Source organism: Paenibacillus sp. FSL R7-0189 (assembly GCF_037969925.1).
In the GTDB taxonomy this organism is placed as follows: domain Bacteria; phylum Bacillota; class Bacilli; order Paenibacillales; family Paenibacillaceae; genus Paenibacillus_AQ; species Paenibacillus_AQ odorifer.
In genome coordinates this window covers 2,133,844-2,595,216 of sequence record NZ_CP150223.1, presented here as the reverse complement: position 1 = coordinate 2,595,216, position 461,373 = coordinate 2,133,844, and the positions used below count along the sequence as shown (strand labels likewise).

Annotated in this window: 388 protein-coding genes, 14 tRNA genes, 12 rRNA genes, 2 other RNA genes, 3 pseudogenes and 4 riboswitches (1 of these 423 only partly in view); of the genes and pseudogenes, 258 read left to right on the top strand and 161 right to left on the bottom strand. The window is 44.6% G+C overall.

Translation table 11 applies throughout. From position 1 onward, the window contains the following. Positions 1-28 precede the first annotated feature (28 nt). The 3 genes from MKY63_RS11215 (at position 29) to MKY63_RS11205 (ending at position 2,813) form a co-directional block, all read left to right on the top strand. The gene (locus MKY63_RS11215; protein ID WP_036682305.1) at positions 29-637 is read left to right on the top strand and encodes a LysE/ArgO family amino acid transporter; all 609 of its coding nucleotides are present in this window, start codon (positions 29-31) and stop codon (positions 635-637) included. Between the two features lie 166 nt (positions 638-803). After that, positions 804-1,787: a GMP reductase gene (guaC, locus tag MKY63_RS11210; protein ID WP_036682307.1), complete on the top strand. Its 984-nt coding sequence runs from the start codon at positions 804-806 to the stop codon at positions 1,785-1,787. Positions 1,788-1,922: 135 nt separating this feature from the next. Continuing rightward, positions 1,923-2,813, top strand: a complete 891-nt coding sequence (locus tag MKY63_RS11205; protein ID WP_036682309.1) for a diacylglycerol kinase family protein — start codon at positions 1,923-1,925, stop codon at positions 2,811-2,813. Between the two features lie 106 nt (positions 2,814-2,919). On the opposite strand, the gene MKY63_RS11200 is transcribed toward MKY63_RS11205, so the two are convergent. The 3 genes from MKY63_RS11200 to MKY63_RS11190 form a co-directional block, all read right to left on the bottom strand. Continuing rightward, complete coding sequence (locus tag MKY63_RS11200) at positions 2,920-4,101, bottom strand: multidrug effflux MFS transporter (protein WP_339812872.1); 1,182 nt, start codon at positions 4,099-4,101, stop codon at positions 2,920-2,922. 272 nt (positions 4,102-4,373) lie between these two features. Further along, complete coding sequence (locus MKY63_RS11195; protein ID WP_036682312.1) at positions 4,374-4,910, bottom strand: DUF2798 domain-containing protein; 537 nt, start codon at positions 4,908-4,910, stop codon at positions 4,374-4,376. After that, a complete protein-coding gene (locus MKY63_RS11190) occupies positions 4,907-5,473 on the bottom strand; it encodes a TetR/AcrR family transcriptional regulator (protein ID WP_036682313.1) in 567 nt (188 codons plus the stop codon). The genes MKY63_RS11195 and MKY63_RS11190 overlap by 4 nt, the downstream gene beginning before the upstream one ends. A gap of 414 nt (positions 5,474-5,887) precedes the next feature. On the opposite strand from MKY63_RS11190, the gene MKY63_RS11185 reads away from it, so the two are divergent. Further along, positions 5,888-6,289 carry a RidA family protein gene (locus MKY63_RS11185; protein WP_036682315.1) on the top strand — a complete coding sequence of 134 codons (402 nt, stop codon included), beginning with the start codon at positions 5,888-5,890 and terminating at the stop codon, positions 6,287-6,289. Between the two features lie 137 nt (positions 6,290-6,426). On the opposite strand, the gene MKY63_RS11180 is transcribed toward MKY63_RS11185, so the two are convergent. Together MKY63_RS11180 and MKY63_RS11175 are read right to left on the bottom strand one after the other, a co-directional pair. Next, a complete protein-coding gene (locus tag MKY63_RS11180) occupies positions 6,427-7,839 on the bottom strand; it encodes an alanine/glycine:cation symporter family protein (RefSeq protein ID WP_036682317.1) in 1,413 nt (470 codons plus the stop codon). A 450-nt stretch (positions 7,840-8,289) separates the two neighbouring features. Continuing rightward, complete coding sequence (locus MKY63_RS11175) at positions 8,290-8,877, bottom strand: NAD(P)H-dependent oxidoreductase (protein WP_036682318.1); 588 nt, start codon at positions 8,875-8,877, stop codon at positions 8,290-8,292. A gap of 121 nt (positions 8,878-8,998) precedes the next feature. Between MKY63_RS11175 and MKY63_RS11170 the strand changes: the two genes are divergently transcribed. Further along, the gene (locus MKY63_RS11170) at positions 8,999-9,436 is read left to right on the top strand and encodes a MarR family transcriptional regulator (protein WP_076105115.1); all 438 of its coding nucleotides are present in this window, start codon (positions 8,999-9,001) and stop codon (positions 9,434-9,436) included. Positions 9,437-9,883: 447 nt separating this feature from the next. On the opposite strand, the gene MKY63_RS11165 is transcribed toward MKY63_RS11170, so the two are convergent. The 7 genes and pseudogenes from MKY63_RS11165 to MKY63_RS11135 all read right to left on the bottom strand — a co-directional run bounded on the left by MKY63_RS11165 (position 9,884) and on the right by MKY63_RS11135 (position 15,602). After that, the gene (locus MKY63_RS11165) at positions 9,884-10,765 is read right to left on the bottom strand and encodes an SMI1/KNR4 family protein (RefSeq protein WP_076143904.1); all 882 of its coding nucleotides are present in this window, start codon (positions 10,763-10,765) and stop codon (positions 9,884-9,886) included. Between the two features lie 222 nt (positions 10,766-10,987). Continuing rightward, positions 10,988-11,905, bottom strand: coding sequence for an HPr(Ser) kinase/phosphatase (gene hprK / locus MKY63_RS11160; protein WP_076140599.1), 918 nt, complete (start codon positions 11,903-11,905; stop codon positions 10,988-10,990). A 118-nt stretch (positions 11,906-12,023) separates the two neighbouring features. Further along, complete coding sequence (locus tag MKY63_RS11155) at positions 12,024-13,100, bottom strand: ankyrin repeat domain-containing protein (protein WP_076143906.1); 1,077 nt, start codon at positions 13,098-13,100, stop codon at positions 12,024-12,026. Between the two features lie 248 nt (positions 13,101-13,348). Continuing rightward, positions 13,349-13,507: pseudogene (locus MKY63_RS11150) on the bottom strand (YiaA/YiaB family inner membrane protein); the annotation flags it as partial. Between the two features lie 105 nt (positions 13,508-13,612). Continuing rightward, positions 13,613-13,825: pseudogene (locus MKY63_RS11145) on the bottom strand (YiaA/YiaB family inner membrane protein); the annotation flags it as partial. Positions 13,826-14,054: 229 nt separating this feature from the next. Then, the gene (locus MKY63_RS11140) at positions 14,055-14,339 is read right to left on the bottom strand and encodes an alpha/beta-type small acid-soluble spore protein (RefSeq protein WP_036682328.1); all 285 of its coding nucleotides are present in this window, start codon (positions 14,337-14,339) and stop codon (positions 14,055-14,057) included. 75 nt (positions 14,340-14,414) lie between these two features. Then, the gene (locus tag MKY63_RS11135) at positions 14,415-15,602 is read right to left on the bottom strand and encodes an MFS transporter (RefSeq protein ID WP_339813495.1); all 1,188 of its coding nucleotides are present in this window, start codon (positions 15,600-15,602) and stop codon (positions 14,415-14,417) included. A gap of 294 nt (positions 15,603-15,896) precedes the next feature. Between MKY63_RS11135 and MKY63_RS11130 the strand changes: the two genes are divergently transcribed. Then, entirely contained in the window at positions 15,897-16,478 is a 582-nt protein-coding gene (locus tag MKY63_RS11130) for a TetR/AcrR family transcriptional regulator (protein ID WP_036682330.1), read from the top strand. Positions 16,479-16,558: 80 nt separating this feature from the next. Beyond that, positions 16,559-17,278 (top strand): DUF4386 domain-containing protein, encoded by a 720-nt coding sequence (locus tag MKY63_RS11125; protein WP_339812866.1) that lies wholly within the window; start codon positions 16,559-16,561, stop codon positions 17,276-17,278. An 8-nt stretch (positions 17,279-17,286) separates the two neighbouring features. On the opposite strand, the gene MKY63_RS11120 is transcribed toward MKY63_RS11125, so the two are convergent. From MKY63_RS11120 to MKY63_RS11085, 8 genes are all read right to left on the bottom strand, one after another. Continuing rightward, on the bottom strand, positions 17,287-17,871 hold the full coding sequence (locus MKY63_RS11120) for a Crp/Fnr family transcriptional regulator (protein ID WP_036682333.1): 585 nt from the start codon (positions 17,869-17,871) through the stop codon (positions 17,287-17,289). 14 nt (positions 17,872-17,885) lie between these two features. Next, on the bottom strand, positions 17,886-20,312 hold the full coding sequence (gene helD, locus MKY63_RS11115; RefSeq protein ID WP_076140596.1) for an RNA polymerase recycling motor HelD: 2,427 nt from the start codon (positions 20,310-20,312) through the stop codon (positions 17,886-17,888). Between the two features lie 459 nt (positions 20,313-20,771). Next, positions 20,772-22,358 (bottom strand): ABC transporter substrate-binding protein, encoded by a 1,587-nt coding sequence (locus MKY63_RS11110; protein ID WP_036682336.1) that lies wholly within the window; start codon positions 22,356-22,358, stop codon positions 20,772-20,774. A gap of 54 nt (positions 22,359-22,412) precedes the next feature. Then, a complete protein-coding gene (locus tag MKY63_RS11105) occupies positions 22,413-23,294 on the bottom strand; it encodes a carbohydrate ABC transporter permease (RefSeq protein ID WP_036682338.1) in 882 nt (293 codons plus the stop codon). A 40-nt stretch (positions 23,295-23,334) separates the two neighbouring features. Further along, positions 23,335-24,255 carry an ABC transporter permease subunit gene (locus MKY63_RS11100; RefSeq protein ID WP_036682339.1) on the bottom strand — a complete coding sequence of 307 codons (921 nt, stop codon included), beginning with the start codon at positions 24,253-24,255 and terminating at the stop codon, positions 23,335-23,337. Between the two features lie 195 nt (positions 24,256-24,450). Further along, positions 24,451-26,031, bottom strand: coding sequence for a response regulator (locus MKY63_RS11095; protein WP_305953523.1), 1,581 nt, complete (start codon positions 26,029-26,031; stop codon positions 24,451-24,453). Between the two features lie 5 nt (positions 26,032-26,036). Further along, positions 26,037-27,773, bottom strand: a complete 1,737-nt coding sequence (locus MKY63_RS11090; RefSeq protein WP_038573863.1) for a sensor histidine kinase — start codon at positions 27,771-27,773, stop codon at positions 26,037-26,039. 100 nt (positions 27,774-27,873) lie between these two features. After that, a complete protein-coding gene (locus tag MKY63_RS11085; RefSeq protein WP_339812862.1) occupies positions 27,874-28,308 on the bottom strand; it encodes an Lrp/AsnC family transcriptional regulator in 435 nt (144 codons plus the stop codon). A 158-nt stretch (positions 28,309-28,466) separates the two neighbouring features. Here MKY63_RS11085 and MKY63_RS11080 point away from each other — a divergent pair, with 158 nt between their 5' ends. The 5 genes from MKY63_RS11080 (at position 28,467) to MKY63_RS11060 (ending at position 32,754) form a co-directional block, all read left to right on the top strand. Next, positions 28,467-28,931 (top strand): VOC family protein, encoded by a 465-nt coding sequence (locus MKY63_RS11080; RefSeq protein WP_339812859.1) that lies wholly within the window; start codon positions 28,467-28,469, stop codon positions 28,929-28,931. A gap of 314 nt (positions 28,932-29,245) precedes the next feature. After that, positions 29,246-29,905, top strand: a complete 660-nt coding sequence (locus tag MKY63_RS11075; RefSeq protein WP_339812856.1) for a class I SAM-dependent methyltransferase — start codon at positions 29,246-29,248, stop codon at positions 29,903-29,905. Positions 29,906-30,129: 224 nt separating this feature from the next. Beyond that, the gene (locus MKY63_RS11070) at positions 30,130-30,672 is read left to right on the top strand and encodes a sigma-70 family RNA polymerase sigma factor (protein WP_232061486.1); all 543 of its coding nucleotides are present in this window, start codon (positions 30,130-30,132) and stop codon (positions 30,670-30,672) included. Then, positions 30,665-31,825 carry a DUF4179 domain-containing protein gene (locus MKY63_RS11065; RefSeq protein ID WP_339812852.1) on the top strand — a complete coding sequence of 387 codons (1,161 nt, stop codon included), beginning with the start codon at positions 30,665-30,667 and terminating at the stop codon, positions 31,823-31,825. Before MKY63_RS11070 ends, MKY63_RS11065 begins: the two co-directional genes overlap by 8 nt. Before the next feature lie 23 nt (positions 31,826-31,848). Further along, positions 31,849-32,754 carry a DUF5643 domain-containing protein gene (locus MKY63_RS11060; RefSeq protein WP_076222402.1) on the top strand — a complete coding sequence of 302 codons (906 nt, stop codon included), beginning with the start codon at positions 31,849-31,851 and terminating at the stop codon, positions 32,752-32,754. 105 nt (positions 32,755-32,859) lie between these two features. On the opposite strand, the gene MKY63_RS11055 is transcribed toward MKY63_RS11060, so the two are convergent. From MKY63_RS11055 to MKY63_RS11035, 5 genes are all read right to left on the bottom strand, one after another. Continuing rightward, the gene (locus MKY63_RS11055; protein ID WP_076143910.1) at positions 32,860-34,077 is read right to left on the bottom strand and encodes a HAMP domain-containing sensor histidine kinase; all 1,218 of its coding nucleotides are present in this window, start codon (positions 34,075-34,077) and stop codon (positions 32,860-32,862) included. A 321-nt stretch (positions 34,078-34,398) separates the two neighbouring features. After that, positions 34,399-35,781: an amino acid permease gene (locus MKY63_RS11050; RefSeq protein ID WP_036682353.1), complete on the bottom strand. Its 1,383-nt coding sequence runs from the start codon at positions 35,779-35,781 to the stop codon at positions 34,399-34,401. Between the two features lie 115 nt (positions 35,782-35,896). After that, complete coding sequence (gene ltrA / locus MKY63_RS11045) at positions 35,897-37,159, bottom strand: group II intron reverse transcriptase/maturase (RefSeq protein ID WP_036681916.1); 1,263 nt, start codon at positions 37,157-37,159, stop codon at positions 35,897-35,899. Between the two features lie 668 nt (positions 37,160-37,827). Next, positions 37,828-37,910: riboswitch (glycine riboswitch) on the bottom strand. Positions 37,911-38,154: 244 nt separating this feature from the next. After that, a complete protein-coding gene (locus MKY63_RS11040) occupies positions 38,155-38,862 on the bottom strand; it encodes a DNA alkylation repair protein (RefSeq protein ID WP_076143912.1) in 708 nt (235 codons plus the stop codon). A gap of 70 nt (positions 38,863-38,932) precedes the next feature. Then, positions 38,933-39,487 (bottom strand): TetR-like C-terminal domain-containing protein, encoded by a 555-nt coding sequence (locus tag MKY63_RS11035; protein WP_036682356.1) that lies wholly within the window; start codon positions 39,485-39,487, stop codon positions 38,933-38,935. A gap of 166 nt (positions 39,488-39,653) precedes the next feature. Between MKY63_RS11035 and MKY63_RS11030 the strand changes: the two genes are divergently transcribed. The 3 genes from MKY63_RS11030 (at position 39,654) to MKY63_RS11020 (ending at position 42,767) form a co-directional block, all read left to right on the top strand. Further along, complete coding sequence (locus tag MKY63_RS11030; RefSeq protein ID WP_339812847.1) at positions 39,654-41,129, top strand: DHA2 family efflux MFS transporter permease subunit; 1,476 nt, start codon at positions 39,654-39,656, stop codon at positions 41,127-41,129. Between the two features lie 267 nt (positions 41,130-41,396). Next, a complete protein-coding gene (locus MKY63_RS11025) occupies positions 41,397-41,972 on the top strand; it encodes a C39 family peptidase (RefSeq protein WP_076105127.1) in 576 nt (191 codons plus the stop codon). Between the two features lie 135 nt (positions 41,973-42,107). Then, positions 42,108-42,767: a hypothetical protein gene (locus tag MKY63_RS11020; protein ID WP_076124251.1), complete on the top strand. Its 660-nt coding sequence runs from the start codon at positions 42,108-42,110 to the stop codon at positions 42,765-42,767. A 153-nt stretch (positions 42,768-42,920) separates the two neighbouring features. On the opposite strand, the gene MKY63_RS11015 is transcribed toward MKY63_RS11020, so the two are convergent. Continuing rightward, positions 42,921-43,469, bottom strand: coding sequence for a pyridoxamine 5'-phosphate oxidase family protein (locus MKY63_RS11015; RefSeq protein WP_036682364.1), 549 nt, complete (start codon positions 43,467-43,469; stop codon positions 42,921-42,923). 153 nt (positions 43,470-43,622) lie between these two features. Here MKY63_RS11015 and MKY63_RS11010 point away from each other — a divergent pair, with 153 nt between their 5' ends. Next, positions 43,623-45,053 (top strand): PLP-dependent aminotransferase family protein, encoded by a 1,431-nt coding sequence (locus MKY63_RS11010; RefSeq protein WP_339812841.1) that lies wholly within the window; start codon positions 43,623-43,625, stop codon positions 45,051-45,053. A gap of 26 nt (positions 45,054-45,079) precedes the next feature. Here the strand turns inward: MKY63_RS11010 and MKY63_RS11005 are convergent, their stop codons facing one another. Both MKY63_RS11005 and MKY63_RS11000 read right to left on the bottom strand, forming a co-directional pair. Next, the gene (locus MKY63_RS11005; protein ID WP_036682367.1) at positions 45,080-45,853 is read right to left on the bottom strand and encodes an ABC transporter permease; all 774 of its coding nucleotides are present in this window, start codon (positions 45,851-45,853) and stop codon (positions 45,080-45,082) included. Next, positions 45,850-46,815 carry an ABC transporter ATP-binding protein gene (locus tag MKY63_RS11000; RefSeq protein ID WP_339812839.1) on the bottom strand — a complete coding sequence of 322 codons (966 nt, stop codon included), beginning with the start codon at positions 46,813-46,815 and terminating at the stop codon, positions 45,850-45,852. The genes MKY63_RS11005 and MKY63_RS11000 overlap by 4 nt, the downstream gene beginning before the upstream one ends. A gap of 246 nt (positions 46,816-47,061) precedes the next feature. On the opposite strand from MKY63_RS11000, the gene MKY63_RS10995 reads away from it, so the two are divergent. Beyond that, positions 47,062-47,862, top strand: a complete 801-nt coding sequence (locus MKY63_RS10995) for a hypothetical protein (protein WP_036682370.1) — start codon at positions 47,062-47,064, stop codon at positions 47,860-47,862. A 221-nt stretch (positions 47,863-48,083) separates the two neighbouring features. On the opposite strand, the gene MKY63_RS10990 is transcribed toward MKY63_RS10995, so the two are convergent. The 7 genes from MKY63_RS10990 to MKY63_RS10960 form a co-directional block, all read right to left on the bottom strand. Continuing rightward, positions 48,084-49,448: an MATE family efflux transporter gene (locus MKY63_RS10990; RefSeq protein WP_339812837.1), complete on the bottom strand. Its 1,365-nt coding sequence runs from the start codon at positions 49,446-49,448 to the stop codon at positions 48,084-48,086. Between the two features lie 75 nt (positions 49,449-49,523). Then, positions 49,524-50,183, bottom strand: a complete 660-nt coding sequence (locus MKY63_RS10985) for a dihydrofolate reductase family protein (RefSeq protein ID WP_036682374.1) — start codon at positions 50,181-50,183, stop codon at positions 49,524-49,526. Between the two features lie 20 nt (positions 50,184-50,203). After that, positions 50,204-51,340 carry an extracellular solute-binding protein gene (locus MKY63_RS10980; RefSeq protein ID WP_036682375.1) on the bottom strand — a complete coding sequence of 379 codons (1,137 nt, stop codon included), beginning with the start codon at positions 51,338-51,340 and terminating at the stop codon, positions 50,204-50,206. A gap of 15 nt (positions 51,341-51,355) precedes the next feature. After that, positions 51,356-53,296, bottom strand: coding sequence for an alpha-amylase (locus tag MKY63_RS10975; protein ID WP_051491235.1), 1,941 nt, complete (start codon positions 53,294-53,296; stop codon positions 51,356-51,358). A 36-nt stretch (positions 53,297-53,332) separates the two neighbouring features. Beyond that, the gene (locus MKY63_RS10970; RefSeq protein ID WP_036682377.1) at positions 53,333-54,373 is read right to left on the bottom strand and encodes an L-threonine dehydrogenase; all 1,041 of its coding nucleotides are present in this window, start codon (positions 54,371-54,373) and stop codon (positions 53,333-53,335) included. A gap of 272 nt (positions 54,374-54,645) precedes the next feature. Next, positions 54,646-56,028 carry an SMI1/KNR4 family protein gene (locus MKY63_RS10965; RefSeq protein WP_036682378.1) on the bottom strand — a complete coding sequence of 461 codons (1,383 nt, stop codon included), beginning with the start codon at positions 56,026-56,028 and terminating at the stop codon, positions 54,646-54,648. A gap of 122 nt (positions 56,029-56,150) precedes the next feature. Next, positions 56,151-56,894, bottom strand: coding sequence for a glycoside hydrolase family 16 protein (locus MKY63_RS10960; RefSeq protein ID WP_051491236.1), 744 nt, complete (start codon positions 56,892-56,894; stop codon positions 56,151-56,153). Between the two features lie 148 nt (positions 56,895-57,042). On the opposite strand from MKY63_RS10960, the gene MKY63_RS10955 reads away from it, so the two are divergent. The 6 genes from MKY63_RS10955 to MKY63_RS10930 all read left to right on the top strand — a co-directional run bounded on the left by MKY63_RS10955 (position 57,043) and on the right by MKY63_RS10930 (position 66,915). Further along, positions 57,043-57,963 (top strand): ABC transporter permease subunit, encoded by a 921-nt coding sequence (locus MKY63_RS10955; RefSeq protein WP_036682380.1) that lies wholly within the window; start codon positions 57,043-57,045, stop codon positions 57,961-57,963. 18 nt (positions 57,964-57,981) lie between these two features. Continuing rightward, positions 57,982-58,866, top strand: a complete 885-nt coding sequence (locus tag MKY63_RS10950; protein ID WP_036682382.1) for a carbohydrate ABC transporter permease — start codon at positions 57,982-57,984, stop codon at positions 58,864-58,866. An 8-nt stretch (positions 58,867-58,874) separates the two neighbouring features. Then, on the top strand, positions 58,875-60,596 hold the full coding sequence (locus MKY63_RS10945; RefSeq protein ID WP_143758639.1) for an extracellular solute-binding protein: 1,722 nt from the start codon (positions 58,875-58,877) through the stop codon (positions 60,594-60,596). Positions 60,597-60,743: 147 nt separating this feature from the next. Beyond that, positions 60,744-62,582, top strand: coding sequence for a histidine kinase (locus tag MKY63_RS10940; protein WP_036682384.1), 1,839 nt, complete (start codon positions 60,744-60,746; stop codon positions 62,580-62,582). A gap of 3 nt (positions 62,583-62,585) precedes the next feature. Further along, on the top strand, positions 62,586-64,157 hold the full coding sequence (locus MKY63_RS10935; protein ID WP_036682386.1) for a response regulator: 1,572 nt from the start codon (positions 62,586-62,588) through the stop codon (positions 64,155-64,157). Between the two features lie 136 nt (positions 64,158-64,293). Next, complete coding sequence (locus MKY63_RS10930) at positions 64,294-66,915, top strand: family 16 glycosylhydrolase (protein ID WP_036682389.1); 2,622 nt, start codon at positions 64,294-64,296, stop codon at positions 66,913-66,915. A 187-nt stretch (positions 66,916-67,102) separates the two neighbouring features. Here MKY63_RS10930 and MKY63_RS10925 read toward each other — a convergent pair whose 3' ends face one another. From MKY63_RS10925 to MKY63_RS10910, 4 genes are all read right to left on the bottom strand, one after another. Next, entirely contained in the window at positions 67,103-67,483 is a 381-nt protein-coding gene (locus MKY63_RS10925; protein ID WP_036682390.1) for a FlxA-like family protein, read from the bottom strand. Positions 67,484-67,685: 202 nt separating this feature from the next. Next, a complete protein-coding gene (locus tag MKY63_RS10920; protein ID WP_036682392.1) occupies positions 67,686-68,396 on the bottom strand; it encodes an ABC transporter permease in 711 nt (236 codons plus the stop codon). After that, positions 68,393-69,238 (bottom strand): ABC transporter ATP-binding protein, encoded by an 846-nt coding sequence (locus MKY63_RS10915; protein ID WP_036682393.1) that lies wholly within the window; start codon positions 69,236-69,238, stop codon positions 68,393-68,395. The genes MKY63_RS10920 and MKY63_RS10915 overlap by 4 nt, the downstream gene beginning before the upstream one ends. Positions 69,239-69,342: 104 nt before the next feature. Then, positions 69,343-70,278: a LytTR family transcriptional regulator DNA-binding domain-containing protein gene (locus MKY63_RS10910; RefSeq protein WP_036682395.1), complete on the bottom strand. Its 936-nt coding sequence runs from the start codon at positions 70,276-70,278 to the stop codon at positions 69,343-69,345. A 673-nt stretch (positions 70,279-70,951) separates the two neighbouring features. On the opposite strand from MKY63_RS10910, the gene MKY63_RS10905 reads away from it, so the two are divergent. Genes MKY63_RS10905 through MKY63_RS10885 form a run of 5 tightly spaced genes read left to right on the top strand, consistent with a single transcriptional unit; the run spans position 70,952 to position 78,293 of the window. After that, positions 70,952-72,349: a radical SAM protein gene (locus tag MKY63_RS10905; protein ID WP_036682396.1), complete on the top strand. Its 1,398-nt coding sequence runs from the start codon at positions 70,952-70,954 to the stop codon at positions 72,347-72,349. Further along, positions 72,346-73,806 (top strand): radical SAM protein, encoded by a 1,461-nt coding sequence (locus MKY63_RS10900; protein ID WP_036682397.1) that lies wholly within the window; start codon positions 72,346-72,348, stop codon positions 73,804-73,806. Before MKY63_RS10905 ends, MKY63_RS10900 begins: the two co-directional genes overlap by 4 nt. A gap of 18 nt (positions 73,807-73,824) precedes the next feature. After that, positions 73,825-75,057: a hypothetical protein gene (locus tag MKY63_RS10895; RefSeq protein WP_051491237.1), complete on the top strand. Its 1,233-nt coding sequence runs from the start codon at positions 73,825-73,827 to the stop codon at positions 75,055-75,057. Next, positions 75,017-75,730: an ABC transporter ATP-binding protein gene (locus MKY63_RS10890; protein ID WP_036682398.1), complete on the top strand. Its 714-nt coding sequence runs from the start codon at positions 75,017-75,019 to the stop codon at positions 75,728-75,730. The genes MKY63_RS10895 and MKY63_RS10890 overlap by 41 nt, the downstream gene beginning before the upstream one ends. A gap of 7 nt (positions 75,731-75,737) precedes the next feature. Beyond that, positions 75,738-78,293 carry an FtsX-like permease family protein gene (locus tag MKY63_RS10885; RefSeq protein WP_051491238.1) on the top strand — a complete coding sequence of 852 codons (2,556 nt, stop codon included), beginning with the start codon at positions 75,738-75,740 and terminating at the stop codon, positions 78,291-78,293. Positions 78,294-78,419: 126 nt separating this feature from the next. On the opposite strand, the gene MKY63_RS10880 is transcribed toward MKY63_RS10885, so the two are convergent. From MKY63_RS10880 to MKY63_RS10865, 4 genes are all read right to left on the bottom strand, one after another. Next, positions 78,420-78,953 (bottom strand): YceI family protein, encoded by a 534-nt coding sequence (locus MKY63_RS10880; RefSeq protein ID WP_036682399.1) that lies wholly within the window; start codon positions 78,951-78,953, stop codon positions 78,420-78,422. Between the two features lie 251 nt (positions 78,954-79,204). Then, positions 79,205-79,639, bottom strand: a complete 435-nt coding sequence (locus MKY63_RS10875; protein WP_036682401.1) for a MarR family winged helix-turn-helix transcriptional regulator — start codon at positions 79,637-79,639, stop codon at positions 79,205-79,207. 1 nt (position 79,640) lies between these two features. Then, positions 79,641-80,597: a zinc-binding alcohol dehydrogenase family protein gene (locus MKY63_RS10870; RefSeq protein ID WP_036682403.1), complete on the bottom strand. Its 957-nt coding sequence runs from the start codon at positions 80,595-80,597 to the stop codon at positions 79,641-79,643. Between the two features lie 172 nt (positions 80,598-80,769). Then, on the bottom strand, positions 80,770-83,667 hold the full coding sequence (locus tag MKY63_RS10865) for an S-layer homology domain-containing protein (protein WP_036682404.1): 2,898 nt from the start codon (positions 83,665-83,667) through the stop codon (positions 80,770-80,772). Between the two features lie 316 nt (positions 83,668-83,983). On the opposite strand from MKY63_RS10865, the gene MKY63_RS10860 reads away from it, so the two are divergent. After that, entirely contained in the window at positions 83,984-84,454 is a 471-nt protein-coding gene (locus MKY63_RS10860; protein WP_036682406.1) for a pyridoxamine 5'-phosphate oxidase family protein, read from the top strand. A gap of 98 nt (positions 84,455-84,552) precedes the next feature. On the opposite strand, the gene MKY63_RS10855 is transcribed toward MKY63_RS10860, so the two are convergent. The 13 genes and pseudogenes from MKY63_RS10855 to MKY63_RS10795 all read right to left on the bottom strand — a co-directional run bounded on the left by MKY63_RS10855 (position 84,553) and on the right by MKY63_RS10795 (position 103,032). Continuing rightward, the gene (locus tag MKY63_RS10855; RefSeq protein ID WP_036682407.1) at positions 84,553-84,861 is read right to left on the bottom strand and encodes a hypothetical protein; all 309 of its coding nucleotides are present in this window, start codon (positions 84,859-84,861) and stop codon (positions 84,553-84,555) included. Between the two features lie 327 nt (positions 84,862-85,188). Beyond that, positions 85,189-85,857 (bottom strand): cyanophycinase, encoded by a 669-nt coding sequence (locus MKY63_RS10850; protein WP_036682409.1) that lies wholly within the window; start codon positions 85,855-85,857, stop codon positions 85,189-85,191. 21 nt (positions 85,858-85,878) lie between these two features. After that, entirely contained in the window at positions 85,879-86,772 is an 894-nt protein-coding gene (locus MKY63_RS10845; RefSeq protein ID WP_051491239.1) for a DUF2785 domain-containing protein, read from the bottom strand. Between the two features lie 94 nt (positions 86,773-86,866). Then, positions 86,867-87,787 carry a YafY family protein gene (locus MKY63_RS10840; RefSeq protein WP_036682411.1) on the bottom strand — a complete coding sequence of 307 codons (921 nt, stop codon included), beginning with the start codon at positions 87,785-87,787 and terminating at the stop codon, positions 86,867-86,869. Between the two features lie 51 nt (positions 87,788-87,838). Beyond that, positions 87,839-90,430, bottom strand: coding sequence for an FtsX-like permease family protein (locus MKY63_RS10835; protein ID WP_036682412.1), 2,592 nt, complete (start codon positions 90,428-90,430; stop codon positions 87,839-87,841). Next, positions 90,427-91,110 carry an ABC transporter ATP-binding protein gene (locus MKY63_RS10830; RefSeq protein WP_339812816.1) on the bottom strand — a complete coding sequence of 228 codons (684 nt, stop codon included), beginning with the start codon at positions 91,108-91,110 and terminating at the stop codon, positions 90,427-90,429. Before MKY63_RS10830 ends, MKY63_RS10835 begins: the two co-directional genes overlap by 4 nt. Positions 91,111-91,134: 24 nt before the next feature. After that, complete coding sequence (locus MKY63_RS10825) at positions 91,135-92,073, bottom strand: VanZ family protein (protein ID WP_038573933.1); 939 nt, start codon at positions 92,071-92,073, stop codon at positions 91,135-91,137. Positions 92,074-92,174: 101 nt separating this feature from the next. Further along, on the bottom strand, positions 92,175-93,176 hold the full coding sequence (locus MKY63_RS10820) for a HAMP domain-containing sensor histidine kinase (protein WP_339812813.1): 1,002 nt from the start codon (positions 93,174-93,176) through the stop codon (positions 92,175-92,177). Continuing rightward, positions 93,177-93,847 (bottom strand): annotated as a pseudogene (locus MKY63_RS10815) (response regulator transcription factor). Positions 93,848-93,897: 50 nt separating this feature from the next. Continuing rightward, entirely contained in the window at positions 93,898-96,141 is a 2,244-nt protein-coding gene (locus tag MKY63_RS10810; RefSeq protein WP_339812811.1) for a DUF3656 domain-containing protein, read from the bottom strand. 843 nt (positions 96,142-96,984) lie between these two features. After that, positions 96,985-98,169, bottom strand: a complete 1,185-nt coding sequence (locus tag MKY63_RS10805) for a GIY-YIG nuclease family protein (protein WP_339812808.1) — start codon at positions 98,167-98,169, stop codon at positions 96,985-96,987. Next, positions 98,162-100,249 carry a DEAD/DEAH box helicase gene (locus MKY63_RS10800; protein WP_339812805.1) on the bottom strand — a complete coding sequence of 696 codons (2,088 nt, stop codon included), beginning with the start codon at positions 100,247-100,249 and terminating at the stop codon, positions 98,162-98,164. The genes MKY63_RS10805 and MKY63_RS10800 overlap by 8 nt, the downstream gene beginning before the upstream one ends. Further along, positions 100,249-103,032: a DNA methyltransferase gene (locus tag MKY63_RS10795; RefSeq protein ID WP_339812803.1), complete on the bottom strand. Its 2,784-nt coding sequence runs from the start codon at positions 103,030-103,032 to the stop codon at positions 100,249-100,251. The genes MKY63_RS10800 and MKY63_RS10795 overlap by 1 nt, the downstream gene beginning before the upstream one ends. 454 nt (positions 103,033-103,486) lie before the next feature. Here MKY63_RS10795 and MKY63_RS10790 point away from each other — a divergent pair, with 454 nt between their 5' ends. The 3 genes from MKY63_RS10790 (at position 103,487) to MKY63_RS10780 (ending at position 105,932) form a co-directional block, all read left to right on the top strand. Continuing rightward, positions 103,487-104,464 carry a hypothetical protein gene (locus MKY63_RS10790; protein ID WP_339812800.1) on the top strand — a complete coding sequence of 326 codons (978 nt, stop codon included), beginning with the start codon at positions 103,487-103,489 and terminating at the stop codon, positions 104,462-104,464. Positions 104,465-104,520: 56 nt separating this feature from the next. After that, positions 104,521-105,558: a hypothetical protein gene (locus MKY63_RS10785; RefSeq protein WP_339812797.1), complete on the top strand. Its 1,038-nt coding sequence runs from the start codon at positions 104,521-104,523 to the stop codon at positions 105,556-105,558. A 110-nt stretch (positions 105,559-105,668) separates the two neighbouring features. Continuing rightward, positions 105,669-105,932: a hypothetical protein gene (locus tag MKY63_RS10780; protein WP_339812794.1), complete on the top strand. Its 264-nt coding sequence runs from the start codon at positions 105,669-105,671 to the stop codon at positions 105,930-105,932. 34 nt (positions 105,933-105,966) lie between these two features. On the opposite strand, the gene MKY63_RS10775 is transcribed toward MKY63_RS10780, so the two are convergent. Further along, positions 105,967-106,332, bottom strand: coding sequence for a helix-turn-helix transcriptional regulator (locus MKY63_RS10775; RefSeq protein WP_339812791.1), 366 nt, complete (start codon positions 106,330-106,332; stop codon positions 105,967-105,969). Positions 106,333-106,511: 179 nt separating this feature from the next. Here MKY63_RS10775 and MKY63_RS10770 point away from each other — a divergent pair, with 179 nt between their 5' ends. The 13 genes from MKY63_RS10770 (at position 106,512) to MKY63_RS10710 (ending at position 118,460) form a co-directional block, all read left to right on the top strand. Then, positions 106,512-107,024: a hypothetical protein gene (locus MKY63_RS10770; protein WP_339812788.1), complete on the top strand. Its 513-nt coding sequence runs from the start codon at positions 106,512-106,514 to the stop codon at positions 107,022-107,024. 259 nt (positions 107,025-107,283) lie between these two features. After that, complete coding sequence (locus tag MKY63_RS10765) at positions 107,284-108,069, top strand: hypothetical protein (RefSeq protein ID WP_339812786.1); 786 nt, start codon at positions 107,284-107,286, stop codon at positions 108,067-108,069. An 83-nt stretch (positions 108,070-108,152) separates the two neighbouring features. Continuing rightward, positions 108,153-108,818, top strand: a complete 666-nt coding sequence (locus MKY63_RS10760; protein ID WP_339812783.1) for a hypothetical protein — start codon at positions 108,153-108,155, stop codon at positions 108,816-108,818. A gap of 27 nt (positions 108,819-108,845) precedes the next feature. Continuing rightward, on the top strand, positions 108,846-109,979 hold the full coding sequence (locus tag MKY63_RS10755) for a hypothetical protein (protein WP_339812780.1): 1,134 nt from the start codon (positions 108,846-108,848) through the stop codon (positions 109,977-109,979). A 442-nt stretch (positions 109,980-110,421) separates the two neighbouring features. Continuing rightward, entirely contained in the window at positions 110,422-111,084 is a 663-nt protein-coding gene (locus MKY63_RS10750) for a hypothetical protein (protein WP_339812777.1), read from the top strand. After that, entirely contained in the window at positions 111,084-111,629 is a 546-nt protein-coding gene (locus MKY63_RS10745) for a bifunctional DNA primase/polymerase (protein WP_339812774.1), read from the top strand. The genes MKY63_RS10750 and MKY63_RS10745 overlap by 1 nt, the downstream gene beginning before the upstream one ends. Continuing rightward, entirely contained in the window at positions 111,596-113,440 is a 1,845-nt protein-coding gene (locus MKY63_RS10740) for a phage/plasmid primase, P4 family (RefSeq protein ID WP_339812771.1), read from the top strand. The genes MKY63_RS10745 and MKY63_RS10740 overlap by 34 nt, the downstream gene beginning before the upstream one ends. A 411-nt stretch (positions 113,441-113,851) precedes the next feature. Beyond that, on the top strand, positions 113,852-114,250 hold the full coding sequence (locus tag MKY63_RS10735) for a hypothetical protein (RefSeq protein WP_339812768.1): 399 nt from the start codon (positions 113,852-113,854) through the stop codon (positions 114,248-114,250). After that, a complete protein-coding gene (locus MKY63_RS10730) occupies positions 114,247-114,708 on the top strand; it encodes a JAB domain-containing protein (protein WP_339812765.1) in 462 nt (153 codons plus the stop codon). Before MKY63_RS10735 ends, MKY63_RS10730 begins: the two co-directional genes overlap by 4 nt. Before the next feature lie 30 nt (positions 114,709-114,738). After that, entirely contained in the window at positions 114,739-115,056 is a 318-nt protein-coding gene (locus MKY63_RS10725) for a DUF960 family protein (protein WP_339812762.1), read from the top strand. Between the two features lie 27 nt (positions 115,057-115,083). Continuing rightward, positions 115,084-115,245, top strand: a complete 162-nt coding sequence (locus MKY63_RS10720; RefSeq protein ID WP_339812760.1) for a hypothetical protein — start codon at positions 115,084-115,086, stop codon at positions 115,243-115,245. A 10-nt stretch (positions 115,246-115,255) separates the two neighbouring features. Beyond that, positions 115,256-116,827 carry a recombinase family protein gene (locus MKY63_RS10715; RefSeq protein WP_339812756.1) on the top strand — a complete coding sequence of 524 codons (1,572 nt, stop codon included), beginning with the start codon at positions 115,256-115,258 and terminating at the stop codon, positions 116,825-116,827. Further along, positions 116,811-118,460 carry a recombinase family protein gene (locus MKY63_RS10710; RefSeq protein ID WP_339812754.1) on the top strand — a complete coding sequence of 550 codons (1,650 nt, stop codon included), beginning with the start codon at positions 116,811-116,813 and terminating at the stop codon, positions 118,458-118,460. Before MKY63_RS10715 ends, MKY63_RS10710 begins: the two co-directional genes overlap by 17 nt. Positions 118,461-118,468: 8 nt before the next feature. On the opposite strand, the gene MKY63_RS10705 is transcribed toward MKY63_RS10710, so the two are convergent. From MKY63_RS10705 to MKY63_RS10695, 3 genes are all read right to left on the bottom strand, one after another. Then, entirely contained in the window at positions 118,469-119,203 is a 735-nt protein-coding gene (locus tag MKY63_RS10705) for a hypothetical protein (RefSeq protein ID WP_339812750.1), read from the bottom strand. Positions 119,204-119,474: 271 nt separating this feature from the next. Beyond that, positions 119,475-119,954 (bottom strand): 23S rRNA (pseudouridine(1915)-N(3))-methyltransferase RlmH, encoded by a 480-nt coding sequence (rlmH, locus tag MKY63_RS10700; protein WP_339812748.1) that lies wholly within the window; start codon positions 119,952-119,954, stop codon positions 119,475-119,477. 257 nt (positions 119,955-120,211) lie between these two features. Next, a complete protein-coding gene (locus tag MKY63_RS10695) occupies positions 120,212-120,562 on the bottom strand; it encodes a helix-turn-helix transcriptional regulator (RefSeq protein WP_076296971.1) in 351 nt (116 codons plus the stop codon). Between the two features lie 142 nt (positions 120,563-120,704). On the opposite strand from MKY63_RS10695, the gene MKY63_RS10690 reads away from it, so the two are divergent. Then, a complete protein-coding gene (locus MKY63_RS10690) occupies positions 120,705-122,117 on the top strand; it encodes an MFS transporter (protein WP_038573941.1) in 1,413 nt (470 codons plus the stop codon). A 98-nt stretch (positions 122,118-122,215) separates the two neighbouring features. On the opposite strand, the gene MKY63_RS10685 is transcribed toward MKY63_RS10690, so the two are convergent. The 8 genes from MKY63_RS10685 to MKY63_RS10650 all read right to left on the bottom strand — a co-directional run bounded on the left by MKY63_RS10685 (position 122,216) and on the right by MKY63_RS10650 (position 130,944). Next, entirely contained in the window at positions 122,216-122,383 is a 168-nt protein-coding gene (locus MKY63_RS10685) for a CxxH/CxxC protein (protein WP_063829780.1), read from the bottom strand. Positions 122,384-122,613: 230 nt separating this feature from the next. Further along, positions 122,614-124,365, bottom strand: a complete 1,752-nt coding sequence (gene cydC / locus MKY63_RS10680) for a thiol reductant ABC exporter subunit CydC (protein ID WP_339812745.1) — start codon at positions 124,363-124,365, stop codon at positions 122,614-122,616. Then, positions 124,362-126,128, bottom strand: coding sequence for a thiol reductant ABC exporter subunit CydD (gene cydD, locus MKY63_RS10675; RefSeq protein ID WP_076105176.1), 1,767 nt, complete (start codon positions 126,126-126,128; stop codon positions 124,362-124,364). Before cydD ends, cydC begins: the two co-directional genes overlap by 4 nt. Continuing rightward, positions 126,128-127,144, bottom strand: coding sequence for a cytochrome d ubiquinol oxidase subunit II (gene cydB, locus MKY63_RS10670; RefSeq protein WP_038573947.1), 1,017 nt, complete (start codon positions 127,142-127,144; stop codon positions 126,128-126,130). The genes cydD and cydB overlap by 1 nt, the downstream gene beginning before the upstream one ends. Beyond that, positions 127,131-128,534 (bottom strand): cytochrome ubiquinol oxidase subunit I, encoded by a 1,404-nt coding sequence (locus tag MKY63_RS10665; protein WP_036677831.1) that lies wholly within the window; start codon positions 128,532-128,534, stop codon positions 127,131-127,133. The genes cydB and MKY63_RS10665 overlap by 14 nt, the downstream gene beginning before the upstream one ends. Positions 128,535-128,756: 222 nt before the next feature. Next, a complete protein-coding gene (locus MKY63_RS10660) occupies positions 128,757-128,984 on the bottom strand; it encodes a cold-shock protein (RefSeq protein WP_036677829.1) in 228 nt (75 codons plus the stop codon). Positions 128,985-129,076: 92 nt separating this feature from the next. Continuing rightward, positions 129,077-129,277 carry a cold-shock protein gene (locus MKY63_RS10655; protein WP_019914582.1) on the bottom strand — a complete coding sequence of 67 codons (201 nt, stop codon included), beginning with the start codon at positions 129,275-129,277 and terminating at the stop codon, positions 129,077-129,079. Between the two features lie 419 nt (positions 129,278-129,696). Beyond that, positions 129,697-130,944, bottom strand: coding sequence for a trypsin-like peptidase domain-containing protein (locus MKY63_RS10650; protein ID WP_036677827.1), 1,248 nt, complete (start codon positions 130,942-130,944; stop codon positions 129,697-129,699). 388 nt (positions 130,945-131,332) lie between these two features. On the opposite strand from MKY63_RS10650, the gene MKY63_RS10645 reads away from it, so the two are divergent. Beyond that, on the top strand, positions 131,333-131,539 hold the full coding sequence (locus MKY63_RS10645; protein ID WP_036677826.1) for a hypothetical protein: 207 nt from the start codon (positions 131,333-131,335) through the stop codon (positions 131,537-131,539). Here MKY63_RS10645 and MKY63_RS10640 read toward each other — a convergent pair. The 21 genes from MKY63_RS10640 to rpsF form a co-directional block, all read right to left on the bottom strand. Beyond that, positions 131,508-132,314 (bottom strand): MBL fold metallo-hydrolase, encoded by an 807-nt coding sequence (locus MKY63_RS10640; RefSeq protein ID WP_036677825.1) that lies wholly within the window; start codon positions 132,312-132,314, stop codon positions 131,508-131,510. The two genes, MKY63_RS10645 and MKY63_RS10640, sit on opposite strands and share 32 nt — an antisense overlap. Positions 132,315-132,328: 14 nt before the next feature. Next, on the bottom strand, positions 132,329-133,069 hold the full coding sequence (gene yycI / locus MKY63_RS10635; RefSeq protein WP_036677823.1) for a two-component system regulatory protein YycI: 741 nt from the start codon (positions 133,067-133,069) through the stop codon (positions 132,329-132,331). Positions 133,070-133,107: 38 nt separating this feature from the next. Next, a complete protein-coding gene (gene yycH, locus MKY63_RS10630; RefSeq protein ID WP_036677820.1) occupies positions 133,108-134,400 on the bottom strand; it encodes a two-component system activity regulator YycH in 1,293 nt (430 codons plus the stop codon). After that, positions 134,397-136,226 (bottom strand): cell wall metabolism sensor histidine kinase WalK, encoded by a 1,830-nt coding sequence (walK, locus tag MKY63_RS10625; RefSeq protein ID WP_036677817.1) that lies wholly within the window; start codon positions 136,224-136,226, stop codon positions 134,397-134,399. Before walK ends, yycH begins: the two co-directional genes overlap by 4 nt. Continuing rightward, on the bottom strand, positions 136,226-136,957 hold the full coding sequence (gene yycF, locus MKY63_RS10620; RefSeq protein ID WP_036677815.1) for a response regulator YycF: 732 nt from the start codon (positions 136,955-136,957) through the stop codon (positions 136,226-136,228). Before yycF ends, walK begins: the two co-directional genes overlap by 1 nt. A gap of 191 nt (positions 136,958-137,148) precedes the next feature. Beyond that, entirely contained in the window at positions 137,149-138,696 is a 1,548-nt protein-coding gene (locus MKY63_RS10615) for a M23 family metallopeptidase (RefSeq protein WP_076099794.1), read from the bottom strand. A gap of 316 nt (positions 138,697-139,012) precedes the next feature. Further along, entirely contained in the window at positions 139,013-139,657 is a 645-nt protein-coding gene (locus MKY63_RS10610; RefSeq protein WP_036677811.1) for a hypothetical protein, read from the bottom strand. Between the two features lie 190 nt (positions 139,658-139,847). Next, positions 139,848-141,134: an adenylosuccinate synthase gene (locus MKY63_RS10605; RefSeq protein WP_036677809.1), complete on the bottom strand. Its 1,287-nt coding sequence runs from the start codon at positions 141,132-141,134 to the stop codon at positions 139,848-139,850. 211 nt (positions 141,135-141,345) lie between these two features. Further along, positions 141,346-142,707, bottom strand: a complete 1,362-nt coding sequence (gene dnaB, locus MKY63_RS10600) for a replicative DNA helicase (protein ID WP_339812736.1) — start codon at positions 142,705-142,707, stop codon at positions 141,346-141,348. A gap of 1 nt (position 142,708) precedes the next feature. After that, positions 142,709-143,155 carry a 50S ribosomal protein L9 gene (gene rplI / locus MKY63_RS10595; protein WP_036677804.1) on the bottom strand — a complete coding sequence of 149 codons (447 nt, stop codon included), beginning with the start codon at positions 143,153-143,155 and terminating at the stop codon, positions 142,709-142,711. After that, a complete protein-coding gene (locus MKY63_RS10590; protein WP_111506040.1) occupies positions 143,152-145,158 on the bottom strand; it encodes a DHH family phosphoesterase in 2,007 nt (668 codons plus the stop codon). The genes rplI and MKY63_RS10590 overlap by 4 nt, the downstream gene beginning before the upstream one ends. 11 nt (positions 145,159-145,169) lie before the next feature. Further along, positions 145,170-146,087: a DUF2232 domain-containing protein gene (locus MKY63_RS10585; RefSeq protein WP_036677800.1), complete on the bottom strand. Its 918-nt coding sequence runs from the start codon at positions 146,085-146,087 to the stop codon at positions 145,170-145,172. Between the two features lie 6 nt (positions 146,088-146,093). Further along, a complete protein-coding gene (locus tag MKY63_RS10580; protein ID WP_170914153.1) occupies positions 146,094-146,396 on the bottom strand; it encodes a MazG-like family protein in 303 nt (100 codons plus the stop codon). A gap of 223 nt (positions 146,397-146,619) precedes the next feature. Continuing rightward, positions 146,620-147,045 carry a CBS domain-containing protein gene (locus tag MKY63_RS10575; protein ID WP_036677795.1) on the bottom strand — a complete coding sequence of 142 codons (426 nt, stop codon included), beginning with the start codon at positions 147,043-147,045 and terminating at the stop codon, positions 146,620-146,622. A 194-nt stretch (positions 147,046-147,239) separates the two neighbouring features. Continuing rightward, a complete protein-coding gene (locus MKY63_RS10570; protein WP_339812729.1) occupies positions 147,240-148,265 on the bottom strand; it encodes an LCP family protein in 1,026 nt (341 codons plus the stop codon). Positions 148,266-148,587: 322 nt separating this feature from the next. Further along, positions 148,588-149,532: a D-alanyl-D-alanine carboxypeptidase family protein gene (locus MKY63_RS10565; protein ID WP_036677789.1), complete on the bottom strand. Its 945-nt coding sequence runs from the start codon at positions 149,530-149,532 to the stop codon at positions 148,588-148,590. 84 nt (positions 149,533-149,616) lie between these two features. Further along, positions 149,617-151,335 (bottom strand): oligopeptide ABC transporter substrate-binding protein, encoded by a 1,719-nt coding sequence (gene opp4A, locus MKY63_RS10560; protein ID WP_339812725.1) that lies wholly within the window; start codon positions 151,333-151,335, stop codon positions 149,617-149,619. A gap of 193 nt (positions 151,336-151,528) precedes the next feature. Then, positions 151,529-153,478, bottom strand: coding sequence for a DNA mismatch repair protein MutS (locus MKY63_RS10555; protein ID WP_076143952.1), 1,950 nt, complete (start codon positions 153,476-153,478; stop codon positions 151,529-151,531). Between the two features lie 516 nt (positions 153,479-153,994). After that, a complete protein-coding gene (gene rpsR / locus MKY63_RS10550) occupies positions 153,995-154,267 on the bottom strand; it encodes a 30S ribosomal protein S18 (protein WP_036651767.1) in 273 nt (90 codons plus the stop codon). A 21-nt stretch (positions 154,268-154,288) separates the two neighbouring features. Then, positions 154,289-154,795: a single-stranded DNA-binding protein gene (ssb, locus tag MKY63_RS10545; RefSeq protein ID WP_036677780.1), complete on the bottom strand. Its 507-nt coding sequence runs from the start codon at positions 154,793-154,795 to the stop codon at positions 154,289-154,291. 48 nt (positions 154,796-154,843) lie between these two features. After that, the gene (gene rpsF / locus MKY63_RS10540; RefSeq protein ID WP_036677776.1) at positions 154,844-155,128 is read right to left on the bottom strand and encodes a 30S ribosomal protein S6; all 285 of its coding nucleotides are present in this window, start codon (positions 155,126-155,128) and stop codon (positions 154,844-154,846) included. 217 nt (positions 155,129-155,345) lie between these two features. Between rpsF and MKY63_RS10535 the strand changes: the two genes are divergently transcribed. Continuing rightward, on the top strand, positions 155,346-155,543 hold the full coding sequence (locus MKY63_RS10535) for a YjzC family protein (protein ID WP_036677774.1): 198 nt from the start codon (positions 155,346-155,348) through the stop codon (positions 155,541-155,543). A 367-nt stretch (positions 155,544-155,910) separates the two neighbouring features. Here MKY63_RS10535 and MKY63_RS10530 read toward each other — a convergent pair. The 4 genes from MKY63_RS10530 to MKY63_RS10515 form a co-directional block, all read right to left on the bottom strand. After that, a tRNA-Ser gene (locus tag MKY63_RS10530) sits at positions 155,911-156,001 on the bottom strand. Between the two features lie 43 nt (positions 156,002-156,044). After that, positions 156,045-156,257, bottom strand: coding sequence for a DUF951 domain-containing protein (locus MKY63_RS10525; RefSeq protein WP_036677772.1), 213 nt, complete (start codon positions 156,255-156,257; stop codon positions 156,045-156,047). Then, the gene (locus MKY63_RS10520; RefSeq protein WP_052097399.1) at positions 156,257-157,297 is read right to left on the bottom strand and encodes a mechanosensitive ion channel family protein; all 1,041 of its coding nucleotides are present in this window, start codon (positions 157,295-157,297) and stop codon (positions 156,257-156,259) included. Before MKY63_RS10520 ends, MKY63_RS10525 begins: the two co-directional genes overlap by 1 nt. Positions 157,298-157,318: 21 nt before the next feature. Then, positions 157,319-157,564 (bottom strand): DUF3343 domain-containing protein, encoded by a 246-nt coding sequence (locus tag MKY63_RS10515; RefSeq protein WP_036677843.1) that lies wholly within the window; start codon positions 157,562-157,564, stop codon positions 157,319-157,321. A 119-nt stretch (positions 157,565-157,683) separates the two neighbouring features. Between MKY63_RS10515 and yyaC the strand changes: the two genes are divergently transcribed. Beyond that, positions 157,684-158,292, top strand: coding sequence for a spore protease YyaC (gene yyaC / locus MKY63_RS10510; RefSeq protein ID WP_036677770.1), 609 nt, complete (start codon positions 157,684-157,686; stop codon positions 158,290-158,292). On the opposite strand, the gene MKY63_RS10505 is transcribed toward yyaC, so the two are convergent. The 12 genes from MKY63_RS10505 to rpmH all read right to left on the bottom strand — a co-directional run bounded on the left by MKY63_RS10505 (position 158,264) and on the right by rpmH (position 169,750). Continuing rightward, positions 158,264-158,764 carry a DUF4446 family protein gene (locus tag MKY63_RS10505; protein ID WP_038573966.1) on the bottom strand — a complete coding sequence of 167 codons (501 nt, stop codon included), beginning with the start codon at positions 158,762-158,764 and terminating at the stop codon, positions 158,264-158,266. The two genes, yyaC and MKY63_RS10505, sit on opposite strands and share 29 nt — an antisense overlap. A gap of 36 nt (positions 158,765-158,800) precedes the next feature. Beyond that, on the bottom strand, positions 158,801-159,946 hold the full coding sequence (locus MKY63_RS10500) for an aminotransferase class V-fold PLP-dependent enzyme (protein WP_038573968.1): 1,146 nt from the start codon (positions 159,944-159,946) through the stop codon (positions 158,801-158,803). A gap of 197 nt (positions 159,947-160,143) precedes the next feature. Then, positions 160,144-160,986 carry a ParB/RepB/Spo0J family partition protein gene (locus MKY63_RS10495; protein ID WP_036677764.1) on the bottom strand — a complete coding sequence of 281 codons (843 nt, stop codon included), beginning with the start codon at positions 160,984-160,986 and terminating at the stop codon, positions 160,144-160,146. Further along, on the bottom strand, positions 160,979-161,740 hold the full coding sequence (locus tag MKY63_RS10490) for an AAA family ATPase (protein WP_036677762.1): 762 nt from the start codon (positions 161,738-161,740) through the stop codon (positions 160,979-160,981). The genes MKY63_RS10495 and MKY63_RS10490 overlap by 8 nt, the downstream gene beginning before the upstream one ends. 178 nt (positions 161,741-161,918) lie before the next feature. Next, complete coding sequence (gene noc / locus MKY63_RS10485; RefSeq protein ID WP_036677760.1) at positions 161,919-162,734, bottom strand: nucleoid occlusion protein; 816 nt, start codon at positions 162,732-162,734, stop codon at positions 161,919-161,921. A 413-nt stretch (positions 162,735-163,147) separates the two neighbouring features. Beyond that, positions 163,148-163,873, bottom strand: coding sequence for a 16S rRNA (guanine(527)-N(7))-methyltransferase RsmG (rsmG, locus tag MKY63_RS10480; RefSeq protein ID WP_036677757.1), 726 nt, complete (start codon positions 163,871-163,873; stop codon positions 163,148-163,150). Positions 163,874-163,876: 3 nt separating this feature from the next. After that, positions 163,877-165,763, bottom strand: coding sequence for a tRNA uridine-5-carboxymethylaminomethyl(34) synthesis enzyme MnmG (gene mnmG / locus MKY63_RS10475; protein ID WP_036677754.1), 1,887 nt, complete (start codon positions 165,761-165,763; stop codon positions 163,877-163,879). A 39-nt stretch (positions 165,764-165,802) separates the two neighbouring features. Further along, entirely contained in the window at positions 165,803-167,179 is a 1,377-nt protein-coding gene (gene mnmE, locus MKY63_RS10470; protein WP_076099801.1) for a tRNA uridine-5-carboxymethylaminomethyl(34) synthesis GTPase MnmE, read from the bottom strand. Positions 167,180-167,288: 109 nt separating this feature from the next. Continuing rightward, positions 167,289-168,023, bottom strand: coding sequence for an RNA-binding cell elongation regulator Jag/EloR (gene jag, locus MKY63_RS10465; RefSeq protein ID WP_036677749.1), 735 nt, complete (start codon positions 168,021-168,023; stop codon positions 167,289-167,291). Beyond that, positions 168,020-168,889: a YidC/Oxa1 family membrane protein insertase gene (locus MKY63_RS10460; protein ID WP_036677747.1), complete on the bottom strand. Its 870-nt coding sequence runs from the start codon at positions 168,887-168,889 to the stop codon at positions 168,020-168,022. The genes jag and MKY63_RS10460 overlap by 4 nt, the downstream gene beginning before the upstream one ends. An 86-nt stretch (positions 168,890-168,975) precedes the next feature. Then, a complete protein-coding gene (rnpA, locus tag MKY63_RS10455; protein WP_036677842.1) occupies positions 168,976-169,326 on the bottom strand; it encodes a ribonuclease P protein component in 351 nt (116 codons plus the stop codon). A gap of 289 nt (positions 169,327-169,615) precedes the next feature. Further along, positions 169,616-169,750 carry a 50S ribosomal protein L34 gene (gene rpmH / locus MKY63_RS10450; protein ID WP_036677745.1) on the bottom strand — a complete coding sequence of 45 codons (135 nt, stop codon included), beginning with the start codon at positions 169,748-169,750 and terminating at the stop codon, positions 169,616-169,618. Positions 169,751-170,425: 675 nt separating this feature from the next. Between rpmH and dnaA the strand changes: the two genes are divergently transcribed. The 6 genes from dnaA (at position 170,426) to gyrB (ending at position 176,754) form a co-directional block, all read left to right on the top strand. Beyond that, on the top strand, positions 170,426-171,772 hold the full coding sequence (gene dnaA / locus MKY63_RS10445; protein ID WP_036677741.1) for a chromosomal replication initiator protein DnaA: 1,347 nt from the start codon (positions 170,426-170,428) through the stop codon (positions 171,770-171,772). A 197-nt stretch (positions 171,773-171,969) separates the two neighbouring features. Continuing rightward, entirely contained in the window at positions 171,970-173,112 is a 1,143-nt protein-coding gene (gene dnaN / locus MKY63_RS10440) for a DNA polymerase III subunit beta (RefSeq protein WP_036677739.1), read from the top strand. Positions 173,113-173,160: 48 nt separating this feature from the next. Next, positions 173,161-173,388: a S4 domain-containing protein YaaA gene (gene yaaA / locus MKY63_RS10435; RefSeq protein ID WP_036677736.1), complete on the top strand. Its 228-nt coding sequence runs from the start codon at positions 173,161-173,163 to the stop codon at positions 173,386-173,388. A gap of 23 nt (positions 173,389-173,411) precedes the next feature. Beyond that, the gene (recF, locus tag MKY63_RS10430) at positions 173,412-174,530 is read left to right on the top strand and encodes a DNA replication/repair protein RecF (RefSeq protein ID WP_036677733.1); all 1,119 of its coding nucleotides are present in this window, start codon (positions 173,412-173,414) and stop codon (positions 174,528-174,530) included. A 17-nt stretch (positions 174,531-174,547) separates the two neighbouring features. After that, on the top strand, positions 174,548-174,796 hold the full coding sequence (locus MKY63_RS10425) for an extracellular matrix/biofilm biosynthesis regulator RemA family protein (protein WP_036677731.1): 249 nt from the start codon (positions 174,548-174,550) through the stop codon (positions 174,794-174,796). A 47-nt stretch (positions 174,797-174,843) separates the two neighbouring features. After that, positions 174,844-176,754, top strand: coding sequence for a DNA topoisomerase (ATP-hydrolyzing) subunit B (gyrB, locus tag MKY63_RS10420; protein ID WP_036677726.1), 1,911 nt, complete (start codon positions 174,844-174,846; stop codon positions 176,752-176,754). Positions 176,755-176,834: 80 nt separating this feature from the next. Here gyrB and MKY63_RS10415 read toward each other — a convergent pair whose 3' ends face one another. Then, positions 176,835-177,710, bottom strand: a complete 876-nt coding sequence (locus tag MKY63_RS10415) for a YheC/YheD family protein (protein WP_339812715.1) — start codon at positions 177,708-177,710, stop codon at positions 176,835-176,837. A 356-nt stretch (positions 177,711-178,066) separates the two neighbouring features. Between MKY63_RS10415 and gyrA the strand changes: the two genes are divergently transcribed. From gyrA to MKY63_RS10335, 16 genes are all read left to right on the top strand, one after another. Next, positions 178,067-180,631 (top strand): DNA gyrase subunit A, encoded by a 2,565-nt coding sequence (gyrA, locus tag MKY63_RS10410; protein WP_036677722.1) that lies wholly within the window; start codon positions 178,067-178,069, stop codon positions 180,629-180,631. 256 nt (positions 180,632-180,887) lie between these two features. After that, the gene (locus MKY63_RS10405) at positions 180,888-181,985 is read left to right on the top strand and encodes an HD-GYP domain-containing protein (RefSeq protein WP_339812711.1); all 1,098 of its coding nucleotides are present in this window, start codon (positions 180,888-180,890) and stop codon (positions 181,983-181,985) included. 380 nt (positions 181,986-182,365) lie between these two features. Then, positions 182,366-183,923, top strand: a 16S ribosomal RNA gene (locus tag MKY63_RS10400). A gap of 263 nt (positions 183,924-184,186) precedes the next feature. Beyond that, positions 184,187-187,113 (top strand): 23S ribosomal RNA (locus tag MKY63_RS10395). Between the two features lie 128 nt (positions 187,114-187,241). Then, positions 187,242-187,358 (top strand): 5S ribosomal RNA (rrf, locus tag MKY63_RS10390). The 16S, 23S and 5S rRNA genes sit together here, the layout of an rRNA operon. Before the next feature lie 154 nt (positions 187,359-187,512). After that, the gene (locus MKY63_RS10385) at positions 187,513-189,129 is read left to right on the top strand and encodes an ABC transporter substrate-binding protein (RefSeq protein ID WP_076101044.1); all 1,617 of its coding nucleotides are present in this window, start codon (positions 187,513-187,515) and stop codon (positions 189,127-189,129) included. Then, on the top strand, positions 189,126-190,115 hold the full coding sequence (locus MKY63_RS10380; RefSeq protein ID WP_063829812.1) for an ABC transporter permease: 990 nt from the start codon (positions 189,126-189,128) through the stop codon (positions 190,113-190,115). Before MKY63_RS10385 ends, MKY63_RS10380 begins: the two co-directional genes overlap by 4 nt. Further along, entirely contained in the window at positions 190,112-190,978 is an 867-nt protein-coding gene (locus MKY63_RS10375; protein WP_143763191.1) for an ABC transporter permease, read from the top strand. The genes MKY63_RS10380 and MKY63_RS10375 overlap by 4 nt, the downstream gene beginning before the upstream one ends. Further along, a complete protein-coding gene (locus tag MKY63_RS10370; protein ID WP_339812708.1) occupies positions 190,975-191,736 on the top strand; it encodes an ABC transporter ATP-binding protein in 762 nt (253 codons plus the stop codon). The genes MKY63_RS10375 and MKY63_RS10370 overlap by 4 nt, the downstream gene beginning before the upstream one ends. Continuing rightward, a complete protein-coding gene (locus MKY63_RS10365; protein WP_076142584.1) occupies positions 191,733-192,482 on the top strand; it encodes an ATP-binding cassette domain-containing protein in 750 nt (249 codons plus the stop codon). The genes MKY63_RS10370 and MKY63_RS10365 overlap by 4 nt, the downstream gene beginning before the upstream one ends. A 21-nt stretch (positions 192,483-192,503) precedes the next feature. Beyond that, entirely contained in the window at positions 192,504-193,562 is a 1,059-nt protein-coding gene (locus tag MKY63_RS10360) for an aminotransferase class V-fold PLP-dependent enzyme (RefSeq protein WP_076106941.1), read from the top strand. Between the two features lie 2 nt (positions 193,563-193,564). Further along, complete coding sequence (locus tag MKY63_RS10355; RefSeq protein ID WP_076216158.1) at positions 193,565-194,716, top strand: amidohydrolase family protein; 1,152 nt, start codon at positions 193,565-193,567, stop codon at positions 194,714-194,716. A gap of 425 nt (positions 194,717-195,141) precedes the next feature. Then, positions 195,142-196,699 (top strand): 16S ribosomal RNA (locus MKY63_RS10350). Between the two features lie 232 nt (positions 196,700-196,931). Then, positions 196,932-199,857: ribosomal RNA gene (locus MKY63_RS10345) — 23S ribosomal RNA — on the top strand. A gap of 129 nt (positions 199,858-199,986) precedes the next feature. Further along, positions 199,987-200,103 (top strand): 5S ribosomal RNA (gene rrf / locus MKY63_RS10340). Between the two features lie 258 nt (positions 200,104-200,361). Then, entirely contained in the window at positions 200,362-200,775 is a 414-nt protein-coding gene (locus MKY63_RS10335) for a hypothetical protein (protein ID WP_036678856.1), read from the top strand. A 60-nt stretch (positions 200,776-200,835) separates the two neighbouring features. On the opposite strand, the gene MKY63_RS10330 is transcribed toward MKY63_RS10335, so the two are convergent. Next, a complete protein-coding gene (locus MKY63_RS10330; protein WP_036678854.1) occupies positions 200,836-201,360 on the bottom strand; it encodes a hypothetical protein in 525 nt (174 codons plus the stop codon). 209 nt (positions 201,361-201,569) lie between these two features. Here MKY63_RS10330 and MKY63_RS10325 point away from each other — a divergent pair, with 209 nt between their 5' ends. The 10 genes from MKY63_RS10325 to rsmI all read left to right on the top strand — a co-directional run bounded on the left by MKY63_RS10325 (position 201,570) and on the right by rsmI (position 209,219). Continuing rightward, the gene (locus MKY63_RS10325) at positions 201,570-201,755 is read left to right on the top strand and encodes a sigma factor G inhibitor Gin (protein ID WP_036678851.1); all 186 of its coding nucleotides are present in this window, start codon (positions 201,570-201,572) and stop codon (positions 201,753-201,755) included. 212 nt (positions 201,756-201,967) lie between these two features. Further along, positions 201,968-203,506: an aminotransferase class I/II-fold pyridoxal phosphate-dependent enzyme gene (locus MKY63_RS10320; protein ID WP_339812703.1), complete on the top strand. Its 1,539-nt coding sequence runs from the start codon at positions 201,968-201,970 to the stop codon at positions 203,504-203,506. Beyond that, positions 203,507-204,148 carry a dTMP kinase gene (gene tmk / locus MKY63_RS10315; RefSeq protein WP_036678846.1) on the top strand — a complete coding sequence of 214 codons (642 nt, stop codon included), beginning with the start codon at positions 203,507-203,509 and terminating at the stop codon, positions 204,146-204,148. A 126-nt stretch (positions 204,149-204,274) separates the two neighbouring features. Beyond that, positions 204,275-204,604 (top strand): cyclic-di-AMP receptor, encoded by a 330-nt coding sequence (locus MKY63_RS10310; RefSeq protein WP_036678844.1) that lies wholly within the window; start codon positions 204,275-204,277, stop codon positions 204,602-204,604. Between the two features lie 52 nt (positions 204,605-204,656). Next, positions 204,657-205,100, top strand: coding sequence for a YaaR family protein (locus MKY63_RS10305; RefSeq protein WP_036678842.1), 444 nt, complete (start codon positions 204,657-204,659; stop codon positions 205,098-205,100). Between the two features lie 17 nt (positions 205,101-205,117). Further along, positions 205,118-206,092, top strand: a complete 975-nt coding sequence (gene holB / locus MKY63_RS10300) for a DNA polymerase III subunit delta' (protein WP_076099912.1) — start codon at positions 205,118-205,120, stop codon at positions 206,090-206,092. A gap of 139 nt (positions 206,093-206,231) precedes the next feature. Next, on the top strand, positions 206,232-207,032 hold the full coding sequence (locus MKY63_RS10295) for a stage 0 sporulation family protein (RefSeq protein WP_036678838.1): 801 nt from the start codon (positions 206,232-206,234) through the stop codon (positions 207,030-207,032). A 30-nt stretch (positions 207,033-207,062) separates the two neighbouring features. Further along, positions 207,063-207,428 carry a DNA replication initiation control protein YabA gene (yabA, locus tag MKY63_RS10290; RefSeq protein WP_036678835.1) on the top strand — a complete coding sequence of 122 codons (366 nt, stop codon included), beginning with the start codon at positions 207,063-207,065 and terminating at the stop codon, positions 207,426-207,428. Positions 207,429-207,537: 109 nt separating this feature from the next. After that, positions 207,538-208,311 carry a tRNA1(Val) (adenine(37)-N6)-methyltransferase gene (locus MKY63_RS10285; protein ID WP_036678833.1) on the top strand — a complete coding sequence of 258 codons (774 nt, stop codon included), beginning with the start codon at positions 207,538-207,540 and terminating at the stop codon, positions 208,309-208,311. Beyond that, positions 208,308-209,219 carry a 16S rRNA (cytidine(1402)-2'-O)-methyltransferase gene (gene rsmI / locus MKY63_RS10280; RefSeq protein WP_038568004.1) on the top strand — a complete coding sequence of 304 codons (912 nt, stop codon included), beginning with the start codon at positions 208,308-208,310 and terminating at the stop codon, positions 209,217-209,219. The genes MKY63_RS10285 and rsmI overlap by 4 nt, the downstream gene beginning before the upstream one ends. Before the next feature lie 405 nt (positions 209,220-209,624). Here the strand turns inward: rsmI and MKY63_RS10275 are convergent, their stop codons facing one another. Further along, positions 209,625-209,879: an AbrB/MazE/SpoVT family DNA-binding domain-containing protein gene (locus tag MKY63_RS10275; RefSeq protein WP_036678829.1), complete on the bottom strand. Its 255-nt coding sequence runs from the start codon at positions 209,877-209,879 to the stop codon at positions 209,625-209,627. A 295-nt stretch (positions 209,880-210,174) separates the two neighbouring features. On the opposite strand from MKY63_RS10275, the gene MKY63_RS10270 reads away from it, so the two are divergent. From MKY63_RS10270 to MKY63_RS10210, 13 genes are all read left to right on the top strand, one after another. Beyond that, complete coding sequence (locus tag MKY63_RS10270; protein WP_038568006.1) at positions 210,175-211,458, top strand: HD domain-containing protein; 1,284 nt, start codon at positions 210,175-210,177, stop codon at positions 211,456-211,458. Positions 211,459-211,509: 51 nt separating this feature from the next. After that, on the top strand, positions 211,510-212,280 hold the full coding sequence (locus tag MKY63_RS10265; RefSeq protein WP_036678823.1) for a TatD family hydrolase: 771 nt from the start codon (positions 211,510-211,512) through the stop codon (positions 212,278-212,280). A gap of 198 nt (positions 212,281-212,478) precedes the next feature. Next, positions 212,479-212,708, top strand: a riboswitch (cyclic di-AMP (ydaO/yuaA leader). Between the two features lie 285 nt (positions 212,709-212,993). Then, positions 212,994-214,160, top strand: coding sequence for a 3D domain-containing protein (locus MKY63_RS10260; RefSeq protein WP_036678820.1), 1,167 nt, complete (start codon positions 212,994-212,996; stop codon positions 214,158-214,160). Between the two features lie 175 nt (positions 214,161-214,335). Then, complete coding sequence (rnmV, locus tag MKY63_RS10255) at positions 214,336-214,887, top strand: ribonuclease M5 (RefSeq protein ID WP_036678817.1); 552 nt, start codon at positions 214,336-214,338, stop codon at positions 214,885-214,887. Beyond that, positions 214,884-215,768, top strand: a complete 885-nt coding sequence (gene rsmA, locus MKY63_RS10250) for a 16S rRNA (adenine(1518)-N(6)/adenine(1519)-N(6))-dimethyltransferase RsmA (RefSeq protein WP_036678815.1) — start codon at positions 214,884-214,886, stop codon at positions 215,766-215,768. The genes rnmV and rsmA overlap by 4 nt, the downstream gene beginning before the upstream one ends. Positions 215,769-215,933: 165 nt before the next feature. Beyond that, positions 215,934-216,836, top strand: coding sequence for a sporulation peptidase YabG (gene yabG / locus MKY63_RS10245; RefSeq protein WP_036678813.1), 903 nt, complete (start codon positions 215,934-215,936; stop codon positions 216,834-216,836). Positions 216,837-217,112: 276 nt separating this feature from the next. Beyond that, positions 217,113-217,388, top strand: coding sequence for a Veg family protein (locus MKY63_RS10240; RefSeq protein WP_019914493.1), 276 nt, complete (start codon positions 217,113-217,115; stop codon positions 217,386-217,388). A 143-nt stretch (positions 217,389-217,531) separates the two neighbouring features. Next, the gene (locus MKY63_RS10235) at positions 217,532-217,708 is read left to right on the top strand and encodes a small, acid-soluble spore protein, alpha/beta type (protein WP_036678812.1); all 177 of its coding nucleotides are present in this window, start codon (positions 217,532-217,534) and stop codon (positions 217,706-217,708) included. Between the two features lie 140 nt (positions 217,709-217,848). Beyond that, the gene (gene ispE / locus MKY63_RS10230; RefSeq protein ID WP_036678809.1) at positions 217,849-218,703 is read left to right on the top strand and encodes a 4-(cytidine 5'-diphospho)-2-C-methyl-D-erythritol kinase; all 855 of its coding nucleotides are present in this window, start codon (positions 217,849-217,851) and stop codon (positions 218,701-218,703) included. A 75-nt stretch (positions 218,704-218,778) separates the two neighbouring features. Beyond that, positions 218,779-219,606 carry a pur operon repressor gene (gene purR, locus MKY63_RS10225; protein ID WP_036678807.1) on the top strand — a complete coding sequence of 276 codons (828 nt, stop codon included), beginning with the start codon at positions 218,779-218,781 and terminating at the stop codon, positions 219,604-219,606. A 209-nt stretch (positions 219,607-219,815) separates the two neighbouring features. Continuing rightward, entirely contained in the window at positions 219,816-220,103 is a 288-nt protein-coding gene (gene spoVG / locus MKY63_RS10220; protein ID WP_020425826.1) for a septation regulator SpoVG, read from the top strand. Positions 220,104-220,375: 272 nt separating this feature from the next. Further along, positions 220,376-221,776, top strand: coding sequence for a bifunctional UDP-N-acetylglucosamine diphosphorylase/glucosamine-1-phosphate N-acetyltransferase GlmU (gene glmU / locus MKY63_RS10215; protein WP_339812697.1), 1,401 nt, complete (start codon positions 220,376-220,378; stop codon positions 221,774-221,776). A gap of 87 nt (positions 221,777-221,863) precedes the next feature. Continuing rightward, positions 221,864-222,817: a ribose-phosphate diphosphokinase gene (locus MKY63_RS10210; protein WP_036678796.1), complete on the top strand. Its 954-nt coding sequence runs from the start codon at positions 221,864-221,866 to the stop codon at positions 222,815-222,817. 88 nt (positions 222,818-222,905) lie between these two features. Here the strand turns inward: MKY63_RS10210 and MKY63_RS10205 are convergent, their stop codons facing one another. After that, the gene (locus MKY63_RS10205; RefSeq protein ID WP_036678792.1) at positions 222,906-223,106 is read right to left on the bottom strand and encodes a hypothetical protein; all 201 of its coding nucleotides are present in this window, start codon (positions 223,104-223,106) and stop codon (positions 222,906-222,908) included. Positions 223,107-223,231: 125 nt separating this feature from the next. Here MKY63_RS10205 and pth point away from each other — a divergent pair, with 125 nt between their 5' ends. From pth to MKY63_RS09965, 48 genes are all read left to right on the top strand, one after another. Beyond that, positions 223,232-223,792, top strand: coding sequence for an aminoacyl-tRNA hydrolase (gene pth, locus MKY63_RS10200; RefSeq protein ID WP_036678864.1), 561 nt, complete (start codon positions 223,232-223,234; stop codon positions 223,790-223,792). Positions 223,793-223,876: 84 nt separating this feature from the next. Beyond that, positions 223,877-224,107 (top strand): anti-sigma-F factor Fin family protein, encoded by a 231-nt coding sequence (locus MKY63_RS10195; RefSeq protein WP_036678789.1) that lies wholly within the window; start codon positions 223,877-223,879, stop codon positions 224,105-224,107. Between the two features lie 131 nt (positions 224,108-224,238). Further along, complete coding sequence (gene mfd / locus MKY63_RS10190; RefSeq protein ID WP_038568019.1) at positions 224,239-227,763, top strand: transcription-repair coupling factor; 3,525 nt, start codon at positions 224,239-224,241, stop codon at positions 227,761-227,763. Further along, the gene (locus tag MKY63_RS10185) at positions 227,750-228,790 is read left to right on the top strand and encodes a peptidylprolyl isomerase (protein ID WP_036678785.1); all 1,041 of its coding nucleotides are present in this window, start codon (positions 227,750-227,752) and stop codon (positions 228,788-228,790) included. The genes mfd and MKY63_RS10185 overlap by 14 nt, the downstream gene beginning before the upstream one ends. Before the next feature lie 255 nt (positions 228,791-229,045). Next, entirely contained in the window at positions 229,046-229,588 is a 543-nt protein-coding gene (spoVT, locus tag MKY63_RS10180) for a stage V sporulation protein T (RefSeq protein WP_036678783.1), read from the top strand. 147 nt (positions 229,589-229,735) lie between these two features. Then, positions 229,736-231,418, top strand: a complete 1,683-nt coding sequence (locus MKY63_RS10175) for a polysaccharide biosynthesis protein (protein WP_339812694.1) — start codon at positions 229,736-229,738, stop codon at positions 231,416-231,418. Between the two features lie 27 nt (positions 231,419-231,445). Continuing rightward, a complete protein-coding gene (gene mazG / locus MKY63_RS10170) occupies positions 231,446-232,945 on the top strand; it encodes a nucleoside triphosphate pyrophosphohydrolase (protein WP_339812692.1) in 1,500 nt (499 codons plus the stop codon). A gap of 289 nt (positions 232,946-233,234) precedes the next feature. Further along, positions 233,235-233,507 carry an HU family DNA-binding protein gene (locus MKY63_RS10165; RefSeq protein WP_036678778.1) on the top strand — a complete coding sequence of 91 codons (273 nt, stop codon included), beginning with the start codon at positions 233,235-233,237 and terminating at the stop codon, positions 233,505-233,507. Further along, positions 233,507-233,785 (top strand): RNA-binding S4 domain-containing protein, encoded by a 279-nt coding sequence (locus tag MKY63_RS10160; protein WP_036678775.1) that lies wholly within the window; start codon positions 233,507-233,509, stop codon positions 233,783-233,785. The genes MKY63_RS10165 and MKY63_RS10160 overlap by 1 nt, the downstream gene beginning before the upstream one ends. A gap of 158 nt (positions 233,786-233,943) precedes the next feature. Continuing rightward, positions 233,944-234,228, top strand: a complete 285-nt coding sequence (gene yabP / locus MKY63_RS10155; protein ID WP_036678773.1) for a sporulation protein YabP — start codon at positions 233,944-233,946, stop codon at positions 234,226-234,228. Then, the gene (yabQ, locus tag MKY63_RS10150) at positions 234,225-234,788 is read left to right on the top strand and encodes a spore cortex biosynthesis protein YabQ (RefSeq protein WP_248549707.1); all 564 of its coding nucleotides are present in this window, start codon (positions 234,225-234,227) and stop codon (positions 234,786-234,788) included. The genes yabP and yabQ overlap by 4 nt, the downstream gene beginning before the upstream one ends. Positions 234,789-234,812: 24 nt before the next feature. After that, on the top strand, positions 234,813-235,148 hold the full coding sequence (locus MKY63_RS10145) for a septum formation initiator family protein (RefSeq protein ID WP_076130075.1): 336 nt from the start codon (positions 234,813-234,815) through the stop codon (positions 235,146-235,148). Between the two features lie 124 nt (positions 235,149-235,272). Beyond that, positions 235,273-235,773, top strand: a complete 501-nt coding sequence (locus tag MKY63_RS10140; protein WP_036678766.1) for a S1 domain-containing RNA-binding protein — start codon at positions 235,273-235,275, stop codon at positions 235,771-235,773. A gap of 343 nt (positions 235,774-236,116) precedes the next feature. Next, positions 236,117-238,624, top strand: coding sequence for a stage II sporulation protein E (gene spoIIE, locus MKY63_RS10135; RefSeq protein WP_280753820.1), 2,508 nt, complete (start codon positions 236,117-236,119; stop codon positions 238,622-238,624). Between the two features lie 537 nt (positions 238,625-239,161). Continuing rightward, positions 239,162-239,908: a VWA domain-containing protein gene (locus MKY63_RS10130; protein WP_339812688.1), complete on the top strand. Its 747-nt coding sequence runs from the start codon at positions 239,162-239,164 to the stop codon at positions 239,906-239,908. Continuing rightward, entirely contained in the window at positions 239,892-240,836 is a 945-nt protein-coding gene (locus MKY63_RS10125) for a serine/threonine protein kinase (RefSeq protein WP_094902328.1), read from the top strand. Before MKY63_RS10130 ends, MKY63_RS10125 begins: the two co-directional genes overlap by 17 nt. Before the next feature lie 36 nt (positions 240,837-240,872). Further along, on the top strand, positions 240,873-242,315 hold the full coding sequence (gene tilS, locus MKY63_RS10120; protein WP_339812686.1) for a tRNA lysidine(34) synthetase TilS: 1,443 nt from the start codon (positions 240,873-240,875) through the stop codon (positions 242,313-242,315). A 46-nt stretch (positions 242,316-242,361) separates the two neighbouring features. Beyond that, entirely contained in the window at positions 242,362-242,901 is a 540-nt protein-coding gene (hpt, locus tag MKY63_RS10115; protein ID WP_036678757.1) for a hypoxanthine phosphoribosyltransferase, read from the top strand. A gap of 109 nt (positions 242,902-243,010) precedes the next feature. Beyond that, positions 243,011-245,065, top strand: a complete 2,055-nt coding sequence (ftsH, locus tag MKY63_RS10110) for an ATP-dependent zinc metalloprotease FtsH (RefSeq protein ID WP_038568034.1) — start codon at positions 243,011-243,013, stop codon at positions 245,063-245,065. Between the two features lie 259 nt (positions 245,066-245,324). Then, positions 245,325-246,263, top strand: coding sequence for a quinolinate synthase NadA (gene nadA, locus MKY63_RS10105; protein WP_036678753.1), 939 nt, complete (start codon positions 245,325-245,327; stop codon positions 246,261-246,263). Positions 246,264-246,302: 39 nt separating this feature from the next. Beyond that, positions 246,303-247,919 (top strand): L-aspartate oxidase, encoded by a 1,617-nt coding sequence (gene nadB, locus MKY63_RS10100; RefSeq protein ID WP_076130078.1) that lies wholly within the window; start codon positions 246,303-246,305, stop codon positions 247,917-247,919. Further along, positions 247,909-248,784, top strand: a complete 876-nt coding sequence (nadC, locus tag MKY63_RS10095; RefSeq protein WP_248549703.1) for a carboxylating nicotinate-nucleotide diphosphorylase — start codon at positions 247,909-247,911, stop codon at positions 248,782-248,784. The genes nadB and nadC overlap by 11 nt, the downstream gene beginning before the upstream one ends. Continuing rightward, on the top strand, positions 248,781-249,548 hold the full coding sequence (locus tag MKY63_RS10090; protein WP_036678745.1) for a type III pantothenate kinase: 768 nt from the start codon (positions 248,781-248,783) through the stop codon (positions 249,546-249,548). Before nadC ends, MKY63_RS10090 begins: the two co-directional genes overlap by 4 nt. Before the next feature lie 47 nt (positions 249,549-249,595). Beyond that, on the top strand, positions 249,596-250,480 hold the full coding sequence (hslO, locus tag MKY63_RS10085) for an Hsp33 family molecular chaperone HslO (RefSeq protein ID WP_036678742.1): 885 nt from the start codon (positions 249,596-249,598) through the stop codon (positions 250,478-250,480). A 9-nt stretch (positions 250,481-250,489) separates the two neighbouring features. Beyond that, entirely contained in the window at positions 250,490-251,434 is a 945-nt protein-coding gene (locus MKY63_RS10080; protein ID WP_339812682.1) for a peptidylprolyl isomerase, read from the top strand. Between the two features lie 141 nt (positions 251,435-251,575). Beyond that, the gene (cysK, locus tag MKY63_RS10075) at positions 251,576-252,514 is read left to right on the top strand and encodes a cysteine synthase A (RefSeq protein WP_036678737.1); all 939 of its coding nucleotides are present in this window, start codon (positions 251,576-251,578) and stop codon (positions 252,512-252,514) included. Positions 252,515-252,936: 422 nt separating this feature from the next. After that, positions 252,937-254,550, top strand: coding sequence for an anthranilate synthase component I family protein (locus tag MKY63_RS10070; RefSeq protein WP_339812679.1), 1,614 nt, complete (start codon positions 252,937-252,939; stop codon positions 254,548-254,550). After that, positions 254,547-255,128 (top strand): aminodeoxychorismate/anthranilate synthase component II, encoded by a 582-nt coding sequence (gene pabA, locus MKY63_RS10065; protein ID WP_036678733.1) that lies wholly within the window; start codon positions 254,547-254,549, stop codon positions 255,126-255,128. Before MKY63_RS10070 ends, pabA begins: the two co-directional genes overlap by 4 nt. Further along, on the top strand, positions 255,125-256,006 hold the full coding sequence (gene pabC / locus MKY63_RS10060; RefSeq protein ID WP_339812675.1) for an aminodeoxychorismate lyase: 882 nt from the start codon (positions 255,125-255,127) through the stop codon (positions 256,004-256,006). The genes pabA and pabC overlap by 4 nt, the downstream gene beginning before the upstream one ends. Next, the gene (gene folP / locus MKY63_RS10055; protein WP_339812672.1) at positions 256,003-256,860 is read left to right on the top strand and encodes a dihydropteroate synthase; all 858 of its coding nucleotides are present in this window, start codon (positions 256,003-256,005) and stop codon (positions 256,858-256,860) included. Before pabC ends, folP begins: the two co-directional genes overlap by 4 nt. A 30-nt stretch (positions 256,861-256,890) precedes the next feature. Beyond that, the gene (gene folB / locus MKY63_RS10050) at positions 256,891-257,253 is read left to right on the top strand and encodes a dihydroneopterin aldolase (RefSeq protein ID WP_076138480.1); all 363 of its coding nucleotides are present in this window, start codon (positions 256,891-256,893) and stop codon (positions 257,251-257,253) included. Positions 257,254-257,264: 11 nt separating this feature from the next. Beyond that, on the top strand, positions 257,265-257,816 hold the full coding sequence (gene folK, locus MKY63_RS10045; RefSeq protein WP_036678725.1) for a 2-amino-4-hydroxy-6-hydroxymethyldihydropteridine diphosphokinase: 552 nt from the start codon (positions 257,265-257,267) through the stop codon (positions 257,814-257,816). Next, positions 257,768-257,977 carry a helix-turn-helix transcriptional regulator gene (locus MKY63_RS10040; protein ID WP_076099929.1) on the top strand — a complete coding sequence of 70 codons (210 nt, stop codon included), beginning with the start codon at positions 257,768-257,770 and terminating at the stop codon, positions 257,975-257,977. The genes folK and MKY63_RS10040 overlap by 49 nt, the downstream gene beginning before the upstream one ends. Before the next feature lie 33 nt (positions 257,978-258,010). Then, the gene (gene dusB, locus MKY63_RS10035; RefSeq protein WP_076130084.1) at positions 258,011-259,027 is read left to right on the top strand and encodes a tRNA dihydrouridine synthase DusB; all 1,017 of its coding nucleotides are present in this window, start codon (positions 258,011-258,013) and stop codon (positions 259,025-259,027) included. 201 nt (positions 259,028-259,228) lie between these two features. After that, a complete protein-coding gene (greA, locus tag MKY63_RS10030; protein WP_036678719.1) occupies positions 259,229-259,708 on the top strand; it encodes a transcription elongation factor GreA in 480 nt (159 codons plus the stop codon). A gap of 248 nt (positions 259,709-259,956) precedes the next feature. Then, on the top strand, positions 259,957-261,474 hold the full coding sequence (gene lysS / locus MKY63_RS10025; protein ID WP_038573979.1) for a lysine--tRNA ligase: 1,518 nt from the start codon (positions 259,957-259,959) through the stop codon (positions 261,472-261,474). A gap of 408 nt (positions 261,475-261,882) precedes the next feature. Continuing rightward, positions 261,883-263,440 (top strand): 16S ribosomal RNA (locus MKY63_RS10020). Between the two features lie 231 nt (positions 263,441-263,671). Then, positions 263,672-266,598: ribosomal RNA gene (locus tag MKY63_RS10015) — 23S ribosomal RNA — on the top strand. A 128-nt stretch (positions 266,599-266,726) separates the two neighbouring features. Beyond that, a 5S ribosomal RNA gene (gene rrf / locus MKY63_RS10010) occupies positions 266,727-266,843 on the top strand. 432 nt (positions 266,844-267,275) lie between these two features. Further along, positions 267,276-268,733: an IMP dehydrogenase gene (guaB, locus tag MKY63_RS10005; protein ID WP_036679982.1), complete on the top strand. Its 1,458-nt coding sequence runs from the start codon at positions 267,276-267,278 to the stop codon at positions 268,731-268,733. Positions 268,734-268,858: 125 nt separating this feature from the next. After that, positions 268,859-270,253, top strand: a complete 1,395-nt coding sequence (locus tag MKY63_RS10000; RefSeq protein ID WP_076187220.1) for a D-alanyl-D-alanine carboxypeptidase family protein — start codon at positions 268,859-268,861, stop codon at positions 270,251-270,253. A 112-nt stretch (positions 270,254-270,365) separates the two neighbouring features. Beyond that, on the top strand, positions 270,366-271,247 hold the full coding sequence (pdxS, locus tag MKY63_RS09995; RefSeq protein WP_036679980.1) for a pyridoxal 5'-phosphate synthase lyase subunit PdxS: 882 nt from the start codon (positions 270,366-270,368) through the stop codon (positions 271,245-271,247). Positions 271,248-271,265: 18 nt separating this feature from the next. Then, a complete protein-coding gene (gene pdxT, locus MKY63_RS09990; RefSeq protein ID WP_036679979.1) occupies positions 271,266-271,862 on the top strand; it encodes a pyridoxal 5'-phosphate synthase glutaminase subunit PdxT in 597 nt (198 codons plus the stop codon). A gap of 74 nt (positions 271,863-271,936) precedes the next feature. After that, a complete protein-coding gene (serS, locus tag MKY63_RS09985; protein ID WP_038568043.1) occupies positions 271,937-273,223 on the top strand; it encodes a serine--tRNA ligase in 1,287 nt (428 codons plus the stop codon). Positions 273,224-273,290: 67 nt separating this feature from the next. Next, positions 273,291-273,379 (top strand) — tRNA-Ser (locus MKY63_RS09980). A 145-nt stretch (positions 273,380-273,524) separates the two neighbouring features. Beyond that, positions 273,525-273,866 carry a hypothetical protein gene (locus tag MKY63_RS09975; RefSeq protein WP_036679977.1) on the top strand — a complete coding sequence of 114 codons (342 nt, stop codon included), beginning with the start codon at positions 273,525-273,527 and terminating at the stop codon, positions 273,864-273,866. An 11-nt stretch (positions 273,867-273,877) separates the two neighbouring features. Beyond that, on the top strand, positions 273,878-274,030 hold the full coding sequence (locus tag MKY63_RS09970; RefSeq protein WP_076138623.1) for a small acid-soluble spore protein P: 153 nt from the start codon (positions 273,878-273,880) through the stop codon (positions 274,028-274,030). Between the two features lie 105 nt (positions 274,031-274,135). Continuing rightward, complete coding sequence (locus MKY63_RS09965; RefSeq protein ID WP_076303420.1) at positions 274,136-275,227, top strand: hypothetical protein; 1,092 nt, start codon at positions 274,136-274,138, stop codon at positions 275,225-275,227. A 105-nt stretch (positions 275,228-275,332) separates the two neighbouring features. On the opposite strand, the gene MKY63_RS09960 is transcribed toward MKY63_RS09965, so the two are convergent. Beyond that, entirely contained in the window at positions 275,333-275,902 is a 570-nt protein-coding gene (locus MKY63_RS09960; RefSeq protein ID WP_036679973.1) for a GNAT family protein, read from the bottom strand. Continuing rightward, positions 275,903-276,361, bottom strand: coding sequence for a tRNA adenosine(34) deaminase TadA (gene tadA, locus MKY63_RS09955; protein ID WP_339813490.1), 459 nt, complete (start codon positions 276,359-276,361; stop codon positions 275,903-275,905). It abuts the gene before it with no gap. Between the two features lie 367 nt (positions 276,362-276,728). On the opposite strand from tadA, the gene MKY63_RS09950 reads away from it, so the two are divergent. Next, positions 276,729-279,056: a sensor histidine kinase gene (locus tag MKY63_RS09950; protein ID WP_076225172.1), complete on the top strand. Its 2,328-nt coding sequence runs from the start codon at positions 276,729-276,731 to the stop codon at positions 279,054-279,056. Continuing rightward, positions 279,046-279,747, top strand: coding sequence for a 23S rRNA pseudouridine(2604) synthase RluF (rluF, locus tag MKY63_RS09945; protein ID WP_036679985.1), 702 nt, complete (start codon positions 279,046-279,048; stop codon positions 279,745-279,747). Before MKY63_RS09950 ends, rluF begins: the two co-directional genes overlap by 11 nt. 112 nt (positions 279,748-279,859) lie before the next feature. Here the strand turns inward: rluF and motB are convergent, their stop codons facing one another. Both motB and motA read right to left on the bottom strand, forming a co-directional pair. Beyond that, positions 279,860-280,675, bottom strand: a complete 816-nt coding sequence (motB, locus tag MKY63_RS09940; RefSeq protein WP_076130384.1) for a flagellar motor protein MotB — start codon at positions 280,673-280,675, stop codon at positions 279,860-279,862. Further along, entirely contained in the window at positions 280,659-281,459 is an 801-nt protein-coding gene (gene motA, locus MKY63_RS09935; RefSeq protein WP_036679967.1) for a flagellar motor stator protein MotA, read from the bottom strand. Before motA ends, motB begins: the two co-directional genes overlap by 17 nt. Positions 281,460-281,665: 206 nt before the next feature. Here motA and MKY63_RS09930 point away from each other — a divergent pair, with 206 nt between their 5' ends. After that, positions 281,666-281,959, top strand: a complete 294-nt coding sequence (locus tag MKY63_RS09930; protein ID WP_036679966.1) for a hypothetical protein — start codon at positions 281,666-281,668, stop codon at positions 281,957-281,959. Positions 281,960-282,187: 228 nt separating this feature from the next. Then, positions 282,188-282,475: a 4a-hydroxytetrahydrobiopterin dehydratase gene (locus tag MKY63_RS09925; protein ID WP_339812662.1), complete on the top strand. Its 288-nt coding sequence runs from the start codon at positions 282,188-282,190 to the stop codon at positions 282,473-282,475. An 81-nt stretch (positions 282,476-282,556) separates the two neighbouring features. On the opposite strand, the gene MKY63_RS09920 is transcribed toward MKY63_RS09925, so the two are convergent. The 6 genes from MKY63_RS09920 to MKY63_RS09895 form a co-directional block, all read right to left on the bottom strand. Continuing rightward, the gene (locus tag MKY63_RS09920; protein ID WP_036679962.1) at positions 282,557-282,913 is read right to left on the bottom strand and encodes a cytochrome c; all 357 of its coding nucleotides are present in this window, start codon (positions 282,911-282,913) and stop codon (positions 282,557-282,559) included. Between the two features lie 127 nt (positions 282,914-283,040). Further along, positions 283,041-283,526, bottom strand: a complete 486-nt coding sequence (locus MKY63_RS09915) for a GNAT family N-acetyltransferase (RefSeq protein WP_076138618.1) — start codon at positions 283,524-283,526, stop codon at positions 283,041-283,043. A 189-nt stretch (positions 283,527-283,715) separates the two neighbouring features. Further along, entirely contained in the window at positions 283,716-284,168 is a 453-nt protein-coding gene (locus tag MKY63_RS09910; protein ID WP_232061490.1) for a C40 family peptidase, read from the bottom strand. A gap of 44 nt (positions 284,169-284,212) precedes the next feature. Beyond that, positions 284,213-284,355, bottom strand: a riboswitch (cyclic di-AMP (ydaO/yuaA leader). A 362-nt stretch (positions 284,356-284,717) separates the two neighbouring features. Continuing rightward, positions 284,718-285,146, bottom strand: coding sequence for a C40 family peptidase (locus MKY63_RS09905; RefSeq protein ID WP_076130394.1), 429 nt, complete (start codon positions 285,144-285,146; stop codon positions 284,718-284,720). 57 nt (positions 285,147-285,203) lie between these two features. Continuing rightward, a riboswitch (cyclic di-AMP (ydaO/yuaA leader) is annotated at positions 285,204-285,342 on the bottom strand. 218 nt (positions 285,343-285,560) lie between these two features. Next, positions 285,561-286,391 (bottom strand): hypothetical protein, encoded by an 831-nt coding sequence (locus tag MKY63_RS09900; RefSeq protein ID WP_076187222.1) that lies wholly within the window; start codon positions 286,389-286,391, stop codon positions 285,561-285,563. Between the two features lie 11 nt (positions 286,392-286,402). Next, positions 286,403-288,409, bottom strand: a complete 2,007-nt coding sequence (locus MKY63_RS09895; protein WP_076187210.1) for a M1 family metallopeptidase — start codon at positions 288,407-288,409, stop codon at positions 286,403-286,405. A gap of 103 nt (positions 288,410-288,512) precedes the next feature. Between MKY63_RS09895 and MKY63_RS09890 the strand changes: the two genes are divergently transcribed. Next, positions 288,513-289,019 (top strand): YwhD family protein, encoded by a 507-nt coding sequence (locus MKY63_RS09890; protein WP_036679953.1) that lies wholly within the window; start codon positions 288,513-288,515, stop codon positions 289,017-289,019. Between the two features lie 79 nt (positions 289,020-289,098). Here the strand turns inward: MKY63_RS09890 and MKY63_RS09885 are convergent, their stop codons facing one another. Next, on the bottom strand, positions 289,099-289,572 hold the full coding sequence (locus MKY63_RS09885) for an AbrB/MazE/SpoVT family DNA-binding domain-containing protein (protein ID WP_038568063.1): 474 nt from the start codon (positions 289,570-289,572) through the stop codon (positions 289,099-289,101). Between the two features lie 205 nt (positions 289,573-289,777). Beyond that, positions 289,778-291,844, bottom strand: coding sequence for a PBP1A family penicillin-binding protein (locus MKY63_RS09880; protein WP_076278004.1), 2,067 nt, complete (start codon positions 291,842-291,844; stop codon positions 289,778-289,780). A 181-nt stretch (positions 291,845-292,025) separates the two neighbouring features. Here MKY63_RS09880 and MKY63_RS09875 point away from each other — a divergent pair, with 181 nt between their 5' ends. From MKY63_RS09875 to argS, 3 genes are all read left to right on the top strand, one after another. Further along, positions 292,026-293,210, top strand: coding sequence for a hypothetical protein (locus tag MKY63_RS09875; RefSeq protein WP_339189086.1), 1,185 nt, complete (start codon positions 292,026-292,028; stop codon positions 293,208-293,210). Between the two features lie 620 nt (positions 293,211-293,830). Next, positions 293,831-294,274 carry a DUF1934 domain-containing protein gene (locus tag MKY63_RS09870; protein WP_036679946.1) on the top strand — a complete coding sequence of 148 codons (444 nt, stop codon included), beginning with the start codon at positions 293,831-293,833 and terminating at the stop codon, positions 294,272-294,274. Continuing rightward, positions 294,271-295,956 (top strand): arginine--tRNA ligase, encoded by a 1,686-nt coding sequence (argS, locus tag MKY63_RS09865; RefSeq protein ID WP_036679944.1) that lies wholly within the window; start codon positions 294,271-294,273, stop codon positions 295,954-295,956. The genes MKY63_RS09870 and argS overlap by 4 nt, the downstream gene beginning before the upstream one ends. Before the next feature lie 128 nt (positions 295,957-296,084). On the opposite strand, the gene MKY63_RS09860 is transcribed toward argS, so the two are convergent. Beyond that, positions 296,085-297,251 (bottom strand): S8 family peptidase, encoded by a 1,167-nt coding sequence (locus tag MKY63_RS09860; RefSeq protein WP_036679942.1) that lies wholly within the window; start codon positions 297,249-297,251, stop codon positions 296,085-296,087. Between the two features lie 460 nt (positions 297,252-297,711). Here MKY63_RS09860 and rpoE point away from each other — a divergent pair, with 460 nt between their 5' ends. From rpoE to MKY63_RS09685, 35 genes are all read left to right on the top strand, one after another. After that, entirely contained in the window at positions 297,712-298,260 is a 549-nt protein-coding gene (gene rpoE, locus MKY63_RS09855) for a DNA-directed RNA polymerase subunit delta (protein ID WP_036679939.1), read from the top strand. Positions 298,261-298,585: 325 nt separating this feature from the next. Next, on the top strand, positions 298,586-300,193 hold the full coding sequence (locus MKY63_RS09850) for a CTP synthase (protein ID WP_339812654.1): 1,608 nt from the start codon (positions 298,586-298,588) through the stop codon (positions 300,191-300,193). A 270-nt stretch (positions 300,194-300,463) separates the two neighbouring features. Then, entirely contained in the window at positions 300,464-300,850 is a 387-nt protein-coding gene (locus MKY63_RS09845) for a response regulator (protein ID WP_036679935.1), read from the top strand. A gap of 207 nt (positions 300,851-301,057) precedes the next feature. Further along, entirely contained in the window at positions 301,058-301,912 is an 855-nt protein-coding gene (fba, locus tag MKY63_RS09840; RefSeq protein ID WP_036679934.1) for a class II fructose-1,6-bisphosphate aldolase, read from the top strand. Positions 301,913-302,100: 188 nt separating this feature from the next. Beyond that, positions 302,101-303,354 (top strand): UDP-N-acetylglucosamine 1-carboxyvinyltransferase, encoded by a 1,254-nt coding sequence (locus MKY63_RS09835; RefSeq protein WP_036679932.1) that lies wholly within the window; start codon positions 302,101-302,103, stop codon positions 303,352-303,354. A gap of 164 nt (positions 303,355-303,518) precedes the next feature. Then, a complete protein-coding gene (rho, locus tag MKY63_RS09830) occupies positions 303,519-304,871 on the top strand; it encodes a transcription termination factor Rho (RefSeq protein ID WP_036679930.1) in 1,353 nt (450 codons plus the stop codon). A gap of 25 nt (positions 304,872-304,896) precedes the next feature. Continuing rightward, positions 304,897-306,174: a radical SAM protein gene (locus MKY63_RS09825; RefSeq protein WP_038568079.1), complete on the top strand. Its 1,278-nt coding sequence runs from the start codon at positions 304,897-304,899 to the stop codon at positions 306,172-306,174. Positions 306,175-306,295: 121 nt separating this feature from the next. Continuing rightward, positions 306,296-306,493 carry a 50S ribosomal protein L31 gene (gene rpmE / locus MKY63_RS09820; RefSeq protein WP_036679927.1) on the top strand — a complete coding sequence of 66 codons (198 nt, stop codon included), beginning with the start codon at positions 306,296-306,298 and terminating at the stop codon, positions 306,491-306,493. A gap of 117 nt (positions 306,494-306,610) precedes the next feature. Continuing rightward, positions 306,611-306,879: signal recognition particle sRNA large type (ffs, locus tag MKY63_RS09815), an RNA gene on the top strand. A 137-nt stretch (positions 306,880-307,016) separates the two neighbouring features. Beyond that, positions 307,017-308,786 (top strand): DNA polymerase III subunit gamma/tau, encoded by a 1,770-nt coding sequence (dnaX, locus tag MKY63_RS09810; RefSeq protein WP_076280419.1) that lies wholly within the window; start codon positions 307,017-307,019, stop codon positions 308,784-308,786. Positions 308,787-308,833: 47 nt separating this feature from the next. Beyond that, complete coding sequence (locus tag MKY63_RS09805; protein ID WP_036679924.1) at positions 308,834-309,145, top strand: YbaB/EbfC family nucleoid-associated protein; 312 nt, start codon at positions 308,834-308,836, stop codon at positions 309,143-309,145. A 38-nt stretch (positions 309,146-309,183) separates the two neighbouring features. Continuing rightward, a complete protein-coding gene (recR, locus tag MKY63_RS09800) occupies positions 309,184-309,783 on the top strand; it encodes a recombination mediator RecR (protein WP_036679922.1) in 600 nt (199 codons plus the stop codon). Between the two features lie 139 nt (positions 309,784-309,922). Then, positions 309,923-310,174 (top strand): DUF2508 family protein, encoded by a 252-nt coding sequence (locus MKY63_RS09795; RefSeq protein ID WP_076130375.1) that lies wholly within the window; start codon positions 309,923-309,925, stop codon positions 310,172-310,174. 33 nt (positions 310,175-310,207) lie between these two features. Next, positions 310,208-310,474, top strand: coding sequence for a pro-sigmaK processing inhibitor BofA family protein (locus MKY63_RS09790; protein ID WP_038568084.1), 267 nt, complete (start codon positions 310,208-310,210; stop codon positions 310,472-310,474). A gap of 301 nt (positions 310,475-310,775) precedes the next feature. Continuing rightward, a 16S ribosomal RNA gene (locus tag MKY63_RS09785) occupies positions 310,776-312,333 on the top strand. A gap of 124 nt (positions 312,334-312,457) precedes the next feature. Beyond that, a 5S ribosomal RNA gene (rrf, locus tag MKY63_RS09780) occupies positions 312,458-312,574 on the top strand. Between the two features lie 46 nt (positions 312,575-312,620). Continuing rightward, positions 312,621-312,697 (top strand) — tRNA-Ile (locus MKY63_RS09775). 24 nt (positions 312,698-312,721) lie between these two features. After that, positions 312,722-312,797, top strand: a tRNA-Ala gene (locus tag MKY63_RS09770). A 170-nt stretch (positions 312,798-312,967) separates the two neighbouring features. Continuing rightward, positions 312,968-315,893 (top strand): 23S ribosomal RNA (locus MKY63_RS09765). Positions 315,894-315,975: 82 nt separating this feature from the next. Next, positions 315,976-316,067, top strand: a tRNA-Ser gene (locus MKY63_RS09760). 30 nt (positions 316,068-316,097) lie between these two features. Next, a tRNA-Met gene (locus MKY63_RS09755) sits at positions 316,098-316,174 on the top strand. A gap of 8 nt (positions 316,175-316,182) precedes the next feature. Next, positions 316,183-316,258, top strand: a tRNA-Val gene (locus tag MKY63_RS09750). A 31-nt stretch (positions 316,259-316,289) separates the two neighbouring features. Then, a tRNA-Thr gene (locus tag MKY63_RS09745) sits at positions 316,290-316,365 on the top strand. A gap of 14 nt (positions 316,366-316,379) precedes the next feature. Then, positions 316,380-316,457: transfer RNA gene (locus MKY63_RS09740), tRNA-Asp, on the top strand. Between the two features lie 62 nt (positions 316,458-316,519). Next, positions 316,520-316,592: transfer RNA gene (locus MKY63_RS09735), tRNA-Phe, on the top strand. 8 nt (positions 316,593-316,600) lie between these two features. Then, positions 316,601-316,686: transfer RNA gene (locus MKY63_RS09730), tRNA-Tyr, on the top strand. 5 nt (positions 316,687-316,691) lie between these two features. Beyond that, positions 316,692-316,764 (top strand) — tRNA-Lys (locus tag MKY63_RS09725). Positions 316,765-316,913: 149 nt separating this feature from the next. Further along, entirely contained in the window at positions 316,914-318,008 is a 1,095-nt protein-coding gene (locus MKY63_RS09720; RefSeq protein ID WP_038568087.1) for a helix-turn-helix domain-containing protein, read from the top strand. Between the two features lie 111 nt (positions 318,009-318,119). Beyond that, on the top strand, positions 318,120-319,241 hold the full coding sequence (gene ugpC / locus MKY63_RS09715) for a sn-glycerol-3-phosphate ABC transporter ATP-binding protein UgpC (protein ID WP_076126826.1): 1,122 nt from the start codon (positions 318,120-318,122) through the stop codon (positions 319,239-319,241). 210 nt (positions 319,242-319,451) lie between these two features. Beyond that, positions 319,452-320,390, top strand: coding sequence for an HPr(Ser) kinase/phosphatase (gene hprK / locus MKY63_RS09710; RefSeq protein WP_036687047.1), 939 nt, complete (start codon positions 319,452-319,454; stop codon positions 320,388-320,390). A 12-nt stretch (positions 320,391-320,402) separates the two neighbouring features. Next, the gene (lgt, locus tag MKY63_RS09705; protein WP_076126827.1) at positions 320,403-321,434 is read left to right on the top strand and encodes a prolipoprotein diacylglyceryl transferase; all 1,032 of its coding nucleotides are present in this window, start codon (positions 320,403-320,405) and stop codon (positions 321,432-321,434) included. 5 nt (positions 321,435-321,439) lie between these two features. After that, positions 321,440-322,096, top strand: coding sequence for a pyrophosphatase PpaX (ppaX, locus tag MKY63_RS09700; RefSeq protein ID WP_076135252.1), 657 nt, complete (start codon positions 321,440-321,442; stop codon positions 322,094-322,096). Continuing rightward, positions 322,093-322,602: an acyltransferase gene (locus MKY63_RS09695; protein ID WP_172628771.1), complete on the top strand. Its 510-nt coding sequence runs from the start codon at positions 322,093-322,095 to the stop codon at positions 322,600-322,602. Before ppaX ends, MKY63_RS09695 begins: the two co-directional genes overlap by 4 nt. A gap of 293 nt (positions 322,603-322,895) precedes the next feature. After that, positions 322,896-324,104, top strand: a complete 1,209-nt coding sequence (locus MKY63_RS09690; RefSeq protein WP_339812646.1) for an acyltransferase — start codon at positions 322,896-322,898, stop codon at positions 324,102-324,104. Between the two features lie 111 nt (positions 324,105-324,215). Next, the gene (locus MKY63_RS09685; RefSeq protein WP_076126832.1) at positions 324,216-325,373 is read left to right on the top strand and encodes an acyltransferase; all 1,158 of its coding nucleotides are present in this window, start codon (positions 324,216-324,218) and stop codon (positions 325,371-325,373) included. Between the two features lie 70 nt (positions 325,374-325,443). Here MKY63_RS09685 and gntK read toward each other — a convergent pair whose 3' ends face one another. Then, the gene (gene gntK, locus MKY63_RS09680) at positions 325,444-326,973 is read right to left on the bottom strand and encodes a gluconokinase (RefSeq protein ID WP_339813486.1); all 1,530 of its coding nucleotides are present in this window, start codon (positions 326,971-326,973) and stop codon (positions 325,444-325,446) included. Positions 326,974-327,253: 280 nt separating this feature from the next. Here gntK and MKY63_RS09675 point away from each other — a divergent pair, with 280 nt between their 5' ends. The 26 genes from MKY63_RS09675 to MKY63_RS09550 all read left to right on the top strand — a co-directional run bounded on the left by MKY63_RS09675 (position 327,254) and on the right by MKY63_RS09550 (position 355,122). Beyond that, the gene (locus MKY63_RS09675) at positions 327,254-328,471 is read left to right on the top strand and encodes an ATP phosphoribosyltransferase regulatory subunit (RefSeq protein ID WP_339812643.1); all 1,218 of its coding nucleotides are present in this window, start codon (positions 327,254-327,256) and stop codon (positions 328,469-328,471) included. Between the two features lie 69 nt (positions 328,472-328,540). After that, positions 328,541-329,179, top strand: a complete 639-nt coding sequence (gene hisG, locus MKY63_RS09670; protein ID WP_036687062.1) for an ATP phosphoribosyltransferase — start codon at positions 328,541-328,543, stop codon at positions 329,177-329,179. A 38-nt stretch (positions 329,180-329,217) separates the two neighbouring features. Next, positions 329,218-330,528 (top strand): histidinol dehydrogenase, encoded by a 1,311-nt coding sequence (gene hisD, locus MKY63_RS09665; protein WP_076219569.1) that lies wholly within the window; start codon positions 329,218-329,220, stop codon positions 330,526-330,528. After that, positions 330,515-331,123: an imidazoleglycerol-phosphate dehydratase HisB gene (gene hisB / locus MKY63_RS09660; RefSeq protein WP_036687073.1), complete on the top strand. Its 609-nt coding sequence runs from the start codon at positions 330,515-330,517 to the stop codon at positions 331,121-331,123. The genes hisD and hisB overlap by 14 nt, the downstream gene beginning before the upstream one ends. A gap of 1 nt (position 331,124) precedes the next feature. After that, on the top strand, positions 331,125-331,742 hold the full coding sequence (gene hisH, locus MKY63_RS09655; RefSeq protein WP_038568103.1) for an imidazole glycerol phosphate synthase subunit HisH: 618 nt from the start codon (positions 331,125-331,127) through the stop codon (positions 331,740-331,742). A 147-nt stretch (positions 331,743-331,889) separates the two neighbouring features. Next, a complete protein-coding gene (gene hisA, locus MKY63_RS09650) occupies positions 331,890-332,627 on the top strand; it encodes a 1-(5-phosphoribosyl)-5-[(5-phosphoribosylamino)methylideneamino]imidazole-4-carboxamide isomerase (protein WP_076126839.1) in 738 nt (245 codons plus the stop codon). Positions 332,628-333,704: 1,077 nt separating this feature from the next. Further along, the gene (gene hisF / locus MKY63_RS09645; RefSeq protein WP_339812639.1) at positions 333,705-334,463 is read left to right on the top strand and encodes an imidazole glycerol phosphate synthase subunit HisF; all 759 of its coding nucleotides are present in this window, start codon (positions 333,705-333,707) and stop codon (positions 334,461-334,463) included. Next, complete coding sequence (gene hisIE, locus MKY63_RS09640; RefSeq protein ID WP_076126841.1) at positions 334,460-335,173, top strand: bifunctional phosphoribosyl-AMP cyclohydrolase/phosphoribosyl-ATP diphosphatase HisIE; 714 nt, start codon at positions 334,460-334,462, stop codon at positions 335,171-335,173. The genes hisF and hisIE overlap by 4 nt, the downstream gene beginning before the upstream one ends. 14 nt (positions 335,174-335,187) lie before the next feature. After that, entirely contained in the window at positions 335,188-336,015 is an 828-nt protein-coding gene (hisJ, locus tag MKY63_RS09635) for a histidinol-phosphatase HisJ (protein ID WP_076282606.1), read from the top strand. Positions 336,016-336,041: 26 nt separating this feature from the next. Continuing rightward, on the top strand, positions 336,042-336,992 hold the full coding sequence (locus MKY63_RS09630; protein ID WP_036687083.1) for a ribose-phosphate pyrophosphokinase: 951 nt from the start codon (positions 336,042-336,044) through the stop codon (positions 336,990-336,992). Positions 336,993-337,224: 232 nt separating this feature from the next. Further along, the gene (locus MKY63_RS09625) at positions 337,225-338,964 is read left to right on the top strand and encodes a tetratricopeptide repeat protein (RefSeq protein ID WP_339245649.1); all 1,740 of its coding nucleotides are present in this window, start codon (positions 337,225-337,227) and stop codon (positions 338,962-338,964) included. Positions 338,965-339,114: 150 nt separating this feature from the next. Further along, positions 339,115-340,068, top strand: a complete 954-nt coding sequence (trxB, locus tag MKY63_RS09620; protein ID WP_036687084.1) for a thioredoxin-disulfide reductase — start codon at positions 339,115-339,117, stop codon at positions 340,066-340,068. 351 nt (positions 340,069-340,419) lie between these two features. Further along, positions 340,420-341,847 (top strand): glucuronate isomerase, encoded by a 1,428-nt coding sequence (gene uxaC / locus MKY63_RS09615; RefSeq protein ID WP_076192647.1) that lies wholly within the window; start codon positions 340,420-340,422, stop codon positions 341,845-341,847. A 57-nt stretch (positions 341,848-341,904) separates the two neighbouring features. Continuing rightward, complete coding sequence (locus tag MKY63_RS09610) at positions 341,905-342,909, top strand: LacI family DNA-binding transcriptional regulator (protein ID WP_076105201.1); 1,005 nt, start codon at positions 341,905-341,907, stop codon at positions 342,907-342,909. A gap of 157 nt (positions 342,910-343,066) precedes the next feature. Continuing rightward, on the top strand, positions 343,067-344,536 hold the full coding sequence (locus MKY63_RS09605; RefSeq protein ID WP_339812629.1) for a tagaturonate reductase: 1,470 nt from the start codon (positions 343,067-343,069) through the stop codon (positions 344,534-344,536). Positions 344,537-344,569: 33 nt separating this feature from the next. After that, positions 344,570-346,060: an altronate dehydratase family protein gene (locus tag MKY63_RS09600; RefSeq protein WP_076186887.1), complete on the top strand. Its 1,491-nt coding sequence runs from the start codon at positions 344,570-344,572 to the stop codon at positions 346,058-346,060. Positions 346,061-346,267: 207 nt separating this feature from the next. Beyond that, positions 346,268-346,492: a DUF1858 domain-containing protein gene (locus MKY63_RS09595; protein ID WP_076280344.1), complete on the top strand. Its 225-nt coding sequence runs from the start codon at positions 346,268-346,270 to the stop codon at positions 346,490-346,492. Between the two features lie 15 nt (positions 346,493-346,507). Then, a complete protein-coding gene (locus MKY63_RS09590; protein ID WP_076126854.1) occupies positions 346,508-347,767 on the top strand; it encodes a DUF438 domain-containing protein in 1,260 nt (419 codons plus the stop codon). A 209-nt stretch (positions 347,768-347,976) separates the two neighbouring features. Beyond that, positions 347,977-348,927 (top strand): ROK family glucokinase, encoded by a 951-nt coding sequence (locus MKY63_RS09585; RefSeq protein ID WP_036687097.1) that lies wholly within the window; start codon positions 347,977-347,979, stop codon positions 348,925-348,927. A 46-nt stretch (positions 348,928-348,973) separates the two neighbouring features. Further along, complete coding sequence (gene rapZ, locus MKY63_RS09580; RefSeq protein ID WP_076126855.1) at positions 348,974-349,873, top strand: RNase adapter RapZ; 900 nt, start codon at positions 348,974-348,976, stop codon at positions 349,871-349,873. Positions 349,874-349,927: 54 nt separating this feature from the next. Beyond that, on the top strand, positions 349,928-350,875 hold the full coding sequence (locus MKY63_RS09575; protein ID WP_169744815.1) for a YvcK family protein: 948 nt from the start codon (positions 349,928-349,930) through the stop codon (positions 350,873-350,875). Between the two features lie 45 nt (positions 350,876-350,920). Further along, positions 350,921-351,850, top strand: coding sequence for a DNA-binding protein WhiA (whiA, locus tag MKY63_RS09570; protein WP_036687104.1), 930 nt, complete (start codon positions 350,921-350,923; stop codon positions 351,848-351,850). A gap of 97 nt (positions 351,851-351,947) precedes the next feature. Continuing rightward, complete coding sequence (locus tag MKY63_RS09565; RefSeq protein WP_036687106.1) at positions 351,948-352,217, top strand: HPr family phosphocarrier protein; 270 nt, start codon at positions 351,948-351,950, stop codon at positions 352,215-352,217. 169 nt (positions 352,218-352,386) lie between these two features. After that, positions 352,387-353,142: an SIMPL domain-containing protein gene (locus tag MKY63_RS09560; RefSeq protein WP_076126857.1), complete on the top strand. Its 756-nt coding sequence runs from the start codon at positions 352,387-352,389 to the stop codon at positions 353,140-353,142. A 126-nt stretch (positions 353,143-353,268) separates the two neighbouring features. Next, positions 353,269-354,372 (top strand): DUF4163 domain-containing protein, encoded by a 1,104-nt coding sequence (locus MKY63_RS09555; protein ID WP_339812625.1) that lies wholly within the window; start codon positions 353,269-353,271, stop codon positions 354,370-354,372. 111 nt (positions 354,373-354,483) lie between these two features. Beyond that, the gene (locus MKY63_RS09550) at positions 354,484-355,122 is read left to right on the top strand and encodes a GDSL-type esterase/lipase family protein (RefSeq protein ID WP_339812622.1); all 639 of its coding nucleotides are present in this window, start codon (positions 354,484-354,486) and stop codon (positions 355,120-355,122) included. Between the two features lie 89 nt (positions 355,123-355,211). On the opposite strand, the gene clpP is transcribed toward MKY63_RS09550, so the two are convergent. Then, entirely contained in the window at positions 355,212-355,808 is a 597-nt protein-coding gene (gene clpP / locus MKY63_RS09545) for an ATP-dependent Clp endopeptidase proteolytic subunit ClpP (RefSeq protein WP_036687113.1), read from the bottom strand. Positions 355,809-356,001: 193 nt separating this feature from the next. After that, positions 356,002-356,076: transfer RNA gene (locus MKY63_RS09540), tRNA-Arg, on the bottom strand. 268 nt (positions 356,077-356,344) lie between these two features. On the opposite strand from MKY63_RS09540, the gene MKY63_RS09535 reads away from it, so the two are divergent. The 14 genes from MKY63_RS09535 (at position 356,345) to MKY63_RS09470 (ending at position 373,464) form a co-directional block, all read left to right on the top strand. After that, positions 356,345-357,397 carry a sugar-binding domain-containing protein gene (locus MKY63_RS09535; protein ID WP_036687118.1) on the top strand — a complete coding sequence of 351 codons (1,053 nt, stop codon included), beginning with the start codon at positions 356,345-356,347 and terminating at the stop codon, positions 357,395-357,397. Positions 357,398-357,512: 115 nt separating this feature from the next. Beyond that, the gene (gap, locus tag MKY63_RS09530; RefSeq protein WP_036687120.1) at positions 357,513-358,523 is read left to right on the top strand and encodes a type I glyceraldehyde-3-phosphate dehydrogenase; all 1,011 of its coding nucleotides are present in this window, start codon (positions 357,513-357,515) and stop codon (positions 358,521-358,523) included. A gap of 116 nt (positions 358,524-358,639) precedes the next feature. Then, positions 358,640-359,821 carry a phosphoglycerate kinase gene (locus tag MKY63_RS09525; protein WP_036687122.1) on the top strand — a complete coding sequence of 394 codons (1,182 nt, stop codon included), beginning with the start codon at positions 358,640-358,642 and terminating at the stop codon, positions 359,819-359,821. Between the two features lie 26 nt (positions 359,822-359,847). Next, a complete protein-coding gene (tpiA, locus tag MKY63_RS09520) occupies positions 359,848-360,600 on the top strand; it encodes a triose-phosphate isomerase (protein WP_036687124.1) in 753 nt (250 codons plus the stop codon). Position 360,601: 1 nt separating this feature from the next. Further along, on the top strand, positions 360,602-362,146 hold the full coding sequence (gene gpmI / locus MKY63_RS09515) for a 2,3-bisphosphoglycerate-independent phosphoglycerate mutase (protein ID WP_076101073.1): 1,545 nt from the start codon (positions 360,602-360,604) through the stop codon (positions 362,144-362,146). Between the two features lie 73 nt (positions 362,147-362,219). After that, entirely contained in the window at positions 362,220-363,506 is a 1,287-nt protein-coding gene (eno, locus tag MKY63_RS09510; RefSeq protein ID WP_036687130.1) for a phosphopyruvate hydratase, read from the top strand. 231 nt (positions 363,507-363,737) lie between these two features. Further along, positions 363,738-363,971 (top strand): preprotein translocase subunit SecG, encoded by a 234-nt coding sequence (secG, locus tag MKY63_RS09505; protein ID WP_036687153.1) that lies wholly within the window; start codon positions 363,738-363,740, stop codon positions 363,969-363,971. Positions 363,972-364,325: 354 nt separating this feature from the next. Beyond that, entirely contained in the window at positions 364,326-367,193 is a 2,868-nt protein-coding gene (gene rnr / locus MKY63_RS09500; protein WP_339813482.1) for a ribonuclease R, read from the top strand. Positions 367,194-367,791: 598 nt separating this feature from the next. Next, complete coding sequence (gene smpB, locus MKY63_RS09495; RefSeq protein ID WP_036687155.1) at positions 367,792-368,271, top strand: SsrA-binding protein SmpB; 480 nt, start codon at positions 367,792-367,794, stop codon at positions 368,269-368,271. Between the two features lie 201 nt (positions 368,272-368,472). After that, positions 368,473-368,837, top strand: a transfer-messenger RNA (tmRNA) gene (ssrA, locus tag MKY63_RS09490). 298 nt (positions 368,838-369,135) lie between these two features. Beyond that, entirely contained in the window at positions 369,136-369,498 is a 363-nt protein-coding gene (locus MKY63_RS09485) for a hypothetical protein (RefSeq protein ID WP_036687156.1), read from the top strand. Positions 369,499-369,903: 405 nt separating this feature from the next. Next, on the top strand, positions 369,904-370,269 hold the full coding sequence (locus MKY63_RS09480; protein WP_036687158.1) for a hypothetical protein: 366 nt from the start codon (positions 369,904-369,906) through the stop codon (positions 370,267-370,269). A gap of 539 nt (positions 370,270-370,808) precedes the next feature. Further along, the gene (locus MKY63_RS09475; protein WP_339812618.1) at positions 370,809-372,116 is read left to right on the top strand and encodes an aminoacetone oxidase family FAD-binding enzyme; all 1,308 of its coding nucleotides are present in this window, start codon (positions 370,809-370,811) and stop codon (positions 372,114-372,116) included. 31 nt (positions 372,117-372,147) lie between these two features. Further along, entirely contained in the window at positions 372,148-373,464 is a 1,317-nt protein-coding gene (locus MKY63_RS09470) for an NAD(P)/FAD-dependent oxidoreductase (protein WP_036687159.1), read from the top strand. Between the two features lie 235 nt (positions 373,465-373,699). Here MKY63_RS09470 and MKY63_RS09465 read toward each other — a convergent pair whose 3' ends face one another. Beyond that, positions 373,700-374,146, bottom strand: a complete 447-nt coding sequence (locus MKY63_RS09465; protein WP_036687161.1) for a YdeI/OmpD-associated family protein — start codon at positions 374,144-374,146, stop codon at positions 373,700-373,702. A 51-nt stretch (positions 374,147-374,197) separates the two neighbouring features. After that, the gene (locus tag MKY63_RS09460; protein WP_339812613.1) at positions 374,198-374,668 is read right to left on the bottom strand and encodes a DinB family protein; all 471 of its coding nucleotides are present in this window, start codon (positions 374,666-374,668) and stop codon (positions 374,198-374,200) included. A 227-nt stretch (positions 374,669-374,895) separates the two neighbouring features. Between MKY63_RS09460 and MKY63_RS09455 the strand changes: the two genes are divergently transcribed. Next, positions 374,896-375,522 (top strand): Crp/Fnr family transcriptional regulator, encoded by a 627-nt coding sequence (locus MKY63_RS09455; RefSeq protein WP_339812611.1) that lies wholly within the window; start codon positions 374,896-374,898, stop codon positions 375,520-375,522. A gap of 111 nt (positions 375,523-375,633) precedes the next feature. Here MKY63_RS09455 and MKY63_RS09450 read toward each other — a convergent pair whose 3' ends face one another. Further along, positions 375,634-375,810, bottom strand: coding sequence for a hypothetical protein (locus MKY63_RS09450; RefSeq protein WP_169744731.1), 177 nt, complete (start codon positions 375,808-375,810; stop codon positions 375,634-375,636). 343 nt (positions 375,811-376,153) lie between these two features. Between MKY63_RS09450 and MKY63_RS09445 the strand changes: the two genes are divergently transcribed. After that, positions 376,154-378,307, top strand: coding sequence for a pectate lyase (locus MKY63_RS09445; protein ID WP_038568140.1), 2,154 nt, complete (start codon positions 376,154-376,156; stop codon positions 378,305-378,307). A gap of 135 nt (positions 378,308-378,442) precedes the next feature. Here MKY63_RS09445 and MKY63_RS09440 read toward each other — a convergent pair whose 3' ends face one another. Beyond that, positions 378,443-378,664 carry a helix-turn-helix transcriptional regulator gene (locus MKY63_RS09440; protein WP_036687168.1) on the bottom strand — a complete coding sequence of 74 codons (222 nt, stop codon included), beginning with the start codon at positions 378,662-378,664 and terminating at the stop codon, positions 378,443-378,445. A gap of 654 nt (positions 378,665-379,318) precedes the next feature. Here MKY63_RS09440 and MKY63_RS09435 point away from each other — a divergent pair. Then, entirely contained in the window at positions 379,319-382,108 is a 2,790-nt protein-coding gene (locus MKY63_RS09435; protein ID WP_339812609.1) for an AAA domain-containing protein, read from the top strand. 155 nt (positions 382,109-382,263) lie between these two features. Here the strand turns inward: MKY63_RS09435 and MKY63_RS09430 are convergent, their stop codons facing one another. Further along, on the bottom strand, positions 382,264-383,061 hold the full coding sequence (locus MKY63_RS09430) for a WYL domain-containing protein (RefSeq protein WP_339812608.1): 798 nt from the start codon (positions 383,059-383,061) through the stop codon (positions 382,264-382,266). Next, complete coding sequence (locus MKY63_RS09425) at positions 383,048-384,361, bottom strand: WYL domain-containing protein (protein ID WP_076141443.1); 1,314 nt, start codon at positions 384,359-384,361, stop codon at positions 383,048-383,050. Before MKY63_RS09425 ends, MKY63_RS09430 begins: the two co-directional genes overlap by 14 nt. 229 nt (positions 384,362-384,590) lie before the next feature. Between MKY63_RS09425 and MKY63_RS09420 the strand changes: the two genes are divergently transcribed. The 5 genes from MKY63_RS09420 to MKY63_RS09400 all read left to right on the top strand — a co-directional run bounded on the left by MKY63_RS09420 (position 384,591) and on the right by MKY63_RS09400 (position 390,324). Beyond that, on the top strand, positions 384,591-385,382 hold the full coding sequence (locus tag MKY63_RS09420; RefSeq protein WP_076105209.1) for a nucleotidyltransferase domain-containing protein: 792 nt from the start codon (positions 384,591-384,593) through the stop codon (positions 385,380-385,382). A gap of 25 nt (positions 385,383-385,407) precedes the next feature. Next, positions 385,408-386,673 (top strand): class I SAM-dependent methyltransferase, encoded by a 1,266-nt coding sequence (locus MKY63_RS09415; protein ID WP_036687179.1) that lies wholly within the window; start codon positions 385,408-385,410, stop codon positions 386,671-386,673. Between the two features lie 3 nt (positions 386,674-386,676). After that, the gene (locus MKY63_RS09410) at positions 386,677-389,262 is read left to right on the top strand and encodes a metallophosphoesterase (RefSeq protein ID WP_339812604.1); all 2,586 of its coding nucleotides are present in this window, start codon (positions 386,677-386,679) and stop codon (positions 389,260-389,262) included. Positions 389,263-389,471: 209 nt separating this feature from the next. Next, complete coding sequence (locus MKY63_RS09405; RefSeq protein WP_038568151.1) at positions 389,472-389,921, top strand: LytTR family DNA-binding domain-containing protein; 450 nt, start codon at positions 389,472-389,474, stop codon at positions 389,919-389,921. Then, positions 389,914-390,324: a hypothetical protein gene (locus MKY63_RS09400; protein WP_036687183.1), complete on the top strand. Its 411-nt coding sequence runs from the start codon at positions 389,914-389,916 to the stop codon at positions 390,322-390,324. The genes MKY63_RS09405 and MKY63_RS09400 overlap by 8 nt, the downstream gene beginning before the upstream one ends. A 74-nt stretch (positions 390,325-390,398) precedes the next feature. Here the strand turns inward: MKY63_RS09400 and MKY63_RS09395 are convergent, their stop codons facing one another. The 3 genes from MKY63_RS09395 to MKY63_RS09385 form a co-directional block, all read right to left on the bottom strand. Further along, a complete protein-coding gene (locus tag MKY63_RS09395; RefSeq protein ID WP_076297219.1) occupies positions 390,399-392,780 on the bottom strand; it encodes a N,N'-diacetylchitobiose phosphorylase in 2,382 nt (793 codons plus the stop codon). 213 nt (positions 392,781-392,993) lie between these two features. After that, positions 392,994-393,602 (bottom strand): zf-HC2 domain-containing protein, encoded by a 609-nt coding sequence (locus tag MKY63_RS09390; protein WP_076274185.1) that lies wholly within the window; start codon positions 393,600-393,602, stop codon positions 392,994-392,996. Beyond that, the gene (locus MKY63_RS09385; RefSeq protein ID WP_038568157.1) at positions 393,599-394,081 is read right to left on the bottom strand and encodes a sigma-70 family RNA polymerase sigma factor; all 483 of its coding nucleotides are present in this window, start codon (positions 394,079-394,081) and stop codon (positions 393,599-393,601) included. The genes MKY63_RS09390 and MKY63_RS09385 overlap by 4 nt, the downstream gene beginning before the upstream one ends. A 203-nt stretch (positions 394,082-394,284) precedes the next feature. Here MKY63_RS09385 and MKY63_RS09380 point away from each other — a divergent pair, with 203 nt between their 5' ends. Then, complete coding sequence (locus MKY63_RS09380; protein WP_036687189.1) at positions 394,285-394,626, top strand: nitrous oxide-stimulated promoter family protein; 342 nt, start codon at positions 394,285-394,287, stop codon at positions 394,624-394,626. A 48-nt stretch (positions 394,627-394,674) separates the two neighbouring features. On the opposite strand, the gene MKY63_RS09375 is transcribed toward MKY63_RS09380, so the two are convergent. From MKY63_RS09375 to guaD, 3 genes are all read right to left on the bottom strand, one after another. Continuing rightward, positions 394,675-395,826: a glycosyltransferase gene (locus tag MKY63_RS09375; RefSeq protein WP_076274191.1), complete on the bottom strand. Its 1,152-nt coding sequence runs from the start codon at positions 395,824-395,826 to the stop codon at positions 394,675-394,677. Between the two features lie 202 nt (positions 395,827-396,028). Then, on the bottom strand, positions 396,029-397,381 hold the full coding sequence (locus MKY63_RS09370; protein WP_036687191.1) for a solute carrier family 23 protein: 1,353 nt from the start codon (positions 397,379-397,381) through the stop codon (positions 396,029-396,031). Between the two features lie 38 nt (positions 397,382-397,419). Further along, a complete protein-coding gene (gene guaD / locus MKY63_RS09365) occupies positions 397,420-398,784 on the bottom strand; it encodes a guanine deaminase (protein WP_038568158.1) in 1,365 nt (454 codons plus the stop codon). 119 nt (positions 398,785-398,903) lie between these two features. On the opposite strand from guaD, the gene MKY63_RS09360 reads away from it, so the two are divergent. The 9 genes from MKY63_RS09360 (at position 398,904) to MKY63_RS09320 (ending at position 410,534) form a co-directional block, all read left to right on the top strand. Beyond that, positions 398,904-399,602 carry a GyrI-like domain-containing protein gene (locus MKY63_RS09360; protein ID WP_254924599.1) on the top strand — a complete coding sequence of 233 codons (699 nt, stop codon included), beginning with the start codon at positions 398,904-398,906 and terminating at the stop codon, positions 399,600-399,602. A 115-nt stretch (positions 399,603-399,717) separates the two neighbouring features. Further along, a complete protein-coding gene (locus MKY63_RS09355; RefSeq protein ID WP_076101096.1) occupies positions 399,718-399,906 on the top strand; it encodes a hypothetical protein in 189 nt (62 codons plus the stop codon). 87 nt (positions 399,907-399,993) lie between these two features. After that, a complete protein-coding gene (locus tag MKY63_RS09350; RefSeq protein WP_036687196.1) occupies positions 399,994-400,716 on the top strand; it encodes a GntR family transcriptional regulator in 723 nt (240 codons plus the stop codon). A gap of 293 nt (positions 400,717-401,009) precedes the next feature. Beyond that, complete coding sequence (locus tag MKY63_RS09345; RefSeq protein ID WP_174890031.1) at positions 401,010-403,391, top strand: phosphoketolase family protein; 2,382 nt, start codon at positions 401,010-401,012, stop codon at positions 403,389-403,391. Positions 403,392-404,021: 630 nt separating this feature from the next. Further along, positions 404,022-405,284, top strand: a complete 1,263-nt coding sequence (gene ltrA, locus MKY63_RS09340) for a group II intron reverse transcriptase/maturase (protein WP_036681916.1) — start codon at positions 404,022-404,024, stop codon at positions 405,282-405,284. 166 nt (positions 405,285-405,450) lie between these two features. Beyond that, positions 405,451-407,646, top strand: a complete 2,196-nt coding sequence (locus MKY63_RS09335) for an ABC transporter ATP-binding protein (protein WP_076105214.1) — start codon at positions 405,451-405,453, stop codon at positions 407,644-407,646. Next, the gene (locus MKY63_RS09330) at positions 407,639-408,172 is read left to right on the top strand and encodes a DUF1854 domain-containing protein (RefSeq protein ID WP_339812596.1); all 534 of its coding nucleotides are present in this window, start codon (positions 407,639-407,641) and stop codon (positions 408,170-408,172) included. Before MKY63_RS09335 ends, MKY63_RS09330 begins: the two co-directional genes overlap by 8 nt. A 153-nt stretch (positions 408,173-408,325) precedes the next feature. Beyond that, entirely contained in the window at positions 408,326-409,648 is a 1,323-nt protein-coding gene (locus MKY63_RS09325) for an MFS transporter (RefSeq protein WP_076141434.1), read from the top strand. Beyond that, positions 409,620-410,534, top strand: a complete 915-nt coding sequence (locus MKY63_RS09320) for a polysaccharide deacetylase family protein (RefSeq protein WP_036687200.1) — start codon at positions 409,620-409,622, stop codon at positions 410,532-410,534. The genes MKY63_RS09325 and MKY63_RS09320 overlap by 29 nt, the downstream gene beginning before the upstream one ends. Before the next feature lie 36 nt (positions 410,535-410,570). On the opposite strand, the gene MKY63_RS09315 is transcribed toward MKY63_RS09320, so the two are convergent. After that, positions 410,571-411,008, bottom strand: a complete 438-nt coding sequence (locus MKY63_RS09315; protein WP_076316573.1) for a hypothetical protein — start codon at positions 411,006-411,008, stop codon at positions 410,571-410,573. A 686-nt stretch (positions 411,009-411,694) separates the two neighbouring features. Here MKY63_RS09315 and MKY63_RS09310 point away from each other — a divergent pair. The 6 genes from MKY63_RS09310 to MKY63_RS09285 all read left to right on the top strand — a co-directional run bounded on the left by MKY63_RS09310 (position 411,695) and on the right by MKY63_RS09285 (position 424,400). After that, a complete protein-coding gene (locus tag MKY63_RS09310; RefSeq protein WP_076101105.1) occupies positions 411,695-416,035 on the top strand; it encodes a bifunctional 2',3'-cyclic-nucleotide 2'-phosphodiesterase/3'-nucleotidase in 4,341 nt (1,446 codons plus the stop codon). Between the two features lie 227 nt (positions 416,036-416,262). Further along, positions 416,263-416,346, top strand: a tRNA-Leu gene (locus MKY63_RS09305). A gap of 118 nt (positions 416,347-416,464) precedes the next feature. Continuing rightward, positions 416,465-417,859 carry an MATE family efflux transporter gene (locus MKY63_RS09300; protein ID WP_076135377.1) on the top strand — a complete coding sequence of 465 codons (1,395 nt, stop codon included), beginning with the start codon at positions 416,465-416,467 and terminating at the stop codon, positions 417,857-417,859. Positions 417,860-418,023: 164 nt separating this feature from the next. Further along, positions 418,024-419,124: a glycerol dehydrogenase gene (locus tag MKY63_RS09295; RefSeq protein WP_076101108.1), complete on the top strand. Its 1,101-nt coding sequence runs from the start codon at positions 418,024-418,026 to the stop codon at positions 419,122-419,124. A gap of 217 nt (positions 419,125-419,341) precedes the next feature. Beyond that, a complete protein-coding gene (locus MKY63_RS09290; RefSeq protein WP_076316574.1) occupies positions 419,342-419,686 on the top strand; it encodes a hypothetical protein in 345 nt (114 codons plus the stop codon). A gap of 397 nt (positions 419,687-420,083) precedes the next feature. After that, on the top strand, positions 420,084-424,400 hold the full coding sequence (locus MKY63_RS09285; RefSeq protein ID WP_081384371.1) for a glycosyl hydrolase: 4,317 nt from the start codon (positions 420,084-420,086) through the stop codon (positions 424,398-424,400). 99 nt (positions 424,401-424,499) lie between these two features. On the opposite strand, the gene MKY63_RS09280 is transcribed toward MKY63_RS09285, so the two are convergent. The 3 genes from MKY63_RS09280 to MKY63_RS09270 all read right to left on the bottom strand — a co-directional run bounded on the left by MKY63_RS09280 (position 424,500) and on the right by MKY63_RS09270 (position 428,133). After that, positions 424,500-425,255 carry an SDR family oxidoreductase gene (locus tag MKY63_RS09280; RefSeq protein ID WP_076206080.1) on the bottom strand — a complete coding sequence of 252 codons (756 nt, stop codon included), beginning with the start codon at positions 425,253-425,255 and terminating at the stop codon, positions 424,500-424,502. A gap of 810 nt (positions 425,256-426,065) precedes the next feature. Next, positions 426,066-427,418 (bottom strand): HAMP domain-containing sensor histidine kinase, encoded by a 1,353-nt coding sequence (locus tag MKY63_RS09275; RefSeq protein WP_038568173.1) that lies wholly within the window; start codon positions 427,416-427,418, stop codon positions 426,066-426,068. Further along, positions 427,396-428,133 carry a response regulator transcription factor gene (locus MKY63_RS09270; protein WP_076297227.1) on the bottom strand — a complete coding sequence of 246 codons (738 nt, stop codon included), beginning with the start codon at positions 428,131-428,133 and terminating at the stop codon, positions 427,396-427,398. The genes MKY63_RS09275 and MKY63_RS09270 overlap by 23 nt, the downstream gene beginning before the upstream one ends. Positions 428,134-428,293: 160 nt before the next feature. Here MKY63_RS09270 and MKY63_RS09265 point away from each other — a divergent pair, with 160 nt between their 5' ends. Then, positions 428,294-428,941: a hypothetical protein gene (locus MKY63_RS09265; protein WP_076297228.1), complete on the top strand. Its 648-nt coding sequence runs from the start codon at positions 428,294-428,296 to the stop codon at positions 428,939-428,941. A 96-nt stretch (positions 428,942-429,037) separates the two neighbouring features. On the opposite strand, the gene MKY63_RS09260 is transcribed toward MKY63_RS09265, so the two are convergent. Then, on the bottom strand, positions 429,038-429,961 hold the full coding sequence (locus MKY63_RS09260) for a DMT family transporter (protein ID WP_036687214.1): 924 nt from the start codon (positions 429,959-429,961) through the stop codon (positions 429,038-429,040). A gap of 142 nt (positions 429,962-430,103) precedes the next feature. Here MKY63_RS09260 and MKY63_RS09255 point away from each other — a divergent pair, with 142 nt between their 5' ends. Together MKY63_RS09255 and MKY63_RS09250 are read left to right on the top strand one after the other, a co-directional pair. Next, complete coding sequence (locus MKY63_RS09255; protein WP_076316575.1) at positions 430,104-431,444, top strand: PLP-dependent aminotransferase family protein; 1,341 nt, start codon at positions 430,104-430,106, stop codon at positions 431,442-431,444. A 458-nt stretch (positions 431,445-431,902) separates the two neighbouring features. Beyond that, complete coding sequence (locus MKY63_RS09250) at positions 431,903-432,877, top strand: MerR family transcriptional regulator (RefSeq protein ID WP_256717074.1); 975 nt, start codon at positions 431,903-431,905, stop codon at positions 432,875-432,877. Here MKY63_RS09250 and MKY63_RS09245 read toward each other — a convergent pair. The 7 genes from MKY63_RS09245 to MKY63_RS09215 all read right to left on the bottom strand — a co-directional run bounded on the left by MKY63_RS09245 (position 432,859) and on the right by MKY63_RS09215 (position 441,201). Further along, a complete protein-coding gene (locus MKY63_RS09245) occupies positions 432,859-434,337 on the bottom strand; it encodes an acetylhydrolase (protein WP_076316576.1) in 1,479 nt (492 codons plus the stop codon). The two genes, MKY63_RS09250 and MKY63_RS09245, sit on opposite strands and share 19 nt — an antisense overlap. Positions 434,338-434,525: 188 nt before the next feature. Then, positions 434,526-435,836, bottom strand: coding sequence for a 6-phospho-beta-glucosidase (locus MKY63_RS09240; protein WP_076101120.1), 1,311 nt, complete (start codon positions 435,834-435,836; stop codon positions 434,526-434,528). Between the two features lie 6 nt (positions 435,837-435,842). Beyond that, positions 435,843-436,838, bottom strand: coding sequence for a BadF/BadG/BcrA/BcrD ATPase family protein (locus MKY63_RS09235; RefSeq protein ID WP_326046954.1), 996 nt, complete (start codon positions 436,836-436,838; stop codon positions 435,843-435,845). A 31-nt stretch (positions 436,839-436,869) separates the two neighbouring features. Then, a complete protein-coding gene (locus tag MKY63_RS09230; protein WP_076101123.1) occupies positions 436,870-437,859 on the bottom strand; it encodes a LacI family DNA-binding transcriptional regulator in 990 nt (329 codons plus the stop codon). A gap of 135 nt (positions 437,860-437,994) precedes the next feature. Next, positions 437,995-439,380, bottom strand: a complete 1,386-nt coding sequence (locus MKY63_RS09225; RefSeq protein WP_076141426.1) for a sugar ABC transporter substrate-binding protein — start codon at positions 439,378-439,380, stop codon at positions 437,995-437,997. Between the two features lie 52 nt (positions 439,381-439,432). Further along, a complete protein-coding gene (locus MKY63_RS09220; RefSeq protein ID WP_339812585.1) occupies positions 439,433-440,311 on the bottom strand; it encodes a carbohydrate ABC transporter permease in 879 nt (292 codons plus the stop codon). Next, entirely contained in the window at positions 440,308-441,201 is an 894-nt protein-coding gene (locus tag MKY63_RS09215; protein ID WP_339812583.1) for a sugar ABC transporter permease, read from the bottom strand. The genes MKY63_RS09220 and MKY63_RS09215 overlap by 4 nt, the downstream gene beginning before the upstream one ends. Before the next feature lie 362 nt (positions 441,202-441,563). Here MKY63_RS09215 and MKY63_RS09210 point away from each other — a divergent pair, with 362 nt between their 5' ends. Continuing rightward, positions 441,564-442,361 (top strand): hypothetical protein, encoded by a 798-nt coding sequence (locus tag MKY63_RS09210; protein ID WP_076274139.1) that lies wholly within the window; start codon positions 441,564-441,566, stop codon positions 442,359-442,361. Here MKY63_RS09210 and MKY63_RS09205 read toward each other — a convergent pair. Genes MKY63_RS09205 through MKY63_RS09195 form a run of 3 tightly spaced genes read right to left on the bottom strand, consistent with a single transcriptional unit; the run spans position 442,356 to position 445,484 of the window. Next, positions 442,356-443,705 carry a Mur ligase family protein gene (locus tag MKY63_RS09205; protein ID WP_076101127.1) on the bottom strand — a complete coding sequence of 450 codons (1,350 nt, stop codon included), beginning with the start codon at positions 443,703-443,705 and terminating at the stop codon, positions 442,356-442,358. The genes MKY63_RS09210 and MKY63_RS09205 overlap by 6 nt on opposite strands. 14 nt (positions 443,706-443,719) lie before the next feature. Further along, a complete protein-coding gene (locus MKY63_RS09200; protein ID WP_339812579.1) occupies positions 443,720-444,868 on the bottom strand; it encodes a hypothetical protein in 1,149 nt (382 codons plus the stop codon). Continuing rightward, positions 444,834-445,484 (bottom strand): N-formylglutamate amidohydrolase, encoded by a 651-nt coding sequence (locus MKY63_RS09195; protein ID WP_052096712.1) that lies wholly within the window; start codon positions 445,482-445,484, stop codon positions 444,834-444,836. Before MKY63_RS09195 ends, MKY63_RS09200 begins: the two co-directional genes overlap by 35 nt. Before the next feature lie 333 nt (positions 445,485-445,817). Between MKY63_RS09195 and MKY63_RS09190 the strand changes: the two genes are divergently transcribed. The 4 genes from MKY63_RS09190 to MKY63_RS09175 all read left to right on the top strand — a co-directional run bounded on the left by MKY63_RS09190 (position 445,818) and on the right by MKY63_RS09175 (position 450,228). Next, the gene (locus MKY63_RS09190) at positions 445,818-447,200 is read left to right on the top strand and encodes an ABC transporter substrate-binding protein (RefSeq protein WP_036687237.1); all 1,383 of its coding nucleotides are present in this window, start codon (positions 445,818-445,820) and stop codon (positions 447,198-447,200) included. Positions 447,201-447,356: 156 nt separating this feature from the next. Beyond that, positions 447,357-448,199, top strand: a complete 843-nt coding sequence (locus MKY63_RS09185; protein WP_036687240.1) for a sugar ABC transporter permease — start codon at positions 447,357-447,359, stop codon at positions 448,197-448,199. Continuing rightward, on the top strand, positions 448,199-449,032 hold the full coding sequence (locus MKY63_RS09180; protein WP_036687243.1) for a carbohydrate ABC transporter permease: 834 nt from the start codon (positions 448,199-448,201) through the stop codon (positions 449,030-449,032). Before MKY63_RS09185 ends, MKY63_RS09180 begins: the two co-directional genes overlap by 1 nt. A gap of 164 nt (positions 449,033-449,196) precedes the next feature. Continuing rightward, on the top strand, positions 449,197-450,228 hold the full coding sequence (locus MKY63_RS09175) for a LacI family DNA-binding transcriptional regulator (protein ID WP_076107316.1): 1,032 nt from the start codon (positions 449,197-449,199) through the stop codon (positions 450,226-450,228). Between the two features lie 394 nt (positions 450,229-450,622). On the opposite strand, the gene MKY63_RS09170 is transcribed toward MKY63_RS09175, so the two are convergent. The 5 genes from MKY63_RS09170 to udk form a co-directional block, all read right to left on the bottom strand. Then, positions 450,623-450,853: a hypothetical protein gene (locus MKY63_RS09170; protein WP_235219548.1), complete on the bottom strand. Its 231-nt coding sequence runs from the start codon at positions 450,851-450,853 to the stop codon at positions 450,623-450,625. A gap of 180 nt (positions 450,854-451,033) precedes the next feature. Continuing rightward, positions 451,034-452,233 (bottom strand): Ger(x)C family spore germination protein, encoded by a 1,200-nt coding sequence (locus MKY63_RS09165; protein WP_076274136.1) that lies wholly within the window; start codon positions 452,231-452,233, stop codon positions 451,034-451,036. 50 nt (positions 452,234-452,283) lie between these two features. After that, positions 452,284-453,408 (bottom strand): endospore germination permease, encoded by a 1,125-nt coding sequence (locus MKY63_RS09160; RefSeq protein WP_141240317.1) that lies wholly within the window; start codon positions 453,406-453,408, stop codon positions 452,284-452,286. A gap of 36 nt (positions 453,409-453,444) precedes the next feature. Beyond that, entirely contained in the window at positions 453,445-455,037 is a 1,593-nt protein-coding gene (locus MKY63_RS09155) for a spore germination protein (RefSeq protein ID WP_076224507.1), read from the bottom strand. A 146-nt stretch (positions 455,038-455,183) separates the two neighbouring features. Beyond that, positions 455,184-455,810 carry a uridine kinase gene (gene udk / locus MKY63_RS09150; protein ID WP_036687251.1) on the bottom strand — a complete coding sequence of 209 codons (627 nt, stop codon included), beginning with the start codon at positions 455,808-455,810 and terminating at the stop codon, positions 455,184-455,186. A 157-nt stretch (positions 455,811-455,967) separates the two neighbouring features. Between udk and MKY63_RS09145 the strand changes: the two genes are divergently transcribed. Further along, positions 455,968-457,068 (top strand): beta-eliminating lyase-related protein, encoded by a 1,101-nt coding sequence (locus tag MKY63_RS09145; protein WP_339812574.1) that lies wholly within the window; start codon positions 455,968-455,970, stop codon positions 457,066-457,068. Here the strand turns inward: MKY63_RS09145 and MKY63_RS09140 are convergent. The 4 genes in view from MKY63_RS09140 to MKY63_RS09125 are tightly spaced (at most 19 nt apart) and all read right to left on the bottom strand, a layout consistent with a single transcriptional unit that may run on beyond the window. Then, on the bottom strand, positions 457,054-458,370 hold the full coding sequence (locus tag MKY63_RS09140; protein ID WP_339812571.1) for a glycosyltransferase family A protein: 1,317 nt from the start codon (positions 458,368-458,370) through the stop codon (positions 457,054-457,056). The genes MKY63_RS09145 and MKY63_RS09140 overlap by 15 nt on opposite strands. A 19-nt stretch (positions 458,371-458,389) precedes the next feature. Next, positions 458,390-459,937 (bottom strand): sugar isomerase, encoded by a 1,548-nt coding sequence (locus MKY63_RS09135; RefSeq protein WP_038568214.1) that lies wholly within the window; start codon positions 459,935-459,937, stop codon positions 458,390-458,392. Further along, the gene (locus tag MKY63_RS09130) at positions 459,912-461,039 is read right to left on the bottom strand and encodes a polysaccharide pyruvyl transferase family protein (RefSeq protein WP_076141422.1); all 1,128 of its coding nucleotides are present in this window, start codon (positions 461,037-461,039) and stop codon (positions 459,912-459,914) included. Before MKY63_RS09130 ends, MKY63_RS09135 begins: the two co-directional genes overlap by 26 nt. Continuing rightward, positions 461,036-461,373, bottom strand: partial view of a glycosyltransferase family 2 protein gene (locus MKY63_RS09125; protein ID WP_326046949.1) — the final stretch only. It continues 721 nt past the right edge of the window; 338 of the gene's 1,059 nt are visible here — the last part of the coding sequence; its start codon lies off the right edge, out of view; its stop codon occupies positions 461,036-461,038. Before MKY63_RS09125 ends, MKY63_RS09130 begins: the two co-directional genes overlap by 4 nt.

Genomic DNA, 461,373 nt, shown 5'->3' with positions numbered 1-461,373 from the left:
TATGACCAGTATCGGGGGAATAATAACTATGTTAGCCGCACTACTTCATGGCATTGCACTAGCCTTTGGATTAATTCTTCCACTTGGCGCACAAAATGTCTTTGTATTTAACCAAGGGGCCTCGCAGCCACATTTTAAAAAAGCCATTCCCGTTATTGTTACAGCCGCTTTATGCGATACCCTGCTTATTTTATTAGCCGTATTAGGTGTTTCAGTCCTTGTGTTTGCCATCCCCGTTCTGCAGACCGCTTTATTTGCTGTAGGACTTTTATTTCTTTTGTATATGGGATGGTCTATCTGGAAAAGTACACCGGCATCGTCAGCGCAAGACGCAACCCCTTTATCCTCCAAAAAACAAATCCTGTTCGCGCTGTCCGTTTCTTTATTAAATCCACATGCGATTTTGGATACTATTGGCGTTATCGGCACTAGCTCGCTTAGTTACACAGGTGTAGACAAAGTTGTATTTGCTGGCGCGACTATCCTAGTGTCATGGATTTGGTTCTTTGGGCTGGCTGTAGCCGGAAAAACCGTAGGACAAATCGACTCAAGTGGCAAAATCATGCGGATCATTAATAAGATCTCCGCGATCATTATCTGGACCGTTGCTGCTTATATTGCCTTCAAGCTTTTTTAAATGGAGGAAAAAGAATGCCGTACACGAATTTGCCGTATAATTATGTCCAATTTACACCATAATGTACTAGAATTTTGACTTACGGCGCAGAATGAGGTACATTACAATTTGGACGAACAATTAACAAACCAAAATACTATAATGTTCGCATTTAGAGGTGTAAATTATGAAAGAAGTATTCGATTATGAAGATATTCAATTAATTCCTGCAAAATGTATCGTAAACAGCCGTTCGGAGTGTGATACATCAGTCACCCTCGGTGGGCATAAATTTAGATTGCCGGTGGTACCTGCCAACATGCAAACCATCATTGATGAGAAGATCGCTATCTCCTTGGCGCAAAATGGCTATTTCTACATTATGCATCGTTTTGAACCGGAGAAACGTACGTCTTTCATCAAAGACATGCACTCCCGTGAATTAATCGCATCCATCAGCGTCGGAGTTAAAGAAGAAGAGTATGATTTCGTCGAACAATTATCCAAAGAACAGCTGGTTCCGGAATTCATTACAATTGACATTGCACATGGCCATTCCGAAGCAGTCATTCGGATGATCAAACATATTAAACAATACCTGCCTGCTAGTTTTGTTATTGCAGGAAATGTAGGAACACCTGAAGGCGTTAGAGAATTAGAAAACGCTGGGGCTGATGCTACTAAAGTTGGGATTGGACCAGGGAAGGTATGTATCACTAAGATCAAAACTGGATTCGGTACAGGCGGCTGGCAGTTAGCTGCACTACGCTTGTGTGCCAAGGCTGCAAGCAAGCCTATTATTGCCGATGGAGGCATTCGCACACACGGTGATATTGCTAAATCCGTACGATTTGGCGCTTCTATGGTCATGATTGGTTCACTATTTGCTGGTCATGAAGAATCTCCGGGTGAAACCATCGAAATCGCTGGGAAGCTCTATAAAGAATACTTTGGCTCCGCTTCAGAATACCAAAAAGGTGAAAAGAAGAACGTCGAAGGTAAGAAAATTGCGGTTGAGCATAAGGGGGCTTTAGCAGAAACCCTAAGAGAAATGGAGCAGGATCTTCAATCCTCCATCTCTTATGCAGGTGGCAATAAATTAGAGGCTATCCGTAATGTGGATTACGTTATCGTTAAGAACTCCATTTTTAATGGAGATAAAGTCTATTAATTGAATACACAGGTGGGCAGGATGACTTAGGTCAATCTTGCTCACCTTTTTTTATGAGAACGAGTTCCGCTGGCCTACTTTGGGGTAATGGTAAGAATAAACTTCTATTAGATCACAATAGAGAGGATTATCCTTATGCGGCAAGCTATGATTATTATTAACCCCTCATCCGGTAAAGAGGAAGCCAGCCAATATGTCAGATACGCAACAAGAGTCCTAAGTGACAAAGACTACTCCGTTACGATCAACGAGACGGCAAAAGAACTAGACGCCACTCGTTATTCCATCACTGCTTGTGAGGAAGGTTATGACCTGGTTGTCTCTATCGGCGGGGATGGCACGCTTCACGAGACCATTAATGGTCTTATCGATCAGGAACACCACCCAATATTAGGTGTGGTTCCTTTAGGAACGGCTAATGATTTCGCCCGTGCATTACAAATTCCACTGAATCCCGAAATAGCCATTCAAACCCTTGCCTCCTCTAACCTAAAAAACGTAGATATCGGTCGCTTAAATGACCGCCTATTCGGCAACGTTGTTGCTGTAGGTTCAATTGCCGGATCATTATCCTCTGTATCCTCCGAAGATAAAACCAAACTCGGCTCATTGGCATACTTGAAAGAAGGTCTTAAACAACTTACAAGCCCTACAGCCCACCCCCTTGTCATTCACCATGATGAACAAATATGGCAAGGAGACTCCTTACTCTTTCTCGCCGTATTAACCAACTCAGTCGGCGGGTTCGAGAATCTAATACCGGATGCTGCGGTTGACGACGGTCTGCTTCATTGTTTTATTATTTTGGACCTCAGTATATTCAATACCATTACAGCCAGTATATCTTTACTGCTGGGTACCCTCAAAGATCATAAAGACGTTGTCTATTTCACAGCCCACAATGTAAGTGTAAGCTCTCCAGAAACCGTAAGAACCAATGTAGATGGCGAAGAAGGTCCAACTTTGCCTATTACACTAAGTGTTCTCCCTCGTCATATCCAAGTCATTGTGCCAGAAGTGGACTAACAAACAAAAAGCAGTCCGGAACTCAAAAAGTTCCAGACTGCTGCCCTTAATTTATGGACGCCCCGATCCATATCTTCCTACTAATCAAATGACTAAGAAGTTATTTCTATTCCACTACAATAAATTTTTTACCTAATAACCACATTCCGCCGCTAATCCCTAAGAAATAAATAGGCATCGTCAGTAATGAACCATTATGAAGAGCGCTCATTCCCCACGTCGCCAAGCTAACAAGCAAATAATAGCCCAAGCTAAATATTGCGCCTGCTGTTCCTACAACATCCTGAAATTGAACAAGAGCAAGACTTAGACAATTAGGTAAAGCAATCCCTGCACCCATTAATAGGACAAACAGCGTTATTAGAATACATACGATCACTATCATGTCCGGCAACGAGACAAGACTGCTTGCGATTGTTAATAGCAAGGCTCCGCCCGCCATTACTAGACAGCCGATATGAATTATTTTTTCTGGGGCATAGAGGGTTAATAACCTTTTGGAGATCATTGCTCCTACAATCGACGCCAAAGCCACAATAATGCCGAGAAAACCATAGACTCCTGGCGAAATCTGAAAGTGTTCAATAAATATAAAAGGAGCTTCAGCATAATAGCTGAATAAGATTCCGTTAATGCCTCCAATTAGTAATCCAAACACCAATACACGTGGCAATGCGAGCATTTTTTTGACTATAGGCAGAATAGCCACCTTTTTTCTCATGGAAACATCAGTGGTTTCTGGCAGCTTCCAAAAAGCATACATAAATAACAACACACTCATCATCACTAATGTAAAGAAAACCGCTCGAAAACCAAAAGCTTGATCCACCCATCCGCCAATTAACGGACCTACTGCGGGAGTAAAAGCAATGACCGCCGAGATTTGGGCAAACATAACATGCCGTTTATTCCCGGAGACACTCTCACGAAGAATGGTTTGGGTAATAATCGAACCTGTTGCTGCCCCAAACGCTTGTATAAACCGGCTGACTAACAGCAGATGAATGGATTCTGAGTAAAAACACATCAGGCTTCCCATACCGTATACAAGAAGTCCAGCCAGCATGGAAGATCTCCGCCCGATGAAGTCAGACAACCAACCCCAGCTAAAAACACCTAAAGCAAATCCAATAAAATATATACTTAACGTTAACTGTACAGAACTATTGGTGGCCCCAAGTGCTACTGCGATATCCGGTAACGATGGGGTGTAAATCGTCTCACTAATTTGCGGAAAAGCCACAAGAACAATCATTAAAAGTAACGATGGTGCTGCATATTTTTTCATCTTATTTTCGCCCTCCTACAAGCTTATATCCTCGAACAACTACAAGAATATGAGCCTAGCTAGGGAAATGGGGGCATCATTATGGCAAGACGACTATAGATCATCATGTCAGAAAATCACCTTTCATTGTTATGCTTTCATTGTTATATAGGAGGGCTTACCCGAAAGATATCGGGCAAAGATTTGAGTTTCAATTATTCAACCAAAACATCATTATACACGGTAATAGAAAAGCTCTCAAACGAATCGCTTCGCCTGAGAGCTTATTTAGGTTAGGAATTTTGTTCCGATAATCCATGTATAGTTACGCCAACAGCGCTGGATTTCTTTTTGTCCTGAGAAGCATGTAGCTTTACCATCACAAATCTTGCAAACGGCTGTATTAATATACTTTCAGCGAACAGTGCAATCAGGAAATTTCTTGGCCAATTGGCTAAGAAGTGATTAAACGTTTGAGAACTCAACCCGTTTCCGATAATGTCTCCAATAAACGTCATACAAAATGACATCCCTAGTACGGTGAACAAGATACGGAATAGGATTTTGGCGTTGAAGCTATCTGTGGGTTGTGTGAATGTAGCTGTCAGCTTTTCGGCAATACGGCCAATAACAACAGGCTCAATAATCATGACAATTACCCAAATGATCGGAAACACCTTAAGAATCGTTAAGGCAACCTCACCATTAAATTCTCCAACCCCTAAAATGATATTTATTGAAGACATAAACAGTACCGTCAGTGTACAAATGATTGCACCATATAATGCCCCCTCCTTACCGTTTCTTGGTAATCTTGCTTCTTGATTCATGATGTTCTTCCTTTCAATATTGTCGGTAATAGTTTGGCGATAGTTTTTAAGGGAGTTGTAGATTTTTGCGTTAGGCACAACATCATCGCCCCTTCAATCGAAGCCGTCATCCACAAAGCCATATCGGAGGCTGATTCCTGCGAATAACCTTCAGTTACAAGCTTATCGCAGTAAATTCGTTCCATGTTCTCATAGAGCAAGCTACATGCCTGGCGAACAGGTTCACTCACCGTAGCCATTTCACTGACAATACTGCTAAAGGTATATCCGGTAATCGTGCCCTCAGTTTCTAAGTTGTGAACTAACTTGTCAATCATGGATTGTGTAGCTTCTAACGTCGATGGATGCTTTTTAAAAATATCCTCAATATCTATCGTAATTGCTTCATTTAAGCCCTTTAAACAAGCAATTAATAGTTCTTCTTTTCCATTTGGAAAATGATGATAAAGCGCTCCTTTGGTCACATTACAGGCTTTTAAAATTTCACTCACGCCTACATTTTTATATCCTTTTTGCTGAAAAAGAAGTGTCGCCGTCTCAATCATTAGCGATTTTGTATCCACAATAACGTACTCCCCCTAACATACCAACCGGTCTGTTTGTTATTATAACAATATAAAAATGATTAATGTAAGTCTTTTTTGCTTTTTTTTCAAAAAATATTTCATTATTTTCATTTATAACAGCAAAAAAAGCTTAGAAAATTGTGTCGAAAGTGGAATTGTTGCAGTATCACTTGGATTAATGATATCATTCTGAGGAAACTTATCTTACTTTAAATATGAAGGAGGAATACCCGGTGAAAAAGAGATCGCTAAAATATCTATCTTTTGGTATTGGGTATTCTACTGCTGTTTTTTTCTAGAATTAATTATTGATAGGATAGGTCTGTCAAAAATTAAAAGAAACTAAAAAACAGCGGAGATATATAACTTAGATCTCGTTATGTATCTTCTATTTAAAGGAGAATTCACAAAATGAACTTAAATAATAATGTTATTACAAGATATAATCCAGAGAATATTGCTAAACCGGTTGGTAACTATAGTCATGTAACAAAAATAAGTAGAAATGCTGAAATGTATGTATTTTCTGGCCAAATTGGAATCGATCAAAACAATCATATCCCTACAGATTTTAACCAACAGGTAACAAATACGATGAGTAATATTGTTGAAGTCCTTTCTTCTCAAAGGCTAACACCTGATAATGTAATCAAAATCAACATTTGGGCTACGGAAGAAATCGATTGGAACCATTTCTATGAAATTTGGAATAAAGTATTCGGCATGACACCTCCTTCAATGACAATTGCTTATATTAAAGGATTAGGGTTACCTGAATTAAAAATTGAGTTAGATGTATGGGCTGCTGGTTAAACCCTAAATCAAGAGGGAGTAATTTAATTTTCTGTACACAAAACGAGCCTTAGAAGCGATTCTAAAGGCTCGTTTTTCTAACTACCCCTTTATACCAAAAAGGGCTCAGTTTCCTGAGCCCTCAAATACTTACCCTACTATGTTTTTATATCTGAAGAATTGTCCCAACATTCCACGTTCTCCAAACCCTCTATGCTATCTTTATAAAAGACAGGGTCCTTGCCTGCACGCTTCTGGCGCTTATAATCCTGCAGGGCGGCAAAGGCCACCTTAGATAATAGAAGAATAGCGATCAAATTCACGATGACCATGAAGCCCATAAATAAATCAGCCAAATCCCATACCAATTGAACCTTAGCTACGGAGCCAAAAATAATCATCGCCAAGACGCTGTATCTATAGAATAGTAATACTTTTTTATTGGAGTTCAAGAATTCTATATTGGTCTCACCATAATAATAATTTCCGATTAACGTACTGAAAGCAAACAACAAAATCATGATCGCTAGGGATCCAGAGGCCCACGAACCAATATGTTCGCTTAATGCCGCTTGTGTCAGCTTAATTCCATCCAGCCCTGGCTGTTTATACGCATCAGATAACAAGATAATAAAGGCAGTACTCGAACAAATAAGTAACGTGTCTGTAAGTACACCCAGCGCTTGCATCAGCCCTTGTTTCACCGGATGACTAGTTGTTGCAGTTGCCGCAGCATTTGGAGCACTACCCATCCCCGCTTCGTTGGAGAATAGTCCTCTTTTCACCCCTTGCAGAATGACTGCCCCAAAAGATCCCCCCGCGATTTGTTCAAATCCAAAAGCACTTTTCACAATAAGCGCCAGAATCGCCGGTATTTCCGTAATATTAATTAACATAATAATAACAGCGGCCCCAATATAGATCCCTGCCATTACCACTACAATATATTCGGACATTCTAGCAATACGTTTAACCCCACCAAAGATAACAGCCGCAAAAGCAGCAGCGACTACAAGTCCAAGAATCACCCGATTAGTGCCAAATGAATTCTCAAAGGCCACTGTAATCGTATTGGATTGAACTGCATTAAATACAAGACCAAAGGATAACGTGATCAAAACCGCAAATACCGCGCCCATCCAGCGTTTTTTCAGGCCTTGCTCCATATAATAGGCGGGACCACCACGAAATCCAGTCTTGTCCTTCACTTTATACACCTGTGCCAGAGTACTTTCAATAAATCCGGACGCTGATCCAATAATAGCTATGACCCACATCCAAAAAACAGCTCCTGGTCCACCTATTGCGATAGCAATTGCGATCCCTGTAATATTCCCTGTCCCAACCCTTGCTGCCATACTGATACAGAAAGCCTGAAACGACGAAATGGAATCTTTTGACCTTTCATTGGACTCTTTAAGGACCCTAAACATTTCTTTAAACATGCCAAACTGAACAAACTTCGATCGAATGGTGAAATAAATTCCACAAACAATAAGCAGAACCACCAAAATTTTCGACCAAAGAAAGTCATTAGTTGCGCTAATCATACTGTCTAACATTTGTTGCATGTAAATCCGCCTCTCCATTGTGTCGATACCCAGTTGCTGAACCTTAAGTTACATAGTATTTTCAAATATAACAGCCCTTATTTCAAAAGCCAACAAAAAAAATTAGCCAGCAACACCATACCTCACACCGGTGTGAGAGCTATTTCTCGATCTTCATCTGAGCTCACAAGCTGCTTTAGAATAATATAGGCTTTTTTTACATTAATTATATTTAATCACATACGAGTTGTATATAATTAAGGCTTTCACAATTAATAGTAAATAAGGAGGCTGAATAAAAAAAGCAGCCGGTGGAAGAAATGTATGACTACAATGTATGCGCGTATTTATATCGTGGAAAACATTTGGTTTGATCCCACCGTTGTTTTGAACCATCCAACTATGGGATCGCTTGAGACATCCACTTCCAGTGTTATCTTGAATAATCATAGAGCAGATATTTTCGAGGTATTAATTAGCCACAGCTTTAAAATATTGGTACACCTGATTTAACTTCTTATCATGTTTCCCTTTCGGACTCTCCATATTCCCAAATTCGAAAAACTTCACTTTCTTGATGCCACAATATTGAAATAATGCTTTTCTCATCAGCACTTTATGGGAATTATTCAACCAATATAAAGGATAGAGGGTCGGCCCCTTCATGCTGGAAATGCAAACCACTGACTTTCCTTTCAGCAGCCCTTCGGGGATGAGGCCACCCTTTTCTCTGTAAGCGAAATTAGAAGCAAACATTTGGTCAATATAACCGAGCAACATCGCGGGGGGACGTCCCCACCAGATTGGATACACAAACACAATTTTATCGGCCTGACGAATCTGCTCCCGATACTTCTCGAGCTTGGGATCAATATGCATGTCTCTTCTACGTTTATTTTCATTAAAGACCAGCACAGGATCAAATTGCTCTTCGTAAAGATCAAGGACCTCTATCTTCGTGATCTTTTGATTCTCATTACTTCCCTGAATGACTTTATTGAAAAAAGCATAACTTAAACTTTTATGATTCGGATGTGTATAGATGACTAAAACGTTCATTGCTCCACCTCTTTAATTATCATTTGATAACAAAATGGTATCACAACCGTTATTTAGTTGTCAAATGATAATTGTATTATGATAATTATTTTGTTAAGATTTACAATAAGAGGTGATCCTTATGGACAAACAAGCGTTTTTTCAGAAAATTGTTACCTTTACGACAGCAGTCCATGAAGTAACATTTGACTTTACCAAAGATGTTAGACCGGAAGGCATTACGCCCGTTCAATATAGTATTCTGGAATATATTGCGGTTAGCCAGCCTGTTACCCTCAGCCAAATCAGCGATTGTAAGAATATCTCTATGCCGAATACCAGCCGTGAGCTCAAGAAATTAACAGAAAAAAACCTGTGTGAGAAGCTTGATGTCGCCGAGGACCGGCGTAAGCAAATGATTCGGTTGTCTGATGCTGGACAAGCGATGATGAACGAGGCTTTTGAACGGATCGGTGAACGTTTTCTGAACCGGATTAAAGAGGTTCCCCCAGAGGAATTAGCCGAGATTAACCATGCCCTCGATATCCTGCAATCTAAGGTGTTTAGCACCCAGCAATGATCCGAGAAAAAGACAGCAGAGCAGCGGTTCCCCATTAATGGGGGCACCGCTGCTCTGTGTTTTGGGTCGTTGGTTAGCTGACTCAAGACCGATTATTGGCTAGTAAAACCCAACGACTTCGAATCAGCCCCACCTTCAGCTAAATCGCCGAATCGTATTCGTCCACTGAGGCTTTCGGACCCAGATGACGTTATTGGCATATTTTTAGCCTTTTGTGCGTAGTTTCGGACTCCAGCGACGCTATTCCTATGAATCGGGTTCATATTGGGTGTTTTTTATGCCAATAGCTGCTATGCGGTCCGTTGGCATTTCAAATATGCGAAAAAGCTGCATTTAAGGTCAGCTGAGTCCGAAAGACGCTCCCCTTATAATCACCTAATAGAAATAGGCACTCCTCTTAAGGAATGCCTTGATTTGATTATAAGTATTCTTAGCCAGCGAAATAGACTATTTCACCAGTCCGCTGATAAAGGTCTCAAAATTATCAGCCAAACGTGTGATTTTGTATTTGTTATCCCGATCTACATGAATAACCTCAGGTTCGCCATCATTCCCGAATTCGCGGTAATCCAGCATCACCACTTCATTCTCAGAAGGACAATCACAAATCACCACGCCAACTTCAGGATAACGTCCATTTTCAATCACAGTCCGGCTGCCTGAAGCTCCACACAGCGACTTATTCTTATCTCGTCCAATTCCGAGGATACCAGAAATCGTAATAAATTCTCCTGTTCCCGGAATCGGATAACGATTGTTATGAGGAATTCCCCCATTATGTAACTTCATCATATCCACATAGGAAGCAGGCAGCTTGAAAACCAGCTCTTCTTGTACTGAAGTAATCAACGCATCTGAAGGCGGATCAGAGATATATTCTGAGAACGCATACTCGCTGTCATCCCAGAAATTAGTGGTATCCAACGCTATTACAGGCTTCTTTGCAGGTTTGTTTACAGGCTTTTTCGCAGCTTTTTTAGCCAATTTACGTTTGATCCAGCCCAGAAACTCCAATGTGTCTTCATCATCAGGCTCCAGCTGATCGGCAATCGTAAACGCTTTTAAAGCTTCGTCATATCTTTTCAGATAATAATAAGAAACCCCGATACGGTAATGCCAGAGCGGGTCACCTTCACCCTCTTCTTCAATGCTCAAATACTGCTCTAAAGCCTCTTCATATTGACCGAGATTATTAAGCGCCCTGCCCAAATGACTAGTTAGAACATAATCTCTTTCCTCTTCAGGAATTTCCGCGATTGCATCCACGATTTCTTGAAATTCATCTTCCTCATGCCATTCATCCAATTTTGCCAATAACTCATCACTCATCATTAATACCTCCTATTAACGATCACTCAAAATACCTATTAGAAATTATACCATTTCTAACCTATGCCCAGCCAATAACGCATGTCCTAGCCATATCAATCAAAAGACAACTTCCCTTTTTGCTGTGAAAAACAGACCGCAGCGTTTATCTGCGGCCTGTTTTTCGTATACAGAAAACCATTTATTTATGGGTAACTATAATTGCTGCCTTCTATCTTGCCTTTACGACTGCATCCCGTTTTCGATCCTCTGCAGGAACTCTTCAGCGGCACTATAGCCAAGCTGCTTAAGGTACCAATTGTTCGCAGCCGCCTCGATCAGGCCAGCCACGTCACGGCCAGGCTGAAGCTGAATTTCAATATGCGGAATTTGCACGCCAAGATAGTCTGTGAACTGGGGTTCGATTTCGAGCTCATTATTCAAGGAATTCTCCCGCCATGGTGACAACTCGATGTCGAGTACAATTCGTGTCTCTTCCTGAAAAGCTCTACGCCCGTACTGCCGTACAACGTTGATCAGACCAATACTGCGCAGCGCTAGGAATTCACGGGTCGTTTCATTATGCGTGCCGAGAAGCGTCGCCGGTCCCAGCTTCTTAAGCACAACTACATCATCGGCCACAAACCGGTGGCCTCTCCTAATGAGCGTGTGTGCGGTTTCGCTTTTTCCGATCCCGGACTTGCCCCTCAATAGGACCCCTATGCCGGACACGTTCACACACACTCCATGAATTGAAAGTTCAGGCGCCAGCGCCTTCACCAGATAAGTATCAATCTTTGCGATGAACTCTGACGTCGTCTCTTCCGTTCGAAGTAGTGGTATACCTTCTTGGTCGCAGAATAAAGTCAAATAAGGAATCTCCTGCTGACCCGTCGTCACAATAAAGCATGGGGGATGATACTTAACAATATTGCCAATATGTAACTTGCGTTGCTCAACGCTTAGCTTTAGCAGATAATTGATTTCTTTGCGGCCCAATACTTGTACTCGCTTCATGGGGAAAAAATCGAAGTAACCCACGAACTCCAGGCCAGGTCTATGTGTCTTTGAGCGAGTAATCTCACGGTCCATGCAGCTAGCACCCGCAAGCACTTCCAGCTTAAACGTTTCCGTAAGGCTTTGAACGGTAATCGATTTCAATGTTGTTCTCCTCCTGTGGCTACGTATTTTGAATACGTAATACGGTTACCGGGATATATTCAACGACGAATAGAATGATTCCTGCAAAAGAAATAGGCAGATCAAGAGATATTAACAACTATGTTCCTTCAAGAAAATTAATAAGGTATATCTCCGGCTGCGTGAGAAATTCTGCAAAACTACATAAATCCGCGTACGTCTGATGTTCCACGTCGTAACAGCCGATCAGGCCTTTTTTCTTCGGATTCCACATAAGCAGCAGATCAGAGTAATTATCTATATCGGCTGACAGACGGAGCAGCTTTTGCCGGCCGATTTTCATTTCAATGGTATCAGTTAATGTGAAAAAGTCGATATATCTAATTTCATATTCATTTTGTGTTAGCTCAAGACGCAGATTTTTTCCAGTAAGAAAGCTAACCAATTCATCAGACAATTTATATTTTCTCAGCTCAAACTTCTTGTTCTCGATATCATGAAATTCAGCCGGCTCTAACGATTTCAAATAGTCAGCCAAAGCTGTATTCTTATTACTCACTGCAATGGTGTACGGGCGATCGCCATCTTTTTCTGCCAAGGTAACGTCTGCGCCACGTTCAATCAAAAATTGTACCATCGCTTGATTACCCATTCTTGTGGCAACTGTTAACGGAGTCGCTTGATAAGGATAGACCATATCGGATTTGTTGTAATTAATGTCCACCCCATGATCCAGTAAATAAGTAACGGTCTTAAGGTCATGATCTGACACCGCTTTGCGTAATACACCCCCACCATGCTGCTTAATATCTAATCCTAGCTCATGTATGAGCGGGATATTGTTTTTGTTGCCATAGTAGGCCTGCGAATATGCACCTGACTTGACCTGATTAAGCTTGTCCAGTTTAGCCCCTTGTGCTGCAATATAGCGGACGATATCTTCTTTGCAATAGCGAACCGCGAGCAAAAAAGCCGGATTATTCTTCACATTCAGATTTACACCGTGCTGTACCAGCAGCTTTATGACATCCATTCTCTCTGATATAAGCGCCAAATCTAACGGGGTTAACGTAGTATATTGGCTAAGGACGATGCCCTCTTCAATATCCCAGCCTGCTCTAATGGCAGCCTCTAATTCCGGAATGTTTCCATTGTAAATATGCATGGCCATTTGCGGCAGTTCCTGGAACTTCCCTATATCCTTCAGACGGATCATCCATTATCCACTCCTACTTCAAGTATTATGAAGAGTATAGAGAACCGTATAGTAAAAAACAATCCAAACTAAGGATGTTGTTCTAACAAATAGTCCTCATAATATTTAGATCGGCAAGATTATTGCTGCTATTCAAAAAAATAAAAAGAAGCTCCGTTAATACACGAAGCTCCTGTTTACAATTTATGATGGTAAGTAAAGTTGAAGCAGCTTGCTGTTGGCAGCGAGAAAGCTGGCTATATCCCTCTTTATCCTTGGATGTCCCGTCTCGCCTCTTGCTCGGCAAGAATCTCGTTATCTTCCGCGTTATCCCGCGTCACTTTCTGAACGCCAATAGCGCTATAAGAAATCAAGAGAATAACAGCTATGTAATACCCCTTTACATTTAATTCAAATGGAGCATTGTAAAGGCCAATAAAAAACATCGCATACCCGATAATCAAACCCACAAAAGCCATAATTGTGAAGGCCCCTGTGTTTCTCATCCTGTGTTTAGGGTTATCCAAACGAAATTCTTTATCCTCTGTATTGTCCCTGACCACCTTTTGCACAACGATACAGGAAATCGTAATTAACACCATACAGAGCAAATAATACCCTTTTACGTTTAGCTCCCAAGTGTCGTTGTACACTCCCAAACAGAATAGAAAAAGTCCTGCCCCCAATGCAAAATACGATGCCCCCGTAAAAGCAGCCGTGTTGCGTTTGCGATATCTCTGATTCATCTGATAATTCCTCTCCCACTACAGACTTGAATGATGATATATCCTTCTCCACTATACCGTGGAACATCGGTAAAATTCTACCATGAATCAGGTTGTTTTAGGGAATTTCAGGAATTTTTTTACTATACAAATATAAAATAACGCAAACACCGAAAGGACGGTCTCAGTCCCATACAATATAGGACAAAAACCGCCTCCCGCGATCTCAGCAACATATATTAGAAAAATGCTACTGCCTTTCCTGGTCCACCAATTGCTGCTGTGCGAGACGAATCATTTCGCGGACCATCGATCCACCAATTTTACCGCCGATCTGGCCCACCGATTCTGTGCTCAAATGACCATTTTGACCGTGCTCCAAAGGGACACCCAGTTCTTTTGCAACTTCGTATTTCACATCATCAGGCCGCTCCGGATCTACGTCATACCCCTCGCGGCGCATCACTTCCGCTTTAAAAATTTGCATTCCGCGGCTGGCTCCCGGCACTGCATATTTCCTGTTTCTTCTAGACATCCTTATCCCCTCCCAAACCTGTTTTAAATAACATGCCCGGAAACCGGAACCTCCACCCTTATTGACTTGCCCCGATTATTTCCAAGCAGGGCGCCGTTGCAACGCGGCATTCGTAGCACGCAAGGTTACAGCCCAAAATAAAAAAGCCACAGCACTAACAGAAGCTCCAAGCCAACATACCCCGTTCCAGCCATAGTGAGAATATATTTGAGTGGAAGCAATCGATCCGGTAGCACTTCCAATGGAGTAAAAAACCATATACCCTGCGGTGAGCCGACTACGTGCCTCCATGCGCAAGGTAAGTATTATACTTTGATTGGTGACATGCACCGCCTGCACAGCCAAATCAAGCAGAACAATACCAATGACCAATGCCAACAGCGACTGCTCCGTAAAACTGATAAACCACCATGATATCAACAATAGAAGTAATGCTATGCCTGTCGTTCTCTGTCCATGACCCTGATCAGCTAGCTTTCCCGCCCGCGCAGCAGCTAATGCTCCCACAATTCCCGCCAGACCAAATGCCCCAATTGCAGTATGTGAAAGTGATAACGGCGGAGCACTAAGAGGCAAGACCACAGAAGTCCACAGAATACTGAAAGCAGTAAAAATCAACAAAGCCAGAATAGCGCGGATACGCAATACTCTCTCTTGCACAAACAACATAAACACTGAACTAAGCAGCTGAGCGTATGACAGTGTTTTTACCTCACGTTCCACATTTGGCAACACCCTAAATAATGTACACACCATACAAAGCATTGAAGCAGCAGAAACAAGGTATACGGAACGCCAACCTGCAAGATCTGTAAGTATTCCTGAAATGGATCGCGCAAGAAGTATTCCAATCACAATTCCACTTGTGACCATGCCTACGACTCGCCCGCGTTCGGCAGGGGCAGCCATTGTCGCCGCGAACGCAACAAGCGTCTGTGTTACAACAGCGAGTAGTCCCACTGAGGCCATACCTACGAATAGTACCGTGCTGGAAGAGGCAGTACCCACGATAATCAAAGCCATCACAGATAATAACATCTGGCCGATAATCAGGCGGCGCTGATTCAGTAAATCTCCTAGTGGCACGAGCAGTAACAGCCCCACTGCATAAAAAATCTGCGTGATAGTAATAAGAATACCAATGGTTGAATAATCAATACCAAATTCTCTCGATAAATGATCGAGCAACGGTTGTGCAAAGTAGATGTTTGCAACCGACATCCCGCAGACAACGGCAAACAAAAGTGTCATATAACGAGGCATCGAGGAAGCATGAATAGAATCAGATGGCGTATGCGTCTCTTGTGACGAAAGCTTCTCTTTAGTCCCTTGCATTTTGGACACACCCTTTCTCTGTTAAATTTAAATCGCAAACAAATTCCATACCGATCAGTATGTTATTGTGCTCAGTAAATTTATCTCACAAAACAAATGATGTCAACATAAATATTTGATGCTACCGACTTTGATTTGACAATTTAGACGACTAGTTCTAGTATTATAAAATACTGTTCGGTAATCAATTATTGAAATCAAATATAACGAGGGGTGTTAACAATGGCTCGAACCCGCGAATTTGACGAAGAAAAAGTATTAGAATCAGCTATGGAGCTATTTTGGGAGAAGGGATATGAGGCTACCTCATTAAGTGATTTAACTTCCAGAATGGGCATCCAACGCCCCAGTATATACTCAGCTTTTGGAGACAAAAAAGAATTGTTCGAAGCTGCGCTACGTAAATATACGATGTCCCATGCTTCTCGTGTCCGAGCCCAACTTCAAAGCAATCCATCCGTGAAAAAAGCCTTTCGTAGTTTTTTTGAAGATGTGGTGGCGGAGGAGTATTCAGGCAGTGTGAACCGAGGATGTTTTTGCATCAATACAATGGTCGAGCTGGCACCTCATGATGAGAAATTCGAGATCCTTACAAGAGAACATCAAATGTATCTATCGGTCATATTTCAAGAAACTATTGAACGCGGTATACAATCAGGTGAGCTTAAGGGTGGTGTAAATGCGAAGGCCTTGGCACAAGCACTAATCGTATCGCTAATAGGGCTTACTGTACTCTTGAAATCCCGCCCGGAGCGATCCTTTGTTGATAACGCGATAACAATGATACTTACTTCGCTTGATTGATTCAGAGTCTTGATTTAAGTCAATGCCCGGCATAGTACTCCTAATTACAATGAAATAAAAGTCCTTTAGGAGGCTATCTTATGGCTATCTCAGAAAAAGACCTGTCGAATCAGCGCAAGTCCGCTTTAACAGCTGGAATATCACTGATCATCATGACCATTGCTTCATTTTTTTCATATGGCTTTGTCCATGGGACTCTTGTTGTGCAAGGCGATGCCAGTGCCACATTTATTAACATCGTATCTTCCAACAACCTTTTCAAAGGGGAAATCTTGGGCTGGATCATCATTATGATTGCTGACATTCTGGTCGCCTGGGCGTTTTATGTGTTTCTAGAACCCGTCAACCAAAATCTTTCATTACTCGGCGCATGGCTCCGTTTAACCTATTCCGCTATATTGGCAATCTCTATCTTAACCTTGATATTTGTGCTGCTGCTCACGGGAAACACAAATGGCTTTTCCACATTAACAATCGAACAAACTCAAGCATTTATGATGTTATTTCTGGATGCATTTCAATTCATTTGGTCTATGGGGTTAATCGTTTTTGGCGGGCATTTGTTAATAGTGGGCTATGTGGCTTTAAAATCCGATGTCATTCCTAAAGTAATCAGCATCCTGCTGCTGCTTGCTTCAATAGGCTATATTATCATTCATCTAAGCAAAATGTTTCTCCCACAATATGAGGCAGTCATTACAACACTTAATTTTATTTTTACTATTCCTATGATTGTAGGAGAACTAGGCTTTGGGATATGGCTACTGCTTAGAGGTGGAAAAATCCCCAAAAGTGTATAACGATTTTGCTATTCATCACCGGAATGAACCCGCTTCTTAATTCTACTTAATGACTCTGGCGTAATCCCCAAATAACTGGCTAGTTGATGTTGGGGGACACGGGTAAGTAAATGAGGTCTTTTTTGTAACAAGGCTTTGTAACGTTCTTCAGGATTGGAAGCAATAAAGGAAGTCAACTCATCCTGAACCTCACCCAGGTTTTCCTCTACCATTTTGCGTATCATGGTTTCCAGCTGAGCGTGTTTATGGAGCATATCCTGTTCCGCATTAAGATCACCAACCACCAATATGCTGTCTTCTAGGCAGGTTAAGGTGTACGCTGAGGGTCTACTCTCTTGATGCCGATTAAAAATCGAAACCGCTTGCTCTTCCGTATAAAAATTAGATGTGACTTCTTTGCCCGATTCATCTACCGAGGACTGCCTCACACATCCCTTTAACACAAAAAAACATTTTGAGGGAACGTCTCCTTGTCTAAGGAGTACCGTTCCCTTCTTGTATTCCTCAATAGGAATACCTTCAACAATATCCTGCTGTTCCATTTCGTTAAGAGATGTAAATTTACTCATATACTTATACAATATGCTTTTCATTTATCTCTCCAATCTCATTGCACGACCTCATATAAAGATACCTCTAACCGCTGAATAAAGTGTGACCAATCACCCGTTGTGTACAGCAGAAGCCGATGCATCGCACGCGTACAGGCTGTATAAAAAAGCTTGCGTTCGCTTTCCCGATCATACGTCTGTGTGGAAGCATCATAAATCAGTACGGCGTCGAATTCAACCCCTTTTGCGAGATAAGCGGGAATTACTAAAATGCCCTTCTCAAAAGTGAGCGTCTCCTTCGTAATAAGCCGCAGAGCTTCGCATCCTTGTTTCTTTAATTCTTCATAGGCCGCACGGCTTTCAGCTGCAGTCTTGGTAATAACGGCAATAGAGTCGAGCCCTTCAGCCATCAGCGCCGCGAGATCCTCTTTAATTCTTATCGCCCGCTCTACGTCGCTACTCGCCTTCACTAGGAACGGCTTCTCACCCTCTCTTTCAAAAGGTACGATCTCCTCCTTAGGCAGCAACGCCTTCGTAAACTCCACAATCTGACGAGTTGATCGATAACTTCGAATTAGACGGATCAGGCTCGTTTCATCTTCCCCATAAAGCCGGATCAAAGGCGAATCCACCTCGTGCAAATTCGTTGCTTGCGGGAAAATCGCTTGGCCGAAATCGCCGAGCACAGTCATGCGCGCGCGGGGAAACAGCTGTTTGAGAAACGCGTATTGGAACGGCGAATAATCCTGGCCTTCATCGATAAACAGATGCCGCACCTCTGTGTTCATACGAGTCCCCTCGACAAGTTCTTTTAAATACAGGAATGGAGTCGCATCCTCGCAAAAGAGTTCATCGCGGCTCAGCTTTTCCTTCGTTTGCTTACAAATTTCCAGCCACTGAGCAGGTACCTCAGTCTCGTTCGTCATTCTTCGATAAATGACATCGTCGCTATATAACTGATTGTATAACCCAATCGTATCTATGAACTTAAGCCGTTTGGTATCCCGTCTCAGCGGTTTAAAGTGCTCCTTCACAATCATGCGGCGCAGCAGTTCTTCTTCCTGCAGACCAAAGTCAAAAACATTCTCTTCCCCTTGATCCTGATTAGGAAAATCCCCATAGTTCTCAAGATACTGAGTCGTAAAATCAAAGACGGCTTCTTCCCGCCGATATTTCTTAAGTATCTCACTGTAAGCTTCGGCATACTGATCGGTATCGAGGTAATCAAGCTCATCTTGAACCCAGAATGCCTCCTGTTCCTGACGCTCCAGCGAAGCCAACTGACGCAGTAGCCATTCACGCAATAAAACGATGCGATTAGCCAAACGAATGGAGCTATCATAGCTGTAAAATTGTGATTTCATCTGCTCCGCAGTAATCAACTCGCGATCCCGAAAACGGATACTATGAAACAACATCCCTTCCTTCCCTAACCACAACGCATAGTTTTGCAGAGCATGCAGAAAAGCTTCTGAAGCTTTATACTGCATTCCAGTTAGGCGCGCTTCATACTCTGGAGAAGCTTTGGACGTCAGTACAAATTCAATCTGCTCGAACGGGTCCTCTAAACGAACCGTAGATCCGAGCCAATAATCAACATACTCCTGAAAGGTTGTTTGCTGCATATTCTCCTCGCCAAGCTCGGGAAGCACCGTAGATACATAACTGTTAAACATCGGATTAGGCGAAAAAAGAACAATCTGATCTGCCTTGAGCCTATCACGGTGTTTATATAGTAAATAGGCTACCCGTTGCAGCGCTGCGGATGTTTTTCCGCTGCCCGCCGCCCCCTGCACAATTAGCATATGGCTACTGTCGTTGCGGATAATAGCGTTCTGTTCCTTCTGAATAGTCGCCACGATGCTCTTCATTTGTGAATCCGCACCCTTACCAAGCACCTGCTGAAGTAATTCATCACCGATCGTTAAGCTCGTATCGAACACGTTCTGAAGCTGACCCTGACGGATCTGGTATTGCCGCTTCAGCATCATTGTCCCCGAAATTTGTCCTCCGGGTGTATCGTAAGAGGCGGCGCCTGGCGAATGGTCATAATACATACTTGCAATAGGTGTCCGCCAGTCATATACCAGAAAGTTGACACCTTCTGCATCGATGAAAGACGCCACCCCGATATAGATTTGCTCATTAGAGTTCAATCCATCTTCTTGAAAGTCCATTCGTCCAAAATAGGGTGACGGCAGCAGCCGTTTCATGTTCTTATAACGCTGCATCCGTTGGCGGTGGCTACGCTCCCGCTCAGACAACAATGCTTCCTGCTGTTTTATACTGTAAAAGGTCTCCTCGAAATCCTCATGTGTGCTCGTATTGACCGTAACTTCCTCCCAAAACTGCTTGCGGATGTCCGTCACCTGTTCACGTAATCCTGTCACTTCCGGTTCCAGCTCGCCAATCTTTGATTGCAATTCTTCCGTGACCAAATCTAGCCGTTTCTGTTCTCCCTGCCAATCTTTTTCGTTTAACATTTTTACTAACACGCTCCTTTTCAAGGTTGTTATCAAGAAGCAAAAATACAAATTTGACAAACTGCTAATCCGCATGGTATTATTAATGTATAAATAAGATGTAGTAAATCTGTCTAAAATACACGTATTAACAGTGATCTTCTCATATTATCACGTTATTTCGTTGTGCGCAAATTATATATTAAGAAGAACCGGCAGCTCATGCTGGTTCTTCTTTTTTATTCCTTTTCACAAAGAGTATCCGTTCTCCTGAGTTTACTGATTTTCAGCCTTTAAAGCAGACTTTCGGACTCCAGTGCAGCTATTCTTTATCCTGAGCTTCATTCTAGGCATGTTTTAGGCTGATAGCGACTGTGGGGTCCGCTGTGTCCGATAGCGACTTCACCCGCGGATGAGTTCAATTAAACAGGGAGACCTAACAGCCATTTGATGACTGTTAGGTCTCCCTTATTCCTTATCTTATTTGTTTGCCAAAAAAGCATCAATTTGAGTTTGCAGTTCGGTTTGGATTTTATCAATGCCAGCGGACTTCAGTTGCTTGTTCAGATCTTCAAGACCTTTATCGATATCTTTAATTACGCCGTATTCGAGCGGAATCGCATAACGGAGCATTACGTTACCAATGTTGGCAATTTCCGTTTTCACTTTGCTGTTATCGAATACAAAGGTTTCAAGCGCGTAGTGATAGACATTTGCTTCCCAGCCTTTAGCCAGATCGTTTGCTTCTTGCGGGAATGCTTCATTGTCACGGTTAAGTGGCGAGTTGAAGTTCCAGTTAGAGAAGCCCATAAAGTTCGGATTCTTTTCAAGTGCTTTATATTTGTCATCGCCAACCGCTTCGTAATGTACACCGCTAAGGCCGTACATCATCAGGTCGTGCAGTTCTTTATCATTTTGCATCAGATCGAGGAACATCAAGGAGCGTTCCACATTTCTGGAAGTAGCGTGGATCGAAGTACCGTTTTGTGTTGAAATTGCCACTGATTTCTTCTTGCCTTGGTTGATGTCAGCCAAAGCTACTTCATAAGGGGAATTCTCTTGGCGCATCAAAGCCATAAGTGCTCCAAGTGTTCCGTTGTTGTGTGTAATCGATGCTGTTTTGCCTGCTTTAAAATCGGCCTGATGATCATTTTTACTGTTAAGGACGTTTTTCGACCATGCATTGTTATCAGCAAGATCTTTGTAATATACGAGTAGATCTTTAAACTCTTGGGTTTCATATACGTTAAATACTTGCCCTTTTTCATCCGTCAATTTGAAAGCAAACGGAAGGTCGAGATCAAACATATTCCATTCGTTTTGCTGCTTCAGCAATACACGGTCCAAATTATGAAATTTCCAGTCTCCTGTTTCCGGAGTGAACGGTGTAATTCCTTTTTCGTTTTGCGCTATGGTTTTCAAGTAAGTGGCATACGCTTCTGGGCTGTTGATCTCAGGAAGATTGTATTTCTTACGCAAATCCTCACGGTACAAAATCAGTTTTTCAACGGATTCCCCTCTGTTTTGTGGAACCATGTACAGTTTGCCGTTTACTTTAGCCTGATCCCAGCTCACATCAGACATGGCTGCTAAAGTCTGCGGCATATATTTGGTAAGCAGCTCATCAGTCAATTCCAGGAATCCGCCTTTCAACGCCTGGTCATTGTAGCCAGCCCAGTTTGCCGAATAGATGAGGTCAAAATCTTCATTTGCTGCCAGCTTCAACGGATATTTTTGCGCCCAGTCCGACCAATCCAGGAACTCGCCCTCTACAGTAGCATTAATTTTTTCTTTCAGCTTTTTATTAATCTCAGCAAAAACGCTATCATAGTCTATCGGTTTAGGGCCAACAAAAATCATTTTCAGCTTCACTTCTTTTGAGGTATCAAGGGTGTCTGAGGTAGTTGCAGGTTCTGAGGTGTTCGTAGTGTCGCTTCCCCCCTCTGACGCATTATTTGTAGCCTGTGCAGAAGTATTAGCATTGTTGTTTCCACCACCACATGCACTTAGAATCATTACGAAGGTTAAAACGAGCGCTAGCATTATCAATCTATTTCTCTTCAGCATCTCAAGCCTTCCCCCTTGTGTTTAATTATATTGATAAACCGAGTGTCCCCGGGTTCATCCTTTCACAGCACCAATCGTCAAACCTTGGACAAAATACCTCTGCACGAATGGATAAGCCAGCAAAATCGGGCCAGTGGCCACAACTGTCATCGCCATTTTCAAACTCTCGGTTGGGATCGATGTCGTTACGACTGCCCCTGCACCCATCATCGCTTTGCGCATGCCATCCATATTGCCTAGCATTTTATACAAATAATATTGAAGCGGCATCAAGTTTTCATTCGATACAAACAGCAATGCATTGTACCAGTCATTCCAGTAGGCTAGCGCTAGAAACAATCCAATGGTAGCTAACGCCGGCTTGGACAGCGGCAGGATTAGACGAGCATAGATCTTAAAGTCGCCTGCGCCGTCAATTTTTGCTGATTCTACAATCGCTTCCGGAATGCTGCCCATAAAAGACTTCATAACAATGATATAAAAGACATTGAGCATCATCGGAACCACTAAGGCCATCAGCGTATCCTTCATATGCAGGTAGTTGACCATAAGCAGATACCACGGAACTAAACCGCCGCTGAACAAAGTCGTAAAGAAAAAGAAAAATGAAAATTTATTGCGCCACTTAAAATCTTTTCGGGATAGCGCATAAGCAGTCATCGAAGTCAGAAACAAGCCAAGCACCGTGCCGAGTATAGTAACCCCTATTGTCACTATATAGGCTTGAATCATCTGTTCGGGATACTTAAACAAAATGCTGTAGGCCTCGGTTGAGAAGGCCGTCGGTATAAATTGATAACCATCCGTTAGGATTTTGGTTTCTTCCGTAAAGGATGAAGATACGACAAGTATAAAAGGGAAAATACATAAAACTGAGAGAAAAATCAGGGACACATAACCAATACCTGAAAATATTTTACGATCGAGCTGCTTCATATCGTTACCTCCATTATGAAAGACTTAACTCCTGATACGATTAGAACAGAGCGCGGTCTTTGTCGTATTTACGGACAGCATAGTTCACTGACATGATCGTCGCAAAGCCAAGAACGGACTGGAAAACACCAGCTGCAGCTGACATGCCGATATCATTCGAAGTAATCAGTGACCTAAATACGAAAGTGTCGATAACGTCTGTCGAGGAGAACAGCAAGCCGTTGTTGCCGATCATATTATAGAACATCCCGAAATCACCACGGAAAATATTTCCGACCGCCAGCAGCACCAGAATAATAATCGTCGGATACAAATTTGGAATGGTTACTTTCATAATTCGCTGAAAAATATTAGCCCCATCAATTTCGGCCGCTTCATACATTTCTGTATCTATCCCCGTAATCGCAGCCAAGTACATTACCGTTCCGTATCCGAGACTTTTCCATGCAGAAACTATAACCAGGATATACGGCCAATAGGAAGGTGTATTATAAATATCGACAGGCTGGAGTCCGATACCTCTGAGCAAAGCATTCACGGTGCCAATATCATAATTGAGCAGGTTATAAGCAATCGCTCCGACAACGACCCATGAGATAAAGTAAGGCAGGAACAACGCCGATTGTGTGATTTTGCGGAACCATTTACCACCGACCTCAAACAACATAATCGCTGCAAAAATTTGCAAACTGTTATTGACGACGATAAACGCAATGTTATATAGTGCTGTATTTCGTGTTACCCGCCAAGCATCGCCTGATTCAAAGAAAAAGCGGAAGTTGTCGAGTCCGTTCCAGGCACTTCCAAAAATACCGCCCGCGTAATCGTAATGCTTGAAGGCAATAATAATACCCGCCATCGGGACGTAGGCAAACAGAAGGAAAAAAGCAACCGCCGGAGCCAGCATCAGCAAGAGAACCCTGTAATTTTTCAAATCGCTCCAAAATGTATGCCCTTTCATCTTTGCACCCCTCTCTTCTCTATATCTCTCATTATAAAAGGGCGAAGACGCTTAGATAATTCAGCGAAACAACTAAACATAATACTAATTCAACGATTCGACAAAAAAAGGTTAGCGGATAAACCAAAAACACCCGGCAGCGATTCTCCAATAACAGAAAAATCATCGCCGGGTTTTCATTTCACCGCTGTTTTGTTAGATTTTATTTTTCTTCCGGTACTCGCCGGGCGACATGCCCATGTATTGCTTGAACTGTCTGTTAAAATAAATAATATTTTTATATCCGGCTTGTTCCGCAATCTCATACACTTTCTTAGTCGGATCTTCGAGCAGCTCGCATACCCGTTTCATCCGTAATTCACTTAAAAAATCGCTGAATAAACTGTTGGTTTCAACCTTGAACAAATGACCCAGATAGTTAGGCGTAAAATCGAAGTGGGCGGCCACTTCGTTCAGCGTTATTTTTTGATCTAATCTTTCTTTCACATATTCCGTGATTTCATCAATTAACTTCCGCTTTTGTCTTTGCCGTTTCAAATAAAGCAGCTCCGACAACTCAAAGAACCTTCTTCTCAGCCACGAGAGAATATCATGCACCGTTTCGAACTGAAACAGCACAAAGGGATGATGCGAATCCCAATTTAAAATCTCGTATAGATGCTCGTTCATTTGCTGCAGATCGGCATGAAGCTTGGAGGTAATTCGAATAATGATATCGTAGATGTCGTTTTTCTGGGAGAGCGGACTGTCCCCGGCAAACAGCTTCAGCAAACAATCATCAATGGTGGTAAGGTCGTAGTCGAGCATCGCTTTAAGCATCCGGTCCACAATAACCTCTAAATCTGAGGCGATTTTTTCCTTCGGGCTCCATTCCGAAGCATCTTGGATGATTCTGTTTTTCCCAACAATCCATTTAATACTTAAAGCAGCCTGAGCTTGCCGATAGGAATCATGCAGCTTACCCAGTTCTGTTGTGTACATCCCTCTTCCAATCGTAATTGAACAGGAGAACTCCTGATAGAATGACCGAATGAGCTCTTCCATCAAAGCGGTAAAATATTGTTCCTGAACCGCAGCTAGGATCACAAAATGATAGTCATAGGTTGTGATGACCATGCCTAAATTTTGATCTTGCGCGAACTTCCGGATAAACTGATTGGCGGTGCTGCTCCATAAACTCCGCTCTTCTTCCGTCCAAGTTTGGATTTTCCGTGCCATATCGTCGATCTCGACGATGGCGACCGCCGACGCGCCTTGTAAGTATAACGTGAGAACGTTGTGAATGTGCGTCTCGACCTGCCCCGGGGCAGTCTCGTTAAACCAGCGCAGCAGCAGCTCCTGATTCACAAGCGTCAGTGTTTCCGACAAGGAAATATGCTGCTTCCTCTCCTTCTCAATCTTGGCGCAGAGTTCAGTCAGCGTCTTATTCAACTCGTCATCATCGACGGGTTTAAGCAAATAACCGGAGGCATTTAATTGAATCGCCTCTTTGGCATAGTTGAAATCCTGATGTCCGCTAATAAAAAGCAGATGGACCTCAGGGTTAATCTCCTTCGCTTTCCGGGCAAATTCCACACCTGACATAATCGGCATGCGGATATCGGAGAGAATGATATCAACGCGGTGCTGCTCCATCATTTTTAAAGCGGAAAAACCGCTCGTTGCCGTTCTCACGCTATGCAAAGGCAAATGATCACTGCCCGCCACCCGCCGTCTCAGCCATTCCAAATCGATCACTTCATCATCCACCAGCAGAACGTTGATCTCCATCGCCATACTATTTACTCCCCCATAACTTCCCGGATTTCCGCATTATCCACCGGTAAGATAATTTGAACGGTCGTTCCTGCCCCAAAGTAACTGCCGATATGAATGCCGAAATCATTGCCGTATCTCAGCTTGATTCGTTCCTCCACGTTTCTCAGTCCATAGCTGCTCGAATGGAATGAGCTCGAACGCATATTTCGCAGTGTGTCCGCCCGCATACCAATTCCGTTATCGATGACCTTAAGCTCGATGCGTTCACCCAGCCGTTTTCCGGTAATCCGGATCGCAATCGTCTCCCCAAACCAAGCATGCTTGAATATATTTTCTACAAATGGCTGCAAAATCAGCTTGATGATGGGAACCTGTAAAATATCAGGATCAATATCATAATAAACCTCAAAAGCATCGGCATACTTTACCCTCTGAATTTCAAGGTACATCCTTACCTGCTCCAGCTCTTTTTCAAGAGAGATATAGACATGTCCTTCATTCAAGGTGAGGCGATAGAATTTAGAAAGACCTTGTACCATCTGTGTAACCTTCTCAACTTCGCCCAAATTGGCCAAGCTGCCAATGGTCGACAATGTATTGTACAAAAAGTGCGGACTGATCTGAGCTTGAAGCACATCCAGTTCTGCTTGCTTTTTCTGAATACCTTGCTCATAGACGTTCTGGATTAAGTCCTGGATGCTAGTCGCCATCTGATTAAAACTATTAGCAATGTAGACAAATTCATCGTTCCCGGCAAACCCAATTCTTTTATAAAAATTCCCTTCCTGAAACGACCGGACCAAATATACGATTCGCTTAATTTTTTTGCCTGATATGCGGGCAACGAGGAAGCCGATCACCGCCATGACTAAAAAGCTGATTAAACAAACAGTGGTGATCACCTTCTGCATTCGGCTAGCATCTTTATTTAAGTATGCACGCGGCACCCGTACCTCGATAGCATAGTCAGACAACGGAATATCTTCACTAATGATCAGATAAGCATCTTGCTTCGCATGTTCATCGACAATACCTTGTTCATAAAGCGTTAATCCACTAACCCTATCCACTAGGCGAAGGTCTATGCCCTGTTCAATTGGAAAAGTATCGAAATTGCCAAAAAGCTCGTCAATTCTCGCCGTGACGCGAATATAACCAATAATCGACGGGCCTCCCTTGGAAGAAACCAGCTTGCGGAAATACGAAATATTGCTTAGTTCACTGTCGCTGTCCGCCTGAAGCCACAAGCTGTCTTTGTTATTGGCAACGATCGACTTGAACCATTCCTTATTTTCAATAACCTGATCAGAAAGAATATAATAATCGCTTCTACCGATAGGTACAGACATATCATCACCGGGGATTTCAAGCATCGTCTCATTCGCGGTATAAAGCACAAGTCTCAGATTGTTCCCATACAATTGCAGAGGGGCTTTCATATAAGGAACGATGTCATCCCTCATTTTGAGCATGTTTTCCAATGCATCTCCCCTAAACTGCAGAGCATTCTGGAAATTCGTATTGAGAAACAGCGAGTTAGTCATTCGTTTGATTTCATCTGTCTGATATTCGATATTGTTCCTCGTCTGCTTCAAAGCTGTCCGCACATTCGTTTCCGCCATTTCCGTTCTGGACTCTACGAGCATCGTATAAGCTATATAACCCACCAATACATCTGTCAGCAATACTAGAATGAGGTACGGTATCATCATCTTATAGGTGAACGGAATATACTTTTTACTGAATAAAAACCTCTCCATACCCATGCTCCCTTGTATCCGAGTCAATGCTAACGTTGTTTTCATCCATTCTACAATGGAATGAAAGCGGTTACTAGATATTGTGTTTGGAAAATGGGCTTTAGAGCAACACCCTGTTTTCCAATATATTTTTCAGACTGATATGAGATTTTGAAGGTCCAAACTTTATAAGTTTATCTTGGAATTCAGCTAACTCCTCAATAGACGCGGTTTGTACCTTTATGAGATAATTATATTCTCCGCTAATCCGATATAAATCGGTAACTTCCATAGCATGTTTGCAAAAATCCGTAATCTCTTGGCAATGTTCTGTTTTTAATAGAATAAACGTAGTTGTGCCCCGATCCAGATCTCGTAGATTAAAAGCTGTATGATACCCAGAAATGATATTCCTTTCCTCCAGCTTGATCATTCGTTCTTTAACAGAGGGTTGTGACATAGAAACCTCTTTACTGATTTGTGAAATGGACATTCGGGCATTGTACTGAAGTAATTGCATAATCTTTTTATCAATCTCATCCACAAGTTGTTCCATAGCAAGCGCCTCCTAGACCCATTTTATAAAATAAACTTATTCCACTAAAATACCTTAAATTTAATAACCATATTACTACAAAACACTTATCTTATATATATATCTCATATTTTAATACAACTATAATAAGTATATATTGAAGTTGGGAGCGATTATAAATGAGTGTAACAGGCCTTGCACATGTAGCGATTCAAGCCAAAGACTATAAAGCAACTATTTCATTCTATATGGACGTTTTAGGATTCAAGCTAGGTCATCATTGGAGTCTGCCATCCTTTCAGATCAAAGAAGCCTCCATGCTGATTTCACCTGACCGCAGAACCTGCATTGAGATTTTTGATAATGATGCAGTCATCGCCGCTCAAGGAAAAAAAGCCTTATCTGATGAAGATATAGCGCACGGAGCGTTATTACATCTTGCCTTCTATGTAGATAATGTAGAGGAGATGTATCAAAAAGCCCTTGCACATGGCGCAAAAGCTTTTATAGCACCGGATTCTCTGTCTCTGGGCGAACCGCCTCTTCTAATAAAAAACGCGATCATTCACAGTCCCAATGGAGAAGTTATCGAATTTCTTGAAGAGGTTGATTTTGATATGTCCGGCAAAGTTCATGTAGAATAAACGCTAGGGAGGGTTATGAATTATAAAACATACCATTCTCAGTAAAAAGTCGCTTTTCCTCTTAATTTTTTTGATATTTCTTATAGGAATCTACTTTTTATTCTTTGGACTTCCGTGGAAGTCTCTGGCTTTAAAAAAGCAATTTGAAGTCTATTTAGAAGATAAATATCAAATCGATTTCCAGCTGGGTAAGATGGACTTTGATTTTATTCATCGCACTTATCTTTCTTATGCCCATCCAGTAAATGATCCCACTCTGATTTTTTATGTAGGTCAAGATATTGAAAGCAAGGAAATTCAGGATCTTTATCCATATGAAGTTAATAAACGAAATGCTGAGAGAAAGTAATAGAATTCGAAGCCTGCTTCTAGCAGTTGAAGAAGGAATGATAGTATTGATCGTGATTCAAGTCATCGCTTGGCTCATCGCCTTCGCAGCCTTGTTATCCATGGTGTCGATTGTGCTGGTGAGCTGGAGGAACGGGATATCGCCGATGCCTACGTCAAAATCTGTACGCTCGGCTGTTGCCGTTGAGGTGAATCGGATTCCGGGATATAGCAGCATTGTGGAGGCGGGATCGGGTTGGGGAACACTTGGCATGGATGTTATTCGCCAATGTCCAGGCAAAAGGCTGACGGGCATTGAAAATTCCAGTATTCCCTTGTGGACATCCCAGCTGCTTGCTAGGTTCGGCACACGTATGCTGCGAGCAGACGAAGGCCAGAATCTGCTCCACGGAAGGCTTCATTATGTACGTGGGGATATTTATAGCAGCTCTTACGAGCATGCGGATATTGTTCTTTGTTACTTATTTCCCGGAGCAATGAAGCGGCTTGGGGACAAGTTCAAGCGTGAGCTACTGCCGGGCGCGGTGGTCATTAGCATTTGTTTTGCCCTTCCAGGCATGCAGTGTGTCCGTACCATAACATGCACGGACACACTGCGTACCAAGATATATGTATACAATTTTTAATTCAGGATTACCCCACTACTTCTTTTCAGATAAGGTGGTAATTCTGGATTTTTTTCAGTTTATCCACTTGAAACTCCCCTTGCCAAAAACAATGAATTGCACGGACTTTATACCACTACCGAGGTAAGTGATTTGTCCAGGAGAATGAATTTTATTCTAAATATAACTTTTTGTATGTCTTCTCCATCTAATTATACAGAGGGCCCTCAAGGAGGAAAAATCATTTGCTGGAAAACGAACTGGATATCAAAAAAGCGCAGAAAGGCGACCACGAGGCGTTTACCCGTCTTTTCAGGCAACTGGAATCCCAGTTGTACAGATTAGCCAAAACCATTCTGCTAAAAGATGAAGATTGCGCGGATGCTCTTCAGGAAACAACACTGAAGGTGTATAAAGGGTTGGCCAACCTTAAGCAGCCTAAGTTTTTTAAAACCTGGGTTATACGCATCCTGATTAATGAATGCAATCAGTTACTTCGTATGCGAGAACGAACTATAGCTGTGGCGGAAATTCCCGAGGAACCGGTCGTTTCCTATGTGCATTTTGAAGATTCAGGCAACGTAGACCTACAAAGCTTCATTAATCAGTTGGACGAATCCCTGCGGCTTGCTATCGTGCTTTTTTATTATGACGATTTATCCATTAAGCAGATTGCAGATGTGCTCGACATCTCCGAGGGAGCGGTCAGGGCACGACTTCATCGCGCACGGAGATTGTTGTCCAAACAGATACATCCTGTGCGGGAGGAGGGTCTTGCTAATGAATAATAACAATTTAGAAAAGCAGATCAGGGAGCTAGGGAAAGCTAATATACAGGAGCTTCCTCCTTTACTACGATCACGGCAGGATTCGATTTATGCATCGCTGGCCACCATTGTCCAGGATCCTGTGGAAAAGGAAAAGAAAAAGCGGATTTATCCAAAAATCACAGCTGCTGTGACTGCGGCGATATTGTTAAGTGTTATGCTAACGGCTATCTATCCGCCTACGTTGGCCAATGCGCTCAAGCAGCTTCCCTTGATAGGCGGTATTTTTGAACGGGCAGATGATATAGGGTTACAAGCGGCCCAGCGTCTGGGGCTGACTTCCCGTCTAAACAGCAGTGATACGCATGAAGGGATCACCTTGTCTGCCGAAGAGGCTGTATTTGATGGCAGCCGGTTGGCATTCTCGGTGAAGCGTGAGGGAGAAGAACTGGAAGGTAAGCTAGCCGGAGTAACGATTGGAGGAGATGGGAAGCCTTTTTTAGCGAAAGGTGCAATAACCTCTGCAGAAGTAATGATCGACGGCGCTTCCCTGGAGCAATTTTCAGATGGTCTCTGGAAAGCTATGCCGTTTCTAAGCTGGATAGAAGGTGCGGAAAGCAACACAGCTATTTTTAGACTAGTGGATTCCTCGAATTCCGGAATCTCCAACAAACCTTTTCCTGATCGATTTGTATTGACTGTAACCCTTGGCTTAAACGGTATTGATGAACCGTTTGTTCTCCAAATTCCTGCGCGGAAGGCTACGATTAATAAAATTTCCACACCTGACATACGCGCACAAGTTGGAGGATGGAGTTTGATCCTGAAAAAGCTGGAATATAGTCCATTAACGACACGCCTGTCGCTCATGCTGGAACAGGATACAGACGAAGATCATACAGCATTGAGTTTAGTGGGCTTTGAAGTAAAGGATCAACAAGGACAGGTGCTGAAAGATATTTCGCAGAAAGTCCTCTCGACTTCCAATAGGTCACTTAATGTCGATTTGCTTACTGAGCCATTTGAGAAACACCCTAATATGCTCACAATCCGTGGCTATCTTTATGAGTTTGAGAACCCACAAAGTAAGAATGGAGCATTTAAAATTGACAGTTCTGGAAACCCAGTGAAGCATTATATTGACGGTCTAGAGATAAACGTGCTAGTTAAATAAAAATTAAGGAGCTTGATAATATCATGAAAAAAATGACTAAGAAGATGTCTGTAATTTTAAGTGCTGCTGTATGCCTAGGAGCGTTGGGAATGCCAGCTTTAACTCAAGCATCCAGTGCCCAACCCGCTGTTGAAGCTTCCCTGAATACAACAAAAGTGGCCGATTCACACGATCAGCTTACTTTAAAGGGCAGTGCACAGTTTGACGGTAATTATATTAAGATCGACCTGAGCCGTGAGGGATCGCTATTTTCAGGAATGCTCGCAGGAGTAACCTTAAATGATAAAGGCGAACCCTATCTTGCAGAAGGTACTATTGTGGGAATAGACGCCAAGCTCGCTCAACCAGGAGGCATCGATTTAAAAACACCACGCTGGATCAGTGACGGAGATGCCAACAAGGCGGTTGTTGTATTGCAGACCGGATGGCTAACCGAGCAACAAAAGGCAAGCCTGGCTTCCTCTGAATTGAGTATCTATGTGAAGCTTAACGGAATCGAAAACCCGTATGTACTTAAATTTTCCCTCAAGCAAGCAGGATTAGTGCGTAATATTCAGCTGCCTGCTATAAAGAATGACAACCAATTTGAAATCAAAACCACCCGTGTTGCTGCGGGAGAGACTTCTGTGCGTATCGCTTTAGCGGTTAAAGGGGTTGCCACCCAAGGCCAGGCTTTAGGATATGACATTTATGATAATCTGGGCAATAAATTAGAATCTATTGCAAGAGATTCTATTGCAGCAACTCAAAATACGGTTTCTGAAGATTTATTGTTCGAAGCACCTCGCTCAGCCGCTGAATATCTAGTTATCAGACCTTATCAAGCCGTATTTGAAAAAGGCAACACCGGGGCTTATAAATTAGATGCCAAAGGCAATGTAGTTAAAAATTATAACAAGCAACTGGAGATCAAAATCCCTCTAAAATAATCGTTAACGCAGCAAACATAAACATATATATCTAGGAAAAGGGGATTACCTCTCCGCCGAAGGCTTGAGGTAATCCCCTTTGTTCAATTGAAAGAAGGTTCCGTATTACTGATCATTTATAGCTAAAAAGCGGATAGTAGCTGTTGTCCCCTTACCTTCAGAGCTACTATAATAAATTTCCCCGCCGTATTTTTCTACGATATTAAAGCAAATCATTAATCCTAAACCTGTTCCATTACTTTTTAATGAATAAAAAGGAGTGCCTAGCGACTTAACCTCTGCTTCTGACATCCCGCTTCCTTCATCGATGATTGTTATCTCAATAAAATTATTGTTCCTATTCGCCATAATAGAGACAGATTTACCAACTTCCGAAGCCTCTAAAGCATTTTTTATTATATTAATAAGCAGCTGCTTAAATTCAATTTTATTAATAGAAATCATGCAATCTTCTTCTACGTAGGTAACGATTTGATTATCAGATAACATTGCGTAGGAATGGAGCAATCCTGTAACACTTTCAAGTACATCCTTCACATCTACTTTTTCTAATTTTTGCTCTCCATTTGGCTTTGAAAGGGTTAGAAATTGCGAGATAATCTGTTCTACTGTGTTTAATTCATCAATCATTAATTTAAATTTTCTTTTCATAGGATCATCAAATGAAGGATCCTCATCAAAAAACTGCAAAAAACCTCTAACCACTGTCACTGGATTTCTAATTTCGTGCGCAACGGCAGCTGTTAATTGTCCAACCATCTTTAAACGCTCAGATTGCTGTAATTGTTCATAATAAAGCTGCTGTTTTTTCATCCGTTTAAATGATATTTGAAAAATGAAAAATAATAACACTTGAACCGCTATTATATTAATGAAATTGCCTAGCATATCATAATGTAAATATGTATATAAATCCCCTCTATCAATCAAGAGGATATAGCCAAATGTAATTACCATTAGTACCCCATTTATAATGAAGGAAAAATAGAACAATTTTAAATCAAAAAATAGAATAGACAGTGCAGGAATAAGACAAATGAGGATATAGGTAGTCCATGTTTGAGGATATAAAAAGAATAGCGTATAAAAATACGCAAATCCAAATAGAATGATAATCTTTCTAAAAGTATGTGTCTCATGCTTAGGGTAAATCCATAAACAAACCGTTAGAAACGCCACACATAAAAAATGAATGATATAACCAAAATCAATCCCATCTAACTCTAGGGTAGATAGTATCAATCCAAACATCATAAGAACGATGATCATTAACATTAATATGTAATAGGTTTTTCGATTCACCCGACTGTAGAACTCTCTCATGAATTCACCACTTTTAAATTGATTTTACCATTACGATAGTTATCTTACTTGTAAACTTATTGTCGAAATAAGAATTATATCAGTTGAAATAGTAATAAACAATAACTGAAAAAAACTGTAAACTCGATGATATTATAGTTTGTAAAAAATTAAAAAACCGGGAGATACCATTTTAACAGTATCTTCCGGTTTTCTGTTTAACTTTGCATATTCTTTAAGCAAACGTCCATGTAGGAACGCTTGAAACCGGCAAGGGCTCCCTGCCCAGTCGCGGTTGAATATAACCACGGCTTCTGCGCCGGTTAAAGCTTTCCTCATAAACTAGAGAGGTGTTTCGGTCCTGATTATTTTATTATCTCTTTCCCTCTTTCTTCTATTTATCGAATACAAAACAAATAATAAAATAAACCATAAAGGCGTCAACAATAATGCCGGACGAGTTTCATCAGCAAACAGCATAATTATGAGTATGATTGCAAACAAGGCTAGAACAACATAATTCACAAAAGGTGTGAACGGTGCCTTGAATTTTGATTTGGCCTGCAATTCCGGCTTCGTCTTTTTATATCGCAAATGGCAAATTAGAACGACGCCCCAAACCCAGATGAAACAAATGGCACTAATCGTTGTCACGATGCCAAAGGCCGTCTCCGGAATCAGCTTACTCAACAAAGCCCCTACAGATAAGACAAGCGTGGATATGAATAAAGCATTACTTGGTACATGATTTTTATTAAGCTTTGCAAAGTTGGCTGGAGCCTGGTCATTTCTGCTTAGATTGTATAGAATCCGGCTTGTTGAGAACATCCCGCTGTTACAAGCGGAAGCAGCTGAAGTTAATACAACGAAATTAATAACCCCCGCGGCAATCGGAATCCCCACTAAACTAAATGTTTTAACAAAAGGACTTTCTGCCGGGTTTAGTTCTGTCCAAGCGTTGATGCATAATAAGGCAATAATAGCACCCACGTAGAAAAATAGAATTCGTAAAGGTATTTTATTAATCGCCGATGGGATAGTTTTTTCTGGATTGGATGTTTCCGCTGCTGATACCCCCACCAATTCCACACCCACAAAAGCAAACACAACCATTTGAAATGAAAGTAAGAACCCGGAAATCCCGTTTGGAAATACTCCCCCATGTGCCCAAATATTACTGAGCGCAACCGTTCCGGTAGTTGTTTTGAATCCAATCACCAGTAAAACTACCCCTATGGCAATTAACGCGAGAATAGTGATTACCTTAATTAAAGCAAACCAAAATTCCAATTCGCCAAAGCTTTTTACAGTTAATAAATTGAGTCCTAATAAAATAATTAAACAAATGACTGCGGGTATCCATTGCGGGATATCAAACCAATATTGTACATAGACCCCAACAGCTATAATATCGGCCATAGCCGTCATGATCCAGCAAAACCAATAGGTCCATCCAGTTACAAACGCCGCCCGCGGTCCAAGATAATCTTCGGCAATGTCTGTAAAAGATTGATAACCTGCTTTTGACAACAGAAGTTCTCCCAATGCCCTCATCACAAAGAAAATAGCGATACCCACGATTAAATAAGCAAAAATGATCGATGGTCCTGCCAGCTGTATAGCTTTTCCAGATCCTAGAAATAATCCGGTACCGATGGTTCCACCAATCGCAATGAGCTGAACATGTCGATTCTCTAAATCTCTCTTTAATTCTTGTGCTGCCATTTCGAACTCCCCCTTATGTGAAAAAAATAACAAGTAAAAATGATAATCGAGTAGGAGGGGGCGGCTAGCCCCCGACCTCTCACACCACCGTACGTACCGTTCGATATACGGCGGTTCATGAAATATTCCGTAAGGAGTTGTATCTGTCCAATACACTCTTTAATCCATTGGCTTCCCAATATTGGTTATTCAATGCATGTTGTAGAATTGGACTCCCTGCAATTCGCCAATACCCTTTTCGGGTATTTCCCCACTCATAGGCTTTATCCTTAGGTACCCCTAAGGATATAAGTCTTTTGACTTTGGTTCTAGGGGTCTTCCACTGCTTCCAGAGGCACATTCGTAGCCTTCTTCGTATCCATTTATCCATATCTCGAAAGGTACTTGGGGTATCCGCCAGCGAGAAATAACCGCACCATCCCATGAGGTAGTGGTTTAGTTCCTTGATTCGCTCTTCCATCTTCATCGATCTCTTTCGAGAGGATATCTCCTGTATTCGAACCTTGACTCTCTGTAAGGACTGCTTCGCAATTCTCACCTTTGGTTCTTTGTCCACACTAAAACTAAATCCTAGAAACTTTCGTTTCCAGGGACGGTCTACCGCGCTCTTTACTTGGTTCACCTTCAGCTTTAGCCTCGTCTCGATGAATCGGGTGACCGTTGTCTTGACTCTCTCTCCTGCTCTTAGCGTTTTCACGTAAATATTGCAATCATCCGCATAACGAACGAAGCGGTGCCCACGTTTCTCGAGTTCTTTGTCGAGCTCATCTAGGACAATGTTAGATAATAACGGACTCAGTGGACCGCCTTGCGGGGCACCTTCCGTTGTCGGGGTTACTAACCCGTTCTCCATCACACCTGACTGAAGATATTTGCGGATAAGCAGGAGAACTTTCTTGTCCTCCACTTTCTCCGAAATCTTCATCATCAGTCGGTCATGGTTGACGCGATCAAAGAATTTCTCCAAGTCTAGGTCGACTACGAATCGATAGCCTTCTTTCATAAAGGTTCGAGCTTTCCTCACCGCATCATGCCCTCGTCTTTTCGGACGGAATCCATAGCTATGGTCGGAAAACTCTGGATCAAACAATGGAGTTAACACCTGCGCGATTGCTTGTTGAATCATTCGATCTGTCACGGTAGGTATTCCTAGTAACCTAACACCTCCGCCACCGGGTTTCGGGATTTCGACTCGGCGCACGGGGCTCGGTTCATAGGTTCCTTCTTCTATGGCATGCCGCAAGGTCTGCCAGTTTTGTACGATGTGTTCTCGTAAGGATTTTACGGACATCCCATCTACGCCATGACTTCCTTTATTCGCTTCAACACGCTTTAAGGCTTGCAGAAGATTTTCCCGTGATAGCAGTTGCTCCAACATTTTTTTTTTAACCTCTCTTTACGTGATTTATACCTTCCATTTGTGCCAAAGATGAACTCCGCCCTGCTGAAGACCCCCACGGGATTCACCGTTTCCTTCTTCAGTCAGGTCCTTTCGGATTTTTTTTTTTCTGCATTCATCGCTCATCTTGAACGCCTGGATGTATAAATCCTATTCCATGTTCAGCCCTTCCGCAGCTGTTGCAACAGCTTGCGTACTATGGCGTCTGCTGACTTCTGTGCACTCAGCCTACTCTCACAAGTAGGGTTACGAAGTATACTCGCCTATCACACAGATCTCCCCAGGTAAGAACGCTATCTTCCTCTCCATCTATCTGCTTCATTTACTCTCGTACGCCTTTGGCAGTATGGACTTTGGTTTGTTGTGCAACCTCATCCAGCCTACGTTAGCCTTGTATGAAGTTCGTATTCCTCAGACCGGAGATTTGCCGCTGGCTTCCTTCAGATTCCACCTCGCGGTGGACACCCTTGCCTTAAGCTAATGGCTACTACTGCCTTCGCCATTCGGGACTTCAACCCTATAGATAGCGCCCATGCTGGGCGCACACAAAAAAGAGATTGGATACGCTCCAATCTCTTAGGTATAAGAATAATAAATAAAATACATTTATTTATTCTGACGATGATCAGAATAACAAATGAATTATCTAGTACTCTTCTGTCCTTTTGCCTGAGATTGTGAACCCTTCGGCGCCGGGGGATTCCCCCACGGTCTCTCCAGAAGCTGCTCCTGCTATAGTGTGATCCATAGCAATCATAGCTTGCGAATTATTTAATTTTTATGTCGCTAACTTCATTTTTAATATTTTTCAATACTAATCATTGTCAAATATTTTGTCAATAACATTAATTACCGCTTTATTATTGTTCCATTAACTTTTATTGCACACAATTAAGGGCTTGTCAGCCAAGCCGCCAATTCTTCTGTCTGCAGGCACAACCTTCAATACGCTCTCCTTAGCACTCCATGACTGACTAACACCTTACATGTTTTCGTTTGAAGCCCAGCTGCGATTTATCAACTGCCTTTTGAATATTAATTGAAGCATTCAAAATCTTGCTTTTTGCACTACCGGTATGGACTTCCACCGGGCCAACTTCCTTTGCAATCTCAACCGCTTTATCATGAAGCGGCAGATAGGATACGCCCACAGTGTAGATGAAATTGTTCATTGCGTATTTCGTTCGTTCAGGGGCATCATGAATCGTATTTTTAGCAAGCTCCAACATAGCGGCCAATTTTTCTGCGGAAAATTCACTGTCCGGGCGATTTCCGAGCAGCCAGCAGTAACAGTTCCAGCCCGCCGACATTTTCAACTCTATCTCACTTGCAATCCATTTATCAGAAACCTCTTGCGCAATATCCGTCTCCGCCAACGTTACTGCCACCACAAAGTCCGATAGCATATAGAAATAAGCCCCAGCAATCCACCGCTCAAAATCCGACTCTGACATTGCTTTAGGCTCCGCGATCACCCCGGCAAAATACATAGCGTCGTAATTTCCCGTAGCATAAAGCTGCTCGGCCAAGGGTTGATTATGTTTTATTTTTCTGAAGATAGGCTTCATCTGGCCTGTGGCCACACCAAAAAGCGGTTCGTGCGCGCCATTGGATAGATATATTTTCTTGGTGCGTTCCTTGCCGAGAGCTTCAAGCTCTTGCATGACCGTTTCTAAATCCATTGTTCGCACTTCCTTTTTTATGAATATTGGCTAGGGACTCAAACTTTACTTGAATATATCATAAAAGCCCTTATAAATATCTTCTTTTATACATCAAGGTAATTTGCCCCGCTATGTATTCAGCGCTATATTGGTTGCCATCCTTAATCCACCACATAATAATCCCCAGTAGTGAGGCTGCAATAATATCAACGGAGACTACCTCCTTAGTAGAGTCAATGTTCCTCGCGTTTCTTCGTTTTTCGACAGTATTTTTTAACAGGTTGGTCAAGTGGTTTTTGAAGCCTTTATGCTCAATCAATACAGCAAAAACTTTCCGGTATTCAAAAAAATAATTTAAAAAGGTGATCAGCTGCTCCTGTTCGTTGTTGCTCTTCATTTGTAATAGCGGTTCAACCTTCATGGATAGGTCATCGAAGATTTCATGTACGATCTGGCGCAATAAATCGTTAATATCCTCATAATGCAAATAAAACGTTGCGCGATTTAGTTCCGCGCGGTTGGCGATTTTTTGGACGGTCAATTGCGAAATCTCCACATTGTCGGACAATAATGAAAAAACAGCGTTTTTCAACATCTTTTTTGAGCGAATGGCTCGTGGGTCAACTCTTTTATGTTCAGTCATTTCATCCCTCTATTATCGTTTAAATGGCCTTTCATCAACTAATTTGCCTATTCTGTCGATTAGTCGACATTTTCAATAAAATTGCAAATAGGAATACTTTTTAAATCCTGATATGATTTATTTTATTGACACTATGTCGAAAAAGCAATGAAGAGAGGACTGCAACATGCAAGAAGACACTAAGAACATAAATAAAGGGATCTTACTAACCATCTTAATCTTTGGTTGTTTCTTATCCACACTCAATCAGACGCTTTTAAATGTCGCCTTAAGTAGTTTGATGGATGTTTTTGATGTCACAGCAACAACCGTACAATGGATTTCAACAGGATTTATGCTGATCAACGGGATTTTGATTCCGATTACGGCCTATTTAATGAAACGTTTTACAACACGGCAATTATTTATAAGTGCCATGTCATTTTTATTAATCGGTTCTATAATTTGTGCAGCAGCGCCGAGCTTTAGTCTACTCTTAATCGGACGGATGATCCAAGCTGCCGGTGCTGGCATTATAATGCCGCTCATGATGAGTGTTGTGCTGGCGATCTTCCCCGTTGAAAAACGTGGCAGCGCTATGGGACTGCTTGGGCTGGCGATGATATTCGCTCCTGCTATTGGGCCAACGCTCGCGGGTTTTGTTGTCGAATACCACTCTTGGCGCTGGTTATTTATCGGGCTTATTCCACTTGTCCTCATTGTTATAGCGTTGGCGTTCAAGTATTTAGTGAATGTATCTGAGACGTCTAAGTCGAAGCTTGATGTGGTAAGTGTTCTTTTATCAACCGTCGGATTCGGCTTAATTTTATACGGCTTCAGTAGTGCAGGAAGTAAAGGCTGGGATGATGTAATCGTGATCCTAACCTTAGGGATTGGGGTCGTGGTAACAGCCGTATTCTGTCTTCGACAAATCAAATCGGATGATCCACTGCTAAACCTGTCGGTCTTCAAAAATAAAGTGTTTACGATGACATCTCTTATTAACGTATTAATCACAATGATGATGTACGCAGATATGATCTTATTGCCTATTTATCTGCAGAATGGTCGCGGGTTTACAGCATTTGATGCAGGACTACTATTGTTGCCGGGCGCACTCGTAAATGCGTTCATGTCACCCGTCACCGGTAAATTATACGACCGTTTCGGTGCGAAACCGCTGTTCATCATTGGCCTATTGTTTATTATTCCATCTATGTGGGCGGTAACAGATTTATCTGAATCGACCACGTATACTTATCTAATGATTCGTACCATAGGCCTGCGAATTGGATTAAGCTTCATTACTATGCCACTCAATACAGCCGGACTAAATGCGTTGCCCAAACAACTTGGCACTCATGGTACAGCTGTGAATAATACCGTTCGCCAAATTGCCGGGGCCATTGGTACTGCTGTCGTAATTACAATTTATACAGTGCAGGCAACCAGTCATGTAACTACACTGATGCAGAATAATCCCTCCGCTACTCCTGAGATCCTTAAATCCCTTACATCGATTCTTGGGGCAAGTGACGCCTACTACTTCATGATGATTTTATCCATTGCCGCATTTGTTATAACATTATTTATGCCCACGAAAAACAAGCTCATGATTGAAAGGAAAGCAAACCTAGTTAGCAAAGAAGAACCTCCGTTGTAACTAGTAATTGCAGTGTATATGAAGAAAAGCCATTCCTTAGCGGAGTGGCTTTTGTTATGAATGGCTTGCTTTGGATCATTGGAGCACGTATTCCTACGAGCATCAATATTTCCTTATCCATATCAGTATCCCCCTCTCCATATCAAATGTGTAGAATCTATTATAAAAACGAAAAAATATTTAAACTTTACACATAAGTTAATATATGGTATTTTAATAGTGTTATTAAAAGGAATATTAATCCATAATAAGGAGCTGATTCCATTCATGAAACTATCTTTAAAAAAGAGATTGATGCTTGTTGGAACCTTTGTTTCAGTCTTTCTTTTTTCTTTTGTTTCCCAAGCATATGCGACTAATTTAATTGGCTACCCTACAGCTACACAAGCTAAGAATAATTGGTGCTGGGCTGCGACTAGCGTTACCATACTTCAATATTACGGAATCTCTGTAAGCCAATGTTCTTTTTATGATCATGTGAAGGGAACCTCCGGCTGTACAACAGACGAGAGTGAATCTTATGGAACTGTTCAAGAAGGCATTCATGATTATGGTGTCTCCAGTTGGAATCATACAGGAGCACTATCTTACAGCGATGTAAAAAACCAGATTGATAATGTTGGCAGTCCTATATATGTAAGCTGGAAATGGAATAGTGCTACCGGTGGCGGGCACGCAGTAGTTATCTATGGGTACGACACATATAGTGGAAATGATTGGATTCAACACATGAACCCGAGTGGGGGCACAAAAACCTCCATGTTATACACCAACATTAAAGGTGGCTCCAGCTACGATAGAACCTGGAGATGGGGACTTCATGGCTTCAACAAATATATTTAAGGAGGGCTTCCCATTAAGAAAACGCTGCTGTTAACTGTAACTTCATTCGTTTTATTTCTGACTTTTTTCTCACCTGTATGGGCTCAGACCGTAACTGAAGATGTTGTTTCTTTTGCAAATACAGAAGGATTAACATTGATTAAAGAAGGACTATCTAAAGATCCTGAAGGGTATGGTTACAACAATGAAGCAGAGATTAGTGAAATTACCGTAGGTCAAGGAATGCAGATTCATTTTATTGATGGTGCTAAGCTTAGGGCGGCTTCCGATAGTCTGATTGAAACGGTCACACCCCAAGACAACTGGGAGTTTCTTATTTTATCGGGCGGAATACCCAAATCTAAAATGATCATTCAAAAGGATTCAAACGGGTCCTATCAAGTTACTGAGTTTGGAGGAAATCCTAATACTTTGGCCTATGCTATTCATTCACTAGAAGCTGAGGGTGAAGTGAGTGAGCCTACACTTATCCGTGAGCGGGACGAATATATAGCTGCCTTCAAGAAAGACAATCAGGAACTAATCATCGCCCCACAACAAGCCTCATCAGCAGAAACAAAAGGACTAAGCAATATTTCGGAGCCTCAAGCACCCGGGCATTTAATTGATGTGTTACAAACGATGCAGAACGATTCTTCCGATGACGAGCAGGATGGGTCGGGAACCATTGCTTCCGCATATTATGCGGACGATAATAATCATCTAACAAGGTCTATCACCATTAGCGCCATTATTGCTCTAGTAGCGGTATTTGTGTTCTGGGCCTATCTCAGAAGACGTAAACAACCTAAATAAATGTAAAAATAAGTAGGCCGCCCTCCTTCATTGGATTGCGGCCTACTTTGATAGATAGTACCTCTAAAAAGCCTCCCTCTCCCCATATGATTAGGACATAAAGGCTGTCAAAGACCTCGTTAGCATAACACCATTTGTAATGGTATCTTGCGGCTAAACATCTCGTCCAGTACCCATGCCCCTTTTATACATTTTTTCTGCTTCAATAGGACTTTCTTTTGCCGTGATATGATACGGAATTACCCGATAAACTTGAACCGGACCGCCAAATACAGCCGATCTATACTTTTCCACATGCTGCTTGGACAAGGGGCGATTATAATAACCCGGTACGTATTTATTGATCAATTCCTGAAGTACGTGTGTGGCTTCATCCAAATCTGAAATCGGTTCTGCTTGTCCAAAAATCATTACGCTCATATAAGCTGTATCCGTTTTGGCTGGTACCGGGTCTGTAATAGTTCCGTATTCCTCACATACCGTAAAACATACCTCCGGATTATCACGCATGACCTGATTACGTCTTCCATCTCCAGCCCCATGAATATACAGTTTCCCTTCAGTCCATACATAATTAAGTGGCACAACATAAGGGAGGTTCCCATCAACCAACCCCAGATAACCTAATCTCGTTTGGTGAAGGAACCTTTCAATCTTCTCTTGATCTAGGCATTCCCTGGTCTTGTAACGAACCGAATTCATATCGAATCTCTCCTTTTATTTAAATTGCGGATACCAGCGTTGTTACGGTAGTATATCAATGAATGGATTGCATTAAAATATCCAAAATTCGCTGTTTAGAGCAATCCATAATTCGTTTTTTATGATTGGAGTTTCTATTTGGAGGTATGTACGATGATGAAAGTAATTCGCAATGATAAGAGACCGATCTGGCAGCAATTGCTTGATCAAGCGATTCATAATATTACTAGCGGAGTCTGGGCACCAGGAGAATTACTGATTCCTACCCGCGAACTTGCGCACATCGTAGGTGTCTCCCGCTCAACTATACAGATCGTCTATGAGGAATTGTTAAGTCGAGGTTATACAGTTACCTCCCGCCGGGGAGGGACGCGAGTTAGTACGTGGAAGCAAGTCACTATGTCCACGAAGGAAATAGAAACAGAGGGCCCCACACCTCCGTCACTCTCCTTGCTAGACTCAGCTGTTGATCAATTACATGACTGGTTCAGAGGTAAAGAACAGCTAGAAGTGGATATTGATTTCAGTCCCCATGAACCCTATTTGGATGAACAATTTCAAAAAAACTGGCGGCAATCGCTGCTCCAGGCATCCGCTGAAATGGATTTATCAAGCTGGGCTTACGGTAACTGCTACGGGTACACACCATTACGTGAGCAAATACAGCGTTATTTATCACTTGAACGGGGCATACATGTCCAAACCAATCAGATTCTGTTGACCTCAGGAGCTCAGCATAGTATTGACTTAATCGCACAGTCACTTTTAGCTGATGGGGACACTGTCTCAGTAGAGGATCCAGGTTTCCCAGCTGCTTGGATGGCAATGAGATACCGCCGTATGAATGTGGTACCCGTTCCCGTTGATGAGTATGGTCTAGTGGTTGAGCATATTCACCCGCAATCCAAGCTGGTCTTTGCCACCCCTTCCCACCAGTGCGCAGTAGGGGTCGTTATGTCGGAGCCCCGCCGGCAACAATTGCTGTATAAGGCCGTTCAAGAACGATTTTGGATCATTGAAGACGATTATGATAGTGAATTTCGATATCGCGGGGAGCCGCTGCCAACGCTGTTTAGTCAGGCATCTAATAATACTTTGTACCTCATGAGTTTCTCTAAAATGATTGCACCAGGTATTCGTATTTCGGCTATTGTTGGATCAGTCGAGGCGATTGCTCAGCTAGCGAAGGTGCAGGAGCTGACTTACCGTCATCTTCCGATTATGGATCAGCTAACACTAACCCACTTCATTAAAAATGGTCATTTTATGCGCCATATGCGAAGAGTCAGAAATGTGTACCGGCGAAGACACGAGGTCATGGCAAAAGCTATTATGGCTAGCGGTTTAGGGGAGCGCTTCACGCTCAGTGGAGTAGAAACTGGATTACATATGTTATTAGAAGCTGAGGAAACATTCGACGAAGAAGCTGTGACAAAGTTAGCCCTACAACATGGAATACGTGTGTACCCTCTTGGGCCCTATTGTTTGGATAGCAAAAGAAAAGGATGGGTATTAGGGTTTGCAAAAGTAAATGAGGCAGCGATCGAGCAGGGCATTCATCGTCTTGCGGAGCGGATCCTATAAAATCATCTCCGCAAGCCTTTGTATCGCTAGTATTGCCCTAAAAGACCTTTTTTGATGGCTATTTTCTCGCAGCGATCAAACACAACGAGCCCTAAAATCAAATATACCAGCGAATTTAAAAATAGTACGCCATAATCTGATAAAGGCAATTGTGTTAACGTCAGATTCTCTAGCATCACTGTTCTTACCATATTCACTCCTTTGACGAAAGGAGCAAAAGCTAGAAACGGTGCTACAGTTAACGGAACAAACACTAGTCCCATCAAAACAAACTGAAAAATCTGTAAAAACGCTTGTATTTGTTTCACGATAATAGCTAAACCAGCAATCATAAAACTAACGCCTACCATACTTATCATAGTAACTACAATAATCGGGATCGTTGTCATGGGGTTAAGACTCAACCACTGTCCGGAGGTTAACATCGCACCAAAGAGTAAGAGGATCATAACAACAGACTGTAAGCCCAATTGACTGATGATCCGTGTGAGCATGATTTTCCAAACCCCCATGGGAGACATATATAACTGTTCTAATGTTCCACGCGTAGCTTCAGTGATTACCGAATAACCAATAAAGTTCATCGTCATCATAGTTAAGCTCCAAAAGACCACACTTACGATTGAATATTGAACATTCATATCAAAACTGGCCGGATCACCTATGAACATAATTCCAAAAAATGCCCCCAGAAATATAATATAAAAAGTGGCTACTAACGCAATAGTGTTTGGTAGATATCGTTTCATTTCAATATATTCCTTACGAAAGTTAGCATTAAATAAATGGAGCCATTTCATGAGTCTTCCCCCCCTTTTACAATCTGAATAAACACTTGTTCAAAATCAATAGTTATACGATCAATACTCTCCACCATGGTTCCTTCCTCTTTCAAAAGATCGAACAACTCGTAGATATCTTGACCCTGCTCTAAATTCACTTCTACGATGTTTTCATGGGAGCTTACTTTATAAGTGCTTAAAGGGAATCTACTCAACAGTTTATTCTCCTGCTTTAGGCTTAATCTCTCACCCAATTTAATGGAATAGGCCCTTGTTTCAAATAACTTAAGCAAATTCTCCACCTTGTCATCAATCACAACTTCACCTTTATTAATAATAATGGCCCGGTCACACAACTCCTGAACGACGGGCATATCATGTGAACTAATAATGATCGTGCGTTTTTCTTCCCTAACGATCGTTTTTAGAATGTTACGCAGTTCATAACTTACCTCAACATCCAAACCAAGTGTTGGCTCATCCAGCAAGATGACATCCGTATTAGCTAAAAGGGCTACAGCGATGGCTAGCTTTTGTTGCATGCCCCGGGACAATCCATTGACAAGCTCATGCTCCTTCTCTTTAAGGTTGAATTGCTCTAATAATTTATCGGTTTGATTGGAAACATGCTTCCGAGAATACCCCCGGTTGCCCGCGAAATATTCTAGATTCTCCCGAACGGTAAGACGCCAATATAAATTTCGATTCCCCTCTAATACAGCACTAATATGCTCTAAAGCTTTGAGTCTCTTCTTGCAAATATCTAAGCCATTAATAGATATAGAACCCGCATCCGATTCTAACAAACCACAGAGCATTTTTATGGTTGAAGTTTTGCCAGCCCCATTAGGCCCTAATAAACCGAGCACCTCTCCACGATTCACATGAAAAGAAACATCACGAACGGCATGGATCTTCTCCTTCGTTTTTCTTTTCACGTACACTTTGCTAATACCCCGTACTTCAATAATTTTTTCCACCTTATAACCATCCTCTCCTGTACGATATAAAGGGTGATTCCATTGTTAAATTCATTTTATTTAAGTATCTAGTTTTAGATAACTGGCTTCAGATGGATACTCTCTCGGTCTAAGGAATGAGATTTAGGTAGGGGTTGTGTTTATACACTTGTAGATTATGAAAACATTGAAACTTCACATATAAGTGAATATATGGTATTTTTCAGCTACTAGAAATATTTTTTAGGGGGGCTTCCCATTAAGAAAATGCTGCTGTTAACCGTAGCTTCATTCTTATTATTTCTGAGTATTTCCTCACCTGCATGGGCTCAGGCCGTAGCTGAAGATGTTGTTTCTTTTGCGAGTACAGAAGGATTAACATTGATTAAAGAAGGGTTGTCCAAGGATCCTGAAGGATACGGATACGCCAATGATGCGGAGATTAGTGAAATTACTATAGGCGAAGGAATGCAAATTTACTTTATTGATGGCGCTAAGCTTAAGCAGGCTTCCAATAGTCTGATTGAAACGGTCATCCCCCAAGAGATCTGGGAGTTTCTTGTTTTATCGAGCGGAGTACCCAAATCGAAAATGATCATTCAAAAGGATTCAACCGGGCCCTATCAAGTTACTGAGTTTGGAGGAAATCCTGATACTCTGGCCTATGTTATTCAATCTCTACATGCTGAGGGTGCAGTGAGTGAGCCTACACTTATCCGTGAGCGGGATGAATATATAGCTGCCTTCAAGAAAGACAATCAGGAACTAATCATTGCTCCACAACAAGCCTCAGCTGCAGAATCAAAAGGGTTACCCAGTAATTTGGAGCCTCATACACCAGAACATTTAATAGAGGTATTGCAGACGATGCAGAACGACTCTTCCGATGACGAGCAGGATGGGTCGGGAACCCTTGCTTCCGCTTATTATGCGGACGATAATAATCACCTAACAAGGTCTATCACCATTAGCGCCATTATTGCTCTAGTAGCGGTATTTTTGATATGGGCATATCTCAGAAGACGTAAGTTTCTAAGTTCCTTTAAAGATCGTTTAAAGATTTACTAAATTTTCAGTTTACCCGTAACTTCATATTGCCGTTGACCAGTAAAAAAAGTAACTAGTGCTTTAAAACGTAGTGGTTAAGATATTTGGCAGTTAACAACTGGATATTTAAAAAACAATGCAAAAGGCACTACCTTGAGGCAGTACCTCTTGCATTGTTAAGTGAAGAGATATCCAATTTAGGGGGAGATTAATCCTCCGCATCAATTCAATCAGGTCGTATGTTACATAGCTTTTTCAGCCAGATCGCTAACTAAATTTCTCATCCACTTACGGGAGTAAATCCGGGCGTAGCCGAAGCCAAAGCGGACAACCTCCTCCAGCGAGATGACGAGATACACAAGGTAGACAGGTTGCTTCCAAATGTATGACAGCAACAGCCCGGATGGGACTCCTATCAGCCACGTTGCGGTAGACTCCATGCCGAATACGAACTTGCTGTCTCCTCCGCTGTTTAGTATACCGCCGGCTATAATCATATTGGATACTTTGACCCAAAGAAATCCAGCAAACACGATAACGATATACATGCTCATTTGTTTAGCGTCCTCGGAGATATTGAACGCAGAGACATACAGCTTCGAGCCTGCCGCAATGATAACCCCGACGATCAGAGAGATAATGATGCCTAGACGAATGAACCTTTTCGCATGATCGAGTGCGATATCAGATTCATTCGCACCCAAACGGTTGCCAACCATTACCCCTGCTGCACTAGCCAGACCCGATAATAGGCCAATGCAAAGACCCTGAAGTGGGAAGGTAATGGTCATCGCAGTCATTTCCATCGTCCCCATACGGCTATAAATAATCGCATATGCTGTTTCGCCCAATACCCAGATTAATTCAGTCAGTAGCAGCGGATAGGTCGTTCCAAAAAACTTGCGAATGAGCGGTTTAGGAACAATGAATAAGTTCTTTAACCCGACAGCTCCCGGTAAACGATACCGGTACACGGCACCAATGATCAACAAGCATTCGAAGACCCTAGAGATAAGAGTAGCAATGGCAGCGCCCTTCAGACCAAGCGCAGGAGCACCGAAATGACCGTAAATAAGTACGTAATTCAGTATAATATTCAAGCCAACTGCAATTAGACTTACATACATCGGCCATTTGGCATGGCCAGTACTGCGTAAAATCGCGGAATACATCATCGTGAGCATGACAGGCACAAAACCGATCGACATTATCTGGAGAAAGATATAACCCTCTTCTATTACATTCATGTCTGTAGTGAATAGGCTCAGAAAGAGCGGCGAATCGATAAAGACAGCCGCAGAGAACAGGAACGAGAACGCAAAGCCAGTGATCAGTCCGAGACCCAGTACTTGAGAGACGCTTTTGGAATCTTTATTTCCCCAAAACTGAGCTGCATATATGGATACACCCGTCGATAAACCGGCCAAGACAACCGCGATGATCCCGTATATTTTGGTCGACATCCCCACCGAGGCAATTGCCACATCTCCCAGCTGCCCAACCATCAATTGATCCGTCAAATTAAGCAATGCCATCAGCAAGCTTTGAAGCGTAACGGGCACAGCGATTTTATACACACTTTTGTAGAAATCTTCTTTCTCTGACATGTATCGTTCACAACCCCCATATTCTCGATTTTTCCAGAACTTATAGCCATTCGCAGTCTATGACTTAGTTTGAGGTTAGATCACCTTTTTGTAGCGCATGAGCGTGTAGTTATCTTTTGGTTGAATTTCTACAACCTTGAACTTTTTCGCAAAGTTCAATTGCTGATACCCGTCTCCATCCACTAAAGTAATGTTTGTGGAGCCGCCTATGATGATTGGAAGCTGCATTAGAATAATCTCATCGACGATATCCTGATTGAAAATATGCCAGTTTAAGAATCCGCCGCCTTCGACCATCAGACTGGTAATCCCATAGTTCTCCTCCAACTGACGTTCAAGCTCCACAAAATCTACTTTATCCTCGCCGCAGATAAGGCACTCCTTTCCTCTTTGCCGGATCTGTTTGATTTTTTCTTCATCCCGTCCTTTCTCGGTCGTGACAATAATCGTCTTCCCTTGGTCCGAGAGTACATTGCAATCTAGCGGAATATCCAAGGTAGTTGTCGGAATGATACGAATTGGATTTTTATTTTCCTCATACCGATTAGTAAGGAAGGGATTGTCCGTCAAAATTGTATTTTTGCCGACCATAATTCCCTGCACCTTCCCCCGGAATAGATGAATAAATTCCATATCCTCACTGGAAAATAAAGAAAAAAGCTCTTTACTCGAATTACCAGCGCCCATAGTGAGCTTTCCATCAATAGAAATTTGGCTGAATATCGTTGTTTTCATTTGGCTCTCCCCATCTCTAATTAGCTTTTAAATGCGCCCCAAGAGGCTTGAATAGTCTGTTCTATTTTGTTCAATGCTTGTTCAGGATTGCTCAAGGGCAGCTCGATAAGACCCGCATTTAACGCCTCCCATACATGGATCATGAAGGGATAGGTCGGCATCGGCCGTGAGTGATCCAAAAGCGATAAAATCATCTTTTTGTTAGGCGCAGCAGAGGCAGCTAGATGGTTCAGCACCTCTTCCTGAGCCGGAATCCGCTGTACACCCAGCGTCCACATAGTTTGGCATTCGTCACTCAGCATAAAGCGCGTGAATGATAAAATATCTTCCCGCTCCTCGGACGTTAATGAATGATTAGGGTAGATCAGGCCAATAGAAGAAGACATGGATAATGATTGCCGCCCTTCGATGCTCGGAAGCTGGCAAACCGCAAGCCTATTGTTCATATGTTTATCTAGATGGTTATAAATCCACTCGCCACAAATAATGGCGCCGATCTTACCGTCAATGAACTGCTCAAGCAGTCCTGTGGAGCCGTCGAGACTAACGAGCACGCCTTGATCCATCTTGTCGCGAATAAACTGAAGCGCCTGCTTCATTTCAGAGGTGACGATATTCGGCTTTCCATTCTGTACAGGCCAACCGCCGAAAGCTGTAAGGAACGGAATAAACCAATAGCCTTGCTGTAAGTCTGCTCCAATCGGTATGATACCTTGGGCGGATAACTTTTCTGCTGCCTCTTCGAACACGTCCCATGTCGTCGGCGCACTAGGGTAAATCAACGGGTTGTAATACACAACCAGATGATTACCCCGCAATACAGGGATACCATACTGAACACCATTCATTTGCATCGTTGAAAGGGCTCCCTCAGTCAGCGTATCGTCAAATAGCCCGCCCGGTACTTCGGAGTAAAGACCGTTCTCCACATAGGAGGACATGTCAGCAGGAACCATCGCCAGATGCGGACCTTGCTGGGTGTCCTTAATTTGGTTCAGGCGCGCAGTCAGCTCCGTAATATTCATCACTTGTGGTGTAATTTGTACGCCGAAGCGCTCTGTATACAGCTTACAAATTCCCTCCAGCACCTCAATCGAGGTATCTCCCGGACCATCAAACTCATGCCATACCACGACTTCCTTATTGTTCTTTTCCATTGCAGCCTCTCTCCCTTACCTAAATTGTCTATGATTGTTTACGAGCACTAAAGCCTGATTAGGCGCAAGCAGCAAGCAATCGAACGCCTGACCTACGCTGCTACCCGTTAAGGAACTATCCAGTGTTACCGTCATTGGGCATCGGCCAGGTACGGCAACCTTCAAATCAACTTGGCAGAAAGCATCAGCACTCAAGTTAAAGCAGCACAGCAGCGTTTCATCCCCTTGCATATACCCGTACAGAACAATACCTTCCGGGGATTGAGCCACGAAAAAGTTTTCCGGCTTCACTAGGTGGCGCCAATCTTTCTTGAGTTCACTTAGCTCCGCCAACAGCGGCAGCATCGGTGTAGGATTGGTCCAATTAATTTGCATAACGTTAAAAAAAGCTCGGGAAATCTCCTCTCCGTTCGTGTTGTCTCCAAGACCACAGTTGAGCGGCTGCTCCTCATTCATTTCATAACCCGTCGTCACGTATGGAATTGCGTTCGGAAGAAATTGATTAAATACCGCGATCATCCGAGCAACCTCTACACCGCCACGGCTGGTGATCCGAGGAGTATCTGCTGTTTCTGCACAGGCAAATATATGAATATTCAACTCAGGCAGCTCTTCTAAGAATGAAATGAGATTCTCTTTAGTAATTTGTGTCATGACGTTCCATCCACTGCCAAGCATAATGTTATAGCCGGTGTTTGCTGCCTTCTTGTGGTTGCGATTGAACAAATCTTCGCTGATTAAGATCGCATTTGGATTCATCTCTTTAATCGTGTCAAAAATACGAGTCAACAACGGAATAGGAAGCACGTGTCCGATGTCGATGCGGAAGCCGTCAATCCCATATTTTTCGAGATTAACCCGTACTGCCTCCTCCAGAACATCCCACAGCTCCAGATTCGGCTCCTCTCCCGGGTAGTCATTGCATTTAATCGTATCAAAAAGGACATATGGCGCCTGATCCGGACTTATAAGATGTCTCACTTGCGGAGAGAAATCCTGGTAGAGGCGTAAGAACGTAATGTCTGTCCAAATCGGCTGCACATCATTTATCCAATCCGAATGCGCTGGAGCAGTCGTTATCCCCATCTCTTGCTCCACCAAAGTTAATAGCTCCTCTCCTGTTTTAGCAGCTTTCTCTTTCAAGTGCTGCCAAAGGATTGGATGGAGTTCATTGGGCGGTGGCGTGAACTTCCGCAGAAATACTGCTGTCTCCTGGCTGCGGTAGACCGTCTCCAATTTGTCCGGCGTACACTCCTCAAAAAATCCAAGCTGGGGAATTGCGGGCGGCGCAAAGCCTTCTAATTCATCCATTTTGATCCAATACACCCATTCAGGATGCTCGGTAATGAACGCACTGTTTTTCGCCGTCACACGGGGAATGAAGTCAACAACAGTCTTAATATCAAGTAAATGACAAGCCTCTACCAAAGCGCTGAGCTCATCGCGGATCGTAAACTCCTCCATATCATCCAATAGGCTATCGTGCAGGTTCTCGTCCAAATGGAATAACGATTGCACTGCGTAAGGGGACCCAATATCCCCCTTCAGATTCAACTTGCTGTACTGGTTAACTGGAAGCATGTACAGAATATTGATGCCCATTTTCTTTAGCAGAGGCAGAAGAATAAAGAATCTTAAAAAAGTACCCGATTCAATTTTTCCGTCATGGTTGTAATCCCAAGCCGTAGAATAGCGAATAAGCGAAGAATAGATCGCGCTATCGTCCAGATTTGTGCGTTCCTTAAGCAGATATCTCCACGAAAGCCTGTCCAGATAATTCAAATGATCTGTCAAAAAATCATACGGGTGTACACAAATTTCACCCTCTTTTTCTAAGAGAACACGCTCATATTGGCACTCATTCCACACTGCGGGTATCCAAATTGGCTCTATGTCTTTAGCCTTTTGTGTAGACAAGTAATCTTTAATTAATCTGAATTTGCTATCATTGCTCATCAACAGTGCCACCTCTCATTGATTGTAGTCTTACGTTTAGGGAACAAAAACCGTCTTTACGGTTTCACTCCCAACCACCTTCAAAGAGTTCAATTCATAGCCGATCAACTCGTCTATCGCTGCTTCATGCTCACTGAGCTTAACTTTTCTAGTCACTAGTTTCTCCATTTCAGGAGTTTCAGCGGCAAACCGCAAAGCTTCCTCGAACATGTAGCGGTATTCACCTGCTGCTATAATTTTTATTGCATGCTGCACGAATTTAGTAGGGGAAAAGGTGTAGCGATACTTCGCATTAATACCAAAAGGAACGATGCGGCCTCCACGTTCAATCCACTTTTCCGCCATTTCGAGTTGAGTGCCCACCGTATCGATAATCACATCAAACTTATGTCCCGCACAGATTTTGTCTACGGCAGCTTGATTTAATTGGGCAGGGGTTAAAGCAAAATCTGAGATCTCTCTGGCAAAAGCTAGCCGATAGGGATTAACTTCAGTCGCTACCGTGAGCGCAGATTTCGACTTGCTCACAATTTGGCTTAACAGTCCCATTGGACCCGATCCAAGAATGAGTACCTTGTCGTCTGCTGTGACATTGGCTTCTTTGAAATTGTGCAGTACACAGGCAAGCGGCTCAATCAAAACCCCCGTCTCCCAGCTCATATGATCGGGAAGACGGTGTGCAAACGTTTGTGCAGTTGAGTAAAAAAAAGTGAATGTCCCATTTCGATTCAAACCCGCAATAGGCATCCCATTTCCATCGATGCCCGTACAGAGGTGCGGCTGTTTCTTCAAGCAAAAATAGCATTCATCACAGCTTTGATTCGGATCGATAACTACGCGGTCGCCTACCTTAACACGGTCAACGTTGCTGCCGATTTGGATTACAGTCCCTACTGCCTCATGACCACGAATGACCCCTGGAACCCCCTCCTCTTTCCCAGTTATGACTGCTAAATCTGTTCCACATACACCTGTCATCTCAATCCGGATCTTGACTTCATCCGGTGCTGCAATCTGCGGCTCTTCCCATTCGCAGAGCTCCAGCTTATGATTAGATGTCCACACCAACGCTTCCATACTCATTCCCCTTTCTTTTTTGTTATCCATATTCGCCCAGAATATATCATAACTACCATGTAAAAGTAAGGTGAATGTTGTCGAAAAATGTTAATAATTACATTTATATATAAATACTTCACGAGTAAGCGCTTTAATTTTCTTTCGCTTATTATGCGGAGTGCACTGTCTGAAACGGCAAGTTTAAGGGCCATCCTTTGTGGGATGACCCTTGAATACGATTGTGATCAACCGAGCTCCGTGCGGGAGAGTAGCCCCCGAATCAACGTCTCCTATTTTGCAGCTTCCGCTTCCAGCCGTGCAATGACCTCAGAGCGGGCTTGATCTGTGAAGCGAAGCACCCCGTTTTCCTGGACGATTAGCCCTTCCCGTATTCGCCCATCCAGCCAGTCGCTGATCCATCCCGGAGCGTATCCTCCTTGCCCGAACTCGCCGCCAAAAGCGATCATTTTCTCATATACATCCAGATATTGTTGACGGCTCGTATTTGGATAAGAGCTTGTGTACAGCCAGAACTGCACATCGTACATCAGAGTAGAAAGCTCATCCGCATGAAAGGAGAAGTGTCCCTTCTCTTCAACGATTCGGGTACAGACTTTACGGATCTTCTGCTCAAGCTGATCTACCTCAGACACATCACTGCACAGCTTCGCAAGCAAAGGTGAGAATTGGCCTACGGCTACTTTGCGCAAATCCTCCTCTTTATCTTCTTCAGAGGTGTCGTATTCCTCATCACTCACCAGGCCGCGTATAAACGTCTCGAAGTCTTGGGCCAGAAACGTAATCTCATAATTATCTTCCTGATCCACATGAATTACCTCGGGTTCGCCGTCCCTCCCGCAATTGCGGTAATCCAGCATCACGACATCATGGCCTGCCGAAGGGCAATCACAAATTACCACGCCGATGTCGGGATACCCCCACTCCTCAATCATGAACGGGCTGCCGAGATCGCCGCAGATGGAATAGCTTTTCTCGCGTCCGATGCCCATAATGCCCGTAATCGCAATATGATCCTCAGCCCATGAGGTCGCGTCCTCGGTCGGAAAACAAGTATTATAAGGCACTCCCCCATTGTGCTGCTTCATCAGACTGATATAAGAGGCAGGAAGCTTGTAACCCAGTTCTTCTTCTACAGAAGCAATCAGCTCATCCGTAGGCGGAGAAGAAACATATTCTTTTAGCGCATAATCGCTATCGTCCCAAAAGCCGGAGAGATCCATCCCGTCAAAAGGAGCTGCAGTCGTCCCCGAATCATTATGCTGTTCTCTGATTGCCCGTCTGGCTGCGGCGTCTTGTTCTTTGCGAAGCTTGCGCTGGCTGAATTTCAAAAACATGGCCGTGTTCTCATCATCCGGATCGAGGTCATGGGCAATACTCAGCACTCTCACCGCTTCCTCATATCGATTCAAATAATAGTAGGAATATCCCACACGAAAATGCCACAGATAATCATTCTGCCCTTGTTCCGCAATCATCGCGAAGTGTTCAAGGGCTTCTTCATAACATCCCACATTGTTATACGCTCTTGCCAGACTGCTGACTACCTCGTAATCTCTGTCCGCTGGAGGAATCTCCATCAGAGTGTCTACAATCTTCTGGTGTTCATCATCTTCATGCCACTGTGTCAGCTGTGCCACTAGTTCTTTGTCCATAGTCTACCTCCCCAAGCTTATAATTAAGTTACTAGAATATAGAGAAATATGGTTTTCCCTATTCTACCAGATGGGATGTAGGTATTGAAAATCGAAAAAGAGGGCATCTCCAAAATTTTTAATTATGGATACAGCCATATTCCTGAAACCGTCATCACCGCTGGCAGTGCAGTCTCGTCAACCGCTACATTGTCATACCAGCCGCCCACTGCAAGGTTCAGCACCAGATAAAATGACTCGTTAAAGGGCATAATGCCTGGCTCCAAGCAACGCTCGGCAAAGCAATGTCCGTCTACCAGCCATCGAATCGAACTGGCATTCCATTCCAGTGCATAATCATGGAATTCATTAATGGTTCCGCTTTCAAAATGGTGCGAGAACTCCTCAACGATTTGATGTTCCCAATTCTTTCCGTAGTGCAGTGTTCCGGATATTTGCTGAGGCAAGCGGCCTTTGGCTTCCATGATATCAATCTCGCCGGAAGCTGGCCAAGGCCCGTAAGCCTGTTCCTGCGGAAGCAACCAGATGGCAGGCCATACCCCTTGCCCTACCGGCAGTTTTGCACGCACAACCAACTTGCCATAACAAAAGGAAAAATGGTCCTTTGTATCCAAACGAGCCGAGGTATATGCAAAATTGCGCCCATCCTTTTCAATGGATTCGCTGCGCGCGCACAGGTTTAAGCCAAATTCATCGATATACAGATTGCTGGAATGATCCGTGTAATACTGCTGCTCTCCGTTGCCCCAACCTGGGTCTATGGGATTACCTTCATTATCTAACAAGTCGTTGCCAAGGCGGACATTCCATAGCTTTAAATCGGCATTTCTATCTAAGAAATTCTGTTCCCATATAGGTTTATTCATCCTTTGCACACTCCCTTCATTTAATCACAGCATACTTAATTTTTGCGGCTGGTCAAACAAATCTAAAAAAATGGGATAGGGTCGATAATCATGGGCTTTTTTTCCTATACGCTTTTTCATACGATGAAATAGAAAGGGGGCACGGAAAATGTTCCAATACAGAACGGAACAAATGAAAGCGCTTTTTAAGCAGTGGCAATTGCAAAGCATGGTTATCCCGGGAATCATCTGGATGTTTATCTTTTGTTATATCCCTATGTTCTGGCTCATTATTGCATTTATGGACTACAGCATCGCCAAACCCTTACTAGAATCACCGTTTGTCGGGCTGAAGCATTTTCAGGATTTTTTGACGGATGAGCGTTTTTGGCGTTCGATTCGCAATACTCTGGGAATGAGCAGCATCAAGCTGGTCTTGGGTTTTCCCATTCCTATCTTGTTCGCCTTGCTGCTGAATGAAATACGGAGTCTTCGATTTAAGCGAACGGTACAAACCATTTCGTACCTGCCGCACTTTATTGCCTGGACGATTTTTGGCGGCATTGCGCTCAATTGGCTGGGCGAGGGCGGTGTGATCAATCAGTTGATGATGGCGTTCGGGTTCCAGGAACGCGAAATCCTGTTTAACAGCGACCCTAAGTACTTTTGGTGGATCACCTTTTTCACCGATACGTTAAAAGAAACCGGCTGGAGCGCCATTATCTACATAGCGGCAATATCCGGCATTGATCCGGGGCTGTACGAAGCGGCTGAGCTGGATGGCGCAAATCGGCGGCAGCGGATGTGGCATATCACCATTCAGAGCATACGCCCCACCATCGCTATTTTGTTCATCCTCGCTGTCAGCGGGATACTCGGCAGTAACTTTGAGCAGATCTTTATGTTGAAGAACAATATGAACATGAGGATGGCGGAAAGCCTAGACTTGTATATCTACAACATGGGGTTGGTCTCCGGGCGCCATTCCTTCTCAACAGCCGTCCTGTTCGCCCGCTCTATTGTGGCGCTAGGTTTGTTGTTTTTGGCCAATCACACATCCAAAAAACTAACCGGCGACAGCATTTTTTAGAAGGGAGAGGACAGAGGTATGGAAAGACGCAAAAGATTTCGGCAAATTGGAGTATTTGAGGTCTGCAACACCCTGCTGATGCTGGCGGTTTGCTTTTTAACACTGTACCCGATGTGGTTTGTATTCATTAACTCGCTTAATGCTCCGCAGCAGGCATCCCTGGGCACCGTCAACTGGTTTCCCAAAGAATTATCGCTGGCCAGCTATAGCGTTGTGTTCAATGATAAGACTATGATGAACGGTTTTTACATTACCACTCTGCGCACAGTGATCGGGACAGCAACGCATGTGTTGTTTACCGCCATTATTGCTTACGGAATGAGCAAGTCTAATCTGGTCGGACGCAAGCTGTATCTTAAAATCGCATTGGTTACGATGCTGTTCTCAGGCGGGCTGATCCCTACATTTATTCTGATGACGAAGCTGGGCTTATATGATAATTTTTGGATATTCATCATTCCCTCTATGTACACTTTTTTTAATATGGTCATTTTCATGAGCTTCTTCCGCACCATACCCGATAGCCTGGAGGAGTCTGCGAAGGTAGACGGTGCTTCAGACTATGGCGTCCTGTTCAGAATCGTATTGCCCAATAGCATGGCTGTCATTGCGACTATATCGCTTTTTTCAGCCGTTTATCATTGGAATGATTATTACCAGGGGGTCATCTACATCCGTTCGCAGGAATTACTGCCACTGCAGACCATGCTGTACAAAATCATTGCGGAGAACTCTATGTCCTTCATGCAGCAGCAAGCTATGGCGCAATTCGGCGCAAGACTTCCCGGCAACTCTATTAAATTTGCATCCATGATGGTGGCCACACTGCCTATTCTGATAGTCTATCCTTTCATTCAACGCTATCTGGTCAAAGGCGTGATGATTGGCGCCATTAAGGGATAAGAGTGTGAGTGTCTAGAAACTGGTATTCAAAAATTCAGAAGCAGCAAAGAAAGGATGATTATGTCATGAAACGTAATCTCATTAAGCCGGGGTTGACCCTCGTTCTGGCCGCAAGCCTGATGCTAGGCATAGCCGCGTGTTCCAATTCAGCGAATAGTGAAAATAAGCCGACACCACAGCCTACAGATAGTACACAGCCGCCCCCGAGTGAAGCAAAGCTCAATCCCGATGATCCGGCATGGAAGCTGGATACCAGCCCTGTTGATTTAACCTGGTTCGTAGGTGCTAACTGGTATGCCCACACTTGGGGAGACAGCTTGACCTCCAAGTACGTAACGGAAAAAACAGGCGTAAACATCAAGCTTGAAGTACCTTCCGGTGAAGCCAATGAACATATTACCCTGATGATGACCTCGGGCAAGCTGCCAGACTTGATATCAATGGGTTCGTGGGAAACCGCTGTCAAAAAGCTGTGGGAAGGCGATCATGTCTACGCCTTAAATGAATTAGCTGACAAGTATGACCCTTACTTCTTCAAGGTGGCCGGGGACGGTACACTGAAGTGGTATCGTCAAGAAAATGGCAATACCTATGGCGTTCCGAATGATTCATATAGCCCCAACCTGATGCATGAAACTGGCATGACGGCGGCTAACCAGACTTTCCTGGTGCGGAAAGATCTGTATGAGGAGATGGGCAGCCCGGACCTTAGCACTCCAGAGGGCTTTCTGAACGCACTGCAACTGGTAAAGGATAAGTACTCCCAATATAAAGGCCAGCCCATCAGTCCCTTTTTTGCACAAGGGAACGTCCCTTACGGGATGACCGAATATCTGCAGAACCTACTGGCCGTTCCGCATGAGAAAGACGGAAAAGTATACGACCGCATTACCGATCCCGATTATATTGCCTGGCTAAAAACCTTCCGTACGGCTTACGAGCGCGGGTTGATTAATGTGGATTTCCTGGTGGATTCCGATACTCAGGTAGAGGAAAAAACAAACAACGCCCGCTATTTCATGATGGTCCGCGAGTGGACCGGTATGTCGGCTGTCAATCCTATGCTGGCTGCTAGCGGCAACCCGGACTCTTACTACATCGCAGTCGATGGGCCAAAGAACAGCAAGGGCGATAACCCTAAGTTATTCCCTGGCAACATGGACGGCTGGATGGTGACGATGATTAGCAAATCAACCGAAAACCCTGAACGAGCCATCCGCTTTTTGACCTATCTGGCCAGCGAAGAAGGCCAACGAGATTTGTTCCTTGGCAAGGAAGGCGAAACATGGGAGATGGTAGATGGCAAGCCGCAACTGAAGCCTGAAATGGTAAAATTACTCGACACTGATATTGAGAAGCTGGAGAAAGAATACGGCATCATGGATACCTATTGGATGATGCGAAACCCTGTAATCGTCAACCAGTGGAGACCGGAGAAATCTCCTGTCATTAAGCAAATGGAAGACTTCGCCAATAAGCAGGCCGATATTGATAGCGGTATCTATAAGGGCTTAGATCCACAGGGCGATTCTGATGTGTCGGTAGCCTGGTCCCGTATTTCGCAAAATTGGGAGGAAGTACTCCCTGAGCTAATTACGGCCAAAAATGAGGCTGAATTTGATAAAATCTTCGACAATTTCCTTGACCGCCGCGAGAATTACAACTTTGGCAAGGTGATGGAATACCGCCAGGCTGAACTGGATGTGCGAAAATCCAAAATGGCAGAGTAATAATGCCCGTATTAAGATTGCTGCCGGCCACCGAAAGGGTGGCCGGTATTCCCTTTTTCGCTTCTTTAACCATTTAACAAAACAGCCTAGTTACCTACCGGGCAGTTTGTAATATATGGTATATTACAAGGGTAGGAGGCTACTTAAATGAAGTATCTGCTGACTAAAATGAGGAAGCTGTACCGTAATTCCCGAATCTCCCAAAAGTTGTTTCTGGCTTTTAGCATGATGATTGCCATCCCTGCGATTGTGGTATCCTTTTTATTTATCCGCACACAGGAAAGTCAGCTATACAAGGACGCTATGGCTACCGGCAGCAGCCATGTCTCACGAATTAACGAACAACTGCGCAGCAAAATGGGCATTATTGAGAACGCTTCCTCTACTGCGCTGAATCAAAAGGCATTTGTAGATTTTATTCACTCCAATATGCGCGGGGATGGCCTGCGTCTCGTAAAATTTAGACAAAATCAATTTGAGCAAATGCATAATATCATTCAAAGCTACGAGATGATCAGCGAGCTAAGTTTCTATGTCGATAATCCAAACCTATTTGAGATTTGGCCTGAAATCTACCATTATGACAAGTTCTGGCCGAAGGACTACTGGGTGACACTTCGGGAGGAAGGCGGTGCGGCATACCGCTTATTTGCTTTTAAAGATGGAGAGCATACGCTATCCTATTACCGGCTGGTACGCCTTCAGGGGCAACAGCAGAAACTCCCTACCATTATGGAAATCCGCGCCCAGCATAGCGTCTTTTTCAGTGACCTGCTTGAGGATAGCGGGGGGGATTTCTTTTCTGTAGTGATGGATGGAGCCGACTCTTCCCGATCTGTATACAATCCTGAGCATATCTTTTCACAAAATGCCGGTGAGGAATTGGATAACATTCTAGGTAGCATTCACCAGCGGCTGGATGTGCTGCAGCAGAGTAGCCCCATTAAGGTCAAGGTAGGCGACCATACTTACTACGCGTTGTATCGCTACATCGCCCCACTGAACGCCTATGTAGTGGATATTGCCTCTCATCAAGCGCTGATGAAAGGCCCACGAAGCTGGTATTTGCTCGTAGTAGCGATCACATTGTGTATATTGCTGCTAATGTTACTGCTCGTTTCACATACCACTCGGCGCATTTTCCGCCGGCTCGACAGGGTGCTGGCTTCTATGCGCAAGGTGCGGCAAGGCCAACTGGATGCGAAAATTGATACCGGCCTGGATAAAAACGAAACCGGTGACGAAATCGACGAGGTGGCCGTCAGCTACAATAATATGTTGGACGAAATCAAACATTTGATGACCCAAGTGGTAGATAAGCAGCTGATTGCCAAAAATGCACAGCTGCACTCGCTGCATTCGCAGATCAATTCACACTTTTTATATAACGCGCTGGAATCCATCCGTATGCTCGCGGAGGTTCAGCGACAGCCCGCTATCGCCGAAGCGTTGGTGTCTTTAGGCTCACAACTGCGATACAGCATGCAATGGCGCAGCGATACGGTTGCGCTTAGCGAAGAACTTGCCAACATACACAGCTATGTCCGATTCATAAACTTTATGGAGGGTGGCAGCATTGAGTTGACGGCGGATCTCCCGCAGGAGGTACTGCGTTATACAATTCCTAAAATGTGCATGCAGCCCATCGTCGAAAATGCCGTTCATCATGCAGCGCCCTCGGGCGGCAGCGTACGTATCCATATTACCGTATCGGTAGAAAATGAAAGCCTTCTGCTAATTGAGATACGAGATGATGGCGCAGGTGTTGACCCGGAAATGCTGTCCAGTCTGCAGGCTGTGCTGCGGGGCGACTCAGATTCACCGATTGTTACCAGCAAAAACGGACTGGGCTTGGAGAACGTGCATAAGCGCATACAGCTTCATTATGGTAAGAACTGCGGTCTTTGGATTGACAGTGTGCAGGGTGCCTATACTTGTGTAACCATACGTTTGCCTTGGGAAAATGTGAATCTTGGAGGATGGTAGGGCATGATCAATATTCTAATTGTGGACGATCAAAAGCACATTCGTGATGGGCTGCAGGCGATGCTGCGTCAATTTCCGCTGCAGCTGGACAATATTTACTGTGCAGTAAACGGAATTGAGGCCTTAGATATATTGAGTCAGCACACCATCCAACTGGTGATTACTGATATCAGGATGCCCGATATGGATGGACTGACGCTGATGGCGAAGAGCAAACAGGAGCATATTGAGGTAGATTACCTGATTATTAGCGGCTATAGTGATTTTGCCTATGCTCAAAAAGCCATCGAACTTGGAGCAAAAGGCTACCTGCTCAAACCTGTGAAACGTGAAGATCTGCAAACCGCAGTAGAACATGTAGCAAATGAGATAAAAACACGGCAGGCGCTCTCGCGTAATATGGAGCATATCTCCCGCCGCGCCCGGGAGACAGACCGCAAAGAACTGAGTATGTTCATGCAGGGTGCAATGATTGATGAAGCGTGGGTTCTCCAGACCCAGCAACAGAATCCAGAGTTGTGGAGTAATTACCGCCTGTGTCTGCTGCGGGAGGAATTATGGATTAACCAACCGGGGGCCGACAGTAGCCACAGTATGGAATCCCTTGCCTACCGTGTGTATGGCAGACGAGGGTGTATATGCCTGCAACACCGCCCGTACCTGATTCTCGCGGTTGATGCGGCCGTAGATACGGGAGCCTTCCCGGCCGCCCTCAAAGCAGGACAGATAGATGCCATTACTGCCATGACCAGCCCGCAGCAAGGATTGAAGGAGTTGCCCCGCAGCTATACACAAGCGTTGGAGCTCTATCGCCACAGTTACCTGTTTCCAGAGAAGAGCTGCATTTTGCCAACACATATTGAACGACTGGAGCAGCAGTGGGAGCTTCCCTATGAGGAGTTATATGCCCTGTTCCAGTTAATCGGCACCAAAAACAGCGGTACAATCACCCAAGGCATTTCTATGATATTTCACAAAGATACATTGCAACGCTATCACATCCAATACACACAGCAGCTATGCCGTGCCATTGTACAGATGCTGGAGGAATCTGTGCGTGTGATCCGCCCGTACATGGGGGAAGAAGCGCTGGACATCGAATGTTTACGTAATCTATTCGATTATCCGGGTATTCGCGATTATATTCAGGCGCTGCAACAACAGCTGCTTCGGCTGAACCAATTTTATTATGAATATAAGTGCAGCTATCGCAACTCGCAAGATTTGAATGAAGCCATACGCTTTATACACGAAAGCTATCATAAACCCCTGGATCTCGCGATGGTATCGAACCACGTGTCGCTTAATTATGCCTATTTTTCTAACCTGTTCAAAAAAAATATCGGCAAAGGCTTTGCAGAATACTTGCGCGATGTGCGCCTGGATAAAGCCCGGCGGCTGCTGGCCGAAACCGATCATAAAATTGTAGAGGTAGCCACCATGGTAGGGTATGAAAGCTACAAAAGTTTTACACGATCATTTCGGGATGTCATGGACATGCAGCCCACAGAATACCGGCAAATGATGCGCCGGAAGCACGACAGCGAGGAAAAGTACCGTGACACAGCGCTATAAATAATCAAAAGCCAAAAAATTGGGTTAGAACAAAAATAATTGTACCTTTTAGCTGATTATTATATTCGATAGAATAGAGATGATCCTAAATGTAAGCGGTTTCGTTTCTTCATTATTTTATTAAAGGAGGGCAAGTATGAAACGACTTTACGATACGGAAAGTGGTTTTAAGCAGAAGGTATTTAGTTTGTTTTTAGCAGTAGTACTGTTGGCCGGGGTTGGTCTATTGCCGACTTCGAAGGTGCAGGCAGCAGGAACCACAGTTACCTCTATGTCTTACTTTTCAGCGGCAGACGGTCCTGTCATCTCAAAATCAGGGGTTGGGCAAGCTAGCTATGGTTTCGTCATGCCTACATTCAATGGGGGCTCTGCCACCTGGAATGATGTTTCCGATGACGTCGGTGTAAAAGTAAAAGTTGCTGGAAACTGGGTGGATATTGACAATGCAGGCGGCTATACCTACAACCAAAACTGGGGACACTGGAGCGACGGTGGCTTGAATGGCTATTGGTTCACTCTCTCCGCAACAACGGAGATTCAGCTGTTCTCCAAGGCTAATGGAGTTACACTTGATTACACCCTGGTATTTCAAAACATAAACAAAACGACCATTACTGCTATGGCCCCTACACAAGGGCCGCAGATTTCAGCAGGATTTACAGGAAGTGCAGGCTTTACTTATCCTACCTTCAACAATGATCCGGCCGTTACCTATGAAGCCGTAGCTGAAGATCTGAAGGTATATGTAAAACCTGTAAGCAGCAGTACATGGATTGATATTGACAATAATGCAGCCAGCGGCTGGATCTATGATAACAACTTCGGACAATTCACCGAAGGCGGCGGTGGCTACTGGTTCACCGTAACAGAGTCTATCAACGTCAAGTTAGAATCGAAAACCTCAACGGCTAACGTCGTTTATACCCTCACCTTTAATAAACCTGTAAGAAATTCATATGTCTTAACTCCTTATGAGGGAACGACCTTTACCGCAGATGCAAAAGGTGTAATAGGTGTACCGCTACCTAAGATTGATGGGGGCGCTCCAATAGGCACTGAACTAGGAAATTACGTATACCAAATTAACATCAACGGACAATGGGTTGCTATGAGTGATTCCAGCCAGAGCGGATTTGTATACGCCGGCAATGGCTATAACAACATGTCCGATGCCAACCAGTGGGGATATTGGGCTGACTACATCTATGGGCTTTGGTTCCAGCCTGTCCAAGAGGATGTGCAAATCCGTATTGGCTATCCATTAAATGGACAGGCGGGCGGAAGTGTCGGCAACAATTACGTCAACTATACCTTTATTGGTAATCCAGATGCCCCACGTCCGGATGTATCCGATCATGATGACATTGCCATCGGAACACCAAACGACCCGGCGATAGAGGGCATGAATCTCATTTGGCAGGATGAATTTAACGGAACAGCACTCGATACGAGCAAATGGAGCTACGAACAAGGTTATTATATTACTGACGATCCGAATAGCTGGGGCTGGGGCAACGCGGAACTGCAGCACTATACAGACAGTACACAAAATGTATTTGTACAGGACGGAAAGCTGAATATCAGAGCTTTGAACGATTCAAAATCCTTTCCACAGGACCCAAGCCGGTATGCCCAGTACTCATCCGGCAAGATTAACACCAAAGATCAGCTGTCCTTCCAGTACGGCAGAGTAGATATTCGTGCTAAGCTGCCTACAGGTAACGGCGTTTGGCCAGCACTTTGGATGCTTCCGGAAGATGCCGCTTATGGAGCGTGGGCCGCATCCGGGGAAATTGATATTATGGAAGCCAAAGGACGCTTGCCCGGCACGACCAGCGGGGCCATACACTTTGGCGGACAATGGCCTGTAAACAGATATATTGCTGGTGAATATCACTTCCCTGAAGGTCAGACCTTCGCCAATGATTATCATGTGTACTCCATGATCTGGGAAGAAGATAATATGAAATGGTATGTGGACGGCAAGTTCTTCTTTAAAGTCAGTAGAGATCAATGGTATTCCGTAGCTGCACCTAACAATCCGAACGCCCCATTCGATCAACCCTTCTACATCATTATGAATCTGGCGATCGGCGGGTACTTCGACAGCGGCCATACCCCAGATCCGTCGGATATTCCTGCAACAATGCAAGTGGATTATGTTCGTGTCTATAAAGAAGGCAACAGCGAGAATCCGGTAAACGTGCCGGTTACCGGTATTTCTCTGAATCAAACCACTGCGCAGGTGGAGGTCGGACAGACTGTGCAGTTGAACGCCAATGTTGCCCCGTCTAATGCAACCAATAAGCAGGTCACTTGGACCGTATCAGGTACCAGCGTCGCTTCCGTGAATCCGAACGGTCTCGTGACGGGACTCACTCCAGGCACAACAACCGTAACGGCTACAACAGCCGACGGTAATAAAACAGCCCTCTCCACCCTCACTGTTGTACCGGCAGCATCATCCGGTGTTATCATCGTCGGCGATGAGGTGCGGGGCCTGAAGAAAATAGGCGATGACCTGCTGTTCTATGTGAACGGCGCAACCTTTGCCGACTTACACTATAAGCTGAATAACGGTGGGCAGCTAAACGTAGCCATGACCCCGGCAGGGAACGGTAACTATACCTACCCTGTAAATCACCTGCAACACGGGGATACCATCGAGTACTCCTTCACCTATAATCCGGGACAAGGGGCCGTCGATTCCCCAACGCTCTCGTATATCCATGGGGTAACCCAAGGAACACCAGAATAAAGTAGTTGAACCCTAAGCAACTGCATGAACACAAATAGGCGAGGAGGAAGTGTTGAAGCTTCCCTCTCGCCTATTTTGTTGTTTTTACCGTGCTGCGGGTCTTCTCGGTGGAAGCTCGGCTAGCTAGCCTCATGATTATGGACCGTCGGTTCATCACCTGACGCTTTCCGGACCTTCGCTCGCTTGCCTAAATTAACGCGTCGAAATGACCCTCCGCGTCCACCGTCGCCGTCCGGGGATCAGTCAGGCCGATGCCCTTGAGGCCTCCCTTTCCTTCATTTGCCCAAAGGGGGAGGTGATCTTGAAGCGGAGAAGCAGGCACAAAATTTACGGAGGTACTGCTCCCGCTTTTCTGTACCAGTTGGGACTCCAGCAGCCGGATTTGCCGCTGCAGCTGCTCCCTGCGATAAGGAGTCTGCATCTCACTTCCTTGTGCCGCATTCACTTTATCCAGTTCCATCATCAGCCGGTTTCGCTGTTTCTCCAGAGAACTGACATCACTCTGTGTACCGCCGTAGGCCGCAATGGTCTGTACGGAGCTGATGCCTGATACTGTCTGTGCCGCCATGATCTTTCCCCCGTTTCCTTGGCTCCTAATCCAAAATCAGCCAAATTTGAAAGTTCTAATCATCTTTATTACCCGGCAGGCCCCGTCATGACAACATCACAGCCTCAATTGGAAAATAATCGTCGTATAGTCTCAGTCGGCCGCTTGTTTCAACCCTACCAAAGACCCACCCAAGGCTGGCTAAAGTCCCTTCAGAGCTCCCTTACTCGTCCTTCAACCGCCGCTGATACAAAATGACAGACACTACTGTTAGCACAACCGTCCATGACAAATTAATGAGGAGTGGTTTCACTACATCGCCCGTCGTATAACCTGTATTGCTTAGACCCAGCAGATGCACAAGCTGACTGCTTGGCATGTAATCCAGCACTTTGAAGACCGGATAATCCTTCGCTAGTACTTCTCCCCACGGTGCCCCCATAAATATGAACGCCACAGGGAGTATAGATAATGAGGCTTCAAGCAACGTCTTGGAGAATAAACCGCAGATCGTCCCGGCTGCAGTGTACAGAATAATCGAAAGAATGATTACTGCCACAAACGCCCATATATTAGCTGGCTCATAGCCAAATAATAATGTAGAAATAGCGAGAACAACAGCAGACATGACAAAGACCAAACTGCTTTTACCGATTAGTACATCCATGGTCGTAGCCGGTGTCATCATTAATGACCGTAAAGTGTTACGCTCCTTCTCTTCCGCAATCAAGCAGGCTTGTGCGAAACATGTTAGCAATACAAACGAACTATTAAAAAGAAAACCGCTGGCTCCAGGTAAAGACGCACCTGCCCTCTTGAAAATCAGAGCGATAATAATAGGAAAAATCAGCATAATGGACAGTGCGTAGTTACGTGAAAACTCTTTGTAATCCTTCACAAATATCGCCCGGGCACGTTTGTATGAGATACTCATAGTAGCTCACTTCCTGTCATTTTAATAAAGATATCACCAAGACTTGGCTCTTTCGTCTCTAACCGGTCAATTAGCCCCCGCTTCATCCAATCCGCGATTTGATCAGCCGTCCCCTCATCGATCGGGAGCTCGTAGGTTTCCCCATTGATTAAGTCCACACAAATTACGTTCTCCCGGTGCTGTCGCTTAAGTTCCTTTGGTGAGCCCATTGTTTTGATTTGACCCTGATACAGAATCGCTACACGGTTGCATATCAATTCTGCTTCAGACATATCATGCGTAGTCAGAAAAATCGTTGTTCCTTTCTCATTTAAGTAGCGTAAGCCTTTATAAATATGTGCTGTGTTTACCGGATCTAGAGCTGAAGTAGGTTCATCCAGAAATAATAATTCCGGCTCATGGATAATCGCGCATGCCAGCATGGCACGCTGACGCATCCCTTTGGATAAGAGATTGGCTTTCTTTTTGCGCTCCCCGCTTAAGTTTACAAACTGCAGCACCTTGTCGACCGCAGATTTGGGAAGATCATATAACTTACGATACAGCTCCAGATTTTCCTCAATACTTAACCTCTCATATAGACCACTGTTATCCGTCAAAATGCCAAAACGCATCTTCTGAGCAGACTGCTGCATCATCTCCGCCGGCTGGTCAAATACACTTGCCTGTCCACTTGTCGGATTTAACTGTGCCGTTAGAATCTTGATTAATGTTGTTTTGCCTGAGCCACTCGGGCCAAGGAAACCAAAAATTTCACCCTTAGGAATTGAAAAAGAAACATCTGCTAACGCATCCTTTTCTCCAAATCTCTTACGGATACGTTCTACCCGGATAACATTCATTAACTCCACATCCTTAGTGTTGATGGCTTAAACATATACAGATTACATGCTTCCTGCCATCAAAACGCGCCGAAATGTAGCTGTAAGCGCCTGAATGGTACCCTTTAAATGTTAAGAAGTGCTTTTAAATCAGGCAATTTTGAACGGGATAACGGAACCACGGCATCTTGACCTGTATTTAATCGCAAGCTGTAGCTATTTTTCGTCCATGTAATAATCTCTCTTACTTTTTGCAGATTAACAATGTAGGATCGGTGACACCTAAAAAAACCGAAATTTAATAATCGCTGCTCGAGCTCGGTCAGCGTCAACGCACAGTCATAATTTTCACCGCCCACATGAACAAGGATTGACCCCTCTACACTTTCTATAAAATCAATTTCAGGCGGATTAAATAAAATCACTTTATCATTTCTTTTGGTAGAGATCTTCTGCAAGGTTATATTGGCCTCGTCTTGTTTCTGTACTTCCTGCTTATCCTCGTCGAAGTCCCGAATATCCAATGGATGAAATCCCGATTCGTTCAACCGATAAATGGCATCACAGGAAATAAGGGCATCCTCTAAATTCGAAGTTAAAATTAAAATCTGCTTTTCTTGAGAAAGATCATCCAGAATCCGTTTGAGTTGACGACAATCTTGCTCTTCCAAGTAAAAATAGGGTTCCTCCAGTACAAGTGTAGGCTGATGCGCAAAAAAGACACGCAGCAATGTCACATACATCCTTTTCGATGAGCTTAGATCCTTGATCTTTACCTTCCGTTCTTCTTTTAAAGCAAAATAATCTATCAACGAAGCGGTACGCTCATTCCTCTCTGTTACTCTGATTAGAAAAGTGATTAGTTCCTCCACCGTTAAACGCATATACTCGTTTTGCCCAGCCCGAAATAAATAATATTGGGAATGATCCCCTAATTGATTCATTAAAAGCTGCTTTCGCTTCAAGTCCGTTATGATGCCAACCGATTGGTTCGGTGTCATATTTAATTCGATCTTCGGTAGAAATAATTCCCCATTATAATAAATTGGTTGAAATTGCATGCCATCCTCCCGGTCAGTGCTGCTATAGGGTATACTTTTTCAATTTTGTTCCTGTTATTTCCTCCTCGATAAATACGATTTAGGTAATATTTAATGCAAATATTAGTAGTCAAGGCATCTAGTTTACCGCATCTCTAGTGAGCAGGAATTCCCTCAACTTAAATTCCTCACTGAGATTTAATACATTTATTTCGAAAATTTTGGAAGAGTTTTGATTTTGTGACTAAATTCACATAATAAGTAGATTTAAAATTATAGAATAACATTGTAAATAAATGGGTTATTAGGGTATCTAAAGAATCAATGGATGTCATTAGGTTTGGGTTAACAATTTTATCTAAAAGCATCTTTCTTCTAGATAAAAATAATATAAAGGAGGTTTACATATGTCGAGTGAAAATCAATTCAAAACTCGCTCCGTGAACGACGACAAGGATCTATGGACAGAATTATTTGATCAGGTAGAAACATTGGAAAATCGTGACGAAATGGCCTGTATTAATCTTTGTTGCTGGAATTGTTGTTTCCAAATTTGAGTCGATGAAAAAAGCCGTTCTCTGCGGCTTTTTTTTACGAATAATTCTTTAATACCCAATATAAGTGATTCACAATAAATTATACAATTAAACAATATTTTTTAATAATTCCAAAATTGTATAGAGGTGAAAATATCATGATAGTAAATAAATACCATTTAAGATATGAGTTTGATGAAAAAAACCTTGTTATCAATACTTTGACAGGTGCTGTAGATTTTTTCTCTGCAGAAATGCTTGATTTACTGGATTCAGCAGAGAGTTGGGAACTATCTAATTACCCGCCTGAGCTTAAAGAAGACGATATCGAGTTCTTATTGAGGAGAGGCTACATTTTTGAGAATAATGAAGATAAGGAGCGACGATTAAACCAAGCATCACAAATCATGAATTATGATCAATTCATGCATTATATTATTTGTCCGACTTATGCCTGCAATTTTCGTTGTACATATTGCTTTGAAGATCATTTGCTTCATGAGAGTACACGCTTCATTACCGAAGAACAAATAGAGCATGCGTTTTCCGCAATTGATATTCTGCATAAAGAAAGCGGAATGGACAAAGGATTAATTAACCTATTCGGAGGTGAGCCCCTCTTACCTCCCGCCAAGAACATGGTAGAAAAAATCTGCGAAGAAGCGGAAAAACGAAATTTTATAATCGGTTGTAATACAAATGGTTATCACTTGAAAGCTTACGCCGACATTTTAGAACGCTTTCGCGATTGTTTAAGTGTTATGGTTTCTGTCGATGGCCCTGAGGAAATACATGATAGTCGGCGCTTTTTATCTGGAGGACAGGGTACATTTCAACGGATACACCAAGGCGTTAATGAATTATTAAACCGTAACATCCCTGTTATGATCCGGATTAATATAGATCAAACTAATATTAAAACTGTACCTGAGTTAATAAAGTACTATCATCAATGCGGCTTCTTCGGGCATCCTTCCTTCTCAATAACCTTTGCTCCTGTAACAGATCATACTTGTCTAGGTCTGAGTTCTACTTTGATGAAAGGTTATGAGATTGCAAAGTCTTTAATCCGACACGTCCCTAACTTTACAGAACTTGAAAAACAAAAGAAGATCGGCCTTAGTCCTGAAATGTTCCGTTTCTTCCGGACAGGCATGTTACTTGATCCTGAATTACAAGATAGAGTTGGGATTATTTCGCCACAACTTGTCTACTGTGAGGCTACTGAAGGAAAAACCTATGCTTTTGGACCTGATAATAATATGTATGCATGTCCGGATTTAGTGGGAAAATCAGAATATCGCATCGGCCAGTTCTCCCCTGTTTTTACGAAGGAACCCGTTTTTGACCAATGGAGAAATTTTAATGTTCTACAAATACCCAAATGCAAAGACTGCTCTGCAGCAATGATTTGCGGCGGCGGCTGCGCTGCACAAGCTTTATCAACATACGGAGATCTGGACCTTCCTTGTTGTCCGGATGCAAAGAACATGCTTGGTCAATATCTACACGAATTGCAGGAGGAAGCTGCACAATACGAGGAGGTTAAATCATGATCAAAAGCACATATAATTCTATTCATCCTATTAACAATGGGAATTATATCTTGATTAATTCTCTTAGTGGAGCAGTAGATGTAGTGGATGGTCTAGTAAAGGAACGGCTAGATCGGATTGAACAGACTAATCTGCAACGAGATAATCAAGATGAGGTTGAACTACTTACTTTTTTCAAAAAAAGAGGGTATATCTTTCATAGCCTTGCAGAAGAACAACAAATACTTTTTAAAGTTAAAGATGCAATGGAAAAAATGACGGCAAAGAGTAAATGGGGTATGACCTTCAATGTTTGTACAACATATGCTTGTAATCTAAGGTGCCCCTATTGCTATCAAGGCCATCAAATTCATGACCATAATCATGCATTAGACTCAGATGAAATAACCAAAATGTTCGAAGCTATTACTCAAATTATTAAAATGGAAGAAAATCGTGGCCGCTTCATAGGAGCACAACATCGTATGGTTTTATATGGAGGAGAACCACTTCTTCCGCAGACTAAAAATACAGTTAAAGAAGTGGTAGAACGTGCTGTTAATGAATATGGTTTCCGTATGTGCGCTATTACTAACGGGACATTCTTGCATCAATTTTTAGATATTTTTCAACCTTACCGTGACCAATGGGATTTCTTTCAAATTTCACTTGACGGCCCCAAAGCTGTTCACGATAAACGGCGTATCATGGCTGGTGGACAAGGAACATTTGATCGTATAGTCCAAAATATTGATATGGCCCTGGAACGAGGCTTTGCCGTTGCTACTAGGACAAATGTTAACAAAGAAAATCTGGGTCATCTGGTCGAACTGGCTAATTTCATTGAACAAAAGGGCTGGAATAAGTTCCCCCACTTTGGTTGGCAAGTCACGCCTGTTACTAATCACTTCAGTGAACCAATGCCCGACCACTTACCTGAACATGAACTGTTGATAGCCCTATATGAAATGTTCGGCGACTTGGATTCTTTTATTGATAAATACAACGCAAGACTGGGATCAGTGATAAACATGCGCACCTCACGAATTAGAAACACGATCCGATCTTTTGATTGGAGCAGGATGGACGATATGGATGCTTGTACTTCCTCGGGGGTCACTAGTGTTCCACATTTTAAAGAATGCAGCGCGCGCGAACAACGTTTCTATTCATTTGGGACAGAAGGACTTATCTATGCCTGTCCCGACTCTGTAGGCCGTGCAGAGACCGCCGTTGGATCATTTTTCCCAAAATATGAGCTGAATTCTGAAGCTCATCAGCAATGGGACCGGGGAATTACAGATTCCAAGGAATGCACGGAATGCTCTATCTCTCTCTTTTGTGGTGGTGGTTGTGCTTATGCCAATTTAATGAGGAATGGAGATATTACAAAGCCCTATTGTAATTATGCCAATGAAACAATAGATGTTTATATCAAACATAATAAACACCTTTTCGAAGAATTGGGTACCGTCTAAAGAAAGAGGGGGATAATTATGAATGCGATAGCAGCAACAAAATATCCCCAATTGATACCCTATATTATCCATGAAATGGATGTTTGGGAAGAGGGGGCTCGCTATTTAGTTCACTTTGACAATGGTCTACAAATGAAAGTAACAGAAAAGATTTTAACCATTTTTAACTGTATGGACGGAAAAAAGTCGCTTTTAGAGATTTCTGAGCAATTATTAGAGAAATATGAAGTTGCCCCACGCTTAGAAGAGCTACAATATTTATTAGAACATCTTCTAACTGAGAAGGGTATCGTTGTAGGGAGCGAAAAAATAGCAGAACATTCCTCGGCCATCCGTTTTCGTACTCCACTATTAAATGCAAGCCGACTGGAAGGCTGTTCCCAACCCTTTCAGCATCTTTTTTCTTTAAAAGGTATTTGTATTTTTGGAGTTCTTATGAGTATTGCCCTCTACAACTACATAATAAATTTAAGTCTTTCTGCAAATAAAGCAGATTTAGGTTCTTATCTTTTTTGGATTATTACTTTTTTCATGATTTTGTTTTCGGCTATATTCCATGAATTTGGGCATACAGTGGCGGCTTTTAAATATAATGTTAAACCAAGAGATATGGGGATCGGATTGTTTTTTTTAGCCCCTGTTCTTTTCGTGGATTTGAGTGATGCTTGGAAAGCAAGTAGAAAAGAGCGAGTAGTGATCGACCTTGGAGGTATATATTTTCAATTATGGATATTTATTATATATGAATTATCATCTATAATAACAGGGAGCAATATACTATTTACTGCCAACCATTTTATTTTGCTTTCCATTATTAGCAATCTAAATCCATTATTACGTCTTGATGGTTTCTGGGTACTTACAGATATCCTCGGAATTCCCAACCTGCATACTAGAACTTTTACATTGGTAAAACAAGGATTATTGGGATATGTATGTAGGAAACGACTTTTCCGCGAGAAATTTAGATTAAATATTATCAATATGAGCAGTACTTACAAGAAAGTATTTTTAGCGTATTCCTCTTTATACTTAATTGTTTTCAGCATTGCTTTAATGTATATGTTACGTTTTATTTTTTCATTTACTTCCCTCCTTCATTCTTGGAACTGGACAAACTTCAAAGGCCTTTTGATAGTGATTGTGATATTAATTCTTCATTTCACCATATTACTTATTAAAAAAATTAACAGAAAGAAGGAAAATTCAGTTGATTGTAGAACAACCGATTCTGGCCATCCAAAATCTTAACAAAGAGTACGAATCCGAAGCCGGCATAATATCTGTTCTTAAGGGAATAAATCTGAAGTTTTACAAAAGTGAGATTGTAAGCATTATGGGACCCAGCGGCAGCGGAAAATCAACCCTGCTTGGGATTATGGGATCCCTAGATAAGCCTAGTACAGGGAAAATCGCACTTGAGGGTAAGTCAATCGAATCTTTATCTGAAGAAAAACTTTCTGATTATCGCGCACAAAAAATTGGGTTTGTTTTTCAATCCTTCAATCTAATCTCTACAATGACCGCTCTTGAAAATGTAATGCTTCCCATGTTCTGCATCAAAGGCACCCGACATAGTGAAATACGTAAAAAAGCAGAAGAAATGTTGAAGCTTGTGGGGATGGGCGATCGGATGAAGCACCTGCCTAATCAACTATCCGGCGGACAACAGCAACGTGTCGCTATTGCAAGAGCTCTGATTAATAAGCCCTCTCTAGTCATTGCTGACGAGCCAACCGGCAATTTAGATCGTGATTCCGGACAGAAAGTTCTTGACCTTATCTTCCGCTTAAAACAGCAAATGAGAATGACCTTCATTATTGCTACCCATGATCCAGAGGTTGCTTCAAAATCCGACCGAGTGATTTACATTAGAGATGGAAGGGTTGAAACTGAGGATCCTTGTCTGAGTAAAGGAAGGTGAATATCTGATGATATGGCTGAGCTCTGCCGGGAGAAGTTTATTACGTAACAAATTAAGAACAATTTTCACTATATTGTCTCTCATTATTGGAAGTGCAAGTTTCTTTAGTATGTTCCTATTATCTGAATTGGCGCCACGTTCTATTGAGAATTCTGCCAAACTGCTATTAGGTGGGGATGTATTAGTCCAGTCCTACCTTAAGCCACTACAGAGCAATATAGTGAATGATATATTCCAAGACATGGGAGAAATCGACAGCCATTCATCTTCATATGTCGGACAGAGCATGGTGCAATCCAAAAATAAAACAACAAGCGTGATCTTGAAGGGAATTGATACGAAGACTTACCCTTATTATGGGGAAAATCAATATCCTGGCATCCGTTCACTTCAAGCAAATGAGGTCCTTCTTGCTGATAATGCAGCAGATCGCCTACAGGTAAAGGTTGGAGAAAAAATTTGGTTGCCGAGCGCGTCTGATGGAAGTCTGCATGAGTACAAGGTAAAAGGATTAGTACTTAATGTTCAAGAGTCTTACGGAGATGCGGATATTTTTGGAGCTGCTTATCTTCCGTTGAATGAAGCAGCTAATCTGCTAAACGCTCCAGCCGGAAGCACAAATGAAATTCTTATCCATTGGAAAGCGGGCACACCAAAGACTTCTTGGCAAGCAGAACTTGAGAAGCATCTGCCAAGTGCTACACTAACGGACACGAAAGAGCGGACAGACGAAAGCTTGGCTCAAGCCAAGACCCTTCTTTTACTTTTACAATTGTTCAGTCTGCTTGCACTGGGAATCAGCGCTTTGACAGTTTCAAATACAATGAAGCAGGCAATGAGCACTAGAATGCGCGATATTGCAGTTATGAAGGCAATAGGTGTACGCTCTCGCTCAGTTGCCGGTACCTTTTTAACAGAAGGTATTCTTATCGGGACGATAGGAACTATTACTGGAATAGTAACAGGTCTTCTAGTGAGTACTTGGTTAACTTCTTACGTAGGCAAAATGTTAGCTATACCGTTGTCTTGGGAGTTTTCATGGAAAGTCACAATTGTTACCTTCGCAGTAGGAATGCTAATGGCACTGATATCAACATGGATTCCTCTAAAAGGAATGCTCATCGTCTCTCCTATGCAGCTATTGCTTGAAGGAAACCATCAGATCCCTTCTTATCGGGTACGCTTTTGGAAAAGAGGACTCTTATTATTACTGATTTCGCTAGTTGTAGCATTCTACTTACAAAAAACACTTTTTCTGGGTTCAACCGAATCCATTAGTTCTAGAGTCGTTCTATCTTTTTTAGGGATTCTACTGATTATTATATTGGTAAGTATATTTGTGAAGGTATGTTCTTCTGCTTTCTCTTTCATTTTCAGAGTGGTTGGAAGCATGAGGAAACTCATCTCTCCTCGTTGGTTTATCCCTTTTCATAATTTATCATCTGGAAGAAAACGATACGGACTATTGGCTCTTATCTTGAGTGTTGGTGTTGCATCAGCAGTATCAAGCGAACTTTTCGCTGATAACTTAACTCAGTCTGTCAGTCAACAGTTAGAGACCGAGGCCAAAGGAAATCTACTCATCACAAGCTCCTTAGTAGAGTCTGAAGCAGTCAAGGAAGCTTTTCAATCTCTCGATATTAAAAAGTGGACAGAGGGTGTCCAGATGAACGGTCTTTTAAGTTCAATTAACGGAAGTGAAGCAACTTCTCTTTTTCAGCAAAAGTCAGACGGGAATAAGTTCTTCGCTTCCAATAAATTGAGCATTGAAGGTGTTGACCCTTCACTTGCATCAAGGTCCTATTCCATTATTGGTGGACGTGACCTTATAGAAGATGATTCATCGCACAAGACCGCATTATTATTGGAAGATTATCAACAGTTGGGAATTAAGACAGGCGATACAGTTGAAGTTACAATGGGAGAAAAGAAGATTCCTTTCAAAATTGTTGGCTTTTTTGAATCAGGGTTCGTAAAAACAGTAGGTATGAGAACAACTAAAGATATATTGTCTAAATATGGGGCGCCTAACCGGGTAATGTTTTCTATTGACGGAGGGACCCTGACTACGGGTTTACTCTCTGAATTAAACGGTGTACTTCCAGCATCCGCTATGGCGTATTCAGTATCAAGTACAGCCTCCGAAAGCTTAAATTCAATGATACGTATGATAAGTGTATTCTTCTCTATAGTGACTTTATTTGCCTTCATTACAGCGATACTTACCATCGGGAATCAAATTGTGATAAGCCTTTTAAGAAAACGCAGAGAAATTGCAATCATCAAAGCAGTGGGAGTATCCAATGGTAAGACATTACGGTCAATCTTGTTAGAGAACTTTGTTTTATCTTTAGTCTCAGGAACTGCTGGTACAGGGATAGCTTTGTTGTTAACGACTGTAGCTCTAAAACTTATGTTCAAGTTACCTGTCCTGGTTGATGTTAAATGGGTGATTTATGGGATTGGCCTATGTGTTATAACCACACTCTCAGTGGCTTGGATAGCGGCGAGGCCTGCTCTGCTTACTAAACCTACGCAGCTCTTACAGACCAACCAGTTATGATCTAATAAGGCTCTAATGAATTGGTACTTAAATAGTTACTGTCCCTCTCTATTACGCAGAGAGGGATTTTTTTATACCTTGTCATAACTACGTTTGGTGTAAAAATACATTAATTTGTGATACGGTTCACAGTATTTTAATTGCCTCAATATAAAGCTCGATCCTCACTTCATTTCCGACTATAATTCCACCGGTTTCCAGAGGCGAGTTGAATTTCAATCCAAATTCATTACGATCAATACTGGCTGTTGAATGAAACCCTACACGTTCCCGTCCGCGGGGGTCCTTGTTTAGTCCTTCAAAAACAGTATGAAAAGTAACAGATTGGGTTACTCCATGCAGAGTTAGATTGCCTGTAAGTTCATATTGCCGCTCACCAGCAAAGACGCAGTTGGTGCTTTGAAACGCAATGGTTGGATACTTGGCAGCATGAAGGAAGTCGTCGCCCCTCAAATGTTCATCTCGCTGCGCTTGGCGAGTTGTGATACTATTTGCGTCTATGGAAGCCTGAATACCCATAGTTGTTAACTCGTTGGGATCAAAACTTAAGATAGCCTGGAAACGCTCAAATACTCCTTTGATTTTATTAATCATTAAATGCGTCACCGAAAACTCGACGGAGCTGTGGTCCGGATCCACTTCCCATTTGATATTACTCATGAATAAATTCCACCTCTATAATAAGATTATGAGCAAGGTCACCCTATCTCCAAAACACTGCGCTACTCGCTATACCCCTAATATACAAAAACGCTACTGACAACGTTGTGTCAGTAGCGTTTTAGCATTTTTGCGGCTTCCTCGTAAATCCGATTTCAGAATGGTTCCCCATTGAATCCGTAATTCCTTTTACCCGAATATCCACCATCGCAATAAACATTGAGCTGTGTGTGAACAGTCATAATCTGCAACTAGTCGAATCTTTGCAACGATTCAAATAAACGCCTTAAGTTATTCAATAAGCTGTTTTTTTCCTCTAGAGTCCAGTCATCCAAAGCTTCATGCAAAATGCGTTCACGGGTGAGGCTAATCATTGCATTGATTTCCTCCCCGCTTTTCGTCAATTCAGACACACGAATGCGGGAATCTGCACTTGATGGATACGTATGAACCAACCCCGCGTTTTCTAACTTATCGATTTGCCGGCTAACACTCGAATAGTTTTTTCCCATCATGGCGGCCAAATCACCAACACTAGTCGGTTGGAGATGCACGATGCCCACAAAGACACGAAAGGTTGCTGCTTCCAAATTTACGCCAGCATTAGCAATCATCTTCTTATCACGGTCTGGCCTATTGATAATGGAAACTAAATCGATCAGTGCTTTAAAAATATCGTTTTCCATTTTATTTCACCCTTACAACAGGACGAGGCATTAGCGGGGCATTCCAAGCCTCTTCAATATCTTCTAGAGCGAACTCTTTTGTGGTAATTTTTATCTTCCCCTCGGCAGCCATTTCAAAGACACCTCTAACAGCAGATAGCATATCAGCTTTAGAAACACTCTTATCTCCGCTACCTACGAGTTCGATTGTTGATGAGCGTAAAAGAGATGAAGGTAAATGAATGCTTTCTTGGCCAGATGAAGTTCCAATGCTTACAAAACGAGTTGAACGATCCGTTTTCGCCTTAACAAGAGCTGACATGATAGCGAGTGCGCTGTCGCCCCAAAGATAATCCAATATAACATCAACACCTTCAGCAATAACTGGCATTAGGGCGTTTTCAAACATTTTTTGACCGTTGTCGGCTGTCATATCAAATGCAATAGCCTCATCAGCTTCAAGTGCTTGCAACTTCGATTCGTTGCGTCCTGTTACAATGACCTTCTTGGCCCCCAGACCCTTAGCAATCTGAACTGCTAAACTACCGGATGCACCAGTAGCGCCATTAATCAATACAGTTTGACCGGATTTAAAACCAGCTCGAAATACCAATGCAGCCCATGACGACATAGCAGGGTTGGCGATAGCGGCAGCAGTGAGATCATCAATACCATCTGGTAAACGGACAGTCAGCTTTTCGTTGACGATTGTTTGCTCAGCCAAACTGCCATATGGTGCAGTAGGCAGCGCAAAGTAAACACGAGACCCATCTTTCAAAGTTCCTACACCGTCGATACCGGCTACAATTGGAAAGTTAACTTCAGAAGAGTAGTGCATACCCATTGAACGGAACTTGCTAACTCGACTCAAGGCTGTGGCCGTAACGTTAATTATAACTAGCCCCTCTGTCCCAACAGGGGAATCACAATGACCCATTACGGGAATCGTCCCCTTATCCTTTACGATTGCTGCCTTCATATTTACACCCTTCTTCCACCCCATATTATGTGCATATTGCACATAATAAAGTATAACACAAATTATGTGCAATATGCACATTTTATTTGGAATCCATATCCGAACGCAAGTCCATTAGCTTATTTCCAAAAGAAACGGCTGGTCAGGTTCCCCTGATCCAGCCGTTTTTTGATTACTTTAATATTACATTATCGATTAGTACTGCCGTATCGTAGATACTATCTCCTTGATCCCAAACATGGAACCGAAGGACAATGGAGCCCTTGCCGGCAAATTGGCTTACATCAAATTGTACATGCTTCCAATTCGTCATGTATGTTGTATGATCCCCGCCGTAGAAATCAATCGCTACTTTGTTCTCTTCAATCCAATAGGCCGTGGATTCATTAATCGATTCAGCCCCGATAATAACAGAATCATTGCCATAGACACTGGACGTCACTGTATTGCCGCCATTCATGTGAGAAGTAATGAGGGAAGCCGTATTAATGTATACACTGGAAGTTACCGTTGCTCTGAAGGTGTCATTGAATTTGCTTCCAACGAATTCCTTAGGCTCCTCAGAAATGAAATTGTAATCAAACGATAGGGTTGTTGCACCCGCTGGAACAATGAAACTTTGCTCGATATAACTATCTGAATTGTAGTCATATCCTCCTTGATCATTGTTTTCATACCCAAGGCCAGTGCTGATAATAGCCATGTAGTTCCCCTCTGTCGGTTTAAGCGGTCCCAGCTTGGAGATCACCCGAACATCGCCGTTTCCATTCCAGCCGGTCCAAGTTCCGTTTTCAAAGGTTCCGTTGATGACCCCTTCGGTCTTAGTGCCAATGCTGCTTCCTTTCATGAAGAATGCCGCCAACCCATCGTTTGCTCCATGGGCAGCCACTGCTGCTTGAAAGGCTTTTTCGGTTGTCATGTTCTCATCGTTTAAAGCGGTAAATACGGATTTAGCAATAGCTTGATCATATGCAAGCTTTACATAATCGGTATATCCATAATAAGTGCCAGCACCATTGTTGATGAAGGCATCTGCCATGGAATCGTTGTACGCGCTGCGGCAGCTGCCATTATATACGATGGTATCAGGAAGCATATCGTTGTACCGTGTAATAAAAGACGGTGTAATAGCATAATAACCGGATATAATAGCCAATCTTCCCTTTTTCAAGTCCAACTCATAGGTCTTTTTGCTCTCTGTCGTTGCCTTTTCTCCTGTCAGGAACATGACTTGCGGTCCAGCGTATTTGAAATCAATGCCGTATTTATTATGGAGCTTCTGTAGCACTATTTCATCATAATAAGTATCTCCGTGGGTATCCAAGACCACGACGCCATACTGATTCAGTCCTTTAAAGAAATTCACGCCCGCTGCGGTGTCCTTTACTCTTTCCACAAGGAAAGGGTAACTCGACTGGTCAAAGCTGTGATATACAGCGTCATAAACAGTCGAAGATGGAAGTGTGCCGGAGAACGGAGAAATTACAGCAACCCGCTGGCTTCCTATGGTGGCTACAGTTTGTTCCACATTTTGCGTTAGCGCCTCAGCCGCCAATGCAGTACTGGACGCAGCCTCTTCTACGGTGCTGCTTAACCCTTTTGTATTCTCAGGAGCTGCGGATATCCCCCCTAGAATCCCGTTGTCCAGCAAATACCAGATGCTTCCTCCTTCACCCGAAATTCCAGCATGCTCTACTTCTGCTTGGGTTTGGAGCCAAGCCACAGTTTCTTCCTTTGCTTTTTGCAAATTACCATATGAAGTAGCCAGTTGATCAAGCTTACTCTGTGTATTATTTTCAATGATTTCCGTTTGTGCAAGCTGTTCATCCGTAAGATGCTTCATTACAGATAATTTAAAAACTGTGCTGCTTGGCACATCTCCCACAAACGCCTGCAGATTTATGTAACCCTCCGTACTTTCAGTCAATACTGCTTTGCCACTGTACAGCCCGTCTGCCTCAAGACTGTCTCCATGGGCTTCCAAACCGTCATCGTACAACGAAATGATTTGGGAAATCACTTTGCCGCTGTCATCTACTTGATAGACACTAGCGATTACCGTTCCTGCCGCATTAATCGATGAGCGGAATATAACTTCTGTTGGCTCTTCCACATAAATGGCATCTGAACTCTCCCCCTTCACCACAACCTGGAGAGCATTTGCCGGTGCCGGGGTTGCCGGTGTCGGTGTCGATGTCGGTGTTGGTGTTGGTGTCACTGGTGTTGGTGTCACTGGTGCTGGGGTTGCCGGTGCTGGGGTTGCCGATGCTGGCGTTCCCGGACCTGAAGCTCCCGGCGCTGGTGCTGTCACAGATGTCCCGCGGTCAGTCGTTGCCGGGGTGGCAGTCGGTGTTACCTCAGGACTCTTGCCCTTATTAACCTCTTCAGCCAGAAGCTGTTTGGATTTCTCGACATATACTGACTTATTGGTTTTGAACTCATAAGCCAGACGAGCCAGAGCTTGGCGCTCCGCATGCTCTTTGGGTTTGAATTTCAGGGTGCCGTCACTGCCTTGGACCCCGTTGATGAAACCATTTTTAAAGGCAAGGGATACTTGCGCTTTTGCCCATTCGGACACCTCTGAGATATCTGACAGCTTGCTATCAACCGGAAGCTTCTTCGCTGTTTCATCCAATTCGAAAGCTCGGATGAAAAATACGACCAGCTCTTCACGGGTGACATTTGCATTAGGACTGAAGGTGGTCGCCGATGTCCCCTCCGTAATGCCTGCCTTTACCAATGCACCTACATAACCGCGATACCAACTGTTCGCGGCAACGTCTTTAAACGGTGCGGCTTGATCAGCATTTGCTTCTAGACCTAACGACAGGACTATGATTTTCGCCAGTTCGGCACGTGACATAGCCTTTTTCGGTTTAAAAGAGTTATCTTCATACCCTGAGATTATTCCTGCTTCAGTTAATGAATGAATCTCCTTTTGCGCATAAGAGCCTGTGATGTCTTTGAACTGCGCGGCCTCACCAAACACCATATGTGGCGTAAGAGTGCTTACTAATAGGGCAAACACAATCATCAGACTGAGTTTACGGCGTGCTGCTTGGAATAACATTGTTTCTTCCCCCTTCTTACTCTAAAAATATCAATGAGTCTGTCGTCCTAGTGAGTTCCAAGGATGGCATTTTACACCATTATTCGACAACTTCTTGATTCTACAATAGGACCAGGGTAATTGACAATGTCTATTACATAAAAAAAATAGATATATTTGTAGACTGGAGATTAAATGGCATAAAAAAAAGACCATCGAGTATAAGCTTGGATTGATGGCGATTTAATCTTTTATCGTATTATTCTTCACATGCACTAAGATTTTACAATGATAAGCTTAACAATGTATACCTTATGACATTTTAGGAGGTAGTATAATGAGCAAGTACGACGAAGCCATGAAGCTGCTGGAAGAACAAGTGGGTAACAAGGACGGCCTGATTACTCTGTCTACCATCGCGCTGGAACCCGGGACCAATGGTATAAGCCGTCCCGCCGCCCGCATAGTGGACGCCTATTATGAGGACGGCGCGTTCTACACCGTCACTTATGCGACCTCAGGCAAAATGCGGCAGATCGCCCAGAACCCCGAAGTCGCCGTTTGTATCATCGTCGAAAACTTTACGGCCGATGGTATCGGTGAGAACCTGGGCTGGGTATGTGACGAGAATAACGCCGAGATGATGACTAAGTTGCGCACTATATTCGCCGATTGGTATAACGAAGCCAATAACGACGAAGATCCTAACACATGCCTGCTGCGCATTCGCCTGACAAAGGGCCTGTGGAATGACGCCCATAAAGGGATCAGAAATGAGATTGATTTTATCAATAAGACGGCAAATTAAGTGGTCTGTGTGATAGAACAGTCAGCAAAAAAGGTTCATCGCAGCAGTCCGCCGCGATGAACCTTTTCATAAGAACCAACTAAATGATAACAACTACATTAGAACTTTATAAAACCCGTAAGGCCTGGGAATTGACTTCCCGGAAATCCCGGATTTTCACCTTCTCCACCTTCTCCGCTTCCTTCGTCAGGCAAGATAAGCTCATAAGTCACATTTTGTGCCGGCACTAAGTTCATAGCATACTCATCAATTTCCGGTGCCCCGTCTAACGCCTTCCATCCAATTCCAGTCACTCCTAATCCCCAGACAGATTTACTTGGAATCGTGAATTGTACGCCGAAACGATAGGTTTCCTCATTGATTAGCTTTTCTTCTTGTGTAAATGGATCAATGTAGATAAATTTCATTTTATACACATTTCTATAATAAATGAATTACATGAAAAAAAACGACTGACACCCTATTACAGTGTCCAGCCTCTTGTGCATCCAATTGTTATCTTCATTTATGTTAGCATAGCAACTTAACCCTCATCTGAAACTTAAAGAAAACTTTAACTTTAGCTTAAATAATGGGAAATAGAAATAGAGCGAAAATGATGTTCATCTAAAAAAAATAGCGGCGGAAGAGAGTTTATCTCTTCGCCGCTTACCGGAATACTCTGGATACAGGTCCATATTGAGAGGTGACTAATTATTATTTGAGCGTTTCATTTCGGTAGCCCCTCTCCCTAGTTAGAGCGTCTCAACCAATTTTTGAATCTTTGAGCGGGAAATTAAATATAAAGGACCCATTGTTTCGATTTTGCCGTCCTTTACACGTATAGCGCTCTCCTGTTCTGCCGCATAAACATCGATCTCTTCAGACAAGGGGAACAGATAGCCTTGAACAAACGTGGCGTAGCCACGCTTAGAATGGGATTCATAGGCAAAATGATCAAAGCCAATCCCCTCATAAATCGTACTTGTTTCAACTTCATGACCAGTGTCATTCAAGCTTAACCATTGAGCAGACATGTTTAGCGCACCGGCGCTGGCACCCAGTATAACGGCATCGCTATTTTTAATAACATCCGATAATTCATAATCCGCCAAAAAATCCTTCTGCAAAACAGGATACCCGCCGCATAAAAAAATGACAGAAGCGTTCTGAATGAACCTCTGGGCATCCTCCTTCTGCATGCGGTAATCAATGAAATGATATTCATCAAAAATAATGTTAGCCTGATTCAGCCATGTCCATTCAGAGATATCATCAAAGTTAATTGGCTCTTCTGTGTAACCAGACGGGTCAGCGCTAATCATAACAAGCGATTGTCTGTCTTGTATATCCTCATGCAAACAATGGACCAGCTTCTCTGGAAAAAAATGATTAAACCAACTGAAATAGTAGTGAGTACTCAAACTTAATTACCTCCATATGTATTAATTAGCCTCTTTAAAGTGGTTCAATTTAGCTTCAGCCGTCAGCATGGCGCCGTTAAGAATAAGATTATTCCCGTCATTGTGGGCCCTCGTTCTAAAATATAGGCTGCGCACAAAATTTTTCCCGTTTACTCTGGCAATTCTCGGCGCGCGCGTATCCGGCCATTCCGTACACAGCGACAAGCTATGAATCCAGTCGGCAATCTCCTGCTGCGGAAGCAGTGCTTCGCTAATCATCGTCTCCACAATGCTGGCCATGCGCTCGTCTTCCTCCTCGTCAAATATCCGGACACCGTTATGCAGCATCCCTTTAATCTCCCCCAGCACCTCGCGCTGCACTGCATTATCGCTTTCCGGACAGCGGATCAGCTCCTCGAGGGCATCTGCCCCGTGAGCCGCGGCATGCGCCCAGCCTTCAACTGCCAGATAACCGCGCAGGTCCTTCTCCTCCTGGTAGTAGCGAAGCAGCGAATGCTTTAGATGCTGGAACTCATCCGGAGTCAAGAATGAATTATTCCTGTGCCGCTGTACAATAAGAACGATAGGCAGAACCGCAAACGCCCTGGTGAGTACGCTATGGTCATCTTCGCTTCCAATCTGATAGAACAGATGCCGGTCATCCATCAGGACAGCCAAAAGATGCTGCATTTCCGCACATGAGAACTTATTATCGCGCTTCAGCCATATGTGAAAAGTGGAATAGATCTGCTCACGGAGCTCCGATTCCGGATCGCCAATATGCCGCAGCATCAGATTGGTAAAGTCTTGTAACCTTTCTCCCTCACGCAGGATATAGCGTTCCTCCTCCAATCTTTGCAGCTTCCGTATCAGTTCTGTTCGTGTGTCCTCCGTACCCCATTCATTGAAATCATCGTCCAAAATACTGGCTTTCATTTAGTCGGTTCACTCCTAGCCTAGTTATAGCGGGCGTTATGGATTTCTCCCGCCGATATCCCTACTATAGAACACAATGACTGACACCAGGGCGTCAGTCATTGTAGGATAGAAGCATATTTTGCATATATTGCTGCAGCTCCGCCCGTAATTCACGAGGCTCCAGCAGCTCGCACTCCTTGCCGAAGCTTAGAATGAATTTCAGCAGGCCCTCCTCATAAGGAAATGTATCCGAAACGAGATAGAAACCATCTTCACCCCGGCTAATCTTCTCTTTCTGAAAATACTCGGGAAGCTGCGCACCAATTCGTGAAGTGAATCTGAGCACAACCTGTATGTCCCGCTGCGAATAGCTGTGCTCAATGACCTCGGCGATTCGGTCATCGGGCAGCTCTCTTTTTACAAAAGGCGGTCCCTGCTTCAGTTGCTTGATCCGCACGAGCTTGAATCTGCGGTAGTCCCCTCTGACCCGGCAAAAGCCTATCACATACCAATCTCCATGGCGAAAGTCAATCCAGCTTGGCTCTACCGTTCGCTCCAGGTATTCCATATCCCTGTTGATATAGTCGAACACCAGCAGCCTGTTATCCGTGATGGCCTTGCTTATGATCCCAATGTATTCTTTAATTTCCTGCTCCATGCTGAAATGGGACATATCCAGAGTCAGTTTATGCTTCTCGGGCTCCCGCTTATAGGTATGCTCAACCTTTAGCATAATGTCATTAAAAGCTTCGTTCCTGCCAAACAAGCCGTGTAAATTCTTCATTACAGCTACAAACGTATGAGCTTCATCCCGGTTTAAAAAGAGGCCGCTTATATTATAGCTGTCCATAATATAGTATCCTCCGCCCTTGCCGCTGGACGAGGCAACCGGTATGCCGGCTTCTCCTAATTTTTCGATATCCCGGTAGATCGTCCGCAAGGATACCTCGAAATGCTCGGCAAGCTCCTTGCCCGTTACCGTACCTTTACCGGAGATGATCAGCAGCATGGAGAGCAATCGGTCAACTCGCATGATTGTGTGTGACGTCGGGTAACGTCTCCTCCTCTGGGTGAAGTAAGTGAATCATATATTCTCTTGCTTTAATGCATCAATAATATTCTCCTTTTTTACTTTAGCTCCGGAATAAACAACCGCAGAGCTGACAATGACAAATACACACACTATGACAGACAGAATGCTCATCCAGGGCAGGGTGAACCCATAGCTGAATTTGTTCGCAAATGCTTTATAGATCAGAACCATCACGGCGAAACTGACAGGAAGCCCATACAAGAGCGACTTGACCCCATAAAAAACACTCTCATAGTTCAGCATTTTTGCAAACCCCTTTGGCGTCGCGCCTACGGATTTCAGCATCGCGAATTCCCGTTTGCGAAGAGCCAGCCCTGTTGAGATCGTATTAAAGATGTTCGCAACAGAAATCGCAGAGATTAATACGATAAAACCGTAAGAAAAGACCTTCATCAGCAGAATCTGTTGTTCTTCTCTTATTCTGAATTGATATACATTGTAGACATTCAGATTGGTCTCATTCATCGCTTCAATTTCCTGCTGCGTTTTCACCGGTTCCGTGCTTTTCAAATGGAGGTACATCGAAGCGTTAGCCAGCTCCTCGCCGTCTGCCAGCCGATTCATGACGCGTTCCGACACGATCATATTTAACCCGCCTACGCCTACCGGGCTCATCCCCATCGGTGCCTTATCCGTCAATGCGGCAAATATCACTTTATTTGCCTTCGTTTCTTCCCCACTCGCTTTAATAAAACTCATTAGCTCGATATGTTGTCCGATATTCGCATATATGGACTTCGTCTGAATATATTTCCCCGTATCTATATCTTTGTAATGAATCGTATCCATCACGATTGCGGCGGGATGATCCAGATCCGTAAGCTGTTCGTAATCTGCGCCAACCGCTCTGGCATAGGCTTGCAGGCTCGAATCATTCATTGCATATAGCTTAATTTCGTAAGGGTATTTCCCGTCTTGCAGCATACTCTTATCCTGCTTAACCTTCTCTTGCAACTCGTCGGCGATGCTTGCTGCATCGACCCAAGCGTTCCCGACTAACTCATGACTCACGTTGTATTCCGTGACGCCAACAAGAGATACAAGCGATTGCATCAACCGGTCATCTAGTCTTTCGCCATTACTGGACGACACTTCAATATCGTAATTGATGCCTTCCAGCGACAATGCCAGAGATTGTGTCAGGCCAGTCGTGAAAAACGATATCGTCAAAAACAAAACGATGCTGATAACAAGCGAAAAAAGAATAACATGATGTCTTCGTTTGTTCCTTTTTAAGTTTTTCAGCCCGATTTCTGCTTCGATTCCGAAGAGCTTACGAATGATCTTCGACGTCTTCACTGCTTTGGCCGTAAGCTTTACGTCAGTGGTTTGGCGAATCGCGTCCACGGGAGATACCCTGGATGCTTTAACCGCCGGGAGATACGCCGAAACGAAAATCGTCAGCATCGAAACAAGACAAGTAATCAAGAGCAATAACGGCGTGACGATAAGCCTCAGCTTTTCACTAGTCCATAATGCCCCTTCAATCATTGTGTTCATGAACGAAAAGGCGATTCCGATTCCGGCAAGACCGCATAAGATGCCAATGGGAATGCTGATCAAACCAATGACGATACCTTCAAAAAATACGGAATTTCGCTTCTGCCTTTTCGTCGCCCCCACGCTCGCGAGCATCCCTAAATGGCGGGAACGTTCCGAGACGGATATCGCAAAAGCGTTATAGATGAGTCCAACCGAGCCAATTATAATAATCCCTATAATGATTGCCGATAATGAGAACATCATGCTGGATGAGGCCCCGCTGCTGGACAAGCCATAATAACGAAGCAAATCGTCATTATATTGGACAGTGTCAATTTGGTTTTTCTCAGCCAGCTTCTCCGCATGTGCGAACAAGAACGGATTGACCCGCTGCAAGACCACCGACGCATCGACCCGATCGTCCCCCCCGATGATATGATCATCGACATAGCTAATGATCGTATAAGCCGGGGCCCAAGCCGTTTCCGACACCGGATGTTTAATGAAGCCTACCACCGTATAATCCCTAATTATGCTATGCTGTAATGTCTCGGTTAATGTGCCGTCTTTCCTGCGCAGCGGTTCCGTCTGATCCAGGGGATGATCGCCCCCTTGTTCGAATCGGTCGCCGACGCGAAGCGTTAGACGGTCGCCGATTTCGTACTTCACTTTGCCATTTGTTGCAACAGACTCGGAGATCACAACCTCCTTGTCCGTGTGCGGAAGGCGTCCCTTGCTTATTTCAATCTGAAATTGTGTGAACCCTTGCACATCATATTCCTTAATGAACAAGTACGGCTTATTGGAATTTTGTCCCCCTTCTAATGGGGCATACCCAAGGTCTCTTGTGATTGCAACCGTTTTGGTTGCATCATCGCCCTGTATCGCCGCAAGCTGTTTCTTGGTTATATCTTGATACTGAATATGCCACTCCCCTGTATCTGTGATAGTTTGTCTGATCATTAAATCCGCAAAGGAAAAAATAAGCGTAATGACAGCGGTCATCATGGATACCGAAATAATTACGCCAAAAATAGTCACAAGTGTTCGTCTCTTGTTCTGCTTCAGATGCCGGATGGTTAATGTATTGACAATATTCATCGCCTTATCACCTCGTTTTTGGCAATCCTCCCAGCTTCAATCGAAATGATTCTGTCGGCTTGCAGGGCGATCCGTTCGTCATGCGTGATTACGATCAGTGTCTGATGATAGGTCTTATTCAGCATTTTCAATAAAACGACGATCTCAATGCTATTCCTGCTGTCCAGATTCCCGGTGGGTTCGTCGGCCAGCATGATCGCAAGATTGCCGATGATCGCCCTGCCAATCGAGACACGCTGCTGCTGTCCACCGGATAGCTGATTCGGCAGATGGTTTAATCGATGCTGCAAATTCAACGTATTCACAAGATCAGCCAATTGCTTTTGATCTACCTTTTGTTGATCCAGCAAGAGCGGCAGCGTAATATTCTCTTCCACCGTCAGGACGGGAATCAGATTGAAAAACTGGTAGATCAGCCCGATTTGCCTGCGTCTGAAGATGGCCAGCTGCGTTTCGTCCAAGGTATACGTATCCGTATCCTGAACATACACTTTCCCGCCAGTCGGTCGATCCACACCGCCCAGCATATGAAGGAGTGTCGATTTCCCCGATCCGGAAGGTCCGATAATTGCGACGAATTCACCTTTTTGGACCGAAAAGGAAACATCATCAAGCGCCTTCACCGCCGATTCGCCTGTGCCGTATATTTCGGACAAATTTTCAATTGTTAAAATCTCCATTGTCATCCCTCCTTCCCTAGATGCTCAATTCCAGGTATATACCATCTCTCTATATCCAACATCCCAAAGGGTTTCATTCCCCTCAATGGTTATCTTAAGCTCATTAGCCCCGGTGAGATAAAGGATCCTCATATCCGGCTCATGGAGCTGATCTTCTGCAGATACAGACAGGAGCTCATGCCCGTCAACGGTAACCTTAATGCTGCCCTGAAAATCCTTATGATCAGGAATTCCATAATTCAAGCTAAGATACAGATCTCCCTTATTACCTAGCGAATACGTATATGTTTCCTTCTTTTTACCTTCGATGCCATACACATTATATTGGGGTGTCACGTCTTGACCGCCAATCTTAAGACTGTTCTGTTTGGTTCCCGTTAATCGATTTCCGGTACTATCTTCCCATTCGTTTATCGCTACAAAAGGGGCCAACTCTTTGGTGAACACTTGATCAGCTACTCCTAAGACCCCCCACACGCCGAGCATTAAGACAGCACTGGCAATTCCCGTAGCAGTGATATTTCTCCAGTAGTTTTTTGTACGGAAGCCAATCTTGTACGCCCCGAATCCAATAGCAGCGCCCAATGAGTTCTTTATGACGTCGTTCGTGTCAAAGCTGCCGAGGAATGTTAGTGCCTGGATGGTCTCCACCACAAGAATGGACAGGATAAACCCTGTCATGAAGCGAACAAAGCTGGTGCGGTATAACAACGGAAACAGTATGCCAAAAGGTATGAAGGCTGCAATGTTTCCAATACCCACCAAGTCCATCAGTGTCGGATGTAGAAGATCGGAAAGACCCGGCACCCTAAAAAAATCGTCCGGCAAAAAAATAAAGGTGTACTGACTGGTTAGATCTACCTTATCCGCTCTGCCGAAAGCAAAAAACATAAAATAAAGAATAATCAGGGTGTAGCCTATGGTGATAAAAAAAGTAATCTTGCGCTGCTGCTTCATTTGCATGGTTGTACCTCCATCGTTCATCTGATGAATATCATTTTATCTGTCCAAAATGACTTTACAGTGACATTGGAGGTGACAGTTTAGTCACTTATGGAGTGCTGTTAAATCACATGCTTATAAAATTTGATCCGAAACTCTGTACCAGTCCCGCTGTCGCTCGTTACATCAATCACGCCGTTCTGGCTTGCAATGATGCTGTGAGCCATCGCAAGCCCTATACCGATGCTTCCTTCATTAGCATTCTTCCCTTTATAAAAACATTTGAATATATAAGGCAAATCCTCTTTCGGAATGCCCTCTCCGTTGTCAGCAATAACGATTTCCGTAAATAGCACGTTGTCGGAAAATGTGATGGTAATCGCACCGCCCTCAGGTGTATGCTCCACTCCATTCTTCAAAATATTGATAACCGCTTCAGCAGTCCAATGGAAATCGCCGTCAAAAGAGACGTTGTCATCCCCTGTGATGGAAACGGTCTGTCCCTTAATATCCATCGGAATCATAACCGGATCCAGTGCATTTTGGATTAGGGTTTTCATGTGTATTCGATCTTTTTTGAACGGGATAGTTCCCGCATCCATTTTCGCTAGCTTTAATAAAGATGAAACAAGCCAATCGATCCGTTCAAGTTGAATGCGAATATGATGGGTGAACTTCGTTCTTTTGAGTGGAGGCAGATCAGGGGCGCTTAACAGATCTGCCATGACTGTCATAGAGGTGATCGGTGTTTTGAGTTGATGTGAAATATCGGAGATGGCATCGGTCAGTTGAAGCTTATCCTGCTGCAATAGAGAACGATGCTCGGAGAGCATGCGTGTCACCTTGTAAATATCATTCTTTAAGATGCTAAGCTCACCTTCTTGATTATCGCGAGGGTCAAGGGAGGCCTGGCCGCTGCTAATCTCCCGTAAATAGATGGACAGCTTCTCTAGCTCGTAATATCTCCGTTTTGTGAATAATAAAGCTGTGCCGGTAAGCAGCACGGATACAATAATAACCAGGGCTGCGGCGACAGACGAAATGAAAGCAGCAATGACGATCGCCGATAAGCTGATCGAGCCCATGACGAGCAATAATATTAGATTTTCCCGATTGCGTAGCATCTAATCACCAACCTTATAGCCTAAACCGCGTACCGTTTTGATCAGAGCCGGCTGCTCCGGATTATCCTCCAGCTTTTCCCTTAGCCTTTTGATATAGACCGTTAACGTGTTGTCATTCACGAAGTCGCCGGCCACGTCCCAGATTTGCTCCAAGAGCTGATTCCTGGTGAGGACCTGTCCAACGTGGTTGCCAAAGATCAGCAATAAGCGGTATTCCAAGGCGGTTAGCGAAATTTCGGCACCGTTTTTATATACTTATGGATGCGCACATTGTCAATGTCGATGACTGCTCCGGCGTGGGACAGCTTCTGGTATCTCCGCAAGACGGATTTGATCCTGGAGAGAAGCTCGCGAACCCGAAAAGGTTTGGTAATGTAATCATCGGCTCCCATATCGAGCCCCATCACGACATTGACCTCATCATCAATCACCGTTAAGAAAATGACCGGAATATCCCGCCGTTCCTTCACCATCTTGCATAATTCATAGCCAGTTCCGTCTGGAAGCTGTAAATCGAACAGGCACAAAGTGAACTGATCGATGTCTTCGGCGAGCACCTTTCGGGCTGAAGCGGCATTATGGCAGAGAACAGTCCAATAACCCTCTTGCTGCAGCGAATATTCCAGTCCCGACGCGATCGTCTTATCATCTTCAACTAATAATACTTTCATCTGAAGGTCATCCGTATGATTGATTTTAGAACATTTAATGAATTCAACGACTACACAATCTCTTTATTAAAATGTCCTCTTGTGTCTGTTTCCTGATTAAAGACAGCATTATTCATAGAGCCATTTAATTTGCCTGACGCCATATGAATGACTTTCACAACCTGCTCTTTTGATTCAACTGTGAAGTTTAATCTGAGCGCCTCAATTCCTTGGATATCTTGTAGCTCATCTAAAAGATTAAGCGTCTTCCCGTTAAGGAGAGTCGTTGTACAATCATCATGGGAAATGATAGGGAACGTTCCGTGCTCATCTTTTAACTCATAGCTCTTCGTTTTGCAAATTCTGCATTGATTCATTTTTTTCATCGGACAATATTTCGTAAACATCAAAGGAGCCCTGCCATATACAATCATTTCCAGTGCAGGATAGCCGTCATTTTCTTTAACATAGGCATTCATTAAATCTTCAATTTGGCCCTTATTCAATTCATAAGATAAAGTGACTCGCTTTGCACCTAATTTATATAATTCATAGCAACTAGTGGCATTAATAACATTTAGAGAATAGTCCGTAACAAACGGGTTTGTTTCTCTATAGTGATTAATCCCCCCATATCCTCCAATTAGTAGCTGTCCTTCTTGTTCCTTATAATCATTCTGATTTCTTCTAACCACATTTTCGTAATAGATTTCCTTAATTCCACAGCTCACGCAAGCATCGTACTGTTCCTTAGTCGTTACAGAGGCCGTAAGGTATGGTTTTCCAGGGGCAAAGCTTATTTTTTCTTTTGCTTCCAAAGCCTTGGTTCTTTTCTGCTGGCTGTTAAGCTTTAAGTCATACAAGCCCAGTACAATATCTCTTCTTGCTGCATTTAACAGTTTAGCTGGAATAAATGCATTGCATTCCTCATACTCGACATGATTAAGTTCGAATATCGTATCATTTAATCTTGAGAATTGCTTGATTACCTGGTCTTTTGTTGTTGGATTATTAATGGCCTCGCCCAGTATTTCCTCGCTTTCATAGGAATAATTAAAGCCAAAGCCTTCCGCATCTATGAAAAGCTTTGAATCTGGACATGCATATACTCTAATATCGAGGTTAAACCGCTTAAATTCTTTTTCCAGTGATGCTTCTAATTCTTTGTTATAGAAATAATCCTTCGTTTTATATACTAAATCTCCCTTAGACATCTTTTCTTTGATTTTGATATAGCAGACATCCTCTGCTTTGTTGATTAATTCGCCATCTTTATCGTACAGTTTGGCAACTGTTAAATTAACATCTTCATTGTTGTGACTGATTCGAATGGTATCGTTCTGATTTAAAGGACGTGTAAGTGTTATTTCATACATGTCTTTAACAATCCCGCTGATTGTTCCAATTTCATAACCGAAGTTATTAGGTTTTAAGATGTTTGTAATATTTCTCCTGTCTTCGTGAAACAAATACCCTTTAGTAAATGTTCTATTGAATGTTTTTTTCAGATTTTCTTTGTCTTCTTCGTTTATTTTATGATCTAAGGCCTTGCGGTATTTGGATACAACATTAGCAACATACGTAGGCGCCTTCATTCGGCCTTCTATTTTTAAAGAATCGATTTCTTTTAAATCATGGATATAATCGATGGTGTTTAAGTCCTTAGTAGATAGAATATAGCTTTTCCCTAAAGATGTATCTGTTGTCTTATCGATTAGTTCATACTCCTTACGGCATGAACCCACACATCTTCCGCGATTTGCGCATCGATTGCCGAGCAATCCTGACATTAGACAATTTCCCGAATAAGATACACATAAAGCACCGTGAACGAAAATTTCTAAAGGGATTTCTGCTATTCTTTTGATCTCTTTTACTTTTTCAATCTTGACCTCACGGGACAGAACAACTCTTTTAGCACCAAGTTCTTTAAATAATAAAGTTCCATCTAGATCGTCTATTCCCATTTGAGTTGAACAATGTGCTTCCATATCAAGAAAGTTTTTAACGATATAATCAAAAGCAGTCAGGTCCTGGACGATAATGCCATCAACACCGATTTTATTTAATTCGTGTATCTGCTCTTTCATCTCTTCAACTTCGTTTTCGAAAACGATGGTATTCATTGCAACATAGATTTTAACGTTCCTCAGGTGCGCATACGTAACAGCCTCTTTTAACGTTTCTAAATCAAAATTAGATGAGTATGCACGTGCACCAAATTTTTGCATTCCTAAGTATATTGCATCACAACCATTAGAAATTGCAGCTTTTAAAGCTTCCATATTTCCTGCTGGAGCTAGTAATTCAGACATTTTTTCCTCCTATGACCCATAAATTGTACGCTAGTTAAAGCGAAATTCTTTATTAAAGATATTTTTTGTTACGCCTCAAACTTCAGACTATTTCCATTAATCATAAAATAAGAACTATACTTAAGCTGCAGCAAAACGCACAAGCCAATGGCTTGTACGCTTGTTTTAAATGACCTCATTTGCTCTGAGGGACGTATCTCATAATAATTCTTTAAGTACATTTTTCGCCACGCGTATCTTCTCATCATTAGCGTCACGAAGCATACCTACAATATCCTGAATATCGCTCTCAGCTGAGGTAACCATAAACACTGCACTCCTCATGGGGTCTAGATATGACGGTAATATACCGAACGATATGGAAGAACTAATTCTTCATCCATCTGTATTTGCAGTTTTCCCCAACGATAACATTAATTATTGGCAGCGCATACATACAAAACAGCTTCCTAAATTTGGATATGAGCTTGCCAATCATCCTTGTATAGAGAATTATTTGGCTCCTGGAGCCAAAATTGAGCAGGAATTATGGGTGCCTATCATTGCCAAGTAGCTAACATTTAATTTTACATAAGTATGAGCGAGCATCTGGCGCATTGATTAGCAGCCTTAAAAGAGCCTCCACTAAAATCGAAGTGGAGGCTCTTTTTACATTTTTGTTATTTCAATTGTATTGGCTTTAACCGTGATGCTGTGCAGTTCAAGTCATTTAAACTAATATTGAGTTCTGTTCTCCGCTTTACCACTATTTGTGGTACGGTTCACCGTAACATTTATAGAGCGAAATGAAGGACGCCGAATCAAGGCGTCCTTCACAGTTGGAATGGGTATGAAGTTTTATCATTACGGATTAATGCCAACCAAACTGGCCTTCTTAGGATCATAAACCACATTAGCAATCGAGCCATCGCGAATACGGCTCACCGCTTCGTCAATTACGTGCAGTGGCACGAGAAACCATTCCTGTGGTCTTACCGGGTGGCCGAAACGGTCATGAATAGTAAGGTCGAGCTGAGCTGGTGCGAATATGCGGTGGAATAACCCTTCCAGCTTAGTCCTGTTGATACCAACCAATTTGTATGAGGCAACAACTTCAACATCCGCCAGCAGATAGGTCGCATCGTGCGCTGCATTGGCGATGCGAGTTTCCACTTTACCTCCCGTAACGCCAATCTTATGAATTAGTTCGCGATGCTGCGAAACGAAGGGATGATTAGAAAGACTACGAAGGACATAGATAGTACCGCTTTCGATATCGCCTTCATCCCAACTCTCACTGAATAATGGTCCTAATTCAGGATCAGTTAAGCGTCGCCCAGCTTCATCTTTGTATAACGCACGCTGTAAAGACCTAAGTAGAAGGTTACTTTCAGTACCATTAGAGTAAATGACTCTAAGTCGAGCATCAGGATGACCATTTGGCGCCCTAAATTCTTCACTCTTCTCTGCCACGAAGACAAGTTGGCCACCCAGAACAAAGAAGTCACCCTTGTTGACACTCGCATCCTTACCAAATGGCCGAGATTGCCGAATTTCAGATTTGAGTTCACTCTCCACCTGCTCAAAAAGTGGCTTGAAGTGATCAAAATCTTCACACTTCTCACGGTTAGCAATTTCTTCCGCTGCTTGTATTTCAGTTCGTGAGCGAACATACCGTAGTTCTGTAATATCTGAAGGACCGATAATTCCTTCTAGTTCGGCGAGTAGTTCATCATCATCCATAGAATCCACTGGGTCCAATGGTGCAATCTCAGCAGGATCTAGTAGACCCTGTTTGTCGAGAGGAGCGAGAAGAACGTGGTATTCCTTTTGCTCACGCAGGCGGTCGAGTCGTACAGCGTATAGCCTCTCAAAGATGTCATTATCTTCACCATGCTGTGGATTGCGACCATGACGGATAAAAAATTGTTGTATTTCTTCAAATCCTGAAATGATGCGTTCTTCAAGTGGCGTATGTGAGTTTGTCTTTTCTATTTCATATACGACACCAAGCTCTCTTAGGAGCTCGTCATCAGAAAGATTAGACATCTGTATCACCTCCATTACCTTCTGCGGCTTTTTGTTCTGCAGAATAGCGCTGCAAGGCTGCTACACCTTCCGCCATACGTTTCTCCCATGGATCTTGAGCATTTATATCCGGTAACCGCCCACGATCCTTCTTGAATTGCAGGGCCCGTTTAGTTAACGCTCTGGCCTCTTCATAAGGCATTCTTACGCGCTTTGCTGCAATAACTGCGGCAACTTGCTTCAGGCTGTCTTCACTTAACGCCTTTGCAAATATCGCGTATGCCTCGCTGAATGGATTGATACGGTCTATTAGATCAATGTCCAGTTCACGCACATTAACAAACTTGCGCACTCCATCGATAAGGGCTGTATTGGCTGCCGGTTCGCTACCGCTTCTGGTGTCACCATTTTCAGTTTGCTTAGACTGTTGAGTGAGGTTAAGAGCAGCAATAGCGTGCTGGCGTATAGCTTCCTGATCTTCTTCGTCGAGTTCAGGGTATTTTTCCTTGATAATTTTACCCATCCGAACCTGTGTGAGCTCCTCCGGCACAATTTCATCGTCAAATAGGCCTCGTTCGATGGTGTTCTTGTCCTGAACGAATGTTGCTATCACTTCATTCAGATCCTCTCGACATATGCGCACTGCTTCTTCACTCTTGGGCTCATACAAGCCCTTAATTTCAATCTGCAATTGCCCTGTTTCGTGGTTAAAACCGACATTACACTTTTCCGGATCATAGCCACCGTCACCATAGTCAAACCCTTCGACTGGACCACTTGATGGGTTTTTCGACTTGAATTCGAAGCGAGGCGCAAGGACTTGCTCCATCAGTAAGCTGGCGGCTATTGCTTTCAAAGTATCATTCACGGCCTCGGTAACGATCTGCTCTGAAGCATCAGGTTCAGCAATCAGGTTGGTAAACCGAGCACGGGTTTTTCCTGGCGCGTCGCGTGTTGCGCGACCAATGATTTGCACTATTTCAGTAAGGCTCGCTCGATAGCCAACCGTAAGTGCATGCTCACACCAAATCCAGTCAAAACCTTCCTTCGCCATGCCGAGAGCAATGATAATGTCTACATGGTCGCGGTTGTTCTTATGCTCAGGGTCTTTCAGTGCAGATGAAACCCGATCACGCTTGGTCGGGTCATCATCCACCAGGTCGGCGATCCGAAGAATTCGTCCATCTGGTGTTTTGACTAGCTGGAAACCGGTAGCGGCATCAGTACCCTGCCATTCTCCAAGCTCTTCAATGATATATTCTACCTCTCTGATCTTATCCTTCGTACTCTCGCGCGAGTTGACGTTTGGGATATGAATAATGGTCTTCTCATCTGGGTTAAGAACCTTGAGGATATCATCAGTATATGGCCCGGAGTAAAAGAAATAGCCGATATCAAGTTGCTTCAGATATTCGTAGCCGTTGAGTTGCTCATAATAGGTATAAGTGACAGTATCAAACTTCGCCTCATCTTGTGGGGCCAGCACTGCCTCGGCATCACCACGAAAGTAGGAACCAGTCATAGCTACAATATGAACTTTATCGCGGGAAATGAATTGTCCGAGATAAAAGCCAAGTTTGTTGTCAGGGTTCGCTGAAACGTGATGAAATTCGTCCACAGCAATCAGCCTATTGTCGAATGCCTCCACGCCAAGCTGATCAACAGCGAAGCGGAATGTAGCATGGGTGCAAACCAATATATTGTCAGCGCTATTGAGGAATGCATGGACGGAATTTATCTTCCCGCCATTATCCGTACCTGGCGCGTTACAGAGATTCCATTTCGGTTCCACACTCCAGTCGGCCCAAAAACCATATTTGCTCAATGGCTCGTCGTTAAAGCTTGAACCGATTGACTTTTCCGGAACTACAATGATTGCCTGCTTAAGCCCTTGATTTTGGAGTTTATCAAGAGCAATGAACATCAGCGCCCGACTCTTACCAGATGCCGGCGGTGACTTAATAAGCAGGTACTGCTCACCTCGCCGTTCATAAGCCCGTTCCTGCATTTGCCGCATACCCAGTATGTTGGCCTTGGTCGAAGAGCCTTTACGAGCGTATGATACTGTTATGGTAGGAATTGATTTATTACCCTTCTTCATTAGTCTGCCTCCCTTTTGCCCTTCTTTTTCGGTTTCATTGATGCCGTTATCATCTTGGTATAACGCTCGAACAACTTTTCAAGCCGCTCAGTATCATTGCGAAATTGACGGCCAATGTAGATACGTTCCAATACCTCGTCGTTACGCTCATGCGCCTCACGTAGATCCGCAGGCATATTTTCCGGGTCATATAGATCTGCAATTGTCGCAGGAAAGTGTATTTCACGCGCCAACAGGATGTCCTCAGCACAGCGGGTAAGGTCAGATTTATTCTTTTCAGTCAAAGAAGGTACAGGAAAAGTGTTCCACCCAAGGGTATTGGAATACGAAAACCGCATTTCTAATCTCACGCAAACAGCGCCTATCCAAACCCAGTGCATGCGGGAGGCTATAAGGGCAAGATTCCATAAGGGTGCATCTAATAAAGCAAAATTTTTGTTACTTACAATACTGCCTCTCGGTAAGTAGCCAACTGGTAAATAGGAACGTCCCTCGGAACTCACTCCAGGAACAACGATAATTCGCTCATTCCCTTGCTGACGCACCTCACCAAAACGATAAGGGATATCGGCGAGGGCTTGTGTAGTTGGTCGGCTTGAGTTTAGTCGCTTATCACGAACGTACTCAAACCGCGCAGCAAGCCATTCATTTTGGGCTGCCTCTTCACTATCAGATTCCCCGACCCAAATACACCTACGCTCTTGGCCTCGAATGTATTCCTGTGATCCCAGAAATGGACGAATGAATTTATTAGGGACTCTATAAATTTGTTCAGCACGCTCTGCTTCGTCTCGAGAGAGTAACAATCCTCCACCATCATTGGGCATGTTACCAAAAGTCATTTCGTCAATTTCACTGATTGGTGTAGTCCTTGGACTAACGATAATATTAGGGCCTGGTACAAGATAAGCGTTGATATGCCCAGTAGATTTAACAACGCTTCCCCCATCAGGCTTTTCGCTGAATATTTGTCGGTCGCCACTTGGATTGGTAGAAATACCGACAATCACCACCGTGACCCCAGCATTCTTACTAGCGAGGTTAGCCCACTTAAACGAAGTATGAGCAAAAGCGATCTGGTGGCCTGTGTCGAAAATCAACGACCACAAGGTTTCTACTTGTCGTCCTTGGCAAATTGAGTTGGTAGCCACAAAAGCTGAAGTAGTGGGAGTCCTCATTCCATAATCAGCTGCCTTCATAAACCAGCCGGAAACATAGTCTAACGATTTCCAATTTTTGGTTTTTTCAGAGAATATTGCTCGAAGGTCGTCTTTCTGCTCATCGTTTTGCCACTGACTACCACGGTAGGGTGGGTTTCCACAAATATAAGTCTCTCCACCTTCATTTTCAAAGTCAATTTGTGCTTGATCTAATGGCACATTCAAATGTTCATCGGTTTGGAAATTCACCCCTGTCCCAGTCGGTGGGCAAATATTAAGCCAGTCCAGCCTCAAGGCATTGCCACATGTGATCCAATTCTCCGATGACAACGGCAAAAAATCCGCAAGGGCGAGTTTGGGTCCAAGATAAAGAACATTGCATTGATATTCAGCTATAATAAGGGCAAGACGCGCAATCTCAGCCGAAAAGTCGCGCAGTTCGATACCACGGAAGTTAGTGAGTGGTATCGAACTCTCACGTTCATGCTCTCCGCGTCGCAAGTTTATAGTGTTTTCAATCTCTCGCATCTGCTTGTAGGCAATGACTAAAAAGTTGCCTGAGCCGCAGGCAGGATCAAAGATCCGAATCTTTGATAGACGCTTACGCAGATTGAGTAGCATGCGAGGATTATCTTCTGCAGCTTCAAGCTGTGCCCGCAAATCATCTAAGAACAACGGATTTAGTACCTTTAGGATATTAGGCATACTCGTATAATGCATACCAAGTGCGCCACGTTCAACGTCGTCCGCAACCGCCTGAATCATCGAACCAAAAATGTCCGGATTTATCTTAGTCCAGTCCAGATTACCTATATTAAATAGGTAAGAACGCGCGATTTTACTGAATCTAGGTACATCTACGTTGCCCGAGAAGAGTCCCCCATTCACATAGGGAAATACATTGGCCCAGCGTTGTAATTTCACTTTAGTACGGTCAAAATTACTGGTGTTCATAGCGCGAAAAATTTCACTAATCACTTCGTGTGTATTAGAGGCATCGTGCTTGCTCATAGTCCCAATAGTCTCAGTGAAAAGACGCATCCCGTTGAAAATACCAGTGTGTTCGGCAAAAAAACAAAATATCAAACGAGCCATAAAATGGTTCATCTCATGGCGTCTTTCAGTTGCTCCCCATTCTGGATTTTCTTTTAGCAACTCGACATAAAGCCGGTTCAACCGGCCTGTTGCCTGGATGTCAAAAGCACTGTCGCTCACCTGCTTGACTGTCGTAATTCCGGCAAGTGGCAGGAAAAATCCAAAGTGATTTGGGAAATCTTTATAGGCACAAATAAGCGGTGGCTCATCAGACTTAAGATTCTCTGCTTCGAATTCCACTCCATCGGTGGCAAGAATAAAGCGTGCTTTAGCTCTCACTGTTGCTCGGCTTTCTTTCAGTGCAGCAAGTGTCTTGTTAACTTCACCAAGCTGAGCAACCACGATGTGAATGTTGTTTGTCTGTAGGACTCCGCCTAAATCAGATTTATTGAATTCGCCCGAACTTAATCTCTTGATCGTCGTCTCCTTATTCCCGAACGCTCGCAGAAAAGCAAACGGGAACTCTTCCTTATCAAAGGGTTGCATCGCTAAATCGGAGACGGCTTCTTCAATTTCTACCGGGTTCATTTCATGTCTCCTCCAAAGTTAGTGCTGTTGCTAACATATTATAGTCATTCTCTGCCGAGAATAATTAACGCTATTCAAAACAATACTCGTGATGAACTAGACACGGTGTCACCGTTCATCAATCTCATTTACTAACAGCAATTTTGTACTAATTATACCATATAGACGAAAGGGGCGAAATTCAAATGAACTTACAATATAGGTCCAGAATTTCCTCGAATAGGCTCCGTACAAGCTAATGTTAACAGTCTAACCATTATTATAATGACAAAAGATCGGCCAGGTAGTCCTACGATAATTTAACTAGTTGCTAGTATTGCAATTTCCCATACTCCCGCTCCTAAAACACACTCAATGATCTCAATAAAAATGCAACTATCATAATTAAGAGTAGATATTATTATAATGAAGGCCGCCTCAATGGGCGGCCTATTCTAATTTCGGAGGTAACTGTATGCGTATCATCCAAACCCAGCAAGACCTCACCTCTCTGCATTTCTCAAGCCTTACTCCACCACTTCTATCCCACATCGAACGCTATTTCGACCAACTGAAGGACATGCACGGCGATATTGAAGACACCATCTTCTCCCTTCAAAAGCACGGCTACATTGTTATCCTTGAGCCAGGTGATAATCTTTACGATCTGAGCATTGTCGGATTAAACTCGGAGGATGCTGGACTACTCGGTAGCAGTCCAGAGTATGTAGAATCCATTGATCTCAACGGCCTCACGTTATACAAGATTGTGGTTATGTACACGGACGACTATCTCATGACCTTTTTTACCATCGCAGGTTGGCACGATGACGTAATCGAAAGGTGGCTACGGCAAAAAGCTGGAATAGGTTGGTGGGCAGACGAACTAATAGTAGATAAACTCAGTAATTTGTTTGAACGAAATGATCTTAATGCTGATGGCCAATCCGGAAGTAACATCTGGGTCGCCTTAGCCTCAGCATTGCCGATCACTAAAGATACCCCCCCTGATCTTTTCCCCGACTATGCTCAACCCTTCACCTTCGACATCAATCCCTTCTCTCCAACTATCCAGCCTACTCATATCGTTCGCGCTGTCCTCCGTACCACTGATCCTGACACTGGTACCAACGAGTATGTCGATGGTAACAGCTTTCTATTCAGAGTAAACGAAAGCACCGACTATGCAGAGCTTCTTTATGAAGAGAAAGCTTTCGGAGACGCGCCAGGATTCGAAGGAGGAAGCATCTCCGATGCCTACCGCTGGACCCACGAGTTGGCTAAACCTTTCTATGTACGCCTTAAAGACCCCTTCCTTACTTCAGAACAGCGTATCCACCTCAATGGACACGATCAAGACGAGTCTCTTCCCAACCTCTCACAGCAGCCAGAAGCAAAGACAGAAATCAATCAGATAGAACTAACCCCCGAAGACTTCGAGGGCCTATTCTAACCTTTCAGAATATCGTCCATTTCGACATACTCGACTTCAAAAACGGAGGAACCCCTATGACCATCAATCTCAGCGAAAACAAGAAAAAGGCACTGATCACTTTCATTAACCAGCACTTTGACGAGCATATGTCCCGCTTCCCCTATGCTAAATACCCAGCAGAACCGCTTGATATCTGGCGGAAACAATTCGCCAATCCCAGTAGTGTCCGTCCAGACATCCTCCGCTCTGCTCTTTCGTGGCAGTGTGGCTATTGGCAGCGCAAAGATGCACCCCATGTATATAAGAAAATCGCCATTATCGCCATCAAAGCATGGCCAGAGTTTACAGATCAAGCTCTGACCGATCCTTCGGAAATATTCGGCTATTGGATCGACAAATTCTCAAGTGATACCCATGGATTTGATGCCACTTCCTATCTGCTACACCTGCTCCTACCCGAGATCTTTGAGCTCGCCGATCACTATCGTTTGGCAGCTATGAGGGACCTTTTGAAAGAGACGGGGCACGACACAACTGCACAAGAGACATCCCCTGATCTCTCCGATCTGATGCTTTATACTGAGTTTTTTCGTGCGCTCCTTCCCAAAATGCAGACAAACCACCAAGATCGGGCACGTGTACAGCTTGACCGCTTCCTAAAAGCGTACGGGAACCGCGAGGTACTGGCGAAGGTCGCGGGCAAGACAGGTCCCACGATTGAGCCTCAAGTTCCTTATGTAGACTGGGAAAAGTTGACCTGTCAGCACTTCCAGCCTGAAAGTATCGTTGCTCGTTCCAATGCCGATATCCTTTTTGCATGTCTGCTTATCGCCTTGGACAAGACTCCTGAACAGGCTTCTACATTGACCATAGCCGAGGTAGTAACGCTCCTCCCATTAGGCAGCGGAGGAATCTGCAATCCAGGCAGCTACCACTATGCCATGATCGCGATGTTCGGGGGACAAAAGGGGCGTGACTTTTTCATATTCGAGGAAGAGGCACTCTCTACCGCCTTCACAGAGCAAGCCAACAATTCAACCAGGGACATGCGCTTCTATCACAAGCATGAGCATGCCAAGATCAGTATCAATCCCAGATATACCAGAACCTAACCTTCCACAAAGTTGCGTCCATTCCATCATAGTCGATAAGGGCGATACGGACGATATGTGGAGTCTAAAATTGTATTTGCTAATATCAATCAGTAATGGAGCGTACACAGATGAAAAAGAATATACGACAAGAGATAGCGCACCTTGCGGAACAGAAAAACTGTCTACTGCAGCAGGTGGAAGCTACCCAGCATTTGCTTACGGCAATCATTAGTCATTCAGAAAAGGAAGGTGCCTTGGAGTATAAATCAGCTCGTTCTATTATTTTAGAGGCTCATAGGCTGTTTGCCCAGGATGATCGGAAGCTTTTGAAATACCGCCTCAAGCAACGCTATATGAAAAACCAATCACAATGCAGACACGTAAAAAGGTGAGCCAACTAGCCTACGCTAATCGCTCACCTCCCATTTAACCTTCATTTTTCTCCCGATCCAACGTATCAAACATATCTCTGACCATACGCTGGACCAACTTCACCTCTTCAAGGCTGCGCTCGCGGAGCAAGGATGTATGAATATCCAAAACGTTTTGCTTATCCACTTCCTCCTCCAGAATTTCTAATCGACCAAATTTGAGCGCTTCCGACGGGTCGGCCTCCAGGGCTGACATAATCTTTTCCAGTGAGTTGAGAGAGATATTCCTCCTCCCCCGTTCCACTCCACCGATATACGTATCCTGCAAATCCGCCATTTCAGCTAGCTTCGCCTGCGAAAGCCCCTTTTGTGTCCTGAGTTGCTTGATTCTGGCCCCTACCAGCATCAAAAAGTCCGCCATTCCATACCACCTCTACACTAAAGCGTAAGGAATAGAGCAGACCTTCGACAGGGCATCAAACTACAAGAAAATGTTGTAAACATTACTTATGAGTTCGTATAATGAGATTGTCGAACGATTAGTACTAACAAAACACTCATAAAGTACTGATCTACAAACAAAAGAAAGGAAGACATAGCATGACACGAATGAAAGTGATCCAAGAAGGCCCACTGACGGAAGACCTTATCTCTGTACATGAGATTATTGGATACGTCCTTGTCACCTGCAAAGAGCTGGATATGGACAAGTACCACGGAGAGCACCTCGCTACACAGACTGTCAGCCAAATCATGAAGATCAGTACCAAGCAAGCAGAAGCTGCCTATTACAACGCGAGTGAGCTAAGCAAAAAGAAGGGTTGGGGCGTAGGGGAACTTCTAAAGTGGAATAAAGCCAAGTCCCACATGAACAGCCCAGTTTCCGAAGCTGTACTGAGAAAAATTGCTGAAGATGACCGTCTCGACAACCATGTCATTTCTGAAATTCAAGCCGCTGGATACCTGAGTCTGGCTGCGCTTGAACTGAATTTCTTGAGTGGACAGCTTACACCGCTTGAGATGGAGTTCAATTACCAGCTTAGGGTATTAGACCCGAACGAGGCTCTCGCCATCGGACTTCAATTTCTGGGACTAGAATTGGAAGAAAACTAAAAAGAAATACAGAGCGCACGAGAATCCAGAATAAGCAAAGACAAGCGCGTAGCACTCAAGTAAGTAACTACACGATTTTAATTACAGATTCATAATAATAAAGAAATATTATCAATTCTCATGAAAATATTGTATTTGTATATGCCTTGTATTTATACTAGGTATATATTCCCATTGAGAGGGGTTATCTCAAACCCTTCCTTGATTCGATCTTAGTTCTACATACGTTAAAACCTGAAAGGAATGTTCTTTACAAATCATGAAAAAGACAGCTTCGATTGTTATCTTCTCTATTCTATTGTCACTTATTGCGGCGTGTAGCAATAACGAAGAGGCAGTACCCATTCCTTCCGAAACAGCCTCCCCGCCTGTAATTTCTCCTCAACCAACCTTGCTTCCCAGCCCTACCCCAGCCGAAACCAGTGTCAGTGCTACCGAACCGCCGCAGGACGAAACCCTCAATGAAGAGGAAATACCTGCTGATTCAGACGAGCCTACCGAAGGAGACGCCCCCGAGACGGAGGCTATATTACGCTCAACAGCAGGAAAGTCTCTTGGTGGTATCGAGTGGCTTCCGGGAAATCCTGATGTATCACTTCCTATCAAGCTTGGAACAACCGAGGCTGAATTGGTTTTGGGGCAAGATCATCCAAACGGTGTTAAGGCAATGGTTGTTTTCACCGCCGATTCTTTTGGCTGGCCACTTGATCTGTCGTCAACGAATCAATCTGACGCTTTTGATGACTACGGAGAGTTGCAAGAGGGATACAGACTACAAGCAAGCGTCTATGACTTTGACAATGATGGAACTAATGAGCTGGTCGTTGCTGCCGGTGACTTATTAATTGACGCTGAGGTATGGGTGTTCTCTTTTACGAAAGTGGATGATATCACAAAAATTAATCCGCTCAAACAAGAACTGGCTATAACTGGTCAGTCTTATTTCACTCTTGATGGTCATGCCCTGTACGCCCCTTACGGATCACAGGGTTTATTCGAGGTTTACAAGTATGTAGATAAAGGGTTTGTCACCCCTGCAAATTAAACAACAACGGAGGGAAATGAACCGCAAAACACCGCTCAATGTATAATCACTATGTTGAAGACATTAGATGGGAGATCTGTACGATGAAATTATCCGAGATGACCTTACCAATATTGATAGTCCTTCTGATTGTGCTTTATGGTTCACAAGCATTGATGGGAGAATTTAGCCAAGCATATAACCAAAAAGTATCTATGGCTCCAGCACTAATTCAAGGTGATATTGGAGTCGAAGAATCGCTAGAAGATACTAACCTTCAGAAAACCTACATTGTATCAGTAATCGAAAATTTAAAAACTTCAGTAAAGGGTTCTGACTCTGCTACAAAACGTGTGATTGCTTACTCTTTTGGAGAAACCGACCTACGTTATCACTTCAGGTTGAAATCAGGTGACTTTGTGCCAACAACCCTTGATTTATCTACCAATATTCTGTACAACTACTCATACATTGTGAATACGCCATCTAAGCTAATCCACAATATTAAAGCTGACTTCACCTTAGGGGATCAATTCTCAGAAGGATTAACGGGTGTGTTTGCTAAAGGTACTATGTACATATTTCTCATTTGGGATGTTCTACATGCTATCACTGGATTCTTTTGTGCAGTTCTCATGCTATTTATTGGTTGGATTCCTGGACTTCTATTCCATCCTATTCAAAGTATACTTAATATCTTCCCTGTGATTTGGAATCTCATAACTACAACATGGCATGCCGTAGTATATATATTCAATCTTTTTCGCTAAATCACTTGTAAAAGGGGACTCTTCATTATGAAAAACCATATCAAAATCACCTTGATAGTTCTAGTCGTATCTATTGTAATCGGTGGTATAGCCAGCGCAGCATCCAACCTTACGGTAGCGCTCAATGGGCATTCGATCACGCTTTTGAAAAATGACAAATATCAAGTCGGTAACAAAATGGTCCCCGCTGTCGTGAAGCAAAATGGCACTACCTATATTGCTGTAAACTTAGTTTCCCAATTGTTCGAGGCCACGAATAGCTTTGATGCCAAAACGAATACCTTATCATTTACAAGCTACAAAAAGAATAAGGATGATATTGAGATCGCACAGTTGCAAATGCAAGTCAACTTGTTGAACCAACGTATCAGTAAGCTTCGGGCTTCCAATATTGCCAGTGAAGGATGGCTGGAGTACCACTCAAAACACTACAATCTTCTATATACCGCTGAGTACAAGCAGGACGTGGAAAAAGTCGCCCGGATCTTCGATCATGCCTATGAGGTATCGGTAAAGGAATTCAAGAACCTTCTTCCTCAAGTAGACAGTATTCTCAATAACGAGTTTTATCCGATTGACATATACTTGCATCCAACCACGAACGATAGAGTTACCGAAGGGGACGCATATAACGGGGCAAACGGCGGGGCTGAGGCTATGACCAGTGAAATTCATATTCTAACCCCATCAGCTTATCAGAAAAAAGGCTCAACGATAGAGGGATGGGAGTACGATGACAACTTTAGGTATTATCTATACACCCACGAATACATTCATAGCCCACAACACATCCTTCAGGAGCAATACAGGAACACTCCTGGTTGGTATCCTGAGAATCAGCCAAAATGGATGGTAGAAGGCCTAGCTGAATATCTCGCCTACAAGGGTTCCGATACCTACAAAAAGAAATTGGACTTTTGGAAGCCAGAAATCCTTAGAAACCCGCAAAATCATGTCATGATTTACAAGGACTCGATGACTGTTCAAACGCCGTATGTCGGTGGGTTCTTGTTCACCGCATTTTTATATGAGCAATACGGCAGTAAAAAGTATGAGACTTTCCTGACAAGCGGGAAATTAACCATGGAACAGGCCTTCACCGAAACCTACGGTAGCTTCGAGAAAGTGAATATTGATTGGCAGAAGTGGCTCAAGCAGTAAATCTAAAGAGGTATAAAGCTTTATTAGAAATTAATATAGGAACGAATTTCTAATTCGTCAAATGATTATATGCAACTTCTCCCTTTAAAGAAAGCGTAATATCTCGCTTTCTTTTTTTCTTAACCAAGTATAAAAGTAGTAGCTATAATTCTTGCTTTTGAAGTAAATGTCTCGAAAATTTTAGACTACCGGTTGACAATCTTTAAGACAGAGATTATTATAACTTGTAATTGAATATCTTATTTGGCCGGGGCGATGAAGGAACTTAGGTTCGAAAAGCCACGATAAAAGCGAATCATTTTGAAATGACGAGCGCCAGTTAAAAAACCTGTTTATCTTAGGTTTTTTACTGGCGCTCTTTTTGTGTTCATTTTTCGTGTCAAAAAGCATAGGAATTTCGTTGCATAGAGATATTCTAACTAAATCATAGGAGGAAACAATAATGAAAACTATCCAAGGAACCGGCTCCAATCAAAACGCATCTCCAGAAAAGTCCCTCAAAGAAGCCTTACGGCAGAAGGCGAGTGTTAAGGACCAAAACTCAATTGAATTTCTAAAGGGGTTACACCTTGGCCAAATCCAAGATGAGGTTTTAAAAGTAAAGTATGAAAAGCGACGGAAAGTAATCGCTAGCAGACATACCGAAATGCTGGTTGAACAGTACCAAGAATTCTGTAACTCCGAATACGTGGAGTATATCGGCTTTTATGTAGTTGGTATTGATGGAGTTAATTTCGATACCTTTATTGATGAAAAACGCCGGAATGAGGCTTATGCAGAGGCTAAAAATAGAATGCAGTTATATTTGGAATGGGAAATGGATGAAGCTCAAATATACGTAGAAGATATGGCCCTCTCAGTAACACTTCAATTCCCAGTGCCTGTAAGGTTTGGTGGAATGGATAATATTGATGCTCATTGTGATTATGCAACTCAGAAAATAAAACATGATATCGGACTGGACGTCATAGATGTGGTAGCCTATGTCGTTTCCGATCCGTCTGATAAGGAGGAGATCTTTTACAGAAACATATTCACAAGTAATCAGTTACTGAATCTTATGGGACTTGAACAAGTTTTCATTCCCAAGGTAGGTAGTTATTAATGAGCCTATCTATCAAATCAATGGCTTTGAAATATGCTGCCTTAGGATTTTCAATAATCCCTCTCTGTCCAGGCGATCATTCCTGTATGTCTGACACTCACATCGCCACTTGCCGCTCTCCTGGCAAACGCCCTCTCATCAAAGAATGGCAAAATGCTGAGGTGCCTTCAGAACAGCAAGTTGAAGAGTGGTTCCGTCGCTGGCCCAGTGCCAACATCGGTCTCGTACTGGGAAGCCGGAGCGGCTTCGTAGCTCTGGATGTTGATGGGCAGTTCGGTCAGGACAAGCTGCTGGAAATCAGCGCAGGAAATCACCTTTCCGATGCCTGGCAGTTTTCTACTCCTGGAGGGGGTATGCGTTATGTTTACGCTGCCCCCAAAGGGAGAGACTGCCGGAAATTCAGTATCAGCGACTCTAATCCTAACCATATTCATTCGGAACTAGCCTTTCTAGGGGATGGCTGCTGCACTGTTCTCCCCCCATCCAAACACGCAAACGGAGGTATATATACATGGATAAAACCAACGAAGTTTTTCTACCATTAGTAGCACCTGACTGGATTTTCGACAATTCGCCCATCACAAATCCTAACAGTGGCAGTCACCAACCTTCTGAAACTTCTGAAGACATTTTTTTTCGCTTGAGCACTCGTTGCCAAGCGTTTGCCGAAGACTGGAAAACTCAGAGAGATCAAGGTCTATCTGAAAATGAGTGGTACCACTGGATCACGTTGCTCACAAAGTCTGGCCAAAGAGAGGCTGCCTTAGCCTTTTCTAAGGCTTCTGGTAAACACAATCAGCAAAGCCAACTACGCATTAGCAAGCTCGCCGCAGAACCAAACAAGGGAACGACACGTTGCACCACTTTCGGGTGCAGCGAGGAGCAGATTGCTACATGCTTCAATCACAAGATCAATCGCAACAATAGAGGTCAAATCACTAATAGTCCTAGCAGGTTCTCCAAAGCACCCAAACAAAAAATAGACCTTACCTCCATCGGATTCATACTCGACAAGGAAACAGGCCGACCGATAAAGCTAAATCCCAACACATTCGCGCGACATGTTGTCAGCATAGAATTGGATATAGTATATGTCAAGGGAGGTCGATTCTACGTGTATGCCAAAGGCCTCTGGACCTACGTAGACATGAACCAGCTAAAACGAAAGCTACGGAAAATTCTGAATCGATATGTCAAGGACTTCTGGACACCTTCTATTGAAGATAAGTATCTTCAAGCAATAGCTTTGGAAGCGCCCTATGTGGAAAAGATGGATTCTAATCGTCGCTACCTGAATCTGAACAACGGCATGCTGGATCTTCGAACATTCCACCTTCTTCCACACGATAAAAAGTACAACTCGACGATCCGTATTCCGATTGATTTTGACCCTAAAGCAAAGTGTCCTCAATTCCTGAATTTCCTTGATCAGATATTTGAGGAAGATGAGGAACGCAAGGCAATTTCAGCTGAGATGTATGGCTACTGCCTGACCCCAAGTGTCAAAGCCCAAAAAGCATTTATTTTGTACGGGAACGGGGCAAATGGTAAGAGTGTTTTTGCTGACATTCTGGGAATGCTGGTCGGTTCAGACAACACCTGTGCTTTGACGCTCAGTGACTTGGACAAGACCTTCTCCCGCTCAGAAATGATCGACAAGCTCCTAGTACTGTCTACCGAAAATGAAATGGACTCTAAGGGCTTGAATACGCAATTTCTCAAAGCAATCGTATCAGGAGATCCCATCCATGTAGAACGCAAGCATGAGCAAGGCTTCACATATCGCCCTTTCTGCAAGCTCGTATTTGGACTGAATAATCTGCCCTATGCGCGGGATAAGAGTCATGGCTTCATGCGTCGACTCATCATCCTACCTTTCAATCGGACCTTTGATAAGGGGGAGGCTGACGTCCACCTAATTAAGAAGCTTCAAAAGGAACTTCCAGGCATTCTCAACTTTGCATTGAATGGACTAAAAAGACTACGCACCAATGAATACATCTTCACTGATTCGAAGGTATCTTTAAAGGCGCAGCGCTCCTACGAAGAGGAGTTGAATCCTGTTGCCTCTTTTGTAGAGGATACCATTGCAAAGGGTGAAGTGGACCAACGAGTACAAAACGATTCCATCGCAAGACTCTATCGAATCTGGTGTACGAAGAACGGCATTGCCAATCCGATGTCCAATCAGCGGCTGCTTATGGCAATTCGCTCAACCCTGCAGTCCAAGGGAATCAAGTCAGAACCGATCAAAAGCGGAGGCAAGCGATATCACACTGGTATTCAACTGGTCGTGGCAGAACCAAAGACTCCCACCAGCCTCGAAATCGTAGATGACATTGATCTTTTGGGCTAGGAAGGCCAATTCTCGACCACTACTCAACAACCAACATGTCCGAAAGGTACTACAATTAGGGTCATCTGTGGCGATGGAAGGGACGATTTTCTATTCCCTCGCCACGGACATCCTTCAAGCTCAACCAAGCTTCGTAATGTTTTTGTGGCTCTTGTGGCTTTTTATAGAAGAAAAAAACGGAGATATTCTTCTCCTCCCACTGTGCCAAATACAAAAAAATATCGAAACAGGTGACACAGCGCCACAAAATATCGGAAGCCCAGTCCTCTATGACTATGCGACATTTGACGAAATTGAGAGCGTCCCGAAAGGTGCCCCATGAAATGAATCTATCAAACCTTCAAACAGATATTATTCCTTTGTACCCCTGGAGTAACAGGGGCCCTACTATCCATTTGGAGGCGATCCACTTTGATTCAGCTTACATGCAAAACTGACCTTTTCCACTTCGGTGGCAAGCTAGCCGCTCCCTTTTTGGGAGTTGCCAAAAGAGAGCTCGCCCAGCTGCTCAACATGCTCAACTCGGAGCGAAGCAATCCCGACTTTCGAATCGACTGCGCAGGCTACCGAATCGTCTGCCTGGAGCACAAGGAACCTGATACTGAACTGGCGTCTATCGGTCTCTCATCCCCCTTCCAGCAAGTAGAGTACGTAGAAGTATTTGAGGCTTATAAGATGCAATTTTACCGGATACTGCTTAAGCACGATAACGAATGCTTCACGATAGTTCTGTCACCAAAGGAATCGCAGGATACAGGGTTTGAATCTTGGTTAAGCGAACATTGCGGACAGGGGAGTGATGAAAGATGAGCCAATTTAGCAGTCCAGCCAAGCGCATTCAGGTGGTTAGCCTTCGTATGGTGAGGGAGCGTACATCGCTTCTATATCCTCAGCGCAAGATCACCACACCCAAAGATGCCGCCGATCTCTTTCAGCAGTTTATAGGGGATTGCGACAGGGAGGTGTTCTGCATCATGACGCTGGACACGAAGAACCAGCCGACCGCCTTGCATGAAGTCTCCAGCGGAACACTGAATGCCTCTCTGGTACATCCTAGGGAGACCTTCAAACTCGCCATTCTGGCAAATGCAGCTTCCATTATTGGATGCCATAACCACCCGAGCGGCGACCCAACTCCAAGCCCCGAAGATGTCGAAATCACGGAGCGTATCCGAGATGCAGGTTCACTTATGGGCATTGATCTTCTCGATCACATCGTGCTAGGCGAGGGAAGCTTCATTAGCATGAAAGAGCGGGGACTTATGTAAATTAACCATAGAAAGGAGACTCGCAAAGCGATGCCAAAACTTGCCTTCGCTCCACGTGGAGCAACCAAAGGAATCCGGGATAGTCTTCCCCTTGAATTGCCGTACCTTTTGTTTGATTTTGTTGATGCTCAGTTGGAACAGGGCCTGGAGATGGACTACCTGCAAATCTTCGAATTGTCAGTACGCGAGGCTAATGGCCAAAAGCTGCAATATGTCGTTCACAGACAGGAACAACCAAAAAGACGAACTAAATACATGCTGAAGTATATTCCTAATCCTATTAATCTCACCGTTTGGATAGTCGACGAGGCTACTCATGCCATCATTATGCTGCCTGAAGAATACTGAAAACCATAACATCAGGAGGAACTATTTATGCACACAATTATAGAACCAAGCGAGCAAGAGTTGTTCATCGACATCCTTGCCGATATGATCTGTCAATACCTCGATGTCGAACAGGAGCGGCAGCAGCGAGGAGCATTCTGGCTAAGATATCTTGAAGGTTTAGGCATCGAAGCTCGAATCGTTGCGTAAGGGAACCGGCATGAATTATAAACAACAAATAGCCGCCCTTTACATTCGGGTTTCGACAGAAGAGCAGGTTGAAGGTTTTAGCCTGGATGCCCAGCGGACAGCCCTTCTCGATCACTGTCATAGGGTACAGATTGGGGTCCACAAGATCTATATCGACGCAGGCCGCTCAGCTAAGTCCATTGAAGGCCGACCGGCACTATTCCAACTTCTGGAAGACGCCCGTAGTGGATGCTTCCAGCAAGTCTTGTGCCTGCGGCTGAATCGGCTGTCCCGCAAGCTTGCGGACCTCTTGCACATCGTTGAGCTGCTGGAAAGGCAAGGGATTGCCCTACGCAGTCTTACGGAGGAGTTCCAAGCGGACACGCCGATGGGAAAGTTTGCCCTTCAGATGTCCGGGGCAGTGGCCGAACATGAAAGACGGCAGATTGCACAGAACGTACGTCACAGCATGCAGCGGCGCAATAGGCTTGGCAGGTGGAACAGCGGCAATCAGGTCCTCGGATACCGCTGGGTGACCCATTCCGACAATCCTTACCTTTCCTACGTGGAGATCATAGCGGAGGAAGCAAAGCAGGTCGTCTCCATTTTCAAAATGTACGTCAGTGGTCTCGGCCTGAAAGCTATTGCTAACCGACTGAACAGTGCAGGATACAAAACCAAAAGAGGTAAGTCCTTCTATAGCATCGCGGTACGAGGCATTCTGACAAATGTAAACTACATCGGCCAGGTCACCTACACGGACGAAAACGATATTAGAAAAATAGTGGACGGAGAACACGAACCTATCGTCCCCTCAGAGCTTTGGGAGCAAGTACAGCAAAGGCTTGCCGGACAATCGAGCCCATCAACCAAGCAAATTGTTCGGTATTTCCCACTCGCTGGACTGCTCAAATGCCCGACCTGCGGGAGCAGCATGATTCCATCACATGTACGCCGTAAACGAAAGAGCGGTACAGATGCTATGAGCTTCTATTATATTTGCTGTCGCTACAACTCAGGTGGAAGTACAGTTTGTTCCCCTAATCATATCCGGGCAAATGAAGCTGAAGTCTGGGTGCAGTCTCAACTCCAGCATTTCATAACCCACCCTACTGTTGCTGAACGGTTAATTATTGAAATCAACCACAGGCGAGATAAGAAACTGCTCCCTATAAAAAAGAAAATAGTACAAATTGAGGGCCAACTCGCATCTCTAAAGAAACGCAGCCTCCGCTGCTACGAGCTATTTGAGGACGGACATATGGATGCCCTGGAACTCAAAAAAAGACTTAATGAGATTACCTCAGAATCTGCTCCTTTGGAGGACGAGCAAGCTCAGTTAGAGCGATCTGTATCCAGCCAGCCCGAGCGTACAATTCCTGCAGCGAGCATTCGACAAGCACTGGCCAGATTTCGTCCGCTACTGCTAAGCGCTGCGCCCGATCAGCAGCGGAAACTTTACCGAAGTCTTATCGTTAAAATAGAAATCCCGCATGATAGAGACATCACTAAGGCAAGCATCCAGGGAACTGCAGCCTTGCTGAACCTAGTGATTCCGCCGATTTCAATTAGGGGGACAAGCAACCATGAACCAACCCGTTAGAGTTGCCATCTATGCCCGCGTCAGCACGGAGGACCAGGCCGAATTCGGCTACTCTATTGATGCCCAGCTTGATACCCTGCGCAAATATTGTGAACTCTACAGCAGAGTGATTGTAGGCGAATACGTGGACCGGGGCGTCAGTGGAAAGAGCATGAAGGGTCGCTATGAATTACAAAAACTTCTTCAGGATGCAGAAAAAGGTATAATAGATGAAGTCATTGTCTGGAAGTTTAACCGGATGGCGCGTAAAAATATCGACTTGATACACATTGTTGATCTGCTGGAAAAAAACAACGTTTCCTTTCGCTCATTTTCCGAGAATTTTGATACAAGTACGTCTATGGGTAAATTCGCTTTACAGATGATGGGTGCGGTGGGAGAACTTGAGAGGAACACAATCGTTGATAACGTCAAGATGGGACACAAGCAACGTGCGAGGACTGGCAAGCATAATGGAAAGCTGCCTCTTGGCTACCGGAGCGTCAAAATTGATGTACGTGGAAGAGAGTCCAAAATTGTCATCATCGAGGAAGAGGCAACATTGGTTCGACATCTTTTTGAGCAGTACGCTGCCGGTCAAGGCCTGAAAGCAATCGCCAACGACTTGAATCATCGGGGCTACAAAACGAGGACTGGCAAACCTTTCTCTACCTGTTCCATCCGGGACATTCTTGACAATCCAATGTTCGTGGGAAAAATCCGCTACAACCGTTACGAGAATTGGGCGGAAAAACGGCGTAAAGGAAAAACTTCGGAACTTATTCTTGTGGAGGGCCATCATCCAGCAATTGTGTCAGATGAGCTGTGGGAGAAAGTGCAGCTTTTGCGGCAAAAGAAAAGTACCATGCCAAAGAAGCGCTTCGAGGGTGAGTACCTGTTGACTGGACTCATCCACTGTCCCGAATGCGGCGCGGCAATGACCGCGAGCCGCACCGTAAACCGGGCAAAGGACGGAACAAAAATTGTACGTATGTACTATTCCTGCGGACGTTTCCGTAGTCAGGGAAGCTCTGTTTGTCACGCCAACAGCGTCCGCAAGGATGAGGCCGAGAAGGCGGTGACGGAACGCATTCAGGAGGCGGTCACAAACACCCACATCCTCAAAAAAATCGTCCGCAGCGTCAATGAGCACAGGTTGGGACGTATCAAGCCTCTACGAGATGAACTGGCAGGAGTACAGGCTAGGATCGACAGTCTGGAGGTAAAGAAACGTAAATACCTTGGACTCTACGAGATGGACGAGATAGGACGAGACCTATTTTCGGAACGCCTGGCCGACTTGAATAGAGATCTCGAAGCCGAACTCACCCGCAGATCAAAGCTCGAATTGGAGCTAAGGGATGACCAGGCTGACCCTATCTCCTATGATCTTGTTCAATCCCTGATGGAGAGGTTCAACACCCTACTCAATCGCTCACCGTTTCCGCAACGTAAGACCCTTATGCACCTGATAGTGAAGAAGATCACTCTGGACGATACGAAGCGTGTCGGTAGCGTAGAACTGGCTTTCAATGAGGAGACTGAAAAGCATTTTTTAAGCGTAGCCCCTTCTGCTGACAATATGGCGGAAGGGGCTTTTCCTTTGTCCGGAAAAGCCCCTTCCATGAAGCGTCGTCTTGAATTTGAACTATAATGTCAACTCTATTTAAATTGCCATTGAATTTTTTCGACATCATAATTGGTAACATCTATAGGTGTTGTTATGTCACGTTCGTCCGTCACGCTTCCATTTGGATTCCAGTGGAAATAGTAGTTTGCGAAATGACCATTATATGACTTTTTGCTCAGGTGTTGCTGCAGTTCGTTAGTATTAAAAATAAGCCCTCTATAGGAGTCCCCGTTTTCAACTAAGTATATATGATAATCAAATTGAGTAATATTCTGGTCATCTTCCTTATGCCACGAGTGCGGATTGTAGCTTGCGTCATTATAGTCTCTTGATAGGCCAACTTTTACGTTTACACGTCGATTATCTGGAAGTTGCACCTCCATAGTACTATAACGAACCTTAACGACTTTAGCGCCTTGATTATTCTTCACGATGTTACTTATTACGTAGCCAACAGCCTTCTTCCTATCAGTGCGCTTTTTTGAACTGGAGTCCTCCACATCTTTAATCAAAAATTGTTCCTCCTCTTGTTTAGAAAGTTCTTCATCTGCATTTATAATATTTTCAGTGTCAACTGAAGGCCGAACTTGCTCTAATGTGCTGTAAATACGACTAACATCATCAAACGAAGCCTCTGTAATAAAAAGTGTCGTAGATACATCATTCGTAGCTAGGAGTGCTCGAGCAACCACTCTATCCATCTGTGAAGCACCTTGATTTTCAGCATTCCATTCCTTATACACGTTTGCCAGCTTCAAAATTCGCAAAACCCCATCCCCTTTCAATTATTTAATCCATTTATTCCTGTGTGTGTATTTTCATGATAAATCATTTAAGCAAAAATAGCAACACAAGATTATTTAAGCAACATAAAATTTATAATAGTCTTATGTGGCGTTATAATCTAGATAAACGAAAAACGCCCCTGCCGCGTTTGCTCCTTGAGCCAGTGCAGAGGGACGCCATTTATTGAATCTTACCTAATATTAGCGTACAATTTCTCTCGTCCTGTAGACATGTATGACCACAAATTTCGCCCTATTTATGATACGGTTCCCCCCGATTGATCTTCACCGCGCGATACACCTGCTCCACCAGCACCAGGCGCATGAGCTGATGAGGCAGCGTCATGCGCCCGAAGCTCATGCGTTGCTGCGCGCGGCGCATGACCTCGTCGGAGAGCCCGTGGCTCCCTCCGATGACGAACACGACATGGCTCGTCCCGTAGGTGCCGAGCCGGTCAATTTCTGCGGCAAGCTCTTCCGAGCTCCACAGCTTGCCGTCGATCGCGAGCGCAATGACATGCGCCTCGCTCTTAATCTGCGCGAGGATGCGTTCGCCCTCGCGTCCCTTTACCTGCACGACCTCTGCTTCGCTTAGAGAATCGGGTGCTTTTTCATCTGCCACCTCAATGACCTGAAACTTCAGGTATGGTGTCAGCCGTTTTACATACTCCGCGATGCCATCGATCAAGTACTTTTCCTTCAATTTTCCTACGCCAATAATTTGAATAAGCATAAGTGCCTCCTGTCATAATCCTCTATAGAAATAGCAAAAGGACGCGCACTGGGCGTCCCTTGTAGTTTTAGTAAGTACCTTCTGTTCTATCACATATTTGGTGGAAAAGAAACGACAATTAAAACGGCCTACTCTTGCGCAGTCCCTAAATGTCCTATTTTTCATGCAATCTATGGATCTCCTGATCCCACGTATTCCTAGATTGCCTGAATCTAGAATTTCATGTATTCCTCGTCCTCAGCAGGTTCAATCCATCCCTACTTACTTTCTTCCTGCTCCTCCATCAAAAAATCCGGTTTCCCCCCAGCTTCATAAGCGCTCAATATAGAGTCCAGCAAGCCTGGGAAACGTGCATTAAGATCCTCAGTCCGCAGGGACAACATGCGCTGTGTTCCTTGAACTCGTGTAAAAACAACTCCTGACTCGCGCAAAGTACGGGCATGGTGAGACATAGTGGATTTTGCGATCGGGACGTTGAAGCCGTTGCAAGCCTGTTCTCCATTTAAGTGAATATCCGATACGATATGTAAGCGAATCGGATCGCTGAGTGCATACAATACGGAGGCAAGCTGAATGTCCTTGCGGTCCGGATGAAATAGTATTTTCACGGATGATTATCCCCTTTTGTCGTACGATGAATGCGAAAAAAATATTGGTGTTCCTAATTGCATTTTATATCAACGCATGCTATATTTCAATTGTTCGTAAGTAATCGAACTATTAAACAATAATAAAAGGAGTGCTTCGCACATGACTTCTGTAAATAACCTCTCCGCGAATGCGGATCATGAAGCCTCCGTTCCGGAAGCGCCTCTTCCACGAGAAGGCCTGCTGACCCTGCTGTTCAGTGTCGCTGTGGTTCTCGTCATCATGAATACGGCTATGTTCAATCTGGCGCTGCCTGATGTGACCGAAGCCTTCGGGATTACGGCTGCGTCCGCTTCTTGGATTGTCACCGGGTATTCCATTATGTTCTCGATTGCCTCAATCACGTACAGCCGGCTTTCTGATTTTCTGCCGATTCGCCGTCTGTTGGTTATAGGCTTGTTGACGCTGGGCCTCGCGGCTGTTGCCGGCTTTTTCAGCACCAACTTTATCTTCCTGCTTATCGTACGCATTCTCCAGGCCTCAGGCGCGGGCGCAGTAATGTCCTTGTCGCTTGTCCTGTTTACCCGCTATATCCCGCAAGCTCGCCGCGGCAAAGCAATGGCGACAATTATGTCAGCCGTCTCGCTGGGTCTAGGGCTTGGGCCGGTCGCGGGCGGAGCCATCGTCGAATATCTTGGCTGGATTTGGCTATTCTCTGTAACGGCAGCTATTCTGCTTCTAGTGCCGCTGTTCCTTATCCTGCTGCCCAAAGAAGTACCCACCCGTGGCTCCTTTGATGTGCTTGGTGGGCTGTTCTTGGGCGTCGGCACGACCGGGCTGCTGCTGTTCCTGACCAGCGGGCTGTGGATTGCCTTGATCGCCGGAATTGTCGCCATTGCTTTATTTGTTGGCCGTATCCGCAGCACACCTGATCCATTCGTGATGCCGGAGCTTTTCCGTAACCGCTCATATCTCGTGTTGGCTCTGATCGGAGTTGCCTCCTACCTATGCAGCTTTGCCACGTTATTCCTGCTGCCGCAGATTCTGACTCACCGTTTCGGCTTCAGCGCAAGCCATGCCGGGCTTGTGATCTTTCCGGGTTCGCTACTCGCCATCTTTGTCTCCCGCTCCGTCGGGCGAATCATTGACCGTTATGGCAATGCGGGGATTTTGCGTTTTGCACCATTGCTCGTATTGACCGCTACCATCCTATTCGCTTTCTTTGCTGGGCGGTCATGGATTGCCGTCATGTTCATCTATATGATTATGAGTCTGGCCTTCACGACACTGTCCAGTAGTGTATCCAATGAAATCTCTCGGATTCTGCCTTCTTCACAAATTGGCTCCGGGATGGGCCTGTTCCAGCTGCTGCAATTCTTTAGCGGCGCCTTCAGCGTGGCTATGGCCGCAAGCGCACTAGAATGGCAGCGCGGACTGCCGCTTTCTGCAGCCTACTCCAATATCTACTGGGGACTCTCTATTGCAGCATTGATCGCCATCATCTCAGCTATTCTCTACCGCCGAGGCAACCGAAGTAGCTCGCTGACCGACATAGTAGATGCAGCAGATGCATAAGACCTAATCGGCTAACACATATATTATTTCATGCAAAAAAACACCCTGCGGCCCATTTCCGGGACTGCAAGGTGTTTTTAATAAATTTTAACAGTCCTTTAGACCACTAAATATTCCGCATTCTTCTCACATTCCGCACATTTGGCCGGCGGGTCCCAGTCCGAGAACTCGGTCTCCTTCAAGTCCACAATATCAGGTGCATCCTCATACTCGTCCACAAATTTGTCGATGGCTAACTCTACATGTTCTTTACATACTACATACATTCAACCAAGCATCCCTTTCTGTGCCGCTGCGGCCTATACTCCTTCTATTGTTCTACCATACTTCCCACGAAAATGGAACTCCTATCTATCCATTCCAGCAATCTGTTCATCCATTGTCTATATTCTTGCCCTACCGAAAAAAAAGATTCCTCTCACCCCAAACGGGCAAAAGGAATCTCTTCACTAATATCTCTCTAATTTCTATAAATGTTATCTACCAACTCTCCATCTTACCCTAGAAACTCCACTGGACGATCCAGCTCATACAATCTGCGGTAACGTGGTTCTTTTTCCATCAGCTCCGCATGGGTTCCACGCATTTCTACCGAGCCATTTTCCATAAAAATCACTTCATCCATCTGCTCTGCACCAACCAAATGATGCGTTACCCAGATCAGAGATTTACCGTCCATAGCTTCAAACATCGTCTGCAAAAGATTACGTTCCGTGCTTGGGTCCAGCCCTACGGTCGGTTCGTCAAGAATGACGACAGGTGTATTTTGCAGCAAAATACGCGCTAACGCTATCCGCTGACGCTCTCCACCGGAGAAACGTTGCCCCGCTTCACGGACAAAGGTATTGTATCCCTCTGGTAACGAGGAGATCAGCGTATCCATTTTGGCTAATGCGCCAGCTTCTTTAATCGCTTGTTCGGAAGCCTTCGGATCACCCATGCGAATATTGTTCGCTACCGTAGTATCAAATAAGTGTGGGCTTTGATTTAGCACCGCAATAATAGAAGGAATATTATCGCCATAGGCAGCCGCCGCGATTCCATTAATCATAGCCGAACCTGCAGAAGGTTGGATAACCCCTTGAATAGCCTTTAACAACGTCGATTTCCCTGCCCCACTACGGCCGATGATGGCAATTTTTTTGCCTTGTGGGATGTCGAGGCTGAGATCACGAACCGACCAGTTATCGTCTGATCCATAGCGGTAACCCACATTTTCGAGCTGGATATGAGCACTTTTTATGGCCTGAGGTAGAACATCGACTACAGATGCCTGTTCGGAAACTATATTCTGCTCTTCTCCAACCACTCCAGACAACCGCTCCAGCGAGTTACGGTACTGCGGGATTTTCTCCACAGCTTCGGATACTGGCAAAAAAGCATCTGCCACAGGAAAAACAACCAATACAAACGCCGCAATCAACGTACCTGCAATAGCACCATCCGCATACTCCCCGGCGGCCCAATATAACATTGAAAGCACGCCAACTCCAACAACTGCTTGCCCGATGAACGCACGTAGACGCGCCCAGCTGCGCAGCGCTGCATCCGTTTTGGCTACTTTTTTCTCAACTGCTTCATAGGTCTCCACGAACTGGCTTTGCCGTCCACTAATGACCCAATCGCCCATACCGAGAACGGCGTCAGTCAGCTTTTGATAGAGGCGATTACGCTCTACCTTCACTTCACGTTGACGTTTCTGGGTGAACAACAAAGAGATAAGCGGCAATACCACGACCAACACCAAAATATACAAAGCCATTAATAACGCAAAACCGATATCAAAGGTGCCCAACGCAATCACCGCAACCCCGTAGATCAATAAAGCAATAACACTTGGAAATACAGTTCTCAGATATACATTTTGCAAATATTCGATGTCATCAGCTAACATCCCGAGAATATCCCCAGTACGGAAACGCGACGACAGGAACAAGGCCTGTGGCTCCAAAATATTGTACAGGCGCACACGCATTTTAGAAAGAATCCGTAAAATGGTGTCATGCCCAATCAGCCGTTCCACGTAGTGAATGACTGCTCGGCTTGTTCCGAACGTACGTACACCAACAATCGGCACGTAGATCATCAGGATATTTTCGACCGGTGTAGACGCTTTTGAGATCAGAAATCCTGAAGTATACATCAATGAAGAGGCTGTAAATATCGTCAACGCCCCAAGCACAATAATTAGCACAAAACGCCAAAAATACGACGATACATAGGGAGCAAACCATCCTTCACGTTTCAATGGATTCCCTCCAATTGCGACCCAATCAACTCATAATACGCACCCTTGCGGGCAAGTAACTCCTGATGGGTACCGATTTCTGCCACTTGGCCTTGCTTCATTACTACAATAATGTCCATATCTAGCATCCAGTGCAGGCGATGGGTAGCCAGAAAGACCAGCTTTCCTTCAAAAAGGGGCACCATCGTCTCCTTCAACTCATATTCCGTTTCAATATCCAGATGCGCCGTTGGCTCATCTAGAAGCATAATTGGACGGCTGCTAAGCAGTGCCCGGGCTAATGCCACCCGTTGCTCCTGGCCACCGCTGAACGAACGGCCGCCGCCACCAATCATCTCATCTAAGCCATGCGGAAGTGTATCCACCAGCCCCGATAAACCAGTAGCTTTCACTGCCGCGGCAACAGCTTCCATAGAAGCCTCAGGGTAATAAAAACGTATATTATCCGCTAACGTGCCGCTAAAAATATACGGACGCTGCGGGATATATGAGGTCTGTTTTCGCCAAGCCTCATCCGTTAATGCACTAACCGTTGTACTGTTAACCGTGATACTTCCTGAGGTAGGGTGTAAGAAGCCCCCTAATATATCCACTAAAGTAGATTTACCGGCCCCGCTCTCTCCGATAATCCCAATTTTGCTAGCTCCTTTAAATTGCAGGTTCAGCGCTTCCAGCGAAGAAAGCCCTGCTTCCTCATACTTCACGCTAACGTCATTTAATGTGAGCACGCTATTCTCATGCCAAGTGAATATTTGTTCCGATGTTTTTGCTGCAGAACCGACAGATAGATTACCGTTAGGGCCGATTACTTCAGCCTTCACCTCATCTTGATCTATAATGCTCTTCATTGCTTCAGCGGCTTCTTTCCCATCCAAAGTAGCATGGAAATCTGAACCCACCAATCTGACAGGCAGGAAATATTCCGGAGCCAAGATTAGAATCGTTAAGCCCGTAACCAATGTCATTTGTTCATTTACAAGCCGCAAACCAAGACTTACCGCTACAGAAGCTACAGACAGCATAGTGAAGAAATCCAGGGCGAACGATGACAAAAAGGCCACTCGCAGCGTACGCATGGTCGCCGAGCGATAACGATCGCTGACCGTAGCAATGCTGTCGCTATGACCACGACTGCGCCCTAGAAATTTTAATGTTTCTAGTCCACGTAGTGAGTCTACGAAATGATTAGATAATGTGCGATATGATTTCAATTGCCGATCCATTTGCTTACGGGCCGTCATCCCAATCAAAATCATAAAAACAATAATAATCGGCATAGTTACCGTAAGAATAATCCCGCTCGTAGTGTCCATCGTAAAGACGTAAATAAGCACCAAGACCGGTGTAACAGACATCCCTACCATTCTAGGAATGATTGCTTCCAGATACGTGCGGAATTTAGTTACGCCTTCCAGCACTAGTGTAACAAGATCCCCGGTTCCACGCCCGCCCACCATTCTAGGGCCAAGCTGGAAGAGCTTGTCCATCATTTCCCTCCGCATAGTGCTGCCCGTTGCTTCCGCGAAGCGGTAAGAGACACGGCTCATCAGCATAGCACAAGCATGGCGCACAAGAAATGCAAGAAGGAACAATAGCGCAGTGCCCCATTGTTCCTTCAGAGGTTCTCCCGCAAATAGCGCAGAGATTACTTCTGCCAGCGATTTAGCCAGCAGAAGTATGGACAAGCTTTGCACCAGGGTAAGGAAGCCTACAATCAGAAAGACTGGCTTAACTCCTTTATACCCAAGCAAGTTTTTATCCATTAGTATTCAAGATGCTCCTTCTCGTGAACCCGTTTATGAAAGACAAAGTAACTCCAAATTTGATATCCCAATACGAACGGAAGGATGGTCAGTGCCACAATCGTCATTACCTTCAAAGAGTAATGGCCCGAAGCCGCATTAGTGATCGTCAAATTAAAAGCTTGATCAATTGAACTAATCATAACACGCGGGAACAATCCTACAAAGATAGAAGTTACCGAAAGCGCCATTACCGCTCCTGTCATTCCAAAAGCGTAGCCGTCCTTCTTCTTCGTCATGAAGTAACCGGACAGTACAAAGGCGATAACTCCCAGGGCTACAATAATCATAAGAACCGTTCCACGTTGCTCGAAAATATCCGTCATATTATAAGTCATAATCACAAAAGCAGTAAATAAAGCTGCGAGTGGTATCAGCAATTTTTGTGCCAACTTGCGAGCGCGAGCCTGTAGATCACCCACTGTACGCAGCGTTGTGAACATGAGACCATGCACCAGGCACAGAAGGACAACAGTAAGCCCTGCTACTACAGTGTACACATTCACGATATCTGTGAACCCTGCATACATTTGCATATCCCCATCAATAGGCAACCCTTTGATAAAGCTTGCAAACACTACAGCCAAGAGGAATGGTGGAAGGAAGCTGCCGATAAAGATACAGGCATCCCAAGTTCTTTTCCAAGCCAATGAATCACGTTTACCTCTGAATTCAAAAGCGACACCACGCGCTATCAGAGCTAATAAGGCAAATACAAAAGGAATATAGAATCCACTAAACAGCGTTGCATACCACTCCGGGAAAGCCGCAAACATTGCACCCGCAGCGGTGATAAGCCATACCTCATTCCCATCCCAGAAGGGTCCGATCGAGTTAATCAGAACACGGCGCTCTGTATCATTTTTAGCGAGAATTTGTGTTTCCATCCCTACGCCGAAATCGAAACCCTCCAGGAAGAAGAACCCTATAAACAGAACTGCAATCAGCACAAACCACAATTCATTAAGAGATATCATGGGAACCCTCCTCGTTATATGGATCATTCGAATCGCCGTGATCGTTATCCATCGCATAAGGACCTTTTTTAATCACTTTAATAAACAATCCGACCAACACTAATCCTAGAATTAAATAAATCGTTGTAAAAGAAATCACGGAGAACAGAACTTGACCACTTGTAATATTAGGCGACACACTGTCTTCCGTTGTCATCAGTCCGAATACCGTCCATGGCTGACGCCCGAATTCGGTCATAACCCAACCGGCTGTATTCGCAATCGGAGGAAGCAACAAGCCCCATAACATGAACCGCATAAACCAAGTGTTCGGACGGTCCATTTTTTTGCGCCACATTAAGTACATAGCGTACATTCCCAATACAATCATTAACGTTCCTGCTAGAACCATGATCCGGAAACTCCAGAATGTCGTACGTACAGGTGGAATATAGTCACCGGGGCCATAGGTTTGCTCATACTCCGCTTGCAGCTCAAGCATACCTTTAACTTCACCGGAAAATTTACTGTATGAAAGGAAACTCAGCATATAAGGAATTTGAAATTCTCCAGTACTGATTTGATTCTCTGGATCAATGTTTGCCCATACGGTCCAAGGTGCCGGGTCACCACTCTTACCCCACAGTCCTTCGGAAGCTGCCATTTTCATTGGTTGAGTTTCAACCAAATATTGCGCTTGGGCGTGACCAGCAACAGCTACACCAATAGAAGAAATAATCCCTACGATAGCTGCAATCTGAAAAGACTTCTTAAAGAAAGAAACCTCTTGTTTCTTCAATATTTTATAAGCACTAATACCTGTTACAAGAAAAGCACCTGTTGCATAAGCAGCCAGTACTGTATGTGGGAATTCAACCAGCAATTGTCCGTTCGTAATAAGCGCGAAGAAATCATTCATTTCTGCACGTCCATTATTTATCTCAAAACCCACAGGATGCTGCATAAAAGAGTTAGCCGCTAGAATCCAGAATGCAGATAACATCGTACCGAATGCTACCAGCCAGATGGACAGTAAATGTACTCGCTTGGATACCTTATCCCAGCCGAATATCCATATCCCAATAAAAGTAGACTCCAGGAAAAAGGCTGCCAATGCCTCAACTGCAAGTGGAGCCCCGAATACATCACCAACAAAACGTGAATAATCGGACCAGTTCATCCCGAACTGAAATTCCTGCAATATCCCTGTAACTACCCCTACTGCAAAATTGATGAGGAATAGCTTTCCCCAGAACTGCGCCATTTTTTTGTACTCTTCATTACCTTTTCTAACGTACATTGTCTCCATGATTGCAATCAAGAGCGCTAGTCCGATTGATACCGGTACAAAGAAATAGTGGAATATTGTCGTCGACGCAAATTGTATACGCGACAGCATTACTGTATCCATATTTGTCCCTTCCTTCTCCCCTTTTCGTTAATTATATTCTGTCAAAAATTTAAGCTTCTTTTTGTGATAAATGTCACATAAAGATAGTCATTTAACGGTGAAATTCAAATGATTTGTGACAAAGATCACAATTTAGCACAAAGAAAGCAAAAAAAATAAGACGGTTTACCCGTCTTGAGTGGTTCGTCGTTCTATTAAATGCTTGACTCATTTAGGTATTGGTTAGATGGAAATACCCTTCTTCAGCGATTTGAGATCGCCATTCGAATTAAGCAATTGGGGTAGCATCTTCGTGCTGCGAACCATTGGAGAGTCACATAGACGGCAAGAAGGCGCATGTTCAAATGCGAAATTATCCCTCATCCATCCGTTGCATCCCTCATTGGTACATGCCCAAATTGCGGTATTTTCTTCCGGTATTTCTTCCAAAGGTTTCTTCCGGTAGTTCATTGCCGTTCCTCCCATCCTGTAAGTCAATAGTGAGTAACTAGATATAAAAAGACCGTCCCAACTTTCACAAGCTGGGACGGTTTCTTCTATTATTACAGTTTTACAACGTTTTCGGCTTGTGGTCCACGGTTGCCTTGAACAACGTTGAATTCAACGCGTTGGCCTTCGTCCAAAGTTTTGAAGCCGTCGCCAGTGATTGCGCTGAAGTGAACGAATACGTCGCTTCCGCCTTCAACTTCGATAAATCCGAATCCTTTTTCTGCGTTGAACCATTTAACTGTACCTGTTTGCATGTGTGTTACCTCCACAAATTTAAATTAATATGTTCTTTTTATCTTCAAACAAAGAAAAAATTCACACATTGAAAAAGGTTGTATTACCAAATATGACAGCCCTTTTCAATGCGAGAATTAGGGACTAAATGTATGATTGATATCATATTACCACACCTGATTAGCAAAGGCAAGCAAGCATCCGAATATATCCGGTTTTGCCCTAATAAGTATTACCTTCCAATGTAAGGGCTGCCACTTAGTGTTTATTCCCTAAATAGATCCTTTTTCTGGCATAATTATCATGGTTTTAGAAAAATAGCTTTCCCAAAAACGTTACTTTTATCCGCTTTTTCAAGAAGGTACCCCCTCGGAATCGAAGGGGTAGTCCGCTCTACTTGTCGTAACTGCTATATCATTATATACCGACCTCCAGCATATTATTCCTGTGGTTTTTCAAGAAGTTTAACTGTTGCCTGTTTGGCCTCGCCGTTTCGATAGTAAGTAATTTTCAGATCATCACCGATCTTCGTATGATTATATAAGTACTTGCGAAGAGAAAGGGTAGATATGATGGATTGATCATTAAATTTGGTAATGACATCATTGAATTGCAGTCCAGCTTCCTTCGCAGGGCCAACGGCTTCTAGAACAACTACTCCATCCTTAACACTGTTCGGCAGGTTCAATTCATTGCGTTGATCTTCTGCTAGTGGAACGTACGGATTGTTCAAATCAACTGAATATACACCCAAGTACGAACGGGCAATATGCCCTTTTTCAGCCAGCTCATTAGCGATATCTATCACATGATTCGCAGGAATTGCAAAACCCAGACCCTCTACACCCGTATCTGAAATCTTCATCGTGTTAATTCCAATGACCTTGCCATCGAGATCCACTAACGCGCCGCCACTATTTCCTTCATTAATCGCCGCATCAGTCTGTATCACTTCTTGTTCCCAGTCATATACTCCATCCTGATTAAGGGATACGGGAACCATCCGTTCAGTATAGCTAACAATCCCCGAGGTCAATGTATCACCAAGTCCTAGCGGATTACCGATAGCAATGACCGTTTCACCTAGACGAAGCTTAGAGGAATCACCGAGCTGCGCGATGGTATCGATTCCTTTGGCATCAATAGAGAGTACCGCAATGTCGCTTACTTTATCCGTTCCAACGAGTGTTGCCTTACGGGTCTCTCCGTTCACTGTAACTACCTCGAGATTACCGGAGTCTTCGATGACATGATTATTGGTAATGATAAATGCTTTATTTCCTGTCTTTTTATAGATCACTCCTGAGCCTAGTGCGGACTCATCCAGAATGTTTAATTCTTCATTATCTTCTTTATGATTGATAATACTTACTACTGCAGGGCGAACCGTGGCAGCAGCTTGAATAATCCGGTCAAATGGATCACTACTGCTTGGGGCAACATTTCCAGTTGTTACAACCGGCTTTTGAGCAGTCTCATGACTCATCTGGCCTGTAAACATACTGAATAACAGAACTGCCACCACAGCGCTGACTAAGGAGCAAACGGCGGATATTTGCCAGGTAGATAGCCCTTTACGCGATCTGCGTACAGAATGTCTACGGTTAGCAAACGATCCCTTTGATGCTTCATCCCCTCTGGACCGCGAAACTTTAGTTGAATAGAAATCATCATCAAACAATCCCACCGAAAATCTCCCCCTTCTATTGCCAAGCGTTCACTGTTGTTAAGACCTGAACCTATAGCAACCACGTCCGAACCAAACCTCTGTAACCATTAGACTCCAAATATCACTAAAAAGTTTCACTTTATCCATTAACCCCACAAGAGTTTCGATCAATCGTTAGATTATGATAATCTTTTAATATATCTTCTCTATTAGGAATATTTTGCAACTTAAAAGACTACAATAAAATAGAAGTGTCCCTAAAATTTTAGCTTTGCTCATCACGCTTTTAATTGTATCACAGGCAACCTGCAATTCGGGATTTTCCTCAGCTAAAACACCTGCGAATTTTTTACAGTTTTCAGTTCTAATTACACTATAAATTCACACTATTAAAGGAGGATTAATTATGAGTTCTTTTTCAACAAGTATGGATTTAGTCGAGTTTATCGGTAAGCTTGGTGACTTAAAGGATGAACACTACCACATGACCCTTGCCTTTAGCGCAATGATCGAATTGATGATTGAAAAAGGCCTAATCTCCCGCCAAGAATTAGATCGCAAGACCGCTGAACTTGATCAGCTTATGACTGGCTCAGCTTATCCCATGGCGTAGGTTGATCATAATACGTATCACACAGTCTGAACTCACTATCTTTGAAAAAACAGCCCCGATCCTCCATTGCGCCGCGTACCGACATTTTTGCCAAATCCATCATATTGTGATCCCGGCTTAAATGCGCCAAATAGGTCCGTTTGGTCCGCCCTGTAAGAATTTCGCTAAGCGCAGCTCCAGCTGCCTCATTGGAAAGGTGACCCATGTCGCCTAGGATGCGCCGTTTCGTATTCCACGGATAACGTCCCATTCTCAGCAATTCGATATCATGATTCGCCTCCAGCACCAATACATCTGCATCTGAAATTGCATCTCTTACCTTATCACTAACATAGCCCAGGTCTGTAGCTACACATAACTTCTCTTTTCCATCATAAAAATTGTAACCCACTGGCTCCGCTGCATCATGAGAAATCGCAAAGGATTCTACTCGCATACTGCCGAAATCCTTGTGCTGGCCAGACTCCATGATCATCCGGTTATACTCCGGTATTTTACCAATTCCCTTCTCGATAGCTCCCCAGGTATTGGTGTTCGCATAAATCGGAAGATCGTATTTACGGGCCATGGCCCCGAGTCCCTTGATATGATCGGAATGTTCGTGTGTAACTAGAATCCCGTCTATATCATTACCCGTTAGTTCACGCATGGCCAACAGCTCATCGATCCGCTTGGCACTAAAACCTGCGTCAATCATAAGTGTTGTCTCCCCGTTTCGTACCACCGTTACATTGCCGGTAGAACCACTGGACAGTACTGTAAATGAAATCCCCATTTTCCTTACTCCTTCTACTCTGTTGTCTTAGGACTGATGATGTCCGCACTAATAGCATCCACATAATAGGCATTGCCGTTCTCCAGCATAAACCGCCACATCGGCGAAGCTACCTGACTTTCCGAGTTGAACAGCTCACCGTAATACCCCAGCTCAATCTCCTTCACTACGGAATCTGCCGGAAAATACTTCTCTATCAAGCTACTAAGTGCTTGCGATGCTGGAAGCACCTTCTGTTCTTTATCGCTGCTGCTTGTCCCTATTTCAATCTTCGGCCAGCGGTAAGCTACGATTTTTTGATCACTGTTAATCAACTCTAGCCTAACACGGAACAACGACCACTGATTTTGAACCAGCGGATGAAGAACGAACTTTCCTACCTCACTTTCCTGTGAATCAAAGCGATAATTGGAAATGTCAGGAATCTTATCCTCAAGCGCCTTGCTAAGCTCTGAGAAGGAAGAATAGATCAGCTTGCTGTCTATAGGTACATCTAATTTAATTGGTGGTTCAGTCTGCTCTTCAGCAGAATAACGATAAGTAATGTTAGGAAGCTGCGGGGTAGACGCCGGAATGGGACACAATACACGAATCCCTTTCTGCTCCATTACGGCTTGGGTCTCAGCAGACAGGGAAGTAAAATCAAGATTAGCACTAACCTGATCGCGCAAATCGACCCACAGCTGGTAACATAGCAGCAGATTCAGACCTAAAAAGGCGCAAATCAGTACATTTTTAGCTCTTCCCCAATCCATACCCGAACCTCCTAATTGTTATATGAACCACTTGTCCATTAATTTAAAGTAAGAACACTGCCATCACTAAGTGTAACTTTCCAGACAGGTATCAGCTCCAGATGATCTTCCTTCACCTCAGGCACATAAGCAGGCGTTAAATCCTTCACTGCCGAAGTTTTACTGACCAGAGACAACCTATACTCCAGATCCGCACCTCCAGATAGCTCCACTACCTTTTTTACGGCCTTACTTTCATCTATATAAATTAGAGAACGTTCATAAGAGGATACTGTTCCCTGCTGCAGTTCCAGATTTATTACACCATACTGTAATGATGAATTGCTCATTATCGGATAGGAGCCGTACGGATAGGAGCCATAATATTGTTGAAAAGAGACCTTTCTCTCCTGTCTGCCTTCCTCTGTAGCCTCCAAACGGTAAGTCCCATTCCATCCGCCATGCTGGTTCACAAATTCTACAGCTTCCAAAGCATCCTTGGCAGGGGTACTTTCTCCAGCTGGAAGCGCCGCAGGGTCACTATAGCTCATCCAGTTCTTACCCTGGTCCACCTGAAGGCTCCGTTTGCTATCCGTATAAATCTCCGAGCCGTTCTTCTCCCGAATATATCTAGTGCTTCCAACATCGAAGAAAAGATTACTCTGCATTTGCTCTATGGTGTACATCCCGGAAGGCATGTCTACCTGAACCAGAGAAATCTTACTGTCTGGCACATAATAATCCCCGCTTACGGTCTTGTAAGGCGTCCAATTCTTACCGAAATCAACATGCTGCTGCACATCCTGAACCGTTAAATCCGCTTTTGCCGCTTCGTATATGATGTCGCCTCTCGTACTGAAGAAAATAGCATGGGCCTTGGAATCATTCTTAATGTTATAGATCCAAATGCGATCAATGCTTTCTCCTTCAAAAAGGGAATCTGGCGATAACTGCATCACCCGCTGCAATAACGTTACCGGAATGCCCGCTCCGAATGAAAGCTCAATCCCAGGATTCTCATTGCGGATCTTATCCCAATCATAATCCTGTACCGAGTGCCGTTGGAAGCTTTCGAAGCCACGACCTTTTAAGCGATTCATGATCAAGCTATAGAACGTAGAGTCCGGATAAAAAAGCGTATGTTTGCCTTCTCCCATATGGATGATCATTTTGTCAGGGTATAACAGGTTCTCTACCTTCTCTTCCGGACCCATATTATCTGTCTTCACATACAGGTTCTCAGAAAGCACTGCTGAATCAGCACCAGGCAAACGGTAGATCAAATAATAGCTTTCAACCAGGCTTCCGAGCACGAGCAAGGCTAGAATGCATGATTTGATTCGTTCCTTCATGCCTCACTCCCCCTTTGCTCGTTCAAAGGCAGGGTAAAGGTTACCTTTGAACCTTCATTTAGCTCGGATTGCAGGGAAATGGAGCCTCCATGTGCCTTCACAATTTCCCGGGCAATGGAAAGGCCAAGTCCGGTGCCTCCCATGTTCCGCGAACGTGCCTTATCCACGCGATAAAATCGTTCGAAGATCCGCTCGATATCCTTTTTCGGAATCCCTATCCCCGAATCACGCACAGAAATGGAGAGCATTCCATCCTCATTCTTCAACGCTTCCAGTTCAATCGTACCGCCTTCTGGCGTATATTTTAGCGCATTGGAGACCAAATTCCCCAAGACCTGATCGATTTGATCGCGATCAAGCCACGCCGTGGTAACATCTTTGCGGACCCTTGTACTTATATCTATACGCTTCTGCCGAATTTGAAAAGAAAAACGATCCGCCACATCCTCCAGCATCTCGGTAATATCCGTCTGCTGAATTCGAAGAAGAGCTTCCTTGGAATCCAGACGGGAAAGATGCAGCAAATCCGTGACCAGACGAATCATCCGTTCTGTTTCGTTGCGAATAACCCCAACAAATCGAACCGCCAGCTGCGGATCTTCAAGTGCTCCATCATCCAGTGCTTCAACATAGCTTTTAATAGTGGTAAGTGGTGTTCTTAGCTCATGCGAAACGTTCGCCACGAACTCACGGCGTGATTCCTCCAGATTCTCCTGTTCGGTGACATCCTGCAGCACAGCAATTGTGCCGGCAATGCCACCCTCACGACGATGAATCGGAGTAAACGTCACTCTTACGATATTAGAATCTTCTCCACCCATATGAGTCAGATGAAGCATTGCAGATTGGGCATTGCCTTTAGCCAGAGATCCGCTTTGTTCGTAATCTAAGCCCAACAATTTATCTAGAGGGGCACCTTCCGGCAACGGTCCTTCATTTCCGAGCATCAGCGCTGCCCGCCGATTCATCAGAATCACTACTCCGTTCTCATCTGTAGCCACGACACCATCACTCATGTTCGTCAGAATAGAGGTAAGCTTCTCCTTCTCCTCTTCATTCTGCGAGAGTGCCTCACGCAATCTACCGGTCATATAATTGAACGCCTGACTGAGTTGTCCAATTTCATCATTGCCCAATACGGGCATTTTACGATTGAATCGGCCTTCAGCGACAGCCGTAGCATGCCTCGTCATTTCCTTAATAGGCTGCGTGATGGTGTGCGCCAGAATGACGCATAAAACAACCGTTAACGCTAGAGCTAACAGCAAACCTGAGATAAATACACTATTGATCCGGCCCATCGTGGCGTATAGATCCTTCATGTCAGCAGCAATATAGATTGCGCCCACTACCTTGTCACCCGAGAGCACAGGCTTGGCCACAACCTTTTTACGCACATTATCATCGGCAATAATATATTCCTCGTTATCACTGATGCCCTGCAAGGCCCGATTCACAACTGTCTGGGTGTTACGCTGCCCGACATAGTCATTCTGCGAGGGAACGGAAGTGGTGATGATTTTGCCGCTGGCATCCAGTACCTGAATCTCAGCCCCGTTAATGTACAGATTATTGACCATTCCGCGCAGACTTTCCACAGCGGTTTCCTCATCTGCGGTTCCAGCCTCACTACCAAATTTATCAGCAGTCAGGATAGACAACATCTCAGCACGTGCTTTAAGGTCCTTGGTGAAATTATCTGTTAACGAGTTCTTCATCGAGCTGACAAAATAAACCCCGATCAACTGCATAGCTATCAGAATTAGCAATACGTAAATAATAATAAGTTTTGCCTGAATTGTCCGGATAAAGGACCGCCACTTCATCACAGTCCTCCATTTTTAGGGCTATGCATCAAATAGCCGAGTCCACGCCGAGTATAAATATATTCGGGCTTGCTGGGGTTCTCCTCAATTTTCTCTCTTAGACGACGGATCGTCACGTCAACGGTCCGCACATCACCGAAATACTCAAATCCCCACACTGCCTGCAGCAAATGCTCCCGAGTCATCACCTTACCGGCATGTTTGATCATATAGTAGAGCAGCTCATATTCACGATGGGTCAAGTCAAGCGGCTCCCCGCCCTTATAGACCAAATACATATCTGTATCTATAAACAGATCAAAATGATAAATGCCCTGCTTATTCTCTGCTGGTTCACTCGCCATCCCCTGTGGTGACGGTTTATGCTGTCTCCGCATCTGGGCTTTAACTCTGGCCAGCAATTCACGTGTACTAAAAGGTTTGGTCACATAGTCATCAGCACCAAGCTCCAGGCCAAGTACCTTATCAATCTCTCCGTCCTTGGCTGTAAGCATAATGATAGGAATGTCCAAGTGCGCAGAACGCACCTCGCGGCAGACGTCCATACCATCTTTGCCGGGCAGCATAAGATCAAGCAGCATAAGATCGGGCCTTTTGGACAATGCCAGCTCCACTGCACTGTTGCCATCAAAAGCACAAATAACCTCGTAGCCTTCTTTTTCTAAATTAAATTTCAATATATCAGCAATAGGCTGTTCATCATCTACTACCAGAATCGTTCCCATCTGCATGTCCCAGCTTCACCTTCCTATCCTTACTTAATGATCATTCCTTTATTTTAACATACCTGTCTAACCGTCACATCCTACGAAATAAGCAATCCCCCTGCCCAGCAAAAAGAAACGGCTTTGCCGTCACTCGTAGATTAAAAAAAATAAAAACCGCCCGATTGAAATCGAGCAGTTAAAGGACAAAGTATGAATTATTGCAAATACTTCATTGGATTTACAGCAGTGCCATTCTTCCGAATCTCAAAATGCAGATGTGTACCCGTCGAACGTCCGGTGCTGCCCATTACGCCAATCTTGCCACCCTGCTCCAAGCGTTGGCCTGTAGAAACCGAGATGCTTTTTAAATGACCATAATAGGTCTGGTATCCGTTGCGATGATCTACAATAACTACATTCCCGTATCCACTCTGCACACCTGCAAAGATCACGGTCCCGGCATCAGAAGCTTTTATATTCCGATTGCTAGATACCATATCAATACCCTTATGGGCACGGCTCCAACGCTCGCCGAAGCTACTTGTCAGTGTCGCCCCGCTTACCGGCCAACTGAACATGCCTGTTCCTTCACCAACAACCTTCGTTCCCCGATAAACAACTTCTGGCAGCGAGGCTTGTATAACGGTCTGGCCTAACCATTCTTCTTGGACGACCGTACCATTTTCCTTCGTTACCCGATACTCCATTTCTTTAAGTCCAGTTTGCCCTGGACGAACGACTTTGCTTTTGCCTGCCGCTAGCTGATCGCTCGAACGCACAACCACTTCCGGCTCAGTCACTATTTGCTCAGTCACTTTTTCCACAGTTACTACTGTAACATCTGGTTGGGGTACCTTCAGCTTCAGTGTATCTCCAATCTTCAACGTCAGCTCTTTCACGTTAGGATTGTTACTATAAATCTCTTTTTGGGTGATTTCAAACCGTTTGGCAATCCCCGAAATCGTATCACCCTCTTGAACGGTATAAAGAAGGGGCGCCTCTTTACCTTCGGTAAGTGTCTGGACCGCTGCCTCCACATCCAACACTTTATTAGGATCTGCTTTGATAGGAACGATAGAAATATCTTCACTAATCTCTACCGACTCTACTTGCTCCGGAGTCTTCGCTTTTGCAGCAGATGAGCTGGAAGCAGCCGTTCTTGTTAGCTTACTAGCCGTCGTTGCTACTTCTGCTTGTGGGACATAATGATTTTTTACCCCTTCAAGCACTGCATTAGCAGTTTCCTGATCCTTAACTATGCCAACAGCCTTGCCATCTACCATCAATTGTACGCCTACCGCATAAGCCTTCAGCATTCCATCTAGTTTAGTAAGTGTCGCCTCACTATCAACTTCTGGCTTGTATGCCTTCTGCTCTTCTATTGTAATGCCCTCTGTTTGCAGCACCATGGTTGAATTCGGATATTTCTCCTGATATTCTCGTTGTTTCTTATCGTATAGCTGGTTAAGCTGCGTCTGATCGGTAAGTCTTCCGATTTCTTCACCCTTCACCAACACTTGATAATAGGTAACCGTGTTAGCAGCTACATACCTTTTCTCTGCTCCAACCAACACCGTAGCTAGAAGCACAAGGCCGACAGATCCCAAAATCCAAGCGCGCCGAAATCTGCGAGTACCTTTCTCTTGTTGAAAGTGTTTGGAGTCGTGATCGAAATTGTGGCTCTGTTGAACATTCGCCTCGGACTCTGCTGGATGTCCATCTTGCAGCTTGCTCATCCGACGCATGAACTTAAATCCCTTCATGAAACTCTCCCTTTCAGTCCGCTTTTACTTCCGACAAAAGCGGCCAAGCTAATTGTACGACCTCGATTATATAGATTACATCCATGTAAATTTCTGCGTATACTAGTGCTTAATTCCTGCTTCTAATGAACCTATAAAAAGGTTGTTAAGGAGGTTACAAAAAATTAACCTCTTGAGGTCCTTGTTTACTGTACCATAGCTTAGAGAAAAATTTCAACTTTAGACATAACAAAAAACCCGCCAAATACGCGGGTTTTTTGCGCAAATATGAAATTTTAACCTTTTTCATGTGTCTATAAAGTGACAATTACAAATGCTATTGCGTAGATTCTGTAGTTGGTGTAAGCATTTTCATTATGCTCTCATATTCGTCTGCATCAACATATTTTGCAATTACCTGCTGCAGCTCTTTAACCTCATCTTCTGTTAATCCATCCTCCATCGCTGTTGAAATTTTTGCCATCTCATCCTGGGGTAGTTTGGACATCAAAATATTGAATATATTTACCTTCTCTTCCGATGGAAGCTTATCTTTGAAGTCACTGAGTGCCTCAGGTGTCATTACTAATTGTTGGTCACCAACACTTCCACTTCCGTTATCAGCTGAACTTTCGGTTGTAACTTGCCCCATAACTGGTAAGGCATCAGTCGGAGTATTATCATCTACGGGCTCACCCTTGCCTTTAGCTGGCGAATCCGTGCTTTTGTCGGTCTCCTTGCTAACTGTACTCCCTGTGGTTACTTCTTTATTAGCTGTATCCGAGTCAGATTTGTTATCCATGCCAATAATGCTCCGAATCATTCCTCCAAATCCCGGACCGGGAGTATTCACTTTAATATCGAAGCTAGCCAGTACCGACTGAATATAAGCATTTACAACCACGCCCGTTGTTAGAATTGAAAGAGTGCTGGCAAGTACCACAATCAGACATACGCTAAGTGCACGCTTCACGATCTTCATCTTCATTTCTCCTCTCACCTATGTTCAAGTCTATCTGGTAGATCATGTACATGTTCTTCTATACATCCAGTATTGACTAGAACCGGCCTTGGGAAACGTCTAGGCATAAATCTAGGCCCCAAAAGAGAGAGATATAGTCCTCAGAACAAAAAAAAGAGCCTCTAACGAGGCTCCTTAGTATAACTAGGTTTTAGATATAAATTGGCAATACTTGATTCGTCTGCTCACGGTTACGACCCACTGAGAAGATAGCAATCGGAATACCCGTAAGCTCAGATACACGTTCAACATATCTGCGTGTATTGGCTGGAAGATCATCCAACGTTTTTGCAGAAGTAATATCTTCGCTCCAGCCTGGAAGCTCTTCATATACCGCTTCGCATTCTGCCAGCATTTTGAGGCTAGCAGGGTAATGAGTAATTACCTCACCACGGTATTTGTAGCCTGTGCAGATCTTCACAGTCTCAAGTCCGCTAAGTACATCCAGCGAGTTAAGAGATAGCCCTGTGATTCCACTTACACGACGAGCGTGACTCACAACTACACTGTCGAACCAGCCTACACGGCGCGCACGTCCGGTAACTGTGCCATATTCATGACCTGTTTCACGGATATAATCACCTGTTGCATCATTCAGTTCTGTAGGGAACGGGCCATCTCCAACACGAGTGGTATAGGCTTTTGCAACCCCAATAACCTGTTTGATTTTGGACGGTCCCACACCAGAACCTATGCATACCCCACCGGCAGATGGGTTGGATGAAGTAACAAACGGATACGTACCTTGATCGATATCAAGCATTACTCCTTGCGCACCTTCAAACAACACTTTGCGATCCGCATCAATGGCTTCATTAAGAATAACAGAGGTGTCTGTTACATAATTACGCAGCACTTCTGCATATTCCAGATATTGAGTCAGAATCTCTTCTACGTTAAGAGCTTCCGCACCATAGACCTGTGTAATCACTTGGTTCTTCTCTTGCATCAAGGGGCGGAGTCTCAGTTCGAATTCCTCAGCGTCCATCAAGTCAGCAATACGGATACCGTTGCGTGCTGCCTTATCCATATAACAAGGACCGATACCTTTACGTGTAGTACCAATCTTGTTCGGACCCTTACGGTCTTCTTCGAGAGCATCCAGCACCATATGGTATGGCATAATGACATGAGCACGATCACTGATCACTAAGTTCTTAGTGTCAAAACCGTTCTCGTGAATATAATTAATTTCTTGGATCAAGGCAGCCGGATTAATAACCATTCCGTTACCAATTACACAAGTTTTCTCTTTATAAAATACACCCGAAGGGATCAAGCTGAGCTTAAACTTCTCACCGTCAATCAGAATCGTGTGACCGGCATTATTGCCCCCTTGATAACGGGCGACCACATCTGCACTTTCCGCTAGAAAGTCAGTGATTTTCCCTTTACCTTCGTCTCCCCATTGTGTTCCCACGACGACTACCGTTGACATGTTCATTCCTCCGTAGGTGCTACTTAGCACCATTATTTTTCATAATATGGGCCCTATACGTCATTCTTATGTACGTGGCCCTCCGGACGCCAAGCAGATTTAACCCGCTAAAGGACAATTCTCAGTGTAACAGCGGTTTTTTTCAAAGTCAAATAAAACGAACGATTACACAAAGAAATGTGCAATCGTTCGGGAATTATACATGTCAGGTTTAACCAACAAAGGGTTCCGCATGTGCTCGCTCGTAGTTAACGAACTTGTTGAAATTTTTAAGAAAGACCAGTTCTACCGTGCCTACGGGACCATTACGCTGTTTAGCTATAATGATCTCAATAATATTCTTCTTCTCCGTATCTGCATTGTAATAATCATCACGATACAGAAACGCAACAATGTCGGCATCCTGCTCGATAGAACCCGATTCACGCAAGTCACTCATCATTGGACGTTTATCCTGACGCTGCTCTACACCCCGGCTTAACTGCGACAGAGCAATAACCGGAACATCCAGCTCACGAGCAATCTGCTTCAGTGTACGAGATATATCCGATACTTCCTGCTGACGGTTCTCTCCGCCTTTACCGCGGCCCTGAATGAGCTGCAAGTAGTCGATGACGATCATGCCAAGTCCTTTTTCCTTCTTCAGTCTCCGGCACTTTGCACGAATATCGGTTACCGTGATACCTGGTGTATCGTCGATATAAATCTCCGCTTCAGATAGAGACTGAATACCCATCGTCAGCTTGGACCAATCATCATCACTCTTGAAGTCACCGGTACGCATAATATTGGCATCTAAGTTGGCTTCAGCACAAATCATCCGCTGTACCAGCTGTGGCGCTGACATTTCCAGACTGAATATCGCAACAGTTTCTTTAGCGCGTACTGCCACGTTCTGTGCAATATTCAGGGCGAATGCAGTCTTACCAACAGATGGACGAGCCGCAACAATGATCAGATCGTTACGTTGGAATCCGTTAGTCATATGATCTAAATCCACAAATCCGGTTGGGATACCTGAGGTACCCCCCTTATTTTGATGAAGCAACTCAACCTTGTCGAACACTTCCATCAAGACATCGCGGATCGCAATAAATCCACTGCCGCTTCGCCGGTTGGAGATTTCAAGAATACGCCGCTCTGCATCACTCAGCATATCGGCTACATCTTCACCGCCAGTATAACCTTCGCTCACAATCTGCGTGGCTGTGCGAATCAAACGGCGCAGCATGGCTTTCTCTTCGATAATCTGGGCGTAGTATTCTACGTTAGCAGCAGTAGGCACGGCATGCGCCAGCTTAGCTAAGTAGCTAACACCACCAATATCTTCAAGCTCTCCTTTGTCCTGCAGTCTGGACGTAAGTGTAACAAGATCAATCGGCTGGCTCTCTTCTCCGAGCTGCACCATCGCCTCAAAAATCATTTGATGCGCTTTATCGTAGAAGTCTTCAGTATTCACCCGTTCCATTGCAGTAATGAGCGCTTCATCCTGCAACAGAACCGCACCAATTACCGCCTGCTCGGCTTCAAGATTCTGCGGGGGAACCCGATCGAAAAAGAGATCTCCACCCATGTTACTCCTCCGTTACCTCAACCTTAAGTGTGGCCTTTACTTCAGTATGCAATTTTACGCTTACTTGAAATACTCCTATATGGCGAATTGGCTCACCTAATTCAATCTTGCGCTTATCAATAGTAATTCCTTTGGTGGAAGCCAGTGTCTCAGCAATCTGTTTGCTTGTAATAGCGCCGAATAAACGTCCGCCTTCACCTGATTTTGCTTTCATTGTCAGTGTTAACTCGTCAAGCTTCTTACCCAATTGCTGTGCTTCTTCTTTTTCGTTATCTTTACGGCGTTGTTCAGCAGCTGCTTGATTCTCCAGCGTCTTCACGTTACCTTCCGTTGCCGGACGAACCAATCCACGTGGCAATAAGAAGTTGGAAGCATAACCTTCGGATACCTCTTTAACCTGACCTTTTTTACCTTGACCCTTAACATCTTTTATGAAAATGACCTTCATTCGAATAACCCCTCTTTCGATTCGATTTCCGCCAGCACCTGCAGTAATCTGGCTTCTGCTTCTTTACATGTTCCTTCAAGCTGTACTGCGGCATTGGACAGATGCCCACCGCCGCCTAATTTCTCCATCACGACCTGTACATTCATACGTCCGAGTGATCGGGCACTAATGCCAATCAGGCCGTCAGGCCGCTCGCTGATGACGAATGAAGCGACTACGTTGGTCATCCCAAGTAGCGTGTCCGCAGTCTGAGCAATAAGAAGCTGCGGGATTTTCATGCCTGGTGCCGTAACTACGAGCGCGATTTGGTCATACACCATTCGCGCATGTTTGATAATTTCGGCTTTGGAAATATACTCCTGTAAATCCTCCTTCAGCATGCGCTGAATAAGTACGGTATCGGCACCATTCCGGCGCAGGAAGCCTGCGGCCTCAAAGGTACGCGAACCCGTATGGAGCGCAAAGTGCTTTGTATCCACCGTGATCCCCGCTAACAACATTGTAGCATCCAGCGGACTGATCTTTACCTTCTCATGGATATACTGAAGCAGCTCTGTCACAAGCTCACAGGTCGATGAAGCGTAAGGTTCCAAATATACCAATACAGCATCATTAATGAACTCTTCACCTCTGCGGTGATGATCCACCACTACGATTCTGCTGGCATATTGTACTAGCCGCGGCTCCATCGTCATAGACGCCTTATGTGTATCCACAACAATAAGCAGGGTATGCTCTGTCATGATCTGTAGGGATTGCTCCGTTGTGATGAATGACTTATACAAATCGTCATCCTTACGAATCTGCTCCATCATGTTAGTTATCGATGGATTTGGAGTCTCCATCACAATGCTAGCCTCTACATTATACATCTGCGCAGCCCTTAACAGGCCGATTGCAGCACCCACAGCATCGATATCCGGTGTCCGATGACCGAGGATCAGCACACGATCGCTCTCCTGCATCAGATCCCGCAAAGCATGCGCAATGACCCGCGCCCGCACTCGGGTACGCTTCTCAGCAGCATTACTCTTGCCACCGTAGAAGGATAACCGTTGGCCTGCTTTTACAGCCGCCTGATCACCACCTCGGCCCAGCGCCATGTCTAGACTGGATTGGGCCAATGCCCCTAATTCACTTGCAGAGTCTGCGCCAAAGGCCAGACCAATACTCAGTGTCATAGGTACCTTGAGATCAGCAGTCATTTCTCTGACTTCATCTAGAATCACGAAGCGGCTCTCTTCCAACGCTTGCAGGCTACGATGATTAAGCAGCATTAGATAACGTTCCGAGGACAACCGCCGCAGATAAACCTCAAACTGCTTACTCCATTCAGTGATCTCACTCGTCACCTTAGCAATCAGCGAGGTTCGCTGTTGATCATCCATTCCTTGAGCGGATTCATCCAGGTTATCCATCATCACTATGCCGATCGCCAGCTTCTCATCCTCATACCGCTCACGTAACACCACAAGCTCAGTGATATCATACAAGTAAAGAATACGCTCACTCGGAATAATGACAGCTTGATAAAATCGTTCATCCACGGTGATCTCAAGGCGGGTGTCATGGAGCACACCTTCTTTGCCGACCTCCCGCTTACCCGCTGCAGCACCTGTAAAAAAAGACTGCAGATCAGGCAATAATTCTTGCAGTGATTCCCCAACTAAAGACTTGCGTGCGAAAATATCGCCGGCATAGCGGTTATTCCATTCCACCGTTCGATCCTCGCTAAACAGAATGATTCCAAGCGGCAGCATGCTGACTGCTTCGCCCTCTACCCGCTTAATGCGGAAAGACAGCCCATTAATATATTCCACCAGATTACGACGGAACGAGATCTCCGCTTTCAACATATAGAAGCATAAAGTACCTGACAGAAACAGGCCGGCGACCCCAAGCGCCCAGTTATAGACACTGACAATTATAATAAGGACCAACAGCAGCATGAACGCCCATACGGTATGATAGCCGTGCCAGCGTCTTTGCAGAAATTTAGGCATGAACTCTCACCCTATCGTTTCGATTTGGTCACATACTCCCGCAGTGGGAACGCAAGATCAATAATACCAATAATGCGCAGCGGCGGCAGTAAAATAACCGGTATCGCTAACAAAACGGCAGACATCTTGTTCCATTTGCGTTCATGCGCCAGGAAGAAGAAAAATCCGATGGCCTGAATCATAAAGCCAATTCGCAGCAATGGCAGAAGATTGGCAGAAATCATGAGGATGAAATTGTTCTCCGACCCTGAGAAGAAGAGCTGTAGAACAACACCAATCAGATAGTACCAAATAAACGATCTCGAAAGTCTCCATTCACGTGCAGGCTTCATCTTAGGCACTGCATAATTCATACTGTTCAGAATCGGGCGGGCAATAGCATGCGTAATCACAGCAATCATGAAGGAGCTTACGATTAGAGTCATAGGGATCATTTGGACCGTCATATGACTTATCTTGTTTACATCCTCAGTTGAAAATCCAATATCAGTGAGCAGAGGATTGGTAGTTCCGAGCTCGGACAGAGGTGAATTAACCATTTGCAATACATCGTTCACATAGGTAGACAGGTCAAAATTAAATAATGCCGTACCCAGCAGCAAAAGCAGCAGGAACTGTGCAAGAATCGTAACCGTACCTGCGATCACAGTAGACATAGCCGGGGCATGTCTTTTATACCAGCGCCCCATAACCAGAGCCGGTATTAAGAAATACGCAGCTATCAACAGATAAATTGGTGTAATCAAGCCTACAATCAGCAACACCGGCAATACATGCAGCACAAATTGTCTCGTGTTCAGTGTAGTAAACAACACTACTGCCGGAACAATCATAAACAGGGTAGTGATGATGAGGAGTGGAGTCGTTAAACTAAGCAGCAAAAGTAAGTATGCTACGCTCCAAGCCACAGATGACCAGCGAAATTTCAACAGTATTCACCTCTTACGCATATGTTCTTCTAAAGCAGATATATCTTGGTACCAATCTTCCAGTTGATGCCCTTCCTGCTTGTGCTTTCTAAGCTTCTCCAGTAGCAAGTCATCTAAAGAACGATAAGGAATCCCTAGTCTGCGGCCCAAAATATAAGAGCTCATAATCAAGCTAGCCAGACTGTCACCGACACGGGTAGTACTGCCTTCCCATAACGCTTTAAATAACCGTGAAACTTGATCAATCACTTCGGTTTTCAGCCATTCAATTACCTTGGCGCGCTTGGCTACATCCAGATCCTTCGGCACATTGGACACGTCTCTCTACCTCCGGCAAAAAGCTTTATTCTCCATTATAGCATAAAAAATTCGGTGTCACACTGGACGCCCCGCGCCCCTTAAGTATGCTTCAATCCATGCTGACTATGCCTCTTTTTGGAGAGGAGCTTTCTTTAAAAAAGACCCGCATTCCGTTATCGCCGGAAATACAGGCCTTGTTCCGATAGCTTCTATAACCGCGAATACACTGGGACTATAATGATTCCTGTGATTGTCTTGTTACAAATTTCTCGCAATACTCTATGACTTGACTCCGGCGAACAATTCCAATAAACCGGTTCATATCATCGACCACAGGTACAAAGTTCTGCACCTTAGCCAAATTAATTAGATCTTCCATATCCGCATCAATCGAGACCGGCTTGTTATTCATACGTAATGGAACGTCCTTCAGCAAAAATTTTGAAGCGTTCTCAAACGAAACCTTGCCCTCCGACTCTTTCATGTACCAGAGCAGATCACCTTCCGTTACCGTGCCGGCATACTCTCCATTACGGTTAAGAATCGGGACTGCTGTATAGCGGTGAAACTCCATCCTCTCAAGCGTTTGGCGCAGCGTAGAATCGAGCGTTACGCAGGCCACCTCCTGTTTCGGAAGTAAAAAAAATGCAATATTCATCTCTTGATCCTCCTCAAAGAGTTCCGAAGGAATTACGGTTCTTTAACTTCCTTTTACTGCCATGCCAATGTGATTATACGTAGCAGCTAAATAATAGTTCCAACTCATTATAACATGAAGACAGTAAGCAGCAGCCATGAGAATGTTTATGGCTGCTGCAATTTATTTATATGAGTTTAGCTTTCCAATTAGAATTACTGCGTAACTGCTTTTGCTTTGGGCTCGAGTGCATTACTTGCTTTTCCCGGCTCAATCAGTTGATCTACTGGTGTTCCTGCATTCATCCAATTATCAATCAGCGCCTTAGCTTCACGCAAATCCTCTTCATCAACGATATCATAATAAAGTCCGTCAATACGTTTTCCTTCGCCCATTACCGTAAAGCTTGAGATATCCATGTCTTTGCCGCCCATGAATTTCTTGGCCAGACTAATGATCATTGAAGGCTCTATATCGGTCTTAAAATTATCGCCCATAATATCCAGCAGCTTTGGAATATTGCCGATTTGGCTGATCGATAACATTTTATTAGCTACAACATCAATAAAAACCTGTTGGCGTTTGGTCCGGTTAAAGTCACTATCTTCACGGTAGCGTGTATAGTTAAGTGCTTCTTGACCGTTATAATTCGACTTTCCACCCTCGATCGTAAACTTTTCATGGTCCTTACCCTTGTTTACAATGTCCTTCTTGATTGGCAGCGGAACGCCTCCAATAGCATCAACGGCATCCTTGAGCCCTTGAAAGTTAATGGTGGCATAATACTGAATATCATGCTCCAGCAGTGCTTCCAGAGTATCCTTAGCCATTTGCTGCCCACCAAAAGCATAAGCATGGGTAATCTTATCTTTTTTATTATCGTTATGGCCAATAATCTCGGTATACGTATCACGTGGAATAGAAATAAGCAGAATTTTGTAATCCTCTGGGCGAACAACAGCATACATCATCGTGTCCGAACGTGCGGTTTCATTGTCGCGTTGATCAGTCCCGAGCAGCATCAGCGAAAATGGATCGCTTTTGTATACAACCGGCTCTGGCTTAACCTTATTCTCATCCTTAAGTGGCTGGTAAGATTCTTCTTTCAGCTTGCTTTCTACCCGATCGGACAAAAAGAGGTCAAAAGCTAATACGGCCAAAGAATTCCGAAAGAGAAAACCTCCCGCTATAATAACGACGAGAACAATTAGCGCAATGTATCTTTTCTTTATTTTTTTCATCTTTGATTCCTTCTTTATTGTAGAATAATTACACGTACCATATATTTACAATGCCTCCTGATCGTTCTCAGGCAGTCATGGTTTTATTTCTCTCGGCGACGAATTTACTGTCCCTTATTCCATTATCTTATTGTCCCCCCTTTCAGGAAATTCGGGTCATTCTAAATTATAGAAAAAAAGTTTTTTGCGTTTCTAAAATAATATGGGATAAAACAATATTTCTATTGTAATCACTAAATGGATAAAAAGAAACAACAAATACCGACATGAATAGGGAAAAAGCACCATACCAAGTAATAATTACTGGTATGATGCTCCAAATTTAACTTCGAATCCCAAGGGCATGTATAATATGTTTTACCCGTTCTCCATAATGTAAACCGCGGAAAAACCCATAATCGAACAATTTAGCAGCACCCTCAAATCGGCTGCCATAAGTCTCCGCCCCCATAACGACCGCAATAAGCCGGTGCCCCTCCCTCTGGGCTGATCCCGCAATACAATATCCCGTCTGGCTATCATATCCAGTCTTCAACCCATCTGCTCCATCGTATGCGTAAGCGCCGCCCATACCTGGAAGCATAAGGTTGCTATTACTAACATATAACCCTTTATCCTTTAATTGCATCTGTGTACGACCGGAAATATTCAGTACATCAGGATGATTATGGATTAGCGCAGCTGCCAATTTGGCTGTATCCCTCGCTGTCATCATCGTCTGGCCACCGATATGCGTAGGCTGACGAATGATACCAAGATCCTTGCTAGACAATCCAGAGGCGTTGGTAAATACCGTATTAGGAGATAAACCTAAACTACGTGCTCTATCATTCATCATAAGTACAAAAGAATCCTCTGATCCTGCCATATATTCTGCCAATGCAACTGCAGCATCATTAGCAGAATATATGGTGATGCCTTCGAATAGCTCCCTTACTGTATAGAAATCTCCTCGTTTTAATGAGAGACTCATACCTCCCATTTGACTGGCGTAAGCACTAATAGGGACTCTATCCTCCCACCTAAGGGTTCCAGAGGTTATGTGATCCAGCACAATCATTTCAGTCATTAATTTAGACACACTGGCCGGTGGCATAGGCACATCGCCGTTTATATTGACCCATATGTCTCCACTATCCATATCTAGCAGCACTGCTGAACCCGCGTCAATATCCGGTTTAAAGCCCAACTCGATAGGCCTCCACACCGTAATTAAGACAACGACTATCAAAGCTGCACCAGCCCATATTAATATCCGTCTCTTCATCGTTGTCATCCTCCATAATATATATGACGAATGAAACAGCAATTTGATTTCACTTTTTGCGTAATTTTTTTTATTTTTTTTAATTTAGTCCTTTATCCACCATTTATTAGGCTCAATTATGGAGCCCAAAGAATCAACACGCACACCTTGTAGACGTTTATTGACAGCAGTAATGCTTTCTCTTTCCGCAAAAAAGATCATTGGAACCTCTTCATTCACTAGCTTCTGCCATTCATAATAGATTTGTTGTCGATAATCTCTATCATACGCCTTCATACTTGTGCCATCGCGAATCAATTCTTCATTCCGCTCCGAGGACCAACGTGGGTAGTTCCACAAATCATTCTCTCTCCAGAGACCTGAAGGATCAGGATCATTAGCTAATCCCCATACCCCGTTAAACAACTCAATGGACGGATCATCAGCCTCTACTGCTTCATAGAAGGTGTTGAGCTCTTTTAACGCCCCACCATTAAGCTGCACATCAAGTCCCACATTTCGCCAATCCTCCAGAATAGCAGCAGTTCGTAACTCCGCTGAATGACTGCCTAGCATAGAATCATAATTAATAACTAACTTTTCTCCTTTTTGATCCTCACGCAGCCCATCTCCATCAACATCTACAAAACCAGCCTCATCAAGCAGCTGCTTCGCTTTTTCCGGATCATAGGGATACGTATTAATCTGACTATCAGGGATCTTCGCCCAGCTTGCACTGGAAACCGGAGTTTCTATAGGCTTGCCTAACCCATGAGAAAATGATTGAATGATCCCCTCCCGATCAAGTGCATAATACATCGCCTGACGTAATCTTTTATCCGTAAATTTAGGGTTATCCATTACGATTTTTTCAGCTTCACTATCCCAATACCCAAATTTAAACCCTATATACTCATAAGCAAGCTCATTTGATTGTAAAATATTAATATTATCGAGTTTACTCAACTTTTCATAAGTATCTCGTGGAGCATTCTCTATATCAATTACGCCTTGTTCAAACAGGCTGATGATTTCCTTGTCATCAAATACCTTATACAACACACCATCCAATAAAGCCTTACCTTTATAGTATTGATCAAAGCGCTTCATCTCCACCCGCTGGCCAGGTTCAATAAGGCTCACCTCAAAGGGGCCAATCCCAATCGGATTTTTTCGCATCTGATCACTCTCAGGCATATCCTTAACAGCGACTCCAGTATAATATTTTTTATTCATCGGATACGGCCATAGATTATCAATCGTATTTACGCGGGCAGCTGTCATTGTTATTTTCAAAGTATAAGGATCTATAACCTTAAGACCTGTTATATTCTTCGCCTCACCTTTATGATAGGCTTCTGCACCTTGAATCATTTCCACACTATAATAACGCGATCCGGTGTAGTCTGGACTAGCAATAGTCTCCATCGCAAATTTCCAGTCCTCTACGGTCAGTTCATCTCCATTATGCCAACGGATTCCCGGTTTGATTTTAAAGGTAAATATTCTATGATCCTCGGACTCCTGCCAAGTGGCGATATTAGGAACCGTTGATAAATCATCATCTATCGTAAACATGGCCTCAGTAATAAACTCCAGCACATGAAAATCATCTTCACCTTCATAAAAAGCAGGCTCAAAGAAGCCCATAAACGGCGATGAGTATCCATAAGTAACTACTCCGCCAGTCTGTGGCTTTTCGACCACCTCATTGTGATGTAAAGATAATGAATTACTGCTGGTACCTGCTCTGCTGCATGCTGACAATACAGTAGTCATCACGAGCATTGTTAACAAGAACCCGCATATCTTCTTATTCTTCATGTGTTCCTTCCCTTCTCTAGTTGAACGTATATCTACATCTAAGCTATGGAATAAATATTTACTGTAACAAAGTTTTAGAATGGTTACAATAACTTCTAAGCTTTAGGCCTATACTCCTGCTTGAATTTACGCATATTTCATAGTATTTATAAAAAAAGAGGGACCTACCTCATAGGCAGATCCCTTTATTTCATTATTCTTCATCCTTATGCGTAATTCTCAGGCCTTCGACATGCTTACGCTGCATCAATTTACGCTTTTTACGGGTATCCTTGCTCTCAAAAATTATATCAAAGTCATATTCCTCAGGATACAGCTCATCTTTGGATAGATATGGCTTTAAACGTTTATGATTAATCCGCATTTTTTGCTTCTGGATCATCACTCCGACCATTCCTAAGTGATCTTTTTTCTCATAAACAATTCCTAACCGTCCCAGTGAAGTTACAAGAACGGCATCACCAATTTCATATTGGGTCTGCTTCTCCTTATCGCTCTGTGATTCCGCAGACTTTTCTTCTTTTTCAAAATCCTCTATAACAGGTGCAGTCTTCCCTTTCTCTCCCTCTTTGCTAAAAAGACTTGCCCATGCCGACCCATCACCTTTCTGCAGCCTTTGCTGCTGCGCCTCAACGATCTCCCACGATCGCTTGATAACGTTATCCTGGATACCCAGCTTTTTAGCAATTTGCAGAGCGTAACTCTCCCCCGCTTCTCCGATAGTCAGACGATACAACGGCTGCAGCGTTTCTTTGTCGAATTCCATTCGTGCATTTTGAAAACCGGCTGTCGCAGCAGCAAAGGCTTTTAGCTCATTAAAATGGGTTGTGACGATAATATTCGCCCCTTTACGGCTCAGTTCTTCCAGAATGGCGATTGAGAGGGCGATTCCTTCCCCAGGGTCTGTACCTGCCGCCAGCTCGTCAATGAGCAGCAGCACCCCTTTAGAGGCATCTCTCAGCATTCCCTCAATACTCTTCATTTGTGCCGAAAATGTACTGAGTGATTGGGCCAAACTTTGTCCGTCTCCGATTACACTGATCACATCCGTAAAGACCGTAAACTCACTCCCCTCCTCGACCGGAATCAACAGCCCCGATTGAGCCATGAGGGTCAGCAGCCCGAGGGTCTTGAGCACCACCGTTTTACCGCCTGTATTTGGACCTGTAATGATTAGGGATCTATATCCCTTCCCTATCTCCAGGCTAATTGGAATCATGCCCTGCAGCATAGGATGCCTGCCTCCGTTCATCCTTAGAAAACCCCTATCATTTAGAGTAACCTCAGATGCTCCCAGCGTTCGTGCGTATTTTGCTTTGGCAAAAATAAAATCATAGGTGCCTGTAACCTCGATATTTAGGCGCAGTGCAGTTTGTTCCTGTTCTACCATGCTGGTCAGCATACTGAGGATCACAGCTTCTTCACGTGCCTCTTCTCCTAATAACAAATCCAGCTCAATCTGCATGGAGGCGATCTCATCTGGTTCGATGAACACCGTCTGTCCACTTGTGGATTGATCGAGTACCGATCCCTTTATTTGCTTATGATACTCCCGCTTTACGGGGATAACGTAACGTCCACCACGCTGACTATAAATATTCTCTTGCAAAATCGATTGATGGCGCGACATGATCCCGTCGATTTTTTTATGAAGACGTTCTTTAGCTACGCCAATCCGTTTACGAACCCGCTCTAACCCCTTACTAGCTCCATCATCAATCGCCCCAAAGCGGATACAGCGGTCAATTGCTTCCCGCACATGATTTAATTCCAGCAGAGAGGAGGCATAAGCAGCAATCCGGGGAGCACTTTGCTCTTTAGAAGCCATATATTTGCGCAATTGACTACAGCTCTTTAGAAATGTAGCCACTGCAGTGAAGTCTTGCTCACTGTACAGATATCCAGTCCCCATTAGTGACATGATCCACTCAATCCCCTCTAATGAAGGAATCGGTACACTGGACCCCCGCTCCAGCAGCTCTTTAGCTTCAGACGTTTCCTCCATCGCTCTTTGAATGGAAGGCAAATAGGTCATAGGCATAAGCTCTTCTACAGTTTTCTTTCCTACATAAGATACCGCATGACGGCTAAGCTCGGTTTTAATAATTTCGTATTCCAACGTGTTTAGACTTTGTAAATTCACAGCAAATCCTCCTTATTGATCTAACTATTTTTTTGGAACAAAATCTCCCTAACGCAAAAAGGACAAAGAATGCCACTATGGCAGTCCTTGCCCTTCTTTTTATACTATTGTTCTCTGGCGTTTTAAGGTCCCCCTATAAAAGCCAGGGTGGCCGAAAAACAAAAAAACCGTGCTCTAAGAGCACGGTTAATTACAAAGAGAACAATAGCCGTAAAGAGGCCATATGACGCTTCGTGTGTTCTTAACTAAATCATCCACCGTTAGGAACAACAGACATCTGTGCGAGACGGACTCAAATAGAGCACGTAAACGCCAAAAGACGAGCCTGCTAAAGCCTTCCTAATCCAGTGTTATGAAATTGCTAGTTAAGAACGGTCACCAACATCAATATTTCCCCTTTTATTATAGGATAGCTGTAATTTAACACATTCCAGATTGAACGTCAAACGTAATCCGCACGCTGGCTTTTCACAACAAAAAAAGCAGCCGGTTTCCCGACTGCTTCTATAAAACGTCCTATTCCGTTGTGTAAGGAAGCAACGCGATTTGACGCGAGCGTTTTACAGCAATGGTAAGAGCGCGTTGGTATTTTGCACTTGTACCTGTTACACGGCGTGGCAAAATCTTTCCACGTTCGCTGATGAACTTCTTAAGAAGTTCAGTATCTTTATAATCAATGTGAGTAATCTTGTTCACAGTGAAAAAGCAAACTTTTTTACGCTTGTTGCGTCCACCACGACGTGCTGGTCTTTTGTCGTTGTCAGCGCCTTCTCTTGGTTTAAAAGCCATATTCTTTTCAGTCCTTCCTAATTAAAATGGCAAATCATCATCCGATATATCAATCGGTTTACCATCGCCCGAAAAAGGATCTTGAGTATTGTTGTTACGCGAGAAATTATTGTTGTTATTTCCGCGTCCAGCGTTACCACCGCCACCATATGCTGGCTCTTCAGGCATACTACTTGCACCACTTGAAGTATTTCCACCTTCACGGCTTTGTGAAGATTCCAGGAAACGAACATTATCAGCAATAACTTCAGTTACGTATACACGTTTACCTTCGTTATTCTCATAGTTCCGCACTTGGATGCGTCCTTCCACTGCTGTCAGACGACCTTTGCGCAAATAATTGGCACAGGTTTCTGCTAGCTGTCTCCAGGTAACAACCGGGATGAAGTCTGCCTCACGTTCACCGTTCTGGCCCGTAAAGTTACGATCTACGGCAAGCGTAAATTGAGTTACGGCAACACCAGCGGGAGTATAACGAAGTTCCGGGTCACGGGTCAACCGTCCGATCAAAATGATACGGTTCAACAATTCTGGTCCCCTCCTTTAGAGCGATTCATTACAAAGCTTGTCAAGATCTTAAGCAACGTCGTTCGTAATGAGATAACGAATAACTTCGTCAGAAATCTTCATAAGACGTTCTAATTCAGTAACTACTGCAGGTTCTGCATTGAAGTTAACCAAAACATAAACGCCATCACGGAATTTCTTGATCTCATACGCAAGACGGCGTTTACCTTGCACTTCGTGCTTTGTAATTTCCCCGCCATTGGAGATGATGCCTTGGAATTTATCGACTGCTGCTTGAACAGCTTCTTGTTCAATGTCAGGACGAATAATGTACATCACTTCATATTTGCGCATAATTTTCACCTCCTTATGGTCTGAGGCCCCTAATCACGTCAGGAGCAAGGAACGAGCACAAACATAGACTCGCACCTGATTAATATACCAAAACGAGCAGCAGAGTGCAAGCAATATTAATACCGGACAACCCTCCACCCTCTTTTTACATGAAAAAAACCCTACCTGCGCACAATAATCAGTGAATTCATCTGCACTTAAGGAAGGAGCGATAATGATGGGCGAAAAGACGGAATATGAAAAAGGCGACAAAGCCCCCAATCCAGGCATGTATACAGAGGTAGGTGAAGCGCGAAGCTTCCATACCGAAATTCAGAATCCACAGCATATTAAAATGGAAAAAGGGGATACCTTCCCCGAGACCAGTAACAAAAATCGGAAGTGGAAAAAGGTTGAAAAAGCACGTGTACATTAATTAAAAATAAATGTGTATAAAAAAACGACATTACACCATACTATTCTCAGGCAGTACAAAAGAGAGGTGTGGTTCCGTTGGCCGTCGTAGACGAACACAATCACAGGATATCTGATTCAGCATCTATTGTTAGCTGGGAATAGTAGTGGGTTATTGTCTAAAAAGCAGTAACCTCAGCAACGCCTAAATCACTTTAGTAGCTATATACAGAGAAATTCCAACATCATTGATGTACTGCCTCTTAAAGAAGGACCCGAAAGGGCCCTTCTTTTTGCATGTTATGATCTTTTGCAAACAGCTCATTGGACACAAAAAAACCTCCGTTACAGGAACGAAGGATTCATTAAAATGTTATATTATGCTGAAGTGGCGGAGAGGGTGGGATTCGAACCCACGCACGCTGTGACACGCCTAACTGATTTCGAGTCAGCCCCCTTGGGCCTCTTGGGTACCTCTCCGCAGCAAAAATAATTGTATCATGCAGACATGCCATTTGCAAGCTTAATTATTGTCTGTATTTCCCTCTGCAGAACGCAGTACCTTCTTCATATTCTTCTCGAATTTCGCCCGGGGAATCAGAACACTGTGCTGACATCCTGTACACTTAATGCGGATATCCATCCCCATACGAATGATCTCCATCTCATTAGAACCGCAAGGGTGCTGTTTCTTCATCTGTACAATATCTCCAAGCTGAAAAACTTTACGTTCCACTACCCTTCCCCCTTTTTCCCCTCTTGTGTAGCTGCGATTTGGCGTCTTGATCGAGTGTCAGGCGTATCCGATACTTCCTGCTCATTTTCTGTTTTTCCCAGTTCAATTTCAGCCTTTGCTTCTTCTTCTGCCTTCAAACGAGCTTCCTCTTCGGCTTGAGCAGCTTGAGCCTGCTCTAGACTGCTTAGTTTCTCTAGTGCCTGCTTAATATCATTCTGAATCTGTCTCTCCGCAACCTCTTTTGCATTGGGTAAACAGCTAGCCGCTATACGAATTACATATTCCGAAGTACTCATGGACTGTATACCGAGCACATTAGGATAAGCAAGCACATTAGAGTTACGCTCTTCTATTCCCTTTAACGCTTCTCCAATCAAACCTAGCGTGGCCTCCAAGCTGCGCTCCATTTTTACAGGAACATCAACTACAGCCAATGCATTCGAGAGAGAATAATTGGTCACGTTCGTGATTAATCCATTCGGGATAATAAATACTTCTCCAGTTGTGCTTAACAGCCTGGTTGTTCGCAGTCCGATTAATTCTACAGTTCCTTTATAGGTACCTGTTTGAATCACATCACCCACTGCAAATTGATCCTCTAAAATAATAAAGAAACCTGTAATAACATCCTTCACCAAACTTTGCGCCCCAAAACCTACTGCTAAACCAAGTACACCCGCTCCAGCCAACAATGGTGCCAAATCGAAGTGGAACTCAGAAAGCACGAGCATGATCATCACAAAATTACAGATAACTGTCACTACATTTTTCATCAATTCCCCAACCGTAGTAAACCTTCGTGTGTTGGACAGAAGTCTGCCACCGGTTTTACGCTCAAGCGAACGATCAATAATATTAGAAACAATTTTAATAATAACCCGGGTTAAGAGAAAAATAACAAGAATCCGTAGACCCGCAAATAATACATCCGCCCACATATCAGCATCGGTAAACCAATTCCACACCTTATCTTTAAAGCGAATGGCATCTTTTAATGTATCCGCACCGGGTGTATCAGCCTCCAGTATCCACATATTCATCGCATGTACTCCTCCCCACCCCTAAATCAGTATGTAGTTCTCGTTGTGTTTTCCGTAGATGCCGCGTATTTCTATTTCTTGCTCAACTATAATCTTTTTTACCTCTTCCAGCGCATTTTGAAAAAACTGAATTGAAATTGCACAGCCTGCGGTGATTTCCTTCGGAGTTGGAAATATATCAATTTCTATTTCAGCATACTCAAGCAGCATTTCAGCACGAAGCGCCTGCTGGGTGGAGTCAAACGCTATTAACATCTCATCCTGCATATACGTCAAGCCTCTCCATAGGTTTATCGTCCTATCTCTTGCTGCTGTAGTATAAAACCCCTCTTCTATCCATATACTAGATACCAACAAATAGAATCACCTTTAGAAAGGAAGATGGTATGAACTCCTCATCCAAGGCTACAGCAGCGCAAGAAACGTCCTGTTTAAAAATATCACATACAGATCCCGATATCTATTCCGCAATTACTCATCGGCTACTTTTTCACTTTTCACGCACGCGTCCAGAGACTCAAATTATCGTCATCTGTGTAGGCACTGATCGCTCCACCGGAGATTCTCTCGGTCCTCTTGTTGGTACTGCATTATCCCGTTTTCATAGCCCGTTGTTTCATTTATACGGTACCCTTGAGGAACCGGTTCATGCCGTCAATCTTGAAGAGACTTTGTCGCTAATTAATGAAAAATATAATAACCCGTTTGTCATCGGAATAGATGCCTGCTTAGGTCACTCTACTAGTGTTGGCTGCATCCAAGTCGTTGAAGGCCCCCTCAGACCAGGAGCTGGCGTAAATAAACAATTGCCGCCGGTTGGGGATATCCATTTGACTGGAATCGTTAATGTCGGCGGCTTTATGGAGTATTTCGTATTGCAGAATACACGGCTAAGTCTAGTCATGCGATTATCTGATATTATCGCTACAAGTCTATATTCTGCTTTAAAACAATGGAACCTACATGCTACTTCTGCTGCAACGCGAGAGTTATAACTTCTTTCTCTTCCGGCGATAAGGCATATTGTGACTCCCCATTTTGCATAGGCTTGGAGTAAATATATGAGTTCTCACGATTATGAAGGCTGGTTAATACAATGCCACTGCTATTGTCATCCAGAATAGCCACCGAGAAGCTCAAATCATTACCACGTTCACCGAAGGCATTATAACGCTTGAGAGCGATATTTGACTTCATGCTGCGGATTTTGACTTGGGTAGCTTCTATCAACGCTTTTTGCTCACGTTGTTCTTCTTCCAGCATGTCGCTTTGGTTCTTCAGATCAACCAGAAGGCCTTCCAGATCCTCCACACCGCTTCCTGCCATCATGGCCTCATATTTGCGCCGTATAGTCCGCAGCTTAGCTCCCTGGGCGATTACAGTCACTATCAGTACTAGCATAATTACTACGAAACCAAACACAAACCACTGCAACTGTTCATTAATTAATTGATTCATTTCAGACATGAATGGACCATCCTTTTTATTTATCTGCTGCGGGCATCAGCCATATAACTCATCCATAGCAGCTAGCATTCTGCTTATATTATGCTCTGTTGTATCTACGCCTACACTCGCCCGAACAGCACCACTTTCTAGTGTATCAACAGCCTTATGTGCCAGCGGGGTACAATGCATACCCGCTCTGACGGCTATTTTATACTCACGATCTAGACGGTGAGCTATATTCGCCGATTCTTCCCCATCCACTACAAACGACACAATTCCAGTTCTCGGAGCCCCTAATGTGGGTCCTAATAGTTTAATGTTTGGAATATGGGACAACCCCTCCATCAGCAGTTGAGTCAGCTTCCACTCTCTTTCGTGGATAACGGTTGTCCCTATCGATTTTACCTTTTGAACACCGGCTAGTAAACCAGCAATTCCTACCGCATTTTGCGTTCCCGCTTCATACCGATCTGGGCGAACGGAGGGTTGTTCACTATTCTCAGATTGACTGCCTGTGCCTCCATGCATTAAGGGCTCGAGATCCAATTCAGGTGATATATAGAGTCCACCAGTCCCTTGTGGTCCAAGCAATCCTTTATGCCCAGGAAAAGCTAATAAGTCAATATTCATCTTTTTTACATCAATATCAAGCGAGCCTGCACTTTGAGCAGCATCCACTAGAAATATAGCACCCTTTGCTTTAGTTAGATCTCCGATTTCACCAATGGGAAGTATACTACCTAGTAAGTTGGAGCTATGATTACAAATTACCATTTTAGTGTTTGGTCGAAACGTTTTGCCCAATTCCTTCAAATCCAATTGACCCGCCCGATCCACCTTCAGATAATCAACACTTATTCCTAGTGACTTACGTAAATATTCCAAAGGTCTCCGCACAGAATTGTGTTCAGTCATTGTGGAGATTACATGGTCCCCTGCTTTGAGCGTACCTCTAATCGCCATATTTAATGACATCGTAGTGTTTTGGGTAAACGCTATGTCTTGTGCATTAGAAACCCCAAACAACTCCGCCAGCAAACTCCGGGCTCTCACCAACACCCGTCCGCTTCCCATGGCCAGCGAATAATTTCCTCTACCAGCATTTGCTCCCGACTGCAAAGCATTCATCATCGCAGCTGCCACCTCTGGAGGTTTAGGCCAGGACGTAGCCGCATGATCCAAATATACGAAGTCTTCCATAACCCCGCTCCTCGTCTCATACTCTTTTTCATTAAGAAGAAATAACGTTGTCACCCTTTATTGATAATAACCTTATCTGTAGAAAATATAAGGATAATATTCAGCTCTACTTTATACATCCTTATATTTTGAAAAAACATACCCCTACTTATCCGATTACGGATAGCTCAGGATATGTTCTTGGCATAGATACCCATTTAGTTACCCAATAATTCCAACAGTCTTTCTAAGTCCTGCGCACTGTAGTAATTCAGTTCAATCTTCCCTTTTTCCTTACCTTGTTTTATCTTAACCGTTGTTTTAAACCGTTCACGCAATACTTCCTCTACATTATCAATATAGGGATCACGTTTAACAACTTTAATCTTTGTACCGTTCGTCGGCTTTCGATCCAGATTTTTCACCGTTTCTTCAAGCTCTCTTACGCTCCATTGCTGTTCCACGCATTGTTCAGCCAATTGTTTAATAACTTCCGGATCTTTCAAGGCAACAATAGCTCTCGCATGTCCCATAGACATTGTTCCACGTGAAACATATTCTTTTACTTCTTCCGGTAAAGTAAGCAATCTTAGGAAGTTAGCGATGTGTGATCTGGACTTCCCAACTTTCAGAGATAGCTCTTCTTGTGTGAGTGAAAATTGATCCATCAAACCTTGATAAGCAACTGCGATTTCCATGGCGTTTAAATTTTCACGTTGCAAGTTCTCAATCAGGGCGATCTCCATAACCTGTTGATCACTTAGATTTCTTACGACTGCTGGAATCGTAGGTTTACCACAATATTGCGAAGCCCGGAATCTGCGTTCCCCGGCAATGATTTCATACCCCTTCAAAACACTCCGTACAATGATCGGTTGAATCACGCCATGTTGTCTGATAGACTCAGCCAATTCCTGGATTGCTTCTTCATTGAAATCCTTGCGTGGTTGATAAGGGTTAGCTCGCAATTGAGCTAATGGGATTTCTACTACCTTATCATCTTCATTAATAGATAAAGAAGGAATCAGAGCATCCAGACCTTTCCCTAAACGTTTACTCATAAGAAATCACTTCCTTTGCCAACTCTAAATACACTTCTGCTCCCTTTGAGCGAGGATCATAAGTAATAATGGATTGTCCATGAGACGGTGCCTCACTTAAGCGGACATTCCGAGGAATGATAGTTCTGTAAACTTTTTCCTGAAAATACTTTTTAACCTCTTCGATGACTTGGATCCCTAAATTCGTACGGGCATCCAACATGGTTAATAATACTCCCTCTATTTTCAAATGCGGATTAAGATTTTTTTGCACTAGACGCACGGTGTTTAAAAGCTGACTCAACCCTTCGAGCGCATAATATTCACATTGAATCGGAATGATTACCGAATCAGCAGCTGTAAGGGAATTGATCGTCAAAATCCCAAGGGATGGAGGACAATCAATGATGATATAGTCATAATTATTTTTAACCGCATTTAAGGCTTTTTTCAATTTCAACTCTCTGGAAATCGTTGATACTAATTCGATCTCCGCCCCTGCTAATTGAATAGTCGCTGGAATGATGTGCAGTCCTTCATTTTGAGTTTCAAGTATCGTTTCTAGAGGATTTACTTCATTAATGAGAATGTCATATATACAATTCGCTACGTCCGCCTTGTTGATGCCAACGCCGCTGGTAGTGTTGCCTTGAGGATCGATATCAACTAGAAGCACTCTTTTTCCTAATGTAGCCATACCGGCACCTAGGTTCACAGAGGATGTTGTTTTACCGACACCGCCTTTTTGATTTGCTATGGCAATAATCTTGGACACTAATTTCACCTCGAATAGTTAGGAAGAATCTTCTCGTAGATCGCAAGTACAAACGGCCAAACTATGTTACTTTATATAGGCTAAAACTCTAAAATGCAGGACTGAGCAATACATCCTGGTTCAAGTCACACAAAAGGCGGCCAATCACTTTAAGGCCGCCTTCAGCTTTTGAAACAATTTATCTTTTGGGGATTTGGATTACAATCTCGTAATGGTCACCACGGTCATTTTCTGACGTTTTGATTTCCATACCTGAGCCTGACACCATATCAATAGATTGACGAATTGTATTAAGAGCTAGACGAACATCCTTGGTATAGGAGACCCGTTTTGACTTTTTAGTTTGTGAGACTTGTTTATAGAAAGCAATACGAGCTTCCGTCTGTTTAACATTTAATCCTTTTGCAATAATCTCTGCCAAAACTTTTAATTGCATTTCCACACTATCCAGTGATAAGAGTGAACGCGCATGTCTTTCGGAAATCTGACGTTCCATCAATGCTGTCTTAACCTCTTCAGGTAAGTGGAGTAAACGAATCTTATTCGCTATAGTCGACTGACTCTTGCCTAAGCGTTGTGCTAAGCTTTCTTGTGTTAATTGATGAAGATCAATTAACTTCTGATAAGCGACAGCTTCTTCTATGGAGGTCAAACCTTCACGCTGTAGATTTTCTATGAGCGCAATAGATGCAGCCTGCGAATCATTGAACTCACGGACAATAGCAGGGATCGTCTCTAAACCAAGCTTTTTAACTGCCCGCCAGCGCCGTTCACCTGCGATGATCTCATATATAGAATCTCGCATACGTACAACAATAGGCTGAATGACACCATGAGTTTTAATTGTCTGACATAACTCATCAATTTTGTCATCATCGAATATAGTCCGTGGTTGGTAAGGACTGCTAACGACCTCATGAACTGGTATTTGTTTGATTTCTTCTCCGCTGCTCCGCTCGTTAAACCCAAATAGCTTGGTAAATTGTTCTTTCATTCCGTTCATAACCACCTAATTTCGTTATAGTACGATCTTCTTGACCTTCTTCACGGAAAGCATATCGTACAGCAATCTAAAACATTCTGATATTATGGAATTACCTGTAATGAACAGGCATCATAATCTCTCCTTCTTTCGAACAAGAGTACAGAGAAGGAGTTATATACAAAATTAAAGTCTACTATGCTATTCTATCACTTTTCTCTACATAATCATATTCTCCGTAAAGACCTATTTTTCCTGCATTTTTACAGGTGCACAACCAAATCAGCTTATAAATCTAATTTTCATCTAAATTGATATTTATCGATTTTTGTTATCATCATCTTCATAAAAAAAGAGCATTCCCTTTGTTCAAAGGGAATGCTCCTAAAGGAACTTTGAGTATCGGCAATGTTTCACGTGAAACATTATTTCATCAATGGCGTTTTGGCAGGAATTCCCGCTTTTCTTGGATATTTAGCTGGTGTTGCTCCTGTCTTACGGATCATAACAATATGTCGATCCGACTCCTCCACTGGTAAGCTGAACGACTCCACTTTGCTGAGTTCAGCACGAAGCTCTTTTAAGCTGTACTTAGCTTCGCTTAATTCCTCTGAAGGATCGCTGCCCTTCATTGCAGCGAACACCCCATCTTTGCGTGTGAAGGGAAGACAAAATTCATTCAATAAAGACAGTCTTGCTACCGCACGTGCTGTAACCAAATCATAGGCATCACGATGAGTGAACTTGCGCGCGACATCCTCTGCCCGCCCATGGATCAATTGTACATCAGTTAATCCCAATGTCGTACTTACATGCTGCAGAAATGAAATTCGTTTATTGAGCGAATCAACAATCGTTAGCTTCAAATGAGGAAAACATATTTTAAGTGGAATTCCTGGAAAACCAGCTCCTGAACCGATATCTGCGAGATTGGTGACCTCGTTAATATCAAGGAAAAAAGCTAATGAAATAGAATCATAGAAATGCTTTGTATATACCTGCTCTCGCTCAGTTATACCCGTGAGATTCATTTTTTCATTCCAGGATACGAGTTCCTTATAATACAGATCAAATTGTGCTAACTGTTCTGCTGTAAGGGATATGCCTCGTTCCTGTAATAGTTGTGTGAATTGAACTTCCGTATTATCCATAGCTTATCCTTTCGCCGCGGTTACCCGGTTGTAATGCTCAAGATATACAAGAAGAATGGAAATATCAGCAGGTGTAACTCCCGCAATCCGAGAAGCCTGCCCGATAGAGATCGGGTGAATCTTAGTCAGCTTCTGCCGCGCTTCCATCGCTAATCCATGGATTTCATTATAATTAATGTCATCTGGAATTTTTTTCTTCTCCATCTTTTGCAGGCGCTCCACATGTTGAAGTTGTTTTTCTATATATCCGGCATATTTAATTTGGATTTCTACTTGCTCTTTCATTTCTGCATCCAGCATCTCTGGTGATGGTGATACTTGATCAACAAAACTATATACAAGCTCTGGGCGCCGCATCAGAACTAGCAAATTACTGCCATCTACAATAGGTGCCGATTCATATTGCGCTAGTACTTGGTTTACATCAACAGGTTTAACCTTTGTTTCTTGCAGACGAACAATTTCACGCTCCACCCGTTCTTTCTTATCTGTGAAGTTATCGAAACGCTCCTGTGTGATCAAACCAATGTCGTAACCGATAGGTGTAAGTCTTAGATCTGCATTGTCATGGCGAAGCAACAAACGATATTCTGCACGTGAAGTAAGCAGACGGTAAGGTTCATTCGTTCCCTTAGTCACGAGATCATCAATGAGTACACCAATGTATCCCTGTGAACGATCTAGAATTACGGGTTCTTTGTCTTGCACTTTGCGTGCTGCATTAATTCCAGCCATAACCCCTTGGCCTGCTGCTTCCTCATAACCGGAAGTGCCATTGATTTGTCCAGCAGTGAACAGACCTGGAAGACGTTTAGTTTCAAGAGATGGCCATAGCTGTGTAGGAACCATTGCATCATATTCAATAGCATAGCCGTTACGCATCATCTCTACCTTTTCCATACCGGGGATGGAACGTAAGATAGCTAGCTGTACATCCTCAGGAAGACTAGTGGACAGACCTTGTACATAGTATTCCGATGTATTTTTTCCCTCTGGCTCTAAAAAGATCTGATGCTTAGATTTATCACTGAATCTTACGACCTTATCTTCTATAGAAGGGCAATAACGTGGGCCAGTTCCTTCGATAATACCTGTGAACATTGGCGCACGATGAAGGTTATCATTAATAATCTGATGAGTAACCTCAGAGGTATACGTTAACCAACAAGGAAGTTGTTCGTTATCGGATGATTTCGTTTCGAACGAAAAGAATTTCGGTTCATCGTCACCTGGTTGAATTTCTGTCTTAGAGAAATCGATCGTATCACGATGTACACGTGGTGGAGTACCTGTTTTAAAACGCACCAATTCAAACCCAAGCTCCCGCAAATTCTCAGAAAGCTTCACGGATGGCTGTTGATTGTTAGGTCCACTTTCATATGTTAGCTCACCCATAATCACTTTACCGCGCAGGTAAGTACCTGTTGTCAGGATAACAGTCTTACTATGGTATTCGGTGCCAGTCTTCGTAACTACACCTACACAACGTCCATCCTCAACGATTAAACGCTCAACCATCCCTTGACGAAGTGTCAAATTAGGCGTTTTCTCCATAGTTTCCTTCATTGTATGTTGATAAAGGAATTTATCAGCTTGTGCACGTAAAGCATGTACTGCTGGTCCTTTACCTGTATTCAGCATACGCAGTTGAATGAATGTCTTATCTATATTGCGGCCCATTTCTCCGCCAAGCGCATCAATTTCACGCACTACATGTCCTTTGGCAGGTCCGCCTATGGACGGATTGCAGGGCATGAATGCAACCATATCCAGGTTAATTGTGATCATTAACGTACTGCAACCCATCCGGGCTGCAGCCAGTGCTGCTTCACAGCCAGCATGACCAGCGCCAATGACGATAACGTCATAGTTGCCTCCATCATAACTCATGTCCTGTTTCCCCCTTGAAATTATATTAAATCGTGAATCTTATTTTCCTAAACAAAATTGTGAGAATATTTGGTCTAACAAAGAGTCAGCTGCAGTATCGCCAATTATTTCCCCAAGCTGTTCCCATGCGAGCCGTACATCGATTTGAATCATATCAATCGGTATATACTGTTCTGCAGCATCGTATGCATCTTGAAGTGATTTATAGGCTTTTTTGAGCAGGGCTATATGTCTCACATTACTCACATATGTCAAGTCACCCGATTCCAGCTTTCCACCAAAAAAGAGTGTCGAAATGGCATCTTCAAGTTTGTCTAGACCTTCCTCTTCCAGAACGGACATCGGTACAATGTTAGACTCCTCAAAAAACGAGAGCAACTTATCCTTATCCAGTTTGGACGGTAAGTCCATTTTATTCATGATTACTAGGCACTGTCTACCGTGTATTTGTTCCATCAATGCCAATTCATCCTCATGCAGCTCTTCATTAGCATTCAGCACAAGTAGAATCAGGTCGGCGTCACTAACTGCCGCTTTGGAGCGCTCCACCCCAATTTTCTCAACAACATCCATCGTTTCACGAATTCCCGCAGTATCGAGCAGCTTAAGCGGTATATTATTTATCGTTATAAATTCTTCTATTACATCACGTGTTGTTCCCGGAATATCTGTTACAATCGCTTTATTCTCACGAGCTAATGCATTTAGCAATGATGATTTACCAACGTTCGGACGTCCGACAATAGCTGTCGTAATCCCTTCACGAAGTATTTTTCCTTCATTAGATGTCTTAAGCAGCTTTGTTATTCCCTCCATAACCTCACTGCTTTTATCTTTAATAAATTCAGCTGTCATGGATTCTACATCATGTTCTGGATAATCTATATTCACTTCAATATGAGCCAGCATCTCAATAAGTGTGTGGCGTAAAGCATGAATTCGATCCGATAAGGATCCGCTAACCTGTTTTAAAGCTACAGAAAAAGCCCGGTCAGACTTAGAGCGAATCAGATCAATAACAGCCTCAGCCTGCGATAAATCGATACGTCCGCCCAAGAAAGCACGCTTGGTGAACTCCCCCGGCTCGGCTAACCTTATCTCCTGCTGCAGAAGTAAGTCCATCACTCTTCTTACAGAAATTACACCGCCATGAGCACTGATCTCTACTACATCCTCGGTCGTAAAAGAACGTGGTCCTTTCATAACGGTTACCAACACTTCTTCCATCTTCTCTCCGTTATCAGGACTGACGATATGTCCGTAATGAACGGTATGCGATTCCGCTTCAGTTAATGGAATTCGGCTGCGAAATAATGGTGCCACTTGGGAAATAGCCTGTGGGCCACTTACCCGAATAATAGCAATTCCTCCCTCGCCTAATGCCGTCGATACGGCAGCAATGGTGTCACTAAGCATGCTGTTTTTCACCCCAAAACTTATATTTTTTGAATAGAAACGTTCTTTTATTTTTAAAAAAACAATGACCCCTTACATTGGTCAAGGAGTCATTGCATCCATATAGTCTTTACTTCAAGGTTATAACGACGCGGCGATTTGGCTCTTCGCCTTTACTGAGGGTACTCACTTGCCGATGATCCTGTAACCTGGAGTGGATAATCTTGCGCTCCTGAGGAGACATTGGCTCCAATACAACCTCTTTACGAGTGCGAATTACACGTCCGGCTAAACGATCAGCCAGCTCTTCAAGCGTTTTTTTACGGCGCTCACGGAAGTTCTCTGCATCTAACACAAGCCGTATAAAACTGTCGGAATAACGGTTAGCTACAATATTAGCCAAATACTGTAGAGCATCGAGAGTTTGTCCTCTTCTGCCAATTAACAGTCCCAAATCTGGACCGGAAATTTGCAGAATCGTGGATTCCTTGGTGTGGACGATTTCTACCTCCACTTCGAGCCCCATGCTCTTAGCGACATCCACAATGAAATGAACGGCTTCTTGGTAAGCTTCCTCCACCGGTTGTCCGGAATCTTGGCGTGGCACACCGCCGATGGCCTCCTGTTTGCTCTCTCTTGCTGACTGTTGAGGCAGTGACGGAGCACTCGCCGCTGATGCCGGTGCGGCTTCGGCTATCAAGGTTAGTTCAACCTTGGCACCTTTCGCACCGATCAATCCCAGGAATCCTCTTGATGGCTGCTCAAGTACGTTGACCGTTACCCGGTCCTTTTGAACTCCAAGCTGGGTTAGTCCCCGTTCTACAGCTTCTTCAATGGTTTTCCCTGTTGCGACGACTTTGCTCATTTTGACTTTTTGGCTCCCTTCGATGACTTGTTACCGCCTTTGCTCTTCGGAGCAGGACTGGAGTCATCTGTACTTTTTACAGCACTTGCGATTGCCAATTTGTGTTTATCATTGTTGCGGTATAAGAAGTAGTTCTGAATAATAGTGTAAAGGTTACTGTACACCCAGTATAGTGGCAAGGCTGCAGGGAAGTTGTACGACATAACGAAGATCAGAACTGGATAGATCATCATCATGAACTGCATTGGCCCTTGTTGTTGCACTGGATTCATTTTGGTCATCATTCTAGTTTGAATAAATGTTGTTAATGCTGCTAGCACTGGTAAGATAAACAGATGATCCGGTTTACCTAGCTCCAGCCACAAGAAGGTGTGCTCCCGCAAATGTGGATTATAGTAGATCGAGTTGTAGAGAGCGATAAAGATAGGCATTTGAACGATCAGCGGTAAACAACCCGCCATTGGGTTAACCTTGTTTTCTTGGAACAAACGCATTGTTTCTTGCTGCACCTTTTCAGGTGTGTCTTTATATTTTTTCTGGATCTTTTGGAGTTCCGGCTGAATGGCTTGCATTGCACGCGAGCTCTTCACCTGTTTAATAGTAAGCGGAAGAATCAACGTGCGGACAATAATAACCATCACAAGTACGGCTAAACCATATTCTCCGTTAAACCAATCTGCAAACTTGTCCAAGGCAATGGCGAAATAATACACTACATTACTTTGCCAGAAGCCTCCATTCTTCAAATCCTCCGTAGTGTGCGTAACAGCAGTCGACGGAGCGCATCCCGACAGAACAGCTAACGACAACACCATTACCGTGATGAGGAGAAACCATTTTCCTCGTCTAGTCTTCATTAGAGACACTTCAAAACCCCTCTCTTAAACATTCCATTCCACCGTAAATCATACCATAATTATGAATACAAATAAACAAGCCTCTTAAGCACCCTTTATTTGCGGGAAGCCTTGAGTAGCTTGGCTTTACGAAGCACATGCAGCACACTTTTTTCGAGCTCTGCATACTCCATGGAAAGCGCTCCTTTTCTTACGATAAACACCATGTCTAAGCCACCTGCAATCTCGGGTTCATGGTGACGGACGATTTCCTTAACTAATCTTCTCATACGGTTACGGACAACCGCGTTTCCGACCTTTTTGCTAACAGACACACCTACTCTAAATCGCTCTACCTCTTTTTTGCCAAACCAATACACTACAAATTGATGATTCGCAAATGACTTCCCATGGCGGTATACACGACTGAAGTCGGCACGGTTTCGTAAACGTAACTTTTTGTGCACGGGAATCTCCTTCATAAAAATCCGGTTTAAGTGTCCCTCCGAATTTTTTCTTCTAATAGTATAGGCATTTGCAAGCAGCCATAAACGACCACATTTGCTGTGCTGAAATTAAGCTTCTATATATAGTAGGAAAAATAATTTCAACTTCTCACAAAATATTTCTCAATATACGTTAAATAGCCCCGCAAAGTGTAGCTAGCGCATTAAGCGAGATCCTAGACTTTTGCAGAGCAATAATAATAAAAAGCAGTAAAAAAAGACCACCGCAGTGGTCCCTTAGTGGCCTAACTTACGCACTCAAAACTTTTCTGCCTTTCAAGCGGCGAGCTGCCAGCACTTTACGGCCGTTTTTCGTGCTCATTCTTTTACGGAAACCGTGAACCTTACTACGTTTGCTCACATTTGGTCTAAATGTCGGTCTCATAATTGCACCTCCCTTACAGGAACTTAATTACTGTCATATAAGCAGAAACGGACTAAGCCGTCCTTATAGTAGGGACAGTATCTACAAGAATCATCATTTTTATATATCGAGACATATCCTTACAGAAAACACCTTTATATATTTAAACATATTTTATGAGCAAAAGTCAACCTAGTAACCGGCTTGTTCCTCCCCCTCAAGCTCAGGTGTTTATCCACAACTCTCCCCAGAAAAAAAGTAATCCACAAGATATGACAGTTATCCACCTGTGATCAAAAAATAAAGTCGACTGCTCACAGTTGAGCACAACCTGTGTATAAAATTATCGAACCTTTGGCGTAAAGTGTCGAACCGTAAACAAATTATCAACAATATGTAGTGGTGTTCCTAATAATTGTACACAAGTGCTTGAATTTGTGGATAAAATAGCCCTGCTCATTGAAAAATAAGGGGCGTTTTGCTATGATGGTATTACTTTTGAATGTGAATAGATTTGTTTGTTCTCTTAATTATCAACAAGCTGTGGATAAAGTTGTGAACAAATCAAATTTATCCATATTTTTTTGTCTCTTCATATTGCCTACTGGGGATAAATATCAGCACCAACCTATTTTCTTCGACATTTCCACTTCATGGCTGATGCCACATTTGGAAGATTTAAAGGAGTGACAGTCTGTGGACAGCCATACTTCCGAATTATGGCAGCAAATTTTATCGATTATTCAAACCAAATTAAGCAAGCCGAGCTTTGATACCTGGTTTAAGGCTACTAAAGCGATAACCTTCAACTCCCAGGTTCTCATTATCTCGGCACCTACAACGTTTGCTGTAGAATGGCTGGAAAGTCGTTACACCAAACTGGTAGGAGCAACCGTCTACGAAGTCACAGGGAAACAAGTGGATGTAAAATTCGTGATTGAAGAAAGCAAGCCGCCTGAGCTTGTGGTTCAGCAATCCGCTCCGACTCCCGTAGTATCAAGAGAAGAAGCACAAACGCATCTGCTTAATCCAAAGTACACTTTTGACACCTTTGTAATCGGCTCTGGGAACCGCTTTGCGCATGCAGCCTCACTGGCAGTGGCCGAAGCACCAGCCAAAGCATACAATCCCTTGTTTTTATACGGTGGTGTAGGTCTGGGCAAAACCCATTTGATGCACGCAATTGGGCACTATGTCCTGGAACATAACCCAAATAACAAGGTAATTTACATCTCGTCTGAGAAATTCACGAATGAATTTATCAATTCGATCCGTGATAACCGCGGTGAAAGCTTCCGTAACAAGTATCGTAATGTTGACATTTTGCTTATCGACGACATTCAATTCCTCGCTGGAAAAGAGTCTACACAGGAGGAGTTTTTCCATACTTTCAATGCGCTCCACGAAGAACGCAAGCAAATTATCATCTCCAGCGACCGACCACCAAAGGAAATTCCCACACTGGAAGAACGGCTGCGTTCCCGGTTCGAATGGGGCTTGATTACGGATATTCAACCACCAGATCTGGAGACCCGGATTGCGATTTTACGCAAAAAGGCTAAGGCAGAGAACCTTGATATCCCTAATGAGGCCATGATGTATATTGCCAACCAGATTGACACCAATATTCGTGAGCTTGAGGGTGCATTAATCCGGGTAGTTGCTTATTCTTCGCTTACCAACCAGGATGTAACCACTCATTTGGCAGCTGAAGCGCTCAAGGATATTATTCCTTCCAGTCGTCCCAAGATGATCACCATCGCTGATATTCAGCAAAAAGTCGGAGAATACTACAATTTGCGCCTTGAAGACTTCAAAGCACGAAAAAGAACCAAAGCCGTAGCGTTTCCACGTCAAATCGCAATGTATCTATCCCGTGAACTAACGGATTATTCACTGCCTAAGATTGGTGAGGCTTTCGGAGGACGTGACCATACGACCGTAATTCATGCGCACGATAAAATTACACAGGCATTAAAGGTCGATCAGGAGTTGTACAAAGTGGTAAATAATCTTGCGGAGAAAATTAAAAATCCTTCCTAAGAGGAACAAAGAGCCTATACACAATCTATACACATGTGGGTAGGCTTAATTTTATGCTGTTTGGTGGGGTTATCCACATATTCGTCGCCCCTACTACTAATACTATTAAATAACTATAATAATTCATCATGTAAAGACGCGTAATTAACAGACTCAAATCCATCGAAATTCCCAATTTTTCAGCTAGGAGTGAAATCATGAAAATAAGCATTCTTAAAAATGAGCTCAACGAATCCATTCAACACGTATCCAAAGCTATATCCAGCAGAACAACAATCCCTATTCTGACCGGTATTAAACTGGAAGTTAGCCATCAAGGCGTCACATTAACTGCAAGTGATACCGATATTTCTATTCAATCGTTTATTCCAGCAGAGAATGACAGCCACACCATCGTGAAGATAGATCAGCCAGGAAGTGTTGTTCTTCCCGCTAAATTTTTCGTCGAGATTATTAAGAAGCTGCCCTCCAAAGAAATCCACATGGAAGTAAAAGAAGGATTCCAAACGTACATTTCTTCCGGATCCACTGAGATTCAGATGGTTGGTTTAGACCCTGAAGAATTTCCTGTGTTACCGAGCATTGAAGAGAATGACACGATCTCTCTACCAGGTGATTTGCTGAAAAATATGATTAAACAAACAGCCTTTTCTATTTCTACCCAAGAGACAACTCCGATATTAACGGGTATACTATGGAATCTGAGCGACAATGAGTTTAAGTTTACAGCGACTGACCGTCACCGCTTGGCAACAAGAGCTGCTAAACTTGAAGGCACGGAAAATGTCAATTTCGGAAATATTGTTATTGCCGGTAAAACCCTTAATGAGCTCAGCAAAATTATCCCTGACCAAAATATGCTGGTTGATATTGTCGTTGCGGATAATCAAGTTCTCTTCAAAATCGACAAAGTACTGTTTTATTCACGGATCCTAGATGGGATTTATCCTGATACTTCTAGAATTATTCCAACAACCTACAAAACAGAACTAACTTTAGATACAAAAAAATTAAGCGAATCGATTGATCGTGCTTATTTGCTGTCCCGGGAAGAAAAAACAAATATTGTTCGTATGCAGACGCTTGATCAAGGCGGTATTGAAATTTCTTCAAGCTCATCAGAGCTGGGTAAAGTTCGCGAGGAACTTGAAGTCATTGATTTCAAAGGTGAACCTCTCAAAATCTCTTTTAACTCGAAATATATGCTTGATGTATTAAAGGTCATAGAGAGTGAGCAGCTCGTTATTGCATTTACAGGGATGATGAGTCCGATCATTTTGAAACCACTTGACCAAACCAATAGCTTGTATATCATTTTGCCTTACCGTACAACAAATTAATGCCAACATTCATGAACATGTGGATAAGTGGCTGAAAGGATAAAAACCATGAAAAAAATACTTATCCACAGTGGATACATTAAGCTGGACCAATTTCTAAAACTCGCAGATTGTGTATCCACAGGTGGAATGGCCAAAGCTTTATTGCAGGAAGGTCACGTACTGGTCAACGGAGAGGTAGAGGAACGGCGCGGCAGAAAACTTTATCCGGGTGACAAAATCGAAGTGCAGGATAACGGTACCTTTGAGGTTGAAGGCGGAGGAGTAAAAGAGTAGTACGCTAGGGGAGGAACCATTTCGTGTTTGTTAAAAATATCGGTCTGCAGCATTATCGGAATTACGGGCTGCTGCGTCTGGAGAGCCTGGGCGATGTGAATCTGATTCTGGGTCAGAACGCCCAAGGCAAAACAAACCTCATGGAGGCATTGTTCGTCCTGGCGATGACCAAAAGCCACCGTACCTCTAAGGACCGTGAACTTATCTCCTTCGATGCCCCCGGAGATGCAGCTCAGATCGTTGCCGAGGTAGAACGAAAGTATGGCGATCTCAAGCTGGAGCTCACCCTATCTGCCAAAGGTAAAAAAGCCAAGATCAATGGCTTGGAGCAGCGGCGCCTTAGTGAGTTTGTTGGATCTCTGAATGTGGTCATGTTTGCACCGGAAGATTTAGAGATTGTAAAAGGGACCCCTGGTATCAGACGGCGTTTTCTTGATATGGAGATCGGCCAAGTCCAGCCTAGTTATCTATTTCACCTACAGCAGTATCAAAAAATACTCTTGCAAAGAGGTAATCTCTTAAAGCAATTATGGGGAAAAGAGGCTGCAGGGAAAGAACTTCTGGAAATCTGGGATGCTCAACTTGTAGAGCATGGTGTTAAAATCGTCAAAAAAAGGAAACAATTCATAAAGAAGCTGCAAATATGGGCTGAAAGCATTCACCGGGGGATTACGAACGGCGGAGAAGAACTGAAATTGCTCTATGTCCCCTCTTTCGGCGATCGGGATGAGGAAGATGAAGCTGTCTTATTAGACAATTTTATGTTAAAGTTATCACAAACGAGAGAACAAGAAATCAGGCGCGGCATGACGCTGACGGGTCCCCATCGGGATGACCTGTCCTTTTTTATCAACGGAAGGGAAGCTCAGGTCTACGGTTCTCAAGGACAGCAGCGTACCACGGCTTTATCGCTTAAGCTGGCGGAAATCGAGCTGATCCACGAGGAAATCGGAGAATATCCTGTGCTGCTTCTTGATGATGTTTTATCCGAGCTTGATCCTTACCGCCAGACCCAGCTTATTGAAACCTTTCAAAGCAAGGTACAGACATTCATTACCGCTACCGGAATTGAGGGTCTGAATGCCGATAAATTAAAGGGCGCCAGCCTATTTCATGTTCATGATGGAAAAGTTGAGTTATAAAAGAGCGGAGGACGATCATGTATATTCATTTGGGCGGGGAGAAGATCATTAGGTCTTCGGAGTTAATTGCTATATTTGATATTTCGATTGAGAAATCTTCCAAGGTATCTAAGCAATTCGTTATTCACTCTGAGCAGGATAAGAAGCTTGAGCGGATTGGCGAAGAGGAAGCAAAATCTATTGTCGTAACTAAAAATATCGTGTATTACTCCCCCATTTCCTCCTCCACTCTTAAAAAAAGAGCCAAAATTTTGCTCGAAATATAACTTGCATTGGGTAACAAAGAGATAATCAGAAAGAAGTAGGTGAAGGCATGTCAATGAATCAACCGACATATGATGAGAGCCAGATTCAGGTACTGGAAGGGCTGGAAGCGGTTCGGAAACGTCCGGGCATGTATATTGGTTCGACTAGTTCTAAAGGTCTCCATCACTTGGTATGGGAGGTCGTCGATAATAGTATCGATGAGGCACTCGCAGGTTATTGTGACCGGATTCAAGTGATTATACATGAGGATAACGCGATCACTGTTATCGATAATGGACGTGGCATACCTGTAGGTGAGAATGTAAAGCTTAAAAAGTCGACGCTTGAAGTCGTAATGACCGTGCTGCATGCAGGCGGTAAATTCGGCGGTGGCGGATATAAAGTTTCCGGTGGTTTGCATGGTGTGGGTATCTCTGTAGTGAATGCCTTGTCTGAAAAGGTCCTTGTTAAGGTCAAACGTGACGGTCATATCTACCAACAGGAATATAGACGTGGTGCACCGCAGTATGATATCAAAATTGTTGGCGATTCAGATGAGACAGGAACGACTACAACCTTTCATCCGGATCCTGAAATATTTACGGAAACCACAGTTTTTGAATATTCGACACTGCTTACTCGTATTCGGGAGCTAGCTTTTCTAAACAAAGGAATCGAGCTTTCGCTTCATGATGAGCGGACGGATGTCACCAACGTGTTCAAATACGAGGGTGGTATCGTTGAATATGTGAAATATTTGAATGAGAAAAAAGAAGCACTACATGAGGATCCGATCTACGTGGAAGGCTCACGCGATATGATCCAAGTTGAAGTGGCTCTCCAATATAACGATTCGTATACTGAGAACATCTACTCTTTTGCGAATAATATTAATACGCATGAGGGCGGAACGCATGAATCCGGCTTTAAAAGTGCGCTGACCCGTATCATCAACGATTATGCTCGTAAAGCGGGAGTACTGAAGGATAGCAATTCGAATCTGACTGGTGATGACGTGCGTGAAGGATTGACAGCCATTATTTCTGTCAAAATTCCAGATCCACAATTCGAAGGTCAAACGAAAACTAAGCTCGGAAATAGTGAAGTGCGGGGTATCGTAGAATCACTGTTCGGAGAGAAATTACAAGAGTTCCTGGAAGAAAACCCAGCAGTATCACGCCGCGTTCTTGAGAAGTCACTTTCCGCGTCGCGCGCACGAGAAGCTGCCCGTAAGGCACGTGAGTTAACCCGTCGGAAGAGCGCGCTTGAAGTGAGTGCTCTGCCTGGTAAACTCGCCGACTGTTCATCCAAGGATGCCTCGATCAGTGAACTATACATCGTCGAAGGTGACTCAGCGGGTGGATCGGCTAAGCAAGGCCGGGATCGCCATTTCCAAGCGATTCTACCGTTGCGTGGTAAGATCCTAAACGTTGAAAAAGCTCGCCTTGACCGTATTTTATCTAACGCTGAGATACGCGCCATCATTACGGCTTTGGGCACAGGGATCAGCGATGACTTTGACTTATCGAAGGCTCGCTACCATAAAGTGGTTATTATGACCGATGCCGACGTCGATGGAGCCCATATTAGAACGCTATTATTAACGTTCTTCTATCGTTACATGCGGAAGCTAGTAGACGCGGGTTATATCTATATTGCACAGCCTCCTCTTTTTAAGATTGAGCGCAATAAGGTTATCCGCTACGCAGGCAGCGAGAAGGAACGCGATGATATTATCGCTTCTTTTGGAGAAAATGCTAAGGTTAACGTCCAACGTTACAAAGGTTTGGGAGAGATGAATGCAACCCAACTTTGGGACACAACGATGGACCCAGAAACCCGTATGATGCTCCAGGTTACGATTGAAGATGCAATGCTGGCAGATAGTATTTTTGATACACTTATGGGTGACAATGTTGAACCAAGACGTGACTTTATCCATGAGCATGCCAAGAACGTTAGATACCTTGATGTGTAAGAACAATATTTAATACAACCTCCGGCTTCTATTCCTAACGGAATGAGAACGCTGGAGGTTCTTTGATTTCAAGCTTCTTTTTAGGCTCTTGTAGATTGTTTATTGCGGGTCGAATAAGGGGATTTTCTTGCTTTTACACGTCCATAGGCTACGGCATAGCGATGTATTTTACGATAGATTGATTTATCAGGAAATAATTTGAATACAGCAATGGACGGAAGAGTGTTGACTTCCAGCAGCCACATATCCAGATGTTGATCCATGGCAATATCCAGACCAATCTCTTTGATTCCTGGATAGGCAGATTGAAGCTGTGTCGCGATTTGTATACCCAAAGCTTTTAAGTGATTGATCGTAACTAGGACTTCAGAGGGTGGCATATAATTTTTTAGTAGAGTACTTACGGAAAGGATACTGCCTCCACTGTGATAATTGGTGACGATTTTTTGAGGGGCAGCTACTCTTCCAAGCATTCCTGTTGTTTCCCATACTCCTGATGGTGTCTTTTGGGTAAGAACCCGAAGATCAAAAGGGCGGTCATGATGACGCAGAAGGTCAATCCCTTTTTGAATCAAATAGGTTCGATTCTGAATTCGTTTCTGTAAGTTCTCATACAGCTCTTCTGGTGAGAAAAACACTTCCGCAGTCTTCCCATATCTTAAAATATACAAGATCTGTTCTTCGGGCTCTTCTTTATTAACATTATCGAGGTCGGTACCGTGTTCAGCTTTCTGTTTGCTAGTGCTAAGAGTTACAGTACGCTGCTCAGCTCTCATTACACCGATACCATAACTTCCTCGATCTGGCTTAATATAGACCATTGTATATAACGCAAGCATCTCCTTAAGAGCATTGACATCGAATTTACGGGTATCAGGCACATATTGCAATAGAGAGTGATTTTGAAGGATGACTTTCGTTTTAGCCCATTTGCTTGGGACGCGTTGAATCTTCATTATCTTCCTCCTTATGAGTTTTGTGCAGGAATAGGTCCTTTGGGTTCCTTGTTGTAAAAAATGCAGTGGCAGCATAATCTTTGACAGCTGAAAATCAGGACAAGCTACCTAAACAATGGTATAATATAAGGATATGGGGTTATGCCTTATCGAGCGATATTAGGATAATAAAACCGTGTTTCTTGTCTTTACAGTCTATGTAGTAAAGATATTTGCGGAAAGGGCAAATACCCTGATAAGCGCAAAAAGAAATCAATATTAGAAGATAAAAGGCTATCATGTTTAATTGTGCTACTTTTGTGAAAGTAATATAATTAAGGGTAGCGGTTTTTTAACTGAAGGAGGTCCAGCAACTCATGGCTGAACAAAATAACCCACAAGTCAAAGATCGGGACATTGGCGTGGAAATGCGTGAATCCTTTATGGATTACGCAATGAGCATCATTGTTAGCCGGGCTTTGCCAGATGTGCGGGACGGACTCAAGCCGGTTCACCGACGCATTTTGTTTGCGATGTCGGAGCTTGGAATGTCTGCGGATAAGCCTCATAAGAAATCTGCAAGAATCGTCGGTGAGGTTATTGGTAAGTACCACCCTCACGGTGACTCAGCTGTCTATGAAACAATGGTACGGATGGCTCAGGATTTCTCGATGCGCTATATGCTTGTAGACGGTCACGGGAACTTTGGTTCGATTGATGGTGATATGGCCGCGGCGATGCGGTACACAGAAGCCCGTCTTTCCAAGATTGCAGGCGAAATGCTTCGTGATTTGAACAAAGAGACAGTTGACTTCGCACCCAACTATGATGGTGAAGAGAATGAGCCGGTTGTATTGCCAGCCCGTTATCCGAATCTGCTCGTAAATGGGGTATCTGGTATTGCTGTAGGTATGGCTACTAATATTCCACCGCATAACCTTGGTGAAGTTATCGATGGTGTGCAGGCGATGATTAAGAATCCTGATATCACGCCAATGGAATTGATGGAGTTTATCCAAGGTCCGGATTTCCCTACGGCTGGATATATTTTGGGTCGTGAGGGCATTCGTCAGGCTTATCGTACGGGGCGTGGTTCAGTAACCATGCGTGCGAAGGCAACGATCGAAGAGAACAACGGCAAGGCTCGCATCATTGTGCATGAGCTTCCATACCAGGTTAACAAAGCAAGATTGGTTGAAAAAATCGCAGAATTAGTACGTGAGAAACGGATCGAAGGTATAACGGATCTTCGAGATGAGTCTGACCGTAACGGTATGCGTGTAGTTGTTGAGATGAGACGCGATGTTAATCCAAATGTAGTATTAAACAATCTATATAAACATACTTCTATGCAATCCACATTTGGGATCAACATGCTTGCCATCGTAAATAACGAGCCGAAAATTCTTAATCTGCGTGATGTACTTTATCATTATTTGCAGCACCAGATTGAAGTTATTCGTCGTCGTACTATATTTGATCTTAAAAAAGCTGAAGCACGCGCTCATATCTTAGAAGGTCTGCGCATTGCGCTTGATCATCTGGATGAAGTGATTGCGTTAATCCGTGCTTCACGGACAACTGATATAGCCCGCGAAGGCTTAATGAGCACCTTTAGCCTCAGTTTAGAGCAGGCTCAGGCTATCCTCGATATGCGGATGCAACGTCTGACCGGTCTGGAACGGGAAAAGATCGAGAATGAATATAACGAATTGATCGTTAAAATTGCAGAGTACCGTGAAATTCTGGCTAACGAGCATCTTGTACTGGAAATCATCAGCAACGAGCTGCAGGATATCCGTGATAGATATTCTGATGAACGCCGGACAGAGATTACGGTTGGTGAAGAAAGTATCCTGGATGAAGACCTTATTCCACGTGAAGAGGTTGTTATCACTATTACACATACAGGATATATCAAACGTCTACCTGTCAGCACCTACCGCAGTCAGAAGCGCGGAGGTCGCGGAGTCATGGGGATGGACACCAAGGACCAGGATTTTGTGGAGCATCTCTTCGTGAGTAACTCTCATAACTATCTGATGTTCTTTACCGATAAGGGTAAAGTTTACCGGATTAAAGCTTATGAGATCCCAGAATTGGGCCGTACAGCCCGGGGGACGCCAATCATCAACCTGATTCAAATCGAACAAGGTGAGAAGATTAGTGCGGTAATCCAAGTGGAAGATGGCGATAGCGACAAATATTTATTCTTTGCTACCCGCGAGGGTATCGTGAAGAAGACGCCTCTTGGGGATTATAACAACATCCGTAAAGGCGGTCTTATTGCTATTAATCTTCGTGAAGAAGATTCCCTGATCGAGGTTAAGCTGACTGATGGACAGCAAAATCTCATTATCGGTACAGCTCGCGGAATGTCGATTACGTTCTCAGAGAATGATGTGCGTTCTATGGGACGTAGCGCGACTGGCGTTAAGGGTATTACGCTTGACGGTAATGACCATGTCATTGGTATGGACTGTGTCGATAAGGAGCTTGAGGTTCTGATTGTTACTACCAAGGGTTATGGTAAACGGACACCAGCCGGTGATTATCGTTCACAGACTCGTGGCGGTAAAGGGATCAAGACCATTAATCTCACCGATAAGAATGGTCCTGTAGTGGGTCTTAAGGTCGTTAAGAAGGATGAAGACTTAATGATCATTACGACTAGCGGCACCCTGATTCGTACCAGCATGGATGGAATTTCTACTATGGGCCGTTATGCTCAAGGGGTTAAGCTGATTAACATCCGTGAGGATGACGCAGTAGCTACCCTGTGTAGAGCTGACAAGAACGAAGAGGATGAGTCTGAGGAAGTGGAAGGTCTGGAAGGCTTGGAAGGGCAAGAAGGCCTGGATGGGCAAGATACAGTCGAGGAATCTGGCGATATTGATCAGCCTGAGATCCTGACTGAGGACGAAGACACTGACTTAGAATAGGTTGAATTCAAAAAAGAGCAAGGGCTTCTATTACAGAAGTTCTTGCTCTTTTTGCTGCTTTTTGAATGACCGATGCTTCAAAAAATAAAATAAATATTTTGAAAGAATAGTTTTCACTGCACTAGTGTCTTCCATTTATCCGTACTATAATTAGCCAATAGAATCCTATAAAGTACTAATTTCTCAGAAATTATCTGTCTTATCAATGTGAGGTAATGCTGGGTGTACGGCTTATAGAAATTAAGGGGCTGAGTATATGCCAAATATATTGGTTGGAGAAGTTAAAGCAGGCTCAAAGATAATAAAGGATGTAATTACACCTTTAGGGGGGACTTTATTCACTAAGGGAAAAATATTGCTCCCTCGTGATCTAGATATTTTACAGGCTTTTTTGATTGGGCAAGTGGAAATCGAAGGTGACCAAGGTGAGGCGAGTTCGGATGGAGCCAAAACAACAGCTAAGCAAGCTTCCCCTAAAGCTGGAGCCATTATCAATGAATCGATGTTGGCCAAGACTAATTCTCCTCTACATGATGAATACGATAAAATGCTCACTCTTATTAAGAACAGCTATCGATCGGTAACGGCAGCTTCACTTCCTATTTTTGAGCTTCGCAGTCAGTTAGAGACACTAATAGGTTATTTGAAGGATTATCATGTCTTGAAGTTTACACCGCGCACTTTAAAATATGAGGATTACAACTATCACAATGCTGTGTTGTCCGCGTTGACCTCCTATAAAATCGCTCAGTGGTGTGGGTACCCACAAAAGGATTGGATGCAGATTGCTTTTGCAGGATTATTACATGATATCGGCAATGCAAAAGTAGACAGCTCACTTTTACAGAAACCGGAGTCACTTAACAATAGTGAAATAGAAGAGGTTCGCCGACACACTACATATGGTTATCAATTATTACGCAATGTTACAGCGATTAATGAAGGGGTAAGACTTGCCGCCTTGCAGCATCATGAGAAGGTTGATGGCTCTGGTTATCCATTGAAGCTGGATGGCAGTCAGATTCATTTCTACGCTAAAGTAGTCGCAGTAGCAGATATATTCCATGCTATGACCTTAGAAAGAGCCTACAGAAGAGCACAGTCTCCTTATTTGGTACTAGAGCAGATTCTGACAGAAAGCTTCGGTAAGCTTGACCCAGTGATTGTGCAGACGTTTATACAGAAGAGCACTGATCTCTTTAATGGCACTAGAATCAAATTAAGTGATGGCCGTCATGGGGAGATTATCTTCACTGATCGCGCAAACCCTACACGTCCGATGGTTAAAATTGAAGATACGATAGTTAACTTGATGTTGGAACGTGAATTGTATATTCAAGAGATCATTGCTTAGGGTGTAGTTACAAGGGAATAAGGCTGTGCTAGCCATTATATATCGCAGTATTGAGGCTTATGGCAGCACAGTCTCTCATTTATCTATTATATTTCAAAAAAACTCTTGCAATGCTTCTCTATACATGATATATTATAAGTCCGGCCAAGAAATACACATGCCGAGCTCGAAAAAGAAGTTGAAAAAAGAGCTTGACATTAAATAGCCGAACATGATATAGTATAAGAGTTGCTGCTGAGACATTAAACGGCGCCAACGAGAACTTGATCTTTGAAAACTGAACAACGAGTGAGTAGGAAATCACGCAAGTGATATCCAAAATTAGAGAATTAATTTTCTCGTCAGATGTTTCAAAATGAGCATATCGCTCTTTTCAATACTAATTGGAGAGTTTGATCCTGGCTCAGGACGAACGCTGGCGGCGTGCCTAATACATGCAAGTCGAGCGGAGTTATTTTGAAAGCTTGCTTTCAAAATAACTTAGCGGCGGACGGGTGAGTAACACGTAGGCAACCTGCCCTTCAGACTGGGATAACTACCGGAAACGGTAGCTAATACCGGATAATTTCTTTTTTCTCCTGAGAGAAGAATGAAAGACGGAGCAATCTGTCACTGAGGGATGGGCCTGCGGCGCATTAGCTAGTTGGTGGGGTAACGGCCCACCAAGGCGACGATGCGTAGCCGACCTGAGAGGGTGAACGGCCACACTGGGACTGAGACACGGCCCAGACTCCTACGGGAGGCAGCAGTAGGGAATCTTCCGCAATGGGCGAAAGCCTGACGGAGCAACGCCGCGTGAGTGATGAAGGTTTTCGGATCGTAAAGCTCTGTTGCCAGGGAAGAACGTCCGGTAGAGTAACTGCTACCGGAGTGACGGTACCTGAGAAGAAAGCCCCGGCTAACTACGTGCCAGCAGCCGCGGTAATACGTAGGGGGCAAGCGTTGTCCGGAATTATTGGGCGTAAAGCGCGCGCAGGCGGCTATTTAAGTCTGGTGTTTAAACCTTGGGCTCAACCTGAGGTCGCACTGGAAACTGGGTGGCTTGAGTACAGAAGAGGAAAGTGGAATTCCACGTGTAGCGGTGAAATGCGTAGATATGTGGAGGAACACCAGTGGCGAAGGCGACTTTCTGGGCTGTAACTGACGCTGAGGCGCGAAAGCGTGGGGAGCAAACAGGATTAGATACCCTGGTAGTCCACGCCGTAAACGATGAGTGCTAGGTGTTAGGGGTTTCGATACCCTTGGTGCCGAAGTTAACACAGTAAGCACTCCGCCTGGGGAGTACGGTCGCAAGACTGAAACTCAAAGGAATTGACGGGGACCCGCACAAGCAGTGGAGTATGTGGTTTAATTCGAAGCAACGCGAAGAACCTTACCAGGTCTTGACATCCCTCTGAATCTGCTAGAGATAGCAGCGGCCTTCGGGACAGAGGAGACAGGTGGTGCATGGTTGTCGTCAGCTCGTGTCGTGAGATGTTGGGTTAAGTCCCGCAACGAGCGCAACCCTTAACTTTAGTTGCCAGCAGGTAATGCTGGGCACTCTAGAGTGACTGCCGGTGACAAACCGGAGGAAGGTGGGGATGACGTCAAATCATCATGCCCCTTATGACCTGGGCTACACACGTACTACAATGGCCGGTACAACGGGAAGCGAAGCCGCGAGGTGGAGCCAATCCCATCAAAGCCGGTCTCAGTTCGGATTGCAGGCTGCAACTCGCCTGCATGAAGTCGGAATTGCTAGTAATCGCGGATCAGCATGCCGCGGTGAATACGTTCCCGGGTCTTGTACACACCGCCCGTCACACCACGAGAGTTTACAACACCCGAAGTCGGTGGGGTAACCCGCAAGGGAGCCAGCCGCCGAAGGTGGGGTAGATGATTGGGGTGAAGTCGTAACAAGGTAGCCGTATCGGAAGGTGCGGCTGGATCACCTCCTTTCTATGGAGAATCGTTCTCTGCAATGAGAACATTCAAATCGGAAGCTCAGCTTCCAAAACTCAGGTTTAGGCCTGTTACTCACTCGTTGCTCAGTTTTGAGAGTTTAAGCTCTCAAGTAAGACTTGATCCTTGAAAACTGGATACCGAAACGAATTTGCGTTTTAGAACATCTTTTAGCAACTTGTGCAAACAAGTAAATGTTATTAGTGAGATGATTCCAAAAGAGAATGTCATCGTATGATATTTTCCTGCGGAAAAATCAAGGTTAAGCTAATAAGAGCACACGGAGGATGCCTAGGCGCCAGGAGCCGACGAAGGACGTGGCGAACAACGAAACTGCCTCGGGGAGCTGTAAGCAAGCTTTGATCCGGGGGTGTCCGAATGGGGAAACCCAGCTGTGGTAATTCGCAGTTACTCATACCTGAATACATAGGGTGTGTAGAGGCAGACCAGGGGAACTGAAACATCTAAGTACCCTGAGGAAGAGAAAACAATAGTGATTCCGTCAGTAGCGGCGAGCGAACGCGGAACAGCCTAAACCTAAGAGCTTGCTCTTAGGGGTTGTGGGACGTCTCACATGGAGTTACAAAGGAATATGGTAGGTGAAGAGGTCTGGAAAGGCCCGCGATAGAGGTAAAAGCCCTGTAACCTAAACTGTGTTCTCTCCGAGACGGATCCCGAGTAGTGCGGGGCACGTGAAACCCCGTATGAATCCAGCAGGACCATCTGCTAAGGCTAAATACTACCTGGCGACCGATAGTGAAACAGTACCGTGAGGGAAAGGTGAAAAGCACCCCGGAAGGGGAGTGAAATAGAACCTGAAACCGTGTGCTTACAAAAAGTCAGAGCCCGATCTATGGGTGATGGCGTGCCTTTTGTAGAATGAACCGGCGAGTTACGTTTAACATGCAAGGTTAAGCCGAGAAGGTGGAGCCGCAGCGAAAGCGAGTCTGAATAGGGCGATTGAGTATGTGGACGTAGACCCGAAACCGTGTGATCTACCCCTGTCCAGGGTGAAGGTGCGGTAACACGCACTGGAGGCCCGAACCCACGTACGTTGAAAAGTGCGGGGATGAGGTGGGGGTAGCGGAGAAATTCCAATCGAACTCGGAGATAGCTGGTTCTCCCCGAAATAGCTTTAGGGCTAGCCTCGGTATAAGAGTAGTGGAGGTAGAGCACTGATTGGGTGCGGGGTCCGCAAGGATTACCAAGCTCAGTCAAACTCCGAATGCCATATACTTATTGCCGGGAGTCAGACAGTGAGTGCTAAGATCCATTGTCAAAAGGGAAACAGCCCAGACCATCAGCTAAGGTCCCCAAGTGTGTGTTAAGTGGGAAAGGATGTGGAGTTGCACAGACAACCAGGATGTTGGCTTAGAAGCAGCCACCATTGAAAGAGTGCGTAATAGCTCACTGGTCGAGTGACTCTGCGCCGAAAATGTAACGGGGCTAAACACACCACCGAAGCTATGGCTAGATACGTATGTATCTGGGGTAGGGGAGCGTTGTGTAGGGGTTGAAGGTGTACTGAAAAGAGCGCTGGACACTACACAAGTGAGAATGCCGGTATGAGTAACGAAAAGATCAGTGAGAATCTGATCCGCCGAAAGCCCAAGGTTTCCTGAGGAAGGCTCGTCCGCTCAGGGTAAGTCGGGACCTAAGGCGAGGCCGAAAGGCGTAGTCGAAGGACAACAGTTTGAAATTACTGTACCACCGTAATCCGCTATGAGCGATGGGGTGACGCAGGAGGGTAGTGACGCGGACTGATGGATGTCCGTCTAAGCAGTGAGGCTGATGTGTAGGCAAATCCGCACATCGTTAAGGCTGGGCTGTGATGGGGAGCGAAAATTGTAGTAGCGAAGGTCATGATCTCACACTGCCAAGAAAAGCCTCTAGCCAGGAGAAGGTGCCCGTACCGCAAACCGACACAGGTAGGCGAGAAGAGAATTCTAAGGCGCGCGGAAGAACTCTCGTTAAGGAACTCGGCAAAATGACCCCGTAACTTCGGGAGAAGGGGTGCCCCGGTAGTGTGAATAGCACGAGGGGGCCGCAGTGAAAAGGCCCAAGCGACTGTTTAGCAAAAACACAGGTCTGTGCGAAGCCGCAAGGCGAAGTATACGGGCTGACGCCTGCCCGGTGCTGGAAGGTTAAGGGGAGTGGTTAGGGGTAACCCGAAGCTATGAACCGAAGCCCCAGTAAACGGCGGCCGTAACTATAACGGTCCTAAGGTAGCGAAATTCCTTGTCAGGTAAATTCTGACCCGCACGAATGGCGTAACGACTTGGGCGCTGTCTCAACGAGAGATCCGGTGAAATTTTAATACCTGTGAAGATGCAGGTTACCCGCGACAAGACGGAAAGACCCCATGGAGCTTTACTGCAGCTTGATATTGAATTTGGGTACGATCTGTACAGGATAGGTGGGAGCCGTAGAAATCGGAGCGCAAGCTTCGGTGGAGGCGCCGTTGGGATACCACCCTGATCGTATCTAGGTTCTAACCTAGTACCCTTACCGGGTACGGGGACCGTGTCAGGCGGGCAGTTTGACTGGGGCGGTCGCCTCCTAAAGAGTAACGGAGGCGTTCCAAGGTTCCCTCAGAATGGTTGGAAATCATTCGCAGAGTGCAAAGGCATAAGGGAGCTTGACTGCGAGACCTACAAGTCGAGCAGGGACGAAAGTCGGACTTAGTGATCCGGTGGTACCGCATGGAAGGGCCATCGCTCAACGGATAAAAGCTACCCTGGGGATAACAGGCTTATCTCCCCCAAGAGTCCACATCGACGGGGAGGTTTGGCACCTCGATGTCGGCTCATCGCATCCTGGGGCTGAAGTAGGTCCCAAGGGTTGGGCTGTTCGCCCATTAAAGCGGTACGCGAGCTGGGTTCAGAACGTCGTGAGACAGTTCGGTCCCTATCTGTCGTGGGCGCAGGAAATTTGAGAGGAGCTGTCCTTAGTACGAGAGGACCGGGATGGACGTACCGCTGGTGCACCAGTTGTTCCGCCAGGAGCATGGCTGGGTAGCTACGTACGGACGGGATAAGCGCTGAAAGCATCTAAGCGTGAAGCCCCCCTCAAGATGAGATTTCCCAATTAGTAAGACCCCTTGAAGACGACGAGGTAGATAGGTTGGAGGTGGAAGTGCAGCAATGCATGGAGCTGACCAATACTAATCGGTCGAGGGCTTATCCTATACTTAGAATGCAAATTCGTTTCGGATTCAGTTTTCAGGCATCAAGCCTGTAACACGCTTAGAAATTCATTGTCACTTCTGGTGATGAACCGAATTTCACGCGGCAGCGTCTGTTTCACAGACGCATGTTTGGTGGCGATAGCGGAGGGGTTCCACGCGTACCCATCCCGAACACGACCGTTAAGCCCTCCAGCGCCGATGGTACTTGGACCGAAGGGTCCTGGGAGAGTAGGACGTTGCCAAGCACACAAGACCACTGTTGAGTAATCGACAGTGGTCTTTTTGTTATGTATATTTACTTTAGGATTGTTGCAAATTAAATTATGTTTGACAGACTACAGTGTTTAACCCATAATACAATTCATACTAAACATATAAGAATTATAGGGGGAGCAAATTATGTCATACTTTAGTGTATCTATTAAGAAACCGATTCTGTTGGGGGCAATAGCAGTTTTGCTATTGATGTTAATTGCAGGGTGCTCGGGGTCTAATAATAAGGCTGATTCAAATAAAGAGGCACAGGAAAGTGCGAGTCCGGCAACTCAAAGTCCTCAAACTGCAGAGCCTGCAACGGGAGGGACTTTCGTCTATGGACGACCTGCTTCTGTAACTTCGCTGGATTTGCATAATCAGATTACGTCCAACAATGCTTTTGCAATCGACAAAGTCTTTGAATCATTAGTCGCTTTTGACAGCGAAGGTGAAATTGTAGATTGGCTTGCTAAGTCACATACTATCAGTGAAGATGGTCTGACGTATACATTCGAGCTTCGTGATGGTTTGAAGTTTTCAAATGGTACGGATGTGACTGCAGAAGATGCTGTTTTCTCTCTTGAGCGGCACTTGAAGGTAGGCGGCCCGCTGGCAATATCTGCAAAGGTCGACACAATCAAAGCGCAAGATAACAAAACGCTTGTTATTACACTTAAAGAGCCTTATACACCATTTATCTCGGAGCTATCTAATTTCTCAAATGGTATCCTTCCTAACAATTTCGGTGGAGTATCCGAAGAAGAATTCTTCAAGAAACCAATCGGTACGGGACCTTTTGTTGTTGAAACATGGGACACTGCAGGTGATCTGACCTTCACTAAGAATACATTCTACTGGCAAGAAGGTAAACCCTATATTGATAAGCTTGTTTATAAGCTGATTGAAGATGACAGCCAAGCGATTAACCAGCTGAAGGCTGGAGAAGTTAATGCTATTGAATCTTTGGCTCTGCAAAATGCCAATGAGATTAAAGATGGGGCTGACACTAAAGTAGTTACTAACGGTAGTTGGGTGACAGAGCAATTGTTCTTTAATACGTTGGATGAACATTTTTCTGATGTGCATGTCCGTCGCGCTCTGGCGCTGGCGCTTGATCGTGAGGGCTTGACCAAGGCGCTAACCTTTGGTTATGCACAAACAGCAAACTCATTGCTGCCAACAACGATTCCTTATAACGCAAATGATACAATCAAAGCACTGAACTTTAATATCGAAGCAGCCAAGGAGGAGCTTGCAAAATCTGCCTTCCCTAATGGCTTCACTACCAAATTACTTGTAGCATCCGGTAATAGCACAAGAGCTCAAGAGGCACAAATTATTCAGGCAGCGGGTCAAACGATCGGGATTAAGATTGAGATTGAATCGATTGAACTTGCCACTTTCCGTGAACGTTTCTTCGCATATGATTTTGCGGCAATGCTGAACAGCGGTCAGGCGGATTCCCCTGAAGCGAACTCAATTATTGCTTTCCAAACTGATCCGGAAGGCTTCAGCAAATCATATTGGACGCATTATACAAATAATGAAGTTACGAAGCTTCTATATGAGGGACAAAAAACTGCGGATGGCGATGAACGTGCACAAATCTATACTAAGCTGCTGCAGACCCTTGCTGATGAAGTTCCGTATATTCCGCTTTACTATCCAGATGTTTTAAAAGGTATTCGTTCTTCAGTTGACGGTCTCGTTGTTCTACCGAACGGCAGTGCCCGTTTCGAAGATGTCCGCATCAGCCAATGATGAATCTTAAGCAGGCGTTAAATCAACCGAAAGGAAGCAAGGGTTCTTATAACTGGCTTGTGATATCTCTTATAAAAGCATTGGCAGTGATCTTCTGTGTAATGATAGCAGTCTTTTTCATCATTCGAATCGTGCCGGGAGATCCAGCAAAAATGATTTTGGGAGAATACAGCACCCCTGAGGCGCTCAAGAGTATGCATCATACTCTTGGGCTGGACCTCCCTTTATGGGAGCAATTCATCCGATTTGTGAAGACGCTGTTTACTCGAGGAGATACTGGAAACTCCATTATTATGGGGACATCAACAAGAGAGTTGATTACACAACGGGCCCCTGTTACTTTGCTGCTCATCGTGATGGCTTGTGTGTTGGCGATTTTTGTATCTCTTCTGCTCGCTACGGTAGCCGCTACGCATAAGGATAAACTGCTGGACCATTTGATACGTATTTTTCCTACAATTACTCTAGGTATGCCAATCTTCTGGGTTGGCTTACTTTTAATTTTGCTCTTTAGTGTCCGGCTTGGCTGGTTCCCTGTTGGGGGAGTAAGTGAAGGGTGGGTCGGAACCTTGCATAGTCTTGCACTTCCAGCAATCACTGTTGCTTTTTCACAGGTTCCTACGCTTGTTCGTTCATTAAGAGCGCAGATGCTTGAAGTGTTAGAATCGGATTTTGTAGTCACCCTTAAGGCTGCGGGCATACCAAACAGGGTTATTTTATTTAAACATGTGCTGCGCAACTCTGCTCTTCCTACGCTAATGCTGCTGGGTGTGAATATTTCTTATTTAATCGGAGGCACCTTGGTCGTTGAGCAGGTATTTGGAATTAAGGGAATTGGCAGCTTATTGTTCACTTCAATTTCGAAACGGGACTTTCCGGTTATTCAAGGAATAGCACTTTACTGTGCGCTATCTGTTGTGATCATCAGTCTCTTGATTGAAATCATTTCCTGGTGGCTTGATCCCAGAACGAAAGGAAAACAATGAAAACTATAAGACTAGACTCGCGATTGTATGAAGACGGTAAGGTAACAAGCGGCTTAAAGCGAATATGGAATACCCCTTCACTTTTAGTGGGAATTATTATGTTTGCAGCTCTTATTCTCTTGACTGTGTTTATACCTTATATAAGTCCTTATGACCCCTCTGAGCAAAATTTGAGTGCCTTTTTACAGCCTCCGTCAGCCGAACATTGGTTGGGAACTGATCAGTTAGGGCGTGATTTGTTTACTAGACTGATCTATGCAGCGAGGACTGATTTGAAAATCATGGTCTTGGCAGAAATCATTCCCTTTTGCACAGGTGTATTTCTAGGAATGCTGGCAGGATATTACGGCAAATGGATCGATACAGTTATTACGCTGTTGTCAGATACATTCATCGCCTTTCCTTTTTATCTGATCGTTATTATCGTTGCTTTTGCTAGTGGAGCAGGAGAACGAGGCATTTATATTACTTTTATCTTTGTAGGATGGATTGTCTTTGCCCGTGTCGTCAGAGGTCTTAGTGCTTCTTTTCGCAATCAGGAATGGGTGGCATCCGCTCAAACCTTAGGGCTACCTGGAGTGAAAATTATTTTACGTCATCTCCTGCCTAATGTACTTCCGCAAGCCGTGGTCGTCCTTATGACAGATATGATTGGATTGCTTGTTGCCATTGTTACGCTCGGGTATCTTGGTATCGGCATTACACCGCCAACTCCTGACTGGGGGACAATGATTTCAGATGGACAGCCCTTCATCACTACAGCTTGGTGGCTCTCGGCCGTGCCGGGATTTGCAGTGGTGTATACGGGGATAGCTTTGTCGCTCCTAGGTGATGGTTTGGCAGACATATGGAGGAAAAAATGATGTCTATACAACCCATTTTAGAAATAGAGGCGCTATCGCTGGCAGCTAAGTCAAATGAGAGATTGGTCAATAATGTTAGTTTTTCGCTGGGTAAAGGGGAGAGTCTGGGATTAGTAGGTGAATCGGGATCAGGAAAATCACTTACACTGCGTGCAATTTTAGGCTTGCTTCCAAATGGTGTTGAACAGACTGGTGGCACCATTAAAAGTGCCGTAAGCAGTGCAATGGTATTTCAAGATCCAAGAGGTGCGCTTGATCCGCTCTGTACGGTTGTCAAACAACTGGCTGAAGTTGTGTATTACAGACAGAGAGTAAGCCGTAAGACCTCGCGGGTAATTGCACTGGAACTGCTCGAAAGGCTTGGTCTCCCCGATTCATTGAAGAAAAAGGACCGGTATCCGAGTCAGCTGTCAGGCGGTCAGTGTCAACGGGTAGTCATCGCTCTGGCACTGGCGTGCAAGCCAGGCATACTTCTCTGTGATGAACCGACAACGGCGCTGGACGTCACGGTTCAACGGCAAATTATTGAGACGATCACGAGCCTCCAGCATGAGCTCAGTTTTGCCATGGTATTTGTTACGCATAACCTAGCGATTGCAGCAAACTTGTGTTCACGGCTATGTGTAATGAAACAGGGACAGATTGTTGAGCAGGGCAATACCCTTGATATTTTGCAAAATCCGAAAGACCCTTACACACAGATGCTGATTGATTCGGTGCTTCCTTTGCCAGAGCTTGAAAGGAGTAGAGAATCATGAAATTAGCCTTGCAAATAAAAGATTTAACTGTTGATTATGGCGGCTTTACTGCACTGGATCGTATCAATCTGAATCTTGAGCAGCACACCACCCTTGGGCTTGTTGGAGAATCCGGATCAGGGAAATCTACGCTGGCGCGAGTAATTGCTGGACTGATTGCCCCAAATGAGGGGCAGATTCTGTTGGGTACCCAAGAATTAAAAAAGAAAAGAAGCCGTGAGCAGCACAAAACAATCCAGATGATATTCCAAAATCCAGATGCTTCGCTAAATCCTAAACATTCGATTAGGCAAATTCTTTCCGAGCCCTTATTGTTTCATAAGATAGTGGGGCGTACAGGTGTTGAACAAAGATGCAAAGAGCTTTTGAATCAAGTTCATTTAGAACAGAAGGCCTTAGACAAATTCCCACATGAATTTTCCGGCGGCCAGCGTCAACGGATAGCGATCGCTCGTGCATTAAGTGTTGAGCCAAGCATCCTGATCGCGGATGAACCTACAAGTGCGTTGGATGTATCTGTGCAGCTTAGTGTGCTCGAACTGTTTAATACGCTGAAGGCTGAGCTTAATCTCACCATGCTTTTTATTTCTCATGATCTAGGTGTAATCAATGCAATTAGTGATACGGTAGCAGTTATGCGGCAAGGAAAGCTCGTGGAGCAGAGTCCGCGGGACCAATTCTTCATCCGTCCTAAACATGAATACAGTTATGAGCTGTTGTCAGCGGTTCCGAAAATGCCAAAATAAAGTACATCAGGAGGTTTTCTTATGAACCGAGAACATAAAGGATACGTGCCACTTTCACTGGCTGAGTACAATAAGCTAACACATTTAATTTCCAAAGTTTTGTTTACTGAGCACCCTCCAGTTATCATCCCGGCTGAGGCAATCCTTGGAATCGAGGCGGTAGCCGCCGGAATAGCTGCACCTGGTCGAACCATTGTAAATATAGTAACAGGTCCCTATGGAAGTTTATTTGGAAAATGGCTTGAGCGGGGTGGAGCAACGGTTGTTGAAGTAAAGGTTCCTTTTGATGAAGTGGTCACTAGCGACCAAGTTGCTTCCGCAATTAAGGAGTTTAAACCTTGTGCCCTTTCTTTTGTTCAAGCTGAAGTGGTTACTGGAGGCTCTAATCCTGCTAAAGAAATATTTGAAATTGCAAAAGAATTCAATCTTATTACTGTGTCGGACTCCGTATCTGCGGTTGGGGGAGAGGCCCTGCTGGTGGATGAATGGTCCGTTGATTTTGCAGTTATAGGTGCGCAAAAAGCCTTAGCTGGACCCAACGGTGTTAGTGCCGTAAGTATTTCTCCACGTGGCTGGGAATTTCTTGAGTCGAATGAAAATGCTCCACGCAATTCTATTTTATCCTTGCTGGATCTGAAACCATCACTGGGAGACGCCGCGCCACTGCGGGTTGCCCCAAACATTCCTACGCTGGAGGCTAGAGCCTTGATTCAAGCTTTGACACGAATTGAAGAAGAAGGATTGGATCAAGTAATCAAACGCCATGAGCGAGCCGCAGCAGCTGCTGTAGCTGGTATTAAATCCTTGGGGCTTGAGCCTTGGCAAAAGGACAGCAGACATTATTCTACGCTGACTACAACGGTGCGGATTTCTGAAAAGCAAGAGTTGCGGATTGAGCAGCCTATAGGCATTGTGGCTCCCGGAGACGGAGAATTATTTGGCCATCTTCTGCGGATCAACCATTTTGGAACGAATGCTGAGCGGCAAAGTGTGGAGAAGGCTATATCCACGCTTGCCGAACTGTTGAAACAAGACCCTGTTCAGGCATTAGCAGCTGTTCGGCTGGCATGGGGGGAATGAAGATGATCCTTAAGCATCCAGAGCTGCAAACGTTCAATGATATTTTTATAGCAGGTATCGAAGGCAGACGTTTTGATGTCGTGATAAAGGATGGTCGTTTTTCATCCATTACTGAAGCGGAGCCGCATCAAGTGGAGTCAAATCTTGCAGGAACAGATCTGTGGCTAAGTCCGGGTATTATTGATCTTCATACGCATTTAGCTTGGACAGATTTTGACCACTCTGATCAATTGAAGCGCGATGCCAACCAGATCGAAATTATGCAGGCACAAGCTTTTGAAGCTACTCTTAGGACGGGTGTAACGACTGCCCGTGATGCAGGTGGGATTCTGCCGAGCACAGTGCAGCATCTTGTTCAGCAATATCAGCATCCATTAAGAGTGCAGGCCAGTAGCGATATGATTGGAGCAGCAGATGCCCGTGGTCTCAAGCATTTAGAACAACGCATGGCGGAAATCTTTGCTACAGGAGCGGGTTGGATAAAAATCATGGCCACAGGCGGGCTTGGAGCACCTACCGAGAAAGTCGTTGACCCGATCTTTTCCGAAGAAGAGTTCGCGTTCATTGTTCGTAATGCACATGCCCATGATAAGAAGGTACTGGTTCATACCTGGGGTGGAGTGACGATAGACTGGTCCATCCAGGCCGGCGTGGCATCAATAGAGCATGGGATGTTTTTAACTGAGGATCAGGCAGGAAGACTTGCTAACTCGGGGGTAGCGTTTGTGCCCACCACATCAATTTATCGTATTGCTGCAGACCCAAAAGGCGTTCTAGCGTTAAACCCGATCATTTGCGACCGAGCTGCCCGAGCTACCGAATGTCATTCCAAGGCCATTCATTATGCAAAAAGAGAAGGCGTTCGTATTGGATTCGGTACAGATTATGCCACACCTGCACTACATGGCTATAACCTTCAAGAACTGGATACATTGATTGATTATGGCTTAACTCGGAGAGAAGCGTGGCAGGCTGCGACTAAAAGTGCTGCTGATATTCTGGGGAGCGGTAACGAGCTGGGGCAAATTGCAGAAGGCTTTATTGCAGATGCTGTTGTTTTCAAAGTGGATCCATACGAAGCGCACGATGCAGATGCCCTTCGAAACAATATCGTTGCCGTAATTACTGGAGCAAAGGAAGCGGAATTAATCTAGAATCGTCTAAGCTTCTTCTAAAAAAACAACTGTTATCTTCTGCAGTTGTTTTTTACTTTCTAGATAATTAGATGATAAGTGGAGGTAGTTATTATAATACGATAATACATAGATGATGTTTTATGCTTTTGATTTTATATAAAAAAACTCTTGCAATGCTTCTCCATACATGATATATTCTAAGTCCGGCCAAGAAATACACATGCCGAGCTCGAAAAAGAAGTTAAAAAAAGAGCTTGACATTAAATAGCCGAACATGATATAGTATAAGAGTTGCTGCTGAGACATTAAACGGCGCCAACGAGAACTTGATCTTTGAAAACTGAACAACGAGTGAGTAGGAAATCACGTAAGTGATATCCAAAATTAGAGAATTAATTTTCTCGTCAGATGTTTCAAAATGAGCATATCGCTCTTTTCAATACTAATTGGAGAGTTTGATCCTGGCTCAGGACGAACGCTGGCGGCGTGCCTAATACATGCAAGTCGAGCGGAGTTATTTTGAAAGCTTGCTTTCAAAATAACTTAGCGGCGGACGGGTGAGTAACACGTAGGCAACCTGCCCTTCAGACTGGGATAACTACCGGAAACGGTAGCTAATACCGGATAATTTCTTTTTTCTCCTGAGAGAAGAATGAAAGACGGAGCAATCTGTCACTGAGGGATGGGCCTGCGGCGCATTAGCTAGTTGGTGGGGTAACGGCCCACCAAGGCGACGATGCGTAGCCGACCTGAGAGGGTGAACGGCCACACTGGGACTGAGACACGGCCCAGACTCCTACGGGAGGCAGCAGTAGGGAATCTTCCGCAATGGGCGAAAGCCTGACGGAGCAACGCCGCGTGAGTGATGAAGGTTTTCGGATCGTAAAGCTCTGTTGCCAGGGAAGAACGTCCGGTAGAGTAACTGCTACCGGAGTGACGGTACCTGAGAAGAAAGCCCCGGCTAACTACGTGCCAGCAGCCGCGGTAATACGTAGGGGGCAAGCGTTGTCCGGAATTATTGGGCGTAAAGCGCGCGCAGGCGGCTATTTAAGTCTGGTGTTTAAACCTTGGGCTCAACCTGAGGTCGCACTGGAAACTGGGTGGCTTGAGTACAGAAGAGGAAAGTGGAATTCCACGTGTAGCGGTGAAATGCGTAGATATGTGGAGGAACACCAGTGGCGAAGGCGACTTTCTGGGCTGTAACTGACGCTGAGGCGCGAAAGCGTGGGGAGCAAACAGGATTAGATACCCTGGTAGTCCACGCCGTAAACGATGAGTGCTAGGTGTTAGGGGTTTCGATACCCTTGGTGCCGAAGTTAACACAGTAAGCACTCCGCCTGGGGAGTACGGTCGCAAGACTGAAACTCAAAGGAATTGACGGGGACCCGCACAAGCAGTGGAGTATGTGGTTTAATTCGAAGCAACGCGAAGAACCTTACCAGGTCTTGACATCCCTCTGAATCTGCTAGAGATAGCAGCGGCCTTCGGGACAGAGGAGACAGGTGGTGCATGGTTGTCGTCAGCTCGTGTCGTGAGATGTTGGGTTAAGTCCCGCAACGAGCGCAACCCTTAACTTTAGTTGCCAGCAGGTAATGCTGGGCACTCTAGAGTGACTGCCGGTGACAAACCGGAGGAAGGTGGGGATGACGTCAAATCATCATGCCCCTTATGACCTGGGCTACACACGTACTACAATGGCCGGTACAACGGGAAGCGAAGCCGCGAGGTGGAGCCAATCCCATCAAAGCCGGTCTCAGTTCGGATTGCAGGCTGCAACTCGCCTGCATGAAGTCGGAATTGCTAGTAATCGCGGATCAGCATGCCGCGGTGAATACGTTCCCGGGTCTTGTACACACCGCCCGTCACACCACGAGAGTTTACAACACCCGAAGTCGGTGGGGTAACCCGCAAGGGAGCCAGCCGCCGAAGGTGGGGTAGATGATTGGGGTGAAGTCGTAACAAGGTAGCCGTATCGGAAGGTGCGGCTGGATCACCTCCTTTCTATGGAGAATCGTTCTCTGCAATGAGGACATTCAAATCGGAAGCTAAGCTTCCAAAACTCAGGTTTAGGCCTGTTACTCACTCGTTGCTCAGTTTTGAGAGTTTAAGCTCTCAAGTAAGACTTGATCCTTGAAAACTGGATACCGAAACGAATTTGCGTTTTAGAACATCTTTTAGCAACTTGTGTAAACAAGTAAATGTTATTAGTGAGATTTTTCTTCGGAAGAATCAAGGTTAAGCTAATAAGAGCACACGGAGGATGCCTAGGCGCCAGGAGCCGACGAAGGACGTGGCGAACAACGAAACTGCCTCGGGGAGCTGTAAGCAAGCTTTGATCCGGGGGTGTCCGAATGGGGAAACCCAGCTGTGGTAATTCGCAGTTACTCATACCTGAATACATAGGGTGTGTAGAGGCAGACCAGGGGAACTGAAACATCTAAGTACCCTGAGGAAGAGAAAACAATAGTGATTCCGTCAGTAGCGGCGAGCGAACGCGGAACAGCCTAAACCTAAGAGCTTGCTCTTAGGGGTTGTGGGACGTCTCACATGGAGTTACAAAGGAATATGGTAGGTGAAGAGGTCTGGAAAGGCCCGCGATAGAGGTAAAAGCCCTGTAACCTAAACTGTGTTCTCTCCGAGACGGATCCCGAGTAGTGCGGGGCACGTGAAACCCCGTATGAATCCAGCAGGACCATCTGCTAAGGCTAAATACTACCTGGCGACCGATAGTGAAACAGTACCGTGAGGGAAAGGTGAAAAGCACCCCGGAAGGGGAGTGAAATAGAACCTGAAACCGTGTGCTTACAAAAAGTCAGAGCCCGATCTATGGGTGATGGCGTGCCTTTTGTAGAATGAACCGGCGAGTTACGTTTAACATGCAAGGTTAAGCCGAGAAGGTGGAGCCGCAGCGAAAGCGAGTCTGAATAGGGCGATTGAGTATGTGGACGTAGACCCGAAACCGTGTGATCTACCCCTGTCCAGGGTGAAGGTGCGGTAACACGCACTGGAGGCCCGAACCCACGTACGTTGAAAAGTGCGGGGATGAGGTGGGGGTAGCGGAGAAATTCCAATCGAACTCGGAGATAGCTGGTTCTCCCCGAAATAGCTTTAGGGCTAGCCTCGGTATAAGAGTAGTGGAGGTAGAGCACTGATTGGGTGCGGGGTCCGCAAGGATTACCAAGCTCAGTCAAACTCCGAATGCCATATACTTATTGCCGGGAGTCAGACAGTGAGTGCTAAGATCCATTGTCAAAAGGGAAACAGCCCAGACCATCAGCTAAGGTCCCCAAGTGTGTGTTAAGTGGGAAAGGATGTGGAGTTGCACAGACAACCAGGATGTTGGCTTAGAAGCAGCCACCATTGAAAGAGTGCGTAATAGCTCACTGGTCGAGTGACTCTGCGCCGAAAATGTAACGGGGCTAAACACACCACCGAAGCTATGGCTAGATACTATGTATCTGGGGTAGGGGAGCGTTGTGTAGGGGTTGAAGGTGTACTGAAAAGAGCGCTGGACACTACACAAGTGAGAATGCCGGTATGAGTAACGAAAAGATCAGTGAGAATCTGATCCGCCGAAAGCCCAAGGTTTCCTGAGGAAGGCTCGTCCGCTCAGGGTAAGTCGGGACCTAAGGCGAGGCCGAAAGGCGTAGTCGAAGGACAACAGTTTGAAATTACTGTACCACCGTAATCCGCTATGAGCGATGGGGTGACGCAGGAGGGTAGTGACGCGGACTGATGGATGTCCGTCTAAGCAGTGAGGCTGATGTGTAGGCAAATCCGCACATCATTAAGGCTGGGCTGTGATGGGGAGCGAAAATTATAGTAGCGAAGGTCATGATCTCACACTGCCAAGAAAAGCCTCTAGCCAGGAGAAGGTGCCCGTACCGCAAACCGACACAGGTAGGCGAGAAGAGAATTCTAAGGCGCGCGGAAGAACTCTCGTTAAGGAACTCGGCAAAATGACCCCGTAACTTCGGGAGAAGGGGTGCCCCGGTAGTGTGAATAGCACGAGGGGGCCGCAGTGAAAAGGCCCAAGCGACTGTTTAGCAAAAACACAGGTCTGTGCGAAGCCGCAAGGCGAAGTATACGGGCTGACGCCTGCCCGGTGCTGGAAGGTTAAGGGGAGTGGTTAGGGGTAACCCGAAGCTATGAACCGAAGCCCCAGTAAACGGCGGCCGTAACTATAACGGTCCTAAGGTAGCGAAATTCCTTGTCAGGTAAATTCTGACCCGCACGAATGGCGTAACGACTTGGGCGCTGTCTCAACGAGAGATCCGGTGAAATTTTAATACCTGTGAAGATGCAGGTTACCCGCGACAAGACGGAAAGACCCCATGGAGCTTTACTGCAGCTTGATATTGAATTTGGGTACGATCTGTACAGGATAGGTGGGAGCCGTAGAAATCGGAGCGCAAGCTTCGGTGGAGGCGCCGTTGGGATACCACCCTGATCGTATCTAGGTTCTAACCTAGTACCCTAATCGGGTACGGGGACCGTGTCAGGCGGGCAGTTTGACTGGGGCGGTCGCCTCCTAAAGAGTAACGGAGGCGTTCCAAGGTTCCCTCAGAATGGTTGGAAATCATTCGCAGAGTGCAAAGGCATAAGGGAGCTTGACTGCGAGACCTACAAGTCGAGCAGGGACGAAAGTCGGACTTAGTGATCCGGTGGTACCGCATGGAAGGGCCATCGCTCAACGGATAAAAGCTACCCTGGGGATAACAGGCTTATCTCCCCCAAGAGTCCACATCGACGGGGAGGTTTGGCACCTCGATGTCGGCTCATCGCATCCTGGGGCTGAAGTAGGTCCCAAGGGTTGGGCTGTTCGCCCATTAAAGCGGTACGCGAGCTGGGTTCAGAACGTCGTGAGACAGTTCGGTCCCTATCTGTCGTGGGCGCAGGAAATTTGAGAGGAGCTGTCCTTAGTACGAGAGGACCGGGATGGACGTACCGCTGGTGCACCAGTTGTTCCGCCAGGAGCATGGCTGGGTAGCTACGTACGGACGGGATAAGCGCTGAAAGCATCTAAGCGTGAAGCCCCCCTCAAGATGAGATTTCCCAATTAGTAAGACCCCTTGAAGACGACGAGGTAGATAGGTTGGAGGTGGAAGTGCAGCAATGCATGGAGCTGACCAATACTAATCGGTCGAGGGCTTATCCTATACTTAGAATGCAGATTCGTTTCGGATTCAGTTTTCAGGCGATCAAGCCTGAAATACGCTTAGAAATTCATTGTCACTTCTGGTGATGAACCGAATTTCACGCGGCAGCGTCTGTTTCACAGACGCATGTTTGGTGGCGATAGCGGAGGGGTTCCACGCGTACCCATCCCGAACACGACCGTTAAGCCCTCCAGCGCCGATGGTACTTGGACCGAAGGGTCCTGGGAGAGTAGGACGTTGCCAAGCACATTAAGCCATTGTTGATTTATCAGCAGTGGCTTTTTTGTTTTTTTTGGACAAGAGTGATATTTGAAGGGGAGTACAACATCTGAAGGGGCTGTAATTGAGTGACATTTTTGTTACCGACGCTGAGGTCGATACAAGTATAATAGATAAGTGCAAATAATAAGCAACATCTCTAATACGAAGGAACTACTCATAAATTCTAACTTTGAATTTTCTTGTGTCTTTAGATGCATTGTGGAGGTAAGGAGGATTTAAGGCATGAAACAAACAAGAATTATTAAGATATTAATTTTTTCGTGTATAGTAGCTTTAATACTGGCAGGCTGCGGTACGAAAGCGCCCAGCTGGGATGCTTTTGAGGGTGCGCTAAACGAGAAGAATTTCCCTGTACCCCAAGAGGCGTACTCACCAGACCAGACTACGACAAACGTTGCTATGGATTATGTACGTTATTCTTTACCTGGATTAAAGGAGAAGAATGGTATCCCAGAGGAGTATATGGATACTATTAAGGCCTGGGGATGGGTTGAACAGGAAGAGGAGAATACCGATTCATCTGGTGTTTTTCAGAAGGATGGAGTAACGGTTCATTTAACAGTACATGATGATTATTTTATAGTTATGATTCCTAAAGAAAAGAAGGCCTTAATTAAAGGTCTTAAGACAAAATAAATAATCGCCGTCCTTTATGGATGGCGATTTATTTATATGCGAATACAGGTTAACCGTACTCTATTGAGAGTAATAGGAGGCATCGGTTGGATTAAACTTCAGCATGCCTTCCTTGTTGCGTTGATTTATTTTGAACAGTGTATAGAGACGGGGTAGTAAAAGCCACAAGTGGCAAATAATCAGGGATACTGTAAATGCCGGTGGTGACCAAAAAATAAAGAGAGCTGCAATACAAAGACCAATATAAAAATTATGTAACTGTACTTTACGGAAAATGCGGTAACTAATGTGTTGATCTGGCATGAAGCCAAGCCACGGGATTTTAAATGAGATGGACCATCTTTTTGAAATAGGATGCCCGGAGATTAGAAGTACTGAGCGTGAAATAACATATTGAACCCAGAACATAACCGGAGCAGCTATAATTAAGTAGAGAATACTCCACCAAGAAAGAAAGACTGTCTCGAGCACAAGGACCAAAAAAGGGAGCAAAATATAAACACGCAGCAGAGGTGCCGTTAGATTAATTTTTTTGATTAATTTATATTGATAGAATGTAGCAGCGCCTTTGGTGTTGGATTCCATATAAAATAGACTAACCTCCTCACAGATTCATATGTTCTTAATATCGGCGAATGAAAGCATTTTATTAAACTATGGGCGAATATTCACCGATATGGGGGCAGCGGAATATATATAATACACGAAACGAAGGATATGAAAAAACTATGAAAAGGTTTAAAATGATAGAAGGTGTATCATACTGTTCTTAAAAGAGTCAAGGTGGGATGGTTATGGAACAGCAAACCGGGCAAGCTTGTATCATTTGTGGACAGGAAAAAGAAGAAGGTATTGTGATTGTCTCGCATTTTATTTGTGAGGATTGTGAGGCAGAAATGATCCGTACCGAGGCAGAAGATGCTAAGTACCGTTTTTTTATTGGCCAGATGAAGAAGATCGGATTGCAAAAGAACGCTTAAGTAAGTAGAGTAACTCTGTTAATTCATGCGGATAAGAGAGCGGTCTGGATGAAAGATATAAGGACTGCATTAGAGATATTCATATACGGCTTCCTCGTTGTTTAAGCGGGGGGAGCCGTTTTGCTGTTCAGTCAGATGCTTTTATGAGGAAACATAGGAGTTTTTGAATATTTACGTTAAAATAGAAGGAACCCTATGGGAAGGAATTTAATATGAATAAATTACAACGATGTAGGGCGCCTGTATACGAAATGCTGGAGCAATATAGAATTGTGGGTAATATATCTTATCATGTGCCGGGACATAAAAATGGAGCGGCATATGACGGCGTAGAAGGCGCTGGGTATCTAGATGAGGTTATGAAGTACGATGTTACGGAGATTACCGGCACGGATGATCTTCATCATCCTGAGGGAGTCATTAAGGAAGCACAGGAGTTGGCTGCTGATTGCTTTGGCGCAGAGGAGAGCTTTTTTCTAGTTGGCGGAAGTACGGCGGGCAACCTAGCGCTGATTCTAACGGCTTGCCCCGAGCCTGGAATGATTCTGATCCTTCAACGAAATGTGCATAAATCAGTGATTCATGGTCTTATGTTAGCTGGAGTGCGGGCTGTTTTCGTCGAGCCGCTGATTGATCCACTCAGCGGCTTGGCAGTAGCGCCGGCGGCAGAAGCTGTTGAGGCTGCACTTGCAGCCTATCCTGAAGCCGCCGCTGTATTTGTCACCATGCCCAATTACTACGGCATGGGCAGTGACCTCGCGCCCCTCGCGCGTATCTGCCACGACAGCGGAGTACCGCTGCTTGTCGATGAAGCGCATGGGGCGCATTACGGGCAGCACCCGGCACTGCCTGCCGGGGCGCTTGCTTGTGGCGCGGATGGCGTAGTGCAGTCCACGCACAAGATGCTCACAGCAATGACCATGGGCGCTATGCTGCATGTTCAAGGGCAGCGGCTCGACCGCGCCCTGCTCTCGCAGCGGCTCGCCATGGTGCAGAGCTCCAGCCCATCATATCCTATGATGGCGTCGCTTGATCTTGCCCGGCGGCTGCTGCACAGCCGGGGCAGCGATGCTTTCACGGCGGGGCTGGCCGCCGTGGATGTCCTGCGGCGCGGCCTTGCCGAGCTGCCGCGCTATGGATTGGTGCAGCCGGCAGAGCAGCTGCACGACGGTACGCCGCTGCATAAGGCGGCGTACGAGATGCAGGACCCCTTCAAAGTCGTCATTTATGACGCCACCGGGGTCCTAGGCGGTTTCGAGCTGCAGCGCAGGCTCGAAGCTAAGGGCTGTGTGCCGGAGATGAGTGACGACCGGCACGTAGTGCTGCTGTTCAGCCTCGGTTCGAGGGCTGAAGATGCAGCAAGGTTATTGCAGGCGCTGCGGGAAATAGATTCGGAGGATACATCCGAATCACCGCACACAGCTGCCATTTCAGAATCTCGAAATATTTCCACGTGGAACAATTTGAATGTTTTACAAATCTCAGCACCTGTTCCCTTCTCTTTGAAGCCGGTATCAGTCAATGAGGTAGAAAGTATTAATCTTGAACACAGCGTGGGGAGAGTAGCTGCAGAAATGGTAATTCCCTATCCACCAGGCATTCCATTATTATATCCGGGTGAGGTCATCACAGATCAGATACAGCAAAGACTGACTGGTTTAGCTTATGGAGGCGCGAAGTTCCAGGCTTGTGCTGATCCGGTCTTGCAGCGTATTAAGGTATACAACATTCAGAAGGGCGGAGAAGTATAAGTGGGCAAAGAAGGTTTCTTCATAACATTAGAAGGGGGCGAAGGCTCCGGAAAAACAACGGTACTGGGCAGAGTAGCAGCATATTTGCAGAATCGGTCCATGCCCTATCGAATTACACGTGAACCTGGAGGCATAGAAATCGCCGAAAAAATTCGCTCTATTATTCTGGATCCTGCCCATACTGCAATGGATGCACGTACAGAGGCATTGCTGTACGCTGCATCAAGAAGCCAACATCTCGCTGAAGTAGTAGAGCCAGCTCTTAGAGAAGGGCTTACAGTCCTCTGTGACCGCTTTGTAGACAGTAGTCTCGTTTATCAAGGACATGCAAGAGGATTAGGTATGGAAGAGGTGTGGAGTATTAACCGCTTTGCTATTGGAAATCGCATGCCGGATCTAACCTTTTATCTGGATGTAGACCCTGAGATTGGATTATCACGGATTGCGGCCAATCAAGATCGCGAAGTCAATCGTCTGGATATGGAGAGTCTTGCCTTTCATCAGAAGGTTCGTGAAGGTTATCATTTATTAATTAAGGCGAATCCGGAGAGAATAGTAGTTCTTGATGCAAACCGCCCTATTCATCTGGTAGAACAAGATATCGTGAGAACTCTTGAAGAGAGAGTATTAAAGGGTTTTTAGGGTGTTTTGTCTAATATAATAAGAGAAGTGGCATATAACTAAGCGTTTGCTTATGAAGTGAGGTTACTACTAAGAACACATTAAGTAGTAATACTCCATAAAACTTTTTTGGGAGGGAATGCGAAGATGAAGTTGATCATTGCAATTATCCAGGATAAAGACAGTAACCGGTTATCCAGTGAGCTAGTAAAAGCCAATTTCCGTGCTACCAAACTCGCAAGTACAGGTGGATTTCTGCGGGCGGGAAATACGACATTTATGATTGGGGTAGAAGACAGTCAGATCGAAGCTGTATTGAACGTTATCCGTAACAGCTGTAAAGTGCGTGAACAACTAGTCACTCCAGTAACTCCGATGAGTGGCACGACGGATTCCTATTTACCGCTCCCTGTTGAAGTACAGGTCGGTGGCGCTACTGTATTCGTGCTTCCTGTAGATCGTTTCGAACATTATTAAGTATAATATAAATGAGCAAGTCATTTACAAAAAAAGGGGCGGTAGATAACCTTTGAAGATCAATCCGGGATATAGGCCCTTAAAGAGTGAGCTTCCAAATGCAGAAGGGGCTAATAAGCCTGTTCAGCAGAAATCGTTCTCTGACGTTTTTCAGCAGCAAGGTGAACAGAAAACCAAAGATGAACTAAACCGCCAGATCAAAGAAATACAGTCACAAGGCGACCGTTTATCTAAGTCTATGACCATTCGTGAACTCACCATTTACCGGATGATGATCAAAAGGTTTCTGGAAGAAACCGCGCGTAGAGGCGTTATACTGAAAGAGACACGTGGATGGGATAGACGTGGGCGGGGCAAGCGTTACAAGCTGCTTGAGGAAATTGATGCGGCTTTGCTATCTATGGCAGACGATCTGCTGAATAGTGAGCAGGGCCGAATAGATCTGTTGGGACGTGTTGGAGAAATTCGCGGGTTGTTAATCAACCTTTCTTTTTAAAGTTTTGGGAGGAAATTATGCCTTTTCATGATATAGTAGGCCAGGAGCATGCTAAACGGCTACTCCAAAATGCCTTGCGCAAGGACGCTGTGAGCCATGCTTATTTATTTACAGGACCAGCAGGCAGTGGACAAATGAAGACGGCGCTGATGTTTGCCCAAGCAATTTTTTGCACTGAAAGCAAGGATGACGCCTGTGGCGAATGTCTAGAGTGCCGAAAGGTTGAGCATGGAAACCATCCTGATTTGTCATTGCTGCAGCCCGACGGTGCAAGCATAAAAATAGATCAGATCCGTGAGCTGCAGCGTGTCTTTTCCTATCGATCTGAGGGTGTGAATCCAAAGGTTTATATTATAGATGGGGCAGACAAAATGACGGTACAAGCTGCCAATAGTTTGTTGAAGTTTCTGGAAGAACCGCCAGCTCCAGCAGTAGGAATCCTAATATCTGATAATAGTCGTTCTTTATTGCCGACGATTCAGTCACGGACTCAGCGGATTCCATTTAGTCCGTTAAATCCGGATATTATGCTTCAAGCGCTAGCAAGTGAGGGTGTGCCGATCCCCTTAGCTCGATGTGCAGTATCACTCAGTTCGGGACTTGATGGTTGCAGGGAACTTTTGGAACAGAATTGGTTTGCAGAAATGAGAAATCTAGTGTTACAATTAGCTAAGGAGTCCTTAAGCAAGGGCAGCTCCACGGTAGCAACTGCCGGGCAGAAGCTGTTCAAGACTGGGCTCGCTGAACATTTGGATATCCTTTTCAGCATGTTCCATCTATGGTTTAAAGATATGCTCTACTTCCTGTACCGCAAGCATGAAAGTATCGTTTTTATAGATCAGTTAGACTTTATTTCCAGGCATGCCCGTGGGCGCAGTGCGGAACAATGGGTGGCTTATATGGGATATGCAGCAGAGAGTACTAAGAAGCTGCGTTCCAATGCCAATGCCCAGTTGTGTCTGGAGCAGTTCTTAATCCGACTGGAAAGTTAAAGGATTAGCAATGATATATCCTCCGGATGTCGCTTTACCTGGAAGTATCGTTTTAACAGACGAGGAAGGACAAGCATGGATCATCAGGGAGCGGACATGCCCATAGGTTCCTTTTACCGGCAAACAAGGGGGTTAATTTTTGTACAGCGTAGTAGGTGTCCGTTTTAAAAAAGCGGGTAAAATATATTATTTTGATCCACTTGATTTTCCGATTGAACGAGATCAATGTGTTATTGTTGAGACAGCACGTGGGGTGGAATACGGTAAGGTTGTCGTAGGCAAAAAAGAGGTGGAGGAGTCCGATGTTGTACTACCCCTCAAAAAAGTGATGCGTATTGCCGGAGAAACCGACGCACGCGTAGTTGAGGAGAACAAAAGCGCCGCTAAGGAGGCTTTTACCACCTGTTTAAATAAAATACGCGACCACGGTCTCAAAATGAAGCTCGTAGATGTAGAGTTTACTTTTGACCGTAATAAGATTATATTTTACTTTACGGCCGAAGGACGCGTTGATTTTAGAGAATTGGTTAAGGATCTGGCAAGTATTTTTCGGACCCGCATTGAGCTTCGGCAAATTGGGGTACGTGATGAAGCAAAGATGCTAGGTGGACTTGGACCTTGTGGACGAGTGCTTTGTTGCTCCTCTTGGTTAGGGGATTTTGAACCCGTATCCATAAAAATGGCCAAGGATCAGAACCTTTCACTTAATCCGACCAAGATTTCCGGACTTTGTGGACGTCTGATGTGTTGTTTGAAATTTGAGCATGACAATTATGAGAGTGTAAAGGAAGAAATGCCAGCGGTCGGCAAGATTGTCGTGACCTCATTGGGGGATGGCAAAGTAGTAGGAATCAATGCCGGAAACCGTACGGTTCATGTACAGTTGTTTGAAGTGGGCAAAGTTAAGGAACTTCCAATGGATGATGTTGTCGTCAAGTAAACCATATAAGGTTACTTTCGGGGTGGAAACTTGGAGAAGAAAAATATATTTGCACACATGCAGGATATGGAAGCGCAGATGGAAACGATGCGCGCCAATCTTGGAGAATGGAAACAGACGGTAAAAGAACTGATGGAAGCTAACCAGAGGTTAACTCTGGAGAATGAACAGCTTCGCAAAATTTTAAAGCGGGATGCACCTTTGGATCCTACCGTAGATTCTGCGGAGGCGGAAGCTCTTTTAGCTACCGGAGAGGGAACAGAAGAGGTTGTCGGGGAAGGTTATGACAACTTGGCTCGACTTTACCACGAAGGCTTTCACATCTGTAATGTTTATTTTGGACATTTACGCACGGAAGGTGACTGTCTGTTCTGTCTTTCTTTTCTTAATAAATGAGGATATCCAGCCGTAGGAGATTAATCCTACGGTTTTTTTTGAATTTTGGCCAATAGGCATATGCATTTGAAGCAAGTTTTTTTCAACAAAACCTTTAGGAGATTATTACATGACGAATTCTTTTAATGATATATCTGTCCCCTTGTTACCGACGGAGCGGGTGGATGATTTACTAACGCATGACCTGCGCATTATTCAAAGTGATGAAGTATTTAGCTTTTCTATGGATGCTGTATTGCTTGCTCGTTTCGCCAGTGTTCCGCCACGTGGAAGAGTTCTAGATCTTTGTACGGGAAATGGTGTAATACCGATTTTAATGACTACCCGGACAAAAGCTTCTATAGAAGGTATTGAAATACAACCTCGTTTAGCTGATATGGCTCGTCGTAGTGTGGCTCTCAATGGCCTTCAGGATCAGGTTGTAATTCATGAAGGTGATTTACGCGAGTTATATACTACCGCAGGACATGGTGTGTATGATGCAATAACGGTGAACCCTCCTTATATGCCGCTTAATGGCAGTGATCTGAAGCTGAACAACCATCAGGCTATGGCTCGTCATGAGATAGGCTGTACTCTGGAGGAGGTTATTCAGGCTTGTGTGCGATTGGTTCGGACGGGCGGAAAGGTAAGTATGGTTCATAAACCACAACGGTTGGTTGATATTATCAGTCTTATGAGACAATATAGACTCGAGCCAAAGATTATTCGGTTTGTACATCCACGTGCCCATCTAGAGGCTAATATGGTATTAATCGAAGCTGCACGTGATGGAAAGCCTGAGGTTCGTTTACAACCACCGCTCATCGTATATAATGAGGACAATCAATACTGTCCAGAGATTATGGACATCTACTATGGTGCTAAAGAGGGTAAATCATGACGATATCATGCCAAAGCAGTTTTCAAAATAAGACTAATACCAGTACTCAGGAGACAACAGGGTCGCTTTTTCTGGTGGCTACACCTATCGGTAATCTGGAGGATATGACCTATCGTGCAGTCCGCACTTTACAGGAATGTGATATTATTGCCGCGGAAGATACGAGACAGACCCGGAAATTACTCAGCCACTTTGAGATTTCACCTTCGATGTTGTTTAGTTATCATGAGCATAATAAGGCCGCCAGTGGACCTGAGCTTGTACGCTATATAATAGAAGGAAAAAATTTGGCACTCGTCAGCGATGCCGGTTTACCAGCGATTTCTGACCCTGGAGCGGATCTTGTAGCCCTTGCTATAAGTCATGGAATTCCGGTGATTCCTATCCCTGGAGCTAACGCAGCGTTGTCAGCTTTGATCGCTTCTGGTCTATCTACAAATACGTTCACTTTTATCGGCTTTCTTCCCCGAGAGCGTAAGGACATCCGAGCAGTATTAAGTCCACTTCGTTCGGCTCAAGGAACTTTGTTGTTCTACGAATCTCCCCATCGCGTAGTTAAGACACTTGCTCATCTTCAAGAAGCATTCGGCAATCGCCAGATTGTGTTGGCACGTGAATTAACGAAAAGATATGAGGAGTTTCTACGCGGTTCGATTGAGGAATGTACACTTTGGCTTGCTGAACATCCTCCGCTAGGCGAATATGTTATTGTCGTAGAAGGGGAGAGCAAGGAAGATGCTGAAATCGCAGAATCGGCGTGGTGGCGTCAGTTAAGCATTGAAGAACATGTAGCTCATTACGAAGCACAGGATGTGCCACGTAAAGAGGCTATGAAAAAAGCGGCATCAGACCGGGGTGTAGCCAAACGGGATATTTATAATGCGTTGCTTGATAGAGCAGAAGAGTAAGTGTTGTAGACGAACTCTTAGAATAACTAAGGGTTCTTGGAAACGGCCCGAGCTTGAATGATTTATCTGTGGGTTAAATGTACTTTGTACAGTTATTTTTGAATTTTTTTATGTATTTGTTCGTTTAGTTGTACTTCATACAGTTATAAAGGTGGAAATGATTGATTTCACGGAGATATAGGGAATATAAGTGTACAAAATACAATTAATTCGTTTAATGGTAAAAATCATTTAAAATAACTGTAAGAAATACAACTAAGTATTACTGGTTCCGTCTTGAAGTACATTGCCCTTAGGGAGGGCAAACCCAGACATAAAAAATACCTCCCGCGGTCACGGGAGGTCAAGGAGATATGAAAAGGTTAGAATTAACAATTTGATTAGTTCTATTATATACTATTTAATTTAGTTTGTCACAGGGGTAGGGATGGAAGAAATGCATTCATGACAAACTATTTTTCCTTTAAAGTAAGTTACGTTCTCAGCGTTGCCACAGAAAATGCAGGCAGGCTCATACTTTTTAAGCATAATCCGTTCGCCATCAACGTAAATTTCCAGTGCGTCCTTTTCGCCAATGCCAAGTGTACGGCGTAATTCAATAGGAATAACAACCCGTCCAAGTTCGTCTACTTTTCTTACAATTCCTGTTGATTTCATCATAACAATCGTTACTCCTCTCAATGTTCCAAAAACGTCATTATTCGACATTGTTCACTGTTTTATGATACTTATAATACCAACGATTCCCAAATCAGTCAACCTTTTTTCATAGGCTGAATAAGAAAATTTCCATAAGAACTTTGAATGTCCCTATAAAAATTAAGAATTACCCTGAAAGCATTTTGTCGATTTACCAAGACCAAAAATGATACTTTTCGACAAAGTACGACATAATTACTTATTATATACTGATATTAGTTAAAATCATATTAAATTATTAGAAGGAGTTGATCTCATGAAGCAGCCGCTCACGGAAGAAAAGGTTTTCAAGGATCCCGTTCATAATTATATTCATGTACAGGATACGATTATTTGGCGACTAATTAATACAAAAGAATTTCAGCGTTTACGCCGGATTCGCCAGTTAGGTACCTCATATCTCACTTTCCATGGTGCAGAGCATAGTCGATTTTCTCATTCTTTAGGAGTATATGAAATTACACGAAGAATCATTTCGCAATTTGAGCGCAGCGGGTATAAGGATTGGATTCCGGAAGAAAGTTTGCTTACTTTGTGTGCGGCTTTGCTGCATGATTTAGGGCATGGCCCATTTTCCCATTCTATAGAAGAAGCTTTTGAAATGAACCATGAGGATTGGACCTGCCGGATTATTTTGGAGGACACGGAGATTACCGAAATATTGCGTGATGTGGAGGAAGATTTTCCTCGTAAAGTAGCTTCAGTTATCTCTAAGACTTATGAGCATGAAATTGTTGTCAATTTGGTTTCCAGTCCGCTGGATGCTGATCGTATGGATTATTTGCTGCGTGATGCGTACTATACAGGTGTAAACTATGGAACCATCGACATTGATCGGATTTTGAGAATGCTTCGTCCTTATAATGGGCGGATTGTAGTAAAAGAATCAGGTATGCATGCCATTGAAGATTATTTAATGTCACGTTATCAAATGTACTGGCAGGTATATTTTCATCCGGTGACGCGCAGCTCTGAAATTATTTTGCGTCAAATCTTCCGTAGAGCTAAAGAATTGTTCCAAGAGGGGTACAAATTTCGCTTTATGATCGCTCCGCTGGAAGATCTCTTTCGAGGAGAAGTAACAGTGAAGCAATATTTAATGCTTGATGAGGCACTGGTACAGACTGCTTTTATGCAATGGACACTTGAAGAAGATGAGTTATTAAGCGACTTGTGTACCCGTTTTATTCATCGTAAACTGTATAAATATGTAGAGATCGAGAATTTGGATACAGATATGATTACGGAAATCCGCAGCAGTTTTGCGGGAGTGGGACTTAACCCAGAATATGACCTAGAGATTGATTATCCGACAGATTTGCCTTATGATGTGTTCCGTCCAGGAGCAGCCTTCGACAATAATCAAATTTTACTGCTTGATCGGAATGAGCAATTGCGGGAAATTTCAGAGGTATCGGATATTGTGCGCTCAATAAGCGGAATTCATCGTGGCAGATATCATCTATATTTCCCACAGGATAAGCTGAAAAAAGCCCTTACACGCTTGCCCTCTTCTGTAGCAGAGATTTTTGCAAAATAATACAAATATTTATGGAACTATTGATAAAAACAACAAGGAGTGAGCTTTAAAATGTATCTGTTCGACACACATACACATCTAGATGCGCCTCAATTCGACGAGGATCGCGAGGAAGTTATTGCTCGTGCAGTAGAGGCCGGAGTTAGCAAGATGATCAATATTGGATTTAATCGGGAAACGATCCCTTCAACGATGAAGCTGGCTGAATCTTATGATTATATTTATGCAGCGGTGGGCTGGCATCCACAGGATGCGATTGATATGAAAGAGGGGGACCTCGATTGGATCGCCTCTCTTTGCAGCCATGAAAAAGTGGTGGCCATCGGAGAGATTGGATTGGATTATTATTGGGATACCTCTCCCAAGGATGTGCAGCAGGAGGTCTTCCGCAAACAAATCGGACTAGCCCGTGAACTAAAAATGCCAATCTGTATACATGACCGTGATGCTCATGAAGATGTTGTACGGATTTTACGGGAGGAAAAAGCAAATGAAATTGGTGGCGTGATGCATTCGTTCTCAGGCAGCTGGGAAACAGCAAAAATGTGTCTAGACCTTGGATTTCATTTGTCATTTGGAGGACCGATAACGTTCAAAAATGCCAGAGTGCCTAAAGAGGTGCTTGCACAGACGCCATTGGACCGATTATTGATCGAAACAGACGCTCCATATTTGACTCCACACCCCTTCCGTGGCAAGCGAAATGAGAGTGCTCATGTGAAGTTAGTAGCAGAGGCTGCGGCTGAAATTAAAGGGTTAACATGGGAAGAATTGGCTAAAATTACGTATGCGAACGCACTGGAACGATTTGGGATTGTCTGAAAACAGGAGTAAAACGGGTGAAAAATAGAGAATAGCCGATATATTAAACTTTTTTAATATAAAAACGGCTGATTATTACAATATTTTAACCATATATTTGCTTAAACGTGGTTGAATCGTCCTTTACAACATGCATCAAAACAGGATATCATCTTTTCAGTGATGTGAGCTGTTGTTATTGTGACAGCCATTGATTCATGGATCGTCTCGCTGAGTCTCCGTATGGAGAACGGGGGAACCAATATTGAACTGCCGCATGCCTGTATCTTGAATACGACTAGGAATTGCCGCAGAACAATATTTGATTTCTTCACGTGGTCTTTGGGGTGAATTTAAGGGCAACCGCCGTGAGCGGGTGACCTGAAATAGGGCGTCTCTCTTTCGTCCGAACCCGACAGCTAACCCCGTAAGCGCAAGTAAGAGAGGCAACCTCGTGCACAAACATTCCCGCGTATTCTGACATCGGAGAAGCCACGAAAGAGTCCTCAAGAGAACTCTTTTTAGGCTTCTTTATTTTTGAATAAACTGAATGTTGCCCGCATACTGTTATATAACAGGTGTGGGAGTAGCTGTGCCGAGCAGGCGATCCATGAGCAGGAGACGCTAAGTTAATACGTGCGTATCCTGTGACAATCTCAAATAGTTTCGTCAAAGAAATTCAGTCCTCATGATATACAAATTGACGACGAGGCTATGTAAGGAGGATGGAGAGAATGGGCTTATTCCAACCAGAGGTATCCCATGATTCGCAGTCATCCAGCAGGTCTTTCGCATTACGGTGGGAGCAAGTAAATACTCGCGTACTTTTACTTGCAGGTGTGATTTCAATCGCAATCGCGCTGTTAATTCTGCTGTACGTACACGGTCAAAGTAACAAACAATTTGTTTTAGTAATAGACGGGCAAACACAGACACTTGAAACGCGAGAAGCACTTCTTGGTGATGTGTTGGAGAAAGAGCAAATTTCGCTGCAGCCGCATGATGAATTATCTTTAGGTCTGAGTGATGAAATAAAAGACGGTGACCGTGTCGTTATCAATCGTGCGCAGAAATTTAGCCTTACTGCGGACGGAGCAACAAAAACGTTATATACGACCGAAGACACTATCGGTCAGGCGATTGACAAACTGGGTATCAACCTAGAAGGCTATGATAAGATTTTTCCTTCGTTAGACACCACCATCTCTGCTGACATGGAGATTAAGATCGTTCGTATCAACAAGCAAACGGTACAGCGAACAACTAACTTACCTTTCCGTGTTATTAAGACAGCAGATCCCTCCCTTACTGTGGGAACAGTTAGAGTGGCACAGGCAGGCAAACCAGGCGTCATGGTTCAGCATATTGAAAAGATCTATCAAGACGGAGAACTGGCCTCTATGCGCATGATCGGCAAGGAAGTACAAACGGTAACAAAAGATAAGATCATTGCCGTTGGTACTAAAGCACTTCCTAAGCCTACTGTAGTTGCTAAAGCTACAACAACTTCCAAATCAAGCACTACCTCCAAAACGACTAAAGTTAGCGCTAAGACTAAGAACGTCACAAGCAAGGCTGGCGTAGACTTTGAGTACAAGAAGATGATTAAGAACGTCTCCATGACAGCTTATTCGTCAGAAGAGCCAGGAATAGGTACTAAAACTGCCTCCGGAACACGCGTAACGGAAGGTCGTACAATTGCAGTAGATCCGAATGTAATTCCTATTGGCTGGTGGGTTTATATCGATGGGCTTGGATTCCGCCGTGCAGAGGATACTGGCGGTGCCATTAAAGGCAATAAAGTGGATGTCTATTATGATTCCCTGAGCCATGCTCGTAATTTCGGCCGTAAATCACGTACCGTATATGTGATTGGACCTGTGAAACCAGAGCTTAACTAGAACTGAAGCTTTTGCAAAAAATCCTTTGATAAGCTATAGTGATGATAACCGTAAGGAACGCTGGATGATCATTTCGTTGATCGCAGAGCAACCGCTCATCACTTATACATTCTTTAACCAAAAGAAGAGGAGCGAATCCTCTTCTTTTTGCTTTTTTTGGAAGGAGTCAAGAAATATGATTAAGGAATTAATCGTCGTTGAAGGCAAAAGCGATACCGTAGCCATTAAGCGTGCTGTGGAAGCAGATACGATTGAGACAGGCGGCTCTGCTGTAAACCGGACTGTAATTGCGAAGATTGCGCTAGCTATGGAACGCAGAGGGGTTATTATTCTTACGGACCCGGACCATGCCGGGGAGCGAATTCGTAAAATCGTTTCAGCGAAGGTGCCGGGCTGCAAGCATGCTTTTATTCCGGAGAAGGACGCAACTCGAAAAGGGGATATCGGTGTAGAGAATGCATCGCCAGAGGCGATTCGTCATGCGCTGCGTAATGTACATACCTCTTTTGAAGGAGCACCTGCTTTGATTGGTATTGATGACCTTATGGCCGCTGGAATGCTTGTACACCCTCGGGCTGCTGAAAGACGTATGGCGCTTGGTAATTTGCTTGGAATCGGATATTGTAACGGCAAACAGCTGTACAAGCGGCTGGCGATGTTTGGGATTACGCGGGAGGAATTTGCCGGGGCTCTCGCCCAAATTGATCAGGGAGGCATTACTTCATGAGTGGTAGAGAGGAAATTTCGACTCCAAAACGGACCAAAGAGATTATTCAACGTTATGGATTCAAGTTTAAGAAAAGCCTGGGACAGAATTTTTTGATTGATCAAAATATTTTGGACAAGATTGTAGACGCTGCTGGACTAGATAGCGATTCTGGGGCGCTGGAGATCGGGCCGGGAATTGGAGCGCTGACGGAACGTCTGGCACTAACAGCCGGTGCTGTAACTGCCGTAGAGATTGACCGTAGACTGATTCCAATATTAAAAGACGTACTTTCCCCTTATCCCCATGTTAAGGTTCGTAACGATGATGTCCTCAATGTGAACTTGCAGGAAATGTTCAAGGAAGATTTCACCACTGTGAACAAGGTCAGTGTGGTTGCTAACCTGCCTTATTATGTGACTACTCCGATTCTGATGAAGCTGCTTGAAGAGAAGCTTCCCCTTGATAACATCGTTGTAATGATTCAGAAGGAGGTTGCGGAGCGTATGGCTGCATCTCCAGGTGGAAAGGAATACGGAAGTCTTAGCATTGCCGTGCAGTACTACAGCGAGCCTGAGCTCGTCTGTATCGTGCCGCGTACGGTATTCATCCCTCAACCTAATGTGGAGTCTGCTGTTATCCGTCTGAAGGTTAGAGAGCATCCTCCGGTAAAGGTGGAGAGTGAGAAGCATTTCTTTGAAGTGGTTCACGCTTCTTTCACACAGCGCCGCAAGACGATTGCTAACAATCTGAAGGCTCGTTACTTCCCTGAACAAGGACGTGAGCAGCTGGAGGCTTTACTCGCAGAAGCGGGTATTGAACCGACCCGTCGCGGAGAAACACTCAGTCTTGAAGAATACGCCCGCTTAAGCGGTGTTTTGCTAGCCGCTGGAATTGAATAAGCAATAAGAAACGGTTGTTGTCTTAAAGGACGACAACCGTTTCTCGTAGAAATATAAGGATGTTATTCTGGTGGAGCATTATACATTCTTATATTTTAAAAATATGGCGAGTTATGAACCAACTGAGGCCTTTGCCCATACGATGGGGTAGAGGTGGTGGTTGTAATGAATTTAGGAGACTTGGTCGTTCGCAAATCTTATGGCGGTGATTTAACATTTCGTGTAGATAATATTGTGCAGGATAGAGCCGTCATTAAAGGCACAGATTTCCGCCTGTTGGCGGATTCTCCTCTGGATGACCTGGTTCAAGTGCCTCCTACCCGAATAACGGAACGGGGACAGCAAGCACAGATCAAAGCGAAGGAATCACTGACACAGCTGCGGAAGGACCGTCAGGAGCAAAGTCAGCGGAGCGGGGGAACCCTAACAGAGGGGACATGGGCTCCACCGTCCAAGGAAGCTCCTTATTTTGAAGTGCCGGGTAAAGTACTGCATCTGGATGGCGATCCGGCATATTTGAATAAGAGCCTTAGCTTATACGAGCAGCTGCGGATTCCCGCTGAAGGGCATCATGTTCATGAATCTGCAATGGCTGATACGTTATACCGGCTGTTGCCCCGTGTACGCCCAGACATTGTAGTGATCACTGGTCATGATGGGGTACTGAAGCAACAGCATACTTACGATCTGTATAGTCTGAATAGCTATAAAAATTCGCAAAACTTTATAGCTGCTATTAGGGTAGCTAGGGAGTACGAGCGGAATTTTGATGCGTTGACTATTGTTGCCGGTGCTTGCCAATCTCATTTCGAGGCATTACTTGGAGCTGGGGCTAATTTTGCCAGTTCACCTGGTCGAATTTTGATCCATGCTCTGGATCCCGTTTATGTAGCAGCAAAATCATCCTTTACTTCCATCAGGGATACTGTAAATCTTAGTGATGTTCTGAATAATACCATCAGCGGTAATCAGGGTATTGGTGGTGTTGAGACCCGTGGCAGCTTCCGTATCGGAATGCCGCGGCTGCAGAATCTGTCGGCGCTAAAAGTGACACCATCAGCCATTTAAGCGGCAGAGATAGGTCTATGGTTTCAGGAATATAGGTAATTTGAATGGGCTGAATAGAATATCCAAAAGAAAGGGTGAGCGCTGAGCTTAACCCTTTCTTTTTTTCTTTGTGATGCCTATATTACAGATAACAAGGATATTAGTCCGGCGCTGATTTCCCGCAAAAAAATTCCGTTGACAACGAAATATGCATCAACTATAATTAATTATTTATTTGCTTTGACATTGTCCTGAAAAAGTTGTATAATGGACAAGAAAAGAGGTGGTCGTCAGGTAATGGCTAATAACGCGCTGTTGGAAATCAAACGCAGTCTTGAAGCTCACGTCGGTCATAAGATCACATTGCGTGCAAACGGAGGTCGTCGTAAAACCGTTGAACGCACAGGTGTCCTGGAAGAAACGTACCCTTCTGTATTTATTGTCAAACTGGATCAGGAGCAGCAAACTTTTAAGCGAGTCTCCTATAGCTATGCCGATATACTTACTGAATCTGTGGAAATCACAGTTTGTGAAGACGATGGGCAGATGCGGATTATGTATATTAAAGCTTAATGTTTCACGAACAGTCTCCTTTGGAGGCTGTTTTTTGTTTGCGTTTTTTGGGACAAATATTTGGTGCATGATCCGTGTTCTAAGCAAGCATACTAATTGGGCAACGGGTTAATCATTTATTTTCATAAGGGAGGAATTCCGTAATGAGCCGCAGAAAACGAGGCATGATGTCGGAGGAACTGAAGACAGAGTTAGCCAAGGAGCTGGGTTTTTATGAAACCGTAGAACGTGAGGGCTGGGGTGGAATTACAACTCAAGACGCTGGCAACATGGTGAAAAAAGCGATACAGCTTGCTGAACAGGCCGCGCGGAAATCTTAAATTTTAGGCTATAAAGTGAATATTACTGAAAAAGGGTGCGTCTAAAAGGCGACACCCTTTTAATATTGGACTTCATTAGAAGTTTCTCATATAATATGTTAAGTTGTTTTTACGGGAAAAGCTGAAGGTGGGTGAACGCCTTGAAAATGTATGAAAAGGCACCAGCTAAAATTAATTTGATGCTGGATGTGCTGCACAAACGTGCTGACGGTTTTCATGAGGTGGAAATGATTATGACCATGGTAGATTTAGCAGACCGCTTAGAGCTGTCTGAGCTGCCAAGGGATACTATTATAATATCAAGTCAGGCTGGTTATATTCCCCTGGACGAGAAAAATTTAGCTTTCCAGGCGGCAAGGCTTATTAAAGACCGTTATAACGTGAAGAGTGGGGTACATATCCATCTGGATAAAAGAATTCCGGTTGCGGCTGGCCTGGCTGGCGGCAGCAGTGATGCCGCAGCTACGCTACGCGGTCTAAACCGTCTGTGGCGTCTCGGTATTCCTGCGCAGGAGCTACAGGAGCTTGGCGCTGAGCTGGGTTCAGATGTGCCTTTCTGCGTCACAGGCGGCACAGCCTTAGCTACAGGACGAGGCGAAAAGCTTACGCCAATCAACAACCCGCCACAATGTTGGGTTGTGTTGGCGAAACCACCGATCAATGTATCGACTGCAGAAGTGTATGGACGCGTTCGGAGCAATAATATAGCTGTGCATCCTTCTGCTCGAAAGATGCAGCAAGCGATTGAAGCAGGAGACTTTGGGGGCGTATGCAACCATCTAGGCAACGTGCTTGAAGATGTTACCCTAAGGCTGCATCCAGAGGTTCAGCAGCTCAAGGAAGCGATGATAAAGCTCGGAGCAGATGGGGTGTTGATGTCAGGCAGCGGACCTACCGTATTCGGTTTAGTGTCCAAGCAGTCTAAAGTAGCAAGGATTTACAACGGACTGCGAGGGTTCTGCAAGGAAGTCTACGCAGTGAGATCACTGAATTAGTCTGCTTCTCTTGTATAAACCCGTACAAAAGTGATATATTTTTCTAAAATATTCGGTTTTGGCGAGGAGCATTCCGTGAAGAAATTAAAAAGAAGCCAACGTTTGGTAGACATGACTCAGTTTTTACTTGAGCGGCCGCATGAACTACTGCCGCTGTCTATATTTGCCGATCGCTATGGAGCGGCTAAGTCCTCCATCAGTGAAGATTTGGCAATCATAAAAGAAGTATTTGAAGGTGAAGGCATCGGAGAGCTGCAGACTTTAGCTGGTGCAGCGGGTGGAGTTCGTTATATCCCAGTTATGCCTAAAGATATGGCGCTAACCTTTGTGCAGCGCTTATGTGTGCAGCTAGAGCAGACTGACCGGATATTGCCTGGCGGTTATTTGTATATGTCGGATCTACTTGGGTTGCCGTCTTTGATGGAACAGGCGGGTAAGATCATCGCAACGGCCTTTTACGGATCGGAAATCGATGTGGTGATGACCGTTGAAACGAAAGGCATTCCACTAGCCTATGCAACAGCAGCACAGCTAGGCTTGCCGGTAGTGCTTGTGCGACGTGACCATCAGGTTACAGAGGGATCAGCAGTAAGTATTAACTACGTATCAGGATCTCATAAAAGCATACACACAATGTCTCTCTCCAGACGGGCACTCAAGGAGAAATCGCGAGTACTTATCGTAGATGACTTCATGAAGGCGGGAGGGACTGTACGTGGTATGGTCGATCTGCTCGGTGAATTTAATGCCGAGGTTGCTGGGGTAGGCGTTTTAGTGGAATCAGGCGCTGTAGAGACCGAAGAGCGTCTGTTGCACGATTACGTGTCCTTGGTAAAACTAAGTGAAGTAGACTCAAAAGAGCGGAGAATTTCGGCGCATCCGGGCAACTACTTTTCCTCTTGATTAGCCATTCTCTTACATTTTCAAAAAGCGTGGAAATTGTCGAAAACGTAAGGAATATTAAGAAAACTACTCGATGTATGTCGAAAACAACATATCCCAAAAAATATATTTCTTTTTTAGGTATTTTATGGAATGAAAAAGAAGGAATTCGCTTTGCTGTGTGGAATTATACACCAAGTCTCTGATGGAAAAAGGTGGTGAACACACACATGCAAATTACGGATGTCAGACTCCGCCGCGTTAACTCTGAGGGGAGAATGAAAGCAATCGCATCCATTACCATCGATAACGAGTTTGTTGTTCATGACATTCGCGTCATCGATGGCAATAATGGGATGTTTGTTGCAATGCCCAGCAAGCGTACACCGGACGGCGAATTCCGCGATATCGCGCACCCGATCTCTTCGGGAACACGCGAGAAGATTCAATCCGCGGTTCTGGCCGAGTACGATCGCGCCGCTACGGAAGAAGAAGAAGTTATTGAAGAGGGAGCTTAGGCTTCCTCGGAAGACTGCTACCTTTTGGGTGGCGTAGGATCCGCCGTTTTTGATAAGATCACACCGACATACACTTCATGAATTAGCAGCCTGATCTTGCAAGAAAAGCTATTGCTGGTGAAGGATTTGACGACATCTTCGAAAGGCAGCGATAAATGCTTTTCTAACTTGGGGTTTATAGAAAAGAGAACCATGACTTCATGGTTCTCTTTTCTTTTTGCCCGGAATGAGATATATTCAGTAGTGAGTTCAAGAGTAGGAGGTTGGCATTCTTGAAAAGAATGGCTGTAGTACTTGCCGCAGGTCAAGGCAAGCGAATGAAATCTAAATTATATAAGGTGCTGCACCCCGTTTGCGGTAAGCCGATGGTAGGGCACGTGCTTGATACAGTAAAAGCGACCGGATGCCAGCGCACCGTTGTTGTTGTTGGGCATGGCGCAGAGAAAGTTAAGGCCTATGTAGGTGATGGAGCGGAATACGTTCTGCAGGAAACTCAGCTCGGCACTGGCCATGCTGTCAAACAAGCAAAGGATTTACTTGCTGGCGAAGAAGGAACAACTATAGTTATTTGTGGAGACACACCACTCGTAACCACGGAGACCCTGGAAGGACTCATGGCGCTTCATGAACAGCGTAATGCGGCTGCAACCGTATTGACAGCAGTTATGGAAAAGCCTACGGGCTACGGAAGAATTATTCGTGGTGAAGATGGCGGCGTTCTGAAGATTGTAGAGCAGAAGGATTGCACTACGGAAGAAGATGCGGTTCAGGAAATCAATACAGGCACTTATTGTTTTGATAATGTTAAATTATTTGCTGCACTCGAAAAGGTAACGAACAGTAATAACCAGCAGGAGTATTATTTGACTGATGTGATTGGGATTCTTCGTTCACAAGGGGATACCGTACTAGGATATCAGACCCATGACGCAGCTGAGTCTATCGGCGTTAATGATCGTTTAGCTTTGTCTGAAGCGGAAGCCTTTATGCGTCAACGTATTAATCGTAAACACATGCTCGGTGGTGTAACCATCATTGATCCAGCCTCCACTTATATCGGAGCAGATGTAGTTATCGGATCAGATACAACGCTTTATCCAGGAACCATCCTGAAAGGGAAGACTGTAATCGGCGACAATTGTGTGATCGGACCGGCTAGTGAAATCGAAGACTGTCAGATCATGGATGAAGCAACGATTAAGCAGTCCGTATTGAATCAAGCTCAAGTCGGCGCACGGACAACCGTTGGGCCTTTTGCCTATTTGCGTCCAGGCTCTGTGCTTGGAGAAGAAGTTAAGGTTGGAGATTTCGTCGAGATCAAGAATGCTACTATTGGTGACGGTTCAAAGGTGTCACATCTTAGTTATGTCGGCGACGCATCTGTAGGTAAGAATGTAAACGTCGGGTGCGGTGCGATTACCGTTAACTACGACGGGTATAATAAATTCAAGACAACAATCGCAGACGATGCCTTTATTGGCAGTAATGTTAACCTTGTTGCTCCAGTCACTGTGGGCAAAGGGGCTTTTGTTGTAGCAGGTTCGACAATTACACGTTCCGTTTCCGAGAACGATCTGGCTGTAGCTAGAGTAAGACAAGAGAACAAACCGGGATATGCAGAGAAGATCCGTTCCCGTGCTAAAGCGAAGAAAGACCACTCGAGTCCATCGTAAAGCGTTGCTAAGAAGCGCCGGACGGACTTATATTTCCGCGCCGGCGCCTTTGGAAAGCTAAATTCCGTCACGGAGGGTTTATATTTTATGACTTATTGTGATTCCAAGTTAAAGATTTTCACCTGTAACTCCAATCCTAAGCTAGCTAGTCAAATTGCTGATTACATCGGGATTCCGATGGGTGAATCACACACCACAAGTTTCAGCGATGGAGAAATTCAGGTCAAGCTGTCAGAAAGCGTTCGGGGATGCCATGTTTATATTGTTCAATCCACTTGTGGCCCTGTAAATGATAACCTGATGGAGCTTTTGGTTATGGTAGATGCGCTTAAACGTGCCTCCGCAAAAAGCATCAACGTGGTTATCCCTTACTACGGATATGCCCGTCAAGATCGTAAAGCCCGTTCGCGTGACCCCATTACTGCTAAGCTGGTAGCGAATCTAATTGAAAAGGCTGGCGCTCACCGTGTAATCACGATGGATCTTCACGCCATGCAGATTCAAGGATTCTTCGATATTCCAGTGGATCACTTGCTTGGTGTACCGATTCTGGCTCAGTATTTCCGTTCCAAGCAAATCGAGAACCCAGTTGTCGTATCGCCGGATCATGGCGGTGTAGTACGTGCAAGAAAGCTTGCTGATTTCCTGAACGCTCCACTGGCTATTATAGACAAGCGTCGTCCAGAACCTAATGTCAGCGAAGTTATGAACATCATCGGTAATATCGAAGGCAAAACAGCCATCCTGATTGATGATATCATCGATACCGCTGGAACTATCGTACTTGGTGCTAATGCTTTGATGGAAGGCGGCGTGAAGGAAGTATACGCATGCTGTACACACCCAGTATTGTCTGGTCCTGCACACGAGCGTCTGGAGAATTCTCCAATCAAAGAAATTATCGTGACGGATACCATTCCAATTCGCAGCGCGAATCCAACCTCTAAGCTCAAGGTGTTGTCCGTGGCTCCACTTATGGGTGAGGCAATTATCCGCGTTCATGAAGAGTTGTCGATTAGTAAATTGTTCGAGATTGAATAAATATAACGAATGAATAGTACAAAAGGGTTACACCTCCGTTCTCGGAGATGTAACCCTTATCGGCGTGCTACAGGTAGAACTACTGGATTCAATATCCGGGGCGGGAGACAAAGGTGAATAAACTGCGGTTATAGAGTGTCCCTTGTAGCTCCACGAAAGCTTCGTCTACCGCTGTTAATACACCGATATCAATATGCACGTCGCCCTTATATATTTCCACGGGCACAGCATATTGGATGTGGTACTGAAAATGGCGTTGATGTGTCAATAATTCGCCTTTGTGCGGCATGGGTTATCACCTGTCTTCGGAGTATAATTTCGCTCTGGTTGCACAGAGATATGTAGATTAGATCTATTGTACCAAAAACGGACTCCTCTTGCCGGAGAGCCGGAATGGAAAGGAAAGGTTCGATAATGAAATGGATTGTCGGATTGGGAAATCCCGGAACACAGTACGCGAAAACAAGGCATAATGTTGGCTTTATGGCTTTGGATGAGCTTGCCGCCCAGAACGGAATTGCCTTCAACCAGAGCAAATGTAAATCCGTCATCGGTGAAGGGGTCATTGGTGGCGTCAAAACCGTATTGATTAAGCCCATGACCTTTATGAACTTGTCCGGTGAGGCCGTTCGCGCTTATATGGATTATTACAAAGTTCAACTTGAAGATATGATCGTCGTTTATGATGATTTGGATACAGAAATCGGAAAAATCCGTTTGCGTTATCAAGGAAGCGCTGGTGGACATAATGGAATTAAATCCATCATCCAGCATGTAGGAACACAGAATTTCAATCGGGTACGAATGGGTATTTCTCGTCCTGAGCCAGGTTTTGCTATTGTCGATTATGTACTTTCTACTTTTCCTAAGAAGGAAAGCGATCCGCTTAAGCAAATGATCCTTAATACTTGTGATGCACTGGAATACAGCTTACAGCATTCATTCGAGCAGACGATGGCTAAGTTCAATGGTTAATCTGTAAACCCTGTTGTTTTTAAGGCTAAAGATGAAGCTGCCCGGACATACTGAAGGTATATAGTACCTTCAGGAGGCATATAGATGGCAATAAACTATGTTTGTAGGCACTGTAAGACATCTCTAGGCAGTATTAATAGAAGTGATGTTACAGAAATGCAGTTGGGCCTTCATTCCTTGACCCCTGCGGAGCGCAGAGATATAATAGCGTATAATTCAGAAGGTGAAATCACGGTAAAGGTTACTTGCGACTATTGCAAGGAGGCTTTAGAGAACAATCCGGAGCTTAGCCTGCTGACAAGTCCGCTTCAGTAAGGTGGAAGCGCCTGTCTCTATCGTCATCCGCAAGCCTTGGCGTTACAGCTGAGGCTTCTTTTCGATTCCAATCATAATAGGTGACGGTGGCTACGCCACCGTTAGCCTGTTTAGTAAGAGAGGTGCGCCTGTTGTTACAAGGTCTTATAGAAGCTTTTTCCAAGGATCCCGATTTCCAGTCTATCACCCATGGTGTTGCTGCAGGTATGAAAGAGCAGCTCATTTCGGGGCTTACAGGTTCTGCTAGACAGATTATGCTTGCAGCATTACATGAAGAGACAACTCGTCCCTTACTTGTAGTGACTCATAATATGTTTTCGGCCCAGAAGATGGCCGATGATTTGCAGGAAGCGCTTTCTCCTGACCGGGTTCTGCTCTATCCCGCCAATGAACTAGTGGCTGCAGAAGCGGCTGTATCAAGCCCAGAGACACTGGCTCAGCGTATAGATGTGCTGACCAAATGTGCTCAGGGCTTCCGTGGTATTGTTGTAGTTCCTTACTCAGGAGTGCGTAGATTGCTGCCAGCCCCAGAGGTTATGGCAGAGGCACAAGTCACCGTTTCCCAAGATGGAACGCTTGCTCTGGATGAATTTTTGATGTCCATGATTGAAATGGGCTATGAAAGAGTAGAGCGGGTTGAAAATCGTGGTGAACTGAGCGTACGGGGTGGAATAATTGATTTTTATCCAATGACATCTCCTTTGGCTTATCGGGTTGAGTTATTTGACGATGAGGTTGATTCCATAAGAACTTTTGATCCAGTGGATCAGCGTTCTATTGATAAGGTACGTAGTGTGAAGATTACACCGGCTAAAGAGATTATAGCTAGTAGATTGCGCCAGGAATCTGCTTCTGCTGAAGCCTCAGCTATGATGGAGCGACAGTTGGAGAAGATGGCGGATCGCCAGGCGAAGCTCAGGCTGCGGGAAGAAATTGGCCGTGAGCTGGAAATGCTGCGGGAAGGTACTTATTTCCCGGAGATCTATAAATATATCAGTCTTTTATATCCTGAACGCTCTCATTTATTTGATTACATGGCCCAGGATACCATTCTTATTCTAGATGAGCCGACAAGACTGCTCGAAACGGCGAGACAGCTTGAACGGGATGAATCGGAATGGAACCTGCATTTGCTGCAAAACGGCAAATCTTTACCGGATCTAGATCTCTCTGTCGATACGGATGTTGTTATGTATCAGCGCCCGTTCCAAAGTCTGTTTATGTCAATCTTTTTACGTCAGGTTCCGCATATTCAGCCTCAGAACATTCTTGGATTTATCAGTCGTGGAATGCAGGATTTCCATGGCCAGATGAATGTGCTGAAATCGGAGATGGAGCGTTGGCAGAAGTCCGGTGTTAAGGTAATGATGCTTGCGAGCAGTGAGGAACGGATTGAACGAGTGCGCAGAGTTCTTTATGATTACGGCATTAACGAGCCGATGATTGTACAAGGAAATCTGGGTTCTGGTTTTGAGCTGCCCTCTATTCATCTAGCAGTTATAACTGAGGGGGAAATGTTCTCTCAGAAGCAGCGGAAGGCACGGAAGATTTCCAAAGGAATAGATAATGCTGAACGGATCAAGAGTTACACAGAGCTGAAAATCGGTGATTATGTCGTCCACCAGAACCATGGTATCGGAAAATATATGGGAATCGGCACGCTTGAGGTCAGCGGTATTCACCGTGATTACATGCATATTCTGTATGCTGGCGGCGATAAGCTCTCAGTTCCGATTGAGCAGATTGACCTGATTCAGAAATATGTCGGTTCCGAAGATAAAGAGCCGAAAGTATATAAGCTAGGCGGCAATGAATGGACACGAGTCACCAATAAGGTTCGTTCCTCCGTTCAGAATATTGCTGATGATTTGATAAAACTATATGCTGAGCGCCAAAGTGCCGCAGGATATGGTTTTGAAAAGGATACACAGGAACAGCATGAATTTGAAGAAATGTTCCCTTACGAAGAGACCCGAGATCAGCTTCGGGCTATCGAAGAGATTAAGAAGGATATGGAACAAAACCGGCCAATGGACCGATTGCTTTGCGGTGATGTTGGATATGGTAAGACTGAAGTGGCTATTCGGGCGGCTTTTAAATCAGCGATTGAAGGTAAACAGGTGGCGGTGCTAGTCCCGACAACGATTTTGGCTCAACAGCATTATGAGACCTTCCGCGAACGTTTCGCTAATTACCCGCTTAATATTCAGGTCTTAAGTCGTTTCCGCAGCCGTAAAGAGCAGAACGAGACGATTAAAGGCGTTAGGGCAGGAACTGTCGACGTAGTTATCGGTACACATCGTCTGTTATCTCAGGACCTTGTATTCAAGGATCTGGGGCTATTAATTGTGGATGAAGAACAGCGTTTCGGCGTAACTCATAAAGAAAAGCTGAAAAAACTGAAAACGAATGTAGACGTTCTTACGCTGACTGCAACTCCAATTCCTCGTACGCTACATATGTCGATGCTCGGAGTGCGGGATTTGTCTGTCATTGAGACCCCGCCAGAGAACAGATTCCCTGTACAGACGTATGTAGTGGAGCATAGCCAGACCCTTACGCGGGAAGCTGTAGAGCGGGAATTAGCCCGCGGTGGTCAAGTCTATTATCTCTATAATCGTGTGCAGGGCATTCAAGAAATGGCTGCTCAAATCTCTATGCTTGTTCCTGAGGCTAGAGTTGGCATCGGACATGGTCAAATGTCGGAATCTGAGCTGGAGAAGACCATTCTCGATTTCCTTGACGGAGAATACGATGTGCTCGTCAGCACAAGTATTATTGAGACGGGCGTAGATATTCCGAACGTTAATACACTTATTGTGCATGATGCGGATAAAATGGGCTTGTCTCAGCTCTATCAGCTGCGTGGACGTGTAGGCCGGTCCAATCGGATCGCTTACGCTTATTTCACGTATCAACGGGACAAGGTTCTGACAGAGGTTGCAGAGAAACGTCTGCAGTCTATTAAGGAATTTACGGAGCTGGGCTCTGGTTTCAAAATAGCGATGCGAGATCTGTCTATTCGCGGTGCAGGCAACTTGCTGGGTGCAGAGCAGCATGGCTTTATCGCATCCGTGGGGTTTGATCTGTACTCACAAATGCTGGCGGAGGAAATTCGTAAGCGTAAGGTTACTGTGCTTGGGGAGGAAGATACATCCCTGAAAGAAGGCAATACAGTCATTGATTTGTCGATTGACGCGTATCTGCCGTCAGAGTATATTTACGACAGTATCCAAAAAATTGAAATTTATAAAAAAGTGGCGGCAGTAACCTCCTTCGATGATGCTTCCGAGCTTGAAGATGAGCTCTTGGATCGGTTCGGTGAGTTACCTGAAGCCGTGGTGAATCTACTATCGGTTGCTCGTTTGAAAGTGTATGGAAAAATGTATGGCATTGATTCCATGATTAGACGCGGAGATGATGTTACCTTGAATTTCTATGAGGGAAGTCTCGGCGCTTTAGACACAGCGAAACTCGCCAAAGTTGGAAATAGCTTCGAAAGACGTGTACAATTTGATAGGGATGCGAAAGCCAGTATCCGGGTCAAATCGAAAGATTTAAGTGATAAACAGCTGCTTGACTTGCTTGAACAGTTTCTTAAGGAAGCTAAACAGTCTTTTAAATCGAAGGGAGAACTACACAATGTCGTTAAATAAAACAAAATCATGGAAAGTGCTGCTCGTTTCATTGGCAGCGGCAGTTTCCTTTTCTATGCTAGCAGCATGTGGAAATAGTGCTGATGATAATCAAGCTGTAGCCACTTATAAAGGTGGAACGATTACACAAAAGGAATTTGCAATGGATCAAAAAATCATGAAATTCCTATCTCCACAACAAGCGCAATATTTAGAGATTGATGCGTTTAAGGAGTCCATTCTGAAGCAAGAAGTGGGCTTTGAATATTTGGCTTCCCAAGCAACGGATGAAGCGAAAAAGCAAGCGGAGAAAGAAGCCGATACTCAAATTGCAAGCATTAAGGAACAATTGGGCGATACCTATAAGAAGACACTGAAAGATGCTGACGTTACAGAGAAAGATATTCGTACTTATATGGAGCGTGTGCTGTCAGTTTATCAGGATATGCTGCTTAAAGTGACTGATGATCAAGTTGTCAAAGAATTCGAAGCGACTAAAGGCGACTTTACGGTTGCCACACTGCGTCATGTGCTAATTGGTCTGACAGATGCAGACAACAAAGAGCGTACCAGCGAAGAAGCGCTTAAAATAGCGAAAGAAGTTAAGGCGAAGCTGGATGGCGGTGCTGATTTCGCAGCCATCGCTAAGGAATATTCTGACGATACTGGCTCTAAAGAGGCAGGCGGAGAATATAAAGATAAAGCTGTAGGCACTTATGTGGATGAATTTAAGAAGGCTGCACAGACCTTGCCTCTAAATACCATCAGTGATCCTGTAGAAACTTCTTACGGTTACCACATCATCAAGGTGGAGTCCCGTACAGACAAGACTTTCGACCAGTTAACGGATGAGCAAAAAGAAGGCATTAAGAGCTCAATTGTATCCAAGAACCTAGAAACGTTCATGGAAAAGGATCTGGAAGGCATTATTGAGAACATCAATCTGCCAAAAAGCTCTGCTTCCGCAGATGAAACCGGAACAAATAGTGGAACAGAAGCCACTACAGCTCCAAGCGCATCCCCAAGTGCTACAGATGCCGCTGAATAAACATCGGTAAATATGGACAAGCTTACCTTAGAAAAGCCATCTTCACTTAAAGTGAAGATGGCTTTTTATTTCGCAGAAACGGTTGTAGAACTACCTTTATCTTGATGCAGATATTAATACATGTCAGCTTATGTATAAGGATCTGGGAAGAGATGAATACTATGGTCAGATATTACGATAAATCACTGGGATTATCCTTTCCCATAATGGACAGTAGTAAGACCATACTTCTTAAGAAAGCGGGGCACATGTGAAATGAAAGCTACTGGAATTGTTCGCCGTATTGATGACCTCGGACGCGTGGTTATTCCCAAAGAAATTAGACGTACTCTTCGTATTAGAGAAGGAGACCCACTGGAAATATTCGTCGATCGGGACGGTGAAGTCATTCTCAAGAAATATTCTCCGATTGGTGAGTTGGGTGACTTTGCAAAAGAGTACGCGGAGTCATTGTTCGAAGGTACTGGGCACATTACGATGATTGCTGATCGTGACACCTTCATTGCCCTTGCAGGCGGCTCCAAAAAAGATTATTTGGAGAAACAGGTAGGAGTGCTGTTGGAGAAAGTCATGGACAGCCGTAAGACTGTGTTAGAAACCAATGAAGGCAGTTATGAAATCGCTAAAGATCATCCGGATTTGGTGTCCTCATATGTAGCCTCACCGATCATTTCCGGTGGAGATCCTATTGGTTGTGTAGTGATGGTGAGCAAGGATGATTCGGCGAAGATGGCGCAAATGGAAATAAAAATGGCCGAAACGGCTGCCGCTTTCCTGGGCAAACAAATGGAGCAGTAATCTTAATTTAGACCCCGGTTTCCTTTTGGTAAGATATACAAAGGGCAAACGGGGTTTTGTTGTTTACACAAACCGTTTCTACTTGTGGGCATACATAAGTTATAATATAGAAATTCATCCCATCAAAGTTGTAGAAGCAGGTATTATATGAAATCCAATACACAAACATCACGATTGCTGCAAGGCGCATTTATCCTTAGTGCCGCGGCCATTATCTCAAAGCTTATTGGCACACTCCAAAAAATTCCGCTGCAAAATCTAGGCGGAGATGCTGTATTTGGTATATACAACACAGTGTATCCCTTGTATACGATGCTGTTAACAGTAGCTATGCTAGGTCTGCCTGCGGCGATCTCCAAATTTGTCGCCGAAGCTTCGGCTGGGAGACGCGATGAAGAAGGCCGGCGGATTCTATTATTATCTGCGCTAATTACAGGCATCAGCGGCTTGGTTATCGGCGCCATCACCTATGCAGGTGCACCCATCATTGCCGAATGGGTAGGTAACTCACATGTAATGCCTGCCTTGCGGACAAGCGCCTGGGGTTTGGCTGTTGTCCCTGTCATGTCGGCCATACGCGGGTATTTTCAGGGGCTGCATAATATGGTTCCTACTGCCGTGTCACAGATTGTAGAGCAGTCTGTACGGGTTACAGTGATGATTGTTCTTCTGTTATATCTCACTTCGCAGGGAGCAGGAGCCGAGAGTATCGCTGCAGGCGCGCTGCTTGGTTCTGCCGGAGGGGGAGCCGCAGGGCTTGTAATCATGCTGCTGTACTTGAGACGTCACCGCCGGCGGGTAAAACAGGAAGCTGCTGCTGAAGTAGCTGCTGCTGTCGAAAGTCAGCGTGTAAGAGCGCTGGATGCAGGACATGGGCTAGGTTCCAAGCAAGGGTTCATGGGCATTAAAGCAGGTACACTGCTGGCTTATGGAATTCCCGTAATGCTTGGCGCCCTGGCTATGCCTCTTATCGGTCTTGTAGATGTATTCACTGTGCCTCGACTGCTGTCGTCTGACGGAAGTGAAGTAGCTGCGATGGCCCAGTTTGGTGTGTACAATCGGGGTTTGCCACTTGTGCAGATTATAACGATGATTGCCACCTCACTGTCGGTTGTGTTCATTCCAGCTTTGGCAGAGGCGAAGTACAAGGGAGATATGAAGCTGATTGAGACCCGCTGCAGCTTGTCGCTGCGTTGGTTCTGGCTGTTGGGTCTAGCGGCCTCAGCGGGCCTTGCAGTGCTTGCTGAGCCGATTAATATGGCTCTTTACGGCGATACCGCTGGCAGCAGCACAATGACTTGGCTGGCTTTTACCGCTGTTGGCGGTACAGTCAGCATCATCTCTGCTGCGCTCCTGCAGGGCCTCGGCTACGTGCGCGCCCCGGCCCTGCACCTTTTGGCCGCCGCGCTGCTCAAGGCGGCCCTGAACCTGCTGCTGGTTCCGCAGCAGGGCATTACCGGCGCGGCCATCGCTGGCGTGGCCGCGCATTCGTTGGCAGCAGCGCTTAACGTGCTGCTGCTGTACCGCCAGGGCCATCTGCGGCTTCGCCTCGCAGATGCCCTGGCACGGCCCGCGCTGCTCACAGCGGGCCTGGCTCTTGCCGCCGCAGCTGCCAGCTGGGGCACTGGCGCCGCGGCTACGGCCGCTGGCATCGGCGGCGGACGCACCGCCAGCTTGGCGCAGAGCCTGCTCGGGGTACTCGCAGGCTGCGTTGTCTTTGCCGTAGGCGCGGTGGTGCTGCGGCTGCTCAGCGAAAGCGAACTTCGCCAGCTTCCGGGCATCGGCCCGTCTCTGGCGGACAAGTTCAAAAAGCTGCGGTTATTTCCATAATTAACTCGCTTAAAAGGAGGAACACATATGAGTGCAACATTAACAGTTGTTGGTCTCGGGTCAGGTAATCCCGATCGCCTGACACTAGGAATTATAAAAAAACTGAAGGGAGCATCCGTTGTCTACGTTCGTACCCAAGAGCATCCAGTCATGGCTGCTCTCACCGAGCTTGAAATCGCCACGCAATCCTTTGATGGACTGTATGAAACATTATCTTCGTTTCCTGAGGTCTATACGGCAATTACTTCAAAATTGATTGAAGAGGCTCGCTCTGCCGCAGACGGTACAGATATTGTCTATGCGGTTCCGGGGCATCCCATGGTTGCAGAGTCAGCTGTTTCACAGCTGCGTCAGCGTTGCCCGGAAGAAGGAATAGAACTGCAAATATTAGGCGGGGAGAGTTTTCTGGACGAGGCGTTTGTACGACTGGGATTTGACCCTATTGAAGGGTTCCAGTTATTAGATGCTTCAGGCATTCGCAGCGCTCAGCTTCAACCTGAATTGCATACTCTGATTGGCCAGGTTTATGACAGCTTTACAGCTTCGGAGACAAAGTTATGTCTGATGGAGCTGTATCCGCCGGAATATGAAGTGGTGGTGGGTCATGCCCTTGGCGTGGAGAACGAAGAAAGCATTGTGACTGTTCCTCTATACGAATTGGACCGGCTTGAGGGTTATGGCAATTTGTCTCTGGTCTATGTACCTGCGAATCGTGATGAGAAGCTAAGAAGTCGTACTTTCGCTCGCTTGCATGAGATTGTCGATATTTTGCGCAGTCCGGACGGTTGTCCGTGGGATCGGGAGCAGACTCATGAATCTTTGCGTAAAAATCTAATCGAAGAAACCTATGAAGTGCTTGAGACGATTGATGAGGATGACCCAGACCATATGAAAGAGGAGCTGGGCGACCTTTTGCTGCAGATCATGCTGCACTCCCAAATGGAAGAGGAGCTAGGCACGTTTAACGTATTTGACGTCATAGAAGGACTGAATGATAAGCTTATCTTCCGCCATCCTCATGTATTTGGTGACAAGAATGCGAATGACGCTGAAGAAGCTCTGATCAATTGGGAGGGCATGAAGGCAGAGGAGAAGCGGCGGAAAGGCGTAAAGCCCGAGGAACTATCCGTACTCAGTGGAGTTCCGCGTGATTTGCCTGCTCTTATGAAGGCGTACAAGCTTCAGAAAAAAGCATCCAAGGTGGGCTTTGATTGGGACAACGCTACGGATTGCTTAGCTAAGGTTCGTGAAGAAATAGAAGAGCTGCAAGAAGCCATCGATACTGACGCAGCCGCGGAGGATCAAATCCTGGAGCTGGGCGATCTATTATTTGCTGTTACCAATGTTGCCCGATTTATTGGTGCAGATCCGGAAGAAGCTTTAACCCGGACCAACCGCAAATTTGTGCGTCGGTTTCAGTATATCGAGCAAAGTCTGCGAGCCAAGGGTGTGAGTGTAGAGGATAGCAGCTTGGAAGAGATGGAAGAGTTGTGGCAGGAGGCAAAGACTGAGGAACGAAAAGTATAGTGATTTTCTCAGACTATGTACGGTATACGGACCTTAAGATGAGGCAATGCTGTGAAAGTAGCATTCATCTCTGATTTAGATTATGGCGAGTAGTTTAATAGTGCTATAGAATAGATTCTGCGACGATTTCTGAGAAATAACTGTTTCTTTTTTTAAAAAACGACGATTCGTGGCAGGATTTTAAGATGACATCAAGAATATCATAAAGACGAAATGACGACTTGCCCCATAATATGGCGGTGAATCTCGTTTCATTTATTTTTTCGTATCCTAGGAGGAACTTTAAATTATGAACAAGACAGATTTGGTAAACAACATTTCCGAGAAAAACGGATTGGCAAAAAAAGATGTAGAAGCAGTATTGAACGGATTCTTGGGTGAGATCACAGAAGCTTTGGCAAAAGGCGATAAAGTCCAACTGATCGGTTTCGGTACATTCGAAACTCGCAAACGTGCAGGACGTACTGGTCGCAACCCGCAAACGGGCACAACGATTGAAATTCCAGAATCAACTGTACCGGCATTCAAAGCTGGTAACAAGCTTAAAGAAGCCGTTAACTAATGCGTCTTGACAAATTCCTGAAAGTGTCCCGATTAATCAAGCGCCGGACAGTGGCCAAGGATGTGTCCGAACAAGGCCGGGTGCTGATTAACGGGCGGGAATCTAAACCAAGTAGCGCAGTTAAGATCGGTGACGAGATTACTGTGCAATTTGGACAAAAGCTTGTAACGGTCAAAGTCGAAAAGCTAGTCGAAACGACGCGCAAGGACGAAGCCGCTGGTATGTATACTCTACTTCGGGAAGAGCCTGTTGCCAAAAGCAGCGGATTGGACTGGTAGGAGTAACATAATGAATAGTAAATAAGAAGGTGCAACTTTACATATTGTAGAGTTGCACCTTCTTTTTTTCTTTTTGTCTCTCTTATTTTAGTGGATTGGAATGTTCTATAACTTCTTCTACTGCCATAGATTAGAGGTAAGAAGGAGGGGTACATGCTATGATCGAGCCAGGAAAGGTAAATAAACAGCATGATCTGCACATGCGCAGTCGTAAACAGCTAGAGTTGACGGGCGTGCAAAATGTGGAGAGCTTTGATAGCGAGGAATTTTTGCTTCGTACAGAACTCGGCCATCTCACCATTCGCGGGAATCATTTACATATCAAAAATTTAAGTCTGGAGAATGGACTGTTGTCCTTGGAGGGCAATGTACATTCCCTGATTTATCTAGATCCCGGATCGCAGGGCAAAAATAAAGGTCTACTCGGTAAGCTATTTAAATGAATCCTGCAGTTCAGTGGCTGACGCTGTTCTACATGATATTGGCCGGGGTGACAATGGGACTGGCCTATGACAGCTACCGGGTGCTGTCGCTCAAGTTCAATTTTCCCAAATGGCTGAATGCCATGCTTGACCTGCTGTATTGGCTTTGTGCTGCTTTGTTTGTTTTTAGAATGCTCTATGCCGGAAATCAGGGGCAATTGCGATTTTATGTCTTTTTAGGTTTATTTCTAGGAATATGGATCTATTTTTTGATCTTCAGTGTTACGGTGCGGCGTTTTGTGTTAATGTTAATTCAATCGGTTCAGTATATGTGCAGATTGCTATGGAGACTTGTGGAGATTCTAATAGGTAAACCTCTTCGCTGGCTTTGGCGCCTTATTATAGGGTTGCTAGTGCTGCTAGGTCGTATTCTATTATTCATCCTTAAGCTTCTGCTGCGTCTAACGAAGCCAATTTGGGTATTACCAGTAAGGTGGATTTCTCCATGGTTATCTCGGCTTAAGCATAGCGCCTGGATCGTGAAGATTTCTGGATGGATTACCAAATGGCGGAAACGCTGACCTTTGAATTAGGGGGTACGCTGCATGAACAGATTCACTGCGGAAGAGAAAAGTAATCCTAGCAAAAATTCGGCCGCAGGCGCGAAGAGAAGAAGAGTCATGTGGATTCTCTTTGTGGCAGTATTTTTTGGCTGGGCGGGTTATACTTACTTCAATCAAAGTGCGGCAATTACGGACAAGGGCGAGCAACTCGCCAAGAAACAAAAGACTAGTGAGAGCGTCACAGCATCTTTGAATCAACTGAAATATGAAGTGTCCAGACTTAATGATGATGAGTATATTGGCCAATTAGCGCGTAAATGGTACAATATCTATCCTCAAGGGGAAACTCCTATTCGAACAGAGCAATCAGAGCAATAATACCGGCTAAAAGAGGCTTTTACTCTGTTGCCTTGCTTTGCTCTTTACTGTATAATCAAATCACCGCAGACAGGATGACCTTAATATTCGTCTGTATATTTTTAAGGGAGGATCATTTTATTCTATGGCAATTGAAGTGGGCACCAAGTTAGAAGGCAAAGTGACAGGCATCACGCATTTCGGAGCATTTGTGGATCTGTCAGGAGGTGTCACAGGTCTCGTTCACATCTCGGAAATCGCCGATAATTACGTCAAGGATGTTAACGATCATCTGAAGATTAGTGATGTAGTAACCGTCAAGGTGATCAACGTCGATAAGGACGGCAAGATCGGACTTTCCATTAAGCAGGCTGTTGACAAGCCAGCATCGGAAGTACGTCCGCCTAGAGCTCCAAGACCAGAACGTCCTAGCGGCGGAGACCGTTTCGGCGGCGGTGGCGGCAGTGGTGGAGGCGGCGGTGGATTCAATCGTGAACGGGGTGGGCGTCCATTTAAGCCTGCAGCCGGTAAACCTTCATTCGAGGATAAAATGTCGCGATTCCTGAAAGACAGCGAAGAACGGATATCTTCGATTAAGAAGAACACAGAAGGAAAGCGCGGAGGCCGTGGAGCCAAACGCGTATAATCCAATACCTGTACATCATAAATAACCGCAAGGGCATTTCGCCCTTGCGGTTTTTTTGTCGTGTCATATAAACTTGCCGACAGCATCCATGTCATTCTCACATAACTCTAGGGCAATCGCTGGCGAATGACCGCCAGGCTTGCGCCTAAAACTGCACTGGAAACAAGCTTAAGGAGAAGCAACCTACTGCGCCGCAAGGGATCGATCTATTTTTTTAGGAATAATGAACAAAGGCTTTTTTGTCGGAAATTTCTTATGACTGTCCCTCCATTTCTGACAAACTTTCTCAAATGACCCGCTATATAATGAGAACCATAAATTCTTAAACGGGTGGTGTAGGGAAATGAGTAAAAGCAATGTGGTGAATTTGCCAGAGTGGACAAGAGTGGGAAGCGAAGATAAGAAGCAGAGACAAGCCTTAGGCACGCGTATTATAGCTTGGGGTCAGAAGCAGCGTTATATTCAGCTTATTACAGCGAAGAAGTGGATGCTTCTGTTAAGCTTTATGGGGTTTCTGCTAGGTAGAGCTATGATTCTGGACGAGCTGTCCCCTTTTGCTGTCGCATATTTTGCCGTCATTGTGTTTATGCGTCGAGACTCTATGTTACCTGTAGCAGGTGCTATTATAGCTGGCAGTCTCTTCACTCCGTTTCCGGGTGCCTTGGTTACTACGGCTGAACTGATTATCTTTTTTCTTGTTTATAGAGGGCTTGAAAGTTTCGAACGAATAGATTTGTCTTATGCACCCCTTATGGTATTCGTATCCTCGTTTATGGTTGGCCTGTTCAAGATTGTTCTCGGACCGTCTCTTTCCTGGTACCCCTTTATGATGACAACTCTGGATGCTTTACTTGGGTTTGTTCTTACCCTTGTGTTCATTCAGGCACTTCCTCTACTAACTTACAAACAAAAGAGCAGATCGCTGAGGAACGAGGAGGTTTTATGCCTTATTATTCTGTTAGCCTCCGTAATGACAGGCCTTGTGGGCTGGACCCTTAATGGTTTGTCATTAGAGCATATATTGTCTCGTTATTTAATTCTGCTCTTTGCCATGGCGGGGGGCGCTCCCCTCGGTGCAGCTGTTGGGGTGGTGACGGGGTTGATCCTCAGCCTGGCCGATATCAGTGCTATCTATCAGATGAGTCTGCTTGCTTTCTCCGGAATGCTAGCGGGAATGATGCAGGGTGGGCGAAAGGGTGCGGTATCTATTGGCATGCTGCTAGGATCAACGATCCTTTCCGTCTATTTTACGGGTCCGGGTGATATGATGGCCTCAACATGGGAGACCTGCGCAGCAATAGTGCTGTTTCTAATAACGCCTAAGGCGATGATATCGGCGATTGCAAAATATGTACCGGGCACGTCAGATCATAGCCGATCTCAACATGAATATGCCCGCAGGGTCAGGGATCTGACTGCAGAACGGGTCACTCAATTCTCACAGGTATTCCAACAGCTCTCCAGTAGCTTTGGACAGATTCCACGTGCGGGAGAAGTGGGCAAATCGGATCGTGAAATGGAAGATTTCATGAATACGGTCACAGAAGGAGCCTGCGCTGGCTGCATTCGCCGTACCCACTGCTGGGATGCAAAATTCTATCAGACATATAGATACATGACAGATATGATGACAACTGTTGAGGAATGCCCTGATATTACGGCTGCTCAGCTGCCACCGGAATGGAGCCGTATTTGTGGCAAAACCGGTGAAGTGCTTGAGGTCATGAAGGGACAATATGATCTCTACCAACATGATATGCGGTGGAAAAGACAAATATACGATAGTCGCCAATTTGTTGCCGAGCAGTTGTCAGGCGTGTCACAGGTTATGGAAGACTTGGCCAAGGAAATTAAGCGTGAGGGACAGGCCATGTATCGGCAGGAAGCACAAATCCGCGAGGCTCTTGAGAAATTGGGATTGTCTATTCATGGCATTGAAATTTTAAGTCTGGACCCAGGACGCGTAGAAATAGAAGTAGTGCACGCTTATAATCGCGGTTTTGATGAATGCCGTAAAATGATTGCCCCACTCCTCTCCGACATTCTGGATGAGAATATTGCTGTCATGAGTGAGACGGCGGTTCATCCCCGGGAAGGACTCTCGATGGTTACCTTTGGTTCAGCCAAAGCCTTTGAGGTAAACACGGGTGTGGCAGTTGTTTCTAAAGGTGGAGATATGCTATCTGGCGATAGCTTCAGCACCGTAGAGCTTGGAAATGGCACCTTTGCAGTTTCCATCAGTGATGGAATGGGGAATGGTGAACGGGCAAGGATGGAGAGCAGTGCCGCACTCGGCATGTTAGAAAAGCTGCTGCAGTCCGGAATGGATGAGAAGCTGGCTGTAAAGTCGGTCAACTCAATTCTTTTATTACGCTCCCCTGATGAATTCTATGCTACTGTCGACATGGCTTTAATCGATCAATATTCTGCGCAGACAACGTTTATGAAGATTGCTTCAGCACCAAGCTTCATCCGGAGGGGGAGTGAGGTCATTCCAATAACCTCTAGCAATCTGCCGATAGGAATCATTAAAGATATTGATGTGGATTTAATCAGTATGCAGCTTCGCCCCGGCGATATTTTAATTATGATGACCGATGGTATTTATGATGCGCCTGGATATGCCGTTAATAAGGAGATATGGATGAAACGGATGATCCAAGAGCTTGAGGGTGATGATCCTCAGGATTTAGCGGACAGCCTGTTGGAGAAAGTGATCCGTTATCAGGGCAATGAGATCCTTGATGACATGACTATTGTCGTCAGCCGTCTTGATCATTTTCATCCGGAATGGTCCAGCCTGCATATGCCGGGCATCGGCCGTATGGAGCGCCCGCGTACGGTAAGTTAGTTATTTTAGGTTTAGGTTTAGTAGGTTTTAATGTTGGGCACGCGCGAAGCGTTGTGTTGCTTGTATAGTTTAAGGCACGTGCAAGATATCGTGCTGCTTGGGTGGCACGCGCGAAGCGTCGTATTGCTTGTGAGTTTGTAGCACGCGTAAGACGTCGTGCTACTGGAGGCAGTCGAGGCGAGTCCGTGATGTGTAACTCGCCGGCCTCTACTATTCTCGTTTCAATGGTCGGCTGACTTGGGACGGAATCTGTAGATCTAAACTGTTTACTAGTGAAGGTATTGAACGGAGAGAAAGTTTGGAGCTGTAGAAGCGGAGCGTTCGCCTTTGTCCTCGGATTCCAACCGCGAGAGGCGGTTCTAATCAAGGAATCTGAGGACAACAGCGATCGAAAGCCCAAACATTTCTCGCAGTTCCCCTATTCACTAACCCCCTCTATTTTGATCGAAATGCCCCCACTTAACATCGACCGTTTGAAATCTCTCATTTCTGGATATGCTAGAAACAGAGGTTCAAACAAAGGGGGAGTTGAGGGTTATGAAGCAAATTATGCTCATTACTGACGGTTGTTCGAATGTAGGAGAAAGTCCATTGTTGGCAGCGGCGCATGCCCTGCAGGAGGGAATCACCGTAAATGTGGTCGGTGTAGTTGATTATGGTACGATCGGTGAAATCGGCAGCCGGGAGATTGCCGACATTGCCAAGGCCGGGGGAGGCCTTAGCCGAATAGTCGGAACACCACAACTGGCGCAGACGATTCAGATGATGACACGCAAGACCGTGGTTCAGACGATCCAGCAGGCGGTTAATAAAGAGGTAAAAAAGATACTAGGCGACGGCTCACTGGATCAGCTGCCTCCTGTTCAACGTTCACAGGTTGTTACAGTTGTAGATGAACTGACAGAAACAACGCCGCTGCGCATTGCACTTCTTATCGATGCCAGTGCCAGTATGAAGCCTAAACTGGGTGCTGTGGAAGATGCAATCCGCGATTTGGCACTCAGTTTAGAAGCACGGGAAGGCAAGAGTGAGATCGCTGTGTTTCATTTTCCCGGAAATAACAGCAGTGAAGATGCCAAGCTTGATCTAGATTGGACGCATGACATGTCAGGTATTCGTACGCTATTCTCTAAATTACACATGAGAGGTGCAACACCGACTGGCCCAGCTATTTTCAAGGTGCTTGAACATTATCGTTATGATACACTGGATGAACATCGTGGACGTCGACTAAGCGATGACCACGACGAAAGAGAAGGGATGATTGGTGGGTATGTCGTCTAATCCGTCCTATCCTACTGGTACCTTAATTAACGGCAAATGGCGGGGTAACCGTTATGTCGTTGAGCGGATGCTGGGAAGGGGCGCGAACGGAACCGTATATCTTGTGCAAAGAGAAGGCAGACGGGAAAGGTACGCGCTAAAAATCGGATACGATACACTTGAACTTCAATCGGAGATCAATGTACTGACCTCGCTGCAATCGCGACGAAAGCGGAATGAACATCGGGCTCGTCGTGAGAATCCATTGTCTTCTTATTTTTTGGAAGCGGATGATTTTGCGAATGGGGATAATATCCCCTTCTATGTGATGAGGTATGTTGAAGGCAAACCGCTGCATCATTTTTTATCGAAAAACGGTCCCGATTGGTTAGGCCTGGTAGGTCTTGGTCTGCTTGAAAAGCTGCGCACACTGCATGAATGTGGATTTGTGTTCGGTGATTTGAAGCCCGAGAACGTCATGGTATCGAAATACGGTGAAGTGGAACTGATCGACTTTGGGGGCACAAGCCCTATTGGTCGTAGTGTGAAGCAGTTTACCGAATGGCATGATCGTGGTTTCTGGAATGCGGGCAGTCGAATCAGCGATGAGGGTTACGATCTTTTCGCATTTGCTGTGCTGTGTCTTCGTTTGCTCAATGAAGAAGGGCTCAAAAAGGCAGCCTTACAGCTGCCGCAGACGAGAAGTGTGGACGAATTATTTAAGCTGGCTAGAAATTTACCCAATAAGAAACTATCCTCCTGGATTTGTATGGCGTTAAAAGGGGGGTTCTCAGGCTCTGCGGATGCTACTGAGGTCTGGCGAAACCATATTTATAACTCGCGCAGAAAGCGCCCGGATAGTATGGACACCCCCCGGTGGTTAAAAAATGCATTCGCATTGTCTTTGTTTTTGCTCGCCTTTACGATTTATTGGGTATTCCGTTTTTGAACTCATACATATAGTTGGAGAGAGAGGGGGGCGCATATGGAGCAAATGAATGGACTGGTGGAGTCTGTATTGGAGTCAGCAGCCGAGCATGAGCTGTGGGCGCCCCATGACACCATTGTAGTCGCAGTTTCCGGCGGCCCGGATTCTGTGGCTCTTTTGCATGTTTTACATGAAATATCTTTAAAATTTATTCCGCTTACCTTAATATGTGCTCATGTGAATCATGGATTTAGGCCGGAGTCGAAGGAAGAGGCAGAGCTCGTACGTGGTATGGCTGAAGAACTGGGACTGCCCTTTGAGTTTGCGGAATTCGATATTCCCTCCTTGGCTAAAGAGAGTGGACTTGGTCCTGAGGGTACTGCACGTGAGAAGCGGTACGAATTTCTGATTGATACGGCACACCGATATGGGGCGCGTTCTGTTGCTCTGGCTCATCATGCTGATGATCAGGCCGAAACTGTAGTTATGCGTCTATTACGCGGAAGTGGCTTATCTGGACTGTCGGGTATCAAGTGGAGAAGAACAGAAAAAAAGGTGGAACTCATTCGCCCATTCCTACGTATTAACAAAACAGCACTTTTAGGGTTATGCCAAAATGAAGGTTTCACTTATGCTGAGGATGCCACCAATCTGCTGACGAAATACAAGCGGAACGCCATTCGTTTGGAAGTTCTTCCTTTTCTGGAAAAGTATAATGGCAGAGTGAGGCAATCCCTCGTACAGCTTGCGGAAATTGCGGGAGCTGAAGATGAGTATATGGAGACGTCTGCGGCAAAATGCTTTGAAGAGCTAGTTTCGGAAGGGGATGGGAAATACACCTTTAACAGAGCTTCATTTGCTGCCATACCCTCCGCTTTACAACGGCGTTTGATTAAACTAATATTAAATTATCTGTCGGCGGATTTATCTGCCCTTGATTTCCCCAAGATCGAAACTGTACGTCGGGGAACGCTGCAGAGCTATCCCACCACCTGGAGCTTGGATTTGGGTGGAGGCCTGACTTGTGTGCGGCAATATGATAGTATCTTGTTCTCGTCCAAGCCCACGACGCCACAGGCAAGCTATACATATCGTCTGTTTTTACCGGACTCTGAGCTTAAATTGGAGGAAATAGGTAAGGTGATGTCGATGGCGGTACTGGAGAGAGAAAACTTTTTTGTACAGGGGGAGGATTATGGGAAGATGTCGGCTTGGTTTGACTGTGATGAACTGGTCTTTCCACTGACGATACGATCCCGATTGCCTGGAGATACCATAAGGATCATGGGATTAAACGGAAGCAAAAAGGTAAAAGATATTTATATTGATGATAAAATACCTGCTTCCGAACGGTCATTGATTCCCCTCGTTTGTGATGGTTTGGGCAATATCGTCTGGATTCCGGGCGTAAGACGCTCGATGCATGCCGCAGTAGGGCGGCACACGACCTCCGTACTTCTATTGTCTCTGGCAGAGCTGGATGACCGCGAAGAAACGTAATGGTCGAAGTAAGTCTTTCATAGTATAACTTAGGAGGTTTCGCAAGTTGCAAAACGATATTCAAGAAGTATTGATCACCGAAGAGGAACTTCAGCAGAAAATTAAGGAACTCGGTCGAACACTGAGCGAAGAATACGCAGGTCGTACCCCTTTAGTAATTTGTGTACTAAAAGGTGCGTTTATATTTATGGCAGATTTGGTTAAAGCCATTACAGTACCTGTTGAGATGGATTTCATGGCAGTGTCCAGCTATGGAGCATCCACCAAGTCCTCTGGAGTAGTCAAAATTATTAAGGATTTGGATGTATCGGTAGAAGGCCGCGATATCTTGATCGTTGAAGATATTATTGACAGTGGTCTTACACTCAGCTATTTAATTGAGTTGCTCCGCAACCGGAATGCTGCTACTATCTCTGTGGTTACCTTGTTTGATAAACCATCAGGCCGCACTGTTAATCTTGAAGCCAGCTACACAGGCTTCGTGTTACCTGACGAATTTGTTGTAGGCTACGGATTGGATTATGCCGAGCGGTATCGGAACCTCCCATATGTTGGAGTACTGAAACCTGAGATTTATTCCAATTGAACTAAGGACTGCCTCGATCATACGGATCGGATACCCACAACTTCCTTTATTTGAGGTGTCCCAAGAGGCTATGGTACAATAACTTGAGTGTTGTGAGAGGAGGTAGGGGATGAATCGGTTCATCCGGAATTCTGGTTTTTATTTGATTTTATTTTTAGTCGTGGTGGGTATTGTCCAGTTTGTGAGCAATGGAAATGAAGCCGCCGATTTCCCTAGATACGACGAGTTACGGCAGGAGATCAAGAACAACAATGTGAAGGATTTGACGGTTCAGTTTGAGGGTAATGCCTTTCTGGTCACAGGCGAGTATAGAGAGCTGCCTGCCGATACTAAATCGAAAAGCTTCTCCACATATATTCCTCCTACAGATGCCGCTATCAATGAACTGATTCAAGCCAGTGATGTTAATGGGATTGAATTAACTCAGAAGAAAATGGAAGGTACCAGCATTTGGCTGACATTCCTTTCTTCAATTATCCCACTGGTAATTATGTTCATCTTGTTCTTCTTCCTGTTTAACCAGGCGCAAGGTGGCGGCGGTAAAGTCATGAATTTCGGCAAGAGCAAGGCTCGGTTATATAATGAGGAGAAGAAGAAAATCAGCTTTGAGGATGTTGCAGGGGCGGACGAAGAGAAGCAAGAGCTTGTCGAAGTCGTTGAGTTCCTAAAAGATCCACGCAAATTTGCAGCTGTCGGCGCACGTATTCCTAAGGGCGTATTGCTTGTAGGTCCTCCGGGAACAGGTAAAACATTGCTTGCCCGTGCGGTAGCAGGTGAAGCTGGCGTTCCTTTCTTTAGTATTTCCGGTTCTGACTTTGTGGAAATGTTCGTGGGTGTCGGTGCTTCTCGGGTACGTGATTTGTTCGAGAATGCTAAGAAGAATGCTCCATGTATTATCTTCATTGATGAAATTGATGCTGTGGGTCGTCAGCGTGGCGCCGGTCTTGGTGGCGGACATGACGAGCGTGAACAGACGCTTAACCAATTGCTGGTTGAGATGGATGGATTCGGTGGTAACGAAGGCATTATTATTGTAGCGGCGACTAACCGCGCTGATATACTTGATCCGGCATTGCTTCGTCCAGGACGTTTTGACCGTCAAATTACGGTTGACCGTCCTGATGTGAAAGGCCGTGAAGCTGTACTTAAGGTTCACGCTCGTAACAAACCGCTTACGAAAGATGTAAGACTGGATGTTGTTGCTAAACGCACAACCGGATTCACAGGTGCTGATCTGGAGAATCTGCTGAATGAGGCAGCTTTGCTAGCTGCACGTCGTAACCGTAAAGATATTTCCATGATTGAAGTGGATGAAGCTATTGACCGTGTTATCGTAGGTACTGAGAAACGCAGCCGTGTGATCAGTGACCGCGAGAAACGTATTGTAGCTTATCATGAAGCAGGCCATACTATTGCAGGTTACTTTCTTGAGCACGCCGATATGGTGCATAAAGTTACTATTATCCCACGCGGACGTGCAGGCGGATATGTTATTATGCTTCCGAAGGAAGATCGGATGATCGTTACCAAGCAGGAGCTTTTGGATAAGGTTACTGGATTACTTGGTGGACGTGTTGCTGAAGAATTGTTTATTGGTGAGATCGGTACGGGTGCATACAGTGACTTCCAACAGGCTACGCGCATCGTGCGTGCCATGATTATGGAGTACGGTATGAGCGATAAGCTTGGACCTATGCAGTTCGGATCTTCTCAAGGTCAAGTATTCTTGGGTCGTGATATTGGGCATGAACAGAATTACAGTGACTCCATTGCTTATGAGATTGATCAGGAAATGCAGAACTTTATTACTTCGAGTTACGAACGTTGTAAAGATCTGTTGATCAAACACTCCAAAGAAATGCACTTGATTGCCAATACATTACTTGAGAAAGAAACACTTGAGCTTGATCAGATCACACAACTGATTGAACAAGGATTCCTTTCCGAGGATGGTAAACCAGAGGGTGGCGAAGGTGTTGCCCATGAAGTTGGCGAGCCTGTCATCGACAATATCGGTGATGTGCGAGTTCGCATTCAAGGCAAGCCTGAGGATGAACAGTCCACACTTCCTGACCTGTCGAAGGATATCCCGAATAACCCTGATTCTGAGGGTAATGACGGTTCTGACGATGACAATAAAGGTGGGGGCACTAGCCTTACCTAATTGGGTCCACCATTCATATGATGTAAATTTATCCGGAGAACGTAACTGTTCTCCGGATTTTTTATTTTAATTTTTAAGGGATTCTATGCCTTAAAGCCTGTCCAGTTACATTGACAGGGGCTGGAACGTTGTGTACATTAGTGATTAATATTACTTACTATTTATATCAGCATGTTCATTTTTTCACCATGATGGCGCATGCCATTTGATAACATCATGTCGGCGAAAAGCCGCGAGGATTTAAGGGGGAGAACAATCGGTGGAAGCTCTGGCGCTTGAGCGCAAGCAGGAACAGAATCGAGAACTTCGTATACGTCTTGAACAGCTTAAAAAGGAACGAAACGCAATCATTTTAGCTCATTATTATCAACGTGATGAAATTCAGGAGGTTGCCGATTTCCGGGGCGACTCTTTTTTACTCGCTCAGAAGGCTGCAGAGACAGATGCAGAAGTTATTGTATTCTGCGGTGTTCATTTCATGGGGGAAAGTGCAAAAATTCTAGCCCCGAACAAAACCGTCCTTATTCCTGATGAACGTGCAGGCTGTCCAATGGCAGATATGGTCAATGTAGACGGTTTGCGTAAGCTAAAAGCTCAACATCCAAATGCTAAAGTAGTCACTTATATCAACTCGTCCGCCGAGATTAAAGCAGAAACCGATATTTGTTGTACCTCTGCTAATGCTGTGAAAGTAATCGAATCCCTTGACGCCGAAGAGATTATTTGGGTCCCAGATAAGAATCTTGGTCAATATGTACAAGATCAGACGGGCAAGAAGCTGATTATTTGGGAAGGCTATTGCAACACTCACGACATGTTGACCGTCAAAGATGTAGTAGAAATGAGAGCAAAATATCCAGATGCGGAATTTGTAGTTCATCCAGAGTGTCGTCCTGAAGTAGTCGCCATGGGTGACTATGTAGGCAGCACTACATCAATTCTGGAGTATTGCCGGAAATCGGATCGTAAGCAATTTATCGTTGGAACGGAAGATGGTACCGGATATCAGCTTCGTAAGGATAGTCCAGATAAAGAATTCCATTTTGCTACCAAATTTCTTGTTTGTCCTAATATGAAAGTTAATAATCTAAAAAAACTGGTGAAATGCCTGGAGACGATGAAGCCACAAATCTATGTACCGCCTGCTGTCGCCGACAAAGCCAGAACATCCCTAGAGCGCATGCTACAAGTCCGGTAGCATGCGCTACTCTTTCGTTGAAACAGGTGAAAAGCGGTCATGATTCCACAATATTTGGTTGATTTTGATCTTCGGGATATTCCTACGGTAAAGACAGATTGTATTGTTATTGGTTCAGGGATTGCCGGGTTATTCACAGCTATTAAAGCCAGTGAAGATCGGCGTGTCATAATGATCACAAAGAAATCAGTAATGGAAAGTAATACTCGCTATGCACAGGGGGGGATCGCAGCTGTTATAGCTGAGGATGATTCCCCTGCTTACCACCGGCAGGATACCTTAATGGCCGGAGCAGGTCTTTGCTCCTCAACAGCTGTCGATGCACTTGTTAATGAAGGGCCGGAAGGCGTTCATGAGTTAATTCGCTTAGGAACTCTGTTTGATAAGGAAGATGGGGTACTGGCTTTGACTCAGGAAGGTGCGCACAGCCATCGCCGTATTTTACATGCTAATGGGGATGCTACAGGTTATGAGATTGTTCGTGCATTGGCGGAACAGGTAGCCGAACATGAGAATATTGAGGTCTGGGATGATCATTATGTTATCGATCTCATCACTGAAGGTGGAGAATGTGTAGGCGCATTATTGCAACGGCCCGGTGGTGGAAGGTTGTTCCTGCAAGGGGATGCGACCATTCTGTGCTCTGGTGGAGCAGGACAATTATATCGATACACTACCAACCCAGAAGTAGCTACAGGAGATGGAGTAGCAATCGCCTATCGCGCTGGGGCTCATATACGAGATATGGAATTTATTCAATTTCATCCTACAGCACTTAGTTACCCGGGAGCTCCTAGATTTTTAATCTCCGAAGCTGTGCGTGGGGAAGGAGCAGTCTTGCGCAATATTAATGGAGAACGGTTCATGGAACGTTATCATGACCTGCTTGAGCTGGCTCCGCGGGATATTGTAGCACGAGCTATTGTAAGTGAAATGGAACATACTAAATCAACGTTCGTTTATTTGGATATTACACATGAATCTCCAGAGATGGTGAAGCATCGGTTTCCCACAATATATGAGACATGTATGGGCTATGGACTGGATATTACAAGTGATTGGATTCCAGTGGCTCCCGCTGCGCATTATATGATGGGGGGGATTAAGACCGATCTGAATGGAGAGAGCACCATCCCACGTCTGTTTGCTTGCGGAGAGGTTTCCTCCACAGGCCTGCATGGCGCTAACCGTTTAGCTAGTAATTCATTATCTGAAGCCATTGTATTCGGACAGCGTATTATTGATCGGATTCATGAGCTTTCCCCGCTGGACCGTGATGTTTTATCGGTTAACAGTAACGAGGGACGTGTAGATTCGCCAACTCAAGCTATTGTGGAACGTCGTTTGAAGCTACAGAAGGTAATGGTTCGATATGCCGGACTACGTCGTAACGAAGAGATGTTACTTAAAGGACTAGATGAATTAAAACGACAGCTGCCAATCTTTGGATCAGCATTGTCCAAACGTGAGGAATATGAATTTGCTAATATGCTGACCTGCTGTTTGCTTGTGACAGAGTCTGCTCTGGCACGGGAAGAGAGCCGTGGGGCGCATTACCGTGAGGATTATCCGCAGCGGGATGATGATCAGTGGCGTAAGCACCTGCTTCAAATTCGCGAACTGGGAATAGTGGAGGAATTAAGCGATGATGTTTAATGGTTACAATGAAGAGCTAGTACAATCCATCAAGGCTTGGTTGCGGGAAGATGTTGGTTCCGGAGATGTAACCACGCAGATGACGATTCCAGTGGGCCATGAGTCCAAAGGGATTATTCATGCCAAGGAAGACGGTATAATTTGTGGCATTCCAATTGCAGAGCTGGTCTTTGAAATTGTGGATCCGGCACTTAGTTTTACAGCCCTTGTCGAGGAAGGTCAAGCTGTAACCAAAGGGACAGTAATTATTGAGGTTGAGGGCAGCACACATGCGATTCTAACAGGTGAGCGGCTTGCGCTTAACTTGATGCAGCGTCTTTCGGGTGTGGCATCACGTACAGCTTCTTTCGTGCAGGTGCTGGAGGGATTACCGACTCGTCTAGTGGACACACGTAAGACTACACCAGGTCACCGGATGCTAGAGAAATATGCTGTTCGTATTGGTGGAGGCTATAATCACCGTTTTGGCTTATATGATGCAGTTATGATCAAGGATAATCATATCAAAGGCGCGGGTGGTATTCGGCAGGCTGTAGGTCGTGCCCGGAAGAACATCCCGCATACGATGAGCATCGAAGTGGAGACCGAGAATTTAGAGCAAGTCGAAGAGGCGCTGGCAGCAGGTGCTGATATTATAATGCTCGATAACATGTCTAACGATATGATGAAGCAAGCCGTGGCTAGGATTAAATCGAAAGCTCCGCATGTTAAGACAGAGGCTTCTGGCAATGTATCGTTAGAAACCTTACGCGGGATTGCTGAAACGGGTGTGGATGTGATTTCTGTCGGGCGCCTTACGTACTCCTTCTCCAGTCTGGATATCAGTCTAGACCTTAATGCCAAGAAGGAAGGGCCTTTGTCATGATGCTTGCTGTCGATATCGGTAATACCAATATTGTTCTCGGTGTATATAGAAAACGCGAATTGCTGCATCATTTTCGGCTAAGTACTGCGCGTCAATCGACCGTGGATGAATATGGAGTAATGATACACAATCTTTTTCACATGTCAGGTATATCTGTCAAAGACGTTGAAGGTGTAATTATATCTTCGGTTGTTCCGCCACTAGTTAAGACTATTGAGGATATGTGTATTAAATATATAGGCAAAGACCCATTGATTGTTGGACCAGGGATTAAGACGGGGCTTAACTTACGTTATGAGAATCCGCGTGAAATTGGCGCAGACCGGATTGTTAATGCAGTTGCTGCGATTGAACAATACAAATGTCCACTTGTCGTTGTTGATTTTGGTACGGCTACGACTTTTGATTGCATTGATGCAGGTGCTAATTATCTTGGTGGGGCGATTGTCCCTGGCCTAGGCATTTCAACAGAGGCATTATACCAGCGGGCATCTAAGCTGCCGCGAATTGAATTGGAGAAGCCTAAAAAGGTCATCGGACGTAATACGGTGCACGCGATGCAGGCCGGGATTATTTTTGGCTATGCGGGTCAGGTTGAGGGCATTGTTAAACGAATTAAAGTCGAGATGAACGCTCCCGAACTGAAGGTTATTTCGACCGGAGGCCTCGCCTCGCTAATTGCGGGTGAAACGGACTGTATCGATGAAGTAAATCCTATGTTAACGCTAGAAGGATTAAGAATTATTTACGATCGTAACCAATAAAGATAAAGAAGCCTAAAAGGCGAAGAGATAGGAGGGCTATGCACCCAATGGAAAAAAAGAAGGATCGACTAATCCGCGGCACGGCTCTTAATGGTAAAGTGAGAGCGTTTGCTGTCCGCACAACTGAATTGGTTGAAGAACTGAGACGCAGACACGATACGTATCCAACGGCTACAGCCGCAATGGGACGTACAGTTACCGCTGCAGCCATGATGGGCGCTATGCTCAAGGGTAGTGAGAAGCTGAGTATTATGGTTAAAGGGAATGGACCGATCGGACAAATCGTTGCAGAATCCAATGCATTGGGAGAAGTGCGTGGTTATGTGCATAATCCTCACATTCATTTACCGAGCAATAGCATGGGGAAGCTGGATGTAGCTGGAGCGGTGGGAACTGAAGGGTTCATTGATGTTATAAAAGATTTAGGTATGAAAGAGCCGTACAGAGGTAGTATTCCTATTATCTCCGGGGAGCTTGGCGATGATTTTACCTATTATTTTGCGGTTTCTGAGCAAACTCCAGCTGCGGTCGGCCTAGGTGTACTGGTAGATACCGATGAGTCAGTAATTGTGGCTGGAGGATTTATTGTTCAGCTTCTTCCTGGTCTGACTGATGCGGAGATCACAGAGATTGAAAAAGCTGTAGGGGCGATGCCTTCTGTAACAGCGCTTCTCGATCAGGGGCTGGAGCCAGAAGAAATGCTGCGCTACCTGTTGCCGGATGCAGTGGTTATGGATGAACTGGATATTAACTTTGCTTGTCAGTGTTCGCGTGAGCGGGTAGAGCAGACATTGGTTAGCTTAGGACGGGATGAACTGGAGAGATTAATTGCAGAAGATGAACAGGCTGAAGTCGTATGCCATTTTTGCAATGAGGCTTATGTTTTCAATAAGGACGATTTACAGGTCATTTTAGAACAAGCGAATTCGTAGGGTATTGGGATGATGACGAGACAGGAACGTGCACTTCGCAATACGGTTATTATTCTAGCTGTTGCAACTTTAATGCTCGGGGGTCTATTATTCTGGAGTTTGCGCGCCATGGCCCTTCTTAAAGGAGATACAACAGACAATGAATCACCGGATGTAGCGACTGCAGGCGGACAACCGATAACGGATCAGCAGTGGATGGATGAGCTCAAAAAAAAGCATGGAGAAGAAGTGTTAATCAGTATGCTTAACCATATTGTCGTGAACATGGAAGCTAAGGCATTAGGAATTACCGTGACAGACGATGAGGTTAACCAGGAACTGGCACGCACTATAGTTGGGTATGAATCAGAAGCGCAATATTATGCTCAAATGCAATCTCAGCTCGGATTATCTCGTCAGGAAGTGTTCGCAGAGACAGCTTATCGTCTGTCCTTACAAGCGATAGCCACGGTGGGCATTACAATCAGTGATGCCGATATAGATGCTTATTTAGAGCAAAATGCCGAGCGCTTCATTCCAAAAAAGGAAATGCAGCTTTCTATGATCAAGGTCTCATCCTATGAGGAAGGCCAGCAGGTAATGGATCGCTTGGAACAGGGTGAGGATTTCGCTGATTTGGCTAGGGAAGTGTCTATTGATGATGAGAGTCGGCAGCACGGAGGCAGCTTAGGTAAAGTAGAGGAAGACGACCCTTTTTGGCCAGAGGGAATGTTAAAGACTGCCGCTGGATTGGATGTGGGTGATATAGCCGGTCCGATCGAGACAGGGGAAGACTTCGCCATTATCCGCTTGGAGAGTATTCACTCTCCAGAAATGCCGGATCAGAAAGAAATTCGGGCGCTTGTACGTCAAGAGCTGGCTTTGGAGCAAGCCCCTCCCTTGCAGCAGGTGGAAAGCGATTTACGCAATAAATATGAGGTATCAATAAATATTGACAACAGCCTGCAAGATTGATAATATGATATTAACGTAAACCCTACCGTTTTAGTCGGAAATAACTGACGGTGGTCAACAATTTAAACTCCATACACAGAAGCATAAAGTCATAATTTACGTTCTTATATCGCATTTATCATTCTAAGGAGGTTTTTGCTCATGGCTAAAGTCGTTAACAACGTAACAGAATTGATCGGAGGTACTCCGCTCGTTCGTTTGAATCGTCTGGCACAGGAAGGCTCCGCAGATATTTATTTGAAATTGGAATATCAGAACCCGGGATCAAGCGTAAAAGACCGGATTGCAATCAGCATCGTGGAAGAAGCTGAGCGTGAAGGTCTACTGAAACCGGGAGGTACGATTGTAGAAGCTACTAGTGGTAACACTGGTATCGGCCTGGCACTTGTAGCTGCTGCTAAAGGTTATAAAGCAGTTATCGTAATGCCGGAAACAATGAGCTTGGAGCGCCGTAATCTCCTTCGCGCATATGGAGCGGAATTGGTGCTGACCCCAGGATCGGAAGGTATGAATGGTGCGGTTAAGAAAGCAGACGAAATTCTGAAAGAAAACCCAAGCTATTTCCCATCCGAGCAATTCAAGAATAAAGCGAACGTGAAGATTCACCGTGAGACTACTGGACCTGAAATTATTGACGCTATTGAATCCATCGGCGGTCCTTTGGATGCTTTTATTGCAGGTATCGGAACAGGCGGAACGATCACTGGTGCGGGTGAAGTGCTGAAAAGCCAATATCCTGATATTAAGATCTATGCTGTAGAGCCTGCTGCTTCCCCAATCTTGGCTGGAGGCAAACCAGGTCCTCACAAAATCCAGGGTATCGGAGCTAACTTCATCCCTGAGATTTTGAACCAAGATATCTATGATGAAATCATCCACGTTGAGAATGATGAAGCTTTCGAAACTGCACGTCGTGTAGCTAAAGAAGAAGGCGTCTTGTCTGGTATTTCTTCAGGTGCTGCTGTATTTGCCGCTCTTAAAGTAGCTAAAGATTTAGGCCCTGGCAAAAAAGTAGTAGTCATTATCCCAAGTAACGGCGAACGTTACCTGAGCACACCACTTTACAATTTCGAAGCGTAATTGTTTGCAATAACGTAAATCTATAAGAGTCTTCATACCACTTTTTTGGTGGTGATGGAGACTCTTTTCGTTGATTTAAAAGGCATTTGGTTCTGTTCATATATGAAGGACCAGACGTGGTGATTTTATTATTGTTGAAAAAAGCTCTGATTTTTGCAGAAAACAAAAAAATCATAATAATTTCCTATCGCTGAGGGCTTTTCAATAATGCCTTAAGTACAGTATACTGACAGGCAATATACTACTGATGATTTAAAATAATTAAAGTCTGGACAAAACTAAGTGAATGCTTACGAAGCGAGTTTTATTGCAAAGTGATTTCTACGAAGTAATGGCTTCATAAAACTAAGCATATGCTTACGAAGCGAGTTTTGTCCCGAAGATTAAACTGTAAGATGATGCTATACAAAACTTTTAGGAGGATGGCTTTGGAAATCATAACAACCTGGAACGAGTGGGAACAATGGGCTGCTGAAGACTGGAGCATGTTTCCCTTGATTATAAAATCACCCCGGTGCACCAACGAATTACCCGCGTCCTGGGAGAAGGCCTGGGAGTTAGCTTCCCAGTATTCTGTAGTTTTAGAAAGTGGTAAGGGTGGACGTTATACGTACTTGGGCTTGAATCCTGTTTCGATATTGAAGGGCAAGGAGGATAATGCCGAAGTATTTAGCTTTCCTATTGAATCTTTGGAATCAGCATCAGTGGACGAGGAGAGGATACCTGAGGCAACAACACTGCATGGACAACCGCTGGAGCTACTGCAGCAATGGATGTCGGATTTTACGTCGCCTAAGTTAAAGGATGAAGATGTTCCTCCTTTCACTGGTGGATGTATTGGATTCCTTGGTTATGATGTGGTTCGTTCTTTGGAACGATTGCCGTCTCTTGCCCAAGATGATCCTGGTTTTCCTGATTATCTTTTTATGAGGTTTGACGAGATATGGATTTATGATCACGAAGAGCATGTGCTGTATTGTGCTGTTCACGTTCCAGTTCCAGCAGACTGTGGGATGGAGGATCTGCAAAATCTTTATCTTGGCAGTATAGAACAGGCTGGACAAATGGTAGAGCAGTGGCAGCTGATATCTTCAGCTGCAGAATTGGATGATGAGGCTGTGGGCAGCATTGAGGCCCTAACAGTTTCATCAGGAGAGTGGCCGGGCATGGCTTCGGCTTTCTCGCCTGAGAAGTTTCAGCAGGCAGTGCTGGACGTTCAGGAATACATCCGCCAAGGCGATGTCTTCCAAGTGAACCTCTCGCTGCGCCAGGAGGCGCAGCTGAAGTCCTCGCCGGAGGATGTTTACGAGTGGCTGCGCAAGCTCAACCCGTCCCCGTACATGGGGCTCCTGCGGTCGCCCGGCTTCGCGCTGTCCAGCGCCTCACCAGAGCTGCTCGTCAAGCTGCATGGGGACAAAGTGAGCGCCCGGCCAATCGCCGGCACCCGGCGCCGGGGACTCACTCCCGCGGAGGATGCCGCCATGGAGGCGGAGCTTCGCGGGAGCGAAAAAGAGATCGCCGAGCATATCATGCTTGTCGATCTGGAACGCAACGACATCGGACGTGTCGCTGCATACGGTTCCGTCAGCGTGCCGGAGCTGATGACGGTGGAGCGCTACTCTCATGTGATGCATCTCGTTTCGCAGGTAGAGGGCCAGATTTCGCCGGATAAAGACGCGTATGCGGTTATCGCAGCTTTATTCCCCGGGGGGACTATTACAGGGGCTCCCAAGGTAAGGACAATGGAGATTATTGAAGAATTGGAGCCGGTTCGACGTGGGCCCTATACAGGATCGATGGGTTTTATTGACTATAACGGCAATATGGAATTAAATATTATTATAAGAACGCTGGCCGTAAAAGACGGGGTCGGATATATTCAGACAGGTGCCGGCATAGTGATCGATTCTGATCCCTACCGTGAATACCGTGAATGCCATAATAAAGCCAAAGCGGTAGTGAAGGCAGTGCTCTGTAGTGAACTGCAGCAGGAATTGCCAGCTACCAGCGAAGCCGAAGGGGGAGTAGCACTGTGATCTTGGTCATCGATAATTATGATTCCTTTACGTATAACCTCGTACAGTATTTAGGTGAGCTTGGGGAAGAGGTTAAAGTGCACCGCAATGATGAAATTACCATCGAAGAGATTGAAAAGCTGGCACCTGACCATATTCTAATTTCACCAGGCCCATGTACGCCAAATGAAGCGGGAATTAGTCTGGAATTGTTGCATCATTTCAAGGGGATCATTCCGATCTTCGGCGTATGCCTTGGACATCAAGCGATTGGACAAGCATTTGGTGGCAATGTCATCCGTGCTGAGCGTTTGATGCATGGGAAGACATCGCCTATTTACCATAACGGGACCTCAGTTTTTGAAGGTCTGGAGTCTCCATTTACAGCTACCCGATATCATTCACTGATTGTAGAGCGGGAGAGTCTCCCAGATTGCTTGGAGATTACGGCTGAGACTGAAGAAGGGGAGATTATGGCATTGCGCCATAAAGAATACCCTATTGAAGGTGTGCAGTTCCACCCGGAATCTATTATTACGGATCATGGTCATACGATGCTGCGTAATTTCTTGAAACGGAGAGCCGGAGAAACGGCATGAAATATATAGGATTTAACAATGGTGTCATTGACGCCCGAGAAGCCGTGGTTTCTGCCTTGGATCACGGCTTTTTGTACGGCATTGGCTTGTTCGAAACCTTTCGGACCTATGGAGGAGTTCCCTTTTTGCTGGAGCGTCATTTGAAGCGTATGGCAGAGGGGTGCAAGGAACTGGGCATTCCATTTGAGGCAGAAGCGGCACATCTGCTTGACTGGATTAAGCGCGTTATGGACAAAAATGAATTAAAAGAAGCTTATATACGCTATACCGTAACAGCCGGTGAGGATATTCTCGGATTACCTGCTGATGATTATCAAAAGCCCAATCATTTGTTGTACATCAAAGCGCTGCCGAAAGTACCAGATAAACTCTACAGTGAAGGCAAAGAGCTGCAGCTGTTGTCCTTGCGGCGTAATACTCCTGAGGGAACGGTGCGATTCAAGTCGCTGCATTATATGAATAACATTCTGGCTAAGCGTGAGCTTAGAGGGTATGCTTCTGCGGCAAATGGTGCTGAAGGACTAATGCTGACGGCAGAAGAATTTATTGCGGAGGGCATTGTCAGCAACATCTTTTTTATAAAAAACAACAGGCTCTATACCCCAGATCTCACAACAGGCATTCTTCCGGGAATTACCCGGGAAATGGTGCTGGAGCTGGCTCTTAGTGCAGGCCTTAGTGTTGAAGAAGGAACATATCACTGGGAGCAGTTGAAAGCTGCTGATGAAGTGTTTCTTACCAATTCCGTACAAGAAATCGTTCCTGTTACCGGGATGTGGCACGGAGATGCAAGATTTACTATAGGTCCTGGCCAGTGTGGAACAATTACTGCTGGCTTGATTTCATCATATAGAGATAGGACGGCGATTGCGAAATGAGACCAGTCCTCTTTAAGCGGACATACCGTTGTGGAAATACAGACTTGGAGTTAGGAAATCGAACATTGATTATGGGCATCCTTAATGTTACCCCTGATTCTTTTTCAGATGGAGGACTTTGGGATCATCCGGACAAAGCCGTTGAGCATGCGCTGCGTATGGCTGCCGAGGGTGCTGATATTATTGATATCGGCGGTGAATCTACTCGTCCTGGTCATCAACCGGTGGGACTTGAAGAGGAGTTAGCCCGTGTATTGCCTGTGATCGAGAGTATTCATAAGGCGGCACCTCATCTTCCGTTATCCATCGATACCTATAAAGCTGAAGTAGCCCGCCAAGCTATAGCTGCGGGTGCCCATATCATTAATGATATATGGGGGTGTAAGGCTGATCCGGAAATGGCGGCAGTGGCCGCTGCTGCTGACTGTCCTATTATTTTGATGCATAACCGGCAGGACCGTAATTATACGAATCTGAGTGCGGATATGTCGGCTGACCTTAAGGAAAGTATTGATCTTGCGTTAGCCGCAGGTGTTAAGCCGGCCAATATCATATTGGATCCAGGTATCGGCTTTGCTAAGGATTATAATGAAAACCTGCAGGCAATGATGCTTTTAGACGGGTTGACTGAGTTAGGCTATCCGTTGTTACTGGCGACATCCCGCAAAAAATTCATCCGTACGGTACTTGATTTGCCGTCTGATGATGTTGTGGAAGGCACTGCAGCTACAGTAGCTTTTGGGATAGCTCAGGGTTGCCAGATCATCCGTGTACATGATGTATCTCTGATTAAACGAACGGTTAAGATGTGTGATGCGATGTTGTATGCTGCACCTCCAGTGGTGCGTGAATAGCTATATTTTACGAAAAAGGGCGGATTAATCATGGATAAAATGACAATGCATCGCATGGAATATTACGGATACCACGGTGTATTTGAGGAAGAGCGTAAGCTGGGACAACGTTTTTACATTGATTTAGAGCTTGAGCTTGATTTGCAGGGTGCGGGCTTGAATGATGATTTGAATCAAACTGTGAATTATGCTGAAGTTCATGAATTAGTCAAAAATATTGTCGAAATAAAGTCTTTTAAGTTGATCGAAGCTTTGGCAGAATATATTGCATCCTCCGTACTGGACACTTATACTGTTATCAATGCAGTAACGGTTAAGGTAACTAAACCTCATCCGCCTTTCGACATTCATTTTCAGGGAGTGACTGTAGAGCTGCGCAGAACTAGAAAGTGAGAACAAGGTCCATGAATATACATTCCACCTCTGAAGAATCAGAGGCTTATATTGCTTTAGGGGCTAATTTGGGTGACCGCGAGGGCACACTGTCAGAGGCTTTGAACAGACTGGACGCTCATGATGAAATATCGGTGGTCCGCTGCTCCAAAGTTTACGAGACAGAGCCAGTAGGTTATTTAGATCAGCCGCAGTTTCTCAATATGGCAGCAGCTTTGCGAACCACACTTGCGCCCGAGTCCTTGCTGGAAGTGATGTTGGGGATTGAAACGCAGTTGGGTCGTATCCGGGATATCCGCTATGGACCGAGAACGGTAGATTTGGATTTGTTGTGGGTTGAGGGTCAGGTGCTCGATACACCACATTTAACGTTACCGCATCCACGCATGTTAGAGCGTGCTTTTGTATTGTTTCCGCTCAGTGACATCGTTCCACAGAATGAACAATCTTCCGGACTCCGCAAGCTGATTACAGCAGCGCTTCAAGACATAGACGGGAAGGAAGGAATTCGGTTGTGGACAACAAGCGTTTGGGACGGAGGGTCAGGGCATTCCGTAAGCTAAAAGGGTATACTCAACAGGATCTTGCGGATCTTGCCGGAATTTCCTTGGCTGTGCTTGGTGCAGTCGAGAGGGGTAACAGACGATTAGAAGATCAAATTTTAGATAAAATTGCGAATGTTCTAGGGGTTACAACAGAAGAGCTTGTGGATCCCAACTCATAATTTCCAAGAATTAAAAGGCAGGAAGTGATACGAATGCTGAAGATTGGCGATATCGAGATGAAAAATCAGGTTGTTCTGGCACCTATGGCTGGCGTGTGCAATCCGGCTTTTCGTCTGATCGCTAAGGAATTTGGTACAGGTCTGGTCTGTGCGGAAATGGTAAGCGATAAGGCCATTATTCACGGAAATACACGTACTCGCGAAATGTTGTTTGTAGATGAACGGGAGAAACCGCTTAGTTTGCAGATTTTTGGCGGGGATAGAGCATCACTGGTGCAAGCAGCTAAAGTCGTTGATAAAGAAACCAATGCTGATATTATCGATATCAATATGGGATGCCCGGTGCCAAAAGTGACTAAATGTGATGCGGGAGCCCGCTGGCTTTTGAATCCCGACAAAATCTATGAAATGGTCTCTGCGGTTGTCGATGTTGTCGATAAACCGGTAACCGTGAAAATGCGGATTGGCTGGGATAGCGAGCATATTTTTGTCGAAGATAATGCGCGTGCGGTTGAACGTGCCGGCGGTAAGGCTGTCAGCGTACACGGTCGTACCCGGGAGCAGCTTTACACAGGCCATGCGGACTGGAACTACATCAAGATGGCAAAAGAAGCAGTTTCCATTCCCGTTATCGGCAACGGAGATGTTAATACACCGGAAGATGCTCGGGCTATGTTGGATCAGACTGGCTGCGATGGTGTAATGATCGGGCGTGGAGCACTCGGTAATCCTTGGATGTTGTATCGTACCATTCAATATTTGAGCACCGGCGAGCTTATGCCTGAACCTGGCTTGGATGAGAAGATTAAGGTTGCTATTCTTCATATGGATCGTCTGGTAGCTCTTAAGGGAGAAGCTGTAGCTGTTCGTGAGATGCGTAAGCATATGGCTTGGTACTTAAAAGGCTTGAAGGCTGCCGCTAGAGTGAAGGATGTTCTCATGACAGAAACAAAACGCGATGGAATGGTGAGGATATTGAATGATTTTGTCGTTCAATTAAAGCATGAAGAAGAGAGCAAGGGCATTGAGATGTCTTCTTCTGCTGTATAATCGCCTTTTTTCTGCTGATATTTGAACACATCTGACTTTATATGTGGTGTCATTGACATTTTGTAGCGGTTCCAATATAATTTCACAGTATAAAATCGCCGTTACAGTAAGAGCAATGCAGCAGGGAGGGTTCTTATCCTTCTAGATTAGCATATAGTATGGTGTTTTCAATAATTGTATACGACAGGAGAATCGGTTGAGATGAGCGATAAAGAAGTCATCCTTACGCCGGACGGGCTAAAACGTCTGGAAGATGAGCTGGAGACCCTCAAATCCGTAAAACGCCGTGAGGTTGCTGAACGGATTAAGGTAGCGATTGGCTACGGAGATATCAGTGAGAACTCGGAGTATGAAGACGCGAAGAATGAGCAAGCTTTTATCGAAGGACGCGTTCTCACTTTGGAGAAGATGCTTCGCAACGCGCGTATCATCAATAGCGACGAGATCGTTACTGACGTAGTAAGTATTGGTGTTACTGTAAGTGTCGAGGATTTGGAATATGGGGACACTATGGAGTATACGATCGTAGGTACAGCAGAGTCTGATCCACTGAATAACAAGATTTCCAACGAAAGTCCGGTAGGCAAAGCTATTATCGGGAAAAAAATAGGTACGGTTGTTGATGTTTCTACACCTGCAGGAGTTATTCAATATAAAATTCTCGATATCAGAATGAAGTAATATACAGACCTTAATGTCTGTAAATAGATGTGCTGCCATATGTATTAGTCATTTCACTGTACATAGGTAGATAAGGGAACATGTTTGGGAAAGCTTCCTTAGGGAAGCTTTTTTCAAATCATCCAGAAACGATAGGTAAAACAAACTGCTTATATTTTGAGCTGGAACGGGACTGTCCTCTAACTATGGAGACGGAGCCGTTTCTTCTTGTGTATATGATATTACTGAGTTATAAGGGGATGAATCGCATGACCGAGGAAATGAACAATGTGGACAATGCAGAGAACGAACTTAGTGAGCTTTTGCAGATCCGCCGTGCCAAACTGGACGAGCTAAGAGGACTTGGTATTGATCCTTTCGGCAAAAAATACGAGCGCACAGCTAACGCTGGCGATATCGTAGCTAAGTATGATGGACTTTCCAAAGAGGAATTGGACGAGCTTTCTGTTGAAGTGAGCATTGCTGGACGTATTATGGCAAAACGCGTTATGGGTAAAGCCAGCTTTGCGCATATCCAGGACCTTAGCGGAAGAATTCAGCTTTATGTTCGTCAAGACAGCATTCCTGAAACTCAATACGCGGCGTTTAATGTTCTCGATCTGGGAGATATTATCGGCGTTCGTGGAACAGTATTCAAAACCAAAACAGGCGAGACCTCCATCAAAGTGCATAATCTCGAAGTCTTGTCCAAATCCCTGCTGCCACTTCCTGAGAAATATCACGGTCTTAAAGATGTAGAACTGCGTTATCGCCAGCGCTATGTTGATTTGATTATTAATCCGGAAGTTCAACAGACCTTTATTGCCCGTTCGAGAATTATTCAATCGATGCGTCGCTATTTGGATTCACTTGGTTATCTTGAAGTTGAAACACCTACACTTCATACGATCGCCGGCGGAGCAGCTGCGCGTCCGTTTATTACTTACCACAACACACTTGAAATGCAGCTGTATATGCGGATTGCTATCGAGCTTCACTTGAAACGTCTTATTGTTGGCGGTTTGGAAAAAGTGTACGAAATCGGCCGTGTTTACCGTAACGAGGGAATGTCGACCCGTCATAATCCAGAGTTCACTATGATTGAGTTGTACGAAGCTTATGCTGACTATAAGGACATCATGAATCTCACGGAGAATATGATTGCACATATTGCCCAAGAGGTATTAGGTACACAACTGCTGGATTATCAAGGCAAAGAGGTAAATCTGTCTCCAGGATGGCGTCGTGTAACTATGGTTGATGCTGTTAAAGAAGTAACCGGTGTTGATTTCAGCGTTCACATGACAGATGACGAAGCACAAGCTTTGGCAAAAGAACATCGTGTGCCTGTTGAGAAACATATGACGTTCGGTCATATCCTTAACGCTTTCTTCGAGCAATTTGTAGAGGAAACGCTAATTCAGCCAACCTTTGTAATGGGACACCCTGTTGAAATTTCACCACTTGCGAAGAAAAATGATGAGGATCCACGCTTTACCGATCGTTTTGAGCTGTTTATTGTGGGTCGTGAGCACGCTAATGCATTTAGTGAATTGAATGATCCGATTGACCAACGTCAACGCTTTGAGGCACAGATCCAGGAGAAAGAGCAAGGTAATGACGAAGCTCATGAGATGGATGATGATTTCATCCGCGCCCTGGAATATGGTATGCCGCCTACTGGCGGACTGGGAATCGGCGTAGACCGTTTGATCATGCTGCTTACCAATTCTGCATCGATTCGCGATGTATTGCTGTTTCCACATATGCGTAACCGTACTGAATAGTATCTATACAACACAGGGCTTAAGGGAGCTGTCTAAGGGCAGTTCTCTCAGCTACTGTTGATTAGAAGCAGTGCTTTTACTTCATTGCTCCGATAGAATGTAGAGATTTAATATTAGTTTCAAAAAAACTCTTGCAATGCATCTCCATACATGATATATTCTAAGTCCGGCCAAGAAATACACATGCCGAGCTCGAAAAAGAAGTTGAAAAAAAGAGCTTGACATTAAATAGCCGAACATGATATAGTATAAGAGTTGCTGCTGAGACATTAAACGGCGGCCAACGAGAACTTGATCTTTGAAAACTGAACAACGAGTGAGTAGGAAATCACGTAAGTGAAATCCAAAATTAGAGAATTAATTTTCTCGTCAGATGTTTCAAAATGAGCATATCGCTCTTTTCAATACTAATTGGAGAGTTTGATCCTGGCTCAGGACGAACGCTGGCGGCGTGCCTAATACATGCAAGTCGAGCGGAGTTATTTTGAAAGCTTGCTTTCAAAATAACTTAGCGGCGGACGGGTGAGTAACACGTAGGCAACCTGCCCTTCAGACTGGGATAACTACCGGAAACGGTAGCTAATACCGGATAATTTCTTTTTTCTCCTGAGAGAAGAATGAAAGACGGAGCAATCTGTCACTGAGGGATGGGCCTGCGGCGCATTAGCTAGTTGGTGGGGTAACGGCCCACCAAGGCGACGATGCGTAGCCGACCTGAGAGGGTGAACGGCCACACTGGGACTGAGACACGGCCCAGACTCCTACGGGAGGCAGCAGTAGGGAATCTTCCGCAATGGGCGAAAGCCTGACGGAGCAACGCCGCGTGAGTGATGAAGGTTTTCGGATCGTAAAGCTCTGTTGCCAGGGAAGAACGTCCGGTAGAGTAACTGCTATCGGAGTGACGGTACCTGAGAAGAAAGCCCCGGCTAACTACGTGCCAGCAGCCGCGGTAATACGTAGGGGGCAAGCGTTGTCCGGAATTATTGGGCGTAAAGCGCGCGCAGGCGGCTATTTAAGTCTGGTGTTTAAACCTTGGGCTCAACCTGAGGTCGCACTGGAAACTGGGTGGCTTGAGTACAGAAGAGGAAAGTGGAATTCCACGTGTAGCGGTGAAATGCGTAGATATGTGGAGGAACACCAGTGGCGAAGGCGACTTTCTGGGCTGTAACTGACGCTGAGGCGCGAAAGCGTGGGGAGCAAACAGGATTAGATACCCTGGTAGTCCACGCCGTAAACGATGAGTGCTAGGTGTTAGGGGTTTCGATACCCTTGGTGCCGAAGTTAACACAGTAAGCACTCCGCCTGGGGAGTACGGTCGCAAGACTGAAACTCAAAGGAATTGACGGGGACCCGCACAAGCAGTGGAGTATGTGGTTTAATTCGAAGCAACGCGAAGAACCTTACCAGGTCTTGACATCCCTCTGAATCCACTAGAGATAGTGGCGGCCTTCGGGACAGAGGAGACAGGTGGTGCATGGTTGTCGTCAGCTCGTGTCGTGAGATGTTGGGTTAAGTCCCGCAACGAGCGCAACCCTTAACTTTAGTTGCCAGCAGGTAATGCTGGGCACTCTAGAGTGACTGCCGGTGACAAACCGGAGGAAGGTGGGGATGACGTCAAATCATCATGCCCCTTATGACCTGGGCTACACACGTACTACAATGGCCGGTACAACGGGAAGCGAAGCCGCGAGGTGGAGCCAATCCCATCAAAGCCGGTCTCAGTTCGGATTGCAGGCTGCAACTCGCCTGCATGAAGTCGGAATTGCTAGTAATCGCGGATCAGCATGCCGCGGTGAATACGTTCCCGGGTCTTGTACACACCGCCCGTCACACCACGAGAGTTTACAACACCCGAAGTCGGTGGGGTAACCCGCAAGGGAGCCAGCCGCCGAAGGTGGGGTAGATGATTGGGGTGAAGTCGTAACAAGGTAGCCGTATCGGAAGGTGCGGCTGGATCACCTCCTTTCTATGGAGAATCGTTCTCTGCAATGAGAACATTCAAATCGGAAGCTCAGCTTCCAAACTCAGGTTTAGGCCTGTTACTCACTCGTTGCTCAGTTTTGAGAGTTTAAGCTCTCAAGTAAGACTTGATCCTTGAAAACTGGATACCGAAACGAATTTGCGTTTTAGAACATCTTTTAGCAACTTGTGTAAACAAGTAAATGTTATTAGTGAGATTTTTCTTCGGAAGAATCAAGGTTAAGCTAATAAGAGCACACGGAGGATGCCTAGGCGCCAGGAGCCGACGAAGGACGTGGCGAACAACGAAACTGCCTCGGGGAGCTGTAAGCAAGCTTTGATCCGGGGGTGTCCGAATGGGGAAACCCAGCTGTGGTAATTCGCAGTTACTCATACCTGAATACATAGGGTGTGTAGAGGCAGACCAGGGGAACTGAAACATCTAAGTACCCTGAGGAAGAGAAAACAATAGTGATTCCGTCAGTAGCGGCGAGCGAACGCGGAACAGCCTAAACCTAAGAGCTTGCTCTTAGGGGTTGTGGGACGTCTCACATGGAGTTACAAAGGAATATGGTAGGTGAAGAGGTCTGGAAAGGCCCGCGATAGAGGTAAAAGCCCTGTAACCTAAACTGTATTCTCTCCGAGACGGATCCCGAGTAGTGCGGGGCACGTGAAACCCCGTATGAATCCAGCAGGACCATCTGCTAAGGCTAAATACTACCTGGCGACCGATAGTGAAACAGTACCGTGAGGGAAAGGTGAAAAGCACCCCGGAAGGGGAGTGAAATAGAACCTGAAACCGTGTGCTTACAAAAAGTCAGAGCCCGATCTATGGGTGATGGCGTGCCTTTTGTAGAATGAACCGGCGAGTTACGTTTAACATGCAAGGTTAAGCCGAGAAGGTGGAGCCGCAGCGAAAGCGAGTCTGAATAGGGCGATTGAGTATGTGGACGTAGACCCGAAACCGTGTGATCTACCCCTGTCCAGGGTGAAGGTGCGGTAACACGCACTGGAGGCCCGAACCCACGTACGTTGAAAAGTGCGGGGATGAGGTGGGGGTAGCGGAGAAATTCCAATCGAACTCGGAGATAGCTGGTTCTCCCCGAAATAGCTTTAGGGCTAGCCTCGGTATAAGAGTAGTGGAGGTAGAGCACTGATTGGGTGCGGGGTCCGCAAGGATTACCAAGCTCAGTCAAACTCCGAATGCCATATACTTATTGCCGGGAGTCAGACAGTGAGTGCTAAGATCCATTGTCAAAAGGGAAACAGCCCAGACCATCAGCTAAGGTCCCCAAGTGTGTGTTAAGTGGGAAAGGATGTGGAGTTGCACAGACAACCAGGATGTTGGCTTAGAAGCAGCCACCATTGAAAGAGTGCGTAATAGCTCACTGGTCGAGTGACTCTGCGCCGAAAATGTAACGGGGCTAAACACACCACCGAAGCTATGGCTAGATACGTATGTATCTGGGGTAGGGGAGCGTTGTGTAGGGGTTGAAGGTGTACTGAAAAGAGCGCTGGACACTACACAAGTGAGAATGCCGGTATGAGTAACGAAAAGATCAGTGAGAATCTGATCCGCCGAAAGCCCAAGGTTTCCTGAGGAAGGCTCGTCCGCTCAGGGTAAGTCGGGACCTAAGGCGAGGCCGAAAGGCGTAGTCGAAGGACAACAGTTTGAAATTACTGTACCACCGTAATCCGCTATGAGCGATGGGGTGACGCAGGAGGGTAGTGACGCGGACTGATGGATGTCCGTCTAAGCAGTGAGGCTGATGTGTAGGCAAATCCGCACATCATTAAGGCTGGGCTGTGATGGGGAGCGAAAATTATAGTAGCGAAGGTCATGATCTCACACTGCCAAGAAAAGCCTCTAGCCAGGAGAAGGTGCCCGTACCGCAAACCGACACAGGTAGGCGAGAAGAGAATTCTAAGGCGCGCGGAAGAACTCTCGTTAAGGAACTCGGCAAAATGACCCCGTAACTTCGGGAGAAGGGGTGCCCCGGTAGTGTGAATAGCACGAGGGGGCCGCAGTGAAAAGGCCCAAGCGACTGTTTAGCAAAAACACAGGTCTGTGCGAAGCCGCAAGGCGAAGTATACGGGCTGACGCCTGCCCGGTGCTGGAAGGTTAAGGGGAGTGGTTAGGGGTAACCCGAAGCTATGAACCGAAGCCCCAGTAAACGGCGGCCGTAACTATAACGGTCCTAAGGTAGCGAAATTCCTTGTCAGGTAAATTCTGACCCGCACGAATGGCGTAACGACTTGGGCGCTGTCTCAACGAGAGATCCGGTGAAATTTTAATACCTGTGAAGATGCAGGTTACCCGCGACAAGACGGAAAGACCCCATGGAGCTTTACTGCAGCTTGATATTGAATTTGGGTACGATCTGTACAGGATAGGTGGGAGCCGTAGAAATCGGAGCGCAAGCTTCGGTGGAGGCGCCGTTGGGATACCACCCTGATCGTATCTAGGTTCTAACCTAGTACCCTAATCGGGTACGGGGACCGTGTCAGGCGGGCAGTTTGACTGGGGCGGTCGCCTCCTAAAGAGTAACGGAGGCGTTCCAAGGTTCCCTCAGAATGGTTGGAAATCATTCGCAGAGTGCAAAGGCATAAGGGAGCTTGACTGCGAGACCTACAAGTCGAGCAGGGACGAAAGTCGGACTTAGTGATCCGGTGGTACCGCATGGAAGGGCCATCGCTCAACGGATAAAAGCTACCCTGGGGATAACAGGCTTATCTCCCCCAAGAGTCCACATCGACGGGGAGGTTTGGCACCTCGATGTCGGCTCATCGCATCCTGGGGCTGAAGTAGGTCCCAAGGGTTGGGCTGTTCGCCCATTAAAGCGGTACGCGAGCTGGGTTCAGAACGTCGTGAGACAGTTCGGTCCCTATCTGTCGTGGGCGCAGGAAATTTGAGAGGAGCTGTCCTTAGTACGAGAGGACCGGGATGGACGTACCGCTGGTGCACCAGTTGTTCCGCCAGGAGCATGGCTGGGTAGCTACGTACGGACGGGATAAGCGCTGAAAGCATCTAAGCGTGAAGCCCCCCTCAAGATGAGATTTCCCAATTAGTAAGACCCCTTGAAGACGACGAGGTAGATAGGTTGGAGGTGGAAGTGCAGCAATGCATGGAGCTGACCAATACTAATCGGTCGAGGGCTTATCCTATACTTAGAATGCAGATTCGTTTCGGATTCAGTTTTCAGGCATCAAGCCTGAAATACGCTTAGAAATTCATTGTCACTTCTGGTGATGAACCGAATTTCACGCGGCAGCGTCTGTTTCACAGACGCATGTTTGGTGGCGATAGCGGAGGGGTTCCACGCGTACCCATCCCGAACACGACCGTTAAGCCCTCCAGCGCCGATGGTACTTGGACCGAAGGGTCCTGGGAGAGTAGGACGTTGCCAAGCACGCAAGACCACTGTTGAGTAATCGACAGTGGTCTTTTTGTTATGTAAATAGAGAATTCATTAGGCTATATTTTGAGATACTAAGATGGAGATAAGCGTGGCTTAAAAGGTGAACAGAGGCGCATTGTGAATTTTTAACACACTAAATTGTCCACCCAGCACGGACTAACGTCCAATAATTCGCTTACTCGGCGGCCGTTTTTTGAATACCTACTCTGATGATGTAATGTTCTTGACAGTCCAAATGCCCTTTGCTAAGATGGCAATAATATATTTTTGGATAAGCATCTCAAACCTTAATTGAAGATCTACACTTGTTCAGCCCCCAGATGTACAGAATTGTCTGTCGTGAATGGACTGGAGTCAAAGGTTCTTCTTTCATAAAGTTTGTAGGCGGGTATAATTTAAAACAACCGAGGAGGAATGACCCAGGTGTGGAAAGATAAGTTTGGTAAAGAAGGTCTAACTTTTGATGATGTGCTGCTGGTTCCGCGTAAATCTGAGGTACTGCCTAAAGAAGTGGATTTGACCACAGTTCTAAGTAAGAATGTGAAGTTGAATATTCCACTTATGAGTGCAGGTATGGACACAGTCACAGAAGCAGCCATGGCCATTGCAATTGCTCGTGAGGGTGGCATCGGGATTATACACAAGAATATGCCTGTAGAGCAGCAAGCGGAAGAAGTAGATCGTGTGAAGCGTTCCGAGAGCGGAGTTATTACGAATCCATTCTCACTTACGGCAGAACACATGGTATCTGATGCAGAGCTTTTAATGGGTAAATATCGCATTTCCGGAGTGCCGATTGTAGACAGTGACAATAAACTTGTCGGTATTCTAACTAATAGAGACTTACGCTTTATTCATGATTTCAATATTCAGATTAAAGAAGTTATGACACATGAGAATCTTGTAACAGCTGCTGTGGGTACAACCCTTCAGGAAGCAGAAGGTATCCTGCAACGTCATAAGATCGAGAAGCTTCCCCTTGTGGACGAGAATAATATTCTTAAGGGTCTCATCACCATTAAGGATATTGAAAAAGCTATTCAATTCCCTAACGGAGCCAAAGATGCACATGGCCGTCTACTTGTTGGAGCAGCTGTTGGTATCTCTAAAGACACCTTCGAACGTACTGCAGCATTAGTAAAAGCTGGTGTGGATCTGATTGTAGTCGATTCTGCACATGGTCACCACATTAATATTATTGAAGCGGTTCGCCAAATTCGTGAGTTGTATCCTGATCTTACGATTGTTGCTGGTAACGTGGCTACAGGTGAAGCAACCCGTGAACTTATTGAAGCTGGTGCATCTGTAGTTAAAGTAGGTATTGGACCAGGATCGATCTGTACAACACGTGTTATCGCTGGTATCGGCGTACCTCAGGTTACAGCCATTTATGATTGTGCGACAGTTGCTCGTGAGTACGGAATTCCTATTATCGCTGATGGCGGTATTAAGTATTCTGGGGAGATCACTAAGGCTATCGCAGCGGGTGCTCATGCTGTAATGATGGGAAGTATGTTTGCAGGTACAGAAGAAAGCCCAGGGGAATCTGAGCTTTATCAAGGCCGTAAATTCAAAGTATATCGTGGTATGGGCAGCATGAGTGCCATGAAACAAGGCAGTAAAGACCGTTATTTCCAAGATGATGATAAAAAGCTCGTTCCTGAAGGAATTGAGGGACGTATTGCTTTTAAAGGGCCTCTTTCTGACACTGTTCATCAATTGATCGGCGGATTGCGCTCAGGTATGGGCTATTGCGGTACGAAGTCATTGGAAGAACTGCGTAACGATACTTCTTTCATTCGCATCACAAGTGCTGGACTTCGTGAAAGCCACCCGCATGATGTGCAAATTACAAAAGAAGCACCAAACTATTCCGTATAATGGACTAACCGTATTATTTTTTGGACAGACAGGACTATTTCGTCCTGTCTGTCTTTTTTTGCGGGTACCCCTGTGTTAGAATAGAACAAGCTATTGATATGAGATTTAAAGGAGAGTCGTAATCATTGAAGCACAAACGAAAATTTAATGGTAAGCAAATTGTAATTAAGACAGCGACTGTAGGTCTGCTTTTAAATATGTTAATGAACCCTGTAATTCCAGCATTGGCTGAAGCGGGCAAAACTCCGGTTACAACCGAAGGTGCCGCAACTGCTACTGAAACTGCACCCAAGACCAACGCAGTTAAGATCCCTTCTGTGGAATCTCTTAACTTGGAATTGAGTTCTGCTATTCTAATAGAACCAACTACAGGCCAAGTACTTATGGCTCTAAATCCAGATACACCACTCCCACCTGCGAGTATGACCAAGATGATGACTGAATATCTTGTATCTGATGCCGTGAAAAAAGGAGACATCTCTTGGGATCAAAAGGTTATCATTCAAGAGAATGCTTCCAAACAGGTCGGATCACGAATTTTTTTGGCGGCTGGAGATGAACATACGGTTAAAGAGCTATACATAGCGATGGCTGTAGGATCGGCGAATGATGCCACGGTTGCTTTGGCAGAATTGGTATCGGGTTCAGAAGAACAATTCGTAGAACTAATGAATCAGACTGCACAGAAAATGGGCATGAAAAATACCTATTTTATTAACTCAACCGGACTTGATCGGGCAGACATGCCGAAGAAATTCCGTCCTGATCTTGATAAAGAGACTGTAATGTCAGCTAGAGATGCAGCTACTCTTGCTAAATTTATAGTTACTGACCACCCGGACTTCACTGAATTTACAACGATTCAGTCATATAAATTCCGTGATCGGGATACTGCGCCGATCATTAACTACAACTGGATGCTGGAAGCTAACAAAAGTATTCCCAACTTTAAGGCATATGCTTATCCAGGTCTAGATGGACTGAAGACTGGCCATACCACAAATGCAGGTAACTGCTTTACCGGTACTGCTGTGCGTGATGGAATGCGTCTAATCAGTGTTGTTATGGGTGCTAACTCAGAGGCACATCGATTCACAGAAACTAAAAAAGTGCTCGACTACGGATTTAACAACTTTGAAATCAAACAGGTTGTAGCTCCGAAGGCTGTTATTGCTGGCACGGAAACAGTTCCGGTACTGAAAGGAAAGAATAAAGATGTTTCTATAGTTACTGATGAAGGAGTTTCTTTCATTGTTCCTAAGGGAACTGTTTCTCCTGAAGTTACTACAACTGTTGTAACAAATGACCCTGCAACTTTGGTTGCTCCTATAGCTCAGTCCTCTAAAGTAGGTAAAGTTACCTATTCCTACAAGGCTGAAGGCATGCAAGCGGCACAGGAGAAAACAGTTAATCTGATCACTGTAGAGGAAGCTGAGAAAGCTGGCTGGTTCAAGTTGTTCCTTAGAGCGATTGGCGATTTCTTCGGTGATTTATTTTCAGGGATCAAGAACTTGTTCTAATGCAGTTTGGTGTCGAAATCAGCAGTAAATCCGAGTAAATGGGTTGTAGATTTCCCTTCATTGGGGTAAAATTACAAGTTAGATTAAGATAGATCATTCGGGGGGTTAGGACATGGAAACAGGTACATCGCGAGTTAAAAGAGGCATGGCAGAAATGCAAAAAGGCGGCGTCATTATGGACGTCATGAATGCAGAGCAAGCAAAAATTGCTGAGGCTGCTGGTGCAGTTGCTGTTATGGCTCTGGAACGCGTACCTTCTGACATTCGCGCAGCTGGCGGTGTAGCACGGATGGCCGATCCTACAATTGTAGAAGAGGTTCTCAAAGTGGTAAGTATCCCTGTTATGGCTAAGGCTCGTATCGGCCATTATGTAGAAGCGAAAGTTCTAGAATCTTTGGGTGTTGATTACTTGGATGAGAGTGAAGTTCTTACTCCTGCTGATGAAGTATTCCATATTGATAAACATGAGTTCACCGTTCCTTTTGTATGTGGAGCGAAGGATCTGGGAGAAGCATTGAGACGTATTAACGAAGGTGCCTCCATGATCCGTACAAAAGGTGAACCAGGAACAGGCAACATTGTTGAGGCCGTGCGTCACATGCGCTTTATCAACAGTCAAATCCGTAAAGTAACGAATTTGTCCAAGGACGAGCTATATAATGAAGCAAAGAACCTGGGAGTTTCCTACGAGCTGTTGCTCGAAGTGCATGAGCTTGGCAAACTGCCGGTTGTTAACTTTGCCGCTGGGGGTGTAGCTACTCCTGCCGATGCTGCTCTTATGATGCATTTGGGTGCTGATGGTGTATTCGTAGGCTCGGGTATTTTTAAATCGGACAATCCTGAGAAATTTGCGCGTGCGATTGTTGAAGCCACTACACACTATACTGATTACAAACTGATTGCTGAAGTATCCAAGAACCTTGGTGCACCAATGAAGGGGATTGATATTGCAACTCTCACCCCGGCTGAACGTATGTCGGAGCGTGGCCGTTAATAGAGAGAAGGTTGTAGGATGAAGATAGGAGTATTGGCGCTTCAAGGCGCTGTTACGGAGCATATTGTTAGTATAGAGAAGACCGGTGCAGAAGGCGTGCCTATCAAGCGTGTGGAGCAGCTAGAAGAAGTTGAAGGCCTGATTATCCCCGGCGGAGAAAGTACAACGATTGGAAAGCTAATGCGGAAATATGGTTTCATAGAAGCCATCCGTGATTTTTCTGATCAGGGCAAGCCTATTTTTGGCACATGTGCGGGTATGATCGTGCTGGCCAAAAAAATTGCCGGTGGTGAACCGGGGCATTTGGAGCTGATGGATATTACCGTAGCCCGGAATGCATTCGGCCGCCAACGGGAAAGCTTTGAATGTGATCTGGAGGTTAAAGGCATTGATGAGCCGGTTCGTGCTGTATTTATACGTGCACCGCTTATCAACGAGGTAGGACCGGGAGTTGATGTGCTTACAGTCTATAATGATGAGATTGTAACCGCGCGCGAAGGGAACTTGCTGGTGTCTTCTTTTCATCCAGAACTGACCGATGATTTCAGACTGCACCAATATTTTGCCGATATGGTAGAGGCGAATAGGGAAGTCCAACAACAAAATTGCATATAAAGAACATCCTGACTCTTTCAAAGCTGTAATCAGCATTTTGAAAGAGTTTAGGCTGTTTTCAGGAGGGAAACATTGTGTTAGATGTAAAAATACTACGTAGTGATTACGCAAGAGTGGAAGAGGCTTTAGAAAAACGGGGCAAATCGCTGGACTTAATTGCTGATTTTCCACAACTTGATTTGCGTCGACGTGAATTACTGCAAGAAACCGAAGGTCTTAAGAACCGTCGTAATACAGTTTCAGGTGAAGTAGCGAAAAAGAAAAAGAACGGCGAGCCAGCAGATGATCTAATTACAGAAATGCGTACAGTATCTGACCGAATTAAAGAGCTTGATGATGAAGTACGTGAACTGGAAGCTCAGATTGCTGATCTTACTATGAATATCCCTAATATTCCTCATGATTCAGTTCCAGTAGGAAAATCCGAGGATGATAACGTTGAATTACGCCGCTGGTCGGAGCCCAAAGAGTTCGGATTCACTCCGAAATCACATTGGGAGCTTGCGCAGCAGCTTGATATTATTGATTTTGAAGCTGCAGCAAAGGTTACAGGATCCCGGTTTGTTTTCTATAAAGGACTTGGAGCACGTCTAGAACGGGCGCTGATTAACTTTATGATGGATCTTCACAGTGGTGAGCATAACTATGAGGAAATGCTGCCGCCTTACATTGTAAACAAAGACAGCTTGTATGGTACAGGACAACTGCCTAAATTCGAAGAGGATCTGTTCAAGCTGCGGGATACCGAATACTATTTGATTCCTACAGCTGAAGTACCGGTAACGAACTACTATCGCGAAGAGATTTTGACGGCAGCTGACCTGCCTAAATACCATGTAGCTTACAGCTCTTGTTTCCGTTCTGAGGCGGGCTCGGCGGGCCGTGATACTCGTGGTTTGATTCGCCAGCATCAATTCAACAAGGTAGAGTTGGTGAAGCTCACCACCCCTGAATCCTCTTATGAGGAATTAGAAAAAATGACAGCAGACGCTGAAAGTGTGCTGCAGCTGTTAGGACTGCCTTATCGTGTACTTGGGTTATGTACGGCTGATATGGGCTTTACATCGGCTAAGACGTACGATTTGGAAGTGTGGTTGCCTGAGAGTGGGATGTACCGTGAGATCTCCTCTTGCTCAAATACAGAAGACTTCCAAGCACGCCGGGCAAATATTCGTTTCCGTAAGGATCCAAAATCGAAGCCTGAATTTGTTCATACGCTGAACGGCTCTGCTTTGGCTGTTGGACGTACGGTTGCTGCAATTCTTGAGAATTATCAGCAAGAGGATGGCAGTGTTCTGATTCCAGAATGCCTACAACCTTATATGCGCAATGTAAAATCGATACAACCAAAAACTATTTAAAGATATAGTTGCTTTTTCTTTGCATTGTATGGTACAATCCTAATGCATGTGAAATTTAAATGCATTTGGAGAGGTACCGAAGCGGTCATAACGGGGCGGTCTTGAAAACCGTTAGGGTGCAAGCCCACATGGGTTCGAATCCCATCCTCTCCGCCATTCCTTTATGAACTTAAAGAATAATTAGATAGAAACCGTTCCCTCTGGGGGACGGTTTTTTGTTTTGTTTGGTAGACCTAGTTCTATTGAGAATAAAAAGCTTCATTTCTCCGCAATGTATTAGAGAAGGAGGATGATCATAATCATGGATAGATCATTAGAAGTTGATCAGCATAAGCTTGTCTCAGCCTGGCAGGAGCGTTTGCCGGCGTTGATGGATGATGGGGATAGTTTCAGTGTGCTGGCGGATAATGGGGATCCGAATAGCTTGCTGATTCATTTTAATGCGGCAGGTCATCAAGGCTATTCACTGGATTTTCGCTGCAAGTATGTAGATAGCAGAGAAGTGGCAGTGGATCTGCTGGATGTGGAACAGAGCGGTCTCCATATTGATGAGCGTAGTGATGCCGTACAGCAGCTGGCACAGCAATACTCACGGCAAATTCATGAATGTGCTCAGGCTCTTCAGAACTTGACCAATCCTTAGGAGGAATGAAAATGTCGAAACCAAAAAGTATCCCTGTTCCTGGGGCAGAGCCAACAAGTGGTGAGCGGAGAAAAGACCATACTCCTTCAGGTCCAGAACCGCTTTCAGGTTCTAAAAAGGTGAAACAAGCGAACCATGTTGACCACCATAATCCACAAGGTTAACAAATAAAAACGTTAAGAATTTTAAAGAAGTGTTTCTTGATTTTTACAAATGGTTTATCATAGGAGGGGGAGAGATTTCTTTTACAATGGGAGAGGAGAACAATAATGAACAAAAAGTGGGGTTTGTCGGCCGCTGCATTGCTGCTTACAGCAGCAGTAATTCTGCCGGGATGTGCAAGTAAACAGGAGGCGCCAAAAGAGGCCTTAAAATCAGCCGCTACTAAAGCGACTACAATGTCATCTTATGAGATGAAGAGTAAATTCACGATCAACGATCTTACGATCGAGACTTCTGACGCTGAATCTGCTGCAATGACTACACAGGTACTTAGTATGCTTAAGAATGCTGATATTACCATTGATGGGGTATATCAAGCAGAGCCAATGCAGACAGAACTAACTATGGTTCTGAATCTGAAAGGCGATATGAGCATGAGCTTTAATGTTCCTATGGTAATGACTGCCGAGAAGTTGTATGTTAAGATTCCATCTATTCCTTTCGTACCGATTCCTGAGACGATCCTCAATAAGTTTGTAGAGGTTGATCTGAAGGCGTTGGCAGAGCAGGAGGGTGCAGAATTTAACCCAAGTACGATGGATACTCAAAAAATGCAGAAGCTGTCTAATGAAGTGGTGGACACTGTCCTAGCTGAATATGACGAAGAAAAATATTTTAACGAGATTGATCCCAAAGATGCTAATTTACCAGAAGGTGTGGAAGCTAAACAAGTCGTTCAGTTCCAAGTGACTAACGATAATGTTAAAGAAGCAATCACTATCTTGGTGAATAATGCCCTGCCTAAAATTATTGATATCGTAAGCAAGGAAGAATACAAGGATATGCTGCAGATTAAAGATGCAGATCTAGCTAAGGCTAAAGAAGAACTGACATCAGGTGAAGCTAGAACTGAATTGGATAAGGGCTTAGCTGATCTTGATAAGTACCTTACCATCAACCAGTTCCACTATAATACTGCGATCAATAAAGATGGATATGCTGTGTATCAGGATTTATTGATGGATGTTAAAGTAAATGATCCGGAAGATGGCACAAAAGTGGCCTTCTCAGTAAATGGAACGGGCCAATACAGTAAGATCAACGAGAAGCCGGTATTCAAGATTGGTATCCCTCAAGGTGATGATGTAATTACAATGGATCAACTTGGAGAAGAATTCGGTGGTATGGGAACTTATTAATCCCAGTTAGCAAGATTAAGACCCGCATGATGCGTATATTATACGCCCATGCGGGTCTTTTTTTAGGAAAAAAAGTAGCACTCACTCCTGCGACAATGCAGAATCTTATTTCCGTTCCTCAGTCAGCACATCTTCGGTTAAGATTGCGTAGGTTTGGTGATCCTGCCACTGTCCATTTATTTTAAGATACTGACGGGCGATCCCTTCAGGTTTGAACCCACTCTTCTCCAGGACTCTTCGGGAAGCTTCATTATGCAATAAAATAGCTGCTTGAACTCTATGTAGACCTAAGGCCCGGAACGCATAGCCGAGGACTAATCCGACTGCTGCTGTCATATAACCTTGTCCTTGCATCCGATGATCCATTAAATATCCTAAATCAGCATATTGTGCTATACCTCGTGAGACGTTGGACAATGTGATCTGACCGATTAGCTGTCCATCCAGCAGATAAATGCCGAACATATAAGCTCTGTCCTGTAGGGCGTCCTCAATACGCTGATTGATGATCTGTTGTTGACTCTCCAGGGTAAAGAAGTGCTCATCACGTTTTGGCTCAAACGGTTCATGGGTTACCCGGTTATTTAAACGAAGCTCCAGCAGGCTCTGTGCATCCTTAAGCTCAAGTGGAGAAATATAGATGCCTTGAGAGGTATGATATAGAGTAAGGGTCATTTAGGAGTCCTCCTTTTGTTTTATTGGATTTTTACGTAAACGGCGGAAGAAGGAGGTGAGTAGATCTGCACATTCTTCTTGTAAAACACCCTGTATTACCTCAGTTCTATGATTAAATCGCGGTTCTTCAAGCAAGTTCATGAGGGTCCCGGCACATCCAGCTTTAGGGTCAGGCGTTCCATATACCGTGAGAGGCACTCTAGACTGCACTATTGCTCCTGCACACATCGGACAAGGTTCTAGGGTGACGTACAGCTGGCAATCCAGCAGACGCCAAGAATTCATGACATTGCTGGCCTCACGAATGGCTACCATCTCTGCATGGGCTGTCGAATCCATTGTCGTTTCTCGTAAATTGTATCCACGTCCTATAATTTCACCATGTCGAACAATGACAGCGCCAATAGGAACCTCACCTAATGCCTCAGCTTTACGTGCTTCTGCGATCGCCTGCCTCATCCAATATTCATGAACCGCTTGTATATCTTCTGGCGATTCATTGGCTTTAATATTCAAGATCATCTTCCCTTCTTCTGTAACCATTGTACAACGAACAAATATTCGTTCTTAACAAAATGTGCATAACTCTGTGGATAACAGCCTACTTATACACATTTTTGTACACATCGGACTTTAATAATTTGTTTATATGTGCATAAGATGTGGATGGTTTCTTATATATTGTAGAGAAACACCTTTTGAATTTCAATATTTCGTGAATTATTAGGCTTGTTTTAAATGTCCTTTTCAAATGAGGGGGCAAAAGGTATGATGTTTATTATAGGCTCCGCAAGGATTTACCAGTGGATAAGAGGTGAATAACAGTTTGTCCATAAAGACAAAACTATCTGCTATTATTTTTGGAGCGGTACTGCTAATTTTAGCATTAAACCTGACATTTAACCTTTATGCCGCTCAGAATAATCTAAGAAATGAAAACGTAAATAATATGCAGATCACCGCTATGCAAATGGCTGTTTCTGTAGAACAAAGTAACTATAGCTCTAACTATGTAGAATATCAAATTGCGCATAACTTAAGAATGGCTGCCATCTTTGCCTCTAAGGAATTGGGTCCGGATTATAAGAATATAACCAATGCTCAACTTAAGGCCCTAACTTCCAAGTTGGGCGTATCTAATATTTCAATTCTGGTAAAGACTGATAATGATATCGTGGTGACAAAGGCATCAAATCCTATTGATATTGGAATGTCCACTCAAGGTTGGGGGTACTGGTACCTTGCCCTTTTGGAGTTATTTGATAATCAGGAAGTCACTGTGGGACAAGGTCAGGCATTGGATCATTTTTGGTCAGGCCCATTTGAATATTCAACCTACAATCCCGATTTCATTGAGAAGTGGGGTTATTATCATGATGAAGCAAGCAACTACATCATTAATCCTGTTATTCTCAATACAGCGGCTAGTGAATATGTCAAAATCACCAATCCCGATCAAATTGTAGAGCGAACCAAAGAAGTTAATCCAGGGATTTTAGAGCTTACAGGATTTAATCCAACAACATTTGGTTTAGCGAGTATGGCGGGCGATGGAAGCGATGCATTTAAAAAGAAACTTGGCAACCGCCCAATTAAGTTCGGTACCTATACTTATGGTAATGTGGAGCAAGATAAAGCGGCCATTCTATTAGCTCAGCAGAAGCACAAGCCAGTTACACTGGAGACGAGGGTACATGGGAAAAGAGTACTCAAAAGCTTCATTCCTATTCAGAATCCTAAAATGGAGCCTTACGTAATCGGTGTAGTTTTGGATTATTCTGTGATTTCATCCGTAGTTCATGAACAATTAGCCAATTATTTGACTACGTCTCTGTTGTTGCTGGCATTATTTTTGCTATGTAGTTACATACTTTCAGGTTTTGTTACTCGTCCAATTCAGGCTATACTTGCCAAAGTCAATGATGTAGCGCGAGGTAAGTTCGAACCTCCATTAAAGGTAACCTCTCGTGATGAGTTAGGTCAATTAGCCTTGCGGATTAACGCTATGACTTCTCATCTTATGCAACGCACCAATCGTCTTAAGCAGACGCTGGAAGAGAACCGGGCGGTTAAGGAGCATTTGGAATCCGTAATTAACGGTACGTCTGATGCGATTCATACGTTGGATATGGAGGGACGAATCACTAGCACTAACAGAGCCTTTGAGGAGCTGTACGGATGGAGTGCAACAGAAGTGATAGGCAATATGCCATATCTTGTACCCGCGACAGCACTTAAGCAAGAGGAAGAGCGGCTTGATGCGTTAAGAAATGGTGCAGTTCTGCCGCCGATTGAGACAGTGAGACTTAAACGGGACGGATCATTAGTTGAGGTTAGCGTTAGTACCTCGATAATTCGAGATGAAGAGGGTTATCCCCATTCCTTTATTCACGTTTCTCGTGATATGACGGAACGCAATCGAATGGAGGAGCTGCTTAGACGCTCTGAGAAACTAACTACAGTCGGCCAATTGGCCGCAGGAGTAGCTCATGAGATTCGTAATCCTCTTACCACATTAAAAGGATTTCTACAGCTTCAACAGGAGAAGGAGCTCTTGGTTCCGCTTCATATAGAGCTGATGTTATCCGAGCTGGAGCGGATTAATCTTATCGTCAGTGAATTTTTAATTCTGGCTAAGCCACAAGCCGTTCATTTTCAGGAGAAAGATCTTCGCTACATATTAGGTGATGTAGTTTCTCTATTGGATAGTCTGGCTCATCTACATGATATTCAATTTAGTACGAAATTCTCTGAACAACCTGCTACTGTACATTGTGAAGAGAACCAGCTGAAGCAGGTATTTATTAATATTGTTAAAAATGCAATTGAGGCTATGCCCGAGGGTGGCGTCATTTCGATGGAACTGTGGAACTCTGTGGATTGCGTCTTTATTGTAATTAAAGATCAGGGTGAAGGGATTCCAGAGGACGTGCTGCCTAAGCTGGGTGAACCGTTCTTCACGAATAAGGAATCGGGGACTGGTCTTGGGTTAATGATTAGCCAGCGTATTATTCAGGCTCATAAGGGTCATTTGGAAATACAAAGTGAAGTTGGCCGGGGCACAACCGTTATGATTAAGCTGCCTGCAGCTGGAGGGGTTACACCTTGGCTCAACATTAAGGATGAACGGAGTGAAGAACAACGTGAGAATTAATAAATTCATCAGTGAGACAGGGTACTGTTCACGCCGAGAAGCAGACAAGCTTGTGGATGCCGGCAGAGTTACGATCAACGGAGAGCCTGCTGTGCTGGGCAGTCAGGCTGTTCCGGGCGATGATGTGCGAATAGATGGTATAGCGCTTGAAACCTCAAGCCAGACGGTCTACATTGCTCTAAACAAGCCGGTAGGGATTACATCAACCACAGAACAGCATATCAAGGGGAATATTGTCGATTTTGTAGGTCATCATGAGCGTATATTCCCGATTGGTCGTCTCGATAAGGATTCGGAAGGATTAATCTTGCTTACTAATGATGGTGACATCGTTAATAAAATTTTGCGGGCGGAAGGCCGGCATGAAAAAGAATATGTGGTTACCGTGGACAGACCCATTACGCCATCATTTATTACCGGCATGTCCAGCGGCGTGAAAATATTAGGTGAGAAGACGCTGCCCTGTGAGGTCACGCGTATTACGGAGCGTGTCTTCCGTATTATTTTGACAGAGGGCAAAAATCGCCAGATTCGTCGTATGTGCAGCGCTTTTGGCTATGAGGTTCGAAAGCTGCAACGCATTCGGATTATGAATATTCGCCTGGGGGCATTGCAAACGGGAGAATGGCGGGAGCTGTCTGCTGATGAGAAGAAAGAGCTTGGAGCTACGCTGAACTACGAGTTACTGTAGGAATGTTATTACAATGTTACAGGTCCATATAGAATGTAGTACTCGCAACAAAAAAGAGCTGTCCGGGGTCTAAGACCTTTGGACAGCTCTTTTTATTACCTTACGACATCGCTTATTCAGCAGAGGGAACAATCCCTGTAAACTCTTTGGATTCTTGATATTTGCGAATAATGGAAACCTCTACCCGGCGATTCTTGCTTCGACCGGTAGCTGTGTCATTATCCGAAATAGGATGATACTCGCCGTATCCAATCGCACTAAATTTGCGCGGATTTAGATTCGTGTTCTGCAGCAAAATCTTCATGAACTGAAGTGCCCGATCCGCACTCAGATCCCAGTTGGATGAATAGTTGCTATTGGAAATCGGAATATCGTCGGTGTGCCCTTGAACTACTACATCATAATCCGGGAATTGCTGCAGCATCGTTGAGATGGATTTAGCTAATTGCCGCGAATCATCCTTAACAATGGCTTGGCCAGAGGCGAACAATGCGTTATCACTGATCGTAATCATTAGCTGAGATTGATTAAGCTTCGTACTGAGCAGATCAGTTAGACCGTTGCTCTTAATATATTGATCGAATTGTTTCTTAAGCTTCTCTAAATCCTCTTGTTCCTTTTGTCGTAGCTTTGCCATTTCTGCTTCTTCAGCTTTCTTGGAAGTAGAGCTACCCATCTTATCATTTTTCCCTAGATCTTCTTGAGTTTTACTAGGCATTGCTGCCCGCTCTTCAAGAATACCTGTACCGCCATTAAGTGCGGAACTGAAGGCTTGACTCATCTCTTCAAATTTCTTGGCATCCGTTGCGCTCATAGAATACATAACGATGAACAGAGCCACCAGAAGAGTCATGAGGTCGGAATAAGGTAACAGCCACGATTCATCGGCATGTTCTTCATGCTCTTCGTGTCTAGTCTTTTTGCTCACCTGATCCACCGTCCTTCTCATTTAACTTAACGCGTTGCGAAGGTGTTAGGAATACAGCAAGCTTCTGATTGATGGCAATAGTAGATACACCGGACTGTATGGACAAAAGACCTTCGACCATCATCATTCGAACTTCGATTTCTTGTTTGGAGAGACGTTTCAGTTTATTAGCAATAGGATGCCATAATACGTAACCTGTAAAGATACCAAGCAAAGTGGCGATGAAGGCAGCCCCGATTGCCGCAGCCAATTTGTTCATATCACTCATATCAGCCAGAGCGGCGATGAGGCCGATAACCGCCCCGAGCACCCCAAGGGTAGGAGCATACATACCTGCCTGTGAGAAAATGAGCGCTCCTGCTTTATGTCTATCCTCTGTGGCGTGGATATCCTCCATGAGGACATCGCGGACAAAATCCTGATCATTTCCATCAATGATCATCCGCATGCCATTCCTGAGGAAGTTATCTTCTATTTCATCGACCTTTGATTCTAGAGCCAACAGACCTTCACGCCGTGTGATAGAAGCCCATTCCATAAACATAGTGATTAATTCGGGTTTACTGATTAATTTCTTTTTGATAAAGATCATTTTGAACAGACTTGGAATCTTTTTGACCTCGTTGAAAGGAAAGGCCATGAAAATAGACGCTGCCGTACCCACCAAGATAATAACGTAAGCAGCAGGTGTGGCCAAAGCATGAAGTGGAGCGTGCTTGAGGATCATGCCCCAGATTACAGCAACCAAACCAAAAATTAAACCAATTATTGTTGAAATTTCCATTTTGCACCTCGTCCGTGAGATTTAAGATGTGTTCCGACAATGCCGCGTATATCATCCTTGAAACAGCGGCAGGGCACTCTGTGCGAAACCGAATTAACGTATATTCTTATTTATCGACATCATTCGGTTTTTTGTGAAGTCATTTTTTCGGCTATAATGGATAAGGTAAGTAATTATTCATCTGTGAAGAAAACGGAGTGATATACGTGGGTGTAAAGCATGGTAGAGATTACGGTGAAATTCTAACAGATTTGACCGAAGCCGTCGGACGAATTTCCGATGGATATTTATTTTTTGAGATGGATCCGGACGAGTGGCAGGAACTACCCCAAGAATCAAAGCTGGAGGTATGGGAAGCATTGGCTGAGGATCTTTTCTTCGCGCTGGGTAATGAACCTATGATTGAGGTGGGGAGCGGCGTAATTATTTACGATAAGGACACGCACCGCATTAATATTTTAGTTGGCGAAGAGGATTTGGCTTCAGTGGTTTTAATTTAGGCGGAGGAGAAGTCTGTACGTAATTTGCCCGTAGTCAGTAGCCCGTGTTAAAATTGATAAAGCCGAGTTATAATCGCTGGGATTTGTGAATACATTAAATCGAAAATATCGCCATTATCCTGGCACATCCCTTGGACCTCAGAAGCTAAGGGATGTTTTGTTTAACGCCTAAGTCAAGTAAAGGGAACTGCGCACTTTACTGCAATTTTTTGTAAGGGAGGAAACGAATTGTTATTTACGGAAGAGGAACTGCGTGAGGAGATCACCAAGCTGGAGGGCTGGAAGCTGGATAATAATGTTATGGTGCGAAAATATATGTTCAGCCAATATATGAAGGGCATTGCGTTCGTTGATGAAGTAGCCACGATTTCAGAAGCCTTCGATCATCATCCACATATTACGATTGATTATAAAACAGTTACCCTGCGACTTGAATCTAATGAGGAAGATGGGATTACGGCTCTAGATCTTCGAGAGGCGCATCAATTTAATGAAGCCTTTGAAAAAAATCACTAGTTTAGCCGAAATCATAAAATAAACGCCCGTGCACAGATAGTCACCTATCTCATACACGGGCGTTTTTGGTTGCTTGGCTGGTTACTTTTTCTCTGAGAGCCAGAGTGCGACGTTGGCGATCTCTTCAGGAGCTAGCTTCTCCTTAAAGGAAGGCATTTGGCCACGTCCTTTGGTGACGATGCTGTAGATTTCCTCAGCGTCATGCTGACCGCCTTCATTCTGAAGACTTGGTCCAACTCCACCTTGAAGCTGATCGCCGTGACAGGTGATACAGCTGGCTTTCACGGTTGCTTCTGCCTTTGCCGCGTCCAGTTGAACTACCGGCATCGTGGGCTTGTTTTCTTCAGCTACCTCTTCTTTACCCGGAAGTGTAAACATGAGTACTACCGCAAAGGCACAGGCGGCAAAAAACAAACCGCTCATGATCCATTTCTGCATCCCAATTCGTCCCTTCTATGTAAGCTGCTCCCTACATTATAGCTTATGGTGAAGCGTTATCATAGGGTTTGTGACAAAAAAATGAACGAGAATACAATCATTCTTATGAAATATATGGTATTTAATATCATTTGTCATAGACCATGCAATAAAAAGGTTTGTCTCCTGTAGGTGTGCGGCGTTCATACGTATCTGTAATCGTAAATCCACATTTTTGATAAGTTCGAATGGCGCGTTGGTTCCAGGTCAGGACTTCCAGATCTATCTCACGATCAGGATAACGATTCAAGGCTGTCTGGACGATGGCATCTACGAATAGTTTGCCTAAACCATGGCCGCATAGATCGGGGCGCATCCCAACTCCTAAACGAACGACTCCTTCCATCGGGAACAACTGTGCGAATCCGCACAAAACCTCTTGTTCATTTAATATGGAGATATATTGTTCCTCCCGGAGCTGCGGATCGCCAAACTCGATGCCAAGAGCCTGCATCTGCTCCCACGGCATCCAGCCATAAATATTATATGGGGGCGTATAGCTCCACTTACAAATAGCTTCTCCGTGAATTGCCTCCATAGGAACAACATGAAAAGTTACCGAGGGATTTATCATAAGGTCAACGATCTCCTTTCACGAGGACATTGCTATATTACTAATTATATACAAAATGGGGGAGGTTCGACTCAGAAACTTTACATGAGAGGAATGTTTTACAAATTATGAGAGGGGTAAATAAGTAATAAGACAAAAAAACAAGCTCTCCTCCAAGAGTTACCTTGGAAAAGAGCCTATGTACGTTACTTATTGAACATCATCATTGTCTTCCGATTCAGCAGCAACCGATTGGTAAGCGTCTGTGCTCATAATGCGCTTGGCACCAACGTAGCGTTTCACGTAGTAGCTATCACTCAGAGAGCTAATCGTAACACCGCGTGAGGTAGAAGCGTGTGCGAACTTACCTTCACCGACATAAATGCCGACATGGGAGACACCTTTGCCACTTGTATTGAAGAATACAAGATCTCCGGCTCTTATATCATCACGGGAGATTGCTGTGCCCATTTGATATTGGGAACCTGATTGGTGTGGAAGGTTAATGCCAATCTTATCAAACACATACATTGTAAATCCGGAGCAATCAAATCCGTTAGTGGATATACCGCCGGATACGTATTTAGTACCGATGGCCTTGTCAATCACTTTATCCATTTTGGAATCTGCGAAAGCGCTTCCTGCTCCGATGGTGAGGATGATGGAAAAGCTTAGTACTGCTGCTGCTAACTTCTTCTTCAAAAGTGTATACCCCTTCCAAATGCCTACGAGGTTAGCTTAAGGGTTCGGTTGAAGGTCCCCTATGACCCCTCTATATAATGGAGGTCAATTCACCCAAAGTTGGTTCCCCCGTTTTCCTAATAGTTAGGAAACTCGGCTCATACTGTTGATTAGGATTAGCTTGTAATCAATACATGACAAAACCTTTGTAAATAACAACTTAATGATTACAAAAATGTTACTAAAATCTCACTGCGCTAATTGTAACAAACAGAAAGCCGCTTGGCAATCGTTTTTAACATATTAATGCAGAAAAATTGGCATTTTTACGGTAGAAAGGCATATGTAAGCGTTAATAATGACCTAATTTTTAATATAATTGCAATTTTTATCAAATAAACGTGTTTCAATTGGGCTCTAATAGTGTAAAAATATATTATGGAAAAAAGAAAAACCCGAATTTGATTACGGGAATAATCAGATTCAGGTTCATATAGTTGTAATTATGAGGTTATAGTTGTGAGGAAGGTTTCAATCGAAGGCTACAGCTTGATAAGCTGAAGTACTCATTACTCTTTTAGCGCCAACATAACGATTGGCCCAGTAGGCCTGACTGAGTGAAGTGATGGTTACTCCACGCGAAGAGGACGATTGTGCGAATTTTCCGTTTCCAACATAAATGCCGACATGGGATACTCCATTGCCAAGTGTGTTAAAGAACACTAGGTCACCAGAACGCAGATTGCTTTTGGATACAGCAGTTCCAACGCTATATTGAGCTTTTGATGTACGAGGTAAAGTAAGACCCACATTCTTGAATACATATTTTGTAAATCCAGAGCAATCAAATCCGGCAGTGCTTGTACCTCCGGTTTTATAGGCAACTCCAATAGTCTTTGAGATTACAGTGTCCATCTTAGAGTCGGCAAAGGCGCTTCCTCCACCAATAGATAATGCCATTACAAGTCCTAGCGCCGCAGCGACGCATTTTTTTCTTAAATTATGTCTTTTCAAAAGATGTACTCCTTCCAAGGCCTGCGAGGTTAGCTTAAGGGTTCGGTAGAAGATTCCCTATGATCCCTGTAAAGCGAGATCAATTCACCCAAAATATGGTTCCCCCACTTCCCGGTGCAAAGGAATTAGGCGTGTTAAGCACCAAGAGAATGACGTTTCGACAGTTACACTTACGATAAATACATTTAGTTATGTAGGAATCGTTTCAATTGATTACAAAATTGTTACTAATAGCACAGGACTTATTGTAACAGAGCTTTTATGATTTTGCAAATACTCTTAAGTTATCCGTAATGAGAAAAAGTCCCAGCTCCTGAATACAGGAATTGGGACCTTTTTATTATGTCAAATAAGGTTAATTTATTGTGGAAATGCTTTGCTACACCATAGATGATATTGTGCAGAGATTCCCCACATTTTTAAGAGCGTAGAAGGTAGTGGTGAGATTTGCCGTATTATAAGTGCCGGCAGGCCGGGACAGAACAGACCCGTCAGTCCGCACACTAGCAGTAAGAGCAAGCCTCCCGCACCAAGTACAATGGAAACACCTATAGCAGGAATCAGTGACCGCAAGCAGATGAACAGTGAGGAGAACATTCCTGTACCGCCGGTGTAACCAAACTGCATATATAGAAGAAACAGGCGCACGATAAAAATATATATAAGCCATGCCAATACGTATGGTACTAAATGAAGTAACAAAGTGTAGTTAAACAAAGAGGATAAGAACAGCCCGTACATTTTTGGAGCAAGCCAGTAAAGCGGCAGCAGGGTCAGAACCCATTCGATTAGGCTAAAGACTAAGACAGGTAGTCCATAGATCTTCATGCCAGGGAAAAAGAACAGTCCGCGCTCTCCCCTTCGCTCCTGGTGGAGCTCATGCAGCAATCCTGCCCTTATGAAAGGAGAAAGCAGAAGTCGCAAGACAACAAGTCCTAGAAGCATCCATAACCAAGTGCGTATCGCAGGGTCAGTATTCAAGCTGAACTGTCCCTCGATATAATACAACAGTCTGCCCATACCGCTGCCGCCGGCGTCTTTATCTGGATAGCGCAGTAGAATTGGAATAATAGCAGATCGGATGAAACCATACATAAAGTAGCCCCAGAGCAGTCGGTAGATGAAGAGCAGAATTAAAATATAAAATTGCTCCTTCATGCTTTGCCAGCCGCGGGTTATCGATGTTCTCACAATCATTCACCTCACCAGACAAGAGTTCCGAGCACGGTTTCAAGTAGTTTAGTTACACTTAACGTCCAGCGAGAGAGCGTCTTGGGCTCTATTTCCGCCAGCCTAAAGTTGTTTAAATGTTTGCTCTCCAATAAGATGGAATGCTCAGGGTCAATCTCAGCAGAGAGAAGAGGCTTATCGCTTAACAATTGAAACGTAGTCTCTGCTCCTTCACCGTTCCAGACCCGCTGCACCGAAGAGCTGTCGGCGAATGTGAATTTCACGGGAACATCAACGTAATGGCTCCCTTTATTTGAAATCTTCACTAATGATTCGTAGCTTTGAGCATCGCCGCTGTTATTTTTTTTAAAAGTAATCGTATCTACTGAGAAGTCAGGCGCACCATCACCATAAATGTAATCATCGAAATATGCCTGCCATGATTTTTTGGTTACCTTCTCAACGACTTTCTGAAAATCTGACGTAGCGGGATGCTGGAAACGGAACTTACGAGCGTAGGAGGACATGATGTTGTTCATTGCTTTGGTACCTACCTGGCGTTCGATATCTTTAAGTACAAGCTTGCCGCGGATATAAACATTTCGGCTATAGGAATCCGCCCCTGCATATTTCCACGTTTCCAGATTTAACGGCTCAGGTATAGTCACCAGGCTGGCCTGTAAAGGCAAATTAGACTTGATACCGTATTCTTGTTCCATAAGTCTGTCTTCGGCATAGGAAGTAAAGCTTTCATCCAGCCAAGCCTCTTCGAATTCATTACTGGCTACCATACCGTAGAAGTATTGATGGCCGATCTCATGAATGACGGTTCTTTCAAGTGAGGTATCTGGAGAAGAATCTGCGGCCCCAAAGGCTGTAATAAGGGTAGGATATTCCATTCCTCCAGCGCCGTTTCCCTCCTTAGGTGGGACGATAATAGACAGCGTAGAGTAGGGATAAGGGCCATACCATTTGCTGAAGTAGGTCAGGGCAGCCTTGGCAGCTTGAAGGTAACGCTCTTGTAAGTCTTTGTGCAGTGGGTCGAGATACACCTTAATTCGTACTCCAGGCACTTCCGGCGTAGAGAAAGCTTCCTCTGCTACTGTAAAATCAGGGGATGCAGCCCAAGCGAAGTCGTGGACATCATCGGCGTAGAACTGATATATTTTTTGATCTTGTTTGAGCTTGGCATTTTTTACAGGAAATCCGGTCGCAGCCACCGTATAGTTGGAAGGAACGGCAATCGTTACATTAAAGATGCCAAAATCACTGTAAAACTCAGAGGTCCCGTGATACTGATGCAGGTCCCAGCCTTCTTCTTTAACTCCGCGTGTGCCCTTAGGCTCGTATACACTAAGCTTAGGGAACCATTGCCCAGCCATAACGAAGTTACCTGAAGCACCCATGCGAGCAAAGATTTTGGGCAGCTGGACTTCATACTGAAGCTTAAGTGTTACACTTTCCCCACCATTAACAGGCTGAGGAAGATGTACCTTTAGAAGCGTCTTATCGTTGATATTGCCGTCATCAGGTTGAACATATTGCACTCTTTGCATTAGCGAAGTTCCCTCTGTCGTGCGCAGATCGGTCAGCGTCATATTTCCGAAGCCGTTCTCAGGCATGCTGTCGCCTCTGAGCGTCCCCCCGGATTCCTTCATAAAGGTGGTATCTGATGAGGCGAATGCATTTGGATACATGTGAAAATATAAATCACTTACTGGCTTTACTCCGGGGTGTGTCCAGGTTACTGTCTCAGAAGCTTTTAAGGTTTCTGTGTCAGGAACAAGCTGGACATCAATGTGATACTCGACTACCCGCTGGCTTAAAGCCTCCTCTGCCGGGACGGGTGCGCTCTCAGGCAATACCTGCTGTGGTACGGCTGCAGGCGCTGTGCCGCTGGAGGACTTGGCCTCTTTTGAAGCAAAGCTAGTAACAGAAGCTGTTGAGCTATCCCCTGAAAAGGCCCATATTCCTCCTCCCAGCAGCGCGAGGATGGCCAGGGTCGCAAAGATGATGTACTTTAATGACAGTGACTTCATAGTGTGATTCCTCCCGTGACAAGCATCTACGGGATGTATATGTTTGCAATCGCCGCATTATTAGCTAAAATTAAATTATTCGTAAGAGGAAGGGTGTGCACTCGTGGACAACATACAACCGGAGGGCAAGAAACAGATTGCCTTAAATATTGTGAACGCTAAAAGTAAACATAAAGGCTTTGGAGCAGGCTCTATAGATCTCAACAACGTTTCACCTGTCATTATTGATGGTGATGTGGCGGTTATTGATATCGGTGCCATGCATGCCAAGAGCAAGGTGGAAAAAGGAATTAAATTTTCCATGAATCGTGAAGATGTACCGAATGGAAGACAGGTTTGGGTGGTATGGGTAGCGGTAGACCGTACATTGGAAGCTCAATTTTATGGTGGAATCACAGCCTGTGAAATGTGGATTGATACAGAAGCGCGCCGCGGATGGAAAATTCTTGCCGAGCATGTCAATAAGCTGGATGCAGCTCTTAAACGCAAGATCGATGTGGCAGGGCTTGGAGCCATTGAGAAGTCGGCTCTCAAATCCCTTCTGATCTCTCATAATGAAGCATGGTGGAATGCATCCTCAGATGAGCTTAAAGCTGCACTGACTGAATAGTATAGGAGCCTCCAGAAGGGTTATCCGATATAAAAAAAGCTTCGACCTCCGGAAATAGGAGCGTCGAAGCTTTTTTAATTTATGATTTGCTTGTACTGCTAAGCTTGCGTTTGAGCTGACTCACTCTGGCTTGGCTAATCCCGAGGATTTCTGCAAGTTCTTTTTGGTTGGCATAGGGATGATCTTCAATAGCTTGTTCCAGACGTTGGCACATTTCCTCTGTCTTCGACTTTCGGATGCTGGTGTTGTGCTCTGGTGCCTCAACAACAAAATCCTCACGTGACTCTGGCAATTGAGACATGCGTTCAGGATCGACAATTTCTTTTAGACAGCTGCTACAAATAAACTGCTCTTTATAGTAGGTGACATGGTCGTGGCTTCTGCAAAATGTACACTCTGTCGAGGTGTACTTCCTAAGGACGATGATTTTTTCGTCTAAAACAAAAAATTCGATAGGATCACCAATGTCGATATTACGCGTCATACGGATTTCTGCGGGAACCACAATTCTCCCAAGACTGTCTAAACTCCGGATCATGCCTGTATCCTTCATCCCATGTCCCTCATTTACATCATTATATTTTGGTTTCTAATAACTATTATAGCAGTAATTGTGAGTTAAGAGAATGGGGTAAGCATAATAAATAAAACGGTTACATCCCTTATGCGACAAGTGATATTTGAATTTAGAAATCCTGTTGTTACTACAATATATGACTTATAAAAAAAGAAAAACCCCTTCAATATAAATGAAGAGGCTAATTCAACCACCAGCGTTTAATGTTCTTCCATAGGGAACGATTCTCTTCAGCAGGATCTACCTTGCTTTGTGTGTCATCGACAGCAGGAGCGGCGCCAGTTCCATGCAATTCGCAGTATTCGGTGGGCTCAGTTCCACTAATAAAGGTTTCCAGTTCTTTGTCGGGACATGCTGCTGTAGCAAGTTTACCGGATTGCGGATTGACGTATACGCTGACCACTCCATCTGGAATGGGGAAAATTTTTGGAGGGACATTTTCCAGCGCTTTTTCAGTAAATTGGGCGAAAATGGGAGCTGCACGCCGTCCGTCGGTAGTTGCGATGTCGCGCCCCTTGTCGTATCCAACCCAGACTGCCGTGGATAGCTCCGGGGTGAATCCTACCATCCAGCCATCTGTATCCGTAGTGCCGGTCTTGCCGGCTACCGGACGTTTGATTATGGAAGCCACCCGATTGCCCGTCCCCCCAGTCTCGAATACCCCCTCCATTAAACGAGTCAGTACATAGGCAGCTGAAGGTTCTACAACGGTTACTCCTTTGGGTTGAGGTGCTTCATACAGGACCATGCCATTTGAATCGGTTATTTTTAGAATGGCTGTGGTCGGCATTTTCTGACCGCTGTTTCCAATTACAGCGAAAGCCGCAGCCATTTCAAGCGGACTGATCGGTGAAGTGCCCAGTGCCAGTGAAGGTACGCTTTGAAGTGGACTGTCAATGCCCATCTTCGCAGCCATTTCGCTTACTTTATCCGCGCCGATCTTCATAATTGTATTAACGGCATAGATATTGTCGGATGCTGCGATAGCTTGCCGCATATTAATTTCACCCAGATACTTATCCCCAAAGTTTCGGGGCTGATACGTTTTGCGGTTGTTATCATAATGAAACATCGTTGGCTGACTATTGAAGACCGAAAGTCCTGTCATCTCTTTGGATGAGAGTGCGGCCAAGTACATAATCGGTTTAAAGGAAGAACCCGGCTGGCGTGTGGTGGCCAAAGCATGATTGTACTGGTTGGTACGATAATTTTTTCCACCGACCATTGCTTTGATGTAACCGGTGCGAGGATCGATGGATACAAGCGCAGTCTCCAGATCACTAGTTTGATCCATCTCTTTGTCAACGGCATTTTCTGCGGCATGCTGCATGTCAGGGTCTAGGGTGGTATAGACATTTAGTCCGCCTTGCTCCAGCTCATCATTACTGATGTGGAGCGATTCTATAGCCAAATTGCGGATATAATCCCGGAAATAAGGCGCAGCTACAAGCGTATCCTTTTGCCCTTGCGGCTTGAAGTTTAAGTTCTCTTGGACGGCTTGTCCCGCTTCTTCCTGAGTGATATTACCTAAATTCGCCATGACGGTCAGGATGATTCTCTGGCGCTTTTTAGCATTGTCCATGTGGTTGTATGGTGAATAATAGGTAGGTCCCTTTGGAATTCCAGCCAGCATGGTACTCTCTGCCAGGTCTAAATCCGCTGCAGATTTACCAAAATACATCCGTGAGGCTGCTTCAATGCCGTAAGCACCGTGGCCATAATAGATATTATTTAAATACATGTTCAGGATTTCATCTTTGCTGTATTTCATCTCCAGCTGCATCGTATAGACAGCTTCTTTAGCCTTGCGCGTCCACGTTTTTTCATGGGATAGGTAGAGGTTACGTGCGAGCTGTTGAGTTAGCGTACTAGCACCCTGCGACCGGTTCCCCTCTTCCAGATTGACAAGAACAGCTCGTGCCATCCCTTTCAGATCAAATCCGGAATGCTCATAAAATTTACGATCCTCGACTGCTAGTGTAGCTTCAATGAGCAGGGGAGAAATTTGACTTAATTTGACGGGTTCACGGCTGCGGCCGTCTGAGGTAAAGGTGGCAAGAACATTGCCCCGGGAGTCAAACAGCTTGGAGCGCACATCATCGCTAATCGGTGGAAGATCTTTTTGATATAGATAACCGAGCAGAGCTCCGGTGGTTAATACAAATAATATGATCAAGGCTGCCAGCAGCCGAAATAAACGCCGGAAGCGGCTTTTTCGTTTCGGTGGATTCGTTGATTCGCGTGTCATGGCACCAGACTCCTTTCTTTCATATTATGGGGAAGGATCTGGAAGGATATTCATTAGGGATATGGAGGGTAACAAATTGTTTCTATTTTGTGATTGTTTAAGGTAGATAGGGTATCCTCTCTGGCGGTATAACAGAGTAGGGATTGTGAGTAAGGGTATATACATATTAGGAGGTGTCATCATGAAATGGACGAAAAGGATTCATAAGACGACAATAACCGCCCTCTCGGCGACGCTTATTATGGTTTCAGGCTGGAGTGCACCTGTAACTTCTGTACATGCTGCGGCTGCACCAGCACCAGCGACTTGCGGCACGGGAGATCACGGCTTGCTACAGGCCCTGCAAAACAAGCATTCAGGCGATGTATCCACACCGCTTAGCTTTTCTGATGTTCAGTTTTTGAATGGGAATATTGGACGGGCAGCAGGTAATGGATTTATGATTGGTACCTCTGACGGAGGTTGCCATTTTCAAGAGATCTATCAAGGACAATGGGGCTTCAAACAATTCGATTTTCCCGATAATGTACATGGCTTTGCTCTTGCTTCTGTAGAGGAGGGGCAGGCTCAATATTTAATTGGTACCTCTAACGGTGGCTCGGAGTGGAAGAGACTTTCGACCAAAGCCGTCAGCTTTGAAAGAATAAATTTTATCGATAGTAAGAAAGGTTTTGCTTATGAGAGAGCCGCAACGTATTACACCAAAGACGGGGGGCTGAGCTGGAGTAAGATTTCCACCCCACCCAATACACGAGGCGCTTATTTTAGTGACCGGAATACCGGCTGGGCGGTTGTAATCGTGCCGGGAAGCGGATATCGGGTAATGAAGACCACAGATGGAGGGGGAACTTGGAGCCTTTCACTGAAGGCGGCTTTTGCCGAGCCCGAGTTTGGACAAATCTCCGCTAAGGGAGATCAGGTCGCTGTAGTGCTCTATGGCGGTACGGGGATGAGTCAGACCTCCTACTCGCTATATGAAAGTGAGAACAGGGGGAAAAGTTGGAATCGTGTGATCGCTCAGGAAACTGCGGGCGGCGGACCTGCGCCAGGCAGTGGCAAGGCTGAATTCAATAAAGGGCCAGCCGCTGGCAAACCCGGGAACCTGCAGCTTGTGGGAAACAGCACATCTTTTTTAGTGGGATTTTCCCCAGCAGCAGAGAAAGTGGCAGTTGGACGCTCTTATAACGGCGGTAAGCAATGGACTAATCTTCCGGAGCTCGCTGGTTATGACGGGGTAATCTCCTTCACTAGTAATAAAGAGGGCTGGCTCGCCATCCGTGAGCTTGATTACTCTTCCTTGTATGTGACCAAAGACGGCGGAGCTTCATGGGAACGCAGGTTTTCTTTAAAAGTGATGACCCAATAATTCTCTTCAATAAAAAATATAAGGGTCCGAAGTATTGTAAACATCGCAAATAGACAGCAGAGCAGCGATTCTCCGGATACTTGGAGAATCGCTGCTCTGTCGTTGGTTTCTTGCTCGCTTCAATAGTACCCTTATCAGTGCCCTAAATAGATCCCTCATCCTCGGAGGGTTACGGACCCAGATGACGTTATTTGCAAATTTTCGGCCTTTGGGATAGGGTTTCGGACTCCAGTAACACTATTCCCTAGAAAGAGGTTCAAATGGGTTGTTTTTTATGCCAATAGCGACTAAGGGGTCCGTTATCACACCGAATATGGAATCATCCTGCGTTTAGGGTCATCTATGTCCGATAGGTGCTTGGTAGGTGCAAATATTATCGAAGTAAATGATATACATAGAGAATGGACGTTCAAAGTGTGCTTTTAATCATCAATATGGTAATATTTTATGTGCTTATGAAGATATGCTTGATTCTGTATTGAAATGCTTCTTTGAACTGGATTATAGTGTACAATGGGAAAGCGAAATAGGCCTTTGATTAATATAAAAATGTTTAAGCTTTGCCATTAGACGTTTTTCTTATGCAGAATGCAGAGGCTTGCAGAATGGAGGAACGTGTGATGCCTGAAATACAGTCTGACAAATATGATGTCTCTATTACGCTCGTGAGCCTTCAAGATGGTCAGCGAAATGTTATGGAAGCGAATGGAGAAGTAACATCCAAGGGACCGCATCTATATATTCAATATGAAGAATTAGAGCAGGGTCCTCGCGGAGAGGAAGTTTCTGTTCGTACAACGATAAAGATTGCAGGCAATCAACTGAAGCTAATTCGCCATGGCGGGATTCAGTCGGAGCAGAGCTTTGAAGCTGGACGGCGTCTGCCAGGATTCTACCGCTCGCCATATACGCAGTTCAATCTTTCTACGGAAACGAACAAGCTGGAAGTTGTGCGCGAAGGGCGTTCTTTAACGGTTGCCTGGGAATATGATTTGTACGTTTACGAGGAATTGACAGGAAAGTTCGCTATTAGTTTGCATATACAGGAGGAACCGAAATTATGACACATAGTAAGAATCCGTTAGAGCTTGTAAATGAACGGGTAAAAGAAGCCATCGCCGATGCGATTGTGAATGCTGGGCTGGTTGCACCGGAAGAGGTTCCGGATATTGTACTTGAAGTGCCAAGAGATAAGGCGCATGGTGATTTGGCTACGAACGCTGCTATGCAGCTTACCAAAATTGCTAAACGTAATCCACGCCAGATTGCTGAAGCTATTATTGAGCATTTGGATACGAGCCGAGCTTCTATTGAGAAAGCGGAGATTGCAGGACCAGGCTTTATTAACTTTACCCTGTCTAAGAACTACCTGTACCCAATCATCAGCCTTGTTGCTGAGCAGGGGGATGACTATGGCCGTATTAATCTGGGTCAAGGTCAGAAGGTTGAAATGGAGTTCGTCAGTGCCAATCCAACAGGTAGCCTACATTTAGGGCATGCCCGTGGTGCTGCTGTCGGTGATGCGCTGTGTAATGTGCTTGATTATGCAGGTTATGAAGTGACCCGGGAATATTATATTAATGATGCCGGTAACCAAGTGGCTAATCTGTGTAAATCCATTGAAACCAGATACCTTCAGGAGCTGGGACAAGAGGCAGAAATGCCGGAAGATGGTTACCATGGTGAGGATATTAAGGGTTTTGCGAAGGAGCTTGTGGCAGAAAAGGGCGATACCTTGCTCGAGATGAGCCCTAGTGAGCGCGCTGCTTTTTTCCGGACCTATGGACTTAATAAAGAGTTGGATAAAATTAAACGTGATCTAGGTCTTTTCCGTGTAAACTTCGATATCTGGTTCAGTGAAACTTCGCTGTATGAGAACGGAGAAGTACTGCGCTCGCTGGACGAGCTCCGTGATCGTGGAGAAGTGTACGAGCAAGATGGGGCAACCTGGCTGCAAACGACAAAATACGGGGATGATAAAGACCGTGTCTTGATCAAAAATGATGGCACATATACCTACCTTACCCCGGATATTGCTTATCACAGCGATAAGTATGGCCGCGGTTACGATAAAATGATTAACATTTGGGGCGCTGATCACCATGGTTATATTCCGCGGATGAAGGCGGCAATGTCAGCCCTTGGCAATGATCCTGAGAAGCTAGTGGTTCTGATTGCTCAGATGGTCAGCCTGTTCCAGAATGGTGAAAAGGTCAAAATGTCCAAACGTACCGGCAAAGCGGTTACGATGGAAGATTTGATGGAGGAAGTAGGAATCGATGCGATTCGTTATTTCTTCACCATGCGCAGCATGGATTCTCATCTTGATTTCGATATGGATTTGGCGATCTCTACTTCTAATGAAAATCCTGTATTCTATGTTCAATATGCGCATGCGCGTATTTGCAGTATTTTCCGTCAGGCAGAGGAGCAAGGGATTTCTATCCCTGATTACGCGGAAATTGACTTCTCCAAGCTGACAGCAGTGCATGAATATGACCTGCTACGCAAAATTGGTGAGCTCCCGGCAGAAATCGCTGTTGCGGCTGAAGGTTATGCTCCACATCGCCTCATCCGTTATGTATATGAGCTGGCTGCGATGTTCCACAGTTATTACAAAGCTGAACGTGTAATTACTGAGGATGCTGCTCAAACCGTGGCGCGTCTTGCACTGCTGGGCGCAACGCGTACTACTATTGCCAATGTACTGCGTCTTGTCGGAGTTTCTGCACCGGATCGCATGTAAATCAACAGCAAACGACAAAAAATCCGCCTTCCGGTTTCCTGGGGGGCGGATTTTTCTTTGCTGCCGTTCTTCGCACCGGCATCAGCTGCGCTAACGTCAGAGTGACCCACCCGGTGCCCGGGCGGGGTCTACACGTTCGCGGAGACCGAACGCTTCGCCCTTACTCCTGCTCTCAGCAGGCGTAGGGCATCGGCAGAGCCGCCGCCTAGGGATGCGCGGCGCTGCCCCTTACGCAGCCGCACCGGGGACGCGGTGCGGCGCAAGAGCAGCTTCAGCTCCCTTGGCGTGAGGCCCGGTCGCAGTGCGAGCAGCAGTGCGGCGGCTCCCGTGACATGCGAGGTCGCCATGGAGGTGCCGCTCATTTCTTTGTAGCCCTCCTTCAGCCAGCAGGAGGGCACGCCTTCGCCGGGCGCGTATACATCGATATATGAACCGCGATTGCTGAAGCCGGCAACCCGGTGTCTTTTATCGATGGCGCCCACGGCTATCGTCTCGGGATAACGTGCGGGATAGTCCCCGCCACGTTTGCCGTCATTCCCAGAGGAGGCAATGACGGCGATTCCGGCCCGATACGCTTTTATAACCACATTGTGGAGCGCCTTGCTTCTAGTCTTCATTCCAAAGCTCATATTAATGACGTCGATTCGGTTCTGGACACACCAATCAATACCTAGCACAATATCGGATACATAGGCTGATCCACTATGATCAAAAGCCTTGACTGGATATAGCAGCGCTCGCGGCGCCACTCCCATCATTCCGCGATTCCCCCCTGCTGCCGCTAAGGTTCCGGCGATATGAGTTCCGTGCCCATTATCATCCAGCGGCAGCATTCCGCGGTGTAGTAGGTTGACTCCAGTGGCTAATGAATGCTTCAGATCGGGATGACGGTAATCCGCGCCGGTGTCAATGACGCCGATTTTGACGTGAACTCCGGTTGATTTAGACCATGCCTGAGGAGCATGAATCGCTTTCACCCCCCATGGGAGCGCTGCGATTCCGCTTTTTTCGTTAGCTATGGAATGGATTTGGATTTGCAGATCGTCCTCGACATTTAGAAGGTCTGCAAATCGGTTCATCAGCTTTCCGGCGGCAGCGGGCACGAAGAAGGCCCGAATCAGCGGAGATACCTGTACTTGCCGCAGCTCGGGCTGCTTTGCTTTTAGAGCCTTCCATTGTGAGAAAGCTCCGGCATACTGGCGGGGATCGTTGAAGGTAAGAATACGCCGCTCACCATTTTTGGGGGCAACCGATATTTCTTCAAGAAGCATGTTCCAAAATTTGTAATAGTCCATAGGTTTCGCTGTCCCTCCTCGGTGCCCTGCTGCCATATTGTATGAGCGGAGGGAGGGGTCCGAATGGGAACTTGCCCTTTTTTAAGGAAATGGGCTGCCCAGCGTGTCAAAAGACGGCGCTTTACATAAAATAAACAGAAGAGATTAAAACTCTCTTTGTAACATCCCGTAAGGAGCCGATCCTTGGCGTGGATACAGTCATGCGCGGAGGTCTTCCTCCGCCTTTTTAAATCCCATTTCTAAAAACTTTGGGTGCGGCGACCCTTGCTACAATTACATATCAACTCTTCTTGATGAAGACAGGTTTCCTGTATGGATAATAAGCAGGAGGCTTTTTCTGTTGGGCGGTTCTTGCATTTGACTTGCATTTTGTTGTTAAATAGGTTTTACTTAGTTTTGTTAATGGATATTATTGAAATAAACCGTAATGTGAACAATGCGTGAGAGGAAGTGTCCTTTAGTGAGTACGCCACTCAATTTAAAGCTAGACCCTGAGAAAGTTAAAGAAATGCCAATGGTGGATCTTGCCTTTCTGGTGCTTAAAGCAGCCAATACACCGTATTATTACCGTGATCTGATGGTCGAGGTAGCCAAGTTACGCGGCATGACCGATCAAGAAAGCCAAGATACTATTGCCCAGTTATATACCGAGATTAACATTGACGGGCGTTTTGCCTGTGTCGGAACCAACCTTTGGGGACTGAAACGCTGGTATCCTCTTGAGCGCTCCGATGATCCGGTTGGTAACACTAAACGGGTGCGCATCATCAACGATGAAGACGATGATTTGGAAGATGACGATTTTGCTGATGAAGAAGAAAACTACACAGCTGAAGAAGAGGATTTCGACGCTATCGATGAAGATCGCGACGACCTCTATTCTGACGACGACAGCGAAGAAGAAGTCGACGAAGATGTCGTGATCGATGAAGATGACATAGACGAAGACGATACGGACGAAGACGATGCAGAAGATGGCGACGATGAAGATTCCGAGGATGACAAGTAAGATCAATAATCAGAAGAGTCTTGTCTGTGGCATAATTCCTCCCTTGACAGTGGGGGATCGTCAGAGTAAACTATTGCATGGGCTTATCATGTAAGTTAATAAACGTGTTTTCTAAAATAAAAAGTGCCCCGGTTCTACGGGTGTCACTTTTTTGTTTTTTTAGATGCAAAGTAGCTGTAGATTAATGGAATTTGAGGGATGACGGTTTATGTTTTCCCCGGTGAATTAAACTTTTGATTTCCCCTGTTTTGATGATAGTAAAACGGGTTACGATAAACACCATGTGCCGCTTTTATGTTTGGACTTTATTTAGGAGGGTTTTACAGTGACAAAGTATATTTTTGTAACGGGTGGCGTTGTGTCTTCCCTGGGTAAAGGCATTACCGCCGCTTCGCTGGGCAGGCTGCTCAAGAACAGAGGTCTAAAGGTAACGATTCAGAAATTTGATCCGTATCTTAACGTAGACCCTGGAACAATGAGCCCTTACCAGCACGGAGAAGTCTTCGTAACGGATGACGGTGCAGAGACTGACCTTGACCTTGGGCACTATGAACGGTTTATTGATATCAATCTGTCGAAGAACAGCAATGTGACGACAGGTAAGATCTATTCATCCGTAATCAGCAAGGAACGTCGTGGAGAGTACTTGGGTGGAACTGTACAAGTTATCCCGCATATTACGAATGAGATCAAAGAACGCGTGTTCCGCGCGGGCCGCGAGACCAACTCTGATGTTGTTATCACAGAGATCGGCGGTACTGTAGGGGATATTGAAAGTCTTCCGTTCCTGGAAGCGATTCGTCAAATCAAGAGTGATATTGGCCGGGAAAATGTGATGTATATCCACGTAACCTTGATTCCTTATATCAAGGCTGCTGGAGAAGTGAAGACGAAGCCGACACAGCATAGCGTTAAAGAGCTGCGCAGTATCGGTATTCAACCGAATGTCATCGTGTGCCGTACGGAATATGAGCTTTCCGCAGATATGAAAGCCAAAATCGCACTCTTTTGCGATATTGATGCTAATGCTGTTGTGGAATGCCGCGATGCTTCGACGTTATATGAAGTTCCATTGAACCTTCGTGATGAAGGATTGGACGAGATTGTTGTTAATCATTTGAAGCTTACAACACCTGCGCCAGATATGCGCGAATGGGAAAGTATGCTTAGCCGGATTCAGAAATTAGAGAAGACAGTAGAAATCGCAATTGTAGGTAAGTACGTAGCACTGCATGACGCTTATTTGAGCGTTGTTGAATCACTTTCACACGCAGGTTTTGCTGCGAATGCAGAGGTTAAGATCCGCTGGGTGAATGCAGAGGAAATTACGGATGAGAACGTGGACGAAATGCTGCGTGGTATTGGCGGTATTCTTGTTCCTGGTGGTTTCGGTGATCGGGGAATCGAAGGTAAAATCTCCGCTATTCGTTATGCCCGTGAGCAATTGATACCTTTCTTTGGAATTTGCCTTGGAATGCAGGTTTCTGTAATTGAATATGGCCGTTCTGTTCTTGGACTACAAGGTGCAAACAGCTCCGAAATCGATCCAAATACACAATATCCATTGATTGATTTGCTTCCTGAGCAAAAAGATATTGAAGATATGGGCGGCACTATGCGTCTTGGGTTGTATCCTTGTAAGATTATTCCGGACTCTCTGGCAATGTCTTGCTATGATGATGAACTGGTATATGAGCGTCACCGTCACCGGTATGAGTTCAACAATGCTTACCGTGACGAAATTGAAAAAGCAGGACTGGTTATCTCCGGAACTTCTCCGGATGGCCGTCTAGTTGAGATCGTAGAGCTTCCAGAGCATCCGTGGTTTCTCTCGGTTCAATTCCACCCGGAATTCACTTCACGTCCGAACCGCCCGCAACCGCTATTCCGTGAATTTGTCAAAGCCTCTTTGATGCATTCCGAGCAGCAATAATTTATACACAGACAGAAAGAACCCTCGGTTCTTAAATAGTCGAAGAGAGCCTTCATCCGAAGGCTCTCTTTTTGTATTACCCTTTAATAGAAATATTGTAACTGACATTTATTTCATTTTAGACTCTTTATTTACCCATTTTATCCAATTAGCAGGATTTGGACAGTAAAGCACGAATAATAGGTTTCGTATGGAGTAGTTTCTAAAGGGGCCGGTCGCTGTGGAGAGCGCGGTATAGTCAATCTGCCTTAATTTCTGGGAGGGTATCGTATGGAAAAGAAGAAAGTATTAATTGTCGATGATCAGAATGGGATCCGGATTCTTCTTATGGAAGTGTTCAATAGTGAGGGATATACAACATTTCAAGCGGCTAACGGAAAATTGGCATTAGACATTGTTCGCAGCGAGTCACCCGATTTGGTCTTACTCGATATGAAAATACCGGGAATGGATGGACTCGAGATTCTGAAGCATCTAAAGGAGATCAATCCGTCCATTAAGGTCATTATGATGACGGCATATGGTGAACTGGACATGATTAAGGAGGCGACCAAGCTAGGGGCGTTAATGCATTTTACAAAGCCGTTCGACATAGACGAAATGCGCGTAGCGGTAAACATGCATCTTCATAACAAATCTGTGGATCAATGCAGTTAGAACGGTGATTTCTGTATCGGTCCTATTTCGCGTGGTGACTCCGAAGAGGATGAGTGTAATTGTTATATGGGCTGGATAAAAATCGTCCCACCGGGACATTTTTTTGTTTACCCTATTTAGTATTTGACACAGGATGTGCTATAATAAGCCTGTATGTGATGTCGGTTTAAAAACATAGCCAACCAACATTCTTAGGAGGATGAAACCATGCCATTAGTATCTATGACAGACATGTTGAACAAAGCACTTGAAGGAAAATATGCAGTAGGTCAGTACAACATTAACAACTTGGAGTGGACTCAAGCTATTCTTGGTGCCGCTGAACAAGAAAAATCACCAGTAATCCTTGGTGTATCTGAAGGCGCAGCACGCCACATGGGCGGCTTCACTACTGTTGTTAAAATGGTTGAAGGTCTAATTATTGACATGAATATCACTGTTCCTGTAGCTATCCACCTTGACCATGGATCTAGCTTTGATAAATGTAAAGCAGCAATTGATGCTGGATTTACATCCGTAATGATCGACGGTTCCCATCACCCAATCGATGAGAACATCGATATGACTAAAAAAGTCGTTGAATATGCTCACGCTAAAGGCGTTTCTGTAGAAGCTGAAGTAGGTACTGTTGGTGGACAAGAAGACGACGTTATCGGCGGCATCATGTATGCTAAGCTTGATGAGTGCGTACGTATTGTGAAAGAAACAGGTATCGACACCCTGGCTCCTGCACTTGGTTCCGTTCATGGACCTTACCATGGCGAGCCTAACCTCGGATTCAAAGAAATGGAAGAAATCCGTGACGCTACTAACATCCCAATGGTTCTTCATGGTGGTACAGGTATTCCTGAACATGACATCAAGAAAGCCATCTCCCTGGGTACTTCCAAAATCAACGTGAACACTGAGAACCAAATCGTGTTCGCAAAAGTGGTTCGCGAAGTTCTAGCTGCTAAACCTGATGCTTACGATCCACGTACATTCATCGCACCAGGTCGCGATGCAATCAAAGAAACCGTTATTGGTAAAATTCGCGAATTTGGATCCAACAACAAAGCCTAATCATTGTAGCTTCCGCCTCAGGTGGACAAGCAATTTGTTAAAGGATAGGGCTATTACTCTGTCCAGTTGAATAGTTTGATGAGGAAAGCACACCGCTTAGCCGGTGTCTTTCCATTTTCATCACTAAAAGTCCACAGCACGTATTGCCCACCCAGCTGCAATACACGTAGGGGGAAATTGATAAATCTATGGAAAAATTAATGATTGGCGGTGGACGTCCGCTAGAGGGCGTTGTAACCATCAGTGGAGCAAAGAATAGTGCCATCGCGCTTATTCCTGCGGCAATTTTGGCCGAATCTGAAGTTGTTCTGGATAATTTACCGTCCCTTAGTGATGTAGCCGTTTACTCCGAAATCTTGCAAGAGCTTGGCGCTAATGTATCCTGGTCAGGCAATCAGATGAGAATTGACCCTTCACGTATTGTATCTATTCCAATGCCCAATGGGCCGGTTAAGAAACTTAGAGCTTCGTATTATATGATGGGAGCTCTGCTTGGAAGATTCAAAGAAGCGACAATAGGTCTTCCTGGTGGCTGTAATTTTGAACCTCGTCCAATTGATCAACATATCAAGGGATTCGAGGCTTTGGGAGCAACAGTTACCAACGAACATGGTTCTATCCACTTATATGCAAAAGAGCTACGCGGTGCGAAGATTTATCTGGACGTATCAAGCGTAGGTGCCACTATAAACATCATGCTGGCGGCTTCACGAGCCAAAGGCTCTACAATTATTGAAAATGCGGCTAAAGAGCCTGAGATTATAGATGTAGCTACCCTATTGAACTCTATGGGCGCTGTTATTAAAGGCGCTGGTACAGAAACCATCCGGATCGAAGGGGTCTCGGAAATGCACGGTTGCCGTCATTCCATTATTCCCGATCGGATTCAAGCAGGAACTTATATGATTGCCGCTGCGGCTACGCGCGGTAATGTGTTGATAGATAATGTTATTCCTAAGCACTTGGAAGCCTTAACAGCCAAGCTTTTAGAGATGGGTGTGGATATTGAAGAGCTTGATGAAAGTATCCGAGTTATAGGTAGAGCTAATTATGAACATGCAGATGTTAAAGCACTGACCTATCCTGGATTTCCTACAGATTTACAATCTCCTATGACAAGTATGCTGACACAGGCAGAAGGGGTTAGTGTGCTTAGCGATTTCGTCTACAGCAACCGCTTCAAGCATGTGCCAGAGTTGGTAAGAATGGGCGCAAAGATTCGTGTTGAAGGCCGATCTGCTATTATTGAGGGCAGTAAACTTAATGCTGCTAAAGTAAAGGCAGCTGATCTGCGTGCGGGTGCAGCCCTTGTCATTGCCGGGTTAACAGTAGAAGATGGTATTACTGAAGTGACCGGCGTAGAGTATATTGATCGTGGTTATGATAATTTAGTGAGCAACCTTCGGCAACTTGGTGCTCATGTTTGGCGTGAGAATGAATAATATTAGGATATCCCGCTTGGAAGGAGTATTAATTTGCGGCCAAACCGCATATTTCCTTCCATTTGGGGTAATACTAACCTAATGAGCATTTTAATAGAATCATATTTTTGCCTAGTAGATAGACTAGGAAGAACTCATTTAAAAATTGAATAGGTGGTTATTACATGGATCTTCAAATTTCCGATCTGGAAGAAATGAAGCTGACCGAGTTATATAAGCTGGCCAAGAAATACCAGATTCCTTATTACGGACAGCTGAAGAAACGGGAACTGATCTTTGCGATCCTTCGGGCACAGGCAGAGCAGAGCGGTCTCATGTTTATGGAAGGCGTACTAGAAATTTTGCCTGAGGGCTATGGATTTCTTAGGCCGATTAACTATTTGCCCAGTGCTGAAGATATTTACATCTCAGCTTCACAAATTCGTAAGTTTGATCTCAGAAGCGGAGATCTTGTGTCTGGTAAATGTCGGACACCAAAAGAAAATGAACGATATTTTGGCCTGCTTCAAGTCAATGCCGTTAATGGCGAGAACCCTGCTAGTGCAGCGGAGCGTCTTCATTTTCCAGCATTAACACCACTTTATCCGCAAGACAAGCTACCGCTTGAAACATCCCCTACTCATTTGTCTACCCGAATAATGGATTTGCTCGCTCCTGTAGGTTTGGGGCAGCGGGGTTTGATTGTAGCACCTCCAAAAGCAGGAAAAACGCTCCTCTTAAAAGAAATTGCCAATAGTATTTCCACTAATAATCCTGAGATTGAGCTCTTTGTATTGCTGATTGATGAACGTCCTGAAGAAGTAACCGATATGCAGCGATCTGTAAAAGGCGAAGTGGTTGCATCGACGTTTGATGAGCTTCCAGAGAATCATATTAAAGTGGCTGAGCTTGTGTTGCAAAGGGCACTTCGTTTAGTTGAGCACAAGAAGGATGTAGTTATTCTTTTGGATAGCATTACGCGTCTGGCGCGTGCTTATAATCTGGTGGTTCCACCATCTGGACGTACACTTAGCGGGGGGATTGACCCGGCGGCTTTTCACCGGCCGAAGCGGTTTTTTGGTTCTGCACGGAATGTGGAAGAAGGTGGATCATTAACTATTTTGGCAACAGCATTAATAGATACTGGCTCGCGTATGGATGATATTATATATGAAGAATTTAAGGGTACCGGTAATATGGAGCTTCATTTGGACCGCAAATTGGCGGAACGCCGGATATTCCCAGCTATCGATATTCGTCGTTCAGGTACACGTCGCGAAGAAGTGCTCTTGAGCAAAGAAGAACTGGATACGATTTGGGCGATTCGCAAAAATATGAACGAGTCCTACGATTTTGTGGAGGGATTCATCAAAAAGCTGCGTGATACGAAGACTAATGCTGAGTTCTTGGCATCCTTTGACGTTGCTGGGGCAAAAACAACACCAAACGGGACTGCAAGTAACGGAGGCACCTCCAACAGCGGTACAGCTGCTCGTCGTACCACACGGGCGAAGACACCTTCAGTACCTACAACTTGAGAATTGATAATAAGAGGAGACTAACATGTATTTGGTATATGCCGACGGGCAAGGAAACGTATATGATCATCCCGAACTGTACGGGCTAGCCCGTAGTGGGGATATGATTGTTGAAATGCTGGAGGAAGAATTAATTCCATTACCAGAAGGTGCTACGCTCGTGGGCTTGCCTAGTACACGTGCTGTGGGTATGAATCCTGAGACGGGTGAAATGATGTCTTTGCCGGAAGGTTCGCAGGCTGTCGGAGCGCTGCTGCCGCAAGGCTACACTCGTCTATGTCTTCCTGGTTATGTGAAGACAGATAAGTCTTATAAGCTTCCTCTGTTTGGGTATTCGGCTGTAGTGTGGAAGGATGGCGGGTTCTATGTTGCGGCAGACCCTACCGATAATCCAGAGAAATGGAATCCACTTAATTGTGACAAAGAAGATCTTGAAGTCAGTGTTGGTGAGATGACAGCCAAATATCCTGATAACCGCCTCTATGAGCATCTTTCTAACTGTGCGCTTGGCTATGAATGCCTGACTTCCTCCAATACCTTTTTAGGGCGTTGGGAGGGCGGTGTACCCGTCTCTTATTCATGTAATGCTGGATGTTTTGGTTGTATTTCTGAGCAACCTGATGATAGCGGCTTTGTATCTCCGCAGACTCGGATGAATTTCCGGCCTACGGTCAACGAAATTTCACAAGTTATGTTGGAGCATTTAAAGACGCCTGAATCGATTATCAGCTTTGGACAAGGCTGTGAAGGGGAACCTTCCACGCAGGCAAAACTTATTATAGAAGCTATTCGTGAAGTGCGCTCGATTACTGATATGGGCTATATCAATATCAACACCAATGCGGGATTAAGCGATCATATGCGAGGAATCGTTGATGCTGGGCTCGATTTGATGCGTGTCAGCACAATCAGTGCCCTTGATGACCATTATAATGCTTATTACAAACCACGCGGTTATACATTGGCCAATGTAGAGAAATCTTTGAAATACGCTGCTTCGCAGGGCGTTTACACATCGATCAATTATCTGATCTTCCCTGGAGTGACTGATCGCGAAGAAGAGATTGAAGCGATGCTGGAGTTTGTAAGACGTACTGATCTGAAGCTTATTCAGATGCGCAATCTAAACATTGACCCGGAGAGTTATTTAGAGTTGATTCCTCCTGCCCAGGGTGAAATCCTTGGGATGAAGACGATGCTTGATATTTTCCGCGATGAACTGCCGGATGTAGTTATAGGCTCTTATACACATGTGCCACCAGCAGATATGGCGCGGGCTAAGCGGCGGGGAATCAATATTTAAGCAGCTAAAATGTAAAAATGAAACATATTGCCCAATTTGATATTTCGTGCTAAAATACCACAGTGTAATCATATAACTCTGGGTCCGCATGAGGCTTAGGGCATGAGAGGTGAAATTCAAAATGCAAGAAGCAATTCAACCAAAGTATAATGTAACTAAGGTAACCTGCGCATGTGGCAACACTTTCGAAGCTGGCTCTGTTAAACAAGAGCTTCGTGTCGAAATTTGCTCCAACTGCCATCCGTTCTTCACTGGCAAGCAGAAGTTCTTGGATGCCGGCGGTCGCGTTGATAAATTCAAGAAGAAATATGGTATCTAATTTGAACAGTCGCTTTGCGGCTTAACAGTTAGATTGAGCCCCCAGCTGTATAGCTGAGGGGCTCATTTTATGTCTTAGAGTTGATTTTTGTCCGAGCGTGAGCTATACTTATCTTCGCCGTGCTAGACGGGGAGGTAGCGGTGCCCTGTAACTCGCAATCCGCTGTAGCGAGGTTGAATTCCTGTTAGAGGTGCTATCGATGTGAGGCCTTGGTTCCTACGGGCTGTGTTGACAGTTGGGTCCTCCGCAATGAGTGCTTATGAACCTGGTCAGGTCCGGAAGGAAGCAGCCATAAGTAAGATTACTCTTGTGCCGGAGGGTGGCCTAACTCGAGCAGTCATGTAGGGTTGCCGCTTGGATCGTAGCCATCAATAACAGGTGCACGGTTTATAATTCTGTTTATCATAGCATCTTTGCCACAAGCAAAGATGCTTTTTGTTTTTGGTCAATAGCCGATGAATATAGTATAATAAATTTGCGACAAATGCCGGGAAAGCGGCAGCTTAAGAGAGGGTAATGCATAGTGGAACATATCGCGCTGTACCGTGCTTGGCGGCCGCAGTCGTTTCAAGACATGGTTGGACAACAGCACATTATCCAAACGCTGCAGAACGCAATTCGTGAACAGCGGGTTTCGCATGCCTATCTGTTCAGCGGTCCGCGGGGAACTGGTAAGACAAGTGCTGCTAAAGTCTTAGCTAAAGCGGTTAACTGTGAACGTGGGCCAGGTCCGGAACCTTGTAACGAATGTCCATCCTGCTTGCGAATCGCTGCGGGTAATGTAATGGATGTGCAGGAAATAGATGCGGCATCAAACCGGGGCGTAGAGGAGATTCGTGATCTGCGTGAGAAGGTGAAGTATGCACCTACCGAGGTGCGCCGTAAAGTGTATATCATTGATGAAGTGCATATGCTGACGACAGAAGCTTTTAATGCTCTATTAAAGACTTTGGAGGAACCGCCGTCACATGCGATGTTTATTCTTGCGACAACGGAACCTCACAAATTGCCGGCGACAATAATTTCCCGTTGTCAGCGTTTTGACTTCCGTAGAGTGGCGTTAGAAGAACAGACCGCCCATCTGACTGCTATTTGTGAGAAGGAAGGGATTACAGCGGATAACAACGCATTGCAGTATATTGCCCGTCTATCTGATGGTGGTATGCGTGATGCATTGAGCTTGCTGGATCAGATTTCATCCTTTACAGATGGTAATGTTACGTACGAGCAAGTGTTAGGAATGACAGGGGGAATTCCCTCCGAGCAATTTGCACGTCTTGCCACTGCCATATTAGAAGGTGATATGGGTCTTCTTCTGGAGCTCGTTGAGCAGCTTATGCATGAAGGTAAAAGTGCAGATAAATGCCTAGAGAATCTCATGTATTATTTCCGTGATTTATTGATGATTAAGATGGTACCCGAGGCCGATCAATTAACAGAGCGGGTGCTGAATCCTGCTGAATTTAAAGATATGGCCACCGCATTTTCTCGGGAGCGTCTATTTCAGATTGTAGATACAATCAATAAATACCTAGGTGAAATGAAATACGCAACACATCCTCAGACACTGTTTGAAGTGGCGCTGATGAAGCTTTGCAGCTTGCAGCAAGAGGTAAGTCAGAGTGCCGCATTTGCTCCGTTAGGTGAAACAAATGCCGGAGTAAGCGCGAATAATTCGAGCATTGACTCTGGTGAACTGGATCTTCTCAAAAGACAGATCGCAGCACTGGAGAAGAAGCTGGAACAGGCAATGCAATCCGGTGGTATTTCCGGAGGAGGGCGTGATGGTTCTCCTGCACCGAAATCGCACGCGGTTCCAACACCGCGGGTTTCTTCAGCCTCCAAAATGCCTCCTAACGTAGATAGGTTTATTGCTGGTAAGGATAGTCCCGATTTTGCAGCTATCTATAAACAGTGGAGCCTTGTCCTGCAAGGAGTAAAAGAGGAAAAGGTAACGGTTCATGCATGGTTTGTAGACGGTGAGCCAGTATCGATTATGGAGGATGCGGTACTTGTTGCATTCAAGAACACGATTCACCGCGATACTACTGAGAAGCCGGCAAACAGACAGGTTATTGAGAGTGTGCTTGCAGCGCGTCTAGGCAAACCTTATAGACTTGTAACCATGATGCTTCGTGACTGGAATGAAGCTGCCCAGAAGTCTGTGGGACAGACTGGCAAAGAAGAACTGCAGCTGGAGCATGAACACGATACTGCAGAAGCTAAACCTGAACCTTGGATTGATGAGGCTATCCAGCTTTTTGGAGAAGACCTTGTTGTCATAAAAGAGTAATATAAACATACTAGCGCTAATTGCGCATTCCAAAGGAGAGACGATGTATGAATAATATGAACCAAATGATGAAGCAAGTTAAGAAAATGCAGGAGCAAATGCTTAAAGCTCAAGAGGAACTCGGAGGCAAGGTTATTGAGGGTTCATCAGGTGGCGGCGTAGTTACTGTTCAAGTAAACGGCCACAAAAAATTGCTGTCTATTCAAATTAAACCGGAAGCCGTTGATCCGGAAGATGTTGAAATGCTGCAAGATCTTGTAATCACTGCTGTAAATGATGCATTGACTCAAGCTGAAGAGCTTGCTAACAATGACATGGGTAAATTCACTGGTGGAATGAAGATCCCAGGCTTGTTCTAATAGCCCACTCCACTTCAGTCTAAAGGAGAATTATTAATTTGTATTATCCCGAACCGCTAGCTAAGCTGATCGATGCTTTTACGCGTTTGCCCGGGATTGGACCGAAGACAGCCGCCCGGTTAGCTTTTCATGTGCTTAACATGAAAGAGGATGAAGTCATTGATTTTGCAAAAGCGCTAGTAAGCGTCAAACGCAATCTTCACTATTGCTCGGTCTGCTGTAATATTACGGATACGGACCCATGTAAGATATGTCAGGACAAAACTAGAGATCCTTCAGTGATATGTGTGATTCAAGACTCTAAGGATTTGGTGGCTATAGAACGAACCAAGGAGTTTAATGGATATTACCATGTTCTTCAGGGTGCTATTTCACCTATGGAAGGTATCGGCCCTGATGATATTCGCCTGAAAGAATTATTGACCCGTCTGAGTGATGAGAGAGTAAGTGAGCTTATAATGGCGACTAACCCCAACATTGAGGGAGAAGCAACGGCGATGTACATTTCTCGTCTTGTTCGGCCGTTTGAGATTAAAATCACCAGGATAGCTCATGGCTTGCCTGTAGGTGGCGATCTTGAATACGCTGATGAAGTTACTTTGTCCAAAGCGTTGGAAGGCCGTCGCGAGCTATTCTAGCAGCTCTATAGTGGTATTTTTCAAAAAGGAAGCCCTCGGGTTTCCTTTTTTTTTTGTTCTAAGTTTGTCCCTATCCCGATATGAATGAGAATAACGAGATGTGTATTTTGCATCAGAATTATTCTGAGGAGGAATTGAAATGGGATGGTGGAGAGAGCTGTGGTGGGGAGTGGATAAGGAACAAGGCGCAAAGGAAAGTGAGGGATGGGAAACCCTCTTAGAGGTCCGTAAGGCGCATTCAGAGTGGGAGAGGGCGTACCTGATGTTCGACGAGGCGTTGGGACAGGATCAGATAGATTACGCGATATATATTTTGGAGGCTGCAGAACGTAAATATCAGATACATCTCAAACATGCAAAAAGCTTGGGGTTGAACAGCAGTCAAATATAAGGGCTTATAAATAAATGTATATGGGGGATCTACATGCTTAGAATGATAGCTATGGGCGTATTGATATTATCCGTTATCTTATTAGGTTTAGTTGTATTTAGAAAAAAGCTGGGTTTTGGGTGGCTAAGTTTATTTGGGGTTCATTTGGTATTGGCTGCACTCGGGATATATGTAGTGAACTTCTCAGGTTTGCTCACGCAGGTGTATATCCCTTTGAACCCTGCAACTATAGGCGCAGTAACGGTTCTTGGGCTTCCTGGCGTGGTTATGTTACTCGGATTAAGAATAATTTTATTTTAATGCTTGACGTGGCTTTGAAAAATATGATACATTAAGTCTCGCCCGTTTGGACAAGCTGTTGATTAACAACTTGCTGAAATGGTCAAGCAAAAAAAGAAATTAAAAAAATGCTTGACGAAAACAAAGGCGCTGTGATATATTATAAAGGTCGCTGCTGACAAGCAACGACGACGAAAGATGAGACATTGATCTTTGAAAACTGAACAACGAGTGAGTGGGAAATCACGTAAGTGAAATCCAAATTAGAGAATTAATTTTCTCGTCAGATGTTTCAAAATGAGCATATCGCTCTTTTCAATACTAATTGGAGAGTTTGATCCTGGCTCAGGACGAACGCTGGCGGCGTGCCTAATACATGCAAGTCGAGCGGAGTTATTTTGAAAGCTTGCTTTCAAAATAACTTAGCGGCGGACGGGTGAGTAACACGTAGGCAACCTGCCCTTCAGACTGGGATAACTACCGGAAACGGTAGCTAATACCGGATAATTTCTTTTTTCTCCTGAGAGAAGAATGAAAGACGGAGCAATCTGTCACTGAGGGATGGGCCTGCGGCGCATTAGCTAGTTGGTGGGGTAACGGCCCACCAAGGCGACGATGCGTAGCCGACCTGAGAGGGTGAACGGCCACACTGGGACTGAGACACGGCCCAGACTCCTACGGGAGGCAGCAGTAGGGAATCTTCCGCAATGGGCGAAAGCCTGACGGAGCAACGCCGCGTGAGTGATGAAGGTTTTCGGATCGTAAAGCTCTGTTGCCAGGGAAGAACGTCCGGTAGAGTAACTGCTATCGGAGTGACGGTACCTGAGAAGAAAGCCCCGGCTAACTACGTGCCAGCAGCCGCGGTAATACGTAGGGGGCAAGCGTTGTCCGGAATTATTGGGCGTAAAGCGCGCGCAGGCGGCTATTTAAGTCTGGTGTTTAAACCTTGGGCTCAACCTGAGGTCGCACTGGAAACTGGGTGGCTTGAGTACAGAAGAGGAAAGTGGAATTCCACGTGTAGCGGTGAAATGCGTAGATATGTGGAGGAACACCAGTGGCGAAGGCGACTTTCTGGGCTGTAACTGACGCTGAGGCGCGAAAGCGTGGGGAGCAAACAGGATTAGATACCCTGGTAGTCCACGCCGTAAACGATGAGTGCTAGGTGTTAGGGGTTTCGATACCCTTGGTGCCGAAGTTAACACAGTAAGCACTCCGCCTGGGGAGTACGGTCGCAAGACTGAAACTCAAAGGAATTGACGGGGACCCGCACAAGCAGTGGAGTATGTGGTTTAATTCGAAGCAACGCGAAGAACCTTACCAGGTCTTGACATCCCTCTGAATCTGCTAGAGATAGCGGCGGCCTTCGGGACAGAGGAGACAGGTGGTGCATGGTTGTCGTCAGCTCGTGTCGTGAGATGTTGGGTTAAGTCCCGCAACGAGCGCAACCCTTAACTTTAGTTGCCAGCAGGTAATGCTGGGCACTCTAGAGTGACTGCCGGTGACAAACCGGAGGAAGGTGGGGATGACGTCAAATCATCATGCCCCTTATGACCTGGGCTACACACGTACTACAATGGCCGGTACAACGGGAAGCGAAGCCGCGAGGTGGAGCCAATCCCATCAAAGCCGGTCTCAGTTCGGATTGCAGGCTGCAACTCGCCTGCATGAAGTCGGAATTGCTAGTAATCGCGGATCAGCATGCCGCGGTGAATACGTTCCCGGGTCTTGTACACACCGCCCGTCACACCACGAGAGTTTACAACACCCGAAGTCGGTGGGGTAACCCGCAAGGGAGCCAGCCGCCGAAGGTGGGGTAGATGATTGGGGTGAAGTCGTAACAAGGTAGCCGTATCGGAAGGTGCGGCTGGATCACCTCCTTTCTATGGAGAATCGTTCTCTGCGATGAGAACATTCAAATCGGAAGCTAAGCTTCCACGATAGAACCCTCGGGTTCGAACACTCACTCGTGTTCAGTTTTGAAAGAGCAAGTCTCTTTCGTATGCGTTTGGTGGCGATAGCGGAGGGGTTCCACACGTACCCATCCCGAACACGACCGTTAAGCCCTCCAGCGCCGATGGTACTTGGACCGAAGGGTCCTGGGAGAGTAGGACGTTGCCAAGCGGACAACCAATTCGTTGGTTGATTCACAATGTTATATATGTTATATGGGCTTTTAGCTCAGTTGGTTAGAGCGCACCTCTGATAAGGGTGAGGTCGGTGGTTCGAGTCCACCAAGGCCCACCATATAACATTATAGAGTAATTTTATGGGGCCATAGCTCAGCTGGGAGAGCGCCTGCCTTGCAAGCAGGAGGTCAGCGGTTCGATCCCGCTTGGCTCCACCATAAATTTTTAAATGAATAACTTTTTCAACTTGATCCTTGAAAACTGGATACCGAAACGAATTTGCGTTTTAGAACATCTTTTAGCAACTTGTGCAAACAAGTAAATGTTATTAGTGAGATGATTCCCAAAGAGAATGTCATCGTATGATATTTTTCTTCGGAAAAATCAAGGTTAAGCTAATAAGAGCACACGGAGGATGCCTAGGCGCCAGGAGCCGACGAAGGACGTGGCGAACAACGAAACTGCCTCGGGGAGCTGTAAGCAAGCTTTGATCCGGGGGTGTCCGAATGGGGAAACCCAGCTGTGGTAATTCGCAGTTACTCATACCTGAATACATAGGGTGTGTAGAGGCAGACCAGGGGAACTGAAACATCTAAGTACCCTGAGGAAGAGAAAACAATAGTGATTCCGTCAGTAGCGGCGAGCGAACGCGGAACAGCCTAAACCTAAGAGCTTGCTCTTAGGGGTTGTGGGACGTCTCACATGGAGTTACAAAGGAATATGGTAGGTGAAGAGGTCTGGAAAGGCCCGCGATAGAGGTAAAAGCCCTGTAACCTAAACTGTATTCTCTCCGAGACGGATCCCGAGTAGTGCGGGGCACGTGAAACCCCGTATGAATCCAGCAGGACCATCTGCTAAGGCTAAATACTACCTGGCGACCGATAGTGAAACAGTACCGTGAGGGAAAGGTGAAAAGCACCCCGGAAGGGGAGTGAAATAGAACCTGAAACCGTGTGCTTACAAAAAGTCAGAGCCCGATCTATGGGTGATGGCGTGCCTTTTGTAGAATGAACCGGCGAGTTACGTTTAACATGCAAGGTTAAGCCGAGAAGGTGGAGCCGCAGCGAAAGCGAGTCTGAATAGGGCGATTGAGTATGTGGACGTAGACCCGAAACCGTGTGATCTACCCCTGTCCAGGGTGAAGGTGCGGTAACACGCACTGGAGGCCCGAACCCACGTACGTTGAAAAGTGCGGGGATGAGGTGGGGGTAGCGGAGAAATTCCAATCGAACTCGGAGATAGCTGGTTCTCCCCGAAATAGCTTTAGGGCTAGCCTCGGTATAAGAGTAGTGGAGGTAGAGCACTGATTGGGTGCGGGGTCCGCAAGGATTACCAAGCTCAGTCAAACTCCGAATGCCATATACTTATTGCCGGGAGTCAGACAGTGAGTGCTAAGATCCATTGTCAAAAGGGAAACAGCCCAGACCATCAGCTAAGGTCCCCAAGTGTGTGTTAAGTGGGAAAGGATGTGGAGTTGCACAGACAACCAGGATGTTGGCTTAGAAGCAGCCACCATTGAAAGAGTGCGTAATAGCTCACTGGTCGAGTGACTCTGCGCCGAAAATGTAACGGGGCTAAACACACCACCGAAGCTATGGCTAGATACTATGTATCTGGGGTAGGGGAGCGTTGTGTAGGGGTTGAAGGTGTACTGAAAAGAGCGCTGGACACTACACAAGTGAGAATGCCGGTATGAGTAACGAAAAGATCAGTGAGAATCTGATCCGCCGAAAGCCCAAGGTTTCCTGAGGAAGGCTCGTCCGCTCAGGGTAAGTCGGGACCTAAGGCGAGGCCGAAAGGCGTAGTCGAAGGACAACAGTTTGAAATTACTGTACCACCGTAATCCGCTATGAGCGATGGGGTGACGCAGGAGGGTAGTGACGCGGACTGATGGATGTCCGTCTAAGCAGTGAGGCTGATGTGTAGGCAAATCCGCACATCGATAAGGCTGGGCTGTGATGGGGAGCGAAAATTATAGTAGCGAAGGTCATGATCTCACACTGCCAAGAAAAGCCTCTAGCCAGGAGAAGGTGCCCGTACCGCAAACCGACACAGGTAGGCGAGAAGAGAATTCTAAGGCGCGCGGAAGAACTCTCGTTAAGGAACTCGGCAAAATGACCCCGTAACTTCGGGAGAAGGGGTGCCCCGGTAGTGTGAATAGCACGAGGGGGCCGCAGTGAAAAGGCCCAAGCGACTGTTTAGCAAAAACACAGGTCTGTGCGAAGCCGCAAGGCGAAGTATACGGGCTGACGCCTGCCCGGTGCTGGAAGGTTAAGGGGAGTGGTTAGGGGTAACCCGAAGCTATGAACCGAAGCCCCAGTAAACGGCGGCCGTAACTATAACGGTCCTAAGGTAGCGAAATTCCTTGTCAGGTAAATTCTGACCCGCACGAATGGCGTAACGACTTGGGCGCTGTCTCAACGAGAGATCCGGTGAAATTTTAATACCTGTGAAGATGCAGGTTACCCGCGACAAGACGGAAAGACCCCATGGAGCTTTACTGCAGCTTGATATTGAATTTGGGTACGATCTGTACAGGATAGGTGGGAGCCGTAGAAATCGGAGCGCAAGCTTCGGTGGAGGCGCCGTTGGGATACCACCCTGATCGTATCTAGGTTCTAACCTAGTGCCCTAATCGGGTACGGGGACCGTGTCAGGCGGGCAGTTTGACTGGGGCGGTCGCCTCCTAAAGAGTAACGGAGGCGTTCCAAGGTTCCCTCAGAATGGTTGGAAATCATTCGCAGAGTGCAAAGGCATAAGGGAGCTTGACTGCGAGACCTACAAGTCGAGCAGGGACGAAAGTCGGACTTAGTGATCCGGTGGTACCGCATGGAAGGGCCATCGCTCAACGGATAAAAGCTACCCTGGGGATAACAGGCTTATCTCCCCCAAGAGTCCACATCGACGGGGAGGTTTGGCACCTCGATGTCGGCTCATCGCATCCTGGGGCTGAAGTAGGTCCCAAGGGTTGGGCTGTTCGCCCATTAAAGCGGTACGCGAGCTGGGTTCAGAACGTCGTGAGACAGTTCGGTCCCTATCTGTCGTGGGCGCAGGAAATTTGAGAGGAGCTGTCCTTAGTACGAGAGGACCGGGATGGACGTACCGCTGGTGCACCAGTTGTTCCGCCAGGAGCATGGCTGGGTAGCTACGTACGGACGGGATAAGCGCTGAAAGCATCTAAGCGTGAAGCCCCCCTCAAGATGAGATTTCCCAATTAGTAAGACCCCTTGAAGACGACGAGGTAGATAGGTTGGAGGTGGAAGTGCAGCAATGCATGGAGCTGACCAATACTAATCGGTCGAGGGCTTATCCTATACTTAGAATGCAGATTCGTTTCGGATTCAGTTTTCAGGGAGTCAAATTCCTGTTTGGATTGCTGTGGTACTGATATCGTTTGGAGAGATACCCAAGTGGCTATAAGGGGACCCTCTGCTAAGGGGTTAGACTGCGTAAGCGGTGCGTGGGTTCGAATCCCACTCTCTCCGCCATTTTCAATCCATAGCAATACTAATTATTGTGGCGGTGTAGCTCAGCTGGCTAGAGCGTACGGTTCATACCCGTGAGGTCGGGGGTTCGATCCCCTTCGCCGCTACCATAATACCTGGAGGCTTAGCTCAGCTGGGAGAGCATCTGCCTTACAAGCAGAGGGTCGGGGGTTCGATCCCCTCAGCCTCCACCATTTTCATCTTTTAGAATTGCTTTTACACCGTGCCGGTGTAGCTCAACTGGTAGAGCAACTGACTTGTAATCAGTAGGTTGGGGGTTCAAGTCCTCTCGCCGGCACCATTTTTAATTAATGCGGAACCGTGGTGTAGTTGGCCTAACATGCCTGCCTGTCACGCAGGAGACCGCGGGTTCGAATCCCGTCGGTTCCGCCATTTTTTCCACAAAATGAGTGGGAAGTGTAAGACTTTTCCGCTTAATTGTCATGTAATCTTATGGCTCGGTAGCTCAGTCGGTAGAGCAGAGGACTGAAAATCCTCGTGTCGGCGGTTCGATTCCGTCCCGAGCCACCTTTTTTGGGGGATTAGCGAAGTGGCCAAACGCATCAGACTGTAAATCTGCTCACGTACGTGTTCGGTGGTTCGAATCCATCATCCCCCACCATTTATGAGCCATTAGCTCAGTTGGTAGAGCACCTGACTTTTAATCAGGGTGTCGAAGGTTCGAGTCCTTCATGGCTCATCCCAAACAGAAAGTCATCACCTTAGGGTGGTGGCTTTTTTTGTGTTTTTATGTCGTATTATAGTAGCGCGCTGCTGTAGTGATTAACATAATATTAGAGAATATGCTAAAATAGGCGAAAAGAGCAAAAGTGGTGGAGTATGGTGACTATGGATAGCGAAACATTGCGAAAAAAGTTAGAGCAGCTCACCGGAAAGAAAACCGGAATCAAGCAGTTAGGTAGGCAACATTCAGCTTCTCTTTTTAGTATGGGATTAGAAGCACAGGAACAGCCGGTAATCCATGAGGGTCATCTTTGGGCACCATTATATGAGACTGATGGACGTGTAACCGCTGTCTGGGTGGAATTGGATGGACTTAACTCTTTGGAAATACAATTAGTGAATTATGCAGTTCGAAACTTTGCAATTGCACTAAAAGCTACTGGGGTTAGAGAAGAAGGGGAAGCGGAGGCTCGGCAGCTGGGAACCTGGTTGAACACCGAACTGGAGCAAGAGAAAAATGACTCTGAGATACCCGATGAGATGGCTCTAAAGGGACGTTTATTCGGAGATATGGTTCCATTCCTACTTAGCAGTGAGAATGCACATAGCCCGCAGATCACTTATCGTTCCTTAATGAAGCTGCTGCGCAGCTATTTTGAGAATGAAATTCTGCTTATACCTCTTCAAGAAAAAGAATGGTTAATATTGGCCCGGAAGGAACTACTCACGGGCGGAGATGATAAGGATGAGGAAGAAGAGAGTGTAGATGAAATTCTGGCTCAGACCAGTATGGGCTTACACGAACTGATAGCCAGCGAATGGGTAGGTGTATTCCATTTGGCGGTAGCTCCGGCTATAGTCCCTGTTAAGGGATTGACGGGATCCGTGGCCTTGCTGAGGGAGACCATTGTACTCGGACGTATTTTCCAAGTGGGTGAATATATTCATTTACCTTGGGAGCTGCATTTGGAACGTTTGGTTAACAGCATTCCTGATGCACGGCGTAAACAGTTACTTGGACAGATTGGCGACTATTCTTCCGTATTATCGGATAAAGAGATGCTGATGACCCTGGAGACGTTTTTTGAGATGGATTGTAATGTAAGTGAAACAGCCAAGAAGCTATATATTCATCGCAACACGCTTTTATACCGTCTGGACAAGATCAAACAGGAGACTGGCGCGGATGTGCGTAGCTTTGGGGACGCTGCTATTGTGAAGCTTACTATGCTTTTGTATAAAGTGACGAAAAGGAAATAGGTTTTTTGTGAACGTTACAAATAGCCACCGTGTCCCGTCTAGGGTAATATAAATGTACAAGGAAAAAAGAATTTTTCAATTAATCAATAATTAACTCGAGGGGGAAATACAATGGCAGGCGTACGTTTAGAGCATATTTTCAAAAAATACCCGGGTTCAGATAAAGCAACAGTAATGGATATCAATCTTGATATTAAAGATAAGGAATTTCTAGTATTGGTTGGACCATCCGGTTGCGGTAAATCCACAACTTTGCGTATGATCGCTGGTCTGGAAGAAATCTCCGAAGGTAAAATGTACATTGGCGATCGTGTAGTCAACGACGTTGCACCTAAAGACCGCGATATCGCGATGGTATTCCAATCCTACGCCCTGTATCCGCATATGAGCGTATACCAAAACATGGCTTTCGGTTTGAAACTTCGTAAAGTGAAGAAAGATGAAATCGACAAGAAAGTACGTGAAGCTGCTAGAATTCTCGATATCGAGCATTTGCTAGATCGTAAACCAAAAGCACTTTCCGGTGGTCAACGCCAACGTGTCGCTTTGGGACGCGCTATCGTACGTGATCCACAAGTCTTCTTGATGGATGAGCCTCTTTCCAACTTGGATGCTAAACTTCGTGGTCAAATGCGCGCTGAAATCACTAAACTGGTTAAACGCCTTGAAACCACTTGTATCTACGTAACGCATGACCAAACAGAAGCTATGACAATGGGTGACCGTATCGTAGTTATGTATGATGGTATCATTCAACAAGCTGCTTCCCCTGAAGAGTTGTACAATGAACCAACTAACCTGTTCGTAGCTGGATTTATCGGATCCCCTACAATGAACTTTATCAATGGTACTTTGTCCGAAGCAAACGGTTCTATCCGTTTCCGCGCTGAGAACCTTGATGTTGAAGTACCAGGCGGAAAAGCTCAAATCATCCGCAGCAAAGGCTACATTGGCAAAGAAGTAATTATGGGCGTTCGTCCAGAAGATATCCATGAAGAGCCAGTATTCTTGGAAGCTTCCCCGAACACAATCTTTACTTCATTGGTTGATGTAACTGAAAACCTTGGTCACGAAATGCTCCTTTACTTGAGCGGCCTTGGTAAATCTACTGTAATCGCTCGTGTAGATGGACGTTCCACTACTCGCGAAGGCAGCAAGCCAAAACTGGCTATCGATATGAACAAAGTTCACTTCTTCGATAAAGAATCCGAAGTTAACATTCTGTTGGGATAAGATCGCAGGATCTTTTCTCTCTTGATAAAGCCACCCGAAAGGGTGGCTTTATTGTTTAATTAGGGTCGTAATGGATAGGCGTTAAGATTGCATTCACAAGCGTTATCAATTAAGATAGCAGGAGAATTACCTCCGGAATTGTAATGAGATCGCTGTCAACCGGACGCAGTAAGCGGACATATACCGCAGGTGACGAAAGGACGAATTTACATGGCTAAGAAAGTAAAAGTATCTGAATTGGTACAACATTTTCAATTAGAGGTTATTTCCGGCCAGGAAGGTCTAAAGCGACCTATTACGGTCGATGACCTGAATCGCCCTGGACTAGAGATTGCTGGTTATTTCGAATATTATCCGGAAGAACGTGTTCAACTATTAGGTAAGACAGAACTCGCATTCTTCTCCATGCTGCCTGAAGCTGAACGTAAAAGTAGGCTTCGTGGAATCTGTAATGACAATACCCCTTGTATCGTAATTACCCGTAGTTTGGATGTGCCACAGGAGTTAATTGATATAAGTAATGAAAAGGGACTTCCTGTGCTTCGTAGCTCGATGGCTACGACTATTTTCTCCAGCCGTTTGACGAGCTTCTTAGAAGGGAGATTAGCCCCTACAGCAACGATTCATGGTGTACTCTGTGATGTATATGGTGTAGGTATGCTGATTACTGGTAGTAGTGGTATTGGTAAGAGTGAGACAGCCCTTGAACTTGTAAAACGTGGACATAGACTGATCGCTGATGATGCCGTGGAAATCCGCCAGACTTCAGATAACCAGCTGCATGGTACAGCCCCTGAGTTGATCCGTCACTTGTTGGAAATTCGCGGAGTAGGTATCATTAACGTAATGACACTTTTTGGTGCGGGTGCTATCCGTAATCATAAACGGATTACACTTGTCGTTAGATTAGAGGCTTGGCAGCAAGACAAGCAGTATGACCGGCTTGGACTTGATGAGGAAACAACGCGGATTATTGATACCGATGTTCCACTTGTAACCATTCCTGTACGTCCAGGACGTAACCTTGCCGTTATTATTGAGGTTGCTGCGATGAACTATCGCCTGAAGCAAATGGGCTTTAATGCAGCCCTGCAGTTTACGAATAAGTTAACTGCGACCATATCTGAGGATATGGACGATCTCGATTAGGAGTGTGAGACAATGTTCCCATTAGCAATAGATCCTATTGTATTCTCAATTGGATCACTACCTGTACACTGGTACGGGTTAATACTAGGGGTCGGTGCACTCGCGGGATTATTTCTTGCGATCCGCGAGGGCAAACGGTTCGGAATCCCGCAAGAATTCTTTATGGATATGCTGCTACTGGGTGTACCCTCGGCAATTATAGGGGCACGGATTTATTTTGTAGCTTTTAAATGGGACGATTATAAGCATAATCTGATAGACGTCTTTAAGATCTGGAATGGCGGCATCGCCATTTACGGCGCATTAATAGGAGCGATTATTTGCGGAATTATTTATTTCCGTTATAAGGGTTACCCTTTCTGGCGTATTGTTGATATTTGTGCACCTGGACTACTGGCGGGTCAAATGATTGGCCGCTGGGGAAACTTTGTCAACCAAGAGGCATACGGCAGCGTAGTTGAGGAATCTTTTTTACGGGATAAACTGCATTTACCTGACTTCATCGTTAATCAAATGTACATAGGAGATGCTTTTCATCATCCGACCTTCCTGTATGAATCTCTTTGGAGCTTACTAGGGATTGCGTTATTGATGGTTCTCCGTCGTCAGAAGTTTGTACGTGCTGGAGAAATCTTCATGTCTTACTTTATATGGTATTCCATCGGTCGGTTCTTCATCGAGGCTGTGCGTACTGACAGTTTAGCTTTTAACGGAAGTGCAGGACTGGCTTCGTTTATAAACGGCTTATGGAGTCCGATGGAATGGTTAGGTTTTGAACAAGGATATCTGGATCCTGCCTATGGTAATATTCGTATTTCTCAGCTGCTTTCTCTACTTATTATTGTGGCAGCTATATTGCTGATCGTTATTCGCAGAGTAACCGGAGAGCCTAAAGCACATTATTCTGACCCTATCGTATGTACTAAACCGATCCAAGCAGATACTGTAGTGCCAGAAAGCGCAGTAAATACACCGCAGAAAACTCGTCAAGGAACACAACCTGAGCAAGGACAGCCAGCGGATGGAGATAAGAAGGAGCAGTAAAACTTATGATAGAATGCGTTCTTTTTGATCTGGATGGAACGATTGTCGATACGAATGAGCTAATCATTAGTTCATTTATGTACGCGCTGAAGGACAATGGTCTGGCTCCACTGACCAGAGAAGAGATAATTCCGCATATGGGAACAACCCTTCAGCAACAGATGAGAGTATTCTCTGGACTAGAGGATGTAAATGGTACGTTAGAAAAGTCCTATCGTTCTTATAATAATGAGCATCATGATGAGTTAGTGCGTTCTTTCCCACTTGTAAAGGAGACCATTGAGGAGCTCTCGCGTCGTGGGATCAAACTTGGGATTGTAACTACTAAGATCCGTCCAACAACGATCAAGACCCTGGAAAGGTTCGATTTGCTTAAGTACATGGATACGATTGTGACTGTGAACGATGTTACTGAACCAAAGCCACATCCGGAGCCCGTTCTGACAGCGGTCAAAAACCTTGGCGTTGATCCTCGTAAAACCTTAATGATAGGTGACAGTGCAGTTGATATTCAATCAGCCAAAGCTGCCGGTGTATACGCTGCTGGAGTATCTTGGTCTTTGAAGGGCGAGGATACGCTCCGCAAGTATGATCCGGACTTTATCATCCATAACATGAAGGATATTATAGAAATTATGGAGCGAGGAACGAATGAATCGTGAGAAACGTAACCCGTTATCCAGTAGAAGGCCATAACTCACTTTGGTATATTTACCGTACGGTCAGCCCTTGGAAGGGGGTCCGCAACTTTATTTTTATTCAGATTGCCCGCTATTGTCCGATTCTACCGTTAAAGAATTGGATCTATCGACGGATGCTGGGGATGAAGGTTGGTAAACACACGGCTTTTGGTCTTATGGCAATGGTGGATGTGTTTTTTCCTGAAAAAATAACGGTAGGTGAGAATTCTATTATTGGTTATAACACGACGATTCTGGCGCATGAGTATCTGATCAAGGAATATCGCCTGGGCGAAGTGGTGATCGGTGAAAATGTATTGATCGGCGCGAATACAACGATTCTTCCCGGTGTAACCATTGGAGATTGGGCAGTTATAGCTGCTGGCTCCGTGGTGCACAAAAATGTGGCGGCTGGCTCTTTTGTCGGAGGCAATCCACTGCGAGAGCTGCGCCCCTCTTCAACGGAAGAACATTCGGAACAAGTGTAAACGATGCTTTTTTAACCCTGCAGTTACATATTGCGTTTTTTTAGCGCAGGTTCTGCAGGGTTTCTTGCGTCTTAGAGAAGATTATTAAGGAAACTTTAAGTTCTTCTTAAGTTTTTAGAACAGATACATTCGATATAATTAGCGTTAGTGATAAGGCGAATCCCACGCTAGGCATTCTGCTTCAAATATCAGAATGTAAAATCAGCAGGTGCAGGCTTCCTGGTATTTTCAGTTTCCACATTCCGCTTAGCGTCTCTATGAACAACCATCATAGTAGAGAAGAGGAATATAATATGAACACTGCGAGACAGGAAAGGCTGCCCCAGCTGGATATTTTCAGAGCATTAGCGATCTTAGGCGTATTGCATGTGCATTCCTCATCTTTTGCCGCTGGAGAGCAGGCACTGCATTCCCCTTATTATTACTGGCTGAACTGGATCAACATTTTCTTTAAATTCGGTACGCCCTCATTTATTTTTCTGAGCAGCTTCGTATTGTTTTATAATTATTATGGGCGTCCTGTGACCCGCAGCTTGATTATTAATTTCTACCGTCGTCGATTAAAGTATATTTTATTACCTTATCTGCTAGCCTCTATGGGCTATTACGCACTAACCTTATATGTGAACGGACGATTGACCCAGAACCTCGGTGGCAATCTGTACAGCTTTATTAGAGCGTTATTCTCAGGTTCCGCATATGCGCATTTGTATTTTGTATTTATCAGCATTCAGTTTTATTTGCTTTTTCCAGTACTGCTTAAGCTACTCCAGAGTTCCCGCTTTTTAATAAAATGGGCGGTCCCGCTCGGATTGGCACTTCAGTGGGGGTTTATTCTCTGGAATAAATACGAACTGCACATTGTTGAAAAAGGGAGCTTGGCGATCTCTTATCTGGCTTATTATATGATGGGTGCTTATATCGCAATTCACTTTGAGAAGGTGAAGACGTGGCTGATGAAGCCCTGGAGGGAGCTAACTGCCAAGCAAAAAGGATGGACTGCCCTGTTAGTGAGCGGGTGGTTAATTGCAGCCTTTATCCATGTGCAGCTATGGTATGTGGCCCGCCATTTTGGGGTGTGGACGGATTCGCTGTGGTACGAGCTATTATGGAATGTCCATACGATGTTATCAGCATTGGTTCTGTTGTATGCTACATTCCTGATCTATCGTAAGGCCTCTCGCGGGATTGTTGCTTTTTTAACACGTTTGGGTGAACTCTCATTTGCGATATATTTGATTCATCCGCTATTGCTGGCGGTATATCGCAGGTTCCGATATCAGATTCCCCTAGAGTCGCTAACATATGTCTTGTTCATCTACGGAGGGCTTGTGGTCGCACTGGGAGGGAGCTGGCTTATTGTGCAGTTTGCTTTCCGGCGAGTTCCGGGTTCATGGATTATTTTTGGAAGCGTGCCTCGCTCTTTGGAATCCAGTCCGCAGGAAAAGTCAGGTTATATCTCTGAGGAACGGGCAAAGGGGTTCGTGCAGCAGGAGAAATAGCGTTAGAAGAAGGTCTGATACACGCACACGCTTAAACGTGGGGAAGTAGCCTTCATAATATTTGATTAAAAAGGCATCATTTCGATGCGGAGCTTAACAGGAGGAAAGATTATGAGACAAAAAGAAAGAATTCCGCAGCTGGATATTTTTCGGGCGATTGCTATTTTTGCAGTGCTGGCTATTCATGCTACTTCACGAACGTTGGCGGAGACACTAGGTACAAACATGTTTCATCCGTTCTTATTTATTAATAAATTCAGCCAGTTCGCCGTACCTTCATTCATATTTTTGAGTGGGTTCGTGCTCTTCTATAACTATATTGACCGTCCGCTGGGTGGCAAAACGCTAGGAAAGTTCTACACTAGAAGGCTGCTTTATATTATTGTGCCTTATGTAGTATTTTCACTGCTGTATTTTGCGTTAAAAATGAATGCCGGGAATACTTGGGGCCTACCTCCGGGGGAGATGGCTTCTAAGTTATGGAAGTATTTATGGACAGGAACGGCATATACGCATCTGTATTATATTATTATCATTATTCAGTTTTACGTGTTATTTCCGCTCATTTTGTGGTGTTTGCAAAAGGTTCGTCATCTGGCGGCTTGGGCGCCACTGATCGGGTTATTACTACAGTGGGGTTTTGTGCTGCTGAATAAATACATGACCAATCACGGGTATTGGCAGTTATCCAAGGGGAGTCTGGCGATCACTTATTTCTCGTATTTCCTGCTGGGTGCTGGGATTGCAGTGTATTACTCTTCTTTGAAAAAATGGTTAGTGCCTTCACGTGAAGGCTGGCGCGCCGGTAAAGGTCCGGTTTGGATTACGTTGTGGTTGTTATGGATTGTAGCAGGGGTTGTTCATGTTGAGCTATGGTTTAATAATTACACGAAAAAAACTGTCATCAACAGCTTATGGTATGAGGGTTTCTCTAATCTACATGCGCTGCTCTCTTGTGTGGTGCTGTTGCAAATCTCCTTCTTGCTCTATGGAGCGGGTCGTAGCTTGCTGACAAGACTTTTGGTATCCGTAGGAGCATGCTCCTTCGGGATTTATTTATTGCACCCTATGCTGCTGTATTTCTATAGAAAATTACCGTTTCACGGGGGTTCTCTTGCGTACATCGCAGCGATTGTAGGAGGATGGCTTGTTGCGCTGCTGGTTTCATGGCTGGCAGTGGCTCTCGTCTTCCGGTATGTGCCTGCGTCTTGGATTATTTTCGGATCAGGCGCACAAAAGAAAGCAAAAACAGGCTCCATAAGCGCATAGTCTACTGCTAGGTAATATAAAAGCGCCGGTCTCCCGTATATGCGGGTTGACCGGCGCTTTTATTTTTTGTCTATTCTCCAGCTTGTTCCCGCTGAAACTCCGCAATAGCTTGATACTGGCATTCCAGACTACGGTAGACGGAAATATAAATCGGCAGCAGCTGCTTGTACACTTTGGTATGTTCATCAATCGGATCATGCTGGTAAGTTGAACCGATCATGTCGAATACAACATCTAAGGAGTCCACGCGGCCCGTTGCGTAAAGACCAAGCACTACTGCTCCGAGGCAGGAGCTTTCAATACTCTCCGGAATGATGACCTCTTGATCAAAAATATCAGACATCATCTGCCGCCAGACTGAGGAACGGGCGAAGCCGCCTGTAGCCAGAATTTTGCTAGGACGCCCGATTTGCTCTTCCATAGCCAGCAGAACCATATACATATTGAAGATTACGCCTTCTAGTACCGAGCGAATCATATGCTCCTTATGGTGATTCATAGAAAGGCCGAAGAAGGAGCCACGAGCATCAGGATTCCACAGCGGTGCCCGTTCACCAGTTAAGTAAGGATGGAATAGAAGACCACCGCTACCTGCCGGAACTTGTTCCGCGATGCGCGTTAGAACCTCGTAAGGGTCAATGCCAAGACGTTTGGCGGTTTCGACTTCAGAAGCAGCGAACTCATCCCGTACCCAGCGGAACAGCATACCACCGTTATTAACGGGCCCTCCGATCACCCAATGTTTTGGGGTTAAGTTATAACAGAAGGTCCGTCCTTTAGGGTCGGTAAGCGGGTGGTCCACTACGGTGCGAATCGCTCCGCTTGTTCCAATCGTTGCGGCCACTACACCGGGTTTAATCGCGCCTACGCCAAGGTTGGACAAGACGCCATCACTGGCTCCTACGACAAAAGGTGTCGTCGGGAGCAGTAGTAGCTCCTCTGCTAGACCGGGAAGCAGGCCTTGCATGATCTCTGTGGTGGGAACAAGCCGTGAGAGTTGATCTGGTGAAATATGGGCTATCTCCAAGGCCTCTTTATCCCACTCCAAAAGTTCAAGGTTGAGCATGCCTGTAGAAGAGGCAATGGAATGATCGATGATGTATTCGCCGAACAGCCGAGCGAATATGTATTCTTTTATAGAAATGAATTTATAGGTTTGTTGAAACAACTGAGGCTGCTCTTCCCGAAGCCACATTAGCTTGGTAATCGGTGACATAGGATGAATAGGCGTTCCTGTGCGCAAATACAACTCATGTCCGTTGAACTCGTTCTTCAGGCGAAGTGCAGATCCGGCACTACGGTTGTCAGCCCAAGTGATGCAGGCAGTAAGTGGTTTACCCAGCTGATCAATTGCAATGACACTGTGCATGGCTGAACTGAAGGAGACGAATAGGATCTTATCTGGAGTTACGGCGCTTTTCCGCATGACATTAGAGAGGGTATGAAAGACTGCACGTAGGATTTGCTCTGGGTCCTGCTCCGCTATAGAAGGGGAGGGTTGATGCAAGGGATAACCCATATTCGCTTGTGCAACTATGGCTCCATTCTCCTCGAAGAGAACTGCCTTTGTACTTGTAGTACCAATATCAACGCCAATCATATAGGATTTAGTCAAGCGTTAGCCCTTCTTTCTAGGTGAAAGTATATTTTTAGAACACCAATTACAAAATTATGAAGTACAATCGTATTAGCTCATTATAGTATTCGATAAGCGGGGAGGCAAAAATAAAGAAAATGCCAAACGCTCGACTAAGGGTTTGATTGACGAAAAAGCAGTGAGCATGATACGATATTGAAAATACTTTAATTTGCTACCACTTTACCATAGTAAAGTAAACATAAACAGTATCTAATGATAACTGACGAGGTGAACAATGAAGATGTCCAAACCAAAGGGATTTGAGAAGCCGTCTGGCGTTCGGGACTATCTGCCCCGGGCCGTAACGAAATTGCGCAAAATTGAGAACGATGTACTGCATTGCATGAGTCGCTGGGGATATCAGCAAATGATGACTCCAACGTTGGAATATTACGATACAGTTGGCGTGGCAAGCTCTACGTCGGACCAGAAGCTCTATAAATTACTTAACAATCGTGGTCAGGCTTTGGTGCTTCGATCAGAAATGACTGCCCCGGTTGCCCGTGTTGTTGCCTCTCTATTGAAGGATGAGCCACTGCCATTGCGTCTGTCATATCACGCGAATGTATTCCGTGCCATTGAGGAAGAAGCGGGGCGGGAAGCGGAGTTCTTCCAGACAGGTGTAGAGCTGGTAGGTGATGATTCACCTGAAGCCGATGCGGAGGTAGTTGCGCTTGCTATTTCTTCGCTGCAAGCCGCGGGTGTGAAGTCTTTTAAGATCGCTATGGGGCATGTAGGCTTTCTGAATGGGTTATTTCAAGAGGCACTTCCTGAACTGCCTGAGGCTCAAGAGGAGCTGAAAAGTCATTTGCTGGGCCGTGACTATGTTTCTTTCCGGGAGACTTTACAGCGGCTGGATCTTACAGAAGCGCAGAAGAACGAACTGGATGGGCTGCTGCGTCTGCGCGGAGGCAAGGAGATTTGTGGACAGGCGCTAGAGCTGAGCAATCATCCGCTCGCGCGTCATTCGATTGATCATTTGTGCAAGGTGTGGGAGGTGCTGGTCTCTTACGGCGTATCACAGCATGTACTGATTGATCTGACGATGATCGGGGACTTTTCCTATTATACAGGCATGACTTTTGAAGGTTATGCAGCGGAGTTAGGATTTCCGGTATGCAGTGGTGGTAGATATGACAATCTGCTGCAACAGTTTGGGCGTCCGATCCCATCCACAGGATTTTCCTTAAAAACGAATCGCATCCTGGATGGTGTAACTGGAGTGGTCGAAGAGCAAGAGCTGCCTATTTTGATCCAATATGATGCGATTCGCAGAAAAGAAGGCTTGGAAGAGGCAACACGCCTGCGGTCAGAGGGTCATGCAGTCGTTACTAGACTTGCTGCAGGTCCAGAAGAGCTTGAAACGGTGAAGCGTTTGGATACGGAAACGGTTGAAGCAGAGGGTGTACGGTACGGTGAGATCTATACATTCGTATCTTTTGTAAGTGAGCATGGCTGAGGATATCGCTAGTACAAAAAGCGATTAACATAAATTTTGCATGGAGATGGAAAAGGAGGCAACTTAACAATGGCACAGATATTGAAGGTGGCTATGCCAAAAGGCCGGATTTACGAAAAGGCTGCTGAGCTGTTCCGCCAGGCAGGTCTTCCGATTCCACCGGACGGTGAGGCATCACGCAAGCTTGTTATTCCGCTGCCTGAGGCAGGGATGGAGTTTATATTGGCGAAACCAGTAGATGTACCTACATATGTAGAATATGGCGTGGCGGATATTGGGATCGTGGGCAAGGATGTTTTGCTGGAGGAAGATCGTGATGTATACGAGCTACTTGATCTTGGCATTGCCCGCTGCCGGATGTCGATCATCGGATTGCCGAACTGGCAGCCGGGAATTCAGCAGCGTGTAGCGACGAAATATCCGAATGTAGCTTCAAGGTATTTTAGGGAGCAGGGGCAACAGGTCGAGGTAGTGAAGCTAAATGGATCCATCGAGCTTGCACCACTGATTGGTCTGGCCGATCGTATTGTGGATATGGTAGAGACCGGGCAAACGCTGCGGGACAACGGATTAATCGAAATGAAGAGTATATTCGAAATTACAAGCCGCCTGGTGGCAAATCGTGTGAGCTATCGGATGAAAAATGAAGAGATACAGCAACTGTGTGACCGACTACAGGCAGTTATAGGGCAGCCTAATTTGCGGTAGGCGGCAACAGATGTTAGGGGTAAAGGGAGGAACCAGCGATGAAGGTTGTGTCGAGCAAGGACTTTAAGCTAGAGCGGGAAGTGGAGTATGGTACGCCAGAGCAAAATCAGGCGGTAAAGGAAATTGTGGCCGCCATTAAAAAAGAAGGAGACACAGCGCTTCTTCGCTATACGGAGCAATTTGACCGGGTTGCACTTACGCCGAATCAACTGCGGGTAACGCCGGAAGAGCTTCAGGCAGCGTATGGCCGAGTAGAGCAATCTTTCGTATCTGCTATTCAAGCAGCTGCAGCCAATATCCGGGCGTTCCATGCCAGACAGAAACGGAATTCATGGATGGATTTGCAGCCGGATGGCACGATTCTGGGGCAGATTATTCGTCCGCTGAAGCGGGTAGGGGTATATGTACCTGGTGGCAAAGCAGCTTATCCCTCCTCGGTGCTGATGAACGTGATCCCAGCACAGATCGCGGGTGTGCCGGAGATCGTCATGGTGACTCCGCCATCCACCGGCGGCAAGGAAGGGATTGACCCTTATATCCTGGTTGCTGCCGCAGAAGCAGGTGTGAATGAAATCTACCGTGTGGGCGGAGCACAGGCGGTAGCTGCTTTGGCTTTTGGTACGGAGAGCATAGCGCCGGTAGATAAAATATGTGGGCCCGGCAACATATACGTTGCGCTGGCTAAACGCGAGGTATATGGCGCCGTGGATATCGACAGTATCGCGGGTCCAAGCGAAATTGTCGTGCTGGCAGATGAGACCGCTGAGCCGGCTTATGTCGCAGCGGATCTGCTTTCGCAGGCCGAGCATGACGAGATGGCCTCGGCGATTCTGGTCACGCCATCGCAGAGCCTGGCGGATAACGTGGCGGCCGAAGTGGAGCGTCAGCTGCAAGAGCTGCCGCGTCAGGCGATCGCCCGTTCTTCGGTAGAGAATTACGGCGCGATCATTGTTGTGGAATCTATGGAGGAAGGGATCTCCGTAGTGAATAGACTGGCACCAGAGCATCTGGAGATTGTTGTCGAAGATCCTATGGGCCTCGTAGGCAGCATTGAGAATGCTGGAGCCATCTTCCTGGGAGCGTATAGCTCCGAGCCCGTGGGTGATTATTTTGCCGGGCCAAATCATATTATCCCAACCAATGGGACCGCACGTTTCTCGTCACCAGTGGATGTGGATGATTTTATTAAAAAATCAAGTCTGATCTATTACAGTAAGGAAGCACTCTTGCGTGATGGGAAGACCATTATAGAGCTGGCACGTCGCGAAGGCTTAGAAGGCCACGCACGAGCCATTGAGATTCGAATCAAGAACGAAGGAAAAGGTGGAGACGGATATGGAGAACAATAATGAACAAGCCCTGCGCCAAGCTGGATTAAGCCGTAAAACAAATGAGACGGATATAAAGTTGTCTCTTAACGTAGATGGAAGTGGAGTTTCAGAGCTGGAGACGGATGTTCCTTTTCTGAATCATATGTTGGATCTGTTCACGAAGCACGGACAATTTGACCTGTCTGTACAGGCGCGTGGAGACATCGAGATTGATGACCACCACACGGTTGAAGACATTGGGATCTGCCTAGGGCAGGCACTGCACGAAGCACTGGGTGATAAAAAAGGAATCAAACGTTATGCGAGTGTTTTTGTACCGATGGATGAGGCGTTGGCGCAGGTTGTGATCGATATCAGCAATCGCCCGCACTTTGAATATCGTGCAACCTATCCTTCACAGCAGGTGGGCAGCTTTTCGACGGAGCTTGTTCAGGAGTTCCTGTGGAAGTTCGCGCTCGAAGCACGGATTACGTTACATGTTATCGTACACTACGGTTCTAACACACACCACATGATTGAGGCTGTATTCAAAGCGCTTGGACGGGCGCTGGATGAAGCAACTTTGATTGATCCCCGTGTGAAGGGTGTGCCTTCTACGAAGGGAGTGCTGTAGGATGACTGTTGCAATCGTCGATTATGGCATGGGCAACCTGCACAGTGTGAGTAAGGCGGTAGAACGTCTCGGTTATGAGTGTGTAGTGACGGGTGATGCCGAGCAAATTCTCGCTGCTGATAGTGTCATTCTGCCAGGTGTCGGTGCATTTGGCGATGCGATGGGGCATTTGCGGGAGAATGGTTTGGATCTTGTCGTCAAACAGGTAGCCGCTGGAGAGCAGCCTCTGCTTGGGATCTGTCTTGGCATGCAGCTGTTGTTTAGCACCGGTGAAGAGCATGGCAGCCATGAGGGGCTAGATATTCTCTCGGGTTCAGTGGTGCGGTTCGCTCCTAGAGATGGCTATAAGGTGCCGCATATGGGGTGGAACAAGCTCAGCTTTAGACAGCCGGAGAATCCGCTTTTTGTTGGCCTTGAGGAGGGGCATGTGTATTTTGTCCACTCTTATCACGCGCTTGTAGCAAAAGAGAGTGATCTGCTGGCTGTCACGGATTATGGTTACCCAGTCACGGCTATTGTCGGGCAAGATAATGTGTTCGGTATGCAGTTCCATCCGGAAAAAAGCGGAGAGCTGGGAATCAAGCTGTTGGGTAATTTTTTGAAATATAAGAAAGTATAAGTTTCACAATACACTTTATCCTTATATTTCTCGCTTAAACGCTTACCGTCCTTATAAGGACGACGAAGGCGTTTATACTTGAAGATTAAGAGAGAGCGGGCGTAAGCCACGCTATAAATATAATGTAACGAAAGTGGGGAGCGCCAAATGTCTTCTTTTATTGTATATCCGGCGATTGATATCCGGGATGGAAAATGCGTCAGGCTGCAGCAGGGGGATTACAATCAGGAAACGATATACAATGATAGTCCACTAAAGGTGGCAAAATCATGGGAAGAGCAAGGTGGAAAGTTCATTCATTTGGTGGACTTAGATGGTGCGAAAGCGGGTCATCCTGTGAACGATGCGATTATCGGTGCTATTGCTGCTAATGCTAACGTTCCTGTGCAGGTGGGTGGCGGTCTTCGCAATCTTGCGGACGTAGAGAAATTGCTCGGACTTGGCGTTAGCCGCGTTATTATCGGTACTGCTGCGATTAATGATCATGCTTTTACCGAAGAGGTATTGGCAAAATACGGCGATAAAGTCGCGATCGGCATTGATGCGCGCAACGGTTATGTTGCGACACACGGCTGGCTGAACACCTCTGAAGTACGTGCTGAAGCTCTTGCCAAGGAATTGGCGGCAAAAGGAGCCGAGACATTCATTTACACCGACATCTCCCGCGACGGGATGATGCAGGGACCGAACGTGGACGGTATCCTGTCCATGGCGCAGGCCAGCGGTAAAACTGTGATCGCGTCCGGCGGAGTCACCAGTCTTGATGATCTGTTGCGTCTGAACGTGCACAGCGGCAGCGGTGTAGGCGGAGCTATTGTTGGCAAGGCGTTATATACGGGCAATATTGATCTTTCTGGAGCTTTGCGAGCGCTTGGGCAGAAATAGCGTTGGGCGAGCGCGCTAATTGATGAGCGGATGAACAAAAAGACGACATGAGCTAGCCAAGGAATAGTGGATTAATGAAACAGACAGAACCAACAGTGGGTTAAAGAAATAGACTTAACAGTAACGTAGTGAACACAAATCACTAAATCACCAAACTAATTAATAAACGAGCGAATGAACAAAAAGACAATAGATGAACTAGTAAATGAGCAGTGGGTTAAAGAAATAGACGTAACAGTAAATGAGTAACTAATAATAATTAAATGAACGCACAGAGAAGCAAACTAGCAAAAGTTAAACGAACAAACCAGCAAACCAGCAAAAGGGCTTAATAACAAAGCAACAAACCAACAAAAGAGCTAAAACAAACCAGCTGGCCAAAAAAGCAACAAACCCAACTAGCTAATGTGTTTTCACTTTGCAAAAATCTCATCTCATTACGAATGGCGTAACGACTTGAGCGCTGTTTCAACGAGGGATCCGGTGAAATTTTAATACCTGTGAAAATGGAGGTTACCCGCTAGCTAAAACCCGCTGCACAATCTGCTACAATAGGCGTAATGAGGCGGCGGGAAGGGTATTTTTCCTCGGATGATGATTTAAGTGTACTTTATACAGCTATTTTTCACATTTAGAGCTGATTAGCTAATTTAGTTGTATTTCGTGCAGCTATAACTCAGAGATGAGTTGATTTATAAGCTCATCCCCAGATTTAGTTGTACGAAATGCAGTTAAAAGAGTAGCTTGCAAAAAGGCTGATAAAATAACTGCACGTTGTGCAACTAAATACTCGTGGGCTTGCAGGTGGCGCGAGCCCTTCCGACCATATAAGGGCCAAAACCGCGGAACATGAAGGTGTTATGGGTCAAGGAAGCGGCTACGAAGGGGTTAGCGATCATAGCACATGTTCAGCCGTGTGGGCTATGGTTCAGCCGGATGGGCTATGATCCGCCATGCCTTCAATCGAGGTTTCCAAAGGGCAAAGGCCCTTGGGCTCCCCCTGGGCTAAGAGGGCTTTAGGGGGACGGACACACTTTAGGTGCTTGAAAGGCTTTTTAAAGAAAGGGGGATTTCATAATGTTAGCAAAACGTATCATCCCCTGTCTTGACGTTAAGGATGGACGGGTAGTCAAAGGCGTTAACTTTGTGAATCTGCGTGATGCTGGAGATCCGGTAGAGCTAGCGGCGCTGTATGACCGTGAGGGCGCAGACGAGCTTGTGTTTCTCGATATATCGGCTTCCGTAGAAGGTAGAGCAACGATGATCGAGGTTGTGCGGCAGACCGCTGGTGAGATTGCCATTCCTTTTACAGTGGGTGGAGGGATCTCTACAACTGATGATATGAAAAGGATTCTTCGTGCAGGCGCAGACAAAATCGGCATTAATACGGCAGCCATCACTAATCCTCAGCTCATTCTGGAGGGTGCTCGCCGATTTGGCTCCCAGTGTATTGTAGTAGCGATAGATGCTAAATATAATGAGGCTTTTGGTGAATGGGAAGTGTACACTCATGGCGGGCGTAAGCCCACCGGCATCCGTGCTCTGGCTTGGGCTAAAGAAGCTGAGAAGCTGGGCGCAGGCGAGATTTTGCTCACTAGCATGGATGCAGATGGCACAAAAGACGGCTTCGACCTGAAGCTAACCTCGGCAGTATGCGATTTGCTCAGTATTCCTGTGATTGCTTCTGGCGGCACTGGGAAGAAGGAGCATTTTTACGATGTATTTACGGAAGGGAAAGCCGATGCGGGACTTGCGGCGACCATTTTTCACTATAAAGAGATTGCAATTAATGATTTAAAGGCAGATTTGAAGCAAAAAGGGGTAGAAATCCGATGAGCGAAACACAAAACAATACCACATTAAGCCAAAAAGAAGCTCTGGCAGGCATTCGCTGGAATGAAGCGGGTCTGGTGCCTGCCGTTGTTCAGGATGCTAGCAGTTTAGAGGTACTGATGGTTGCTTATATGAACTCCGAATCGTTACAGCTCTCACTGGAGAGTGGCCAGACTTGGTTTTGGAGCCGCTCGCGCAGCGAACTTTGGCATAAAGGCGGAACCTCAGGCAACACACAAGCTATTACCTCCATATCCTATGATTGTGATAGCGACACACTACTCGTGAAGGTTGTGCCTGAAGGACCAGCTTGCCATACTGGAGCTACGTCATGCTTTTTCCGTGAGATTCCTTTGAATAACCCAATAACAGATGCTTCGAAACCAGTGTCTAGTTTGACAGATGGTGAGCGTTTTGCTGTTCTTGGTGAGCTGGAGCGTGTGATTGCTGAGCGGGAAGTGGAACGCCCGGAAGGCGCGTATACCACTTATCTGTTTGATAAAGGCGTGGATAAGATCCTCAAAAAGGTAGGCGAGGAAGCTTCCGAGACCATAATTGCCGCCAAAAATAAAGATAACGCCGAGCTGCGTCTTGAGGTTAGTGATCTGATCTATCATCTGTTGGTATTGCTGCAAGAGCGCAAGCTTCCACTGGATGAGATTATGGAAGAGTTGAGTACCCGTCACGAACGCCCACGCCGGGATCAGTACTAAGGGAGGACTGAGTGATGCATATTGATTACCACACGCATCATGAACGCTGTGGCCATGCCGTGGGTAAGCTTGAGGAGTATGTACAGCGCGGGATAGAGCTTGGACTTCAGCAGCTGGGATTATCCGACCACTTGCCGCTCATCCACGTAGATCCCGCCAGCTATTATCCAGAAATGGCTATGCCAATGGCTGAGCTGCCTCGTTATGTGGAGGAATGTCTAACCTTAAAGGAGCGTTACCGTGGAGTCATAGATCTGCGGGTGGGGCTGGAAGCCGATTATATCGAAGGCTATGAAGAGCAAATTCGCGAGATTTTGTCGCCGTATCCATGGGATTATCTTATAGGTTCTGTACATTTTCTTGGGGAGTGGGATATTACGGATCACCGCCAGGTTCATGGTTGGGAAGGCAAAGATGCGCTAGAGGTATATCGTCTTTATTACGATGCGGTAAAGAAGTCGGCGTTATCGGGATTATATGATATTATAGGACATATGGATGTTATTAAACGGTTCGGTTATGGCCCACAAACACCGGAGGGCACGGCTGAGGTAAGGGCGCTGGAGCTAGAGACCTTAAAGGTTATAGCGGATAGCGGAATCGCCATGGAGCTGAATGCATCCGGACTTACGAAGCCTTGCGCTGAGATGTTCCCGGCCGAGCATCTGCTACAGGAGGCCCTAAAGCTCGGCATACCGCTGACATTAGGCTCCGATGCACATGATCCTGCCAAGCTGGGGGACGGGCTACAAGAGGCGCGTAGTATGCTTTGGCACACTGGTTTTCGTGAGCTGGCTGTATTTGAGGGACGCCGCCGTACCACTGTTCAGTTCAAACTATAATAATTTATAATCCGCAGGAGGGTATTATGCATCATCAACAATTACGTATTTTTTCCGGTTCGTCGAATCCAAAGTTAGCGGCTGATATTGCGGAGCGACTTGGTGTTGAATTGGGGCAGATAAAGCTGACCCGCTTCATGAGCGGCGAGATTTACGTGCATTACGAAGAAAGCATCCGGAACTGCGACGTATTTTTGGTGCAATCCCTTTCGCATCCCATTAATGAGATGTTCGTGGAGCTGCTGGTGATGATAGATGCTGCCAAACGGGCTTCAGCTCGTACAGTGAACATTATTGTGCCGTATTATGGGTACGCTCGGCAGGAGCGGAAGTCCGCACCTCGTGAGCCGATCTCGGCTAAGATGGTGGCTGATGTGCTGACGACCGCTGGAGCAACCCGCGTAATCACCATCGATTTGCACGCAGCGGCGATTCAAGGCTTTTTCAACATTCCGGTCGATCATCTGACTGCACTCGATTTGATCAGCAGCCATTTGAAAGCCAAGGCAATGTCTGATCTGGTCATTGTTTCCCCGGATGCAGGGCGTGCGTCTATGGCTGAGAAGCTGGCGAATAAGCTGGATTCACCTTTTGCCATTATGATCAAGAAGCGCCCAGCCCATAATGAATCGGTAATCACTCATGTCATTGGTGATGTCGAGGGACGGACACCTATCATTATTGAGGATCTGATCGATACTGGGACGACCATTGTGAATGTGGTAGAAGGCCTGAAGGAGAGAGGTGCGAAGGACAGTATTGTCTGCGCGACACACGGATTATTCTCAGGGCCCGCGCTACAGCGGCTTGACCATCCTTCTATTCAGGAAGTGGTTACGACAGATTCTATTGCACTGCCTGATGACCATTCAAGTCGGTTTACGGTATTATCTGTTGCACCGATGCTTGCCCAGGCTACGCACATCATCCTTGAGGGTGGTTCAATCGATAAGCTATTTAGAGACGCGGGAATTTAATTCCCCGTCTTTTTTATTTTTTGTCAAAAAAGATGTTGTAAGCAGAGTGGTAGAGTCTTTCTCAACTTGAGATTCTCGCTGTCACATGTGGTATACTGTGTGGAGATACCCGCGCCCAATAAGGGAACGGAATAGCGATTAAGGATGGAGCTCCGGCATACCCCATAGGGCGCCGCCCTCCTATTTTTCGTTAGTATAAGGAAGCTTCTTATAAGGGAGGTGCCTTGCTTCCATGATTGAGAGAACTTCAGAGTATGAACTGGGGAATGATAATGTGATTCCTGTAACTCTGAATGCCAATTTTTTCTTTGAAAGAGCCGTTCGGTCCTTGGATCGCTTTCAATATGATAAGGCATTAAAGAATTTTCGCAAAGCTGTAGAGTACGAGCCGGAGAATCCGGTCAATCATTGCAACGTGGCTGGCGTATTATCAGAAATGGGCAATTATGAAGCGTCCAACGACATTTTAACCCATGTACTGGAGAATATTGATCCGGCAATGACGGAATGTTATTTCTATATGGCTAACAACTTCGCCAATATGGAAAGCTATGAGGAGGCAGAACGCTCACTCGTCACTTATCTCGAAGAAGATGTGAACGGTGAATTTCTGGCCGAATCGGAAGAATTGATGGAGCTGCTGCAATATGAGCTGGACCGTCCTGCTCCACTTATCCGGATTAGAAGCCGGGAAGGTGTAATAGAGCATGAGCGAGCCCGAGCACTGTTGGAGGAGGGCAAGTTTACACAAGCCGTCACTTTGCTTGAAGAGATTGTGAGCAATACGCCTGACTTCCTGGCGGCACATAACAACCTAGCCCTAGCGTATTTTTACATGGGTCGTTTTACCAAAGCTAAGGAATGTATTATGCGGGTGCTGGAGCTGGATTCCGGGAATTTGCATGCACTCTGTAACTTAGCGATCTTCCTTCAGTATGAAGGTGACCGCGGGCAACTGGATGGATTGTTACGCCTTCTGGAGACCACCATTCCGTTTCATCAGGAGCATCTGTTCAAAATGGCCACCACCATGGGGATTCTGGGACGCCATAGAACCGCCTATGGCCATTTTAGACGTCTGTTGAAGGATGAAGAGGTCGGTGGCGACGCCAGTCTCTATCATTACTGTGCGGCAGCTGCCAGCAATAGTGGCCTGTATACAGAAGCCCAGCGCTGCTGGCAGAAGGCGGTTAAGCTCGATCCGGAATCGGCTGTGCCGAGATTTTTTCTTGCTCAGCTGCAGCAGGCGCAGGGGGAAGGTAAAACGCTGTCGCTGGTCAGCTACAACTATCAGCTTCCTTTTCAGGAGCAGCTGAAGCTGTGGAAGGACAACAAGGGCAGCTTCACCGAAGAGGTACGGAACAATCCGCTGCTTCGCTCTTCCTTCTTCTGGGCGCTCCGCTACGGGGATGCCAATACGAAGCTTCAGGTTACAGAAGCTCTTCGGTGGATCGAAGATGAAGAGATGTCCGAAATTCTGCAAGGACTTCTAAAGCAGCAGCCCTTGCAGGAAGAAAAGCTGCAAGAAGCGGCACTTCTTAGTCTGCAGCGGCTGATTGGAAGTGTTCCTGAAGAGAATGTGCTTCAGGAAGTCAAAGAAACCTCTTCCCCGCGTCTGAAGGGACTGCCGGAATGGAGAGAGGATTGGCAGAAAGTTATCGACCAGACCCTTAGTATGATGGATCGAAGATATGATGCAATCCACAAAAAAGATGCTGAATTACTGTGGAAGCAATTTCTGAGCAGCCTTTATCCGGATGTTCCGTTTATCCGTCATGCGAATGGCTGGTGTGCTGCCTTAGAATATCTAATCGCTAAAACGCATAACCTGCCGGTCACCTACCGTGAAGTAGCCCAGCGTTACAATGTTTCCGTTTCTATGGTCAGTCGTTATGCTCGGCGCATAGATGAGGAATGTAGTTTCGAGGGAAGTGTGAGCGACAGCCTTCCGCCATTTACCGAGAATATCTAAATCGATCATGTAGTATTTCGTAGAAACGGAGCCCTTTTTATATGTCTTGCGTAACGCTAATGTTCCTTATAGGGGCACCGAAGGCGGCTATGCTTGCCAAAAAAGGGCCCGTTTCTTCTAAATAAACCCTATTGTGAGGAGGCCACTGTTATGTACAAAACGATTGTAATCGGAACAGGCCCAGCCGGGCTTACTGCTGCAATTTATTTGGCACGTGCCAACCTAAACCCACTTGTGATTGAAGGTATGCAACCGGGTGGACAACTGACAACGACAACAGAAGTCGAGAACTTCCCAGGCTTTCCTGAAGGAATTCTAGGCCCGGATTTAATGGACAACATGCGCAAGCAGGCTGAACGTTTTGGGGCTGAATTTAAGAATGGTTGGGTGGATTCAGTTGATTTTTCACAGCGTCCATTTAAAGTGACTGTAGATGGATTGGGAGTATTAGAGGCGGAGTCAGTGATCATCTCAACCGGTGCATCTGCCAGATATTTAGGAATCCCCGGGGAGCAGGAGAATGTGGGCCGTGGGGTCAGCACTTGTGCTACTTGTGACGGATTCTTTTTCCGTGGCAAAAAGATTATTGTCGTCGGTGGTGGAGATTCAGCGATGGAGGAAGCCAGCTTTTTAACCCGATTCGCTTCTAATGTAACATTGGTTCACCGTCGTGATGAGCTTAGAGCTTCGAAGATTATGCAGGCTCGCGCACGGGATAACAGTAAGGTATCGTGGGCTCTTAACCGTACACCGCTTGAGGTTACAACCGACGAGTCTGGCGTTAAGGGGCTGACGGTTCGCAACAATGAGACGGGAATTGATGAACTCATCGAAGCGGACGGAGTGTTTGTCGCGATCGGGCACACGCCGAACACCGGATTTTTAGGGGGGCAAATTACGACCGATACCAACGGCTACATTGTGGTCAACCCTGGAACGACAGAAACGAACATCCCGGGCGTATTCGCTTGTGGCGACGTGCAGGATACCCGTTATCGTCAGGCAATTTCTGCAGCGGGATCCGGCTGTATGGCAGCAATGGATGCTGAGAAGTACCTAGAGGGTACGATGGTGCATGACTGGAGCGAAACACTGGATAGTTAATTTTGCGAGAAATCTTAGTCCGATGACATATAAGCAGGTAATCCTTTTTCTAAAGGGTTGCCTGCTTTTTTCAATATTGGCAGGGCCGTGTCCAGATATTAAATATGTTGTTTATTTATTACCGCTCGGAAGTTAAAATAACTGTAACAATGTCTTTATAAAAAGACTTGCGCATTTTAAAAATACGTTTACAATGAAGATATAATGTTAACGTGAACAATTTACACAAACCCTATTATAAGCAATAATTTTAAGTTTAAAATATTTATTAAGAAATCGACCGATTGAATAAATGTTCACGTTAAACTTTGTGTAACTCCCATTCGAACTTAAAGGAGAGCAGCAAACCTCATGAGTAAAAAATTCATGGATGAGAACTTCCTATTGTCGAGCGAGACCGCAATTAAGCTGTTTCATCATCATGCGAAAGACATGCCCATTATCGATTATCATTGCCACCTCAGCCCAAAAGAAATTTATGAGAACAAAACGTTCAACAATATCACCGAAGCTTGGCTGTATGGCGACCATTATAAATGGAGAGTGATGCGCGCTAACGGTATAGAAGAGAAATTCATTACTGGCGATGCCAGTGATTATGATAAATTTTTAGCCTGGGCTAGAACGGTTCCGATGATTATCGGGAATCCGCTATACCATTGGACGCATCTGGAGCTGCAACGTTTCTTCGGTGTATATGAGTTGCTGAATGAAGCTAACGCACCAAAAATTTGGGATGAAGTGAATAGACAGTTACAGGGTGAAGGATACGGAGCAAGAGATTTGATCATTAAATCGAAGGTGACTACGGTTTGTACTACCGATGATCCTGTAGATAATCTGGAATATCATGAGAAAATCAGTAATCTGAGTGGGTTCAATGCTAGCGTTGTGCCGGGATTCAGACCAGACAAAGCGCTTGAAATCAACCGTCCTACCTTCCAGCCTTGGGTAGCTCAGCTAAGCGAAGTTTCGGGAATGGCTGTTAAGAATTACGGACAGTTTCTTGCAGCATTGGAGAGCAGAGTGAGATTCTTCCACGCCAGAGCCGGCCGTGTATCTGACCATGCTTTGGATGCGGTAATGTTTGAGCCTACTACCTTGGAGGAAGCTACAGCTATATTCGCTAAAGCACTTTATGAAGGCACTGTAAGTGAGAGTGAAGAAAAGAAATATAAAGGATTCACGCTAGTATTCCTCGGCAAATTGTATAACGAGCTGGATTGGGCGATGCAATTCCATATTCATGCGCTACGGAATAACAACAGCGTAATGTTCGGACGTCTCGGACCTGACACGGGTTATGATTCTATCAATGACGGCGTGATTGCTAAGCCTTTGGCGGGTCTGCTCGATGCGCTGGATCGTGAGAATGCGTTGCCTAAGACCATTTTGTACTCATTGAACCCTAATGATAATCATGTTATTGCCAGTCTAATGGGTAGCTTCCAGGGCGGCGGTATTCCAGGGAAGATTCAATTCGGAACCGCATGGTGGTACAACGATAATAAAGACGGCATGCTGGAACAGATGAAGACACTTGCTAATCTAGGCGTACTTAGCCAATTTGTTGGGATGTTAACAGACTCCAGAAGCTTTTTATCGTATACCAGACATGAGTACTTTAGAAGAATCTTGTGTGATCTAGTAGGCTCTTGGGTAGAAGCTGGAGAAGCCCCGGATGATATGGAGTTACTGGGCAGTATGATTGAGAACATCTGTTACAATAACGCTGATCATTATTTTAATTTCTCGAAACAGGCATTGGTGACTAGGTAATCGTTATGATATCCTTACATGGAAGAGCCAAACCCGTTTAATAAGGAAGGTTGACCCATGGCACCTACAATCAAGGATATCGCCAAGTTGGCGAATGTATCGCATACAACTGTATCGAGAGCACTTAACAATAGTCCACTAATTAAAGAGGTCACACGTAAAAAAATTGCCGAGATCGCTGCGCAAGTGGGTTACGTCCCTAATTACAATGCCAAAAGCCTTGTGATGCAGCGATCCTATACCATTGGTCTGTTCTTCACGAGTATTGCCAACGGCACAACTTCTGGTTTCTTCTCTGATACGATTCGTGGTGTAAATAGGGTCATAGATGTAGAGTACAATCTGTTCATCCGTGGGATCGACGATTATGCGGATTACTCCTCTATTCATCGCAAACGTTTTGATGGAATTATTCTAATGAGCCAGAGTGAAGCAGATAATAAATTCATTTACCATGTTGTCCAGCAAGGCATTCCAATCGTTGTGCTGAACCGGGAAATTGATGACCGTTCCATTATCAACATCATCTCGAACGACCGGGAAGGTGCTTATAATGCAGGCAAATACCTGATCGAAAACGGGCATCAAGACATTGCAATTATTGAAGGTGTCGAGGGCTTTAAATCCACACAGGAACGCAGAGATGGCTTTATAAAAGCTTTGATTGACCATAATATCCCTGTTCGTAATGACTACATGATAAGCGGTAGTTATGATATGCAAAGTGGATATGAGGCGATGGGCAAGCTGCTGGATCTCGAGAAGCCACCGACTGCTGTATTTTGCTCCAATGATGATATGGCGATCGGGGCTATGAAAGGCGTGTTTGAGCGAGGGCTGCAGGTGCCAAATGATATCTCTGTTGTTGGTTTTGACGACATTGGGTTTTCACTTTTTGCCAATCCTTCACTCACCACGGTCAAACGTCCTATTGAGAAGATTAGTGAGCAAGGCGCTCGCCAGCTGTTAAGCTTGGTCAAGGAACCCTCAGAAAAAGACGGGCGGATCTCGATCGAGACAGAGCTTATTGCCAGAGAATCAGTCAGGAAGTTGCAGAAGTAGAGGCTGCGCATAGCAGCCTGATCCTTTACCTTCGTAAAAGGTTGCTATCTAAAATTTTCACGTGTGCATATATTTAATTGATTAGTAATATAAATATGATTTTATATAGTTTATTTAACAAGTTTATCGTGTGCATTTACTATTAGGAGGCGTTAATATGAAAAGATTAAATAGTGATAATTGGACAGCTTACAAGCAGTATCCTGAGAAGGTTCTACAATTTGGCGAAGGCAATTTCATGCGCGCCTTTGTAGATTGGCAGATTCATACCATGAATCAAAAAACGGATTTCAATGGTGGAGTGGTTGTTGTACAGCCATTGGCTAACGGACTGGCAGAAATGCTGAATGATCAGGATGGGCTGTATACCCTTTATCTGCAAGGCATTAAAGACGGAGCGGCTGTAAAAGAACACGAGGTAATTAATTGTATTACGCGGACGCTTAATCCCTATTCACAGCATGAGGAGTATATGAAGCTGGCTGAGAACCCTGAGCTGCGCTTTATCGTGTCTAATACTACTGAAGCGGGAATTGCTTTTGAAGCTGGCGACAAGTTAACCGATACGCCGCAGAGTAGTTTCCCAGGCAAGCTGACGGCCTTATTGTACAAACGTTATCAAACTTTTAATGGGGAGGCTTCTAAAGGTTTTATCATCATTCCATGCGAGCTGATTGACCGGAATGGTGATGAGCTCAAAAAGGTTATTTTGAAATATGCTGAGCTGTGGAATCTTGGAGAAGGTTTTGTGAACTGGTTGAATGAAGCTAATACCTTCTGCTGCAGTCTGGTGGACCGCATTGTTCCCGGTTATCCAAGAGACAGCATTGCCGAGATTACAGAAGAGCTGGGTTATGAGGATAAGCTGGTCGTTGTCGGCGAGCAATTCCATCTTTGGGTGATTGAAGGGCCACAGTGGATTAAAAAGGAGTTCCCGGCTGAACTAGCAGGTCTTAATGTGCTGGTGGTGGATGACATGGCCCCTTATCGCACTCGTAAAGTGAGAATTTTAAACGGAGCTCATACAGCTATGACACCAGTAGCGTATTTGTACGGTATTGATACGGTTGCTGAAGCCATTGAGCACGAAGAGGTTGGGGCGTACGTGAAGTCCTTAATCTATGATGAGATTATTCCAACGCTGGATCTGCCGGCAGAGGAATTGAATTCTTTTGCAGACGCGGTATTAGAAAGATTCCTGAACCCTTATGTGCAGCATTACTTGATGAGCATTTCCCTTAATTCTATATCGAAGTTTAAGACAAGAGATCTGCCTTCTTTACTGCAATATGTAGAGGCCAAAGGACAATTGCCTGAAAAGCTTGTCTTCTCATTGAGCGCATTAATTGCCTTCTATAGAGGACGCAGAGGGGAAGAAAACATTCAACTGGCTGATGATGCGGATATTTTGGAATGGTTCGCCTCCTTATGGGGAGGATGGGATGGCACAGACACCGGGCTGCGCGCACTGGCCGTCGAAGTACTTGCCGCAACCAATCGCTGGGGCTGTGATCTGAATAAAGTGGCTGGACTTACTGACAAGGTGACAGAAGGACTGATTGCGATTGAGAAAAATGGCATGAAGCAAGCCTTAAAAGCGTTCGTGAAGAGACCGGCACACAACTAATACCCTGGAGGTGACAATGATATGATCAAGACGATGAAAGAAGTATTGCAGATTAATGAGGCTGATAATGTCGCTGTTGCACTAAAAGACTATAAAGCAGGCGACACCATTGTGATTGGTTCAAAAGAGATTAAAATTACTGAAGATATCGCTAGAGGCCATAAAATTGCACTGTCCAGCATTAACGAAGGTGAAAACGTATTGAAATATGGTTACCCCATTGGTCATGCTATAGCGTCTATCGCGCCGGGGCAGTGGGTGCATACCCATAACACTAAGACAAACCTAACAGGGGTAGAGGAATATACCTTTGAGCAGAAGCTGACGCCGAATCCTTTTGCAGCGGAGAATTTGACCTTTAAGGGGTATCGCCGCTTTGATGGATCTGTAGGTATCCGCAATGAGCTGTGGATCGTCCCTACTGTTGGTTGTGTGAATGGAGTGGCGGAGCAGATCATCAATATTTTCAAAGCAGAGGTTGGAGATATCGCACCTTTCGATAACGTGCTCGTGCTTAAGCATAACTACGGTTGCTCCCAGCTGGGCGATGATCATGACAATACACGTACGATTCTGGCTAACGCGGTTAAACACCCGAATGCGGGCGGCGTGCTTGTGCTCGGATTGGGCTGTGAGAATAACAATTTGCATATTTTTAAAGACATGCTGGGCAGCTATGATGAGGATCGTGTGCGTTTCCTTGTCTCCCAGGAGGTTGGGAATGAGATTGAAGAAGGCGTGAAGCTGCTGAAGGAAATCTACAATAATGTACAAGGTGATCAACGGGAAGAGGTATCACTCTCCGAGCTGAAGATCGGTCTGAAATGTGGAGGCTCCGACGGGTTATCCGGTATTACTGCGAATCCGCTCCTTGGACGTCTGTCTGATTATATGGCTGCTCAAGGCGGGACCACTGTACTGACAGAAGTGCCTGAAATGTTTGGTGCCGAAAAAATTCTAATGGAACGTGCTGCGGACGAAAATATTTTCAACAAAATTGTCGATCTCATTAATGACTTTAAGCAGTATTTTATGGACTATAAACAGCCGGTATATGAAAATCCTTCTCCAGGGAATAAAGCCGGAGGAATTACTACGCTTGAGGATAAATCATTGGGTTGTACTCAAAAATCCGGGAACGCTACAGTTATGGATGTCCTCAAGTACGGGGAGCTTATCACTAATAAAGGCTTAAATCTCCTTAACGCACCTGGCAATGATCTTGTGGCTTCCTCTGCACTGGCTGCTGCTGGCTGCCAATTGGTGATCTTTACGACCGGGCGGGGAACACCATTTGGTACATTCGTGCCTACGATGAAAGTATCTACCAATACCCCATTGTATGAAGGCAAACGTCATTGGATCGATTTTAATGCAGGTGTGTTGGTGGAAGATGGTTCTCCAGATGAGGTCCTGCGCAGCTTCATAAACTATATTATTGCGGTGGCCAGCGGTGAATGGGTTAATAATGAAAAGAATAATTTCCGTGAGATCTCCATATTCAAAACAGGAGTAACGCTATAATAAATCATTAATTAATGACAAATCAGGCTGTCTCTTATGCTTTTTAAGCGTAGGGGACAGTTTTTTTAGGTTCACAGCATACATAATCCGTCTTAAAAAGAACGATAATTGCTTTCTTTTGAATTAGTGATTGCAATCACAATGGTCCTGTACGGCCTGTGCTAATCTTTTATTGAGAATAGTTCTCACATAAAGGAGAAGAGTCAGATGGAAAAAGTGCTGAGTTTGGATGAATCTATATTCGAGATGGTATCACGGCATCCGGAGGTCATCGAGATTATGGTAGAGCTGGGCTTTAAGGATATTGCCAAGCCTGGCATGCTGCAGACTGCTGGCCGTTTCATGACCTTATCCAAAGGAATTAAGCTGAAAAAAATGGATCTCGAGCACGTGAAGCAAACTTTTGAACGTCATGGTTTCGAGATTATTTAATAAAGGAGTGTTAATATGAGCGAACTGATTAACAACCGTGAAGTTGATGTGCCGGAACAGACTCGTCGCCAGGCTATGCTTAAGGAGATTATTAAAGAGCTGCATGCAGGGAAAAGTGTAGAAGAGGTTAAGGCGCGATTCGCCGAAGCTGTGGGTGATGTTACCGTAGCGGAGATTTCCGCGATGGAGCATTCATTAATGACCGAAGAAGGAATTCCGGTATCCGAGGTCCAACGTCTTTGTTCGGTGCATACAGCCATTTTTAAAGGCTCTATTGAGCAAATTCACCGCTCGTCCCAGCCCGAGGAGCAGCCAGGCCATCCAGTACACACCTTCAAATTGGAGAATCGTGAGATCGAAAAACTTGTTAACTTCCGCATGGATCTGCACGCAACAAAGTTTCAAAAGAATGATAGTGAGGAACTGATCTTCAAATTGTTGGAGGATCTTAGCTTGCTGCTGGATCTTGATAAACACTATAGCCGAAAAGAAAATCTGCTGTTCCCATACCTCGAAAAATACGGCATTTATGGCCCAACCAAGGTAATGTGGGGAGTGGATGATAATATCCGCCGTATGATTAAAGAGGCAAAAGCTGCGCTCAGCACTTATAGCGGAAACGCAGCAGAAATAGGCATTCAGCTTGAGGAGATCATCAAGGAAGTTAATGAAATGATCTTTAAGGAAGAAAATATTCTATTGCCCATGGCCCTGGACAAACTGACGGAAGATGAATGGGTCAAAATCGCCCGGGAGAGTGATGAGATCGGGTTCTGCCTAACCGCACCGGAGCAGGAGTGGATCCCTGAGCGGGCCGCTGAGCCGGACGGCGCAGTGCTGGAAGAAACAGAAGGAGCTACGCCGCAAGGCGGGTTCATCCGTTTTGAGACAGGGTTGTTGTCACTGCATCAGCTGGAGACCGTACTCAACCATCTTCCTGTAGATCTAACCTTCATTGATGAGAATGATGTTGTCCGATATTTTTCACACGGGAAGGAACGTATCTTTGCCCGAACTAAAGCGGTTATCGGCCGTACAGTACAGAACTGTCATCCCCCGCAAAGTGTTCATGTGGTAGAGAAGCTTTTGGAAGACTTTAAGGCAGGCCGTAAGGATGCTGAAGACTTCTGGATCAATATCAAGGATAAGTTTATCTACATCCGTTACTTCGCTGTACGAGACGAGTCAGGCCAATATATGGGCACGCTAGAGTTCACACAGAATATCGCTCCAATCCGAGCATTAGAGGGCCAAAAGCGCATTTTATCAGAATAAATCGGTGCGTTGGGTTATTTTCCAGATAATAATATAGGTACAAGACTCTCTTACTTAGGCGTAAGGGGGTCTTTTTAGAATATAATAGAGTATACTCTTAAAATAAGGAATTCCCGGGTGTGTTGTCTTTCCTTGACCACAGAGAGGGCTTCTATTATAGTTGGTACTTAGGATTAACTATTTTAGTATAAAAAAAGGTGGCTTGTTACATGTCTGAGAATATCTACGTTGGCGTGGATTTGGGTGGAACTGCAATTAAGGTTGGAATCTGTAATGCTGAAGGTACCCTGCTACATACTTATGAGGGACCTACAGGAACTGCAGAGGGTGTTGATACTGTTATCGATAATATCGAGAAGTATGTACGCCAAATTGTGGAGGATTCCCCGTACTCTTGGGATCAGCTTGCAGGTGTAGGAGCGGGTGTAGCCGGGTTCACAAATATTCGTGAAGGAATCATCATCCTTGCGCCTAACATAGGATTTAGAGATGTGCCGATCCGTTCCATTTTGGAAGATCGTTGGAACAAGCCTGTCAAAATAGACAATGATGCGAATGTGGCTGCACTGGGCGAAGCTTGGAGCGGTGCGGGACGTGGCGTTGATAACTGTGTCTGCTATACGCTTGGAACAGGTGTCGGTGGCGGAATTATTATTAATGGAAAGATTTATCAAGGCTTTGCGGGATTAGCTGGTGAGCTTGGTCATATCACAGTAGTGCCGGATCTGGAAGCTATTCAATGCGGCTGTGGCAACATGGGCTGTCTGGAAACCGTTTCCTCCGCTACAGGTATTATCCGCATGGCTAATGATGCAGTAGCTCGTGGCGATCGTACTTCCCTCTCTATGGTAGAGAAGATTGCTGCGAAAGAAGTCTTTGATGCGGCTAAGGCTGGCGATGAAGTAGCTATCCGTATAGTGAATCGTGCAGCATACTATCTGGGTAAATCCATGGCTTCTGTTGCGGCTGTGCTTAACCCTGAAGTATTTATCGTTGGCGGCGGTGTGTCTAAGGCTGGAGATATTCTATTTGATGAGGTTCGTCGTGTGTTTGCGAAATTGACACCGGCTCCGCTTCAAACTGGTGTTTCGATTATTCCAGCTGAGCTTGGTAATGACGCAGGTATTGTTGGGGCTGCCGGCCTTTTGCTGCGTTCTTAAAAGACGGGAAGTATTCATATACTAAATCTAGGGAGGGGACGCTTTTATGACCGAATTGGACAATACCCCAACGGCTGGAGCCACCCTGATTATTATTACGGGAATGTCAGGTGCGGGGAAGACAATTGCTGTACAGAGTCTGGAAGACCTAGGGTTCTTCTGTGTCGATAATTTACCACCGGTGCTGATTCCCAAGTTCGCAGAGCTAATTGAACAGTCGAAGGGTAAGATTGCCAAGGTAGCCCTTGTAATTGACCTGCGTGGTCGAGAATTCTTCACTGCTTTGTCTGAGTCTCTTGCCTATATCAAGGATGAGTCAACCATTGGCTGTGAGATCTTGTTTTTGGATGCTACAGATTCAGTACTTGTTCAGCGTTACAAGGAAAGTCGACGTCATCATCCATTAGCACCTAAGGGGCTGCCGCTTGATGGTATCAAGCTAGAACGTAAAATGCTTGAAGAATTGAAAAATTCAGCTACGTTATGTTTAGATACCAGCAGTATGAAGCCCGTGCAGCTTAAGGAGAAGATCGTTTCACGGTTTTCGCATCTAGGAAAAAGTACGCTTTCCGTCAATATTACATCCTTCGGATTTAAGTACGGTATCCCTATTGATGCAGATCTTGTCTTCGATGTCCGCTTCTTGCCTAACCCACATTATGTGGACCATCTGCGGCCTAAAACCGGCCAGGACAGTGAAGTCTACGATTATGTAATGAAGTGGCCTGAAACACAGGTGTTCCTGACCAAACTGCTCGATATGCTTCATTTTCTAATTCCGCAATATCGTAAGGAAGGTAAGTCCCAGATTATCATTGGCATTGGCTGTACGGGAGGTAAACACCGTTCCGTAGCCATATCCGAGTATTTGGGTAAAATGCTGGGCGTTAGCGAGACGGAATCCGTAACCGTTAGTCATCGGGATTCCGAGCGTGATCGGCACTAGAGAGAAGGGGTCATAGTGGCTGAAGAACAAAGACAGCGTCCACGTATCGTCGTTATGGGCGGTGGCACGGGGTTATCTGTTATGCTTCGTGGTTTAAAAGAGAAGCCATTAGATATTACTGCTATTGTTACCGTTGCCGATGATGGGGGAAGCTCAGGTATTTTGCGCAGTGAACTGCAAATGCCTCCTCCTGGGGACATCCGCAACGTATTGACAGCTATGGCTGATGTTGAGCCGCTCATGGCAGAGATTATGAGATACCGTTTCAACACGGGTGAGGGACTAGCTGGTCATAGTCTCGGCAACTTGATTCTTGCTGCGCTCACGGATATATCCGGCGATTTCGTTACAGCTGTACGTGAGCTCAGTCGATTATTCGCTGTTCGCGGCCGGGTATTGCCTGCGGCCGGTGAGGCTGTAATCCTGCATGCAGAAATGTCGGACGGCACGATTATCACGGGGGAGTCCAAAATCCCTGAAGCTGGCGGGATCATCAGACGAGTGTCCTTGGAGCCGCCAGATGTAGAACCGTTGCCCGAAGCGCTTGAGGCGATTCGGAATGCAGATGCGATCCTGCTGGGTCCTGGCAGTCTGTATACGAGCATTCTTCCCAACCTGCTTGTTCCGAAACTGGCAGAAGCGGTTGTATCTTCGAATGCTATCAAAATTTTCGTCTGCAACGTAATGACTCAGCCGGGTGAAACGGATAACTATACCGTCAGCGATCATCTTCAAGCTGTATATGATCATATCGGGATCGATTTATTCGATTATGTTATTGTTAATGACGGTGAGATTCCGGAACAGGTCCAGACGAAGTACGCCGAGAAGGGCGCGCGCCCGGTGCAGCTTGATAAAGAAGCGCTGGATGGCAATGGATACAAGGTTATAGCTGATAAACTGGTTTTATTCCGAACTTATTTGAGACATGATACCGATAAGCTTAGTCATCACATTTATCAGCTTGTGCAGGATTGGATAAACAGAAACCCTAGGGTATAACTTATAGATGAGAACGAAGTACTTATCAAGAAAGAGGTGAGACCCTTGTCTTTTGCGGCCCTTACCAAAAAAGAGCTGACGATGGTGGAGAGTGAACCCTGCTGCGAGAAGGCGGAAATGTCAGCGCTTATCCGTATGAATGGATCTGTGCAGCTTTCAAGCAAAAAGGTTATTCTCGACATTTCGACGGAGAACGCCGCGATTGCAAGGCGGGTATATTCTTTACTTAAGAAATATTACCAGGTCCATATTGAGCTACTCGTGCGTAAAAAAATGCGTTTGAAGAAAAATAACGTCTATATCGTCAGAATCCCAAACCGTGTACAAGAGATCCTAAAGGATCTTAGAATTGTGTCGGAAGGATTTATTTTTACCGATGGTATTGATGATGAGATTGTTGGGAATAACTGCTGCAAGCGTGCTTATTTGCGCGGTGCCTTTCTGGCTGGCGGATCGGTTAATAATCCGGAAGGCTCCTCCTACCATTTGGAGATTTCCTCGATGTATGAGGAACATTGTAAAGCATTAGTGGATCTGGCTGGGGAATTCCACTTAAACGCACGCTGTATTGAACGTAAAAAAGGGTTCATTCTTTACATTAAAGAAGGCGAGAAGATCATTGAATTCTTAAGTTTGATTGGAGCGCATCAGGCGCTGTTCAAATTTGAGGATGTAAGAATTATGCGCGATATGCGTAATTCCGTGAATCGGATCGTGAACTGCGAGACCGCAAATCTCAACAAAACAATAAGTGCTGCGGTGCGGCAGATTGAAAATATCAAGCTGTTGCAGCGAGAAATGGGACTGGAGAATTTGCCGGATAAACTGCGTGAAGTAGCAGAAATTCGAATGGCGCATCCAGATATCAACCTCAAGGAGGTTGGTGAAATGCTCAAAGGTACAGTCAGTAAGTCGGGAGTAAATCATCGGCTTCGTAAGATTGATGAGCTGGCGGACAAGGTTCGAGGCGGCTAATTACTTTTTTTCTAGTGTGGTTTACGTTATAATGATATAATAATATAAAATTAATGTGAAACTTTTGGGGAGAACTCAATTAGGGGGTAAGCGTTTCATGACAAAGCACCCGGTAGTTGTTCGGTTGAAGACAGGGCTTCATGCCCGACCGGCAGCATTGTTTGTGCAAGAAGCTAACAAGTTTTCGTCGGAGATTTTCGTGGAAAAAGATGATAAAAAAGTAAATGCTAAAAGTATTATGGGGATTATGAGCCTCGCTATCAGTTCCGGCACGGAGATTTACATTAGCGCGGACGGTGCGGATGCCGATCAAGCTGTAAACGCTTTGACAAGTCTGGTCAGCAAAGAAGAGCTTGAGAACCAATAATAGGAAGACAACATCGTTTCTGCTAGGAAGACTTTATTTATCGCATGACCAAAAGCCCTTCGGGGCTTTTTTTAATACCAAAAAATAGATGGAGAACGTGCAACATTTACCAAAAAGACTCGTCTAGAGGATAATAACAAATCACAAGAAATGAAAGGGGCTGGCAAATATGAAAGGTTTATTGAAGAAAATTGGTTCAGTGATGATCGTAGGGAGTTTGTTAATTGGAGGGATCAGCATGAGTGGTGTTTTCCAAGGTCCTGCAAAGGCTTACGCAGATGAAGTCCAGAAAAATGTCGTTAGTGTAGTAGGTAAAGGCGAATTGTCCCTCAAGCCGGATATCGTATACTTGTCCATCGGTGTGGATACTACGGCCACAACTGCGCAAGAAGCGCAGAAGACCAATGCCGCTAAAATTCAGAAGATTATGACTTTACTGAAGAATACTTGGAAAATTGCAGATAAAGATATTCAAAGCACGCAGTTTTATGTGCAACCCAATTATAGTTACAGCGAAAAAGAAGGACAGCAAGTGAAGGGGTACAACGCCAATCATACGCTGTTAGTGTCTTATAGAGATCTGACCAAGGTTGGTGAATTGCTGGACGCTGCATCTGCGGCAGGGGCGAATAATATCGGAAATGCACGTTTTTCTGTGGAAGATACTTCTGCATTTGAAGCTCAGGTGATTGAAAAAGCGATGGCGAATGCAGATGTTAAAGCAGGGGCTATTGCTAAGGCAGCTAAACGCAGCTTGGGTCAAGTGATCACGGTCAGCCAAAATGATGGCGATATCACTCCGGTTTATTTTGAACAAAATCTAAAAATGAATATGGCTGCAGCAGATGCTGGTGCAAGCACATCCGTGCAACCCGGAGTAGTTAAAGTTACAACTCAGCTGAGCGTAATGTATGAATTGAAATAGTATCAGAATAAGGTGAATGCAGAGAGGAGAGGTGATCTTCCACTAGTAATAGTGGGGGGCGCCTCTTTTTTTGTGTAAGTTCTCTACGATTCTGTTTAATAAATTGGAAAGGAGAGGAAAAATAAGATGATGAATATTATTTCAAAAGAATCAGCACGCAAATGGGGCATAGGTCTGATGTCAGCAGGTTTATTGTTTGGTGGAGGTCTGCTGCCCAGCGAAACGGGTTATGCAGCAGTTAGTAAAACGGAGAATAAAGCTATTGATTCGCGTATCGTTTTAAAGGCAAACGGGATAAATTCGTTGCAGGAAGGTATTTTGAAGGAAGGACTGGCCTGGATTCCCATAACTTTTATGCGAGATGTGTTGGGATTACCGCTTGTGTATGATAAGAAGGAAAATGCGTACATGATTGGAAAAGGATCGGCCAAGGCCAAGTTGATGTTATCCAGCTACGGTACTTCTGTGTGGGTGAACAACTATTTCATTCGAGAGTATGAAGGGAAGTTAATTAATAATCGCCTCTATGTTCCATCAGGATTGTTAAATGATTATATGGGTTATAAGGTAGATTGGAGTCGGGCCGCCAGTAGGCTGAATGTGGTGAACAGACCGCAGAACGCGCTGACGGTAACCACGGAAACTTATGCTAAAGATCGGGCAGAAGCTTTTATTCAGCTTGATTATCCGAAGATCAGTGGATTGGGCAACTCCAGTGCGCAACAAGCTATTAATAATACTTTGAAGGAAAGTGTTATGAAATTCGCGGCGGGTGCAGAACAGGATATCTCCGATCGAGATGGAGCAGAGCCCAAATACACCTATGATTCAGGTTATGTAGTGACCTACAATCAGAATGGTGTGATCAGCATAGTGATGCATCAGTATAGTGATACGGGCGGCGCCCATGGAATGACTAACCGTGAAGCCTTCACCTTCTCGCTTAAGGATGGTAAACGTCTACTGTTGGGCGACCTGTTTGGAGCTAATCCAAACTACAAAAAACAGCTGAATGCAAAGCTGAGCAAGCTACTGAAGGCAGAGGATAGTTATTTGGGAGGATTCAACGGATTGAATACGGAGAAATATTTCTATCTGAAGGACGACAAGGTTGTTCTGTTCTTCCAATTATATGAGTACACAGCGTATGCTGCAGGCTTCCCTGAGTATACTTTTAGTTTCAAAGAGCTTTTGCCGGATGGCAGTAGCCCGTTTGCTGGCATGAAATAAATGGAAATGCTTCGTCTCCGCTAATGTCGGCACAAGACATCTCCCCCTTACCAGAGTTGTCTCTTGTTCATATGCTAAAGGGAGTAACTAGTTTATGAACGGGGGAGAGCTATGGGCTACCAATATACAGCAATTGGCGATTCCTTGACGACTGGATTTGGTGCTCTGCCAGGTAACGGTTTTGTTCCGGTGTACCGTAGAATGGCAGAAGGGAGACTGCGGACTACTGTAGCCTCTACGAATTTAGGCGTGAACGGAATGACTACTTCAGAGCTGGAGCAGCGGCTGCGCGGAAATTCCATGATGCGTGAGGCCGTTCGAGAAGCCGATATCATCACTGTGTCTATCGGTGGTAATGATTTGATTCACGCGGCCAAATCAGCAGCAAGACAGCAAGTCAACTTATCCGCAGAACTGCGCAGATCGCTTCAGGAATGCAAACAAAATTTCTCTGCAATTATGAATATCCTTATACAATTGAAGGCGAGGACGCGTAGACCTTTTATCATTAGAATTGTGGGATTATATAACCCCTATCCTCAGGTGGTTGGTGCGACAGAGTGGGTCAGGCAGTTTAATCAATACGCAGCACAGTACAGCAGCCGAGTATGTGGATTTGCTTCGATTTACAGTGAGTTCGCAGGAAATGAGAGAGGGCTGTTATCCATTGATCATTTGCATCCGAATGGCCGGGGTTATCGCGTAATTGCCGAGAAGCTGGATGCGCTAGGTTATGGCGGGCTGGCTTAATTGGATTTAGGTCTTCTATAAAATATAAAGAGGCTGTGCTCTAACCATAACGGATAGAGCACAGCCTCTTTATATTTTTACTTTATAGCTTACACACCGCTAGGCAATGTCTTCTCGATTACTTTATCTACGATACCGTATTCAGCCGCGTCTGCAGCAGTCATGAAGTAGTCGCGATCTGTATCCTTCTCAATACGTTCTAGAGGTTGACCCGTACGTTCTGCTAGAATACGGTTCAGCTTATCGCGCAATTTGAGGATGCGGCGGGCACGGATTTCAATGTCCGTTGCTTGACCTTGAGCACCACCCAGAGGCTGGTGGATCATGATCTCGCTGTTAGGCAGTGCGAAGCGTTTGCCTTTGGCGCCAGCGTTTAGCAGGAAAGCTCCCATGGAAGCTGCCATACCCACACAGATGGTGGAAACGTCTGGTTTAATGTACTGCATTGTATCAAAAATAGCCATACCTGCAGTAATGGAACCGCCTGGGCTATTCACGTAAAGGTGAATGTCCTTGTCAGGATCTTCGGCAGCCAAGAACAGCATTTGTGCGATGATAGAATTGGCTACCACGTCATTAACCTCCGTTCCAAGGAAAATGATGCGGTCCTTCAGCAGGCGGGAATAGATGTCATAAGCGCGCTCGCCGCGGTTGCTCTGTTCTACTACCATAGGAATATAACTCACGTGGAAAACCTCCTTGATATTGGTTCTTCAAATGTATTCATTTTTACTCTTGCCGTATTACCCACATGATAAACAAATTCAAACAAAAAGTCAAAGAAAGTCAAACTTATATTCAAAAAAAAGAGCCGACAAGCGGCTCTTTGGTTAAGTAGTAGTATAGGCACTACTAAATTATGTGCAAAAATGAAATTAATGGCGCGCCCGCCAAGAATCGAACTTGGATCTCAGGCTTCGGAGGCCTACGTCATATCCATTGGACCACGGGCGCAACAAAAATGATTATAATACAATTTTTACACAATTGCAATGTAATATTAATACTGGACAAGCGCTCTAGGGGCAGGCATCGGGCGCTATATCTTTTTCTGACCTTATTAATGTATAAGAAGACAAGTGCTTGAGAATTCTACTCTCGGAAGACTTGCGCTTCGAGCAATATTTGGTTAGAATATGGGTGGGACTTAAAAAGTTTACCCGGGACGTTTTGAGACCATGAACAAGGGAATAGAGGAAGACGAAGTTGCAGGAGTGAAAGTATGCGTAATTTATTAGATATCCAAAAGCAGCTTCTGCCTGATCTCATGGAAACCCTTAAGAGACGGTACACGATTCTTCATCAGATCATGCTGTCCGATATTATTGGGCGCAGAACGCTAGCCGCTTCGCTAGATATGACTGAGCGGGTACTGCGTGCCGAGACGGATCTTCTGAAATCGCAAGGGCTTATTGAGATCGAGAGTGTTGGCATGCGCATTAGCGCTGCTGGACGTAGACTGCTTGATTTGCTAGAGCCGGTTGTTAAGAGCCTATTTGGTCTGGATGAGCTGGAAGAGAAAATTCGAGCAACGTATGGTCTGGATAAAGTTATTGTAGTACCGGGTGATTGTGAGTCATCGCCGTTCACCAAACGAGAGCTTGGCCGGGCGGGTGCGAAAGCGCTGCTGAGTATACTTCGCGCAGATGATACAGTTGCCGTCACAGGTGGATCGACGCTTGCCGATATGGCTGATCAACTGACACCACCGTTGTCCCTTTCCTATAAGAACGCTTGGTTTGTTCCGGCGCGTGGAGGATTAGGAGAGAGTATGGAGATTCAAGCCAACACGATTGCCTCAACAATGGCAAAGCGGGTTGGAGCCAACTACCGGTTGTTGCATGTCCCTGATTTGCTTAGTGGGGATGCATACCAATCGCTGGCACTTGACTCTAATATTGGAGAGATTGTACAAACCATCCGCAGTTCGCGTATTATTGTACATGGGATTGGGGATGCCATTGAAATGACCCGCCGCCGCAAACTGGACGAGGCTACAGTCTCGGAAATCCAGGGTGAAGGAGCAGTGGCCGAATCTTTTGGCTATTATTTCAATGAAGAGGGTCAGGTTGTCCATACCATGCTTACGATGGGTCTACGTCTAGAAGATATTATTCGGACAGAGAAAGTCATCGGTATTGCAGGAGGCAAACCCAAGGCCAAAGCCATTCATGCCATGCTGCGTTTCGGGCAGGAGAATATTCTCGTCACGGACGAGGCTGCCGCAGTAGAAATAGGCAAGGAAATTGACAATCAACTACAGCTATCTTCGTAGTTTTTAGATTGCAGGCAATACAACATACTTCTTGCATCATACTTAACATTGTTGTCATGACAGACCTCACCGTCTGTTTTGAATAAATAAAACGAATTCTAGGAGGAACTATTCAATGAGTGTAAAAGTTGGAATTAACGGTTTTGGACGTATTGGACGCCTTGCTTTCCGCCGTATTCAAAATGTAGAAGGTATCGAAGTGGTAGCAATCAACGACTTGACTGACGCTAAGATGCTTGCTCATTTGCTTAAATATGATACAACTCAAGGTAAATTCCAAGGTGATGTTGAAGTGCATGATGGCTTCTTCAAAGTCAATGGTAAAGAAGTTAAGGTTCTTGCTAACCGCAACCCTGAAGAATTGCCATGGGGCGACCTAGGCGTTGATATCGTACTTGAGTGCACAGGTTTCTTCACAACTAAAGAAGCAGCTGAAAAACACTTGAAAGGTGGAGCTAAGAAAGTAGTTATCTCCGCTCCAGCTACTGGCGACATGAAAACTGTCGTTTACAACGTTAACGATGACATTCTTGATGGTACTGAGACTGTTATTTCCGGCGCATCTTGCACAACTAACTGCCTAGCTCCAATGGCAAAAGTACTGAACGACAAGTTCGGTATCGTTGAAGGCTTGATGACTACAATTCATGCTTACACTGGCGACCAAAACACTTTGGATGCTCCACATGCTAAAGGTGACTTCAGACGCGCTCGTGCAGCAGCTGAGAACATCATTCCTAACACTACTGGTGCTGCTAAAGCAATCGGTCTGGTTATTCCAGAACTTAAAGGTAAATTGGATGGTGCAGCTCAACGTGTTCCAGTTGCAACTGGTTCCCTGACTGAGCTTGTAACTGTTCTTGATAAGAGCGTTACTGTTGAAGAAATCAACGCAGCAATGAAAGCAGCTTCCGATCCAGACACTTATGGTTACACTGAAGATGAAATCGTATCTTCTGACATCAAAGGTATGACTTTCGGATCCCTGTTCGATGCTACACAAACTAAAGTATTGACTGTTGGCGACAAACAACTGGTTAAAACTGTTGCTTGGTATGACAATGAAATGTCCTACACTGCACAATTGGTTCGTACTTTGGAGAAATTCGCTAAAATCGCTAAGTAATTGACTTGATATAAGCAACATCTATAGAGCGGAAACAGAAATTCCTTGTTTCCGCTCTTTCTAAATGTATTTCTTGTTTCCTGCTAGAAACAATTTTGGGTGTGGAGGAATTAATCATGAACAAAAAAAGCGTCCGTGATGTAGAAGTAAAGGGTAAGCGCGTATTTGTACGCGTGGATTTCAACGTACCTGTAGAAGACGGTAAAATTACTGATGATACTCGTATTCGCGAAACACTTCCAACCATTAAATATTTGATCGAGAACGGTGCAAAGATCATTCTTGCGAGTCATATGGGTCGTCCTAAAGGCGAATTCGTAGATTCCATGCGTTTGACTACTGCTGCTGAACGTCTGTCCGAGCTTCTTGGCAAACCAGTAGCTAAAGCTGACGAAGCAATTGGCGAAGCTGTAAAAGCAAAAATCGCTGAGCTAGGCGAAGGCGACGTACTTGTACTTGAGAATGTTCGCTTCTACCCAGGTGAAGAGAAAAACGATCCTGAACTGGCTAAACAATTCGCTGAACTGGCTGATTTGTTTGTTAATGATGCGTTTGGCGCGGCTCACCGTGCACATGCATCGACAGAAGGTATCGCTCATTTCCTGCCGGCTGTATCCGGTCTTTTGATGGAGAAAGAATTGTCCGTTCTTGGTAAAGCTCTTTCTAACCCAGAACGTCCTTTCACTGCGATCATCGGTGGTTCGAAAGTTAAAGACAAGATTGATGTTATTGATAACTTGTTGTCTTTGGCTGATAACGTCCTGATCGGCGGTGGATTGTCTTATACATTCACTAAAGCACAAGGCTTTGAAATCGGTAAATCACTAGTAGACAACGACAAACTTGACGTTGCTCTTGGATTCATCGAAAAAGCAAAAGCACTTGGCAAAAACTTCATGCTTCCTGTTGATGTTGTTGTTGCTGATAAATTTGGTGCTGACGCTAACACTAAGATCGTTGATTACAATGAAATCCCAGAAGGTTGGGAAGGACTTGATATCGGACCTAAGACTCGTGAACTTTATGCCGATATTATCAAGAACTCCAAGCTGGTTGTCTGGAATGGACCTATGGGCGTATTCGAAATCGATAAATTCGCTGAAGGTACACTTGCAGTAGCAAAAGCTTGTGCAACTACTGAAGGTTACACTGTTATTGGTGGCGGAGATTCCGCAGCAGCAGCAGAGAAATTCCACCTGGCTGATCAAATGGATCATATCTCCACTGGTGGCGGTGCATCCCTTGAGTTCATGGAAGGCAAGGCGCTTCCTGGCGTAGAAGCACTGAACGATAAGTAAGACCTAAGAAGGAGGCAACATAAGTCATGAGAACACCTATTATTGCAGGTAACTGGAAAATGTTCAAAACAGTTCCTGAAGCAGAAAGCTTTATTGCTGAAATTAAAGGCAAAGCAGAAGTAGAAGGCGTTGAGACTGTAATCTGCGCTCCATTTACTAACCTGCCTGCACTTGTAGCAGCTGCAAAAGGTACTAACATCAAGATTGGTGCACAAAACCTACACTTTGAGGATAACGGTGCTTACACAGGCGAGATCAGTGGTGTAATGCTAAGTGATCTTGGTGTGGACTATGTTATCATTGGCCACTCTGAGCGCCGTGCTTATTTCGGCGAAACGGATGAAATCGTGAATAAGAAAATGCATGCTGCATTCCGTCACGGAATTACTCCTATCGTATGTGTTGGCGAAAAGCTCGAAGAGCGTGAAGCTGATCAAACTAAAGCAGTATGTAAAGTACAAACTGAAGCTGCATTCCAAGGTCTTAGTGCCGAGCAAGCAGCAAAAGTTGTTATTGCATACGAACCTATCTGGGCTATTGGCACAGGTAAATCTTCCACTTCCCAAGATGCTAACGAAGTTATTGCTTACATCCGCAGTCTTGTAAAAGATCTGTATGATGCAGCAACAGCTGAAGCTGTTCGTATTCAATACGGCGGCAGCGTGAAGCCTGAGAATGTAACTGAGTACATGGGCCAAAGCGACATCGATGGTGCGCTTGTTGGCGGTGCCAGCTTACAACCGGATTCCTTCGTTCAATTGGTTGAGGGGGCGAAGTAAGATGTCAGCTCCAAAACCCGTAGCTTTGATCATCATGGATGGTTTTGGTTTGCGTGGAACGACAGAAGGTAATGCCGTTGCTCAAGCCAACAAACCTAACTATGACCGTTACCTGAAACAATATCCTAACACTACACTCACTGCTTGCGGTGAAGCTGTAGGCCTTCCGGAAGGGCAAATGGGCAACTCCGAAGTAGGGCATTTGAATATTGGTGCAGGCCGGATCGTTTATCAGGATTTGACTCGTATCGATAAATCGATCCGCGAGGGCGAGTTCTTCGATAACGAAACCCTGGTTAGTGCAGTGAGAAATGCTAAGAACACTGGCAAAAAGCTTCACCTATATGCGCTTGTATCCGACGGAGGGGTACATAGCCATATTAACCACCTGTTTGCTATGCTTGACCTGGCTAAAAAAGAAGATATGCATGAAGTGTATATCCATGCTTTTATGGACGGCCGTGACGTAGCTCCTGATAGTGGGAAGAAGTTTGTCCAAGATCTAGTAGCTAAAATCGAAGAGATTGGCGTGGGTACAATTGCAACGGTGTCCGGACGTTATTACGCAATGGATCGTGATAAACGTTGGGAACGTGTAGAGAAAGCCTACCGTGCTATGGTTTATGGTGAAGGTCCTAAATACACGGATGCTGTGCAAGCCATCACTTCATCTTATGAAAACTCGGTATTTGATGAATTCGTTGAACCTAGTGTAATTGTAGACAGTGAAGGCAAACCTGTAACGGCAGTAGAGAGCGGCGATTCCGTCGTGTTCCTCAACTTCCGTCCTGACCGTGCTATTCAATTGTCACAAGTGTTCACGAATCAAGATTTCCGTGGTTTCGACCGTGGTCCTTTGTTCCCGCAAAACCTGCACTTCGTATGCCTAACTACTTTCAGCGAAACGGTACAAGGTTATGTAGCCTACTCACCGAAGAACCTGGATAACACATTGGGTGAAGTGCTTGTTCAACAAAACAAGAAGCAACTGCGCATCGCGGAAACTGAAAAATATCCGCATGTAACCTTCTTCTTCAGCGGTGGACGTGACGAGGAGCTTCCTGGTGAAACCCGGATCTTAATCAACTCTCCTAAAGTGGCAACCTATGATCTTCAACCTGAGATGAGCGCATACGAAGTGGCTGCAGCCTGCGTAGCGGAAATCGAAGCGGAAAGACAGGATGCTATCATTCTTAACTTTGCCAATCCTGATATGGTTGGACACTCCGGCATGCTGGAACCAACAATCAAGGCTGTAGAAGTGACGGATGAGTGTGTGGGTAAAGTAGTGGATGCGGTTGTTGCCAAAGGTGGCGTTGCAATTATTATCGCTGACCATGGTAATGCAGATATGGTATTTGACGAGAACGGTCGCCCGTTCACAGCTCATACAACCAATCCTGTTCCGTTCATCGTGACTACTGAGAATGTTGTATTGCGTGAATCCGGTATTCTTGCAGACGTAGCACCAACAATCCTAGATTTGATGGGACTTCCTCAACCTGCGGAAATGACCGGACAATCCATGATTGCTAGCCGTAAGTAAGGTAAGGTATAACGCCTTTGATTTTAAGCTATACAAGTAAGACCAAAACAATGTTAAAAGGAGATTAACTTACATGACTATTATTTCTGATGTATATGCTCGCGAAGTCCTTGACTCCCGTGGTAACCCTACAGTAGAGGTTGACGTTTATCTGGAATCCGGTGCTAAAGGCCGCGCTATCGTTCCTTCCGGCGCTTCCACTGGTGCTCACGAAGCTGTAGAACTTCGTGATGGCGACAAATCCCGTTACATGGGTAAAGGCGTTCTGAAAGCTGTTGAGAACGTAAATGAAATCATCGCTCCAGAAGTTATCGGTATGGACGCTCTTGACCAAGTGGGCATCGACAAATTGATGATTACTTTGGACGGAACTCCTAACAAAGGTAAATTGGGCGCTAACGCAATCCTAGCTGTATCCATGGCAGTAGCTCGTGCAGCTGCAGCAGCTTTGGATATTCCTTTGTACGTATACCTGGGCGGATTCAACGCTAAAACTCTTCCAGTACCAATGATGAACATCATCAATGGTGGTGAGCATGCGGATAACAACATCGACGTTCAAGAGTTCATGGTTCTTCCTGTAGGAGCTCCAAGCTTCAAAGAAGCTCTTCGCACAGGTGCTGAAATCTTCCACAACTTGAAATCCGTACTTCAATCCAAAGGCCTGAACACAGCTGTTGGTGACGAAGGTGGTTTCGCACCGAACCTTGGTTCGAATGAAGAAGCAATCACTACAATCATCGAAGCTATTGAAAAAGCTGGTTACAAACCAGGTGTTGACGTATTCTTGGGTATGGACGTTGCTTCCACTGAGTTCTACAAAGACGGTAAATACACCCTTGCTGGCGAAGGTAAATCTTACACTTCCGCTGAGTATGTTGACCTTCTTGCTTCATGGGTTGAAAAATATCCTATCATCACAATCGAAGACGGTATGTCCGAAGACGACTGGGATGGCTGGAAATTGCTTACTGAAAAATTGGGCGACAAAGTCCAATTGGTTGGTGACGACTTGTTCGTAACTAACACTGAGCGTCTTGCAACAGGTATCGAAAAAGGTATCGGTAACTCCATCTTGGTTAAGGTTAACCAAATTGGTACATTGACTGAAACTTTTGATGCTATCGAAATGGCTAAACGTGCTGGTTACACAGCAGTTATCTCCCACCGTTCCGGTGAATCCGAAGATAGCACAATCGCTGACATCGCTGTTGCGACTAATGCTGGTCAAATCAAAACAGGTGCTCCTTCCCGTACAGACCGTGTTGCTAAATACAACCAATTGCTTCGCATCGAAGATGAGTTGGGTGAATTGGCTCAATACAACGGCCTTAAATCCTTCTACAACCTCAAAAGATAATCTGCTTTTATAGCAGACTTCGAAGACCCGCCGTTATGGCGGGTCTTTTTTATGATTTGAAGAAGATAGACTTCAATAGGTTTATCCTTATCTTGCAAGAAAAGCTACGACTTAACAGTCTAAGCTGTTGTATTACCGACAGCGCTATGATAAAATAAGAATACTGTTTATGTATCGTGATAACCTAAATTACCATAGATAGTGATGCTTAGGCGTAGGAGGTGGAAGTGAATGGATATCTTTTTGAAAGTTGTGCTCCTGATTTTTTCCGTCGGTCTTATTGCGGTCGTTCTTCTGCAAAAGGGGAAAAGCGCGGGTCTTTCCGGTGCCATCTCTGGCGGTGCTGAGCATCTCTTTGGTAAAACAAAAGCTCGTGGTATGGAGCTCGTACTACAACGTGTAACTGTTGGACTTGCTGCTGGTTTCTTTATCATGGCGATTCTAGCTGCAGTTCTAATCGACTAAAAGATCTACCGTAAGCCCTCGCTCTGTTCTAAATGGAATAGAGCGGAGGCTTTTTTGTTATATTAAAAGGAGTTAAAAAGCACCTAAGGGTGCTTTTCTTTTCATATTCGCAAAGAAAAAGGCTGGATCGATAGGAAGTAAACCTGAAGTCGGCATGGATGTATTTCAGCATTTAAAGGAAATTTTGTACTGTGTTAACCTTTGGATGACAGTAACAGGGATGCGCAGGATTGATTTCGTGTATACTAGGGTATGAAGTAGTAAAGGTAAAATTTACTTGGCATTACTGCAGGGCAGGACAAGATATACATATTTGCCAGCGGCTTGAAGCCGCGGAGGGCTGGGGTGACGAACATGATAACACAAGAAATATTACTCGATTTCATGCGGGAAACTGCATATAAACCAATGACTTATGAAGAGCTGGTGAGTCATTTTGCTCTAGAGGATAGCGAGGGGTTTAAAAAGTTCGAGGAACTGCTGATTGAATTAGAGCAGGATGGAAGAATTGTATTAACCCGTACTGCACGTTATGGCGTGCCAGAACGGATGGATTTGCTGCGTGGACGTTTACAAGCACATGCGAAGGGTTTTGCTTTTCTAATCCCGGATGATCGTGATCATCCTGACGTATATATCCATGCAAATGATCTTAAGGGAGCTATGAATGGCGATATCGTTCTGATTCGTATTACCTCTAAAAGTCCGTCCGGCGGACGTATGGAAGGCGAAGTAGTACGTATTGTAAAACGTGGCGTGTTGCAGACGGTAGGTGTATTTCAGAACCTGGAGACCTATGGTTTCGTGCTGCCTGATGATAAGCGGATTAATCGTGATATTTTTATTCCGAAACAATCCTTTAAAGGTGCTGTTGATGGTCAAAAGGTCGTTGTGCGTATTGTGAGTTATCCGGAAGGCCGAGCAGCGGCAGAAGGTGAAATTATTGAGATTCTCGGACATAAGGATGATCCGGGTGTTGATATTCTTTCCATTATCCGCAAACATCAATTGCCTGAGGCATTTCCAGCTGAAGTGATGGATGAAGCCGATAGCGCTCCTGATTCAATTACAGAAGAGGAGATTGCGGAGCAAGGGAGACGCGACCTGCGCGGACTGAACATTGTTACGATTGATGGCGAAGATGCTAAGGATTTGGATGATGCGGTAAACGTACAGCGCTTGGAGAATGGACATTACAAGCTGGGCGTCCATATAGCAGACGTAGGTTATTATGTGCGTGAAGGCTCTGAGCTGGATAAAGAAGCCTATGACCGCGGTTGTAGTGTGTATTTGGTAGACCGGGTTATTCCGATGCTGCCGCACCGCCTATCGAACGGGATTTGCAGCTTGAATCCTCAGGTAGACCGGTTAACAATGTCCTGTGAAATGGAATTTAACGAGCAAATGAAGGTTGTGAAGCACGATGTCTTTACGAGCGTGATTCGCACCAAAGAGAGAATGACTTACTCCAATGTTCGTAAAATTCTCGAAGACGAAGATCCAGAGCTGTTGGAACGTTATAGTCCACTGATTGACGATTTCCGCCTCATGAAGGAATTGGCGATGAAGCTGCGCGATGCGCGGATGCGCCGGGGTGCGGTTGATTTTGATTTTGAAGAGAGCAAAATCATCGTGGATGAGAACGGCAAGGCTGTAGATATCGTGAAGCGTGAACGTTCTGTAGCGGAACAGATTATCGAGGAGTTTATGCTGGCGGCAAATGAAACAGTTGCTGAGCATTTCCACTGGTTGAAGGTTCCGTTCCTTTACCGGATTCACGAAGATCCAGACCCAGAGAAGCTGCAGAATTTCATGGCTTTTGCGGCCAACTTCGGATATCACGTGAAGGGCCGTGGCAATTCGGTTCATCCACGTGCTTTGCAGGATCTGTTGGAGCAAATCCAAGGCACAAAGGAACAAACGGTCATCAGTACGATGATGCTGCGTTCCATGAAGCAGGCAAAGTATGATGCAGAGAGCACGGGCCATTTCGGACTGGCTGCGGAATATTATTCTCACTTTACTTCTCCAATTCGCCGGTACCCCGATCTGGTCATTCACCGCGTAATGCGTGAAGTGATTGAGAATGGAGGGGCACTGACCCAGAAGCGGCATGATTATTTGTCTAGCCGGATGCCTGACATTGCTCAGCAGTCTTCGGAACGCGAGCGTGTGGCGGTAGAAGCTGAACGCGATACGGAGCAACTGAAGAAAGCAGAATACATGCAGGATAAAGTAGGCGAGGAATTCGAGGCTATGGTCAGCAGTGTGACCAGCTTCGGAATGTTCATCGAGCTGGATAATACCGTCGAAGGTCTTATTCGTCTCAGTGCAATGAGCGACGATTATTATCACTTCGACGAAGGTCATATGGCGCTCATTGGCGAGCGCACATCGCGTGTGTTCCGCATTGGTGACGAGGTGAAGATCCGAGTCGCGAAAGTAAATATGGATGACCACACGATCGATTTCGAGTTGGTCGACATGAAGCCACGCGCGCCTGGTGAGCACCGCGGCGGTGGCTTTGCGGGCGGCCGCGGAGGCAAGGGCGGCCGTTCGGGCGGCAGCTTCATTAAGCCGGCCGGGGGCAAAGGCGCCGCGGGCAAGGGACGCGGCGGTAAAGGCAAGCCCGGCGGCGCTGCTGCAGGCGCGGGCAAGGGCAAGCCGGGCGCAGGTGTGCGCGCCGGTGATGGGCCGCGCGAAGCGGCCGGTGTTGGCGCAGCGGGCGGACGCGGTAAGCGGAAGCGCGGGCGCGAGGCCGGCGAGGATGCGAGCCGGGTGGTTGCTGCGCCGGGCGCAGAGCGCGGAGGCGAAGCCGGCGGCAACGCAGGCGCGCCGCGTGAGCGCAGCGGCGGGCGAGGCCGCGGCGGAGACACCGGCGGTGCCGGTGGTGGACGCGGCATCAGCTTCGGCTTTGGCTCCGGCAAAGGCGGATACGGCGCTCCAGCGTCCGACTCCTCCGGCGGCGAAGCGCGGGGCGTGGACGGCAGCACGAAGTTCCGCAGCCGCGAGGATCGCGGGGGTAACTTTGGCGGTGGAGAAGGCCGTAACGGCGCTCCTACAGGCAAAGGCCGCCGCAAAAAGAAAACCAAGGGCGGGGTGTTCATCGGCCAGTCCGTGACACCAGGCAACGTAGAGACATCTGAGCAAGTCACTTCTAAACGAAGTGACAATAATGGCGGCGCTCCAGAAGGAGCACCACGTAAGCGTAAAAAGAAATAAATGACGGTTATGCGCTGCATAACTCTATAACGATACTAAGCACCGTCCCTCCTGTGGCGGTGCTTTTTAACTAATAATCAACTTGGTTAATTGCATTATGTGCAGTTAAATTTGGGTTATGTAGTAAAAGTGGCAGTTAGTTGTATTTTGTACATTTAAATCTGATCAGTTACCTTTAATTGGTCTGATTTCGCTTTTTTAGCTGCAGAAAGTGCAACTAATTAGTTTTTTGGCGGTGATAAGGCTTAAATAGTTGCACGAAATACATTTATATAGAAAAACGTAGGTGATAGCAAGTGAATAGGTAGAGGATAGGATAGGTACAGTATAGGATTGCACAGTATAGGTAAAAGCAGCACTATTTGAATAGGCGTCGAATAGATGCAGCTTAATGATTTTTTGTAACAAATGCTAGATATTGGGTAATATTACTGACAACTCTATGACAAATTAGGTGAAGTATATTTGGTTGAAGGTTCCTTGCGCTCACTTGATTCCATTTGTTACAATATAGATCAGACGTTCGATGGCTGTGTCGTTTAAGATTAGACAGACATGGTTACTTTAACTTATGAATATGATTCAAGGAGTGATTCTCATGGGTAAAAAAGCAGACGGGAAAGTACTTGCCCAGAACAAGAAAGCTTCCCATGATTATTTTATCGAGGATACTTATGAAGCTGGCTTGGTGCTGACGGGTACAGAGATCAAGTCGCTGCGTAATGGCCGCGCTAATATTGGAGATGCTTTTGCTACGATCCGTAATGGCGAGATTCAGATTCACAACATGCATATCAGCCCTTTTGAACAAGGTAACCGTGCCAATCCTACCGATCCCACACGCACACGTAAATTGTTAATGCATAAGGAGCAAATTCATAAACTGCTGGGCTTGTCCAAGCGAGATGGGTTTACGATTGTGCCACTTAAGATTTATGTGCGGAATGGCTATGCGAAGCTGCTGATTGGTCTTGGTAAAGGTAAAAAAGAGTATGACAAACGTGACTCGGCTGCCAAGCGAGATGCTCAACGTGATATCCAGCGTGTACTGCGTGATAAGCAAAAGATCGCCAGATAATCTGGGAGAACTAGACGATTCAAATGAGTTCCAGTTTCAACCTTCAATTCCTTTAACCCACGTGTTAAAGTGTTGATAAATGTGCTATACTGAGTAAGTAAGTTAGTTATTGCTTCGTTACAGTTTTCTTGAATAAGAAGCTGTAGATTGGATCTCTCTTGCTTGGAAGATCCGCTTGATCCGAAGCGCCCTTTTTAATGAGGGGCCGTTCTTGGATTCGACGGGGGTAGTTCGAGCATGAGTAGCGAGTAGTGGGGACGCGTCCGCTTCATCAACGCTAAAGCCTATTAAACGGCAAACAACAAAACAACTACGCTTTCGCAGCCTAAGAAACTGTGTGCGTGCTTCTACTCTGCATCGCCCATGTGACAGGGATAGGGGCTAACAAATAGTGGGATACGCTGTCTCATCTCCGCCTGCGGTGAGCTGAAGAAGACAATCAGGCTGACCCAACGTATAGCCGGTTACGGGGCGATACTCGGGTGACATCAAAACTGTGACTACACTCGTAGAAGCTTATGTGCCGTTATCTTCGGACAGGGGTTCGACTCCCCTCGGCTCCATATGGAGTTTTAGAAAAAGCGACCTTTAGGGGTCGCTTTTTTGTATCCTCATAATTAAAGTTAGGCAATGCCTTTTAATGATTTCAGCCAATTCCTCAAATGTGTACTTGTGGTTTATCATGTCTACTATGTGGTCTCGGAATGTTTGGTATGCATATTTTTAAACTGCAAAAGATTTCTCTACCACCACGAATACCATCCGCATGAGGATGGTTCCCATACTATGGTTAACGGTACCCTTTTGCAAAGTTTCTTTGTTATAATTATTATAATAAATCTCTTCATTGGCTGGTGATTATGAATGAGTGAGAAATTTTGGTTAGTAGTACAGTATCCTCTAAAAAGTGAAAAAGGAAGCCAACGTGATAACTGGTTAAGAGATAAAGTCATGGAATACCTGGACATATCTCTAGTAGATACTAACTTAGGTTGTGTTGATGGCTTTGATATGGGTAAATGCATTTCCGACCCGAAAAAATATGCTCTTAATATATTTTGTATCATTACGGAAGAAGAACGGAGTATAGCCTTGATAAAGAGAGTGTTAAGAGATAGCAGGCTTGATTATACTCGTATAAAAATTGCTACAATGCCCTATGGAAAAGAAGAAACATATAGTCTTAAATTTTCCTATAAAAAGGGTGTTACCGATTTTTCGCTATAGCACAGTTTTGAGTTAGAATTACAACTACACCGTAAACAATTTTCTGGTGGGAGTCATGAATTTTGTGACATCAAAACAGTAACTACATTCGTAGAAGCTTATGTGCCGTTATCTTCGGACAGGGGTTCGACTTCCCTCGGCTCCATAAGCAAAAAACCGCTGAGATAGCGGTTTTTTGCTGTTTAGTGATTGAATTGTAGACCGAATGCAGACAATGAATTATGGGGAACTAATATATTCATTTTTGTAGACATGTTGTCTACGTCTAAAATTAGATCATTCACTTTGAAGTTAATAATTAGTGGCACATTTTCCGAAACTACATCTATAAGAGCTCGAACTGATATAAGATTAGATTATGGCATTAAGCACTCAAAAGCAAAAACATTCGGAGGAATTACTATTATGAGTTTTACTATTGATTATGTTAAAAATAAAAACAGAATTATTGTAACATCGGACGGTATGGAAGTTGAGGATGCCTTTGCGTACGCAGAACAATTTCCGAAAGTACTGAAGAAAACTAAGCGAGGGTTTACAGGTATGACTGTAATTACTGGTGGCCTGGTATTTAAGCAAGAGGTGATGGCAATTCTTGCTCCAACTGGTGAAGATGCTGTGAAAGCTGGAATCTCTACAAAACATAAATGGGTGTATGTTGCGCCTACCGCGTTCTACAAAACGCAAATGAATCGTATGTTTAAAGATATTGCAAACTTGTACGAATCGATAGAAGAAGCTGAAGCGTATCTTGATTCCGCAGGGAATTAGCAACTTCTAAAAACTTTAGTAAACCTTCTGGTAGCATACATAAGGTTATCGTTCTTTATTCAACGTTGTGGTTGGTGATCATAATTGTTGCTTGGATCCAGCCATCATCTGTAGCGCCAAAGGTACTTTCTGCGTATTGAAGAAGCACTGTGAAAAACCGATATATTCAGGATTAACTTATATAATTGGATCACTATACTAAGGAGTTATTCCTATGATCAGTCTCCTTAATCAGAATGACTTATCAAATATTGGATAGAATGCTTCTAGGGGACATCAAAACAGTAACTACACTCGTAGAAGCTTATGTGCCGTTATCTTCGGACAGGGGGTTCGACTCCTAGGCTCTATTTGAAACCCGCTGATAAAGCGGTTTTTTTCTTGTTTATGGACTAAATTGCAGTCAAGGGATAAAAGGCTAACCTAAGATGTGATGAGTACATAAGGAGATAAATGAAAACCAGTACACTTATGCTATAATTTAATAAAGTGCTTCTGTGCTTTTAGAAAAATTGGAATAAAGGATGCATTGATCAACCATGTATGAGAATCAGACTTCTATGCACCACAAGCTGTTTATTATCGGCGCAGGTGCTGCTGGATTAATGGCCGCTGTTACTGCGCGGGATATGGGTATCGATACTGCCATTCTGGAGAGTAACGACCGGATTGGAAAGAAAATATTAATGACAGGTGATGGGCGCTGCAACATTACAAATGAATCCACTGCAACGGGTACAGATGAAGCAATCGCTTTATCGCGCAAGTATCACAGTAATCAGGCCGGATTTCCACTTGCGGTATTGCAGCAATTTGGCATCCGTCAGACCATAGATTTTTTCTCCTTTCTCGGGCTTCCGCTTACAAGATTGAAGGATGGCTTGATGTATCCGATGTCGCTGCAGGCAGCAGCGGTGCTGGATATTTTCCAGCTTGCGCTGGAGGATCGGAATGTTCCGGTGTACCTCAATAACAAAGTGTTGGATGTTACTGTTTCGAAGAATCATCCGCGCTTCAAGATAAAATGCCAAACGGAGACAGAGGAGGAGGTTGTTTATACTAGCGACTATCTACTTCTATCTGCGGGTGGCCTTGCCGGTCCAAATGCGGGAAAAGAACCTCCTGGGTATACACTTGCTGAACGTCTGGGACACACCCTGATTGAGCCTTTACCGGCCATTGTGCAACTGAAGCTGCAATATCCGAATATGAGAGCACTGTCCACTATCAAATCTCAGGGACAAGCTCATATTATTGTAAACGGTAAAGTCATCGGCAGTGAACAGGGCGAAATTGCCTTTACGGACTATGGTATTACTGGTCCGCCAATTCTCCAGCTAAGCAGGAAGGCTGCGTATCATCTTGCAAGAGGAGAACAGGTGAAATTATCGGTGGATCTGATGCCTGACCGCACGGAGGAAGAGTTAGTTGAGTTTTTAGAAAGGCTCTGGGAGACTTTTGGACACCGGACGGTTGCAGATTCTCTCGTTGGCATCTTTAACAAGAAGCTTGTTACGGTCCTACTCAAGGAGACCGGCTTAGATCAGCAGCCACAGCTGCTTTGCCAGGCTCTGTCGTTGAAAACTAAGGAGAAATTTTATCGAATCTTGAAGCGCTGGGAATTTAAAGTGACGGATACCAATGGCTTTACGAATGCACAAGTGACAGCTGGCGGCATCGATACGTCGGAAATAATCGAAGGAACGCTGGAATCCAAGCTAGTACCTGGGCTTTATTTGGCTGGCGAAGTGATGGATGTGGATGGAGACTTCGGCGGCTATAACCTACAATGGGCCTGGAGTTCCGGATATGTGGCCGCCATGGCGCTAGCTAAGTCAATTCAATAAATTTATTAGGAAAAGGGATGCATCAATTAACATGTATAAGGATCAGACTTCTAAGCACCACGAGCTGTTCATTATCGGTGGGGGTGCTGCAGGTCTAATGGCTGCAGTTACAGCGAGGGATCAAGGTATTGATACAGCAATTATTGAAAGCAATGACCGGCTGGGGAAGAAAATAATAACGACGGGTAACGGGCGTTGCAACATTACGAACCAATCCACCGCCACCGGTACGGATGAAGCGGCCGCTTTATCACGCAAGTATCACAGTAATCAGGAAGGATTCCCAATACATGTATTGCGGCAATTCGGTGTCCGCCAAACGATCGAATTTTTCTCCTCGCTCGGGCTTCCTTTTGTAAGCTTGGAGAATGGCCGGATGTATCCGATGTCGCTGCAGGCGGCTTCGGTGCCGGGTGTATTTAAGCTGGCGCTGGAGGATCGGAATGTTCCCGTATATTATAAACATAAAGTGTTGGATGTTACCGTTTCGGCGGGACATCCGCGGTTCGCGATAACCTGCCAGACGGAGACAGAGGAACAGGTTGTGTATACCAGCGACTATCTTTTTCTATGTGCAGGCGGCCTTACCGCTCCCAAAACGGGAACGGACGGCTCCGGTTATACGCTTGTCCAACGTCTGGGGCACACCTTGATCAACCCGGTGCCAGGCATTGTACAATTGAAGCTGGATTATCCGTATTTGAAGGAACTATCGGGCATCAAATTTGAGGGAGAGGCCCATGTTATCGTAAACAATGAAGTCATCCGCACTGAGTCTGGTGAGATTCTTTTTACGGACTATGGTATCTCGGGCCCGCCCATACTTCAGCTCAGCAGAAAGGCTGCGTATAATCTCGGAATAGGAGAATCGGTGACATTGTCGGTTGATTTAATGCCGGAGCGCACGGAGGAAGAGTTAATTGATTTTCTGGAGATCCACTGGGGGATCTTCGGACACCGGACGGTTGCCGATTCCCTTATAGGTATCGTCAGCAAGAAACTGATTCCAGTTCTGCTGAAGGAGGCTGGAATTGATCAACAGTTGCACCTGCTTTGTCAGGATCTTTCGTGGAAAACAAAAAAAATATTTTATAAAATCTTGAAGCGTTGGGAATTTAAAGTGACCGATACCAATAGCTTTACTAATGCACAAACAACAGCTGGTGGCATCGATACGACGGAGCTAACCGAAGGAACGTTGGAATCTAAGTTAGTCCCTGGACTGTATTTGGCAGGTGAGGTGATGGATGTCGATGGAGATTGCGGCGGCTATAACCTGCAATGGGCCTGGAGCTCCGGCTATGCCGCCGCGATGGCGCTTGCTGATCGACGTGCTAGCACCACGTAAGGGGGCAGATGGTTGCTGACTCTTAAACGATCACCTATTACTAGGCAGAGGTTTGCTGTAACAAGTCTGGTTTTAGTAATGTGAAAGCGATGAGGGTTGTTTCTCATCGCTTTTTTGTGATTTTTTAAAGTTTGGTGCTCATTTAAAAATGATTGTTGGGGTTTAGCGAAATATCAATATTCGTTGCTTAACTCTGATGTCTTCATTTTACCTCAACTTTATTGTCGTCCCTTTATTAATCCTTAAGTTTATCAATTAGAGCTAGTATTCGTCTATTTTTTGTATCTTCCTTTTTAGCAAGCTCAATATAATTAATCTGCTCTCGTTTAATGTAATCAGGCTGGTTTAGAAATGTATTCAGCATGTGGTACTCTTCAAGGTTTGTAGTAATGTAATCTGGCACAATCAGTTTACGATTTTCCTCGCATTTCTTAAGTATTATATGTAATGTATCACCGAGCTCTTTTTGTAATGCTCTTCGAATAAATTCGTTATAAACAAAATAATGCCCATTCTTTGACGGCAATAAAGTATGGTCAAATTCGTACCCGTCAACAGAGATTTGAATAGGTACTTTACCATTAGTATTGAATATCTCCCTTACTGAATAGGGGAAATAGACTACTTTCCATTTCATTTTACCTTCCAGCAGCTTTATCTCACTATCAAATTCATAAACCATATTAAATAACACTCCTCGTGGTAAAGAAGCTGATTTCGGTCACTCATTTTATCATAGCCACTTTGCTGTTTCTAGGTGATTCGAATTCAATATGCTGTTGCAATAACCTATATGATGTTGAACATGCCTTATCTGCATGAGGATAACATCAGTTTTAGTTATTTCTTCGTATAGCACACATGGTTCCAATAATCTGCCGTCAGTAAGTTCATCAAAAAACTTGCGAGCCACACTCAATATATCTTCTACGTACTGTGTCATTTCCTCTTTAGTAGGGTACTCAGAGCACTCCTTATCTAAGTCTTCTGTTATATCTTTACCGAAGTCAGGTATTTTGAATTCTTCATCCTTTTGCTGCCTAAACCAAAATTTCATACTGGTTGTAGCATGGAATATATGCTTCCAGTATTTATGCTTGGCATCCTTCCAAAAATGATCAGGACATACTTCGATAAGATTCTTCAACATTTCTACGGTTGGATCAAACTGTCTTCTTAAAACAGCCACCATCTTATCACTCATGTTCATCAACTCACTTCTCGAAATTTTGAATCTTAACTTTATTCTTGTTCTCCACAAACAAAACCAAAACCTTCCATTTTACGATGGTGCATTTGGAAAATTTGTGTCACATAATAATTTAATGAAGCTGTCGCTATTTATCTTGAATTAAAAGTATTGCAATATAGGATAGGTTCGCGATTCAATCATAAAAAAATTATTACTTATACTGGAGGAACCTCTAGAAGATGAACCCACAACTGTTACAGGATTTTCCGTTCTTTGAACATCTTGATGATGAATATTTAGCTGAAATTACTAAGGTATGTGGCGAGCGTACTTATATAAAAGGAGAGTCCATCTTTTTTGAGGGTGAAGAGGGAGAGGAGCTCTATCTGGTTCTATCTGGAGTTGTTCAAATCTATCAAGATAACCACTCTAGGGATGTAGTACTCTCTATTTTTAGAGTAGGTGATTTCTTTGGAGAGATGGCTTTGTTGCAAAATGAAAGAGCGCGCTCTGCTTCTGCGAGGACCATTGAGAAGTCTACCTTATGTATTTTGAAAAAACGCGATTTCATTCCTTTACTAAAAAGTAATCCGGAAATACTAATCTGCATTTTGGAAACAGCATTAGATCGTCTGCGTGATGCCAATAAATTAATAACAGGCTTGACCGTTATCGACGTGCGTACGCGTATTGCTCGCGTGTTGTTGCGTCTAACAGAAGAGCACGGAGTGCCCTCTGATGAAGGTGTTCTAATCGATTTGAAATTAACGTATCAACACCTGGCGGATATGACAGGAACGGCGCGTGAGACCGTGAAAAAATCATTGCTTGGATTACAGGATGAGCAGTTGATACGTATTGATTAAAGGAAATACATTATGATGCGGCTCCATAGGTAGTAAAAGAAAAGACACCTTGAAGGGTGTCTTTTTACGTTATTGCAGCTTAAAAAGAAGATTCCAACAGTATTCCCGACTTTAATGAAAGTTCCCGGTTTCATTTTCCGTGAATTTGCCGTCGCTGTCATGCTGAGATTGCTTGCGGCGATCATTACGGGCTTGTTGCTGCTGTTGGGCTTCCAGGCTGTTTACGGGCGTGGCTTCCAAATCTTTTACAGTGTTGATCAGATTCTTGTCTGGTTTATTTGCGCTCAATTGAAAATTCCTCCTTGTTTACCTAATGGTTGTGAATTTTATTATGTGCTGGCTACTGTGTGGCTATTCGTGTTGTATGATCACAATCCATTCGCTGTCCTATAATCATTAGCTCAGAACACGGTTAGATATGGGAGATATGAGTAAATGATTGTTTCGGAACCTTTTTTAGTTTTGATATGTTGAACGTGTTCTGGTTCCAGAATTTGTATTATTTTCGAAGGGATACAGGGGCTAGATGCAGGATCTCTTTCTAAATATTTAGGAGGTGAAAAGAGAAACTTCATTTTTTGCAAGCGGTTACAATGATATCTGCAACAAATTTAAATCGGGAGGAAATAAAATGAAAAAAAGAGTTGCAAAGGTAACCAGTATTGTTGTGTTGTTTTCTCTTGCTCTTTCTTTAATAGTAGGTGGATGGACAAATACGGTGGTGCATGCTGCTGGTCTTGCGGTAACAGGCAGTGGAGGCTGGAATGAAACGGCATATGTGGAATGGTCACCTGTAAGCAATGCGACAGGGTATAACGTTTATGTTAAATTGGCAAGTGCAGCGGATTCTGGGTATCAACAAATTAATAATGAGTTAATCCGCAAATATTCTTCCTACTGGAGAGCAGATGCTGTTGGGCTTGCAGCCGGTAATTATGTGATGAAAGTTGAAGCTACCTTGTCAGGGGGTGGGACGGTAAGTGCGGTTTCAAATCCACTATCCGTAACGTCATATGACCGCTCAGGATTTGCTTTTTCGACTAGTTCGCAATATGGTACAGGATCAGGGGCTTATAATGAGAATGGAACCCTCAAGAATGGTGCTCAAGTGCTGTATATAACATCTCAGAATGCGCAAACCGTAACCCTTGGTGTGAAAATCAACAGCTCCGGCGCTGTACAAACAGGGGTTGGTCTGGGTGGTATTCTGACACTGAGACAAAAAGGTTATGATACAACTCCACTTGCGATCCGAATTATCGGAAAAGTTACAGCTGCTGATCTGAGTGGACAGCTTAACAGCAGTGGGTATCTTGAAGTCAAAGGTAAAAACAATTATTCGGAAATGAATATTACTATTGAAGGTATCGGGAATGATGCTTACGCGTACGGTTGGGGAATGCTTCTAAGATATGTAGGTAATGTGGAAGTAAGAAACCTGGGTGTAATGTTATTCCCTGACGATGGCATTTCAATGGATTCCGGCAATATGAATGTCTGGGTGCATAATAATGATATTTTTTATGGAGCTGCTGGAGGCGATGCAGACCAAGCCAAGGGCGACGGTTCCACAGACCTTAAAAATGGATCCAACTATATTACAATCTCTTACAACCATTACTGGGATTCCGGAAAATCCTCGCTAGTTGGTTTGAGTGAGCCGGCTGAATTTTTTGTTACCTTCCACCACAACTGGTTTGACCATTCGGACTCCCGTCATCCGCGGATTAGAGTGGCTTCCGTCCATATCTATAACAACTTTTTCGATGGTATCTCCAAATACGGTGTGGGTGTAACTACAGGTGCTTCAGCTTTTGTAGAATCTAATTATTTTAGACATGCTAAATTTCCAATGATGATCTCCTTACAAGGTACAGATGCTTTAGGGGAGGGTACGTTCTCAGGCGAAAATGGAGGTGTGATTAAAGCCTATAACAATCTTATTGTAGAGGCTTCAAGTCTCATCTATGCGAATTCAAACACAGGGACAGCTCCTGCTAATGCTACCTCATTTGATGCTTACTTAGCTTCGTCAAGAAATGAAACCGTCCCAAGCTCATACAAAGCATTAAAAGGCGGAACAGCCTATAACAACTTCGACACGAGCGTAAATACAGGAGTGAACGTATCTAATATTGATAACGTAAGCAATGTTGAACAGATTGTTATGGCAAAAGCCGGACGTCTGAATGGCGGAGACTTCACATGGGAATTTAATGATTCAGTGGATGACGTTTCGTATGCGCTGAATACAGCGCTGATGTCTGCAATCAGAGGCTACACAACGGGACTTGTCTCTGTAGGGGGGAATTCAAACCCAACGAACCCGACTCCGACTCCATCAGTAACACCTACGCCAACAGTAACTCCTGTGCCAACAGCGACCCCAGCTCCAACAGCAACTCCTGTACCAACGGCGACTCCAGCACCGACGACAACGCCAGTGCCGACAGCGGGAGCAACCGTTCACAACTTTACTACGGATGGAACAACAAGCAGCTTCTTCAATATCCAAGGCAATCTCTCAACAAGTAAGGGAACTGTGGCATATCAGGGTTTAACCCTATCCCAATGTCTAAAAATTGAGAGTGCAACCAGCATTCAATTCACTTCTGCTAAAGCTTCAACGCTAACCCTAGTGTTCAACACAGAGGGAACGAAAATCAAAGTGGATGGAACAAGTTACCCTATAACCAATGGCATTGCCACTGTCTCTCTGGCCGCAGGTGCGCATACCATTACAAAAGATAGTACGGCGAATCTGTATTATATGAAGCTGGAATAGGGAACTGACCGCCTCTACTTTAATATGGAGTATCAGAAAAGCGACCTGTAGGGGTCGCTTTTCTTTGCTTTTTCTTATGGTCTTATTACTTGAGTTATTGTCGATTGAAAAACTATCAATTTTGTGTTGATTTGATTAATCTTTATCATCAACCAAATCAATAATCTCACGAATATCCTCAATATTTAAAGCTTCTGCAATTTTGCTTATATGACTAAAGTTAATATTCTCCCTTTTTCCATTAGCTAACTCACTTAATGCAGCATGTCGGACATCGGATATTCTGGACAATTCTCGTAGGGAAATCTTATGTTTTTTGGTCAATTCTGATATTTTTACTATAACTCTCTTTCCCACTTCTAATCGCCTCACTAACTCTGAGTTTTCATCTTGACTATACGCATAAGCGTAACGTATAATAATTCCATAACTGGTACGCTTATGCGTATTGAATGCGTATTTTTTATTCTCACCAAAAAAATGTATCTCATATGAGAAGTTGAGGATAAGTGGTGGATATGAGCCTTTATTTAATTCGTATCACTAGAAGCAAACTATAATGAAAATAAATCTCCTCAAATATCTAAAAATGGAGGCTCCTATGCCCAACATTCTCGAATCTCTATACCACGGCAGCTTATTTCCCAGCGTGGATTTCATCTCCAAGGATCCCAGCTACCGTCCGAAGGGGATTTTGATGAGCTGGAGTCTTTATTGGAACTGTATTCTCAAGCCCAGGGGATGGAGATGACTGCTGCATTTGTGTGTGGATTCAAGACCGGAGCGGCAATGATGATTGAAATCTTAGTTGATGATTAATAATAGGATAGTTTCTCTTCATAAGTAGTTTCCTCAAATACTTTCTTGGATTAGCTTTCCCCTCAAGACACCAATCAAGGTGTCTTTTTAGCCTATCAATAAGACTATGTCCTTCCTATGAAGGAATATCCTTACATTCTACCGAATTCCCTACATATTAATTCTAAATACGCGAACACAGAAGGAATAGCCATGGACGAAGAAAGATACCTGATTATTGTTAAAAACAAAGACCGCACCTCAGAAATCGCATCATATGAACAGTTGGGCGTAAACATAAGGTTGATTTATCGCAGTTCTAATAAACCCTATTATTACAATGCAAGTGATGTAATGATTCTAGACAAGCCCGTTATTACAGCAATCACCAAAGAGCAAGTGGTGTTTCATCGGGATAACCCTCTTAGCAATGTTATGCGAGTGCTGGATTTCGGATCTCGGATTCGTGTGTTTTTTAAGGATGGAACCAATCGGGTGTATGAAGCCGTGCATGTTCGAATCGAGAGCAGCGGAGTGAAGAGCTCAGATGCGTTGAAGGTCATGGAGTATTGGCGTGCCATTTCAGGGCATATTGAGGGCGGAGAAGATCAGCCGGAGATGGACGCTTTTTTAAAAAAGGAATTTGCCAAGCTCAGTTTTGTACACCCAGAAAGTGTATTGAGTCACTATGTTAATGGGTCTCCGGTGAGCGAGGATGTCACTGTTGAATTACAGCCGATCTTCCCATTCAGGTATAACCTTAGCCAAAAGACGGCCCTGGATCATGCCTTACGAAGTAAGATCAGTATCATTGAAGGCCCTCCAGGTACAGGCAAAACCCAGACCATTCTCAATATATTGGCCAACCTGGCTGTGATGCAAGAGAAGAAGGTGGCTGTGGTCTCAGGCAACAATGCGGCGGTGCAGAATGTGCGCGATAAGCTGGAGGCGGAGGGTTATCCCTTTTTGGTTGCGGGGCTTGGCAATAATGAGAATAAAGAAAATTTCTTTGCGAATCTGCCTGTCGCCGAGGTCTCTGGCTGGGAAAGCGAGTTGCCTGAGGCGGAGCTACTATCCAAGATACAGGAGCTGGATGGTCGTATTAATCGGCTGATGGTACTGGATATGGAGAAGGCGCGTTTGAAGCAACAGCTGTCGGCGTATGTGCTGGAGCAGAAGCATTTTGAGAACTACTACGCCAAGCAGAATATAGAGCCATTAGAGAAGTTGTCATTCTATCATGAGACGCCTGAGCGGATGCTTGAGTTCATGAAGGATAGCCACCTTGCGGTGAGAAAAGGTAAAGAGAATGGTCTTTTGTACAAGTTCAAGCTTTTTGTCAAACATGGGTTCACGGAGCTTAAATATTTGAAGGAACAGGGGGCAGATGTGATTCTGAATGTTCAGCGGAAGTTCTATATTCTGCGGATTGAAGAGCTATCGGGTCGTATTGTAAGGATTGAACAAGAGCTGCAGTCTGCGTCCTATCAGCCTTTACTGAAGGAACACCAGCAGTGTTCCGTTCAGCTTTTCCAACATAAGTTGTATGAGAAATATCGTAATCTCTCTCGGTTGAAATGTAATGCAAAAGATTATCGGCAGAGCAAAAACTTTAAGTCATTCATCGAATATTATCCGATTGTCCTAAGCACGACTCATTCTTTGCGTAATTGCGTGCCGGCCAATGATCTGTTTGACTACGTTATTATTGACGAGTCTTCTCAGGTAGATCTGGTGACAGGCGCACTTGCGCTATCCTGTTGCAAACGTGCGATCATTGTTGGGGATACCAAACAGCTGCCGCAAATTGTGAGTATGGAGATTGAGAAGAAGGTTGGATGTGCTGCATCCGCTAACATCGACGAAGCTTATAATTATTTTCAACACAATCTACTGTCATCCATGCTTGTCCTATATGGAGATGATATTCCCAAAGTGATGCTTAAAGAGCACTATCGGTGCCATCCCAAAATCATTCAGTTTTGCAATCAAAAGTACTATAATGGCGATTTAATTACTTTTACGACTGAAGAGGATACAGAAGTTCCACTGCTGATTTACAGGACTGCGCCGGGTAATCACTTGCGAGAAGTAACCATTGGTGAGAAGAAAGGGAAGTTCAACCAGCGGGAGCTGGATGTCATTGAAGGGGAGATCCTTGCGGGTTGGGAGGAAGTAGCGGCTGGTCAATCGGATATTGGCTTCGTCACACCTTACCGCAAGCAGGTAGAGAAAGCAGCAGGACAGTTTGTCGATGATATCGAGAGTGACACGATACATAAATATCAAGGCCGGGAGAAGTCTATTATGATTATGTCTACAGTGTTGGATCAGACACGCTCTGGCAAAATAGGTATGAAATTTGTGAATGATCCCTGTAAGGTTAATGTGGCCGTATCCCGTGCGCAGAAGAAGTTTATTCTGATAACGGATCATGCCCTATTTCGGAAATATGGTAATGAAATTGGGGATCTCACACGGTATATGGAGTATAGCACGCTGGATGAGAACGTGGTGGACAGTGAGATAGTATCCATATTTGATCTGTTGTATCAGGAGTATTCGGGTAAGCTTCGGGCATTTAGAGAACGGGCTAAGAGAGTTAATGTATCTAAATTCAAATCGGAAAATCTGATGCAGGCACTGCTTGAGGGGCTTTTACAGGAGCCGGTTTATAGCGGATTTACACTCGGCAATCAGGTTCTTCTCAAGAATCTATTCAAGGATGTGAATAGATTGAAAGACCAGGAGCGGCGATATATCAGTAATAGAGCCTCTGTGGATTTTGTCATTTATCATAAGTTGGATCGGAAAGCGGCGCTTGCCATTGAGGTAGACGGATTTGCTTTTCATGAGAATAAACCGGAACAGAAAGAGCGGGATAAAATGAAAGATACTATTTTTAATACATATGGAATAAAGTTAAAAAGGTTCGCAACTAATGAGAGCTCAGAGGAGAGAAAGATCAGGGAGCTGCTGGATGCTATTATGCAATCAAGCTGATGTTTAATAATCACAGTACTCCGTAAGTCCACCTTTCAGTTTCTAAGAAAGCTGCTGTAAGTAAAGTAAAAGACATCTTAACCGTGTCTTTTACTTTACTATATAAGCACGTTTCAGCGCTTCAGGATAGTTGACCAGCCTATACTAATTCTCGGTTATTCCCCATACCGGTCAATCGCCATAGCTGCGGATTTCAGCATGCGCCGCTTAAGATGCTCACCCTCGACGATTTTTACGCGCAGGCCAAGAAAACGGATTTTGGACAATAGGAATTCGCTGTCGTCTCTCATGTAGATGACTTTGATTCGATAGATGCCCGAATTTTCATCAAAGGACACGGATTTATCAAAACAGGAAAAGGCGTACAGAATTCGGGACAGCTCAGCATTAAAGGTGGGAATGACTTGAATACATGCACATTCTTTCTGATCCTCTAATAATCGCGTTATTCTTGCTTTTAAGTCATCAATCCGTTTGGCAGGGAAGGGAGCTACTTCAACAGAAACAATGTTTTTTAGTTTAGTGGACATAAGAGAACGTTGCCGGGTGCTGTACCATTGCAAATACCACTCCCGCTTATACATGTTGTATTCCAGCTTATGAGCGAACCCGGATTGGTCAGTTCGTTGGCCTCCATGCTTAATATGGAAAGTAATAAGGATCGCTTGATTCTGCATGATTATACGGCGGAGTGTACGAAGCATTGGGTGATAGACCTGCCGCTCTTTGCTTTTAGCTTTCTCCATAATAATTCCCTGCACTTCTGTGGACGCTTCTGCCTCCAATATGGAGTTCAATTTACTTAAGGTATCCAGTGTAAAAGCTGCTTCTGAGGCCGGGTGCATTAACATGGTTTTCAGCCAGGAACGTTCCTGGGAGGTCAGCGCTAATGAACCCACTTCGTCGAGGCGTGAAATGATTTGGAAGTTAAATATTTTCTCAAATGGATTCATAATAGCTGTGAATCTCCTTCCACTCCGCGATAAATTGCTTACGCAGCCAAGGGGGTTCTAATACCTCGCAGCTCGAACCAAAGCTTCGTAACCACGGCTTAATTTCATAAATACCATTCACTGTGATCTCATAAAGGAATGTAGAATCGGACTCTTCCGTAATTACTCCCCACTGTCCCTGCGCTTCAACCCGCTCCCGAATAAAATTAACACCAGAGCGATTGGGGTTATAAAATCTCGCCACCACTTTAATTGCACGGGTGGTATCTATAACCCAGCTGTTTGTCATCTGCTCTTCCAGATTGCTGAGTTTCTGAGCAAACTCTGCTTCTTCCACAGTGTCGCCCTCCTCAATTTGAGTAAGGCCCTCCATTCGGAATTTCATGATGCCCATACGTGAATTATGTCCGATTAAATACCAGCGCCCATATTGATGGTCATAGATGACGCGGAGCGGAAGAACGGTTTCTGTGACGCCCCTTGTTTCCCGCTCAAAGAGAGGATTGGTATTCTGAGAGGCGTAGTTTTTGCCCTTTTTAGGGGATAGATATAGAAACTTAATTTTTTTTCGCTGCTGAATCGCTGCAAAAATTGTGTATAGGTGTGCCTCGTCAAGAATACGTGAATGATAATTATACTTGTATCTATGGGTTTCCGTAGCTTCGGGGTTATAACCCCGCTTCCGCAGGACCTTTTTTAAGGTGTCGCGCAGCAGGTAACCTTGCACCGACGGAGTCTGCGTGTTGGCGATGACATCAACATAGTCGTAAAGATCCAAGAGCTGATCGCCCGATAATTGATCAATCAGATCGTTAGCAGCCTTGTATCGATAAGGACGGCCCTCATTTACACGAAGAATAACGCCAACTTCCTCAAGATATTTCAGATCTCCACGGATGGTCTTCTCATCGGGCATTGGACAATCGGTTGGCATTTGCTCACTGCAGACATCCTGTAGATCTTTAGCCGTTAGCTCCTGAGTCTGAAGCGCAGTTAATAGTAGAGTAAGCCGGATGCTCTCCGTTTCCTTAAGCGACTTCGCCCGGAACAAGAACAGGAGCAGCGGGTCGGCAGATTCATAATAGTTATAGCGGAGCCATTCAGAGAGTTCCGTTCCTTGTTCTGTAGGCAGGTCTTGTTGTAATACGGTTACCATGCCCTTCAGGTTGCGCAGCGTTTTGTCATAGGTATGTACAGAAATGCCGAGACGATCGGCGAATTGTTGTCTGCTGTAAGCTCCCCCCGCTAAAGAGAGCATGCGAAGAAATTGAATCTCCTTGTCAAAACTTTCCCGGGCCATTTGTATCCCTCCAGCCTGTAGCGAATCCATTAGAAATAGTAGTACTTATTATATTAAGCACCAGAGTTGAATAAAATGGAAGTATTTTTGGCCGCCGCCATACTTCCGCCCTGTTCGTTACAGGGAAGATGAGCGAAGATAGATCCATGAAGCCGAAGCAATTCTGAAGAGGCGTTCGAATAGTATCAATGGTAGAGAATAGGGAAGTAACCGATCTGGAGGGATGAAGATGGATCCTATAAACAAGCTTATCTGTGAGCAGCTGGAACAGATTGAATATGAGGAGCAAGTTACAATATTGTATGCCTGCGAATCAGGCAGCCGGGCCTGGGGATTCCCATCGCAGGACAGTGATTATGATGTGAGATTTATTTATCTGCATAAACCGGAATGGTATCTATCTATTTTTGATAAGCGGGATGTGATCGAGCGTCCTATTAACAATATGCTTGATATCAATGGCTGGGATTTGCGTAAAGCACTGAATTTATTCCGGAAGTCAAATCCACCGCTGCTGGAGTGGCTGCAATCACCCATTCAATATGCAGAAAAGTACAGTATAGCAGAGAAGCTTAGAAGCATCTCCCCGTACACATTTTCGCGGAAGTCTTGTATGTACCATTATTTAAACATGGCAAGAGGGAACTACCGTGATTATCTGCAAGGCGAACAGGTCAAGATCAAAAAGTACTTTTATGTGCTTCGTCCCGTTCTAGCTTGTGAGTGGACTCACCGATATGGAGAGATGCCGCCGATGGAGTTCGATGTACTGGTAGAGCGGCTTATTCCGAAGGATGAAGAGCTGTGGCAGGTGATTCAGCAATTGCTGGCACGAAAAAAATCCGGTGAAGAACTAGACTACGGACCGCAGCTAACCGTGATTAACGATTATTTAGAAGAACAGTTCCAAGTGTTGGATAAGGTGGCGGCGTCCTTGAATGCTAAGGAGAACAACAGAGATCATCAGCTGGATGCTCTATTTCGAGAAGCTTTACAGGAAGTATGGGGACGGGCCCTATAGAAAGATTGATAGGAGGAAGATGGTAGTGGCTATTGTACAACTGAAATCTACGAATCCAAAATTCACTTTTTTAATTAAAAAAAATCCAGTGACAGGTATGCAGCTTCGTCCGGTTCGTCAGGGAGTGGCTTATGGATGGTATTCTGATGAGGCAACTTATAACGTTTATTTTAAGGATGCAGATAACGATATATCCTACAAGCAGAACGGAAGCGAGAGCTTTGAGTATTTAAATGTCTCCCGGTTTAATACACCTCTATTTCCGCTTAATGCGGTCAATGAGTTTTTCTCTACACCCTTCAAAGCCCAGGATGAACGGGATGCGGAAGGATATGAGCATTCTTTTTTCATTAATATGGTTCAGGTTGAGCGGATACACTATATTGAATTTTTCCAAAAGCATTTAAAGGGATATACCTTCTCCTTGCAGCATCAGGCACATAAGAGCTATTCGCTGACGATTACCACACATAAAAGCTTGTATCACCTCTTGCATGTTGTTGGTGTGCTGTCCTTGTTCTTATCCATATTTGGGGATGAGTACATAGATATTTCGGATGCTATCTTGGATAAATATATCCGCAGCCTTAACGTCATTGATGCACCCTTTTATATAAGAAGTCTATTTGCAAGGAATTTCCTTACCTCGAAGGAACGGTTCAAGCGATATAAAGCCTCCATCGAACAAACGGACCAGTATTCTATTGGGCTGGAGTATGGCGGTACTGCGATGCAGCGGCGTACTTTTATTTCGAGTGTGCTTCCATTCAATAAGCCGATTCTGGACATCGGTTGCGGAGAAGGTTTCTATGCAATTCCGTTTGCCGGGAAAATAGAGAGTACCTATTATGCGGTAGATATAGCTGAGGAGCTGCTGGAGGTTGTGAATCGGAAAGCGAAAGCTAAGGACATTGATAACATTGCAACCTTTGGCTCACTGGACCATTTTCTGGAGTCGTACAACGGGGAGCAGGTTGATGTGATTCTAACAGAAGTTGTAGAGCACATGAGCGAAGGTGAGGCAGCAGAGCTTATTCAGCAAATAATCGGTAATGTGAATTTTCAACAGCTTATTGTGACCACACCGAATGCTGATTTCAATCGTTATTATGAGCTGGAAGGATTCCGGCATGAGGATCACAAGTGGGAAATGGGACAGCAAGCGTTCGGGCAATGGGTTTTGGATACGATTCAAGGTTTAGCAGTCGAGGTCGAATATTTGATGGTTGGTGACCGGGTTGGCGAGATCCGTACGACGCAATGCGCTATTGTGCGAAGAAAGGAGGAATAGACAGTGGAAATTCAGACACGTGTACATACCATATTTCTGCTTGTAGGAGCAACGGAATGTGGGAAATCGACCTTTGCTAAAGAAGTTCTGATCCCGCAGTTAAAACTAGAGGATGTTTCTAAAGGGTTACGTACGAATGTGCAGTACTTATCCTCGGATAGTATCCGTCAGGAGATATTGGGCTACGACTATGATAAGTATGATCAGGTTATGCTGGAGGCGAGTTCGCATACCTTTCAATTATTGTTTGAGAGATTGAAGTTAGTCACTTCTTTTCCGATTAATGCGGAGTTTGTGGTGATGGATACCATTGGGCTATCCGAAGATTATCGTAGTAAAGTCCGTGAGATCGCCGGGCAAAATAATTACAATCTGGAGGTTATTCTGTTTGATTACCGCAAACGGGAGGATTACTACGCCTCAGAGCGCTCGAAGAAGCTGATCTCCAATCATTTAAACCGGCTCAGAAAAGAAGTCTTGCCTGTTCTGTCACGGGAAGGTTACAACAAGATTTATAAAGTGCGTGCTAAAGATTTTATTCTCGAGGGTGATGGGATACCTAATCCGGACTACCGGGTGATTATACAGGATTGGGATACTTATGCATCTACGGTACTTCTACAAGCACAAGAGTATATTGTGGTTGGGGATGTTCATGAGTGTGTCGAAGAGCTTCGGGGACTATTACGTAATTACGGCTACCGGGAGCACGAAGGTAAGTTAAGTGCAACAGATAAGCTCAGTAACACACGAGTCATTCTTGCTGGTGACTGGATTGATAAGGGTAAAAAGACGCGGGAGACGATTGAGTTCTTATTTGATAACCGCGAGCATTTCCTATTTGTTATGGGCAATCACGAGAACTTTGTATACAAGTACGTAAAGGGGGAGATTCAAGGAACCGATCCGGAACTGCTAAGAACGTACTTTGATTCCACCCAAGTGCTTAAGGAGGATCCCGCGCTTTTTAGTAAATTTTCGGCTTTAGTGGAGCAATCCCAGCCCTTTTACCGCTATATCGGTATGCAAGGTCCTTCTTTTTATGTTACCCATGCTCCTTGCCGTAATAAGTACATTGGTAAGCTGGATACGAATTCACTACGCCATCAGCGTAACTTTCGGCTGGATCGTGAGGTTTCCTTTGAGGAACAGCTTGATTTCCTAAAGCAAGAGGCTGTGAGTAATCACCCCTTTCATCTCTTCGGACATATTGCAGCCAAGCAGACTTTTCGGATCAAAAACAAACTCCACCTTGACACAGGGAGTGCGCAGGGTAATGAACTAACTTCTGTTCGCATGTCGTTTAAACCTTTCTATAAAAGTCAAAAATCGCATGTGACTACGGTGCACGAAGAGCTACCTATCCTGTTCCGGGAAAAGCAAACCGTATCCTTGCTGGAGCTTGATTACGAGTCTGTGCGCAGACTGCAGTATTCCTCGCAGAACCGGGTCAACTTCATCTCCGGGACGATGTCACCTGCGGATAAGGATGTGGCTGCCGGTGAGCTTGAGTCTCTGCGAAAAGGGTTGGATTATTTTGCCGAACGTCGTATTTCAGAAGTCGTTCTGCAGCCTAAATATATGGGATCACGCTGTAGTTTGTACCTTTATCGGAACTTAGAGCAGTGTTACGCAATTAGCCGGAACGGCTATAAGGTTCAGGCGGTCGATCTGACGCCTATCTACGAACAGCTGCTTCATAAATTCGGAACCTATATGGCTGAGCAGGGGATCCGTGTGCTTTTACTGGATGGCGAGCTGCTGCCTTGGAAAGCGCTTGGGGATGGGTTAATTGAGCGTCAGTTCCGGCCAATTGGCAAAGCGCTGGAGACAGAGCTGGATTTCTTAAGACAATATGGATTTGAGGAGTCACTGGGTAAACTGATACAGGATTTTGAAGTAAGCGGGTTTGAACAAGACCAGCACCATATGTCGAAAGAGACGCTTAACAATAACTATGGGTCTCATGTTTACCAGACTTTTAAGCATGTCCGTGACATAAGAGAATCGTATGTAGATCTTGACCAGCGTGACGAAGCCTACCGAGTATACAAGCAGCAACTGGAGCTGTATGCGGGTGATGCGGAATTAGCATACAAACCTTTTGCAATCCTGAAGGAAGTGCTGGAGAATGGCGCTGAACGGTTACCTGACGGCAAAACCTCCGAACTATACAGTTTTTTAAATGATGATGAATTTCTGGTTCTGGACTTGAAAGAGCCTGATGCTTACATCAGAGCAGAGGAGTATTTCGCAAAGATAACGGTAGAGAAACATATGGAGGGAATTGTAATCAAACCGGAGCAAGAACAGCAGGGGGTAGTCCCATACATGAAGGTCCGCAATCCGGGCTACCTGTCGATCATCTACGGGTACGACTACAAGTTTCCACATAAGTATGCCAAGCTGATGAAGCAGAAGAATATCGCTCCTAAGCTTCGTACGTCCTTAATCGAACACCGGCTGGGCAGACAAATGCTAGAAGTGAAGCTGGATGAGATCTCGTCTGACAACGAGGACTACAAGCAAATTGCAGCAAACTTGTTATTCGAGGTAACGAAAGAGAAAGAGATCGACCCGAGGTTGTAGAGGATTGTTACAGGCGAAGAAACTTGGTTTGCCAATTATGAGAATGAGTTCAGGCTGTCGGGAAGGTCCCGGCAGTCTTTTTTTCGTTCGGGGAGGAAGCGGAAACAGCTATCTTGCAACAAACAGACAAATTAATGCAAGAAAACGTAAGATAGTGGTCATAGGCCTTTTTTGATAATAATATGAAACCTGAGAGGAGGCAGCACAACTTGGAAATCATTTTTGAAGAGGACATAGAAATGGACCGGGGTACTACGAAAGTAACAACCCACCCGGCTGAAAAGGAACATTGGGCAAATATCGAAGTAGCCATTCAAACATCGGAGAAACGGATCATGGTCATCAACGCCAAAAATGATCGCAATGTCTCGATTGTATCCAGCTCAATCGCGGTCATAGAGCCGGAAGGCCGTATGTGCAGTGTACGTGTAATTACGGGAGAAATGTTTCTTCTTAATACACGATTGAAATTTGTTGAAGAAGTTCTGAATTCACCTCAGTTTATAAAAATTAATAATCAGACCATAATCAACACCAGCTACATAAAAGAGTTCTCAGCAACGGATAATGCGAGAATAAAAGTGATTCTGACGAATGGTTCTTGTTATTTTGTCAGCCGCTATTATATTAAAAATTTCAGGAGGAACTATCATGGTTAATCAATTAAAAAATTCGTTTTTTCAAGTGTTTACTTTAACTTCTTTATGGATAACGCTACTGTTAACTGTGTTTTTCAAGGATCAATCTATTGATATGTTATATCTATGGCGTATTGCAGGTATCGCCATTATTTCCGCGGGGATATTCGGAGTGATGTACAATGTGTTGTGGAACTATTTCACGTTAAGACCGCTTTGGAATATTCTGATTTCTTCGACCTTCAGTATATTTGGCGGAATGGGAATGGTGTGGTTATTCTCAAAAGAAATGTTCAACTTCATAAGCCCCTGGTTGCCTGGAATGTTGTTGTTATCGGTTATACTGCACACTATAGCTTTCTATTTCTACGCCAGAATTAATAGCAGGAAACAAGCTGAGGAGTTAAATAAAATTTTGAAATAACCTCGTTCTAATTGTAAAAACAGGAGGACGCACCTTATCGGTCCGTCCTCCTATCTATTCCTCATAAATACGCTTTAACCCATAATAACGAGCACGTTGTTTTCTGGCGCCATTTTGGCGACGGGGATCAGGTTGCCTTGAATTTCTTCACCGTTAATAACGATATGGGTAACCCCTTTTTGTACACCTTTCTTGTTCTCCACCTGGATGTTCAGCTTCTTCCCACGGAATTCCCGGACCATGGAAAAGTCTGTCCAGTCGGAAGGAACACACGGGTTGAGGCGAAGGCCATCAAATTGCGGTTGAACCCCCATAATACCTTCCACCAAGGAGACCATCACGGTTGAAGCGGTGCCGGTCAGCCAGTGGACATGGGCCCGGCCTTGATATGGGCTGTCCTTGGATTCGACAAACTGGCCATGTACATAAGGCTCGAGTTTGCGGATTTCGGCCTTATCGTTCATGCTGGCCGGACTGCAATTCAGGAAGTATTCGAACGCGCGCCCACCGTTGCCAATCATGGTTTCCGCCAGAATGAGCCATCCCTGCGGCTGGCTGAAGATGCCGCCGTTTTCCTTAGTTGAGGCGTTGAAAAGAGCCATCAACGCTACTGGCAAACCGTATTCACGGAACGGTGGGTAGAATAACATAGTGCCGTAATCGGTCCGCAGATTCTCATACACTTTGTCCATGGAGAGCTTCGCCTGATCCGGGCGGGCTGCACCACTTAATACGGCCCAGCTTTGCGGATTAAGCCAAATTTTGGCCTCATCATTCTCCCAGGAGCCGATGGTATAGTTGTCTTCTGTAAATCCGCGGACGAATTGATCGTTCTCCCAAGCGTGCTTTTGAATGTTATCGTCCAGCTCATCAAGCAGGCCCTGCGCCCATTGAATGTCTTCAGGCTTGTTCTTATTTTGTGCAATTTCCATGAACACCTTGAATGCCATATACAGCTGGAATGCGACGAACAACGACTCGCCCTTCGCTCCAAGCCGTAGACAATCGTTCCAGTCGGCATGAAGCCCAACCGGCATGCCGTGTGCGCCCATACGATCCAGACTGAACTGAAGCGCCTGGCGCAAATGCTCGTACACAGTGCCCTCACCTTTATCCGAATAAGGGATTATTTCATCTGTAAAATCCCAGTTGCCACTTTCATTCAAGTATTTAATGACGGTTGGGAACAGCCATAAAGCGTCATCGGCCCGATAATGGGGATGACCAGTTTCCCGTACATATTCCGGATCATCCGGTGTGCCCTCATGCCCAGGATTGTGGTCAAATTTCACCAACGGAAGTCCACCGCCGTTGGAAACCTGGGCGGATATCATCAGTCTAAGACGTTCAAGGGCCATCTCATGATCCAGATGAATGATGCCTTGAATATCCTGCACCGTATCCCGATAGCCCAGTCCATTACGAAGACCGGAGTATTGGAAAGAGGCTGCTCGTGACCAGATGAAAGTGATAAAGCATTGATATGCATTCCAAGTGTTGATCATGTTGTTCAGGTTATCGCTTGGTGTCTGGACCTGGAAGCGGTTAAGCTTGCTGTGCCAGAATGCTTTTAACTCTTCGAGTTCTTTATCTACCACGGACAAGTCTTTATAATGGCTGAGAATCTCGGAAGCGCCTTTCTCATCATACTGTCCCAGTAGAAATGCGATTTCTTTCTCTTCTCCCGGCTGCAAATCTACGTTAATCTGCAGGGCACCGCAGGAGTTAGTATTGTAGTTTAATGAATTGGAGCATTGGCCGTTCTCGACAGAGGCTGGATTGCCATAACTGCGGTAATCGCCTAGGAACGTATCCCGGTCACCGTCATAAGCGGTAACTTCTGCACCTGCAGCGCCGAAGAATCTCCAGGTCTGTTCTTCGGGGGTGTTTTCATTGATGACTTGAAGGATCATATTATTTTTATAGTAGGTCCGTGAAATAAACAAAGTGTACTGAAGGTTGACGGTATCCTGCTCGTAGTTGTTATTGTTGGTTAATTCAACAAATCCGAAGAGAGCCAGCTTGCGTGCTTTGGAGTCATCATTGCGCACCTTCATGCGCCACACCTCGTAGGTTTTGTTCAGTGGCACATAATATAATGATTCTGTATGGATGTTATCGTAATCCGAGACGAGGTTCGTGTATCCGGTTCCATGATGGCATACGGACTTATATTGCTCCAGATCTTTACCCACAGGCTGCCAGGAGCCGGACCAATAATCCCCGTTCTCCAAATCTCTCACGTAAATATAGCGTCCGGGCTCGTCCTTAGAGTTGAAGTGGTAACGGATATGCCGCCCATTTGCGCCAGATTTTACAAAGCTATAACCGCCTGCGTTACCTGAGATGATCGCGCCATATTCCGGCGAGCCGAGGTAATTCGCCCAAGGGGCAGGCGTATTCGGCTTGGTAATGAGGTATTCCTTGTTTTTTTCATCAAAATAACCATATTGCATAACCATTCCTCCTATTAAGTGGTTAATGGGTCAATCTATAAACGCGCGTTCACAAAGGGGTGAAATATCCATGTGTAATTTTATTATAAGATACTTTTAGTAAATCGATAACCCTATATTTTAGCGAAAAAACGAACAAAAATGCTAACTTTTTTGGTAGGTGTAAAGCGAAAGACACCTTGAAAGGTGTCTTTTTTTATTTTTGCGGCATGTCTACTCCACTAAAACACCATTAACAAACGTCATAGATTTATCTTTGAATTCAAGAATAAACTTGTTTGGAAAATCCAGATCGGTATGAATCTCCGTCCCCAACATAACTTTTTTTCCGACATCATCAAAGGGATTATGAAGTAAACCTCTAGGCGTATACCTAGTTTCAGAACCGATTACATTATTATTCTCATCGCGGATAAATTTAGTTTTTCCTGAGAACACGAGGTCCTTGCCATTTTCCAAAGTTAGATGAACCTCCAAACGATCCTTTGTCTTCTGATAATCTATGACTACATCTTTAGAGGATACAGGGAAACCGATAACAAAAAATCCAATAAGGGCCGTAGCCAGTATAAGTACCGATAAGACGGAATAAATGAGAGTTTTTATATTCTTTTTTTTCACTTTTTTAAAATAATTGAGTTTGTTAACTTCCTCTTTATCAATAATAGGCACACTTAGATTTGCTGTGGCGGTCATTTCATTATAGGATTGAAGGCAGCTTTCACAGGATTGCAGGTGTTTTTCGATTTCTTCGTTACTATGTACAGAGGTTAGCTTTTCAATATAGGAAGGTAATAAATCCTGAATAATCTCGCATTTCATGAAGATCTTCCTTTCATCAATTTTTGTTTTCCACGGTAAAAGGTAACTCTTGCCCAGGTCTCATCTCTTCCAAGAATTTCGCCAATTTCCCGAAAACTGAATTCTCCGGTTAAACGCAGATATAATACTTCTTTGGTATTTGGATCAAGTAAATGAAGTTGTTTAAATAAATCCATTTTGTCCTGAGCAAAAATGAACTGGGATTCTGTTGAATTTGCGTTAGCCAAAGAAGCGTCTTCTAATTCCTCAGACTTCCGCTTGCGCTGCTTGTCCAGCTCCTGATACCACACATGTTTAGCAATTTGACAGAGCCATACGTATACTTTGCAGGTCCCATCGTATTTGTCTATCGATTTTATAGCTCTATAAAAAGTTTCTTGGGTAATTTCTTCTGCCAGCAAGTGATTATGACAAAGGCTAAATACGAATTTATATACTTGGGTTGAATATTCCCTGTATAATTGCTCGTTGTCCTGCATCCATTCACCTCCTCAAGTTATATATCCGTAAAAAGCTATAAACGTTACAAGTTTTTTTAAAAAAATTGATTTATACAATTATCGCTTTCAACCCCGGTATGTGAGGGAATTAAGGAAGTTCAGCGTTAAGGCTGGTTTCACAGTAGGTTTACCCTTTATAATTACATGAGATCTTATTGTACAAGTTACAAGGGGGTTCATATATGATAACAAAGGTAAACCGGCAGTTAAATGAGGGTCCTAAAATTCAAAAAGAGCAAGAGCTTGTTACCAAAATGATTCGTATATATTGTAAGAAAAAACATCATCATAAGGGGTTTTGTGAGGAATGTCAGGAATTAAATGAGTATGCGCTGAAGAGGCTAGCCTATTGTAAATTTGGTGAAGAGAAAACAGCTTGTGCCAAATGTCCTGTTCATTGTTACAAACCGGATTATCGCCAAAGAATTAAAGGGGTTATGCGTTTTTCTGGTCCGTGGATGCTGCTCTATCATCCCATTGAGTCGATTAGGCATATTCCGCTACCCAATAAATTGAGAAAATAAGTGAAAACCGGACATCATTTGATGCCCGGCTTAATGTGTTTTTAGATATCATTCTCCCAGTTTTTCAGCCTTCACCAAAATCTCTCGCAAAACCCGGGCAACCCGGCTTTTTCTTCTCTTTACTTTTACACTTATCCGTCTTAACGACTCTTGGTATACGGCGGTATCCTTGGGTTCATAGAGCTGTTTGGCGGCAATCCGTAACGTTCTTCTCATTAATATTGCTGATGAACGTGTTAACTTCGTTCGGTATCCTCTGCGCAAGACCCGTATAGTATGTTTGTACTTCTCTAAGTCTTCGTTTGGGGGAACAAGGGCGAACAGATTTAGGGAGGAGTCATTGAACCCGTAGCTTTTGAACATAATTTTTAGATTCTCAATATTTATGAGATTCCCTCTGAAGTGGGTTGGATGTTCTTGGTGAACGCCGACAACTTCTTTGATGCTGTGAAAAGGGATTTTTAATCGATGCAGTCGATACCCAAGGTCCCAATCTTCGAGTCCATAGAGGATAAACTGTTCATTAAAACCTCCAGCACGAGTTAATTGGCTGCGTCTTATGGACACACAACGTGTGACGAGTAACATCCAAGGGGCTACATCTGTGCTGGCAAATTGCTTTTTAGTATTTGGAGGAACTCTTGAGGGAAAGGTGACTTTTGATAACGTCTCCGTCTGCTGAAGGATATCATTGGGTGTGATTAATGGGATGATTTCAGTCGCTGATTCGAAGTCGGGATTCCATAAGTTAGAAGGCGAAAGTGTATTGCGGCAATGCTCTTTTTCTTCAGGAGAAAAGTCTGGGTAGTAGTGGGTATAAGCGTCATCCCATGAGTGTGGAATACCTGAAATTATGGACTTAGGATATTTACGGTGATACTGGTTTACGATCCTAATGAAGTCAGGGAATACTAGAAAATCAGCATCGCAGAAGATGACGTATTTCCCTTTTGCCTGACTCAGCCCCAGATTTCTCACGGCAGAACGGCCGCGTTGTTCCTGCTGAGCGACATAAATAAGCGGATAAGAAGTTTGAAAGCTTTCGACCATTTCCTTGGTACCATCTGTAGAACCGTCATCTGCGACGATCACCTCGAATCGATCCTTCGGATAGGTCTGTGTCTCGAATGAAGTGAGTGTAAGTAGCAGCTGCTGAAGTCGGTTATAGGTTGGAATTATGATGCTGTAACGGATAGCCAGAATGATCACCCCCACCATTTAATAAAAGCCCTTGAATAGGATAAATAATAACAATATATTCAGGGACTTTAGCCTGGTCTAGTCAAACGCCTTTAAGGATCGAAATAGGCAGTGGACAGGGGCCAATATGGGATGATCTTTAAAAAAGACAGCCCCTAAAGGAGATCTATCGATTCCTTTAGGGGCTGCTCCTTTTTATTTTCTATTTTCCACTAGGTAATAATTTATTCAATAAGATCGCTGCCAATGAAGCAGCTAGGATAGGTGAGCCTAATAAATACTGCACGAATGTAGGTAAAGAGTTCAAGTAGTCACCAGGAATGAGTACCAACGCCAAGGTGATGATCATAGGTAAGGCAATAATGTACATTTCTTTTTCGCCGATAGTTACATTCTTCATTACTTGCACACCATTAATTGCGATGATGCCGCAGATGATGGCGAAGACGCCGCCGATTACAGCGGATGGAATGGAAGAGATCAAAGCGGCGAGTTTACCAGAACAACCAAAGAGGACAAACCATCCTCCTACAGCGAGAAAGACCCGGCGGCTGGCAACACCTGTAATGGAGATGATCCCTGCATTAGTTGAATAACCTGTAACAGGAGTCGAACCGAGCACAGAGGCAATAAGACAGCCAATTCCTTCTCCAATTACGCCGCGGTTAATATTTTTGTCTGTCAAAGGTTTATTGATTACATTGCTGACCGCAAACCAGGTGCCTGTTGTTTCAGCCAGCAGCACGATATAAATAATAACCATGGTGATAATAGCTGAAAAGTTGAAGGAAAAGCCGAAATCAACAAAAGCGATCCGCGGCATGCTAAACCATTTAGCGTTGCTTATCGCTGAGAAATCTAAAACGCCCATAATATTAGCCGAAATACATCCGACTACTAACGCCATCATTACGGAAAGAATTCGGAAGATAGATCCTTTATTACGGAACAAAGTACCGAGAATCACAAAAATAAGCAGTGTAGCGCCTGAAATAAGGGCTAATAATACGTTTTGATTAATTGAAGCGCCGGAGGCTCCGTAGATATTATCTCTGATCGCAACAGGCAATAAAGATAGACCTACAATGAAAATGATTGTGCCGCCTACGATAGGTGGGATAAAGTTTTTGACGATTTTATTAAAAATTCCAGCATAGCCCAAAATAATAACCAGGATGGCCCCGATTAAGCTGGCACCTAACACGGAGCTCCAACCGAGCTCCCCGCCACCACTAGCCGCATAAATACTGACGATCGCACCAAGCGGAACATAAGAAGGACCTTGAGCGATAGGCAGCTTCATACAGAAATAGGTTTGCACAATCGTTGCAAGTCCTGCGGCAATAAAGGTGGATTGGATTAACGCGCTGGACTGATTGGGTTGTAAGCCGATTAACATCGCAATAAGGAATGGCACTACATAGACATCCATAGCCAATACATGTTGAAAACCGAGAATGACGGATTTACTAAATGAAACTTTTTCATCGGGTAGGACAGTTAATAGCTGTGATTCCAAATGTGCTTGCTCTTGTACGTTTGCTTGTGTTTTCACTCCGATGCCCACCTTAAGTTTTTTAGTTTAATTAATCTTTAACGCGAATGAACTTTTTCACCCTGTACCCAGACTTCACGGATATTTTCAGGCCGGGCCAGATACATTATCTTTTGAAAAATATCTTGCAAATCCTCATTCTCATCAAAGATGGGCAATTTCGCCGACGGTAATTTCGTATCAATAATTTGAACATCCCAGGTATAACCTTCTAGTAACCGGCCGATAGGTAAGCTTAAGCTTTCCCCGCCGCCAGCGGTAGCAAGATAAAAGGATTCATGGATCGTAATCCGTGATCCGGGTACTCCGCGATTTGGTGCAGACAGGGAAGGATTCACACCATCCTCCAGCATTCTTGAAGACATTACGGCTTGTCTAATGTTATCGAAGAGACTAGGTGAAAAACCTCCGGAAATATCAGAGCCTAAACCAATCTCCACGCCTTTGGCATGGAAGTCAGCGATCGGAATAACACTATTGGCAAAATACGCGTTGGATATCGGACAATGAGCAATAGCTGTTCCTGTCTCTGCAAACAAATTCACATCATCTTCATCTAAAAAATTACAATGTGCCATTACAGATTTATCACTGAGCAGACCAAAATCATGCAAGGCAAAAGCATCGTTCTTCTGGAACCGTTCTTGCACATAACCGTGCGCCCAATCACTTTCACTACAGTGCGATTGAACATACGTATCATATTTAGCGGCTAGTTCTCCCAAGCCTTGTAAAGCCTCATTAGTGCAGCTTGGAATGAACCTTGGTGTCACTACCGGATATACGCCTTGTTTAGTAGATTTAGCGAGTTCTTGTACAGCTAGTATAAATTCTTCCGTATCCACTAGTGCGGTGTGGGTGTCGGAGTCGCGGTAATTCTCAGGATTTCCCTGCGGATCGTCCATAACCACTTTTCCAACGAGTCCACGTTGCCCTTTTTCCGCACATATTTTAGCCAATAATAAACTGGCCTCTTTATGCACCGTTGCAAAATAAAGTGCTGTAGTTGTTCCGTTTGCGAGCAAAGTGCCAACCACGTCATCGTAGACTTTTTTTGCAAAAGCCAGGTCCGAGAATTTAGACTCCAGTGGGAAGGTATAAGTATTTAGCCAATCATAGAGTGGAATATCTAATGCAGTTCCAGATTGAGCCCATTGTGGCGCGTGAACATGCAGGTCGATAAAGCCGGGCAAAAAATACTGGCCTTCAGCTAATACATGAAAATTGTCCTGACCTTGATAAGCATCAAGCAAGGGTTGATAGTCGGGGTGCTTCGGTGCAACAATCATTTCTATCATCCCATCCGTGTTGATACAGAAGAGATGGTCCTTTAAAATTTGAATTTCTTTTGGGGATAGGCTAGAAAATGAAGTGCCTAGGAATATTTGCATATATTTTCTCATGATTTCCGCCTTAATGTTCGTCTTTTGGTGTGCATTCGTTATTATAATCCGTGAAAAAGGATAAGTCCAGACCAAAAGTCGAATAAAGGCGTAATTGACGGATAGGAGGAGCGGAGGAATTGAAACCGAATATGACGCATAGACGTCATGTTCGCTATGCTAGAATACAGAAAAAGATAGGGGGAAGTAAAATGCCAAAACATGAATATAGAAAGCATGAAAAGGAGTTATATCAACCCAAAGCTAAGCCGCAATTATTAGAAGTTGGGAAACAGAAATTCATCTGTATAAAAGGTAAAGGTAATCCTAATCATGAGGATTTTTCAGAAAGAGTCGGGGTTCTATACTCTCTGGCCTATGCGGTGAAAATGATGCCTAAAAATGGATTTACTCCGGAGGGTTATTTTGATTATACGGTATATCCACTCGAAGGATTATGGGATTTGACAGAGGAAGGTAGAAATCACAAGGATTTAATAAAAGATGAATTACTATATACAATAATGATAAGACAACCGGATTTTGTAACAAGAGAGACGGTAGAAAGAGCTTTTGAGATAGTAAATAAAAAGAAACCTCACCCCCTATTGAAAGAGGCATATTTTGATGAATTAGAAGATGGCTTATCGGTGCAAATCTTGCATATTGGTTCATATGATAGTGAACCTGAATCATTCCAACAATTAAAAATGTTTATAGATGAAAACAATTATGTGCTAAAAACGCTTGTTCATAGAGAAATTTATCTGTCGGATGCTAGAAAAGTAGAACACGATAAGTTGAAAACCATTTTAAGATATAGAATTAATAAAAAATAGCAGGTCGGCTTCGATTCCTTTACGGTTATAGGAAATGAATGCGGTTACCATCTTGTGATATAATAGATGAAATCGATAGATAGTTTGAGAAAATTGGATTAGGAGTGTTGCCTGGATGAGAAGATACAACATTTGGCGCCCGTTGATGTTAATTATTGTTGCTGTACTTACAAAAAGCTTGGTCACTAACCTGTGCATTTTGTTTGGTATGCAGGCTGAAGCAGCGAGTAGTATGGGAACGCTGGGCATGGTCATTGCCGGTTTAGTGATGTACAATCGCATGACAAATCGCCGTCGTAAATAAGGTGGCCGGATAGATTATAAACGTCTGGTTATTATGTTATAGTAAAGATTGAAATAAAACTTGTATCGACCTGAAAAGGAGTACTTCATGACACAGTTTGTCTACAAACAAATTATTGATGACTTAAAAATGAAAATTTTTGCTGGGCAGTTTCCCGATATGAAATTACCGGATGAACGAACGCTTAGTGAAACTTATCAAGTGAGTCGTAGTTCTATTAAAAGTGCTCTGACTAAAATGGCAAATGCCGGCATTATTTTTAAAAAGCGTGGCTCAGGGACATTTATAAATCCTTTATACATAAAAAATGAATCTATTTTTAACTACGAAGGCTCTAATTTAGGTGTCACCGACAATTTTCAAATGAATGGGAAGAAGCCAAAGATTAAAGTTCTGAAATTCGAGGTCATTCCACCAACGGAAGAACTGCAACGGGATCTGTTTTTAGGACCACATGATTTTGTATACAAAATCGTTCGCTTGCGTCTTTTTGATGATGAACCCTTTATGATTGAAACGGGTTATATCCCAATCAAAATCGTGCAGAACTTAAATCAGACTATTATTGAAGGATCTATCTTTAATTATTTGGAGGATTCACGGAACCTGGCGGTAACCAAATCCTTTTTATCGATATCCGCAGAACCCTCTGAGGCTACGGATCAAGAGCTGCTGCATTTGCAGGCGAATGAACCAGTAAGCATTATGGAAGGGATTTTCTTTTTAGATAATGGCACACCCTTTGAATTCTCCCATATGCGCTTCCACTATAAATACTTAAAATTTAATACCTTTGTGTCCGTTCATTAAAAGTAAGACTGGGGAATTTTTCTCGGTCTTATTTTTTTTATTTTGCGCAAAATAGATGAAGGACGAGTAGCAAATATCCCCGCAAACTACAGCCCATATTTTTACATATATATTAATATTGACGTATTTTTACAGACAATTGACACCGTTTTTCATACTATGTTCATATTTTCACAAAATTGGACCGTATCATTTGTTGAAAAGGTTGAATTAATTTTTGGCGGCGGTATGATGTACTTGTGGAAGAAATTACTGCAATGTAGACACAGAAAAAATTTTGGGGAGTGGAAGAAATGGTATTATCCATGGATGTTGATTACTCATCAAAAACTTATTTAGAGAAGCTTGATGCATACTGGCGCGCAACTAACTACATCTCTGTAGGTCAACTGTATTTGAAAGATAATCCGTTGTTAAGAGAACCGCTGAAAGAAGCAGACGTAAAGATTAAGCCAATTGGACACTGGGGAACTATTCCCGGCCAGAACTTTATTTATGCCCATTTGAATCGGGTCATTACTAAATATGATTTGAATATGTTCTATATCGAGGGTCCTGGTCATGGCGGTCAGGTCATGGTTTCGAACTCCTATCTCGATGGTAGCTATACTGAAATTTATCCGGAAATTACACAAGATATCTCAGGTCTGAAGAAATTGTTCAAACAATTCTCTTTCCCAGGTGGAGTTGCTTCCCATGCTGCCCCTGAAACACCTGGATCGATCCACGAAGGTGGCGAATTAGGTTATTCTCTATCCCACGGTGTAGGTGCAATTCTGGATAATCCAGATTTAATCTCCGCTGTTGTTATTGGCGATGGAGAGGCTGAAACTGGCCCATTAGCGGCTTCATGGTTCTCCAACCGGTTCATCAATCCAGTTACTGATGGTGCAGTTCTGCCGATCTTGCACTTAAATGGTTTCAAAATCAGTAACCCAACGATTCTGTCTCGTCAATCCAAAGAAGAAATTACTGCATACTTTAAAGGTATGGGTTGGGAACCGTTCTTCGTTGAAGGCGAAAATCCTGATCTAATGCATCCAGAAATGGCTAAGGTGCTTGATACCATCGTAGAAAGAATTGAAGCGATTCAAAAGAATGCACGTGACAACAATGACCTTACGCGTCCGGTTTGGCCAATGTTGGTCTTCCGTTCTCCTAAGGGCTGGACGGGTCCAAAGCAATGGGATGGTGTTCCGAATGAGAACTCGTTCCGTGCCCATCAGGTGCCGATTCCAGTGGATCAAAAGAATATGAAACATGCTCCAGCGTTATTGGAGTGGATGAACAGCTATAGACCAGAAGAATTATTTGATGACAATGGTCGTCTGAACGCTGAACTTGCTGAGATTCTGCCAACTGGCGACAGACGTATGGGAATGAACCCAGTTACTAATGCTGGCAACCAGATTAAAGATCTAAACTTACCCAATTTCCGTAAGTTCGCACTTGATAATTCCAAACCAGGTGAAGTAATAGCACAAGACATGGCCGTTCTGGGTAAATACATGAAAGATGTTATCTCTCTGAACGAAGAGAACCGCAATTTCAGAATTTTCGGACCGGATGAAACAATGTCCAACCGTCTGGGACCTGTCTTTGAAGTGACGAAACGTCAATGGTTGGATCAAGTGATTGAGCCGAATGATGAATTCCTAGCTTCTTATGGCCGTGTTATCGATTCCCAATTGTCTGAACATCAGGCAGAAGGTTTGCTTGAAGGTTACGTATTGACAGGTCGCCATGGTTTCTTTGCAAGCTATGAAGCTTTCTTGCGTGTCGTGGATTCGATGATTACTCAGCATTTCAAATGGCTGCGTAAAGCAACAGATCAAAGCTGGCGTGCGGATATTCCATCATTGAATGTGGTAGCAACTTCAACTGTATTCCAACAAGACCACAATGGTTACACTCACCAAGATCCAGGTTTGCTAGGTCACTTGGCTGATAAAAAACCAGAATTTATCCGTGAGTATTTGCCGGCTGATGCGAACTCCTTGCTGGCTGTCTTTGACACCGTCTTAAATGACCGTCAAAAAATTAACTTGATCGTTTCTTCCAAACATCCTCGTCCACAATGGTTCAGTGCGGATGAAGCACAAGAGCTGGTGGATAAAGGACTGAAGATTATTGACTGGGCAAGCACCGATCAAGGTGGAGAGCCTGATGTTGTCTTTGCTTCTGCAGGTACAGAACCAACTATCGAAAGCTTGGCTGCAATCTCTATCCTGCATGAAAAACTGCCGAACCTTAAGATTAGATATATCAACGTGGTAGACTTGTTGAAACTGAGAAGTCAAAAATTAGATCCGCGTGGCTTATCTGACGAAGAGTTTGATCAATTTTTCACAAAAGATAAACCAGTTATCTTCGCTTTCCACGGATATGAAGGTCTGATTAAAGACTTGTTCTTTGATCGCCATAACCATAACCTGCACGTACACGGATACCGCGAGAATGGCGATATCACAACACCATTCGATATGCGCGTATTGAATCAAATGGACCGCTTTGACTTGGCGAAGGAAGCTGTTCTGAGCTTGCCTAATGCTAACGACTATAAAGCGATCGCAGATGAAATGGATGCTATCGTTAAGAAACATCACCAATTCATTCGTGAAGAGGGTATTGATTTGCCAGAAGTAGAGAACTGGGTATGGAAAGCTTTGAAATAAACGTATAGCCAGTACCATAGGAAGTAATACAAAAAGACACCTTTAGAGGTGTCTTTTTATTTGTGTGCGCCCAGCATGGGCGCTATCTATAGGGTTGAAGTCCCGAATGGCGAAGGCAGTAGTAGCCATTAGCTTAAGGCAAGGGTGTCCACCGCGAGGTGGAATCTGAAGGAAGCCAGCGGCAAATCTCCGGTCTGAGGAATACGAACTTCATACAAGGCTAACGTAGGCTGGATGAGGTTGCACAACAAACCAAAGTCCATACTGCCAAAGGCGTACGAGAGTAAATGAAGCAGATAGATGGAGAGGAAGATAGCGTTCTTACCTGGGGAGATCTGTGTGATAGGCGAGTATACTTCGTAACCCTACTTGTGAGAGTAGGCTGAGTGCACAGAAGTCAGCAGACGCCATAGTACGCAAGCTGTTGCAACAGCTGCGGAAGGGCTGAACATGGAATAGGATTTATACATCCAGGCGTTCAAGATGAGCGATGAATGCAGAAAAAAAAAAATCCGAAAGGACCTGACTGAAGAAGGAAACGGTGAATCCCGTGGGGGTCTTCAGCAGGGCGGAGTTCATCTTTGGCACAAATGGAAGGTATAAATCACGTAAAGAGAGGTTAAAAAAAAAATGTTGGAGCAACTGCTATCACGGGAAAATCTTCTGCAAGCCTTAAAGCGTGTTGAAGCGAATAAAGGAAGTCATGGCGTAGATGGGATGTCCGTAAAATCCTTACGAGAACACATCGTACAAAACTGGCAGACCTTGCGGCATGCCATAGAAGAAGGAACCTATGAACCGAGCCCCGTGCGCCGAGTCGAAATCCCGAAACCCGGTGGCGGAGGTGTTAGGTTACTAGGAATACCTACCGTGACAGATCGAATGATTCAACAAGCAATCGCGCAGGTGTTAACTCCATTGTTTGATCCAGAGTTTTCCGACCATAGCTATGGATTCCGTCCGAAAAGACGAGGGCATGATGCGGTGAGGAAAGCTCGAACCTTTATGAAAGAAGGCTATCGATTCGTAGTCGACCTAGACTTGGAGAAATTCTTTGATCGCGTCAACCATGACCGACTGATGATGAAGATTTCGGAGAAAGTGGAGGACAAGAAAGTTCTCCTGCTTATCCGCAAATATCTTCAGTCAGGTGTGATGGAGAACGGGTTAGTAACCCCGACAACGGAAGGTGCCCCGCAAGGCGGTCCACTGAGTCCGTTATTATCTAACATTGTCCTAGATGAGCTCGACAAAGAACTCGAGAAACGTGGGCACCGCTTCGTTCGTTATGCGGATGATTGCAATATTTACGTGAAAACGCTAAGAGCAGGAGAGAGAGTCAAGACAACGGTCACCCGATTCATCGAGACGAGGCTAAAGCTGAAGGTGAACCAAGTAAAGAGCGCGGTAGACCGTCCCTGGAAACGAAAGTTTCTAGGATTTAGTTTTAGTGTGGACAAAGAACCAAAGGTGAGAATTGCGAAGCAGTCCTTACAGAGAGTCAAGGTTCGAATACAGGAGATATCCTCTCGAAAGAGATCGATGAAGATGGAAGAGCGAATCAAGGAACTAAACCACTACCTCATGGGATGGTGCGGTTATTTCTCGCTGGCGGATACCCCAAGTACCTTTCGAGATATGGATAAATGGATACGAAGAAGGCTACGAATGTGCCTCTGGAAGCAGTGGAAGACCCCTAGAACCAAAGTCAAAAGACTTATATCCTTAGGGGTACCTAAGGATAAAGCCTATGAGTGGGGAAATACCCGAAAAGGGTATTGGCGAATTGCAGGGAGTCCAATTCTACAACATGCATTGAATAACCAATATTGGGAAGCCAATGGATTAAAGAGTGTATTGGACAGATACAACTCCTTACGGAATATTTCATGAACCGCCGTATATCGAACGGTACGTACGGTGGTGTGAGAGGTCGGGGGCTAGCCGCCCCCTCCTACTCGATTCAAGTAACCATACAAAACAATTATAATCATTTTTTCATCTTTACCACTGTAAATATATGTGAGTAAATAGGTGGGTAAAGAAAGGGGAGAAATGTATGACATCTATTGATAAACTTCCCAAGTCTATAGAAATACAGCTTGCAGAACAACCTTTATTTCACTCTGTATCTGATTTAATGAAAGATGGGCAATTCGGTGAGCAGTGGCTTGTATTGACTGAGAAGGAGGTTTCCGTTTGGGGGACGGACGGGAAACTGGTCTCAAAGCTTCTAGTCTCGAATATTACCGATGCCCGGGTAGTAGGCGGGGTAGGCGGCGGTTCGTTGCTTGTGGATACCCAAGAGGGGCCGATTATACTTATACGTTATACAGCATCACTTACCTCTATATTTGGTTTTGCTGCTAAATTAATTGGCGCTGTAGCTAAAGGCGAGGAACGGCCAACCGCTTCTGAAAAAGAGTTTCCAAGAAATTGTCCAAAATGCCGCAATCCGCTGCCGGAAGATTCACAAGCTTGTCCGGTGTGCAAGAGTAACGGCAAGGTTCTATTTCGGATGTTGAGTTACGCTAAGCCTTATAAGATCCAAATGATCGCTGCGGCGATTATGTTGATTTTTACTACATTGGTAGAGCTTGTTCCACCATTTTTGACGAAGATGATCGTTGATAATGTGTTGACAGAAAAGGATATGGGCTCGACGCTTCTATGGATTGTGATCGGGCTAGCAGCCACGTCCTTAGTAATAACTTTAATGCAGACTGTACGTGGACTTATAGGGGTATGGATTGGTTCCAAAATCATGGGTGATCTTCGTCATGATGTGTATCATTCCTTGATGAAATTATCTTTATCTTTTTTCGACCGAAGACAATCTTCGCAATTTATTGGACGGGTGAATAATGATTCAGAGGCGATGCGGCAATTTATGACTGACGGTGTAATCTGGGTCTCGGGTGAATCGCTGCGGGTAATCGCTATTTTCACTATTATGTTCAGTATGGATTGGAAGCTAACGCTGCTTGCTATGCTGCCTATGCCGCTTATGGTGGTGCTGTCGACCGTGTTATGGCCGATGATTGGCAGACGTTGGTACCAGCAGTGGAGATCTATTTTTAGATTAAACGCTTTGGTTGGCGATTCTTTGCAGGGGATTCGTGTAGTCAAAGCATTCGGCCAGGAAACAACAGAGATGTCACGTTATACGGTCGCCAATAAGGAGTTGGTGCGGCATAATATTCGGATCGAAGGCTTATGGCAGGGGATGTTTCCTGCTTTTGCGTTGGTTGCTGGTGTTGGTACGTTATTAATTTGGTTTTATGGCGGAAAAACGGTGCTGGAGGGTCAATTATCCATCGGTACGCTAATTGCTTTGGTGACCTACCTTGGGATGCTTCTCGGACCTTTGCAGTGGGTGAGCCAAATGATCAACTGGGCCAGCCATGCGATTTCAGCAGCAGATCGGGTCTTTGAGATTATGGATACTCCGTCAGATGTGCCTGATACAGTAAATCCAGCAGCCATCGGCCGCGTAAATGGTGAGGTTGAGTTTAAGCGGGTTACTTATGGATACGAAAAACATCATCCTGTGCTCAAGAACGTGGATTTAAAAGTGGGTGCGGGCGAGATGATTGGTCTGGTCGGACATTCAGGTGCCGGTAAGTCGACGTTCATTAATATGATCTGTCGCTTCTATGACACAGATGAGGGAACCATTACCATCGATGGTGTGGACATCCGAAATATCAGCCAGTCAGATCTGCGTAGTCAGATCGGTGTAGTGCTGCAGGAGACGTTTCTATTCGACGGAACGATTGCTGAGAATATTGCCTATTCTAAACCGGACGCTACGGAATTAGAAATCATGCGTGCTGCAAAAATCGCCAATGCCCATGATTTCATCGTTCAATTGCCGGATGGCTATGATACAAGAGTTGGGGAACGTGGCCATAAATTGTCCGGTGGAGAGAAGCAGCGAGTGTCTATTGCCCGAGCAATAATTCACGATCCACGAATTCTAATCCTAGATGAAGCAACAGCTTCTGTAGATACAGTGACCGAGCGGCAAATTCAAGAAGCGATCTCGCGACTGGTAAAAGGCAGAACGACATTCGCGATTGCCCATCGATTATCCACGCTAAGAAATGCGAACCGGCTTGTAGTGCTTGAACGCGGGAAGATCATTGAAGTGGGTACACATGAGGAATTGCTTGCTGCAGAAGGTGCTTACTTCAAGCTAGTTGAGGCACAGAAGGAAATGTCGCAGATTAAGGGGGTTGAGATGCATGAATGATCCGAATCTTGTTAACGGGGAATTGAATCCTAAAGATCCCTATGAGATTAACATTCTTGAACCGGGTGCAATCTCTTTTAGCCGCAGTCAAGGTGGCGTGTTTCAAGGAGTAGTGGAGGGTCAAGTCTATGAGGAATTAATTCTTTTTCGTATATTTCCATTCCAATATACCACGGAGTATATTTCAGTTCGTAACTCCAAGAGTGAGGAGATCGGAGTCATTTGTGACATTGATCAGCTCGATGAAGAAAGTCGCGTGGAAGTGGACACAGAGCTCCGGCTGCGGTATTTTCTCCCGGTTGTAACCCGCATTGATTCTATTAAGCAAAAAGCGGATATGTGGATTTGGGAGCTGCAAACGAATCTGGGCCAGACCCGGATCGTCATGCGGAACCTGCACGAGCATATGCAGTATCCAAGTCATAAACGAATCATTCTTACGGATATCAATGGAAAAAGATGCGAAATCCGAGATTATCTAGCCCTGGATGTTCAGAGCCGGAGCAAGCTGAAGGATGTTTTATAGTCTAGTTGTGAAAAAGCTCCGCAGCCATTTGTTGATGGTCTGCGGAGCCTCTTTTTTTATCCATAGATTTTACGAAGGAAAAAATTGATGGCGTTCTCTCATTGGTATGGTAATATATTACAACCGGATCTTTTCCATATGGGAGGTATGTGAGTGAAGCGTAAATGGATCAATTCGCCGTACACCTTTGCTTTAGGGATGTTTGCGATGATGGTTCCAAGTCAGGCATTTAGTTCATTTTACAGTTACTTTTATGTAGAAAAATTAGGATTGGGCATTGGACTTGCTACATTAGCCAGAACAATCTTTCTGATCTGGGATGCGGTAAACAATCCGTTATTTGGTTATTGGTCAGATCGCACAGAGACTCGTTTAGGTCGACGCAGACCATGGGTATTTGGCTCAATTCCGTTATTTATGCTGGCATTTGTACTGGTTTTCTCCCCTCCCGGCGGATTATCTGAGAATGGATTGTTCACTTGGTTTTTAGTCACACTTATTTTCTATGAGGCAGTCGCTACTGTGTTGTGGGTGAACTATGGAGCGTTACTCCCGGAGCTCTTCCGAGGAGACCGTATTCGGGCAAAAGCTTCCGCGATTCAGCAAGGCTATCAGGTCGTTGCTTTGTTAATCGGTACTGCCTTAACGCCAATTATTTTTGCAGCTATTAATTTCTCTAATATGGCTATAGTGTATGCCTGTCTCTTTGGAGTGTTTATGTTTTTATGTATGATGAATGTCCAAGAAAAGAAGGAGCCCACCGAGCAGGAACCCTTGAAGTTGATTCCGGCCTTTCGGGAGACCATTCGGAATAAAAAGTTTTGGGTGTTTAATATTTCGAACTCTTTTGCTCAAACGGTGAATGGACTTGTAAGCTCGATGATCCCTTTTTATGCAAAATATGTACTTCATATCTCAGAGGCTCAGGTATCGATTTTACTCGCAGCTGTTTTTGTTTCGGTCATTCCATTAGTATTCGTGTGGTACTGGATGATTCGTAAGATGGACGGGGTCAAGGCGTGGCGGTTATCGCTGATTTTATATGCATTATCGGTAATTCCGTTATGGTTTGGTTATGACCTCTTAAGTGGCGTGGCTGCTGGCGTAGTTGTCGGTTTCGGATTAGCCGGATTTCTAGTGACCCCAGCAATAGTAGGTGGCAAGATTATTGATGAGGATGCGGAAAAAACAGGTCTGAGAAGAGAAGGGATCTATACGGCTGTAAGCGGATTCATCACTCGTTCAAGCGGGTTAATCTCAGCGTTGGCTTTTTTCATTGTAGGTATGATTTTTGGCTATCAAGGCGGCGATGACCCAGGGTCCAATCCTGAAGCGACATTTAGGTATTTAATAAGTGTGGTGCCATTATGTCTGTTGGCCATAGCTGTTGTCATATCCTTCACAATGAAATTTACATTTATGGACTCTTTGAGAGGTGAAGCTGACTATGAACAAAAAATTAATCATCAACTGTGATGATTTTGGGCAAAGTCCCCCCATGAATCAGGCGATTAAACATCTGCTGGAAGAGGAAAAAGTATCCTCAGCAACGATTATGGCGGTGGCCCCTGGGTTTGAGGAGGCAGCTGCATGGTGTAGTCGCAGGCAACAACGAAATGTGGGACTGCACTTGACGATGACTAGTGAATTTGAGGCTTTGCGCTGGGGAAGCCTGACGGGAGAGGTTTCTCTTCACGACGAGAGCGGACATCAATATAGGACGGTAAAAGAGTTCGAACTGGGGGCGCAGACGAAAGCTGTACTAAAGGAGATAGATGCGCAGTACGAGCGAGTAAAACAGTCGGGAATAGTGATTAGCCATGTAGACAACCACATGGGTAGTTTATACGGAATGGAAACAGGACGCAGCTTGCTTCCGCAGACGCTGTGGAAAATTTCGCGCTGGGGATTGCCCTCACGATTCTTCAGATACATCCATGCTGAGGATCCGCTTTTGGCATCGCTGAAAAATATTGAACGACCAGTTGCCCTTGGAGCAGGGCTGGCGGATACGTTTGGGGTGCCGATTCCCGACTATTTGCTGTCGCATCCTTTTGGTGTAGAGGAAGGCGAGACGTATGAAAGTTTTAAAAGATCTATTATTGCTAAGCTGTATTCGTTGCCGGATGGCGTTAGTGAGACCTATATTCATCCCGGGATAGACGATCCATGGATGCAAGCAAATATTCCGCACTGGAGTAAGCGCGTTTGGGAGTATAAGTTACCCTTTGATGATGATTTTACCTATGCCCTCTGTGATGCTAAGGTTGAAATGACGAATTATCGTTATGTACAGGAGCAACTAAAGCGTCCACGGTTAAGATCTGCAGGCAGATTGTTAAAGAAACTGATAAGCTCATGAGCAAAAATAAAAGACACCTTGAGGGGTGTCTTTTGATTATCCCATTAATCCTTTTAGCCCATTAAGGAAGGGGGAAATAGATTTAATCATATTGTAGCCCATCTTCATAACCGGCATAGTTTTTTGTACCATTCCAATAAAGTTGCCGATTCCTCCGAACCCCCCGAATCCGCCAAATCCACCGCCTCCGGAACTGGCAGCCCCTGCTCCTGCGGAGCCTAGAGCGCCTCCACCCATTCCGAAAAGTGAGCCGAATAAGGGCATTAATCCTGATACGTTTGCTTTCCGAGAGCGGGAAGAAGAGTGTTTTTTTGATTTTTTGTGTTTATTTTTACGCGGTTTGGAAAGGGTCAGTCCATTCTTATCGAGGCCGGTTATCCATCCTACATACGTACGTCCATCAAGTAGCGTAATGCATACGGGTCTACCTTTCAGCTGTTCAGCACGTTTGCGAATCTTCGTTGTATTTGCCATTTGCGGATCACCTCATTGGTCTATTTACTTCTATATTACTCAGATATTTTTGTGTTGCTTGTGCTGGTTCATCATAAAAAAATATTTGGGAGCAGTGATTCTTTATGTACTGCTGTCTCTGGGACTGCCTTATGGGGAATATGCAATGGGAGGAAGGCATAGAATTATGCCTCCACAAATGAGAGTCGCGTGTGGAGTTTCAGTAGTGATACAGCTAATTGCCATCCTGTACTTATTGCAGGCAGGTAATGTGATCTCTATTGGATTACCTTTTGATAGAAGGGTATGTTATTTTTTTGCCGTCTATTTAATTCTTAATACTATAATGAACTTATTGTCGAGGAGCATGAAAGAAAAACTTGTGATGACACCCTTATCTCTAATAACTGCAATCTGTTTTGGGATTACTGCTATGAATGGGTAAAAAGTAGTGCCGGATATAGATTCGACTTTTCTAGACTTTATATAGGATTGTTTTTAGGACACATCTGGTGAAGATGTGTTCTTTTTGCATCTATTGACTCTTGACCTATAAAAACGGATTCATAAGTCTAGGTCTTTCTTCTTATGTTATTATATTTAACATAGTTTTATATTATTTTTACAATTATATGATAATTGGTTATGTTTGTGTGATATAATATCACAGAAATTATGTGAAAATGATAGGGAGGACTAATATTATTATGGGATGGAAGACACGATGGAATAAGCCGATTGCTTCTGTATTAGCAACTGCAGTGCTTTCTTTGCAGGTGTTTGGAGGTATTGGTTTGGGTGCAGCTTGGGGTACAGATAAAGCTGAAGCAGCATCCGCAGCCACAGCCAAACTCCGGCTGATGAGCACGACGGACGTGCACACCAATGTCTACGGCTGGGACTATTTTAAGAATGCGGCTTCAGTAACTGTCGGTCTTGACCGCACAGCAAGCTTGGTGAAACAAGCCAAAAGTGAAGAACCCAACACCCTCCTACTCGACAATGGGGACTTGATTCAAGGAACTCCGCTAGGTACTTATGTGGCGAAGGAATCGGATCTGAAGGATCCTACTAATGTTACTGATATCCATCCGATGATTGCAGCCATGAACGCTATGGGATATGATGCTGCGACTTTTGGTAATCATGAATTCAATTATGGATTACAATTTTTAGATCGTACGATAAACGGTAGCACTGGTAATGAGATGACTACTGGAGCCAATTTTGATTATGTGAATGCGAATATATATAAAATGGATGGCGTTACAAATGCTTATCAGCCTTATGTTATTCTTCCTAAGAAAGTTACGGATAGTAACGGCGATGAGCAGACGATTCAAGTTGGTCTAATCGGCCTAGTTACTCCTCAAATCATGGAGTGGGACAAGGTTAATCTGGAAGGCAAAGTTGTCGTTGAAGATATTGCTAAAACGGCAGAAAAATTTGTTCCTGAAATGAAAGCTAAGGGAGCAGATGTTATTGTTGCTATGGCCCATACGGGGTTTGATGTTAACGCCGTTACAGGAGACGGTTCTGAGAATGATATTAACGCTTTGAGTAAGGTTCCTGATATTGATGCGATTACGTTCTCTCATACGCATAAGGTATTCCCAACAGGGAATAACGATACGTTGGACGCGTCGTTCAAAGATCCTGTTACTAAACAACCGTATGCAAACGAAAAGGCTGTGATCGATAATGTGAATGGTCACATTAACGGTACGCCTGCTGTACAAGCTGGTTACGGCGGAGCTTATTTGGGTCTAATCGATCTGAACATTGTATACGATGGTAATGACTGGACGGTAGACAAGCAAAGTTCAAAAGCTTCTGCTCGTTCTATTTATAAGACAGAGAATAAAGTGAATATACCACTGGTTGAGCCTGATGCGGCTGTAGATGCAACTGTTGCAGCAGCACATGAGGCTACTATTGCTTATACTGGACAAAAGCTGGGTGTTACAACAGCTCCGATGAACAGCTATTTCGCAATGGTTCAGGATGATCCTACGGTTCAACTTGTTACGTATGCACAAAAGTGGTACGTTCAGAATTATATTGATATCAATGTTCCTCAATATAAGGACCTTGCCATTCTTAGTGTTGGTGCTCCTTTTAAAGCAGGACGCAACGGACCTGATGAGTACACCAGTATTGATAAGGGTGACTTGACTATTCGTAGCGCAAGTGACCTGTATTTATATGATAATACCCTTAAAGCAATCAAAGTTAAGGGTTCTGTTGTGAAAGAATGGTTGGAAATGAGTGCGGGCGCATTTAACCGCATCAAACCAGGGATCTCGACTCCGCAGTCTCTGTTGAATACGAAATTTTCGGTTTTTAACTTCGATGTAATCGATGGGGTTCAATATAAAATTGATGTGACGAAAAACGCGAAGTACAATCCGGATGGTACGATTAATGATGCTTCTTCGAGTCGTGTAACGGATGTCACTTACAATGATCAACCTTTAGATCTAGATCAGGATTTCATTGTTGTTACTAACAATTACCGCGCAAGTGGTGGCGGGAACTTCCCGGGTGTTAAAGGTGCAGAGCTGGTTGTAGACTCTCAAGATGAGAATCGTCAGGTTCTGATGGACTACATCAGTGAAGCTGGTACGATTGATCCAACTGCTGATGGTAACTGGTCCTTGGCACCTATCAAAGGCAATGTTGATGTTACATTTACAACAACACCTAAAGCGGCAAATGTACTCCCAGCGAACATTTCCGATACTGGACAGCAAGATAATAAGGGCTTTGGAATTTTCAAGCTAGATCTAAGTGTGAAGACACCTGCACCGACGGAAGATGTGGAGGTTCACCTTCTTGGAATTAATGACTTCCACGGTCAACTCGACACTGTTTCTACAGTGAACAATAAGTCTGTAGGCACAGCAGCCTATCTCGCGACTTATTTGAAAGCAACTCGTGCAAAGTATGAGAACTCATTACTCTTCCATAATGGTGACTCCGTTGGAGCATCCGCTCCAGTATCATCCCTTGAGCGCGATGAGCCGACTCATGCTTGGATGAACATGATGAAATTTGATGTGGGTTCTCTTGGTAATCACGAATTTGACCAAGGTGTTGATGCACTGATGACACAGCTTTATGGTGGTATCGACCCTAAGGATAATAAAGTTAACCATGCTGGATCTGATTTTGATTATGTTAATGCGAATGCAGTGGATGCCAAAACTGGCGAGCCAATTATTAATCCTTATGTAATCAAAGAAGTGGGCGGTGTGAAAATTGGCTTTATTGGTCTTGTAACAAAATCCACACCAAGCAAGGTAGCGCCTTCCGGTACGGCCGGCGTGCATTTCCTCACGCCTGAGGAGGAAGTGGCGGCTGTGGAGAAATACGCTAAGGAGCTTCAATCTAAAGGTGTTGAGACGATTATCGTGCTTGCACATGATCCTGCAACGACCAAAGATGGTGTGACTACAGGTGAAGCGGCTGATCTGGCCAATGCGCTTCCTGCGGAATCCCCTGTTGATGTTATCGTTGCTGGTGATAACCATGCACTTGCAAATGGAACAGTAAACGGCAAGCTGATTGTACAAGCTTATTCTTACGGTACAGCATTTGAGGATATCAAGTTGATCATTGATCCTAAAACAGGTGATGTGAAGGATAAGTCTGCTGTGGTAACTTCCACCTTCCATGAGGGTGTAACACCAGATCCGGAAAGTGTGGCACTGGTTAATGCTTACCTTGAGAAGCATCCTGAGCTTACCCAACCAGTAGGTACAACGGACGGAACTATCACTCGTACCGATGCTTACAATAATGAGGCTGCACTTGGGAATCTGATTGCTGACTCTATGCGTAATGCTGACTTCGGCGATGGTGCAAAAGCTGCCGATTTCGCCTTTATGAATCCAGGCGGTATCCGTGCGGACCTTCCAAAAGGTCCTGTAACCTTCGGCGATCTGGCTAAAATTCAGCCATTCGGCAACACGCTTGTGAAGCTGACACTAACCGGAGCGCAAATCAAAACATTGCTGCAACAGCAATGGAATGTAAAAGCTGATGGAACACCAGATATCAAAACGCTGCAAATTTCCGGACTGAAATATACAGCGAATATGTATCTGCCAGTAGCTGATCGTATTGCGAGCCTCACACTAACTGATGGAACACCAATTAATCCTACGCAGAAATATACAGCAGTAGTAAATAACTTTATGGCTGCGGGTGGAGATAACTACAAGGTTCTGACTCAAGCTAGTGATTCATTGGCTGGACCTATTGATTTGGACGTATTCTACGACTACATTGTAAAAACGTTTAATGGCAAAGAGATTAAAGCGGCCATTGAAGGACGTATTATTAATAAATTAAAGGCTGATTCGGGATCGGGCAATGGCAGTGGAGGCGGTTCTACCGGTGTAACTCCAACGCCTACTCCAACCGCGAAACCAACAGCAACACCTGCACCATCAACAGCACCAACGGTAACACCTGCACCAACTACTGCGCCAGCAGCAAACTTCAAGGATCTGGGTAAGGTAGCTTGGGCGCAAGAAGCTATTGAAGCATTGGCTGCTAAGGGCATTCTGAAAGGTCTGGATGCAAATACTTTTGCGCCAACCAAAACAGTGACTAGAGCAGAGTTCGTTACGATGCTGGTACGCGCACTGAATCTTACGGGTTCAGCAACAACCAGTTCGTTCAACGATGTTAAACAAGGAGTTTGGTACACGGATTCTATCGCCCTTGCGGTGAAGGCTGGACTTGTACAAGGCTCTGGAAATGGCAAATTTGAACCGGGTCGTGAAGTGACTCGTGAAGAAATGGCCATTATGGTTGCTAACGCACTGAAAGACAAACTACAGCCGATTGATAAAAATGCAGCATTGGGTAAGTTTGCAGACAAATCCAGTATTGCTCCTTATGCACAAGAGGCTATCGCACAGCTAACTCAATTGGGAATCGTCAACGGTGTTGATGGTGGGAAATTTGCACCTAAGGGTATAGCTAATCGCGCTCAAGCAGCGGTTATCATCTATCGCATGCTTGGACAAGCATCATAATTCTATTGTTCTAACTAAAAGTGTATCGATGATCCTTGTGAGGGCATCGATACACTTTTTTTAAATATAAGAAAGTATAAGTGGCACCAATACTCTTATAGTCTTCCCTTAAACGCTTACTGTCCTTACAAGGACGCCGATGGCGCTTTTACTTGTTAAATTTGTTGTTGCTCTTTCTGTGAAATCATGTTAACTTATATTCTGCACTGTATTTTTTAATATTTTGTGCGGTCGTGGCGGAATTGGCAGACGCGCACGGTTCAGGTCCGTGTGGGCTAACCCCCGTGGAGGTTCGAGTCCTCTCGACCGCATACCTAAGTGCATATAAACAGGCAATACTTTTGAATCGCTCTTCAACCTGAAGAGCCTTTTTCTATTTATACGCATAATTCAATTTGACAAACTCTATGTAAAAGAAGTGAAGCAAAGATGGAGCCTAATGTAGGTGTAAATACGAAGCAAAGTGTGCGGTTTCTGGAAAAGTATTTCTCTGGTGAATCGATAGATTATCGTCAGATGATTGCTTTATTCATCCCTATCCTAGTGGATCAGGCCTTTGTGGTGGGTCTTAATCTAGTGAATACAGCTATGATAAGCTCGTCTGGTGTGGCAGCTATCAGTGCGGTCAATATGATAGATTCTCTTAATATTTTTCTCATTAGTGTGTTTATTGCCGTCTCAACAGGTGGGACGGTTGTTGTTGCGCAGTATAAAGGGAGCGGCAATGACCTCATGGTGTCAAAAGCTACGGCAGGTGCTACGTCATCTGTTTCGCTGATGGCATTTGCTATTGGGATGTTCGGAATTCTTTTTCACAATCCGCTGTTAAATTTACTATTTGGAGCGGCCTCACCAGAGGTTATGGAGAACGCCCGAATATATTTGATTGGGAGCTGTATCTCTTATCTTGGTATAGCTGTTGTGGAGGCGGTATGTGGTGCTCTTCGTGGAATTGGTAGAACGAGGGCCTCGCTTGTGCTTTCGCTAATTATGAATTTAACTTATGTCTTATTGAATCTCGTCTTTATTAACCTGTTACATATGGGTGTTCTGGGGATGACCATTTCTATAAATATAGCTAGATACCTGGGGGCGTTTTGCGCACTTTATTATCTATTCCGATTGGACAACGATCTGCATATCCGTATTCGCGATCTTGTAGCGGTTAAGCTGTCTATGCTGAAAAAAATAATGTTCATCGGGATGCCGTTTGCGGCGGAGCAGATGTTCTTTAATGGTGGTAAAATTCTGACTCAGATCTTTATCGTTAGTCTGGGTACGTATGCACTTGCGACTAATGCGATTGCCTCCTCCTTTGCAGGGATTATGCAAATCCCCGGGAATGCGTTGTCCTTGACGATTATTACAGTGGTTGGACAATGTATGGGAAGTAATAATGTTAAGGATGCTCGAAAATTCATTAAATCCTTCCTTGTCACCTCTTCTCTTTCTCTGGTGGTGATGGGTTTGCTGATTATGCCGTTTTTCAATCCGTTAGTGTCGATGTTCCATCCTCCTGCTGAGATTGTGGGAGATATCTTCCTGATTGTGCTCATCAATACGATTGCGCAAATTCCGTTATGGTCCATAAGCTTTATTACACCTTCGGCGCTTAGAGCAGCAGGGGATTCCAAGTTTACCTCCATGGTTTCGATGCTTACGATGTGGCTGTTCCGTGTAGTGCTCGGATACATCTTAGGTATTGTTCTGAACTTTGGTATACTCGGCGTTTGGCTGGCGATGAATTGTGAGTGGGGGATCAGAGGTTTGATTTTCCTGCGGCGATTTATGGGCAAGAAATGGGTTCAGCATCGTGTTATATAATAGATATAAAAAAATCAAAGGACACCCTGAGGGGTGTCTTTTTTGCATGCTCTGATGAGTGCCTTTGGAGAATGCAGCTTGAGTATTTCTTGGGTAGCGGGGTAATAATATGTAGGAATTGCGTCTTTATGCTTACTAAAACACACAACAAGGAGTCTTGCACAATGTCACATTTCGTTAGATCCGTTACTTCACCAAAGAAATTTATCTCCGGCCATAACTTACTTTCAGATCTGAATGAGTATATTAAGGCGTTTGGCGATCATGCCTATGTGATCTGTGATGAGTTCATTTTGGAACGTGCTAAGAAAGAGGCGGGAAGTTCCATCGAAGGTGCGGGGAATAAGGCTACTTTTGAAAAATTCAATTATGAATGTACTCAGGAAGAGATTAATCGTAATCGGGAACTTGCCCGTAAAGCTGGGGCGAATATCATCGTTGGTATCGGCGGAGGTAAAACACTGGACACCGCAAAAGCTACTGCGTATTATGAGAAGCTGCCTGTAGTTATTTTTCCGACGATCGCTTCTACTGATGCACCATGTACAGCGCTGGCTGTCATTTATAATAAAGATGGTTCATTTGATCAATACTTGTTTCTCCCAAGTAATCCGGATGTAGTCTTGGCAGATACAGCGATTTTAGCTTCAGCGCCTTCCCGTTTTTTCGCAGCTGGAATTGGCGATGCACTGGCTACTTATTTTGAAGCCCGTGCTTGTTATGCCTCTAATGGTGACAATCTCGTACTCATGAAACCTTCTACAACGGGTCTAGGTATATCAAGACTTTGTTATGAAGCTCTACTTAAGAATGCGGTAAAAGCAAAACGTGCGGTTGATCAGAAGCTCTATACACGCGCGGTGGAGGAAACCATTGAAGCGACAATTTATCTAAGTGGTGTGGGTGCTGAATCTGGTGGTCTGGCTGCCGCACATGCTATCCATAATGGGATGACAGCCGTTCCTTCACTACACAAAGCTCAGCATGGTGAAAAGGTTACGTTTGGTCTTTTAGCCCAGCTAGTACTGGAAAATGCCTCAAATGAGGAGCTGGAAACTGTCATTAAGCTTATCAAGGATGTAGATCTTCCGCTAACCCTCGCCGATCTAGGGTGTACGGAATTTATCGAATCCGAATGGCGCCAAGTTGCTGAAGCTGCTTGTGCAGAAGGAGACACAATGGGCAATATGCCGTTCCCGGTTACTCCGGAAGATGTGTACAATGCGATAGTGGTGGCGAACTCGCTGGCAGAGTCTTATAAATAACTAGCACAACTAATATGCAGTGATAATGAAGGCACCCTTGGGGGTGCCTTTTGTTTTTATATAGGGTAAGCTTTTGAAGTACTGTAGTGGTAAAATTTTGCATATAGCTATTGGCTTCGGCACTTAATCGCGGGATAGGGTGCCTACAGAAACGAGATTATTGCTAATCGCCCCGCGCTGTGCCAATTGTACTCTATGTAATAAGGAGGAAGGAAAGATGAGAAAAAACCAATTGGGTTATCTAATCCTTATTATCATAATTATTGGAGCGGTAATAATAGCAGTAATTCACGGAAGCTCGGAGTGTCAGAACAAGCGGGCAGCAGGAAGTCTTGGGATGGATTATGTGCGCAAAGAGTACACGGAAAGTGCGTCGCTGAGAGTTGCAACGGTTTGCAAACCCTTATTTGGAGGGTCGGGTTATCAGGTAGTGCTGGAGGATTCACGTGGGCAATCGTATTATGTCATTATCGTTCTCGGAACTACACGTAATCTTGTCACTATGGACGATCTGACGAAAGAGGTGCGGGAAGGTACATCTGTATTTCCATGCCACCAATAAAAAAATGATAAATGAATTGGATTTCATCTATATGATCATTGGGAGGCACTCCTGCGGGGTGTCTATTTTTGTTATATTAGATTGAATTTTGTTATTTATTTTCGAAATAACTAACATATATGCTAACGTAAAAGATAAAATAATTATAACAAAAGGCAATATTTAGATTGTTTTATGCCAATGTAACCGCTATAATCTTGCATATACCGGAATGTGTAACGAAATAAGGAGTTTTTGTTAGCGTTTGTTATCAATAACAAAGTTGGAGATGTGGAGGTGAATAGTTAGCGAGTAGGTCTGTAATTGTCTTCTATAAGGACAGATAGTTATTGGGTTCATAACAGCTGGTTGGCTATTCTTATTATCAAATCCATTTATTTTCGAAGGAGAATTAGGAATGAAAAAAGCGAAAAAGTGGCTGGGGAGTATACTTGCCTGTGCAATGATAATGTCTCCTATCCCTTCTGTAATTTCTGCAGCAGCAGCACCATCCACTGTTGGATTCGGTGATACACAGGGTCACTGGGCACAACAAAATATTGCGAAGTGGGTAGAAAATGGCGTTTTAAACGGGTATCAGGATGGTTCTTTTCATCCCAATGAAGGAATTACAAGAGCTGAGTTTGCTACGATCTTGAATAAGGTATTCGGTTTCTATATGAAGTCAGATCAATCTTTTTCCGATGTAAAAGCGACCGATTGGTATGCAGATCAGCTTTCGTTGGCACGATATGCTGGGTATTATGAAGGATACTCAGAGAATAAAGCACAAGCTACTGATTATATAACGCGTCAGGATGCGGTGACGATGTTGGCTCGGATATTTACTCTTCAAGCTACTGAAAGCGCTTCATCATTGAGTGGATTTAATGATTCCTCTCAGATTCAAGCTTATGCTAAGGATGCAGTTGATGCGCTCTCAGGATTGATCACAGGGTATGAGGATGGAACCTTTAAGCCGCTTGGAAGGATCACCCGTGCCGAAGTTATAACGTTAATTAATAAAATAGTGAAGAGTTATTACTCGCAATCTGGGAGCTTTGAAGGAGGAATAGTTTCTGGAAATGTAGTCGTTAATCAGGATGGTGTTGTGTTAAAAAATGCAACGATAAACGGAAACCTGTATCTAACCGCTGGGATCGGTAACGGCGAAGTGACCCTTGAGGGCATTAAGGTTACGGGCACCACATTTATTGCAGGTGGCGGGGTAAACTCCATTCTTATTAAGAATAGCTCATTAGGCAAAGTAAATATAAATCGTAAAGAGGGTGAGGTTCGTGTCCTCACGAGTGGTACAACCCAAATCTCTCAGCTAACGGTAGATAGTCTAGCAAGGCTGGAGTTTGGAATTGGGACGATGATCACCACGGGAATTCTAAATAGAACTGTGGGACTGATCCTAGGTGAAGGCGCATCGATTGCAAATCTAAACGTTGCTGATAAAGCGACTGGAACCACCATTTCTGGTCAGGGCGACATTGCAAAAGCGGACGTTAAAGCAACAGGAGTAACGTTGAACGGTAAGCCCATTGCTCCTGGCACAATTGTCATTATCAAAGGCAGCAATCAAGGTCCTGTAGCAACGGCTACCCCAGCGCCTACCTCGGCATCAGGCTCATCAACAACGCCGGCAGGTCCGACTAATCCAACCGCGGCACCTACAGCGACAGCAACACCAACAGCAACGGAAACACCGACACCAACGGCAACACCAACAGCAACAGCAACACCGACACCGACCGACCCGACGGGTCCTGTGGGACGTATCGAGAATTTAGCGGATGTTGATGCAAGTAGTGAGACTAAATCACTATTCGCCTACTTACAGGATATCCGCGGCAGTGAGATCTTGTTTGGACATCAGCATGCTACTACAGAAGGACTTTCTATTACTGAAAAGGACGGAACGCAGTCTGAGGTCGAGAATGCAGTAGGCGACCTTCCGGGGCTGTTCGGCTGGGATACACTTAGTCTTGAAGGTTTTGAGAAACCGGGAGATTTAGGCGCAACCAAGCTGGAGAATCGTGATAAATTAATCGGCGTGATGAAGTCTGCTTATGAAAAAGGCGGCGTGCTTACATTAAGCTCGCATATGCCGAACTTCGTCACAGGAAAGGACTTTTATGACACCAAAGGAAATGTGCTTACGCATATATTACCCGGCGGTGACAAGCATGCAGAATTTAATGCATTCCTGGATATGATTGCGGACTTTGCGAATAACTTAAAAGATGATGATGGTAAAGCTATTCCAGTCATTTTCCGTCCATTCCACGAGCAAAATGGTGGCTGGTTCTGGTGGGGTGCGCCTTACCGTACGAAGGAGCAGTATGCTGAAATCTATCGTTATACCGTTGAATACTTAAGGGACAAAAAAGATGTGCATAACTTCTTATATGCATTCTCACCGGGAAGTCCGTTTAACGGCACAGATGCGACCTTCCTTGAGACGTATCCGGGAGATGACTATGTTGATATCCTTGGCTTCGATAATTATTATGACGGAACCACTGAGGGTTGGTTTGATTCAGTTGTGAAGGATGCTAAGCTGATTTCGAAGCTGGCGGATGATAAGGGAAAAATTGCAGCATTTACTGAGTTCGGTTATTCGGGTTTGAAGCCAACTGGAACGAAGGACCTGAAATTCTTTACCAAGCTAATCGCTGCGCTGCAGTCTGATCCGGATGCTAAACGGATGGCGTACATGCAGACTTGGGCGAATTTCAATACAGATTCTATCTTTGTCCCTTATAGAAATGCTCCAAACGGACTAGGAGATCATGAACTGCTCCCTGATTTCGTAGACTATTATAAGGATCCGTATACAAGCTTCAGCTATGAAGTGGCTGTTGCGGATGCGTATTCGAAACAGGTAACTACAGAAACCGAGCAACCTTTTTTACACATTGCCTCACCAACCGCAAACCAAACAGTGCCCACGACAAAAGCATCGACCCTTCGTGTTCGTGTGTTGAATCAGGACGTGGATAAAGTAACCTATCTGATTGGGGATGACACAACAGAGTACAGTATGGCAGCTGACACAGAAGGTTTCTATTACTTGGCAGATTGGACACCAGGTGTAGCCTTCGACGAATCAGGCGTGATGCTTACTGTTAAGTCCTATGCAAAGGATGGTTCTGTACTTTCACAAACGATCCAAATCTTTGTAAGTGACGTGCAGGGCATTGGGGACCCATTGATTGTAGATACTTTTGAGAATTACAAAGGGAATGATGAATTACTTCGTGCGGCATTAAGTCCTGCGGGTGATCTAAATAAGATCTCACTTGATGCGGACCATAAAAATGATGGCAAGTATGGCCTGAGGTTCGATTATAATGTGGATGGTCAAGGTTATACAGGTCGTACCAAAAACATGAATAATGCCGACTGGTCGGACGCCAACAAATTGAAGCTCTGGATTGCACCTGATGGCAGTGACCACAAGCTTGTTATTCAGGTCAATGCAAGCGGCATCTCTTTTGAAGCTTATCCTTCACTGGCAGGTACGACACCTGGCATGGTGGAAATTCCATTCAGCCAGTTCGCTCCAGCGCCATGGGATACAGGAAATGCTGGTAAAGTAATCACTAAAGAGAACCTTAAGGACATTCGGGCAGTGTCTATCTACGTAAATAAAAAGGACACAGTAGCAAGTACGTCTGGTACGCTGTACTTTGACGATATTACAGCGTTTAATGATGGAACGGGTGGCGTCCCTAACGGGGGCGAAGGTCCTGGCAGCACGCCAGAACAGGCGAAGCTGTTGTATGGCTTCGAAAAAGATACTCAGGACTGGACAGTAGAGCAAAATAATGCCAGTGCAAGCGCGGCAGTGATCTCGACTGATGAGGCTGCTGAAGGAACTCATTCGTTAAGCTCCTTGTTCTCACTCGATTCAGGTGGAGCTTTTGAGCTCAGCAAAAATGGCAGTCTGGATCTGAGCGCGGTAGATAAATTAAGCGCACAAATTAAACTGTCGAACGGAACAGCGGATGCACGTTTGTATATTAAGACGGGATCAACCTGGGCTTGGGCTGACAGTGGAGCTGTGAAAGTAGATTCGAGTGGATTTACTACGGTTTCGCTCAACTTGGCAGGTATTGCTGATCTTAATAGTGTAAAAGCCATAGGTATCAAGCTCGAGGGATTCAGCGGTACGGGAACTTCTACGCTGTATCTGGATGATGTTCGGACCCTGAAGAATGGTACCGCACCTGAAGCTGTCGTCTATGGCTTCGAGGACAATACACTGCAAGGCTTCAGCATCAATGTGGATGAAAATAATAAATATAATACAGCACTGGCCCAGAATCTATCGGTGAGCAATGCTGTGTATGCTGAGGGAACTCATTCGATGCAAGCGGACTTAACATTAAATGGAGGGCAATTCCAGCTGCGTCGTATGGTGGTTACCAACTTAGCGAATGCATCAACAATTACGCTTAAAATCAAGGTTGTACCTATTGATGCAAGCGATGTTAGCGGTGTAATGGCTCAGCTGTTTACCCAAAGTGGCTCAAGCTGGGGAACATGGACTGCTTCTACGGCTGGACCAGTAGATGCCAATGGATTTACTACACTAACACTGGATATCAGCAAGGTAGCAGATCGTAATTTGACCCAAGCGATTGGCGTACAAGTCATGACCACAGCAACCGATCCGGTGGGTAGTGCTACCGTATATGTGGACGAAATCACGATTAAATAGAAAGTAGTAAAGCCGGAAGCGAACATTTCACGATGTTCACTTCCGGCTTATTTATTTAGCATCAAATTAATTCATTTTAAGCCGAGTATCTGCCTGAAATTAACGAAGCTTAATGGATCCGCCATCTACCATGATAGTCTGGCCCGTAATATAATCGGAATCTTCACTCGCTAGGAATACCGCAACACGACCAATATCACTTTCCAGTTCACCCAATCTTCTCAAAGGTATTTTTGAAATCATGTTTTGGTAATACTCAGGGTTTGCTTCTGCCCATTCAATCATGCCAGGGGAATTAGCAATTGGAGCAATGATGTTTACGTTGATACCAAATGGACCAAATTCATTAGCGGCTACCCGGGTAATACCACGGATGGCTTCTTTTGCAGCAGCATATGTTCCTTGATTGGTATCCCCGTTGAGGCCAGCACCCGATGCAAAGTTAATAATTTTACCTTGTGCTTCTTTTAAATAGGGTAGTGCTGCTTGCATGAAATAGAAGGTTGGATAGAAGCCTGTATCAAAAGATAAATCGAAATCAGCCTGTGTAGTTTCTTCGATAGATTTCATTCTGGATGCGTGAGCATTGTTTACTAAAATATCTATTTTTCCGAATTTATCAGCTACTTGTTTAACAAGGTGAGCTATTTTATCGTGTTCCTTGAGGTTCGCTTGAATAAAGATAGATTCAGGTTGATATTCTTGTAATTCTTTAATTGTTTCTTTGCCGGTTTCTTCATTGAGGTCAATAATGGCTACCTTAGCGCCTTCTTTAACAAAAGCCAAGGCCATTCCTTTACCAATACCGCCTGCTCCACCAGTAATAATAGCTACTTTTCCTGCAAGTCTGCTCATGTTGTGATCTCCTTTTTGTGAAAAAATGTAGTATCTAACTCTTATTCGAGGTAAGGTGTAATTGTTACTTCGACTATATATTACCCAAAATAGTAGCTATATTTACCATGAAGTAGAAACGGCATCATTTCCCAAGATGAATATAGAGGGGGATGATGAATGTTTCAGCAGCTGATGACGCCTATTCCAGCTCTTATGTACATGTTGAGCGATTGAATTAAGCGGTGCACCAATTGATGAGCAATTGATGATTCATGTGTCGCACCAAGTGATGCAATAAGTGAAGTATTTATAGAGTAATTAGGGAATTTCTCCCTGAAATTCAGAGATTTCTGTTCATCAGACTTATAATTAGGGAAAACTTACCTGATTTTCGGCCGATTTAGTAACTAATTAAGAAATCCCCTAATTATTAGGGAGGAATTCCCTGATTTCGTTCATTTAGAGCGAATACCGGCTATTTTCAGGGAGTTTTTCCCTAATTAGTTTAAACCCTACCGCAAGCCGTACGAAAATCACACCTAGCAAGTCGCCCACCGCCCACTGCCTACGCCCACCGCCCACTGCCTACGCCCACCGCCTACGCTCACCGCCTACGCTCACCGCCTACGCCCACCGCCTACGCCCACCGCCTACGCTCACCGCCGCTCACCGCCCCACCGCCTATCGCCCAACCCAATATCATAGAACACTACGTGTGGTGTCATATGGCACAGTAAAATCCAATACTTTTCTTTTCAATTCCATTCCATAAAAAAGAAGCTGCCCCAAGTAGAATTCACTACTTTTGAGTTTGCCTCTTACGAATAATTATAAAGGAAACCCCATCGAGATTACCGCACCGCCATTTCTTCGGTTGCCTGCGCTGATCTGACCTCCACAACGCTCGATGATTGCGCGGGAAATAGCCAGTCCAAGTCCGGATTCTCCGTCTTTTCCTTTTACAAACCGATGGAAGAGATAGGGGAGCAGATCGTCCGAAATTCCAGGACCATCGTCACTTACGGATAACAGGGACCGGCCCTCCTTGACCGAAACATGGATATAGATATGTTGGTTAGCGTAACGTGTGGCATTCGATACTACATTAAGAAGCGCCTGTAGCAGCTTATCCCTATCCGCGCGGATCGTAAGAGAATCTTGATGATCGTGGGAGATATGGAGGGTTAATTCTTTTTTCATCAATAGAGGGTTCATTCTTTCGATGGTTTCTGTCAGTAGATCTTTTAAACAAATTTCCGTAGGCTTGAATATATCTTCCTCGCTGTCCAGCTTCGCAAGTAAAGTCATTTCGGACACGAGCTTCTTCAAGCGGCTGCTTTCGCTCATGATAATGTCTAGCCCTTTTACTACATTCTCACCTTCAAAAACACCATCCTTAATCCCTTCAGCGTAGCCGGAAATGGACATTAAGGGGGTTTTTAATTCATGAGACGCATTCTGGAAAAATTGTTTCTGCACATGGTTGAAACGATTTAATTCATCTGCCATGTCATATACCGATTGAGCGACGGATCCAAGCTCTCCACCAGCTTTAATTAATTTAACATCTGAGAAGCGGCGTTCTTTGACTTTGCGGAGTTCTTGTTGCAGCCTCATTAGAGGTTGAATCAGCTTCTTGGTGATAAATAGGCCAAATAGGAACATAAATGCTCCCGCTGCACTGAAAACGATCAGCAGTCTTCTGAGCAAAGCTTGTTCAATAGCAGTGACTGTGCTCATAGGGGTTAGTAGAGTTAGCGTGCCTATAGGTGTAGCCTTCACTTCAGTAATATACCGTGTATCTGTTCCATTCCAAATGTTCTGGAGCTCAGTGGCTTGGCCTGTGACACTCTTGGCATCGTAGTTTATTGCAATTGAACTCATCTCTGATGATGTGGACAAGACTTTTCCTGTCTCATCGCTAAGAATGGCTTCGACGCCTGGAGTGCTTAGAGAAGGTATGGTCACGGGCAGAGCTTCCAGCTGAGTGCCAATCTCCCCGATGTATTTACTTTCTTCAGTCAATGTAGCTGACATCGCCGCACCAATGGTTCTTAAATCCTCTTTTTGTGTTCCGACAAAATGGTTGAGCAGTACAAAATGGATCACGACAGCAGTAATAGATAGTAGCAATACCAATGCAATACTAAAGGCTAAATTAATCTGATGTGCTAGTTTCATTCGTATGCTCACCCCCATCTGTTCTCATGCGGTATCCGTGTCCCCATACAGCCTCAATGGGCAAATGCTCCAGTTTTTTGCGCATCCGTTTAATTAGATGATCCACGGCGCGATCACTTCCAAAATAGTCGTCTCCCCACACATAGCTCAGCAGCTCATCTCTTGTAAATGCCCGGTTAGGGGCATCCGCGAATACTTTTAGCATGGTGAATTCCTTGCTGGTCAAGTCCACCTCTTCACCACACCAGAATACACGTCTTTCTTCCGGCAATAGTAGAAGCTGGTCGATTTCAAGACGGGTGGAAGTGGCCTGACTGTGCAACTTTTCGGCCTGATTACTCATTTTGTACCAGCGTTGAAGCTGCCGTTTGATCCGGGCGACTAACTCACGAGGACTGAACGGCTTGACTAGATAATCGTCACTGCCAAGCTCCAATCCTAATATTTTATCCACTTCATTATCTCTTGCGGAGATCATAATGATCGGTACTTCGGCTTCGTTACGAATCCTTTTACAGAACTCATAACCATCCATGCCGGGGAGCATAACGTCGAGTACCCACATATCCGGGGGGCTTGTCTGCCACAAGGTCCATGCTTCCTCAGCGCTGCCAAGGCCGATGGTGTGGTAATTTTCTTTTTGTAAATAAGCTTCAACAAGATTGCGTATATGTTCATCATCGTCGACTACGGCAATGAGGTATGGATTATTCATTTCGGGTTACCTCCAAATTATTCTCCTACAAGTATATCAATCCAGAGGTGGGTAGGGGCGGCTGCCATCGTTTTTCCACAAATTAACCAATGTTCTGCCACACCCATTTTGTAAGCTTGGTCTTGTAAGATCATTCGAATCGACGAGGAGTGTTGTATTTATGAATCAACAGATGTTATTTAAAAAGTTAGCGCTGTCCACCCTGCTAGTGTCCGCCGTTGCTGCACCGTCTGCAACGAACGCAGCAAGTGGAGCACAAGACGGAAACACGAAAACAACGGCCGCAGCCGTGGTTACTGCTGCCTCTAAAGGAACAATTGCCACTAAAGTAACCACTATTGATTGGGTAGATCCCCTGGAGTTGGCTAAGACCTACGCACCTAATACCCAAGAAGACTGGAAGAACACCTTGGATCAGTATTATAAGGTTGCTGGATTTAGTGTAACCGCACTTGCCGAGCTTGTGCCTGCGGAACTGGTGGAGGGAGTTCAATTATCAAAAGAAATACTATCCACCGAAGCTCTACCTGCGGGATATATCGAAGCTGGTCGTAACCTTGAAGTAGTACCTGTAGTCAATGATATGAAGGTAAATAGCAATATCACTACCTCAATTAAAGCAGTAGACGCGACTTCAATTGCTATTTCCATTCCAGATCTTAGCGACGCGGATAAAGCTTTTTTCAAAGCCCAAGATGATCTGAATAGTGCCGCTAAATCCAAAGATGCGACTGTGATCAAGGAAGCTTTAGCTAATCTGTTGGACCAATATAAAGAGAAGATCAAGGAGCTTGAAACAGCCAAATAACGGCGATTAGCGAGGCTTGATACAGAATAGAGATACTGAAAAGGGTAAAGATAAAAGACACCTCGCGGGGTGTCTTTTTTGAATGCATATCAATCTTCACGCTTTGCCTTTGGCCCTTACTTGCTTCCGCCAGTTCACACCGATCACCCCGGCGATGATCATCACTGTACCAGTCCAATGGTACCATTCCAGTTGCTCATTCAGCAGAAGTACACCACCAAGAATAGAGACAACTGTTGAAAGACTGCCGAAAATGCTCACGCGTGAAGCCTCCATCCGTGATAAAGCATAGTTGGAGAGGAAGGAGGTCACGAGGGAGGAGAGTACGCCGAGATAGAGCATGGAGAATATAAATTTGGGCTCTTGAAAAGGTGTGAAATACTGATCCAAGGTTCCTGCCGAACCATGCTTAATGATCGAAAGTCCATTAAAAAATATAAATCCGAACAAAGTAATCATATAGGTAAGTTCTTTGGGACTCCAGGTACGTGTCAGCTTTCGAGCTGCAACATTATAACCGGCAAGGGATAAAGCTGAGATTAGGATGAGCAAGACGCCCCAAAGACTAGAAGAAGAGATACTCAAACCTGGAATGGCAAAGATAAGAATAATGCCTGCAACTGAGATTAATGTAGAGATCTTTTGGAAGCTGCTCGTGGTTTCCTTCAAGAACATCGCCGCCAAAAGGATGGTGAAGATGGGCATTGTTGCCTGAATAATACCCGCTACAGCGGAGGTTGTATACAGAAGTCCATACGCTTGAAGGGTGAAATACAACGCTGGATACATTAAAGCCAGTGGGATGATCACTGCGGCCTTGGATATTCCAAACTTCACCCGCCCCCACCCTGGAAAAGTAAATAAAGAAGCGGCAAGGAAAGATAACGTGAAGCGATGAGCTAGCGTATCAAAAGGATCCGAGACGGTTAGGGCCATTTTTACAAATATAAAGGAAAACCCGACAATAATAGCATTCAAGACAGCTGCTGCTATCGCTTTTTGAGTAGAAGATGTATTCATTAGGAAAGACCTCCAAAGTGTTGCGCGCATTTAGGTACCGGTCCTGTTCTGCTCTTTATTCTAAGGCTAGAGTAGCTGTGCTACAATGTAATTATTATTCATCTGTACCGGTACAGAATAAGCTTGGAGGAAGGTGAAAGGGATGTATAAGTATTCGGAGTTAATCAACGAGCTGGAATTGCAAATCGCCGAGGATACGTATCGTGAGGGGGATAAATTACCGTCTATCCGGGAGTTGTCCTTACGTTATGGATGTAGTAAAAGTACGGTTATTCGCGCGTTGCAGGATCTTCAGGACAAACATTTAATCTATGCCGCCTCAAAAAGTGGTTATTATGTCATGAAACGAAGCGGACAGCGAAAAGACGAAGGTGCACATTGGATCGATTTTACGGTGTCTGCACCCGACCCGGATATTTTTCCGTATCTGGATTTCCAACATTGTATTAATAAAGCGATTGATATGTACCGCAATGACTTGTTCATCTATGGAACGCCGCAGGGGCTTCCTTCTCTTATTCGTGAAATGCAGCGCCATCTGGCTTCTTATCAGGTATTTGCCAATCCGGATCAGATTTTTATTACCTCAGGTGTGCAGCAGGCGCTTGGCGTATTGACCCGAATTCCTTTTCCGAATGGCAGGCAGCGAGTGCTGATTGAGCAGCCGGGTTACCCGTTGTTTATGGAATATCTGAAGACGTATGGCATTGAGACAGAGGGGATAAAGCGTTCGGATGCTGGGATTGACTTGAATGAATTAGAGCGGTTATTTAAGACAGGCCAGTTCAAGTTCTTTTATACCGTCCCGCGATTTCATAATCCGCTTGGCGTCTCCTATACCCGTACCCAGAAGAAGGCGATTGCTCAGCTAGCAGCTAAATACGATGTATACATCGTTGAGGATGACTACATGGCGGACTTGGAGCAGGATGCAAAAGAGGATCCGATCTACGCTTATGACGATGCTTCCCATGTGATCTATTTGAAAAGCTTTTCCAAAATTATATTTCCGGGCCTGCGTGTCGGTGTCGCTGTACTGCCAGAGGTCCTGTGTGACTCTTTTAACCGATTCAAAAGACTGATGGATATAGATAGCTCTATGCTGTCTCAGGCTGCCCTGGAGTTGTATCTGAAAAGCGGAATGTTCGAGCGCCACCGAAAAAAGATGCGTTCCTGCTACGAAAAAAGATCCACGCTGCTCCATGAATCGATTATGAGAGAGTTAGATACAGCAACAGCACAGCATTATTCTTACCATCCAACCGGCCAGCTTGGCGTGCATACGTATCTGAAGCTTAGTGACAGCGTAAAGACAGAACAGATGATCAAACGTCTGCAAAAAAAGTTCATTCGCATCGAAATGGCGGACAGCGGTTATTTGCCCTCTTTTAATAAAGAGAAGATTCTAAAGCTTAATGTATCCAGTGTAAAAGAGCCGGATATTCGCTCTGGCATTGAACAGGTAATGCAAGAAATACGCTGAGAGCGCAGCGATAAATCAGTGGATAATAATGGTGGAAATGCTGGGAGCCATCTATAATAAAAGGTCAGTAATCCCTGATTTCTCTATAAATATCCGAACACATTTTCTGGTGCAATCTTCGGCCGAGTCATGCGGACCCAGATGACGTTATTTGCTATTTATTAGCCTTTGGAGAAGAGTTTCGGACCCCAGCGCCGCTATTCAAGTAGAAAGTGATCATATTGAGTGGTGTTCACGCTAACAACTGCTGTGGGGTCCGATAGCACTCTAAAAGTGGGAAAAAGCCGCTTTTAAGGTCAGCTGTGTCCGATATCGAATTGGCTAAGTGCAAATTACCAAGATGCTTTATCCATCTTTGCTTGGGTAGCAAGTATCAGCAACAAGCAAATTGAAAGCTGTCGTTCCTTTCGGTACAATCCATTCCAACATCGTATGATTCCATCAAAAAGGGTGATCACTTGCGTAAAGATACGAAAACCATCGGCGAGGTGGCTAAGCTGCTGGGCACAACTATTAAAACCGTTCGTTATTATGACGATATCGATCTATTGAAACCATCCAGCCACAGCGAAGGCGGACACCGTTTATATACTCCTGAAGATATTTCCCGCCTGCGGCTGATCACAACGTTACGTTATTTGGATTTCGGCATTGACGAGATTCGCCAAGTTATCGCTGGAGAAATCCAGCTCACTACAGCACTCAACTGGCAGATTGAAGCTTTGGAGACCCAGGTCAGTACGCTGACCAATATGATTTCGATTCTGCGCCAAGCCCAAGAGCATGTCTCAACAGGTGATTCCATGGATTACATGAATGAGCTGGTTGATTCTTTGTCCATGAATGCTGATAAGCGAACCCGGTTCATCTCCAGTAAAATAGAAGAAATACAGCCGCTCGGTCAATTGCCGTCCGAATGGCGGGATACCTTTTTATATTTGTTCAATAAATATATTATGAATGAAGTCAAAGTGACAGCCGGACAAACCGTAGCTTGGAACGAACTGCAAGCACTTATGAACGATACACAGTACATGGAGGAGCTTGTCCGATTTGAGCTGCCTTTTTTCAATATGGTTAGGCATCCCCGCGTTCCCGCTGCGGTTTGGATTCGGACGCTGGAGAATATCCGAATTCGGGTGGAAGCAGCCTTGCAACAAAAACTATCAGCAGACAGCGCTGTTGTACAGGCAATTGTTGAAGATTTTGTGATGATGTATGCAGGTCCAGAGCAGTTCCGCGATAAAGCCGCCTTTTTCCGCCAATATGCTCATTTGATGCAAACTGCTCCTACCGAACGGATAGAACGCTTTAATAAACTATGCTTGCTCCTCAATCCCAAATGGGATGTTATTGTGAGAGGTAACGCCTTGCTGATGGAAGGGCTACAATGGAAGCTTGGGCAGGAGAATTCTCATTCCGCACCTTGTTGAAGTGTATACTTCGGATGGTCTCCCAGGTTGTTATTCAAATATTGCAAGGGCTGTCCTTTTAAATAATGGTCAAAAAAATCCAGCGTATATTCATTAATCAGCTCATGTGTTCCGCGCACATCTACATCTTCTATCCATTCAAACAAGGGGGTAAGCAGATATAGATCTGAGAAGCTCATGTGCTTGCTGTGTTTGAAGGTCAGCCAATAGTTCCCGCCTGCAGTTACTGGCTCATACCGTGCGAATAGCTCATTATAGTAGGCTGTAATCTCTTTCCTATCCGTCCCTAGTGCGGCGATTTCAGCATCGCTGGTTTGGTCTACTCCTTTTAAGGTGTCATCGGCACTCATGAGCAGAAAAGGTTTCTTCAAGCCGTCTGCAGGAATCCGCTTTTCACCGTAAAGCACCCCATCCATATCAATGCCTGCTTGAATTCTTTGATCCTCTATCAGCATCTGCACCGTTGTGGCTCCCCCAAAGGAATGACCGAACATGCCCATATGTTCAAGATCGATCCGGCCTGTAAACAGACCACTAGGATCGTCCGCAGATAAGGCCTCCATTTGATCCAGCACATACTTAGCATCTTCTACCCAGATTTCATTACGCCGATCCATAAAAGAATACTTCATTTGCTCATAGCCTGTTTTTCCTTCTGAATCAAACTTCACCACAGACTTGTCTGGAAATACCGAAGCTACGCTGCTATAAGCATGTTCAATCCCTACGACAATATAGCCGTGGCTTACCAATTGCTCGACTTGAAAGGTGTTCTGATTCTTGTAGCCCATAAATCCATGCGAGAAAAGAAGCACCGGATATTTAGTTTCCGTATCTGCCAAACCGGCATTCGCAATAGCGTGGGTGTTGGCCAGTTTTAATCCTGAGAATAAAAACTCCGGCAATTGTAAAAATTCATGTAGTCCTTCTACATACGGAGTCGGATCAGATAAATATGGCGCCGGGCTCCCTGGAGCCTCTGAACTTGCTGGATACCAGATTTGCACCATTAATTCGCGGGAGTCACCAGATGTTTCCGTGAACTTTTCTTCCCGTGCAGAATCGGTCCAATGGTAGGTGACGGTTCCTATCTTGTAAGGACCTGTGGGCTCCGCAAAAGAAAATACAGGGAACAGGAGGGGCAGAGCAATGGAAACGGCAGCATAAACCGCCCCAACTCCAGTCAGCACTAGTGTTTTCCAACGCCGTTGCGGTTTTCTTGCTGCCTTTGCTGCGGATCGGAAGAAAAGTCTTGTTCCGCCCACGTTTGCCCATAGTGTGATCAGATACACTGGAATCATCGGCCACCGCAACCCTTCCACGAATGCATGGATAAGCAGTAAAGCAGTAGAAATCCCGCCGCCGATCAGCCACCCGCGCTGTGTTTTGGGCTGTCCTAAGGTTAGCCAACCCAACAACAATACATTAAATAAGACAAGTGTGATTTCAAGTAATCTCATAATCTATAATCCTCCTTGGTTTTCTTTTCTGGCTGCTGTACTGAATCCAAGTATAAAACCTCCTGTTAGGGGAGAATCAATGCTCACTGTGACTTCACTATATTTAGAGGATTATTTAAGATTTATAACAAGAAAAAAAAGAGACCGGGTTCGGTCTCTTTTAGTTATTTCTCGATAGGAGGTATGAATTAATTCGCAAAAAAGTTCGGCAGGAACTCTTTATTAGCTTCCAGCATTTCGTCCAGCATCCGAATCGCTACGTCCACGGACGGAACAAGCGGGTGATGTGCGAGCGCCTGAAGGGCAAGGGCGCGGTCTCCGGTTACAGCGGCGTCAATCGCCAGCTGTTCATAGGTTTTGACAGCATGAATGAGTCCTTTAGCCATGGTTGGAATTTTGGTCAGTGGCAGAGGTAGCGGGCCGTTTTTGGTGACCACGCAGTTCACTTCAATGCTGGCGTCATCTGGCAGGAAGTCCAATATGCCGCGGTTAGCGACATTTAGGGTCTGAATGTCGTTTGATCCGTTATGGAGCGATCTCATGAGGTTAACAGCTGCTTCTGAGTAAAAAGCACCGCCGCGCTGTTCCAGCTGCTTCGGCTTCTCGCTTAGCTCTAGATTGCCATAAAGCTCGAAGAGCTCTTCTTCTACACGTTTGACGACTTCAGCACGGTTAATGCCTTGTTTATGGGATTCCATCTGCTCTTCGAGCATGGCATCGGTCATATAGAAATATTTTAAATAGTATGAGGGCAGTGCATGAAGGGATTGCAGGAATTCCGGGTTCCATTCTCTTGCCGGTACGTTCTTAGCGCTGTAGCTGGTTGTATCTGCAAGCATATCATCCAGCTTGTCTTCACCTTCAACATCGATACGAGTAATCCAGTGCAAGTGGTTGAGGCCCACAAATTCGGCATATACGCGGTCTGCTGCTACATTATATTTGGCAGAGACTTGCTTGATCAGGCCGATAGGTGCGTTGCACAGGCCAATACTTTTAACCTTAGAATATTTCAGAACGGCTTCGGTGACCATCCCAGCAGGGTTAGTGAAATTGAGCAGCCATGCGTTGGGAGCCAGTTCCTCGATATCACGGCATACATCCAGAATAACAGGGATGGTGCGCAGTGCTTTCATCATTCCCCCAGGACCTGTTGTTTCTTGGCCAATAACGCCATATTTGAGCGGAATCGACTCATCACGGGCACGGGCATCAAGCATGCCGACACGCATTTGGGTGCTGACGAAGTCGGCGCCTTCGATAGCTTTACGGCGGTCTGTTGTCAGATGAACCTCAATCGGAAGGCCGGATTTCTCCACCATACGTTTTGCCAAATTACCTACAATATTCAGCTTGCGAAGACCAGGCTCAATATCTACAAGCCATAATTCGCGCACGGGAAGTTCTTTATAGTGAAGAATGAATCCCTCTACTAATTCTGGGGTATACGAAGAACCTCCACCGATAACTGCAATCTTTAATCCTTGGTTAGCTGCCAAGATTAATCACTCCTGTCTTGTAGTTTGTTTGATCGATTCATAATCCTGAAATTTCCGCATTTTGTCATATACTTCACTACTAAGGGCCAATCCATCTTGATCCATAGCTGACCATACTGCACCGACTACAGGCTCTGTGGCAAGGGTAACCACGGTTGCCTGAGGGGCTGCAGCATGTACAGCTTTCTCGATAGGCTGGCGAATCCAACCGCGATCCCCTCGGGTTAGCAGACTTCCTGCCAGCACCACATCGAAGGTCTCCTGCTCCATGCCTAGCTTGTGAATGATAGCTGCCGCAGACTTACCTAGTTCAACCCCTTGCCGATGTAAAATCTCCAACGCTACGGCATCTCCTTCAGCTGCTGCTTCAAAGAGCAGGCGAGCAACATTTACAGGGACTTTTTTCCAATGATCGAGGAAATCGTGAAACATATGCCCAACTTCCTCATAACCTAGCATTTTTAGCAGTAAGCCTGTTAAGAGGGTGGGCTGTTCCCGGCCGTCCCAAGCTCGGATAACGGAACGAAACACCTCAATATTGAGTGCGCCACCTCCGCCAAAATCACCGTACATATAGTCAAAGCCGCCGCATTGATAATGCTCTCCCTGCAGGTTTCTGCCTGCTGAATTGGTGCCGGTGCCGCAGATGAGCGCGACACCATATGGGCGATTCGTTCCGGCGCGTAGACCGATCATAGTGTCACAGTTAATAGTGTATTTGGTGAATCCTATCTGGCGTATCATCGGATGGAGAATAGCGTAGTCGGCCTCGCGATCAGCACCGGCAAGTCCGAGATAGGTATGCTGGATGTCTTCCAACCGGAGTCCGGCTTCAGCCAGTGCCCCGAATGTGGCCTCTTGAATACTGTTGGCGGCCTCAAGGGCGCCTGTCTGGTGGTTGCCGTTACCGCTCTTGCCTTTACCAAGAACATTGCCATGTTCATCGCTTAGCAGAGCATAGGTTTTCGTGCCTCCCCCATCGATCCCCAAGTAGTAAGTCAATGGTCGTCACTCCTAGTGTATAAAATTTAATCTACTCAGCTCCGGTAGACTCACGTACGATAAGTTCCGGATCAATCCGCATCCCGGCTCCGCGTTTCATCTTTCCAGAGATGCGTTTGAGCAGCATATCCGCGGCTGCCAGCCCGATTTTATCCGCAGGCTGACGTATTGTTGTCAGATGTGGATGAAGCTGTGAAGCAATATAATGATCGTCATAGCCGACCACTGCCACCTCTTCGGGTACCTGAATACCCGCTTCCATCAGGGCATTGATGACTCCTAGCGCGATATTGTCATCCCCGGCGAATACGGCGGTGGGCAGCTTTCCTTCCTTCAGCCAACGTTTGCAGGTATCGTATCCCATACCAATATCGAAATCACCTGGTACGATCTCAAAGGGGGTCAGCCCTTGTTCCTGAAGCGCCTGTAGGAATCCACTGCGCCGCTCCCGCGTACTCCGGAACATTTCCTGACCGCAGAGATGAGCGATTGAAGTATGTCCCAGCTCCAGCAGATGACGCGTAGCTGCATATCCCCCCTTGAAGTTGTCGATCGTGATGGAGTAGGTATCATTTTCGGGCTTCTGATTATCTATCAGCACATAAGGGATACCCCGCCGTTTTAACTCCACAATATAATTGTCCTCTTCCATTGGAGAGAGCAGAATTAAACCGTCTACACGATCCTCCTGAATTAAATAATGGCTGTCATCCGATTCGATGCCTGTTGAGATAGATATGGCTAAAAAATAACCATGCATCGCTAATATTTCATTCAGCTCTTTGACCACTGCGTCAAAAAAGGAATCTTGCAGGGTAGTGACAATAATGCCGATAATTCCCGTCTTACCGCTTGCCAGACTGCGTGCCGCAGCATTAGGGCGGTAATCCAGCTCTTTAATTGCCTCCAGTACCTTTTGGCGATTATTCTCACGCACCGATTCGGCCCCATTTAACACCCGGGATACGGTTACAACGGATAATCCGGATTTTTTGGCTACATCAAAAATACTCACTTTCATCTTTAATTCTCCTCACGGCAGATTTTCCGATCCTGTTTTCTACTTTCAGTATACAGGGTTGGCAGACTGTCCGCTAAACGTATGATTTCACGCAGGTATACCGTCCCTAAAGGGGGCGGTATACCTGCCAAACAGTTATCGCTGAATGATCTCTGTAACCTTCTTCTGAATCGTCGCCATCACCTCTTCAACCGTCTTATGTCCAGTTTCTACTGGCTGCAATTCATTAATGAACATGTCATTAATTTGCGAGTAGTTGGTGATTAAGTGGTTATAGGATTCGAAGCCGTAGTTAACAGCACCCTCGTAGACATTTTTGATATCCTGTGGATCGATACCGTCAAAATGTTTATAGTAAGCTTCTGCAGCTTCGGTGTTGACTGGCGGGTTACCGCCACTAAGCTCAATGGATTTCTCTTGCACTTCGCTTGTGATCAGGTATTTGATCCATTCAAAAGCTTCCTTCGGATGTTTGGAGTCCTTCAAGATCAGCAGCGGATCGACATAAAGGGTGCTGCGTACCTTATCGTTGCCTCCCCATGGGACAGCAGCAACGCCAATTTTGAAGGGGAAGTCATTTGCGCCTGCAAGGTTCCATGAGCCTCCGATAGACATGCCGATTTTACCAGCAACAAAGGGATCACCGTTCTGTCCAGCTACGCTTTTGCTCCATTCGGAAGAAGGAGAGACTTTATCCTTAAAGACAAGATCAAAAAGCTTGTTGTAGGCAGCGATCACCTCGGGGGAGTCAAAATAAGTCTCGGAAGGCACGCCGCCATTAGTCCATGTATCTTCTGAGTAAGGCTCCGCTCCAAAATATAATGGCCGCATATCGCGTTCGGACCAAGTGAAGTCTACGCCATATTGAGTTTTGGCAATATCATCGGATACAAGCGTCATTTGTTTAGCTTCGTCGACCATTTTTTCAAACGTCCAGCTCTTATCTTCATAATCGCTTGTTGGATAAGTCAGTTTGGCGGCATCAAACATGTCTTTGTTATAGAGCATTAAGGTGACATACATATTGACCGGGATGCCGTAAGTGTGATCTTTAACCTTGTAGATGCCCATCAGATTCTCTGGGATGCTGTAATCCTCTGCCTTGAAACCATCCTCTTTCATAAGGTCGGTCATATCGAGCAACATACCCTTATTGTAGTATTCTGCGAAACCTCCATACCCCCAGTGACTTGTCACGTCGGGCGATTTGCCGCCGGCAATTAGCGTTTGCAGCTTGCTGTCGAACTGCTCATATGGCGCTTTTTCCACTTTCACTTTAATATTCGGATGCTGCTTCTCGAAATCAGGGATTAACTTTTCGACAAATGTGCGGTCTTCTGAATCTATTGTGTAATGGGTAATCGTTACCGTTTCTGCTTTGCCTCCAGAATTAGTAGAGCTACCGTCTCCTTCAGATAGGGCGTTACCCGCCGATTTGCCGCCGCTACAGCCTGATAAGGCTAGAACAACGAGCATGGTTGCTGCAAGTAAAAGTGCAATACTTTTCCTGTTCTTGTTCATTAGCTAAACCCTCCATGATTTCAAGTATATTTGGCCGCCTTATGGCGGATTATTACTTAATCCCTGTAAGTACAATCCCTTCGACGAACTGTTTCTGGGCTACAGCAAACAGCGTAACGATTGGGACCATAGCTAGAACCGAAGCAACCATTAGCAGATGCCAAGGTGGAATGCGGAACCTCGATGAGGTAAGAGAAGCCATCCCGACGGGTAGCGTGAACTTATCTGATGAGCTTAAGTAAAGCACTGGCGTAAGCAGATCATTCCAGTTGTAGATAAAAGCAAAGATAGCTACGGTTGCAAGTGCAGGTTTGGAGAGTGGGATTGCTATGGTAGCCCACATTCGTATTTCGCCACAGCCATCAATGCGTCCGGCATCAAACAGCTCTTCAGGCAATGTAGAGAAGAATTGGCGCAGCAGAAAAATATTATAGGCAGAGCCGAAGAAAGCAGGCACGATTAAGGGTAAAAAGGTATCGATCCAGTTCATTTGCGAAAAGAGTACAAATTGCGGAATCATAATGGCTGGATAGGGTAACATCATGGTGCTAAGCAGCAGGATGAACCACACCTGATTACCTGTACCTCTGAATCTGGCGAATCCATAAGCGACTAGCGCCGAAGAAATCAAGGTTCCCACAACACTAAAGCCGGCGATAATCAGACTGTTTTTATAAAGTGTACCGAACTGCAGGGTATCAAATATTTCTGTGTAATTGCTCCACTGCCAGCTCTCCGGAAGAAAGGTGGGTGGGAACTTCAGCATCTCACGTTTGGACTTAAGTGAAGTGGAGACCATGAAGAACAAAGGAAGCAGCATCAGAAATGTTGTAACTACTAAAGTAATAAAGCTGAAAATCTTAACAGGCTCCGCTTTCCGGCGGCGTTTTGTTCCTTTAGTCCGGGGGTTTAGCGCTCTGACTGTACTCATTTGCGTCCGCCTCCTTCATAGTGAACATAACGGTTAGACAATTTCATAATTAGTGCGGTGCACAGCATAACTACGATAAGGAGCACCCATGCCAAGGCTGAGGAATAACCGGCACGATATTCTTTGAAGGCGCTGGTGTAGAGATTATAGACATAGAACCAGGTAGAGTAATTCGGCCCCCCTTGAGTCATGACAAAAGCTTGGGTAAAGACTTGGAAGGAATCGATCAGTCCCATAATTAGTTGAAAGAGCAACACGGGAGAGATCATCGGTAAGGTAATGTTCAGGAAGATTCTGAAGCGCCCTGCACCGTCAAGGTTAGCGGCTTCGATCAAGCTTGCCGGTACGCCTTGCAGACCTGCGAGGAATAAAATCATTCCTGAACCTGCTGTCCAGAAGGTCATGATGATCAAGGCATATAGCGCAGTGTCTGGGTTCATCAGCCAAGCCGGTCCATGAATACCGAACCAGGAAAGGATGTAATTGAAGAGCCCGATCTGCGGGTTGAAGATCCAGTACCACAGCAGGGACATGGCCACGCCGGATACCATGCTTGGAAAATACATTGCTGTTCTGAAAAAGCCGCGTAGAGGTATGGTCTGGTGGAGCAATAGCGCAAAGCCAAGACCGAGCGCAAGCTGGATAGGTACACCGATGAAGGTATATCTCAACGTGACAACCACCGATTTCCAGAACAGGTCATTGTGAAACATCTCTTTGTAGTTAGCGAGCCCGATAAATTTAGGTGGGTGTATGATGTCATAATCAGTAAAGCTGAAGTAAAGCGATGATAAGATAGGATACAGGGCGAATACTAGGAAGCCGATAATCCAAGGAGAAATGAACAGATACATGTAGAACGTCTGCCGCCTGTTCTCGCGATTGATCATGACACACCAACCTCTCGTTTTAAAAGTATAAGCGCTTTAACTTTTGATCATACTAACACTATTAATTAGCAGTAATAGTAGGTGAAAAGTTATTAAAGTTTAACCGCTTTAACTTTTTGATTCGCTTTAATAAGCTTATCATAGAGGATGATCACTAAATAATCAACACTTATTTTAACTATAAAAGCGCTATCAGTCATTAAACGTAACATATATTCTGCGATTTTTGTGAAAAACGGACCTAAAACAAGATTCGAGGGATGGATGTGTTAACTATTATAACGTAATATTATTATTTTTTATTAATATTTCTCATGCTATGATTAGGCTTGGTCATATTTTGTTAGAAATGAGGAAACTGAATGACGACTAGACCTTACTTAAAAATGATCCAGCATTCTGTTACAGCCTCAGGGATTGGCTTTGAGGAAATTACACCGAATTTCGTATATAGAGCGACAGATGGAGTGAAATCATTTGTGATGGTAGACGCTGAAATCGGACTAAATAACAGTGCTTCTACGATCATTGCCATGAGTAAATCTCTAACTTATGATGTTTTGCATAAGGCGAATATCCCAGCCGTAGAACATATTTATTTGCCGCATCCAGACTCCAAATTTAGCAATTTGAATCCATATCCATTGGCTGAGCGTTATTTCCAAGCGTGCAATGGGGAGGTAGTTATGAAGCAGGATAACGGGGCGCAGGGAAATCATGTGTACAAAATCAATGAGATAGCCGATCTGCATGAAAAGCTGGATTTATTATTTTCTTTACAGCTTAATGGGGCAATAGGTCCTTATTATGAAGCGGAGATTGAGTATAGAATTGTAACTTTTAATTATCAGGCGCGTGTATTCCTTGGCAAAAAAAGAGTTCGTTCGTGGAAGCATAATTTGATTAACGGGGCTGTTACGATTGAGGTGAAAGATCAGGCCAAACAAGAGGCGCTGGCGGAGCTTGCCTCCCGGACCTCTAAAGCGCTGGGCCTTGATTTCTGCTCAGTAGATATCTTAGAGACAAATCAAGGCTTGATGGTGATTGAGGTTAACCATAAGGTGATGTTAGATGAATATTGCAAGCAAAATCCAAGTGAAGTACCTGGCCTCTCAGACCTTTACAGGGAAGTTATTCTTCAGCGTATGAATCAGTTATAAGCCGATATTCAGCAGCGATTGCCCGAATAATCTTTTGGCATTTCCGATTAGAGTTTGCGTACCCACGATTACAATAATCTCCGAAGGTGATTGTTCTTTAAGATACGTAAGAGCATCCTCTAAACAAGGGAATTCGGAACTTTTTTTGAGAAAACTTTTGGCGATTAGCAGGGCATCCGTAGGGAAAATTAGATGGCTTATATCGGGTTTGGTTACGATTAGTTGATCCGAGACTGTGCTCATGACTTCGATGACCCCTGTGTAATCTTTATCCTTAGGGACACCGATGATGGATGTGACGGTACGGCTGCGCTCAGGATTCACTAATTGAATAAGTTCAGCCAGATAGCTTGCAGAATCTCTATGAATAGCTCCGTCAATAATCGTCAGCGGGTCATGATAGATAACTTCACAACGCCCCGGCCATTGTAATTGTTCAAAACAGTGGTGTACGATCTCCTGATCCAAGGGTCCCCCTGTAATCTCTTCACAAAGTGACACTGCGCTAGCAGCATTGACCGCTTGAAACTGTCCCAATAGCGGGAGGGTCAAGGATGGATAAATGGCTTGCTTCGTCCGGACATCAAAAGTAGTCCCGATAGAAGTGGTTGTGATAGATTCAGCTAAAAACTGTTCTTCATAATATTGCACAGGGTTGGAGGAGAGGTTGTCCTTCATGATCGCAAGAACTCCCGATTTCTGTTTGCTAACATAGACATTTGTTGTGTTGTTTTTGACAATCCCCAGCTTGTGCAGTGTAATGCTGCTCAGATCAGGTCCCAAATGGGCTACATGCTCTTCCATAATTGGGGTAATGACAGCCCAGTCATTGCTCAGGACATTGGTGTCATCAAACCTTCCCCCTCTACCGCATTCAATCACATTGATATCTGTACCCTTCTCCTTAAAGTACAAAGCCGCAATAGCCAAAGCAACCCCAACCGGACCTTGATATTCGTCAGCAGCAAGCTGCTCCTCAATCTGGTGGAAGCCCCCGCGAATTACATTACCTAATCGTACAAAATCTTCGGTGGCTATTGCCTGCCCATTGACCCGGATTCTTTCGTTGAAATCCACCAGGTGAGGGGAGGTGAATAACCCCACTTTATATCCCAAGTGACTTAACAGAGAGGAGATAAATCTAGAGGTGGAGCCTTTACCTTTACTGCCTGTGACCAGTATGTATTTTTGATTACGATCCGGACTTCCAACTGCATCCAGTAATACTCTGGTTAACTCCGGTTTTCTAACTTCTTCATCCAAAGTTTGTGTAATGTTGTTAATGGCTCTTAGATAAGAGCTGTAGATCATATCTTCAACTTGGGATTGTGAAGTGAATTCCACGGAAATCCCTCCATTTAATTAATTTTGGCGCGTTCCTCAGATAGTGTTGTGTAGATGATAATCGGAAGTAACACAAGAGAAATGATGACGGTCAGAGCGATGCTCCAGTTCAAATCTTTATATAGCTGTACTATGGTGAACAACAAAGCGATAACAGGTAAGACCAATTTGTTTAAGTGCTTTAGGAATAAGGAGTACATACTTCTTTTTACGGTAACTGATGTGCCGATGCTTGGAATTTCTAACTCGTTACGCGATAAGGCGGTGATTCCGATAAATAAGTGGCTGTCGATAAATTTAAGCTGCTCATTATCCGCATGAAGCTTGACCGACTGGGCAATATGCTCCGTATCGATGTCTAAGATGGGGATGGTGATTTGTTTTGAATTATAGGAGATCACGATCTGATCTGTTTCTTCCATGCCTAGCAGTTTTCTAACATTCGGATGAATTCTGCATAAGTTCTGGTGCTCATCAAAAGGGTAAGGATGGCCCACTCTGAGGGTGAGATCTCTTTTGCCAATAAAAAAGTTCCCTAATGCACTTAAGGGCCGTTGGATCAGTTGATTGATAAGTTTATGTATGCCTGGCTTGGGTTGAGAACGCGTCCTAGCGCGAGTAATGATTAATGGGTCATGCCCCTCGGAATGGGTTTCCAGCAATAACATGATGTATCTGTTGAAGTAAAGGGTATTCGGTTTGGCTGTGCTATCTTCTCGTAAAGTTAGGTTTACCCGGAAGCCATTTTTGGGATTGATAAGTTCTACTTGATTCGTATATTTACGGACGAGTGCTGGACAGGCTTTTACATAGGGTTTGGCAATCTCGTCCACTTTAGGAATTCCCCGAAGAACTGTGTCGTATTCTGGCTTCGTTATAGTTAATCCTGTAGTGAGGCAGTCCCCAAGCTTGTCCTTTGCCCGCTTGGATAATTGGATTGAACCTCTTGGCACCTCATCTGCCGATAAAATTAAACAGCTGACTTTCACACCATTCTCTGCTGTAAGATCAACGAAGATATGCTGGACTAAACCTAATTCCTTTAACTCTTCAGAGTTCATTGTGATTTCTTCACGAGGTTGAAGGCTTTGTTTGTCTAGAATAGTAAAGGTTTGCTCGATAATAATGTCAGACACCGCCCAATAGTTTAATGATTTGTTCAAGGGAATGAATGGTTTTTTGGAATAAATCAAACGCATTCGGGTTACGATAATTTCGATTAATTTCAATTTGAATACTTTGAACTAACAATTCTTTAGCGCAATATGAAGTAATCGTTCCAGGATGGGATGCGGAAAATGTATGATTTTGTCGAACTTTGGTAATACCATTATTGTTAAAGATGCCTACGACGTCATTTAAATTATTTTCTCGTATAGAGGTTCCGTACAGAGTCCCTAGATCAATATCAAACTCCCGAAGTTTGGAAGCCCCGTGCAGATCGATCACAAACTGAATGCGATGTTCTTTGACAAGCGCTCGTAGCGCAGCCTTATATTCTCCGCCTAAGATGTAATTTGGGTCTTCTTTGGAGAAGCTCTTTGAATAAATACAGTAGCAATTAGTGAGCTTTTGTAACAAGAGGGCAAGGGAGCCTGTATACATGTCAGCTGGTTTTACAGCATGTTCTCGAAAATGGTTAATGGCATGTGGAGCTGAGACAAGTACAGGAAGGGAGCCTTCTACAATCGAGTAGGAGGGATCTACCCCGATATCGCCAAAATAATTATTATTGGAGAATTGTAGCTCATACTGTTCGATCAGAGATAAAATATGCAATCACCTATTCATAGTTATTTAATGGGTCGTTAACCATTAGTATGTCCTAAGCATTCACCATTCATGAATAAGGATGAATCTATTATAACGCTTGCAAGGTTTGCCGTGGGCAGTTTTTCCATAAAATGATTCTAAAAGATTAGCTATTGAAAAGTTCAAAATGGTGTGCTAATATTTCAATTGAAAACGTTACCGATAAGGATACCGATAAGGATACCAAAAAGTAGGCTGGGGATTACTTAAGCAAATGAAAACGCTGACATAATTTTCACTGAGAGCATCGGAACGTCTTCATGCGAAGTAATCTAATAAAAAGTACGAGGGGGAAGAAGAATGAAGAATATCAAAAAATATTTAGGGCTCATGTTAGTAATGTCTATGGTTGTTGTCTTAGCGGCAGGATGTGGGAATAAAGAAAATAATTCTGCATCCAATGATGGAAACGCTACATCTGGTAAAAAAGGGTCAGTTTATTTCTTGAACTTCAAACCTGAGATTGCAGAAATATATGAAAAGATCGCTAAGGATTACGAAGCAGAAACAGGAGTTAAGGTAAAAGTCGTAACGGCTGCTGCGGGTACTTACGAAACTAAATTGAAATCCGAAATCTCCAAGTCTGAAGCGCCAACTATTTTCCAAATTAACGGACCTGTTGGTTTTCAATCCTGGAAAGATTACACCTTGGATTTGAAAGATACTAAGCTTTACAGCTATCTGTCCGACAAAAGCTTGGCTGTAACTGAAGGTGAAGGCGTGTATGGTATCCCTTACGTAGTTGAAGGATACGGCATCATCTACAACGACGCAATTATGAAGAAATACTTCGCTTTGGCTGATAAAGCGGTATCGATCTCCACCACAACTGAGATCAATAACTTCGATACTTTGAAGGCAGTAGTAGAAGATATGACGGCTAAAAAAGACCAACTGGGCATTAAAGGTGTATTCGCCTCCACTTCCCTCGCTGCTGGCGAGCAATGGAGATGGCAGACTCACCTTGCAAACTTGCCGCTGTACTATGAATTCAAAGACAATACTGAGTTTGACAACACCGTTCTTGCGGGTCTAGCTTCTAAAGAAGTTGAATTCAAATACAACGATAAATTTAAAAATATTTTCGATCTGTACATCAAGAACTCTGTAACTAAAGAATCCTTGCTGGGTAGTAAATCCGTAGCTGACTCCATGGCTGAATTTGCACTAGGTAACGCAGCAATGGTTCAAAACGGTAACTGGGCTTGGTCACAAATCAACGATGTTGACGGTAACGTAGTTAAAGCTGAAGAAATCAAATTCTTGCCTGTTTACACCGGTATGGAAGGCGAAGAAAAACAAGGTCTGGCTGTAGGTACAGAAAACTATTTCGCAATCAACAGCAAAGTATCTGCTGAGAACCAACAAGCTTCTATCGCTTTCTTGGAATGGTTGTTCTCCAGTGAAAAAGGTAAAGCTTATGTAACTAACGATCTAGGTTTCATCGCTCCATTCAATACCTTTGAAGACAGCGAAAAACCAGCAGATCCACTTGCTAAAGAAGTATCTGCTTGGATGGAAAAAGATCTTACTTCTGTAGCTTGGACATTCGCAGCATTCCCAAGTGAAGAATTCAAAAACGTCTTTGGTGATGCCCTCTTGCAATACGCTCAAGGAAACAAAACTTGGGATGAAGTTGTAACCATCTTCAAGGACACTTGGAAGGCTGAAAAAGCAAAATAATAAATGCATGGAAAGATGCTTGAATAACTCTCAGTTGTCATACAGATAAAAGCTTAGTGCCACTGGGCTCCCTCGGGATTCAGTGGCACTAAGCAACAATTTGAGTGGATCTTGCTACGTTTCATCATTTTCCATACTGAGATAGGAGAAGACTCCATGGAAAAATCGATAAAAAAATATTTTGCTCTTTTTGCATTACCGACCATAATAGCCTTTGGAATTGCATTTGTGATCCCTTTTCTTTTGGGTATATATTTGTCTTTTACAGAGTTTACTACAGTCAATGATGCAACATGGATAGGGTTTGGCAATTACGCTAAAGCTTTTTCGAATCAAGAGTTTCTAAATGCATTAGGTTTTACCGTTAAATTCACAGTTTTATCTGTTCTTACTATTAATGTGTTCGCCTTCATCTTGGCGATGTTGTTAACTAGAAAGCTAAAAGGTACCAACGTATTTAGAACGATCTTCTTTATGCCTAACTTGATAGGCGGTATCGTATTAGGATACATCTGGCAGTTGATTTTTAATGGGATTTTGTACAAATTTGGTGTCACTTTGACCTCTGATGCAACGTACGGATTTTGGGGACTAATCGTTCTTATGAATTGGCAATTGATAGGGTACATGATGATTATCTATGTTGCAGGTATTCAGAATGTTCCTAAAGATATAGTAGAAGCCGCAAGAATTGATGGAGCTTCACGTTCTAAGATTTTGCGTAATGTGACTATTCCACTCGTAATGCCGTCCATTACTATTTGTTTATTCTTAACCTTATCCAATTCATTTAAATTGTTTGACCAGAACTTAGCATTAACCGCTGGTGCTCCGTCTAAGCAGACCTCCATGTTAGCACTGGACATCTACAATACATTCTACGGAAAATCAGGATGGGAAGGTGTCGGTCAAGCGAAAGCCGTCGTATTCTTTGCTTTAGTAGCCTTAATCGCCTTAATACAACTTGTCATTACTAGAAGAAAGGAGGTTGAGAACTAATGCAAAAGACTAGAGCAAAAGATTATTCCATATTCACCATTTTGTTGGTCTTGGCCATTGCGTTCTTATCTCCTATTTTTATTGTTCTGATGAACTCCTTCAAGGGTAAGTTCTACATTAGTGATACGCCGTTCTTATTCCCTAATGAGACTACATTTGTTGGTTTAAAGAACTATACTAGTGGTGTAGCAAAGATTGATTTTTTCAGTGCCTTCGGAATGTCCTTGTTTATCACGGTATGCTCGGTGGCTGTGATCGTGTTATTTACTTCCATGACTGCATGGTACATTACCCGGGTGAAGTCCAAATTCACAGGTATGATGTATTATGCGTTTGTATTCTCGATGATCGTGCCTTTCCAAATGGTTATGTTCACAATGACTAAGACTGCAAACGTGCTGCATCTCGACAATCCGATTGGGATTATCTTAATCTATTTAGGGTTTGGATCAGGGCTGTCTGTGTTTATGTTTAGCGGATTTGTGAAGTCTATCCCGCTTGAAGTTGAAGAAGCGGTAATGATTGATGGCTGTAATCCACCTCAGGCCTTCTTTAAAGTGGTATTGCCCATCCTGAAACCTATTGCTGTAACTGTAGCTATCCTTAATGTAATGTGGGTATGGAACGACTTCCTATTGCCAGACCTGCTGATTGGTACAGAATATAAAACGATTCCTATTGCGATCCAGTACCTAAAAGGTGGATACGGATCGATTGACATGGGAGCTATGATGGCGATGCTGGTCTTAGCTATTGTGCCAATCATCATTTTCTACCTGACTTGTCAAAAGTACATCATCGAAGGTGTCGTTGCAGGTGCGGTTAAGGGTTAAGCTTGATCTACCTCGTTAAATAAATTAATATTCATGTAAGAAGCGAGTAGGGTGTTTTTCTTGATGGGTGACCATCAGGAATCCCCTGCTTTCTTATTTTGACTATGAAGTTGAATAAGGATTAAGGAGTTTGATAGATACTAACAAGTAAAGGATAGATAGAAATGGAGAGACTGACTATTATAGACATCGCCAAATTATGCGGTGTTGGCGTGACTACTGTATCAAGGGCTATTAACAATCATCCGGATATTAATGAAGAAACAAAAGCGATGGTTATGAGGGTTATCAAAGAAAATCATTATGTTCCGAACAACAGTGCAAGAAATTTAAAACGTTCTGATTCGAAAACGATTGCAGTATTGATTAAAGGGATATCCAATCCATTTTTTAGCCCGATGATCAAAGTGTTCGAAAAAGAGATTCAACGCAAGAAATACTCCTTCATCCTACAACGAGTTGATGAGAATCAAGATGAGATCGAAGTGGCGATTGAGCTGGAGAAAGAAAAACGGTTGAAGGGAATTGTCTTCTTAGGGGGGTTATTCTCACACTCTCAAGAGAAATTACAGCAATTAACGGTTCCATTTGTCCTTAGTACGATTGGGATGACGGAAGAGTTTGATTTGAGCGACTATTCCTCTGTATCTGTAGATGACTTTAATGAGAGTTATAAAATTGTCGACTATCTATGTAATCTAGGGCATGAGAAAATCGCGGTCATTACTGCACCAGAAGAAGATGTAAGTATCGGTAAGTTGAGATATGAAGGGTATAAAAAGGCTTTAGCTGATCATGGAATCGCTTATAATGAACGGCTAGTGCGGCGGATGAAAGAAGATATCGACAGTTACAGTATGGAAAATGGGTATGCGGTTACAAAAGAATTGCTAGAGTTAGGAGAAGAGTTCAGCGCTATTTTCACCTTATCAGATAGTATGGCTATCGGCGCCTGTAAGGCGATATTTGAAGCGGGCAAGCGAGTCCCGGAAGATTACTCGGTTGCTGGTTATGACGGATTGGATATTTCCTTCTATTATAATCCTTCTATTACTACCATCAAACAGCCGGTAGTAGAGATTGCGGAAGCGACGATTAAGATTCTTTTTGATCTCATCAATAAGAAGGTTAATCATGCGCATCAGATTTTCCCGGCAGAATTAATAGTTAGAGAATCTACGAGGTCTTTATTGTAGTTTCAACAAGTGAGTATGTTTAAGTTTATTTACGAATCGGGGTGGGGAGATAGAACCGCAAGAGATTAAACCTAACGATATCAACAGCATCACACGGTTTCTCACCGCATTTGGTGATCCTACTCGGATTCGGATTGTTACGTTATTAGGGAATAAAGGTCGGCTGAATGTTGGGGAAATTGCAGGTGAATTCGAAATAAGCAGGCCAGCGATTTCACATCATCTCAAAATCCTACGGGATGCCCGCATTGTTGACCATAAAAAGAGAGGCCAGGAAGTCTATTACTGGCTGGCGCGTGAACGGCTAGCAACAAACTTTAGGGCGCTTGCTGATTTGGCAACGTCGTTTAATCATGGGGACTAAGCCATCTCAAGGGAATGGTTCAGTCCCATTTTAGGATAACCAGGCATTTACCATATCCGAGACGGGTTTATAGATAAATATCATCCATCCCAGTGGGTTAGAGAACGAAATATGTAACGCATTAATAAGACTGAAGAAAGTTCCCAGCAACAGAAGAAATGAGAAAATCCACATCTCCTTGATTAATTTTTTCCTCCACATCAGGGGAACTTCAATGGCTGCTATAATGGCTACAACTATGAGAATCACTACTATACCCAATATTCACAACCTCCCAAACCATCTAGTTTCGTGATATTAAGTCTTTGCTCAGTGCTCTTCTGAACATTACTGCGCTTAACAAAACCAAGTGTAGTAATAGGTTAACACTCGATACTCAAAGATTCCACCTACAGATATGCGCCTTGCGATGTTATACATGGTTTTGTTCACTCCAATTCATCACTTCGTCTCTTCTAGGAAAGAGTTAGTCACTTTCCCTAACAGGCGAATCTTAATATCCATCTTTACGCTTATTGGAAGGTTAACAAAGGTCTCATCCCAATTGTTTCGCAGTTTCTTCCACGCCTGCGGGTTAGAACGATGGATGATTTCGCCGAATCCAAAAATATCGCTTTTGTATTCATTCTGTACCTTTTTAATAGTAGTTTTAAATAAATTTTGGACTTTTTTATTGGCGATTTGTTCTAATTCGGTGATAGTTTTTGTGTCTGTCAGTTCTAGATTTCTACACTGAACCTCTCCTATATCTGATTCTATATGTTGCTCAATACTGACTTCTGGTTTGTCACTATGGATGCTGCCTTTCATTTTGGAACGGGCTTCAAATACATCAAGCGAAACCTTTTTACCTTCGGGACATTGGATATAGAAAACAGTGCTCTCAACTTTATTGGTTAAATAGTTATACACTTTTGATTCCTCAGGATTTAGCCAACCAATCAATTTGTCCTCCTTGAATACGGCCAATCCGGAGTATTTCAATTCTGTTGGAGAGTCTACCGTTTCAACATTATCCGGAGTTTCTCCTACATCTAGACTCCCCTCGATGACAACACCTGTTAAGACTGGATTCTTACCCCTACTCACAAGTTCTGTAATTAGTGTTCCTAATGTCACAGTAGATGTAGGTGCCCAATTTTTCTCCGAGCTTTCCAGACTGAAAAACAATCGCACGGCAGGAATCTTTTCAAGACTGGTTAATATTTTCAACGCATCTTCTGCCTTTGCATCCTTTGCTACCACTATAAAATAATCATTTCGCGTATCGGTATCTCTTGACATGAAATCAAGAACATCACTAATTCCCTCTTTAGCCAAATCCTCGCCAAGGACTAGGATTCGTAAATGAGAGATATAAATTTTACGTGGACTAACGGTTGTGATTTTCCTAAGGGCTTCATATACGGTATGCCCCGTCGCTTTGTAAAGGTTGACTGGTGCCTGAGGAGAGCCTCCCTTTGAGCCAGCGATTTGACTGGGTAAGACCACTTGTGCAGAAACTTGATATTGATCTCCAATTTTATCGATACCTATTCCTACAGCAATCGCAAGATCATTTAATTCTCGGCGGCTCCAGCAACCTGTTACAAATATTTGCATGAGAATAAGAACACAAATCAGAAGCGATCTTCGTTTCATGGTTTAATCCTCCGTTAGATCTTTCGGTATTCATGACTCCCAGCCCATCTTTAGCTTCTAGATTTTAAGCCTTTGCTCAGTGCCCTTCGAAACATCCCCACACCTAACAACACCAAGGGTAGAAATAACCCGAAGGTTATAACATAGTACACCCAATAATTATCGAATACTTTGTTGTAATAGGTGTAATTTGGCGCAATAAGAGGTGCTAGTGTAACCAAAATTAATCCTGTGGGTAGAGTTAGCACTCGGTACTCTTTTAGTTTGAATAATTGAGACAACCCCAGAACGAAAGCATAGAAGTATAAGGTAACTTCTATAAACAAGGTTAACATCCAAAGTAGTGCTATCATGGCTTCCACCCGCTCGAAGAAACCACCAACGGATATGCGCCTTGCAATGTTATAACTGGGATAGATATCCCTGGTTGTCAGATCCGGACCCAGCACTAATATGGAAATAGTGATTGTCAGGAAGATAATAATACCGCCTAAGAAACAGCCCTGTAATAAGCCTTTGGTTATCTTTTGTTGTTGGTGTACATAAGGGAGAAACATTAGAAAAACAACCGGTTCTAAAAAGGTGTAAGCCGTAATGGAAATAGACCCTCTCACCACTGGTTTTATGCCATCCTCCAATATGGGCAGTAATCTGACAATCTCCATCTGAGGAATAATTGCGACCGTCAGAATCAGAAATAGGATAATAATCATAGGTGTAAAGATCTCTCCAGCTCTTCCTATGACTTCAATACCTAGTCGTGTAGCCATAATCACGATCACCATGAATAAGATTAAAACAGCCGGAATAGGGGTTCTCGGTAATATTTCGGATGTAACGAACTCACTGAGTTCTCGCATGCTTCCAACGGTGACGATAAGAAAATACATTAAGGTCAAAAGCGATAGAATAGTCCCAATCCATTTTCCAAAAGCCTTTTGAATCACTTCAATAAGCGTTAGTTTGGGGTACAACTTTGCGAACTTGCTGTACATATAGATGGCTAGTAAACCTACGATCATGCCAATTAATGCGGAAATCCAGGCATTTTGTCTGGCGTAGTGTGTAGTGGAAGGGGGGATTACGAGAATGGAGTCCCCGATCGTAAGGAACATAACCAGTATGGTAAGCTGGCGAGTACTTATTTTACCTTTTTCGAGCATGGCTTTGTTCACTCCAATTTATCACTTCATAGGTCAAGGTTTCAGGGGCTATTCCTCTGTGAGATCTCCCGGTTTTTCCGGTGGTGTGCTCTTTTCCCGAACGATATTTTTTTTATTGATTAGCTTAGGGCGGGTAAACATAGCCCAATGCGGCATTCGGAAAAAGGTGTCCTTTTGATCGGCGAGATTATAGGGAGCAAATGGGCTCAAATAAGGAACGCCAAAGGAACGTAAGCTGCACATGTGAAGAACTATCGCAATAACCCCGATGATGATTCCGAACAAACCAAAAGATGCAGCAAGGAACATCATCGGGAAACGGAGCATTCTGATGGTCAGGGCAAGATCGAAGGATGGCAGCACAAAGCTGGAGATAGCAGTAATAGCGACGACAATAAGCATGGCAGCAGAAACAATGCCGGCATCAACTGCCGCAGTCCCAATCACCAGGGTGCCTACAATGGATACAGATTGGGCTATGGTTTGAGGCATTCGTACACTCGCTTCCCTTATAATCTCGAAGGCAAGCTCCATTAAGAGTGCTTCAATAAATGCTGGAAGCGGTACGCCCTCCCGTTGTGCAGCTAGACTGATCAGCAGGGTTGTGGGCAGCATCTCCTGATGAAAGGTAGTAATAGCTACATACAAAGATGGGGCTAGTAGTGAAATGAAAATACTGAAGTATCTAAGCATCCGTACTAAGGTGCTGACATCGGCACGTTGATAATAATCTTCCGCTGTCTGCATGAAGGAAACGAATAAGGTAGGCACCGTCATTACTATAGGAGTCCCATCTACTAATATGGCTACTTTTCCTTCCATAAGAGCAGCAGCTATAACGTCAGGACGTTCCGTATGATGGATGGTTGGAAATGGGGTATAGGTTTCATCCTCGATTAATTCTTCGATATAGCCACTTTCCAGGATACCGTCAATGTCGATCCGATCTAAACGTGAGTGTACTTCTTGCAGAATCTCATCACTAACAATGCCATTGATGTACATGAGGGCTACGTCTGTCTGTGTTACACGTCCAATTTGCTGTGTTTCTAACCAAAGATTGGGGTCTTTTATTTTCCGCCGGATTAATGCGGTATTCGTGCGTAAGCTTTCTGTGAAGGCTTCCTTTGGTCCACGAATCACCGTTTCAGTGGCACTTTCCGTTACGCCACGGTCTTTCCAGTCACGCATGCCTATGGTGAACCCTTTGGTATATCCATTGAGTAAGAGGATCACATCTCCGGATAATAGAGAGGTGAATAAAGAATTGAACTCCGTCGCATCTTTAATATCCCCTACAGTGAGCATGTGATCTTTTAATAATTGATAGTTGGCTGTTTGTGTATCAAGACTTGGATCTGGAAGTTCTAAGATTAGTGATTCCAGAATGAAATCCTGAATAGCTTTACTATCCGCCAATCCATCTGTATAGAAAATAGCTGCTTTAATCTGGTGTTTGGAACCAATAAAGAATTCTCTAATCACAAGATCTGTACTATTGCCGAGTGTTGTTTTTATATATTGAATATTATCTTGAAGTTTTTCTTTAATAGGTTCCTTAGGTAATTCTTTAGTGGGGTTGGGGTGCCCTAATGAAGGGTTCTTAAAAACTTTTGTTATTGTTCTGTTCAGAAATCCCATAGTTGTTATCCCTCTTCCGCTGGTGCTGTAAATATAGCTATTACCATAATGAGGTGGGATTATTCTGAACCATAGATGGGTTCATACACACCAAAAAAGCCGCAGAGAGATTCTCTGCAGCTAGCTAGAAGCGCTTAATTAAGACTTTAAGACGTCCAATCGTTATATAAATGCTTCTCCGTTAGGATGGACAACAACTGAATACCAACCTCATTATGGCCACCTTCAGGGATGATCAGGTCAGCGTATTTTTTGGATGGTTCGATAAACGCTTCATGCATAGGTTTAACTGTACTCAAATATTGATGATGGATCGACTGGATGCTCCGTCCACGTTCTTCAATATCTCTAAGGACCCGGCGGAGAATACGCACATCAGGATCGGCATCCACGAATACCTTGATGTCGAGCATTTCACGGAGATTCTCGTCAGAAAGGACGTGGAGTCCCTCAATGATTACAATATTGTTTGGCTTCAGTTCTACCGTCTCTGTAGTGGAGCGGGCATGGACTGTAAAGTCATACACGGGAGCGAATGCGGTCTGTTCTTCACGCAGAGATTTAAGATGCTCAATGAGCAGCTCGTTATCGAAAGCGAAAGGATGATCGTAATTAATGGATTCACGTTCAGCAAAGCTGAGATGTGAGTGATCCTTATAGTAGTTATCTTGAGATATGAAAGTTACCTTTCCCGTTCCAAGACGGTCAATGACGGAGCGGGCTACGGTTGTTTTTCCCGAGCCGGTGCCGCCGGCGATACCAATAATGAGCATGTGATTCAATAACCCTCCCTAAGATTGCCGTTGCAATTCCAATATTGTAGCACAGCGCTCATGTTTTTTCACCTTAGATCGGGTAAAATTAAGATGGGATTTTTGGAAATTCGTCTATATTAGGGACAAGGCAAATCCGGAAGGGGTTATTCAACGAATGAACGGAAAAAAATCAGTACAAGAGGCTTTTAATGAAACGGCCTATCGAATCGCAGGGAACGGGAATAGAGATGTGCAAGTGTTGAAAGAAGCCTTGGCAGCCGTAGAGAACAGTACGGCATCTGATATCTATGGAACGGGCGAAGTGATTGAAGATTTCCAGACGAAAATGGCGAATATCCTGGGCAAAGAAACCGCAGTTTTCTTTCCGAGCGGAACGATGGCGCAGCAAATCGCTTTAAGAATCTGGTGCGATGAAAAAGAGGTGAAAAAAGTAGCCTATCATCCCTTATGCCACTTGGAGATTCATGAGCAGGATGGCATGAAGGAATTACATCATATTGAGCCTATCTTGCTTGCGGATAAGGACCGATTAATCACTTTGGAGGATGTGGCGAATCTAAAGGAGGATATCGCTTGTCTGTTGCTGGAATTACCCCAGCGCGAGATTGGTGGCCAGCTGCCAGAGTACACGGAGCTTGAAGCTATTTCTGCTCATTGCCGTGCACGCGGCATTAAATTGCATTTGGATGGGGCGAGATTATTTGAGATTCTTCCGTATTACGGGAAGTCAGCAGCTGAAATCTCTGCACTCTTTGATAGTGTGTATATATCCTTTTATAAAGGAATTGGAGGAATCGCTGGGGCAATTCTTGCAGGCAGCGAAGACTTTACGAAGCAATCAAAGATATGGAAACGGCGGCATGGTGGAGACTTAATCAGCTTATATCCGTACATCATTTCTTCTGATTATTATTTCCGGCAAAGAGAGGGCAGGATGCAGCAGTATTATGAAGGCGCGAAGGAGCTTGCTGCTTGGGTTAATCAATGTCACGAAGTAACCACTCTGCCCGCTCAACCTGTCTCCAATATGTTTCACATGCATTTTCAAATGTCTAAGGAACAAATTGAACCGATTCTGTCAGCGGTGTATGAGGCGACAGGAATCGGTTTAAGCGCGGGAATAAGAGCTACCGGGGAACATACTTCTTATTGTGAGATCAGCATTGGAGACAAGTATGCCGACATCCCAAAAGAAAAGCTTAGGGAGTTTTTTCTGCTGCTCGATAAGCTAATGAGCGAATCATCTGCCGAGTAACGTACGGAGTAAGGAGATTTGTAATAATTGTTTTTTAATAAGCTTCATGCGAAACTCATTTTTTAATTGATTGTAGATCAGCGGGCAATGGTTAAGCGCCCAATGGTACATGAATTTAAAGTCTGTAGCATCTTTTGCAGAATTTAATAAATAGTATGAGATCGTATCGTAAGCATTATGGTTGAACCATTCCGTCATTTCCTGTGCGTTATATCCATATTTCTGCACGGCCATATTCTTAATGAGTTTCTTTTCTTCCAGATTCTCAATTAAGAATCCTTGGCTCAGATTAAAGGTGATATTATTCCCGTGTATTCTGTACACGCCGGCAATCACATCAATGAAGCCCGCATCACCTACCAGCAGGGAACGCAAATAGATGGAAGCATCGTTGACCATATTCATATCTAGGATATCCATAGCCATTAAGGCCTCTCGTTTAAAGACAGTAGTTAAAGTAGAGGCGGGTTTTGGATATCCTTTTTTCTCGAAATTCATGAAATAATCGCGTTTCTTAATAATGCTGCTAAGCTGCAGATTGGAGATTTTTAGTTGTTTGGCTTTGGAATACTCCAGGAACACATTCGCAGCTACAAATGATATTTCGGGATGAAGGAGATGGAAGCGAACCGCTTTACTGAAATAATTCATGTCGATCAGATAATCATCATCATCGAGAAAAAGAACATATTCCCCATCACCATGTGCAGCGAAAGCTTTTCGGCGATTATTTCCAGGTCCGCTATTGGTAGCATTGCGCATGTAAATGACCCGTGGTTCCGCCCCAAAGTGTTGCTGCATTAACTCTTCCGTGCCATCTGTAGAACAATCATCAATCACTGTAATCTCTTTATTGGGATAGTCCTGCATTAAGATACTTTGGATCGCTTGGTATAGGAATGCTTTTCTATTATAGGTAGTGATAATGACACTGATCTTGGGGGAATCGGCTAAGGACTGGGCCGTTGGATAGGAAATTTCCGTATCCGAAATGCGGCTTTCCATTTTAACCAACCCCTGAATTAAACCTGCGATATCGCTGGCAACAATGCTGAATTGTTCAGATAAATAGAATTTCAAGGTATCCTCTGAAGCCCTCCCCGTGAGATAAGCATGAATAACCTCAGATAAGGTTTCCAGATAAGGTTTGATTTGTACATTTTGTTCTTGATCTATGATCTGGCGGCATCTTTGCAATAGTTCTGTATCATCTATTTGGATGGTGGGTGAATGGTTTATTTCATCATTTAGGTCATTTAAAAAGACGTAACAGGCTTGCTGCAAAACCTCGCTATGATCCATTTCCAGTCCTCCTGTTGTGTTATTTGGATAAACCACTTACCTCAGGCTGAGCGTTAATTTTATTTTTGAGTTTGTATCGATACTTTTTGAGATGTTCCCATGTATAAAGGAAGACTTCTCGTTCCATTAAAGAGCCGATTACGAAATATACAGGCAAGATGACAAAACCTAGAAGTACACCCCAGATCATAAGCCCCAGATAGGAATGGATCGGGATGTCGATGGCGGTGGTGATTAGAATAATGCCTACAAAAACTACAGCATTCGTGAGCCATCTTCTAAAAGTGACCCAAGGACTGCGGTCCAGTAAATGTTTGCTGGCATAGATTACAATATCTATGGAGCGGTATAAGAGGGCAGCTATCGTTCCCATTAGTACACCGTAAATTCCCATGAAGATTACGAAGACAATAGAAGCCACCAGATTAATGGCGGATTCCAGAATGGAACGGTTTTGTGTTTTTTTGAAATGTCCAGCGATGGTAATCACATTATTGGAAGACGTTCTGGCATTGGTTAATAATTTGATGACTACGAACAGGATCGGCAGCCACATATCAATGTAATTCACGTCGTTTACCCCAGCCGTATACAATTTCATAAAGGGTAAAATCAAAATGTAAGCCACCGTTAGAATCGAGAAGATAAGCCCCATGAAATACACTTCGTAAGCATCATAAAATTTAATAAATGCTTCTTTGCTCTCATGGTAGCTTTGCCCGAGGGCAGCCTTCACACTTCCGTTTATGGTCTGGACGATATTATCCACGATCGTAAAAATCATATTGTACATAACATAGATACTGACGATTTTTAGATTCGTAAAGATGGTTAATATAAGTACGTCCGTATTTCTAAACACCAAGTAGGAGATTTCATGGACTAATACGGAATTCTTTTGGCCAATAGCTTCATAGTCTGGTTTGAGATTCAGGTTGATCCACTTGTAATTCTTATTCATATAAATATAGAAAGCGATAATTTGAAGTAAGGTTAAGATAAAATAGGAAGCTTGAACGGCAATAATGTCCACACCTTGCAGTAATAACAGAATCCGGATCAGGCTGTTCATAATATTAGCTACAGTGACAATAGAAGTCTCTACATAGCTTTTTCCCTCCGCAGCGAGCAGGACCTTGAATTTTCCCTGAAAATAATAATTGATCGCTCCGCCCATCCCTGTAAGCAAAATAATGACCATAATCGATAATTTATCGATCTCAGAAGAGATCACCAGCGGGTACACGATGGCGAGTAGCAGTACGGCGAAGAAATAGTAAATGCCTGTTTTTTTATAATAGCTGGAGGTGGCAGCCAGAATAGAGTTAATATTGTTTTTATTATTCGAAGCTACCGGCTTATAAAGCGCTTGGATCGAGGCCGCTCCAACACCTGCTTCCAGCAGCGCCAAATAACTAATAATCTGCACAATCGAAGCGATCAACCCATTGGCCTCAGAGCCATAGTTGACCATTATCAGTCTGGGTATAAAAAAACCGAGGATGATCGTGATGAGTTGACTTCCCAGTCCAAAGGATAAGTTAAGAATGCTCCGCTTGGCTTTCATAACGAATCCCCCTTTCGTAAAGCGATAAATACGTATCTAGATGCTCGAAATGCCTTTCGGCTTGTTTTGCTTGCAATGTGACATCCATAGAGCAGGTGATCATACTTTCAAAAATCTGTGCAGGCTGGACCTGTTCCAGCGTATTGAAATCGGCATACAGACCTGTGAACCCAACATCTTTCATTACATTGATCATTTTTTTGCTGTAGGCTACGGGGAATACCGGTTTATTAAATACCCAGCCCAGAATCATTGCATGGAATCTTGAAGCCACAATAGATCTGGCATTAGCTAACACGGACAATACTTCTTCCATGTTCGTTTTATATAAATGCACTTGCATAGCATCCTTGTAGGAGGGACCGATAAGGCGCTGAATCTCTTCAATTGCCAGTTGATCGCCCTCGTGTTCGCAAAATGACATGAAATGAACCGCGTAACCTTTTTCAATGAAATAAATTGCGAGTTCTTTCATTTTTTCATAATAGAGGTTGTCAAAACCGTTCAGACCTTTCGCAGAAGGCTTAATAACGGATAAGACGATGTAATCCTCCGGTTCGTTTGGAATATCTGGCGGGTCTAGCTGAAAAATAATATCTGGGGCTAAGCGGACATTATCCAGATCCTTAAATAAATCATAAGAGTACTGTTCTCTGAAACATATATCTGTATAATCCTTGAAAATCCGCTTGTGCTCATCATAGTATTCTTGATTTGTAAAAGGACCAAAATTAGATCCTAACAGATAGTAAGGCTTATTTTGATTACGAATGACTTCTGCATTCTTGAAATGCTCTGCCCAGTGGTCTGCCTCCATGAAAATCGAGCCGCCGATATGAACGACGCCATCTGAGTGATCTGCCAGATATTTGTGAGCCACATTATGTATCTTTAGCTTCCTGCAAATATAGCCAATGCCTCTTAGAAGAAGGGAATCGGAAGGATACACTTTGAGGTTAGGGATCTCTTTGAAACATAGTTTATAGAGGCGTGGTGCGCAGATTCTGAATCTGGTATCCGGATATCTTTCGCACAGCACCTTAATAAATAGATCATCGCCCAGATTAAATTCAGTATAGGCGTATATCAGCATTTTTTTCATATTCTAGATTCCTTTCGGGTTCCGTTCCCTTTAAGTAGGTTTCGCTTGAACCTGGATAAGCCTCTCTCCACAGAGATGAATCTGTGATATAGAAGCGGGGAGATTAAAAATGTTCTGATATAAAGGGTTAATCTGCGATTATCTCCTCTATAACGTCTTATGAGTTCATCCATTTCTTGATTGAGCTTGGGATAGGTATGGTTGATGTCACGAAGTAATTCCTGAATGCTTACCCCTTCCGTACCATTTAGACAGGTTTTGAGGTTGAAAAAGTAGTTCTCAATCAGCTCCCGGTTCATTAACAATGGGGAAATCGTATCTAGTTCAGCAAAGG

Excerpts from the sequence above, each read along its gene's own strand:
- MKY63_RS11215 (WP_036682305.1), top strand. The coding sequence starts at position 29 with ATGTTAGCCGCACTACTTCATGGCATTGCACTAGCCTTTGGATTAATT.
- guaC (WP_036682307.1), top strand. The coding sequence starts at position 804 with ATGAAAGAAGTATTCGATTATGAAGATATTCAATTAATTCCTGCAAAA.
- MKY63_RS11205 (WP_036682309.1), top strand. The coding sequence starts at position 1,923 with ATGCGGCAAGCTATGATTATTATTAACCCCTCATCCGGTAAAGAGGAA.
- MKY63_RS11200 (WP_339812872.1), bottom strand. The coding sequence starts at position 4,101 with ATGAAAAAATATGCAGCACCATCGTTACTTTTAATGATTGTTCTTGTG.
- MKY63_RS11195 (WP_036682312.1), bottom strand. The coding sequence starts at position 4,910 with ATGAATCAAGAAGCAAGATTACCAAGAAACGGTAAGGAGGGGGCATTA.
- MKY63_RS11185 (WP_036682315.1), top strand. The coding sequence starts at position 5,888 with ATGAACTTAAATAATAATGTTATTACAAGATATAATCCAGAGAATATT.
- MKY63_RS11180 (WP_036682317.1), bottom strand. The coding sequence starts at position 7,839 with ATGCAACAAATGTTAGACAGTATGATTAGCGCAACTAATGACTTTCTT.
- MKY63_RS11175 (WP_036682318.1), bottom strand. The coding sequence starts at position 8,877 with ATGAACGTTTTAGTCATCTATACACATCCGAATCATAAAAGTTTAAGT.
- MKY63_RS11170 (WP_076105115.1), top strand. The coding sequence starts at position 8,999 with ATGGACAAACAAGCGTTTTTTCAGAAAATTGTTACCTTTACGACAGCA.
- MKY63_RS11165 (WP_076143904.1), bottom strand. The coding sequence starts at position 10,765 with ATGAGTGATGAGTTATTGGCAAAATTGGATGAATGGCATGAGGAAGAT.
- MKY63_RS11155 (WP_076143906.1), bottom strand. The coding sequence starts at position 13,100 with ATGATCCGTCTGAAGGATATAGGGAAGTTCCAGGAACTGCCGCAAATG.
- MKY63_RS11140 (WP_036682328.1), bottom strand. The coding sequence starts at position 14,339 with ATGTCTAGAAGAAACAGGAAATATGCAGTGCCGGGAGCCAGCCGCGGA.
- MKY63_RS11135 (WP_339813495.1), bottom strand. The coding sequence starts at position 15,602 with ATGCCTCGTTATATGACACTTTTGTTTGCCGTTGTCTGCGGGATGTCG.
- MKY63_RS11130 (WP_036682330.1), top strand. The coding sequence starts at position 15,897 with ATGGCTCGAACCCGCGAATTTGACGAAGAAAAAGTATTAGAATCAGCT.
- MKY63_RS11125 (WP_339812866.1), top strand. The coding sequence starts at position 16,559 with ATGGCTATCTCAGAAAAAGACCTGTCGAATCAGCGCAAGTCCGCTTTA.
- MKY63_RS11120 (WP_036682333.1), bottom strand. The coding sequence starts at position 17,871 with ATGAAAAGCATATTGTATAAGTATATGAGTAAATTTACATCTCTTAAC.
- helD (WP_076140596.1), bottom strand. The coding sequence starts at position 20,312 with ATGTTAAACGAAAAAGATTGGCAGGGAGAACAGAAACGGCTAGATTTG.
- MKY63_RS11110 (WP_036682336.1), bottom strand. The coding sequence starts at position 22,358 with ATGCTGAAGAGAAATAGATTGATAATGCTAGCGCTCGTTTTAACCTTC.
- MKY63_RS11105 (WP_036682338.1), bottom strand. The coding sequence starts at position 23,294 with ATGAAGCAGCTCGATCGTAAAATATTTTCAGGTATTGGTTATGTGTCC.
- MKY63_RS11100 (WP_036682339.1), bottom strand. The coding sequence starts at position 24,255 with ATGAAAGGGCATACATTTTGGAGCGATTTGAAAAATTACAGGGTTCTC.
- MKY63_RS11095 (WP_305953523.1), bottom strand. The coding sequence starts at position 26,031 with ATGGCGATGGAGATCAACGTTCTGCTGGTGGATGATGAAGTGATCGAT.
- MKY63_RS11090 (WP_038573863.1), bottom strand. The coding sequence starts at position 27,773 with ATGGAGAGGTTTTTATTCAGTAAAAAGTATATTCCGTTCACCTATAAG.
- MKY63_RS11085 (WP_339812862.1), bottom strand. The coding sequence starts at position 28,308 with ATGGAACAACTTGTGGATGAGATTGATAAAAAGATTATGCAATTACTT.
- MKY63_RS11080 (WP_339812859.1), top strand. The coding sequence starts at position 28,467 with ATGAGTGTAACAGGCCTTGCACATGTAGCGATTCAAGCCAAAGACTAT.
- MKY63_RS11075 (WP_339812856.1), top strand. The coding sequence starts at position 29,246 with ATGAAGTTAATAAACGAAATGCTGAGAGAAAGTAATAGAATTCGAAGC.
- MKY63_RS11065 (WP_339812852.1), top strand. The coding sequence starts at position 30,665 with ATGAATAATAACAATTTAGAAAAGCAGATCAGGGAGCTAGGGAAAGCT.
- MKY63_RS11060 (WP_076222402.1), top strand. The coding sequence starts at position 31,849 with ATGAAAAAAATGACTAAGAAGATGTCTGTAATTTTAAGTGCTGCTGTA.
- MKY63_RS11055 (WP_076143910.1), bottom strand. The coding sequence starts at position 34,077 with ATGAGAGAGTTCTACAGTCGGGTGAATCGAAAAACCTATTACATATTA.
- MKY63_RS11050 (WP_036682353.1), bottom strand. The coding sequence starts at position 35,781 with ATGGCAGCACAAGAATTAAAGAGAGATTTAGAGAATCGACATGTTCAG.
- ltrA (WP_036681916.1), bottom strand. The coding sequence starts at position 37,159 with ATGTTGGAGCAACTGCTATCACGGGAAAATCTTCTGCAAGCCTTAAAG.
- MKY63_RS11040 (WP_076143912.1), bottom strand. The coding sequence starts at position 38,862 with ATGGATTTAGAAACGGTCATGCAAGAGCTTGAAGCTCTCGGCAAGGAA.
- MKY63_RS11035 (WP_036682356.1), bottom strand. The coding sequence starts at position 39,487 with ATGACTGAACATAAAAGAGTTGACCCACGAGCCATTCGCTCAAAAAAG.
- MKY63_RS11030 (WP_339812847.1), top strand. The coding sequence starts at position 39,654 with ATGCAAGAAGACACTAAGAACATAAATAAAGGGATCTTACTAACCATC.
- MKY63_RS11025 (WP_076105127.1), top strand. The coding sequence starts at position 41,397 with ATGAAACTATCTTTAAAAAAGAGATTGATGCTTGTTGGAACCTTTGTT.
- MKY63_RS11015 (WP_036682364.1), bottom strand. The coding sequence starts at position 43,469 with ATGAATTCGGTTCGTTACAAGACCAGGGAATGCCTAGATCAAGAGAAG.
- MKY63_RS11010 (WP_339812841.1), top strand. The coding sequence starts at position 43,623 with ATGATGAAAGTAATTCGCAATGATAAGAGACCGATCTGGCAGCAATTG.
- MKY63_RS11005 (WP_036682367.1), bottom strand. The coding sequence starts at position 45,853 with ATGAAATGGCTCCATTTATTTAATGCTAACTTTCGTAAGGAATATATT.
- MKY63_RS10995 (WP_036682370.1), top strand. The coding sequence starts at position 47,062 with ATGCTGCTGTTAACCGTAGCTTCATTCTTATTATTTCTGAGTATTTCC.
- MKY63_RS10990 (WP_339812837.1), bottom strand. The coding sequence starts at position 49,448 with ATGTCAGAGAAAGAAGATTTCTACAAAAGTGTGTATAAAATCGCTGTG.
- MKY63_RS10985 (WP_036682374.1), bottom strand. The coding sequence starts at position 50,183 with ATGAAAACAACGATATTCAGCCAAATTTCTATTGATGGAAAGCTCACT.
- MKY63_RS10980 (WP_036682375.1), bottom strand. The coding sequence starts at position 51,340 with ATGGAAAAGAACAATAAGGAAGTCGTGGTATGGCATGAGTTTGATGGT.
- MKY63_RS10975 (WP_051491235.1), bottom strand. The coding sequence starts at position 53,296 with ATGAGCAATGATAGCAAATTCAGATTAATTAAAGATTACTTGTCTACA.
- MKY63_RS10970 (WP_036682377.1), bottom strand. The coding sequence starts at position 54,373 with ATGGAAGCGTTGGTGTGGACATCTAATCATAAGCTGGAGCTCTGCGAA.
- MKY63_RS10965 (WP_036682378.1), bottom strand. The coding sequence starts at position 56,028 with ATGGACAAAGAACTAGTGGCACAGCTGACACAGTGGCATGAAGATGAT.
- MKY63_RS10960 (WP_051491236.1), bottom strand. The coding sequence starts at position 56,894 with ATGAATAAACCTATATGGGAACAGAATTTCTTAGATAGAAATGCCGAT.
- MKY63_RS10955 (WP_036682380.1), top strand. The coding sequence starts at position 57,043 with ATGTTCCAATACAGAACGGAACAAATGAAAGCGCTTTTTAAGCAGTGG.
- MKY63_RS10950 (WP_036682382.1), top strand. The coding sequence starts at position 57,982 with ATGGAAAGACGCAAAAGATTTCGGCAAATTGGAGTATTTGAGGTCTGC.
- MKY63_RS10940 (WP_036682384.1), top strand. The coding sequence starts at position 60,744 with ATGAAGTATCTGCTGACTAAAATGAGGAAGCTGTACCGTAATTCCCGA.
- MKY63_RS10935 (WP_036682386.1), top strand. The coding sequence starts at position 62,586 with ATGATCAATATTCTAATTGTGGACGATCAAAAGCACATTCGTGATGGG.
- MKY63_RS10930 (WP_036682389.1), top strand. The coding sequence starts at position 64,294 with ATGAAACGACTTTACGATACGGAAAGTGGTTTTAAGCAGAAGGTATTT.
- MKY63_RS10925 (WP_036682390.1), bottom strand. The coding sequence starts at position 67,483 with ATGGCGGCACAGACAGTATCAGGCATCAGCTCCGTACAGACCATTGCG.
- MKY63_RS10920 (WP_036682392.1), bottom strand. The coding sequence starts at position 68,396 with ATGAGTATCTCATACAAACGTGCCCGGGCGATATTTGTGAAGGATTAC.
- MKY63_RS10915 (WP_036682393.1), bottom strand. The coding sequence starts at position 69,238 with ATGAATGTTATCCGGGTAGAACGTATCCGTAAGAGATTTGGAGAAAAG.
- MKY63_RS10910 (WP_036682395.1), bottom strand. The coding sequence starts at position 70,278 with ATGCAATTTCAACCAATTTATTATAATGGGGAATTATTTCTACCGAAG.
- MKY63_RS10905 (WP_036682396.1), top strand. The coding sequence starts at position 70,952 with ATGATAGTAAATAAATACCATTTAAGATATGAGTTTGATGAAAAAAAC.
- MKY63_RS10900 (WP_036682397.1), top strand. The coding sequence starts at position 72,346 with ATGATCAAAAGCACATATAATTCTATTCATCCTATTAACAATGGGAAT.
- MKY63_RS10895 (WP_051491237.1), top strand. The coding sequence starts at position 73,825 with ATGAATGCGATAGCAGCAACAAAATATCCCCAATTGATACCCTATATT.
- MKY63_RS10885 (WP_051491238.1), top strand. The coding sequence starts at position 75,738 with ATGATATGGCTGAGCTCTGCCGGGAGAAGTTTATTACGTAACAAATTA.
- MKY63_RS10880 (WP_036682399.1), bottom strand. The coding sequence starts at position 78,953 with ATGAGTAATATCAAATGGGAAGTGGATCCGGACCACAGCTCCGTCGAG.
- MKY63_RS10875 (WP_036682401.1), bottom strand. The coding sequence starts at position 79,639 with ATGGAAAACGATATTTTTAAAGCACTGATCGATTTAGTTTCCATTATC.
- MKY63_RS10870 (WP_036682403.1), bottom strand. The coding sequence starts at position 80,597 with ATGAAGGCAGCAATCGTAAAGGATAAGGGGACGATTCCCGTAATGGGT.
- MKY63_RS10865 (WP_036682404.1), bottom strand. The coding sequence starts at position 83,667 with ATGTTATTCCAAGCAGCACGCCGTAAACTCAGTCTGATGATTGTGTTT.
- MKY63_RS10860 (WP_036682406.1), top strand. The coding sequence starts at position 83,984 with ATGAGCAAGTACGACGAAGCCATGAAGCTGCTGGAAGAACAAGTGGGT.
- MKY63_RS10855 (WP_036682407.1), bottom strand. The coding sequence starts at position 84,861 with ATGAAATTTATCTACATTGATCCATTTACACAAGAAGAAAAGCTAATC.
- MKY63_RS10845 (WP_051491239.1), bottom strand. The coding sequence starts at position 86,772 with ATGAAAGCCAGTATTTTGGACGATGATTTCAATGAATGGGGTACGGAG.
- MKY63_RS10840 (WP_036682411.1), bottom strand. The coding sequence starts at position 87,787 with ATGCGAGTTGACCGATTGCTCTCCATGCTGCTGATCATCTCCGGTAAA.
- MKY63_RS10835 (WP_036682412.1), bottom strand. The coding sequence starts at position 90,430 with ATGAATATTGTCAATACATTAACCATCCGGCATCTGAAGCAGAACAAG.
- MKY63_RS10830 (WP_339812816.1), bottom strand. The coding sequence starts at position 91,110 with ATGGAGATTTTAACAATTGAAAATTTGTCCGAAATATACGGCACAGGC.
- MKY63_RS10825 (WP_038573933.1), bottom strand. The coding sequence starts at position 92,073 with ATGCAAATGAAGCAGCAGCGCAAGATTACTTTTTTTATCACCATAGGC.
- MKY63_RS10820 (WP_339812813.1), bottom strand. The coding sequence starts at position 93,176 with ATGCTACGCAATCGGGAAAATCTAATATTATTGCTCGTCATGGGCTCG.
- MKY63_RS10810 (WP_339812811.1), bottom strand. The coding sequence starts at position 96,141 with ATGTCTGAATTACTAGCTCCAGCAGGAAATATGGAAGCTTTAAAAGCT.
- MKY63_RS10805 (WP_339812808.1), bottom strand. The coding sequence starts at position 98,169 with ATGTCTAATCTTTCTGATGACGAGCTCCTAAGAGAGCTTGGTGTCGTA.
- MKY63_RS10800 (WP_339812805.1), bottom strand. The coding sequence starts at position 100,249 with ATGAAGAAGGGTAATAAATCAATTCCTACCATAACAGTATCATACGCT.
- MKY63_RS10795 (WP_339812803.1), bottom strand. The coding sequence starts at position 103,032 with ATGAACCCGGTAGAAATTGAAGAAGCCGTCTCCGATTTAGCGATGCAA.
- MKY63_RS10790 (WP_339812800.1), top strand. The coding sequence starts at position 103,487 with ATGCGTATCATCCAAACCCAGCAAGACCTCACCTCTCTGCATTTCTCA.
- MKY63_RS10785 (WP_339812797.1), top strand. The coding sequence starts at position 104,521 with ATGACCATCAATCTCAGCGAAAACAAGAAAAAGGCACTGATCACTTTC.
- MKY63_RS10780 (WP_339812794.1), top strand. The coding sequence starts at position 105,669 with ATGAAAAAGAATATACGACAAGAGATAGCGCACCTTGCGGAACAGAAA.
- MKY63_RS10775 (WP_339812791.1), bottom strand. The coding sequence starts at position 106,332 with ATGGCGGACTTTTTGATGCTGGTAGGGGCCAGAATCAAGCAACTCAGG.
- MKY63_RS10770 (WP_339812788.1), top strand. The coding sequence starts at position 106,512 with ATGACACGAATGAAAGTGATCCAAGAAGGCCCACTGACGGAAGACCTT.
- MKY63_RS10765 (WP_339812786.1), top strand. The coding sequence starts at position 107,284 with ATGAAAAAGACAGCTTCGATTGTTATCTTCTCTATTCTATTGTCACTT.
- MKY63_RS10760 (WP_339812783.1), top strand. The coding sequence starts at position 108,153 with ATGAAATTATCCGAGATGACCTTACCAATATTGATAGTCCTTCTGATT.
- MKY63_RS10755 (WP_339812780.1), top strand. The coding sequence starts at position 108,846 with ATGAAAAACCATATCAAAATCACCTTGATAGTTCTAGTCGTATCTATT.
- MKY63_RS10750 (WP_339812777.1), top strand. The coding sequence starts at position 110,422 with ATGAAAACTATCCAAGGAACCGGCTCCAATCAAAACGCATCTCCAGAA.
- MKY63_RS10745 (WP_339812774.1), top strand. The coding sequence starts at position 111,084 with ATGAGCCTATCTATCAAATCAATGGCTTTGAAATATGCTGCCTTAGGA.
- MKY63_RS10740 (WP_339812771.1), top strand. The coding sequence starts at position 111,596 with ATGGATAAAACCAACGAAGTTTTTCTACCATTAGTAGCACCTGACTGG.
- MKY63_RS10730 (WP_339812765.1), top strand. The coding sequence starts at position 114,247 with ATGAGCCAATTTAGCAGTCCAGCCAAGCGCATTCAGGTGGTTAGCCTT.
- MKY63_RS10725 (WP_339812762.1), top strand. The coding sequence starts at position 114,739 with ATGCCAAAACTTGCCTTCGCTCCACGTGGAGCAACCAAAGGAATCCGG.
- MKY63_RS10720 (WP_339812760.1), top strand. The coding sequence starts at position 115,084 with ATGCACACAATTATAGAACCAAGCGAGCAAGAGTTGTTCATCGACATC.
- MKY63_RS10715 (WP_339812756.1), top strand. The coding sequence starts at position 115,256 with ATGAATTATAAACAACAAATAGCCGCCCTTTACATTCGGGTTTCGACA.
- MKY63_RS10710 (WP_339812754.1), top strand. The coding sequence starts at position 116,811 with ATGAACCAACCCGTTAGAGTTGCCATCTATGCCCGCGTCAGCACGGAG.
- rlmH (WP_339812748.1), bottom strand. The coding sequence starts at position 119,954 with ATGCTTATTCAAATTATTGGCGTAGGAAAATTGAAGGAAAAGTACTTG.
- MKY63_RS10690 (WP_038573941.1), top strand. The coding sequence starts at position 120,705 with ATGACTTCTGTAAATAACCTCTCCGCGAATGCGGATCATGAAGCCTCC.
- MKY63_RS10685 (WP_063829780.1), bottom strand. The coding sequence starts at position 122,383 with ATGTATGTAGTATGTAAAGAACATGTAGAGTTAGCCATCGACAAATTT.
- cydD (WP_076105176.1), bottom strand. The coding sequence starts at position 126,128 with ATGGATAAAAACTTGCTTGGGTATAAAGGAGTTAAGCCAGTCTTTCTG.
- cydB (WP_038573947.1), bottom strand. The coding sequence starts at position 127,144 with ATGATATCTCTTAATGAATTGTGGTTTGTGCTGATTGCAGTTCTGTTT.
- MKY63_RS10665 (WP_036677831.1), bottom strand. The coding sequence starts at position 128,534 with ATGGATACAGTAATGCTGTCGCGTATACAATTTGCGTCGACGACAATA.
- MKY63_RS10660 (WP_036677829.1), bottom strand. The coding sequence starts at position 128,984 with ATGAACTACCGGAAGAAACCTTTGGAAGAAATACCGGAAGAAAATACC.
- MKY63_RS10655 (WP_019914582.1), bottom strand. The coding sequence starts at position 129,277 with ATGCAAACAGGTACAGTTAAATGGTTCAACGCAGAAAAAGGATTCGGA.
- MKY63_RS10645 (WP_036677826.1), top strand. The coding sequence starts at position 131,333 with ATGAGTTCTTTTTCAACAAGTATGGATTTAGTCGAGTTTATCGGTAAG.
- MKY63_RS10640 (WP_036677825.1), bottom strand. The coding sequence starts at position 132,314 with ATGGGGATTTCATTTACAGTACTGTCCAGTGGTTCTACCGGCAATGTA.
- yycI (WP_036677823.1), bottom strand. The coding sequence starts at position 133,069 with ATGGATTGGGGAAGAGCTAAAAATGTACTGATTTGCGCCTTTTTAGGT.
- yycH (WP_036677820.1), bottom strand. The coding sequence starts at position 134,400 with ATGAAGGAACGAATCAAATCATGCATTCTAGCCTTGCTCGTGCTCGGA.
- walK (WP_036677817.1), bottom strand. The coding sequence starts at position 136,226 with ATGAAGTGGCGGTCCTTTATCCGGACAATTCAGGCAAAACTTATTATT.
- yycF (WP_036677815.1), bottom strand. The coding sequence starts at position 136,957 with ATGCAGATGGGAACGATTCTGGTAGTAGATGATGAACAGCCTATTGCT.
- MKY63_RS10615 (WP_076099794.1), bottom strand. The coding sequence starts at position 138,696 with ATGAAGGGATTTAAGTTCATGCGTCGGATGAGCAAGCTGCAAGATGGA.
- MKY63_RS10610 (WP_036677811.1), bottom strand. The coding sequence starts at position 139,657 with ATGAAGATCGTGAAGCGTGCACTTAGCGTATGTCTGATTGTGGTACTT.
- MKY63_RS10605 (WP_036677809.1), bottom strand. The coding sequence starts at position 141,134 with ATGTCAACGGTAGTCGTCGTGGGAACACAATGGGGAGACGAAGGTAAA.
- dnaB (WP_339812736.1), bottom strand. The coding sequence starts at position 142,707 with ATGGGTGGAGATCTCTTTTTCGATCGGGTTCCCCCGCAGAATCTTGAA.
- rplI (WP_036677804.1), bottom strand. The coding sequence starts at position 143,155 with ATGAAGGTCATTTTCATAAAAGATGTTAAGGGTCAAGGTAAAAAAGGT.
- MKY63_RS10590 (WP_111506040.1), bottom strand. The coding sequence starts at position 145,158 with ATGCCTAAATTTCTGCAAAGACGCTGGCACGGCTATCATACCGTATGG.
- MKY63_RS10575 (WP_036677795.1), bottom strand. The coding sequence starts at position 147,045 with ATGAATATTGCATTTTTTTTACTTCCGAAACAGGAGGTGGCCTGCGTA.
- MKY63_RS10570 (WP_339812729.1), bottom strand. The coding sequence starts at position 148,265 with ATGAAAAAAATAAAGAAAAGATACATTGCGCTAATTGTTCTCGTCGTT.
- MKY63_RS10565 (WP_036677789.1), bottom strand. The coding sequence starts at position 149,532 with ATGAAGAGACGGATATTAATATGGGCTGGTGCAGCTTTGATAGTCGTT.
- opp4A (WP_339812725.1), bottom strand. The coding sequence starts at position 151,335 with ATGAAGAATAAGAAGATATGCGGGTTCTTGTTAACAATGCTCGTGATG.
- rpsR (WP_036651767.1), bottom strand. The coding sequence starts at position 154,267 with ATGGCTTTTAAACCAAGAGAAGGCGCTGACAACGACAAAAGACCAGCA.
- rpsF (WP_036677776.1), bottom strand. The coding sequence starts at position 155,128 with ATGCGCAAATATGAAGTGATGTACATTATTCGTCCTGACATTGAACAA.
- MKY63_RS10535 (WP_036677774.1), top strand. The coding sequence starts at position 155,346 with ATGGGCGAAAAGACGGAATATGAAAAAGGCGACAAAGCCCCCAATCCA.
- MKY63_RS10520 (WP_052097399.1), bottom strand. The coding sequence starts at position 157,297 with ATGAATATGTGGATACTGGAGGCTGATACACCCGGTGCGGATACATTA.
- MKY63_RS10515 (WP_036677843.1), bottom strand. The coding sequence starts at position 157,564 with ATGCAGGATGAGATGTTAATAGCGTTTGACTCCACCCAGCAGGCGCTT.
- yyaC (WP_036677770.1), top strand. The coding sequence starts at position 157,684 with ATGAACTCCTCATCCAAGGCTACAGCAGCGCAAGAAACGTCCTGTTTA.
- MKY63_RS10505 (WP_038573966.1), bottom strand. The coding sequence starts at position 158,764 with ATGTCTGAAATGAATCAATTAATTAATGAACAGTTGCAGTGGTTTGTG.
- MKY63_RS10500 (WP_038573968.1), bottom strand. The coding sequence starts at position 159,946 with ATGGAAGACTTCGTATATTTGGATCATGCGGCTACGTCCTGGCCTAAA.
- MKY63_RS10495 (WP_036677764.1), bottom strand. The coding sequence starts at position 160,986 with ATGAGTAAACGTTTAGGGAAAGGTCTGGATGCTCTGATTCCTTCTTTA.
- noc (WP_036677760.1), bottom strand. The coding sequence starts at position 162,734 with ATGAAAGAACAATTTACCAAGCTATTTGGGTTTAACGAGCGGAGCAGC.
- rsmG (WP_036677757.1), bottom strand. The coding sequence starts at position 163,873 with ATGGATAATACGGAAGTTCAATTCACACAACTATTACAGGAACGAGGC.
- mnmG (WP_036677754.1), bottom strand. The coding sequence starts at position 165,763 with ATGAGTTATGATGGAGGCAACTATGACGTTATCGTCATTGGCGCTGGT.
- mnmE (WP_076099801.1), bottom strand. The coding sequence starts at position 167,179 with ATGCTTAGTGACACCATTGCTGCCGTATCGACGGCATTAGGCGAGGGA.
- jag (WP_036677749.1), bottom strand. The coding sequence starts at position 168,023 with ATGAGCAAAGTCGTCGCAACAGGGAAAACCATTGAAGAAGCTGTAGAA.
- rpmH (WP_036677745.1), bottom strand. The coding sequence starts at position 169,750 with ATGAGACCGACATTTAGACCAAATGTGAGCAAACGTAGTAAGGTTCAC.
- dnaN (WP_036677739.1), top strand. The coding sequence starts at position 171,970 with ATGAAAATAAGCATTCTTAAAAATGAGCTCAACGAATCCATTCAACAC.
- yaaA (WP_036677736.1), top strand. The coding sequence starts at position 173,161 with ATGAAAAAAATACTTATCCACAGTGGATACATTAAGCTGGACCAATTT.
- MKY63_RS10425 (WP_036677731.1), top strand. The coding sequence starts at position 174,548 with ATGTATATTCATTTGGGCGGGGAGAAGATCATTAGGTCTTCGGAGTTA.
- gyrB (WP_036677726.1), top strand. The coding sequence starts at position 174,844 with ATGTCAATGAATCAACCGACATATGATGAGAGCCAGATTCAGGTACTG.
- MKY63_RS10415 (WP_339812715.1), bottom strand. The coding sequence starts at position 177,710 with ATGAAGATTCAACGCGTCCCAAGCAAATGGGCTAAAACGAAAGTCATC.
- gyrA (WP_036677722.1), top strand. The coding sequence starts at position 178,067 with ATGGCTGAACAAAATAACCCACAAGTCAAAGATCGGGACATTGGCGTG.
- MKY63_RS10405 (WP_339812711.1), top strand. The coding sequence starts at position 180,888 with ATGCCAAATATATTGGTTGGAGAAGTTAAAGCAGGCTCAAAGATAATA.
- MKY63_RS10385 (WP_076101044.1), top strand. The coding sequence starts at position 187,513 with ATGTCATACTTTAGTGTATCTATTAAGAAACCGATTCTGTTGGGGGCA.
- MKY63_RS10380 (WP_063829812.1), top strand. The coding sequence starts at position 189,126 with ATGATGAATCTTAAGCAGGCGTTAAATCAACCGAAAGGAAGCAAGGGT.
- MKY63_RS10375 (WP_143763191.1), top strand. The coding sequence starts at position 190,112 with ATGAAAACTATAAGACTAGACTCGCGATTGTATGAAGACGGTAAGGTA.
- MKY63_RS10370 (WP_339812708.1), top strand. The coding sequence starts at position 190,975 with ATGATGTCTATACAACCCATTTTAGAAATAGAGGCGCTATCGCTGGCA.
- MKY63_RS10365 (WP_076142584.1), top strand. The coding sequence starts at position 191,733 with ATGAAATTAGCCTTGCAAATAAAAGATTTAACTGTTGATTATGGCGGC.
- MKY63_RS10360 (WP_076106941.1), top strand. The coding sequence starts at position 192,504 with ATGAACCGAGAACATAAAGGATACGTGCCACTTTCACTGGCTGAGTAC.
- MKY63_RS10355 (WP_076216158.1), top strand. The coding sequence starts at position 193,565 with ATGATCCTTAAGCATCCAGAGCTGCAAACGTTCAATGATATTTTTATA.
- MKY63_RS10335 (WP_036678856.1), top strand. The coding sequence starts at position 200,362 with ATGAAACAAACAAGAATTATTAAGATATTAATTTTTTCGTGTATAGTA.
- MKY63_RS10330 (WP_036678854.1), bottom strand. The coding sequence starts at position 201,360 with ATGGAATCCAACACCAAAGGCGCTGCTACATTCTATCAATATAAATTA.
- MKY63_RS10325 (WP_036678851.1), top strand. The coding sequence starts at position 201,570 with ATGGAACAGCAAACCGGGCAAGCTTGTATCATTTGTGGACAGGAAAAA.
- MKY63_RS10320 (WP_339812703.1), top strand. The coding sequence starts at position 201,968 with ATGAATAAATTACAACGATGTAGGGCGCCTGTATACGAAATGCTGGAG.
- MKY63_RS10310 (WP_036678844.1), top strand. The coding sequence starts at position 204,275 with ATGAAGTTGATCATTGCAATTATCCAGGATAAAGACAGTAACCGGTTA.
- holB (WP_076099912.1), top strand. The coding sequence starts at position 205,118 with ATGCCTTTTCATGATATAGTAGGCCAGGAGCATGCTAAACGGCTACTC.
- MKY63_RS10285 (WP_036678833.1), top strand. The coding sequence starts at position 207,538 with ATGACGAATTCTTTTAATGATATATCTGTCCCCTTGTTACCGACGGAG.
- rsmI (WP_038568004.1), top strand. The coding sequence starts at position 208,308 with ATGACGATATCATGCCAAAGCAGTTTTCAAAATAAGACTAATACCAGT.
- MKY63_RS10275 (WP_036678829.1), bottom strand. The coding sequence starts at position 209,879 with ATGATGAAATCAACAGGAATTGTAAGAAAAGTAGACGAACTTGGACGG.
- MKY63_RS10270 (WP_038568006.1), top strand. The coding sequence starts at position 210,175 with ATGAAGCAGCCGCTCACGGAAGAAAAGGTTTTCAAGGATCCCGTTCAT.
- MKY63_RS10265 (WP_036678823.1), top strand. The coding sequence starts at position 211,510 with ATGTATCTGTTCGACACACATACACATCTAGATGCGCCTCAATTCGAC.
- MKY63_RS10260 (WP_036678820.1), top strand. The coding sequence starts at position 212,994 with ATGGGCTTATTCCAACCAGAGGTATCCCATGATTCGCAGTCATCCAGC.
- rnmV (WP_036678817.1), top strand. The coding sequence starts at position 214,336 with ATGATTAAGGAATTAATCGTCGTTGAAGGCAAAAGCGATACCGTAGCC.
- rsmA (WP_036678815.1), top strand. The coding sequence starts at position 214,884 with ATGAGTGGTAGAGAGGAAATTTCGACTCCAAAACGGACCAAAGAGATT.
- yabG (WP_036678813.1), top strand. The coding sequence starts at position 215,934 with ATGAATTTAGGAGACTTGGTCGTTCGCAAATCTTATGGCGGTGATTTA.
- MKY63_RS10240 (WP_019914493.1), top strand. The coding sequence starts at position 217,113 with ATGGCTAATAACGCGCTGTTGGAAATCAAACGCAGTCTTGAAGCTCAC.
- MKY63_RS10235 (WP_036678812.1), top strand. The coding sequence starts at position 217,532 with ATGAGCCGCAGAAAACGAGGCATGATGTCGGAGGAACTGAAGACAGAG.
- spoVG (WP_020425826.1), top strand. The coding sequence starts at position 219,816 with ATGCAAATTACGGATGTCAGACTCCGCCGCGTTAACTCTGAGGGGAGA.
- MKY63_RS10210 (WP_036678796.1), top strand. The coding sequence starts at position 221,864 with ATGACTTATTGTGATTCCAAGTTAAAGATTTTCACCTGTAACTCCAAT.
- MKY63_RS10205 (WP_036678792.1), bottom strand. The coding sequence starts at position 223,106 with ATGCCGCACAAAGGCGAATTATTGACACATCAACGCCATTTTCAGTAC.
- pth (WP_036678864.1), top strand. The coding sequence starts at position 223,232 with ATGAAATGGATTGTCGGATTGGGAAATCCCGGAACACAGTACGCGAAA.
- MKY63_RS10195 (WP_036678789.1), top strand. The coding sequence starts at position 223,877 with ATGGCAATAAACTATGTTTGTAGGCACTGTAAGACATCTCTAGGCAGT.
- MKY63_RS10185 (WP_036678785.1), top strand. The coding sequence starts at position 227,750 with ATGTCGTTAAATAAAACAAAATCATGGAAAGTGCTGCTCGTTTCATTG.
- spoVT (WP_036678783.1), top strand. The coding sequence starts at position 229,046 with ATGAAAGCTACTGGAATTGTTCGCCGTATTGATGACCTCGGACGCGTG.
- MKY63_RS10175 (WP_339812694.1), top strand. The coding sequence starts at position 229,736 with ATGAAATCCAATACACAAACATCACGATTGCTGCAAGGCGCATTTATC.
- mazG (WP_339812692.1), top strand. The coding sequence starts at position 231,446 with ATGAGTGCAACATTAACAGTTGTTGGTCTCGGGTCAGGTAATCCCGAT.
- MKY63_RS10165 (WP_036678778.1), top strand. The coding sequence starts at position 233,235 with ATGAACAAGACAGATTTGGTAAACAACATTTCCGAGAAAAACGGATTG.
- MKY63_RS10160 (WP_036678775.1), top strand. The coding sequence starts at position 233,507 with ATGCGTCTTGACAAATTCCTGAAAGTGTCCCGATTAATCAAGCGCCGG.
- yabP (WP_036678773.1), top strand. The coding sequence starts at position 233,944 with ATGATCGAGCCAGGAAAGGTAAATAAACAGCATGATCTGCACATGCGC.
- yabQ (WP_248549707.1), top strand. The coding sequence starts at position 234,225 with ATGAATCCTGCAGTTCAGTGGCTGACGCTGTTCTACATGATATTGGCC.
- MKY63_RS10145 (WP_076130075.1), top strand. The coding sequence starts at position 234,813 with ATGAACAGATTCACTGCGGAAGAGAAAAGTAATCCTAGCAAAAATTCG.
- MKY63_RS10140 (WP_036678766.1), top strand. The coding sequence starts at position 235,273 with ATGGCAATTGAAGTGGGCACCAAGTTAGAAGGCAAAGTGACAGGCATC.
- spoIIE (WP_280753820.1), top strand. The coding sequence starts at position 236,117 with ATGAGTAAAAGCAATGTGGTGAATTTGCCAGAGTGGACAAGAGTGGGA.
- MKY63_RS10130 (WP_339812688.1), top strand. The coding sequence starts at position 239,162 with ATGAAGCAAATTATGCTCATTACTGACGGTTGTTCGAATGTAGGAGAA.
- tilS (WP_339812686.1), top strand. The coding sequence starts at position 240,873 with ATGGAGCAAATGAATGGACTGGTGGAGTCTGTATTGGAGTCAGCAGCC.
- ftsH (WP_038568034.1), top strand. The coding sequence starts at position 243,011 with ATGAATCGGTTCATCCGGAATTCTGGTTTTTATTTGATTTTATTTTTA.
- nadB (WP_076130078.1), top strand. The coding sequence starts at position 246,303 with ATGATTCCACAATATTTGGTTGATTTTGATCTTCGGGATATTCCTACG.
- nadC (WP_248549703.1), top strand. The coding sequence starts at position 247,909 with ATGATGTTTAATGGTTACAATGAAGAGCTAGTACAATCCATCAAGGCT.
- MKY63_RS10090 (WP_036678745.1), top strand. The coding sequence starts at position 248,781 with ATGATGCTTGCTGTCGATATCGGTAATACCAATATTGTTCTCGGTGTA.
- hslO (WP_036678742.1), top strand. The coding sequence starts at position 249,596 with ATGGAAAAAAAGAAGGATCGACTAATCCGCGGCACGGCTCTTAATGGT.
- MKY63_RS10080 (WP_339812682.1), top strand. The coding sequence starts at position 250,490 with ATGATGACGAGACAGGAACGTGCACTTCGCAATACGGTTATTATTCTA.
- cysK (WP_036678737.1), top strand. The coding sequence starts at position 251,576 with ATGGCTAAAGTCGTTAACAACGTAACAGAATTGATCGGAGGTACTCCG.
- MKY63_RS10070 (WP_339812679.1), top strand. The coding sequence starts at position 252,937 with ATGGCTTTGGAAATCATAACAACCTGGAACGAGTGGGAACAATGGGCT.
- pabC (WP_339812675.1), top strand. The coding sequence starts at position 255,125 with ATGAAATATATAGGATTTAACAATGGTGTCATTGACGCCCGAGAAGCC.
- folP (WP_339812672.1), top strand. The coding sequence starts at position 256,003 with ATGAGACCAGTCCTCTTTAAGCGGACATACCGTTGTGGAAATACAGAC.
- folB (WP_076138480.1), top strand. The coding sequence starts at position 256,891 with ATGGATAAAATGACAATGCATCGCATGGAATATTACGGATACCACGGT.
- folK (WP_036678725.1), top strand. The coding sequence starts at position 257,265 with ATGAATATACATTCCACCTCTGAAGAATCAGAGGCTTATATTGCTTTA.
- dusB (WP_076130084.1), top strand. The coding sequence starts at position 258,011 with ATGCTGAAGATTGGCGATATCGAGATGAAAAATCAGGTTGTTCTGGCA.
- greA (WP_036678719.1), top strand. The coding sequence starts at position 259,229 with ATGAGCGATAAAGAAGTCATCCTTACGCCGGACGGGCTAAAACGTCTG.
- lysS (WP_038573979.1), top strand. The coding sequence starts at position 259,957 with ATGACCGAGGAAATGAACAATGTGGACAATGCAGAGAACGAACTTAGT.
- pdxS (WP_036679980.1), top strand. The coding sequence starts at position 270,366 with ATGGAAACAGGTACATCGCGAGTTAAAAGAGGCATGGCAGAAATGCAA.
- pdxT (WP_036679979.1), top strand. The coding sequence starts at position 271,266 with ATGAAGATAGGAGTATTGGCGCTTCAAGGCGCTGTTACGGAGCATATT.
- MKY63_RS09975 (WP_036679977.1), top strand. The coding sequence starts at position 273,525 with ATGGATAGATCATTAGAAGTTGATCAGCATAAGCTTGTCTCAGCCTGG.
- MKY63_RS09970 (WP_076138623.1), top strand. The coding sequence starts at position 273,878 with ATGTCGAAACCAAAAAGTATCCCTGTTCCTGGGGCAGAGCCAACAAGT.
- MKY63_RS09965 (WP_076303420.1), top strand. The coding sequence starts at position 274,136 with ATGAACAAAAAGTGGGGTTTGTCGGCCGCTGCATTGCTGCTTACAGCA.
- MKY63_RS09960 (WP_036679973.1), bottom strand. The coding sequence starts at position 275,902 with ATGACCCTTACTCTATATCATACCTCTCAAGGCATCTATATTTCTCCA.
- tadA (WP_339813490.1), bottom strand. The coding sequence starts at position 276,361 with ATGAGGCAGGCGATCGCAGAAGCACGTAAAGCTGAGGCATTAGGTGAG.
- motA (WP_036679967.1), bottom strand. The coding sequence starts at position 281,459 with ATGGAAATTTCAACAATAATTGGTTTAATTTTTGGTTTGGTTGCTGTA.
- MKY63_RS09920 (WP_036679962.1), bottom strand. The coding sequence starts at position 282,913 with ATGCAGAAATGGATCATGAGCGGTTTGTTTTTTGCCGCCTGTGCCTTT.
- MKY63_RS09915 (WP_076138618.1), bottom strand. The coding sequence starts at position 283,526 with ATGATAAATCCCTCGGTAACTTTTCATGTTGTTCCTATGGAGGCAATT.
- MKY63_RS09905 (WP_076130394.1), bottom strand. The coding sequence starts at position 285,146 with ATGGCATTATCTATTGGTGGAGGAAGCGCCTTTGCCGACTCTAAGATG.
- MKY63_RS09895 (WP_076187210.1), bottom strand. The coding sequence starts at position 288,409 with ATGAAGTCACTGTCATTAAAGTACATCATCTTTGCGACCCTGGCCATC.
- MKY63_RS09885 (WP_038568063.1), bottom strand. The coding sequence starts at position 289,572 with ATGAAGGATACAGGCATGATCCGGAGTTTAGACAGTCTTGGGAGAATT.
- MKY63_RS09880 (WP_076278004.1), bottom strand. The coding sequence starts at position 291,844 with ATGACACGCGAATCAACGAATCCACCGAAACGAAAAAGCCGCTTCCGG.
- MKY63_RS09875 (WP_339189086.1), top strand. The coding sequence starts at position 292,026 with ATGAAATGGACGAAAAGGATTCATAAGACGACAATAACCGCCCTCTCG.
- MKY63_RS09870 (WP_036679946.1), top strand. The coding sequence starts at position 293,831 with ATGCCTGAAATACAGTCTGACAAATATGATGTCTCTATTACGCTCGTG.
- argS (WP_036679944.1), top strand. The coding sequence starts at position 294,271 with ATGACACATAGTAAGAATCCGTTAGAGCTTGTAAATGAACGGGTAAAA.
- MKY63_RS09860 (WP_036679942.1), bottom strand. The coding sequence starts at position 297,251 with ATGGACTATTACAAATTTTGGAACATGCTTCTTGAAGAAATATCGGTT.
- MKY63_RS09845 (WP_036679935.1), top strand. The coding sequence starts at position 300,464 with ATGGAAAAGAAGAAAGTATTAATTGTCGATGATCAGAATGGGATCCGG.
- fba (WP_036679934.1), top strand. The coding sequence starts at position 301,058 with ATGCCATTAGTATCTATGACAGACATGTTGAACAAAGCACTTGAAGGA.
- MKY63_RS09835 (WP_036679932.1), top strand. The coding sequence starts at position 302,101 with ATGGAAAAATTAATGATTGGCGGTGGACGTCCGCTAGAGGGCGTTGTA.
- rho (WP_036679930.1), top strand. The coding sequence starts at position 303,519 with ATGGATCTTCAAATTTCCGATCTGGAAGAAATGAAGCTGACCGAGTTA.
- MKY63_RS09825 (WP_038568079.1), top strand. The coding sequence starts at position 304,897 with ATGTATTTGGTATATGCCGACGGGCAAGGAAACGTATATGATCATCCC.
- rpmE (WP_036679927.1), top strand. The coding sequence starts at position 306,296 with ATGCAAGAAGCAATTCAACCAAAGTATAATGTAACTAAGGTAACCTGC.
- MKY63_RS09805 (WP_036679924.1), top strand. The coding sequence starts at position 308,834 with ATGAATAATATGAACCAAATGATGAAGCAAGTTAAGAAAATGCAGGAG.
- MKY63_RS09795 (WP_076130375.1), top strand. The coding sequence starts at position 309,923 with ATGGGATGGTGGAGAGAGCTGTGGTGGGGAGTGGATAAGGAACAAGGC.
- MKY63_RS09790 (WP_038568084.1), top strand. The coding sequence starts at position 310,208 with ATGCTTAGAATGATAGCTATGGGCGTATTGATATTATCCGTTATCTTA.
- MKY63_RS09720 (WP_038568087.1), top strand. The coding sequence starts at position 316,914 with ATGGATAGCGAAACATTGCGAAAAAAGTTAGAGCAGCTCACCGGAAAG.
- ugpC (WP_076126826.1), top strand. The coding sequence starts at position 318,120 with ATGGCAGGCGTACGTTTAGAGCATATTTTCAAAAAATACCCGGGTTCA.
- hprK (WP_036687047.1), top strand. The coding sequence starts at position 319,452 with ATGGCTAAGAAAGTAAAAGTATCTGAATTGGTACAACATTTTCAATTA.
- lgt (WP_076126827.1), top strand. The coding sequence starts at position 320,403 with ATGTTCCCATTAGCAATAGATCCTATTGTATTCTCAATTGGATCACTA.
- ppaX (WP_076135252.1), top strand. The coding sequence starts at position 321,440 with ATGATAGAATGCGTTCTTTTTGATCTGGATGGAACGATTGTCGATACG.
- MKY63_RS09690 (WP_339812646.1), top strand. The coding sequence starts at position 322,896 with ATGAACACTGCGAGACAGGAAAGGCTGCCCCAGCTGGATATTTTCAGA.
- MKY63_RS09685 (WP_076126832.1), top strand. The coding sequence starts at position 324,216 with ATGAGACAAAAAGAAAGAATTCCGCAGCTGGATATTTTTCGGGCGATT.
- gntK (WP_339813486.1), bottom strand. The coding sequence starts at position 326,973 with ATGATTGGCGTTGATATTGGTACTACAAGTACAAAGGCAGTTCTCTTC.
- MKY63_RS09675 (WP_339812643.1), top strand. The coding sequence starts at position 327,254 with ATGTCCAAACCAAAGGGATTTGAGAAGCCGTCTGGCGTTCGGGACTAT.
- hisG (WP_036687062.1), top strand. The coding sequence starts at position 328,541 with ATGGCACAGATATTGAAGGTGGCTATGCCAAAAGGCCGGATTTACGAA.
- hisD (WP_076219569.1), top strand. The coding sequence starts at position 329,218 with ATGAAGGTTGTGTCGAGCAAGGACTTTAAGCTAGAGCGGGAAGTGGAG.
- hisB (WP_036687073.1), top strand. The coding sequence starts at position 330,515 with ATGGAGAACAATAATGAACAAGCCCTGCGCCAAGCTGGATTAAGCCGT.
- hisH (WP_038568103.1), top strand. The coding sequence starts at position 331,125 with ATGACTGTTGCAATCGTCGATTATGGCATGGGCAACCTGCACAGTGTG.
- hisA (WP_076126839.1), top strand. The coding sequence starts at position 331,890 with ATGTCTTCTTTTATTGTATATCCGGCGATTGATATCCGGGATGGAAAA.
- hisF (WP_339812639.1), top strand. The coding sequence starts at position 333,705 with ATGTTAGCAAAACGTATCATCCCCTGTCTTGACGTTAAGGATGGACGG.
- hisIE (WP_076126841.1), top strand. The coding sequence starts at position 334,460 with ATGAGCGAAACACAAAACAATACCACATTAAGCCAAAAAGAAGCTCTG.
- hisJ (WP_076282606.1), top strand. The coding sequence starts at position 335,188 with ATGCATATTGATTACCACACGCATCATGAACGCTGTGGCCATGCCGTG.
- MKY63_RS09630 (WP_036687083.1), top strand. The coding sequence starts at position 336,042 with ATGCATCATCAACAATTACGTATTTTTTCCGGTTCGTCGAATCCAAAG.
- MKY63_RS09625 (WP_339245649.1), top strand. The coding sequence starts at position 337,225 with ATGATTGAGAGAACTTCAGAGTATGAACTGGGGAATGATAATGTGATT.
- trxB (WP_036687084.1), top strand. The coding sequence starts at position 339,115 with ATGTACAAAACGATTGTAATCGGAACAGGCCCAGCCGGGCTTACTGCT.
- uxaC (WP_076192647.1), top strand. The coding sequence starts at position 340,420 with ATGAGTAAAAAATTCATGGATGAGAACTTCCTATTGTCGAGCGAGACC.
- MKY63_RS09610 (WP_076105201.1), top strand. The coding sequence starts at position 341,905 with ATGGCACCTACAATCAAGGATATCGCCAAGTTGGCGAATGTATCGCAT.
- MKY63_RS09605 (WP_339812629.1), top strand. The coding sequence starts at position 343,067 with ATGAAAAGATTAAATAGTGATAATTGGACAGCTTACAAGCAGTATCCT.
- MKY63_RS09600 (WP_076186887.1), top strand. The coding sequence starts at position 344,570 with ATGAAAGAAGTATTGCAGATTAATGAGGCTGATAATGTCGCTGTTGCA.
- MKY63_RS09595 (WP_076280344.1), top strand. The coding sequence starts at position 346,268 with ATGGAAAAAGTGCTGAGTTTGGATGAATCTATATTCGAGATGGTATCA.
- MKY63_RS09590 (WP_076126854.1), top strand. The coding sequence starts at position 346,508 with ATGAGCGAACTGATTAACAACCGTGAAGTTGATGTGCCGGAACAGACT.
- MKY63_RS09585 (WP_036687097.1), top strand. The coding sequence starts at position 347,977 with ATGTCTGAGAATATCTACGTTGGCGTGGATTTGGGTGGAACTGCAATT.
- rapZ (WP_076126855.1), top strand. The coding sequence starts at position 348,974 with ATGACCGAATTGGACAATACCCCAACGGCTGGAGCCACCCTGATTATT.
- MKY63_RS09575 (WP_169744815.1), top strand. The coding sequence starts at position 349,928 with ATGGGCGGTGGCACGGGGTTATCTGTTATGCTTCGTGGTTTAAAAGAG.
- MKY63_RS09565 (WP_036687106.1), top strand. The coding sequence starts at position 351,948 with ATGACAAAGCACCCGGTAGTTGTTCGGTTGAAGACAGGGCTTCATGCC.
- MKY63_RS09560 (WP_076126857.1), top strand. The coding sequence starts at position 352,387 with ATGAAAGGTTTATTGAAGAAAATTGGTTCAGTGATGATCGTAGGGAGT.
- MKY63_RS09555 (WP_339812625.1), top strand. The coding sequence starts at position 353,269 with ATGATGAATATTATTTCAAAAGAATCAGCACGCAAATGGGGCATAGGT.
- MKY63_RS09550 (WP_339812622.1), top strand. The coding sequence starts at position 354,484 with ATGGGCTACCAATATACAGCAATTGGCGATTCCTTGACGACTGGATTT.
- MKY63_RS09535 (WP_036687118.1), top strand. The coding sequence starts at position 356,345 with ATGCGTAATTTATTAGATATCCAAAAGCAGCTTCTGCCTGATCTCATG.
- gap (WP_036687120.1), top strand. The coding sequence starts at position 357,513 with ATGAGTGTAAAAGTTGGAATTAACGGTTTTGGACGTATTGGACGCCTT.
- MKY63_RS09525 (WP_036687122.1), top strand. The coding sequence starts at position 358,640 with ATGAACAAAAAAAGCGTCCGTGATGTAGAAGTAAAGGGTAAGCGCGTA.
- tpiA (WP_036687124.1), top strand. The coding sequence starts at position 359,848 with ATGAGAACACCTATTATTGCAGGTAACTGGAAAATGTTCAAAACAGTT.
- gpmI (WP_076101073.1), top strand. The coding sequence starts at position 360,602 with ATGTCAGCTCCAAAACCCGTAGCTTTGATCATCATGGATGGTTTTGGT.
- eno (WP_036687130.1), top strand. The coding sequence starts at position 362,220 with ATGACTATTATTTCTGATGTATATGCTCGCGAAGTCCTTGACTCCCGT.
- secG (WP_036687153.1), top strand. The coding sequence starts at position 363,738 with ATGGATATCTTTTTGAAAGTTGTGCTCCTGATTTTTTCCGTCGGTCTT.
- rnr (WP_339813482.1), top strand. The coding sequence starts at position 364,326 with ATGATAACACAAGAAATATTACTCGATTTCATGCGGGAAACTGCATAT.
- smpB (WP_036687155.1), top strand. The coding sequence starts at position 367,792 with ATGGGTAAAAAAGCAGACGGGAAAGTACTTGCCCAGAACAAGAAAGCT.
- MKY63_RS09485 (WP_036687156.1), top strand. The coding sequence starts at position 369,136 with ATGAGTGAGAAATTTTGGTTAGTAGTACAGTATCCTCTAAAAAGTGAA.
- MKY63_RS09480 (WP_036687158.1), top strand. The coding sequence starts at position 369,904 with ATGAGTTTTACTATTGATTATGTTAAAAATAAAAACAGAATTATTGTA.
- MKY63_RS09475 (WP_339812618.1), top strand. The coding sequence starts at position 370,809 with ATGTATGAGAATCAGACTTCTATGCACCACAAGCTGTTTATTATCGGC.
- MKY63_RS09470 (WP_036687159.1), top strand. The coding sequence starts at position 372,148 with ATGTATAAGGATCAGACTTCTAAGCACCACGAGCTGTTCATTATCGGT.
- MKY63_RS09465 (WP_036687161.1), bottom strand. The coding sequence starts at position 374,146 with ATGGTTTATGAATTTGATAGTGAGATAAAGCTGCTGGAAGGTAAAATG.
- MKY63_RS09460 (WP_339812613.1), bottom strand. The coding sequence starts at position 374,668 with ATGAGTGATAAGATGGTGGCTGTTTTAAGAAGACAGTTTGATCCAACC.
- MKY63_RS09455 (WP_339812611.1), top strand. The coding sequence starts at position 374,896 with ATGAACCCACAACTGTTACAGGATTTTCCGTTCTTTGAACATCTTGAT.
- MKY63_RS09445 (WP_038568140.1), top strand. The coding sequence starts at position 376,154 with ATGAAAAAAAGAGTTGCAAAGGTAACCAGTATTGTTGTGTTGTTTTCT.
- MKY63_RS09435 (WP_339812609.1), top strand. The coding sequence starts at position 379,319 with ATGGACGAAGAAAGATACCTGATTATTGTTAAAAACAAAGACCGCACC.
- MKY63_RS09430 (WP_339812608.1), bottom strand. The coding sequence starts at position 383,061 with ATGAATCCATTTGAGAAAATATTTAACTTCCAAATCATTTCACGCCTC.
- MKY63_RS09425 (WP_076141443.1), bottom strand. The coding sequence starts at position 384,361 with ATGGCCCGGGAAAGTTTTGACAAGGAGATTCAATTTCTTCGCATGCTC.
- MKY63_RS09420 (WP_076105209.1), top strand. The coding sequence starts at position 384,591 with ATGGATCCTATAAACAAGCTTATCTGTGAGCAGCTGGAACAGATTGAA.
- MKY63_RS09400 (WP_036687183.1), top strand. The coding sequence starts at position 389,914 with ATGGTTAATCAATTAAAAAATTCGTTTTTTCAAGTGTTTACTTTAACT.
- MKY63_RS09395 (WP_076297219.1), bottom strand. The coding sequence starts at position 392,780 with ATGCAATATGGTTATTTTGATGAAAAAAACAAGGAATACCTCATTACC.
- MKY63_RS09390 (WP_076274185.1), bottom strand. The coding sequence starts at position 393,602 with ATGAAATGCGAGATTATTCAGGATTTATTACCTTCCTATATTGAAAAG.
- MKY63_RS09385 (WP_038568157.1), bottom strand. The coding sequence starts at position 394,081 with ATGCAGGACAACGAGCAATTATACAGGGAATATTCAACCCAAGTATAT.
- MKY63_RS09380 (WP_036687189.1), top strand. The coding sequence starts at position 394,285 with ATGATAACAAAGGTAAACCGGCAGTTAAATGAGGGTCCTAAAATTCAA.
- guaD (WP_038568158.1), bottom strand. The coding sequence starts at position 398,784 with ATGAGAAAATATATGCAAATATTCCTAGGCACTTCATTTTCTAGCCTA.
- MKY63_RS09355 (WP_076101096.1), top strand. The coding sequence starts at position 399,718 with ATGAGAAGATACAACATTTGGCGCCCGTTGATGTTAATTATTGTTGCT.
- MKY63_RS09350 (WP_036687196.1), top strand. The coding sequence starts at position 399,994 with ATGACACAGTTTGTCTACAAACAAATTATTGATGACTTAAAAATGAAA.
- MKY63_RS09345 (WP_174890031.1), top strand. The coding sequence starts at position 401,010 with ATGGTATTATCCATGGATGTTGATTACTCATCAAAAACTTATTTAGAG.
- ltrA (WP_036681916.1), top strand. The coding sequence starts at position 404,022 with ATGTTGGAGCAACTGCTATCACGGGAAAATCTTCTGCAAGCCTTAAAG.
- MKY63_RS09335 (WP_076105214.1), top strand. The coding sequence starts at position 405,451 with ATGACATCTATTGATAAACTTCCCAAGTCTATAGAAATACAGCTTGCA.
- MKY63_RS09330 (WP_339812596.1), top strand. The coding sequence starts at position 407,639 with ATGAATGATCCGAATCTTGTTAACGGGGAATTGAATCCTAAAGATCCC.
- MKY63_RS09320 (WP_036687200.1), top strand. The coding sequence starts at position 409,620 with ATGAACAAAAAATTAATCATCAACTGTGATGATTTTGGGCAAAGTCCC.
- MKY63_RS09315 (WP_076316573.1), bottom strand. The coding sequence starts at position 411,008 with ATGGCAAATACAACGAAGATTCGCAAACGTGCTGAACAGCTGAAAGGT.
- MKY63_RS09310 (WP_076101105.1), top strand. The coding sequence starts at position 411,695 with ATGGGATGGAAGACACGATGGAATAAGCCGATTGCTTCTGTATTAGCA.
- MKY63_RS09300 (WP_076135377.1), top strand. The coding sequence starts at position 416,465 with ATGGAGCCTAATGTAGGTGTAAATACGAAGCAAAGTGTGCGGTTTCTG.
- MKY63_RS09295 (WP_076101108.1), top strand. The coding sequence starts at position 418,024 with ATGTCACATTTCGTTAGATCCGTTACTTCACCAAAGAAATTTATCTCC.
- MKY63_RS09290 (WP_076316574.1), top strand. The coding sequence starts at position 419,342 with ATGAGAAAAAACCAATTGGGTTATCTAATCCTTATTATCATAATTATT.
- MKY63_RS09285 (WP_081384371.1), top strand. The coding sequence starts at position 420,084 with ATGAAAAAAGCGAAAAAGTGGCTGGGGAGTATACTTGCCTGTGCAATG.
- MKY63_RS09280 (WP_076206080.1), bottom strand. The coding sequence starts at position 425,255 with ATGAGCAGACTTGCAGGAAAAGTAGCTATTATTACTGGTGGAGCAGGC.
- MKY63_RS09275 (WP_038568173.1), bottom strand. The coding sequence starts at position 427,418 with ATGAAACTAGCACATCAGATTAATTTAGCCTTTAGTATTGCATTGGTA.
- MKY63_RS09270 (WP_076297227.1), bottom strand. The coding sequence starts at position 428,133 with ATGAATAATCCATACCTCATTGCCGTAGTCGACGATGATGAACATATA.
- MKY63_RS09265 (WP_076297228.1), top strand. The coding sequence starts at position 428,294 with ATGAATCAACAGATGTTATTTAAAAAGTTAGCGCTGTCCACCCTGCTA.
- MKY63_RS09260 (WP_036687214.1), bottom strand. The coding sequence starts at position 429,961 with ATGAATACATCTTCTACTCAAAAAGCGATAGCAGCAGCTGTCTTGAAT.
- MKY63_RS09255 (WP_076316575.1), top strand. The coding sequence starts at position 430,104 with ATGTATAAGTATTCGGAGTTAATCAACGAGCTGGAATTGCAAATCGCC.
- MKY63_RS09245 (WP_076316576.1), bottom strand. The coding sequence starts at position 434,337 with ATGAGATTACTTGAAATCACACTTGTCTTATTTAATGTATTGTTGTTG.
- MKY63_RS09230 (WP_076101123.1), bottom strand. The coding sequence starts at position 437,859 with ATGAAAGTGAGTATTTTTGATGTAGCCAAAAAATCCGGATTATCCGTT.
- MKY63_RS09225 (WP_076141426.1), bottom strand. The coding sequence starts at position 439,380 with ATGAACAAGAACAGGAAAAGTATTGCACTTTTACTTGCAGCAACCATG.
- MKY63_RS09220 (WP_339812585.1), bottom strand. The coding sequence starts at position 440,311 with ATGAGTACAGTCAGAGCGCTAAACCCCCGGACTAAAGGAACAAAACGC.
- MKY63_RS09215 (WP_339812583.1), bottom strand. The coding sequence starts at position 441,201 with ATGATCAATCGCGAGAACAGGCGGCAGACGTTCTACATGTATCTGTTC.
- MKY63_RS09210 (WP_076274139.1), top strand. The coding sequence starts at position 441,564 with ATGACGACTAGACCTTACTTAAAAATGATCCAGCATTCTGTTACAGCC.
- MKY63_RS09190 (WP_036687237.1), top strand. The coding sequence starts at position 445,818 with ATGAAGAATATCAAAAAATATTTAGGGCTCATGTTAGTAATGTCTATG.
- MKY63_RS09185 (WP_036687240.1), top strand. The coding sequence starts at position 447,357 with ATGGAAAAATCGATAAAAAAATATTTTGCTCTTTTTGCATTACCGACC.
- MKY63_RS09180 (WP_036687243.1), top strand. The coding sequence starts at position 448,199 with ATGCAAAAGACTAGAGCAAAAGATTATTCCATATTCACCATTTTGTTG.
- MKY63_RS09175 (WP_076107316.1), top strand. The coding sequence starts at position 449,197 with ATGGAGAGACTGACTATTATAGACATCGCCAAATTATGCGGTGTTGGC.
- MKY63_RS09165 (WP_076274136.1), bottom strand. The coding sequence starts at position 452,233 with ATGAAACGAAGATCGCTTCTGATTTGTGTTCTTATTCTCATGCAAATA.
- MKY63_RS09155 (WP_076224507.1), bottom strand. The coding sequence starts at position 455,037 with ATGGGATTTCTGAACAGAACAATAACAAAAGTTTTTAAGAACCCTTCA.
- udk (WP_036687251.1), bottom strand. The coding sequence starts at position 455,810 with ATGCTCATTATTGGTATCGCCGGCGGCACCGGCTCGGGAAAAACAACC.
- MKY63_RS09145 (WP_339812574.1), top strand. The coding sequence starts at position 455,968 with ATGAACGGAAAAAAATCAGTACAAGAGGCTTTTAATGAAACGGCCTAT.
- MKY63_RS09140 (WP_339812571.1), bottom strand. The coding sequence starts at position 458,370 with ATGGATCATAGCGAGGTTTTGCAGCAAGCCTGTTACGTCTTTTTAAAT.
- MKY63_RS09135 (WP_038568214.1), bottom strand. The coding sequence starts at position 459,937 with ATGAAAGCCAAGCGGAGCATTCTTAACTTATCCTTTGGACTGGGAAGT.
- MKY63_RS09130 (WP_076141422.1), bottom strand. The coding sequence starts at position 461,039 with ATGAAAAAAATGCTGATATACGCCTATACTGAATTTAATCTGGGCGAT.